The following is a 461,373-nucleotide window of genomic DNA, read 5'->3' on the forward strand; positions in this document are numbered from 1 at the left end:
TTGTACTAACTGATTTAACATAAGGGTTACCAGAAAGTGCTTTAATCTCTTTCTCTGTAAATATCTTTTTACTCATTCTGTTTTTCCCCAATCCCTATTTTTTCTCTTAATTATACAAAAAAGTACCCCATAGGTAGACTTTTTATAAGTGTCTACTCTATAGGGTACATTTTATATATAATAACCCACTCGGTTTTATTATTCCCAAGGATAAGGATATACTTATGTTAATTATAGTTGTAGAAATCAAAAAGGAGTGTTACGGATGAGATCTCCAAAAGTATTACTTATTGGATCAGTCATAACTGACATAGCTATCATTATATATTTACTAACATTAATTGATGAGATGGGTATCGGTCTTGTTATTTTATTGTCTGCTTTATTACTCGGGGCAACTTTTTTCACATATAGAATCATGTCCAAAATATAATGTAACAGAATTATCTACAATGAACACCTAATTTAAATATGGTGTTCATTGTGTTCAATACCATTCTCCTTTAGCTATATTCACTACCTTTCCACCAACATGAATGGCGTATTCTTCATTAACCATCTCAGCTTTTATATGTATGAGAGATTCCCTTTGAATTTCATAGCCTTGCTCTACCTTTATATCTATCTTCTTATTCTTTAAATAATCGTGTTTTAATAGATAGCCCGCTAAACATCCATTTGCACTTCCTGTTGCAGGATCTTCAGGTATCCCGAATATATCGACAAAAACACGAGCATTTAGATGATGTTCTTCATTATATGTATCACGACTAAATACAAGAATTGCTTTAGCTCTTGTATTTTGCGTTAGTGAAACTAATTTCTCTTGATTAACCTTTGCTTTTTTTACAGCTTCTAGGTTTTTTAAAGGTACGATAATAAATGGCAATCCTGTTGATACATCTTGAATCGGATAGTTAGAATCAAAGTCACCTTCCTCTAATTGTAGAACTTGACTAACTTCCCCCCATGAAAACTCTTCCGCAAAATCTGGTTGATTTTGCTTCATCCAAATAATAGAATCATCAAATGTAACTGGAATATCTCCTACCTTTAACTTTAATGTTACACGATCCTGCGATTTCTTCATTAATTCTTTTCTTATAATGTAAGAAGTACCCAAAGTTGGATGACCAGCAAATGGCACCTCTTCATTAGGAGTAAAGATTCTTACATGATAACCTCCATCTTTATCTACCCCACTAATAAAGGTTGTTTCAGAAAAATTTGTTTCCTTTGCAATTTGCTGCATTTCTTCGCTTGTCAAATCACCAATTTCATTGAAGACAGCTAATTGATTTCCTTTATATTTTTCTTCAGCAAATACGTCTACGATATAGTAAATCATAAGTAATCCTCCTTAAATATAAATAATTTCATACTAGAAAAATAATCTATTACTATAATCAAAAATTCAAAATACAACCAACTATATATTTGTATCTATTTTAATTTAATCATGTGGTACAGAATGAAAGGTGTCTGTGTTAAATCATATTCTATATCTCCATTTCTTTTTCCTCTTTTAATTCGTTTACAGAAATACAATAGTTCAAATCAAAATTTATACTATCTCTTTCTAAAAATGGATTCCACTTAAAACCTCTCTAACTTCACCAAAGAGTTGATATAACAAATAATAAAACAAAATAGGATGAAAAGATGAGTAAATCTTTCCAAAATGTACAAAATAACCATACTAAACTTTAAAAATGGATTTGATTTCAATTGAAAAAAACACCGAGACCACTTATTCCGCTAAGCAAGTGGAAGTCAAATGAAAAAGATAATAAAAATCATGCAAATCAAAAAAGCGAAAAATCTCAACTCCTTTCAGAATCGATGGAAAAAATCAAAAAAGATATTGGACATAGTCCAGATATTATTATAAGAGAATTCAAAATTGGTACAGTTGAAATCGTTCATGCAGCTGTAATATATGTTGATGGCTTAGCGGACAAAGACCTAATTCATCACACAATATTACAAAATCTCATGATCGATCTTCGTGAAACAAGATTACAGGAAGAAATAACATCTCAGATAATTATTCAACAAATTAAAGAGTTTTCATTATCAGCTGGAGAATTAGAAATTATTAAGGATTATCAAACAGATTACGAAAAAGTGTATGAAACGATTTTATCTGGTGATTCGGTTATCTTAATTGATGGTTCATCAGAAGCATACAAAATCGGCACGAAAGGCTGGGAAGGAAGAGGTGTTGAGGAACCTACCTCAGAACAGCTTGTTCGGGGACCTAAAGATGGATTCACAGAAAATATCCGAACTAATACATCATTAATTAGGCGACGAATTAATGATATTAATCTTGTATTTGAACCAATCAAAGTAGGAAAAAGATCTAAAACAGAAATTGCGATTACATATATAAAAGAGGTAGCCAATGACAAGATCGTAGAAGAAGTTCGTGAGAGATTAGAAAGAATTGATATTGATGCCATATTGGAAAGTGGCTATGTGGAAAGTTTAATCCAAGATGAAACTTATACTCCTTTTCCAACTGTATACAATACCGAAAGACCTGATTCTGTTGTTGGGGGACTTTTAGAAGGAAGAGTCGCAATATTAGTTGATGGTACGCCTTTTGTTTTAGTTGTACCAGCTTTATTTATCCACTTTATGCAATCTAGTGAAGACTACTACCAACGAGCCGATATCTCTACATTGATTAGACTCCTAAGAGTTGGAGCATTCTTACTCTCTCTATTAACGCCAGCTGCTTATATTGCAGTGACAACGTATCACCAGGAAATGCTACCAACCACATTATTGGTGAGTCTTACTGCTCAAAGAGAAGGAGTACCCTTCCCTGCATTTATAGAAGCTGTTTTTATGGAATTAACATTCGAAATCTTACGTGAAGCAGGAATTCGAATGCCAAGAGCTGTTGGAGCAGCTATTTCCATTGTTGGAGCACTAGTTTTAGGACAAGCAGCTGTTGAAGCTGGATTAGTGTCTGCTACAATGGTCATTGTTGTTTCTTTAACAGCGATAGCTAGCTTTGTTACCCCTAAATTCAATATGGCCATATCCGTTAGAATGCTTCGTTTTGGTTTCATGATTTTAGCTGCGACCTTTGGTTTATTCGGAATTATTCTCGGCTTAATCATCTTAATTGCTCATTTATGTAGCTTACGATCATTCGGAGTTCCCTACCTCCTGCCATTTGCACCATTTGTTCTGAAAGATCAAAAGGACGGAATTATTCGTTTATCACTTTGGGGAATGAAGACCAGACCTAAATTAATTAGTGGAAAAGATAAAGTTAGAGAAAACACTCCTAAACCATCACCTTAAACCAACAAAATGGAGGGAAAACACTTGTTCAAAAAATATATGTTTATTGCTCTAATTTTCTCTCTATTATCTGGTTGTTGGAGTGCTAAAGAATTAACTGAATTAGCAATTGTATCTGCAATGGGAATTGAAAAATCTGGTGATGAGTATGAAGTGACAGTTCAAATCATAAACCCAGGAGATATTGCAGGGAAAACACAAACAACTAGGGTTGCTGTTTCTACATATTCTATTAAAGGCAGATCTATTTTTGAAGCAATTAGAAAACTATCAAAGCATGCACCTAGAAAATTATATTTTGCTCACTTACGTCTTGTTGTAATTGGTGAGGAATTAGCCAAAGAAGGAATAAGCAAAGCATTAGAATTTATGTCAAGAGATCATGAATTTCGTACTGACTTTTATCTTGTAGTTTCTACAAAAAACTCACCATCGGAAATACTAAATGTTTTGACACCCATTGAAAAAAATCCATCAAACAAAGTTTTTAATACAATTGAAGTTTCTTATAAAAACTGGGCTCCTACAGCAAGAGTAAATTTAGATGAACTCATTAATAAGCTAACCTCTACCGGAAATAACCCAGTTTTAACAGGAATCATTATTGAAGGTAACGAAAATATCTCTGGTTCACTTGAAAATGTTGAAAGTATTCCCTCTCCTGCTAATCTGATTCTTGAGAATATTGCGATCTTTCAAGATGAAAAATTAGTTGGCTGGCTAGATCAAGAAGAAAGCAAAGGCTATAACTATATTACAGATAATGTCATCAATACAGTAGCAGTTCTTGATTGGCAAGATGGAAATATCACTCTTGAATTTACAAATTCCTCCACAAAAGTAACAGCTATCACCAGTGGAAACAATAGACCAAAAATAAAGGTAGATGTATTTCCTGAAGGTCAGATCGGAGAGGTTCAAGCAGATATCGATTTAACTAATGAAAAAGATATGAAAGAACTCGAAAAAATAACGAACGAAAGAGGAAATAAAGTTTTAACTGATGTTATTAAAAAGGCACAGAAATTGGAAACTGACATATTCGGCTTTGGTGAAGCCATCCACCGAGAAGATCCCAAAACATGGAGTAAAATAGAGGATAAATGGAATGAAGAGGTTTTTCCAGAATTAGAAGTAGAAATAAATTTTCAAACTACAATACGTAGATTAGGAACAACAAACGAATCCTTTCTTAATGAGATGGAGGGTAAGTAGTGGCAATTAAAATAATTTTTTATCTATTTATTGTCTCAGGATTAAGCTATTGGGAAGCCGGAAAAATGAGGAAAAATAAACAAATGAAAGAAATGTATACCTATTTGGTCATCATTGGAATAACTAGTATCATCTATATCACTCACATATTAAAATTTCCTATCCCTAACCCTTTAGAAGGAATTAAGTTTATATATGAGCCGGTTGGTCAATTTGTCGATCAAATTCTTGGAGGTGGTGCAACTTGAAAAAAGAAGTTGTTCTTTCTTCCTCTCAATTTAGTATCTTAATTATTTTATTCGTAATGGGTAGCTCTGTTTTATTTTTGCCGGCTATGCTTACAGGTATCGCTAAACAAGATGCTAGTTTTTCTGTGATAATTGGATCCATTTCTGGCGTATTAGTAGCATACTTCTATGCTCATTTTGGCAGATACTTTCACAATAAAAGTTATATTGAAGCTATAAAAGATACATTCGGTTCTAAAATCGCAGTATTTTTTGTTCTCTTTACCTTTTCCTACTTAATATTTCTTTGTTCCATTCTTATATGGGATATTGGTGATTTTATCATAACTCAGATTCTACCTGGAACACCCATTCAATCAATTTATATTTTATTTCTAATTGTTGTGGTCTATGTAACTAGATTAGGAATTGAAACTCTAGCAAGAACAGCTGAAATTTTTCTGCCATGGGTTTTTTTATTATTCTTAATCTTAATTATCCTTCTTTTCCCTGAGCTTGAATGGACCAATGCGTTACCGATCTTTGAGAATGGCATAAAACCATCTTTATATGGTGCTTACTACATGATTGGTTTTCCTTTTCTTGAATTATTTACTTTGTTAATGTTTACTCCTTATATAAAAAGTAAAGATAAACTATCTAAAGCTTTCTTAATAGGCGTAACAATTGGATCAGTTGCTTTAATCATTTTAACCGTTTATTGTGTGCTTATTTTAGGTCCGGGAATTACAACTAGACAAGAATACCCTATTTATGTTCTTGGGAAAAAAATCAGTTTGGGCAATTTTCTTGAACGATTAGAAATAATTGTAGCGATTATGTGGTTTATTAGCATTTTTTTTAAACTCACGCTTACTTTCTATGCGCTATGTCTCGGTATATCACAATTTTTAAACTTAAAAAGTTATAAGGTAGTGACAATTCCATCTGCCATTTTCTTCTTTGTCATAACCCTTATTTTGATACCAGATTCTGTTTATATTAAAGAGTATTCCAAATATACGAACACACCATATATCATAACAGTCGGGTTAATAATACCAGCCTTGGTTTACATAACTGCTCTTCTTAAGAAGAAGTTCAAGAGTCCATAATATATAATAACGGTGCTTTTCTATCGACGTTATAAAAAAAATTAAAGAGGCAGGGACATAATTAAGTATCATACAAAAAGAAAATAGACCTAAATTCAGTTAAGCTAAAAAGAAACGAGTTTGTTCCATTGCGCTGCAGACACTGTGCCTCCCTTCAGCTACGCCTGCTTAGTTCTCAGCCTTTCCTCTATTTCCGTAGTTGACCTAGTATCTTCCGTTCCATTCCACTATTACTTAAAAAATTGTATACAATATCTAATATCTATTGCAGGCAGTAAAAGACCCGAACTCTTAGGCGAAAGATTGATTGAAATATCACCTAATAGATCGGGTTTTTCATTAGTTTAAATATTTATGTCCCAGCATCTTCTTTTCGTACTTTTACGTTGTCATCTCAGATTGAACATAATAGTAAAGCAAGTTAGCTGTATGTTCAAGTGAAGTGTAGTGTGTCCGTTCAAATGCATGTGAAGCATCAATACCAGGTCCTATTAAGCCGTGAACTAAATCGTGTCCAGAGCGAATAGCAGCAGAGGCATCTGAGCCATAGTATGGATATATATCTACTTTGTACGCGATGTTATTTTGCTTAGCAAGTTCAATTAGTTTTTTTCGCAAACCATAATGATAAGGACCACTTGAATCCTTAGCACAAATTGACACCGTAAACTCATCTGTTCTTTGACCATCACCAATAGCACCCATATCAACAGCTAAATATTCAACTGTTTCAGGAGGAATATTTGAGTTGCCTCCATACCCAATTTCCTCGTTATTTGAGATTAGAAAATGCGTTGTGTATGGGAGGCTTATCTGTTCTATTGTTATTTTTTTAATTAAATTTAATAATAATGCCACACTAGCTTTATCATCCAAATGACGTGACTTGATAAAACCACTTTTTGTTATCTCAGCTCTAGGGTTAAAGGATATAAAATCACCAACCTCAATTCCAAGCTTTCTTACATCATCTGCATTATGTACCTTTTCATCAATTCTTACTTCAATATTTTTTTGATTTCTTTCTAATTTTCCCGCATCTTTATAAACATGGACAGATGTTTGATGCATAAGAATTGTTCCAGAATAAACTTCTCCATTAATGGTCTCAATTTGGCAATACTCTCCCTCAATTGAGTTATAAGTAAATCCACCTATTAAATCAATCATTAGTCTTCCAGTTGATTTGATTTCCTTCACAATCGCCCCTAAGGTATCAACATGTGCAGTTAACATTCTATGTTGATTTTTGTTTTCTCCAGGAATGGTTACGAGTAAGCCACCTTTATGGTTTCTCTTCATATCAACATGAAAATCTTTTAAATATTTTTCTACAAATGAGATAATTTCAGTCGTATGACCTGAAGGACTAGGGATTTCCACTAATTCTTTTATAAGCTGCATTGTTTCTGATGTCATTGATTTCATAAGATCTCCTTAACAATTTTTTGATTTGTAGTTCTCTCATATTGTAGCTTACATAAAAGAGATTTAAAAACATTAATCCAATGTATAGAGTTACTAAATACTATAAATGAATAGGATAAACTCAAATTAATAGTTACATGTTTTCCTCTTATGTATTATGTTCTTAATTAAGGTTCTTTAAATTCTTTCCAATTGATCTAGTTATGTGATAAATGTATTGCATTCTCTAAAGTAATATCATCAAGTTTTATAATTTGTCATAATAAATAATTCCTAAGGAGACAGTAAGATGAATAAAAAGGGTGTTTCTAGAAGATATGATTTAGACTGGTTAAAAGTCATCGCTACTCTGTTTGTTTTTTTGTACCATTGTTCCATGTATTTCAATCCCTTTACTTGGCATGTCAAAAATAATCAACTTGATAACGGCATTATTTTAACTATTTCTTTATTAATAGGAATTTGGATTATGCCGCTTTTCTTTGTATTATCAGGAATTAGTACATCGTATTCCTTGAGTAAAAGAAATGCTAAATCATATTTACTTGAACGATTTATTCGATTAGGTATCCCCTTACTTTTTGGGATATTTATTCTTTCACCACCACAAGTATATATTGAGCGGCTAGATCACAGTCAATTTTCAGACTCATTTTTAGCATTTATTCCACATTATTTTAACGGATTTTATTTAGAAATTGGAGGTAGTGGGAATTTCGCTTTCGTTGGATTACATCTATGGTATCTTTTGGCACTATTAATCTTCTCTATTATAACAATGCCATTATTACTTAAATTTCAACCTATAAAGCAAGTATCATTTTACCAGTTTATATTTATTCCTATAGCATTTACCCTTGTTTCTATATTTAGTATGACTGTAAATCTTGGGGGCTGGGATTTATTAGTTTACCTGATTTTATTTTTAGTAGGATACTTCTTTTTTTCTAGCAATTCTATTTTACGCTTAATTCAGCAAAAATTAAGCTATCTGTTAATTATAACGATCATTTCATTATCAACTTATATCATATGGTTTCATTTAGGCGTTCCAGAGAAATCGAATAATAGTTATTTTATTTTTGTGTTTTTATCCGTGATTAGCAGTTGGAACCTTATTCTTAGTTTTTATTATCTGACTTTTAAGTATTTATCTTTCACCAATACTACCCTTAAATATTGTAGTGAAGCAGCTATGCCTTTTTATGTTCTTCATCAACCTATCATTGTGTTGATTGGGTTTATGATTAAAGATCTTCAATGGCCAATTTTAATAAAGTTTCCTGTTCTTATATTTGTTTCATTTATTTTAATTGGAACTATTTATCATTTTGTTATACGTCATTTTAACGTGTTAAGAATACTATTTGGAATGAAAGGGAAAGGAAATCCGAATAAAACAGTAAAAAGAAACAGTATATTAGCATAAATAGGTTAAGGTTAGGTTTGCAGAATTAATATACTGCTATACATAAACACTTGTTAATTGAAGTGAGTTAAATAGCCTCGTAAAAAAAGCGTTTAAAAGCATTACAGACGCTTTTTTCACGAGGAGGCTTCCATGTTCTATAAAAATTGCTTTCAACAGAATTAAACTAAACCAGTCACTTAAATGCTCCTTTAACAGTTAATGCAATCTATTAGGAACAATCTTTCAGAAAAGAGCCTTACTTTATATGCAGAAACACTGTTTCTTCCTTTTATATGATACCAACATCTCTCTTAAAAACTCATTATCCCCCAAAGAAAAGATCTAAAATATTCGAAGTAGTTGAAGCTTTTTTATTATAAAACTCGGAATAACCACAAGAATTACAATAGACAACGATAAATTGGTTGTTTTGAACATCAAACATCTTTGATAACCCTGTACCTGTCATTGCCACTTCCTTTTTCCCGGCATCATGACTACCACATTTTATACATCCGTTAGCTTTCATTACCTTCACTCCCTCAAACTTTACTTATCTATTTTACGGATGACTACTTCCAAACGTTTCATTATTCTCCATCAATGTATGTATTACATTACGTCTAAAAGGTATCAAGAGGACAAGTACCACTATATACATTGTTTAATAGCAAAAATAGTAAAAAAACAAAAGGCCGCAAGCGACCTTTTGTTTAATTTGAGTCTTTATCCTAAATAAGCAGCTCCAACGATAATTAAAAGAATGAACAATACAACGATTAACGCGAAGCCTCTACCTGCACCTGCTACTGGTGCAGCATATCCAGCACCGTAACCTGCGCCACAGCCGTAACCACCATAACCGTATCCACCAAATCCGTAACCCATTATAACTCCTCCTTTATTTTTAATAAAAAAAATCCTTTACTTTTTTAGTAACCAACGAAAGCCGAACCTACAATAATTAGTAGGATGAATAAAACAACGATTAACGCAAATCCACCGCCATATCCTGGAGTTGCAACGCTCATCAACAACACCTCCCTTTCGTTGTAATACTACAATATGAAACTGGGGACTTGTCTGTAAGGGCATTCGCACAGTTATCAAAAAAAACTTTTAAATTCGTCGTGACAGGCACGCCCCGAGTTTTGTCGATACTTGGACACACCTGTTTGCAAAATTGTAAGATTTGGTTTTGTTATTATGGGAGAATAAAATGTTACAATGACAATAATGAATGGAAAGACTACAAAGGATCAGGTGATATAATGAAGAAGTTTGTATTTTTTTTAATGTGTCTTTTATGCATGATACCAACAATATCTTTTGCACATACAACGATTACGAATTCTACACCTAGTGAAGGTGCAGTGGTTACAAGTGATTTGTCTGAGTTATCAGTTGAATTTGCTGAAGAAATCGAAAACCAAAGTACATTGTTATTAACTAATGAAAATGGAGAAGATATACCTCTTGATTCCATTACCGTAAATGATAATATCGTTACTGGAAATTTGAGCACACCTTTAGAGAATGGAAATTACACAATAACATGGAAAATAGCTGCAAAGGATGGTCATGCGATTAGCGGGGAAATACCATTTACTGTTGAAGCTATTACAAAAGAAGACTCAGTTGAGGAAATTCCAAAACAAACTGAAAATGTCCAAACTGAGCAAGAAAACAAAGATGACAGCTCCACTAATACGGAAAGCTCTAGTACGGAAGAATTAAGTGAAGACTCAGAGTTAACTGAAGCAAATGAAAGTGAAAATGTTCAAGAAAATAAGGCTTCATTACTACCAACAATTTCAGTTATTGTTTTAGTTGTATTATTAGGTGCTGGAATATTAATGTTAATGCGTAAAAAGAGGTAAGTATGCAGCAAATCATTCCATTAACACAATATGTAACATATATGCTTTTTTCTTATTTAGTTGGATATATTGTTTTACAATATGTACCTGAATCAATGAAACCGAGCATTAAAATCTCAAAACCAAGTCTTTTACTAGCAGTTTTAGGAATTATCATATTAACTTTTTTACCAGTCGTTGAAGTTATTTTATTTTTTTCAACTGAAGGACTTTTTAGCTTAACAGCGTATTCAATCTTAACCGAGTTTCAAGTTGGCATCGCTTGGTTATACGGAAGCTTTTTTGCTGTATTATTATGGATGACCATATATGTTTCAGGATCAAAATATTTACAATCTATATTTTTGCTCTTGATGATTTTATCTATTGGTTATTCAAGTCACGCATCAACACTAAACTTATGGTCTGGTTTATTTTCACACTCCATTCATTTTCTTGTTGTTACGATGTGGGTGGGCGTTCTAATACATGTTAGCTGGATTGCAAAGGGTAATGAAAATTGGTCTAATTTCTTAAAATGGTTTACTCCATTTACAATTGGATTATTTTTAATTACAACAATCTCCGGAATATTTTTAATGCTTTTTGTTGTTCAGCCAGGAGATTATTTTAATTCCTGGGTTCTGCCTTATGGACAAATGATTTTATTAAAACATATAAGTATCATTCCAATCTTAGCTTTTGCATTAATCAATGGATTTCTTGCTAAAAAAGCAGGACAGGATCCCCATTTTAACCCTATTAAATGGGTGCAAGCAGAAACCTTAATACTAATGCTCGTCTTTTTTATTACAGGTGTTCTAGGAACTTTACCACCTCCTCATCAAGTGAACGCGACTGTAATCCAGGAAGGACCAGCTTTTTGGTTGGAAAGTATTCTCAATTATGAAATTGTTGCTCCATTAACTGTTCAGTTTTCACCAGTTTTTGAAGGAATTTCATTACTTTTCATCGCCTTTATTTTTTTAGGTATGATTATTCTAAGCTTTTATAAAAGACTTTCACCATTCATAGCATTAGGATTTGCTTTAACATTTATTGTAGCAACATATTTAGGACTTATGTTTTCAATTTTAATTAAGTAAGACACAAGGAAATTTTGTAGTAGATTTACTATCTAGTTTTTTCCGAGAAAAAAGGATGAATCAATTTAACAGGAGTACTTCCCTTAAAATTGATTCATCCTTTTTATTATAGTCTGGATGTTGCTAATAAAACTTTAAGAATACAGTTCAGTTTTATAGCCCTCATATATCTTTTCTTCAAGTATCAAGTCACTTTATGCTATAAACAATTTTTACACCACTTAGCCTGTATAACCTTTCAAAAAAACAGTTATTAACCTACTATTTTCTTTTGCTCTGACCTAGCAACAGTTATGCCAGTTGATTCTTCAAAATTATAAAGGCTAGTTGGTAAATCTGTAAATCGTTCTAGTTCATTATAAGCAGGTATTCCATGATATGACATATCAAGACCTTCTTCTTCCTCCTCTTCTGTTGCTCTTAAACCAACAGTGATATCAGCTATTTTTGCAATAGCTATACCTCCGGCTAATCCCCAAACTGCAACTACTAATGCTCCAAGCACCTGTATTCCAAGCAGAGAAATAGATCCAGTTGTAAATAAACCCTCTGTTGAATCAAATAATCCTACTGCAATCGTTCCAAAAATCCCATTAAATCCATGAACAGCAACTGCTCCTACAGGATCATCAATTTTCATATTATCTATTAACAAAGTTGCATAGATAACAATAATTCCACTTATAGCGCCAATTATAATGGCACTCCCTTGATCAACAAATGCACAGCCAGCTGTTATAGCTACTAAACCTGAAAGTACTCCATTAATCGTCATACTTGGATCTGCTTTACCAAACTTATTCATTGTTAAAAGTAACGTCACAGTTCCTCCACTTGCACCAGCAAGCATTGTATTGATTGCTATTGAAGCTAAAGATGCATCAGAAGCATCTAATGTACTACCACTATTAAAAGCGAACCAACCAAACCACAAAATAAAAGCTCCACTCGATGCTAATGGTATATTACTAGGTGCAAAAACATTCACACTGCCATCATTGTTAAATCTACCTTTTCTAGCACCTAGTAATTTTGCTATGGCTAATGCGGCAAATCCTCCAACAGCATGAATAGCTGCTGATCCTGCAAAATCCTTCATTCCTAATTGCGCCAACCATCCGTCACTATTCCAAATCCAATGACCTGATATTGGATAAATAAGTAATGTGATAAGTGCGGCTGCAATAATATAAGCTTTAAAATTCATTCGTTCTGCGACTGCTCCAGAAACAATTGATACACAAGCAATAGCAAAACCCATTTGAAATAACACAAATGCTTCACTTGGCAACTCAAGTCCAAGATTAATATTTTCAGGGCTTCCAAAGAGGCTTGTACCGATTAAACCGAATGCATCTTCTCCAAACATAATCCCAAAGCCTATTAACCAAAATGCTAATGCTCCGATAGTTAAATCCACAAAAATCTTCATCGTAACATTTACAGCATTTTTCGTTCGAACTAGACCTGCCTCTAATAAACTGAAGCCACCCTCCATGAATAATACCATCGCAGCTGCTATGACAATCCACACAGTATTTAAATGAATAAGTTCCATCTTTAGAAGCCTCCCTTCATTGTTAGATCGTCAATCGTTATATCCGGCTCACCAGTTCGAATATTATATGCTTCAAGAATTGGGTAAACATAGATCTTTCCGTCTCCATCTTCGCCTGTTTGTGCTGAATCAATAATTGTCTTAATTGTTAAATCAATCATGTGATCTGATAATACAATTTCTAGTTTTATTTTTGGATGTAGCGTTACATTGTAGTTTTTCCCTCTATATACACCTTTTGTATCCTTTTGCTTTCCTCTTCCAACTACTTGAGAAACAGTAAAGCCTGTAATCCCTATACTCTTTAACCCCTTTATCGTTTCGGTAATTTTTTGAGGTCTTATAATCGCTTCTATTTTCTTCAATTTTACCACCTTTTGTTTGTTAGGTTTTCTAACATTATTATGTTAAGTATTATAACACCACCAACAAAAGAGTCAATACTTTAACAGGTAAAAGTTTTCAGAAAAAATAGAATAAATATTTAGGAGCCTTATCAATACAATAATTTTATAAGAAAAGATCAATAAAACAAAAAAGTGTTCACAGGAATATCGCTTCCTTGTGAACACCTACTGCTAAAATATTATTATCTTATTTGACCATTACCACTCATTAAAAACTTAACTGTTGTTAATGCAGGTAATCCCATTGGACCACGAGCATGTAATTTTTGTGTAGATATACCAATTTCTGCACCAAATCCTAATGCACCACCATCAGTAAAGCGTGTAGAAGCATTATGATATAAAGCTGACGCATCTACTAAACTCATAAATAATTTTGCAGTTGCTTTGTTCTCCGTTACAATTGCTTCAGAATGCTTCGTACCATATGATTCAATATGGTCAATAGCTTCTTCAACATTATTTACTGTTTTAACAGCAAGATCTAAGCTTAGATATTCATTTGCCCAGTCTTCTTCATTTGCTAAAACAGAGTTTGGAATATACTTCAAAGCAGTTTCGTCACCATGAACAGAAATCCCATGCTCTTTAAGTGTTTGAATTAATTTTGCACTGTTTTTCTCCAGCCATTCTTTATGAATGATCGCTGTTTCAAGTGCGTTACACACTGCTGGACGGTCCGTTTTTGCATTGACAAGAATGTTTAATGCTTTTTCAACATCTGCTTCAACATCAATATATAAATGACAATTCCCAACACCTGTTTCAAGCACAGGTACTGTTGCATTGTTTACAACTGCACTAATAAGTGATCCTCCACCCCTTGGAATTAACACATCAATATGCTCTTTCATTGTAAAAAGCTGTTGTGTAGCTTCACGGTCAGTGCTTGCAATAAATTGCACCGCATCTTTTGGGATTTTAGTATTACCTAGTGCTTCATGCATAACTTGCACGATCGCTTTGTTTGATGATAAAGCAGATGATCCGCCTTTTAATACGATGGCATTTCCTGATTTAAGCGCAAGTCCTGTAGCATCTACAGTAACATTAGGACGTGCTTCATAAATCATACCAATAACTCCTAGAGGTACTGTTACCTTTTCAACAAGCAAGCCATTTTCAAGCGTCCAATTCGAGATTGTTTTACCTGTAGGATCCTCTAAAGTAGCAACTTGACGAAGACCATCAGCAAAGTCTGTTATTCGTTCTTTAGATAATGAAAGTCGATCCATATAAGCCTCTTCATATCCCTTTTCTCGACCAGCCTGAAGATCCTTTTCATTTTCATCTAAAATATATTGAAATTTTTGCTCTAATTGATCTGCTAAAACATGTAGTGCTTCATTTTTCTCTTCTGTTGATAATAAACTAACCTTTTTCGCTGCTTTTTTAGCTGCTATTGCTTGTGCTTCAACGTTTGTTTGTTCTTTTGTTACAGACATGCAATTCCTCCTTTTTATACTCCAACAGGTAATGATAATTCAAGCTCACAAACAAGATCATCAAAGTGTACAACTTCTTGTTTCTTAGCGTCTTCACCAGTTGTATTCCTAATTTCTTCTAATTCTTCATTCGAATAATTGACAACTCCAAGACCAATTCTTTCACCTTCATGATCAAGAATACGGATTACTGAACCTTTTTCGAATTGTCCATTTACTTGTTCTATATCTGAAGAGTAAATACTGTGCTTATGATCTGCAATTGACATCTTCACATGTTGATTAATCACAAGTTCACCTTCTGGACCCGAATGGAAGGCAATCCATTGCTTCTTCTGATTTAAGTTAACTGTTTCATTAGTTACTTCAAAATAAGTTCCTCTCGCGTCACCATTAACAGCATCACCTAAAATATTTGATACAGTAGCTTTACCTAAGAATGTCGATATACCTGAAGCCATTGCAATCTTTACAGCATCAATTTTCGATTTCATTCCCCCTGTACCAACATTACTTCCGGATTCTCCAGCTCCCTCTTCTATCTCAGGTGTAATTTCATATACCTTTTCAAGCAGCTTTGCTTCATCATTTTTACGAGGATCTGAATCATATAAACCATCTATATCTGATAAAATGATCAATTGATCAGCTTCTACTAATCCTGCAACTTTTGCTGATAAAGTATCATTATCACCAAACTTCAAGCGATCTACTGTTACTGTGTCATTTTCATTTACAATTGGTATAATTCCACGCTCTAATAAAACATTTAATGTGTTTCTTACATTGTTATAGCGATATTCGTCAGAAAAGTCACTACGAGTAATTAAGATTTGTGACGCCACATAGCCATGCGATAAAAAGATTTCTGAATATGCTTCAATTAATAACCCTTGACCAATCGAAGCTGCAGCTTGCTTTTCTGGTAATGACGTTGGTCGATCAATACAACCTAGCTTTCGATATCCTGCGGCAACTGCTCCAGAAGATACGAATACAATTTCATGACCTTCATCTTTTAACAATGCTATTTCATCTGCTAATTTCTCTAGTTTACGTCGACTTATTTCACCGTGTCGACTTGTTAATGAACTGCTTCCTACTTTTATTACAACCCGTTTTTTCTCATTGTCTAGGGCCGTCATTCTATCACTCCTGAGTTGTTTTTGTCTCTTTATCATTAAAAATTCCGTTTAAACTTATAAACTATTTATTTGCAGTAACCAATAAGCTTTCCTGTATTTGCTCACTAATTTCCTTTGAGCGTATTGCTGCATGTTCAACAGCTTTAGAGATTGCTAGACCTCCACCATTATCATCAAGTGCTTTTAATCCTGCAGCTGTTGTACCATTAGGAGACGTTACCTTCTCCCTAAGAACAGTTGGAGTTACATCTTGCTCTTGAATCATTTTAGCAGCACCTACTATCGTTTGAGCGATGATTTGTCTTGTTGTTTCAACATCAAAACCTGCTTCTGAACCTTGCTTCTCCATATGCTCCATTAAATAGTAAAAGTATGCTGGACCACTTCCTGCAAGACCTGTGAAGATATCCATATCCTTTTCTTTAATCGTATAGACTTCACCTATGCACCCTAGTAATTCTTGAGTTAAAATAATATTCTCATTTGATGTTGCATGACCTGGGGAAATTGCTGTAGCTGATTCTCCGATTGTACTTGACGTATTCGGCATGACTCTCACTACCTGTTGGCCATTATGAAGGTTTTGTTCAAGATATGTTGTTGTGATACCTGCTAGAACAGATAGTACGAGTTGATTTGCTCTGATTTGACCAATTAAGTTATTTAAAGCTTTTTCCACATCTTTTGGTTTCATAGCTAAGATAAAAACATCTATTTGATCAAACTGTAACTGATCTAGTTTGATTCCTTTTATTCCATGTTTAGCTTCTAAAGCAGCTAGTCGTTCACCATTTGAACGATTTGTTGCTATAATTTGATGTGCTGGTATCTTCTTAGAATTTACTAAACCAGATATCATTGCTTCAGCCATCGAACCTGCACCTATAAACGCAACTGTCTTTTCGTGTAGCATCTCATCTCTCCAATATCGTTCGTATTTTTGTTCGTATTTTTGCTCACGACTTAATACTAACACGCTCAATTTTATTATCAAGGTATAAGCGATATGTTGTGAGTATTTCTTCCAATTAGTGAGTGTAAGCGTTACCATCTATACATATTTACTTCAAAAAGCGTCTCAGACCTGATAAACGCTTCTCAACCCTTATTTTAAGGAATTACTTAATTCAAATATTGAAAATGTTTATGATATTCAACTAAATTTAGCAAACATGATTTCAATCAAATGTTTTTTAGGACAAGTTATCTCCTTTTTATCTTTTGATTTATCGAAAACAAGATCAAGCTTAAACCACTGTACTCAAATTTATTTTTAAGCATCCTCTACCTTCAAATAAGTGCAACCAACACATTTACCAGTAAAATTAACAATTTCATAACTATTATTGATTTCAGAAGCTCATTTCCCTAATGTTTGATCATCCCAATTTACATAAGGAACGCAATTTCTTATTTCACTTTTTCCTCTCGTTAAAATAACAGTCATATAACATCTTTCTTTTAGATAAGTAGAAAGTTTATCACCTGAAAACCGGGAATCACCTGCAAGTATAATTTTTTTATCTTAATCTCTCCTTACACTACTAAAAGATAAAAGCTTCAAAAAGGTTCAATGAAAATCAGGCATCGAATAAACAACATTAAATTCTAACCTATCAAATAAAGAAACATGTTTCTTCCTATCTATCATGTTAGTTCTATCAAATATGTATAATGTACATCCCTAGTTAATTTGATTTATTTTCCTGTTTCTTGTATTATTAGCTTTTAATATTGCTTCAATTGTTATACAATTCCAATTATGTACGCTTACATATATTGAGTCTTTTTAGATCTTGAAAGGGGAAAGAAAATGAAAAAATTATTACTAACACTATTTATATCTCTATTAGCTCTATCTCTTGCTGCATGTAACAATGATGAAGAGAAAAAGGCAGATGAGGCTAAAACGACGGAAAAAGCAGAGGAAACAGAAGAAGCTGCTGTTGACCAGGAGGAAATGCAAAAAAAGCTGGATGAACAAAAGGTTGAGGCTGATAGTGTTGTGGCAATTGTAAATGGACAAGAAATCAAAGGAACAGAATTTAATGATGCCCTTTCACTATTTCAATCAAACGCAATGAGTCAAGGACAAGATGTAACAAATGATGAGTTAGCAAAACAATTGAAAGATAGCTCGCTTGATTTTATTGTTGGACAAACCTTAATCATGCAAGAAGTTGATAAAAAAGGTTATACAGCTTCGCAGGAAGAAATTGATAAAGCGCTAGAAGCTGAAAAAGCACGTTTTAAAACAGAAGAAGAATTTGAAACAGCTTTAAAAGAAAGTGAGTTAACAGTAGAGGATCTTAAATCTCAAATCTCTGATAATGTTAAAATCACTCAATACCTAGATAAAGACGTTAAAGTTGAAAAAGTAACAGATGATGAAGTAAAGAAGTATTATGATTCCCTTGTCTCAGCTAATGGCGAATCAGAAGAAACACCAAAATTCGAAGACGTTAAAGAAACATTAAAAGCGAATCTAGAACAACAGAAATCACAGCAAGAAATTAGTGCTAAAATTGAAGAGCTACGTAAGGGCGCTGACATAGAGTTAAAAATATAATGCTACTATCTTAAAGGCTGTGTGTTTTTCACACAGCCTTTTACATGTTGATTTATAAAGTGGATTCACTGTAAAATCAAACTTTCGATACAGGAATAACGTGCTTATCCTTATAATCAACGACAACTACCTATCCCGATAGATTTAAAAAGTATAAAATACCATACATAAAAAGTAACCTAGTTGTTCATACTATCACTAAGGACTTGTAGCTCAACGTTTAGAGCAGTCAGTAGTAAAAGCACCTTTATTGCTGTACTTCTTGTGGGTTTAAATCCCACCAAGTCCTTACATTCTCATAAAAGTTTCTTTAAACAAAAGAACGTGCTCCGATGTAAGAAGCACGAATTTTACCGATTACTATTCAACTATATTAACAAAAATTTCATTAACAACTGGTTCTTTTTCAATTAATTCTGCTTCCTTCATCCAGCTTATTGTTTCTTCCCATTGTTTCTTATCTTGGCTACCAAAACCTGATTCAGACTTCATTAAAGGTAATAAAATCTCCAAGCTTTGAACCTCAACTTCCTCAACTAGGGGAAAATTTGCTTCATCTTGATTGCTTAATAAAATCTCTAATGCTTCCTCTGGATTTTCAGCAGTAAATTTATATCCTTTAGTTGCTGCTTTCCAGAATGCTTTAATTTCCTCTTGCTCTTCTTCCCATGTTTGATCACTTGTTACAGCAACAAGTTCATAGTAGCTTGGAATACCAAATTCTGTTGGGTTAATATTTCGAGTTTCGTGACCCTCGTGCTTTAATACTGGTACTTCATGATTAATATACGCTCCAATTACAGCATCTACATTTTTACTCACAATTGATGAACCCAGTTCAAAACCAACATCAATCATTTCAACATTTTCAGGATTACCACCATCATTTTTAACCATTGATTGAATAAGTGATTCATTTAACGGAATACCAGGGAAGCCTACTTTTTTACCTTCTAAGTCTTTTGGAGACTGTATTTCACTATCTTCCATAAATATAACTCTATTTAGAGGAGAACGAACGATGGCTCCTACTGATTTTATTTTAACATCTTGGTTTGCACGTGCTATTATAACATCTGGTTGATAAGAGATACCAAGTGTTACCTTTCCGGCTGCTGCTAAATTAATTGGATCTGTTGGATTTGCTGGAAATTGAATATCAACATTCAGTCCTTCTTCTTCAAAATATCCTTTTTCTTTAGCGATGTATAAATAACTATGAACAGCATTTGGATACCAATCCAGCATTATACTAACATCTTTTAACTGTTTCTTTTCTTCTCCACCTGTACTACTTTTTCCAGCACATGCAGTTAACAACCCTACTACTATACATAACATCATTATCAATACTTTTTTCATTCTGTTTTCCTCCATTTTAATATTCTTTTTTCCACTGCACCAACAATCACAAAAAGTAAAATTCCAATTGCTGATAAAATAACGATTGGTGCGAAAACGCCTGCACCATCAAATTGAGTCATCATCCGTCTACTAAAATAACCTAATCCTGCTTGTGCACCAATCCACTCACCTATTGCCGCTCCAATTACACTGAGTGTGACAGCTACCTTCAGTCCAGAAAAAAAGTTTGGAGCACTACCTGGAACTTGTAGCTTAAAGAAAATATCTTTCTTTCTTGCACCCATTGTTAATAATAAATCTTTATATTCCTTATTCGTCGCACGTAATCCATCAAAGGTATTAACGGTAATTGGAAAAAACGTGATCAAAACGGTTACGATAACCTTGCTCCAAATTGAATATCCAAACCAAAGCACAAAAATTGGTGCTAATGCAATTATTGGAATTGTTTGAGATGAGATGAGTAGCGGATAAAATGTCTTTTCCACTGTTTTATTCACACTCATCCAAACTGCAAGTCCTAATCCAATAACAATTGATATAAAAAGTCCGATTAGTATTACCAAAGCTGTTGCTGGTAAGTGATTAAGAAACAAAGGCTCTCTTAACTCCCAAAGCTTTAGTAAAATTTCAATAGGTGTCGGTAAAATAAAGCCTAAATTAACAATACGAGCTCCAATTTCCCAAATACATAGAAGAATTACAACGAGTAAACACGAAGCTCCGTATTTTTGTATATATGTCATAAATTCACCTTCGCTCGTAACTCATCTAGCAACATTTCTTTTAACTCAATCATTTTGGGTTGATTTAAATCCTTTAAAGTTCTTGGTCTTCCTAGTGGAACGTTAACCTCCTTTAACTCTGTTACAGGCTTTTCCGTAAAAATAAAGATTCGATCTGATAAAAATAATGCTTCATTTACGTCATGAGTTATAAATAAGATCGTATTTTTACGTTTCTGCCATTGAGTCACAAGCCATTCTTGTAAAGATAATCTCGTAATCGCATCAAGAGCACTAAAAGGCTCATCTAAAAGGAGGATTTGTGCACCACTTAAAATAGACCTTAAAAAAGATACACGCTGCCTCATTCCCCCTGATAATTCACTTGGAAATTTATCTTCTACCCCAGCTAAACCAAACTCTTCAAGTAAATTAACCACTTGAGTATATGCTGTTCTTTTTTTGATGCCTTTAATTTCTAGCGGAAGTAATGCATTTTCAACAATCGTTCTCCAAGGCAACAACAAATCCTGTTGTGGCATATAACCTACTTGACCAAGTCGATTAGAAACAGATTTATTTTGTAATAAAATGGAACCTGAGGTTTGTTGTTCTAATCCTGTTACAAGCTTAAATAACGTACTTTTCCCTGAGCCACTAGGACCGATAACACTAACAAATTCACCTTTATTAATTTGTAAATCTAAGTTCTTTATTATTGGAATCGGCTCATTTTCATACTGAAAAGTAACATTTTTAAACTGTAAAGCTTGATCATTCATCTGTAGGCCACATCTTTTCGTCAAATGCCATATCCCAAAACATATACTCAAAGCGAGTTGTATTTAAAAATATTTCCTCTAGTTTTGCTAACTCTACTTCTGGTTTACCTTCTGTTAGTTCATCCATTAAATCAATACACCATGTTGCAAGCTGACCAAATTCTTCTGAAGCGTACATACTAATCCACTCTCCATAAAATTCGTGCTCACTTGCTCCTGTACGACTATTTAAATCCTTACCTATTTCCCAATAGCTCCACATACAAGGTAAAAGTGCTGCAACAAGTTCTGCAAGTGTCCCATTTTGACTAACATGTAGCATGTAGTGAGTATAAGCCAAGGTTGTTGGTGATGGTTTTGCTGCTTCAAGCTCCTCAAGCGTAACGGAAAATTTCTTCGCATATTGACGATGAAGCTCCATCTCTTCATTTAATGTTGAATCCAATAATGCGGCAAACTTCCCCATTGTTTTAAGGTCTGTTGCCTTAACAGCTCCTAATGCAAAAACCTTTGCATATTCTATTAAATACAAATAATCCTGAATCATATAAAAGCGAAATTTATTTTTATCTAATGTCCCATCACCCATTCCTTGTACAAATGGATGTGCATGATTTTTTTGCCAAATGGGGAGTACATTTTCATAGAGTCTTTCACTGAACTTCATTTCGATTTACCTCCTCATTATCATTGAAATAAGCATGTTGCTAACTATCAATCTATGCTTCTCGTTTTGTATGACACCAATCATAAATAAACATTAATATAACCTTGGTATATTCTATAAGCTGATCAATTGATAGCTGTTCATTTACTGCATGAGCATGCTCTAGCTTACCAGGACCGTAGATAGCCGTCGGAATACCTACCTCACCTAACCAACCGCCATCAGTAACAGTTGGTGATACATCCACGATAGCTTCTTTATGCAAAACAGTATAATGTGCTTTAGCTAAATTCTTAACAGCAGAATGTTCTGAGTCTACCTCAAGTGAGGGGAAAATTTCACCTCTATCTACAATCATCGACTTACCACCCCAAATAAAAGTTGGTGGGTTTTCTTTTAACCACGGATCAGCTTTAGCTACAGATAAAATATGATCTTCAATTTCTTTTATAATTTGTTCATGTGACTCATTTGGATAATAGTGGACAGTTACCCATAGACGACATTCGTCTGCAACAAATGCTGCATGTCTTCCACCCTCAATAACAGCTGGATTTATTGTATTTGTTCCAGGTAAGAAACCTTTATAACTCTTTGTAATTGCCCAGTGACGTTCAAGCTCTTGCAGACCGTGGATAATTTTCACCATCTTTTCAATAGCACTTGCAGCAAATAAATCTCCACCAGCATGAATCATTTGTCTTCTTGTTGCATCATGATATGTCTGATTACTCTTTACAGTAATCCAACCCGTTATAACGCCACCTTGCCCTTGAATATGTAAATCACTTGTATCCACCACAACTGCAAAATCTGCTTTATAGCCTCTCTTACAGCATTCTAGTGTTCCTGCTTCTCCTACTTCTTCTCCAATGACAGATTGTAAAATTAAATCACCAGGTAATTCAATACCTGCTTCATGAAGTAGCTGGATGGCAAAAAGTGCACCTGCCAAGCCACCTTTCATATCTGCAGCACCACGGCCGATAATCATTCCATTTTTGACGATTGGAATAAAAGGATCTACTTCCCACTGTTCACTCTCATTTACTTCTGCAACATCAATATGACCATTAACGATCAGGCTTTTATAGGTTTCTGCCTGTGTTCCCTTTAACACTCCAACTACATTAGGATCATTGTGATAAACATCCCACATATCAATCGAAAAACCTTTTTCTTCTAGAAAATCGGCTATGAATTTCTGTGCATCAGCTGTATTTCTAGCAGGAGGTGCTGGTGTTTTATATTCGATTAATGTTTTTAGTAACTCAATTAATTCATTCTTCCGTTCATCGATTTGATCAATAATATGTTGTATTTTATGCTGCAAAAAAATTACCTCCTCATATTTTTTAAGGCTGCTTTCACAAACCTTGTTGCTTTTAAATACTTGAGAAATTAGCACAGTAGTAAGTCTAGTGGCATCTATTCTTCATAAAATGGTAGCTTTAAATGCGAAAATACACTGTTACTACTGTATATTTTGGTTACATAGCAACAAGCCTTGAGAAAAGCTGTTTTTATAACTTTGTTGCCTCGTATGAAAAAAACATCAAAAAAACCACTTCAAGAAAGAAGTGGTTTGAATGTACATGTTGATAACAATTCGCTTAAAAATAAATAATAGCGGAGTATTCGTTATTTCACGTATATAGTCAAACACCTCTTCCCTACGCTAGTATTATCTAGATCAGGTAATAAGGGTCAAGGCATAATGCCTCTCTCAGCTAAAAGAAAGCTCCCCTAGTGGTGAAAAGATTTATATTTAGTTTGTGATTGATAGATTACATTATTTTTAACATATAATTCTATTTTTAGCAAACAAAATTAATAACTGCTCACATACACTCCCCTAAAGAGGTGTTGATAAATGATTTACTTTATGGATTTGTTCTTTGTCAAAACGCATAAATAACATCCCAAAAATAGAGGCTAGAACTTGTTGAAACAACATACCAATAACAACAGGTACTGCAACTGCTGGAGGGAAATATTGAACAGCAATCACTGCTCCTGCACTAATATTTCTCATACCGCCAGTGAACATCATCGCAATTTTTGTTTCTCGATCTTTCTTTATCAGACAGCCAAACATCCACGCTAAAAAATATCCTATAGAAGCTAAAACAAAAACAGTCAAACTAATCAATAATAGTTCTAGATTTACCTTTTTAATAAAAGGCGCCACAACTGCACCGTTAATCATAACAACTGATGATAAAGCCAATTTGGAAAATGGAGCTAATTTCTTAGAAGTTTGAACACTTTTTCCTTTTGTTAAATAATGAATAAGCATCCCTAAGAATGAAGGAATAACAACCATTAATAATAGACCATACATGATACTATATGCATCAATTTCCACATTTCTTCCCACAAGAAAAGATAACATGGATGGCACCAGAAAAGGTGATAATATTGTATCTATTAATATAATAGAAAGTGCTAAAGCAATACTTCCTTTATATATGTTTACCCAGATAAAACTAGTTATTCCTGTAGGAATGACAGTAGCTAACACTAGCCCAGTTATTGTTAAATCATCTTCAAAAAATAAATGACCAACAGACCAAGCAATGAGAGGCATGATTAGATGTAATAAAATTAAAATCAAAATAAAAGACAATGGTTTTTGTACTGCTCCCTTTAATGCATGAAAACTGGAGCTTAAACTACCTGAAAACGTCATAAAAGCAAATATAAAAGGAATTAAAAATGCGAAAGGTAAAAGATGCTCTGCTAGTACAATCCCTATGATCACACTAATTGGTGTTAAAACTGGCATTAATTTTTCTAAAAGTCCATTAAAAGCTTCAAGCATGAAACATTCTCCTAATCTTGTATTCTAGATATATATACTACATAGTTCTATCTTTCATACATTGCAGTAGGAAAAGAAGGATATTTTAAAGCAAATAGCTAAGAGAATGCAGCATTGATATGAAATTATCGTTTAAAGCAGAGCCATAAAGATAAAATTGCTATGAACTTTCCTACTTTTGATCAAGCACATTTTGAATGCTTTTCACAATGTTTTCTATATAATTTTTTTCATGTGGTACGAAGTTTTGTTTAGTAATCATTTTGTTAACAAACATCTTTTCTCGATCTTCATTCTCTATAAAACCATCACTTTTCATTTCTAGTAGTTGATCATTCCATAGACTATAAAAGTCATGTAACTTTGCTCTATATATTCCAGAAACCTCTTCCTGTTGTAAGAAAAATGAATCGAATGAATGCGGTATTTCATATAAAAAAACATGACATAGCTCATTATCTAACAGTACTTCATCATTTAATTGTTCTTTGATGATTCCCAAAGATATTAGATCATTTAAAGAAAGATCAATTCCTATCTCCTCCTTCAATTCTCTTACACCATCTTCAACAGTTTCATTTGCTAGTAAATGACCAGCAGCTGTTATATCAAGCAGGTTAGGATAATCCTTTTTTTGCTCACATCTTAATTGGAAATACAAATAAACCTCTCCTTTATGGAGACTGATTAACCAACAATGAAATGTTTCATGCCATAGTCCCTTTTCATGAACTTCTTTTCTAGTGGCAATACCTTTTGGATTACCTTCTTGATCAAAAATTTTCAGTACTTCTTCACTCATTTTAAATAAACTCCTCATCATTCAATATCGAAGGCACTTAACCTATGAATTAAAACCTAATTATGCAGCAGAAAAAGCTAGTAATCCAAGAAAAAATGTAAACTATAAACAGTTCTGTAAAAAATACAAGGTATACGAATTAGCTTTACCGAAAGACCAATGATGGTACATCAAAGATATTCCAACGAACTAAAATATAAAAAATTGACAGAGCCCACGAGATAACTGGTCTAAAATGGTGAATCGCCAAAATTGAAAACATAACGAGAACGACCACCATTCGTTCCATCCATTATAGTGCTTAATACAACCTAAGGCATGTGTAATAAATTCATTAGTTGCCTATATCATAACCCACATAGCTATATAAATGAACCGTTTAGAAAGCCTACCTGTCGGAAAATCCCCCAAGTAGATCAGAATTGTGCAGGGGTATTTAATACACATAATTAATAATGAAATATGAACACCTGTTAAGCCCAATTGTTTATCCTTAGGAACAGGCTCAAACTTCCATAAAGGGAAATAATCATAGAAGATTAAATGATAGAATAAATCACTTAAATAAAAAACAAAATTGTAGGATAGTATACCCTCCAATTTTTCCAATCTCCCCATTTCCAAGCAGCGAATATATAGAGAAATCCATAAATAAAATTCATTTTGTCACCCTTATTTTCAATTATACATTTAATAACTGCCAGCATTTTACACTATTATAATGTCCAAAATTTCATAAAATAGTTTAAGGCAGATGTTCATCTAAGTTGGAATTGATCACGAAAAAAGTGGAGATGACAATATTCATGAAAATTACTGTACTGACTTTAGTAACACTAGTCACATTTATGTATAATACTGCACTTTCTTATGCTACTTCACAGCAATACTTTGATTTTGAACTTTCGTTACAGAAGTGGTCAGAAGTTAATGAGATGATTCCGCGCCTCTCTACTTTTACTGTCATTGATATTGAAACAGCTAAATCCTTTAATGTTGAAAGAAGAGCCGGTAGTGGTCATGCAGATGTGCAGCCATTGACTAAAAGTGACACAAAAGTCATGAAAGAAATTTACGATGGAAGCTGGAGCTGGCACCGTCGAGCCATTTTAATAGTTGTAAACAATATGTTAATTCCCGCTTCTATGCATGGAATGCCACATGGTGCAGGAGCGATAAAGAATGGCTTTCCAGGTCACTTTTGTATTCATTTTAATGAAAGTACTACACATCGCTCAGGGAAATATGATATATCACACCATATTATGATTTTAAAAGCAGCTGGAAAATATGAAGAATACATTAAAGAACTAACTGCAGAACAAGCGTTAAATGTACTTTTAGTTACAATCAAAAACAATGATAAAGATTTAGCAAAGGAAATAGCATTAAGTAATAAAGATCTTGAACGTGATCTTGAAGTTATCAGTGAGATAGAAGCGTTGCGTTGGTCAATAGATCACCCTATCTATTCTGATGATTTACTTTCCACTATCCCAGTTGAACTTAAAGTATATTTGAAGAACATTGGATCTATAAAAGTAAAAACAAATTTCACAATGATAAGATCCTCACCAATATCCTCTTGGAAAGTGAATATAGATCCTTTGATACAACTGATAAATGAAAATAAATAATTGTCCTACAACAAAGAGGAGAAAATGATGCAAATATTACTTTCGATAATTCTCACATTTCAATTTATACAACCTGTAGATTTATCCGGAAATATTTCGATTTCCTATAAAGAAAATGAAATTAAATCTGTAAGCCGGAGTGATTTAGTTCTCCATCCTATCTTGAATCTTATTGACGAACAAAAGCTAGATGATTTAACTGAATACATCGACACAGCAGTCTATAAAGCGCCTGTTGATGCTTTCATAAATGATCAAAATCAGTTAATTAGTGAAGAAAAAGGATTTAAACTGGATGAAGTCAAATTCACTAAACAATTTTATAAATATTTTTATAGTAAAGGTTACACAACTCTTGATGTTCCAGTTCAAACCATATATCCCCGTGTTGATAGCGAATTACTTTCAAGTATTAAGGTGAAACAAATTAGCCATTATATAACCTTTTTCAATAATAGAAACAAACAGCGCTCTCAAAATATACATTTAGCATCTGAAGCAATTAATAACCATGTTGTTTTTCCTGGAGAGGTTTTCTCTTTTAATTCTGTTGTAGGTAATCGAACGACTGAAAAAGGGTACTTACCTGCTCCTATTATAGTAAGAGGTGAGTTATCAGAGGGAGTTGGAGGAGGAATTTGCCAGGTTTCCTCCACACTTTTTAATGCGGTTGATCGTGCAGGTGTTAAAATAATTGAACGTTATTCACATAGCAGAAAGGTACCTTATGTACCACCAAATCGTGATGCAACTGTAAGCTGGTACGGCCCAGACTTCACATTTAAGAATCAACATAACCAGCCGTTACTTATCAGGTCTAAAGTCTCTGGAGGACAGCTGATAATCAATATTTTCTCCTCAGAAGCAATTGAAATAAATAAAAAAACTATCCCTGACGCACCCAAAAAGCTCCCACTTGAAGTTACTGATTTTTAGATCTTTTTGGTAGGGTTCTGACCTCATTTTTCATTTAAACATGTTTAATCCCTCTTTATTTGTGATACATCATTGGTAAAGGAGGAATTTAAAATGAAACAACTGCTTATAACCATTTTCTCAGTAGGAATACTGGTTGGGTGTAATCAGGTTGAAGAAGCTACAGATGAGATTGAAAATGAGGCAGAAAACGTTGAACAAGAAGTTGAGCAATCTCTAAATAATAGTGAAGAGGAAATTACCAATCTTGTGAATGATTTAAACAACGAAATAGAAGAAGAAATTAATGAGGTTGATCCATCTATTGTTACTGAAGGTGATACTGCTGTCATTAATACACCTTTATTATTCCCATTTAATGAAGAAGATTATGATGAATTATATGGGTTAATTGAACAATCAAACTATGAAAGAATTAATGAGATGACTGAAAATGGTGATGTGATCATTGTGGACGAAAATACAGAGGTTGAAGTTGTTGATATGGGAATTAGACAAGCTAAAGTAGAAATCCTCTCATCAGGAGAGCAAGGGTATATACCAGCCAAATATTTAGCAGTAAATGAAACCTCATAAGGATATGTATCTAAAAGAACCTATTCAATGAAAAATCCGGCTCTCGTTTGAGAGCCGGATTAATAATTGTTATAAGAGCCGCGATTGCCGCATCATAAATTATAGAGTTTTAAACCACCACTCCTACAAGTGGGTGTTCGCAGAAGCTTTCATACCTTCCTCTACATATTGAAGGCTTGGTATTCCGACCTCAATGTAAAACTCCCTATTTCAGCTTAAAGGTTAAAACTTTATAAAAAATGCGTACAGCGCAGCTTGTATAGTTATAATACTAAAATATATAGGTGAATGCAATAGGAGATTTTTCCAAAACCAATTAGTTTGTTATAACATTCACGAATCTTTGTAATAACTCCGCAGCCGTTAATAATTTATCTCCGCCGCCTTGAACAAACGATGGTTTTCCACCACCTTTACCATTAATAGCAGGTAGCACTTCATTTAATAATAACTGTAAATTCAAATTAACATCTTCACTTCTAGCAATCACAAGCTGTAATTTATCTTGATTATCACTTATCAAAATAACAATATGATCATTTTCCTTTGCTACAATTTCTCTAGCTATATTTTGTAGCTCTTTTATCGATCTATGATTATAGATAGTAGAAATGAGTTTTACCCCATTAATATGTTGTCCTTCTAAACTCAAACTTTTTGCTTCATACTGTATAAGCTGACTTGTTAGCTCCTCAATTTTACTATGAAGTTCTTTATTGTTTTCAAGTAGACGATCTGCTGCTTCAATCATTTTTTCTTGAGGTGCATTTAATTTACTTGTTAATACCATAATCACTTTATTTTTATCATGCAACAAACCAAGAACACGATTTCCGCATACAAATTGAATACGGATGTGACTTTTATGTTTTTCCCAGCTTATTATTTTCAAAGAACTAACTTCACCTGTTGATTTTGGATGAGTACCACCACAGCCGTTGTAATCAAAATCCGGAATGATCACAAGTCGAATATGCTCTCTTACTGAAAGTTTTTTTCTAAGGGTATATTCAGATAATTCTTCCTCTGTTATCCATTTCGTCATTATAGGTTTGTTTCCGCGTATGACAGCATTACATTCTGCTTCTATTTGATTAAGCTCAATTTCTTTGATATCAGATATCTCCAAATCAATCGTACAAATATCTTTTCCTAAATGAAAGCTTATCGTTTTATAACCAAAGGTATTCTCAAAAGCCGCTGATAAAATATGCTGACCAGCATGCTGTTGCATATGATCAAAACGCCGTTCCCAGTTTATGCAGCAAAAAGCTTTATTCTCATGAAGTGGTAAAGACTCAACATAGTGACGAAGCTCGCCTTCTACCTCTACTACATCCAAAACATTGATATCATTAATTTTACCTGTATCATGAGGCTGACCACCACCGGTTGGATAAAAAGCCGTTTCATTTAATAACACATAAGGCCTGTGAGACTCATCATAATCTTTTTTAATAATTGTCGTCTCAAAGGAGGTTAAATACACATCTTTATAAAATAATTTAACTGTCATAATTCCACTCACTTTTGTTGATTTTTTATCCAACTATAGCATATTGTGGAGGTTTTCGTCATTATTCTCCTATATTGTTTTCAAACCATTCCTGTAACTCTTGAACTGATGTAAATGTATAGATTTCTTCTCCATTTTGTCCATTATCACTCCCGGCATTTCCTCTAAGTGTAACTTGACCCTCTTCTTCAGATACTAGAATCGCATAAGGATGTTCAACATTAATATACCTTGCATCATAGTCTGTATCAGTCCATCTTTTACTTTTCAAAAAATCATGACAATGCTCCATCTTAATGCTCCTTTTCCACATGTGCTTTTTTCTGCAAAATAATTGTTTTATCTTAAAAACCAAATTTAAATTGATGAAAATACATACTGGATCTATAACTAAGTTTAAGAATCATTTCCATAAACCAAAATAATAAAAAATAGTACACACTTATTGTTTACATGAAATTAGTAAAACAAACAAAAGATAAAAGAAATAGGTTCAAGAACAAAGATTCAACTATGAAAAATTAAGGAGACATCTATGAGTAAAAACAAGAAAATTCTTTACCCAGAGGCAAAAAAAAGTGTTGATCAATTAAAAGCACAATTGGCAAATGCACCAACTCCTGAAAAAGCAAAATATGAAGTAGCCAAAGAATTAGGAATACCTTTAAATGAAAAAAACAATGGCAGTTTATTATCAAAAGATGCGGGTAAAATTGGCGGCAAGCTCGGAGGAAATATGGTAAGAGAAATGATTAAAATGGCAGAGCAACAATTGGAGAATAGAAAATAAAAAAATTTAATCCACACTCTACAAAGTCTTCAAAATTAATATAATTTATAGGATAACTTTGCAAATTTTGGTTAATTATAAACAAATCAAAGGTGACATTAAAAGGCCGTTTTCAACATGATACATACATATATATTTATTAGGCTATGTTAAAAGTTAATGTTGATTTTTAGCATATTGTTGATTGAGTGAATATATGAGACTCCTGCTTAGAGAAGCGTGTCAAAGGGAGACCCCACAGGCGCGCAGCTTACGAGGAGGCTCCCGGACCGTCCGCGGAAAGCGAATGCCTGTAACGGAAATCAACAACAAAGTTTAACAGTGCCATTTATTAAAAAAAGTTAGGAGGCAAAAAAAACAGTGACATCTATTTTTGAATCTGTGAAGGACTTCTTACAAATTAGCTTAGATGATGAACCTAAAAACCCTCTTCATGTAGGAGAAGTAATGAGTTGCTGGATGTACTTAGCTTTAATGGACGAAGCTACAATTTACATCCAAATGGGGTTAAACTCAACTAATGATGATGAAGTAAAAGGACTATTAACTCAAAGCTTAAAGCAGTGTGATGTACAAGGAGAGCGATTTAAGCAATTTATGAAAACAGAAGGAATACATTTGCCACCTACAAGTGAGCAAAGACCAAACTCTGATCCGAATAGCGTTCCATTAGGGGTAAAACTAACTGATGAAGAAATCGTTAATGGGTTGAGTATTAAAACAGCTGCTGCAGTTTCTCATTGCGCGGTATCTTCTTCACAATGTATTCGCAACGATGTTGGTGCATTATTTACTCAATGTATGCTCGAAAAAATGAAATTCGGTACTTCATTAAAGGACGCTATGAGAAAAAGAGGGTGGATTAAAGTACCACCTTACTACTATCCTCCTGGAATGCCAAAACAGCAATAAAAATAGGAAGAGAAGGCATTATAACCCTTTCTCTTCCTATTTATTATTCCAACTTCATTTTAACTTCTCCTTCAATCCAGCTAGGATAAAACGACAATTCTAATTCAATAGGATTGGAATAATTATTGTTAGCCATTGTCACGCCAATTTTTTGAGTATACCCATCAACATCAATATCATGAGAGAATCCACTATCACTTTCTACCTCTTTACCTTTAGCATCTTTAATAGAGGAAAAAATAAAATAATTAAATTCCTTATCCGTTTCTAAATTAAACGTAATATCCTGTCCTTCAACTTGTAAATTTGATAGATTATTTCCTTTTGGCTGTTGAATTATCATTTGTTTTTCAGTATCAATAATGACTGCTGCCTCTGCTTTATCTACTGCTTGAATTTTGCTAAACACCAAATACAATTCCTCAGGAGTTTTAAAATAATTACTTTGCAGATACACAATTTGCTCATGAGCACTAATCTTAGATGATGTAATGCCATTTGCAATTTTTGACCATGCTTCACCATGCTGATCAACAAGTCTAATATCTTGAAACTCTAAAATCTGCTTTGAATTATTAGGATCCATCTCCAAGTGAACAGCTATACGAAGTGGATCTACTTTTACTTTTTTCACCTTTATTTTTTGATCTTCTATATTTACTGTTTTATTTAGATCAAACTCTTTGGATTTATTTTCTTGTTGCTTAACAGTAATTGGTAGTGTAAAACTCGTGATTTCGCTATCATTTTTCACCTTAATTGTCAGTTGTAGCTCTTGATCCTTTAAAGGCTTTGAGAAATAATATTCTAAAACATCTGTATATGTTTTTGCTTTGTCATCTGCTGGATTTCCAAAAGAAAGGGAGTCATAATTTATTTTAGTACCCTCCTTTGTTTGTAGTTCAACATTTTCAATTTGAAAATGTTGCAGCTCTTCATTTGCTTTAATTGAATAAAAAATGACCATCCCTGTATCATCTTTTATAAGAGCATCAATTGTAACGTTCATACCATTTTTTTCTTGAGATACCCCTATTTCTTGTGCATATTCATTATCTATTGCTGCAAGCAAACCTTTATTATTACTGATAAGTTCAACAATTTTCTCCATTCCAGGAACTGTTGAAAGGTATTCTGCAAAAGTGGGAGATACTCGAATTGTTGTTACAAAACCTATTAGGAGAACAGCAGCAGCAATACTTGGCCATATCCAGGTTTTCCTTTTCTTTTTAGTTGGTATTTTGCCATTTTTATATCCTGCATCTATCGCTTTATTTATCTTCTCTAATGGAATGTTAATAGAATCATATTGCTCTTTCCATTCTGTTAATTTCGCTTCTTCCTTATCAAACATTTTTCTTCTCTCCTTTCTCTTCCAGGATATATCTAAGTGATCCTAGAGCTTTATATAATCTCGTTTTCACCGTTCCTTCTGGACAATTCCACATCGCAGCGATTTCTTTTATTTTGATATCTTGAAAATATTTCAAATGTAACAGTTGTCTTTGATCATCATCTAGCATTGACATAGCGTCTTCAATTTCAATGTAGTTGTAGTCCTCATTTTTTCCAAGCTTTAAAAGGATTTGTTCATCAAAAATAAGTCGATTATTCTTTTTAAGTAAGTCATTACAATAATTAATCATGATACGAATTAACCATGTTTTAATATAAGTAGGTTCTCGTAAGTCATGTATGCTACGATATGCACGATATGTTACCTCTTGAATAGCCTCAATTGCTTCTTCTTGATTTCTTAAGTAAGATAATGCCGTTTTATATAAATCTACCTTATAAGCATGAATAATTGCTAAAAAAGCTTCATCATCTCCATTTATTGCCATCTTAACCTTATTAACCTCCACTGCTGCTCCTCCCTCCTGGTGCTTCTTCTATATATTAGACAGTTTAGAGTGAAAAAAGTTTTATGAAAATTTTTTTGTATGTTAAAGAACATATAAAAAAGAGCAACAATGAAGTAGCTCTTTTTTAACCTAATTGATTTTTATAGAATGAATCGCTCTTGGTTGTTGGGATTTATACCATTGTAAGCATAGAGTAAAGATAAGTAAACCATCAATAATATCGCCACCATAGTACATCAAAAGTCCCCCTACTTCAGCATGATTAGATGAAACTCCATATGGAGGATAAGCATAAATATATTTTGATAAAATCCCATGACATGCTAAAGCAAGAACTAAAGTAACGGAACGATAACCGATACTCCTTTTATGTGGCGTTGGATCAATATAAATGATTGAAGCAGTAAACATGTATCCTGCTAGGAACACATGAAAATGGACAAAGATATGTAAAAATATATTACCATGCAAACTCGAATATAACTCAGTTGTATAGAGAAGCCATAAGCCCCCTACATTTAAAATTGATGCAATAATAGGATCTGAAAAAAATCTAATCCACTGACTTTTCAATATTGATGATAATATTCTTGCATATTGAACCTTGAGTGTTCGTAATACAAGTGTCATCGGCGCAGCCATTACTAAAAGAAATGGTGCAAGCATACCTAATAGCAAATGCCCAGTCATATGTGCTATAAAATCATGATGTGCACGATCTGCAATTGGACCTATAATTGATGAAGCAACAAATAAGACACCTAGTATCCAAAAAACAGTTCGATAAGTTGGCCATTTTTTATATTTACGATTTGAGCTTATTGTTGCAAATACATACAATAATATGGATAGAACAGTCATTATTATCAAAATCGCCTCTATAACGTTTTCACTGTACATCCAAGACTTCTCCTTTAAACCTATGGGATTCCTTTTTTGTACTATAAATGAAAAAGATGCCGATTAAGATCAAAATGACCGCTGTGATGTTCCATATCAAATCGTATATGAATATATTTTCAACATAACGAATTTGATGAATTCTCATCATTTTGTGTTGAATGATACCATCATATAATTGAAAACCTCCACTACCTAAAAACACTCCACCCCACCACCTCTTTAGCCAGAAAGAGTGTTTATGTCGGAGATCAGCTAAGATGAATAAACTAGATATTGTCGCAAACCAGCTAAATGCATGAAATAGCCCATCTGAAACAAGTCCAATTGTTGTTGTCGATTTATCATAAAAATGATGCCAATGAAGAAGTTGATGAAAAACTGTTTCATCGATAAATGCAGCCAAACCCAGACCAAAAAACAAGCCTGATAATAAATTTCTACTTAGGTAGGTATGACGTTTTGAATGAGAAAACTGACTAATTTCTTTTTCCATGCGTTATTTAGTAACCTCCATAATTATCTTTTGAACTTAGCACCTATTTTGCCCAAATATAACAAGTGTTAACAAATATTTACTTTCCCAAAATAGAGACTAGACATAGTAAAAGAAATTATTTTTAAATTATAACTATTCAGTACTGTGTTCTAATGCTAGATAAACAAGTCGTTCCATTGCGCTGCAAACACTCGCTTTCTACTAGTTCTCAATTAATAGTTTTCAATTCAAAGAAAATATTGAAGACAGCACAAAAAGACCGAATTATTAGGGAAAAGATCAATTGTACGATCACCTAATAATTCGGGCTCATCATTAGCTAATATGCTATTATCCCAGCCTTTTTAAAGCTTGTATATCGTATTTTAGCTACAAATTTAAATTTCTACTGAAATATGTTTAAAAACACTCATATCGAACAACCCTTTATCTGTAAGCTTAACTTCTGGTATGACAGGTAAAGTTAAAAAGGATAACGTTAAAAACGGATTAAATCCAGGATCAAAGCCATTTTCTTTAAGTGCATGTTTGAAAGTAATAAGTTCTTCATTAACTTTAGTATAATCTCGGTCAGAAAACAGGCCTGCTATAGAAAGAGTGAGGGCAGCCTTTATTTCTCCTTCTACTACATAAACTAATCCTCCTTGCATATCTCTTAATGCATGAACAGCCATTATCATATCCTCATCATTTGTTCCTGCCACAACTAGATTATGAGAGTCATGAGCAATTGTTGTTGCAATCGCTCCATTTTTCAATTGCAAACCTTTGACAATTCCTAAACCAATATTACCTGTATAATGATGTCGTTCAAACACGGCCATTTTAAGTAAATCTTTTTCAATTAAAGCGGAAAATTCAGCTGTGGTCTCTTCTAAAGTAACCTCTAACTTTTTAGTTACTAAACTATTTGGAATTACCCCAATGACATTCACCTTGTTTGACTTTAGAGGGATAAATAAATCTTCTTTCTTCACTTCACCTATACGAACAGTTTCGTTCAATCCAATTGACGAGCTGCCATAACCTAGAGTCTCTCCTACATATTCTCCAGTTTGACCAACAAGATTACCGGCTTTATAGACAGAAGTAATCATTAGTTCTTCTAAGCTTTCTGCAAAAAAGAAATCTGCTTCAAAACCAGGCGCAATAGCACCTTTTGTTTTCATCCCATAACAGATTGCTGGATTAAGTGAGGCCATTGTTATAGCAGAGATAGGATCCATTCCTTCTTTAATAGCGAGTCGAACATTATGATCAATACTACCTTCTTTTATTAAATCATCTAAATGCTTATCATCTGTACAAAACATACAACGAGACATATTATGTGGCTTCACTACAGGGAGTAATGCTTTTAAATCCTTTGCAACAGATCCTTCTCTAATAAGAAGATACATACCACGCTGAAGTCGTTCTTTTGCTTCTTTTACAGTTGTTGCTTCATGATCTGTTTGAATACCTGCTGCTCTGTAAATATTTAAACCATCCTTATCAAGCCCAGCTCCATGTCCATCAATTTGTGAAGTTAATTTTAGCTTCTCTATCATATGATGATCGCAGTTTTTCACCGCCGGAAAATCCATCACTTCTGCTAAACCTAGTACACGAGTATCTTTTAAGAAAGGACGGAGATCATCAGCAGTAAGCGTTGCTCCGTTGTTTTCAAATGAAGTGGCCGGAACACTAGAAGGAAGCATAAAAAACACATCAAGAGGAATTCCTTCAGAATTATCGATCATATACTGAATCCCCTTCGCCCCAGATACATTTGCTATTTCATGAGGATCAGTAACAATGGATGTGACACCATGAGGAATTACTACCTGAGCAAATTGTGTAGGTGATACAAGAGAGGATTCAATATGAACATGGGCATCAATAAATCCTGGACAAATATATTGACCTTTAGCATCAATGATCACTTTTCCCTCATACTTGCCAACACCTACGATCATTCCTTGGTGAACCGCCACATCTTGCTCTATAATCTCACCATTAAATACATCAACAATTTTCCCATTTTTAATAACAATATCGGCAAGAATGTGCTTTCCTGCAGCTGCTATATAATTCTCAATTTTTTCAATATTATTCAATATAACCTCTCCTTTTGATACTATATTGTGCCAAGTGACTATAAAATTACCACTCTACTAATAGGCAAATCAATTTGATTGCGAAAAAAATCCGTCCTATATATATGATTGACCGTAAAGTATATTGTTCAACATTTTATCCACTACTGATATGTATGTCAATCATATTGTTAGCTTATCAGACTCACAAAATTCGTTATTTATAATATCGGTTTTATAGTAATCAGATCAGCTGGAAAAATCAGTTTGTTCCATTTCGCTGCAGACACTCGCGTTCCACGAGGAGGAAGCTGAGCCTCCTCTATTCCCGTAGGTGCCCTATTGTTTTGCCCTCCATTCCACTGGTTCTTAAAAATAGTATATTAAATCAAAAATCTATTGAAGACATCACATAAAAACCCGAACTATTAGGCTAAATTAATTGAAATATCGCCTAAAAGTTCGGGTTTATTAGCTATATACTTAGGTTCCAGCATTATCACTTTACTTAAATCAACTTCTTACCTGATTTAATTCAAATACCTTTCTAACTTCTTTACAATCTTGTGATAAAACATCCATCACGTTAGGTCCAAACCATTCTAACGAAGCATGAACATCATTAAACATTGGCATCACTTCTGTTAAAAATTCTTGATAGTTTACAACTCCATCAAACAAGGATACCATTCCTTTTCTAGAGCCTGATGCTGCATACACATTATCTGGTGCAAAAACATTAAGATACTTTTCTGACGAAATATTTTTCAAATGAAAGTGTGAAACAAATGGTTGAAGTTCTTTTATCGCTTTTATTGGTTGTATTCCAGATTCCCATATATGCAACACATCAAAATTTATTTGAAGTGCAGGATGGTTTGTGTGTTCAAGTAATTCTAATGTAGAAGAAAGCTGATCTGTTAGTGTATTCGGATGTGTTTCAACGACTAAATACTGTCCTTGTGAATACAGATAATCACAGATCATACGAAGTTTATTTACTATGTCTTTCTTTTCACAATCACTAGTATGTTTACTTCCTTGTTTTCCGGCAAATGTCCTTATTTTATTTGTTCCCCAGTGTTTAGCAAGTGCAGAAACTTTCATTGTTTCAGCCATTAAATCAGGAACCGATGCCTCTAGCGGTAAATAGTCACTTAGCATACTTATCTCTAAGTCAAAGGCACTCAGCCATTCTTTATTATAGTGGGGTTGTGCTGCGAGATTTTTTGCATGAATTCCCCAAAGCTCAATTCCTTGAAAATGGTGAGTTTGTGCCCAATATGCGATTTGATCAATTGAATGGAGGTAATGTCTAAAAGAAATCGTACAAATGGAGAGATTCATTACATAAACACCTTCTCTTCCTTTATGTATTGGTTACGAACCCATTTATCAAAATAGTGCTGCAACCCTTTCTTTATTTTAAACTCTAATATGTTTTGTTGAGCTAACTTTGACTCTATCTCTTGTAATAGGGATAGATCTTTAGTAATTGCAAGCTTCATTGCACGGTATTGTATTGTTGTAAAACCCTTTACTAATCGTTCTATTTCATCACACCAATATTCAAATTCCCTATCATTTTCTCCCAGACACTCAAAAAAATAAGCAAATGCATGTTCATAGGCATATTTCCTAATTGCTAGTACAGGTAATTGTTTCAAAGCTATAGATAGCTCTGAAATATCATCTCTCTTTTCCCCAGCTGTATAGAGTTTAATTATTTCTGAAACAGCATTTATTATAGGATTACAGGTATGCTTTATACAGGTGTTAAAATATGCCTCAATTGTCTCAGAATTCGGTGGAATCAAGGATTCAGAATTGAACATGTACCCACCTTTTACTGAAGGATCTTGTATTGCATGTAGAATTCTATCCTTTGGCAAACTACCCTCCCAGCGAAAATCAGGATCATACATAAACCATTCATCATCATTTGCTGTCTTTTCAATCATAACGTAATGAGGAAATGGCTTTTGATTAAACTTATTTTCCCTTTCAGGAAGCATAGACAAATCAAGCATAACCATAACATGATCATTTTGTGATTTCTTTTCTATTAATTCAAGCAGTATATCTATGTTTTCTTGTTTTGATTTATTTTCGTCATACCATTTATTAAGCTTAATACCATATAGCATTTCATACCATAGTTGAAAAAAATCATGATCAATATCGTTTGAATGATAAGTTAATATCCCTTCTTGAATATCAAAGTCAGCATCCCATACCCCAAAGTAATAAGGTCTATGATCAACACCTTGTTTTTTCTTAATCACTTCACAAACACAACTAACAAAACAATGCACTTTAATCATTTAATCCCTCCACCAAAGCCTGCTTCTTTTGGCGCTCTATAAAATCTGTTAATTTTCCTATCGTACTAAAATCTGTTGGAATTAGCGCTTCATCAGGTACATCAATTCCAAGATTCAGCTCTAAATATAATATAAGTTCTAGAATCATAACTGAGTCCATATAAAGGTCTTCATTTAATCTTGCATCTTCATGAAATGAACTAATTGTAGACAGCTCTATTTGGTTTTTTAGAATGTTATAAATGATATTCATTATTTCAGCTCTATTCATATTAGTAACTCCGCTAACTTCTTTCTACTAACTTTTCCGTTTGCCAGCTTTTCAATAGTTGAAACATGGTTAAATTCCATCGGTATTTGGTGTGGAGCAAGGTATTTTCTACACCATTCCCTTAGCTCTACTTCTTCAATTTCTTCTTTAGAAACAAATTGAACACATACACGTTCTCCAGTTAATTTATTGTATTTCTTATATACGACTGCTTCCTTTATTCTAGGTTCGTTCATTAAAACATTCTCTACTTCTTGAGGGTAAACGTTTAATCCAGCCACATTAATGGTATCATCCATTCTCGATAGAAAGGAAAGAACTCCATTTTGGATAAATCCAAGATCCTTTGTATAAATTGACTTTGTTTTGGTGTGAATAATAATTTCACTCGGCATATTTTCATCACCGGCTTCTATCTTCAAATGTTGAAGTGGGTATCCCATTACTTGAGAGTGAACTAAATTTTGATGAATTGTCACACAGCCTGTTTCAGAGCATCCGTACTGCTGAAGCACCTTTTGTGAGACACCTCTTAATACAGAAAGCCACGAAGAAGGCATAACAGTTCCTGAAGTCATAACATAATTAAAAAGCTGTTCATTTTTCATTAATCTACTTAAGGTATGAAGTAATGCCGGAGCTGCATAAAATATATGTTTCGGAAATTCCCCAAGTTTTCTTATGATGTATTTTGGATTCAAATTTGTTAGAATAACTGGTTCTGCTCCCCTTTTTAAACATGCTAAAAACCCACTTATTAATCCATAGGAATGTGTGATTGGGCAAGCAATGATTGACTTTGATGAAGCATCAACAGGTAAAGACGCAGTATAGCTTTCTACCTCTTCTTCAACAGATAACCAAGTTCGTTCAATACACTTAGGTGCTCCTGTGGTTCCAGAGCTCATTTGAATAAGGAAACCCTCTTGCACACTTTTATCGTTTGAAAGTTCAATCATGGTGTCTATTGTTCCAAAGAACAATAAATGACTAGAAGCTTGATTAGCCATTCTTATAGCTCCATCCCTTGGAGTTTGTGAATGGATCGGAAAAACAGAGCCTCCCTTTTGACGAACAAATAAGCATAAAGAAATCATTTGGAAAGCATTTGAGAAACAAATAGCAATTCTAAGATTTTCACACTCATTAATTGGTTTTATTTTTTCATATATTTTAAATTGCTGCTCTAAATCCTGAGTTGAATAGTATTGATCATCCACATAAAACATAACTATTTCTCCTTTGTGTGTCTGGATTCTGCAAATATATTTCGAACAGAATGACGAAAAGCTTCACTTTCATTTTTCTTAAATAGCTTTTTAGTTAATAGGGATTCAACATTTATTTGAGCACTTGCATGCTTTACTTGTTTATGACGATTTCTTAATTCAGGAAATCTATTTAAGTGTGCTGTAATCATTGATTCTACATGCTGCCAAAATTCATCTTCTTTATATCCATAAAGCTTTTCTAGTAAATAAGATAAGTCACTTAAATGAAAAACGAATAATGTATCCATGATTAACTCTCTTAAATCCTCTACAGAAGACATCCAATAAAATAGATTGACAGGAGCATCTTTAAATTTTCTATGTATCATTTCAAAGTCAGGACAATGATTTTCCTTAGCAAGATAATCTTTTGTAAACTCCACACTTTCATGAAAATCTCTTAAAACGATTCTTGAAGGCCATCCATTTTTATGAAGTAAAATTAAATTTTGGGCATGAGCTTCTACAGCAATACCATGTGCTATTAAGAGATGCCAAATCGGAACTACACTCACCTCAAATAATCGTTTTAGCCAAGTCTCTACTCCATATTTTTCAAGCCAAGGATCAATAAATGGATCTCCATCTCTTTCTATCATCATTAAAGCAGTAAAAGGAACTGCTTTTTCATCTTCCTCTATATAAGTGTTTATACTTTCTCTCCAAATGGCACCAAGCTGACCAGCCAAATTAAACATGTTATCCTCTGGCTCATAAGTAATTCCTGCATATTCTTTAAGAACAACTAAGGAAGCCTCATATTTTAAATAGGAATCTGATTCAATCATGCTTTCCAGCCAAGCAGAAATAATTGGAGCTGCACAAATAGAATGTGAATCTAGTGTTCTCAAAGATGATGTGTTAACCATATTCATAGATAACTTAATATACGCCTTTTCTGGATGTGTTATATTCCATAAAGTACGAACAGATTGTGTTGCTCTATAGAGATCTCCTTCAACATCTAATAAAATAATTTCTCTTGATTGAATTCTTTCTTGTAACAAATGTTGTATTGACTTAAATTGCCAAGGATGAATTGGAAGAAAAACATATTCTTGAAAGGTTCCTCCCTGTAACTTTAGCTCCCCTACCAATCTTTCGAAAAGAAATTGTCCAAGCTCTCTTCTCCAAAAATCCTCTTCTTTTTCTAAAAGAGAAATATGCATATGTTCTCTTCTGATGGCTGTCCATTTTAATGGAAATGATTGTTTTGCCTCAGGTCCATACCTTTGGTGATCTCCTATAGAAAACCCTGTTCGAGATTTATAGCAAGGATGATATGGATGTCCTTCAATAATTTCAGACTCTAATTCTTCATAACATGATTCTCTTCTTGAAGAAGTGTGCAAAAGATTGGCCTCATTCCATTCACAAAATTTAACCGTTTGCAATAGTTCACTTAAGATCGTCTGCTTAGATTTCAAATCAATCACCAAATCGTCTAATAGCTTTTGAATAGGAGCTTCTATTATATGTTGATCATTAAGCTTCAAATAAATGCTGTCCTCTAAGCGAATGCGATCGAATGCAGTTTTTCTACCTTTACAAATAAATGTATATTTTCTTCCGTATAGATAGAATAAAGAGTCAACTCCATCTAAATTCTCAACTATTTTATAGTGAATCAGCTCCTCAAAGATTAATGCTTCAGCCAATTGTTTTCTTACTCGCGTAAAAGATTTGTTAGTAGGTAAGGGATATTGCTTGATCATATTCTTCCTCCTTTTTATAAAGTAAAAAGGGGTTTGACACCTTCGTATAAATCGCTTGTTCAAGGTCTGCTGATAATTCATCAACATCATGAAATCTAGTTAATAAATTTGCCTTGTACGCAAGCTTTTCTTTACTCAGGATGTTATTGATAAATTCTTTTCCTATTCCTCTTAATTCAGTTTCTAGCTTTCTCAATTTGTTAACAACAAGTCTTATTAGCTTCTCTTCCTCTATTAGCTGATCCGATCCAAATCGATAGATAACCGAAAACAGTTGATTCATAAATAAATAATATGTGAATCGGTCTTCGATAATTGAGTTATCATAAAACAGCTCTGGAGTAGATGAGAGAGAAGGTTCTATGAAACGAAGTTCTTTTTCATATGATTTAGATAAATAATACCCTTGGTTATCTCGGTAATAGTACCCTTCTGGATAACTCTTTGATATATCTAAAATACTATTTTGCTGATGTGCTTCAAGTGCTATTCCATATTCATCATAAAGTCTAATTAAAGGATCAATAGCACAGTTCCAATACTTTTCAAACCAATCTAGTGACACAAGTTCGATTGACCTCGATTCTGAGAGAGCTATTTTGAAAATTAAGTTAGCTAGGCGTGAATTCTGATTTGGCAAAGGATCTTGTACAATGGATGCAATTGAACTAATTCCTTGGTTTTTACCACTAGTGAATAAGTTCGACCGAATAATTACCTCAAAGCCTGATTCCTTATGATCGGGAAAATCTACTGTAATATAAGCAGGGTCTTCTATAATCTTAAATAATGGATACTCACCTAGAAATGGTATATTCCTAAATAATTTAGCCATGATTACCCCTGCTTTTAGCTCACTTATCTTATTCATTCGCAAAGAATTCGTCACTTTGACAGGTATTGAAAATTTGTACATAATATTCATTTCCTCGTTATAAACAGTTCGTAGAGAAGAAGTTGCTGTATAATGAGGGCCCCTCGCACCTAGATATGTGATCGATTTATCATCAATTGCCCTTTTAACATGATCTTGTTGTAATAACCATTGTGACTGAAGAGGATGCATGGGTATGATGCAACTACCTTTTTCAATTCGTAGTTGTGGGTCAACCTCTTGCAAAGACTGAATAATCAATTCACTTGCACTAAGATTAAGAATAGATGACTCACTTACAAAATTATTGGCTACTTGAAAATAGTGAAGTTGAAACATTCCATTTAGCTCTGGTGCATAGCTATGATGCTGCCAACTAGCCATACCTTGTCTGCTCTTTGGTGTGGGATGAAGCCAATGACCAAATAACAGTGATTGCTCTGTTCCAATAAAAGAACAATTCTCTTCATTTAGACTTTCTTTCTTCATTTCATGTTCAATATAAGTTGTCATCATATGATAACTTTCAATTAGACGTACTATCAGTTCGTCATAATGTGAAACAACAATATCAGGACAATCTTTATCCATCACTATTAAATGTAATTCTTGTATGAAAGAAATCATAACGGTTACTCGATCTTCCTTATTCCATTGGTTGCTAATTGGACAATATTTAAGTGGCAGCTTTAATACTTGCCTTCCTATGATTGATTTGTATTCAACCTCAATCACATAGCTGATATTTTGCAGAGGTAACTCAATTACGATTAAATATTCTCCTTCAAGAGTCACTGAAGTGCGATGATCCTTCAGCCACTCCTCTCTTTCAATCCAAGTCACAGAACAATCTATTTCTCGAATATAACTATTAACAAAAGCCTGAAACGTTGCATTTTTTGCTATAAGTTTGGCTGACTGATTCATTTCCCCACCCTTTCACCATGTCTTTAGACCTACTAATTGATAACCGTTCTCAATAGGTGTGAAAAAAATAGTCCTTCTTATTCAGAAAGACTACTAAAAAAGCTTAGTTTTTTAGCTTTTTTAGATTCACCATTGAATTCCCATTACCTCTAAGATCTCTTTTCGGAACAAAAGATCTACTAAACAAAAACATTAAGAAGTAATTGCTATATGAGCATTTCTGTCTCAGAAATTATTCTCCTAATAATAACTTCTCTATTTCTTTTAACCCTTTTTGACGTTCGATTGGATCCCAGAAGCCCCAAGTTGTGGAAAGAGTATGTACTTTTCCATTTTTAACTGCGTTTAAGTTATTCCATACCTCACCTTGCGTTACAGAGTCATAATATTCACCGCTGTTAAAGTAAGATACATCTAAAATATGATCTGGGTTATACTTCACTAGGCCTTCAATTGAAATATTTTCTCCAAAATCTTCTGGTAAATTTTCAGCAGGTGTTAATTTTAAATCATCAAATAATAAAGAGTTTGTAGCATGATTTGTTTTACCATATACACGAATATCCTTCTTATTAATTGCTACTGCCATAAATGTTTCTTCGCCTACTTTTTCACGGATACGATTTCCGATATCTTCAGCTTGTTTTTTCATATCTTCTATTACTTTTTGTCCTTCTTCTAACTTTCCAGCTGCTTCAGCTACTTTTAAATGATCTTCTTTCCAATCGCCACCAACCTCCACAACAACTGTTGGAATTGTCTCAGATAATTGATCATATAAAGGTTTGTAACGATCACTGATAATAAGTAAATCAGGATTTAGCTTTACTATTTCCTCTGAATTAATTTCATCTGCATAAGGTAAAGCTGTTACTCCTGCTAGCTCTTCTGTTAAATGTGGTGGGAATTCATTATCATATGCCATGACAGCATGTGGCTTTACTCCAACTGATACAAGTGAGCCTTCCCAAGAAACATGTGATAAAAGAACAATTTTCTCAGGATTTATAGGTACTTCTGCTTTTCCATATAAATGCTCTACAGTTCTAGTCTCTTTTACTTCTTCTTTAACTTCTTTTTCATTCTCTTGCTCTGTTTCTTTATTTGCATCTGCTTCACCAGCAGTTTTTTCTCCACCTGAACAAGCAGTTAATACCAACAACATCAGTATTAATACCATACTCCAAGATGTTATTAATTTCTTCATTTCTTTCTCCCCCTAAACAATAATGAATTTCATTATCAATGATAACAATTATCATTTGTAGATAACATGGATTTTTTTCACTTTTTACATGGACAAACTGAACAGCTATTTAAGCTTTAATAGGCATTAAGACATTAATTTTGAATTTTGTAGTGATGAAGCAAAATTAATTAACATATTTTTTCTACCTATAGGTCCCCACGGATCCCATTCAAAACTATTAGGATAGTAAACTTGCCTATTTTCTACCGCTCTAATCATTTTCCATTCTTTTATTTTTACTACTCTCGAAACATCTTTTTCATGACTCCAGAGAATAAGTAGCTTGTCAGCATTTAAGTCAACAAGCTCTTTCACAGTAACAATCTGATAGCCTACTGTTGGTATATCAGGATGTGCTTCAAACCCTAACTTTTGATAAATCAAATCTAAACACGCATGGTCTCTCCAACCATAAAGTCGTATTTCATTTCCTCTAATCCAAATAACTGCCCATTTCCCCTTTCTAGTGAAGGGACAAATCTCGTCTCTAACCTTTAATTCAAGAGTAGCTATTTCCTTTTCAATGCGATCAACTTTATTTTCTTGTCCAAGTAGGCTAGCAATTTCACGAAGATACTCATTCCATTGTGTTTTTAGGGAAATATTCCGAACCCTCTGTTGATGTGAAAGTATAACCGACTGAATTTCTCCATTATGTAGAGGTGTTTTTATAATATGGTCTGGCTGTGTGTTTAAAATCTCTTCTGGTTGAAACATATTTTCTGCATTTAGCAATACTGTCCCTTCAAGCTGTTTTTCTAAATAACTTGGTAAACCGTTGCTAGAAGGATAGATTGTAGGGTAAGAAGGTGCAGCTACAGGCTGGATTCCCAATGAAAGTAAATGATCCTGTAAAAAAATCTGACTCACTACAGCTATGCGCTCTTTTGATCTTTTCATAAATACAGACGGGGGAACGCCTACTTTTTGTTTAAACAAGCGACTAAAATAAAATTCATCCTGAATTCCTACTTTCATTGAAACATCTTTTGTTGTTATACCTTTTGTTTGAAGCATAAGTAGCTTTGCAGACTTAATTCTTTCCTCAATCAAATACTCCTTTGGAGACATTCCAACTCTTTTTTTGAATGCTCTTGTAAAAGAAGCAGGATTCATTTTGGCTTTATCGGCTAATTTTGTAATTGAATAAGGATTTGATAAGTGATTTCTTATGATTTTTTTCGTTTCCTCAATTCCATCAACCTCTGTGTGATCTGTTAAAAAAGATAAAATGCTCCAAATCACACTTTGTAATTTACAAATTTCTGTGAAAGAGATATCCTTTTTTTGTATTCTAAGTGCTTCGTCCCATAAAGGAACAAGTTTTGAAGATTGTTGATCAGCAAGGGGAATTGATTGTAAAAAAGCAAGATCATTCCAATCTTTTTCCCATGATATTGTATAAACAGTTAGCAGGTTAGCTGAAGTTGACATAATCATGCACTCTTTAGTAATGATGTAACTCTTTCCTTCGACGATTGAAAGCTGTTGTCCATCTTTAACTATATATCCACCTCCAGTTGCAACATAAATTAGATATGTATAACAATTTGATTTGTTTATATTTTCTGACTGACCTTCTCGTATTCTTGTTGAAGAAACTTTAAAGAAATTGGTTTGTTTTATATGTATCAATGTTAACAACTCCTAGTTAATGATTTGTTCATGAATTGATGTCGCTTAAGTAGATAGTAAAACTAGTTGATAACAATTCATTCTATAACTTTATGAAAGAGACTCTTAGAAAAGTAATTGACAAATATTATGAAATAATAGTAGATTAATAAACAATAATAACATAATTGATAATGAAGATCATTTTCATTTGTGTAATTTTAAAAAGGGAATGATTAAAATGATAAAGTCATCCATATCCTCTCTGCCACGTGAGCTACATACACCATTACAAACATCAAAACACAAGGCTTTAAAATGGGGTGTTTTAGGAATTATATTAGTTCTTCTTAGTTTTGTAATATCAATTGGAACAGGTGCAGTATGGATTAAGCCATCAGTAATCATTGATTCATTCATTTCTTTTCAAAAAGAAAATATTGAACACCAACTTATTAAAGAAGTACGAATTCCTCGGGCTTTAACCGGTGCTTTAATTGGTGCTGCCTCTGCTGTTGCTGGAACAATTATGCAAGGTATTACTAGAAACCCTTTAGCAGATCCATCAATCATTGGTATCACTCACGGCTCAGGCCTTGCTATTGCCATTTCTTTAGCTTTTATCGGTGCTGGATCTTATTGGAATCTACTTATTTGGTCTTTTGCCGGATCAGCAATTGGGGCGATCTTAGTATTATCTTTTTCTATGATCTCAAAAGAACGAATTTCTCCTGTTACATTAACATTGGCAGGTGCAGCCTTAAGTACATTGTTTAGTGCATTGTCAACTGGTATTGCCCTTTACTTCCAAGTAGCCCAGGATCTTAGTTTTTGGTTTGCAGGTGGTCTTTCAGGAACAAAATGGTTACACGTATATCTACTATTACCAACATTACTCATCGGTCTTTTTCTTGCCATGTGGATTAGTCGTTCTTTAACAATATTAGCCATGGGTGAGGAAGTTGCAGCTGGACTTGGACAGTCATTTCGCCAAGTGCGTTGGATCGGCATTATAACCGTTGTTTTATTATCAGGTGCTGCTGTATCTATAGCAGGAGCTATCGGCTTTATCGGTCTGATTATTCCTCACATTGTGCGATTACTTGTAGGTCCTGATTATCGCTGGCTATTACCATTAAGTGCAGTTGCAGGTGCTTTGCTTCTTACGATTGCCGATATTGGAGCACGTATGATCAACCCACCCTTCGAAACACCTGTTAGTGCAGTAACAGCACTTATAGGCGTACCATTTTTCCTTTATCTTTCTCGACAGAAAAGAGGGTATATGTAATGGATTGGAAAGAAGCTTTAGTTCGATCAAAAATTTGGTTAATATTATTTTCATTTCTCATTCTCGTTACCTTTGTTCTTAGTCTTTCAACAGGTGCTTTACCAATTACAATAAAAGAGATGCTTGTCACCTTTTCAGGAGCAGGAACGGCTCAACAAGAGCTTGTTTTATATCAGCTTAGATTACCGAGAATGATCATTGCGATGTTAATCGGGGCAGGACTCGCTCTTTCAGGAGCCATTTTGCAAGGATTATCTCGTAATTCATTAGCGGATCCTGGAATATTAGGTATAAATGCTGGGGCAGGACTTGCTGCTGTATTTTGTATTTATTTGTTTAGCAAAGCCAATAGCACCTTATTTTCTTCGCCATTTTTACTACCTGTTTTTGCTTTTATTGGTGCTTTAATCATTGCACTTTTGATTTATAGCTTTTCATGGAAGGGCGGAATTGAACCAGGAAGACTCCTGCTTATGGGTCTTGGTTTTAATGCTTTATGTGGTGCATTATTAATTATTTTACAATTAAAAATGGATCCTAAAGATTTTCAACAAGCTACTATATGGTTAACAGGTAGTATTTGGGGCACACAGTGGCCTTATGTATGGGCTTTGTTACCCTGGATTGTATTGCTTATACCAATTTCTTTTCTAAAAGCCAGATCGATGAACCTTCTACAATTTAGTGAAACAGTTCCACATGTACTTGGTTTAAAAGTAGAGTCAGAACGTAGAATTCTTTTAGTTCTTTCTGCGGCACTTGCTGGATCATGTGTTGCCGTTGGAGGAGGAATTGCTTTCATAGGACTACTTGCTCCACATCTTGCCAGACGACTTTGTGGGGCTAATTTCTTTAGCTTATTACCATTATCAGCCCTCATCGGTTCTTTTTTATTACTAGTTGCAGATATGATCGGAAAGAATCTACTAGCACCAGCTGATATTCCTGTAGGAATTGTTATTTCTGTTATCGGTGCTCCCTATTTAATTTACATGCTACTTACAAGAAAAGGTGTAGGTATGAATAATTAATATATGTCAAGGCGATTTAAGCCGTATAGGAATAGAAGGTGCTTTTTACCTTCTATTCCTATTTTCAACTTATGACCAAGAAAAAAAGGGTGTTGTTTTTCCACACTCGAGCCGATAGCTCCTGGAGCTAGACACTAAAGCTATGTACAATTTTTACACTTTAAATACTTAGAACATCTTCTATATATCAAAAAGTAGGTGTTCCAAGAATACTCAAGCTTCCTTTGGATGTGTAAATTCTTTCTGACCTAAAACATGATAAGTATCTTGTCGGCTATTGATAATAAAAGAAGGAGAAGGCTTTCCTCGATTAGCTTTATGACCTGCAAGATGAACTTCACTTGTTTCCCATGCTTTCCATGAGCTTTCAGAATCCCAACGAATCATAATTAATACTTCTTCATCTCCTTTTCTTTGTTTTTTCTTTAAAACACTTAAATCTATAAAACCAGGTTGTTGTTCAATGATCCCTTCTCCAGCAAATCGCTCGACCATCTTTTCAGCATTTCCCTCGGTTACAGTGACTGTCTTTAATTGAATAAACAAACAACATTCACTCCTTCCATAAATTAGTATCATTTATCATTATAATCGATAATGATTATCACTATCAATATAAAATATTAAGAATAAAACTTATTACCTATATTATTTTCTTCTTTTAACACACTGTTAGCGTTAATTATCACGATTTTGCTTAATATGGCTGCTCATGGTTAACAGCTGTATTGAGAGCAAATAAAGCTAAGTTAAAGCTTACTTAAGTTCCTCTTGTCATTTTTAGGCACTATACAATTATGAAACAAAAAAACCTTCATTTCTCAGAAGGTTTTTTGTTCAATAATTAATTTTCAAACATCACTCTATCCTTTCCATTACGTTTTGCCTTATATAGAAGAGCATCCGCATGCTGGAAAAAATGGAGCTTACTAAGTCCCTTGTTAAAGTTCTTTAAACCAATACTAACTGTTACTTTCACAGCTTTCATTTCTTCATGGTTTATTTGAGAAATATGTAATCGAATATCTTCTATAAGTTGATAAGTTTCTTCAAGACTTTTGTTAGTTAGTAAAAGAGCAAACTCCTCACCACCATAACGAGCAACAATATCATTTTCAGTTACTTTATCAACAATTGCGTTTGCCAGACGCTTTAATACTAAATCACCAACACTGTGTCCGTAGGTATCATTAATTGTTTTAAAGTTATCAATATCTAGGATTGCTAGCTGTAGAGGCATTTCATATTTTAAGCTTTGTTCAACAAATTGATCTAAATATTCTTGAAAGGTCTTATGATTATATAAATTTGTAAGTGCATCTATTTTCGTCAATCTTTCCATCATCGTACTTTTAACAAGTAATTCCTTTTCCTTCTCAGAAGCTTTCTTGACAATTTGTAGTACTTCATTTCCTCTTTCAAGTATGGCTAAATAAATAAAATAACCTGCGAATAAAGAAAGTAAATAAGAGAAAAATTCGTATTGAGATACAGATTCTCTTATAGCTGGAAATATATAAATAACCGATAAAGCAACCATATTAACAACCAAACTAAAAAGCAGCTTACTTTTGTCAAAATAAATTAAAGCCACTGACATTGGCAATAACAACATAACCTGTAATCCAGGAACATCAGGATGCGTCAAAATAATAACAAGAGCTACCAAAGTACCAGAAATGGTCAAAAACTTAGAGCTATATATCTTCTTTATTTTTATTATATAAACACAAATCAGCATAATTAGTAGCTGTACACTTGTTGGTAGAATTATTTTATATACAAGAAATTCACTTACCCAATCTGGGTAGTTGAGATAGGTAATAAATAACCCTACACATTGTCCTAATACAGAAATGATCACCATTAACCAATAAAATCCGAGGATTTTCTCAAACCATTGTTTATAATCCATTCTTGATAGATTATGATATTTCTCCATTGAAAATCCCTTCCTTCAACATAGCTATCTACTAACTGTTTTATTGTCCATTATACACCTAAAATAGGTCTATACACCCAATAATATGAAAATATCAATTCTGACTTTTTCGACAAAAAAATTACTTTTCCTTTCTTCAAGTAGATATTAAGAGTCAAATTACCCATGAAATTCTCGTCAACTATATTATTCAAATAGTGAAACATTTAATTCTTTATTACAGCAATGAACAAGCATAGCATGTAGCTGTCCTCTATGATGATAAAGATGTGCTAAAATCTCTAAAAGCCATTCATACCTTGTATAAGAAACACCCCAATATGATGTTACTTTCTCTGAAAGATCTACCCCTGACAAACTTAAATAATGCTTTTTTAATTGAAGAAAGTTACGATTTATAGCTATTTTCATTTCACCTATTGAAATATATGAAGCACTAGTATAATAGTGTTTCATTTCTCTTTCTGACACAGAGTTCCCAATCATTAAATCCGCCTCACAAATATTTGTTAGATGTTCTAATAGCTCACCTATTGATGCTTTGTTTGAAGTTGGTCTAATAGTAAGGTCAGAATTGTCTAACTCATCCATAATTTGTATCAATGTTTCTATTGCAACTTCAATCTGATGTAAAACACTTTGAACGTAATTATTCATTTCAGCCAACTCCGTTTAAGTTTAGGATAAAATCTATTAAGTTGTTCACAGAAAGTAAGACTACTTGTTTTTATAGAATACTCAAATTAAAAACAATTAATTAGATAAATATATTAAGATTTTACAGAAATTTGTCGATATATAGGAATATAACACCAAATCTTTTGTATTGAGGAGATTCAAAAATGATCGTTAAAATTTTTAGAAATATCAAAATAGGCTGGAAGTATAGTGTAGCATTAATTTTTTCAATAGCTCTATTTGGAATATCGGCATTGATTATTTTCGGACAAATGCAAAATGTAAGCGATGAGCTTAATGCATTGGAAAGACGAAGTGAAAGAGCAGTTAAAACAGAGGAAATGTCCGCTCTCTTTTCTAGTAAAGATATTAGAATTGCAGATTATATCAATAACCGAAATGATAACTATATTAAAGAATTCGAAGATAGAAGAACCGAGTTCAATACCTTACAAGAAGAACTTCAAAAATCTATTGATACAAAAAAAGAAGAAGAATTATTTAATTTAATCGCAAAAAATGACCAAAAAGTAAACGACATTTTCTTGAATGAAATCGTACCTGCAGTTAGTAGCGGAAATACAGCTGCTGTGTTATCAAACAGAGAACATACACAAATTTTAAGAAGTGCTTCAGTTAGATTATTAGATGATTTAAGAGAGCTTATTAATGAACAACGTGATGCTGCAATGGCTAATACTAAAAATAGTATACAACAATCAATCTATACGTTAATCATTTGTATTTCTATTTCTATCATTGTGGGAATTGTTATCGTACTTATTGTTAATCGTATTGTACAAAAAGGATTAAATTCAGTAATTGATATGGCTAAAGAGATTTCTGAAGGCAATTTATCAATTGAAGAAAATACGTATTCTGGAAAAGATGAAATTGCTCAACTTAGTACAGCGATGAATGAAATGCTTGTTAACTTGAGGGGTATGGTAAATCAAATATCTAATGTGTCAGAAGTAGTATCTAGTCAAAGTGAGGAATTAACTCAGTCTGCAAATGAGGTAAAAGATGGAAGTAATCAAGTGGCGGCAACTATGCAAGAACTTTCCGCTGGTTCGGAGTCACAAGCAAACGCTTCAACAGATCTAGCTGAAACGATGATCTCATTTATTGGCAAAATACAAGAATCTAATTCTTACGGTGAAAACATTGTCACATCTTCTCATGCTGTTTTAGGATTAACTGAAGAAGGAAGTACTTTAATGAGTTCTTCTATAAATCAAATGCAAAATATCAATCATATAGTCAAGAGTTCTGTAGAGAAGGTGAAACAGCTTGATACGAAATCAAAAGAAATCTCTAATTTAGTAGGTGTTATTCAATCTATTGCTGAGCAAACAAATTTACTTGCACTTAATGCAGCAATCGAAGCCGCTCGAGCAGGTGAACATGGAAAAGGCTTTGCTGTTGTTGCTGATGAAGTAAGGAAATTAGCTGTAGAAGTATCAGATTCAGTAGCGAATATTACCGGAATTGTTGAGAGTATTCAAGTTGAATCCAATAACGTTGTATCAACTTTAGAATCTGGATACGAAGAGGTGGAAAAAGGAACGTCTTCTATCCAAACAACAGGTAAAACCTTCGAGGATATTAAAGCTGCTATATCAGCTGTTGTCAATCAAGTCCAAGATGTATCAAATCGATTAAAAGAAATTGATCAAGATTGTGGAAATATGAGCCATTCTATTGATAATATCGCATCTATTTCTGAAGAATCAGCAGCAGGAATTGAACAAACATCTGCTTCTATTCAACAAACAAGCAGCTCAATGGAAGAAATATCCTTTAGCGCAGAGCATCTGTCAAAATTAGCAGAAGACCTTAACGGATTAGTGAGAAAGTTTAGATCGTAATATTAAATAAATGTAGATGACTCAAAGCAAACATTTTATCGCTATTGAGTCATCTTTTATTATGTAGAGAAAGACCTTACAAGAATAATTCCCTTAACACAGTTTAAAAAGCATAATGATATAATCCATAATATAATGGACCTATAAGTATCACTAACATTAGAAATGATAAAACGATCCTGACAGCCTTTGGTATATCCTCAAAATCTTCATCTTCATAATGATCTTGTATAAACAGTCCAAAAAAGATGTCCCAAGCAATCCCTCCAAAGAAGACTATTTTCCATACAAGGGGTGTTAATATTTGTATATTCGTAACAAACCCAAATAACCCAATCCATGTGATAATTGAAATAACAAAATCAACCTTCGTTAATGTTGTTTTATACATACCTTTAATAAGAAAAAAGATTGCAGTTGTCCCTAAAAGCCCTAAATATATAATCCATAAAATATTCCCATTCATTTTTTCTTCCTCTTTCTATCTAATATTTACTAAACTTACTAAAACTAGAAATTAATTCTTAAAAAAAAGAAGATTTCTCAAAAAAGACATAAGTAAAAAAGACTATTTAATTTATTTATCTCATATAACTAGTATAATAGATATAGTACTATATAAGACAACATACATGGGGGAAAAATAATGACTACAACAATGACTATACACGATAAAGGAAAAGCTCAGGATGATCGACATCTACTTGACTCAATTATTATGGTTATTCCAATTATTCATTCAATGCTTCCACACATCGCTATCGGTGTGACAAATACTGAAGAATGGATTGCATATTATCCTGGTAAAAAGATCGATATTGGAGCAAGACCCGGTCATAAAATTAATCCTAGAGAACCTCTAGCAGATTGTATTAAAAACAGGAAAATCATTCGAACAGAAGTAGATCCTGAATTTTTCGGATTTCCATTTACAGGTTTAGCAACACCAATCATCGAAGGAAATAAAGTTGTTGGAGCTATTGCTATTCAAATCCAAGAACAAAATGAGAAAGAATTACGTCGAATTTCAGATCAAATAGTTATCTCTATTACTCAAGCAAATAACCGTGTAACAACAATTGCAGAGGGAGCTGACGATCTCTCTCAAACGAGCAACACCCTTCTCTCTCAATCTAAAAAAGCAAAGGAAGAAGTTAAGAACACAGATGATGTTTTAACTTTCATTAAAAGAATTGCTGATCAAACAAACCTATTAGGATTAAACGCATCAATTGAGGCTGCACGTGCAGGTGATATGGGTAGAGGTTTTGGAGTTGTAGCAAATGAAATTAGAAAGCTTTCAAATGAGACAGTTTCCTCAACAGAAAAAATCCGTACAACACTAACAAACATACAAACGTCAATGGATGAAATATCAGCCTCCATTGAAAAAGTTGTAGCTGTAGGCAAAAACCAAGCCGCATCAACAGAAGATATTTCAACCTTCATCGATGAAATCGAAAAAATGAGTAAAGACTTAAATAAATATGCATCAGAGTTAGGCTAATCATTTTCATACACTAAAGGAGCAGAGATATCTATGCTCCTTCTTTTATATAATAAAAAGGCTTTCCCATTTATCAACAAAATTAGAATTTATTAATTTTGTAAACCATTACGGTTTTGGAAGGAGAAAATACAACCTCCCCTTCTATAGAAAGCTCTGTTGCTAACTCTTGAGTTAATTTTTCACCATTCGCATTATGAATGGCTTCCATTTCTGTAGCATTTGGCATCAAAGTATCTGTTGACCAATCAATCCATTTTCCATATTGGCTAATCCAATCCATTAGTTTTTCCTCCAGGTTTTTTGATATCTTAAAATCCTCTATATCTAAATTGTAACCACACTGATTACACCAAATTGGATCTGCCCCAATATCTGCTTCGACCTTAAATTCATGTACTTTATTTACTCCACATCCACATTCCATATTAATACCCACCTTTTAAAGTTTATGTATATCAGTATACAGTTTCACACCAATTACCTCAGTCAATAATTGATCATTCTGTTCATTACTTATTAACGTTTTTTCTGTGTATTGTTTTCTTCAAGTTACGATGGAGATCATAGTCTACGAAAAACTCTATTAAAAAACCACTCACAAATTGAGTGGTTTTCATACTTATTATAATCTAAATTTACTAACAACTGATTTTAATTCTTCTGCCATTTGCGTTCGGCCTATAAACTACAAATGGTAGTTAATTACTCCCTGCTATTTTTTTATCCAAAAAGTCATTATAACTTTCAACATAATAAGGTGTTTTATCTTTCTCAAGAATAATAAAACCAGTACTATCATTAAATCTCATTTTCTCATGAGCTTTTCTGAAAGAATCATCAACCTTATAATAAATTGTGAGACCGCTAACTGACTGATCTTCCTTAAATTCATCAATACTCTTCTTAAAATAAGTTGTAGTATTTTTTTCATCTTCATATCCTACAACGTAATATTCATTTTCACTTTCTGGTATAAAATCAATGAATTCCTTCGGTATTGTATTTGCGCTTGTACAGCCAGTTAAAATAAGTAAAAAAATTAGGAATATTAATTTGCATCTCATATTTAATTCCACCTTATTTCTTCTGTAATAAATCTAATAGCTTATATTGAAACTCTTGAAACCAAATCGTGAAATAGGTCATCTGATCAAAATATAGTAAAATACCAAGAATAATCATGACAAATCCACCAATTTTCATAAACATTCGTGAGTACTTCAAGATGAATTTCGTTTTGCTAATAAAAAAAGCCATAATAATGAAAGGTAAACAAAAACCAAGCGAATAGCCAGTAATATTGATCATCGCTTGTGAAGGATTCAAAGCACTCGTATACATAATAACACCAAATATTGGACCGATACATGGAGTCCAACCAGCTGCAAAACCTAGACCAATAAAGAAGGAATTTATATAACCAATCTTCCTTTTTTTCTGTGATCGAGTATCCTTCAGCATAAATTTCGGCTGAAAAACTTCCAGCATAAACAAACCCATTAAAACAATAAATATACCACCTAACATTCTAATTAAATCTTGGTACTCTTTGAAAATAGCACCAACACTACTCATCGAAAATCCTAATATATAATAAATAACAGAAAATCCGATCGAAAAGAATACAGAATGTGTAAGAATCGTTTTTCTATGTAAATTGGACTTCTCACCCTTTAACTCACTTACTGACATACCAGTAATATATGAAATAAACGATGGATAAAGCGGTAAACAACAGGGTGAAATAAACGCCAACAACCCTCCACTAAAAGCTAATAAAAAAGTCATATTTTCCATATAATCCCTCCTAACACCCATTATAAAGAAAAACTAAGCAAAAAAAGGCTAAAAAGATGAACGTTTTATAACGAATGGATTTGGGGTGTTGTTAATAGCTGTTACAAACATTCTATTTCTAGACAAAGGCCTTAAATTGTAAATGTACACCTAGATTGTCTTCTCCTCCATTACAAGTATCATGGTGTAAAAAATAATTTTTAAATAGAAAATGGTTGAAGGTTATAATTTTTATAATGAAATGACAAATATTGAAGTTAACAGAAGAAAAAGAAGAAATAAATATTATGTTTTGACGTGGATTAAATGACAGATATGCATTAGGAAACCTAACAGGTGCTGCTAATGAAAAATATTGATTTTTCTTCATTTTATAATTCCCAGTTGAATAAGAAATGATTATTAATGCGACACCACAAACTGCATAAACGATTGCGAAACTAATTAAAATTCTTCTATTGACAGTGTGATGATCAAAAAATTAAAGACCTACTCTAAAGATATTGTTTTAGTGGAGACTATTTAGGTTGATTGGAGCGGAAGGTGCGAGACTCCTGCGGGTGCAGCGGGACAGGTGAGATCCCACAGGCGCTGTGCGCCGAGGAAGCTCACCGCCCGCCCCGCGGAAAGCGAGCATCCTGTAGCAGAAATCAACTATCACAATACTTATATTTACCCCTACGTCCTATCTACTATACTCTTTATATGCTTTTCTATCTTTATAAAAATCTAAACAGCCCAAAAACTCATTAGCTAATATCTCCATTTTCTCCAAATCATTTCTAGTCACAACAGAATCGGCTGGATCCCACCTCACCGTTCTAACAAAATAATAATTTTTTATCGGTGCAAAAATAACTTTTGAAAAAGGATAGTCATCAAACATAAATTCAATAGTACCTCGTCTTTTATAGGAATGATTGATAATTTTCATGAATAACTTTCCACACCTTTTATCTTGTTGGTTTAGTTAACCCTGCTTATTTAAAAAAGAGATAGCTGCATATCTCCATCTTCATGATCGTTACTATCTTCTACATTTTCCTTACCTATGGGTTCAGGTTCCTGAAGCACCTTTGACACAACCTCATATCTACAATCATTTTGATCTTTCTCCAATGATTTCAATACTTCACTCTTCATTAATTTCTCTAGGTAAAGAACAACCTCAACATATAGCTTAGGTCTGCCTGTAGAATATTGTTTATCAGAAAAACCATAGTTTTCGATTAGCTCATTACATAATGTCATAGCGGAAATTTGGTCATGCTTTTCTATATAGCTTGCAATATCTAAATATAACTTTTGCTTATTCATATGGCCCACCTTTTATCGTTCTTCCTTTATTATACCGTACTCTTTATCCAACAAAAATAAGCAGGTTTATACATTTTCACTTACTGTATTATCTTCAACCTTCTGAGGTGTTGAGTTTAATAAATAAATGCCAGCTATAACAAGAGATAGCCCTAACATCTTGTATAAATTAAAGCTTTCTTGAAAAAGTATAACACCTATTAATGCTGTAAGAGCAGTGCCTAAGCCTGACCATGTTGCATAAGCTGATGACAAAGGTATTGTTTTAAGAGCATAACTTAAAGCGAAGAATGCTAGTGAAAATCCAACAATTACACCAATTGAAGGTATGAAATTTGTAAAACCATTTGATAGTTTTAACATTGTTGATCCAAAAACCTCTGATAGCACAGCGATCATTAAAAATAGTATCCCCTTCATATTTTCTCCTTCCTTTCTTAATTACTCATATTCATTAGTACTAAACCAACAACTAGTAAACCTATACCTACAAACCCTTTTTTACTGATTTTTTCCTTAAAAAGAAAAACACCTATACAAACTGTGAAAATAGTTCCAATACCACTCCATGTAGCATAAACGATACCTAAGGGTAGTGTTTTCAATGTAATGGAGAGTAAATAAAATGCCAATCCATAACCGATAACAACACATAGTACAGGAATTAATTTTTTAAATCCATCAGAAAGTTTTAACATAGTTGAACCAAATACCTCAAGTAGGATTGAACAAAATAATAATAGATAGGCCATTAACTATACCTCTTCAAGCTTTCCCAGTAAATATTTGATAAGATGAACAGCTTCTTCTTTTTCAATAACATCTAGTTGAAACATGCTTGAAAACCATAGTCCATCACAAACAAATCGTATAGTTAATACTTCTTCTCGTTTTACCTTTTCTCTCTTGAAATCAAGTTCCCATTGTTCATATTGCTTTTTCCAAAGTGTTAAGGCTTCTATATTATTTGCCAATGAAGCTAATAAACTTGAGTTTAGTAATATATGATTTGAATCTCTAAGTTCATTTAGTGTTGCCAATGCATAAGCTCTTAAAAATCTCCCGTTTTCTTCTTTTATATTTACCATTTCTAAATCAATCTTCTTTTTGAACTCCTCTAAAGCATAAACATTGAGTGCTGTTAATAACTCTTCTTTGTTAGGAAAATGATAAAGTAATCCGCCCTTACTAATTCCTGCTTCTTTTGCGACCATTTCTAATGTTAATTTATTTAACCCAAGATTAACAATAACTCTAGAAGCCGCTTCTAAAATCTCTGATTGTCTACTCATGACCAGCACCTCACTTCAACTGTACCGTCTGGACGGTTTTGTAACTAGTTTACAGTCTTACATTGCCTATGGTCAATCGTTTATCTAAGCTGCTGGCATCCTCTTTTATTCATATTCATTATTAATAAATAAGGCAAAATAACATGTCAAAATAGTTTTTTTAGTATCTTCTATTGAAATGTTCTACATAATGACATTATAATAATGAATTCGTCAAAAAATTATATCTATTTTTCTTAATCAAGATCTAGAGTAATATATTTAAATATATCGGAAATATTTTTTTATTGCTGCAAATATATTTTGCAGGTTTCTTACATCAAATTAAGGTATATAACCAACTTGTCACTTGGCACAAAACTTGCTTATTAATTTTTATATATTATGACTATTCAAAAAAGGGAAGGGGCTTAAATATGATTAAACACACTACTACAACAAGGGGTGGTATTCAATGGATAAACGCTTAAAAAAGGAAGAAGTATATACAACCGGAGACTATTTAAAATTTATCCTACCATCGTTAATAGGAATTTTCCTTTTTGTTATCCCTTTGTCAATCAATGGGGAGTTTACAATATCAGTTGCATTAATGGCTGGATTTGTCCAAACTGCTTTTGGAGAAGCGCTTCCTTATATCGCAACTATTCTTATTACCATTGCTGCTCTTTTATCTCTTTTTACAAAGATAATTCAGCCCAGCTTAATCATTAATAGATCGTTTTTAAATAAATTATTCAATGTTTCTTGGATTTGGCAAATAACAAGATTATTAGGAATGATTTTCTCCATCATCGCCTTGTTTAAAATAGGTCCTAACTCTGTATGGAGTGAAGCAACAGGTGGGCTATTATTGTTCGATTTGATACCAGTTCTATTTTCAGTATTTCTGTTTGCAGGATTATTTCTGCCCCTGCTTTTAAACTTTGGCTTACTAGAATTATGTGGGGCATTATTTACGAAAATCATGCGCCCTTTATTCACCTTACCAGGACGATCTTCGATAGATTGTTTAGCATCTTGGTTAGGAGATGGAACGATCGGGGTTCTTTTAACAAATAAGCAATATGAAGATGGTTATTATACCAAACGTGAAGCAGCAGTTATCGGTACAACTTTTTCAGTTGTATCGATAACCTTCACAATTGTCATTATGTCATATCTTGACCTTGAAAAATATTTTTTTTCATTCTATTTAACAATTGTTATAGCAGGGCTTGCATGTGCTTTTATTAGCCCAAGAATTCCACCTTTATCTCGTAAATCTAACACACTTTATAATGAAACTGAAAAAATCGATGAAACAATTCCTTCTGATATTTCTTCAATTAAGTGGGGTTTGCAACATGCTATCAAGCAAGCTAGAGGAAATAAATTCACCACTAATCTTAAAGGAGGAATTGAGAACGTACTAGACATGTGGCTTGGTGTTCTTCCTATTGTTATGGCAATTGGGACACTGGCTTTGATCATAGCAGAATATACACCTTTATTTAAAATACTAGGATATCCGTTTATTCCAGTATTAGAGCTCATGCAAATCCCTGAAGCTTCAGAGGCTTCACAAACAATGCTAATTGGTTTTGCTGATATGTTTTTACCGGCTATTATCGGAAGCGGAATTGAAAGTGAGATGACACGATTTGTAATCGGCTGTTTATCTATCACACAATTGATCTACATGTCAGAGGTTGGTGGGCTTCTTCTTGGTTCAAAATTACCTGTTTCATTTTTAGATTTAGTTCTTATTTTCTTACAACGAACGATTATTTCTTTACCGATTATTGTTGTAATTGCTCATATCATTTTTTAGATTTACAGCATAAAAAAAGAGGATGGGACATAAGTATTTAAGCTAAATAAAAACCCGAATTATTAGGTGATATGTCAATTAAACATTTGCCTAATAGTTCGGGTTTTTATTTGCAGTCTTCAATGTTTTTTGATTTTGCATACTATTTTTAAGAACTGGTGTAATGGAGCGGAAGACATTTGACTCCTGCGGGTACAGAGGAAAGGCTGAGACCCCACAGGCGCGCAGCTTACGAGGAGGCTTAGCTTCCTCCCCGGCGAATCTTATGTCTGCAGCGCAATGAAACGAACTTGTTTCTTTCAACTTAACTGAATTTAGGTTTATTCGTCTTTTTGAATGATTTCTTTAATTATGTCTTAGTATGTTTTATATTTAGATTTTACTTTTATTCATTAAGCTAATACGTTTTTAATTCGTTCGATCGCCCAATCTAATTCTTCTTCTGTTATAACAAGTGGTGGTGCAAAGCGAATAACAGTGTCATGTGTTTCTTTACATAATAATCCCTGTTCCTTAAGTTTTTCACAATAACTTCTTGCTGGTTCTGTTAATTCTACTCCGATAAACAATCCTCTTCCACGAATTTCTTTAATTAGTGGATTGTCTATTTCTTTTAAGCGTTTAACAAAATAGTTTCCTAATTTTAAAGATTGTTCTACTAGGTTCTCTTCTTCTATTACATCTAAGGCAGCAATTGAAACAGCACATGCTAATGGATTACCACCAAATGTTGATCCGTGTGAGCCTGGATTAAACACTCCTAAAACATCACGATTTGCTACAACACAAGAAATCGGAAAAACTCCTCCACCTAATGCTTTTCCTAAGATATACATATCAGGTACAACATCTTCCCAATCACAAGCAAACATTTTACCTGAGCGTCCAAGACCGGCTTGAATTTCATCTGCAACAAATAGTACATTATTTTCTTTACATACACGTGATGCTTCTTTTAGAAAACCGTCTTCTGGTATATTGATACCAGCTTCACCTTGAATAGGTTCAAAAATAAATCCTGCAGTTTCAGGTGTAATCGCTGATTTTAAAGCCTCAACATCTCCATATGGAATTAATTTAATTCCTGGTAACATCGGTCCAAATCCTCTGCGATATTCTTCTTCAGAAGATAATGATACAGCTGACATTGTACGGCCATGAAAGTTACCTTCACATGCAATAATCTCAGCTTTGTTATCAGTTATTCCCTTCACTTCATAACCCCAACGTCTAATCGCTTTAATTGCAGTCTCCACTGCTTCTGCACCTGTATTCATTGGTAGGGCCATTTCTTTTTTAGTTATTCGCGAAATCCTTTCATACCAAGGCCCTAACTGATCATTATGAAAAGCACGAGATGTTAGTGTTACCCGATCTGCTTGATTTTTCAATGCGTCAATAATTTTAGGATGTCTATGACCTTGATTCACTGCAGAATATGCACTTAACATATCTAAATATTTATTACCCTCTGGATCTTCTACCCATATTCCATCAGCTTTTGATATAACGATTGGTAAAGGATTATAATTATTGGCTCCAAATTGTTCGGTTTGCTTAATAACATGTTCTGATACAGTTTTCATTCTAATATTCCTCCTATTTTAATTGGGATTTTTTTGAATAGCTATATAGTAATAAGCAAATTTCATGCCATCATTTTAATGCTTTTGCAGTGAAACTTAAGTAATAAAACCATTAATAAAGAATGTCAGTTAGTAGTTCTATCAGCTTTCGTGCAAAATAATTATCGGTAATTTGAACTCTCTTTTTAAAAGTGCATATTTTCATTGCATTCATATCAACTATCATCTACCCTTGAAGTAGAAATTTTTACTATGGAGGTTAAAGACATTGGAATTAGAGAATATGCTTAAATTGGATGATCTTCAAGCTATATTACATACATTAGTAAATAATATTGATACTGGAATACACATCATTAATCAAGATGGATTAACGATTTTATATAATAAAAAAATGGCTGAAATTGAAGGCATGAATCATAGTGATGTACTCGGAAAAAACATTCCTGAATTATTCAACTTTCAAAAGGAATCTGAAAGTACATTAATGTCTGCATTGCAAACTGGAGCTGTTACTAAATCTTCAAAACAAACCTATTTTAACCAAAAAGGACAAGAAATCACCACCATTAATGATACATTTCCCATATATAATTCTAATAAACAAATAATTGGAGCAATCGAAGTGGCAAAGGATATTACAAACCTAGAACAAATCATACGTGACAATATATTAAATAAAGGTGATACAAAGTTCACGTTCGATTCTATAATAGGTAAATCTGCTAATTTTCAAGAAGTAATTGAAACTAGTAAGCGTGCAACTAGAACAGCTTCGTCTATATTAATAGTCGGTGAAACAGGCACAGGAAAAGAATTATTTGCACAAAGCATTCATAATGGTAGCAAACGCTCTTCAGGCCCATTTATCAGTCAAAACTGTGCTGCCTTGCCAGATAGTCTAATAGAAGGCATATTGTTCGGAACTAAAAAAGGAGCTTTTACAGGATCAATAGAAAGACCTGGATTATTTGAACAAGCCGAAGGCGGCACCATTTTACTAGATGAAATTAATTCATTACATCCTAGCTTACAAGCAAAGCTATTACGAGCTCTACAAGAAAAAACAATTCGACGAGTAGGTGATACAAAGGATAAAAAAGTTGATGTGCGAATCATTGCTACAATAAACCAAGACCCTATTGATGCGATTGCGAATGATCAATTGCGAAAAGACCTTTACTATCGTCTAAGTGTTGTTTCACTATTTATTCCACCACTTCGTGAAAGAAAGTGTGATATACCTGAACTTTCTAAGTTCTTCATTCAAAAATTTAATATCCTGTTTGATTTGAATATCAGAGGAATAAGTAATCATGTTTTTTCACTATTTGATGCTTATGATTGGCCTGGTAACGTACGTGAACTTGAACATATTATTGAAGGAGCAATGAATTTAATTGAACCTGAAGAGGAAATAATCGACTTTCCTCATTTACCTTTACCCTTCAGACAAAAAACAAATTCACTTGAGCCATCTATATCAGAAGCAATGATTTCTGACATGTTTAAAGGTATTGATGATGATAACCTTTCTCTTGAAGACTATATGGTGAATACAGAGAAAAAATATTTGGTAAAAATACTCGAAGACCATGATTACAATATCTCAAAAGCAGCAAAAACATTGGATATAAGTAGACAAAGCCTGCAATATCGATTACGAAAATTCAACTTAAAATAAAATCATAATGTTTTAACAAATGAAAGATCGTCTTTCCCCACCTTTACAACCGGTGGGGTCTGACCCCATTATAGTAATTTTTCGCCGAATAAAGATCCCATTAATGCTACAGCAACTGTAGCTGTGCTGTTACCGTGATCTAAAATTGGATTTACTTCAACGAATTCAGCTGATGTAATTATTTTTGATTCCTCTAAAATTTCCATTGCTAAATGACTTTCACGATAACTAATTCCACCTAATACAGGTGTGCCAACTCCTGGTGCATCACTTGGATCTAATCCATCTAAATCTAGTGATAAATGAACACCATCTGTTTTGTTCTTTAAGTAATCAATTGCTTCTTCCATCACCTTTGTCATTCCTAGGCGATCGATTTCATGCATGGTATAAACCTTTATACCTTTTTCACGAATAAGTACTCTTTCTCCTTCATCAAGGGAACGTGCTCCGATAATCACAATATTTTCAGGCTTTACTTTAGGCATATAACCTGCAATATTAGTTAAAGTTGGATGACCAATACCTAAACTAACAGCTAAAGGCATTCCATGAATATTTCCAGATGGAGATGTATCAGCGGTATTTAGATCTCCATGTGCGTCATACCAAATAACACCTAAATTCTTGTAATGCTTTGAAACTCCTGCTAATGTTCCAATGGCAATACTATGGTCACCGCCAAATACAAGTGGAAAAGACCCTTCCTCAATTACTTCATCAACAGCTGAAGCTAGCTTTTCACTCGCCTTTGATACAGCGCTTAAAAATTTAAGATTTCCGTCAGAAGCCAAAACATGTTCATCCTTACCAGGTCTACCAATCTCGATATCTCCTCTATCATGAATCTCGTACTCTAGCTCTTCTAATCGTTCGACAACTCCAGCATAACGAATTGCGCTCGGACCCATATCCACACCACGTCTAGATTGCCCTAAATCCATTGGTACACCGATAATTGATATATGTTTTTTCACGTTAATCTCCCCCTTACCAGCAATTGTATCGTAGGCTTCATCAATGACTCAACTCAACAACTCCATGTATTTTTATGCGCGTATATACAAAAAATACTATTTTAAAAAACTTATTTTAAGTTAATTTTATTGTTTTAACAGCTCATAATAAAAATTAAATATATTTTAATAAAATAAATGAAAAACAAAAATGGACCAATTTCTAGCTTAATAGTCGGAAAACTTTTTTTACTAACTAGTTTTGTTTGTGATAATCATCACGTTTAAATTTCTCTTTTTAAAGTAAGATAATAAAAAAGAGATGCACAGCTTGGAGTGTGAATGGAATTGGAACAAGAAGCCTTATTGCTTGTAGAGGAACTATCAAATAAGAAGAAAAAAATTTATGATCAAAGTCCATTAAGATACATACTACGATCAATACTCGCTAGTATGTTTATTGGCTTTGGTGTTATCGTTGCATTTAAAGCTGGAAATTTTTTTTACATCGAACATTCACCATTAGCTTATCCGATTGCCGCTCTAACTTTTGGTGCTGCGATCATCTTAATTGCATATGGAGGAGGAGATTTATTTACTGGTAACACTTTTTATTATTCATATACCGCTCTCCGAAAAAAACTAACATGGAAAATGGCATTCAAGCTATGGATCACTAGCTATGTTGGAAATATAATTGGTGCTTGTTTTTTTGCTTTTTTCATCTATGCAACTGGTTTATTTTCCGGTGAATCAACTACTGGGTTTTTATTAAGTGTTGCTGATAAAAAGGTTCACCTTCCAACATCCGAACTATTTTTTAGAGGCATACTATGTAACTGGCTCGTTTGTCTTGCTTTCTTTATACCAATGAGATTAAAAGGAGATGGAGCTAAGCTTTTTACAATGATGCTATTTGTCTTTTGTTTTTTCATTTCAGGCTATGAACACAGTATTGCCAATATGTGTACTTTTGCTATTGCATTTGTTTCAAATCCACCTGATAGCTTTACAATGCAAGGTGTTATCCATAACCTTGTACCAGTTACACTTGGGAACTTTATAGGTGGTGCAGTGTTAATGGGCTGGATGTATCATTTTGTTAATAAACCTTTTATAGAGACAAAAAAAGCTGATTGATTTTATCAGCTTTTTTATGTTATAAGGTTTTTCTTAGTCACTCATACTTGAAAGGTACATTGTTATGGGCTCAAATATAGCCACGCTCGTTTTTTTTATTTACTAATCGTACTATTTGTTTTTTTAGGAAAGATCGTATAACTGAAACTTATAATAAAATCTATCACTAATACAAGTAACCAAATATAGATAACATTATATATTTCCTGTGTTCTTTCCTTATCATCTACAATTAAAACGATTGAAAATAGTAATACATTTCCTATGCCCCATCCTAATAGATGACGAATCCACCCTTTTCTTTCTATACGTGCTCGTTCAATTCCATATCTCGGTTTTCCTTGTGGTTTTGGTCCATTTGCAAATTTGTAAGCAAAACGTTGATCAGCCCACCGTATCATTTGATGACCAAATGCTACAGTCATTCCTATATAATAAGCAGCAATACCATGAAAGAAAGTGGCTTGTTGACCATTTTTCAAGTCAATAATCGAAGCAACAATTAAAATAAGGTCAATAACTGGTGTACATAACAGGAAAGCAGCTCCTAATTTATTCTTCTTAAAAACATACCTTGTTATTAAACCAGCAAGTACAAAAATCCAAAAACCTATTTCACAAAATATAATTAACCAACCAATGTTAGTCATTCTAAAACCCCTTTTTAATACAACTATATTAAAAACAATATAGCACGATTGTATTAAAATCACTAAAACTAATTGAATCTTCTTACCATTGAAAAAGGAGACTAACAACTTGATTAGTCTCCTTACTACTAGCTTTTAAAAATAGCGAATGGTTTTCCGACTGGTAAAATTACTTTTCCAAACTGATTATTTAAAACAACTGCCGCAGATCCATAGAAGGATAATAATGCGATTAGAAGCTCTGCAATCGCTGCTATCATATGAGTAGTTTCAGGCATGATCCCAAGTGTACTTAAAGATAAGCCGATAAATAAGAAATCAATAAATACAAAAATAAAGAATAACACCTTGTGTGTTGCCATTGCTCCAACAGTCATAAAAACACTGAAAATCAAATAGCCGATAAATGCTACACCAAGCTGCTTTGAATCAGCATTAGCAGCTAACTCTTCACCAAATGCACCTAATTGAATTAACCAAGTCATACCAACACCAAACCAAAACAAACCAAATGCACCAAAAGCTGTTGTACCAAATGTATTGTTATGCTTAGAATCAAGGACACTTGCAAATAGTTGAGCTAGTCCACCCAAGAAAAATGCCCATGGTAATATTAATGATGTTCCATCTGTTAACCCTAATTTCTGTGAAGATGCAACAAGAGTGACCATCGCTAGTCCAAATAAACCTAGTGCCGAGGGATCAGCTGTTACAATTTTCACCTGCTGTGTATTTTGCTTACTCATAATTTCCTCCTAATAAAAACATACTTACATAAGATACATAAGTTAGAATCGACTGTCAATCACTTTTATAGAAGTCTAATTATTGCAAAAAAGCCTTTAAATTAGGGATTATTGCTACTGTTGGTATGTAATCGCAATCATTTATTATTCCTTAAAAAAGAAGTTTTCTTGTAGAAAAGAAATATGAGCCACAATAATACTGATTAGATAAATTCCATGATATTATTCTTCTGTTTTGCTATTATATTCCTACTCCATACTCATTGTTTTTCCGTTATTTGCTTTATGTGCAAATATATTTGCTGTTTGGCTCTATTTATTTGCTGATTCACTTCATTTATTTGCTGTTTCATTGATTTTATTTGCTCTTTTCCACAGAATATTAGTTTTTCGACACATTTCGCAACCCGCTCCACAATAAAAGACGGAGCACAAAGCCCCATCCCATCTCTCTTATCTTTGAAATTGTACACGATGCAAATTCGCAAAAATTCCACCCTGTTGGATTAATTGATCATGATTTCCTTGTTCAGCAATACCCTCTTCTGTGACAACAATAATTTTATCAGCATTACGAATTGTTGCTAATCGATGAGCAATAACAAGTGTTGTTCGATCTTTAGCAAGCTCTGTTAATGCTCTTTGGATAATCATTTCTGTTTCAGTATCCAAAGCAGATGTTGCTTCATCTAAAATTAAAATCGGTGGATTTTTTAAGAACATTCTAGCAATAGCTATTCTTTGCTTTTGGCCACCAGATAGCTTCAAGCCTCTTTCACCTATCTGAGTATCATAACCAAATGGAAGTGATTCGATAAAGCTTTCCAAATGAGCTCTTTTTGCTGCTTCCTCAATCTCCTCTTGTGATGCATCAAGTTTTCCATATGCAATATTTTCTCTAAGTGTACCTGTAAATAAGAATACATCTTGTTGCACTATACCTATATGTGATCGAAGCGATTGCTTGGCCATATCTCGTATATCGATACCGTCAATTTTTATTGAGCCGTCATCAACATCATAAAAGCGTGGAATAAGCGAACAAATTGTTGTTTTTCCAGCACCTGATGGACCTACAAAGGCAATTGTTTCACCAGAAGTAATATCTAAATTAATCCCTTTAAGAACCTGTTTATGCTCATCATAACCAAAAGATACATTTGAGAAAGTAATATCACCTTTAAGTGACTGAACCTCAACAGCATCCTTTACATCGACAACATCTGGATCCATATCTAACAATTCTGTAAAACGCTTGAATCCAGCCATACCTTTTGGATACAGCTCCATTAAAGCACTAATTTTATCAATTGGCTTAAATAATACATTAATATATAAAACAAAGCCCACTAGCTCTCCATAAGACAGCTGCCCTGTGTAGCTTAACCAAGCACCAAAAACTAGAACCGCTAATGTGACAAACCTTGTCATCATATAAATGCCTGATAAGCTAAATGACATTACCTTATATCCACCAAGCTTAGCTTTTCTAAATTTTAAATTATTTACAGAAAATCGATTGTTTTCAAACTCTTCATTTGTAAATGATTGTACAACGCGAACTCCTGAAACACTGTCCTCTACTCTCGCATTAACATCTGCTATTTCAGTAAACATCTTCTTCCAAGCCTTATTCATTTTCAAGTTACTAACAATCATAAGCAATGCTAAAAATGGTAAAACAATCAACGCAACTAATGCAAGCTTTGCATTAACTGTGAACATAATCCAAAATGCACCAATAAAGGTCATAATCGAAATAAACAAATCTTCTGGTCCATGATGAGCGAGTTCACCAATATCCATCAAGTCATTTGTTATTCTGCTCATAATATTACCAGTTTTTGTGTTATCAAAAAACTTAAAAGATTGCTTTTGAACATGTTGAAATAGCTGCTTCCTCATATCTGTTTCTATATTAATCCCTAACTTATGTCCCCAATAATTGACAACAAATTGTAAAAAAGTACTTATAAAATAAAGTACAAGAAGGCCAATACTTACAGATACAATCGCTGACCAATTCTCACTAGGAAGTAAAGAATCTATAAACCACTGAACAGCAAGTGGAAAAGCTAGCTCTAAAATAGCAACAATAATGGCACTGCTAAAATCGAAAACAAATAGCTTTTTATGTGGTATGTAATACGAAAAAAAACGTTTTAACATCTCTCTTCTCCTTTTATCGATATCTCTGTTGTTACGTTTTACTTTTAGTCATTCTACCATGCAAGATACTGATAGAATTTAGTCACGGCACGATTACGTATAGTTACTAATAGCAGCAAAATTAACAAAAAAAACCTTAATTATCATAAATACTATTATATTCGTAAATGATAGTAAATTGATAGCTTAAATTATTGGTGACTACTGTTAACAAACGCTATAATGGAAAATAGAACATGCTGAAAGGAGTTTTTTATATGCCAAAATTAATCGGGTACATTGGTACATATACAAAAGGTGACAGTAAAGGTGTTTACAGCTTTACCTTAGACACCGAAACAAAAAGGCTTGGAGATGTTAAAGCAGTAGCTGAGTTAGATAATCCTACATACGTAAATCTTAGCGAAGATAATAAATCTCTTTATGCTGTTGTAAAGGATGGCGATAAGGGTGGTGTTGCTGCTTATAAGATTAACCATCAAACAGGAGATTTAACTGAAATAAATCGAGAGCTTCTTGATGGTTCATCACCATGTCATGTTAGTGTCGATTCTACTAATAGCCAAGTTGTAACAGCTAACTATCATTTAGGAACAATTGTGTCACATAAAATAAACGAAGATCATCGTATTTCACCAGCATTATCAGTTATGCAGCATGAAGGTAAAGGTCCCCACGAGAGACAGGAAAAACCACATGCTCACTATTCTGGCTTTACACCTGATGAAAAATATGTTGTTGCAGTTGATTTAGGAATTGATAAAATTGTGACGTACAAAATTTCTGATGGAGAGCTCGAGGAAGCGCACAGCTTATTGGTTAAGGCTGGTAGTGGTCCTAGACATATTACGTTCCATCCAAATGGAAAATTTGCTTATGTCATGACAGAATTAAGTAATGAAGTCATAACGTTAAGTTATAATTCAGAAACTGGAATTTTCACTGAACTTCAATACATACCTGCAATTCCGGCAGACTTTACAGAAAATAGTCAAGGAAGTGCTATTCATATTTCCTCTGATGGACGTTTTGTATATGCAGGAAATCGCGGACATGATAGTATCGCAATATATAGTGTAAATGAAGAAAACGGTGAATTATCATTTGTTGAACATACATCAACAGAAGGAAACTGGCCACGTGATTTCGTTTTAGATCCAACAGAACAATTCTTAATTGCTTCAAATCAAGAAAGCAGTAATCTTGTCTTATTCTCAAGAGATACTAATACAGGAAAACTGACTTTATTACAATCTGATGTAACAGTCCCTGACCCAGTTTGTGTGAAGTTTTTGAATGTTTAAAGATATGATAAAAAGGCTAAAGACATAATTATTTTAGTTAATGATAAACCCGAATTATTAGGTGATACTTCAATTAATCTTTCGCCTAATAATTCGGGTATTTATTTGCTGCCTTCAATAGTTTTTATTTTGCATAATATATAAGAAATAGTGAAAAGCGAGTGTCTGTAAGCACAATAGAACGAGCTTGTTTTTCAAGATAAACTGATTAATAGAAAACAGTATAATATAGTGAATATTTTAGATCTAACTTATTTTAACTGGCAAACCTTCTTTAGCTGATCTTAATGCTGCAACAGTTATTTCTTGAGTTTTATAAGCATCTTCATAAGTTGATAATATTTTCGATGTATCTCCTGTTCGAACTGCATGTAGAAAGGCTTCGTTTTCTTTAACATAAGGATCAGTAGTGTCTTCCTTTACTATTATTTCCCCTTTTTTTGAAGTCTTTAATGTATCAAACCCTAATTGGAGGATTCCTTTATCAGTGTAATAATCTAATCCATTCTTTGAATCACCTTCTGGTAATATACATGTATTTGAAAGGTTGGCAATAACCCCATTTGTAAATTTCAATGTAACAGTTCCAATATCTGATACTGTTACATCTTCATAACGACTTGGTAAAGATCTACTTCCATAAGCGGCGTAGACTTCCCTCACTTCTCCTACAGTATAGCGAAGCAGATCAACTAAATGAGTTGTTTGTTCAATAAATTGACCACCTGAAGTTTCTTGATTTCTCCACCAGTAAACACCTGGCATCGAACCCATCCAACTCCCAGTTATCATTCCGATTGTACTTAGGTTAAGTTCATTTTTTAATGTATCAATAGATTCACGATATCTAAAATGATAGCCAACAGAGGTTATTACTGGTTGATCTTTTAGCTTTCTTAAGATCTCATCAGGAATATCAAGATCAACACTTAATGGTTTTTCCACTAAAAATGGAATTCCCCTATTTATTAGCTCTAACTCTATTTCACCATGCGCAAAGGGTGGAATACATATGTAGACAGCATCGAGATTTTCACGATCTAGCATCTCTTTTACATCACCATATCCAGTAGCATTAGGATAATTACTAGCATATTTCTCTGCTTTTTCTTTACTTGAACCACAAATCCCCATAATATGAACGTCTTCCATCTTATTAAGAATATTTGCATGAACGCCACTAAACCAACCGGTACCAATTATTCCTATTTTCAGCATCTACTCATCTCCTTTTTGTCCTTTACAACTTTATTATTTCACCTACTTAATGTAACCACTTACAATCATACTCTTTATTACACTTAAAATAAAAGCTATTAATTTATCAAGTGACAAGTTGCTTACACAAAAAATCTAATGGACGAATCTATCTTCCAAAACAGAACCTATTTTATCTTAGCCAACACCATATTTATTTTCGCTCTACTCCTCGATAAACCTCTATCATTTCTTAACAATTTCTAGAATTTCATCAGGTTCTTTTACCATATAATCAGGCTCAGCAGATTTAATTACTTCTAACCCATCATATCCCCATTCTACCCAAACAATTTTCACATTACTTTTCTTACATGCAATGATATCTCTGATTTCATCACCAATATAGATCATTTCTGATGCTTGCAATTTTTTAATTTTTAAAAACTGATCTATCGTTTTATCTTTACCAAAAATTCTTTTAGCACTTATAACATCTGTTATTAAATGATCCGCATGATTTCTTTTTAAAGCATTCTTAATATTTTCCTCTGAATTCGAAGAAATGATCGCGATTTTATAGCCTTTTTTTTTCAACTTTTCTAATAAACTCTTAACACCAGGGAACAATGTAATATCCACTATGGAATCTTTATATAGTTTAATAAGCTCAGGCATGACAAAAGGAATTTTGTACAAAGGAAAATTCAATAAAGCACTGCGTTCTTTCATATTCAGCTTTTTTATTGTTTCTATTTGTTCTAATTTAATTTTCTTATAACGATATTTGTCAGCCAGCTTATTCCATGCATACATGAATGCTTCACTAGTATCTGCTAGTGTTCCATCAAAATCAAATACTACATATCTTATTGTCACATTAATCTCCCCTAAAAAATTAATTTTCTCGAAATCTTGTTGAAAATGTAGTTTATAATACTATGTCTTACTCTATTCTAATCTTACAATAAATAACATTCTAGGTTTTTATACATATTATATTAACCTCTTCCATTATGTATAAAAATGATTAACATTAGTGGTATTAGCTCCAAATCAAAAGAAACACATCTCTCCATGAAATGTGTTTGATCTTAACTATGCTGTATGCTTAGCTCTAAGCGTCCAAATTTGATACACCATGTGTAGTGTAGCAAAAATAGTTAAATAGGTTAATAATGTCCAGCCTATTGTGATGTATGATTGTGTTGCCAATTGAACACCTAGACTTGTTAAATAATCTCGGTAATAAACACAAAAGCCTATACCAATCATGATGATAATTATAGCCATTAAAATCCCCTGGACAATTCGACTACTTGTTTTGCCACTTTCAGCGTTATATTGGTTTGCCCATCCATCTTTTTGGGTAGCTGAAAAACGATCTAACCAAACATGAATAAAGGTTATTAAATTCACCCATAAATAAATTTCCGGGCTAATAAGTAAGGCTGCCAAAATAACGTCAATTGGTCTGTTCATAGGGGTTTTCACTGCAAGAATTGTATTTAAAATAGATGCGATAATTATAGGGGTAATCCAAATCCATGACCATTGGAATTGATCTGTGACTATTGAAACGACCAATAAAGCTAAAAATAAAGCACGTATGATCAAATTGATAAAAGCTTTTATTTGTGAACGCCAAATTTTCCCAGTATGTTTTGTTTTAACATCTATATCACTGTTTGTTAGTAACCCTACTGTTCCTGATTGCCATTTATTTCGTTGTTGTCTAAATGTATGATAATTTCTCATTGCATCAACAAAGCAACGGGCTTTTGGGCTAATGAGGGTCTTCCATTTTGATTTTTGTAATTGCCATGTTAGAAGCATATCCTCTACATCACTTTCATCTTGCCATGGTCCATCTAATTTATTTTCATCAACAATGTTTTGAAGTGCCTCAGGACGAAATAGCGTTGCTTGACCACCTAGTACATAGGTACTTCCCCCATGATATTGAAGATCAAGTAACCAGCTAGCTATATCTTGTTTTTGTTGATGTGTCCACCATCTTGTAATAGGTCCGCCATATTCACCACTAGCAAGCTTTTCTTCATAATGAACATCATCCTTCGAAAGTGAGCTTTTCTTTTTAGGCATCCTCATTGTATATTTTGCCATTACACCCCCGATATTTCTTGCGCTCATTAAGCCTTCCCACATATATATAAGTGCATGTGGAGCAAGGCGACTATCAGCATCCATACCAAGAATTCCTTTTATTGATTGCTTATAAATTTTTTGATATGGAGTTAACTCCTTAAAATAGATATCGAGGTGATCTCCATATATATTTTTCCAAGCGTGGTTTAAAGCACCAACCTTTCTTTGTTTATTATTTTTTGTTTTTAATACATATAAATTCAACCTAAATTCATCACCAGCATCCAATGCTCTTTCTTCTGTTCGATCAGTACAATTATCAGCAATAACAAATACATCTAGCTCAACTCCAGACGGTAATTCTTGATCTCCTAATCCTGCTAGACAATCTCTAATCGATTTCTCTTCATTATGAGCAGGGATAAACACCACAATTCTTGGTCTCATATAAGTATTTTTTACGCCTGGAGAATTTGTAATGCTCGCAGTTAACATCTTATTCTGGTGATGCCAGTCAGGTTGTCGATTATTATCTTCAAGACTCATTAAATATCTCCTTTCAAAAACATGAAAGCTACTTTCAACAAAGCTCACAAAAAAACCTTAATAAGAAACAAGAGATAATAGCATACTTTTATTTATGAGTCTTTTTACACATTTATGTTCTATATATTGTTTTTTTACCCTTCAAAAGAATGATAATAAAATCACTTTTACGGTTTCTTCTAGTATATTAGTCTATAAAATAAGGATAACTCTTAGTGAAATCTTGCTCCACTGAGTTATCCTTATTGTTCAAAAGCATTATTCTTTTAGTGTTTTCTGCCCTACATTAAATTCAATTAAATTAAAATCAGGATCATTACAAAAAATCTGAGCAAAACCACTTTTACTATTTGGCTTTTCACTAACCTCAAGGTTTTTTTCTTTTAAATATGCTAAAGTTTGGTCATAATCTTTTACACGAATTGCAAAATGTCCATCTCTTGAATTCAATTCATTACTTTTTCGTAATGTTTTAGAATCTTTGTGTTGGATCAAGTGAAGCTGTTGATTTCCGACTTGGTACCACGCTCCTGGAAAGTCAAAGTTAGGACGCTGTAGTTCTTGAAAACCTAGAATATGACCATAAAAATGTTTTGATTTCTCTAAATCTGTTATCGATAAGCTTACATGATGGATATTTTCTATATGTAGCATAAATACATCTCCCTCAGCTATGAATGTTTTATTCGATAGATAATCGAAGCAATGATATTTGCAAGTAAAAATAGTGGGTTACCTTGAGCATTTTGATGAAGTAGTGATTTCCCTGGATTCATTTTTTCATACATTTCTCCTTGGTTTTCCCCATTTGCTTTTGACTTTGCTTCCTCTTCTTTTAAAGTAACTAGAAAACGGTATTGCATAGGCAATATGGTTAATGAAATAAGTAAATAAATAGAAATAACAATTAATATAGAACTTACAATCATTTCCGATCTACCTCTATTTTATTTATTTGGCTAAATTTATGTTTAACTTCCTCAGTTTAATAAAATTTACCTAACTAGATTTTCATAAGTTATGGAATATAGATGGAGTAGTTAGCTTCTTCTTGCTTATCATTATTTAGCTTTGGTTTTACCCAAAGCTGACGAAAATCAGGCATTCCATATCCTGAAACTGTAATTCCATTTAAAGCTTTGTGATAATTTTGTTCTTCTAATGTATGATAAGTTTGAACAACAACAGCTTCATCTTTTAGCCACTTTTCAATAAAATAAAACTGATCAATCCTATTTTGTAGTTTTTTCTCAAGAGTGATCATCTTTAATTTTTTATCAATTTCAGTTTGGTATTCAGTATTAAGTGTTCTACGAAGTATACTATGTTCACTTGAATATAGCATATACAAACTTAATTCTTCATTTTCTTCAAATGTTTCTCCGGTATAGATCAAATCATAGCAATCAAACCGATCGTTTTGATAGATGTCTGTAGAATGTATTGTTGATATTTCTATATTCAATCCTATCTGATCACATCGTTTCTTGAGCCAAACCATGTCCTCTATAGCTTCTTTAAAATCAAATGTAGCAAGCTTTAATACTTCACCTTTGTACATACTCGATTGAATAAGTAGCTGTTTCGCTCTAGTTAATGAATTTTCTATACAATGTTCTTGACTGCTTCTTTTGTAGATAAAGCTATAAGCAGGCATTCTTCTTGGGAAACCTAAATCTTCAACAAGCTCTATTGAATTTATAAGCTGCTGAAATGCTAAGCGAACACACTGATCTTGATGTGGACCTTGCTTCTTCATATTAAACATAAAGAAAAAACTACCAAGCTCTTGAAATGTTTTTAAGTTATGTTCGGTAATAGTAATAGGTTCATTTTGTTTTTTTATTTCGTTGTTTATAGACATGGGCAGATTCCAAATTTCAATTGTGTCTAAAAATGCTCTTCCTTGAAAATAGTATGGAAATACTTCAAGAACTAGAAGGTGATCATCATGTTTATCTACCTTATAAGGTCCAGTACCAATAGGTTTTACTGGATTTATTTCACAATCATGAGGAAGTATTGATGAAAAAAAGCTACTCATAATATCTAAAAACATGTAATTTACATCATCTAGAATAAATTTAACTGTAATTTCATCGATAATCTCTATCTTTTTGATACCATTAAATAAAGAATGATAAGGAATTTCTTTGTTATTTAAGATTCGTTGAATTGTGTATTGTACATCTTTAGCCTCTACTAATCGTCCATGATGAAATAATATACCTTTTCGTAAGTAAAATGTCCATTCTTTTCCACCTTCTGTTTCCTCCCAAGAGAGTGCGATTCCTGGAGAATAAGATTTACTGTTTTTATCATAGCGAATAAGTGAATCAAAAATATGATAAGCAATATGTGCTTCATGAACAATTCCAATACGTGCTGGATCAAGTGTGTGTATTTTCGTTTCCTGAGGTATTTTTAGAGTATCTTTTCTACCATTTGAAAGTGATACAGATTGGAGACCAAATTCACTTTGAATTCCACTAAGCAGGGTATCTTTTATAAATTGAGAAAATCCGGCTTCTATTATATATGTATATGCCTCTTCAAAGCTTCTTTCTTTTAGCAGGCGTTTTACATTTAACGAAGCTGCAGCAAGTAAAGGTAGGTGGAAAATTAGTGATGACTTCCTCCCTCTTCCTTTTTGTGGGATCCAGCTCAAAAAGCCTTTCTCACTCATCTTATTAATTAAATGGTTAGTGTTTCTCATTGTGCATGAAAGAAAATCAGAAATAGTAGCTGTAGTAGTTTTGATTATTTCTTCCTCTTCAGTTCCCTTAAATGCCAACCGCAAATTAATGTAATGCTCAATAACGTTCATTCTGCCTCCTAAAATACGAAATTTCCATAATCTGATTTACGGTTTTTCTTCTCGTTTTATTTATTATAATAAAAGTATCAGAAAGAAGGTAGGAAACAAATGAGATTTCGTGATTTACATCCAACAATAAAAATTAGAATTATGACAGATTTTTTTACTGATATCACTCAAATGTCGATTATTCCATTTATGGCAATCTATTTTAGTAGTCATGTGGGAGCAGGAATGGCAGGAGTATTGTTAATGATGAATATAGTCATTTCAATCATTATAGGGCTGTATTCCGGCTATTTATCAGATCGCATAGGACGTAAGAAAATGCTAGTCATTGCACAAATAATACAAGTGATTGCTTTAACTGTAATGACGATCGTAAACTCACCATTGATTACGTCAGTATGGATTACGTATTTGATGTTTATTTTTAGTAATGTGAGCTCTAGTTTAATAGGACCTGCAGCGAGTGCAATGATTATTGATGTTAGTTCTGAAAAAGAACGTCCTTATATTTATGGACTGGGTTATTGGACTGGAAACATTGCAATAGCACTTGGAGCAACACTAGGCGGATTATTTTTTGAGGAGCATAAGTTTCTATTATTTTTGATGTTTTTACTTGTAAGTATTGCAACATTGATTATCATCGTATTTTTTATAAAAGAATCATTAACAGAGGTTGATATTGATCATCATGAACAGCCAATAAAACTCGGAATTTTTAAAAACTATCTAAATGTATTAAGAGACCGAAGCTTTATGTTATTTGTATTTGCAACAGTATGCATTATGTCACTTGAATTCCAGCTTGATAAATATGTAGCCGTAAGATTAAAAGAACAATTTCATACCGACTTTTTCTCGTTTGAAATAACCGGTGTCAAAATGTTTAGTATTATTATGTTAATAAATACTGTAACAATTGTTCTTGCAACACTTCAACTTTCCAAGTGGCTGGGAAAATTTAATGCAAAAGCTGTTCTAACATTGGGGCTTGCTATTTACTCTGTTAGTTTTACAACATTCGCATATAGTAACTCATTTTTATTATTAATAGTAGCTGCTCTATTATTCACATTAGGTGAGTTAATGTATTCTCCTATTAGACAAACAATCTTAGCCGGAATAGTGAACGAGAAATCACGCGCTTCATATATGGCTATTGATAACTTATCTTATAACGTGGCCATGTTAATAGGAAGTTTTGGTTTAACATTAGGGGCATGGCTTCCTTCGAGTGTGATGAGTATCATTTATTTTGGATTAGGGATAAGCGGACTTATTTGTTACCGAAAAGCAATAGATCTAAAGCAGAAATCAACTAATTCACCAAAACATGAACTTTTACAAGTAAATTGATTTTGACCAAGTATTAGTTAGAATATCACAAGAAACACCATCATATAAACGTAAGGCCCCGATATTATTCAGGGGCCTTTGATAAGAACAATTTTTATATCATGCTTCTTATATACTCAAATTCTCTTTTTCTATATATCCAATAATACGTTTTATGTTCTCATAGTTTTTTCCATAATCTACTAATGTCGTTGGAACAACTGGTCTACTCTGAATGAATACTCGCGTATGATTAGCATCTATATCTTCTACAACAATTTCTATAATATCTCCCCAAGTTTTCCAATTGATTCCAGTCCTTATTATTAGCAACCCTTTTTGTTGGTTTTCATGCCTTACCTTAGCACCCTTTAAAACTGATCCTGCATCTCTACATAACTTAAAAACCTCATCTTCAGGAAGCGGCACTTCAATCGTACCTTTTTTATGTACCCCATTACTTTTTCCTTCTCCAATTGACTTTTTAGACTGAAAATCTAAGATTGTCATAAATAATGACATAAATAAACCAAACACAAGCCCTATTACAATATATAAAGCGATACTTGGCTCAGCATTATTAAATATCAATGCTTGTATATACATGAAGAAGCCAAAAGGAATGGAAGTAAATATGAATATTTTGGTGAATGTTTTTATGATTGTGTTCATGGTTGATAAAAATCTCCTTATGATTAAATATAATTCCAGTAACATTTTACCATATTTCCTCTTACTAAAAATTGGTTTTTTATAAGTATTATTTCTATCGACAACTAACTGTTTGAATTGCAACTAATCCTTAAAACATCTTGACATCTGAAGACTTTTTACTCAATTTTTTTATAATTGATTCTATTATTCAGATTTTATGAAATGTGTATGAATTTCCCTTTGTTGATTAAAACTAACTGAAGGAGGTTTTTCATATGAAGCAATCGACGATTCTATTAATTAAATTTATAACTTGTGTTATTGCTTTTGGACTTGGACTTGATTTATTTTTTGAAGCAACAATTATCGATATTTTATCTTTTAGTTTGTTTGTTACTGTTACATCGTATATTGTTGGAGAGTTAATTGTTTTACCCCAGTTAGGAAGAAAAGCTGCAACTGCTGTTGACTTTCTATTATCATACTTAAGTGTGTGGATTTTCGGCAGCATTTTATTTGAAAGCTATTTACAGATTGCATGGGGTAGTATTATTTCAGCACTAATAATAACTGGTGTTGAAGTTTTTATTCATTTGTTAGTTGGAGAACGTGGACCAGCTGCTCAATATTTTGAAAAACGTGGAGCTAATGTTAAGCCAAACCTGGCATATGAATTTGCTGAAGAGGAAAATCTCTCTGACCTTACAAAAAAAACTCAGAAAAAATTAGAAGAGGAATGAAGGTTAATCAAGGCTCCATAACTATTTATTTAACGAATAAGTGTTGATATACATTGTGGTTGATGATTTTCAGTTACAGGCGTTCTTTTCATGAATATATGAAGTTCACTTTTTTATAGGAGAGCCCATCCCCCAGGAATCTCTGCCTTTCACTGCAATCAACAAAGTGCTCAAAAATCAACATTAACTAAAATTTTAATAATGCTATTGACTTGTGATGGTGTGAATTAACATTCATTAAAAAGATCAGTCAATACTCAAAAGGAATCCACCTAGATAATGGATTCCTTTTTGACTTTTATTTCACTTCTACAACAAATGGAAATGCTGTCACTTTTCCATTAACCTTAAATTCTGCCCATATTTTATAGATACCAGCATCAGAAAATTCAGTTTCAAACACTGGTTCATTTTCATTTTGCGGATGCACATGTAAATACTCCTGCGCTTTTTCATCTAATATCACTACATGTCCCATTGCCCCTAAATAAGGCTCTAGTTCAACGCCATGAACATCAAACGATAATGTCACCGGCTCACCTACTACTAAATCCGTAGCTGAAAGTTTTACACTATTTTCATCCACTGTTTTTTCTAGGTTTTTATCAACTTCTAATGAAGGGTGATTATGTTCAATTGTTGAAGGGTTTCCCACTTTAAATGGTATTGGATCCACTTTATAAGCTAAATCACCTAATTTTATATCTACAAATGCTTTATAATGACCCTCATTTAATTGACTTTTCACTTTAAACTGCCCAGCTGCTATTTCTTCTGGGTGTAAATGGTAATATTGATCAAGGTGTTCATCAACAACTATAAGATGCATTAACTTCTCATGGTTAATTTCTAAATTTTTAAGAGGATTACCTAAAAAGTCTTTTAGTGTAATCATAATATGTCCATTTTCTTCTTGTACTTGGATTTTTATTTGATTTTCAGTATTTTCTTCATTTTTATGTTCATGATGATCATCTGATGTCTCATTTGAAGTATTATCATGTGTTCCATGATCTTCTGCTGCACTATGATCTGATACCTTTTGCTCAACTTTACCCTTCATAGAAATCGAATCATATACAATATAGGCAAATATGACAATGATTACATAGGTAACAGCTGAGAATATCCATTTTTTCATATCGTTTTAATCCTTTCTATAATTTTACTCTCTGTAATCTCAATGCATTTAAGACAACAGATACGGAACTAAATGCCATGGCTGCTCCAGCTAACCACGGTGCAAGAAAGCCTAATGCAGCTACTGGGATTCCAAGTGTGTTATATGCAAAGGCCCAAAATAAATTTTGTTTAATATTTCGGATTGTTTTTTTACTCATATAAATCGCATCTACAATACTGTTTAAATCACCGCGCATTAACGTAATGTCTGCTGCTTCCATTGCTACGTCTGTACCAGTTCCAATTGCCATACCAATATCAGCTGTTGCAAGCGCTGGTGCATCATTGATTCCATCCCCAACCATTGCAACAATTTTTCCTTGTTTTTGCAATTTCTTCACTTCTTCGGCTTTTCCTTCTGGTAAAACCTCTGCTATAACTCTGGTAATACCCGCTTCTTTAGCAATTGCTTGTGCCGTTAATTTATTGTCGCCAGTAATCATCACTACTTCAAGACCCATATCCTTTAAACGTTTAACAGCTGTCCTTGAAGTTACTTTCATTGTATCTGCGACTGCAACTACTCCCGCATATTTATGATCGATAGCAATAAGCATAGCTGTTTTACCATTTGTCTCAAGCTGCTCCATTGTTTCTTCAGCTTCCTCGACTATGACACCATATTTTTTCATAAGCTTCCTTGTACCAGCTAAAACAACTTGATTTCCCACCTTAGCTCTAATACCATAGCCAGGTATTGCCTCGAACTCCTCTACATTAACAAGTTCTATTCCTTTTTCTTTTATACCATCAACTATTGCTTGTGCTAGTGGATGCTCTGATTGCATTTCCGCTGTACCTACTAATGTTAAAAACTCTTCTTCATTAAACTCTTTTTCAATTAATAAATCTGTTAAAACTGGCTCACCATTTGTAACAGTACCTGTTTTATCTAACAATATTGTTGTTAAACGGTGTGTTCCCTCGAGATGCTCTCCTCCTTTGAAAAGAATCCCAAACTCAGCTGCTCTGCCAGAACCAGCCATAATAGATGTTGGTGTCGCAAGACCCAATGCACATGGACATGCTATAACTAACACGGCGATTAATTTTTCTAACGCTTCAGCAAAGTCACCTGGATCGACGATGAAGAACCAGACTAAAAATGTGATAAAAGCAATTCCTACAACAATCGGTACGAAAATACCAGAAATTTGATCAGCCAAACGCTGAATTGGTGCCTTTGATCCTTGTGCTTCTTCTACTACTTTAATGATTTGTGATAAAGCTGTGTCACGCCCTACTTTTGTTGCTTCAACTTTTAAGAATCCATTTTTATTAATTGTTGCTCCTATGATAGAATCTCCCACCGTTTTATCAACAGGTACACTCTCACCAGTTATCATTGATTCATCTAAAGCTGAACGACCATCAATAATAACTCCATCTACCGGGACTTTTTCACCTGGTTTTACATATACAATATCTCCAACCAATACATCCTCAAGAGCTACTTCAATCTCAGCACCATTTCTCTCAACAACTGCTGTTTTTGCTTGAAGTCCCATTAGTTTTTTTATAGCTTCTGAGGAACGCCCTTTTGCTCTAACTTCAAATAACTTTCCTAAAATAATTAGTGTAATTAAAACTGCACTTGTTTCATAATAAAGCTCCACCATATGTGAATTGCTACCAATAGAAATAATTGATAAATATAAGCTATAGAAATACGCAGCAGAGGTCCCTAAAGCAACGAGAACGTCCATATTTGCACTTTTATTTCTTAACGCTTTATAAGCTCCTACATAAAATTGTTTTCCTACAATAAATTGGACAGGCGTAGCTAACGCTAATTGGACCCAAGGATTCATAAACATTTCAGGCAGATAAATAAATGATGTGAAGCTAAAATGGCTCACCATTGCCCATAATAAGGGCAGAGATAAAATAAGTGAAAAGAAAAATTTCCCTTTTTGTGTTTCTAATTCCTTTGCTTTATAATCTGTGATATCTTCTATTTGCTCATTTTTTTTGTTTGCTTGATAACCTAACTTTTCGACTTTTTGAATGATTTGTGATACATCTGTTTGTTTAGGATCGTACGCTATGGTAGCACTTTCTACCGCTAAATTTACCGAAGCTTTTAAAACACCATCAAGCTTGTTTAATCCCTTTTCAATTCTTGTTGAGCAAGCCGCACAGGTCATACCTGTAATATTCAACTCAATCTTTTCCTCTATTACCTCAAATCCTAAATGTCTTATCTTTTTTTTCATCAGATCTATATTTGCTATATTTGGATCATATTTAATTGAGGTTTTTTCAAGAGCAAAGTTTACTGTTGCTTCTTCCACTCCCTCTATCTTATTAAGTCCCTTTTCAATCCTTACAGCACATGACGCACAAGTCATTCCTGCAATTGGCAGTGTAGCTTCCTTTATTGTTTGTGCCATTGTAAAACCCTCCTTATACCTAATAGAGGTATATAAAAATACTTCATATTAATTTTGAGACACGTACGTAATATACCCTACTTTACATCATAGCCTTGTTCTTCAATTACATCCTTTATTTCAGCTGATGAAACAGTATTGTAATCATATTCTACATTAACTTTACCTTCACTTAAAATTACCTCTACATGAATTACTCCAGTTAATTTTTCAACACTGTTCTTAATTGACTTAACACAGTGACCACATGACATTCCATTAACATCAAATATCTTCTTCATTTTTTATTTTCTCCTTTGAAGTGCATTTTTTTGATAAGTTCATTACCTTATAAGTACCATATTTCAATCGATGAGGTTGAAATTGGTGTGTAATTTTTTACATTTATCATGTTTCCTTGAATTAAGTATACTATACCCCCCCAACCTATGTAAAGTGTTATAAAGAAATATTATCCAATTTTTTCTGTAGATAGAAAAGCAGCTAGCAAATTATGCCTTCATAAAAACCTCTGAAAAAACTAAGCAAAATGTAACAGGGATTTATTATGCTAATCATGATAAAAGATATTTAATCATTAGATTAAAAAAGATATCTCAGGGGATCACTCACCTTCAAGATATCTCTTTCCTTTTTCTATTCACTTTGTTTTCATAAATCCAAAACAAATGGTATTATAGGATTGATTAAAAATTGTAATCTTTCATTAAGGCTCTTTACTGAAAGATTGTTGCTATGTAACCAAAATATCCGTAAAAACAGTGCGTTTTTGCATATAAGGATAACATTTTATGAAGAAAAGATGCCACTAGACTTATTACTGTGCTGATTTCTTAGGGCATATATAAAAGCAACGAAGTTTGGGAGAACAGCCTTCATTAATAATGCTTACTGTTTCTACCTGTCCCATTATTAATATTATTTAAGGAGTGTTATTATTGAAGTTTATCGTCAAATATGAGAAATTAGTCTATTTTGGGATTGTTTTATTAATGATTTTTACTAGTCTAACCTTAAAAAATCCTGAACTTAAAACTACTTTAAGTGCTATTTTCTTTTCTCTAGTTTTTATTATCAGGATAGCAGTTTATAAATACTCGAAAAAAGAAAAACGTGAATCAAATTGAGTTCTAGCTAAAACAAATGTTTCAAGTAATGTGTTTCGTAGCGTAGCACTCATTGACTTTCCTAATTACAATTGATCAGTCGTTAGCCTACTTCTGTATCTTCTATAAAACGATCCTTAACATATTGAAAAGCGTATAAAAGAAGTGATTTGATCAAGAACAATAATGATAAATTAAGTCTTTTTAACCGTACCAAAGACCCTAGCCCTAATTTTTGAAAAACATTCATTAAATAATAGGTGAAAAATGAATCAATTAATAAATTAAAAACAATAAATTCTTTGAATTTTCCATACGTTAATTTTAATATCCACAATGACCCAACAAAGAATGGACCAATAATTAACGGAGTCTCTCTACTTAATTTTGGATGAAGTTCCTCGTAAAACCACCACCATTTTCGTTTCTTGGCAATATAACATTCAATTTTCACAACTAAAGAAATGAATAAACTTGCTGGCAGAAATCTTTTGAATGCTTTTTTTCCAAAGAAAGCTAACGAAAACCATGGAACTATCATCATTAATGTTAGTATTATTTTAGGATACTTATACATCACAAAATTCCTCCCATTCAGGATTACTATCTCCATAAGAGAGAAATATTATGAAATTTATTATATTTTTCTAAAATAGACCTTAAGTAAGTAAGTTCGTTATTATTTTTGATTCACTAAACGTTTCTTTCTGTCTTTCAATGATCTTTGATCTAATTCAGGGAATGAATGAATATCTGCTTTTTCAAGAATATATTCACTAAATTGAACTGTTTTTTCGATAATCTCTTTTGTATTAGACGTTGATATTTCCAATAAAGCATCAAAGATTGCTTCTAAAATCGAGATATCCTTTTGTCCATAATGACAAATTTGGTAAAAGCAGGATCTGAGCACTTCTTCAAAAGGTCTTTGTGGTATTGAGAGTACAGCTGTATTATCTTTATAATAAACTAGGGAATTACCATCAAGGCTACTTACCTTTTTTAAACATAAACCTAAATGTCGTATACAATCAATCGCAGTATTAGGATCATTAATTCCCGGAGAAATCGCCCTTAAAGCAACCTCCGTTAATTTTTGCAAGCCAAAATCTATATCTTGCATTGTAGTTCGTTCATTTCCAAGTGTGATTCCTTCTAACTCTTTATTTTCAGCTACTCCGTTGTGATGAATTGTCATAACTAATTTATCAGGCGGTAGGAAACTTCCTATTGAATGATGAATTTCTATGAAATAATCATCTTCACATGCTTGTTTATATAGGTTTTCTTCATCAATTAATTGAATATAACCAAAATCGTTATTTGTTATCTCGATTTTCTTTGAGAATTTATACTCACTAGGAGTGCTTGTTACTAATATGACATGATCATTTTTCTCTACTTTACTAATTTTATTATGTATTGATTTAAGTACATCATTTGAAAGTTGCTCAATCAATTTACTTACTCTAACGGAAGAAGCTACATGATGAATAAAATAAGCAAATACCCCAACACATATTGAAGCAATAATAACACTAATTGTTACTGCTAAAACATAACTTTCTGACTGTTGTTTCATAAATAGCAGAGAAAAAATAGAATAAACAAATCCTCCAATAAATATTCCCAGTACTCTCATTGTTACCATATCACGTATGAAATTTTGAAGAGTTCTTGGTGAAAATTGAGAAGAATATGTTGTCAAAACAACCATTATTGTTGAAAATGTAATTGTTGTCATTGTTAAAAGAGATCCTGCAATTGTTGATAATATTGTCTGAGCAAGGTCTCGATCAATTGTAAGGAAATCTTTTATAATTTTAGTATTATTCAGATTTATGAACTGATCTAAAAAAGCTACCAATACTGCTAAGAAAAATGAACCTATAGAAAAAATAGTTGGCAAAAGCCACACTCTACTTTTTATAAATAAGAAAAGTTTATTAAACACGAGTTTCCTCCAAAACATATTTAGTGTTTGAATAATACCCTGTTATAGACTTATTTAAACACTAGCTATGTTTTCAGCGCTTTGTTGATTGTAATGAATATAAGAATGCTATGGGATAAGGTTTCAACTGGAAACCCACAGTCGAGCAGCTACCGATGGTGCTCCTGGACTTAGGAAGATGCAAATGCCTGAAACGGAAATCAACAACAAGGTATAACAGCGCCTAAATAATAGTAAAAAGCAGACGAAAATCCTGAGAATCGTCTGCTAATTGATCATTAACATTAATTTACTTTTTTACTTATTTTCTTTTAGTTGGAGATTATATTTATACGTTTCTTGATCGGAAGATATTTTGTATCCTAATTGTGGACTGTAATCTAAAAATATATTCTCATCAAGATATTTTTGGCTTTCCTTTGATATAACAACTGGTATATCTTCAACCATAAAAATATCGTCATCATCTTGTTTTATATCAACTAGAAGACTATGTTCAGCATATATTGTGCAGCTACCTACAAAAGTTGCTTCTATCCTAATCCCTTCATTTTCCTGAAATTCCCTACCTTTTAATTTATTTACTGCTTCTGGTTTTATGACTATATTCATCTGTAACACACTCCCTTAATTTTTATATACCTTAAATAGGTAAAATTAAATCATATTTTTAGGATTCTATTTGTGTACAGTTAGATACAACACTTATCACAGTTAAATATAACGGTCTCTCTTATTATTTATTTTTTTTCAATATATTGATCAATTATTTCCTCGATCTGATCATGTTCAGGAAATTCACCATTAAAAACAAACTTTATTTCTTCAATAAATTTACCCTTTTCATAAACATGGATCGCACCATTTTGATGAATAACACTAAATTCCGGTTCAAAACGATAGCCATTTCTTTCAACTGCTCCCACCTTACATCAACTCCTTTAAATACAGAACTTGATATTATTATGTCCTATGTACAATATTAATCATTCTATTTCTCTATTGTGAATAATGCTATGTAATTAATAATTAGGTAGAGAGCTTGAAAATTAGTACTAAAAAAGTGTACTCAATTAATGGAGTACACTTTTTTAGTACGCGCCTTAGAGGATTCGAACCTCTGACCGACGGCTTAGAAGGCCGTTGCTCTATCCTGCTGAGCTAAAGGCGCAAAATTTAATTTTAGTTTTTTTAGCATTATTGAATAGATGGCTCCGCAGGTAGGACTCGAACCTACGACCGATCGGTTAACAGCCGATAGCTCTACCACTGAGCTACTGCGGAAAAATATGTAAGGTGGTCCTAAATGGACTCGAATCATCGACCTCACGCTTATCAGGCGTGCGCTCTAACCATCTGAGCTATAGGTCCATTTGTAGTTTTTGGAGCGGGTGAAGGGAATCGAACCCTCATCATCAGCTTGGAAGGCTGAGGTTTTACCACTAAACTACACCCGCATTTTTATTGGAGGCACCACCCGGATTTGAACCGGGGATAAAGGTTTTGCAGACCTCTGCCTTACCACTTGGCTATGATGCCTTATGTTTTGGCTGGGCTAGCTGGATTTGAACCAACGCATGTCGCAGTCAAAGTGCGATGCCTTACCGCTTGGCTATAGCCCATTGAATATTCGACAGAATCCTCATCGCAAGAGGATATTCTGGGGTATTTCTGAAGGAAATATCACTGAAAATCGTCAACAACTAAGTGCTTTTTGCATTTTAAATTACTAAGTAACCCTGTCTGATTATATAATTGGGGCGACTGATGGGAATCGAACCCACGAATGTCGGAACCACAATCCGATGCGTTAACCACTTCGCCACAATCGCCATTTTGAAAGTCGGTATATTTTTTGGCAGGGGCAGTAGGAATCGAACCCACACCAAAGGTTTTGGAGACCTCTATTCTACCGTTAAACTATGCCCCTAAATCAAATGATGAATGTTATTTCTAATGGTGAAGACCAGCATGTTGTTTGTTATTTTCGCTTCGCAGTTAAACCATATTGTTTGTTATTTTCGCTTCGCGAAAAAACATTGGTGGAGGGGGGCAGATTCGAACTGCCGAACCCTAAGGAGCGGATTTACAGTCCGCCGCGTTTAGCCACTTCGCTACCCCTCCATATTTTGTTTTGTCCATTAATGGCGGTCCGGACGGAATAACTAGAAAGTTGGTTGCGGGGACAGGATTTGAACCTGCGACCTTCGGGTTATGAGCCCGACGAGCTACCGAACTGCTCCACCCCGCGATAATAAAAAAACTCTCTCTGTTAAGAGGTCCTGTAATATACAGTATATAAACCATTATATACTTCGTGAACACTTTTATGATCGTTTTTTATGGAGGAGGAAGGGGGATTCGAACCCCCGCGGGTTTTGACACCCCTGTCGGTTTTCAAGACCGATCCCTTCAGCCGGACTTGGGTATTCCTCCGTAAATTAATGGACCCTGTAGGACTCGAACCTACGACCGGACGGTTATGAGCCGTCTGCTCTAACCAACTGAGCTAAGGGTCCAATAGTCATTTAACTTGGATAGCGGTGGAGGGAGTCGAACCCACGACCTCACGGGTATGAACCGTACGCTCTAGCCAGCTGAGCTAAGGCCCCATATGGTTAATTATTTTCTATCGTTATTTTCACCGCGCCAGGTTAAGTTCGTTATTTTCGCTGCGCGAGTTAAGGTTCGTTATTTTCGCTGCGCGAAAAAACGTTGGTGGAGGATGACGGGATCGAACCGCCGACCCTCTGCTTGTAAGGCAGATGCTCTCCCAGCTGAGCTAATCCTCCATTAAATCAATATTATATAAGATCGTATAAATATGTTCATGAAATAGTCTGTCAACGTCCTACTCTCATAGAGGAACCCTCCAACTACTATCGACACTGTAGCGCTTTACTTCCGTGTTCGGCATGAAAACGAGTGTAGCCTCTTCGCCATCATTACTAGACATGTATATTTAGTGACAAATAATATTATAATTTGTTCTTAGAATAAATCAAGTATTTCTCCGAAAAAAATCTCTTTGAAAGCGTATAGTTTTTTCACTGATAAACTATATCTTATCACCTCTTCATTCTTAATAAAAGTCCTTTTAAAATGGTTGTTAAACTATGATGTAGATTTATTAAGGCTCTTTTAAATCTTGTTGTTTTTAGAATCATAATGGAAACAGCTCTATATAAAGTCTAGTGGCATCTTTTCTCCTACAAATGCGATAACACACTGGTTACAATAGGTAATGAATTCTATTAGCAACAATCTTGCAGAAATGAACCCTTTTTTAAAAGCCATTCGATTTCCTTCTAAAAGCTTATTAAGCATCTTTATATGATTTTCTTGATTCATTTAATTTACCCTTTTAAAGACAGCTCTTTAAAACTTTTTGCTCCATTTAATTTATACAATAATTAAAATACCTTCAGTAGGGAAAAATACAATTAACTTAGGAGGTTGATAACATGATAAACGATCAAGAAAGAGATTTTATAGTAGTAGAAGATGAACAAGGCCATGAAAAACAATATATTGTCGAGGCTTTATTTGATATAGAAGATGAAACCTTTGCTCTTCTTCAAGAAAGTGAAGATCATACAAATACAATTATCATGCAAGTTGAAGATGAACAAGACGGACAATATCTTGTAAATATAGATGACCACAAAAAGAAAAATATGATTCTAGATGCATATGAAATCGCCGTTCATGCTAATCCAGCTGATTGAGTAAGGTGTAGGAGGATTCATGAAAAACAATGTAAATAAAGTGATTGACGTGATGGATGAAAACCTAAAAAAACAAATAGAGAATGAAATAAAAGGAATGACTTTTACTAAAAATTTCAGATCGCCCACTGCTGAAGAGTGGTATGTGTTTTTACCAAGCTATAAAGATCCTTTAACAGGTGGTGCGCCTGGGAAAGCTATTATTCATTACAACCTTTTTGATACAAAACATATTTTTATTAACACAACAATTATATTTGATGATCCAGAACTACATAAAAGTAAACTACATCATCTTGTTTACTCGATTTCTGATGAAATCGTAAATAGACTTGTTGGATATGCTGATACGCTTTTATCGGTTCATTCTGGTGAAAACTCATACAGTGCTCAATATAAACAATAAATAAGTTAGGAGATAATCATGAAACAACTAATTCAATCTATAAAAGATTATGCTATACCGTTAAGAACAGCTAATGATTATGATTTTCTATTAAATACAGTTAACGAACAAAGTCTAGTATTACTAGGGGAATCATCACATGGAACATCAGAATACTACAAAGAAAGAGCCGAGATTTCAAAAAAACTAATTACTGAAAAAGGCTTCACGTTTTTAGCAGTAGAAGGTGACTGGCCAGCATGTCAAAAAGTAAACAGATATATAAAAGGCTTTGACGAAAAGTTCAAAGATGCTCGTGAAGTATTAAAATCATTTAATCGCTGGCCTACTTGGATGTGGGCAAATGAAGAAATGATCGAACTCATTGAGTGGTTGAAAGAGCATAATATGAAGCAGCTAAAAGAAAAACAAGTTGGATTTTACGGTATAGATATATACTCACTCTGGGAGTCAATGGATGAAATTATTTCTTACTTAGAAAAAACAAATTCTTCCCTTGTCGAAGAAGCAAAACAAACCTTTTCATGCTTCGATCCATTTAACCGCAAACCTGAGAAATATGGTATTTCAGCAGCTTTTTATTCTGAAGGATGCCATGAAGAGGTAACAAAACTTTTAACAGAAATTTCTTTAAATAAGCATACTTTTAAAGATAATGAAGAAAGCAGTTTAAACATAGAAATTAATGCACTTATTACAGCAAACGCTGAAAATTACTATCGAACAATGGTGCTAGACGATAACCAATCCTGGAATATTCGTGATCAACATATGGTAGAAGTAATTCACAAAATTGAACAATTTCATGGTGAAAAAGCAAAAGGAATTGTTTGGGAACATAATACTCATGTTGGAGATGCACGTGCAACAGATATGGCAAATCAAGGTGTTGTGAATGTTGGCCAGCTACTTCGTGAACAAAAAGGCAATAATAAGGTGCTAATTGTTGGTTTCGGTACTCATCGAGGGACAGTAATAGCAGCTGATCAATGGGGAGTTAATCTTGAAAACATGATTACTCCTCCCGCTCAGGAAGGCAGCTGGGAAGATGCTATGCATAAAGCAGGTCCATCCAATAAACTACTGTTGTTTACTCAAGAAAATCGGTATCTTTTCAGCCAGCCAATTGGGCACAGGGCAATTGGGGTTGTCTATAATCCTCAATATGAACAGTACGGCAACTATGTACCATCTGTTATGTCAGACCGTTATGACGCATTTGTTTACATCAATAATTCAAAAGCTCTTCAACCATTAGATGTTAAGGAGGTATTTTTATAAAATAAAATATACCATTCTACTCCCAAAATTTTTAAAAGTAAAGTCTAGAAATAAAATCTCACCTTGTTATAATGCTTAATAGGATATATAACACTTAAAGCTAAAAGGTGGGCACTTATGGGAAACACATGTAGGTATGTTGTAAATGCTATTGGAAAATGTGGAGAAACATACTATACTCAAATTGATTCTAAAAGAGAATTACAAAATTGGATAGAAGATCATAAAGAAAAACTAATACTGGATGAATTGAAAGTTGTGGATCGTAAAGTACCACCGTTTGTAAATTGGCTGCTACGTGTTAGAGGATAATAAAGATTTTGTGATAGATATAAGTATTTAAATTAAAAGATAAACCCGAATTTTTAGGTGATAGTTCAATTAATCTTTCACCTATTTGTTCGGGTCTTTATTTGCTGTCTTTAATAGAATTTTAGGTTTTGTTGCTATTAAATGGATGATTTCTTAAATTTTGTACAAGCCTCCTTTTTTCGATTAGACTAACAATAGACTGCGACAAGGCAAACAATTTAAACTTATACATCAACTCTTCTAAAATAGACAAATGAGCTAATAAATCCTACGAGCGAAGTAAGCGTAATTATGATATATGAAACAGCCGGATCATATGTTGGTAGCAGAGTATGATTAGAAATATCTCCTGCAGCTGCCCACGGAAATAACCCTCTATGCTCTGAACTTCCGCCCATTACATTTAACATTGTGATCACAATTGTAAAAATAATTGTTGGTACATAACTTTTTGATACTAAAGTGACAAATATAATCGGTGATGAGAGGACAAACAACAAGCCAGCACCAATACTAAATTGTTTAATTGACTGCAAGAGTAATTCAGAGTTTAAACCTTTAAATTGGAAAATCAACCCTAGAACTACCGCTAAGCTCCATGCTACAAATGTTAACAAACAAATCCATAAAAACAACAAAGTAATTTTACTTAACAAAAAGCTAGAACGAGATACTGGAATTGTTAAAAGATTTTTCAGCGTATCCTCTGTATACTCTCTGGTTATAAGATAAGCTGTTACAACACCATATAATGGTACGCCTAGTACCAATACAGTATACAAGTTGGTTTGATAAAACAACTCATCAAATGCTACATATACATTTGCTTTTGTATGCATGTGTATATAGGAGGCAACAACAACCATAAATGGCGCTACTGCAGCACCAATAATACTTATTAAAAACATCCTTGATCTTTTTAGCTTTAATACTTCTGTTACTAATAAATTAACCAATTGTGCCACCTCCAACTAACTTTGTGAAATATTCTTCTAGTCGATCTTCACTCATTGTTAATCTTGTAACTTCTATCTGATGCTCGATTAGCATTTTATTTAAATTGCCTTGCATCCCTATATGTGAATAAATGCGGATAATTCCATCATCATGTACTTCATAATCTGTTATATCAAAATGTTTTTCAAGAAGCATCGTTGCTTTATTTTCATCGTTTACTTGAAATTCAAGGTATTTACGATTTCTTTTTCTAAGCTGATCAAAAGAAATCTCTTCAAGGAGCTTACCTTCATGAATAATTCCCAACTGATCAACTAACTGTTCAACTTCTGATAAAATATGACTAGAAATAAAGATGGTCATATTCCTCTCCATTGCTAATGTTTTAATAAGCTTACGCATTTCCTTAATACCAATTGGATCTAAGCCATTTGTTGGTTCATCTAAGATTAAAAGTTCAGGATAATGCAAGAGTGCCCTTGCAATGCCTAATCTTTGTTTCATTCCTAAAGAATAATTGCCAACTAGCTTTTTCGGTTCCTTGTGTAAGCTGACAATTTCTAGGGCATCTTCTATCGCATTCTTTTTATGAACACCCATAATTTTTGCATTAATTAGTAAGTTCTCTTTTGCTGTCAGATTTTCATAAAAACCTGGCACTTCAACAATTGATCCAATTCTGCGTAATATTTGTTTCTTATTATTTTCTAATTTTTCTCCAAAAAGCTCAATCTCCCCTAATGAAGGCTTTATTAATCCAAGAAGCATACGAATGGTTGTTGTTTTTCCAGCTCCATTACGCCCAAGAAATCCATAAATATCTCCCTTTTTAACTGTTAAATTGAGGGAATCAACAGATTTTTGTTTACCATATTCCTTAGTTAAATCTATTGTTTTTATAATTGTTTCCATACCAATCACCTGCTTTCTATTAGCTTATGATCTTAGTATAAGCAGGAGTTTTTAACTGCCCTTTAACTAATTCTTAACTATTTCTTAATTGGATAACTTTCACTCTTAGGTAGTGCTATAGTAAAGCTCGTTAAAAAGAATGGCGTGCTTTTCACCCATATCCTCCCGTTATTTTTTTCAGTTAAGCTCTTTGCAATCGCAAGTCCTAAACCACTTCCACCAGATGAAAGATTCCTTGAAGAATCAACACGGTACATCTTTTCAAATACATATTCCAAGTCTTCTTTTGATAAGCCTGGACCTTTATCCCATACTGTCAACTGATATTCACAATCAACATCAAGAAGTGTCACCCCTAACACTTTTCCTTGCAGTCCATATTGAATAGCGTTTTTAATGAGATTTTCTAAAATTCTTACAACACTAAATTGATCTGCTGTAATAGTACAAGCAGAATCAGGAATTTCTACCTCTATCTTTATTCCTGAACTTTTTAGTTGCGGAAGAAACTCAATCAATATTTCTCTAGTTATTTCTGCAAAATCTACTTGTTTGAAATTCATTGGTAATTCATCAGCATCTAACTTTGCTAAATTAAATAACTCCTCGATTAAAATTTTTAATTGAATTGACTTTTTTGAAACGATTTCTATATATTCTTCCTTTTCTGTTTGTGTTGCCGCAATATCATCCTTAATTGCGTCAATATAACCGATAATAGATGTAAGAGGAGTACGAATATCATGAGATATACTTGATAAAAGACTCTTCCTTGCCGCTTCAGATTTGATTTTATCAGACTGTAGATTCTCCAATTGTTCTATAAGCTCATTTAATGAAAAAATTATATCGTTAACAAGATGATCATCGTTCGCTAATAGTCTGGAATGGAAATGACCTTTTCTAGCTCGCGTTAATTCAACATTCAGTTCACTTAATCTTTTTCGAAATTTCAAATGGATATTCAGTAGCGTGAATGAAATAACACTTACGACTAAAAATAGTAAAATGGTGTATGCTTTAACATCTTTAAACATAATAAAAAGGACCGTCATTACGATCCACTGAAAGCTTAACAATATTGTTACTTTATCGAACTTCATCTTTTTCACCTACAAACTTATAACCTATACCCCAGACTGTTTGAATATATTTAGGATTTGATGGATCATCCTCAATTTTTTTACGGAGTTTACGAATATGGACCATTACCGTATTATCATCTTCTATATAATTGTTATCCCATACCTGACGGAACAGTTGTGATTTTGTAAAAACCTGTTCTGGATGTGTCATAAATAGCTTTAGTAAATCCAGTTCTTTTGCAGTTAAGGATATTTCCTGATTATTAACACAAACTGTATACTTCTTCAAATCAATCGACAATCCTTTAAAATGTACGATGCTAGAAGCTTCCTGTTTAGTCAATTCACTACCTAGAACTAGAAATCTCCTCATTAATGCTTTTATTCTTGCGACAACCTCATTTATACTAAATGGCTTTGTTATATAATCATCGGCTCCAATAGTTAGCCCAATAATTTTATCAATTTCATCATCTTTAGCCGTTAACATTAGTATAGGTACATTCGAGCTACTTCTAATTTTTTGACATACTTGGATACCATCAATTTTAGGCATCATCACATCTAAAATTAGTAAATTGTATGTAGCTTGATTAAATAAAGTTAGTGCTTCTTCCCCGTTACAAGCAACATCAACATCGTAAAATTCCCTCTCAAGATAAGCCTTCAGTAAATCTCTAATTTCTTTTTCATCATCAGCAATAAGCACACGTATATAAGACATCTCTCCACCTGTTTCTACTAACTTATATTATCTATTACCTTCTTATTTTACCGTAATTTGTAAATGAATTAAGAGCTTAAATATTCGACAAATTTCGATACTCGTATTAATCTCATCGTCTAAATTAATATTTTAAAGCATATGATAGCTTGCAGTATTGATGAATATTGACTGAATTATTCTGCAGCTCAAGTCAAATCCGCTGAATTTACAATAATTAGTACTTCCACTCTATAATTATCCCTTTTATAATGACTGAATGGAGGTGAAGCGGATGGCAGGTATAAAATATTTTGTGTTTTTCGATTTTGAAATGATATGTTCTGATTAAGGAATGCCATATGAAAAAATGGAAGCCATTCGTTTAGGTGCAGTAAAATATGATCTTGAAACAAAGAAAATGGATTTCTTCGATCAATTTATTAAACCAAAAAATTCAGATCCTCTTTCCGAATTTTGCAAAACGTTAACAGGTATCCATGATGAACAATTAGCTAATGCACATGATTTCAAGAGTGTGTTTGATCACTTTATACATTGGATTGGTGGGGTAAAAAAAGCTCGCTACTTTTCTTGGTCTACAAGTGACTTATCAAGATTAAAATTCGATTCTATACTTCATGCAATTCCTCCACGTACTGTAAGAAAAATAGAAAATAACTATATAGACTTCCAAGCTACGTTTAAAAAGAGAGTAGCAAAAAGGAATGTAAGTGTTGAAGATGCATTATCACTTTATTATTTACCATTTATCGGAGAAGCTCACAACCCGATGTACGATGCGTATAACACGTTACGTATTTATTTAGCATTCTTAAATCAGTCAATTGAATCTGACATAATTATGCTAAAACAGTTTATCTTTAATGATGAAAATGATCTTAGTTTATATAACTTAAAAGACCTTAATTTCTTTCTAGCACAGGAATTGGTGAAAGATTCTTCTATTTTAAGTGAGCAATTAAGAGATTTATATCGACTGAAAGATGTAAAAAAATTAGTAAAGCCTTTAAAAAGAATGGCTGAAAAATATCAAAATATCGTTGTGAATCGAAGCGGACTGTTTACTGAAGAAAACATAGTTAGCGCGGAGATTATTATTACTTTATATGGCGAAATTCTTTCTCAATATGAAGAACATTTACTGTATCAATCTAAAATTGTGATGTTCCATGATCATCTCCTAAAACCACTTAAACAAATGATAGGAGAACCAACACTATAATAAAAAAAGAAGGCTGAGTACATAAGCAGCCTTCAGTTAATTTTTTCTGATAATGCATCATAAAATCCTTGTGGGTCATCAGGACGAAGATGAACTTTTGTTACCTTTTTCTTAAAACCATACATGAATTTTGCTTCAATCGGTGTATATAGCTCAATTTCAAATGCAGGTTTTTCTTTCGTTAAATCAGGAAGAACAGCATCAAAAACTTCTTTAGTTTCTATTGTAGATAAAACTTCAGGTCCTTCGTAAGGAGTAATCGATTTAATACATTCAAGTGGAATTGAGAGTCCTTTCCCTAAACCTACTTGCAAATAAAGGTGTTTTTTTGATAGTACAATGGGATTCAAACGGACTGCTTGGATTTCCCCTAAAATAAAAATTAGAGTATAAATATTAAGAGCGAGTGAAATATAAGCAATTATTTCATTCCAATTGTGCAATAAAAAGTGTAAACCAATAGTTTCAATAACAAGGGCATGTATGAGCATTATATATAAAGCGATCACACTTGTTTTTTGATGAAAAGTAAATATTTGCTGATGTTCTTTTGGTGTAACTCGTTTAGCTTTCCAAGAAAATAAACTATAATAAAACATCGAAATTTCTGACGCTATAATATCTACTAAACGTGATGATGATTTTAAATGTCTTGATAAGGATTGTGATATCTGGTTTTGAAAGAATGGTAGATCAAGTTTTTTCATATATCTTATGATTGAGGGTAAATTCTTCAACAATTTGACAACAATATAAAATTCGACTAATAGAAATGCTCCTTCACCAGCGATTACTATATATTTTACAAATGAGTATGAAGACAAAAAGCCATTAGGAATAATTAGTAACGCTACACCATAGCCGGCAAACGCCAATGGAAGCATATATTTTAATGAACACTTCTTTTTCATTAAGAAGAAATAAATAAGAAGTGGGATCACAACCATAAGATCTATTAATGAACCTAATGCCACTTCTTTTGGTAGCGGTTGCATAAAATCCAAACGATAAATAAGAAAATTAGAAATAACAATTAGTGCTAGTAGAAAACCAACTAATAACAAGTTCTTTCTTCGTAAAGCAAACATGTAGAACTCCTCCTTGCTTAATCATCTATATATCTAAAGTATACCTTAGGTTCGTTGCTAAAAATTGAAGGAGTATGGGAAATTTTTTACAAAATTATGTCTATTTATAGTAGGCTATATTTTTGTGAACTTTTTGCTTTGATTTTTTAAAATTTAAAAATTGTATAGAGTTAAGTCTATTAACATTTTTTATAGACAAAACTGTTTATAAAAAATGTTATTCTTGTTAAACAATACATTTACCCATGGTTAGTTACAATCTCGAACCTCTGTAAATGCTTCATTAAGGATAGATACAACCCTCTGTATTTCATCAAAATTAATGATTAGTGGTGGTGCTAACACAATAGTGTCCTGTCCATCAAACGTAACTGATCTACATATAAGACCTTTTTGTTGTGCTTTTTCTACAATTAATGATGATAAGGAGCTATTACTTCTAGACTTACATTCGATCGCCACCATTAACCCTAACCCTCTTACCTCTGAAATATTGTTATGGTTAGCTTTTAACTTTATTAATCCGTTTAAAAGATGAGCACCCATTCCTTTAGCGTTATCTATAAGTTGTTCTTCCTCAATTAATTCAATGTTTTTCAAAGCAACTGCACAAGCCATGGGGTGACCACTGTAGGTGTATCCATGTAATAAAGTTCCTGATGACTTCTCCTTAAACGCTTGAAACATATCTTTAGAAATCATAACACCACCGAGCTGAGCATAGCCGCTAGTTATTCCTTTCGCAAAGCACATCATATCAGGGACAACTCCATAATGGTTAATTGCAAACCATTTCCCTGTTCTTCCGAATCCTGTAATCACTTCATCTGTAATAAATAAAACACCGTACTGTGCACAAATTTTCTTTATTTCTCTAAAGTAAATTTCCTCAGCAATGTGGACTCCTCCAGCTCCTTGAACAGGTTCTGCAATAAATGCTGCAATTGTTTCAGGTCCTTCTTTTTCTATTAATTCTTTTAATGCTTCTGATTTTGAAGAATCCACATGGCAGAAATCAGTTGCTAAAGAATTCGTGAAATCACGAAAAGGTTTTAAACCAGTCGCACTTGTAGCACCTAAAGTAACCCCGTGATAGGACCTTGTTCTTGAAATAATTTTCTTTCTTTCTGGCTCCCCTTTAAGGATCCAATAATGTCGAGCTAGCTTATAGGCAGTATCATTCGCCTCAGAGCCTCCTGATGTAAAGAAGGTAGCAGTTAAATCTCCAGGTGATATTTCTGCAAGTTTAGCTGCCAGTCGTATGGCTGGTTCATGGCTGAAGGTAGCAAAACAGGAGCTATAAGCAAGTTTCATCATTTGTTGCTTTGCAACCTCTCCAAGCTCTAACCTTCCATGTCCAACATTCACATTCCATAATGATGACATTCCATCTATCAATCTATTACCTTTAAGATCTTCAAGATAAATACCATTTCCTTTTTTAAAGATAAAGGTAGGCCCAAATGTTTGCTGCTGCTCAATCGATGATGTTGGATGTAAAAAATGCTTCTTATCTAACTCCTCAAGCTCTCGAATTTCATCCATTGTTTCATCACTCTTTCTTTATTGTATTAAGTCATAGATCCCTTCGACATTTATCTACAAAAAGCAGGGCGTGACAGGCACCACACCATTCCACAACAGTTAAAGCTATAATTTCCGCTGCTTCAAATAGTTTATCTAATTCGATGTATTCATCTGGATGATGAGCTTTTTCTGTTTTTCCCGGACCAAAGACGATGGTTGGTGTTGCTGCGACATTTGTTAGTAAGCCACCGTCTGTACCCCAGGGAGAGGCCTCAATTATGGCTTGTTCTCCTGTAACATCAATAAAGCTACTTGATAAACATTTCATTAATTTATGATCTAAATCGATTGTTCCAGGAACCCATCTTGCCCCAAACCATTCTATTTCTACCGGGTTATTGTCGAACCAGGAATTTTTCATGGGTAGAGTTTTTAACCAGTTAGTCATTTCGTTCTTAGCTTCCTCAATTGTTTCATCAGGAGAGATTCCCATTCTACCTTCTAATTTCACTAAATCAGCTACTGATGATGGCCAATCTCCACCTTCAATTTTTCCGATATTAATAGGAATTGGGATCGGAATATTTTTATAAAGATTATCTTTAATTCTATTATTTCTATGTTTCTCTAACTCTCCAATGTGTTTAACTACATCAAAGGCATTTTCAATCGCACTTACCCCCTCATAACGTGTACCACCATGGGCTGAACGACCATGAACTGATATTCTAAACCATATTGAGCCTTGTTGCTTCGGGAATATTTTCATATTTGTAGGCTCAGGAATAATAGCTGCATCAGCTACATATCCTCTCTCTATTGCAGCTAATGTACCAAGCCCACCACTCTCTTCTTCTATAACACTTTGAAAAATAACATCTCCCTTTAATTGAATACCTAGTTCACGAATAACAGTAATCGCTAATAATAATGCTACGTTTCCTCCTTTCATATCAGTTGATCCTCGACCATAAAGCTTCCCCTCAACGACTTTTCCACTGAATGGATCATCTGCCCATTGACTAACATCTCCTGCTGGCACAACATCTATATGACCATTTAAAATGATAGACCTTCCCCCACCAGATCCTTTTAAGATGCCAACAACATTTGGACTTTCTTTAAATTCATTTCTATCACAAGCAAAAAAGGGATGTGTTTGCAATTGCATTCCGTCTGGTTCCCATATATCTATTTCCAAGCCTATTTTTTTAATTGTCTCAATCACGATCTCTTGAGCGACTTTTTCATTTTTTTGAGTACTACTAGCCTGCACTAACTTTCTTAATAGATTAATACCATCTTCACGATTACTTGATAGCCACTTGTGTATTTCTTCTTTTACCAATTTTCTTTGTTGATCCAATTGACTACACTCCTTTTTTGTAAGCTAGTGTATCGTTCTAATATTCTCTGAGATGAGTAAAGGAGCATTTGTATTTATCATAACTTCCTCTAATGTATTTGGACTCATTACCTCTTTTAAAAGCAATCCATGCTTTGTAACTTCTATAACAGCCTTATCTGTCATAATCATATTTACACATTTCTTTGCTGTTAAAGGTAATGTACATGTTTCTACAATTTTTGATTCGCCATTTTTATTACAATGATTCATAACAACGATTACTTTTTTTGCTTTTTGTGCTAATTCCATTGCCCCGCCAATCCCCGGAACTCTTTTACCTGGAACGATCCAATTTGCTAAATCACCCTTCTCACTAACCTCTAGTCCACCAAGAATTGTGAGATCTAAATACCCTGAACGAATCATGCCAAATGCAGTGGAGCTATCAAAGTAGGAAACTCCAGGAATTGTCGTTACAGGAAATCCTCCTGCATTACATAACATCGGGTCCTCCTTACCTTGTTTTGGAGATTTACCAATTCCTAAGATCCCATTTTCCGCATGAAACATTACATGTAAAGAATTTGGTAGATGATCTGGAACGAGTGATGGTATTCCTATCCCTAAATTCACAATCATCCCATCCTGAATTTCCTCAGCTGCACGCTTTGCTATTCGATTTCTTATATCAATTTTTGAATCCATATCTTTTTCTCGACCTCCTTGCCATCAGCTATTATTCGACAAAACCCGGGAAGTGACAGGCACCACAATTACTCCCATGCCCACTTCCAATCAATTCCTTTGCTTTGAATAACAAGGTCTACATAAACACCAGGTGTGATGATTGCTTCTGGGTCGAGTTCACCTACTTCTACAATTTCTTCAACTTCTGCAATTGTATAGCTTCCTGCCATTGCAACAAGAGGATTTGTGTTTCTAGCACTAGTTTCATAGATAAGGTTTCCAAAGGTATCAGCTTTTTTCGCGTATACTATCGAAACATCTGCAGTTAAAGCTGTTTCGACTAAATATTCTTGCTCATTTATTATTGTTTTTTGTTTTCCCTGTTCCACCATGCTACCTACACCTATATCTGTTAAGATCCCTGCTATTCCAACACCACCTGCTCGAATTCTTTCAGCTAATGTTCCTTGTGGACTAAATTCCACCATTAGCTTATCTTCGAGCATTAATTTTCCAGCAATAGGATTTGAGCCAATATGTGAAACAATTAATTTCTTAGCACGCCCCTGACTAACAAGTTTGCCTATACCAATGTTAGGAAATCCTGCATCATTTCCGATTAATGTTAAATTCTTTACACCCTTTTCTAACAGCCCATTGATGATTGTTGGCGGATTACCAATTCCTCCAAATCCACCAAACATGACTGAACAATGATCATTTATTGAGGCTAGTGCTCCATCTAAATCACCTACCTTACTTTTCCCTTTCATCTGAATAGACTCTCTCACATTAATCCCTCCTTATTAGGACAGTTCACTTTCTACCTCTAAAACAGCTTCTATAAAAAGCTTAACAAGCTGATCTATTTCATGTTTTACAATAATAAATGGAGGAGAGATAATAACCGCATCTCCATAAGCTCCCTCTTTTCCTGCTGAAGAAGGATAAATGAGAAGTCCCTTTTCTTTGGCTTTTTGTACAACATAATTAGTTATTGAAATATCTTTACTAAAAGGCATCCTAGTATCTTTATTTGAAACAAATTCAACACCAATTAGAAGTCCTTTTCCTCTAACCTCTCCAATTATGTCTATTGATTTTGAAGCATTTCTTAGTTCATCAAGCAAATATTCTCCATTTATTTTCACTAAATCCAGTAAAGAATGTTCTTCTATATACGTAAGAACCGCTAAAGCTGAAGCAGCTGATTGAGGATTTGCACTATACGTATGACCACTCATTATAGAATTAGATCCTTCTAATATAGGAGTCATTACTTTTTCACTTACTAATGTTGCAGCTATAGGTGCATAGCCGGCACTCATCCCTTTACCAAGCGCAATAATATCTGCTTTAACATTCCAATGATCCAACCCGAGCATTTTTCCTGTTCGACCCATTCCTGTCATCACTTCATCAGAAATAAACAGAATTTGATTACGATCACAAATTTCTTTTATCTGCTCATAATAGCCTTGTGGAGGAATAATAACTCCTCCTGCTGCACCTACAATTGGTTCTGCAATAAAGGCTGCAATGTTTTCAGCACCTTCTCTTAAAATTGCGGTTTCTAATTCTTTTGCACATGCCAATTGACATGTGGGATGAATTAATTGTAAAGAGCATTGATAACAATATGGAGCAGTTACTGTCGGGTAATCCTCTAACAATGCTACAAAACGTTCACGTCTACTCACATGTCCTGACATCGATAAAGCACCTATCGTTATGCCATGATAGCTAACCCAGCGAGAAAGGATCTTTTGCTTTTTGTTTTTCCCCTGCTCCTGCCAATATTGAAGAGCTACCTTAAGTGCTGTTTCTGTAGCTTCAGATCCACTATTTACAAAAAAAGACCAATAATCCTCTTTAGCACAAACAAGCTGATTAAGTTTTGAAGCTAGCTTTTCTGCAGGATCTGAAGTGAATTGAGATCGATAAACAAAAGAAACATGCTTAGCTTGAGAATGCATCGCGTCAATTATTTCTGGAATTGCATGACCAATACTAGCGGTGACCGCACCAGAAGATCCGTCTATATACTGTTTGCCTGTATCATCATATAGATAAATTCCTTTACCATGTGTAACTAAAGGATAGCTTTCGGTCAAGTTAGGCTTAATCAAATATGATTTCATATACCAAACCACCTCATGTACTTACTTAAAATTTGAAATAATTACGTTTTAATAATTTTGGTTGAAGCATAAGTTTTTCATATGAAATGACTTTATCTATCTTAGAGGTATCAATTAATAATAGATGATCTTCAAGCTCTTCAATTCTTTCTTCAGTTTGATACTCCATCCCACATAAGCTGCAACTTATTGCCGGAGTATTTGTTATTTCAATTGCTCGAGTACCATCAGGAAGCTCCCAATAAACTGTATTTTCCGATTCCTTCACATCTGATTTGCCACACCACTCACATTTCATCCTTAATCGCCCCCTTTTTCTTAGCTAAGACTTTCAATCATCATCTTTGTTTTGCTTTTTTAATTGAGCTTGATATTTCTTTTCTTTTAACTCATCACGTTTTTCTCGCTTATCCTTTAAGGAGGAATACGTTGAACTTTCCTGAAAGCTTTGTCTGCGATCATAGCGTTCAAGTGAATTCGGTACAAGATTCAGTTTTTGGTCATTTAGTAAAGAACTTATTCCAGTTTGTGACAAACTCATATCTTGATTTTGATAAATTTGTTGGAAATATTCATCACCACGACCTGCCACATAATTTTCCGGTTCAGGATAAGTAGTGATAACACCTTCAAAATTGCGGAGAACTGTTTTAGTTGGGCTTTGCGAAATTAGATAATTTGGCTGTAGAGTGATTTTCCCTCCACCACCAGGAGCATCAACAACAAATGTAGGTACTGCATAGCCACTTGTATGACCTCTTAACCCTTCAATAATTTCTAAACCTTTTGAAATTGGGGCTCTAAAATGCCCAATTCCTTCAGATAAATCACATTGATAAATATAATAAGGGCGCACCCGAATTTTCACTAAATCATGCATGAGCTTTTTCATAATTGCTACACTATCATTGATTCCAGCTAAGATGACTGCTTGATTACCAACAGGCACACCAGCATCTACAAGCATTTCACACGCACGCTTTGATTCCTCGGTTATTTCAATTGATGTATTAAAATGCGTATTAAGCCATACTGGATGATACTTTTTTAATATATTGCATAGGTTTTCTGTAATTCTCTGTGGAAAAACAACTGGAGCTCTTGTTCCAATTCGAATAATTTCAACATGAGGGATTTCACGTAAATTCTTTAAAATATACTCAAGGATATTGTCATTAATTAATAATCCATCACCACCTGATAAAAGCACATCACGTACTTCTGGTGTGTTTCTTATATATTCAATTGCTCCGTCCAATTGTTTTTTGGGCACACCCATACCAATTTGCCCTGAAAATCGTCGGCGAGTACAGTAACGACAATACATTGAGCATTGATTTGTAACTAGAAATAACACGCGATCAGGATAACGATGGGTTAACCCAGCTACTGGCGAATCTTCATCCTCCTCTAAAGGATCTTCTAAATCATATTTTGTTTTATGAATTTCCTCACCAATTGGCACAGATTGCATTCGAATGGGACATCTTGTATCATCGGGATTCATTAACGCTGCGTAGTATGGAGTAATATTTAGTGGTATAGTTTTCGTAGAAATTCGTACCCCTTCTTCTTCTTCAGGAGTTAAATTGATGACCTTTTTTAAATCATCAAGAGTACGAATTGTATTAGTTAATTGCCAGATCCAATCATTCCATTTGTCATCTGGTACATCCTTCCATAATTCAATTTCCTTCCAATGACGATTTGGTTTATATAAATCCTGCCACATATTACATTCCTCCCTAAATTATGTTGGTCAGCTTATATTAAGCAAGTTTCATGCCAACACAAACAGTGGAGGTGAATTTCAGTCAAACTAAAACTACTTTTAAATATGCAACAACACTAAAGAAAGATATCAATGATGTTGTATTGCAGATAACTATCATAAATATGTCATAAATAAACTTAACAAATGAAGGACTACTATTTATATGAACTCTGATCATCATGAAAAAACAAAATATCGCCGAATATTAGGCACTACTTTGTTATTACTATGTTTAACAAAAAACCTCAAAACTGATTTTTAATTGAATTTTTTCCTTCTTTCAGCTCTATTTAACAATTTGCTCAACATTCGGCATTCATCAAAACTCGGCAGATCTTGAATAACCTGAAACTATTTTAAAGAAAGATCTTTTACCCATACATTCATATTTTCTAATTGATTAAAAATATAGCAGTTGTTTGTGAGTCTTCCGTTGTATTTGTAATTTAATTGATAAAAAACAGCATTCATTCCATAAGATTGTGCTCTTGCAATAGAATAAACATGATAAATTCCTTCATTTTTTAAATCACCTTCTAAAAATATTAGCAGCTTCTTCATAAGTCCGTACTTCCTATGTTCTGCTAATGTGGCACAATCTGTTAATTCTGCATTATGAAATATGACGTTTTTTTCAGCTGATGCTGCACTTACAATCTCATTCTTTGCCTCAACAACATAAAATATAGTTCCGTTACAAATCATCTTTTTAATATATTGGGGATCATTCATAGGCGTTGGATATATAGCAAATACATGTTTATATAATTTTGCAAGATTTTCTGCATCTTCAGAAATAGCTTTTCTAAAATGATATTGACACGGTGGATCTGTTACTTTATCAGTTGATTTCTGATTTGTTATGATTCTATTAATAATCTGGTCTTCTTCGATCCACGTACTACTTTCTCTTCTATTTACCTTTTTATAATAAGTTAAAATATAATTGTCTGTACCATTAAAGTAGCCATCTATTATTGCCTCTAATTCAAAGCCTAATGGTAGCAATTTCCTCCAGTGATCCTGTCGACAATAAAAAATAATTTTTGAGAATTTATCTGGTTCAGCTAACTCATTTATTTTCTGTACAATACTTGTCATATTTCCCCGGTAATTATCGACTCGAATTCGTTCATTAAAATAATCAAGGTACACTTCTAGATAATAATCTTCACCCTTGATAATTTTCGTTTCAGCTGTATGGTTCATCATCATACCCCTTCCTCAAATATCTTTTCTTAAAGATGCTTCCTAATTTGGTTTAATATCCATTGGCTCTGTTAAACATTCTTGTTGATTTCCCGTTACAGGCATTTCATTGGACAGGCTCCTCACGCAGAAATTTCATGCCTTTCACTCAATCAACCTTTATATTTTTAGTACTATATCTTCAAGCAAAGGCAATTTATACGTCATACTTTTTGATTTTATATTGCAAAGTTTGTCTAGGGAGCTCTAACATCTTTGAAGCTTTTTGAACATTACCTTTGGTTTCCAATAAAGCTTGTTGAATTAATTTTTTCTCTGTTTCTTCAATTAATAATTTAAATGGTTTTCCACTCCCCTTTCCCATTTTTTTCATTACAATAAGATTATCTGGAAGATGCTGAAGTTTTATTTCATCATCATCTTCTTCAATTATATTCATGGCAAATTCTATACAATGTTCAAGCTCACGAATATTACCAGGCCATTGGTAAATTTTTAACTGCTCTATTGCTTTGGGCTCAATTTTTAGAACTAGCTTATTAAATTGATAATTATATTTTTTTATAAAATGATGAATCAAAAGTATAATATCTTCTTCCCTTTCTCTAAGAGGTGGCAGTTCAACAAAAAATACATTTAAACGATAATATAAATCTGAACGAAGGATTTTTTTCTTCATACACAATAAGGGGTGCTCATTCATAGCAACAATTACTCTAACATCAACCATATACGACTCAATACCACCTACTCTTCGAATAACTCCATCTTCGAGTACTCTTAATAATTTTGTTTGGAATTCTAAAGGCATTGTATGAATTTCATCGAGAAAGAGCGTTCCACCGTGAGCAAGCTCAAACAAACCAGCTCGATCAATTGCACCAGTAAAGCTACCTTTTTTTGTTCCAAATAAAATACTTTCAAGCAGAGATTCTGGTAAAGAAGAACAGTTTTGAGCAATAAAAGGTCCTTTATTACGTGGGGAAGCATTGTGAATAGATTGAACAAGTAGTTCCTTTCCTGTTCCTGTTTCACCGTAAACCATAACTGGTGAAGAGCTTTTAGCTGCCTTTCTACCAAGTTCAATCACTTTATCCATACTTTTACTACCTGAAATAATGTCATTCCAGTTATATTTTGCCCCCATAATTGAAGTAGGTTTACTTTTTTGATTATTTACTTTCGCCTGAAGCTCTAATAATTTCTGTGCTAATTCTTTAATCTTTGTTAAATCCTTTGCAATCTCTACAGCACCTACAACTTGTTCATTCACAACGATCGGTAACGTTGTATTTACTGTATCAATTAATTGCCCATTAGAGTTTTTGTACGTTTGTGCTTGCTGATAGATCGGCTTACCTGTCTCAATTACTTTCAAAAGTGTACTTGTTTGCTTATTTAAAGATGGAAATACATCGAGTACATGCTTTCCTAAGACTTCTTCGATCTCTATTCCATCATGCTGTGCTGCGACACTATTATAAAAAATCGTTATGCCCTCTGAATTTACCGCATGAATAGCTTCGTCAATACTACCTAAAATAGCTTCTAACATCTGTTTTGTTTCAAATGATTTTAATATCAACTATATAACACCTCTTTAGTTTCCTCTATAAAACATTTTATAAATATTTACATATATAGATTTTTATGGTTGAATATAAGAGAACTAGTGTTCCTTTTATTAATAGGGGGTGTTTGTATATGCGGCCAGAACTAAGTACAAAAATGACTATACTAGAATTCACAAACTACTATTGGTTAAAAAAAGAACTGCAGGAGTTTTGTAGAACCCATGAATTAAGCACAAGTGGCTCAAAGCTTGACTTGACAAAACGAATAGAATTATTTTTAACAACAGGAAAAAAACAAGCTCCAACAAGGAAAAAAAATAAACTATTAAAAAAAGCTGACTTTGAAAAATTAAGTCTTGATACAGTCATTTCAGTTGATATAAAATTCAGTCAAGATCTTCGAGTTTTTTTCAAAACAGTACTACCTAACTTCCACTTTTCTACATATATACAGGAATACATGAAAAGTAATACTGGCAAAACATACCGAGATGTTGTTCATGCATGGAAACAAGAAGAAAAACGTAAAAAAGAGCCTGGTTACAAGCGGGAGATTGGACCACAATTTGAATATAATCAGTTCACCCGAGACTTTTTTAATGATCCTATTAACAAAGGGAAGTCAAGAAATGATGCTATAAAGGCATGGAAAACAATTAAATCGCTTCCCGGAGATAATGTTTATGCGAAAAATAAATGTAAACTAAAAGAAGGTCCTTCATCATTATATTCAGAAAGCTAAAGCAACAGAATTTAACATTCGGAAAAAATAATAAGAAAGAAATCTATAATAAATGGAAGGAGAAACACGATGTTCGGAATTACTAATTTTGAGGTTTTTCTACTTGCAGCTATTTTACTAAACTTAACTCCAGGTACAGATACAATGTATATTGTAAGTAGAAGTGTTTCCCAAGGAAGAACCGCAGGTATTATTTCAGCAATAGGTATAATAGCTGGATTAGTCATACATACTTTACTTGCTGCATTTGGACTTTCGTTAATTTTGGCTCAATCAGCTTTTCTCTTTAACACAATCAAAATCATTGGAGCTATTTATTTAGCATATTTAGGTATAAAGATGATTATTGAAAAAAAATCCGAGAATAAAAACACTTCTTTACCCAAGCAAAATAATCAGAAAATATTTCTCCAAGGAATGCTTACAAATGTTCTAAATCCTAAAGTAGCACTTTTTTTTCTAGCATTTTTGCCGCAATTTATAAAAACTAGCTCAGACGTGACAAGCCCAATACCATTTATTATTTTAGGACTAACATTCACATTTACTGGAGGACTATGGAGTATAATTACTGCTTATTTTACCTCAATGGCCACAATAAAATTAAGAAAAAACCTAAAAGCTGAATTAATATTGAATCGCCTAACTGGCATAGTATTTATTGCAATGGGACTTAAGCTGTTAAATGCGAAAGCTAACTAATATTTGTTATTTCTTAAAGCTCTTTTCTGAAAGATAGTAACTTTAGACGTAATTACTTTTAGCAATCAGTGTGTTATCTCATAAAAGGTGCGATTTGTAGAAGAAAAGATAGCATTAGACTTTGTACAGAGTTAATTCCACCAGTATTCTAAAAAAACAAAGTTTACGAAAACAGCCTTTTAGGACTTAACAAAGATAGTTTTCAACATATAGATGCCACCTTTAAATAGCCTAATCTATAGGATGAAATAAAAAATCCATGTTAAATATTACACCTCATTTATGAACTATCTATTTAAGGGCATGATATAAATACTTAAATAAATTGAGAGGTGTATTTTTTATGACAAAAAAAAACAAAGAGCAGGATCAAGTAAGTACTGACGATGCAATTATACTTATGTTTCTAGATTTAGTTGAGCAAGATGGAATCGAGTTAGATTTGACCCTCTGTATAAATGGAGTGGTTATATCAGGTACTTTAATAAGTGCAACGAACTATTATGAAGGAGTTACTGAATCCTCCAAAAACCTTAAAGATAGTACAATGTCTAAAATTATCGCAAAAAAATTCAGTGATTTAAAAGGGGATTATGCTAAACAGAAAGAAGAGGAAGAAGAATCAGAGAGTACTCCATTAACTTTTATTCACTTGAAAAATGCTGTCTATTTAAATAATGAAAATTCTCCTAGTCATTACGGAACATGGTGGCGCGGAAGGATTTCTTCAATTGACGGATTCTCAGTTAATGATCTTAAGTAAAAGAATCAAACACAAAAAGAGGCTGGGACATAAGTATTTAAACTAATGATAAACCCGAAATATTAGGAGATATTTCAATTAATTATTCGCCTAATATTTCGGGTTTTTAATTGCTGTCTTCAATAGACTTTTTGATTTTGCATACTATTTTTAAGAACTAGTGGAATGGAGCGGAAGAGATTTGACTCCTGCGGGTGCAGAGGAAAGGCTGAGACCCCACAGGCGCTTGCGCCGAGGAGGCTTAGCTTCCTCCCCGGCGAATCTTATGTCTGCAGCGCAATGGAACGAACTTGTTTCTTTCAACTTAATTGAATTTAGATTTATTCGTCTTTATGTATGACATCTTTAATTATGTCCCAGCCTCCTTTTTAGATTGCTTTAATTTATTTGAACTTTTATCTTTTCCTTCGCTGATTTTAAACAAGCATCTAAAACCTTCATATTTAAAATAGCGTCTTCTACTTCAAATGCTAATGGTGTTCTTTGACGAACACTGTTAGCAAAATCATTAAGTTGTAATGTATATTGATTTACTGGTGGAAAATGCTCTAGTCTTTCTTCCCCTTTTTTTGTTACTGAGAAACTTGATTTTTCTTCAGATGAACAAACAAAAGAGGACGGGATGTAAATCGTTCCATCAGTCCCAACAATTTGCAGTGTATTTTGAAACTCTGCCCACATTCCACACATGAAGGTTACTCCAATAGAATCTGGAAATTCAAGTAAGCCTGATGCCATCATATCAACATTACCATGCTCTTCTGAGAAAAACCCGTGTACAGTAGCCGCTTCTGGTTCTTTTTCCAAAATTAGTCTAGCTGAATTTATTACATAACAACCTATATCATATAAAGATCCTCCACCCCAATCAGAGCGATATCTTATATTTCCTTTATCGTTGGCATTATTAAATGTAAAGGTTCCATGTATACCTCTAATTGTACCAAGTTCACCTGAATTAACTATCTCCTTTATTCGATCAAATCGTGGGTGATGACGATACATAAATGCCTCACCTAATAATAAATCTCTTTCATGAAAGAAAGATGCTAATTCCTCTGCTTCTCCTGCATTCAAGGCAATAGGCTTTTCACAAAGCACATGCTTGCCTGCTACAGCTGCTTTCATTGACCATTCCTTATGTAAATGATTTGGAAGAGGTATATACACTGCTTCAATTTCTGGATCCTGTAATAGCTCTTCATAGCTTCCATATGCACATGGGATATTGTTATCACGTGCTGTTTCTTGAGCCTTTTCAATCCTCCTACTTGATATCGCTTTCAGTTCATTAAATTTTGATTGACGTATTGCAGGTATGAATGCATTCACCGCAATGTCAGCACAGCCAAGTATTCCCCAAGTAAGCTTATTCAATATTTTTCCTCCTCTAATTAATTGGTATATTTACTTTGTTTGATCCTGTTTTTTTCTCTTTTAAGTAAAACAAGATAAAACCTATAAAACCTATAAATGAAGATATAGCTAATAAAAGATAAAGTAGTTTGCCACCATAATTTTCAAATACAACACCACCTATTGATGAACCAACAATCCCTGTAATTCCAAAAGTGATACCTACAAACACCATATGACCTGTTGCTTGTAATTCTTCTGGAATTGCTTTATATAAATATTCAAGTGCTCCTAAAAACACAATCGCAAAACAGATGCCATGCAATACCTGAATCATTAATAGCGTTGTTGGATCTTGTGCAAAAGCTGTCAAAACCCATCTTATACAATAAAGAAATGATGCGATAATAATATAAAATATCGGACTTGAAGCTCTAAACCATTTTGCACTTAGGAAAAACAATAATGCTTCACTAGATACCCCAATAAACCAGATCCATCCAACTAGCATTTCGTTTCCGCCTATTTCAAATAAATACAAGCTGATAAACGAATCACTTGTTCTGTGTGTTAGTAACACAAGCGCCGTAAGGAAAAAGAAAACAAGCAAAGTTGGGTCCTTAAACAAGACTCCAATATCCTTATAATTCACTTTTTTAGTACCAGCCTTTGTATCAGATAAAAGCAAGGCTAAGAAACATGTAATAACCGTAAAAACAGTGACTGGTATGACTAAGAAACCAATTCCAAACTCTGTAAGTAGAAATCCACTTACTAAAGACACAATCGCAAAACCTATTGAACCCCACATCCTAATGGATCCAAATGTAACAGAATGAATTTGTGCCTGTCTTTTTGCGAGATTATCAGCCAAAGGATGTAATGGTGAGAAAAAGAAGAAGAAAAAGATTCCTGCGGTTATAATCCACAAAAATGAATCGATTTGAAAAATCCAAATAACACTTAGTAAAAAGCCGACTAAACAAGCAAATAAAACCCTTTTGACAGTTTTATATTTATCACTTGCATATCCCCATAAAGGCTGTGCAATTAACCCTACAAATGGACCTATTGCTAAAAACCAACCTATTTGTGAGCTTAAAAATCCTTTATGTTGAAAATATATTGGTAGAAAACTTACAACCATTGATCCAATTGCACTTACAAAAAACATGAACATTCTTAAAGATAGTAATTGATTTTGTATGATCATAAATTATTCCTTTATTATGTATTTGCAAGATGTAATAAACAATTCAACACTCTTACAGTTTAAGTATGCTTTATATAACCTCCATTTTGTTATTTTTGTTATTAGGTTGTTATTATATTATAAAACATAAAATCTATGATTGTAAGTTATAAATATAACTTTTGTTAAAATGTAAAGGGGATATCCTCATTTATATAGAATACTTACTTAAAGAATATATGTTAGATGTATAAACTTGTATGTTACTTTTTGGAGTGTGATAGTATGATCTTGGAAGCTGTAATGCTTCATGTTAAAAAGGGATTAGAAGCTGAATATGAAGAGGCCTTTCGACAGGCTTCTGGAATAATTCGTACAATGAAGGGCTATTGTAGCCACGAGCTCCAGCGCTGTTTGGAAGTTGAGGGGAAATATCTTCTTTTAGTTACTTGGGAAACACTCGAAGACCACACAGACGGTTTTAGAAGATCTCCTGAATATTTACAGTGGAAAGAGCTTTTACATCGTTTTTATGAACCATTTCCTACTGTTGAACATTTCGAAAAGGTTGAACTTAACTAAGTGATGTTTTACAAAATGGTTTTAGCATGTTGTTTACCTTCTTAAATATCACAGTAGAGACCACTTTAATTATCGAACTAAAGTGGTCTTTTCCATGAGCAACTATTTTTTATTATGGAACACGATTGTTTGCTTTCCCTTTATATCATTACCTATATCCTTGTTAAAGTCTTCCATAAAATTTTCATTTTCAACCTGATCCTGATAATTTTCTTCATCACCAGTATAATCTGCTGGTGTATCACTTGTTCCATATCTAGCTACTTCAGCAAAGCTGTCTTCATGATCTTTAATTTCATCACTTCTCTTTTCATTATTAAAAGTAGGGGTTAATACTTCCTCTTCAATAGGACGAGATTGATGAGCTCCAGATTGTTTGGTGTGATCAATACAGTATAATGTGGTTGGTACAGCTTCTAGACGCTCAAACGGGATAGAATTTCCGCATTCTTTACAGTTCCCGTAAGTTTCCTCTTTCATCGCCTGTATTGCTTTTTCAATTTTTTTCAACTCTTCTTTTACATGATCATTAATTGCGAGATCTGATTCTTTTTCATATAGCTCTGATCCCATGTCTGCAGGATGATTATCATAGCTAGATAACTCCCCAGTAGATTGTTTTTCCTTTGTATGACGAATTGTGGATTTTAGTTTATGTTTTTCTTCTTCTAATTTATTCCTCAATATAGTTAATTGTTGTGAAGAAATCATTTAATAACACTCCTATAGCTTGATTAATGTGTTATTGTACAATTCCCTTTTTAGAAGAATTCAAACAATGGCAATCTTCTTGATAAAAATTAATACAAAACAAAAAAGCCTTATGCTAGGCTTTTTCATCATCTGTTTTTATTGAAGAGCTACTTTCTTTCAAATAACGAAGATAGTTTGTTTTATCCTCAAGCTCTCTTTCAAGATAGCCTATGTAAGAAAAAAGCAGATTAATGTCTTTAGTGAAATCATTTTTCTCTGACATATATTTTTGCTTTATTTTTTTGACTTCTTTTTTTACAATCCATTGCTCAGTTTGGTTCTCTTGTTCAACGATATCAAAGCATTTCACTTTATCTGTAGGAATGAGTTCAATTCCCATAAATCGTTTTATCGGATTTTCAGCATTTATGGAAATCATATAGACAAATTTTTCATTCTCAAGCTCTTCCAGTGCGTCTGGATGGATGTTCATCTTTTTAGGAATAACATCTTGTTCTACAATAAACGCTTTTAATTGATCGACAACTTTCATACCTTTTCCTCCTCATTACATGTATTTCAAAAGGAATACATAGTACAACCTATTCTTATAGGTGTAGAAAAAGTACAATCAAGTTATAAAAAAGAAAATAACAAAAGTACAAGCTTCCTTGAATCGATCTAAATCTGGATGAATTTCAACTGTGATAAAAGAATCACGTTCAGCGAAGAGAGCTGTGGTTGACTAATTATGGGGAGATGACCTGAAGTTATAAAACAAAACCAAAGGGCCTGTCCCTCAGTTACAAAATAGCGGTTCTCACTATGTATGTTTTGTAACTGGGTCAGACCCTTTTGACTCATACGATATATGGTTTTTGTCTGGTTTTATATTTTTTGAACGTTAGCAGCTTGTGGTCCTCTATTTCCTTCTTCGATATCGAAAGAAACTTCTTGACCTTCTTCTAAGCTTTTGTAACCTTCACCTTGAATTGAAGAAAAATGAACAAATACGTCATCTCCACCTTCAACTTCAATAAATCCAAAACCTTTTTCTGAGTTAAACCATTTTACTTTACCTTGTGCCATTAATCTTTTCCTCCTAAATCAATCAAACAATTTTATTACATTTTCGCTTATTATTATTACCGCTATAAAAAAATTTAAACCTCTTTTTAAAAAGTTTTTTTAAAAACCTACAAAAAAGATTCTATATATCTAATTGTGATAAAATAATTATAAATCACAAACTCATTTATGATTATCTTAAAAATGTTATACAGGAGCTGACAAATGAAAAATTATCAACTGTTATTCTTAGACATTGATGGAACAATTTTAAAGCCGGATGACACAATTGAAGAATCAACAAAGGAAGCAATTGGAGTAGCCAAAAGTAAGGGTATTACTGTATTTTTAGCTACCGGTCGTCCATTACATGAAATTTCTACTATTGCAAATGAATTAAACATAACTTCGCTTATTGGTTATAATGGCGCATATGCGATTCATAATGGTAAGGATATTTTTAAAACGCCAATGAATAAATCTACCGTAGAGGATTTTGTTAAAATAGCTAATGATAACGATCATGAGTTTGTTTTATATACACATGACAAAAACGTATTTTCTAATATAGAAGCCTCTCTTGTAAAAGAATTTATTCAAGCTTTTCATTTACATAAAAACAATGGCTTTTCAGAAGAATTTCTATCACAAATTCTTGGTATAACATTAATTAATCTAAAAGAAAATGAACATAAGCTATATGAAACAAAAGAACCTTCCATCCATTTATCACAAGTGAATGTTGATGGTTTACGTCATTGCTATGATGTTATACGTGATAATGTAAATAAAGGCATAGCTGTTCAGCATATCCTTGATCTTCTTAACATTAATAAAGAAAATGCGGTAGCTTTTGGTGATGGTATGAATGATAAAGAAATGTTATCCATTGTTGGAGAAGGCTTTGCAATGGGAAATGCACATCCTGATTTAATACAATACGCAAAACATCAAACAACTTCTGTTTCTGACTCTGGTATCTATAATGGACTGAAAAAAATTGGGGTTATCTCTTAAGGAGGTGTTCACATTTGTATGAACTGAAAACAAAACAGAATGATCATAATGTGATGGATTTCATTGAACAAGTAGAGAACCCGAAAAAACGTGAAGATGCTTATAAATTGCTAGATATTTTCTCAGAAACAACAGGCTTTGAAGCAAAAATGTGGGGATCAAGTATTATTGGATTCGGAAGATATCATTACAAATATCAAACAGGACATGAAGGTGATGCACCATTAGTTGGCTTTTCCCCACGTAAAGCTAACTTCAGTTTGTATTTTGCAACAGGTGATACTAAAAGAGATCAATTACTCGAAAGATTTGGCAAACACAAATCAGGTAAGGCTTGTGTGTATATTAATAAAGTCGCTGATATTGATATAGAGGTCTTAAAAGAATTAATCACTCAATCTGTTCATTTTTTACAAAAAACATATCCAGAGTAACAAAATTCTCTTGAGCATTATCTAGAAAAAGAGGCTGGGACATATCTTAAGGAATTAACAAGAATTCTGAACTAAGTAATATATACGTTGATTTTTGTTGGATAAAAAGTAACAACTAGACCCTACAGTGCTTAGCAATGGGAGGCTTGCCAGCTTCCCACAGAAAGCAGAATTTACTTCAAGGTCGCACTGCACCTACAACCATTGTTCGGTTTCTTTTTTGTTAAGGGCTGTTTTCGCAAACTTTGATGCTTTTAAATACTCGAAGCAATCAGCACTGTATTACGTCTAGGGGCATCTTTTCTTCATAAAAGAGTTTACTTATAGTGGAAACACTGTTTTCACTCCAAATTTTGGTTAAAAAGTCGATTCGCATTCTAACTATTGGTTATATATAAAACGTAAGTATAGTATATTCAATAATGAGAAACCGATTTCTTATTTTGAAGATAAATCTGTTGATTATTGCTATATTAGTAGGTATAATCGTTAAAGCAAATAGATTATACCTACTTTTCATTTCTTTTTTCATTCATTTACGAAATCGGTTTCCTTAAAGAACAACGACTTTACCATTCCTCAATTTATATTTTTGAAAGGCTTGTGACAAACATCTATGAAAACAACACCATTAAAATTATTTTTATTTTTCATCCAAGCAATTGGTTTTATATGTACTTCTTATTTACCAATCTACTTATTACATAAAGGCTACTCTGCTACTGAGGTTGGAATGCTACTAGCAATTGGACCTTTTGCTTCTTTACTTTCTGAACCTATCGGCGGGTACGTTAGCGACAAAATTAGAAGTATAAAAAAAGTCTTGTTATTTTGTATAGCTGGTATGCTTTTTTCAGGATTTGTATTTTTTCAGCTTGATAGCTTTACAGCAATGGCTATTTTAATATATTGCTTATTCTTTTTCTTAGCTCCAACTGGCGGATTGAGTGATAGTCTTTCTCAAAAAACAGCTGATAAAATGAATATAAGTTTTGGAAGTATTCGCATGTGGGGCTCACTCGGTTACGGAATTTCAAGTATTACGATAGGTTATTTATTAAGTTATCTTGGTGTAGACAATATTGTTATACCATTTATGTTCTTCTGTGTTAGCGTTTTTATCATCGGGATTTTCCTAACTGACATAAAAGTAACAGGTGGTTCTGATAGTAAAGTCAATTTTAAGGATGCTTTCCTTCTCTTAAAAAGCATACGATTTACAGTCTTTTTAATTATCGTTTTATTTATTACTTTAGGTCATAGAGCAAACGATCTTTATCTTAGTGTGTTTATACAAAAAGTTGGTGGGACGGAAACGACAATTGGCTGGGCTTTCTTTTGGGGTGTTGCAACCGAAGTGCTCGTGTTTTTCACAAGTGGTTATTGGTACAGAAAATATAAAGATCTAACTTTTATCATCTTTGCTGCGCTATTATATGGTATCCGTTTTATTGGTATGTCATTTGCTTCAAGCTCAGTTGAATTAATTTTTTATCAATTGCTTCACGGTGTTACATTTGGTGTATTTTTTACAGTTGCCCTTTCCTATGTAACAAAAATTGTTCCTGCACGACTACAATCAACAGGACATGTTTTATTGATTTCCGTATTCTTTGGCTACTCTGGTATGATAAGTGCCTTGATAGGTGGTAAATTTATTGATACCTACAGCGTATTCTCATTGTATTTATTAATTGGCTGTGCTGCAATATTCGGTGCAGTACTTCTAATGATTTATAGTAAATTCGTTAGTGTAGAAAAGCAAACGAATCGTATTACATCATCTTTATAAAGTAAAGAACAGGCCTCGTATACATTGGCCTGTTTTTTATTTTAGTAACGACAATAAGGCTATAATTTTTTATTTAACATCAAATCAAGATATAACTGACACTTTTGATTGAAATCTGAAAAATCGATTGAGGTTAGCTCTGTTATTTGTTTCAATCGATAATTAAGTGTGTTAAGGTGAATAAACATTTGCTCAGCAGTAGGTTTAAGCTTACAATTATTAACTAAATAGTATTCAAGTGTTTTCACTAATTCAGTTTGACTTTCACGATCTTTTGCTTGAAGAATTTGTAGGTTTTTATTTTGATAGTTGTTTTTGTTATTCTTATTCTTTATCACATCAAGATATCGGAATATACCCATTTTATCATATTCATATGGAACGTTTTCCTGTGTACCAATTTCTTCTGCAATATTCACTACTTCTAACGCTTCCTCATAGCTATTTTGTAAAGATAAAATAGTTTGATATTCATTACCAACACCTATATATATGTTTGAATAACGATTTTCATCAAAGTTTGTTAGTAGATTTTCAATAATTTGCAAAGATGTAGCTACTGGTGAATATTTAAGTGAATAGCAGCCAACAATAATCACAATATTTGTCTGATTAACTAAAACATGACTTGTATTATCCTTCAAATTTAAATAAGAGCGAATCGTTTCCTTTAATTCTTCTACAAGCTCTTCCTCAGCTTCAATTGCATTAACAACCATTATATTAAAAATTGAAGGTAAAATAATGTCTAACTGAGAAGCCTCCCATCTAAGCTCTTTTTCATTTTTAAAACTGAAATTTATAGCCTTTCTAAAAAAATTCTCAATTTCTTCTGCTTTCTGTTGTTTGATTTTGTTTTTTCTATAAATGATTTTCCCAACATGAAAGGATACTTTATGTAAGAATTCCAATTCTTCTTCCGTTAGTTCCTCTTCAATCTCCTGAACCCAAATATAGCCCATAATAGTATCCTTATACGTTGCACTAGTCACAACTCGCTTATTTAGCCCTATATCATTCATTTCACTTATTCGAAAGGGCTTTTCTGTTGTTTTCAGCTGATCAATTATACCCGTCTCAACAAACTTTTCAAATATATGTAAAGGGCATTTTTTAGAGAAAATAGTTTTCTGATTTGCAATATCAAAATGTTCAACATAGTAAGAGTTATACGCCAATAGAAAAAAATGGTCACTTTCTAAGATAACTGGTTTTTTTAAACCATTACTAACATAATCGATGACTTCATTAATATCTGATAAAGATAAAATCTGTTCTAATAGCTCGTCCATATATCTAGCTCCTACATCGGTTATATTTACCATTTATCATACTGTGCAAAAGCAAAAATGTATAGCATCTTTGTGAGAAAATATTACAACGTTTTTATCTTTTCCTTTTATGAAGGATTCAATGACAATTAAAAAAGATGCCTCTAAACTGTATACAATGCAGTCTCTTAAAGTTACTTAAAGCAACAACGTTATAGGAATCAGCCTTTATAAAAAAGCAATGTTACCGATATCATCAATTCTTCTAGATTAATATCCTTCAAAAATACTTCATGAAAAAAGGAAGACATCAAAGTGTCTCCCTTTTTACAGTAATGCTCTACTTTTCATTTTCATTTACATCTCCATCTATATACTCATTATCAATTTTCGCTGCTTCATTAACAGTAATATGGTTTGAAGTTTTATTTGTTCGATCAGCATATGATTTTAACAAGGCACCCATATCAATTCCTGTCATTTCCTTTAAAGGCTCTTGAATATCAACCATTGTCTTGGTAATACTTTTACCAAAGTTCGGTAAACCTTGACCATTTCCAGAATCAATAATTTTGACAGAATCAATATTGTTAAGTGGTTGAGCAATTTTCTCTGCAAAAACAGGTAGCATTTCAATTAGCTTTTCAGTAATAATAACATCACCGTGTTTTTCCATAGCTTCAGCTAAAAGCTTACGAGCTTCAGCTTCTGCCTTACCGCGTTCACGAATAACGTCTGCTTCTGCAGATCCTTCTTCTCTGCGAATTTTTGCTTTTGCTTCTCCATCAATTTCTGCTTTCCGAGCCTCTGCTTCTGCTTTTCTTGTTGTTTCATAATATTCAGCATCTGCTTTTGTTTTACGAACCTTTGTTTCTTCTTCCTCTAATTTAACAGCACGCTCTCTCTCAAGGAATTTTAATGTTAATTCTTCTTCCTTTACCTCTTTAGATAATTTAGCTTTTTCTAATTCATAAGATTGTTCTGATTTTGCTCTAGCACGCTCTGTTTCTTCCTTAAATGCTGCATCTTTAATATCCTTCTCTTTTTTAGATTCTGCCACGGCAATTTGTCGCTTATATTCTTCTTCTTTTGCTTCTTGATCAGTTTGTGCTCTATGAATTCGTGTTTCACGCTCACTATTTGCTTCAGCAATTTCAGCTAATTTGCGTACCTCTGCAATCCTTGGACGCCCTAGATTTTCTAAGTATCCATTCTCTTCATCTGCATCACGTAAATCAGTTAAACCTAATGAGGTAATTTTAAAGCCCATTAAATCTAATTGCTTTTGTGCAACCTCTGATACATCATGATTGAATTTTTCTCGATCACTATTAATATCTTCAACTGTCATTTTAGAAAGAATAGCACGGAGGTTGCTTCCAAGAACCTCAATAATTTCTGATTCGATTTCATCCTGTTCTTTGCCTAAAAATTGCTCGGCATAATTAGCTATTCCATTTAAAGTATCAGCAACCTTTACCATCGCAACTGCATCAGCAACAATTGGAACACCACCATTTGTATATACCCTAGGTGTTGATAGTTTTAATTGAAAAGACGTTAAATTAACAGGTGTTGAAGTTTGAAAGCGTCTTAAGCGATAGCCGCCACCTCTTATAATCTTCATAGAACGACCTTCAAGATCAGTGAAGATATTAGTTTCTTTTTCAGGATCACCTAGCTTTGGACCTGTAATTATTAAAGCCTGATTAGATCGTGCTGTTCGATAACGAATTTTCACCCAGAAAAAGTAACCAATCCCAGCAATTGCACCGATTATTAAAATTGGAATTACAATCATAAAAAAGCCTATTGTAGTAAACATGTAATCTTCCTCCTTAATATGTATTTATTAAAATATTTAGCTTCAAAAGGAATCATAATAGCTATTAATTATCCACAATATGTAATACGAAGAGATAGCTGGAAAGTTTCAAAATATTAAAAACTTATAAGAAAATGTCAGGTACTCGCCAGCCTCTGACAAATAAGCTAACTAAATCTAATATCTTACCTTTGAACTCCTACGAAATATAAAAAAGGTGCTTCCTCTCTCATTAGAAGAAGCACCTTTTTTATATTTTATTTTTTACGATATTGGAAATAAAAGATTGACTATAACAATCTATTTCAAAACAGTCAATTGATCATCCTGTTTATACCTAGACTTGAAGCCTATTGATAAATCTAATAAGCCATTTCCTTGATAACGTCTACTAACATCTAACTCAACTGTTCTTTTAATAATTTGTGCATAGCTTTCGGATTCTGTAAGAAAGCGTTCAAATTCTTGTTCACATTGTTGGATGATTAGAGCTGCTGCTGCAGAAATATGTGGTGTTGCCATTGAGGTTCCTGATAATACGGCAAATTCATTGTTCAGATATGTTGAGAGGATTTCTTCACCTGGTGCAACAAGATCAACTTCAGTATTCGTATTACTAAATACAGATATCTGCTTCTGTAAATTTACTGAGCCAACTTGTACAACTTCTGGATATGCTCCTGGATATGCAAATTCGTTCGTTTCGTGATTTCCGTCTCCTTCATTACCAGCTGCGCAAATAACAAGAATATTACTATTTATTGCTTTTTGTATTATTTTGTGAAGCTCTATACTATCTTCACTGCTTCCTAGTGACATGGAAATAATTCTGACTTTTTCACCCTTTGGACCACGCCAATTCATAGCATATCTTATACCTTCTATCACCCATTTTGTTTCTCCATACCCCTTTTCATTTAAAACCTTAATAACCAAAAGTTTAGCATTTGGTGCTACCCCAACTACACCACTTTCATTTCTAGCTGCACAAATTGTTCCACATACATGTGTTCCATGACCATTGTAATCCTCAAAATTAGTTGAATCACCTTGATCATCTGTTGTAAAATTTTTTCCATCAATAATTTGTTCTCTTAATTCAGAATGATTTGATTCACATCCAGTATCTAAAACAGCAATCACGACACCCTCACCTTTGTATCCGTGATCCCAAGAAAAAGGTGCATTAATTAACTGAATTCCGGGCGGTATTTCTTTCGTGCTTTTTATAATAGATTGGACTGTGTACGGAATTAAATGAACATAGCTCATAAATAAGCCTCCCTTTAATTATGATGAAGACAATATTCCATAAATTCCATTCGCACCTAAACACCTAATCATTAATTTGCTATAATATAAATGAAAAATTGTTATTCCTAACGCCTTCCTTATAGGAGGCGCTTTTTCTTTTTTTTACGCTTTAAATCATTTAAATTTTTCATCCCTAGTGTGATGGAAGAGAACAATGTGGCAGCAGCAACTAACACTTTGAGAAGCAGCTCTAACCACTCCAACACAATTAACACCCCCTTTTTTAGACAAAAATAACCCTACACAGTGACAAATATGACTGGTAGAGTGAGCTAAGGTTATGATCATGACTAGACTCCTAGGTACTATTAGAGGTTGTTCAAAAAGTTGAAAAACTTATGCTAACGCTTTCCGATTTTGGAACAATCTAATAAGGATAATTATGGAATATTTGTCACTATGATTGTACCACTTTTCATGGTGATTAACATCATTTTACTGAATTTTCGTACAATTATACTGGGTAAAACCATCTCATATCTACCTAAATTCCTACTCTCATTTAAGATTATTCATGAAAGAAGGATAATTGGTATATAAAGAGGGCTATGCCATATTGCCTTGTTACCTAAGTATTTCTTATCGATTACCCTAGAGCAAGATCATTTCCCTTCAATTTTTCTGGGTATTGCTTTTGTAAAGAAACATTACTCTTTCTCGACTAGTAAATAGGAAAAAGCCTGCAATCTCTTCTAGAAGCAGGCTTTTTTCATAATGCAACTACCTGTTACATTGATTTTGTAAATTCATCAAATTTCGCTACCTCATGTATAGAGGGCTTTGATGTAAATATACTTACAAGATAGATAGCTAACAAACTAGCCGCAAATCCTGGAACGATTTCATACATGATTTCAGATAAACCTAAGTTTGACCAAATGATAACAGTTAAAGCTCCCATAACCATTCCAGCCAGTGCTCCCCATTTTGTCATTCTTACCCAATAAAGACTTAAGATTATCACAGGTCCAAAGGCTGCACCAAAGCCCGCCCATGCATAACTAACAAGACCTAATATTGTATTATTTTGTTCCCATGCAAGCCATAGTGCTAAAATGGAAACAGCTAATACTGAAAGTCGTCCAACAAATACGAGTTCTTTATCTGTTGCTGATCTACGGAAAAATGTTTTATATAAATCCTCTGTTAGTGAGCTTGATGTGACAAGAAGCTGTGAAGAAATTGTACTCATAACTGCTGCCAATATTGCTGAAATTAAAAATCCAGTGATGATAGGATGAAACAAGATATTTCCTAGCTCAATAAAGATTGTTTCCGGATCACTGATTTCTAGACCCTGTTTTGAGTAGTAGGCAATTCCAAGAAAACCAGTTAACATGGCACCTATGCTTGAAAAAATCATCCAGCTCATACCAATTCGTCTAGCTTTTTTAATTTCCTTTACTGATGAAATAGCCATAAAACGAACAATGATATGTGGTTGACCGAAATATCCAAGACCCCAGGCAAATAAAGAAATAATTCCAAGTAAACTTGTTCCCTTAAAAATATCTAATAAAGCAAAATCGATCGAACGAATTTCCGATATAGCATCTGAAGGATTACCAATATGAAAGATTGTCACGATTGGCACTAAAACTAACGCAATAATCATTATGATTCCTTGCACAAAGTCAGTCCAGCTAACTGCAAGAAAGCCACCAAATAATGTGTAAGCTACAACAACACCTGTTATGATCCATAATCCTGTATGGTATTCTAAGTTTAAAATACTGTTAAATAATACCCCACCTGAAACCATCCCAGAGGAAACATAGAAGGTAAAGAAAATTAAGATAATTACACCTGAAAATAACCGGAGAATTTTCGTAGAATCATTAAATCTATTTTCCAGGAAAGCAGGAATTGTGATAGAATCATTCGCAAACTCTGTATATGTACGTAATCTTGGTGCAACATAAAGCCAATTTGCCCATGCACCTAATGTAAGACCTATCACGATCCATGCAGAACTCAATCCTGTTGCAAACATTGCACCAGGTAAACCCATTAATAGCCAACCACTCATATCAGAAGCACCAGCACTTAACGCTGTAACAGCTGGTCCAAGTGATCGCCCACCTAGCATATAATCTGTTAGATTTGAAGTTCGTTTATAAGCATAATAACCGATAAAGAGCATCCCAACCATGTAAACAATAACCGAAATAATTAACTGTAAGTTAACCATCCTATCCCCCGCCATCCAACTACTAGTATATTTATATAAAAACTACCATTGTAGGAATCATTTCCACAATGGTTAGTTATTAATTTTAAGTTATTAATTTCTTCAAAAATACATTAATCTATCATTCATCAGCTATGAATAGTTGCGTATTTTCTCTCTTTCTATTAATATCACTGTATAAATATACTATATAATGAATATAATAGAAAGCAGTTTTTTACTGCTTTCTATTATATTTCAATACTTTTTACAGCATTTCACTTATTGTTTTAGCTTGCATGTGTAGAGCTAAATAATCTGGACCGCCAGCTTTTGAGTCTGTACCTGACATTTTGAATCCACCAAATGGGTGATAGCCAACGATTGCTCCTGTACAATTTCGATTGAAATATAAATTTCCTACATGGAATTCTTGTTTTGCACGTTCAATATGCTTTCTATTTCTAGTAATAACAGCACCTGTTAAACCATATTCTGTGTTGTTTGCAATTTTAAGAGCTTCATCAAAATCAGCTGCTTTTGAAAAGCCAACAACAGGACCAAAGATTTCTTCCTGCATTAAACGAGATTTTGGATCAAGATCAGCGAAGATTGTTGGTTGAATAAAGTAACCTTTTGAATCATCACCTTTACCACCAGTCATTAAGCGTCCTTCTTCATTACCTACACGAACATAATCCATAATTTTATCAAATGAAGCTTGATCAATAACTGGCCCCATATAAGTGTCAGCATTTTCAGGATTACCTACTATTTTTTCTTCAGTAATTTCTACTACTCTTTGAAGAACTTGATCATATACATCTTCATGAACAACAGCACGTGAGCCTGCAGAGCATTTCTGACCTGAAAAACCGAATGCAGAAGTAAAGATAGATTGAGCCGCAAGCTCTATATCACAGTCTTTATCAACAACAACAGTATCTTTACCACCCATTTCTACAATGACACGTTTTAAATGCATTTGTCCTTCTTGAACCTTAGCAGCACGTTCAAAAATACGGGTACCTACTTCACGTGAACCTGTGAATGTAATAAGACTTGTTTTTGGATGATCAACTAAATAGTCACCAACTTCAGCTCCACTACCAGGAACAAAGTTTACTACACCTTTTGGTAAGCCAGCTTCCTCAAGTACTTCAACAAATAGTGCTGCAATAACTGGTGTTGTACTAGCAGGTTTTAAAACAACTGTATTACCTGTGACAATTGGAGCAGCAACAGTTCCAGCCATAATTGCAAACAAGAAGTTCCATGGTGAGATAACAACTGTTACACCTGTTGGCGTATATACATATTGGTTGATTTCACCTTCACGGCTATTGATCGGCTTACCTTTTGCTAATTCAATCATTTGTCTTCCATAATACTCTAAAAAATCGATTGCTTCAGCCGTATCAGCATCTGCCTCTTTCCAAGGCTTTCCACCTTCTTTTACTAATAGTGCCGAAAAGTCGTGCTTTTTCCGACGAATAATTGCTGCTGCTCTAAATAAAATATTTGCTCTTTCCTCTGGATTCCAATATCTCCAATCTTCAAACGCTTCAGATGCTGCTTGAATCGCTTGTTCAGCATGTTCTTTATTTGCTTTTGAAACTTTTCCAACAACCTCTTCTTTATTTGCAGGGTTGTAAGAAACAATCGCATCATCTGTTGTAACTCTTTCACCATTAATGACTAGTGGATATTCTTTTCCCATCATTTCATTCACATTAGCTAATGCTTGTTGAAATAAATTACGGTTTTCCTCATTGTTAAAATCTGTGAATGGTTCATGTTTGTAAGCTGTTGTCATGCAAATCGACTCTCCTTTGTTGTTATTATTAGTTTCTATTTTTTCTAATAGATTTATAAAGTTATTTTTTCGTCATTCCCTTAAGTACGAAAGCAAGATTCGCTGGGCGTTCAGCTAAGCGTCTCATAAAATATCCATACCAGTCTTGACCATATGGAATATAAACTCGCATGTTATATCCATCTTTCACCAATTCCTTTTGAGTTGTTGTTCTCATGCCATATAGCATTTGAAACTCAAACTGGTTTTTAGGAATATTATGTTTATCTACTAAGCTTTTTGTATATTCAATAATTTCATCATCATGTGTCGCAATTGCAGTGAAATTTCCATTTAACAAATGCATGTTAATTATTTTCTTGAAATTATCATCAACATCTGACTTTTCAGGAAATGCTACATCTGCTGATTCCTTATATGCACCTTTTACCAATCTCAGTGAAGGATGATATTCATTTAAATCATCAATATCTTTTGCTGTGCGATAAAGATACGCTTGTAAAACTGTACTAATATAATTGTAGCTTTGCTTAAAATCTTTAAATATATCAAGTGTTTTCTGACAACGTTGTTCATCTTCCATATCAATTGTGACCATTATTTGATGCTTTTCAGCAGTATCTAGAATTTTAGTCATATTCTCATAAACTAATTGATCATTAATATCTAAGCCTAAAGAAGTTAGCTTTAGAGAAACTTGAGAATTAATTTTTTGAGCAGCTATTGTTTCTATAGTTTGAATACATTCCTCTGTTCGTTCTTTTGCAACAGATTCACTTGTAACAAACTCTCCTAAATGATCTACTGTAACTGAAAGTCCTTCTTCATTTAACTCTTTGATGAATTTTACAGAGCTAGGAAAATCAATTCCACCCACAATTTTACCGGAGGCTATACCACCACCCCAACTTTGAGCGGCACGGTTCAACGTTTTATTTTTTGATAGAAAAAGGAAAAAATCTCTTGAATTGACCTGCACTATAAACACCTCCATAAAAGAAACAGAATATGAATTTCATATTGTTTTCTTAAATATATTTTACATTTGTGCATCAACTGTAACAATGTATCAAAAATACAAAGATTTTGACTTTCCCTTGTGTGTAGAACACAATAACTTGTAAAGAAGCGCTTCTTCTGTTTATTTCAAGTACTTGAACTACTCAATGAGTATGTTATATAAATACCATTCCACACTTATTAATCTGTTAAACCTCGACATTTTTCTTCATTCAACATTAGCTACTGTATATCAGCATTGTGGAGGGAGTTTTAAACATCTTTTGAAAGATTCATAATTGTTCAGTTAACTAGTATAATAGAAATAACTTCAAAGATAGGCTAAAATATTGTTGACCTCTTCTTTAAGTAAGATCATTCATTAACTCATTAAAATTAAATTTGAAAATTCTTGTATAAAAGGAGTAACTTATGAAAATACTTATGATGTTAGTTGTTGTAATTGGTGTTCTAGCTTTGTTAGGAACCGTTTTATTGGGTGGCAAAGGTGATAATAACTATGATGAGAAAACAAAAGGAAACATCTCAAGACTTTCACTTATCTATATCATTCTTGCTATTTCAATTATCATTGCTTTTGCCATATATTTATTTTAGTGAAGAATCCTTCACTAAAACCCATTTATGAAAACGCATTCACAAATTGTTCATATTTTTTTGAAAGCACTTACACAAATCATCTTCAATTTATTTTATAATGTAACTATCTTAAAAAAATTAAACATTACTATGACAAAAAAATAAAAGAACATCTTAGGAGGAGCAACAAATGAAGCACTTTGTTTTTTTAATTGATAATGGAAATGAAACGACAGAACAGAAAATCAGTGCATCTGGTATGACAGAAGCTGTAAAAAGAATAAAAGAACTAAAGAAGAAATCATTAAGAGATAAACAAACTACATTTAAAATCACATTTAAAGGTGTGATTTATGAAAACGCTTACTAATAAAAAGATATATAATAAGCAAAAGCAACCATCTATCTGTATTGAATGGTTGCTTTTTACTTATTTTCATTGAGTTGTTACTATAAATAATATAAAAATTTGACTAGCAAGAGAGGAGAATATATTTTGTCGCCAAATGAGATTAATCAAAAAATTGATGAATTAAAAATGGAGTATATTAAAGTCCAAGGAAATATTGAGAAACTAGAGTCTACTGGCCACTCAACAGAACAACTTGAGTTGAAATTAAATGAAATTGAAGAAGAAATTAAAAAATATAGAATGACTTTAAATAGCAAATAAATTAAAAAAGAGGCTGGAACATAAGTAAAGGAGTCTTACAAATAGACGATAAATATAAATTCAGTTAAGCAGAAAGAAACAAGTTCGTTCCATTGCGCTACAGACACTCGCGTTCGCTGGGGAAGAAGCTGAGCCTCCTCAGCCACGCCTGCTTAGGTCTCAGCCTTTCCTCTATTCCCGTATGTGCCCTAGTGTCTTTCGCTCCATTCTACTAGTTCTTAAAAATAGTATGCAAAATAATAAATCTATTGAAGAGGGCAAATTAAAACCCGGACTATTAGGCGAATGTTTAATTGAAATATCACCTAATAATTCGGGTTTTTCATTAACTTAAATACTTATGTCCCAGCCTCTTTAGTTTTAATAGCTAGTTAGATTTTACATCTTAAAATGTCTTTGCTAAATCCTTTGCACGAGCAATTCCATTAGCTTTAATTTCTTCTGCCTTATCTGGCATTGCAGCATGTCCTTCAATGAATAATCCTTCAAATGATGGCACACCAAAGAAATTCATAATAACATTTAAATAGCGATGACCCATCTCTAACTCAGCTGCTGGTCCTTCAGAATAAATTCCACCACGCGCTTGAATATGAAGTGCTTTTTTATCTGTTAATAATCCTACTGGTCCTTGCTCAGTATATTTGAATGTTTTACCTGAAACAGCCACTGAGTCGATATATGCTTTCATTACTGGAGGAAATGAGAAGTTCCACAAAGGTGTTACAAATACATATTTATCTCCAGAAATAAATTGCTCACATAATTCGCTTAGTCGGCTCACCTTTGCTTTTTCTTCATCTGATAATTCATCAAAAGCATTTCCAGTTTGTAGCTTACCCCACCCACTAAATACATCAACATCAATATGTGGAATATCCTCTTTATACAAATCAATGTGAACAATTTCATCACTAGAATTTGCTTCTTTATATGAATCAATAAAAGCTTTTCCTGCTGCCATACTAAATGATTGTGCTTCATCATGCGGATGTGCTGTAATGTATAATATTTTTGCCATTAGTCATTCTCCTTTTATTTTGTCGACTTATTTTTAATCAAAAATAAATAAAAAATACATATTTATATTATTTTTATTTAAAGTATTTTTAACTCGAGATAATTTTATTAAAGATGTTTCTGAATGTCAAATGTTTTATTATCTTAAAAATAATTTCTAACATATGAGATTTATCTTTTACTTTGAAAGAATGTATACAACACAAAATGTAAATAAAGAAGGGATTTGTCTAAAAAGACATATCCCTTAATGAATTTCATTCAGCAACATTAGCATTGTAAGGATTTACAGCAATATTCTTTCGCATTTCATCTGTTAGTTCAAATGCTTCTTGGGTTTCATTGCTAGCATTGTAATCAGCATCATTAGCTTGTACACTACCATCATTGATGTAATGGGTTTTGCTCCAATTCTTCACCTCCTAAAATTCCCTTTTATGATACTATTTTACTATTTATACACATTGAAAGCGGTATTATTTTTGTAAAGCCCAAAAATAATATTACTATGTAGCATGTTTATTTTGGTTTAAATTCTATATTATATGCTCATTATCGTATTTAAATTTATAAGTTATCTCCCAATGGTCTACATAGATGATTTTGATTATACGACTGTATATAAACACATTTTTAAAAATTATTTATCATTGAAATGACGTAAGATTTACTTACACATTTCTGTTCATATACATACTGATTTTTTATAATAGAGAGACATGACAAAATCAAGTATAGGATTATAGTTTTTCATACTTTTTTAAATGACCAATTTGTTTTCAAGAAACAAAAAAAGACTATCGATAGTAATCGATAGTCCCTAAAAAATATAAAATCAACCAGTATTTCTTAAACCTGCAGCAATACCGCTAATAGTTAATAATACTTCTGTTAGTAACTCATCATTAGGTTCTTCTTGTTCACGAAGCTCTTTAATCAGTTCAACTTGTAAGAAGTTTAACGGATCCACATAAGGATTACGTCTGTGAACAGATTCTTTAATATTTGGTGTATGATCTAATAGTTCCTCATCACCGGAAATTTGGAGTAGAATTGTTTTCGTTTTATTATATTCTTCAACAATATTCCCAAAAATACGGTCTGCAATTGCTTTATCTTTAACAAGTGAAGTGTACTCAGTTGCTGTTGTAATGTCTGCTTTCATTAACGCCATTTGTAAGTTATCAATTGTCGAACGGAAAAATGTCCATTCACTATACATGCGTTGTAATAATTTTAAGTTTTCTTCACCTTTTGATGCAAAGCTTTCTAAACCTGAACCTGCTGCATACCAAGCTGGTAAAAGCTGACGACTTTGAGTCCATGCAAATACCCATGGAATTGCTCGCAGATCTTCAAAACGATTTCGGTTTTTACGTTTCATTGGACGTGAACCAATATTTAGTTCAGCTAATTCATTTAATGGAGTCGCTTCTGTAAAGTATGTTAAAAAGTCAGGATCATTAAATACTAATGATTGATACTTTTTAAGAGAAACATTTGAAATCTCTTCCATCGCATTTTCCCAAGCTTGTTCACGTAAATGTTTTTGCTCAGATCCCTCTGATAAATTAACAGATGCTTCTAGCAATGTAGATGTTGCTTGTTCTAAACTACGATATGCAATATCCTCACTTAAATAACGTGAAGATAACACTTCACCCTGCTCTGTGATTTTCACTCCATCACCTAATGTTTCAGCTGGCTGTGAAAGAATGCTGCGATTTAACGGACCGCCTCCACGTCCTAATGACCCACCACGTCCGTGGAAGAACTTTAAGCCGATATTATGACGTTTTGCCATATCATGAATTTCTAATTGCGCTTTATATAGCTTCCAGTTAGCAGTAATTGTTCCACCATCTTTACTACCATCTGAATAACCAAGCATAATTTCTTGTGAATCACCATGAATTGTCAAATGATTTCGGTAAACATCCATTGTAAATAATGTTTCCATAATTTTTGGACCTGCAATTAAATCATCAACAGTTTCAAGAAGAGGAGCTACATTTAAATCACTCTCTACACTACCATCAACATGTAATCTGTAAATTCCAGCTTCTTTAGCAAGTACCAATACCTCAAGTAAATCACTTGCAGATTGTGTCATACTAACAAGATATACAAGAATTGAGTTCTTCCCAAAAGTATCATGCGCTTTTTTAATCATCGTAAATACTTTAATCATTTCTTGCGTTTCTTTCGAATAATCTTCATTTAATAGAAGAACTGGACGTGGATCTTTTAAAACATTTTCTAAGGTTTTTAGTTTTTCTTCCTCTGAAAGTGTTGAATAATCATCTGCAACTTTAACTTTTCTTAAAATTTCCGTTATAGCAGCTTCATGCTCACCACTATGGTTACGAATATCTAATGTAGCTAAATGGAATCCAAATAATTGAACTTGACGTATTAATTTTTTCAGCATTTTCAACTCACGTTGTGCTGGTTGGTGCTTATTCACACTTCTTTGAATTAGATATAGATCTTCTAATAGCTCATCTGAAGATTTATAACCTAATTCAGTTTTACCTACTTCTTCTAGGCGCACTAAAACGACAGCAAGTTTACGACGGTAAACTTCCGTTTCTACTGGCCATTGTTTTCCACTTTGTAAATAAACTTGCTCTTCTTCTTCCACATTAGCAAATAACTCTTCACTAACTTCAACACGAGTAATCGAGTGACTAAAGCGCTTCATTAATTCAGTTAAAGATTCTTTATACTTCTTAACTGCTAATTCTCTGTGACTTTCTAACGTTTCCCATGAAACTTCTGGAGTTACATTAGGATTACCATCTCGGTCTCCGCCAATCCATGATCCAAATCTAAGGAAGTTAGGAACATTCCATTTATGATCAGGAAATTGTTCTCCTAAACCTTCTTCTAAATCTTGGTGGATATCTGGTAACACATCAAAAAACGTTTGGTCAAAATAATATAAACCATTGCGTACTTCATCCATTACAGTTGGCTTACGATGACGTAATTCATCTGTTTGCCAAAGAATTGTTACTTCATTAAGTAAGCTATCTTCTAACTTTTTGCGTTCTTTCTTTGTTAAAATTGGGTTATCTAGACTTTTTAAGATCATGCCAATACGCTTTTGAATATCTATAACAGAGCGTTTAGTTGCTTCTGTTGGATGTGCAGTTATAATAAGTTCTAATGATAACGTATTCAGTACATTTTGAATTGTAGCCTCATCAATTTCATTTTCCTTTAATGATAAAAGTGCACTCTCAATTGAGGCAGATTGTACAACATGATCATCTTGAAGCTGATATTCACGACGTCTGCGAATTCGATGATTAGATTCTGCAGCATTAATTAAATGGAAATAGATTGAAAATGCTCGAATAACTTGTTTTCTCATTGGTGGATCTAAATTTACTATTTCATTTTTCATTTCATCATATATTTTTTTATCAAAGTTATTTCGAAGATCTTTCGCCATCATTCTTAGTTTTTCTACTTTTTCAAGTAGCTCGGTACCACCATGATGTACAATGATCTCACCTAATATATGTCCTAGTGCTTTTACATCCTTACGTAGCGGTAAACTACTATCATTTATTTCGACTCTTGATGTCATCGTGTCACCTTCCTCTAAATATTTGTTAGTCTATGAAATTTTAAGATAATTCTATCATATCATCTTTTGAAAAAAATTTCATCCTTAAATCTATAAATCTATACTAAAATAAGATCATTTAAAGAATTCCCATCTAATAAATGCATTAATTAGTTGAAACTATACTCAATTACTATTTCACACCTCGGATAAAAACCATATTATTACAATTATTAATAGTTATGCGTTTTTTCTTGTTGATGTTGTACTAAGAATTCTTCATATATATCTTTAAAGCAATTAGGTCGATATAAGTTTGCGGCATGACCAGCATATTTTATTTCTCTATAAATCACATGGGGAATGTCCTTGTTTAATTCTTTTAAGGATGATTTATATAAATAGTCATGTTCCCCCATAACCCATAAAATAGGCACTTCCAATTTTTGAAGATCACTACGCAAATCATACAATAATCTATGTTCAATCGCTCGTTGCAAAATGGTCTCTTCTAACTCAAGTCCAAACTTATAATAAATTTTCTGTGAAAGGGTTGAATAATGATCAAATACATTCCCTTTTGGGTAGATCGCATTTGTATATTTCTTTAACCATGTTGAATAATCCTCATCACGATTATGCCAATAGTGCATGAACACCTCTAATAATCGTGAAGGGAAATTGTAGTGTCCACCAATAAAGCATAAACTACTCACTTTATATTTCCATTTTGTTGTAAAAATTGTACCAGGATAACAGCCATAGCTAAGTGCACAAAGATGAGCTACATCAATTCCTTTATTTTCATAAAACTCTTCTAATTGTTGTACTAATTTATCCAATGAAAAATCAACCCGTTTTCCTCTATCATCGCCATGTCCTAGTAAATTATAAGAATATGTATTATATTTACCTTTAAAATAATTCATTTGTTTATTAAATGCACGCTGATTGCCAGTTAATCCATGAATAAATATAATATTTTCTTTCATTACTCCTCCATAGAAAGATGTGTGATAAATTAATATTCAATACAATTTTAGAGAAAAAATGTAAAGGGATTATATATAACTCGTTAAGTTTATGTAATTAAAATCATAAAAGGGGTCAGACCCCTGTCTGACCCCTAACATAAAAATTTATTCTTCTATTTTATTCAGCAAAATTGTTACTTTATATAAGTCCCCATCCACATCAATATTAAGTTGACCTTCATGGAGATCTATGATTGACTTAGCTATCGCTAGACCTAATCCTGATCCTTCCGTTTGCCGTGATTTATCTCCTCTTTTGAACCTTTCAAATAATTCTTCAACATCATCGTTCAGTTCATATTTCGATATATTCTTAAATGTAATACATACTTGATTATTTTCTTCCTTCACTTGGATATAAGCTCTTGTATGCTCTAGTGAATATTTAAGAATATTGCCAATTAAATTATCAAAAACTCGCCATAGTTTCTGACCATCTACATATGAAAAAACAGAGCCTTCTGGTTTCATCACTCTAAATTGTATTGTTGACTCCTGAATACTTTCGTTATACTCAGCAAGAGCTTGCTGTAGTAGCTGAACAACATCTACTTTTGCTTTTGACAGTTCAATATTTCCACTAGCCATTTTTGACGCTTCAAATAAATCATCAATCAGACTTTTTAATCTTTTTGATTTACGATCAATAATTTCAATATATGTTTTCCGTTCATCTTCTTCTAAATTAGGATTCTTTAAAAGCTCAGAATATGTGATGATTGATGTTAATGGAGTCCGTAAATCATGACTAACATTTGTAATCAATTCTGTTTTTAAACGCTCACTTTTTACTTGTTCTTTTTGAGACCTTTTCACACCATGTTTCATGCTATTTATATCTTCAGCAAGCTTTGCCAACACAGATTTTCCAGTTATTTTTAAATCCGGCTCAAAGTGACCTTTTGCTAAAGCATTTGTATTACTTGTTATCTCATTAAAATATGCAGTTCTTTTCACAATTAGTAAGAAAATAGGTAAACCTAAAACGATAAATACAGGTATATAAACAAGTAAAAGCTCTGGTTCATAAAGTACGAGACCAAATCCTGCTCCAAACACAAAAACAATTGTTAATAAGATAGACACTTGCCAACCTACACCTTTTTTCACAAAGGCCAATTGAACCATATTAATGAATTTACTTGTAAGTGTATTTTCTAGGTTTTCTTTTTGAGAAAAAACATTCATAACTCTAGGATATAAATAGATTCCTTGAACAAGAGATAAACCAACAAATAATGATAACCATCCTAGTTCAAAGATAAACCACATAAAGTCAGAATATATAGAATGTAATGAGTTAAAAAATAATAAGCAAACAAGTGTTGTAAATCCAAAAAAGAGACATGCAACATCTATGGGTAGTTTCTCGGCAATTACCTTTAAACGACTTGATTGGATTCGATTCATGATACTTAGTTTCTTTCCAATAAAAACACTTATAAACAAAGCTATAATTGCAGCGATTACTTTTCCCCAAAACAGCTTCTGCTGGTTTTTGAATTCATCATAATTAGCTAAAATAAAGTTAGTGCTTTCTGATTTTTTCACAGCTATTGTACCTTCATAAAGATCATCTAAGTTCAAATTAACTTCATTGGGTATTCCCTCATCTAGATAAAGTACATAGTTATTATTCAATGACAAATATGTGTTAGATTTTGAAGGGTATTTATTGATAAAGTGTGTTGTTTCTTCATTAATATATTTGTCAATTTCTTTACTATCTGAAATAGGTAAATTTGTATAAACTTCTCCAGTTGCTGTGTTTCTTAAATAATAGAAAAATGCTTCCTTGTATGACTGATATTCACTTTTATAGGTTTCAAGTTCTTCAAAATACACATCAATTTCTTGCTCTCTTTCAATGATGATTTTTTCTTTAATATGCTCATCACTTTCAAAGTTTTTTGTAATGTCCTCTATCTTCTTATCTCTTTCAGTTCGATATAATTCAGCCACTTGTTCAGACTGAGCTTCTTCAATTCTTGATTCATATTGATCTTCAATGCTCATTATTTGATCTTGTAAATCCCCATACCGATATCGGTGCTCTTCAATTTCTTCATTCGTTACTGTAATTGATTTTTTTATTTCTTCTTTAGGCACATTTGATATTTCAAATGTATTTACATATGTAAGCAGCTCATCTATTGTATGTTCAAATTGTGAGGTTTTAAAATAACTTTGTTTCTCAAAATCATAATTATTATTAAGAACCGAAAGAACACCACTTATTCCATATGTAAATAAAACTAGCCATAAAATTAGTAGAGATCTATTTTTCCATCTTGTATCCAATTCCCCATACCACCTTCAAATATCTTGGATTTTTAGGGTCAATTTCTATTTTTTCGCGAATTTTACGTATATGCACGGCAACTGTATTTTCAGCATTATAGCAAGGTTCCTTCCATACTCTTTCATAAATTTCAGAGATAGAAAAAACATGCCCTGCATTAACCATAAGCAGTTCAACAATTTTATATTCAATCGGAGTTAACTTTACCGGTTCACCACCAACAGCAACCTCTTTAGCAGCCTGATCGATTGTTAGTCCATTAAGATCAATCGATTTATTTCTTCCTTCAAAAGGTCCTAATGTTACATATCTTCTTAACTGTGATTTAACTCTTGCAATTAGTTCTAAAGGATTAAATGGCTTTGTAATATAATCATCTGCACCAACCTGTAGTCCTAAAATCTTGTCTGTATCTTCACTTTTTGCACTAAGCATAATGATTGGGATGTTTTTTTGTTCTCTAATTTTAAATGTAGTTGATATACCATCCATTCGGGGCATCATGATATCTAACAAAATCAAATGAACTTCTTGTTCATTTAAACGTTCAATTGCCTCAATACCATCTTGTGCGGTAATAACTGTCATACCTTCATTTCTTAAATATATCTCAATCGCTTCGCGAATTTCTTTATCATCGTCTACTACTAAAACGGTATAATTATTCATCTTTTCATCCTCCTTTCCAAAGTATACCATGAGTTATATTTGTTGAGATTGTTCTTAGTATAAACAAGAGTTCTTAACAGAAGGGTAGGGAAATATTGAAGAAATTCTTAAGAATAGACATTCTCTTATTTGAGTGTTTTTTAACGTATATTTTTATTAAAAAAAGAGAAAAAGTGAGCCAAGAGGACTCACTTTTTTATTTGGTGCCTATAATACAGGGATTTCATTTACCTTCACTACCTTTTTTGTCTGATTAGCTTCAAGTGCTGCTAAAATTACTTCAAGTGATTTTTTACCTTCTTCCCCAGTGACCAGTGGTGTTTTTTTATTTATGATAGATTCAATAAAGTGATCAATAACATGTGTATTCGTTTGACCGCCTTCATCATTTGTTTGGATTTTGTCTAATTGATACTTCACAACCTCCCCAGTCTTATATTGGACAATTAGTGAATGATCTGGGTCATCTTCTAATCTTAAAACAGCATTTTCAGCGTATATAATAGTAGAGTTGTCTCCACCGGATACATATGACCAACTAGCTGCTAATGTTCCAATTACACCAGACTCCATTTTCAAAATCACCACTGCGTTATCGTCTACCTTTGTATCTTCCTTTGAGGATGTCTCAACAAATGCACTAACCTCCGCTACATCTCCCAATAAATAACGAATTAAATCTGATTTATGGACACCTAAATCACCTAATGCACCAATGAATGCCTGTTCTTTTTCAAAGAACCAGCTATTTCTCCCATCAATGCTCCACCTCTCTGGTCCAGGATGACCAAATGTTGTTCGAAAACTATAAATCTTTCCTATCTCACCGCTTTCTATTATTTGTTTTGCTTTCTGGTGAGATGATACAAAGCGTTGATTATGCGCTATCATTAATATTTTGTCATTTTGTTTAGCTGCTTCTATCATTTTTTCTGCTTCTTCTCTTGAAGTTGCCATAGGTTTCTCACAAAGAACATGTTTCCCGGCATTTAAAGCAGCAATTGAAACTGGAGCATGAAGATTATTAGGTAAACAAACACTTATCACATCTACTTCTGCAAGTTTAATAACTTCTTCGTATTGTTCAAATCCATTTGCACCATATTTTTCAGCCATTTCAATTGCACGTGACTTCACAACATCACACACTGCTACTATATCTACATTCTCATTTTTTGCATACTCAATTAAATGACGTCTTCTTGCGATACTTCCACAGCCAATAACTCCAACCTTGATTTTTGTCATCATTACCTACCTCCATTTTTTGTTTTATCCTTTTACGGCCCCACCTGCTAAACCTTTTACAACTTTCTCTTGAGAGAAAAGATAAACAACAAGAATAGGCAAGCTTGCTAATGTTAAGGCGGCCATAAGTCCTGGTATATTTACTGAGAATTCTCCTTTAAAGTCTTGTAATCCTAAAGGTAATGTCATGTTTTCTGGGCTTGAAATTAAAACAAGTGCAAAAATAAATTCGTTCCAAAGATGGATAAAGTTATAGATCAACACCGTCATTAAAGCTGGTGTTAACATAGGGAGAATCACTCTCCAGAAAATCCCGAAGTGGTTACAACCATCCATTTTTGCTGCCTCTTCTAATGATTTAGGAATTTCCTGCATAAATTGAGTTAAAATAAAAATTGAGATAGGGAGACTAAATGCAATATAAGGTCCCAATAATGCCCATATCGTATCAAATACTCCCATGCTTTGTGTAAGTTTAAAGATCGGAATAAGCGTGGCATGAATAGGTAGCATCATTCCTGATATAAATAGTAGGAATAGAACTTTGTTTAATTTGAATTTCATCCTACTTAAAGGGTAGCTTGCCAATGCAGCTACAAACATGACAATAATCACAGCTATAATTGATACAAAAATACTATTTATGAAGTATCGGGTTAATCCCATTTCAAAAACTGATGTGAAGTTTTCTAAACTAAACGATGAAAATAACGCAAATGGTTCCTCAAAAAAATGACTACGTGATTTGAGAGAAGTTGAAATCATGTAAATGAAAGGAAAACCCGTGAAAATTAACAACATAAAAGCAATCATATAAAGGGGTAGTTTCTTTAACCTCATTATCATATTCCGTAGGCTCCTTTCTTTTTGCGAAAATGATCCATAACCTGAATAATAATAGTAACGAATAGAGCTAAAAAGAACATAATAAAAGCAATTGCACTTGCATAGCCCATGTTAAAGTTAATAAATGCTTGCTTAAACATATATGTTCCCAGTAATTCCGTTCCGTGATTAGGACCTCCACCTGTCATAATATAGAAAATATCAAATGCTTTTAATGATCCTACAATAGCTAAAATAGAGGAGCTTACGATCGTTGGCATTAGAAGTGGTAATGTAATGTTAAAAAACTTTTGAAAAGAACTAGCACCATCAATTTCAGCTGCTTCATATAATTCGCCAGGTATTCCAACAATCGCAGCTTTAAAAAGAATCATATAAAATGGGGAGAATTGCCAAACAATAACTAATAACACAGCAAATAATGCGGTATTCGTTTCACTTAGCCATGAAACGTTTTCAAATCCAAATACATTTATTATGCTATTAATTACCCCATTTAACGGATCAAACATTAGTACCCATAACAATCCGATGGCTACAGTTGACATGAGAAATGGAAAGAAATAAACACTACTAAAGAATTTTATACCTTTAATAGGTGCAAATAACATTAATGCCATGATTAAACCAAGAGGAATTTGAGCAAAAACTGAAGTTAATACTACCCATGTATTATTTGTAAGAGATTTCCAAAAAACAGCATCTTTGAATAGATCAAGATAATTCTGCAAACCTACAAATACTCCTACACCCATTCCATCCCATTCATAAAAGCTATACATAAGAGTGGACATAATAGGAAATAAAACATAAACAGCATATATAATAATCGCTGGTGCAACAAATGCGCTAATCGTTAATGCACTTCTGATTTTTTTATACTTTGTAACTGTATTAAGCTCAACTACTTCATGTCTATCAGCTATTTTTACAGGTGTATTCATTAGCAGTCACTCCTTTTCTAAAACAGGAGGGGACAACCCCCTCCTATTTTTTATTACTTTAAAACTTCTTTAGCCTTTTCTTCCATTTTTTTTGCTGCTTCTTCAGGTGTCATGTCTAGCCCAAAAATCGCTTGAGTTGTATCTTTGTGTAATTCTGCTAATTCAGGAGGAAGTGTTTGGTCATAAGGCATTTGTAAATGAGTTGCTTGTTGTACCACATCATAAAATCTTTTTGTGAATTCATCTGCTGGAACAACGTCTTTAATTGCTGTTAGAGAGCCTGTTCTATCTGTATAATTTTGAGCTGTTTCTGCACTAGTTAATTCTTTAACAAGTTCAGAAGCTAAATCGTGATTTTCACTGTTTTGTGCTACTGACCATACAGGTCCAGTTGCTGCTCCCACATGTGTTTGATCTCCTTTACCATTAGGAAGTGTTGGGAATAAGAAGAAATCTAATTTCTCTTTAAATTCCGGAGCTTCTTGTTTTACATTATTTAAAAATGAGATAGTCATATCCATCATTGCAGCCTGACCAGTATACATTAACTGACGACCTTGACCTTCATCATATGGAACACCGTTAAATCCAGGATTGAAGGCATCTCTTTCTACTAACTCTTGAATATATTTTCCAGCCTCAACATAAGCAGGATCATCAAAACCTTTTCCTTCTCTATTGAAAGCACTCTCAAACAGTTCAGGACCGGCAATTCTGCTTGCAAAATTCATTAGATAATAAGCACCTGGCCATTTTGTTTGGTTTGTTAAAGCAATAGGGATAATTTCGTTTTTGTTTAACGTATCAATAACATTAAGCCACTCATCATATGTTTTCGGTGCTTTTAATCCGTATTTATCAAATATCTCCTTGTTATAAAAAACAACATCAATCGAAAGGCTTAAAGGCATACCATATACCTTACCATCAAAAGTGGCATTGTTTAGCGCAAGTTCATTAAAGTGAGATTTATCCGTTTCTTCTGTGATATCGTACACTTTTCCTTGATCAACAAAGTTCTTTAACCAGCCGCCTCCCCAACTATGAAATACGTCTGGGGCATCATTACCAGACATAGCAACTGATAACTTTTGTTTGTAAGCATCATTAGGAATTTGTAGGATCTTTACTTCAACATCTGGATGCTTTTCTTTGAATCTCTCAACTGCTTCTTCATAAACTAACTCTTTTTCCCCTGTGTCAATATGCCAGAATTCTAATGTCTTTTTCTCATCATTTGTTTTACTTGAATCTGCATCTGATGTAGTCTCCGCTGTTGACCCACCCCCGTTAAGTCCACAAGCAGTTAGTAGTAATACAGCCATAATTGTTAAAATGGAAAGTAATTTCTTCAATTCTTCCATCCCCTTTGTTTTCGTTATTAGACTTTAAAAAGTGATTAATTTCTTACTTTTCAGATAATTCATGCTAATTTCTATGCTATCTAGAGGTAAGATTCTTGATCTGTCCTGCTCAACAATAAACCACTCTACTTTCGATTGTTCCCCTTGCTTAAGTACACCATCTAGATTTACACCACCAGTTCCTAACTCAGCAAAAAATTCTTCTCCATCTGTTGTCATATCCTTTATGTGAACAAGCGGTGTTCTTCCTTCATATCGTTTTAACCACAGAACTGGATCTTCTCCGGCTTTAGTTAACCAATAAACATCAAACTCTGCCTTAACCCATTCAGAATTTGTTTCCTCTAATATGAGTTCTAGAGGCATTTTCCCATTATCTAACTTCACTAATTCAAAGTCATGATTATGATAAGAAAGAGTTATTCCTGCTTCATGACACTTTCGTCCAATTTCATTTAAGATTGGAATGAGCTCAAAGTAAGCCTCTTTTGATCTTCTTTCAGTTGGCAGTACAGGACATACAACATGTTGACTACCAATTATTTGCTGATATTCAATGACTTGGTCTAATTCGCTTTCAAGCAATGATAGTTGCACATGGCTAGAACTTGCTTTCAGTCCTAGTCGGTCAAGTTCCTTTCTCATTTGATATGCTCTTATTCCCCCATATCCAGCAAACTCGACCCCTTGATAACCAAGCTTTGCTACCTTTTCCAATGTACCTATAAAATCTTTTACAGTCTCTTCACGTAAAGTGTATAACTGTAAACTGAATTGAATATTTGCCAAAATGAATCCCCCTTTCCAACAGTTAATTGTAACCGGTTACATTTATATTTATTATTACTAATGACTTTCAGCTACTCACCCCCTTAAAATTGTAACCGATTACATTTTATGTGCTAATTTCCTCATTCATTACCTTTTCTTTTATTTTTCCACCACATGAATCTCTAACAATTAAATCACAGTCTAATATATATTGTGACTTAAGCATTGGCTTTCCTTGAATTTGCTGTAATAGTAATTTCATAGACTTTTGACCCATTTCAAAAAGTGGTTGCGCTACTGTCGTTATGGCTGGATCAAATTTAGATGAAAATGTTATATTATCGAATCCTACAACGGCTATATCTCGAGGAACATCAAACCGAAGCTCTTTTGCAGCTTTTACTGCCCCCATAGCCATTTCATCATTTGCTGCAAATATAGCAGTTGGTGCTTTCTCAATTGCCAATAATTTCATCATTTGGTTATAGCCAGATTCAAAAGTGAAATCCCCCTCTTGAACTAGCATATTCCGAACTTCAATATTATTTTGCATCAACGCTTGTCGATAACCATTATAACGACCTTTAGAAATCGCAAATTGCAAGGGTCCAGTTATATGGGCAATTTCTCTGTGACCAAGTCTAATAAGATGTTCAACAGCTTCTCGACTACTACTAACATTATCGATTGATACAGATGGAACCTTTAATCCCTCAATATAAGCTGTAGCTAGAACTAGAGGATATTCTTCACTTAAAGACTTAATATAGTTGGGATCCATCCTTTCAGATAACAGAATCATACCGTCTGTTTGCCTTTTTTTTAGCAAATCAACTAAGTTATATTCGTTTTCAACTTTTCTATTTGTATTCCCTAGTAACACCCGATATCCATGATTTGCTGCTTCATATTCTATCCCTTCTATGATTCCAGAGAATACGGTATTTGTAATACTTGGTACAACTACGAGAATTATATTAGTTTCATTTCTACGAAACTGTCGAGCTAGCATGTTAGGCTTATAATTTAACTCATCAATTACACTTAATACTTTATTTCTCGTTGCCTCCTTTACAGTTTCTGGATTATGTAGAACCCTAGAAACTGTTGCAACTGAAACATTTGATAATTTTGCTACATCACGCATTTTCACCATATACCATTCTCCTTGCGGATAACTTATCCTTCTATGTTTGTTTCAGCTTTAAATTTTGTAAACGATTACATTTTTGATTATAAATCCTACCAAACTATGTTTCAACATCATTTTCCAAAACAGGTAATAAAGCCCATAAAGGAACCTCCACACAAAGTATGAAGGTTCCTCAAGTTTTTCATATAGAAAGTATCAGGGGGGATACTGTCTTTAGGAATATACCCTAATAAAAATATCTTAAACATAAAAATTTTTTTATATTTAATTTTTATTTTTCATTGACATTCCATCTAGAAACAGAGAAAATGAACGCGTGTACATAATTGTTATAGGGGGTGAATAAATTAGCTAGTAGAAAAGATGTTGCCAGATTAGCAGGAGTCTCCGAAGCTACTGTTTCTAGGGTATTCAACAATATCTCGCCTTTGCGAGAGCAGACAAAACAAAAAGTATTACAAGCAGCGAAAGAGCTAAATTATCATCCTAATGTCATTGCACAAAACTTTGCTAAAGGAAAAAGCAATAACATAGGTGTGATCGTTCCTTATCTCCCAAAAGTAAACTTACTGTCTACTCATTATTTTTCAGAGCTAGTTAGTGGGATTGGCGCACGACTTGGTGAATTAGGTTATGGTTTATTGTTAATATTTCATCAAACACCTGATGAACGAAAAGATTATGTTCAGCTTTTTCATTCACAAAGAGTAGACGGCTGTATCATCTTAGGTGCCAGACATAACCAAAATGAACTAAAGGCACTTGAAAAACTTCATCAATTGAAATTGCCCTACTGTCTTATTAATCAAACCTTTTCTAAGCAGCCCTTTCATTTTATTGATGCAGATCATTTGGATGGTAGCTATCAAGCAACAATGTCTTTATTAGAAAAAGGATTTCAACAGATCCTCTTCTTAAATGGTCCACTTGAATTTTCTAATAGTCTAGACAGACTTCAAGGATATAAAAAGGCCCTAAGTCAAAAGGGAATACTCTTTAACGAGAAGTTAATTTTCGAAGGGAATTATAGTCGAAAAAGTGGATATAAAGCTGCGGATCAAATCTCTTCTTTATTAGCTAAATCGAAAGCTATTATTTCAGCGAATGACCGAATGGCTATTGGCCTTATGCAAAGGCTTAATGAATTAGGTTTTTATGCTGGTAAGGATTATGCGATTATCGGCTATGATAACTCTGAAATCGCAAAAATGACCACTCCATCATTAAGTTCTGTAAATGTTCCACTTTATGAAATGGGACAATTAGCAGCTGAGAAGGTTCTTCAATCCATCACACATGATATAAATGAGCAAATTATGATTAAACTACCCGTTTCATTAATTGAAAGAGAATCTTCATTACATGTGCATTAATATTGTGCTAATAATCGGCATTAATACTTATTTTAGATTTTTTTGTTTATAAAATACTTTCTATCAAACTTTGAAAAGAGGAAATATTATGGACAAAATAAATATTGGAATGATTGGTTACAAGTTTATGGGGAAAGCTCACAGTCATGCTTATCGTGATTTACCTCTTTTTTTCCCAAACACAGTTCGACCTGAAATGAAGGTAATTTGTGGTCGGAATGCCAAAGGAGTTGCAGAAGCAGCGAAACAATTTGGCTGGGAGGAATATACAACAGATTGGAAAGTCCTTATCAAGCGAGAAGATATTGATTTAATTGACATTAATGCACCAAGTGATGTACATAAAGAAATTACAATTGCCGCAGCTAAAGCAGGTAAGCATGTTTTCTGCGAAAAACCGTTAGCGCTTACATTAAAGGATTCACGTGAAATGCTAGAGGTTGTTGAAGCAGCAGGTGTGAAACATATGGTTGGCTTTAATTATCGCTTTGCTCCTGCTGTTATGTTAGCAAAAAAATTAATTGAACAAGGAAAATTAGGAGATATTTATCATTATCGTGCATGGTTTTTACAGGATTGGCTAGTGGACCCTAACTTCCCTCTTGCTTGGAGACTTCAAAAGGAAATTGCAGGCTCTGGTTCTCATGGTGATTTAGGAGCACATTTAATTGATTTAGCACACTATTTGATCGGTGATATGACAGAAGTTATTGGGATGAGTGAAACATTCATTAAAGAACGACCTATCGCAACGAATACAACTGGGTTATCAGCAAACAGTAGCAATGCTCAAGCTGAAAAAGGTAAGGTTACTGTTGATGATGCCACTCTATTTATGACTCGATTTGCTAACGGTGCGTTAGGAAGCTTTGAAGCTACCCGTTATGGAACTGGACATCGTTGTACGAATTCATTCGAAATTAACGGAAGCAAAGGCAGTGTCATTTTTGACTTTGAACGTATGAATGAGTTACAAGTGTACTTCACAGATGACCATGAAGATGTGCAAGGTTTCCGCCGTGTGTTAGCAACTGATCCAGCACATGCTTTTGCTGAAAATTGGTGGCCACCAGGACATACAATCGGTTATGAGCACACCTTTATTCATGAAGTGGTTGAACTAATGGAAGCATTTAAAGAAAATCGACAACCTGTACCGAATTTCCATGATGGTGTTAAATGTCAACAAGTGTTAGAAGCAGTTGATCAATCGATCGAAAAACGTCAATGGGTTTCTATTTCAGAAGTTTAATAGAATAAAGGAGTGGTTGAAATGAAAAAAAGCGCACTAATTGTATGGGGTGGCTGGGATGGTCATGAACCAGAACAAATTTCACAAATCTTTAAAAACATGTTAGAAGAAGAAAATTTCAATGTGGAGGTTTCTTCTTCATTAGATGTGTATGCTGATGCTGAAAAACTGCAATCGTTAGACTTAATTGTTCCACATTGGACTATGGGAGAGATACCCAAGAAATATGTTCTCAATATTTCTGAGGCCGTCATAAACGGTGTAGGATTGGCAGGCTGTCATGGTGGAATGTGTGATTCTTTTCGAAACAATGTTGACTGGCAATTTATGACGGGTGGAAACTGGGTGGCACACCCAGGAAATGATGGTGTGGAATATATGGTCAACATGAAGAATACGACAAATCCTCTATTAGAAGGTCTCTCTGATTTTAAGGTTGTAAGTGAGCAATACTATCTTCATGTGGACCCAGCTGTTGAAGTATTAGCGACGACTCGTTTTCCTGTTGTGGATGGACCACATGCAACAAATAAACCTGTCGATATGCCAGTAGTTTGGACAAAACATTGGGGACATGGCCATGTCTTTTATAACTCATTAGGTCATAAAGCAAATATTGTTGCCATGCCAGAAGTTTCACTTATAATGCGTAGAGGATTTTTATGGGCTGCTGAAGGCAAAAAACGCACTACAGGGTTAGCCACTTCAACAAATGGGCGTTTCTATACTGGAATGGGAGATAGCCAATAATCTCTTACGTTATTAATTTAATAATCTTTATAAAAATAATGGAGGGTTCAATATGAATAAACTCAAAATAGGTATTATCGGCTGTGGAAACATAAGCTCTATCTACATGGAAAATTGTCAAAAATTTGATCATCTTGATCTGGTAGCTTGTGCTGATTTAGATGAACAGCGTGCGCAATCACAAGCAGCTAGATTCGGTGTTCCTAATGCATACTCTGTTGAAGAATTACTCGCTGATCCTGAAATTCAATTAATTATTAACTTAACCATTCCAAAAGCTCATGCCACAGTTTGTATTCAAGCTCTTGAAGCTGGTAAACATATTTATACAGAAAAGCCCCTTGCAGTGACTAGAGAAGAAGGAAGACACATTTTAGAAACAGCTAAAAAGTTCAATCTCATGGTAGGCAGTGCACCAGATACTTTTTTAGGTGCTGGAATACAAACGGCTATTCATTTAATTGAGAAAGGAGAAATCGGCACTCCAATAGGAGCTTCTGCTTTCATGATCGGTCGTGGCACTGAGCATTGGCATCCAGACCCTTCCTTTTTCTATGAAATAGGTGGTGGCCCAATGTTTGATATGGGACCGTATTATTTAACAGCTCTAGTAGCACTATTAGGACCAATTGAAAAAATATCTGGATCAACTCGTATTAGTTATCAAAATCGAACAGTGACGAGCGAACCAAAAGCTGGAACAATAATCAACGTTCAAACTCCTACTCATATCTCTGGAGTAATTGATTTTGCATCAGGTGCAATCGGAACGATCACAACTAGTTTTGATGCTATGGGTGGATCTTCTCTTCCTCCTATCGAAATTTATGGCAGTGAAGGAACTCTACTCGTTCCAGATCCAAACACATTTGGTGGACCAGTTCGTATTAGGAAAAAAGATGAAAAAGAGTTTATAGAAATTCCATTATCAAAAGGCTATGCTCAAAACAGCAGAGGACTTGGTGTAGCAGATATGGCCAAATCCATTTTAAATGGAGAAAAATACCGCGCAAATGGTGAATTAGCTTACCATGTATTAGAAGCCATGCATGCATTCCATGACTCATCTTACAATGGTACACACTATCGAATGGAAAGTACATGTGAAAAACCAGAACCTCTAGTTTAAGTTTCATCATATGAATTATAGGTTGGGACATAATTAAAAAAGTCATACAAAAAGACGAATAAATCTAAATTCAGTTAATCTGAAAGAAACAAGTTCGTTCCATTGCGCTGCAGACACTCGCTTTCCACGGGGAGGAAGCTGAGTCTCCTCGACATGCCTGCGGGGTCTCAGCCTTTCCTCTATTCTAAGTAGGTGCCCTAGGTCTTCCGCTCCATTCCACTAGTTCTTAGAATTAGTATGCAAAATCTATTGGTGACAGCAAATAAAAATCTCAACTATTAGGCGAATGATGATAAATCACCTAATAATTCGGGTTTATCATTAGCTTAAATACTTATATCCAACCTCTTCTATATTGATAAAAATCCCAATGAGAATACTTAAATCGTGAAAAAAACTTCACTTCAAATAAGCGAAGTACAATGTGCTAATCTGTCTTATACCTAGGGAAAAAGGCTCTTAATTTTCCTAGGAAGGCGAGGCTTTAACGGAAATCAACAGCAAAGTTAACAAAGTCTAACAAAAAAAGAGAAACCTACATGGCTTCTCCCACTCAAAACTCATTTACTTCTTCTGATCTAGCTTCTCTAGATAATCAACGGCTTCACTCAATGTAGCTACAGGTACAACCCGAATATCATATCCATTTTCTTTTACCTCAGCCACGACATCCTTTTGATTTCGATCATAGTTTGTTAGATCTTTAGGTGTAAAGAAAATCTCAACATTTTCTTTGAATGCAGCTGTGATTTTATGTGTAATTCCACCAATTTGACCTACCTTTCCAGTATGATCAATGGTACCTGTTCCGGCAATTTTGTAGCCCTTTGTTAAGTCCTCTGCAGTTAATTGATTGAGGATTTCTAGTGAAAACATAAGACCGGCAGAAGGTCCACCTATATCTTCACTATTAATTTTTACATCCTTTGATACTGTAGCAGTAAATTCCTCGTCTGGTACTATTCCTATTCCAACTTTATCTGAAGATGAATCTAAGGAAATCATTTCAACAGATTCCACAAGCTCTTTTTTACCTCTTAAGATTGAAAGTTCTGCAAAATCACCAGCTTCTTTGTTTTCTTCGATATAGGAGATGAAACTTGGTACATCACTCAGTTTTTTTCCATCTATAGCTGTAATAATATCTCCTACTTCAAGAATCTCTTTTGCTGGAGAATTTGATAAGATTGAACTAACAAAAATTCCATTGTAATTGATATCAACTTCTTCTCCTGCTTCTGTAAATCCTGCAACTAGAGCATTTTGTTTTGAATCCTGCATCATGAAATCTAATAAGTTTGTATATTCTTTATCTGTTAAGTTACCTTTTACATCTTCTTCTTTCTTAATATCAGTGTGTGGTGCAATTAACCCGTATGCTAATATATAAGGATTAAATGCCTTTACAGATAAAATTGTAGTTAAATTAAAACTTCCTTGTTCATCTTTATTCGCCCCCTCTATTGTAATCTTAGGTTCTAGATCCTCTATCGTCCCAGGCTGATAAAGATAATATGGTGTTGGAATAAAAGCAATAATGACTAGAATTAAAAGAAGTATTAACAATCTATTTATATAACGTTTATTCACTTTTTTCATATGTACTTTCTCCTGTCAGTCTCATATTTTTTATTCCATTATACTCCTTTAAACTAAAAAATGGTTTAATTCATAAATGATAAATATTTTTTACACAAAGGGCGAATGCCTATAACGTAATTTAACAAGTAATATAGCACTAAAAAAGAGGCTGTTTCATACGTGATCTATATCTATCACATAAGACACAAGCCTCATTTAATATTAAAAACTACGACTATATCCTCTTTTCGCCTGTAGCATAAATTCCTGCTGCAACAAGTTTACCTCAAATAATTTTAATGGATCATAAAAAACTTCTGGACTTTCTTTCATTCTATCTAACTCATTTTGACCATTTTCAATATTGTCTTTTGTCTCATCAATAATATTTTCTACTTCCTGTATAGAGCTAGTAAAGAATGTCATTATGTCTTGCTCTAAACCTTTTTCAAATAATTCAAGAGGTAAGAACAATTTATTACTAATTGTTTTTGCTACTTCCTCATATGATTCATTTTCAACATATTTTTTATATTGATTATATAGCACCGTATTATTTTGATTCATTGCTCCAAAAATCTTTCCGACTCCTTTTAGAAGGATTTGAGCTGGTTTATTTTTAAGCATAATGTTCTCATTTTCATAGAAGATTCTTGCCATCATTCGGTCAATATCTCGACGCCAATCATATAAAATTGAAAAATCACATTTTAATAAAAGCTTTTCTTCTTGGTAAATATCATTAAAAGTTTCACTCATTTCAACTAAATAAGTCTGACTTTCATGTAGTTCATCATGTGATGCCAATACCCAGGTTTCGAGTTGATGACTAATTGTCGGTAGTAGCTTCTCCTCTACATAATCCTTAACTTTTTTATTCATGTGATCATTAAGCTCAACATGAATTTGTTTAAAATCGCTATCTTCTTTGATAAATTCTGCGCTCTCCTTAAGCAAACTCGGTATAGCTTCTTGTAATTCAACTTTAACATTAGTAATTAATGAACTATAAGCAGTAATTAGAGATTTTACTTTTTCATGCTGCATATCTGTTAATTTATTATTAAATCCCTTTAAACGACCTAATATATCTTCATTCCATTGTATAGAATGGGCAAACCCCTTTTCCATATCAACTCGTTTTTGCAGTAAATGTGCTAGAACTTTTCTAATCACTGTTAAGATTTTTGCCGTTCGCTTTTCTTCTACTTGCTGTATATCTACAGGAAAATGTGTATCTAGAAACCTGTTTAACTTACTTATTTGCTGACTAAACGGATATAAGGATGAATAAGGTAAGATTTCTGCATTTGGATAGATGGAATGTACTTTAGATTTGATTTCACTGATAATTTGTTCTGTATCTGCATCACTGGCAACTAAATCAACCTTATTTAAGATAAAATTCACCTTGATGTCAGGTGCAAAATTTTTCATCTGGAATAACATATCATATTCTCTATCTGGTAATGGAGTAGTTCCATCAATAACAAAGAGAACTCCATCAGATAGCAACACAGATTCAAAAAGTTCATCTCTTACCTGTGCACTGCTATTAATTGGTGGTGTATCTATTAATGCACATTGTTGTTCGTGTAATGTAATACAAGGTCTTTTCACTTGATACAGAGCAGCTGGATTTTTTTCCATCTGATAAAGTAATTCTGTATTATTATGTAACTCTTGATCTCCATGTTCAGTTATTTGAATGATGTTTAATTCTTCATGATCACGAAATACGACAAAAGATGGTGTAGATCCAGTATATAGCTTATCACCTAATAAAGAGTGAATAAATGTTGTCTTACCACTACCGTGATTACCTAAAAGAAGAAGATGCTGCTTTACACTTCTATCGATGAATTCTTCAGTCCACCATCTGAGTTTATAATCAATATCAAGCGTATGACTTCTTGCCCAACTATTTATAGTGTTAAAGAGCTGTAGTGCTTCACTTAAGCTTTTTCTATTATTATCTGCATCAAAGATAATTGTTTCTGCCTTAGATATTGCATCTTGAATCATTGTTGAAGGAAAAATCTCATTCCAAGCTAATGCGATAGCTGATGGAAAAAGAGCATTTGTTTTTGTTGAGAGCTTTAACCAGCTAGCAACTAACTGTGGGATAACAGATTTGATGTTCTCTAATAAATATGTACCTTCTGTTAGTTCAATAAATGTTTCCTCAAATAATGGAATCAGTTGATCCCAATAATAGTCCTCCTCCGTTTCTATTGATAATAGCAACTCATTTAACACGTTAAGCCAGCTTATATAATTTTCTTTTTCTCTATAGCTCTGCCATAAGGCTTTTATCATATCCACAAAAATGCTCTTGCTTTTAGCAAACATAATTAACAACGTATCATTAAAATATTCCGGAGAGAAATCCTTTGATTGACCTGCTTTGACATAAGCTATTAAGATAGAAAACCATTCACTACTTCCTGTACGTAGCGATTCCGAAACAGCCAGCATGACTAATTGCTGATCATCTTGATTTTCCTCATAAAACTCTCTAGCAAGCTTGGTGACTTCTGGATAATCTGGATTTAGACTTACAGCATGCTGGATAATTTCATAGGCATTTTCTATTTTCTTCCTTTCTTTATAAAGCGAAAATAACTTCAAAGCAACCTCACTGTTTAAAGTCGTATCATCTGTCACAATTGAGTTGTACATATCTTCAGCAGCAGAAAGTAATCCTAATTTATAGTAGGCATCACCAATATTCATTTTAGCCCATTGCTCTAACTCATTTTTTATATTTTCCCATTTAAATATTGCAGTTTCATAATCTAGATATTGAAAATAAATTTCACCTTGAGCAAAACGAATATATGACAGGTCATAGCTTTCTTCACTATTTTGTTCTTGAAAATATGCTTCCCCAAGTATCTCTACCGGAATTCTTCTATCATCATTTGATAAAAATGATTCATAAGAAGTTTTATGAATTAATTGTTTTTCATTTATCATGTTAACCTCCTGCAAACACATTATTTTAATGTAGAATTTTTTGTTTGCATATTTATTCTTTATGATTTTACTCTATTGAATTCCAAAAAGAATTAATAATTGAATAATCTTTCTATGGTTTATTTTAACAAATAGTAATCTTCAAAGGATGGTTTCACTATAATTTCTTTTGTAAAATGCTAATTTTTAATATTTTGCTTAGTTTAAGTATTATGTAGCTTCTAGGTGCATGTGAAAATAAAAAAAATAAAACCAATACCTTCATAAATAATACGCTAGAAGGATTAGTTTTATTAGGGGTTTATTTTTGTCCAATGTTTAAATTTCCTCAATCCTAAAAAAATTAGGCGCTTTTCTTAAACTTAATCAGCTTCATAATAGTAAATCCAATTATTAGTCCTGGTATAAGTGCAAGAATTGGTACCCAGATGGGACCTAATAGAAAGTCATTTACCTTAACTATAGGTGAATACATTAAACCGACAGTGACTGTATAAGCACTGCAAACAAATGGCAGATAAGAAAAAGGAGCCACATCACCATTTGCATCTTTAAACGCATCCCACATCGCAAACATATATACACATGGATAAAACATTAACCATTGAAAATTGACCACTTGAAATGCCTGATCAATCTGACCTAAAAAGCTTGCCATTATTGCTTTATTAAAATTACTGTTAATATTAATTAAAAATTCCAGAAAAATGAAAACTGTACCCTTTAAAATTTTCCCATTTAAAAACTGTGCAAATCCCGGTAATGCAATGCTCCATAAAATCGCTTCTGTCTTGGATGTTTTTGTCATAAAAATGCTTCCTATCATCTTTTTTAGAAGGGCTTTAAATGTAAATGGTGTGGACTATCTTCATATATCTTTGCCTTTTTAACATTTACAATGACTTCCAAATTTATACTAGCTTATGTGAAATACCAAAATTCACCTTTGTCAATTTTGAATGCTATGAAACCTTTTTTGTTTACCTTCGTAGTGATAGTAAGGAGTGTGATGTTTATGCAAAATAAAAAGGTGCGAATCGCGTGGATCATTCCCAATGTATTTTGTTACTTAATGTCAATAGTAGTGCTACTTTTTATTATCTCTAATACAGAAGGATTAATAGAGATAAATCGCTTATCTATATGGGTGTTAATGATGCTTATTCTTTTCTTTGTTTCTGTTTTGGGGAGTTTTCGGATGATGAGCTGGATTAAACAAGGAAAAATTTAATGTAGTCAATGTATAACAGGAAAAATAAAATTAAAGTTAGTTAGGAGATTGAGTATGCAGATTCTTGTTGTATTTCTAGTAATTATTTTGTCTGTCATTATTGATATTTATTGGCTAGATACAGAAGGGAAAAGATGGGGCTGGATAAGATCATGGTCAGCTCAGGGGAAAATAATATTTTGCATAGGCTTTGTGATTGTATCTGGTTTCATTTATTTAGGATTAAGTGGTAAATATCTATAAGTTTTAGTTGCTATGAAGACTGATGAGCTTGTATTTAATTATACTCTCTTCACACAAACTTGCGAGTCAAAGAGTTCCTTTGACTCGCAAGACTATTGCCAAAAAGTCCGCTTTCTTCGCTAACCACCTTGCTGCGTCGCTCATAACCAAACAGGGAAACTCCGCTCCTTTCAGGGCTTTTCACCTCAAAAGTTATGCGTTTTTAATCAGTTTGATAAGCTTGAAAATATTAATTTAAATGGAATATAGAACAATTAATATGTTAAAGATGCAGCAATAATTAAACCAATCGATACTGATAAAAACAATAAAAATAATCCAACTGCTTGATTGTCTTCATCAATAGCTTTAGTTATATCGAACTTTGGTGTTAGTAGCTCAGCAAGATAAAATATGATAATTTGCATGAAAATCGCGATGCTTCCCCAAATAATCATATCTAAAATATTTACCGAGTTTGCTATTGAAGAATATAACACAATTGCCAATCCTAAAATCCGCCCCCCGAATGCGTACACTGCTGCTTTATTACCATTTTTAATAAGTTCAAATTCTTTATTTTTAGTTGTAACCTCAAAAAGAATGATTCCAATTAACAATAATAAAGTTGCTAATCCTATATAAGATAAGGTAGATAAAAATAATTCCGTAAATGTCATACTCTTGAGTCCCTTCTTTCCTTTTTTATACCTACTGGTAAAAAGTACGCATTATTGTCTGTGATTTGACTTCCTGCACGTAAGCCAATTCCACAAGCTTTCCCATTAATTAAAAAGCTTCCTATTAATATTTTTGCTTCCTTTACTCCAGTCACCGTTCTAATTTCTAGTGAAGGTAATTCAACATATTTCTGATAAACAGGTAGTGATTGCTCATATGTATGATGCTGATCTTCTACAAGTTTTTTTGTTCCTTGAAAGATGGATACAGTGTCTCCTTCTCTTCCATAGCTTGGTTTTTTCACATACTTCCAACCTTTTGTCAAAAATAAATCTTCTTCTAAATAGGTTGGAAGAAAATAATCATGTATCCATTGTTTTTCTTCCGTAGAGAAATACGGTGAATCTATCTCTTTCATCCCCCAGATGACTGATTGAACAGCTTTAGATTGTAAAAGGAATGCAGAAATTGGATTTAACATAATTAACTTATTCGTAAAAACAAGTTCAATCAGCTGAACACCAATGTGATCTCCTGTTTCAGCGGAAACATCTTCTAGTAAATGCTCTAAAGGATATGTTTGTCGATAAAGAACATCAATTCTATTTCCTTCATCATCATACAACCCTTCACTTTTCTTTATTGTCAACTTGTGTAGAGGTACATATTTTGCTGAAACATTTGATGTGTCCATTAAAAATTGAGTTGTAAGTTTATCTTCTTCATTCTGGTCATGTGAAGTAAACACGATATTCGGGTGATTAGAGAATTGTGTTCGATGAAGAGCTTCACCTAAAGCTTTTCTCATTTCCATACCTAATATAGCTGCTAAGCCCTCATTTGGATCAACTACATCAAACTCCTGACAAAGATAGTTATTCACATGAAAAACTTCCTTTTCAAAAGTAGGGGTATCACTATTTAGTTCTAATACCTTTAATCCTTCTTTTGTTTTAACAAGATCAACACGAGCTATTATTGTTTCAACAGGTAATGCTTTATGCCGTATAAAAGGAAGGACACTTTGTGGAATATCTAGCTGTAAAAGTGTTTCATCTGGTGAATTACGTAATAAATTCGCCGTTTTAAAGAATACTTTTCCAACTCGTTCAGTTACTAATTGTATATCTTTGATATCTTGTTCTGATAAAAATGCCATATCATATAACCCATATTCACTATCATTCAAATCATGCCAGAAAGAGTTGATTTCATTATAGGTTTTGGCACGTTTTTTTGTGTGTTCATGTTCATTAAATTCTTGTTCCATTATCCACCGAAACCTCCGCTAGAGCCTGATCCAAATCCAGAGCTGGACTTTGATACTGATCCTCCACCTTTAAATGAACTACTCGACTTATAGCTTTTATAAGCAGAGCTAGATCTTAAGCTGTTTTTCGATGCAAACCAGCTACCAGCATAAAAATAATGACCTCGATGTGAGGAAGCATCATCATCACACTCCCAAACTCCTTCATCAGCTTCCCATTCCCAATCACCACAATCTGTTCCTTCTGGAACTGGTGGAAGCTCTTCATCATTTCCACAGCCTGCAGCAGCAATCATTGTCGCAGAAATTACTCCAGTTAATAGCTGTTTTGTTTTCTTCTGTTTCATTCAACAACCCTCCCTTCATCTTTCTTTATTATATATTCATGCTTGAGAATAGGTCATTATAAACATTATCTACCACTAAATACATCATCCAGCTTAGAAAAATTATGCTTCATTAACCCATCTTATATAGTATAGTAAAAATAACCAACTCTTTGGAGGTAAATATGAAAAAAAGTTATAAATTGGAATATCGAACGAATGATGAGCGCAATAATTATCCTGCCTTATACCATTATGATTTTGCAGATCCATTTGAAATTTATTGCCGTAGATACTGTGATTTTTTTATTAAAGAAAAACAAGTTTATAAACAAACCTCATCAAGTCTTGAAGAAGAGTACTATGTCATATACGTAGAAAAAGAGACAGAAGAATATATTTTTGAAGATGCTGAAAACTACTCGCATGTTACCCTTGAGGTTCGTGATTACAAAGAATACAATGTTTCACCTTTAATTTTCACATATGATTTATATTCACACGAAGAAGTTCTATCACTAATAGGTAATGATTATTTATGGATCGAAAACGAAGAATACGAAAAAATCTCCGCCGAAATTGACGAAGATCGCTCAACTTATGTTCTTTATATGACGAAAACGTAAATGGGGGTCTGACCCCTTTTACAAACTTTTAACAATAACTTTATTTTCAATTAGTGCTTTATGAATGTCTTTGGCAAATCGAGCGGCGTTTTCTCCATCACCATGAATACAAATTGTGTCTGCCACAATGGGTATTTCAGTTCCATTTGTTGTAATAACTTTTTGCTGTTTGACCAGCTTGAGAACTTGAAGTATTGCATCTTTTTCATTTTTGATTAATGCACCACCTAAGGATCGAGATGTTAAGGTACCATCTTCTTGATAAGTACGATCTGCAAATACTTCATTTGCCGTTCGCAATCCAATCCTCTTTCCCGCTTCAATTAACTCACTTCCTGAAAGCCCATATAAAATCATCTCTGAATTTACTTTATAAACAGCTTCTGCTATCACTTCTGCCATTCCTTTATTTATAGCCGCCATGTTATATAAAGCTCCATGGGGTTTTACATGATTAAGCACTCCACCTTCTGACGTAACGAAACCGTTTAGAGCACCTATTTGATAGACCATTAAATCATATATCTCTTGAAGTGAAAGTGACATATTTCTCCTACCAAATCCAACCAAATCATCAAAACCAGGGTGTGCACCAATACTTACAGAATGATTCATAGCTAATTTAACCGTTTTTCTCATAGTTGTAGGATCACCTGCATGAAATCCACATGCTATATTTGCTGAAGTGATCGCTGTAATGATTTTATCATCTGCCCCAATCTGATATGTACCAAAGCTCTCTCCCATATCGCAATTCAAATCAACCTGCATCATGCTCCATCCATCCTCCTAATGGCTAAAAGCAAGCCGATTTTCAATTCTTTAACTAGCTTTTCTCGATCAATTAATAATTTCTGTGCTTTTTCAAGCGATATTTCTTCAAAGGATAGCTTCTCACCAGGTATAACCTGAGAAAGAATTGGTAAATCAATGGTTGCTACATAGCCAATTTTAGGATATCCACCAACTGTTTGGCGATCTGCCATTAATATGATTGGCTGCCCATCAGGTGGAACTTGAATTGTTCCCATAGTTACTGCCTCTGATAAAAGATCTATATTTTGTTTTAACTCTAGCTTAAATGACTTCAAGCGATACCCCATTCGATCTGAATTTGTCCGCACTTGAAAAGACTCTTTTTTAAAGCATTCCAAAGATTCTTCAGTAAAATCAAAGTATTGTGGACCTTTTATAAAACGAATTGGTGATTTTTGACTATACATTTCTATGAGCCTAGTACTAACTGTCCAAGGTACATAACTAAAAGCTTCTGCAGCAGTAATATGTGATTTGAAATATTTTAAAAGTATTTGTGAAAACTCACTGATTGCTTCTTTTTTATGTAACACATCATCTTTTTTTAATAGTCGCCCATTATAGCCACCAATTTCCCCCCTACTATATGTACTACTACTGTTCATAACAACAGGAACATCCAATCCTCCAGCAATAGCTAAATAACTACGACACCCTTTGATTGGTCGACCAAACGTTAAAGTACTACCTTCTTTTATATAAATTGGTTTCCATAGAGGAATGGTTACATCATTGATTTTTGCAGATAAATCAGCTCCACATAGTGAAATAATAGCTTCATTACGAAAAGTCAACGTTGGACCAATTAAAGTAACTTCTAAAAGAGGCTCATGATCATCATTCCCCACTAAAGCATTGGCCATAATTGCTGCATGTTCATCCATTACACCACTAACAACAACTCCATATTCCTGAAAACCATATCTACCTGTATCTTGAACTGTCGTAGATAACCCAGGTTCGATAACATCAATTGTCATCAACTCACCTCCCAGTTCTCATATTGCTCTTGGGTAATAGGGGTGAATTTCACAACATCACCCGCTTTTAAAAGACTTGGTTGATCTTTTTCTACATCAAAAAGCTTGATTGGGGTTCGACCAATTAACTGCCATCCTCCAGGGCTTTCTATTGGATATATTCCTGTTTGTGCCCCACCGATTCCAATGCTTCCAATAGGAATCAAGTTTCTTGGTGTCGACTTTCTCGGTGTGGCAATTTTTTCTGACATCCCACCTAAATAAGGAAAGCCTGGGGCAAAACCAATCATATAAACAAGATAATCCTGATTAGCATGTATTTCTATTACCTGTTGTTCTGTAAGTTGATGAATTTTTGCTACCTCCGCTAAGTCAGGTCCATATTTGCCACCATAACATACTGGAATCAAGATTGTTTTTGTTTGAGCTGTGTTTTCAGTTAGATTAATAGATGAGATAATTGTTGACAAAATCCTTACAACTTCACTATAAGGAGACTCGTTAATCGAATTTAATACAATATCTGTCGGTTCATAGAAAACGGTAACAGTGGTATAGCTTGGTGTTACCTCAATCATTCCAGTAAAAGGATTTGATTTTAAATGGTCACAAAGAAGTTTTACCTTTTTATGTGTAGTAAAGTTGATCTCTTTACCCAATTTTATCGTTACTGCTCGATCTCCCTGTGGGAAAAACGTAAATGCATCCATAATTCCCCTCCTCTTATTTTCAAACAATGATTTAAGCTCGTTGGTTCATTTGACAATACCAACGATTGTAAAAACAGCTCAAGTATACTATTGTTTGCATGCTTCCTTAACACTTGAAGTATACAAAATGAATTAATTACCTTTATTTTAACATTTTCTAATGTGTTTTCTCTAATCCAGGACAATTGCTAATAGGAGTTTCTACTATTCTTTCCCGTTGTCAGCCGAGCAACCTTTAGAGAAAATCACCCTTCACCACAAATGTTATAAAAATAGATACAAAAAAAGAAGAAGGTCACTTTTTATCAAAGGACTAATTTCTTCTCATCATAGGCTTTATTCAGCTTTCACAAATAACTTTACAAACGAGTTTGACCTGTTCCATAAACAAAGAATTTACTAGAAGTAAGGGCAGGTAATCCCATTGGACCTCTAGCATGAAGTTTTTGCGTGCTAATACCGATCTCTGCACCATAACCAAACTCTGATCCATCAGTAAAGCGTGTTGAAGCATTATGATAGACAGCTGCAGCATCTACTTTGTTAAGAAATTTCTTTGCATTAAGTTCGTCTTCTGTCACGATCGCCTCAGAATGATTTGTTCCATATTTATTAATATGATAAATCGCTTCATCTACACCAGTTATTACCTTGATACTAACTGTTAGTGCTAAATACTCTGTATACCAATCTTCTTCAGTTGCCAATTTCGCTGCACCAAATACGCTACTCACAACATCGTCACCATATATTTCTACTTCTTGACTGTTTAACGCATCTAATAAATCTTTTCCATATTGTGCAAACCATTTCTCTTCAACTAAAATGGTTTCAACGGAATTACACACAGATGGGCGCTGAACCTTTCCATTTAACACAATATTTTCGGCCATTTTATAGTCAGCCGATTGATCAATAAATACATGACAATTTCCCGCTCCTGTTTCAAGCACAGGGACTGTTGATTCTCTTACAACAGTATCAATCAAATTCTTGCCTCCACGAGGAATTAGTACGTCAAGATATTCTTTTAAATGAAAAAGCTCTTTTGCTGTTTCTCGACTTGTATCTTCTATAAGTTGAACTGCATCCTCTGGTAAATTGCTTCTTTGTAACGATTTATGAATGGATTTCACAAGAGCTTTATTAGAAAAACTCGCTGAAGAACTACCTCTTAAAATAACAGCATTCCCTGTTTTTAGTGCTAGTGTTGCAGCATCAACTGTTACATTAGGTCTTGCTTCATAAATCATCCCTATTACACCAAGTGGAACTCGCTTTTTCTTAACAAGCAAGCCATTTTCTTTTTCAATTGTTTCTAGTACTTCGCCAACAGGATCTTCTAATTTGATAAGCATCCTTATAGCGTCTGCTATATCGTGGATTCTTTTTTCATTTAACATGATTCTATCAAGCACACTATCTGTTAAACCATTGCGTTTTCCTGCTTCTAAATCTTTTTCATTTTCACATATAATAAATTCTTTATCATCGATCAATTGATTTGCTATTAACGCTAATGCATTGTTCTTATCTTCTGTTGAAATATCAACCATAACAAAACTAGCTTCCTTGGCAGCTTTTCCTTTTGCTAACACTTCACTCATCTTTAGAGCCCTCCTTCTGCTTTTACCCATTTATTTCGATGAATAACAACAATAGATGAAACAACTTCTTTTAATTCATCACTTCTTTTCCCCATCAGTTCATGTAATTCTTCTGATGAAAACAAAACCTCACCTTTCCCAAGTAAACCATTAGGACCTCTCACCTCGACAACATCACATTGTGAAAAGCTCCCATTAAAATCAATTACTCCTGCAGGCAAAAGACTTTTCCCTTTATATAAAAGCGCATCTTCGGCACCTTGATCAACATGAATAGTACCTGATACCTCGGAATGAAAGGCAATCCATTGGCGACTATTATTTATTGATGATAATCCTTCTTTGCCAATATAAGTTCCATTCCCATCACCTTGAAGAATCTCTATTAATTTTTGTTTTCCTTTACCTAGACCAATAAAGACTTGTACACCTAGATTTAAAGCAGTTTTAGCAGCCATGAGCTTTGATTTCATTCCTCCAGTTCCTACTTTAGATCCAGATCCCTGAGCAGCTTGTAACATGTCATCAGTAACTTCAGATAAAAAATCAATTTTTCGAGCTAAAGGGTTTGAACGTGGATTAGAATCATACAAGCCATTTATATCCGTTAAGATTATTAATTGATCAGCATGAATAAGTCCACTAACAAGAGCTGATAACATATCATTGTCACCAAATGTTAACTCTTCAACTGAAACAGTATCATTTTCATTTATAATTGGTAAAATTCCTCTTTCTAAAAGCTCTGTTATCGTAGCATAAGCATTTTTATATCTTTCCTGCTTTGAAAAGTCATTGCGAGTTAATAAAATTTGTGCTGGCTTTATATCAAATTGATTTAATTTTTCAAGATAGGATTGAACTAATAAGCCCTGACCAACAGCTGCGGCAGCTTGCTTCCCTTTTAAAGTAATTGGTCTTGTTGGATATCCTAGATGTGTAAAACCAGCTGCAACAGCACCTGATGAAACGAGTAAAACCTCATGTCCAAATTCACGAAGTCCAGCAACAGCTTGAACATGATCAGATAATTTTTCTTGATCGATTTGTCCTTTTGCATTCGTGAGCGAACTACTACCTATTTTTACAACAATTCGCTTTTTATCCATTTTTGTTCCTCCGCTACTGTTTTCCTTTTTAATTGCTTAATTTGTTCCCAAAAAGCCCATATCAAAATTCCACATACAAAAAGCCCCAATCATCCTAAAAATAAGGACGAAAGGAGCTCTGCTTCCGTGGTACCACCTTGATTGGACTCTATTATTTACACTTTTCGCAAATAACAAATCCCACTTAATCCTACTAACGCTAGGAACACGCTTATGTTTTCACAAGACTCAAAAGGTAGGTTCTGTGGCTTATACATTATGAAGTCTCTCAGCTAATAAACTTCACTCTCTGAAATGAAAAGGTCCACATACTAGTCCTTTTTTATAACGTTCTATATAAAATTTGCGTTGAATTTTTAATTTATACACAACAACTACAGCTAAGTTTTACATTATTATGGCGATTATTTTTGTCACTGTCAAGTAGACAAAATTAAATTTTTGAAAATTTAAACATTAACTATCACTTGCTTCATTTATAGCGTCATTTTTATCCCATTTTCCAAATTTATAATAACCAAATGCAATAACACTGCTCAAAATAAAACTAATGCCCATTCCCAAGGCAATACCATTTTCACCAAACCATTGTGAACAGAGATATGATAAAGGATAACGTAATAACCAAAATGAAAGAATATTTAATAAAAGCACTTGGAACATGGCACCAGCAGCTCGTACAATTCCGTTTAGAATAAAGTTAATACCTAAAAACGGGTAAAAAAAAGCTATTAATTGCAAATAAGATGTTCCAAAAAGAAGTGGTTCTTTATCATCCATAAATAGTTTAATAGCTGAATCAGCAAAGAAAAAGACAAATGTACTAATAACAAATATAATAATAAAATTAAACAGTACACCATATTTAGCAATTTGATGAACACGGTCCCATTTGTTTGCTCCGATATTTTGACCTGCCATACTATTAACCGCAGTACCTAAAGCCATTGCTGGTAGCATAATAAGACTATCTAGCCTTTGAGCTGCCCCAAATCCTGCAACAACATCGTCTCCAAATGAGTTAACAACACTCATAATAGCCATAACACCAGCTGAAATGACCATCATTTGAAGTCCTGAAGGTATTCCTAATGTCATGATTGTCTTCACTTCAATCAATTTGGGAGGCCTAGGAAAAATAAATGGCACCAAATTGCGTTTTAACGTATCAAAGATACCATATAGAAATGCAATTCCTTGAGAAAGAATTGTTGCATATGCTGCCCCTTCTATTCCAAGTTTAAAGACATATAGAAATAACGGATCAAAACCTGCATTCAAAATGACAGCAATTACTACATATTTAACAGGCGATTTGCTATCACCTAACGACCTTAACACTGTACTGATAAAGTTATAACCAAATAAAAAGAGTATCCCGATAAAGTTGATTTGGAGATATGCTGTTGCATCAGCTATCATTGATTGTGGAGTGCTGAGTAAGATTAATATCTTTTCAGATAAGAAGAAGCCTATTATACCCAATAAACATGATAGTAATGATAAAAGAACAACAAATGCATTAATATAACTTTCTAAGCCTTGACCATTTCCTTTTCCTTTTTGCTGTGACAAAATGGTTAACGCTGCATTATTAACACCAATAATAAATGATAAAATTGTAAAGATAACTGTTCCAGAAACAGCAATAGCACCAAGTGCATTAGCACCTAGTAAATGCCCAACCCATAAGCTATCAATAAATTGAAATGATATTTGAAGCAGATTTGTCAGCATGATTGGCAATGAAAAAATCCAAATTTGCTTTATAATATTTCCACTTGTAAAATCATGTTGAATCATGCTTGACATCCTCTCATTTTTATCTCTTCATGTTATCACAGCTTATTTATTCATTGCACAATAGTTGCTCTTAATAGAACTAATTGATTGAATATAAAAATGAAGAAGTTCTGCATCAGGAAAATTTATCATCACAGGATCTCTATCAATTTCGATAATAACTAATTGCTCAATACTTCTAAAAAGTTAAATTGTCATTACTTCTCACCTTTGTTGTCCTTCATTTTATGAATACCAGCTATATAACTCTCTATTAAAAGATAAAGGCTTTTATCAAGATCGAGCGGCAACCCAAATGCCCCTTTTTGCTCTAGAGAAGAAAATCCATGTAATATACTTCTTAAACCTCGAACAGCGTGGATCACTTCTTGTTCCTCTAAATCATAAGCACTTAAAATCTGAACAGTAAGATCAACAATTTTCTTTCCTGCTAACTCGATTTCTGTTTCTTCAGGCTTTGGTGCTGATAATGTTAACTCGTATAAACCTGGATGAGATCGTGCAAATGAAAAATATGCCATAGAAACAGCATGAACAGCTTCGTCCTTCGAGAGACCAATAGCAGCATTAGCTAACAGATTATACAATTCCTCTAATCCAAGAAGAGCTAATTTTTTTTTCAATCCTGTTAAACCATCGATATGATTATATAGTGATGGAGGCTTGATTGTTAATTTTTTTGCTAGTGTAGCAAGTGTTACAGAATCGATTCCTTGTTCATCTGCGAGTTCTGTTGCTGCCTTTAAAATAGTTTGTAAGTCAAGACCCATTCTAGGAGACATCTTATCTCTACCTTTCTTTTCGTTATTTTTTATTTCATTTCCTATCTACTAAGGTTTTTCTCTGCTTTTTCAATTGCTATTTGCAATTGAATATCTGGATCACTCAGCAAATCTCCGTGTCCTACCGCCAATAAACTAGGCGAGTATTGCTTTATTTTTTTTACACTTCCAAGAGATTTTTCTTTATTCCATGTAGCCATTGCTGGAAATGGAAACATAGGGCGGATTTGTCCACTTACAGCTATTCCTCCTCTAGTCTGTAACGCATCACCTACTATAATAGCTTTGCTTCTAGTATCAAAGAAGCTTATTGAACCAGGGGTATGTCCAGGCGTTAACACAACTCGTAATGAGCCAACACTATCATCCTCTTTCAACAGCTTATCAGGTATTAAGCTGATATCTTTAGGGATTCCTCCTTTTATGGGTGTTTGTGGTTCATCTTGATCTAATGATGTATCTCCTTTTAATAACCGACTATCACGTGCTGATATTGACAGTGGAACACTAGGAAATTTTTCTTTCAATCGGTTTAAAGATCCTACATGATCACCATGTGCATGTGTAAGTAAAATATTTGTTAGTGGTTTTCCTAATTTTTCAATTACATCTACAATTCCCTTATAGCTACTTGGTATTCCAGTATCAATTAATGTAAGTCCATGATTATCTTCAACAATATAACAGTTCACAGGAAAAAAGCCTGGTAAAAAAGTTAATTGAATTAAATCTCCAATTCTCGTTACCTTCATTCATTTCATCTCCCTAAATGTTATCAACAAAAAACTAACACCATTAGTTTCAGTATAAACTAATGGTGTTAGTTTTACAATTAATATTTTATTGATGTTTATAGTTACAGACTATTGCTTTTTAATAAGGCTGTTAAATTGTTACTGAATTCGTTACAGCTATACGCTATTACGCAGGTGTATCATTATTCACCTTTGATAGACAAAGAGGTAACAATCAAATTATTTAACATAGACTTAAAAATGATGAAACCCCTACTACTTTGAAGAAAGCTAAGAACATAAAAAACACCAAGATATACTTCCATCTTGGTGTCTAATTACTTTAAATTCGATATACTCTTGTTTCAAATGGTTTTAATGTTAATATACTTATTGAATCATGGTTTCCTACTTCATAGTTAGCTAGAAGAAGTTGATTTGATTCAAAAGCAATACTAAGATCTTCCTCCCATGTAACTGTATCAGCTGTCAGATTTGAAAAAACAACAATTTTTTCATCATCTAATGAACGTGTGTACGCATAAATAGCGGGATGTTCATCAAGAATTAGTTCATAAGCTCCGTATGTGAAAATATCATTGCTTTTTTTAAGCTTAATCATTTTTTTATAAAAATGTAAAACAGAAGATTCGTCTTGTTGCTGTTTCTCGACATTAATATCTCGGTAATTCTCATTCACACCTATCCACGGTGTTCCAGTTGTAAATCCAGCATTAGGTTCATTTGACCATTGCATAGGAGTTCTTGAATTATCTCGACTTGTCGCCCAGATCACTTCCATGATCTCATCATGTGAAACCCCTTCTTCGCGTTTAAAACGATACATGTTCTTTGTAGCTACATCATTATATTCTTCAATCGAATCAAATTTAACATTTGTCATACCAATTTCTTGACCCTGATAAATAAAAGGTGTTCCTTGCATTAAGAAGTACATTGTAGCTAAAGAAGTAGCACTTTCAAACCAGTATTCTTGATCATCACCCCAAGTGGAAACAACACGTGCTTTATCATGATTTTCTATAAATAAAGCATTCCATCCTTTATTTTCAAGAGCTTTCTGCCAATTTGTTAATACTCTTTTTAAACCTAGTATATCCAAGCCATTTTGAGATTCTGCATCCCATAATGCTAAATGTTCAAATTGAAAGACCATATTAAATTTCCCTTTTTCTTCACTAACCCACAGCTCTAAATCTTCAGTATTATCAACCTTTACTCCATTCGCCTCGCCAACAGTCATAATATCGTATTTAGAGAAGGTTTCTTCCTTTAATTCATCAAGATATGTGTGGATCCCCTCCACATTCATATGCTTATCAAAAGAAGAAACATATCTTTGGCCTTCTGGATTTGGCATATCAAGTAAGCCTTCTTCTTTATTAATATGACTTATTGCATCAACACGGAATCCATCAATTCCTTTATCAAGCCACCAATTGATCATATCGTACAACGCAGTACGCACCTCTTTATTTCTCCAATTAAGGTCAGGCTGCTTTGTTGAAAAGATATGAAGATAATATTGGTTTGTTTTTTCATCTAACTGCCATGCAGATCCACTAAAAATACTTTCCCAGTTATTTGGCTCATTACCATCTTTACCATCTCGCCAAATATACCAATCACGCTTAGGATTATTTTCTGAAGACCGTGATTCTATAAACCAAGGATGCTCATCACTTGTGTGATTGATTACTAGATCAATAATCAATTTCATTCCACGTTTATGAACTTCTTCTAAAAGAAGATCAAAATCTCCCATTGTACCGAAATCATCCATAATATCTTGATAATCACTAATATCATATCCATTATCATCATTAGGAGATTTGTACATAGGACAAATCCATATTACGTCAATTCCAAGATCTTTTAAATAATCTAGCTTTGAAATCATCCCTTGAAGATCTCCAATGCCATCTCCATTAGAATCCATAAAGCTTCTCGGATATACCTGATAGGCTACTGCCTCTTTCCACCATAATTTATTCATTAATCTGCCTCACAATCAACATTGACTTATTTTCAAACACTTTATTAATTATTAAATAATCAAATAAAACTCTACTATTATGACCAATAATAATAATAAGCAAAAGTTTAAGGTCTAAAAAAAGGAAGAGGATAATTGATAAAATGTACGTATCATCACATTTTCATCACTCATCCTCAAGAAAGTTTAAGATATAGTTATTTCTTTTGTTCACATGACTTCCGCTCAATGAACTTTGTAGGAATCGTAATCCTTTTAGGTAATGTATCTGGTACACTTATTTTTTCAAGTAAACATTTAGTTGCCTCAAAACCAAGCTGATAAATACAAATATCGACAGATGTTAATGGGGGCTTTGAATGTTCAGATAGCATTAAATTATTAAAGCTTACAATTGAAATATCGTCTGGAACACGAATATTCATATCCTCAAGATGACTTATCATTTCATATGCAATTAAATCATCTTGTGTTACAAGTGCTGTAGGGGGATCACTTAAATTCATTAGTGATGCAATTGCTTCCCTACCATTCTCCTTAATAAAGTCTTCATGAACTAAATAGTCCTCATTAAATGGAATACCAGCATCTTGTAATGCGAGCTTATAACCGTTTAATCGATCTATTGTTACAACAAAGTTAGTACTGCCTCCGACAAAAGCAATATTTTTATGTCCAAGTTCAATAAGGTAATTTGTAACTTGTTTTGTTATATGAATATTATCGTTATCAACATATGATACACGTTCTTCATTTTCATCTGGCCTTCCTACAACAACAAAAGGAAAATCAGATTGTTGTAAAAACCGCATTGTTTTATCATTAATACGAGAATAAAGGAGAATAACTCCATCAACCCTTCTACCTAATACCATTGATGTTACTTCATGATAGATTTCATCTTCTGTTGACCCAGTAGAAAGGTAAATTCCATATTTATTATCGTGTGAACTAGTACTTATTCCTCTAAGTACTTCAGGGAAAAAGGGATTTTGAAATGCATAATAAGCTGAATTAGGCATAATTACACCTATTGCTTGTGTGCTTTTTGCCGCTAAGCTTCTTGCCTGTAAATTAGGATGATAACCTAATTCCTCCATCACTTCTCGAACTCTTTTTTTTGTTTGCTCACTTATGCGAGAACTATTAGCAATAACCCTCGAAACTGTTGAAGGTGCAACGTTTGCCAGTTTTGCTACATCTTTAATTGTAACCATTGGTGCCTCCTTACCAAATGCAGGGTGATAACAAATGTGATATCTATTTGATTCCCTATTTGTTACACCCTTTCCTGCTTGAAAAGAAAAATAAACTGTCGAGAAGGATATGGGAACGATTTCTCATTCCTTATAGTTGATATTATTTAACTGCACCTTCAGATATACCTTTTATAATTTCACGTTGAGCGAAGAAATATACAATAATTACCGGTATAATTGCAATTGTTAAACCTGCAAGTGCTAAATGCCACTGCTTTGTATACTCACCAAAGAAGAAGAACATTTTAAGTGGAATTGTTTGCAATCCTTCTTGGTTAATGACTAATGATGGTAATAAATAATCATTCCAAATATAAATAATGTTTAAAATCGCAACTGTTACAGTAATTGGTTTTAAGATTGGGAAGATGATGTGCCAAAATACTTGGAATTTGCTACATCCATCAATTGTTGCTGCTTCATCTAATGATTTAGAAATACCATTTAAAGTACCGTGGTATAAGAAGATTGATAAACTGCTTCCGAATCCTAAATACATAAAGATTAGACCTACACGATTTAACATTTCTACCTGTCCAAATACTGTTATAAGTGGAATCATAACTGATTGGAAAGGAATTAACATGGCTGCAACAAATACCATAAATAAAAATGTACTGATTTTACTTTTATTACGAGATAAAGCGTAAGCTGCCATAGATGAAAAAATGATAATAATCAATACACTCGTAACTGTAATAATCACTGAATTAAAGAATGTTTGGATAAAATCAAGTTCTTCAAAGGCCTGAATATAGTTATCAAATGTAAATTCTTCAGGTAAACGAATAACATCTGAAAATATTTCTCTTTTTGTTTTAAGAGAGTTAACGATCATTAAATAGAAAGGTGAAAGCCATAAAAGCCCTAATAAGATTCCTAATATCTCAAGTGAAAATGGATATTTGCTTCTCATTACATTTCAACCTCCCTTTTCTTATTAATATAAACTTGAGTTAAAGCTATTACTGCAACTATGATAAAGAAAACAACAGCTTTTGCTTGTGCATATGCCATATCTCTCTCTCCAAATGCAGTTTTAAAGATTTCCATTGCCACCATTTGTGTGGAATTATATGGTCCACCTGCTGTTAGTGAAAGGTTTTGATCATATAACTTAAATGAGTTTGATAAAGTTAAGAACATACTAACCGTAAATGCCGGTGCAACTAGAGGGAATATAATATATCTTAAGCGTTGGAAAGGACCAGCTCCATCAATTTCAGAAGCTTCTAACAACTCACTAGGAAGTCCTTCTAAATACGCGATATAAATGATCATAATATAACCTGACATCTGCCAGCTCATCAAGATAACTAGCCCCCAAAAGCCTGTTTCAGTTGTAGATAACCAACCCTTCAGACTCTCGATCCCAAACATATCTCCAAAACCAGAAAATACTTTGATGAAAATAAACTGCCAGATAAATCCTAAAATCAGTCCACCAATTAAGTTTGGCATAAAGAAAACCGTTCTTAAAAATTTACTAGATTTAATTTTAGTTGTAACAATTAATGCTAAACCGAGCCCAATTATATTCGTTAGAAAAACCGACACAACTGAGAATTTAGTTGTAAACCAAAGAGAGTTTAAAAACTCTTCGTCTTTAAAGGCATCGATATAATTCTCGAAACCTAGGAATGAACCAGTTTTTATTCCATTCCAATCAGTAAATGAATAGTATACCCCTATTAATAAAGGTAAAATAATAACCAATGTTAATGCTAATAGGACCGGCGCTAAAAACAACCAATATGATAGATCCTTTGTACGCATCATGTTTTATCCCTCCAACATATGATAGCTTTTTAATGTTTTACCTTTGTTTAACTAACAAAGATTTATATAACGTCCTTTTCATGGTGTGCTATAAGACGCTTCATAATAGAAGGTGACACTACCTTCTATTATGAAGTGCCTTATACAATAATGGTAAATTAGTAGATTAAATGTATGAGCAAACGAAGTAGCAAATATCGCTACCTCGTTTGCTCACTTTCTTACTATCTATTAACTATTCTGCTCTCGCTTCTTCCCAAGCAGCTTTTGAATCGTTAATTACTTCTTCCCATGTAGCTGCATCGCTCAGATATTTTTGGATGTTAACACCAAGTTCATTTTGAGCCCAGTTTAGTGGGTATCCACTGAATGTCCAACCAATTGTTTTTCCTGCTTCTGCATACTCATAAATTGATTTTGAAAGTGGATCTGTAATTTTTGAAGCATCATAACCTTCATAAGCTGGGATGAATTTAAAGTCACTAACAACAGCTTCTTTACCTTCATCAGAAGTATATAACCAGTCTAGGAATTTCTTAGACTCTTCTACTACTTTTTCATCTTTGTTCTTATTTACTGCCCAGTACATTGGAACACCTACAGGAATTGAATCCTCTTTATATCCTGGAACTGGTATTGGTAAAATACCAACTTTGTTATTAGCTAACTCTTCGTCAATACCTGCGATAGATCCGTATACCCAGTTACCTTGTTGAATAATAGCAACCTTACCTGTAGAGAATAATTCTTCTACTTGTTGTGAATAATCAAGACTTACAACAGGTTGAACTGAGAATTTGTTTTGTAAATCGATAAAGTTTTTCATTGCATCTGCATATTCAAAAGCAATTGTGTCAGCTTCATAAGCCTTAGTTACATTACCGTCAAATTCTGGAGCGATAAATGCATTTGCTAAATGTTGACCTGTTACCCAAGTCTCTTTAGCTGGGAAAGCAAATACTGCATCTAAGCCTAAGTCACCTTTTTTTCCATCTAATGTTGCAACAGCTTCTTCTAATGAAGCCATATCTTTAATTGTTGTAGGATCAATTCCCGCTTTTTCGAAAATTTCAGTGTTGTAAATTAAACCATAACCTTCTTGGTTAAATGGTAATCCATATGCTTTATCTTCTTTAGTAACTCCGTCAAGAGTTCCTTCAAGCGCAACTCCTGCTGCTTGAGTATCTGTTAAATCAGCTAAGCTATCTTCCCAGTCAATAACATCAGTAGGACCACCGATGTTGAAAATTGCTGGCTCATCACCTGAAGCAAATTTAGATCTTAATGCTGCACCATAATCTTCTCCGCCACCAACAGTTTGAATGTTGATTTTAACGCCTGGATTTGCTTCTTGATATTGTTTGGCAACAGCTTCAAATTGATCTTTAAATTCTACTTTAAATTGGAAAATATCTAATGTAACTTCTTCTCCTCCTGCATCATTACCACCAGATTCTGTACCTTCTGTTTCATCAGAACCGCCAGAACAACCAGCAAGTACAACGCTTACAAGAAACATAATAGAGAAAAGCCCCAAGAATAATTTTTTGCTACTCATTGTTTTTACCCCCATTTTTTATTTATGCGCTTTCAGTTAGAAAAACGTTTGCACAATTAGTTTTAAAAAAACATAGTTACTTTTAAAACAGATTAACATAAATACACTTAAGTCTTTGTTATTCTATTTTAATTATATGTAATCTATGTGCACTTAATTGCGAAATCGTTTGCACTAACCTTGCAATAAAAATATAACACACATATTTATTCCGCACAATATTTTTTTGAAAATTTTTTAATAGATTACTATTACCTAAAAAAACCACTTCAATCAGCAGATCAAAGTGGACTTCATTTCTATCTTTTATTTTTACTCATTTTCATTATTAGCCCAACTAACAATACCACGATAATCGCTCCAATTAATGCTGGGATTATCGCTATATTGGCTAGTTTTGGACCAAAATCACCAAATATCTCTCCTCCAAGCCATGCTCCAATGATTCCTAATATAATATTTCCAATTACTCCACCTGGAATATCTCTTCCTACTATTAAACCAGCTAACCATCCAAGCAGTCCTCCAACTATTAGATAAAGAAGAAAGCCCATCACTAACACTCCCTTTGTTCTTTAGTTTATCTTTACACTCTTTATTCCCAGTTTACGATCAAAGAAAACCACTATATAATACGACGTAGGATAACTATATTAAAACTTCAATGAAAAGACCTATACTATTCTTTAGGATAATCTCTTTTCAATATATGAAAGGACGTTATATACAATGGGTACAATGGACAAGCTATACAATGTAGCTGAGTGGATTATGAGACTTTGTATTGTAAATTTATTATGGTTTTTATTCACACTATGTGGATTGGTTGTTTTTGGACTTTTTCCAGCTACAGCTGCTATGTTCACTATCACGAGAAAATGGACGTTAGGAGATTATGATGTTCCTCTATTTAAAACATTTTGGTCGACCTTTAAAAAAGAATTTCTTCAAGCTAATGTATTAGGGATTATTTTTTATCTTATTGCAGGTTTACTTTATATTAATTACTTGTACACAAAATCACTCACTGATGGAGCTTCAATTCTTATGATTGGTGGATTTTTCTCACTTTGCTTATTTTTTGTGATACTGATGATTCACATTTTCCCACTTTTTGTACATTATAGATTAACAACTTTTCAATATATAAAACGTGCTTTCCTTATTGGTATGATTAAACCTCTAAACACTTTGTTAATGATTGTAGGTTCATATGCGATCTTTTACATGCTTTCTTCAATACCAGGTCTGAATTTTTTCTTTCTTTTTAGCTCAATAAGCTTTTACTTATCTTGGATGTCACTACGAACTTACAAGAAGTTTGAGCAACAAGAAGCTGAAAGCACCTTATAAATTTTTTGAATTTAGGTTGTTGCTAACATGATAAAAATAGGCTACCTGTTCTTCACAGAATTGGTAGCCTATTTTTATGAACATATGGTAAAAGTTCAAAGTCATGTATCATCTCATCATCGTTTTTCCCTCCTAAAGTATCATTTGAAAGTAACTACCTTATAATGCATAATTCATACCTTTGTCTATATATTGTGAATAATATTTGATGATTAAGTGCTAATAGTTTACAAGATTATTCTTTGCGTTATGATAGAAGAAATAAGATATTTAAAATTGATTTATTCATAATGAGGTATGCTACATGAAAATTATATGTTTTGGTGACAGTCTCACAAGAGGCGTCTCTATCGTAAAAGGAAGATTAAGAATTTTAAAGGAAAGTTACCCAACTTCTTTACAAGAATTATTCTCGAGCAATAAAAATGATGTTACAGTTGTAAATAAGGGTGTATTTAATGATAACTCTGACTTATTATTGGAAAGACTTGAAAAGGATGTTATTCATGAAAAACCAGATTATGTGATTGTAGGTGTTGGAGGAAACGACTGTAATTTTAAATGGGAAGAAGTTGCTAATAATCCATTAAAAGAACACAAAGCAATTGTGCCGCTAGATCGTTACTTACACAATATTAAAACAATGATTAACCAAATATCTCAAAGTGGTATTACACCCGTAATTTCTACACTTCCACCTTTAGATCCAGTTCGATATTATAAGAATATTTCAGAAAAATATAGTCCTTCAATTAGTCATTGGATTAGTCAAGTTGGAGGAATAGACTATTGGCATGGAGTTTATAATCATCATTTAAATCAATTAGCTGAAGAGTTAAATATAATGAAAATCGATGTGAGAACAGGAATTAAAAAAGCAGGAAACTTAGTTGACTTAATAAGTGATGATGGTATTCATCTTACAGCTGAAGGATATAAAGCTTTGAGTGCAGAAATACATCGCAACCTACTAAGCACCATAGCTTTACAGAATAAAAAGCTTTGTTAAAGGAATACTTTTGATTTCTTTAACAGAACCATAAAAAAAACTCTTTTATGGCACACTTATCCAAGCAGTAGTCACATGTCTATTAACACAATACAATAAGGTACTAAACATTAAGCTTTAACATAACTGCTGAAGTAATAAACTATTTTAAAGAGGCTGGGACATAAGTATTTAAGCAATGATAAACCCGAAATATTAGGTGATATTTCGGGTTATCATTGCTGTCTTCAATAGTTTTTTTGATTTTGCATACTATTATAAGAACTAGTGGAATGGAGCGGAAGACATTTGACTCCTGCGGGTGCAGAGGAAAGGCTGAGACCCCACAGGCGCGCAGCTTACGAGGAGGCTTAGCTTCCTCCCCGGCGAATCTTATGTCTGCAGCGTAATGGAGCGAATTTGTCTCTTTCAACTTAACTGAATTTAGATTTATTCGTCTTTTTCGTTGATTTCTCTCATTATGTCAGCCTCTTTTTCTCATATCACATAGTGCCATAAGACACATTACTCATTTTCGTTTTAAGTAATTAAAACTTCTTTCAATACTTTCAAACACTGGACGACGACAAACATCTTGCTCTACAATCCACCATTCAACGTTAAGTTCATTCCCTAGTTCAAGAATTGCATCAATTTCCACTCCACCTGTTCCAAGCTCAGCAAAAAATTTCTCATCATCAGTTGTCATATCTTTTAAATGAACGAGAGGTGTACGTCCTTTATATCTATTTAACCACTCTATAGGATCTTCTTCAACTTTTGTGAGCCAATAAACATCTAGCTCTGTATGAAGGTTTTCTGCATTCGTATCATTAAAAATCGACTCTAAAGCTGTTCTTCCATCCTGTAATTTCTGAAGTTCAAAATCATGGTTATGATAGCAAAGAGTTATTCCTTCTGCTTTTAGCTTTTCACCAGTTTCATCTAAAAAGGAAATAAGTGATTGATAATCTTCTTCACTTCTCTGATCCTCTGCTAAATAAGGACAAACAACATACTTGCTGCCGATGATTTTTTGGTCATTAATCACTTGAGTTAAATTATTTTTAAGTTCTTCTAGTGAGATATGGCTTGATGCTGCTTTTAAGTTGTTACGATCTAACAACTTCTTAACCTCTTGAGCACTTAGACCCTCAAAACCTGCAAATTCTACACCATCAAATCCAATTTCAGCTACACGCTGTAGTGTACCAGCAAAATCTTTTTTTGTTTCCTCACGTAATGTATATAATTGAATAGCAATTGGAATATTTGTCATAACTTTTAACCTCTTTCATTTATTATTTTCTGCGTTCCATATAACAAAAAAATACGAATAGTTTCGTTCAATCATTTATATCTTATTTACCTTTAGCTTAAACGATAAATTACTATTTGCAAATGAATGATATAATTAAAACATATACTATCTTCCTATTTTTATTTAAGACTTACCATAAACTTTGTTGCTTAAATAACCGAAGCAATCAGAACTGTATTGAGTCTAGTACATCTTTTCTTCATAAAATGGTACCATATATTGAAAAAATTGATTTACAATCCATATTTTGATACATAGCAATAGTCGTTTTAAAAAGAGACTTTTTCAAAGGAGTTTAGAGAAATATGATTGATATCGTGTTTTGCAGTTTTTCCTATCATACTAGAAAGTTTCATTCTATTGATCATGCTGGATTTGATGATTATTTATTTCGTTTACAAACAGAAGGATCTTGTCAAATAACTGTAAATAATAAAAAATATACGATTGAAAAAGGAGATCTTCTTCTTCTAAACCCAAAAGAACAATATGAATTAAACATAGAGGAGGGACAAAACAGTGGAGACTACTATATTTTTTGTCGTGGAAGCTGGATCGATAATTGGTGGCATCGTTCAAAGAAACCAACAATATCGCGCATTAAGTTAGACGATAAAATTTTGAATTTATGGAGATATCTCATCATTGAAGAACAACGACCGTCTACTGAGCAGGATAAAAGTCTTAATGACCATTTAATGAAAGCTCTGTGTTTATTATTGGAAAGATACGTAAATGAAACAACTATTGTTTTCAACCGCCCACCTGCTGTTACACGAATGATGCGTTATATTGAAGAAAGAGCATTATCACCATTAAAAATAGAAGAAGTCGCCAAACATGTTGAGCTTAGTGTTTCGAGAGCATCCTTTTTATTCAAGAATAGTGTTGGGAAAACAATGATTAAATATACACAAGAAATTCGCTTATCTTCAGCTCTTGACCAAATGAAATATACATCAAAATCACTTGAACAAATTGCCTTGAACTGTGGCTTTGGCAGTTATCCTTATTTTCATAAGGTATTTAAGAAAACATATGGTGTATCACCTGGTATATATAGACGTGAAGAATAGATTTATGAAGAAATAAAGCTAATTAAAAATGGAGACTTGTATTAAATTGAATACTTTAGTCTCCACTTTTGCAAGCCCCAATTATTTAGTTGTTTTTTCAGAATCACTTTTATCCATTGAAAGAAGATACGCTAAAACACCAGATAAAAGTGATCCACCAAATGAAATTAATATGCGGTAATGTAGTGGAACTGCAGAGTGATCTTTTGCTAATATCCATAAGGAAAGAATCCCAACAAAAATCATTGTTACTATAATAGTAGTAAATCTCTTATTCATTTTAAACTCCTTATCTCTTCAATCTTCTATCTCTATAATATCATACAACATATACATATTATCATAGTGAATAAGAGCTTAATAAAAATAGAAGAGGCTGGAACATAAGTAAAGAAGTTATAAAAAAAGACGAATAAATCTAAATTCAGTTAAGCTGAAAGAAACAAGTTCGTTCCATTGCGCTGCAGACACTCGCTTTCCACTAGTTCTTAAAATAATATACAAAATCAAAAATTCTATTGAAGACTGCAAATAAAAACCCGAACTTAGGCGAATGATTAATTGAAATATCACCTAATAATTCGAGTTTTCATTAACTTAAATACTTATGTTATGTCACAGCCTCTTCGCGTTAATCTAATTGCATAATTTCTTAATTCTAAATGAATTTACCACCTAGCTGTATGCGGACTCGGACATCGCTTAGTTGTAAATTTTGCACGATATTCTACAAGACAGCCACTATGTGAACATGTTGATCCATAAACAAGTGATGGACATGTTTTACATGCACTCATTCGTTCCTCAAAAACCTCATTTGAGACAATAATATTTTCAGAAACTTTGTGATTGGAAAGAATTCGATCAACTTCTTGTTTTTTAAGGATGACATTTCTCGTACAGCTTTTACAAACATTTGTTGCCATGTGATCATCCCTACCTTTTTCTTTTTAAATCGTAAGTAACACAACTGACATTGGTGGTAATGTAACTACTAGTTGTTCATTTTCAATCTTAAATTCTGTAAATTCAGTTGTTGTTACTAAGTCAGGTTGTTCAAATGTATTGTGAGCATCAATTGTATCAGCTGTAAGGATGGTACCAGTAATACCTGAAATCTCTTCCTTCAATCCACGAAGCTGAAGTGTGAGTGTTGATGATTCTTTATTGTCGATATTATATAAACTAATATTAACTTTTCCTGCTTTATCTTTAGATGCTGAAACAGAAACTTGCTCAACTTCTTGATCATTGTATTTGTATGTTCCTACAGTTGCATCAACAGAAAGTAATGTTGCATCTTGGTGTACCTTATACATATCAAATACATGATATGTTGGAGTTAAAATCATTTTCTCTCCTTCAGTTAACACCATTGCTTGAAGAACATTCACCGTTTGAGCGATATTTGTCATTTGTACACGATCACAATGCTTATGGAAAATATGGAAATGAACAGCTGCAACTAATGCATCGCGTATTGTATTTTGCTGATAAAGGAACCCTGGATTTGTCCCAGGCTCAACATCAAACCATGTTCCCCACTCATCAATAATCATGCCTACACGTTTTTCTGGATCATATTTGTCCATAATTGTACCGTGCTTTGTAATCAACTCATCCATATGTAAAGCTTTCTGCATTGTAATGAACCATTCATCTTCAGGGAAATTGGTTGCAGATCCTTTACCTAACCAGAAATCACCAGGAATTGTATAATAGTGTAGACTTAAGCCATCCATTAAATTTCCTGCTTCGCGCATTAATACTTCTGTCCAATTATAGTCATCTACATTTGCTCCACCAGCAATTTTGTATAGTTTGTTGTCACCATAATTTCTTACATATGTTTGATAACGACGATATAAATCTGCATAATATTCAGGGCGCATGTTTCCACCACAACCCCAGTTTTCGTTACCAACACCAAAATATTTTAAGTCCCATGGTTGTTGTCTTCCATTTTCTTGGCGCCAGTTTGCCATTGGTGATTCACCATCAAATGTCATATATTCAACCCACTCAGACATTTCTTGTACAGTTCCGCTACCTACGTTTCCACAAATATAAGGCTCAGTATTTAACAAATCACATAGTAACATAAACTCATGTGTTCCAAAATGGTTGTTTTCCACTACCCCACCCCAATGAGTGTTAACCATACGCTTACGTTCACTTCTTGGACCGATTCCATCCTTCCAGTGATATTCATCAGCAAAACAACCACCAGGCCAACGAAGCACAGGTATTTTAATTTGCTTTAAAGCTGCTAATACATCGTTTCTAATTCCCTGAGTGTTAGGAATCGGTGAATCTTCTCCAACCCAAATTCCTTCGTAAATACAACGCCCTAAATGTTCAGCAAAATGTCCATATATATTACGATTAATTGTTCCTTTGTTTACATCTGTATTAATTACAACTGTGTTTGACATCTATTAACCCTACTTTCATTTTTAATTTGGTTATTAAGTAAAGGCTGTTGCTTCTTTTAAACTAAAATCAGCAATATTGTAAAAAGGAGCCTATAGTTAAAAAACGAGGTAACTCATCAAATTGAAGTATGATCGTTATCCTCGTTTTCACAGTAATTATTATTTAAACACTACGTCATTCCAACGTAATTCGTTTTTGAAAGCATGTTTATTTGTATCATTATTAATTAGAACACATTCAATTCCTACTAGTTCTGACCAGTCTCTTAGCTGATCAACTGTTACTTTATATGAGTACACTGTATGATGAGCTCCACCAGCAACAATCCAGTTTTCTGCACCTTCACTTAATGATGGTTGTGGAGTCCATAGAACTCTTGCAACAGGTAGATTTGGCAGATCTATCTCAGGTTGAATTGCATCAACTTCATTTACAACAAGACGGAAACGATGTCCAAGATCAATAATTGAAGCATTTAATGCTGATCCACCTTTTCCATCAAAAATCATACGTGCTGGATCTTCTTTTCCACCTATACCTAATGGGTAAACAGCAATTTTTGGTTTTGTTGCTGCTATTGTTGGACAAATTTCTAGCATATGAGATCCTAATACTAGTTCATTACCAGGCTCAAAGTGGTACGTATAATCTTCCATGAATGAAGTATCTTCATTATTTGCAATGATCTTTAGAATACGAAGCAGTGCTGCTGTTTTCCAATCACCTTCACCAGCAAATCCGTATCCTTGTGCCATTAAACGTTGAACAGCAAGACCTGGTAACTGCTTCATACCATGTAAATCTTCAAAAGTTGTTGTGAATGCTGTGTATCCGCCTTCTTCTAAAAATGCTTTCATACCTAATTCAATTCTTGCTTGATAGCGAATTGATTCACGTACTGGACCATCTTCTTGACCTTCAGCTACAATATCATATTCACGAGCATACTCTTCCATTAATGAATCTACTTCTTGTTCTGAAATATCATTCATGCGTTGAACTAAATCACCAACACCATAACCATTTACAGTCCAACCTAATTTAATTTGTGCTTCAACTTTATCACCTTCAGTTACAGCTACTCTTCGCATGTTATCACCAAAACGTGCAACCTTTAAGTGCTGTCCTTCAGAGAATGCTGCAGCTGTTCTCATCCAGCTACCAATCGTATTTCTAACTTCACTATTCTCCCAATGTCCAACAACAACTTTTCTTTTCACATTAAGTCTGCTAGCCATAAAACCAAACTCACGATCACCATGAGCAGATTGGTTTGTGTTCATAAAATCCATATCAATGCTATCCCAAGGAATATCACGATTAAATTGTGTATGAAGGTGCAGCATTGGTTTTTGTAATGATGATAATCCAGCAATCCACATTTTTGCAGGTGAAAATGTATGCATCCAAGTAATGATACCTGCACAATTTTCGTCAGCATTTGCTTCTAAACATAATCTACGAATAGAATCTGCTTCCTTAAGCACTGATTTAAATACAAGCTTATAAGTAAGAGTCGGATCTTGGTCAAGACCTTCTGTAATCACTTTTGAATTTGCTTCAACTTCTCTTACTGTTTCTTCTCCGTATAGATCTTGACTTCCTGTTACGAACCAGAATTCATATGGTTTTGCTGTTAACATTTAAATTTCCCCCTAGTCAGATAATTACTGTTTCACTTCTTTAGATTTTTGGCCATAATAAGCATTTGCTCCATGCTTACGTAAATAATGTTTATCTAATAAAAATTGATCAATTGAATTTACTTCTGGATTTAACTGATACGTATGCAAAGCCATTTTAGCTACTTCTTCTAACACTACTGCATTATGCACTGCTTGATTTGCGTCCTTTCCCCAACAGAAGGGTGCATGACCTGACACTAAAACTCCCGGGACAGCTACAGGATCTATTTCACCTTTTTCAAACGTTTCAATAATGACATTACCTGTTTCTAATTCATATCCACTAGTAATTTCATCCTCAGTAAGTGTTCTTGTACAAGGAATTTCTCCATAATAATAATCTGCATGTGTTGTGCCTAATGCAGGAATAGATCGTCCTGCTTGTGCCCAGCTTGTCGCCCATGGTGAATGTGTATGAACAACACCACCTATAGTAGGAAAAGCTTTATAAAGCGCTAAATGTGTTGCAGTATCTGAGGAAGGACGTAAGTCTCCTTCAACAATTTCGCCTTCAAGATTTATTACAACTAAATCCTCGAGCTTTAATTCCTCATAAGGAACTCCACTAGGTTTAATAACGACTAGTCCTTGTTCACGATCAATGCCACTTACGTTTCCCCATGTAAACGTCACCATATTGTATTTTGGCAATAGAAGATTTGCATCAAGAACTTGTTTCTTTAATGATTCAAGCATAGTCATCTCTCCTCTTTTTAACATCACTTGGCTTTATTTAGTGACTTTTGTTCTTGTTTTAAGTTGTTGGCTTGTTTAATTTCCTTTAGGTTTTTCATAACATTATTTTCACCATTACCAAAATAGTCATATAGCCTTGAATACTCAATGTATAACTGCTCATATACTTTTGAGTTATCTTGAATAGGTTGGTATTTATAATCTTTTAATCTAGCCATTTTCTGTGCTGCAGCTTTAATGTCATCATAACCACCGCGCTCCTTACCAGCCGCAACAGCTCCAAACATTGCTGAACCTAGAGCTGGTGTTTGTGAAGTAACTGATATGCGGATATCCATGTTTATAACATCAGAGTAAATCTGCATCATAAGTTCATTTTTCTCTGCAATACCACCACAAGCATACACTTCATTTATTGGCACACCACTATTTCTAAATGCTTCAATAATTTTACGTGTACCATATGCAGTTGCTTCAATTAATGCACGATAAATTTCCTCAGGCTTAGTTAATAACGTAGCACCTAGTAGAACACCTGTTAGATCTGCATCATTAAGTGTTGAGCGATTGCCGTTCCACCAATCCAGTGCTAGTAAACCGCTTTCACCAACATTAAGTTTTGCTGCTTTATCTGTTAATAATTGATGTATTTCTATGCCTTTTACTTTCGCTTCTGCATGGTAGGCTTCTGGAACACAGTTTTCAGTAAACCATTCAAAATGATCACCAACACATGATTGACCAGCTTCATAACCCATTAATCCTGGAATTACACCATCTTCAACAACTCCACAAATACCTGGTACAATTTTCTCTTCATCACCTAGTAAAATATGACAGGTAGATGTTCCCATAATCATTAATAGTTTACCTGGTTCAGTTATCCCTACTGCTGGTAACGCAACATGAGCATCTACATTTGCAATAGCTACTGCTGTTCCTGGATTTAAGCCAACTAATTCTGCAGCACGTTTTGTTAATTCACCAGCTTTTGAGCCAATTGGAAATATATCATGTGAAAGTTTCTCTTCAACAATATTTTCCAGACGAGGATCTAATGCTTTAAAAAATTCCTTTGAAGGATATCCTTCTTTTTTATGCCACATTGCTTTATAACCAGCTGTACAACTATTTCGTTTTAGTTCACCTGTTAGCTGGTAGATAACCCAATCAGTTGCTTCAACGAATTGATCTGCTGCTTCATATAGTTCAGGTGCTTCATTTAAAACTTGCCATAGCTTAGGAAATAGAGATTCTGAGGAAATTTTCCCTCCATATCTTTTTAGGAACTTTTCTCCTCTTGCTCCTGCTATTTCATTTAATTTATTAGCTTCTTTTTGTGCAGCATGATGTTTCCAAAGCTTTACATAACTATGTGGTTGATCTTTATATTCTTCTAATTGACATAACGGTGTCCCATATTTATTTATTGGCAAAACCGTACAAGCTGTGAAATCTATTCCAATACCAATTACATCATTTGCTGAAACATTAGCTTGTTTTAAAACATTAGGAATGGTAGTTTCTAATACTTCTATATAATCTGTTGGATGTTGTAAAGCCCAATCACTATTTAATTTTATACACCCATAAGGTAAAAACTCATCCATTACTCCATGTGTATAAGGTTTAACAGCAGTTGCAATTATTCTCCCTGTATCTATTTCAACAAGTACTGCTCTACCAGATTGTGTACCATAGTCAACACCAACTGAATACTTAGTTATCTTCATCCCCCCAAATCCTCAACACTCAGTAATACCTTTTTAAGTTCCATATCTAAGAAATTAATGAGCTTAACAATTATACGTACAAGTAAATCATTCTAGCTCCCTACTTTCACCAAAAAAACAGAAATACTAGAAACATAAAGTACATCACAACTTATACGTATGACCTTAAATAAATTTTAGCACTTGTTAGATATTTTTCAATACAATTTTTAAATATTTTCTTAATTTCTTCAAAAAATCTACTAAAACCTTATAAAAATAGCATTAACTTATCCTTACAAGTTGTAAAACACTCACTCTTTCATTTTTTTTCCTATAAGAACATTTCCTTCTTTGTCTTTTCCTGTAAAAACCAATGTAGAATTCCATCTACTCCAGTCCCAGGCAGGTAGTGCATACAAAGTAAATATTTTCTCCTCAAAACCCAGCTCAAATTGATTATCATCTTTATATATCCAATGTCCGTTATGAATATGTTCTATTTTTCCTTCTGATAAAAGATGCATTGGTTTAGAAACAAGTTGATTATTATCGTTCCGGTCCATTTCTATTACTTCCCATAAGCCTGTTAACTGACTAGGGTTGATCGTTTGTTCTTTTTCACCTGCATAACGCTCAGGTGATACAAGTGGCCATCCATCATTTGTCCATACAATTTTTCGGATATGTAATGCATGATGTTTTTTTGTTTTCTCACCTCTAGCATGATGACAAACAAAATAATCGTTTCCATCTTTTAATACCGAATTATGTCCAGGACCTATCCAGCCCTCAGCATCACCAAATTTATAGCCTCCAAGTATTTTCAATCCTGTATCATTTGGAGAAATCTCGATATTCGTCATATCATTTCCATTGAAGTCTACATAAGGTCCTTCAATTTTATCTGCTCGAGCAACCCGAATATTGTAATCTCTAAACAAAGAGTCATAAGAAACAAACAGATAGTACTTTTTAAATTCTGGATGATACACAATATATGGACCTTCTACTGCCGCTTCAACACTATGTGGTCTTTTTGAGATTAAGATTCCATCATTTTGTTCTATTAATTTCCCAGTGGAAGGGTCAACTTTTGCAACAAATATACCGCCAAAAAATGATCCGTATACCATCCAAGGATTTCCTTCTTCATCAAAAGTGATATTAGGATCAATGGCATTTGGGATACTTTCACCATGCTTAGTTTTAATAACCTCACCCTGATCTACCCAGGGCCCTTCAATATTATTACTTGTTGCAACGCCAATAAATGATTGATTTTTCCCAAATTGAGAAGCTGCATAATACAAGTAATAAGTATCACCATATTTTGTTACATCAGGAGCCCATAATCCTTTTGCACCTGTCCACTCATGTGCTTCTGTTGGAATTTCTTCAAATGCATGTCCAACCCACTCCCAATGAATTAAGTCTTTAGATTTTCTTACTTGAATTCCACCTGTTGGTTCGCCACCAACCTTGGCATCAGTAGAAAAAACATAGTAAGTGTCACCATCTTTATATAGAGCAGGATCATGAACATTGTGAATTGTCCATAATGATTCGTCATTTGCTATTGCTTGATCATACAAATCATATTTAATTGGTGCTTTTGGAAACATCATCTTTTGAATTCCCTCACTTTCCAATCTCATTTGATATTTTCTTACCCCATACAGCTGTACCTTCTTCATTTAAACCAGTAAATACTAGAGTCGGTTTCCAATTTTCCCAATCCCATTGGGGAAGAACAGTAACCGTATCGACCCAATAGTTATCAGGTGCCTCGTTATCATGCCAGTATAATTTAATTGTATTTGAGCTAGATCGTTCCCAGTAATCTTTACCGTCTTTTTCATTTATCTTGCCATTTTCAAATAATGTGAGATTAGTAGAAGTAGCCATCGCATCATCAATACGACTTAATGTAAGGTACTCCCATTCTCCAATAATATTCTTGTCAGTTACTTCTTCAGTTGACTTCTCAGGATTACCTGCATACCTTTCTGGTGAAACAACAGGCCATCCATCCTCTGTCCAGATTATTTCTCTTACATGAAGATGTGACCAATATAAATCCTCACCAGCTCTTGCATTATGAGTTATATAATATTTGTCACCATCCTGAATCAAGCCATTATGACCTGTACCTAACCAACCAGTATCATTATTAAAGGCATAGGCTCCAACAATTTTTGTTCCTGTGTCAAACGATCCTTCTGTAAGATCAATCATATTTTTGTCATTATAATCTAAATAAGGTCCTTCAATATTAGCTGATCTGGCAACCCGAACATTATAGCTATCTTCAAGAAAGCCATATGAAAGTGTTAAATAATACATTTCCGTATCAGGGTTATACATGATTGCTGGTCCTTCGATCTCATAATCATTGTTTTTACGTTGAGCGATTAAAGTTCCTTCTTCTTCAGGTGTTTTTAATTTTCCAGTGTTTCTATCTAGCTCGACGATAAAAATACCACCAAAATACGAACCATAAGTCATCCATGGAGTTCCTTTTTGATCCATGATAATTCCTGGATCAATAGCATTTACAGTCTTATTATCTCCTACCTGTGTTTTCACTACTGCACCTTGGTCCTCCCAAGGTCCTTCTATGGAATCACTTGTCGCTAAACCAATATAGGAATTTCTCGTGCCAAAACTAGATACAGAGTAATAAAGGTAAAATGTTCCATCCATTTCAATAACATCTGGTGCCCAAAAAGTATTACCACCCTTAGTCCACTCAGCAGCCTCCATTGATACAGAATTAAACACTCTGCCCACAAATGACCAATTTACCATATCTTTTGATTTTCTTATTTGAATACCTGGACTCGGAGTACCTGCCACCATATAATCAGTTGAAAAAGTGTAATACCAATCATCAACCTTTATAATTTCAGCATCATGAGTATTATTAGTTGTCCATTCTGAATCTGAGTTTATAATATCGGGATTAATTTTTTCATTAAGTGTTTTTGGTGGAGGAGACGGATATTGATTTTCATTTAGCGCAACTCCATTTTGATTACTGTTCGTAAGAAAAAGAGTTAATCCGCCAAAAATTAAAATAGAGATCGTAACAATAATTGAAATAACTACTTTTCTTCTCAGCATATTGAACACCTTCCTTTGCTATTCTGTTAGCTTCCTAGTAGTTAGAATGCGTGACAATAGAGAGAGTTTTCTTATCAATCTATTGAAAGAAATTATGTTTAAATTATGAAATGACACTGTCGTAAAAAACATGATCATTCCTGATAATTGTCTTCTGCCTTTCGAGGAAACGCAATTAAGCAAATGTTTTGTAGCTTAATAGAGATTTAATCGAATAAAAAAGGCTGACTATATATATCAGCCTTTTTTATAACTCATTATTTGCTGTCTGGAACAGGAATTCCAAAGTTCGGTGTACCATCTTCATTCCACTCTAAAACTTGTACACGAGTATGTCTGTTAGGGTCGTATAGTGGGTCACCTTCAATTTCTTTATAGTTTCTAGCATGGTAAACAAGGATATCCTGTGAGCCATCTTCAGAAACTGTAAAACTATTGTGACCAGGACCATATTGACCAGTTTCTTCATTTGTTACAAAAACAGGTTCAGGCGTTTTATGCCATGATGCTGGATCTAATAGATCACTATTTTCATCAGCAGTTAAATAACCCATGCAATAATTGAAATCTGTTGCACTTGCTGAAAACGAAATGAAGATTTTACCGTTTCGTTTTAAAACAGCAGCTCCTTCGTTAACTAAAAATCCAATCTTCTCCCAGTCATATTCAGGTGTTGTAATACATACTTGTTCACCTTTTAATGTCCATGGATTCTCCATTTCTGAAATATATAAGTTAGAATTCCCAAAGATTTCAGGGTCTTTTTGAGCCCATACTAAATACCGAACTCCATTATGCTCAAAAGAAGTCGCATCTAGTGCGAAAGATTCCCACTTTGTGATAATTTGGCCTTTTTCAACAAACTCACCTTCTAATGGATTATCTGATGAGTTTTCAAGAACAAACATACGATGATCAAACAAGCCATCTTTTGTTTCAGATGTTCTTGCAGCAGCAAAATAGATGTACCATTTTCCATCAATAAAATGAATTTCTGGCGCCCAAATATTTGCACTCATTTTTCCACTTTCATGCTTTACCCAAACAGTTTTCGTCTCAGCATTTGTTAATCCTTGAATTGTTTCAGAACGACGAAGTTCAATTCTGTCATATGCAGGTACAGAACCTGTGAAATAATAAAAGCCATCAGTATGCTTATAGATCCAAGGATCTGCTCGTTGTTCGATTAGTGGATTATTAACTTTAAATTCTGCCATGTTAGACAACTCCTATATTTTAATTTATGGGTTCATACCATTTTTTATATTATCTAATTTTTATAATTTAGTTTCACATTGTAGACGGATCATATTCCATGACATTTTAGGCAGCTTTAGTTCTAGCTGTTCGCCCGCTTCATTTGAGATGTCATTCTTTCTTGGTTTTACATTTTCAGGTGAGTCAAAATTATTAGTTGCATAAAGATCAGGTCCATCCATAACAAGGTGATCAATGATTTTAACTGAACCAAATGAACGGAATTGAGCATCTAGTAAAAGATCGTCATCTTCTGAACAATTTAAAGCAAAGATACTTAATGTATTGTCTTCGGGATTATATGTTGTCGATGATTGAACTAATGGAATTTCTCCATGTTTATTCGTTTCCATTGTTGGCGCATCAACTAAAGTGTTAAGTACCACACCTCTTCCATAATTTGATACTTGGAAGAAAGGATAGAAAATTGTCTGCTTGAAGGCTGGGCCGCCTTTTTGAGTGAAAATAGGTGCAATAACATTTACTAATTGTGCTAGTGACGCCATTTTTACGCGATCAACGTGTTGCAATAATGTACACATCAACCCACCAAAAACAAGTGCATCTAATAATGAGTAATTATCTTCAAGAATTGGTGGAGCAATCTCCCAATCTTTTAATTCAACCTTTTTCTGATACCAAACATTCCATTCATCAAATGAAATGTACATCTTCTTTTTACTTCTATTTTTTGCCTGTACATAATCTGCTGTACTTGCAATTGTTTTAATAAAATTATCCATGTCAGCAAATGATCCCAAGAAATCATTAACATTCCCAAGGTTTTCATAATATCTATGACATGAAATATAATCAACATGTTCATACAAGTGTTCTAATACAACTCGATCCCATTCTGGAAATGTAGGCATTTCTGCAGATGAACTACCACAAGCAACTAATTTAATCGTTGGATCTACCCATTTCATAATTTTTGCTGCTTCTCTTGCTTTTTTTCCATAATCCTCTGCACTTAATTGTCCAATTTGCCATGGACCATCCATTTCATTACCAAGACACCACACCTTTACATTATGTGGGTCTTTGTGACCGTTTTCGATACGTAAATCACTCCAATATGTATTAGCTGGATGATTACAATATTCAACTAGATTCCCAGCTTCCTTAGGAGTTCCAGTACCTAGATTAACAGCTAACATCGGTTCGATATTGGACTTATTTGCCCACTTCATAAACTCATCTATTCCTACTTCATTTGGTTCTGTTGTTCTCCATGCAAGATCAAGTCTTGTTGGTCTTTTTTCGACCGGTCCAATTCCATCAGTCCAATCATACCCAGATAGGAAATTACCTCCTGGATATCGAACTATTGGAACATTTAATTCTTTCACCAATTCCATTACATCTTTACGAAATCCATCTTCATCAGCTAGTGGATGTTCAGGCTCATAAATACCTGTATAAACGGCACGCCCCAAATGCTCTATAAAGGACCCGAATAAGTTTGGATCTACCTCTCCAACTTTGTAGTTTTTATCAGCAAAATAAGTAACACGCTTCATTTATTTTCCCTCCCTTGCTTTTATAAAGGAAAAGTGGCCATTACATGGTAACTAGCCAGCCTAATCTAATCTAAATCAAGTTAAAGTAGATTAGGCTAGCTAGTTTATCCCATTTAGCCACTATAGTAGAATATTGGACATATATAACTTGCTAGAATACTAGCGATATATATGTCCATAATTTAAGCTGCCTTATCCTTTAACACCAGAAATTGCAACAGATTCGATAATCTGTTTTTGGAAGAAAATAAAGACAATTAACATAGGTAATAACGACACAACTGATGCTGCCATAATTAACGGATAATCACTTTGTATTGCATAAGTAGAGTTAAAGTTTGCAATAACAAGTTGTAATGTTTGTTTCTCAGGTGAGTTTAAATAAAGAATAGGACCTAGATAATCATTCCAAATCGTCATAAACCATAATATTAGCTGTGCAGCAACTGCTGGACGAACTAAAGGGAAAATGATTTTATAGAAGATTTTAAAATAAGAGCATCCATCAATCTTTGCTGCTTCAATAATTGAGTTTGGAACACTTGTTAAATATTGTCTTAAGAAAAACACCATGATGATATTCCCGAATAATCCTGGAACGATAAGCGGTAAAAGAGTATCTACCCAGCCAATTTGTGAAAAGATAATAAATTGTGGGATCATAACAACCGGATATGGAATCATCATCGCTGTTAATAATAGTAGAAATATTGCATTTTTATAAGGAAAATTCATTTTACCAAATGCAAATGCTGCTAAACTAGAAGTGAACGTACCAACAACAGTAACGGACACAGCTACAATTAAACTATTTATTATACCTTGTAATAAAGGTCCTTTTTCCCAAATCTCTACATATTTTACAAAATCAAAGGATTCTGGGATCCATACAGGTGGTAGTGCATACACTTCTTCAATTTCTTTAAATGAAGTTGCCACCATCCACAAAAGAGGCGCGACCATGAAAATTGCTCCAACTGATAACAAGCAGAAAACAATGATATTAGTTATTCTTGTTGTTTTCTTTTCAGATTGATATTTCACTTTAGGCTCCGGTTTTTTATCTAATACAGTATCCATCATTTCCACTCCCTTTTACTCTGACTGACATGATTAATCAAGCTCATAAGATGATTTCTCATTAACCTTAAATTGTATATAGGTAACAAGGAAAATACCAATACCTAAAACAACTGCCATTGCAGAGCCATAACCCATTTCAAAGTTACCAAATGCTTTCTGCCAAATATAGAATACAACTGTTGCTGATGAATACTCAGGACCACCAGTTGGTGTCATTACGTTAATTTCAGTAAAAATTTGTGCTCCACCAATGATTGATGTAACAACAATAAAGAAAGTAACTGGCTTAACCATCGGTAATGTTATGTTTTTAAACATTTGGAACCCATTAGCTCCATCTAATTTTGCTGCTTCATAATACGTTTTTGGTACACTCTGTAATGCAGCTAAATATAACAACATGCTATAACCTAAGCCCTTCCAGACTGTCATAAGAATTAAAGCTGGCTTAACAGTGTGCTTATTCATTAACCAACTTGGTCCTTCTATTCCAAAGATAGCTAAAAATTGGTTAACTAAACCATAATCACCATTGTAAGCCCACTGCCAAAGGATCGAGATAGCAGCAATTGAAGAAATTACTGGTACATAGTATAAAACTCGGAAAACTTGAGTTCCAAAGATCGCTCTGTTTAAACCTAAAGCTAATAATAGAGCTAATATTAATCCTAATGGAATACCAAGCATCATGAAGACCGTATTGTAAAGGGCTTTATGGAAAGATTCATCGGTTAGTAGAAAAACATAATTTTGTAAACCAATAAAGTCCATTTGCCCTAAACCATTCCAACTTGTAAATGAACCATAAACTGAATAAATAGTTGGCGCTAAAATAAATACTAAGTAGCCTAATATTGGTAATGCTACGAACATATATGCATTTCTTCGCTCACTTTTATAAAGTTTTGACGTTTTGTTTTTCATATTTTTCTCCCCATTTCTTTTAAAAGGGCTTTAACCTTAATCTACTATCAGAGAGTTAGTAAAAAGTGCAAGCGCCTTGATTTGCCTAGGAAAAATAAGGCAATTTGGAACAGAAGGCTTTCTTTGCCTTCAATTCCAAATTGCCTTATAACCCAGGAAATGTTTTCCTTCGAAGGCACGGAGCTGTAGACACAGAATTTAAGTACATATTTTTATTCTTCCAATACTTTAAGATAAATGGTGCTAGAATATTGCCCCAGCACCATATTATCTATGTTTGTTATATTAGTTTTTAGCCTTTTCTTCTTGTTCAATTGCTTTATCAAGAAGTTTTTGCATTTTTGGTTGTGCTTCTTTTACATATTCTTCAGCCGTTTTCTTACCATCAATTACTGGTTGAATATTTTTGAAGAATTCATCATACCATTCACCTGTATAAGTGAAGTTTGTTGGTAAATCACGACCGTGTGTTTCAATAATTTGTAAGAATTCTTCTTTATTTGCAGGCTTAATTGAATCATCTGCAGCCCACTCAGCAGCAACATCTGTATTATTTGGTAATTGAACTTGTTGATCTACTAATGCCTGTTGTCCTTCTTCATCAGCAGATAAGTATAATGCTAGTTCAGCAGCTAATTCAGCATGCTTTGTTTTTTCAGATACACCAATTCCTAAAGAACCGATCCAAGCTTTTGTTTCTCCTGTAGAACCAACAGGCCAAGGTAATAAATCATATTCGAATTTCAAATCTTTGTATGCTCCCATATCCCAAGGACCTACTGGGAAGAAACCGATTTGGCCTTGCATCCATCTTTGGTACGTATCAAGTGTTTGACCTTCTGCAACAGATGGTGTTACTTTATGAACATTTTGTAAATCTGCAAAATATTGTAATGCTTCAGCAAATTTAGGATCATCAACTGTAACCTTTGTATTTGTTTCATCTAACCAATCTGCTCCATTACTCCATACAAATGGTTGTAATGACCAGTTAACATTAAGTCCAGTACCCCATTGATCTAGTTTGCCATCACCATCTTTATCCTTTGTTAACTGTTTGTTAACTTCTAAGAATTCTTCTAGTGTATAAGGCTTGTCTGGATCCGGAAGAGGCACACCAGCTTCTTCAAACATTGTTTTGTTATAACCGAAAGCGAAAGGTCCTAAATCTTTAGGTAAACCGTAGATTGCGCCTTGACCAGCAACTTCACCATCATAACGATATTTATTTATACCAGTTTCCCAAATCTTAGTTAAATCTACACCTTCAGCATTTTCAACTAATTCTGTAATATCCTTTAAAACTCCAGCGTTTACATAAGCTTTTAAATTACCAGGATTATAGAAGAAAACATCAGGAACGCTGTTACCAGCAATTGCAGCTTGTAGTTTCGTATCATATTGATCTCCAGCTGTTACTACTGTTTTTACTTTAACATCCGGATTATCTTCTTCGAATTTTTTAACTACATTTTTAAAAGCTGTTTGTTCTTGAGGCTGACCGCTAAACATGAAAGTTAAATTTACTTTACCACCACTATCACCGCCAGAACCTTCACTGCTACAAGCGCCTAAAACTCCTCCTACAACGACTACCAACATCGAGATTAACAAAAACCTACTTAGTTTATTTTTAGACTTCTTAAACAACTTAATCCCCCCTAAAGCTATTTTAATATAAAAGGAGACTTACAGAACAAAGGTGGCTTAATCTTTTTTATTTGTTTGAATATTTTATCTTTGTTATGTAAGCGCTTCTTTAATTATATATTATTACACCTGTTCGTACATGTCAACGTGTTTTTATAAAAAAATTGTATTATTTTGTTTTTTATTACTTCATAGGTACGTACGTGTGTTTATTCATCCTAAAAATCCCATGATATCAGCCTTTCTATAATCTTTGTAAACTTATTTTACATAATATTGAACATATGGAGAAACTTATATGTTTATTTTCTAGTAATTTCCATTAGTTATTCTACTAATTTACAGTAAATTCCCAAGTCGAATTACTTTGTTTTATTTTTTTACTCTACTTTATTTTTTGCTCTTCTTAATTCTAAATCTATTTGTACGAACAAGATAGTTAAATTAAAGATTATATTTTATATAAAATCTTATGTTTAAAATATAATAAGCAAAGACAATAGTACCTGATTAATTCCATAGTAAAGAGACGCTGATTATACATACTTACATTACAGGAGATTAGAGTTAGATTCTTAAACGATTAAAGATTTAAATCTTCTGATTTCTAATTTTATAAAAAAAGTCAGAGTTTCTATTATAGAACTCTGACCCATCTGTTTATTTTTCTTGCATTTCTTGCACCTTACTAAATTTTTGATTAAATATGTAATAAGATAGAAATGCGATAGTCGATCCTGTGAAAAAGGGTAATAAAAAAGTATAGCTTGTCAGACTAAGGTATAAAATAATCAAGTTGATGATCGCTATCACCAAGCTGTTAAATGGTTTTATTAATGTAAAGCTTAGTGCATTCCTTAGCGCTGACTTGAAGCTAATTGAAAAATGAACATTGATCGCAAAGAGATTTGTTGTATATATAAATAGGAAAATTAACATAAATATAAGAATAATACTTACAATTAAGTTTAGTTGGAAAAAGTAGTATATATCTAACACACATATAATCCAAATCGGGACAAGTAAAGCCCCACTAGCTAAACTCCTTTTGTAATTCTCACGATAATAGCCCCAGTATGAGCGGATTACAGATAAATCACGCTCTCCTAATATCCATTTTCTAACAACAGCATACATAGCTGTCGTTGCTGGGAAAAAGAAGAACGGCGCCAAGAGTGCAATAATAAACCAAGTTGTCACAATAACTGCCACTTGATTGGTTAGAGCTAAAGAAATGACAAGAATACTTATTGGTAAATTAAATATTACCCAAAGTAAATTTAAAACAGCAAATCGTGCAAACCATTCTAATACACGATTTATGCCTTCAAATACGCTAAAATTCTGCTGCATATAAACAAACTCCTTAATTTACTCTTTACTAACATATTACAAAAGTCTATATCATGAAATTCTTATAATCTTCAATTACTTTATTAGGTGAATGACATGTTTCAGAATCTCTATTTCTATAGTTGAACCAAATGGTTTTCCAGCCAGCCTCAATAGGAGCAGCGATGTCATTTTCCCAATTATCACCAATATAGCAGCATTGGTGTGAGTCCACTGCTAATTGTTCTTGAACAAACTGAAAAATCCTCTTGTCAGGTTTGGCAATCCCGATTTCATCAGAAATAAAGATTTTATTTCTAGGTATTAACAGATGCAATTCCAATGCACTAATCTTATTTAGTTGATGTTCGACTGGCCCATTTGTAATAATACCAACCAATTTATTATTCTTTTGCAAATTTATGATTAATGATTTCACACCTGAAAAGGGTTTAATAGAATTCTGTTGTTCTTCATATGCTGTTTGTATTAAACTTGCCTTCTCTTTGGATAAGTCTAAATTAAAATCATTACATGAACGTATAAGTCTTTCTGTTCTTAACTCATCTAAATCTATCTTACCATTTGTATAGCTTTTCCAGAGCAAATCACTATAAAAACGTACCTTCTTAAATACTGGTTCAATTAATGATGATTCTATGGTGATATTTTCTGACTGTAGAGCTAAACTGAAAGGTTCGAGTTGATCATATAATGTTTCATCAAGATCAAAACATACAACCTTTACATCTTCTAATTCTTTACACATATTGATGTTCACCTATATGCTCGTTCCAAAATTTCAACAATGTATAGCGATTTCTTAATTCATGAGCTTTATTTAAACTGTCTTGAACAAGTGCTGGCTCTATTCCTATATCACAAGGAGTAACAGGCCCTTCTAACATCGATAACATATTTGCAATTTCTTTCGGTTTAGGTAATAGTTCTACTATTGTGATGATTTCATGCTGTTTATCAAGAATCACCTTTGCTTCAGCTGTAGAGAAATTCTTTAATTGGTCTTGGTTACCTATTAGATCTAGCACATTGTTTTTATAAAGATCTAGAATAATTTGAGTAGAAACCCCTACTTTAGCTCCATGGAGGACCTGTGGTTTTTTCTCTTTTATAAAGTCCATTTCCCAAAAATGCGATAAATGATGTTCACCACCAGATGCAGGTGAAGAATAACCAACTAGAAGCATTGCTAACCCTGATTGTATAAGAGATTCGATTAATATTTTTATACCTTCTTTTTCACCGTTTACAATTTCTTTTAAAGCATTTACAGATTTATTTAGTGCTTCTTTTGTAAGCTGTGCGGATAAAGTACAATATGGTTCTTTTCCAATAAGATGAGAGAACTTCCAATCTGCTAAAGATGTGTATTTTCCAATCATATCGCCAAAGCCTGCAGCAATCATCTGTTTTGGTGCCTTTTGCAAAATATTAATATCTGCAAAAACTGCGATGGGTGACTGCATTTGATATGTTGTTTTTATACCTTTAATGACAACTGGAGCTCCCATGGAATTAAATCCATCAACTGAAGGGGCTGTTGGAATTGAAATAAACGGTTTAGCCATCTTAAAGCTAGCAAATCTAGCAATATCATGAATCGTACCTGCACCTACAGCAATAATACTATCAGCATCTTGTGGTATACCTAACATCGCTTCAATCAATGCCACTTCATCAGCTATAACATCACCTTGTTTGTTTGCACGAATAAGTGTAGTACAATAATCTATTTTTCTATCACTTAGTAACTCAGAGACTCTTTGACCAGCAACTTCAAATGTATTTTGATCAGCAATTAAGACTACTTTTTTAAATTTACTTTTTTCTATGTACTTTACCGCTTTAACTAATGCATCTTCACTTATGACAATTTCATCTATTAAAATATCATTATGATGATTTCCACATGTGCATGTGTTTGCTAAATTAGTAAGTTCATTTAAAGAAATCAATTATCTTCCTCCTCATTCATGCATTTTAAGCAAATAAATACGAAACAACACTTTAATATCACACTTATAATGATAAATAAAATACACTGAATGCACTTCATTTTAGATAAATGCACTCAGCAACCTTAAATTAATTGTCTTTTTTCCATACACATTTTATATGAAAGATAATAGACCTTAAATGATAATCTTACTATCATCTACTTTATCCAATGAACTAGTTGAGTTTCTTATCTTTAGTTCAGGTTCATAAACTTTTTGTCTACTTGTATTATCCTTGTTTTCTCTTCCTTCTACTTCAGCAACAATCCACTTTGCTGCCTCAATTCCCATATCCATTTTCGGATGATTAACAGAAGTAAGCTTTGTTTCTGTTGCGTTAGCCAGATAAGAATTATCATATCCTATTATGGAAAGATCGTTAGGAACTTTTATATCGTATTCTCTTAAGACATTTAAAACTTGAATTGCAATTTCATCATTATAACAAACAATAGCTGTTGGTCTATTTGTAGAATCTTTTAGTACTTCCTTTAATTTAGTGAGATAATCTCTCTCTTTTGTAGTAAAAGTAATAAACATTTCTGGGAAAAATGGGATATTATTTTCTCTGAAGGCACGTATAAAGCCTTCCATCCGGTTTAGTCCCTGTAAATCATCACTTTTAAATAACCCTATAATTTTCTTATGTCCTAATTTGATCAAATGATCTGTTGCAATAAATCCTCCTTTTTCATCATCTATGATAATGTATGGTGGATTTAATTGAGGGTAAAATTGATTTATCATTAAAAAGGGCGTATTATTTTGCTCCATCTCTAAATAATAATGAAGGTTTGGATTATAGCTGCTACTTCTTGTCGGCTCTACGATTAGACCATCTATATTTGAATTAATCATTGTTTCTAAACACTGCTTTTCCTTTTCTGGATCATTATCCGTACAAGCAAATGTTAAAGAATAGCCGTGAGAAGTTAGGTATGATTCGATTCCTTTAATAATTGATGGAAAAATATAATCAGAAATATACGTTGTAATCACACCAATATTTTTGCCTGTTGAATTAACACTTTGAGCTTGAGCTTGAATTGAGCGATTTGAACAAAACGTTCCGGCACCTTGCTCTCGATATAACCAGCCTTCATGAACAAGATCTCCAACAGCTTGTCGGACTGTATGTCTACTTACCTCAAACATTTTAACAAGTTCATTTTCCGAATAAATTTTATCTCCTGGTAATACCTTACCATCTATGATCCACTCTTTAATTTTTTCTTTAACCATACTAACTTTAGTTTGTTGTGCCATTTGTTCCACCACTTTCAACTTGTATGTTTCTAATAACTACTTATTCGTACAACTGATTTTATTATACACTAAAAAGTTTAAAAAAGAATAAATATGTATTTTTTACTTAAGCTATTTCTTTCATAATTTCAATATTTAGGTTTCCATCACAGTTTAAATCTATTCGTTTTAAGGAGAACCTACATGGAAGAGCTTTTGAAATTAATATATCGATAACTCCGGATAGGTCTATTCGGGTGTAAATCGACATTTTTTTCAAAAAAATCTAAAAAAAGTGTAATTTTTACTAGTAATGCCTTTTTTTAAGATGTAATATGAAGGAGAATATTTTATTACTACCAAGTGATTTGGTAGGGTGGTTTTGGCTTAATCGGGGGAGGTCACCGTGTTTAACCAAAATGAGCAAAAAGAAAAAGCTCCAAAGAAACAAAAACAGATTAAATTAAAGAAAAAAGATTTAAACAAGCCTGGAGCCGATAAGAAACAAATAGGTATTTTCTCCTATATAAACACCATTCGCGGAAAATTAATTATATCTTTTGGTTTATTATCAATTGTCCTACTTATATCCGCTACAACTTCTTACACAAACATCAACAAGCTAGATAAAGAAATTGATTATTTAATTCAACATGACTTGGAAATAAACACAAGTACACAGGATTTATCAAGAATATTACTTAGTATGGAGACAAGCCAAAGAGGATTTGTTATTACAGGGCTTACAGATTTTATTTATCCATTTGAGAATGGTAAAAATGACATTCCTACAGAACTTGAACATTTAAGAAACCTTTTCAAAGGTAATGATAGTCAACTAGCAAAGCTATCAAGCATTGAGGAAGCCTTTAACAGCTGGGTTGCTTATTCTGATAGCCTTGTAAATACTCGTAAAACTGTAGGCTTAGATGAAGCTGCGACTATTGTGGAAGCTGGAGAAGGCACAGAGTATATGAATTCAATACAAACTGATGTTGAATTGATTGTTGCTGATCAACAAAAAAATCAACAAAGTAGAATAAATGACTTAAATGGACAAGTATCACTTTTTAAAGTCATAACAATTAGTTTAACCCTATTCTCTATTTTATTATCTATATTCTTTGCACTTAGCTTAACTAGAGGGTTAAAACTAAACTTAAATAAAATTAGCACCTCTATTCTTGAGATTGCGAATGCTGGTGGTAACTTAACAAAACGAATTCAGGTGAATTCAAAAGATGAACTCGCCGATTTAGCAAATGACACAAATCAATTAATTGATGGAATCAGCACTTTAGTACAGCAAGTTTCAAAAATGGCCCAAAATGTAACCGCAACCACAAAAAATTTACTGACTTCAACAGAGGAAACCACAACAGTGATCAATTCTATTGCGAATGCTTCTAGTGAGATTGCCTCTGGAAGTGAAAAAACCGAAACAAAAATGAAGATATCATTTGATATCATGCAAAGTCTTGAAAAAGCTGCAATTTCTTTAAGTGAACAAGCAGAAACAGTGAAGACTAACTCTATTAAAATGCAACAGGTAGCTCAAAATGGTGGGGATTCTGTTAAAGCCTCTTCTGAAAAAATGCTATCAATTGAAGAAACCATGTCGAACACAAATAAAACTGTTGAAGCACTAGGTAAGAAATCTACCGAAATCACTTCAATCATTAGCACAATAACTGACATTGCTGAACAAACAAATTTATTAGCACTTAATGCTGCTATTGAAGCTGCACGTGCAGGTGAGCAAGGTAAGGGATTTGCTGTTGTTGCAGCAGAAGTCAGAAGATTAGCAGAGCAATCTCAGGATGCCGCACGTGGTGTAAAACAAATTATTAGCTCTATTCAAGATGAGGTAAAGGTCATCATCAATCAAAATGATGAAGGAGTAAAAGAAGTTATCTCTGGAGTAGAGCTAACAAAGCAAACGAATAGCTCTTTCGAAGATATTGTGAAACAAACACAAATGACAACAACTGTCGTCAATACAATGGTTGATTATATCCAGCAAACGATGAATCTTAGTAAAGAAGTGTCAGATGCTTTTAATCAAGTGATCGAAATTTCATCTACTAATGCATCACATACGGAAACAACAGCTGCCGCATCTCAACAAGGCTCTGCAGCAATGCAGGAGATTGCTGCATCAACTTCAATGCTTTCTAAACAAGCTGATGATTTAATGAAGGTTATCGGGAATTTTAAGATCTAATAGTTTTAGTTTAAAATAACAAACTAAAGGTTGGAACATAATTAAAACGAGGCTGGGACATAAGTATTTAAGCTAAAAATAAACCCGAGATATTAGGTGATATTTCAATAAATTATTCGCCTAATATCTCAGGTTTTTATTTGCTGTCTTCAATAGGTTTTTTTGATTTTGCATACTTTTTTTAAGAACTAGTGGAATGGAGCGGAAGACATTTGACTCCTGCGGGTGCAGAGGAAAGGCTGAGACCCCACAGGCGCGCAGCTTACGAGGAGGCTTAGCTTCCTCCCCGGCGAATCTTATGTCTGCAGCGCAATGGAACGAACTTATTTCTTTCAACTTAACTGAATTTAGAGATTTATTCGCCTTTTGTATGACATCTTTAATTATGTCCCAGCCTCATTGATTGACTATTTATTATCATTTATAAAACATCATTCAGAATTCTAACTCCATACACACCACCAGCTATTTTACCTTCAGTTGATACAAATTTAACTTCTATTTTTTCTCTGTTTTCCGTTAGATTGCCTGGAATAGAGTAAACAACACTAAATAATTTGTCAGACATATCTCCATTTAATACTTGGTTTGCGATTACAGTATCGTTAATAGCAATTTGGAAATCTCGTTCATAAGCTATACCATCTAAATGTAAAATTTGATCACCACTAAAGTAGGTTACGTGTAAATACATATCTTTTTTCGGATCTACCTTCATTTCATAGCTGAAAAATCCATCATTTCGACTATCACGCCAGCCTTCATGAACTACATTCAAATATCCTGAATTTGAGTTCTCTGTTTTTAAATTATGTTCAACTTCAGGTTGTTGTTCATATGGCTGCACATGATCAACTGTAATAGATGCTAATTTTTCTGATTCGCTTTGTTCTTTCGATAAGAATTTCTCATATTCTTCTTTATCCATTACATTCCAATACAATGTGTAGCGTTGATGATGCAGTGCATAAAATGGTATAAGAGTTACCTTCACATTTCCTGGTTGACCTATTGATTCTGTTTCAAATGTTAAGGCACTTCTTTCCACTGGCTTAATCCAATTAGTTAGATCTGACTCTGCTGTTACAAGTGTTGGTACACTGATTAAAGGATAGTTGTTTAATTTTAGATGATCATCCAATATATCGGTTTCCGGAAAATTTTCTGTACCTAAAGCTCCAGCAAGGACGATTGGTCCGTACATAAATGAAACATGTGAAGAATCATCTTTAGCTTGATAAGTATGTAGCTCCATTGGTAGCTTAATATCAATTACATCCCCGTTTTGCCATTGTTTGCTTATTGTCAAATAACCATTTTCACTACTTGCAGCGGTTTGTTTATTATTAACTTCTACCACTACTTCTTTTGACACCCAATATGGTACACGAATATGAATGTTTAAAAACGCACCTTCGTTAGCTTCTATTGTTAATTTAGTTGAACCAACTTCAGGGAATAACGTTTCTTGTTTAATTTTCATATCCTTTTTATGCAAATTAATTTCAGATGCAATAAATAAATTCACGAACAGATTGTCTTCTTCTTGATGATAGATACTCCGTGTATAACGTGCAGGATTTTCCATACCGGTTCCTGTGCAGCACCAAAAAGAATCATCTGCAGAGCAATATACTTTAAAATGTCCAGGCTGTGTTGATACAAAATATGTTTTCATTCCTGTATCTGGATCCTGTGAAGCAAGTATATGATTATATAAAGCTCTTTCATAATAATCCATATATTCAGCTTTATGTGTCCATCTAAACAAATGCTCAGTAAGCTTCATCATATTATAGGTATTACATGTTTCAGTTGTGGTAATTCCTAACTCCTCTGATTTTTCAATTCCAAAATGTTCATTTTTAGAATTCCCACCTATTACATATGAACGGTTTTTGGTAACGATATCCCAAAAAAATACCGCTGCATCTCGATAATATTTCTCACCAGTAATTTCAAAAAGCTTTGCAGCACCTACTAATTTAGGAATTTGAGTGTTAGCATGCTTACCTTCTAGCTCATCAATTCCTTGTGATAATGGATCTAACACAGCTTTATGACAAAATCTAATTGCAAGATCAAGATAATCTCGGTTACCTGTAATTAAGTAAAGATCAGCCATAGCTTCATTCATTCCACCATGCTCACAGAATAGCATTCTTTGAAATTCTTCGTCTGTCAATCGATTTGTACCTTCCTTTGCCCAATCAGCAAGCTTTATCACAACTTCAAGGGCTTTTTCATTATGACAAATCTTATAAGCATCAATTAATCCAGCATAAATTTTATGAATGCTATACCATGGTACCCATGAGTCTCCCAAACTAAAATGAGAAACTTCAAAGTCTCCACCTGAAAACACTTTATCATAACAATCTCTTGGAAATCCGCTTACATATCCATATGGATCAAATGATTGAACATGTGCTAATTCATCAATTGCATAATCTAGTTTTTCCTTTAATTTCTCATCCTTCGTTACTGAATACATAGTGGCTGCAGCAGAAAGCCAGTGTCCTATAGAATGTCCACTAATACCTCGTGTTTCCCATCCACCATACCGTGGTTTTTTGGGTGTTTGTGAAGCTGCATCATAACAGCTAGCTACAAGACGATCCACATCTAAATACAGTAAATATTCTTTCCCTATTTGCTCTGAATCTTTAAAAATACCATCTAATAGCATTACATTCTTCATTATTAGTCACCTGCTTTTCATATTGTATACTACTATTATGAATGCAAAATTTAGTAACTGGAATTCACTAAACAATAGATTACATATCTTTTTTTTAGATATTTATGTTATTCTAAAATTGATAGAAAACATACGGTAAAGGTGATAACTATGAATAGCATAAAGTTAAACTCATATTCTCTTCCATTAATAAGAGACATAGGTTATATTCATGATAGCATAGGTATATTTCGTCATCCTGATCGAAAAATGAAAAAAATTAATGTTTTTATATATGTCGTTGAAGGCTCTATACATGTTATTGAAGAGGGATCAGAATATCGTATAAATAAAGGATCATATCTATTTCTCAGAAAAAATAAATCTCATTGGGGTGGAGACTTATATAAGCCTGGTACTAAATGGTTCTATATTCATTTTTATGACTCACCACCAAGTGAATCGTTGATAGAAGAAGTAGAATACAAGTATTATCCTCAGTCCTCTTTAATAAATGAAGATACCTATCATACTTCATTAAGTCTTCCAAAGCACGGAACAGTCACAAACGATAATTATACTGAATCAAAACTAAAAAACCTTGTTGCTTTATACGACAACCCTCATCCATTGCGCCCTTTACAGCTGTCAGTACAAACTTATCAATTCTTTATTGATTTATTTTCAAATCATATAGAAGATCAGCAAGAATCAAAAAACAATTATATAGTCAATCAGATGATCAAAATATTGAGAACCTCGGAAAATAAATTAACTGGAGAAGCAGTTGCAACCTCCCTTGGTATGAATTACGCCTATCTATCAACAATATTTAAAAAACAAACCGGTAGAAGTGTAAACGTATACCAAAATGAATTGCTTATTGAAAAGGCAATTGAAATGTTTAAAAAGAATGAAGGAAATGTTTCCGAAGTGAGTGATGCTTTAGGATTTTCTAACCCTTTTTATTTCAGCAGAGTATTTAAAAGAATTACTGGTGTTGCTCCGACAACCTATATTAATGAGAATTATCGATATCAATAATAAGAAAAGCTCAAGCGCCTTGTTCAACCCCGACTAGCATAAGATGATTAGGAAAAAAGAGATTATTTTCCCCTCGAGATGCTAGGAGAAAACAAAGCCCGAAGCTTTCTTATTACATAAGAAAGCAGTGTCAAATAAATAACACTGCTGTTGACCTGTAGCTAAAAACTATTTTACAACTAAAATAGATTACTATAAATCTATTTTCAATAGCATTGATGAGTGTGGAGATAATTCATAGCTAATCTCACTGTTTACGGAATCGAATTGTTGCTGTTTCCATAAATTCCTGATTGGAACATTTACTGAATTATTTAATCCTAATTTTTCAAGCTGTACAGATACTACCTGCTTTTCGTCTGCTATATTAAATAATGCCACATAAATTTCACTTTCACTATCACCTTTAGCTGTCCAAACCACTTTATCATTTTCCCGGTAAACTTGTCGGGCACTATGACTATTTTTGTGCATATCAAGGACTTCTTGATTAGTAAGTAAAGATAATGTCCACTCATCATTATCTCTTAATTCCCCACCAAACATTAATGGTGAACGAAAGATTGACCACAACGTCATCATTGTTACTTGCTCATCTTTAGTGAATCTTGTGTAACGATCACTTGCTCCTCCATCAACTGAACGAATTCCAATATGTCCTAAAGGCAGCATGTCAGCATCTGGCCAATAACCTGGTCCTATATTTTTACTCCATTTATAACAACGATCAAACATGTTATAAAGCAATTCCCACAGATCCCAGAAGTCATCAGTCATGCGCCACATATTAGCATTTTCTTCTAGTAAGCTCGCTTGTTCTAAAGGAGCAGGCCCTGGTGAAAGACTTAAGACCATTGGACGACCACATTGATCTAATGCCTTTCTAATCATTTGAATTTCATCTATATGTGGACCATAAAGCTTTGAATCTGCAATATCATCGACTTTAACGAAATCAACTTCCCATTCTGCATAAAGCTTAAATAGAGAATTATAGTAGTCTTGGGCACCATCCTTTGAAACATCCACACCATACATATCTGTATTCCATGGACAAATTGAATTAGGTTTAGCTATGTCTCTTGCAGTAATATTTGTGCCAAGGATAGGTGTATTTTGGTGGACAGCTTGACGTGGAATTCCTCTCATAATGTGAATACCAAATTTTAATCCAAGATTATGTATATAATCAGCTAATGGCTTGAAACCTTTTCCACCCTTTGCTGATGGAAAACGATTTTCGGCTGGTATTAATCGAGAGTATTCATCCATTTCTAGAGGAACAAATGGACGATATGCAGAAGAAACAGCCCCAGACTCTGACCACTGTATATCAACAACAACATACTCCCAACCATATTGCTTTAAATGAGTTGCCATATAATCTGCATTTCCTTTTACTTCATCTTCTCTGACAGTAGCACCATAGCAATCCCAACTATTCCACCCCATCGGAGGTGTTAATGCATATTGATGATGGTTCATTTTTTTACTCTACCTCCCAAGAAAAGTAATCGTTTACAAAATTGTTTAACTTATTGAAAATAGTTCAAGACAACAAGTTGAACGAATGTATTTTTTCCTATATTATTATTTGTACGTACATTAAGATTAAGATTTTAATAGATATTTGTCAAGGTATAAGTAAGGCTAAAAACCCTTATCAAAATTGAATTTTATAAAGAAATTAGATTTGCATTTACTATAATTCTCACACCCCTTCACGCTCGACTGTAAGATAAATTATGTAGAAATACCGAGGAGGACCAAAATTGTACGAACAACAAGCATTCAAAGAATATACTTTCATACCGGATAAGACATTTCCCCTGAACATATTCAAGGTTTCTCCCCCTAACGGAACAGGGATTCCTTTGCATTGCCAGGAACATTTGGAATTTATTTTAATCCGAAAAGGGATGTTTAAAGTTCAAATACAGGATCAGCTAACAGAATTGAACGAAGGAGATCTGTTATTCATAAATGCAAATGAAATTCATGGTGCCTATTCCTTATCAGAAGGATCTGAATTGATATCAATTGTCTTCAATGATGCTTTAATCCGTAATCTATCACTTGATAGTACAGAAAAGAAATATGTTCTCCCGATTATTAATCATGAATTAACTCTTCCAAGTATCATAAGAGCTAAAAATCCAGTAGCCGAACCGCTAACTAAGCGACTAGAGGATCTGTATATTGAATTTAGAGAAAAGAAAAAGGGGTTTGAACTTTTCATTAAAGCGAATCTTATCCATTCAATTGCATTAATTTATAGATTATCTGAGGAAAAACTTGATATTAGTCAAAATAAACGGGAAGACACATCGATTCAAAATATACTAATACACCTTAGTGAAAATTTTCAAAATCCAATTTCTATCACTAAAGCAGCAACTATTTGTAATCTAAGTCCTAATTATTTTTGTTATGTGTTTAAAAAAACAACGGGCAAAACGTTTGTAGAATATGTAAATATGTTACGTGTTCATGAAGCAGATCGATTATTAAGGGAGGGCTATCACTCTATTAGTGAAGTAGCTTATAAGGTTGGTTATTCGAATCTTACATATTTCGGAAGAGTCTTTAAACAGTATAAAACCTGCAGACCAAGTGATGTTGTTAAGGAAGTAAAAGAAGCAATGGAAAGCGTTAATACTTAAATAGCAACGACATTTAAATATAACTAAAAAAGCTTTCTCAACAGTTTTCAAAAGAAACTGTTCAAGAAAGCTTTTTTGTTATTTTCCTAAAGCTTGTATTCGGACATTTAGTTGATTGTTTAATAGATTATTAAATAAAATAGATTCGTTTCTTTTCGCTCCAATCCACTATAGAAAGGATCAACTTCTTAGAGCTAAATAAAATCTTATTTAGCCATGCTATTCTTTCTTCTTTGCAAGAAAAAGAATCCTCCACCTATGGCTAAGATCATAATTCCCATTGCTAAAAAGTTGAATGTTGAAGTAGCAGTGTTAGGTAGCTCATAGCTTTCTGTTGAAGCGCTTGCTAACTCTGATACTTCTTCATCATTTTCAATTTCTACAACTGAATAGATACTCAAGTGATCTGTTTGTACAGTCACTTTACCATTTTTGTATACTGCACCTTCAACAATTTCCCATTTCTTTGAGTCTTCATTGAAATATACCACTCTTAGGTTATCAGTGTTTTTTACTTTTTTCATATCTACTTCAAAAGATAACTCAAGTGGCATTTGGAATGAATGTAGAGTCACATCTCCTACTTTAATCGTAAAGTCATAGATTCCACTAACAAATCTTGAATCATTTGTATTCTTTAGACGTTTAATTTCAACATCTGCTCCTGATTCAATCATCTCTAGAGGAATGCTGATACTAGATCCTAAATCTTTAGGAGATAAAAGGACCTTTTCAATACCTTTTTCTTTTAGCAACTCAATGTTTTCTTTTGTTAAAGAAAGCATAGCATTTGTTGACTTACTATTCTTGAATTCAATGATAAGTTGACCATTGTTTTCCTTGATTTTCTCTAGATCTCTATTGTCAATTACTGCTTTTCCATTTTTTACTTTAGGTGATACAGTTGCTGGTTTTTGATTTTTCTTTGGTTTCTCTGTTTCAGGGGTTGGTGTTGTTGGTGTTTCTCCTCCATCACCTTCACCTGGTTGTTCTGGTGTTGTTGGCGTTTCTCCTTCATCACCTTCGCCTGGTTGTTCTGGTGTTGTTGGCGTTTCTCCTTCATCACCTTCGCCTGGAGGTGTTGGTTGTGTCTTACCTGGTACTTCTCCAGTTTGATAATAAGCCAAAATTTCTTCTTCCGTTAGTGACATATTATCATAAATTAATAACTCATCCATTAGACCTTTGAATGGTGTATCCCAGAAGTTAACTCCTAAGCCAAATACTCCGTCAGTTGTTGTAAATACATCTCCGAAATTTTCTCCTGAATACGTATTTACTCCGTTAATATAAATGTTTAGTGTCCCATTGTTAACTGTAAAAGCAACATGTGCCCATTCATTTGTGTTTAAAGCTAAATTAGTGTTTGCATCAACCCAGTTACCATCACTTGTTGACCAAATCATTGTGTTATGTTGTACCCAATCACCGCCTTGCGGAACAAAGCTTAACCAGTTATCCTCATTTCTAGCTCCAAAGAAAGCTGTTGTAAAGTTTGTTTTTTCTTCTGGATTTAACCAAAATGAAACAGTATATTCATTACTTGAAATAATACCATTTGGTAAACGAATACCTGATGATCCGTCAAATATAGCAGCTTGTCCTACTTTACCAGCTCCATACGTATTTGTTCCATCAGTACTTTCTATAGTAGCACCAGTCACTGTTCCTTCTTCAACATTTCCTGTGCTGTCTTCGATATTATCCTCGAAAGCATAGTGAGCTACTAATTTACCTTCTTTTTGATGTAAAACAACTACTGTGAATTCTTTTGTTGTAGTAAATCCACCTTTTGTAATTGTTGCTGTTAATGTAACCGTAGCATCAGCATCATTTGGACGTATAACTGCTCCATCCTCTGAAACGATCTCTGGATGAGTTGATTGCCATTTAATTTCAGTATTACGATAACCTTCTGTTGGAAGAGTTAAGTTACTAATTACCTTACTTGTATCACCAAGGTCTAAGTTATTCTTCACTTGTTCTACAAGCTCTTCATCTGTTTGAGTGATTGCTTTACTACCCCATATTGCTATACCTTCAGAAGATAAAGTAGTAAAAGTCATTAAATAACTCTGCGTAGTTGGATCCCATTGACGAACAAATACCCCATCATAAGTTTGCCCATCTACTTGTAACTGAACTTTATTATCACCAATTAACTCCCATGTACCTGTCACTTCACCAGTGACTGTTCCATCATTATTTAAGCCTACAAGAACAGACTTTTTAATTTCAGCAGTAATATCTTTGCCATGATTAATAAGTTTATATTCTCCAACAACATCTGCTTCTGTAACAGTTTCTAATGATTCTCCTGCATACTGATAAGGAGATACAACAGGCCAGCCATTTGAATTCGTATACATTTTATGTACGCGAATTTCATGCTGTTCTCCTCTTTCAGGAAAACGAGTATGGAAAATTAAAAATTGTTCACCAGTTGCTTCATCATAGTAAACAGAGTTATGACCAGGTGAAACATATCCAGTACCAATCCCAGTTCCTGGCTCTCCAACTTTTCGATCAAATAAGAAGTTACCCATTAATTTCACACCGAAAGGTTCTATTGATGCATCATCAAATATCGGAAGATCAGGATTAGCCTTCACATCAATCATGTCATTTCCTTCTGCATCAAGATAAGGGCCATCTGGATTTTCTGAACGCACAACACGCATATTATACCCACCAATTGCATCAAGTCCACCAAATGATAGGTACATATAGTAATAACCAGTCTCTGGAACATATTGAATATAAGAAGCTTCTATTCTACTATGGTTTCCTCCAAGTAGTTTTTTACCATATCCTTGACCAGGTAATTGCTTACCCGTTGTAGGGTTCATCTCTAATATAAAAATTCCACCAGAATACGAACCATATGTCATCCAAAGCTTTCCTTCAGCATCAAAAAATGTATCAGGATCTACTGCATTTGGATGGATTCTTGCATCATAAATTTCCCCATCTTCACTAATTTCATCCCACATACCAGATTTTAGAATAATTCCTTGGTCTTCATAAGGTCCTTCTACTTGATCTGCAACAGCAACTCCAAGTGCAGAACGTGGAGAGTCACCTTTACATGCATTGTAGTACATATAAAACTTTCCATCTTCAAGTTGAATAACATCTGCTGCCCATAACGTATCAGTTTGAGCCCATTCAAATGTTTCTTTTAAATTCTCTCTTACATCATCAAATAACGGATTATTTGCATCAACTTCAGATGCAAACTTATCCCATTTCATTAAATCTGGAGATTTTGCAGCTGCCAAGTGTGATCCGAATACATAAAACATGTCATCAACCTTGATAACAGAAGGATCATGTACAGAAGCATTTTGAAAAACAGGTACCTCTGCTGCTTGAACCTTAGGTACATGTTTAAATGCTGAACTTGGAATAGCAATGACGAATACAAATAATAAAATCAAAAACTTTTGCAACAACTGTTTCTTCATTTTCTCCTTCACCTCTTCTTTTATGACGAAGCTACTTTCAGGCTTCATCAAAATAGTTTCTAAGGAATAAAACCCTTACAAAACTGAATTTTCAATTTGTAAGCGCTTTTCCCTTTACGGAATTTATCGTATTATACACATACGTACATGTCAATATATTTTTAACTTATGTAAGTATAACTTTCCATAAAATTATTGTTAATTGTACGAACATATTTTATAATTATTTTAATCACACCTAGTGTTTCATACATAACGTAAAAATGATAACGCTTACAGAAGTGGATATCAATCTAGTAAAATCACGAAAGGAGGTTTCCTAGTAGGTATAAAAAAACAAAATTACGGAGGGATACTTTTGTTTAAACAAAAAGGCTGGAAAGTAAAAGGAAAGTTTATTCTTTTAACTGTTTTAATGGTTTTTACACTTACTCAAACTGTTTCTGCTTCATTTTGGAATGTATCAGGAGATGTGATGCTGCACGATCCTTCAATCATTAAAGAAGGCAACACCTGGTGGGCTTTTGGCACAGGTGAAGTTGATAAAAATGGATTGCGTGTTTTAAGATCTGATAATGGAACTAATTGGTCTGCAACACCTGTTATTTTTCCACAGCCTTTATCATGGTGGAGTAACTATGTTCCTGGCCATACAAGTGCTCAATGGGCGCCAGATGTTAATTACTATAATGGTAGATACTGGGTTTACTATTCTGTATCTAAATTCGGGACAAATACATCTATGATCGGTTTAACCTCTACAGAAAGTATCAATTCTGGTAACTGGAGAGATGATGGATTGGTGATAAGATCCACTTCTACAAATGATTATAATGCAATTGATGGTGATCTGGTTATTGATAAAAATGGAGAGCCTTGGCTTTCTTTTGGTTCTTTCTGGAGTGGAATTAAATTAACTAAATTAGATAAAAACACGATGAAACCAACTGGTCAGCTTTATTCAATTGCCGCTAGACCAAATCATCCAGAGCATGCTATTGAGGCACCTAATATTACCTATAAGGATGGGTATTACTATCTATTTGTTTCTTTTGATAAATGCTGCCAAGGTCTAGATAGCACTTATAAAATTGCTTATGGACGATCAGAGAATATCACAGGTCCATATGTGGACAAAAATGGTGTAAACATGATGAATGGCGGTGGTACAATTCTTGATGCTGGTAATGATCAATGGATCGGACCAGGTCATCAGGATGTTTATAACAACAATATCATTGTTCGTCACGCATACGATGCGCAAAATAACGGATTGCCTAGATTGCTGATAAATGACCTTTATTGGGATATAAACGGTTGGCCTACTTATGATAGTAATGCAGCAGGTATTCTCACAGGATCAAAGTATAAATTAATCAACCGCGGAACTGGTAAAGTAGCTGAAGTTAACGCAAAAAGCATAGCTGATGGTGCCGATGTGATTCAATGGACTGATAGTGGTGGCACACATCAGCAATGGACAATTACCAATCTCGAAAACGGCTACTATAAATTAAACAATGTTAACAGCAGTAAAGCTATGGAGATCTATGGTTGGGACACAAATAATAATGGTGATGCTGTCCAATACTCAGATCTTGGTGGAAACAACCAACAATGGAGCTTTGTGCCACTTGGTAATGGGTACTATAAAATCATTAACCGTCATTCTGGTAAAGCACTAGATGCTTTTGGATCTTCAAATGGCTCTGATATTATTCAATATGATTACCACGGTGGAAATAATCAGCAATGGCAATTAGTAAAGGTGAATTAAGTTTAGTCTTGATAAACTTAATAACTTAGAAAAATCTTAATTTAAAAAGAGGCTCTGACATAATTAAAGAAATCATATAAAAAGACGAATAAATCTCAATCAGTTAAGTTGAAAGAAACAAGTTCGTTTCATTGCGCTGCAGACACTCGCTTTCCACGGGGAGGAAGCTAAGCCTCCTCGGCGCAAGCGCCTGTGGGGTCTTAGCCTTTCCTCTATTCCCGTAGGAGTCAAGTGTCTTCCGCTCCATTCCACTAGTTCTTAAAAATAGTATACAAAATCAAAAAATCTATTGAAAACAGCAAATAAAAACCCGAACTATTAGGCGAATTATTAATTAAAATATCACCTTATAATTCGGGTTTATCATTAGCTTAAATACTTATGTCCCAGCCTCTCTCTTCTATACCTCATATTTTATCTTTGAGAAAGAACATCCTTCTCATATTTCTTCACATCTTCCAGCCAAGCTTCCTTCACAGGCACGCCCATTTGTTCACAATAATAATCCCAAATTGCACCAAATGGATATGTTTTGAATTCTTCTATTAAAGCTAATCTTTCTGTAAAGTTTCCTTCTTCTTGTAATTTTTTTAAATGCTCGTTTGGTACAAGCATGGCATTTAGTAAAGATTTAATCATGTTACGAGTTCCAATTGTCCAAGCCGCTACACGATTTATACTTGCATCAAAGAAATCTAGTCCGATCATTACTTTATCTAGTGCATCATTACGTACGATTTCAAGAGATATTTCTTTTAGCTCATCATCAAGTGTCACAACATGGTCGCTATCCCAACGAACTGGTCTTGATACATGTAATGCTAATTTATCACTATATAACAGCATGGAAGAAATCTTATTTGAAACCATTTCTGTTGGATGATAGTGTCCTGTATCTAGTAAACAAAGCTTATTATTTTTCAAAGCATAACCTAAATAAAATTCATGTGAACCGACAACATATGATTCAGATCCGATGCCAAATAATTTACTTTCCACGGCATCGATATTGTATTGCTCATCTATTTTCTCATTAAAAATTTTATCTAATGACTCTTTTAAACGAACTCTTGGTGTTAATCGATCACTTGGTACATCTTTATAACCATCAGGAATCCAGATATTTGTTAAAGTTGGAGTTCCTAGCTCTTTACCGAAGTATTCGGCAATTTTACGACTAGCAATACAGTGATTAATCCAAAACTCACGAATTTCTGGTTTTGGATGTGATAATGTTAAACCATCCGAAGCTTTTTCATGAGAAAATAATGTCGGATTAAAATCAAGTCCTAATCCATGTTCTTTTGCCCAATTCACCCAGTTCTCAAAGTGTTTAGGCTCCAATTGATCACGCTCTACCACTTCACCGTTTGTTTCAGCATAAATAGCATGCAGATTGACACGGTGTTTCCCTGGGATTAATGATAACGCCTTTTCTAAATCACTTCTTAATTCGTCTGGTGTTCTTGCTTTACCAGGATAATTTCCTGTAACATCAATCCCTCCAGATAATTCACCTTTATTAACTTCAAAGCCACTAACATCATCACCTTGCCAGCAGTGGATTGATATTGGAACTTGCTTTAGCTGCTTCAGTACTTCTTCTACATTGATTCCCCATTTTTCATATTGCTTTTTCGCTAATTCATAGCTTTCTTTTACTGACATATTTATCATCCTTTCACGTATTGGTGTATATATGATTTCACTTCAAATGAATGCTTTATTAATTCTCTAGCTTGTTGAATATCTTCTACTTCTCTTAGAGCCATAAGCTGTGCCATAATATTTCCAATCGCTGTTGCTTCAATTGGCCCTGCACAAACTTCTTTATGCGTGACATTCGCAATCATTTGGTTGAGCATTTCATTTTGACAACCTCCACCAATAACATTTATTCTAGGAAAACTTTTTTCAAAGATTTCCTCAATTTCATTGATTGCACGTTTATAGCTATTTGCTAAACTATCATAAACGCATTTTGCTATTTGTCCTGGTGTTTGAGGAATTTGCTGATTTGTTTCCTCACAATATAGTTGAATTTCTTTTACCATATTTTCAGGTTTTAAGAAACGATCTTCATCTACATTAACTATTGAATGAAAGTTATCTTCTTTTTCAGCGAGTGTAACAAGCTCAGCAAATGAATATTTGTTACGATAATTTCTCTTTACTTCTTGTATCATCCAAAGTCCCATGATATTTTTCAAAAAACGAAAACGATAATCCAAACCACCTTCATTTGTGAAATTATACTCAAGGGCTTTTGGAACACAAATTGGGAAATGGTTTTCTACACCTATTAATGACCATGTTCCAGAGCTAAGATAAATGGTTTCTTCTAGTTCAGGAACAGAAATCACAGCTGAACCTGTGTCATGTGTAGCAGGTAAAACCACCTTCATATCAAAGCCAAATTCTGAAACAAGCTCCTCTGATAAAGTACCCACAATTGATTTTGGTGGCTGTATTTCGTGAAACATTTCCTTATTTATCCCTAACTTTTCCAACAGTTCAATGTCCCATTGTTTTGTAAATGCATTAACAAGCTGTGTAGATGTTGCGTTTGTATACTCATTTGCTTTTTTGCCTGTTAATAAAAAATTCAAATATTCTGGAATCATTAAAAATGTTTTTGCTTGATCAAGAACAGCTGGCGATTTCTTTTTTAATGCAAATAATTGATAAATTGTATTAAACTTTTGAAATTGAATACCTGTCTCAAAATACAGCTTTTCCTTTGATATAATCTCAAATACTTCTTCCATAATTCCATCTGTTCTTGGATCTCGATATGCTACTGCATCAGTTAATAAATTGTCATTTTCATCAAGTAATACAAAATCTACTGCCCACGTATCAATACCAATACTTTCTGGTTTTAAATCAAGCTCATTACACTTATTTATTCCTACTTTAATTTCTTGAAATAAAGCTTCAATATCCCAACAAAAGTGTTCATTTCGTTTTACTATATTATTATCAAAACGATGAATTTCGTTTAATTGTAGCTTCCCACTTTCTACATGGCCAAGAATTAATCTTCCACTTGAAGCCCCAATATCTACGGCTAAGCTATATTTAGTCATGATTACCACCCTTTTCTGGAGGCTCTTTCTGTTAAAAATAGTGTTTTTATTGCTATTCTAAGAGAAGAAGAAGCCACTAGACTTTATTCAGTTTTGTTTTCTTCAAGTATCTAAAAGTGACGAAGTTTATGAAAATAACCCTTGCCGAAAACGCTTACTTAATTACATTTTAAGATATTAAGATTCCATTTACTATAACTTAATTAAACTCTTTTATTGTCCTTATTTGCCATTATAGTACTTAAGAATGTTCTGTTAAAAAACTCTGGATAATTTCGTTAAAAATATTAGTTTTCCAATGGTAGCTCTTAATTTTTCATTATAAGCTTGCTCATTAGTAAGCTCCCATCGTAAGGAAATCATATCTTTCACAACAATCAACAAACTCCATTTATGCACTTAATAACCTAAAATAAAATAGCCATATCCTCTACTTGTCTAAGTAGTGATATGACTATTTCTTCAATATTTCATCTCTATAATTTTTAGGAGTATAACCGTATTTGCTCTTAAATACACGGTAAAAGTAACTTATATTTTCATATCCAACCTCTTCTACAATTGCAGTAATCGGTAAAGATGTATTAACCAATAATTCTCTTGCTACACTTAGCCTTTTCTCCTGAACAAGTTCCTTAAATGTAAATTTTGTTGCTTTTTTAATTTCTTTGCTTAATGTGTAATGTGGAAGATTTAATTTAACAGCCAATTCATACAATGTTGCATTCTTAAATTTTTCGTCAATGTACTTTAGTGACTCAACAATTGTTTGCTGCTTATGGTTCTCTTCTTTATATTTAACTTTATCAGAGTTCTTAATAAGCTCAACCATTAGTAAACCCATATATAACTTTATAGTTGACTCTGACATCATTGAAGGATTCATAATTTCAATAATCATTTTTTCGATAAGCTCTTGAACACTTTTAATTTCTGATACAGCGAAATAAAGATATTCTCCATTTGGTGCTTCATTAAAAATACTACTTATTAAAAAATTTGAAATCATATTCTCCGTTGTTAAATATGAAAAGATAAACGAAAAAAACTCTGGTTTAATGATGAAGTTAATAATAATATCCTCTTCTGCACATGCTTCAAGTTCATGTTCAATATGTTGATTAAGGAAAAGAATATCTCCCTTTTTCAAGTCAAGCTTCTCATTTCCCACTGTTTGTTTAAGTGTTCCATTATAAACATAGTTAACTTCAATATAATTGTGCTTATGTTTAGGAAATGGAACAAATCTCGTATGCTTTCGCACCATGATCATTCTATTATTTAAGAATTTTTCACCTTCAACAATAAAACTTTCCTGACTCGTATAAATCTCTTTTTGCACTTCTCTTTTTTGTTCAAGAACTAATTTTTCTTCTTCATTTAAAACTAATAATTCTTGGAAAAGATTATGTTTCATTAATATCCCTCTTTTATTTCAAACATAATATTTTATTTCCCTTTATTGTAAAATTCAGCCCAAATTTTACTTATAAGAAAAACGGCATAGACTAAGCTATACCGTTATCTCGTATGTTTTTATATCTTAACTATTTGAAGCTGCACACCTTTTTCTTCCAGTGCTCGAGAATACGAATCAGCAATGCTATCATCGGTAATAACACGTCCAATATTTTGTATCTCTTTAATTTGGGCGAAAGTTCGTACTCCGAACTTAGTAGAATCAGCCAATAATATCGTTTGATCTGCGATAAACATCATTTGCTTTTTCAACAATGCTTGCCATTCATTTGAATCACTTAAACCCGCATCAATATGAACGCCCTTGCACGATATAAAAGCCTTATTCACATGATACATATTAAGTGATCTCTCCGCTAGTGGTCCAACATATGAAAGTGATTTAGGCTGTAGCATTCCACCAGTAGAAATAACTCGAACTTGCTCTTTTTTACTTAGCTCTACTGCTACTTTTATTGAATTTGTTAAAACGGTTAGTGGTAAGTCTGGCATTTCCTTTGCCATATACCAAGCAGTTGTACTAGCATCAAGAACAATTTGATCTCCTGGTTCAATAAGTTTAACTGCCTCAATAGCAATAGCTCTCTTTTGTGCTGCATTTGTAATTTCTCTTTCTGTATAAGAAACTTCTGTTTGTTCATCTTGTATACTAACAGCGCCACCATGACTACGGCGTAATAGATTTTCTTTTTCTAGTTTTTCTAAATCTCGTCTTATTGTTTCTTCCGTTACCTTAAAAATCTTACTTAGTTCTGTTACTCTAACACTTAATTTTTCATTAACAACATCGACAATTTTCCGGTGTCTTTCTGCTACAAGCATTTGTGTGTGCCTCCTAGTTCTCACAATGAGAAAATAAATTATGAGATTGAGCTTACTTGCCAAAAGAGTCAGCTCTTATGCTTGTAGGCTCTAGATATTATTATGACATAGTATAAACTGAAACGCATTGTTTTTAGTGCTTATCCACTCTCATACTTATAGGTACAAAACAAGGTGTAATAGAATTCTCATCTTTTACACCTTATTTGTATCCTTATTATTATCTAGTAAATGCAGCTGGAACTCCACCATCAACGGTTATCATACATCCAGTTGTTCTATCTGATTTTGACGAAGCAAAGAAAAGAATAGATTGGGCAATATCTTTAGGATAAATATTCACTAATAATGTCGTACGTTTACGGTAGTGTTCTTCTAATTGATCTGGATGAATACCATATGCTGCTGCACGTTCTTCTCTCCAGCTTGATCCCCAAATAGCTGATCCTTGAAGAACTGCATCTGGAAGAACAGAGTTTACACGAATACCAAATTCTCCACCTTCTGCTGCAATACATCTAGCAAGATGAGTTTCCATCGCTTTTACAGAGCTATATGCTGCTGCGTTCTTTCCTGCGTATACAGAGTTTTTTGAACCGATGAACACCATATTTCCACCAGTGCCCTGTGTTTTCATTTGCTTGAACGCTTCACGAGCAACTAAGAAATAACCCGTTCCAAGAACATTCATGTTTAAATTCCACTCTTTTAATGATGTTTCATCAAAAGGACTTGAAGTTGCAAGACCTGCATTATTTACAATTGTGTCGACTCCACCATAAGTTAAAGCTGTTTGTTTGAATGCTTCTTGAACAGCTTCTTCACTTGTTACGTCCATTTTTACAGCGAATGCACGTTTTTCACCATATTTTTCATTAATTTCTGCTGCTACCTTTTCTGCACCTTCCAAGTTAAGGTCAGCAATCACAACATGTGCACCTTCTGCAACAAATTGACGACAAGTTTCACTTCCGATTCCACCAGCACCACCTGTAACAAATGCTACTTGTCTTGAAAATTCAGCTTCTGCTGGAGCTAATGATAATTTATAAAGCTCTAATGGCCAATATTCAACATTGAATGACTCATTTTCATTTAAAGAAACAAAGCTTCCTAGTGTAGTAGATCCTTTCATAACAGCAATTGCACGGTGGTAAAGAGCACCACTTACATTAGCCATAGGAATATTTTTGCCGCTATTAACCATACCAATACCAGGAATTAAAATAACTCGTGGTGCTGTTTCAGAAATTTTGTCACCTTCGTTTTTATTTCTTTCAAAGTATGCTTTGTATTCTTCTTTAAAAGCTTCAATTCCAGCTTTTACTTTTTCTACTAAACTAGCAACATCTTCTGATTGTGGATTCCAATCAATGAATAAAGGTGTCATTTTTGTATGAACTAGATGATCAGGACAAGCTGCTCCAACCTGTGATAATTTTGCTGCATCATTGCTATTTACAAATTGCAGTACATCTTGTGCATCATCATATGTTAATAGCATTTTCTTTTCTTCGCTAACAGCACCGCGGATAACTGGCATCACTTGCGCTAAAACATTTTTACGATCTTCTTCTGCAAGTGCTTCATATTTTTGTCCACCAAATACATTTTCTTCAACATGTTTTGATTGGATATATTGCTCAGCTTCATTGATAACAGAAATTGTTTTTTCATAGCTTTCTTCAGCCGTTTCACCCCAAACAACAAGACCGTGCTTTTCCATCAATACTAATTCAGCGTTCGGGTTATTTTTCACACCTTCTGCAATCATTTTTGATAAAGTGAATCCTGGACGAACATATGGTACCCATACAAATCGGTCACCATAAATTTCTTCAGCAATTTGTCTACCATTGTCTGCACAACAAACGCTAATAATCGCATCTGGATGTGTGTGATCAACATGTTTAAATGGTAAAAATGCATGTAAAAGAGTTTCAATTGAAGCACGTGGATGCTTACTGTCGATCATACAATGTGCAAGATATGCAACCATCTCTTCATCAGGCATTTCATTACGTTCAATTAAAGGACGAATATCTTCCATCTTTAATCCTGTAAAGTTATGAGCCTTCATTGTTGCTAAATCAGATCCACTTCCTTTTACATACATAACCTCTACATCACGGCCACGGAAATCTTTTTCGATTGTTTTCATTGATGTGTTACCGCCACCCCAGTTACATACAGAACGATCTGTTCCAATTAAGTTAGAGCGGTAAACTAATTCTTCAACACCTTGAGATAATGAAGCTGCTTTTTCTTTGTTCCATAAACTTTGTACCATTTTGTTTCCTCCTCTATTGTTTGCATCTGTTTTTGTTTGATTGTCTGTTTTTAATTATAAACTATGTTTGTTTATTTTTGAATATATTTTTGTTTGTTTTTGAAATTATTTATCATTCACAAGAATATAGGTTGCTTTTATAGGTCCGTGAACACCTACAATTAAGTTTAATTCAATGTCAGCACTATTACTTGGACCTGTAATAAAATCAATACAGGAAGAAATGTTTCTACCCTCTTGAACTTGTTTATTTATATAAGCAGTTGCTTGAGTCATTCTTGGTACTAATGTACTTTTGGGGATAATGGCAATATAGGTTTTCGGTAATAAACTAACAGATCTACCTTTGTTTTCACTACTAAATAAAACAACTGTTCCAGATTCAGCTAAAGTCATATCACTAAATGTAATTCCGACATCTGCTTTTTCTGCAGCTTGAATATTTTTCTCTTTTAGAGATGGGTCCCAAATATGAACATCGATATTCTCTTCTGGTAATTCCTTCAATAACTCATCTTCTAACCCGAACTGTTTATACCGCACATCTTTCCAAGTTACGACACTTTCAACTTCATACTGTTTGAAAACATTTCGGATTTGTTTCGTAAGATTCTCTGAATTTGTCTCGATAAATTGAGTATGAATTACTTCACAATGTTTTTTTAGGACTTCCACCAACTCATCTTTTGTTGCGTCTTTTAAAACGTCATATTGTGGAGTTGTTGTCCACTCTGGTTTTGTTACATTCTTTCTTCTTTGTCTTCCTAGTTTTTCAGCAAGATTATTAAGAAATGAATCTTGATTGTGAATTTGTCCTTCTGCCATTATTCATTCGCCTCCTTTGTTCCTCTTTTTATACCAGTCTCTAAATCTCTCTTTATTAGGAGCAGGAAAATCACGCACGTCAGTCCAAGGCTTCATTGGTCCTGGCCCTTTTTGAATACTATTATCTTGCGTAAAGGGTGCCATTACAGATGAAGCTGATTTAGTACCAGCTTTATAAAGACTTGGCGAACTTGCTGCTAATTGATAGCCTTTCATTGCAAGCTTTTCAGCAAAAGGTGACTTTTTCTCATCTTCTACAATTTTTCTACGATGCTTTATTAATAGTTCATGTAGAGGTATTTTTACAGGACATGCATCTGTACATGCAGCGCATAAAGATGATGCATATGGAAGCTCTTTATAATCTTCGTATCCACCAAGTAATGGTGTTAAAACTGCACCAATTGGTCCGGCATAAATTGATCCATAAGAATGGCCACCAATATGGCGATAAACTGGACACACATTCACACACGCAGCACAACGAATGCAGTTGAGTGCACTTTGGAATTCTGTGCCTAATATATTTGAACGCCCATTATCAACAATCACAAGGTGAAATTCTTCTGGTCCATCAACATCTCCCTCACCTTTTGGTCCTGTTAATCCAGTAATATAGCTAGTTAGTTTTTGACCTACTGAGCTTCGACATAATAGACTTACTAAAACATCTAGCTCTTCCCAAGTTGGCACAATTCTTTCCATTCCCATTACTGTAATTTGCGTTTTAGGTAAAGCGGTTACAAGTCCAGCATTTCCTTCATTTGTGACAAGACTAATAGAGCCTGATTCCGCCACAGCAAAATTGCAGCCTGTAATACCAAGATCAGCACTTAAAAATTCTTGACGAAGCTGTTCTCTTGCAAAAAGTGCGAGCTCCTCAGGTATTTCTGATTTATCATAGCCGCGTTTTTCTTTAAACGTATCACGAATTTGTTCTTTATTTTTATGAAGAGCAGGTACAACGATGTGTGAAGGTGGATCATGATCATCAAGCTGTAGTATATATTCCCCTAAATCCGTTTCAATCACTTCACAGCCAGCTTTTTCTAATGCACTATTTAAATGAATTTCTTCTGTAACCATTGATTTTGATTTAACAACTTTCTTTGCATTTTTCTTTCTTGCTACTTTTGAAATATACTCATTAGCCTCTTCCTTTGTAGAAGCAAAAAAAACATGTCCACCACGTTTTTTAACATTTTCACTCAATTGCTCTAAATAGTAGTCAAGGTTTTCAAGAGTATGTGTCCGAATTTCTTCACCAAGCTTACGCCATTCTTCCCAGTTTCCAATCTCTTCTGTCGCTAACAGACGCTTACCCTGCATTCTCTCTTGAGCTGACACAACAGCGTTTCTCATGAACGTATTATTTACTCCTTTATCAACACGCTCAAAAAATTTCTCATCACCAATCTTCATCGCCATTTTACTTCACCTCACTATTTAATACTTCTGCAATATGCATAACCTTAATTGATTTACCTTTTCGATTAATTCTTCCGCCTATATTCATTAAACAGCCACAATCAGCACCAATTAATACTTCCGCCCCGGTTTCTTCAATATGCTTAACTTTTTCATCAACCATCTGCTCTGAAATTGGAACCATTTTCACTGAAAAAGTTCCACCAAAGCCACAGCAATCATGACTATTCGGAAGTGGTTTTACATCTAATCCTTCCACTTGATCTAATAACGTACCAGGAGCATCTTTTACACCTAGTAAACGTGTCATATGACAGGATTTATGATAAGTCGCACATGCTGGTAGACTAGCATTCACGTTTTCTACTTTTAATACATCGACAATAAACTGTGTTAATTCATATGACTTATTTGCTAGCTTTTTAGCTCTTTCCTTCCAAGCAGGATCTTGCTCAAATAAGTGACCATATTCCTTAAGCATCGCCACACATGAACCCGATGGACCAACAACATAATCCGATTTCTCAAACGTACGAATCATATGTTTTGCCACTTCTTTTGTTTCTTTATGATAACCACTATTATAAGCAGGCTGACCACAGCATGTTTGTTGTTCAGGAAAATCCACTTCACAACCAAGCTTTTCTAAAAGTTCAACTGTATGTTGACCAACATTTGAATAAAATACATCTGCTAGGCATGTAATAAATAAAGATACTTTCATTTCCATTACCTCCCGTTACTAATAAAAGACTGATCTTGTTTTTATTATACTATCTTTCTATTATAATAACACCCGTTTTTGTTTGTTTATATTTATTTATTATTGTATTATCGTTTGTTTTTCTTTTTTTGTTTGTATTTTTTGAAAAGTTACGCTCTGTTAAACTTGTGATAATTATGTATATGCACAGTAATTAGTTATTCTGATTTTTTTTGCATAAGATGTTTTTGTCGAAAAATGTCTAATCGAAGATAAATTTGCAGAATCGAAGATATTTCGAAAAATCGAAGATAAATCCCAAAAATCGAAGATAAAATTTATTTATGCTTCTCAACAAGCTTTAAAAAGCCCTAATCCTCTTCAGATTAGGGCTTTTTTCGATCTATTTATTAACTATTCATTTTTAAATATTTACGTTGTCTCCATACAAATACAGATCCAATAACAATTAAAAGCAATCCAATGATCAGATTATTGTATGTTTTTGTTGCTGTATTTGGTAACTCATAGCTTTCTGTTGAAGCACTTGCAAGCTCTGTTACATCTTCTTCATTTTCAATTTCTACTACAGAATAGATACTAAGGTGATCTGTTTGGACAGTTACTTGACCATCATTGTATACTACACCTTTAACAATTTCCCATTTCTTTGTATTTTCATTAAAGTAAACAACTCGAAGGTTATCTGTATTTTTCACTTTACTATTATCCACTTTGAATGTTAGCTCAAGTGGTACACGAAATGAATGAAGTGTCGCTTCTCCAACTTTAATTGTAAAATCATAAATTCCACTAACAAATCTTGAGTCTGTCGTATTTTTCAGACGTTTAATTTCAACATTTGCGCCTTCCTCAATCATCTCAAGTGGAATGCTAATGCTTGTTCCAACACCTTTTGGAGATAACATGATCTTTTCTATCCCCTTTTCTTTTAACAAAGCAATATTTTCTTTTGTTAAAGTAACAGGTGCTTTTGTACTCTCGAAATTAACAATCAATAGACCATTGTTTTCCTTAATCTTTTCTATTTCTTTGTTATCAATTATTACTTTACCATCTATTAATTTTAGCTTAATAGTCGCAGGTTTTTTATCTTTTTTTACTTTTTCGGGTTTTGGTAATGTTGGTTTTTCTTTTTCCCTACCATTATTACCTGGTTCCGGTGTTGTTGGTTCCCCTTCACCTGTCCCTGGTTCTTCCAACTCTGGAATTGGATCAACTTCTGGCTCGTCAACTACATAATCACCTGTTCGTTGTAAGTAAAAGTTATCTAAAGTACCCCATGCGCCTGGATTTGCCTTAATTTTTGCTCCAATAGTCAACGTACCATCTAATACAAGTATTTCTTTGATTTCAGGGTTACTCCAATTCACCCAACCATTCACAGAAGTATTCTGTTTATATTCTTGATCTTCTGTTGTTGCATAAAGATACATTTCAGATTCGTCTGCATCTCCACCTTGCAAAAACATTGATAAACTATAATAACCTGGCTCTAAACCTGTGATTGTTTGTGTAACATCAAAGTCAATTTGTTCACCTGAATAATAATGTAATGAATATTCACCAGATTTTGCATCTGATGCTTTTTGTTGGAAAGTAGCGTATCCAGATGTTTCACTATCATAAGTAATTTTCCACATACTTCTATCATCATTTTCAAAACTAGCATTAAATACATAATTTTTTGCATTGATTTGTAGATGTGCCTTAACAGCACCGTCACCTTCAACCGTACCGTCAATTTCATATGACCCTTCTCCAGCTTTAATAGCTGCTGCTAATGCCGATTGATCCCAAGCAACATTTACAGATCCCTCACTACCATCATTGTAAATAACAGTAACTATCGTAGGTAATGAAATATCTTCACCTACATTTGCACTTACAGATATATCTTTTATTTCATCAATTTCTAAAGGTGCAACTGCTCCTGTATCAACATATTTGAATACATTTAAGGAAGAAAGAGGTTGTCCCTTAAAATCAAATAATGCTTGATTATCTACAGCACTTCCGCCAAACCATTGTCCTGCATCATGTGGATCATATTCTGTAGCATAACTAGTAGCCCAACCTGAGCCGTATTCTTCCCAAATTGATTTGTTTTGTTCTAAATCTGACCCTACTGGAAGCCATGCCGGTTCCCAATAAAACACACCAATACCCGCATCTCCTACATTTGCAACTGCTTCAATAACATCTCTTACAGAATTAGCTTGACCTTGAACAGTAATTGGATAATTTAATGTTTGACCCGAATTCTTTGGTGCTGTATTACCATGACCATCACCATCTTCAGCAGTATAAGCATAAGATGTTTCAGCAACCATCACTTTTTTACCGTACGTATCAGCTACATTTTTCAAAACTGTTGTTAAATTATCCAACGTTCCATGCCAAAATGGATAATAGGAGCTAGCAAAAACATCATAATCAACTTGATGATCATCTAGAGTTTTAGCAATGGAACTATATCTTCCAGCTGTTTCTGGGTTGGTAAAATGTAATGCTACTAAGATGTTTGGATCAATTTCTCTAATTGCTTTACTACCTTCATTAAATAATGCACTCATTTTTGACCAATCAGATTCTCCAGCAATCGCACCATTTGTTTCATTACCAACTTGAACCATACCAACATCAATACCTTCATCTAATAAGGTTTGAAGGCTTTCTTTTGTATAGTTGTAAACTGCTGTTTTTTTATCTTCAAAGCTTAAATCCTGCCAAGCCTTTGGTGCTTGTTGTTTTGCAGGATCCGCCCAGAAATCTGAGTAATGGAAATCTACTAACAACTTCATGCCATTTGCTGTTGATCTTTTTCCAATCTCAATTGCCTTTTCTAAATCATTATTTCCGCCACCATATCCATTACCTTCTGAATCATATGGATCATTCCAAATACGTACACGACTATAATTAACTCCTGCTTCCTTCATCGTTGTAAAAATATCTTGTACTTCCCCAGCTTCGTTATAAAAATCTACACCACTGTTTTCTAAAGAAATAATACTTGAAACATCTACACCTTTAATAAATTCGTTATCTATTCCTGCTACTTTCTCTACGAAAATATCAGCTTCAACTTGCTGTGAACTATTATCCTTTGAAACTAGATTAAAGCTATCTATAAAACCATAAGAATTAGGGGCACCTGTAATTGTAGCTCCTACTTCAAGATCAGTCGCTTCTTCTGTTAAATCAAATGAAAAGGTAACCGTGTCCCAATTATTGTAGCCCTCAGTCATAACTGGATCCAACTTATTTTCTCCAGCAAACAGAGTGACATGTCCTGCTTCAGCAGCTTCTCCCCCCATCGAATTAACCGATAATTGATAACTTCCAGCAGGAAGGCTCTCTACTGTTTGTTTTATTGTGAATAACTGATTTTCAGTTGAAGTATCTTTCACCCAATATTTGAAAGCATGTTCTCCTTCCTGAGGAGTTATCCACTCGTCACTTGCATAATTAAAATACTGTAAATCAACACCATCCCAGTTCTCAGTTTCAACAGCCCATGAACCATCTTCCCAAAAATCTGTTTCAAATCCACTATTCACAAAAAGATTATCTACTGAATCTGCAGCATAACTTACATTAGTTTGTTCAAGAAATGAGCTCAATAGCAAAATTAATGCTAAAAACATTGATACGATTATTCTACTATTCTTTCTTTTACACATATTTTTACCACCCTTCGATTTTTTCATTTTTAAAATAGGCTATGTTAAAGCTTAATGTTGATTTTTAGCACTTTGTTGATTGGAAGTGAATATATGAGACTCCTGCTTAGAGAAGCGTGTCAAAGGGAGACCCCTCAGGTGCTTGCGCAGAGGAGGCTCCCGGACCGCCCGCGAAAAGCGAATGCCTGTAACGGAAATCAACAACAAAGTTTAACAGAGCCAAAAAGTAAATATTTTAAGCTATTTGATTTCTTGTCGCATCACTTCAATTAAAGTAAGCGGTTACTTTTATGTACAAAGGAATTTGTTTCAAAACAAGTAAAGAGACATCCAATCTACATTAGAATGGACGCTCTTACTATAAGAATTTACTAGCTGTTTGTTTTCTCAATTATTTTTACTTCATACCTATCTAGCATTATGTCTCCACTAATTACATCTCCAGAAACCATATCTTTTCCTTGGAAATCAAAGCTAATAGGTTGTTTTTCTTCTGTAAAGTTCATGATGAAAATATAATCACTATTTTCTGCCTGTCTGACTTGAACAGAAACACCTTGTTCATGTTTAATATCACAAACAGCTCCAAGACTTAATTCGTCTATTAATTCACTATAAAAGTCTCTGTGAAATTGTTCATCTAACCGTGCACCAATATAATATGATTTTCCTTTTCCATATTGATGACTAGTTACTGCAGGTGTATTTTCATAAAAATCCTCTTGATAGACTCCTTCTACATTAGCAGAATTAAGAGCAATTACTGTTGCATAATCTTTCATTTCATATGACTTGTTTTTGTAAGTCACATAATTTCTATCCTTTGGATACAAAGTATCTGTTTCAAGAGGCTTCATACCAAAAATCTCTTGAAGGTCTTTATGCCAGCCACCCATATAAGTTAAATCATGTTCATTCACAAGACCACTGATATAAGTCATAACTAATTTACCGCCATTTGCAACAAATGCTTTTAATCTTGAAATTGTTTCCTCACTAACTAAATAAAGCATTGGCACAATAAGTAATTTATAATCAGAAAAATCCTGCTCTTTTGTAATAACATCTACTGGGATATCTTGTTCCCAGAAAGTGCGGTAATGCTGTTGTAACGTTTGTGGATAAAGCTTCGTTTTAAGTCCAAAGCCTTGAGCATCATTTATTGCCCAGTTATTTTCCCAATCATAGAAAACCGCTACCTCAGATGGACGATTTGTTCCAACTACATCTGATAGCTTTTCTAATGTTTGACCAACCTGTGCAACCTCTTTAAATACTCGATTTTCTGAACTATTATCATGATCAACAACAGCTCCATGGAACTTTTCAGACGATCCACGTGATTTTCTCCATTGAAAATACAAAACACTATCAGAGCCATGTGAAACCATTTGCATAGAAGAAAGCAAATGCATACCTGGTCTTTTTGCCTTATTTACTTCATGCCAGTTTACTCCACTCGGTGTTGATTCCATTAATAAGAACGGCTGCTGTTTAAGGCTTCTATATAAATCGTTAATAAAGCCAACTTTCATTGCTAACTCAGCAGTGCTTTCCCAATCATTGTGCCAAGCAGGATATGCATCCCAGCTAACAACATCAAGATGCTTTGCAAACTTGCTGTAATCTAAGGCTTGAAATGGAATTAAGTCAAATGTGTCTGCCATAAAATTTGTCGTAATTGGGATGTTAGGTGTTAATTCTCTTAATGGCACAATTTCATTTTCATAAAAGTTTATTGTTTGATCTGTAACAAATCGACGCCAATCCAAGTTTAATCCATGAACGGCACTCTCACCTATCGGAGAAGGAGATTCAATTTGTGACCAATCATTATAAGTATGACTCCAGAAAGGACCCCACCATGCATCATTTAAAGACTCCAAACTATTATTATATTTTTCTTTTAACCAATCTCTGAATGCATGCTGACATGAATCACAATGACATTCCCCACCATATTCATTGGAAATATGCCACATTAATAAACTTGAATGTTGACCATATCTCTCTGCTAATAGTCTGTTCATTTCCTGCGTTTTTTCACGATAAACTTTTGAAGTAAAGCAATGGTTATGACGACCACCATGTAACTGCTTTAATCTGTTTCCGTTTACCCTTAATACTTCAGGATATTTTTGAGACATCCACGCAGGGCGAGCACCACTCGGTGTAGCTAAAATAACTCGACCACCAATACTAGTGATATTTTCAAAAATTTCATCTAACCACTCGAAGTTATATACACCTTCTTCAGGTTCAAGTGCACTCCAAGCAAAGATTCCTACTGAAAATGTATTTGTGTGTGCAAGCTTCATAAGCTTTATGTCATCCTCTAAAATGTCAGGACGATCTAACCATTGATCAGGATTGTAGTCTCCTCCATGAAGCATGAAATTTGCTTTTGATGTATATGTTTTATTACTCTTAGACATAATTCTCTCCTTTTAATACAATATTTCTTTAACCCTTTGTGCCACCTGCTGTTAACCCTGAAACAAAGTTCTTTTGCAAAAGGATAAAAATAAGAGCAATTGGAATACTTATTAAGATCGCCCCTGCAGCAAAGGTTGTATAACTTGCACCCATTACATCGTTTACTAAGTTAAATAGCCCAATTGGCAATGTATAGTACTCAGCTGATCTTAAAATCGTTGATGATAAGATGAAATCGCCAAGAGGTCCTGTGAATCCTAGCATGGCAACTACAGCAACCATTGGTCTTGAAAGTGGCATTATAATTTGTAAAAAGATTCGTGTATTGCTCGCTCCATCAATCCTTGCGCTTTCATCAAGATCAATTGGAATCGAATCCATATAGCCCTTCATAAGGTACGTATTCATTGGAATAAGACCACCTATATAAAGCAGAATTAATAACCAATGATTATTCATCATTCCTAGAATTTGCGCTAAAACAAATAGAGCAATTAAAGCTGAAAACTGAGGAATCATTTGTAATAATAGAAATAACGTTAAAGCATTTTTTCTCCCTTTAAAACGGAATCGAGAAAAGGCATAGGCTGTAAAACAAACACTAGCAACAGTCCCTATCATGGTAAACACACTAATTTTTAATGAGTTTAAATACCATTGACCGTATTGTAAGCTTTCTTTACCAGCAAACAATTCTCTATAATGATCCAAAGTTGGATTTTTCGGTATGATCGATGTACTAATTAAACTATTACCTGGGTTAAAGCTTGCGCCTACAGTCCAAATTAACGGATAAATGATGATAACAGACGTAAAAATTAAGATTGCATAAGAAATTAGGAGACTTATAAATTTTCTCGTCTTTGTATTTGACAGCATTTTTTAAACCTCCTCTTTAAACGATTTCGTCCGTCTGAATTGCCATAATGCGATCACAATAACAAATACAGAAAGTAAAATAGTTAATGCTGCTGCAAGAGAATACTGACTCGATTGCATCGTTAATTTATAAATCCAAGATACTAAAATATCAGTTCCACCAGCATTTGACCCAGGTACAGCTGGACCACCACCATTAAATAGATAGATAATATTAAAATTATTAAAGTTAAACGTATATTGTGTTATAAGTATTGGAGCCATTGCTATTAAAATCATTGGCATAGTAATATTTTTAAATTTAGCAAACATCGACGCACCATCAATTGTAGCTGCCTCATAAAGATCTTCAGGAATTGATTGAAGGACACCAGTTGTAACTAAGAAAATATATGGAAAGCCTAACCACCCCTGCATGAGGATAAGTGCTAATTTTGACCAATTTTGATCTGTTAACCAAGGAATCGGATCAATGCCAAATGCTGCTAAAATATCATTGTTAATTGCACCAAAACTGTCGTTGAATAAACCTGCGAAAATTAATATCGTTACAAAACCAGGTACTGCCCAAGGTAAAACTAAAATTGTTCGAAATAATCTCTTAAAGCGAATTGCTTTTTGATTTACCAAAACAGCGAGGAAAATACCAATACTAATTTGAAGTGTTGATGCTACTAGAGTCCAAATAACAGTCCAAGATAAAACATCAAAGAACGTAGAACGCCAAATATCAACGGTGAAAATCTCTGCAAATGTTTGTAATCCAACCCAATCAGCTAGATTAGCAGGAGGAGAATGATATAAATCATAATTTGTAAATGCTAAAGCAAAGCTAAATAGAATAGGAAAAATAACGGCAAAGATTAGGATGAATAGAGATGGACCACTAATCACATATGGGTAACCATGAGCCATTAAATTCTGGTATTGTTCCTTCAGTGAACTTAATTCTTTATTCTCATCTCGTAACTTCCCATTATTGTATGCGTCTCTTAAATTCAAATAATAAATCCCTAGACCAAAACAGGTAACAATAACAGCAATAATACCTTCTGCTAGAAGAAAAACAGAGTTATCACGTGGTACTTCTGTTCCTAAGGTAAATAGACCCCAAAAGCCCATATTTAATAAATCTTTAAATACAGCAATGAAAGATACGCCTAAAATTAAATAGATAAGCCCCTTAATCCACTGCTTGTTATAAAATTGTCCAAGACCTGGAATCACAGATAATAATAAGGCATTTCTACGATGTTGCATTTTCTTCACCTCTCTATATAGACAGGAAATCAAATCATTCCGTCTGTTCTTTAAAACTTATAATAAATGGTGTCAAACGAAGAGTAACGTTTGACACCATTATTCAAACCTTAATTATTTACCTGAATGTTTTGCTTCAATTTGCCCTTTAATTGTTTCAACAGCTTGATCTAACGCTGCTTGTGGCTCAGCTTTACCTGTAGCAATTGTTTGTAGAGCTGAATCAGTTGGTGTCCACACTTCATTCATTTCTGGAATGTTTGGTGTTAATTCAGCAAATTGTGATTGCTCTGCCACTGCTTGCGCTGATACATCTTCTGCAACAACTGGGTCATTTGCTAGAGATGCTACAGCTGGAACTTCTTTTGTAATTTCAAATCTTTTTCTAGAATTTTCTTCATTTGCAAGAAATACAACTAACTCTTGTGCAAGCTCAGCATTTTTTGAATAGCCACTTACGTTATAGCTTTTCACTCCAACGAATGAGCTCATATTGTCACCATTTGATAATTCTGGTAATTTTACAACTCCATAGTTAATACCTGCTTTTGCATATGGCTCAGTATTCCAAGGACCAGAAATAACAGCTGCCGCTTTTCCTTCTGTAAATAATGTATCTAAGACATTAATTCCTTGTTCCCCAATGATACCTGCTGGAAATAAGCCTTCTTTATAAAATTTTTGAATATATTGTGCTCCCTCAACAGCGCCTTCATTGTTTAAGCCAATATCAGTAGGATCATAATTTCCTTTATCGTCTTTCCCAAAGATATATCCTCCATAACCACTCATAATACTTTGTGCATAATAAATTTGATCAAACAATGCTAAGAAACCAAACTTCTCACCGTCAGTCATTTCTTTAGACAAGTCATACCATCCATCTAATGTTGTTGGTAATTGATCTTCAGAAACTAAATCTTTGTTATAGAAGAGTACTGTTGTTTCAACAGCTTTTGGTAAACCATAAACTTTACCTTCTACTGTTTGTGACTGCATTGCAACATCTGTATAAATTGATTGAACATCTTCTCCAACAGTTAATTCCTTTACTAAACCTTCAGTTACAGCTGTTCCAATTTGATCACCAGGCATAGTTAATACATCTGGACCAGTTCCAGCTGGACCATCTAAACGTAAATCTTCAATTTGTTGAGCATATGTTTTTTCAACCACTTTAACTTTTACATCATGTTCTTCTTCAAAGGCAGCAACAGCATCTGCAATTCCAGCAGCTTTATCTTGATCTTCCCAAACTAATAATTCTGTCGTTCCATTAGAAGCATCTTTTTCTGGGCTTGTCTCTCCACTACCACTTTCCTGTGGTCCGCAGCCCACTAAAGCTAAACTTAAAGCTATACCACTCATAAGCCCTAAAAACTTTTTATTTTTCTTCACTATATTGTCCCCCTTTAGTAAGATCAGCAATTTCTTTCAATGGAAACGCTTTACTAAAACTAATATATCATGAGGTAAAAAATAAGTAAACAAATATTTTACTATAATCGGTAAAATTATTTACGAAATTAATAGATCGATATTTTGTAGTGTTTCTCCTATGCTTCCGATACTTCCATAGAAGGCTCGAACAAAGGATTGGCACAAGGTGAAACAAGAGTTGATAAGATCTTTACTTCATTAATATGTACTAAAACTAAACGTTTCTAAAAAACAAAAAAGTGTTGAATCTTAGCTCAAATAGCTAAGATTCAACACTTTTTTAATGAAATATAAATACCCATTATTTAATTTGTACTTTTTCTCACAACTAAATTGGATCCTATATACAATGTTTTAACAAGCTTACGCTTTTCAAGTACTTGTTCGAGCAATAATTCAATCGCATTTTTACACAATTCCTGAATATCAATATGATACGTTGTTAATGGAGGAGAAACATATTTTGCCACACTTATATTATTGATACTAACAATACTCACTCGATTCGGTATCGCTATCCCCATTTCATTTAATGCCTGCAGACAACCTACTGCAATAGCATCTGATGCAATGAAAAATGCTGTAGGTAATTGATCTCCCAGATTATCTACTGCATTTTTCATTAAATAATAACCATTATCTACAGAAAATCCTCTATGACAAAATATATATTCTTCCTTAAGTAAACCTTTTTCTACCATATATTGTCGAAATATTCGTTCTCGAAAATCCATCTCATCTTGATCATTGTTCGGATTATGATAAGTCCCACCTATAAACCCTATTTCTGTATGTCCTTTTTCTATAAAAAGATCAACCGTTTTAGTTACGACCTGAGCTAAATCTGGTTTAACTGAATCAAAATGGCTTGGATCAGGTGTTGAATCTATAAAAACTCCATTAGAAGTTAAGCTTCTAAGATGAGCTAACTCTTTATCAGAAAACGTACCTACTGCAATAAAACCTTCAATATTATCAGGTATGATGCTAATACCATCAGTTATTTTATAGGTTGTTAATTCTACATTGAATTTTTTGGCCAGCTTTTCAATTTCAAGTCTCATTGTTTTAAAATATACATCCTCTAGTTCCTCTTTATCAGTTAGCCAGTAGAGAAAAGCTATATTTTTCACTAATAATCTTACTTTATTTTTCTTATAATTTAACTTTTCTGCAACATCATAAATTTTTTCTCTCGTTTCATCCGGAACAGAAAGGCTTTGGTCATTGTTTAGAACACGAGATACTGTTGAAATAGAATACCCCGCTTCTTTCGCAATATCTTTAATTGTAGCCATTCTCTTCACCTCCAAATCATCTTCCCTTTACCTAACAAAACCCCAAGTCTTCGTTAGTAAAATATTTTACTTTATTTTACTACATTTTACGAATATGTAAAGTATTAAAATTCTAAACCCTTTTACTCAATTAATAATATGTAAACATAACTTCCAATTTTTATGTTACGATAAAATTAACATGTTTAAGTAATTCAAAGCTTATAAGAATTTCAATAAATAATGGTGATGGTGGTTTTTCATGAATAATATTAAAAGGATTTATTTCATTGGTTATTTTATCTTATATCCAATCATTTTTTTGATAAGTTTTTTTATATGGATGTATTTTATCAAGGATTATAAGTTATTTACCGTTATACAAGACTGTTTAGCTATTTTAGGAATTTACTATATAATCACGAGCTTTCTTTTTTTACGATACTTACCAAAACAAAATAAAGAGAACAAATAATAGCGAAACGTCTTAAATAAGTTTTATTCCCAGTAGTACAATAAATCAGCACAAATACTGGCTCAAATTATTCTCTAACAATGTTCCTTAGCTCTTATTATTTTCGATAAATGTATTAACCCTTCTTCTATTTCTTGTAATGAAGCATATGAGTACGACAGTCTAAGATGTTTCCGGTCATTTTTATCATACACACTACCAGGATTTAAAAGAATACCTTCCTTCAGAGATACCTCAAATAAACTTCTAATAGAAATATCTATTTTAAATTGAAGCCATATAAAGAAACCACCTTTTGGTATTTCCCAAATTGCAATATCTGAATAATAACTATTTAGCACATCTAACATAAAATCGCGCTTTTTCTTTAATTCCTTTCTTACATGTGCTAAATACTCATCATACATACCACTGACCATCCATTTTTGAACCATATGTTGCGAGATCGAGCTTGAGCCATAATCTGTTTGCATTTTTATATCTGCTAACCTATCAATGACAGGTTCTGGTCCAACAAGCCATCCAATTCTAAGTCCAGGACTCAATGATTTAGAAACACTTCCAATATAAAGCACATTCCCATTATGATCATTGGCTTTAATCGGCTTTGGTGGAGGGTAATCAAACCATAACTCTCCATATACATCATCTTCAATAATAGGAAGTGATTCCTGCTGACACATGTCTAATACTTGTTTTCTTCTATTTTCAGACATAAGTATACTTGTTGGATTATGATAGGACGGTATTGTGTAAAGTAATGCACCATGATGTTGCTTTTTTAGCACACCAATTTCTTCATGATTAATTCCTTCATGATCAATTGAAACCCCAAATAAATTCATACCTGCAGATTGAAACACATGAACAGAATTTAAGTATGATGGTGTTTCATGGAAAATAACCGAGCCTCGTTTTAATAATCCTATTGATATGAGCTGTAAGGCTTGTAAAGCTCCAGAAACGATTAAAATTGAAGCAGGTGAAACATCTATACCTTTTCTTTTTAAGTTTTCACAAATCGTTTTCCTTAAAGTTAGACTACCTTTTGGTTCTTCATATCCTAAAAAAAGAGTTTCAGTTTCATTTATTTGCATTAGCCGCTTCATATCTTCAACAGGTAACAATTCAGGAGCCAGCTCACCTGTACCAAGCCGGATCATTTTTGAATCTGCTTCAGCTTCATTAATTTTTTGAATCATCGTTATATTTGGTTCATGAATACCAGATTTTACATAACTAACCCAATCGGGTGGGGGTGAAGACGCAATTAAGCTCCACGTGTTATTAACAACGTTAGTGCCACTTCCAACCTTTGATTGAAGAAATCCATCTGCTACTAATTCCTCAAGTGCACTGACAATTGTACTTCGATTTACATCAAATTGTTTCGCCATCTTTCTTTGCGATGGTAACTTCATACCAATTGTCCACTCTCCATTTAGTATTTTCTTTTTCATATATGTAACAATTTGAAAAGTTAATGATTGTCGGGAATTTCTTTTGGGTTTCCATTCTATTTCAGACATGCTTTCCCTCGGTTCCTTTTATATTTAAAAATATTGATTTTTACGTATTCACTCCAGCACTATACCTTAGTAGTTTTAATGTCCTAGAGTTTCTTTAATCAATAGTGTAATTGAATATAGATAGTATTTCAATCGATTGGTTGGGTTAATTCCCATCCAATTGGTTGGAGACATCATGAACCTTTTTCGTTATTCTATTATGAGAGAAAGGGAGGGATGATTTTGGAACCATTACTTCACGGAGTGTTTTTAGCTTTTGGTCTTATTTTACCTTTAGGGGTTCAAAATATTTTTGTATTCACACAAGGAGCAACTCATAAAAAATTCACAAACGCCTTACCCGCGATTGTTACTGCTGCAATTTGTGATACGTTCTTAATTTCACTAGCTGTTACTGGTATTTCACTTATTGTTTTTAACTTTATTTGGTTAAAAACTATTATCTTTATAATTGGCTTTGTATTCTTAATTTATATGGGGTGGATTATGTGGCGGGATTCTTCTCAAGTAATAAAACAGGAAGATCTAAATCAGTTTTCACCAAAAAAACAGATAACTTTTGCAACTTCTGTGTCACTTTTAAATCCCCATGCGATTATGGATACAATTGGAGTGATTGGCACTAGTTCATTAACTTATAGCGGACCAGATAAATGGCTTTTTGCATTGGCGTGTATTGCCATTTCTTGGCTTTGGTTCTTAGCCCTAGCTATTACAGGTAGAAAAATCGGACAGCTAGATACAAATGGGAAGTACTTAAGGTACATAAATCAATTTTCAGCCATTATTATTTGGATTATGGCGATTTATATTATTAGTCAGTTATTTTAGTAGTGATATACAAAAGAGCATACACTTAAAACTAAATACATACAAAGAGGCTTGCACATAATTAAAGAAGTCATACAAAAAAGACGAATAAATCTAAAATCAATTAAGCTGAAAGAAACAGGTTCGTACCATTGCGCTGCAGACACTCGCTTTCCACTAGCTCCTAAAAATAGTATGCAAAGTCAAAAAATCTATTGAAGAAGACATATAAAAACCCGAACTATTAGGCGAATGATTAATTGAAATATCTCCTAATAATTCGGGTTTATCATTAGCTTATATACTTTTGTCCCACCCTCTTTTTGTATATAAGTATTCAATTGTTAAAAATACTAAACTGATATTATGATAATTTAGCCAGTATTTCTCGTATAAAAGCAGGTTCATCGGCTGGAGTACGAGATGTTACTATATTTTCACCAACAACCACCTCTTCATCTTTATAAATGGCACCTGCTAGTTTGATATCATCACGAATACCGATATAGCTTGTTGCTTCTTTTCCTTTTAATACATCCGCACTAATCATAACTTGAGGGCCGTGACATATACCTGAGATTACCTTATGTTGTTCATTTAGTTCTTTAACAAAACGAACAACATCCTCATTTACACGTAAAGCCTCGGGAGCCCCACCACCAGGAATAACCACTCCGGCAAAATCACTTCCGTTTGCATCTGCTGCCCCTAATTCTGCTGTATAAGAAACTGTCCCTTGCTTACCTGGACATTCCACACCCTTTTCCAAGCCAATAATCACTGCCTCATGACCTGCCTCTTTAATTGCTTCATAGGGATTGATCATCTCTGAATCTTCAAAACCACCTGCTAATAAAAATGCTACTTTAGCCATTTAACTTCCTCCTAATTCATAGAATAATGATTTAATAGTTACGATTTTAAGATAAGTTTTTAGTACAAAACAATAATTTTTTCGATCATGAAAACTTAAAAAATAAATTTGTACGCACATCTAGATTAATAGGGAAACTCTTTATTTGTCAAGGTTTACATAATGAATTGCAGTGATACTATATATTGAAATTTAAACTTAGTTTCAATAGTTATACGGATAATTATTTACTGATTGATTTTATAGTTAACAGAATTCTTAAATAGAAAAGCTACCCTAAAATAGAAAGTCTTATAATCTATTCTAAGGTAGCTATTAAATTGGTTATCTCCCTTAACGTTCCTTTATATTCATTATTATACTCTCAGCCTTAGCTGTTAATATTGATTTTGCATTTTCGCTAACTTCTTTTTTCTTCTGTTTTTGATCTAATTGTTTAATGAATTTTTCTAAAAAGAAAATCCCCTTTTTATCAGAGCCTTTATCCATATGATGTTGAGCTTGTTTTAACGTATTTTCAAGTTTACGTATAATTGAGCCTTTCAGCTCTCCATTTTCTTCATATATGTCGACTAGATTTGCTAAAGAAGTTAACTCACCAGGCATTATCATATCTGGTTGTGAAACACTTTTCCAATTTGTATCAGAAGCAAAGTAATAGCTTGGATATGCTGGTTGATTATAACCGACGTTTTGCCAAGCAATACCTGTTCTATATTGTGCATCATGCATTAAAGTATATAATTTACGGTCTGTCACTTCTGTGCTTAAATAAATTCTAATTGATTGACTATCATCAGTTCGAACAAGCAATTCCTCACGCCAATCTCCAAAAATATCAGCAACTAATGAAGGATTTCCTTTTGTACCATTATTCGTTTTCGTATTTGAAGCAGTTAGAACTGTTCCTTTTTTCCAATCATCAATTGTTGGTGTTTTATCTCCTGATCCATTCACAATCTGTGTTGTCATATCACCCGACCATTTTATATTCATATTCGTTCCCGGTGAGCGTGTATCAAGCTTCGTTCCATTAGCTGTCCACAATCCAACAGCCCATGTTTCTAGCCCACTTTGATCAGGATCAATATCACCTACCATTCCTCTACCAGTATCCCTACCAGTATAGCCACCATAAATGACTTCTCCTGTTGCAGCATCTCTAAGTGCATAGCCATATGGAGCCCAGCGTCCACCTTCATGAACCATAAATATTTCTAAGCCTTCTCTATTAGGGTCGATATCTGCAACATGTAATGCATCACCATGACCTAACCCAGCCGTTACACCTGGTGTTGCACTTTCAGGTGGCATCACATCACTTGAGCTATATAGCAAAGAACCATCATGGTCAATTGTGGAAGATCCATAAATCACTTCCTGCTTACCATCTCCATCAACATCAGCTGTACTTAAGGAGTGTGCGCCTTGAGTTGTAAGTGAACCAAATTCTTCACTTGTGCCAAGTCTTCCATGTGGTCCATCATTAAAAGGATTTGTCATTGGTGTCCAGCCACTATCAACGTCCCACTCTTCTTTAAGTTGTTTACCATCCCAACTATATGAAACTAGTGTTGCTCTTGTATAATAGCCTCGTGAAAAAATAGCAGATGGTTTCTTACCATCTAAATAAGCTACACCAGCTAAAAAGCGATCGACTCGATTACCAGGCTCAATTCGTGACATCGCGTAATCTCCCCACATTAATCCGTCATCATGACGTTCATGTTTATAACGAATAGTTTCCATTTCAGAGCCAGTTTCTCCATTAAAAACAGTTAAATACTCAGGACCTTTCACAATAAATCCTTCAAAATCTCTTAAATTATTACGGCTACTTCTGCTTGGAGCATATTCATCAATAAAATAATCTGCTAAACTTTCAGCATCTTCAGTTGATAACGGGTATTCATATTTCTTTTCAATTCCGAAGGCTTCTTCAAGTGATTCTGGCCAATTACCATTTACAACTTCCTCATGATTATGCCAATTCTTAAACATATCAACAACATGGTTATAATAATCTTCACTACTCATTCGATAATCATCTTGATGACTATATCCTTCTTTTTTATCTTCTTTGAGCATTGTAATAAATTCTTCAGATTTAACGTTTCCTTTTGCATCAAACTTTATTACTTTTGTACCTGGTGCTGTTTTAAACATTAATTCAGACTTTCCATCTCCATCAAAATCATATACTAAAAATTGTGTATAATGAGCACCTGAACGGATATTAACTCCAAGGTCAATCCTATACAGCAATGTCCCATCAAATGTATAGCAATCAATATACGTATTTCCTGTATAACCTTTTTGTGATACATCCTTTGAATTTGTTGGATCCCATTTCACAAAAAACTCATACTTGCCATCTCCATCAACATCCCCAACACTCATATCATTAGCTGTATAAGAATAAGCTTCACCACTTGGTGTAACACCATCAGAAGGCTTTTTCAACTTTAAATCAACATATGTATCTTCCAATGGTGTTGTTTCTGAGCTCTGATCAATTTCCTTACCATTTTCAACAGCAGCTACATAATATTTAGATGTACCTGTACCATTACTATCTAAAAAGTTCGTACTATCCTCAACTGTTCCAATCTTTTTACCATCACGATAAACATTGAAGTTAACACCAGTTAAACCAGTTTCTGAATAACCTGACACTTCATCAGCCAAAAGTCTCCAACTTAAAAATGTCCCTTCTGAAGTACTTGCAGCTACAAGACCTCTATCTAAATATTCGAGCTGAACAGAACTACCTTGGATGGCATGCTTATTTGTTTGAGATGATCCTGCTAAAGCACTACCTTGCAAACCTGTAAAAAGAAGTGGAGCTGCTAAAGATAAAGTAACTAGTTTTTTAGTAATAGATTGTTTCCTCAAAATTGATTCATCACCCTTCATTAATAGTAGATAAAGTGTCAAAATGCAGTGAGGCCAATATTACTTGAAATTCTATTTGATCTTAACTAGATTGGTTAGTATATTCATTGCTAGCTATTTAATAAAGTAACTTTCTTAAATAAATTCAAGTACACCAATTGAAACAAGCTCTCCCGTGGTTATACGTAGGCTCCCTTCTTTACTAGTTTTACTTTTGTAAGCCCTTTCATTAATTAGTGTGATCAAGAACTCATTTCAATTATAAGTAATTCATTATCTTAGATACATATAAAAAACCGTTACTTTATATTAAAAATCAGTGTTGTTTTAATAGACTTTTAGTTGCTGGAAAGTTATTGGAAAAAGAAGGTTTTTCTTTGGATTGTGATTAAGTATAACGACTTTTGACTTGGCTTTCCTCTCGTTTTTGTCCTTCATCGGCTCTATGACGGACTTTTGCTCGGGGCTTCCTCTCGTTCTTGTCCTTCATTAGCTCTATGACGACCTTAACTCATGAATAAAGCGATGCAAAAAAAGTCTTTAACACAAAATAAAACAAGGCTCCTTAACAGAGCCTTGTTCCTACCCCTAAACAAAACTATATATCCCAGCCAGCCAAATAACTTTTCGTATTTTCCAGCATCTCATTAAACATTTCCTCTGCGTCTTCCCTACTTATCGTTGCCAATAGTGGCTCATTAACAAATGTATTAAACGCTAGTTGTTTATCTTTAGTTAATGATGCTTTTAAAATTGATTCTTGATTTATAACATGTCTACTAACCATATTATGAATGTCTAATGGTAGTTTCCCTGCAAATACTGGTTGAACAGAGTCGTATTTGAATAAAGCATTTGTTTCAACAATTGTTCCAAGCGGCAAGCCTTCAATTTGACCTTTATTTGGATAATTCACATTTGTTACTAAGTCCTCTAAACCTAGAAGGGCGAGAATAATGTTTACTCCTTCTTCACTTGAATGGACAAGAGTAAGCTCTCTTCTACCTTCTATTAATGCTTCATTATGATTCACTTTTTCTTTTAAATCTTTTTTTCTGAAATCCACATGTGTTAGATGAAATTTCCAATCAGCTACTGTTTCTGGATTTTTCAAATATGTTGGTGGCATGAATTCAGCTAAATGGCGATCACCAGCAGCAGCTATTAAGCTATATTTTTTATATAAGTCGAACTTGACTTTATTGCACGATGAGAAAACACTATTTTTCCATTCTCCTTCTTCTTTTTCAAAGCCAGTTTCGTCATATTTTTCTACAAATTGTTTATAGTAAGGCATTAAATCATTGTTTTGGTAGCTAGCTTTATTTATCCATGTGAAATGGTTAATACCTAAAACATTCACTTTAATGTCAGAGCGATGCTGCACTTCTTTATCTAGAAATTCTTTTACAACTTCAGCTAGCAAATTCTGTGTTTCAAATACCTCATGACAGCAGCCAAAGGCTTTGATTTCTGGGAATACCTCATAAAGTGTTCGAGTGCAAAGTGACATTGGGTTTGTATAATTAATAACCCATGCCTTTGGTGCATGTCTTTTAATTGCTTGGGCTATTTCCACAAACATTGGAATTGTTCTAAGCGCTCTGACAAGACCGCCGGGACCAACTGTATCACCTACAGATTGATACACTCCATATTTTTCAGGTGTATGAACATCAGAGGCCATTTCCTCAAACGTACCTGGTAAAATAGAAATGATGACAAAATCGCTGTTTGATAATGCTTCTTCCATCGTTGTGACAGCTTCATATTTCCAATTACTTTTTGCTTCTTCATGATTTGATATTCTATTTCCTATTTGTGCATTGCGCTTGGCAGCTTCATAATTAATATCATATAAAGCAACAGTTCCTGAAATTCTACTTTCTAATGCGAGATCATTCATTAAACTTTTTGCCCATCCCTTTGATCCCCCACCAATATAGGCAATTTTAAGTGATTGTAAATTAGTCATGCAGATCCCCCATGTTCTTCATTAATTTTTTTGAAAAGAAACCACCTTATGTTCATAAGCATTAGCTTCATATATTCCTTTTGGAATGAATTCACCAGTAATTCCATCAACAGCATCATGAGGAATTGTAACCGAGCCTCCGTTTCCATCCATATTAACGATTATCCACACAACCTCATTGGATCCTTGCCTTGGAACAACGATTGTACCTTCTGTAACATCTGTTTTTATTAATACATTCGCTTCTTCAGCATAATGATTTAGACAATTTATTAGGAGCTTTTCACCAGATTCTGCGGTTGGTAGTGACCCAAGCATGACAACTTTTCCTTTACCTACAGAGTGTTCTGTCATGAATGTCTTACCTTTAGATATCCCTTCACTGATAATACCGACTGCTTTAGCTTCTTTGGGCTCGAAAATAGCACTCCATAAACTCAGTGGTGCAGCTTTCCCCATGAATTCTCCAGTAGATTCAGTTCCATCCATTGGGTATGTAAATAATGTTTCAACACCAGCTAGTTGGTCCAACTCGCCTAAAGCTGCGTCTGTATGGATTGTATGATGTTCCGTTCTTCCACCTGTTATAGGACCAACAATCCATATTCCACCGCCCTTAACAAAATCCTCTGCTCTTTTTCGATAGTCTTGTGTTACGTTATGAATAAATGGAGTAAATAATAATTTATATCCCTGTAAGTCTGCTCCTTCTGGAAGAAGATCACGATGGTAACCAGCTTTCACTACTTTTTCGTAAAATTCTACGACTAGTGAACGATAATCTAAGTTTCGATGTGGTTCTGTTTTCATGAATGCTTTAGCAATGTCTGAATAGGTTATTGCTACTTCAGCCTGTAATGGTTTTGTCGATAGAATGATAGACTCTATATCTATTCTTGCAGCTTCGACTTCCTTTACATTTTCAAAACCAACTGTTGGTTTACCCCATGCACTAATTACCGATCCGTGTGGCTGTTCACAGCCTGTTCGCTGCTGTCTCCAAAGCCAATAACAAAATGCTTCTCCCCCTAATGCATAGGCAGCAACAGCCTCAGCTTTTAGATAACCATTTGGATGTGGTGCAGCATGACTTTCAAGTGAAGCACTATATGATGGGCTCGTCTCCATGATCCAAAAATCTCTGTTCTTTTTAAAATTTCTCCATAAATCACAATTGAATAAATAAGCTGCAAAATTGCTTTGTTCTGCGTATGTATCAAATGAAGCAAAATCTAAATTTTTATATAATCTCTCATTATCAACATGAAAAAAGGTTGTGCTATTGTGAGTAATAGGTGCAGTAGAATATTTTCGAATAATTTCAGCCTGCTCATCAGCAAATTCAGCTATTTTTTCATATGAGAAAAGCTGATACATTGTTTTTAAGGATGAATTATGAAGAAATGGAGTTGAAATAGGCTGGGGAATTTGATCAAAGCTATGGTAATATTGACTCCAAATATGAGTACCCCAGGCTTCATTCAATCTGTCAATTGATTCATATCGGTTTTCTAACCATTCATGCCATAAAGTCTTACAGGTTTCACACATGCATTCACTAACATGACATTTAAATTCATTATCTAGCTGCCACCCAATTACACTTGGATGATCTCCTACTGCTTTAGCAATTTCTTCGGTAATAATTGCTGCCTTTTCTCGAAAATATTGATTATTCGTACATATATGTTGTCTTGAGCCATGAATCATTGTCTTTCCATCTTCATTAACATACATCCGCTCTGGATGGTTATGTGTTAACCAAATTGGAGGTGTGGGAGTTGGTGTACACATGACCGTTTCAATTGACTGTTCACTCAATTTCTTGATCATATCTATAAAAAAGGTAACATCAATTTCCCCTTCTTCTTTTTCAATGATTGACCAGGCAAACTCACCCATCCTTACTACATTGATGCCAGCTTCAATCATGTATTTTATATCTTCTTCAATTGCTTCCTCATTCCATAATTCAGGATAGTACGCAGCTCCATGATATAACTTTTTACTCATATGAAGGTATCTCCTATTATTAGTTTTTAGTGAGTGTCACTAAGCATTGCAACGGAATATTGCTATCAACAGAGTGACCTTACTAGATTAAGTCGATAAATACGTAACAAGCGGTAAGTCTAATTCTTTCATTCCTTCCACCACTAATTTTCCTATTTCCCTTGCACCTGTTTCTGAAAAATGCGTGTTATCTTCAATTCCATCAGGATAATTCGGATGAGTATTAGGCTCTAGAATTGTAAACAATTTCTTTGAGCCTTCTATGCCAAGCTCTTCATAAAGAGCTCTTGTTTTTGTCCATAAATCAATGATTGGAACTTCTAGCTTCTCTGCCAATTGAATCATTGCATAAGGATATTCGCCTAATGTATTTTCAAGACTACCGGATTGATCAAATTTCCTTCTATGAACAGATGTTAATAAAACAGGATTTGCTCCTTTGTCACGAGCTCCTTTAATATACTCGCTTAAAGAAGATTGATAAGTCGTATAAGGATCTGTACCATAGGATTTTTGATCGTTATGTCCAAACTGGATAAACAAATAATCATTTGAATTAATACGGTCTAAAATAGATTGGAGTCTTCCTTCTTCTATAAAACTATTTGAGCTTCTACCACCCATTGCTTCATTATGAATCCTCACATGGTTATCAAAGAAATGATGGAAAAATTGTCCCCATCCTGCCATAGGAGATTCATGAGATGGGCAATTAGCTGCAGTGGAATCTCCTGCTATATAAATCGTATGTTGATTCTGAATCAAAACTTCTCCTCCTACCAATCAATATTTTTTATCATGGCATTTAGTAGAATATTAGTTATATACTTTTTTATTACTTTTTATTAATTCAGCTAGAAATACAAGTGTTAAACCCTGTCCCCACCCCTGTATACGTTTGTATGGTACGTTTTTATATCCGTCAGCATCATTCATTACGGCTGTTCCTGCTGAAACCTTTGATACTTTTCCATCCTCTTCAATTTCTCTTAAAATACCATCAATTGATTTTTGGATATATTTATTATACAGAGAACCTCTTGTAAGCAATGCAGCTGCAATCGCTGATGTTCCTGAAATTTCACCATAAGAAGACGGATCATCTACAATTGTATGCCATAAACCATCTTCACCTTGCAGCCTAACTAAGGCACTTAATTGATCTCGTAATGAGCAATCAATAATCATATAAGAAGGGTCCTGTACTTCAACCAAACTTAATGCTTTTGCCATTGTTAATGCAGCCCATCCATTTCCTCTTGCCCAATAAATTGATGACATATGGTTTTTCGCAATATTATCCCACCCATGATAATAAAGATTTGTCACTGGATCCTGCAGAAAATCCTCATGACCATGATATTGTTTAAGTCCATCTCTGAAATAATCCTCACGATCTAGTAATCTCCCAACTCTTAAAAGAAACAAGCCGGCCATCATCATCGTATCTACCCATGCCTGTTCAGGAAAAACATCTTTTACTGAATTCACTGTATGTTGAAAAATTCCATCAGCAAAACGTGGTGCATCATTTTTAAGATATTCTGCCATCTCTTTAATAACATTCAAGTACTTTTCATCCTCTGTCACAGAGTAAAGTGTGATTAATGTATGCCCTATTGAAACACCATTAATAGACAACTTTGGTAGACCATCCTCAAGCCATTCATCTACCCATGTTTTTAATAAATCAATATATTCTTGTTTTTCTGTTGCTTCATAAGCTGCTGCTATTCCATAAAAAGCAACACCACCAGGCCAATCCCAATTAAAATCCATTTCGAATGTTCTTTTCACCACTTTATCTAGTACTTCCTGAATTTCTAATTCATCAAATTGAAGTTTTGGCATGTCATTTCCCTCCATTTTTGTTTTAACCATTTTTTAATATCTCATCTGCTTTTTCCCTAAATTTTCTTGCACCTTCTTCAGGAGTTATTTTCTTAAATAATATTTGATCGGAAATATCCTTTAATATTTTCATAACCTGAGAACTTCCAACTGGATCAGGGGGATAAAATTCTTCTGTTATCCCTTTTGCTCTTTCAACATAATTAAGTATTTTTACCTCTCCGTCAGTAAGTAAGGGTTTGATAGCTTCTGACACCTCTGATGAAACAGGTACTCCACGCTCACCCTTCATTAATTGGTTAGCTTCTACATTGTTAACGAAAAAGTCAATAAACTTTGCGGCTTCTTCCTTTTGTTTTGAGCTTTTAGGTATGGAAAAAAGCATACTCGGCTTTAAAAATAAAGCTTTGTTTTCATGATTCTCTGGAGGTAGATTCAACGTTAATGACGCTTCTGTTAATTGATCAAATCCTAAATATTGATTTGAATAGTTCCACGTAATTGCAGAACTTCCTTTTACAATAAAGTCACTTTCCATCCCTCTCACTGCAGTAACCTCATCTGGTGTTGGAAATGCACCTTCTTCAATTAAACGTAATTGCATATTAAAGTAATCAATGAATAATCCATCATCTTTATAAGCAATACCTGTTCCTGCATCATTATAAAATTGCTCACCTTTCGTTCGTAAATAATAGGGGAAGAAAATATCTGGAGGATGCATTCCGTTTGATCCATAAACACCAGCTGTTTTCTTAATATCAACAGTAAGCTGCTCCATTTCTTCCCATGTCCAAGTATCGTCATTGATTTCTACACCTGTCATATCCAACAAAATATCGTTTGAGATCACAGAGAGCACATTTATTCCTATTGTAAATCCGTAAATTTGTTCTCCAACCTTACCACTGTTTACAACATTTTCATCAATTGTTGAGATATCGATCGTACCTTTTTGTATATATGGTGAGAGATCTTCAAGTAAACCCTTTTTGCCATATTGAGAGATATACGCCATATCCATTTGGATAACATCAGGTAACTGATTTCCGGCTGCCATTGGAGGCAGGTTCTTCCAATAATCGTCCCAATTAGCAAACTCTGGCTCGATGTTTACGTTCGGATTTTGCTTCTCATATAATTCAATAATCTTTGTTGTGTATTCATGTCTTGCTTGACTTCCCCACCATGCCACTTTAATCGTAATAACTTCATCCATTTCACTTCTTCTAGGTTCACTTTCCTGACTGCAAGAAGTGGTAAACAATAGCAATAAAATGAGTGCTAAAGGTAAAAACTTATTCACAAAGACCACCCTTTTGTAAGTGTTTACATATTTAAGTTTAATAGGTTTTAGCTTGTAGTTTAATAAATATAATAGACAAAACTGTATAAAAAACAGGGATAATAGCTTAAACCTAAATTAATTGTAAGTATTTACATTCAGTTGGTCTACTTAAAATCACTCATTTAACAGATCTTTTTCATTTAAATTTTCAGTTATGTCCATTTCTCTTTTTTTACTTATTGCATTAAAAGCATTAATTGCTGGTTTTGTCATAACTAATGCAAATATATTACCACTGCATACTATTAGTAAAGGTGGTCCAAAAGATAATAAAATAGCTAATCCTACACTACTTACAAAGATCATGATTGTTGAAAAAGGTCTCATAATCATAATAAAAAAAGAATTCTTAAACACCTGTGAGATCTTCAACTCATAATGAACATACATTGGAAAAATATAAAATAGAACACAAATAAAGAGTATTGAAATGATTAAAAAAGGAACGGATAATAGATTTTGAATTTGTGGTGAAGCTTGCTGCAGGAAGTAATAGTCAATAACTAATACCGTTCCTGCCATTACGATAACCGCTCCTAGAATGTTACTTTTAATAAACTCTTTTTTGTATGATCTCCAAAAAACCTCCGTTATAGAAATGTCCATTTCTCCCATTGCCCACCTTCTGACCACAGCAAACATTGCTACTGTTGCAGGGAAGAATCCTAAAATAATGAAACCAAGTAATGAAAAGAAGATCCATAGAATATTTAAAAGTACTAATCTTGTAATCCATTCAAGAACGTTATTTACACCACCCATAACTCCATGTGTTTCCATCATATATGCCCCATTCCTTTTTCAATAATTTCTATCTTTTTCTTTATTTTTTCTAGATAAAAGATATAGAGGGTTAGCCTAGCTTAGCTAAGCTTAACCCTTTAATCCACTTGTACTAATTCCTTCAACTACATGCCTTTGGAATAAGAAGAAGATAACGAAAACAGGTACTAACGTAACAATTGACATCGCAAACATTGCACCCCAATTTGATACAGTTTCATTACTTAGAAACATATTTAGTGCCATTGAAACAGTGTATTTATCAGGACTATTTAAATATAGTACTGGTCCTAATAAGTTATCCCATGTCCAATAAAATGAGAATATTGCAGCAGTAGCCAATGCTGGTCTAATTAAAGGAAGAATTATTTTATAAAAAATCTTAAATGTATTACATCCATCAATAGTAGCTGCTTCATCTAGCTCTCTTGGAATTGTTCGAATAAATTGAACAAGTAGGAATATAAAAAACGGATGTCCGAAATATGCAGGTACTGCGATTGGTTTTATTGAATCTAGCCACCCTAGCTTTGCGAAAATGATATACTGTGGAATCATTACGACTTCATATGGTAGCATTAACGTCACCATCATGATTGCGAACCAAAAGCTTTTTCCGAAAAATTCCAGCCTTGCAAACCCAAATGCAATAACAGCTGAAGATATGACTTGACCTACCATTGTGAAAAACACTAGGACAACTGTATTTTTAATAAATACCCCGAAGGAGTTCCCTCCGATTCCTTCCCAGCCTTGTGCAAAGTTAACAAAAGTCCATGGATCAGGAATAAGTGATTGTGCAGTAACAAATATTGTTTCACTAGGCTTAAATGAACTCATTAATAGCCAAATTACTGGATAAAGCATGAGTATTGCAAAACCACCAACAAGAATGTGATAAACCCACCATTTAGGTTTTTTCATTTTTCGAACTTTCAATCCTGCTGTACTAGGATCCTGTTTTAATTTCGTTTCTGTTTGCATTGTTATTTCCCCCCTTCAGATTCATAATGAACCCAATACTTCGATGAGAAGAATATGATTGCAGTGAGGATACCGACAATGATTAACATCACCCATGCCATTGCTGATGCATATCCCATATTAAAGAATTCAAAACCTTGAATGAACAAATATAGTGAATAAAGAAGTGTACCATCTAAAGGTCCACCTGTACCCTTTGAAATGATAAATGCAGGCACAAATGTCATAAATGCTGCAATTGTTTGCATGATTGTGTTAAATAAAATAACAGGACTTAACATTGGTAGCGTGATTTTCGTGAACTTCTGCCAAAAAGTAGCACCATCAACACTAGCTGCTTCATAATAAGTAACTGGTATGCTTTTTAATCCAGCTAAGAAAATTAACATGGAGGAACCAAATTGCCAAACAGATAGAAGGATTAACATCCAAAGTGCTGCTGTAGGATCTCCAAACCAGCGAACATCTGGTAAACCGAATACTCCTAATAATAGATTGATAATTCCTTCATCACCAAAAATATTTCTCCACATAATTGCAACTGCTACACTTCCACCAATTAAAGATGGTAGATAGAATAATGATCGATAAAGACCTACTGCTCTAGATGCTGTGTTTAAAATCATCGCTATAATAAGAGCAAAGCCTAATCTTAATGGAACACCAGCAAACACGTAAATGAGTGTAACTTTAAGAGATTGCCAGTATCTTGGATCTTCGGTGAACATTTTTTTATAGTTTTCTAAGCCTATCCACTGAGGAGCTCCAAATAGGTTATATTTAGTAAAAGAAAAATATAAGGAGGCTAGTATTGGGATAAAAGTAAAGGCCAGAAATCCTATTATAAAGGGGCTAATAAATAAGTAGCCTCTTACATTTTGCCTGATAGCTCGTGTACTCATACAATCATTCCTTTCAACGGAACTTTATTTAAGATAAGGCTGTTTTCGTAAAATTTGTTGCTCTAACAATATTGAAGGAAACAGCACTTTATTAAGTCTAGTGGCATTTTTTCTTTCTGCTAGAAAAGGACCATTTATTCGATAAAAAGACTGTTTTCAACAGATAATTAAGGAAATTAGCAACAATCTTTCTTTCAGAAAAGAGCCTAAGATAAAGTCTGATAGCTGATCGAATATGATCAGCTATCAGTCTCTACTCTTTATTTATTTTGAGACAAGATACTTTCTGCTTGTTGTCTAAATTGTTTTGCAGCATCTTCGACTTTAAGTTGACCGTAATTCATTTGTTCAGATAAACTATCAAGCATTTCGATGATTTCACCAGCACCAATCGGATCTGGACCATCAAATGCTGAACTGTTTTCCTCAGCCCACTCAACACTATCAAACACTTGAACTTGTTCAGGAGTAAGAACTGGCTTTAAAGCATCCTTCACAGCTGATGAACCTGGGATACCACGATCACCTAAGATTAATTTATTTGCTTCTTCATTATTAACAAAGAAGTTGATAAACTTAGCTGCTTCTTCTTTATGCTCTGAATTATTCGCTACTGACCAGAACATACTAGGTTTTAAATATAAGCCATCACTTGTGTTAGGTCCTGGCATGTTTTGAATTTTTAATGGTCTGTTAGCTACTTGCTGTAACCCAACAAATTGGTTAGACCATTGCCAAATACCAACTGCTTTTTCTTTCACAACAGGGTCATCTTCAATACCTTTAACTTGAGCTAAATAATCTGGAGTTGGAGCAGCACCATCTTTAACTAATCCAGATGTCATTTCGAAGAAATCAACAAACAATTGATCATCCTCATAGCCTAAAGTTGTACCATCTTTGCTATATAATGTTTTTCCTTGTGTTCTTAAGTAATAGTTGAAAAATACATCTGCTTTCATACCAGTATCAGCAAAAATTCCTGCATCTTTAGCTTTTTTTGCCATTTCTTTATAATCATCCCAAGTCCAATCCTCTTTAAGAGAATCAATACCAGCTTTCTTTAACAATGCTTCATCATAATGAAAACCAACAACATTTACCCCTAAGTTAAAGCCATATAGCTTATCATCTATTTTTCCACCATTAACGTAGTTATCAGTGAAATTTGTTACATCAATTTGATCTCCAATATATGGTGTCATATCAGCTAACTGACCATTTTCTGCATATTGTGAGAAGTAAGAAAGATCCATTTGGATAATATCAGGCAATTTTTGAGCAGATGCCTGTGGTGCAAGTTTCTTCCAATAATCGTCCCAGCTTGCATATTCAGCTTGGATTTTCACACCTGGATTTTCTTTTTCATACATTTCGATAACTTTCAGTGTGTAATCATGTCTTGGTTCAGATCCCCACCATGCAATACGAACGGTTACTTCCTCTTCCTTTTTGTCTCCTGAATCTCCCGAATCTGAAGTAGATTCACCAGATGTACTGTTACCACTACATGCTGCTAGAGAAAATACCATGAAAACCGATAAAAACAACATCAACCATTTTTTCATTTTTTTATCCCCCTTGTTAAGAACTTTTTTGTTACCGCTTACAAACCTTATTTTATAGGGTTTATTAAACTATTAAAATGTAAAAAACAGTTAACAGTGTTCAAAAAACAGTGTATTGTGATTTATATGTCAGATAAAAGAGAAAGTCCATCCAACAAAAATGAGGCAGGGACATAAATTTTTAAGCTAATGAAAAACCCGAATTATTAAGTGATATGTCAATTAAACATTCGACCTAATAGTTCGGGTTTTTATTTGCACTCTTCAATGTTTTTAGATTTTGCATACTATTTTTAAGAACAAGTGTAATGGAGCGGAAGACATTTGACTCCTGCGGGTGCAGAGGAAAGGCTGAGACCCCACAGGCGCGCAGCTTACGAGGAGGCTTAGCTTCCTCCCCGCGGAAAGCAAATGTCTGCAGCGCAATGGAACGAACTTGTTTCTTTCAACTGAACTGAATTTAGGGATTATTCGTCTTTTTGAATGATTTCTTTAATTATGTCCCAGCCTCTATCTTTTTGCTGTAAATGGGTACCTGTAGAACCTTATTAATTAATTAATTCACTTTTTTATATTCTGATGGAGAATAACCAGTTATTTTCTTAAATACCTGACTGAAATATTGAGGGTTATCTCCAAATCCAATCGTCTCGGCTATAGTAAATACCTTAACATCATCCATTGATTGAATTTGTTCGATTGCTTTATTAATTCTAACTTCTGTCACATAGTTTGAAAATTTCTTACCTGTTTCTTGTTTAAATAATTTCCCTAAATAATCTGCGTTCATAAAAACTTTATTAGCTACCCATTTTAATGAAAGATCTGCATTACCAAGATTGTCTTTTACAAGATCAATCATTTTTTTGATAATTGCAGAATGATTTGACTTGTGTCTGTCATAATGAATTTGTGTGATTTCAGTTGCTGTTATGACAAAGAACTCCTTCATTTGTTGAATAGTGTCCATCTCAACTAAAGAAGACATCTTTCCCATATATTCCTGAAGATTACTTGTATCTGCGTTTTGAAGCATCATAAGGAATATTTGCATAACATAAGAACGAACTAAACTAATAGACAACCTACTTTTTGTTAAATCATTAAAGAAACGTGTAATCTCGCTTTCTACCTTTTCTAAATTTCCTGATTTGATAAATAAGCACAGACTTTGACCATCATACTCGTACCCAGCTATTTTATTTTCTTGATGTATATCGCTTTTTGTAATTATGCTTCCCTCACCTAAATAAAACCTATGATTCAAGCATTCAAGTGCTTCAAGATAAAGTCTTCTTACTTGAGTAATACAATCAACATCACTTATTGCAACAGTCATATCCATTTCATAAATATCGTAAAAATGATCTCTCAATTGTTCAATCTTAGATTGCAAGTTCGTAAACTCATGATCACTTACAAGAAATAAAACATATTCTCCTATACTTGTTGATAAAACTGATTGCGAGAATAAATCTTCTCCAAGATTTTCGATAACAAACATGTGTTCATAATGATAATCACCTTCTATTCGAAAAATCAGCAATCGAATGTATTCATCTTGAAAATTAACTTTTAGCAAACCTTCATAAAATTGAATACCTCTGTTACTATCAGGTTTACTTGAAATAAACTCTTTTAATAGCTGCTTCTTAACATAAGGCTGTACTTGATCTAAACGACTTTTAGTTTCTATTAAAAATTGAGATTTTTTTGCTTCACGATCCAGCTCCCCAATTACTTTATTTAACGCATCAGCAATACTTGATTCGTTACATGGCTTTAATAAATACTGTTTAACACCAAATTCCATAGCTTGCTTTGCATAATTAAAATCATTGAAGCCTGATAAAATAATAAATTTTATGGCTGGAAGCTCACTTGAGATTAATTCAACTAATTGTAAGCCGTTCATCCCTGGCATTTTAATATCACATATGACAATATCAGGCTGCTGTTTTTGAATAAAATCATAAGCTTCAAGGCCATTTCTTGCGGTACCAATTAATGCTGTACCTAAATCTTTCCAATTGATAATTCTTGAAATCCCTTCTAAAATAATCCTTTCATCATCAACAAGTAAAACTTTATACATAATCCCACCTCATCTGATATGGAATAACTATGAGTACCTGTGTTCCTTTACCAAGTTCACTATCAATTTGTAGTCCATATTCCTGACCGAAAACAAATTTAATTCTCGCATCGATATTTTGTAATCCAATGCCATTACCTCTAGTCTTCATATCACCATTTTTAACTTGTGCAAGCTGCTGTTTATCCATCCCTGGTCCATTATCTTCAACTAGTAAGTGAAGATAATCTTCTTCTTTAGAAGCAGTAACCCTGATCTCGCAGGGCTCTACCATCATCTCTAATGCATAATGAATGGCATTTTCAACAAGAGGTTGTAGCACTAGCTTTGGGATCATACAATCCTTTACTTTTTCATCAATACATAATGAAAATTCCAGCCGCTCTTCAAATCGAAATTTCTGTATGGTCACATAGTGTTCAACCATTTCCATTTCTTCTCTTACAGTGATAACATCATCTTTTATACTTATTGCATTTCTTAATAAATAGCCGAGTGATTCTACCATTTTTGATATCTGTTGTTGCTGATTTACCTTTGCTAACCAATTAATAGATTCGAGTGTGTTATAAAGAAAGTGTGGGTTTATTTGAGATTGTAATGCTTTAAATTCTGTATCTTTAATTAAAAGCTGTTTTTCATAATTCTCTTTAATCAAGTCATTTATCTGCTCAATCATGATGAAAAAATTCCGATGGAGAATGCCAACTTCATCGTGATATTGTGAAGGTGTAAAGCTTTCTGCTACTTTAAAGTCTCCCTTTTGAACAAACTTCATAGCTGAAACTAAATTTCCTATTGGGTTTGTAATTCTTTCTGAAAATCGGATAATTAATAAAATGGCTGAAATAGAAATGGTTAAAAACAAAAAGATTACCAAAAACTTGATCATTGTTACTTTCGCAAACATTGTTCCAAAAGGTAACACATTCCAGTATGTCCAGTTAGCATAGGGAGACTTAGAATAAGTAACAAAAAAGCTTCTTCCATATATGCTTTGAATTTGATAACCCTGCTTGCTATTTGTAGTTAATTGAAGTTTATCAAAATTTGCTAGCGTGGTATCTTCAGCAAAAAATATATACTCACCCTTAGAAATAGCAATAAATCCCTCACCTTCCCACTCTCTCGGAAGCTCTTTCACAATATCTTTCAATTTCACTTCTACAATCAATGTTCCTAAATTTTCTAAGCTTAGATTTTCATATGATTTAACCTGTCTTGCTGAAAAAATGGTATCTTCGTCATCTTCCAAGGATATCCAACTATTGCTTCCATTTTCATCTTCTGCTTTTTTCATAACATATTCTTTTTGATCATATAAAATCATTGAGGAAACTCCTCCAGCTCGAAATTCCTTTCCACTATGATCAAAAAGATGAATTGATTGGATATACCTTTCTGCACCTATATAACTAGTTAGTTTTTCCCAAACCTCTTGTTCAATTTGATATTTTTCATATTTTGATAAATTCTTTTTAGACCTTGTTAATGCGTGTTGAATAACATCATCAGTCAAGATTTTGTAAGTTACTTCCTCGATATTCTTAAGTTCATCCTCAATTCGGTTAGAAGACATAATTAAAACTTGTGAAGACTGGCGATATATTTGTTCATCATAGCTATTAAAAGCATATTGAAAACCCATGATTATAAAGGACAAACAAACGATTAATAAAATCGAGATAAATAAAATTAACTTGTATTTAATTTTTAAATTTTTATATTTATTTGAAATCAAAACTTTTAAGTTCTTCATCGTTTAGAACTCCAATGTAGTAATTTACTGAATCATGGTTAGGTAGATTTCAGTAATTCAGTAACCGCTTTCAAATTAAAAATCACAACTTCTCTCCCTTCTTGAGTAAAGAGAGCAGCCTCATTCTTGATCACAGTAAACAAATTCTGTAAACCTATTTAAGTGGGTATGCCATAGTCGACATTAATGCTAATTGAGGCTGTGTAGAATCTAACCGGCTATATTGAACAATAATTGGAGAATCACTTTCTACTTCAATAGAATACGGAACACCTAATGGTATAAAATCACCATTTAATTCTAAGGATGAAGTTCGTAAATGATTACTTCTTTTTCCTAGTACTTTTACTGGTATTTTTTCAATTGGTTCTCTGTCTTCAAAATAGATTGAGATTAAGAGCTTTGCTTCACTTTCATTTAGATTTACAATACAAATTGACTCATGACTAAGCTGTTCACCAGAACTTAGTGGTGGGATAAATCCGTCTGGGATAATCCAATGTAATTCACCTTTTTTCGTATTCATTATAATACCCTCCTAAACTACTTTTATATGTTAACGCATTTTGACATAATATTTCGATATTTTAAGATGCATCTGTTTCTATTCCTCGTCTACCTAATGCCATTTGGCGCCATTTCCCTTGTCGCCATCGCCAAAGCATGAGTAAACCTCTTAACCATTCATCAACAATAAAGGCTATCCAAATGCCTATTAATCCTAACTCTAAATGAATTCCCAATATATATGCTAAAGGAACGCTTACTCCCCACATGGAAAGGATCCCAATGAATACAGGAAATTGACATCACCTGCAGCACGTAACGAACTAATGACCACAGCATTAAATGCACGTCCAGGCTCAACAAATGCAGTTAATAGTAGAAGAATACTTCCTGTTACAATAATATCATGATTATTTGTAAAAAGACGGAAAATTTGGTAACTAAAAAGATAAAGTATTATTCCAATAATCGCTGATACAATAATTGCAATGATAAGACTATTTATACAGCGCTTATAAGCTTCATCAAATTTCTTGGCACCAACTTGATGTCCGATCATAATTTGCGTCCCTTGACCAATGGCTAAAGAAAAAAGCAGAACAAACATACCTATATTCTGTGCATAAACCTTTGTTGTTATTGCCTCTGTCCCGAGTAAAACGATAAAAGAGGTAATCACTAGCTGTGACCCATTAAAGGATAAATGCTCGCCAGCTGATGGAACTCCTATTTTTAGTATATTCCTTAGCTCAACATGTGGAATTTTTTTAAAAACATATGAAAATGGTAAACTCGGTTTCACTTTCTTAAATAAAATGAAAAACATCACGACTATTCCTATTAATCTACAGCAAATTGTTGAAATTGCCACACCCGTAATACCCAATACTGGAAAGCCAAATAACCCAAATATAAACATTGCATTTCCAACTATATTAATCAAATTCATAGCAACAGTAACGTACATAGCATCTCTGGTGAAACGATAACTTCGTAAAATAGCTCCCATCGTCATTAAACCAGATTGAAAACAAATACATCCTCCAACAATTTGCAGATAAAGTGTAGCATCAGCAATAAGTGTGTGTGAAACCCCCATCATGATAATAATCTTTGATGCGAAAAAAATAAGTGTAAGACCAATAATTAAACCGAAGAGAATGTTAGTTACAATTGATACTACCGCTATTCGACTAGCTTCCTTTAAAGAACCTGCTCCTAGATTTTGTGCAACCAGTACACTCGTTCCTGTTGCAACAAACCCAAACATCACGACGATGGCAGATAGAATTTGGTTCGATATTCCAACCGCTGCCACTGCATCATCTGAATATTGACTAAGCATAATTGTATCAGCGTTTCCCATCAGTAAATGTAATGATGTTTCAATAAATATTGGCCAGGTTATCGCAAATAATGAAAGCTTCTGAACAGATTTCTCTTTCGATTTCATGTTGTTATCACATCCGTGACAAGTTTAAAATATAAGCTACAATCTAATAATAGAACGCTTTCATTTAAGTCCTTACTGCAAATTTAATTACTATTATAATCAAGTAACTACAAATAAGACATATAAAATTCAGACTTCATGTATTAGAAAACAGTGCAATACTATTAATTAAGATAAGGAAGTTTATGAACCTTAAAAACTACTAATACCTCAGTAACATTTCTGAAATCCTAGCAATTCATGTTTACTTGCACACTGGCATTTCGATCACAAATAAGCTTTCCATCAAGTATATCTAGCTTTGCAATCTGAAGTGAAGTTCGCTTACTTTCGTAGGATTCCACTGATATTCCTTCTTTTCGACCCGGATGTGTAAAATAAAAAATAAATGCTTCTTGTTCATGAATATGAACATCAGCATGATAGCCAAAAGAACCATCATCATAGCGAGTTCCTGGAATATGTAGAATGGTATTGTTATAGTTCCAGCTTTTACAATCTTTTGATACATAAACAGCTTGACCAGCCCATTTATCAACAACCATCCAATAGTAATCCTTAAAATAGAATACATTAGGGCCTTCATGAGGAAATTCTGTAATCACTGGTCCAACAACTTCCCACTGATATAAATCAGTACTATCTGCTGCATATGTATAAGAGTTATGCTCCTCATCTTTGTACCACATTCTATTGCCACCATTAGGTAAGGTATGAACACAAGCATCAATAACATAATCAGAACTTAATTTGAGGATTGATTCAAATGTCCAGTCCCAAAGATTAGTACTTGTATAATGAATAATTTGTCTCTTATGTCCTTCCCATCGATTAGGTACTCCTTGTATATAACTTACATACATATGATAAACACCTTCATGATAAATAATCTCTGGTGCCCAATATGTATTTCTCCCTCTTTCAAAATCAAGACCTTGAAGGGTTCCTCTGTATTTCCACGTTTGCCCTCCATCAGATGATGAGGCAATACCAATGTCTGTTCCGTGAACCCAAGAAACACCGTCACAATGAACATTTGCACGTCGACTTGTGTAAAGTATCCACCATTGCTTTTCTTCGTGATTCCATATAATAGTTGGATCAGCAGCACCATCAAAAATAGGGTCACGAAATAATGGTGAATTCGTTGTGTTAGCTCTGGTCAATATTCTCCCTCCTACATAGTTATTTTCGAATTTTCAAACAAAGATATTTTATCTATTAAAAATTGTTACTTTTTATAGGAGATGGTTGATTGAGCTCCAGGTTGCTCGCTTTCCGCAGGGCGGTCGGCGAGCCTCCTCGTCGCTAAGCTCCTGTGGGGTCTCACCTGTACCGCACTTCCTGCAGGAGTCTCACACCTTCCGCTCAATCAACCATTGTTAAAGTACTTAGTCTTCAAGGAAACAACAATTTATAAAGCTTGTGTTATCTTTTTTCTTAGACTAGTACCTTTTATCCGATAAAACACTGTTTTCTCAAGAATTATTATTGGTTTAAAAACAATATAGTGTAATGTAGCGGAAGACACTTGACTCCTGCGGGTGTAGAGGAAAGGTCAAGACCCCGCAGGCAAAGCCGAGGAGGCTTGACTTCCTCCCCGGCGAATCTTGTGTCTGGAGCGAAATGAAACGAACTCATTAGTTTGCTAAAAATTAATATCAACACATTTTTCCAAGTATAATCAATTATTATTAAAGCCTTCCTTCTAAAAAAGACTTGCATAAAAAGAGTGCCATCACTCCTTACTACGAAGTCTAGTAAAGTGAATGGCACTCTTTAATTGATGAGATTATTTCAGATCCTCCATCTTAACAGCATCCATGTCTGTGAATGTATAATTTTCTCCTGCCATTGCCCAGATAAACGTGTAGTTGCTTGTTCCTACTCCTGAATGAATAGACCATGGTGGTGAAAGAACAGCTTGCTCATTTTGGACAACTAAATGACGAGTTTCCCCTGGCTCACCCATGTAGTGGAATACTCTTGATTTTTCATCCATATCAAAATAAAGATAAACTTCCATACGACGATCATGAAGATGTGCTGGCATTGTGTTCCACATATTGTTAGGTTCTAGTAAAGTCATTCCCATCATTAATTGACAGCTTTGAATTCCATCTGCATGAATATATTTATAAATTGTACGTTTATTTGATTCACTGTCAGATCCTAAATGTGTTGGTTCAGCATCTTCAATTGGAGCTTTTTTCGTTGGATATTGCTTATGTGCTGTTGTAGAGACAATATAAAATTTAGCAGGATCCGAAGCATTACTGCTTTCAAATAAAACTTCTTTATTTCCTAAGCCCACATATAAGCAATCTCTTTTATTTAATGTATAACTCTGACCGTCAACTAAAACTGTACCTTCTGCACCAATATTGATGATACCAACCTCGCGTCTTTCTAAGAAATAATCAGTTTTTAATGTTTCTTGATCTTCTAGTTTTAGAGATTGAGATGTTGGAATGGCTCCTCCAGTTACAACACGATCATAGTGTGAGTAGGTCATATTGATTTCACCTTGAACAAAAAGTGATTCAATTAAAAAGTCGCTTCTTAATCTTTCCGTTGTATATGTTTTAAAATCTGTTGGATTTGTTGCATGTCTGATTTCCATTATTTTTTTCCCCTTTCAAATTTGAGAATTAAGTTATTTCTTTAGACTTTGGCTACTTTCATATACATTGTTGCTATATAACTAGTGGAGTGGAGGCTGATTTTCGCTACAATCAACCTAACAAAGTTCCAAATCTTTCAGAAAAAGAGCCTTTATTTAAGAGCTCATCCAACCGCCATCAACACATAAAATATGACCATTAACATAACGCGAAGCATCTGATGCTAAAAAGACAACTGCACCTTTTAAATCATCAGGTGTGCCCCAACGACCTTGGGGAATTCTTGACGTAATATATTCATTACGCTCCTGATTAGCACGAAGCTGTGCTGTATTATCTGTTTCCATGTAACCAGGTGCGATAGCGTTTACATTTATTCCTCTACTTGACCATTCATTTGCTAGAGATTTTGTTAATCCAGCAACAGCATGTTTACTAGCTGTGTATGCAGGTACTCTTAGGCCACCTTGATAGGAAAGCATAGAAGCTATATTTACTATTTTCCCTGATCCATTTTCAAGCATATGTTTACCTACTTCTCGACATAGCTGAAAAACAGAATGCTGATTTACTTTGATCACTTCATACCAATCATCATCTGAAAATTCTTCAGCATTTGATCGACGAATAATACCCGCATTATTAACTAAGATATCAATATTTTTTGTTATTGCTAAAGCGTCATTGACTAGTTGTTCGGCTGCATGATCTTGTGATAAATCAATGGTAAGTTCATGGAATGTTCCACCAAGTGCTTCGATTTTACTTCGTGTTTCTGACATATTACTCATCCCAGCACCAATTACTGTTGCACCAGCCTCCGCAAGACCAACTGCCATGCCTTGACCTAGTCCTCTGCTAGCTCCAGTTAATAAAGCCACTTTACCTTTTAAAGAAAAAAGTGATTCCATTTCAATACCTCCCCTTGTGTAAATTTGTATTAAATTGTTCGTTTATGTTCACTATAGTTTGATTATAACATAAATAAAAGAGATGACAACGATTAATTGACCGTTTATCATCTCTTTTTGTTGTTTTTATATTTCTGCAAAATGTAAGTTTATTTCTCTATCTCTTAAGTTTTCTTTTATTGTTTCGTCCAGATTTGTATCTGTCACGATTTCATTTACATCTTGAATGGAAGCAAATTGAATTAATGCTACTTTTTCAAACTTCGTGGAATCAGCTAACAAGGTAATATGATCAGCACATGCGATAATTTGTTTTTTCCAATCAGCATGAATACTATTAAATACTGTTAAACCGTGTTCAATCGAAACACCTGTTGTTCCGAAAAATAGCCGATTCACCCTCATTTTACTTAGCATCTCTGTTGCTTGTGCCCCCATCAAAGATGATGATGAATCAATTCTTGTACCACCTAGTACCATCAAACGAACATTATGCTTTGACAGAAGCACATTCGCAATTTTCAAATCGTTCGTAATAACTGTTATAGGAAAAGCCCCTAATAGCTTTGCAATAGCAATTGTGGTGCTTCCTCCATCCATTAAGATTGTATCATTTGGTTGAATGAGCTTTACTGCCTCTCTTGCAATTGCCTCCTTTACATCACTATGACCTAATTGACGTTCAGCAATTGGGAGCATTCTTCCCTCATCTTCTACTAATACTGCCCCACCATGTATCCTTTTCAATAGTCCACGCTTCTCTAAGATTTCTAAATCGCCACGAATTGTTTTCTCTGTAACATCTAAGAGCTTACTCAATTCAGAAACTTTAATGATTTTATTTTTATCTAATTGCTCTAGTATTCTTTCATGCCGTTCAACAGCAAGCATTATTAGTCCCCCGATACTTCAAAACCATTCTATTTTAATGATACTATTATAGGCTACTATCATACAAAATCAAACGTATAAAACTATATTACTTTTTCCTTGCATCCTGAACAGCTTTTATAAATGCAGATGCTGTTTCTGTTATTTCACTTAAATACTGTTCAGAAAGCTCTTTTTTTGTATTCACTAAAGAACTTCCTACTCCTACTCCAGAAGCTCCTGCCTTAATGTATTCTCCAACATTAGCAACAGATATTCCCCCAGTTGTGATCAGTGGAATTTGTGGTAGCGGTCCATGAATATCCTTAATATAAGATGGTCCAAATACATTAGCTGGAAATACTTTGACAAGATCAGCACCATTTTCATAGGCTGAGAGAATTTCAGTTGGTGTTAAAGCACCTGGAATACTAACGACACCATATCTTTTAGCCATTTCAATTGTTTTACTATTGATCGTTGGTGAAAAAATAAACTTCGCTCCTGACATAATAGCAGTTCTAGCTGTTTCAGGATCTAAAACAGTTCCGGCTCCAACCAATACATCGTTCAGCTCTAAAGATGCTTTTTCGATGGCTGCACATGCTCCTGGTGTTTCAACTGTGATTTCTAAAACCTTTACTCCACCTTTACTTAGTGCTTCACCAATAACCGCAATATTATCTACTGTAGCCCCACGAATAACAGCAGCAACTCCAGTTTGCTTTATAATCTCAATATGTCCCATTTCTGCTTCCCCCTTAACGTATAACATCTTCACGATTATTTGATAAAAGCTGCTCTACTTCATCTCGTTCAGGTAAGCCGTCAACATCGCCATTTACCATTGTCACAAGTGCTCCAACTGCATTTGCACGTTCTACTGCTTTCCCAAGATCAAGTCCTTCTAGTAACCCAGACAAAAAGCCTGCAGCAAAACCATCTCCTGCACCTATCGGATCCACCACTTGCTTAACTGGAAATCCAGGAATTAAACCGCTTTCTTTTTCAGTGAAATAAAAAGCACCTTCTGCCCCAATCTTCAACACAACGATTGATGCACCATGGTTTAAAAATAATTGCCCTAATTTATGTGGATCACTTTCACCAAAAAGAAATTCTCCCTCAGCAACACCGGGTAAAATAATATCTGCTTCTGCAGCAATTTCTAGTAATGTTTTTCTCGCTTCTACTTCACCCCAAAGCTTTGTTCGTAAATTAGGATCAAAGACAATTGTCTTTCCTTCATTTTTAGCCAGCTTAATTGCTTCAAAGATTGTTTCTTTACAGCTATCACTAAGTGCCGGAGTAATTCCTGTAATATGAAGATATTTTGCTTTTGCTAAATACTCTTTATCTAGGTTTTCTGGTGATAGTTTACTTGCGGCAGAGCCTTTTCGATAATAATAAACTCTCGTATTATGCTGCCTTCTCGGTTCTTTAAAGTAAATTCCTGTTGGTGCATCTTGATCAAAGGTTACTTGACTTACATCAACATTTTCAGCCTTTAAAAAACCAAGAATTGCTTTCCCGAATTCATCATCTCCAAGCTTACTTATCCAACCTGACTTATGACCTAATCTTGCTAAACCAACAGCAACATTTGATTCCGCTCCACCAATCCTGTTTGTAAACTGTGTAGCATTTCTCATAAAACCCTCACTCGTTGGAGTAAATACCACCATTGATTCCCCTATTGTAATAACATCCATCTCACAATATCCCCCTTTTGTGTGCAATTAAGTTCGTTAACTACTTTTATTGTTCGTTTATGTTTATTAAGTATATAATGTTCTGACGATTTTCTCTATACTTTTATTGATATATTGAAAATTATGATGAGAATTTAATCTAGATGTTCAAACCTTATAAGCTCTCATCACTTTCTCCCTTTATAAAATTAAATAGTTCAAAAAATGTACAGGTAGCTTGCACACAAGTTATCAAAAAAATAAAGACTTATAATTTCATTTCATTTTATATAGCATTAGTGTTGGTAATAAACAAAGTAGGGGTGTAGCATGGGTAAAAATATAAAAATTGATTCTCCAAAAATCGCAGGAGAATTAGAAAAAGGAAATTTCCAGGATATTTATTATGAAGAAGATCCACAATTAATGAATTGTATGGTTAGTAGTGCACAAGTTGATAATGAGGAAATTAATCGAGTAATCTTTTCAAAGGTTATTTTTAGAAATGTAACGTTTTTGAACTCTTCCTTTTTTAACATCGATATGACTGATGTTATATTTGAAAATTGTAATCTATCTAATGCACGGTTTTGTGATGGTATTATTCATAGAGTCACATTTAAGGATTGCAAGCTTGTTGGTTTGGATTTTTCAAATGCTAATTTGGGCAATGTTACTATTGATAATTGCGATCTTAACCTTAGTAGTTTTGCAGAAGCTCGTCTTAAACAAGTCGGATTTATTGAATCTTTATTAAGTCATACCAACTTTTATGATTGTAAACTGAACAAGGTGAGTCTAAAAAGCTGTGATCTTAATGAAGCTGATTTTACTGAAACTTCTCTAAAAGGAATTGATATTAGTACATGTTCATTTGAGCAACTAACTGTGTCATTTGAGAATTTAAATGGTTGTGAGGTTTCACCAAATCAAGCCATAGGATTTTCGAGATTGCTTGGGTTGAAGATTGTAGAATAATTAAAGTAGAGGTTATGTTTAATACATAAAAAGGAACCATCACTCATTAATGAGCAATGGTTCCTTTTTCAAGTTTTCAGATTTAGATTTTCTTAGAAAACACAAATTATATTTGATAATCCAAAACATGTGGATTTGCAACATCTGGTTTCTCTATATTAATACCTTTCGATTTTAACAGCTGCTCTAATGTTAAATGATTACTTTGTTCTGTATATTTCCCATTCCATTTAGCTTTATCAACTGTATCTCGAATGGAGCCCTTCATGCTCGCAAATAAAACAGTTATCTTCTTGTTATCACAAAACTCAATTAGATCCTCTAATGTATCAATTGATATTGTATCAACATCATTAACACCTGACATATCAATAATGAGCCATTTTACCTTTTTATACTTTTTAAGATAATACCTTATCTTTTCCTCAATATAGGAAATGTTCGCAAAATGGAGACTAGAATCAACTCTCAATATTAAGACTTCATCAGAAGTTATTGCTTCAGGATATCGTTCTACATTGCGAAATGTTTTTTCATTTTTCACGTAGCCCATTTGGACAATTGATGGGTGTGAACTTTTATTTACTAACAAAAACAAAGTAAATATTGCACCAATAATAATTCCCCACTGAATTCCTATAAATAAAGTAACAAGAAAAGTTGTAATCCAAATCCATCCTTCAAATCGTTTGACTTGAAAAAGATGCTTTAGCTCTTTTATATCGACTAATTTATAAACGGCAACTAAAATAATCGCAGCTAAAACAGCGTTTGGTAGATAATAAAAAGATGATGTGAAAAACAACAACGTTAAGATGACAAGGAATCCAGTTATAACTGAAGTGATTTGAGTGGCGCCACCTGATTGGTGATTAACAGCTGTTCTAGAAAAACTACCGTTTACCGGAAAAGATTGAAACCAAGATCCAATAATATTTGATAATCCCAATGCCACTAATTCCTGGTTTGGATTAATCTTATATTTTTCTTTTTTAGCTACTACTTTTCCTATTGCAAGCGACTCCATAAAGCCTAAAAGAGCAATTGTGATTGCCATAGGAAGTAAAAGTTGAATCAACTCTGTTGATATAGAAGGAAATAAAAATTGCGGGAAACCTCCTGGTACACTTCCTACAATCTTCACACCATTTTGATCTAAATTAAGTGATGAAACAAAAGCAATTGATATAATAACAATTAAAAGGGCACTAGGTAATTTTGGAGCAGCCTTTTTCATAACAACTAAGGAAATGATGCTTATTACGCCTATTACAAATGTAATAATATTAATCTCTTTTATTTCTTGAATGATTTCTATTAAAATAAGATGAATCTGTAGGTGGTTTCCAATTTCAATCCCAAATACGTGTTTAATTTGACTAAGACCAATTGTAATGGCAGCTGCTGATGTATAACCATTCATAACCGAGTGGGGAATGAATTTGACGATAAATCCTAATTTACTAAGACCTAACAGAAGCTGAATCATACCAACCATTAAAGCTAATAAAAGTACAAGCGATATATATGATTCTGCTCCTGGAGCTTCAATTGTGGATACTCCTGAAAAAACAAGTAATGATGTAATGGCCGTTGGTCCAATAGATAAATGTTTTGATGAAGCAAAAATTGCGTAAATAAATAAAGGCACTGTAGCAGCATATAACCCCATAACTGCTGGAAGTCCAGCAACCATTGCATAAGCCATTCCTTGAGGTATTAGCATAATAAATAAAGTGATTCCTGCTAATAAATCCCTTTTAAAAAGCACTTTATTATAAGTTAATAAAAAATCTAATCGTTTCCACTTAGGCAATAAAGTCTCTCTCCTTCCTCTGAAGGCTATTTCATTATTTAAATGTTTTCGTTCAATTTCACTTCACTACATTATTTATATTTAAACTCTTTATAAAGAAAATATTATACAACTTAAGTATAGATAAAGAAACAAATAAAATCCAACCCCTAAAAAAGCGAGATTGGATTCAATAACATTATATTTTATTTCCAAAAGAATTTCAGTTTAAGAACGTCCTTCATAAATTCATCAATTGATGCAAAGCTTCTCTGGTTATACCATCTTTGAACTGTTTCCATTAACCAAAAAGGGATTGCCTTTCCATCAATTTTGTCGTAATACGCATCATATCCTTTTCGCAAATGCTCCCAGCGATGGTCATCTCCACTTTTACAATATTCGGATACATCAATTACTTTTGCTCTTCCATTCTGTAGTAATATATTTTTCAAATGAATATCTCGTGGATTTAATTTTTGTTTTACTACATAATTCCTTGCATCTTCTACATCCTTGATCACTTGATAAGGAATATGAACTCCCTGTAGTAAGCAATCATAAAGAGTGATTCCTGATTCAAAGCTCAGAACTAAATATCGATCATAAGCTGCAAAACACGTTGGAAAGTATGGTGATTTCTTTAATTTATCATAGACTTTTGCTTCTAATTGAATTTTATCTTGTTTATCGTCTGCGAATAATTTAAACGCATAATTTGGTAAATTTATATATTGAAAAACAGCTGCATCTGTTCCAATACCAATGCATCTCAAATCATTTGTACTACCAGTAATTGTTACAGGCTTATTGCTCGGGTTGGACTTTATTTTTATTTCAGATAAAAGTTTATCAACGATTAACCATTGCTCTTCCATAATTTCCACCTATCCTCTTGGAGTACTATCGTTTAGAAAAATCTTACTTAAGTTTGTATATTATTTATATATGCTTCATCTAAGAAACTAGGTCCATCCAATGAAGCTGCTTGTTTTCCATTAATCTACAGCACCCAATCAGCTGTGCATTTGTTATTAGCCTACCCCTAAATACTGTAGGAACGCATCACATTTCCTATCCTATTTATAATAAAAAATGACCTTTACATTCAAGTAAAGGTCTAAAAAAACCTTTACCAATCCATAGAATTGGCAAAGGTCTCGCTAGCAATAAAATTGCCAACAAAGCCGGGGTGTTTTAACCCGTAATGACGACTTTGTTTAACAGCTACTCCCCTTTGGAGTAATCACGTTCATTCAGTTAAATTAATCTTAGCAAAGATCTAGTAAATGGTCAATTTATATCAACTACATAACTGATTCATTTATAAGCCAAAAACGGACAAAAGCTTTTGCCAAAAAGAAGTAGCCTCCGCTTGGCTTACTGTTGCACTAGAATTTCCTTCGTTACCCAAGGCATGAGCATTATCTTTATTACTTATTGAGGGTGTTTGATTAGTTGTTTCATTTGATTTATCCTTATCTTAACGTTAGAACTTGGATCTTGCTTGACTTCTTCCTTCTTTTGTCTTAATACAGTCACATTATATGTTTGTGTATTTCCATTCTCTGCTGCTACAGTAATTGAACTATCAGATGGTGAATTTTTTATAAAATAAGACTGCCCCATTACTAGGACAGCCTTATTTTATGGTAAGTACTTAATTTTTTCTTCGATTGATGTTCTATCTTTTGGAGTACTAATTTCTTCTGGGTAGCCTACTCCAAAAACTCCAATTACATCATATCCATCAGGAACACCGAGAATGTCACGGTTTTTCTGAGCATTTCCTACAGAAGACCAGAATGTACCGACTCCTTCTTCCCAAGCTATCAGATTAAAATTTTGTACAAAGCAAGCAGTAGCTAGGGCGTTCTCTGCCTTTTCAACTTCTGTACTACCATGCTTTGATAAAACTGCCATTACAACAGGAGCATTGAAAAAATTGGCTTTATGATTTAAAGCTGCTCTTGTCTCAGGCCCCACCAAATACACTTCCCAAGGCTCAGTCATTTTGTGATTTGGCGCCATAGTGCTTGCTTGTAGCCATTTACTAATTTGCTCCATAGAGATTGGATCAGCTTTGAAGCTTTTAATCGTTCGTCGTGAATAAATGATATCAGTGATAGTCAAGTCATGTTCCTCCTTAAAAATATAAAATCCTCATAATTGTAAATTGAACCCTATAAGTATTAAGGAGTTCAGTTTCACAATAAGAGAATGGTTTGTAACTAGGTTAAGATATTAGTTGTTAATTTGATTATAACAGGAAAATAAGTATAACCATATATTCTAGTTTAGCAATTTTCCTTTGACTAAGTTGCTCCCTGATTTTATTATTAGGTAGGGTTGTTTTGGAATTCTATTTATTTCAATAGGTTTTCCACATGACTTACTACTACATAAATCGAAACCTGAATTCTACAGAAGTTAATTTACTGGGCTTCTTTACTGAAAAATCTAACTGATACAACTCTTCTCTCTTCCCAAAATGATTTATAAATTCATTTTTTCGAATAATTAATTCTAATTGCTCACGATCAAAATGCACTTTTATTTTCTCAGCCCCTTCCAAAATCACTCCTGTAGAATCTTCAATGACCTTCATGACAGGTGTAATAAATCGTTCCACGATTGAAGTTGGGTTTTCTGTAAAATGAAATGTATCAAATAGAACCAGTTCTGGTGTATGACTTTTTTGCCATTGAAATTTCCTTACTAAATGTTGTAAACTTTTCATGTTATATGCTTTTTTAAGATCCATTTCAATCAAATCTTCTGCTTGACTGGAATAATCTATAATCGTTGCTTTGTGAGCGTACCCTTCAGCTTGAAATTGATTGTTGATGACTGGTACCGAATGTCCTTGAGATCCATTACATAAAAATGTATAACGTTTTTTGTTAAAATAATCCTCACAATACATTCCACTTCCTAAATCCATTAAAAAAGATTCTCCTTTTGCTTGTAAAATAAAATGACCAATATCATTATGATTATGTGGCTCATCATTATGTCCACCTTTACAAGCAAATACATACCCATCATGTCTTGAAATGAACCATTGTGAATCTTTAAGATAATACGTTTCGTTACGCCAAGGATTACCACTAATCTTATCATCTAACCAAAGTAAATTTCTAAAAGCTGGTGCCCATCTACTACAATGATCTTCACAATAAGATGAACGTAGCTCTACTTCAGGAGCTTCCATATCTGGAAAAATAGTTTTTAAATAATGACTAAGACCTAAGAATATAGCTCCTCTTTCTGTTGAGTCAGAAAAGTTTACAACCTGATTTTTATAGATAAAACATTTTTGCTGAAAAAGAGCTATTTGATGAACTTTTTGAATATGAAACAAGTTCATTTCACCAGATGTTTTTTTCTTGAGTAAATCTGCAAAATAGACAAAAAAACCAAAACCGTACTGCCAGTACCCATATCCCTCCATACAAGCACCATCATTGTTAAATCCTTTTAAGTAATATGAAATAGCTTTTAACACTTTCTCTAGAATTGAAGCTAATTGTTTATCATCCTTTATTAAATGTAATGCCGCTGATCCGATTGCGCCTGCACAGACCGCTGACCAATTATGAGTTGAGGTCTCCCAATCAAATGATTGTTTTTGGAAGGGAACAAGTACGCGACGAAATACCTCATTCACAACTCTTTTTTGAATGAGTGGATCAATGATATGCTCCGTTAATTTCAGTATTTCACTAAGTGTAAATGCGGTTTCAGCAGCAAACAAATCAATAGTGTAAAAAGGATCCTCCAAGTGCTGAAACTGTTCATTCAATTTTGTATCCATCTCAGGACTATTTTTTAAGTGGGCTGGTAAACACCATGTGTACTCATTGCAAATAGACCAAATGGCTTCATGAAGTTCCTTCAAATAAATAGGTTCATCCGGTTCTATCAACGTCATTAAAGCAAATGTATTTAAACGTCTTCTTTTTGCAAAGTAGCTTCTCTCATACGCAAGTCTTGATCCAGTTTCTCTAAAGATAGTAAACTCATAAAATGTGAGCTCTTGAAGGGGTGTTTCGAGTAGCTTTGTTGCATCATCTTTTATTTCAAGTAATAGAGATTGATAAACTATTTTCTCCTTTATTTCTTTAAACCAATTATCTTGTTCTTGCTTTGATGAAAATAAAAGAGAGAACTTGTTCTTTTTAATCAAATCATGTATTTGCTCATATTTTAAAAGCAAATAAATTTCACCTCACAATATAGAGAAGCATAATTATACTCCTCTATTTAAATTGGAATAAACACTGCTTCTTCATCGAAAAATTGAACAATGATTTTCCCCTTTTCTATTTCTACACTAGGAACTTCTCCCCAACTATCTTCATCAGTATTAGTTGCTCCATACACAGCATTAACTAGGAAATGGGTTCCTGGCATAATTCTCTTCTGAATCGTCGGAATAACAGTACGAGAATGCAGAATGTTTGTATTTGAATTCGGATAAACTAAGTCAGCTCTACCTCCACCATCAATACTTTTCATTCCGCTTGCTCCCGATGACATTTGAGCAAAACATTCAAGATTCATTTGATCCGTTTTTAATGCAGCTTCTCTCTTTTCACTTTCAATACCTAATGCAAAGCCACCATCAGCTGTATCTAGTGTTCTGCTTGTTTTTATACAATGTATTCGAATATGCCAAGGTGTGCCTGGCACAATCCATGTTTGCACCTCTACGTCATTCCAAGGCTTCCATTTCGTATAGATATAATTCTTTTCAACTTTAGTATCTTCACATTCTCTTTTCACTCGATAAATATTATCTCCTTCACTCAAAGCTAACATTGAATCAAATGCTCCTTGTGAAAGCCCCCATTCTGCTCGTGGTACACTAAAACCAAAAGTAGTAGAATAAACAAACTTTTCATATTTTGCTGAGGTGTGAGTATGTTCGTTTGTTGATAGATGTCCTGAATTGAAAGCAAGAACATGATCTTTGTTTTTATTTCTACAAATGATCATATGTGGTTCGTTCTGAATACTTTTTTCCATTAATAGAGGGAGGGGCTCCTCTTCTGCTTGCCAGAAGGGATGATCAGCATCAAGCGCTAAAGGTAAAAAAGATTTTAGAGCCCAATATGGTGAACCTGGTGAATTATAATTCTCAGCTACAATCAAATTAGGATAAGAATATCCTATTGTTAAAATGCCATTATCGTTAAAGATAGGTTGCTTAAACCACCATCTCAAGTTTCTAAGAATAATACCTTTCATTACTCCTAATGAAAAAGGCTCAATACCTGCATAAACTGCTGCTCCCCAAAATGAAGACATGGCAAATCGATACGTTAAGCTTCGACCATAAGGAACAGATGAGCCATCTGTTGAAAACCAATAAATAAACTCTTTTGCAAACACCTCTGCGCGCTCTTTATATTTTTTTGAACGGATAGGATCTTCTTTTTCCATAAACTTAGAATAGATAAGGCCATAAAAATGAAGAGCAAAAGGTACATAATAATCTGAATGACCCTCATTACCATCCGAATACCAGCCATTAGATACATAAAATTGATCAATTCTTTCTAGATTTTCTTCAACTTTACACCGATCATATTGTTGTCCGACATTTTTCAAACCTAAGTTAACAAGAACAGCAAAGAATAACCAATTACAATCATGTGCTTTACATTGATTAATTTGAGATAGCCATTTTGTTACATTTTCTTTTTCTTGTAGATTAAGAGGATCCCATATCTTGTTTGGAATTAGTAATAAAGATAAACCAAAAGCGGCCATTTCAACTATTTTTTGATCAAAGTGAGTTATTTCGCCCCAATATTCCTCATGATCAGGGTTTGTTCCATTCTTTATACCTTGCAGGTGCATTTTCCACATATCAAATTCTTTCTCTTCACAAGCAAGTAAGGGTGCTAACCCCCATAATAATCTTGAAAAGGCCTCAAATTCAGATGTGGAATCAGAGTATGCTGCACTTGTATTTCCCAGTTTTAACCTGGTAAACCCTTTACTATAATAAGATTTTAATGGATTAAAAATTTGTTTTAGTGCCTCGGATACATCTTCCCTAGATTTAAGAGGGTTTGTTTGAATCGACTCAATTTTAGTCAGCATGAAATCGTGGTCCCCTTTCAATTTAAATGCCAAAATAAACCTACAATCAGCTATCTTTAATCTAGTAGAACCAATTTCTACAAAAATCCTTATATTAAAAAGGACGTAATCAATTCCTCTTTAAACGCTTACAAAATAAAAGGTGAATTAATTCCTTACCGCTTTTCTCCTCTATATTCAATAGGAGTGACACCAACGTAGTTTTTAAACACTTTAATAAAGTAGCTCTGATTGTCATACCCTAATCTTTCACATATTTTCCCAACAGAATCTACAGTTTGTTCGAGTAATTCTTTTGCTCTGTTCATTTTGGCTCTTGTCACATATTCAACAAAAGTACCACCAACTTCTTTTTTGAAAAGTCTGCTAAAATAACTAGGATTCAAATAAAGAATGTTCGCAACTTCATCAAGTGTTATTTTCTTTTCTAAATTCACTTCAACATATTTACAAGCCTCGAGGACTTCTTTTCGTCTGGATTTTGAACTAGTACTGTTAACTGCAGACAGAAGCATTTCAAAATAATGAATTAACCAGGTTCTTAGCTCTATTAAAGAATCAATTCCAATCACTTCTTCATGAAGAACTTCATTTGATGTATTAGTACCAAAAAACTGTAAAGCCTTCATCTTAACCTTAAGATCAAGTAAAAGTTTAAGAATCCAGTCTTTCACAATTTCTGCTGAATATTCTTTTTCCTTAAAGATATCCATCCATTTACATATAAGTGGTCTAATCTCTGAAACATCTTTATTTAAAATAAGTTGTCTGATTTCATTTGAAGCCTTGTCATACCATTCAAATAAGCTTTCATTTGTTTTTGTTTCTAGTTCTTTTTTTTCTATTCTACATGTTTCCATATAAAATCGTTGATTCGAACTATCGAGCAAATGATGCAGTGATGTTTTAAAAGAATGATAGGAATCAAATGGTTTATCTACTATAAAAGAGAGGGAAATATTTAAAGAACTAAAAACGTTTCTCTGAATTTTCTCAAGACATTTTGTTGTTACTCCGTAACTATCTGACTTTAACGTTGAACTATATGGAAAGAACAAAAAAGATTCCTTCTCACTAAACGTAAAAGAAATGGCTATGTGATCATCATCATTTAATACTTCATTAATGACATTTTGGATCGAGAATAATAATGTATCTTCAGAATGATAAGATATCTTGGCAGAGCGATAATCTTGTATGAAGCATAGTACAGGAATAAACATTCTATTCGTTAAATCCAACCCATAGGATCGTGCTTCATCGTAAATACCTTTATTTTCAAAGCTACTTTGATCAATTGTTTTACGTAGAAAATCTCTTTTCATTGATTCTCTGTTTCGTTCAACAATACTCTTTAACTTGAATTCTTTTATTTTTTTCTGATCTTCTCTTTCTTTATTTTGCTTTAATTTTTTTAGTACTTCAGTTAAATCTTTCGGATTAAGTGTATCTTTTAAAAGATAATCTTGTACATTGAGCTTTAAAGCCTGATGTGCATAATCAAACTCATTGTGGCACGTTAACATGCAAACCTGTATATTAGGATTTATTTCTTTTAATCTCTTGGTTAATTCTAAACCATTCATTTTAGGCATACCGATATCAGTTATTAATATGTCTGGCATTTCATTTAAGGCATGGGTTAGAGCATTAGCTCCATTTTCATGAGTACTTTGAAGATTTAATCCTAATTGGTTCCAGTTGATTGTCTCAATTAATAGCTCTAGAACTGGATAATCATCATCTACTAGCATTACGTTATACATTCATCATTCAACCTCCCCTTAAAACAGACAGTACCACTTTTGTACCTTTTCCGACTTCACTATATACTTCCATATTGAATGCATCACCAAAAGTCATACACATTCTTTCATATACATTTGTTATACCAATACTTGAGAACCCCATCTTATTTTGCACATTACTAAAGCCTGCATCTCTAGTTAGTCTTTTTCGTAGATTTAATAGTGACTGTTCACTCATTCCCTCACCATTATCTTCAATAATAATGAAGAAATCATTCCTTTTTAAAAAGGCTTCTACAGTAATTTTTCCAGCACTTTGATTTAATCCATGGATAATAGAGTTTTCAATAATTGGTTGTAAAATAAAACGTGGTATCATTTCTAAATATGCAGTATCTGATACATTAACCTCAAATTGAACTGCTTCTCTTTGACGCATATTCATTAAACGTACATAATCTGTTACGATACCTACTTCATCTCTAAATGTGATCATGCCTTTGTCTTGATCAATGGTCATTCGTAACAATTTAGATAATGAGCTAATCATTTCAGCACTATCATAATCACCCTTTTTCATCACTTTCATTCGAATGGAATTTAATACATTAAATAAGAAATGTGGATTAATTTGAGCCTGAAGCATTGATAGCTCGGCTTTTCGTTTTCTTATTTGAGTTTCTGTAATTTCACTGATCATTTCATTTACTCGATCAAGCATTAAATTAAAAGAATTAGAGAGTTTACCTATTTCATCCTTATTTTGAACGTTAGAACGAACCTTTAAGTTACCACTTTGTACAGTTTCTGCCACATTACTTAAATGCACTAATGGCTTTGTGATTGTCTGTAATATATAGGCTAATAATAGGAAAAAGATAATAAATGAAATCAATTGAACAAGAAATACCTTTTGGAAAATTGAATTAATTTTAAAGATAGCTTGTTTGTATGGATTAACTGATACGAGCTTCCATCCCATATTCATTATTTGATGATCTGCATAAAGGAAATTCTCCTTCTGCGCAGTTATGATATTTGTAAAATTCGGATCTTGAATTTCCTTTATATAAGGAAATTTGTCCCCGATTTTTTCATTGTCTCGATGAGATAAAATTTTAAATGAAGAATCTACAAGCATCATTTCTTCTTTACCAGGCAAACTTTCAAATGCTTGCTTCACTTTATTCTCCATTATAGTTACAATGACATATCCATAGATTTTCAGATTAGAATCTCTTAAAGTTCTAGCAACTGAAATCTGATAAGGATTACTTTTTTGTTCCGATTTGAAAACTGTTGGCTGACTTCCGATCCAAACGGCTTCATATCCAAAAACTCCATCTAGTTCTTTAAACCAAGGTTCACTAAATAGGTTTTCTGGATTATAATCACTTACAGGATAATTGGTGTAGTGCTTTCCGTTTTTTAGAAGTATCGTTACATATGATTTTTCTCCAAGTAGTGTTACATTTTCAATCGTTTTAGACACTTTACTATACTCTACAAAGCTTTCATATGCTTCTTCTTGTTCTATAGTATGATCATTTATTTTGGCATTTTTCTTTAAAATAGTGTTAATTTCAGAATCAAGTTGAACAAAATTTGCAGCATATAACATATCCTCAAAGATTTTATTCAGGTATTCTCCTGCTAATTTCAATTCTCGATTAGCATTTGACAATGCCTGTTCCTTCATAGCATCCTTTGTTAAATAGTTATTAATAAAGAGCGTAATAATAGCAGGTATAACAATACAAATGATGGAAGTTAAAATAACTTTGTAGCGAAAAGAATGGGGTGGTAACTTCTTTTGTATCTGACTCCACATAACTTACCTCCTCATGTAAAGGATAAGATTTCGGGATTAACTATTTTCCCTCTACTTATTATCTTATCAAAAGTTACTGAAGAGAAGATTTTTTCTTGTGCCTTGTTTGGATACTATAAAGGAAACATGGCATTAAGTACTCTGTTCGTTTAAATTCATGCAATAATTTCAAAACAACTGATTATTTCCCTTTAATTTAGCTAGACCTTCAACAAAATAGTAATCTCCATAAATAAGCGGTACATCAATATTCTTCCCTTCAGGATAGTGACTAGTTCCACTGAGAATCAAGCCTTCTTCATTATGGTTATCCCAAGCACCATAGTTCTCGTAAAGGGATTTAAGTATTCTAGCACCAGCATTCCTATAAATTGCAGATTCTGTTGAATTTACTTGATCAGCCAATAACAGTAAACCTGATGCTGCAATTGCACCAGCTGAAGAATCACGATATTTGGTAATGTGATCAGGAAGCCTAAAATCCCAATATGGAACATAATCTTCTGGTAAATTGGCAATAAAGAAGTGTGAAACATTTTTTGCTGCTTGTAGATATTTATCATCCTTTGTATATTTAAAAAGTAATGAGAGACCATAAATTGCCCATCCTGCTCCTCTAGACCATGCTGAATCAGGACCAAAGCCTTGACCACCAATAGCTTCAACTCTTTCCCCAGTTTCAGGATCAAATCGAACAATATGATGTACAGAACCATCTTTTCGTATAAAATGATCTAAAACAGTTTCTCCATGCTTTTTAGCAACAATACTATATCTAGGATCTCCCGTTACATCTGTTGCCCAAAATAATAATGGTAGATTCATCAAGCAATCAATAATTGCCCAGCCTGAATTATTTTCACCTTCATACCATGGATTCCAAGCACGAATATAGTTTCCTGAAGCATTAAACCTACCCATTAATAAATTTGCTACTAATAGCCCTCGTCTTTTAGAGTCTTCTTCATTTAAAAGTTTATATCTTGCAACACTTGTTAACGTCCACATAAAGCCCATATCATGATCTAACTTATAATAATCTGTGATAACAGTATCCAATTTCTTTTCACATTGTTCCGCTAATTCTTTAAAGGAATCATTTTTTGTATCCTGATAAAGCAGCCAAAGTAATCCAGGCCAAAATCCTGCTGTCCACCATGAAGGAGCTTCCAATTGGTACGTCCCTTCAACACTTGCATGTGGAAAATTCGACCCTATTTTCTCACTCGTTCTTTCAACCTTAGTATTTACTTTCAGCCATGCTTCCTCAACCCATCCTAAACTGCTATTCATCATATCACCTTTCCTATTTTTCAGTTTTCATCAGACATAAAATAACGAAAAGAAAAAGGCGTCAGCTTTTGCTGCATCCATTTCCTTGCCTCCCAATTAAATAGGTTGGGAGGAAGGGAAATGGCATTTACGCCTAATACATATGCATTTATCAACAATTATTTATTATTATCAATAATTTCTTGTGCTCTCTCTTGTGTTGCCTTTAATGTTTGCTCAATTTCTTGTTCACCTAAAATTAATTTTTCATACTCTTCATTTACAACCTTGTATAGCTCTGCTTGATAAGGAACAGGCGGGATAATTTTAGACGATTTTGCTCCCTTTAATACGTTCACTAATGATTCTCGATCTACTTTTTCAGGTGTTACAGTATCTGCTAAGATTCCATCGATAATAGATCCTAGTTCTTCTTCACTAACACCATTCCAAGAAGGAATATTTTTCCCTTGAACAATTTGACCTTCAGAGGTGTACCAACGAATAAATGTATAAGCTTCCTTCTTATGCTTTGAGTTTGCAGCCACAGACATAAAATCTGTAGTTACAGGAGTATAGCCACCAGCATCTCCAGCTTCGTTCTTAGGGTATGGAGCTACAGCTACATTAAAGTCTAGTGGAAATTGTTCTGTTCCACCTAATTCTGTATTCATCCAGCTACCTATTAACACCATGCTTGCGTCCTGACCAAAAAACTGATTACGATAATGAAGCTTCTGTGAAATAATGTCTGTATATGGTGTTGCAGATTTATCTACCTTTTCCATTTGAACACGCATTTCTAATGTCTTCTTAAACAGGGGACTATCAAAATTAGATGTACCATCTGCTTTAATAAATTCGGTATTATCTTCTTCACTAGCAAGAGCCAATTTCATGAACTCCAACCAGCCTCCACCTTGTGGACCGTGGAAATATGTTCCATAATGATCATCAGTTGTAAGCTTTTTCGCATAATCCATATATTCATCCCAGGTCCAATCCGTTGGCACTTCTAGTCCTGCTTCGTCTAAATGAGTCTTATTTACTAATACATACCATGGATTGAATTTTCCCGGAAGAGCATAATAGTTATCATTAAGCTTTGTATCCACTTTATATTCTTCATTTAATGTATATCCTTCTTCTTCAATAAATTCATCTATTGGCGCTACCATGCCTAATGCAACACGCTGTGCGTAACTAGCAGGATCACTAAACATTAAAACATCTAGTTGTTCTCCAGAAGCTGCTGCCAAATCTAACTTTTGTGTTGCTTCTTGTGTATCTCCTTTTTCACTAAGAATGACAAGATCAACATCTATTTTTGGATACTCTTCCTCAAAAGCTGCAATTGTTTTTTCCCAATTATAGCTTGCTTCATTTCCGTGTGTATGGAACTTAATTGTAACTGCTTCATCAGATGCCTTATTATCCTTACTATCTTCTGTTCCAGAGGTATTTTCTCCTCCACCTGTACAACCTGCTAGCACCCCAACTAACATCGTAGAAGCAGCTATTGTAGACCAAAACTTCTTCTTCATCATATTTCTCCCCCTTATTAAGTTCTTCTATAATGAAAGCCCTTACACGAAAAAGTATAGCAAAGGCTTTAACCATTAATATAATAATTATTTTACTCATATCGGAAAATATTTGACTTTTCAAAATTACTTCCTGCTACATATTGTTTTTTATTACCCCTTTACTCCACCCAATGCTATTCCTTCAATTACTTGCTTTTGCCCGATCATAAATACAATCAGTAATGGTAGAATAGCAGAAACTGCTGCAGCCATAATTAATGAATAAAACTCTCCATTAATTGTTGTAAACTTTTGCATTGCCAGTTGAATTGTATAAAGAGCATCTGATCGTAAGAAAATTAAAGGGTTTTGATAATCATTCCAAGTCCAAATGAACCTTAAGATTGCATATGTTGCAACTGCAGGGCGCACGATAGGTAAAGCAATTGACCAAAAAATCCTCCAATGACCTGCACCATCAATTTTTGCAGCATCAATGTACTCGTTATGAATTCCCATAAAAAATTGTCGGAGCATAAAAGTTCCTAATACACTAAAGCTACCTAATAATATTAGCCCTAAGTGACTATCAAACAACCCAATATTTCGATAAAGAATAAATTGTGGAACTAAGCTAGCCTGTGGAGGAACCATATAAGTTGCTAAAACTATGATAAATAACCATTTACCTGTAGGAAATTTCACTTTAGAAAAACCATAAGCTGCTAAAGCTGAAACTGTACAAGAAACGACTGTCGTGAGTACTGCAACTTTAATTGAATTCCAGTAATAGAGATAAAAAGGAAACTCTCCAAACCAAACTTGATGATAATTATTAAAACCATTCCATCTCTCAGGTATCCATTGTATAGGGAACTTAAATACATCAGCTTCTATTTTAAAAGAAGTTGAAAGCATCCATACGAATGGTAATAAAAACAAAATACTAACTAAAAATACTACTATTGTAAATATGAGCTTTTGAATATTTAGTTTCTTACTCATAAGGTTCCCTCCTTTAATAATTAACCCATTTCTTTTGTCCAATCCATTGTAATATTGTGATTAAGAAGACAATAAAGAATAAGATAACTGCCATTGCAGATGAATATCCAATATCTAAATTAACGAAAGCTGTGTCATATAGGTGCCATACAAGCATGCTTGTTGAATGCAAAGGGCCACCTTTTGTTAAAACTGCGATTAAATCGAACACCTTAAATGTTGAAATAATACCTGTGATTAGTAAGAAAAATGACGTAGGAGAAACCATTGGGAAAGTAATATGACGAAACTTCACCCAAGAATTTGCTCCATCCATATCTGCTGCTTCATATAATTCTTTAGGAATCGATTGTAGACCAGCAATATAGATAATTAAATTAAAGCCAACCGAAATCCATATTTGAATTAACATAACAGATATTAATGCAAAATTCGGATCAGCAATCCATAATGGTGGGTTCTCAATACCTAATGACATTAATGTTTGATTAATTGGTCCTGAAGATGGATGAAACAATACTTGCCAAACAACCGCGATCGCAACAACACTTGATATATATGGCATAAAAAACGCAACTTTAAAGTAGCTTTTCATGTAAACGCTTTTATCTATAACCACAGCTAAAAACAAAGAAAATGCCATACAGATTGGTACTGTAAATAAGAAGATCCCATTATTTAATAATGATTTTACAAACACTTTATCTTCAATTAGATCTTTAAAATTACTAAACCCTACCCATTTTAATTGATCAATTCCTTGAATAAACTTCCAATCTGAAAAACTTAAAATAAATGTAGCAAAAATCGGCAGTAGAACTAATACAGAAACTCCAATAAGCATCGGAGATACAAATAGAAAACCCGCTAAATTTTCACTTCTTTCTGACTTTACTTTATTTCTATTGATTTTCACTTTTGAGGATGTAGTTATTTCTGGCTTCGAACTCATCTGATTTCACCTCTCTTTTAATATATCTTCATTATAAAAAAAGTAGAGTTTCAATACTTAACAGTATTTTGATAGATATTGCAATAATTTTTACCTCTTTATAAAAAGTATTAAAAATTTACAAATAACCTCAGCCCATTCTTAAATCAATTCTGGATAAATAACAAAGGCTGTTTTCGTAAACTTTTTTGCTTTTAATAACTACAAGTAAACAACACTGTATAAAGCATGGTGGCATCTTTTCTTCATAAATTAGTACCTATTTTGCTATAACAACAATGTTTTTACTACATAGATAGGACAATTAGCAACAATCATTCTGAAAAGAGCCATAACAAAAAAGAACACCGATATACTTGCTTTGTGAAAAATGGCAGATATATCGCTGTTTAAGAATTAATGAAACTATGAATTTATGCTAAGATTCATACTCGAAAAAATTGAGTATGATAAGTACATTAAAACAAAAGATATGCCACTACCAAAAAACAATAATGCTACTCCTGGAAAAATCAAACTTATTAACACACCTGTTCCAACTGCAAGAATCATTGTGAATGTACGAAATGGAAAAGAGGTACCTAAGAGAATAGCTGATTTATAATATTGAAGGATGGAGCCTTCGAGATGTACATACACCGGGAAAATATAAATAAGGACAATAACTAATATAAAAGTCATAATAACAAAGCAAGTTAAAAAAATGTAGTGAAGTATTCCTTGCATAGAATTAATTAAAACCAAATCAATATACATGAAACCTATGATACCTACCAATGTTCCAAACAGTAAATTTGCCTTTTTAAACTCAGTTTTATAAACATCCCAAAAGGTAGAAAAAATTGAGATGTTATGCTCTCCCATTATCCATTTGCGTACAATAGAAAATAAAGCTACAGTTGATGGAGCAATTCCAAACATGATAAAACCTACTAATGTAAAAAACATCCACAAGAGATTGATATAGGCAAATTTACTAATCCAATCACATATTCGTAAAACCCCTGAAGTCCAACCTGCTGATTCCAAAATGTTTCCCTCCTTCTAGCGGTTATTAACTTAATCATAATTTTTATGTTTTTACATAAATATCACTTTTTTTACTACTTTCAGAAAAATTTTTACTTCATTCATTTATTTGGCTTTAAACAAAATAAATAAAATAAAAGAGAGCATAGTACATAGAACTCATAAGTTAGATAGTGTTAGAGACTTTACCATTAAGTCGACCATTTCGTTGGAAACCAATCCTTCTTTATTATGTGTAGGTGTTAAACAAACAACTCTTCCCAAACCATAAGCATGAGTCCAGCCTGCAACAGTATTGCCTTTATCTGAAACTGCTCTAAGAAAAACATCTGTGTTGCTTTCATCACACGTAACAAAATAATGTTCATCAACAATCCTAAATTGGTTTCGTATGGTTGTTATTTTTCCTGTTGGTTGATAACTAACAAGCTCGTGTTCACTTGGATGAAAATCAAATTTCCCACGAACCATTTCATAATATTTTTCACATTTTTCATATGAAGATAATCCCGAATGCCAGGCAAGCCAACTGTCACCTCCGTGAACATAATGGCAAATTTCGTCCTCAAGTTCTTCACACATCCAAAATTTAGCCTTTTCTTCAGTTGGGTTTAGTCTATTTGCTTTTGATAGAACGACTACATTAGGTTGTTTCTGTAACTTTTCAGATAATTGATCTGTTTTTATATATTCTATTTCAACCTGTTCTCCTTCTTCTGTTAACTTTAATAAAGCCCCATTAAGAGCACTTGAAATGTTAACTTCCTGATGATAATAATCACCTACTAGTGCAATAATTTTTTTCATCATAACCCTCCAGAATCATTTTGAATATTTAAATCACCTACTATCTTTTATTCAAAGTAGAGAAAATGTCTAAACAAAAAAAGACTAACTCAAAAGGTAATAAACCTTTTCCCTACACACTCTTTATAGGTATATACACTATAATCTGTTTCGTAGGGAAAAACCTAAAGAGCCAGCCTCTTTAACATTTTTAAAAATTAACCTAGGGTAAAAGAATAGTAAGATTCTCCAAGTTAAAACAACTTACTCATTTTTTTCAATTAAACCTTCGACAGCATTCTGCAGGGAAACTCTTGCAGCAACTACTTTATCTGTTGTAGTTTGTGGATTCTTTAGTACCGATTTTGCTTTCATTAGTGCTTTATGGAAGTCTTTCCAACTGTCTTTTGTATAGCTTTTATGATTTTTCTTAACATGATCATCGTATAGCTTTTGTAATGTCTCTTTATTTACTTCTACTTTGTTTTTTCCATTAATAACATCAATACCATCTAAAACAAATGTTCCACCTTTAATTACCACTTTAGCTGTATGCTTCTTATCTTTAAATCCTCGTATATGATAAGATGTTTGCCTATCACCTTTAGCGTATATCCTAAAGTTCTCATCAACTAATTGATCATCAACATACACATCAATTAAGGCATCAGGAGTGGCACCAAATAAGTTGAATCCTGATCCTTCAAATTCAAAAACCATCATACTACTACTAGGATTATCTGTATTAGGTTTGCTATAGATATTTACTCCACGATAATCCATGAATGTTTCTAGCTTTTCATTATCTTTTAGTGAAACTTTAAGAGTGTGTGGTTTTTCTTCAAGACCTCGTACAGAGTATCTTACACCCGTACTTGAATCTACCCCAAAATTCCCCACATCAACTCCATCAAGCTCAAAATTATAGAGTGTTTTTTCTTCATTCCCAGCTAGATAATCTATACCTGAACCAGTAAAGTTTATTAAAAGATATGGATCATCATTAAAATTAGCCCATGCATTTGTATTATTGGAACCCCAAGAAGCATTTTTTCTAAATGCGTAAACTGTGTTTTCTTCGTTTCCAACAAGCGACTCATCAGAAATTTTAACAATATCATTAGCACCTAATTTTTTAACAGCTAAAATAGGATCAGTGGTTTCAATTTCTGCTTTACTAAAGCTGATATACTTTTCTTTTGCAACCACTTTAAGTGTATGTTCTTTGTCTTCAAGATTTTTTGAAGACCATACAATCTGGTTTATTTGACTATTATTAAGATAATTCGCTTCACCGACTAATTTTCCATCTAAATATACATCGCCTGTACCATTTGAAGGATTTGTGACACCGAACAACCTAATTTCGGTTCCCTTAAATTTGATCTCAAAAGAACCTCCTACAGAGCTCCAAGCATTTGAACTATTGGAAGACCAGTTGCCCGAATAAAATACTTTATTTAATGTCCCTTGCGTTGTTGCAGAATCACCATGAGCTACCGTTACTCCGTTCCAAACAGGTATATCTGTTGCTGCTGTCATTTGAGTGCGGTTAAAGTGTGCATAACCCACTTGTGTATAATTCCATTTACCAATGTAGCTAATTGGATTAAATAAGTTAGTATTGTTTTGAGCTTCTTCTTCAGTTTTGTATAGATTTCCTTGTGCACTATCTATCTTCTCTGACTCATAGGTATATCCCTTAATTGGATCTACACGTAAATTATCAATAAGCGTTTCATAGTATCCAGATCCGAGGACAACTCTTCCAGACATTACTGTTGAATCTTCATCTGTATACTGATCAATCTCTTTTCCATCAAGGTAAAGTGTGAACACATTTTCCTTTGCTTCAAGAGCTAAATTATGCCAAAGCTTGTTATCGAATTGACCAATATCTCCGCTCTTTACAACTTTACCCAATTTAAGAATTTCGTACTTGCCATCTGAATACACTCGGGCATTATATGGTGCATGTGAATCTAAACCACCGGCTTTCATTTGTCGTACTCCAATTAAAGCATAATTGCTTCTTCCCTCTACTTCTGGAGTATGAGTGTCTAATAAAAAGTCATAAGAAACCTTATAATTCACCCATCGATGATCACCAAGTGTTGTATTTGGATTACTAGTTGATTCTGAGCCATCTTTCCCACCCCATACAGACCATTCTGATGCGATAATATCAGGATTTATTTTCTGCTGTAGCATATTTCCATGCTTTTTGGCATCAGGAATCGTTAACTCAATACGTTCTACACTTCCACTAGAAGCAGGCTTAGTCGCTTTTTTCACAACTTCAAAAGCACCTATTTGGTCAGTTGTATAACGTGGAGTTCCTCCTCTTCTTTCAACATAATCTCTCCCTTTTTCATCATCTCGATATTGTTTATATTCAAAATCATCTTTATAAGGTAAAGGTAGAATTTTGTCTTCAGATAAATCCACTGGCTGTGATTCATATTCAAAGCCTTCTACTTCTGACTCTTTATCTAATGTAGAAATCGTTACAATTGAGTAAGGTTTCACTTCAATTTCATATTCTCCATTTTGCGGTGATATAACGTTAATGTTTTTAAACCAATTTGCATCATAAGCTTGTCCTTCATCTGCACCACGTGTTTCCCATACATAGATTGGTGCATTTTCTTTGCCATTTAAGTTTTTTGTATTTATTTTATATTTTCTAGTATTCTTTGTATTATTTGCAAAAACAGTTGTATAGTCATCTGTTTCTGGATCTTTTAATGTCAGGTAGTTATGAGTACTTGTATCCACATCAACACCACCATCAAAGAAATTCCCATCACTGTATGTTGCATCTTTTACATACATCCAGCGCTCATTTTCGGGTGTGGTGTGATCATCATATCCAACAAAATTCATCACATGACGCACACCTTGCACTCCACCATCTACTTCATAAAAACCAGACCACGGATCAAAGGCACTAATTAAATGCTTCGGATTGTAGGCTGATCCTTCATAAAAGGCTGCAACTGATGGCTGGAAATCAAATGAAACAGCATTAAGTGGATTACTTGCTGCACCTGTCCATGAATAAACAGAAATGATACGTGAGGTAACATCAATAATTCCTGCTTTACCTCCAAGTCCTTGATAATTTGGCTCCATATTTTCGCGATAACGTGCATTGATCATCGGTGCAATACCTTCTGATACCCAAACTTCTTTAGGCTTTTTACCTACTTCTATTAATTTGTTTTGTAATTCGGTAAGCTCATTTGAACCAGTGAGCCCATAATGAGAGCTAATAACATCAATTTCATCCATTAAATCTGGATGATCAAGCAAAGTCCTACTTATTGTTTTTGTATCTCGATACCCATCAGAAGCAACTAGTTTAATATCTTTATAGTCTGTTTCATAATTTGGTTCTTTTTTAATAGAAGTAGTAAAATATTTAAGCCAATCAAGTTCATTTTTACCATTGTTTTGTGCTCTTTCATTCTGAGAAATCCCAATGTAATCTAGTTTAAATCCATATTCATCTTTTACCGCGTCCATTGTCTTTTTGTACCATTGATATCTATTTTCATAATCATTGGTAGCAGCACCCGTCCATGTAAACCTAGGTTCACCCCAACGCAAAATCTCAGTCGTGATATCAGGGTTAATTGATTTTGCATCAGCTGCAAACTGGAACCCAGCTCCTCTTAATACATTTGCTGGCTCATCAACATAACGCATTGTTGCCGGCTCAGTTCCAGAAGAGGAATTCACATCAGCTCCTAATTCTACTTTCACATGTGTTAAACCAGCTCCTGTATCTTTATTAAATAATAGATTCATAATCTCCCAATATTTTTTGGGATGTTCTTCCTTATAATCTAACATCAAGCGAGACGTATTATTTGCTGTAACTGTTCCAAAACCTTTAAATCTGTTATATTCATCTACATTTTCCCCATCAATTGTAATGTTTTTTGTGATTACTTCAGCTTTAGATTCTTTTGGACTTACTGTAATAACTGACCCAACTAATAAAGTAGTAATTGCCACTGAACCGATTAGTTTCTTCATTTTCTTTTTACTGAGCATTATTTTACCATCCCCTCACTTTGATTATTCAATTAACTAAATCAAATACTAAAAATGGAAAAACTAGTGTTTCATTATTGCTTTTTCTAATGATTACCTCACCTCCTTTACAGAATTAAGATATATTAACTACCTCAGGTTTATCGTTTTAGAAAGCTATTGACTATTCGTTTGATTTTTTAAATTTTGTAGAAACTAGAAGTAATATTTGTCTATTAATATTTCACGAAGAAAATACAAGGTGAATTTCGGAAGTGATGTCATTATAATAAAAATGGTAGCGTTTACATTATTTCATATAATTTCTTTCTCTCTATACTATTTTATTGACTAAATATGCTAATTTTTTTACATCTTCAGTTGTTAATTCTTCTAAGGCATATAAAAAGCTTTAATCCCAATCGAGGAACTAAAGCTTCTCATATTATGAAGATTCAAGAGGCATTTGAAAACTAATAGTATAGTTTTCTTGCAAATACTTTAAAACCTTCAACTCATTAATTAAAGTACCTTCTCCAACCATCTAAGAGCAAGATGCGGCCAAATTGCAATACCTTCATCAGGCTGACGTTGCGAAAAATTCTTTACCCCTTGAATAATAGAATCTTTTAAACTCATTTCTTTTGAAATTTCTTCTATGTTTTTTAAGGAAGGAGGTAGTTCAATGTTATTTTTAACACAGAACTCTATTGTTTCTATATATTGCTGCAGGGTGTAGTATCCATTATAATTCCCAGATGCCCAATCTTTGTTTGCTAAAGACAAACCATGCTCGCCATTACCAAACACATGAAGCTCAAATGATACGCCCTGTGCTTTACATGCATCAGCAAATAAATAGCTATTTTCTACAGGTACATGTTGGTCTGTAGCTGTATGCCAAAGAAATGTTGGAGGTGTATGTTCTGACACATGTTTTTCTAATGACATGTATTCTAATTCTTCCTTTGTTGTATCTTCGCCTAATAAAGCTAAAAAAGAATCTTTATGTACAAATGAGGTAGATGAAATAACTGGGTAGGATAAGATCACAGCATCTGGTCGATTACTGATATTTTCATATTCACCGCCGATTTTTAGTTCCTTTGCATCATAATGGGCAGCAAGGCTAGCACTTAAATGGCCACCAGCTGAAAACCCACATACTGTTAATTTATCTGGTATGATTTTAAATATTTCCGCATTTTTGCGAAGAAACATAACTGCTTTGGATAAGTCCATTAAAGGTTGGAGCTTTAATGGACTTTGCTCTAGCAAATTTGTCGTATATGTTACTACAAAAGAATTAAATCCTTCGTTATAAAACTTCTTAGCCACAAGTTCTCCTTCAGCTGGAGACACTCTTTTATAACCTCCACCAGGAACGACTACCATTGCTGGTCTTGTCTTCTCATCTTCATCGTGGATATAAGTGACAATATTCGGTAAAAAACATCCAGTGGCAGGGTATGAATAGTTCGTTTTTGTCCATAGGTGATACGTATTAGTAAGCAAATTAATCCTCCTTTTATCTACGGAAAACTTGTTCACAATGAGAAAAGATTACCTTCAATTTTCCTTACTACTAGACTTAGATAATACTAAACTTTTTACGAAATGCCTTTAGGGATGTTAATTTTAGTAAAATTCATATAAAAATTCAGATAAACTTAAAACTGCTAACGATTGACCATATGGCATTGTTGTCGTTTTAATTTCCTTATAAAAATCTAACGTATCACCCATACCAGTACCTACTGATACTTTTTGTAAAGCGCCATCTTCGTTAATTTCTTCTACAATTCCCTGAATGGCTTTATAAGCAGTTTCTGTATATTCTTGACCAATATAACGTTTATGAATAGATTTCAAGATCCCATAAGCAAACCCTGCAGATGCAGACGCCTCCAAATATGAGGTTTTATCATTGATTAGTGTATGCCATAATCCACTTTCATCTTGAAATTTAGCTAATGTTTCAATTTGTCTTTTTAATGTATCAATAAGGAATTCTCTTAAAAAATCTCCTTCTTTTAGGTCTAATATTTCGATAAATTCCGGTATAGCTATCGTAATCCAGCAATTACCTCTGCCCCATAAAGCTTCTGCATAATTGTGATTTTCTTCAAATGTCCAGCCATGATACCATAATCCTGTTTTACGATCACTTAGATACTTGATATGAATTAAAAATTGTTTTTTTGCTTCTTCAATATATTCTTGTTTATGAAACAGTCTCCCGATTTTAGCTAAAGGAAGGACTGTCATCATCAACGTATCATCCCATAGCTGATTTTTATTTTCTGGTCCGTAAGTCATATGTTGAAGACCATCTTCTTTTGTACGTGGCATATCATGCATAACCCATTCTGCCCAGTTTTCTAAGTAAGGAACAAATGTCTGGTCCTTCGTTTCCTCATATAAAAATGCTAACGTTAATAACGGAGCCATTGTATTTACATTTTTTGGTGGAACACCTTCTTCAAATCTAGCTTTAAACCATTCTGTGATAATGTCTAAAGCTTTTTGACTGTTTGTTAGTTTCCAATATTTAAAGATTCCGTATAATCCAACACCTTGAGGCCAGTTCCAAACATTCCAACTCTTATCATCAACAACTAAACCATCAAAATTCAATAAAAATTCACCCGTGTTATCTTTAATTTGTGATAGGTTATCCATTAACACATCTATATAGTTGGTGACTTCGTTTTTATCTAGAGTAGCTTGTTTTTGAACCATAATATACCTCCTAATAATTTTAATCATAGCTTTTAATCTACAAATCTTAAAATAAAGCGCTCTCAAATTAATCTTATAATTTCTAATCACTTTGGATTACTTTTGCTTTACTGTCATTACTTGTTTATTTTTCACCATTTTTGTTTGTTTGTTTCCACTTTAATTATAGAAAATTAAATCTCTATGGTCAATAGCATTATTCGCTTTGTTTTTACCGTCACATCTTAAGGAAGCGTTTGGTACTATCTCACTAGGAATAAACTTTTGTAACAGTTAAGCGATGGGATACTCCTCATCGCTTACTTTATTACTTAGTGATACCTATTAAACTAACCTAAGTTCATTAGCATTTAATAAAATAAGTACTCATGTCCTTCATCAGCTCTATGACGACCTTTTTCTCCGGCTCTCCCCTCGCTTAAGGCTGACTACAGCGAGAAGAAACAGTTTAGGTAGAAATAGACAATAAAAAAGACTGTAAACAAACTTAATTTTAATCAAGTTTGTCTACAGTCTGAAAGAAAAGATAGCTAGTCGATTCTAGATTCTAACTACCTTTTCCCTGTTACTTATTCTTTTAAATCCTCAATTGAGTCAATATCCATATATGCTGGTACAACTAACCCAAGCTTAGTTCCTGTAAGATTTGCACCTAGATCCTCAAATTCCCCTTCGTATTCAGCATAATAATCTGCGTGTGTTGTTGGTAACCATGCACCAACCATTGCATCACCACTGCCGTCTGCAACACCAGCCCACATTGGACCAGCATCTACTTGAATTAATTCTACTTCATATCCAACACTTTCTAGTACATTTCCAGCAACATGTGTACCTGCAATTACGTCATCCCATGCTACATAAAGAAGCTTAAGCTCTTCACCTTCAACCTCGTTAACACCTTCAGTCCATGTGCTAACTAACTCTTCATTTTCACTTACCCATTGTTCTGCTGCTTCAGCCGGTTCATTACCTTCTTGAATTAAATTCATAACTGTTTCAATATGCTCTGGTTCCCAGTTAAATTGATCAAGAAGCTTATAAGCGTCAGGATGATCTTCCTTTAATCCTTGACGAGCAATCGTGTTAACGTCTTCTGCTCCACCATAGATACCTTTTGGATCTTCAAGGTATTTTAAGTCATAGCTTGCAAACTTCCAGTGTGGACTCCAGCCTGTTACAATGATTGGCTCCTCTTTGTCATATGCCTTTTTCAAAGCTGCGGCCATCGCAGCACTTGAACCTTCTACTACATCCCAGTCATCTAATCCGTATTCTGGTAAGACTTCATCAATTGTTAACTTCATTAATCCTGCACCAGGATCAATTCCTACTATTTCATAATCAAGCTGTTCTCCAACAGATGCAGTTGATCCTTCTGATTCTGAAGACGTTGATCCGCTTGTTTCATTTCCTCCACACGCGGCTAAGCCTACTGTTAGTGTTAATGCTGATGTAATACCTACTAATTTTTTTAACATTATACTGTTCCCCCTTGTTTTTTCTTACCTATATTTTGTGTGATGCGGTCTAGTAAAATAGCAATTACAACTATTGCTAGACCAGCTTCAAACCCAACACCAGTTTTAATTTGTGTTACAGCACGATAAACCTCTGTACCTAGTCCTGGAGCTCCTACCATAGATGCAATAACAACCATTGATAAAGCTAGCATGATACTTTGATTAATTCCTGCCATAATCGTTGGCATAGCTAGTGGCAGTTGCACCTTTAAGAGCTTTTGCTTTGTTGTAGAACCAAATGCTTCCGTTGCCTCAATTAAATCTGCTGGTACCTGCTTAATTCCAAGTACAGTTAAGCGAATTGTCGGTGGCATGGCAAAAATAACAGATGCAATAACTCCAGGTACCACACCAATACTGAAGAAAAAGATCGCTGGTAGTAAATAAACGAATGCTGGCATCGTTTGCATCAAATCAAGTATAGGTGTTACTACTTTTCTTACTCTTTCACTTTGTGATGCCCAAATACCAACTGGAATCCCAATCACAATGGAAATCAACACGGCAGTTAACACCAGTGCCAAAGTTTCTAACATATCTTCCCAATAACCTAAATTATCAATAAGAAATAAACCTATTAATGCAAATAAAGCAATTCTTATATTACAAACCTTCCAAGATAGTAAACTTATAAGAATGATTAATAGAATAGAAGGTATAAAGCCTAAACCAGATACGATTCCTTCAACAAAAAATTCAACACTAGTAGATATACCATCAAACAATCCATCAAAAGTATTCGTCATCCAGTCAACTAAAGCATCTATCCAGTCTGCTAAGGGAAGCTTCGGTAAAAATCCTTCCATCTTACATCACCTCCTTAGTTTCTGGTGCTTCAGATTCAGTTTCATTTATATATTGTTCATTTCCAGTAAGTGCACCAATAACAGCACCTTTAATTAGAATTCCTTTTAATCGGTTATTTTCGTCTGTAACCGCAACAGGAATAGTTGCTGCTGACACTTTTTCAAATAAATCTATCAATAACGTTTCCGTTCCAACGACAGTAGTATCTTTTTCTAGGAAGTACTCTATCGTCTGATTTTCTTCAGCTGCTTGTGAAGCATCTTTTGCCGTAATAACACCAAGAAGCTTCTGATGTTTATCCACAACATATATAGATGAAATTCCTAAGTTTTTCATTAATTTAAGAGCAACACGTGGACCTTTATCAATTTGTACAGTCTCAGCACGCTTCATAACATGTTGTGCAGTTAGTACCTTTGAAAGATCAACGTCTTCTACGAATCTCTCAACATATTCATTAGAAGGACTCATTAATATTTCTTCAGGTGTTCCTATCTGGACAATATTACCATCCTTCATAAGGGCGATTCGGTCACCAATACGAAGAGCTTCATCTAAATCATGGGTAATAAAGACAATGGTCTTCTCCATATTAGATTGTAATTCTAGCAACTCATCCTGCATGTCTTTTCTAATCAATGGATCCAATGCGCTAAAAGCTTCATCCATTAAAAGTACATCAGGATCATTTGCCAGTGCTCTCGCTAATCCAACACGCTGCTGCATTCCACCACTTAATTGACTTGGGTATTGATTTTCATAGCCCTTTAATCCAACTAACTCTAATGCTTCTAATGCTTTTTTACTTCTTTCTTCCTTTACTACACCTTGAATTTCTAATCCATATTCCGTGTTTTCAAGGACTGTTTTATGTGGAAACAGAGCAAATTTTTGAAAGACCATACTTATTTTCTTTCTTCTTACTTCTCTTAGCTCTTCTTTGTTCATTTTCACAACATCTTTACCATCTATTTGAACCTGCCCTAATGTTGGTTCAATAAGACGATTAAGTAATCGAACTAAAGTAGATTTACCACTACCAGATAAACCCATAATTACAAATATTTCTCCAGCCTTTACTTCAAAGGATGCTCGGTTAACTCCAACAGTTGAGCCTGTTTCCTTTAAAATTTGTTCCTTTGTTTTCCCTTCCCTAACTAACTGTAAGGCCTTTTTTGATGATTTCCCAAAGATCTTGGTAACATCATTGACCTTAATCTTTATATGGTTTTCTTCCATTCTTTCACCTCATTATATTAGCCTCTTAGGACTTCTTAATTATAAACCTAAAACTAATTGTAGTTCAAACAGTACATATCGTTACTATCGTTCATATAGTACGTACAGAAATAACTGTACGTACTATATGAACGTTTTACTTAGAAATGCTCCTTATTACTCCTTTTACTTTAATAAAGCAGACCTTTACATTTCTTTCATAAATATGTAGTGTAGAATTTAAATAATAAGTATTATTTTAGGATGTGAAATAATTGAAGAACAATGAAATCTTAGACAGAACCAGGACAATGGTTATAGATTCAATTGCTCAAAATATGAATTTATATGGAATCGCCCCTTCAGCAGGACGGTTATACGGACTTCTTTTCTATTCCGATAAACCGCTTACTCTTGATGAAATGAAAGAAGAACTCGGGATGAGTAAAACAAGTATGAGTAACTCGGTTAGAAGCTTACTTGATTTAAATATGGTTGAAAAGGTTTGGGTAAAGGGTGAAAGGAAGGATTTATATACAATAAAAGAAGATTGGTATCAGTGCTTTTTTGACTTTTTTACAATCAAATGGAGATCAGCGATCACGACCAATAGCTCGACAATGGAAAAATCAATAGCTCAATTAAAGGAACTTATTGCGGATCCAATGACTCCTGAAGAAACCCGTGAGTCTGCCTTACAAGATATTCAAAAGCTAGAAGACAGAATTGATTATTATGATTGGCAAAATCGACTCATTGACAGTTTTGAAACAAAGGACATTCTAAACTTTATACCGATTGAGAAGAAGGAAGAATAGGAAACTTCTATCTAATACAACTTTATAACCCCCATAAAAAGGTAAATAGAAAGTACCCTGTAGAGTTGACTTTATTATTGTCTACTCTACAGGGTATTTTTTTTATATTACCATATCTCTTTATTAATCTTTTATTAATCTTTTGCTATTATTAATGGTATTTTTCGATAACTTATTTTTTGCTTTTATTAATGAAAAAGAAACAGTACTGTACAACGTCTACTACATTTAAAGAATTTGGAAAATTTCCACCTTAGTTTCGCACTTTATCTACTATATTTAATCCCTTCTCTAATAGATTTCAAAGTAACTTCATTGGACCATTCAGGTTTATCAAGATAAGCAAATACAGAATTGGTTACAATTCCATCGAAATTCATTTCTCTTAATTTACGATAAAGTGCATCAAAATTTATTTCCCCTTCACCAGGGTTCAAATGCTAATGAATGGTTACATTCGCATTGGGAGGGTTAACTGGGTTATTAGGTACAACAACATCACTTCTTCTTATCGGAATCTTTTCACAAACACTTGAAGGTACTACTGCTCTTCCATACGTTGTACTTTCATTAACGGTTACGTTTCTAGCTTTCCAACAGGGTTCTATTTCACCAGTAACATGGTTAATGTTATCTGAAATTTTCCCAACACGTTTGAGAGGTCTTGGAATGGGTGTTACAGTATTCTGTCTATGGATCATCAACTTCTTAATTAGTCTTGTTTTCCCAGTACTTCTAGGATCAGTTGGTTTATCTACAATCTTCTTCGTATTCGTCGTCTTTGGTATATTAGCAATGACATTTGTAATGAAATTCTTACCAGAAACAAAAGGTCTTTCTCTTGAACAATTGGAGCAATATTTCCGAAATTACGGGAAGGGTCATACAACAGACAAACATTTGAGTAAGGTTGCTAAATAGATAGATTAAAGCGCTTTAATTTGCAGAAAATGCTTCTGAAATAGTTACATTTCAAAAGCATTTTTAATTTTAAATCATAGTGGTAACAATGTTAATTAAGCAGCATCATCAGTTATCACTCACGATTCTAAATTTTGCAACCTGTTTTTGTAGACTTTCGGCTGATTTGGCTAATCGCTCGGAACTTGCGGCCACTTGTTCCATAGAGCTGCTCGTTTGTTGCACTGAGGCAGCTGTTTCTTCAATTCCTGCTGCAGCGGTTTCTGACACTACTGCAATTTCTTCAATAGACTTATTGATTTCATCACTATTGTTCTCTATTGTGCTTAAATTTCCTGAAATCAGTTCCACACCTTTTGCCATGTCTAATAAGGCTTGATTTATCTTCTCGAATGTCTCTCCAGTTGCTTTAATTTGATTTGTACCATTTTCAACTTCCACATAACCCGATTGTAGTGACTTTGTCACAAGAGTAGAGTCAGCTTGTATGCTCCCTACAATAGAAGTAATATCCGTTACAGAGAAGGATACTTGTGCAGCTAGTTTTCTAACTTCATCAGCAACGACCGCAAAGCCCTTTCCATGATCTCCAGCTCTAGCCGCTTCAATAGCAGCATTTAAGGCCAGTAGGTTCGTTTGGTCTGCAATGGATTGTATAACTCCGACAAGTTGAGAAATTTCTTCTGATTGCTTTTCTAACGTTTTCACCTTTTCTACTGCATCTTCAACGATCGTATGAATTGCGGACATCTGTTGGATAGAAGAAAACATTAAATCGCTTCCTCTTTCTGTTAATTCAATCACATGCTGAGAAGATTGATAGACTTCTTTACCGCTTTTACTCGCTTCGTATACTTTATTGGAAAAAACCTTCATAGAAGCTGCTAATTCATTCGTTGAATTTGCTTGTGTTTCTGAATCTGAAGACAGCTCTTGTATCGTTAAGGCAACCTGACTACTTCCCTCTGTTACTTCACTTGCAGATTGCGTTAATTCTTCACTTTGAGCTGATACTGATTCTGAGACTGTACTGATTTCTCCTAGCAATCCTCTGATGTTTTCACTCATTTGGTTCGTTGCTTCAAATAATCGTCCAATTTCATCAGAGGATTTAGTCATGATCGGTTGCTGACTTAAGTCTCCTTTAGCAAGCAATCCCATTCTTTTTGTAACAATCTGAATAGGTTTTGAAATGAGTGATGACATATATAGAGCAATAACAAATCCAATAACAGCAACTACAACACTTACCGTTAATCCCATGGTAATATTGGATTCGTTATTAACAAGTAGGTTATTTCCAGCTCCTTCTATCATTTTTTCACGATTATTAATTAAATATCTATAACCGTTCATTATTTCATTTGCAGCTAGTCGCACAGAGCCTTCAAGATTCTCCTTTGCTAGCTCCTCATTTCCACTTTTGTATACAGCAAAGACTTCATCTTGCACAAGCTTTTCCCATTCTAGGTTTGAAGCGACTAGCTGTTTAAGATCCTCAGATTCACTTATTTTTAAAGCAGATTCTTCTACTTTTCTGCTTTTTTCTGAATACGTATGAAACTGGTCTATATATTCTTGTTTTCCTGTTAACACATATCCCCTTGCAAGCCCAATCCGTTCTGCCATGTTTTGTCCTAATGTTTCATCAGCTATTAATAAAGGAATTTGGTGGTTTATGATATTCTTCGCATCTGAGTTAATAGATTTAGAAGCAATAAAATTATAAGCTCCAAAAGCAATAGTTAACAAAATGACTATTGAAAAACCAAGTAGTATCTTTGTTCTGATTGACTTTAACTTCATTTTTTTAAAAAGCTTACTTTTCATCCTATATCCTCATTTCTATAGATACAAAAATGCCCCCTTGCCCTCATGGACAAGGGGGCATTCCCCATCGAATTATTAAGCTCTTTGTTTACGTGTCATTACGTCAAAGATTACAGCTAGCGCAAGTACTCCACCACGAATCATATATTGAGGAGCAATTCCTACACCCAATAAGTTCATTCCATTTGTTAAAGTAGCCATAACAATGGCACCAATAACAGCTCCTGTTACTTTACCAACACCACCGGCAGCAGAAACCCCACCAACAAAGGCTGCAGCAATCGCATCAAGCTCGAATAATGTACCAGCAGTTGTTGTAGCAGATTGTAAACGTGCAGTAAATAAAATACCAGATAATGCAGAAAGCATACCCATTGAACCAAATACTAAGAAGGTAATTTTACTTACGTTAATACCAGTAAGGTGTGCCGCTTCTGGGTTACTACCTACTGAATAAATGTGACGACCAATTACTGTCTTCGTTGTAATAAAATGATATACAAGAACAACAAGTAGAATAATCATAACAGTCCAAGAAAAACCATTGTAGCCAGCCAATAACCAAGTAATATAGCCCATAATACCTGATACAAATAGTAGCTGTAGAACAAAAATAGGTTTTGAAACAACATCAAATTCATATTTAATCTTATTTTTACGATTTTTTATTGCACTATAAATATAGAATAAAATACCAGTTAATCCAACAAGTAAAGTAAGTAAATGAAACCCACCAACCTCAGCAATTGAAGGAATATATCCGTTACCAATAGCATTAAACGCATCATTATCAACGATGATTGTACCTGTTTTTTCTGTTGCTAATAAAATAGCACCACGATAGATTAACCAACCAGCCAAGGTAGCTACGAACGCTGGAATTCCAACTTTAGCTACTAGAAAACCTGTAGCAGAGCCAGCACAAATACCAAGAATAAGAATGATTGGAATAACAATGAATACAGGCATATTAAACTGCATTAACAGAATTGCTGCTACTGCTCCAAGAAAGCCTGCCAAAAACCCGATTGATAAATCAATATGGCGAATGACGATAACCAGCATAACGCCGACAGCTAGAACAGCAATATAACCTGCTGAATCTAGTAAATTACTAATATTTCGAGAAGACATGAAAAGTCCATTAGTTAGTATTTGAAAAGTAATCATAATAACAATTAATGCTATATACATACCATAATCACGTATATTATGTTTTAATAGTCCTTTTAACTCGTTAATATATTTCATCTGTATACCTCCTATTGCGTCGCAAGTTCCATGATCTTTTCCTGACTGGCTTGTTCTGATGATAATTCACCTTTGATTTCGCCTTCAGCCATTACATACACACGATCGCTCATTCCAAGAACTTCACCAAGCTCTGATGAAATCATAATAATACTCATACCTTTATTAATCAGTTCGTTCATAACTGTATAAATTTCAAATTTAGCACCAACATCAATCCCACGTGTTGGTTCATCTAAAATTAATAATTTCGGTCCAACAAATAACCATTTCCCTAAAGATACCTTCTGCTGGTTACCACCACTTAAATTACCAACAAGCTGCTGTAGTGATGGTGTCTTTATTCCTAAAGATTCCCTATAGCCTTGTGCAATGACAATTTCCTCGTTTTCATTCACAAATCCATTAGGTGAGATATTTTTCAAGTTACCAATTGAAATGTTGCTTTTAATATCCTGTTGCAAAAACAATCCGTCACCTTTTCTATCTTCTGTCACATAAGCAATTCCTGCTTTGATTGCTACACTCGGATGTTTAAACTTACCAGATTGACCTTCTAATAGTAAATCTCCTTGGATTTTATATTTAGCCGCATTACCAAAGATACTTAAAGCTAGTTCAGTACGTCCTGAACCCATTAACCCAGCAATGCCTACAATTTCGCCCTGCTTCACTTCTAGGTTCACATTACTAACTACATTACGACCAAGGAGGGGATCATAAGCTGTCCAGTTAGATAACTCAAGGACATTGGCACCAAAATCTTTCTTTGGACGTTTCGGATAAATATCTTCAATTTCACGGCCAACCATGTTTTTAATAATAGACTCTTCGGTAATTTCTCCCTTTGAGCCATCTAATGTACAAATTGTTTCACCGTCACGTAATACTGTTGCTTTATCTGCAATAGCAGTTACCTCTTTTAATTTGTGAGAAATCATAATTGATGTGATTCCTTGCTTTTTTAACTCTAGTAGTAGTTGTAGCAGGTTCTCACTATCATCCTCATTTAGTGCTGCAGTTGGTTCATCCAAGATCAATAGTTTAACTTCTTTGCTTAGTGCTTTCGCAATTTCTACTAATTGCTGTTTACCTACACCTAAATCTTTAATGAATGTTTCCGGATTAACTTTTAAGCCTACTTTTGTTAGCATTTTCTTCGCTTCTACAATGGCTTTATTCCAGTCTAAAATACCACCCTTTTGAATCTCATTACCTACGAATATATTTTCATAAACAGTTAAGTCAGGGAACAATGCAAGCTCTTGATAAATAATCGCAATACCGACATCAACACTATCGCTTATTTTGTTAAATTGTTGAACTTCATTATTAAAAACGATATCACCTGAGTAGTTTCCGAACGGATAAACTCCACTAAGCACCTTCATAAGGGTAGATTTTCCAGCACCATTTTCTCCTACTAAAAAGTGGATTTCTCCTCTTTCAACTTTAAAATTGACATTAGAGAGCGCCTTCACACCTGTAAATTCTTTTGATATTCCATTCATTTCTAAAATATAATCGCTCATCTTTTTGCCTCCTTAACAAGACAACTTTAAATTTAGGAATGAGTGTTAGACAGTAAGTCTAACACTCATTCCTTGAACTTCTATTTTTCTATTACTCTAGTCCTGTGAATTCACTTGCATCATAGTAACCAGAGTCGATTAATTCAGCCTTTACATTATCTTTGTTAACTACAATAACGTCTGTTTGTTTTGCATTTACATCAACACTACCGTTGTTATAAGTTCCAGTTGTTTCTGGAGTATTTCCATCAAGGATTGTAACTGCCATACCCATTGCATCTTCAACAAGTGTACGAACATCCTTGAATACTGTCATAGATTGTTTATCATCAATTACGTATTGAATAGAAGCTTTTTCAGCATCTTGACCAGTTATTGTATAGCTAGAAACTGCACTGTCTGAAGCAAATACATCAGCGATTGAACGAGCAGTACCATCATTCGGAGCTAAAATTGCAATGTCACCTTTAAGGTCAGCACCAGCAGCTGTTAAGTTTGTTTGTGCTTTATTTTTAGCTTCGTTTGGATCCCAGTTCGTTGTAACCTGACCTAATACTTTACCTAACTCATCACGAGTAAGAGTTGCTTTATCTTTTAACGCTTCTGCTTCACTAGAGTTAGCGATTACAAAAGTACCATCAGCAATTTTAGGTTGAAGAACTTTCCAAGCACCTTCGAAGAATAAAAATGCGTTGTTATCAGATGAAGCACCAGCATATAAGTAAAGTGGTACACCAGTTCCTTTTACATTATCAACTAAATATTGCCCTTGTGCTTCACCTACAGCAACACTGTCAAATGTCACATAATAATCAACTGCATCTGTATCAGTGATTAAACGATCGTAAGAAATAACTTTAATTCCTTCTTTTTTAGCCGCTTCAACTGCAGAACCAGCTGCTGGACCATCATGTGGAGCAATAATTAATACATCTATTCCTTTACTAATTAACGTTTCAACGTTTTCTTTTTCTTTTGCAGAAGAACCTTGGCTGAATAAAATTTCAGTTGTATATTCAGAGTCTGCTAGAGCTGCTTTAAATCTTTCTTCATCTTGAACCCATCTTGGCTCATCTTTAGTTGGTAATACGATACCTACGCTTACTTCACTGCTTCCGCTTCCCCCAGTGCTGCCACTGCTACAAGCTGTTACAAATGTTAATAAAATACCTACTAATAAGACCGAAAGTAATTTAAATCCTTTTTTCATTCTATTTTTCCCCCTCTAATTTGTTGTAAGTGCTTACAAATAAAATATACCATCTAAATCAGGAAATAAGAGCGCTTACTTATAGTACTATTTTATTATTCATCTGTACTTTTTTAACATTGAACATGGACAAAGTATCAGGACTAAGAAAGCGTTCGCATTTTTCTGATACAGTAATTAACCTCTACTTCTATTTGCTCATAAAATAGGGAAATGCGATTTAGAGATCTACTAGATCATTAAAAAAATGGAGCTCGAATACACTCGATGCTCCATTCTCTATTGATCTACTATTAAAATTTATTAAATGCCATGACGAAAAACTAATCAGATTTATCTTTCTGCAAATAAATCTCATTCCTTGTATGGAAGTCGTCAGCAATAATTGTTTCCTCTATATTTGTTTGGGTAACAGTAGTTGGTGAAAGAAGGATTGATGGTACTTCCATTTGCCCATTATTTATTTTTACTACATCTCTAATCTCTCCAACATCCTCGTCCTTTGCTAGCTTGATTGCAAGTTCGGCAGCTAGATCAGTCAGCTCTTTAATTGGCTTATAAATTGTCATTGTTTGTGTTCCTTTAATAATACGTTGAATAGCTGCTAAATCAGCATCTTGACCAGCAACTGGGATTTCTCCTGCAAGTCCTCTGCTCTCAAGTACCTCGATCACTGCGCCAGCCGTTGCATCATTAGCAGCAATAACCGCGTCAATGTTATTATTATTTGCTTTTAATGCAAGCTCAATATTTTCTTTTGCATTTGCAGGCTCCCAATCTTTTGTCCACTGATCAAATACAACAGTAATATCTCCTTTATCAATATGTGGCTGTAAAACTTCAAATACACCTTTTTTAGCCATATGTGCATTATTATCCGTTTCAGCTCCCCCAATATAAACATACCTTCCTTTTGGAACAATTTCTAAAATAGCTTGTGCTTGAAGTGCACCAACCTGTTCATTATCATAAGATAGATACATATCTACCTCTGCATTTTTCACAAGACGATCATATGATAACACTTTAATTCCTGCTGAATGTGCTTTCTCTACAATAGCTGCCGTTGATTCTGCGTTATGTGGAACAATGACTAATAAATCGATTCCCTTGCTAATCATCGTTTCTGCTTGCCATATTTGCAAAGCATCATCGCCATGTGAAGCCATGATCTCAACCTCTGCACCCAATTCTTCAACAGACATTCTAAAAAAGTCTCTGTCCTTTAACCAACGTTCTTCAGTTAATGTATCCATCGCAAAGCCAATTTTAATCGTTTCCTCTACCTGCTGTTGCTCGTTCGGCTTAAAGCTTTCCGTATTTGATTGTACTTCAGTGTCATTGTTTCTATTATCGTGCTTTTCACACCCAAGAAGAAATAAGAATAATATGAGTACCAACAATCCTGGATTTCTTAGAGAAAATAACTGTTTAATTTTAATCGCTCCTATACAATGGTTTTATTCAGCTTTAGAAAGCAACTTTTTACGGTACTCTTTTGGAGAAGAATGACAGATCTTTTTAAATACCTTGCTAAAATAATTTGGATCATGGTAACCCACCTCGAATGTTATTTCTTTTAAGCTTTTTGATGGATCTCTCATCAATTTCTTTGCTTTTTCAATACGACACTCAGTTAAAAAGTGAATATAATTGATCCCTAGTTGTTCTTTGAAAATTTTACTAATGTAAATAGGACTTAATCCAACCTCTCTACCTATAGCTTCTAATGAGATGTCTTTATGTGCATGATCAATAATATATTGTTTAATATGTTGTATGATATCAGCTTCCATTGCTGCATGATTTTCTTCGTGTGATTTTCTCAATCTTTGTAACAAGTGGCTAGTTTCTGCTCGAAGCTGTCTATAATCAGTTGATTTAAAGGAATATAGCTGTACATCAGATTCGATTCCCATCTCACTTAATACACGAGAAGCAATCCAAAACAGTTCCATTACTTTTTGTTGAGTTTGCTTTAACATTGTACCTTCTTGCTCTAAACGATCAATAATCTCAGAAACTTTGCAGGAAATCTCGTCCCATTCTCCATTACGAATGTGTTCAAAATATTGCTGTTCATTTTGCTTTGTTGTTTGCTCATCAAAGCCAGATACGAGTGCGGGCAATTCATCGTAAAATTGATAATTCCTTGGAATTGATGTATCTCTCGTTGCAATTAACGACTCTTGATAAGATTGTCTGATTTGATCTAATGAGTTATAAACAGTTCCGATTCCAACAAAGAGTTTTGTAGCTTCAGTAGATTTACTTATTTTCAAAATCTCTTTAGATAGCATTGTCGCTTGAGTACGGTATGATTGATCTTTTTTGCGGAATACAATAATAGGAAGCTGACGTCCATATAGAGCACCAACCCAAGCACTTCCTGTATGACTGACTTTTTCTCTAACCACGGAATAGCAGTCTTCAAAGCCATCTGGCACGATAACACTTAATACAAACTTTTCTGCTGTTGTTTGTATGTCTAGCATCTCTACTAATTCTTCTAAATGAATCTCATGCACATGATCAAATAACAGCTGTGTTACAACATCAGTTTGAAACAATGACATCGCTTTTTGCAGCGTATATTGCTGCTTTTTATTTACTTCAAGTCTTTTTTGTTCAGCCCTAATCTGCTCAAGCACTTTCTCAACTGTATCAACAATTTCCTTCACTCGACTAGGCTTGACCAAATAATCAACAACACCAAGTTTCATCGCTTCTTTTGCATAATCAAAAGTGGCATAAGCAGTCACTAAAATAAATTTCAAGTCGGGATTGGAGGATTTGATTGTTTCAATTGCCTCAATACCAGTCATACCAGGCATTTGAATATCCATAAATACTAAATCAGGTTGAAATTCTGATACTAATTCAATCGCTAATCTTCCATTTTTAGCTTGTCGAATTGTAATATCGTTAAAATTCTTCTTCAGAATGGTTTCTAATCCATCACGTTCAACTTGTTCATCGTCTACGAGTAATATTTTAATCATTTCTCATCTCTCCTTTCTTTCAATAGCTTAATAGTTACTTTTGTCCTAAAACCGAGACTGCTTTCAATCTCCATTACATCTTCCATACCATTGAAAAGACGAAGACGCTTCATTACATTACTTAAGCCAATTCCAGTGGAATGTCCATTTGCTGTATACACCTTTTCTTCTAGAATTTCTTGAATTTTCTCTTCTGTCATTCCAGGGCCATTATCTTCCACTTCAATTGTAACGAGATCATCATCATCCTTAATCCGAAACCAAATCGTACCTCCTTCTTCATTTGGCTCAACCGCATAAATAACAGCATTCTCAACAAGTGGCTGCAAGGTAAGACCTGGTATCTTACTATCAAGACAGGATTCATCGATCTCCATATGAAAATTTAGTCTGTCTGTATATCTTGTTTTTTGAATATCAATGTATTGCTGCATCACATAAACTTCATCATAAAGAGTCATAGGCTTATCCAAATGCTTTAAATTATAACGTAATAAACCTGCGACACTAACTAATAAGTCACTTGTTTCTTCAGATCCTTCCATATAAGCTTTTTTAGAAAGTGTATTTAATGTGTTAAACAAAAAATGAGGATTAATTTGACTTTGAAGATTGCGCAGCTGACTTTCTTTTAGTAGAAGCCTATTCTGCTGTAGCTCATTTTCTAACTGTGCATTATGATGAATATCTGAGATTAAATTGTTAATATTCACACGCATGCGATCAAACGTCTTTGCTAAAAAGGCAATTTCATCACTTGAATTCACTTCCACTTTTAAATCAAATCTTCCTTTTGACAGCTCATTTGCTGCAAGTGTCAGCTTTTCCACTGGTTTCGTGATTCGTTGGGAAAACCAATACGTAAAAAGCAACAGACCTAACGTAATTAGCAATAGTAACCAGGTTCCTAATTGCTTAAGCTCTTCTGACTGATTAATAATACCTCGATAAAACAAATCATATGTTTGTAGCTCAAGATCAATTAACGTTAGTGCCATTTCGGAAATATAATTGGAAATATGCGTTGCTTCATTAAATGCTGTCATCGAGTACTCGGTTTCTGCCTCTGACTGAAAAGATAGAGCTAAATCAACCTTCTCACCCAAACTATCAATTAAATTAATATAATTTGTTAAAGCCAATTCATTCTCAACATTTTTAAATGTAGCAACTTCATTTTTCATACTTTGAATATCTTTTTTATTTTGTGTAACCGCTTCTAAATTGTCATTAGAAGGAAGTAGTAAAAAGTTATTCAATGCAGTTACAGTATCTTCACTTTTTCTCGATATTTCATTCAACACTAGGTATCGTTCAAGGATGTCGTTATATTGATCGAGCATTTTTTGGTTATAGGATATGAGCGAAACCCATGTTGTCGCCATAATCAAAAGAACGATTAACACAAGTCCCCATATTTTCTTCTGTATACTGTTCATTTCAAATCCATCTGTTTCACCATTCGAATATCAGTAAGATAACCGTCTAAATTTAGTGGCAAAACCTCTTTGTTTAACCACTTCATCATAAACTCCACACTAAGACTCCCCATTTTTGAAGGAGACTGCTCTATCATGCCATCTATTTTCCCTTGCTCCAATAGAGATAGAGATGTAGGGTCATCGTCAAAAGAATAAATATAAAACGTTTCCGCGTTGGAGCGTCTATCAATTTCCTCTACCAGCTTATCAGCAAATTTAGCGTTTAACGTGATAAAAGCATCCACATCTGGTGATCTATTTAACAAATCCTTAGTAGTCGCAATTACTTGCTCTCTTGTATCTTCTGTTACTGCTTCAAGTAGTTCAATATCACGGTAACTGTGGAGAAATTCTTTAATACCCTCTAGTCTTTGAGTTTGATAATATTCCTGTCTTTCATCTAGCATCAGGGCCACTTTTCCTGATTCACCCATATCCTTTACCAGTTGTTCTGCAATCATTTCACCTGCTAAAAATTGATCAGAACCTACATATGTCCTACGCAGACTTTCAGCCATCGGTACATCATTAGCTATCGTAATAACCGGTACACCATATGAAGACGCTTTCACTTTTGTTAATTCCTTAAATTCCTCTGTATCTAATCCCTGGACAATAATTCCATCTACTTGCGAATAGATTGCAATTTCAATCTGTTTTAGGAAATCTTCCTGGTTATTTCCATAACTTCCCCAAATCTCAAGCCTTGCTCCATTCTTCTCGGCCTGTTGCTTCGCTCCAGCACTTACTTGATCCCAAAAAGGTGTATCTAACTCCTGAGTAATCAAAACAATTCGCTTGTCAGTAAGCTCCTCAGTTAATTCCTCTGGTAACTGCCAATTCGTATCAAATATTTCCACTGCCGAATCTACCGTATAATAAAAAAGGATGAGACAAGTGATCACGCTTACAATTTTAATGATCTTTCTCATGACTGTAACTCCTCTAGGTTAATAAACTGATTTTCATTATACCAGACAATTAAATTAGTGCTATATATTTATCTAACAAATTTAGATGACTACTGTTGTATTGTTGAGGTAAAAAAACTAGTGATTTTAATCTGGTAATCACTGTTTTTTTGCTTAAAATCTTCTAATTAGAGCTTTTAACGGAGGTGGGATTTTTTGTCGAAAGTTGTCTAATCGCTGATAAATTCGGATAATCGCTGATAAATCTGGAAAATCGCCGATAAATTCAGATAATCGCTGATAAATAGAAAAAACCGCTGATAAATTTTATCAGCAGTAAATTACTAACGTTTACAAAGGGAGAAGTTCATTTATTTTATTATTATTACTTATCTTATTGAGTTTGATGGCTTTTTGTAAGCTTTTTTTAAAGAAGATTGTATCTATTTTAGCTAATTACAGGTTAAAAACACGTAATTATTGTGTAAAAAGCAAACACTTCTAAGAAGTTAGATTCTACTAGACTTATGTAATGCTATTTTCTTCACGTTAAAAGCAAGTAGCTTTAATGTAAAACATAAGGGAGTCAGCCGCTCGATAAAAATCAAGCAATTGACTCCCTTTTCAGTACGATACTGACATAAACATATAAACTTATTAAGTTAACTTACTATTGGATTATGTGATTGTTCTTTTTTCTTCTTTTCTTTTTGTCTTTTTTCAGTTTCGTAATGGGCTGCTTTATAAAAGGAAACACCCATCAGGATCATGACAACGGAAAACGGCAGGGCGGCAATAATCAGCATATTTTGTAATCCCTGTGTTCCCCCAAAATATACGATGATAGCAGCCATTGCAGACATAGTGAGACCCCATGTCATTTTAACCGTGTTTGGAGGGTTTATCGATCCACCTGTACTCAGCATACCTAGAACAAACGTTGCAGAATCTGCTGACGTGATAAAAAAGATAGCAATCACAACGATTGTTAACAATGCCATAAAATCTCCGAGTGGATAATGCTGGAGAACTCCAAAGGTAGTTGTTTCAAGAGTGTATTTGGAGATAGCATCAATTCCGTTTTGCTCGATATTCAAGGCGGAAACGCCAAACACAGCAAAAAAGATAAAGCAAACAATTGACGGAACAATAAGAACTCCTAGTAAAAACTCCTTGATTGTCCTACCCTTGGACACACGCGCTATAAAGATCCCTACGAATGGTGCCCAGGAAACCCACCATGCCCAATAAAAAATCGTCCAATTGTCAATCCATGTTCGACCATCTTCATTTAATGGAGAAAGTCGGAAGCTCATATCAAAGAAATTGGTAATATAACCACCAAGTGTTGTTGTAAACATATTCAAAATATATAATGTAGGTCCAACAATAAATAAAATCAACAATAGTACGAATCCAAGACCCATGTTAATATTACTTAAATACTTTATCCCTTTTCCAATTCCAGACCAAGCTGAGAAAATAAACAGTACGGTTGAAGTGGCAAGAATTAATAACTGCATCCCATAATTGCTTGGCGTATTAAAAAGGTAGTTTAAACCACCATTAATTTGAGCTGAACCGAAGCCAAGAGTGGAGGCTACACCTACAACTGTAGCAAAGACAGCCAAAGTATCAATTAACTTCCCTGGCATTCCCCGCATACTTTTTTCGCCAAATATAGGTATTAGTGTTGCACTTAATAATCCAGGATATCCTTTGCGAAACTTAAAATAAGCTAAAACTAAAGCAACTACGCCATATACTGCCCAGGCATGAATTCCCCAATGAAAAAAAGAGTATTGGAGAGATTGTTTAATTGCCTCATCTGAACCCGGTTCTAATCTTGGTGGATTTTTAAAAGCATGGGCAATAGGTTCTGCTGTTGTCCAAAAAACCAATCCCATCCCCATACCTGCACTAAATAACATGGCAAACCATGTTGGTGTACTAAATTCCGGTTTTTCATCATCTTTACCTAATTTAATTTTTCCTAACCTGGAAAACATTAAATAGATACAGAACGCTAGCAACAACATGATTAGCAGTAAATAGTACCAACCAAATGCTTCTGAAATGTATGACGTTAGATTTGACGTCAAGCTCTGTAACTGCTCTGGAGCAACTGCACCCCAAATAACGAGTACAACACAAATAGCAAGTGCGTACCAAAAAACTGAACTAACTTTGTTCACAAATTTTCACCTCATATGATATTTTCAAATATTAATTAGTTAATAGCTTAAGAAATTTCGCAAATGTATATAAAGCAAGAGCTTTATAATTACTTATTAGATAGTATGATTATTCTATAATAATGTTGAACATAGGTTATATACATACAAACGAAGATATTTGGGGTATATTCATACAAAATCAAATAAACTTTCTAATCATGGTTGAATCGCTTATTTTTGATAAAATATTGATATTTTCATAAGGCCTCAATAACCATACCCCTTCTTACGACTTTACAAACTATATATGTAAAAAATGTGATAGAGATAGCGTTTTTTTACAAGAAAAGAATTTTAAAGGTGAGATTACAGATCCCCAGTTTTTTCCTATCCAATATAAAATACACCTCTCTATAACGATTAGTTGTATTACTTCGTTTCTATTGTTATTCACTATATTTTATGACCAGTACCGTCAATAGTGCTATTGTCTTCTATAGTTAAGATAAAAACTATTTAATAAATGATAAATGCAACTATAAGGCCAAATATTTAGAAGAGCTTCAGTAAAAATACAGTCCCCCACAGCTCTCCCATCACATTTATTTTTGATGAATAAATTAACTGGTAAAAAAGGAACCACTACAAAGGAAATATTCGAATAAGGATCTATATTTTCTTATGATCCATCCAATATATACTGTGTCCAAACTAATAAATATTAATATCAAAAAGATAATACCTTCCACTAAATGTGATTCGAAAGGACAAACATCATTTTTGGGTAGCTCCACAAGTTCTTTAAAAGTAATCTTCTTCATCAATCTCCCCTTTAGCATAAGTGATGAAAAATTAATACACTTTAATTTTAAGATCTTTATCGTAAATGTATAACAGTCTAGAAAAAGGTGGATAATATTCGATAACAATACAATGGGGGATTATTACATGTCAGAGAAAAACAATATGAGGTTAACGTCTTCTGAGATTGCAGTCGTTTGGAGTACCTATCAAAACAACAGTTTTTCTATTTGTATTCTAAAGTATTTTTTAGCAAATGTAGATGATCATGAAATAAAGTCTGTATTACAATTTGCTCTAGAAGTATCAAGTAAAAATTTGGAATATAGTAAAAATATTCTTAATGAGGACAATCAACCACTACCAATTGGATTTACTGATGCAGATGTTAGTCCTAATGCCCCACGCTTATTTTCTGATTCGTTTTATCTATACTACCTTAAAAACATGTCTAAAGTTGGATTATCTGTTTATGGTGTAGCTTTAGCAACCAGTGCACACTCTGATGTTCGTGCTTTTCTAAGTCAAGCAATACAAACTTCAACAGATTTATATAATAAAACAGCAGAAACATTATTATCAAAAGGGTTATTTGTAAGACCACCTTATGTAACAACACCCGATCATGTTGACTTTGTTGATGAAAAGAGTTATCTAGGAGGAATACTAAATCTAACTAACAAAAATAGACCTTTAAATGTGATAGAAATTACTCATATAGAAGCAAATGTTGAAACGAACTCCTTAGGTAAAGCTCTTATGACAGGCTTGGCTCAGGTTGCTAAGTCTAAAAAAGTTCGTACCTATTGTTTGAAAGGAAAGGAAATCGCGACAAAACATGTGCAAGTTTTTTCAACTATGTTGACAGAAAATGACCTTCCCTCACCAATGCCCTGGGATTTAGAAGTAACCGCTTCAACAGTAACACCATTTTCTGATAAATTAATTATGTTTCATACTTCTTTAATCATTGCATCAAGTATATCCAATTATGCAACTGCTTCAGCAGCATCCTTACGAACAGATATTGCAACTTCCTATATTCGTCTAACAACAGAAACTGCTCAATTTGCCAAAAACGGTGTTGATATCATGATTAAAAATGCATGGTTAGAACAACCTCCACAAATCCCAGATCATAAAAGGTTAGCAAAAGGTTAATGTGTATCACTTTATAATCTAGTACGAACGATAACCAGATAGAAAAGATATTAGGTCCATTGGAATAGAAAGATTTGCTTAACTCTTAAATAGCAAATATAAATAGCGATTTTATTGATAGTAATGTAGAAGGTATTGAAATGTTATATCGAACTTCAATTTAGCGATTTTATATGGATTTCATGAAGATATTTTAACCGCTATTAAAAAAATCAATTATCAATGCCTTATGTATTGTCCTTACTTTAAAGTATGTTACTTAATCTGCCCTGTTTGCGGAAGAAGAGTAAGTGGTAAGGATTTAGTCTTTCATCCTCCAAGATGTGTTAATTACGCTTATCTTTTAGTTCCAAAACTAATAAAAAAACGTCTCAAATCCATTACTATCAGGGTTTCGAGACGTTTTAACTATTTTTATTTAGTTGTGTTAATAAATATTTTATACAAATTTATTCAGATTTCTGTTTTGAATGCTGCTTCACTATTTTGTCCAAAAAATAACTCTTAAAACTAAATTTTTATTGCATAATTTTTAAAATTAATGCATTTATACTTGTTTATGGGAAAAGGTCTACATATGTCCAACGTTTTCCTTGATATCTATTAATACTTCTTCTTCCAAATTACCATCTTTAATTATAATTTTCCCTGTCGAGGAAAAATCACTAGGCATTAAACCATTAAGAGGGATGTTAAATGATGCAATTCCTAACGTCTTATATGTTTCTCCTACTAATCTACTACATGTATAGTCAATATTTTTGGATGCTATAGATAAATATCTTCCTTCGATTACCTCCTCTATCATTTTCCATTCAGTAGGGTTAGGAATTCCATGTACTTCCTTTATATAATCAAATAGCTTTTGTTGATCTATTTTATGATTTAGGTTTAATGAACGAAGTGCATATTGAGGAGCTTCATAAGGAGTGACATCTTGCCCATATGATTTAAGTCGATCTAAAAGTTTCACGACTTTTGGTCCTGTCTTATTATCATGAAACCATTCATCTTGTAAATTAGTTAATGCTGTTGACTCAAAAAAATAAACTTCTCCCTCTGGTTCTGGACGTATCACCATTCCAACGTGTGACCACATACTTTTTTCAAGTCTTTCTACTAATTTACTTATAGAGTATTTACCACTAAAAAGGATTAAATCCCCCGTTTTGAACGTTGGCAATAGATTGTTAAATGACTGTGAATTCATATGATCCTCCAAATATTATTCGTTTTAATCCGAATTGCTCATGATATAATTATACAATAATTCTTGCAATAAGGAGTCAAACCTCATGAAAATGGCTTTTAAGAAGATACTATTAATTATTTTTATTCTCTTTTTCACATTTATTCTTACAGACAGGAACGTTATTTTTGCATCTCCAAAAAATATTATTATTAATAACGAATTTGAAAAGGTGAATATAAAAGATTCCTGGGAGGTATACGTTGATCAAAATAATATCTCAGAAAACGAGATTCTTAAAAAGCAAGACAAATTTCTTCCTATAAGTAAGGTGGATATAGACGGAGACATTGCAAATTCTACCTACTGGATAAAAATAAATATCTTAAATACTAGTGATTCTCCAAAAGATATATTACTAGAATTAAAAAAGCCACATTTAAGTTTAGTTTCATTATATTCGGTTAGTCTTCAAAAGCTTGAACTAAAGGAAACAATCGGCTACAGTATACCTTTTAATGAGAGAAGTATAAGACATCGTAATCTAATTTTCCCTCTTGAACTACAACCTTCAGAGAAAGCAAGTACATATTATCTAAAGATTAAAACCGATAGCTTTTTTCAAGCGCCCATCACAATTTGGGACCCTGTTGTATTTTCAATAGAAAATTCTAATGCACAAATGATGTACGGGCTATTTTATGGCACAATGATTGGATTAATTTTATATAATAGTTTCTTATTCTTTTCACTTAGAGAAAAAACCTATTTTTATTACATTCTATTTATTACTGGATTTACAACGATGCAATCGATATGGGATGGATATGCATTTCAATGGCTATGGGGAGATTATCCTTGGTGGGCATTAAGATCAAATTCATTCTTTATTCTTTGGACAGCATTATTTGCATTACAGTTCGCTAAACACTTTTTACAATTAAAAAGTAAAGCACCTATTTTATATAAAATGGTCAATATTTTTAATACAGTGTGTGCAATAGCTTTGATACTTCCTTTTACACTTAGTATAAGTATCTCAACAATGACGAGTACCCTTATTGCAACGATCTTTGTTCTGTTTATAATATTGATTGCAATAAAAGTTAGGTTAAAAACAAGGGAAGCAAAATTTTTTATTGCTGCATGGGTCTTTCTTTTAATAGGAGTCTTATTAAATATTTTGGCTGCATATAAGCTTGTTCCACTTACTCCTATAACCTTATTTGCTCCAAAGATCGGATCTCTTGTGGAAGTATTGGTTTTATCATTGGGATTAGCTGATAGGATTAAAAGGATTACTTTAGAAAAAGAGTTGGAATCAAAGAAATATTACATGCAAACACTTATACAAAGCTCTTTTAAACAAATGTCAGGTATGAAGGAAATAACAGAGTTAGCGGATAGTGGTCTTAATACAATAATGATTCTGACAAAGTTTGAAAATGGGTATTACCTTTCTAAAAATAAATCAGGTTGGTCTTTATTAACTCAAAAAGGTGAAAATTTAGTTAATCATACATTTAATATAGATCAACAATATTTTAAAAAACTGACTTATGCAAATGATGTAGATCTAAGTATATTAGGTATTCACAAGCAATTCGGATCATACCTTTCAATACCAATAGTTTGTAAGGGACATGAAGCCCTTCTTATTGCTTATAGTCAGGAGAACCTTAAAATAGATACATACGAAATAGAGAATGTTATTCCCTATTTCAAGGAGCAATATATGGTTTTAATAGACAATATAATCAACTATCAATCGTTACAAAAATCAGCAATGTATGATCACCTAACGAATGTATTAAATCGAAAATACTTTTTAGATAAAGCAAACAATTTAATGAAAGAATCTATTGAATTAAATCAAAATGTAACAATCATTTTAATAGATATTGATCATTTCAAACAGGTTAACGATACTTATGGTCATAACACAGGTGACAAAGCTATTATCTTCGTTGCGGGTCAAATAAAAGAGATAATTAAAGATATAGGTGTTGTTGGACGGTATGGTGGTGAAGAATTTATAGCGCTACTGAACAATGTTGGTGAGAAAAAGGCGTTGGAGATATCTGAGTTGTTAATTAAGACTCTCCATATACACCCTTTTTCAGTAGAAGATGGAGAAAGCCTATTTTTAACTGTTAGTATTGGAGTTTGTAGTAATACTAACAATAAAAACTTATCAATAAATAACATGATTCAGCTAGCAGATGAGTCCTTATATAAAGCTAAAAATATGGGAAGAGATCAGGTGGTTATCTATAATGATTATATAGAGATAAAATAATGAATAGGAGCTTGGTTTAAAATAACAAATTCCTATTTTATATACTCTCACTTAATACTAATTAAAAGAATAATTTCGTATTATTTTAAATGTGTTAAGAACACTTATCTTTTAGTTACTGATCTTATAAAAAGACGTCTCAACTCCAGTACTACAAGGATTCGAGACGTTTTACCTATTTTTATTTAGTTGTGTTAATAAATATTTTACACGAAGTTGAGACTTTAAAAATATAGGTATTTTCCTCCCTATCTGTTCATTATTATATACAACTGGACAAGTATTTAAGTTAGTTTAGTTAGTTAAATTGTAAAATTAGATCTAATTGAACTTCCTTTTCTCTATTCATATGGTTACGAATTAAACGGATTTGACCACGATGATTTAGTTCATCTTCAAATACATGAAACCAACGGAAATAGTTGTTAGCTTTATGGTTTGGTCCGAAAGACGAAACTTCATCTAACCATTTATCCTCCATTTCCTCAAACCATTCAAGTGTGCGTTCCCGGACTAATTTTAACTTCTCTTTATAGAATTCAATTCCTTTATCAGTGATTTCTTTATGTGCATTTTCACCAAGTTTCAATCCTATATCAAGCTTTTGTCGTTCTTCTTTAGTAGGTTCCTTGTCCTCAAATGTCATAAGGGGTATAACCTGATTTTTCATTAACAATAAATCTATTATCTTTTAATGTTCTCATTTTTATCACCTTTCTTATTTCATAAGAGAATACTGTTCTTAGTTTATCTAATGACAATATTTCTATAAAATTTAATACGCGCACTCTTATATAAACGCGCTTCTATTGTTGGAAATCATTAATTCAAACTATCCTTGTACTGCGTAACAATTAGATCTATCCTACAGTACCCTCTTTAACTATTTTCCTATTAAAAATAAAGCCCCTACAGCTAAGTAAAGTTAATCTACCTACTTTATTTTGTGACATTTACGATTATTTTTATGAATGAAAAAAGTCTCGATGATTAAATGATCATCGGGACTCCATATTACTATTCTATAATATTTATTGCAGGAGATTCCTTTTTCAGCGAAAAGTCATAGTTGGTTTCATTTTCAAACATTGGATCCAAATAACTGGATTGTGAATCAGTGGTTGAGGCAAGCTTGAAATCTTGAAAAGAAGTGAATTCTTCTTCATTCCATATCCAAAGACCTATTTTTCCCTTTTCTTTATGAAAAACATTTCTTCGTAGTTCATTATCTTGATTCATTGTAAAAAAGTTGGCGATAAAAATACGAGATGACCCAGCGGTTAAGATATTTCTTTCTATAATATTATTTTTGATATCATGCTGTAATAGCAGCTGTCCCCCTGCTAGCCCTTTCGTATCGTTTCGATAGATAATGTTTTTGGTAATGGAAGAGTTTATCGTTCCTCCCCGATTATCATCATATCCACCAATCGAAATTCCTGTATAATGGTTGTTATACACGATGTTGTCTGTTATTTCAATGTTATCAGCATATTGTTTTGCGTGCTCAGAGGTTGCCTCAATTCCGATATCACAATTATAAATAGTATTCTTTTCAATCGTTATACTTTTCCCACCATCGACATAAATCCCACCGGCATTATATTCTTCTCCATATGCTGGATTACCGTACGAGGATATTTCATACACTTCATTGTTTTTAACGATACCATTACGAACGTAGTCAGCTTTTGGATCATTTGATATTCCTTCATGACCAATTAGATCGATCCCAATATTATCATTTCTGCGAACTACGTTATTTTCAACACTAAAACCATCGATATTCCCATTAAGAACGAGTGATTCACTCCACCCGAGTTTTAAATCCTCTATTGTATTATTTATAATATAAATATCATTCATAGGGTCAGTTCCGTATATTGCAATTCCATGGGCATTCCCATCTTCTGCATGAGTTTCTATCTTTCGTACAACATTATGTTCTAACGTAATATGGCTGCTTGAGCCTGTTACATACATCCCTATTACAGTTTCATTCGTTAAGTTAGTAGTTAAATCTTGAATAATGAGCCCACTAATCGTGATATAATTTTTATTGTCTATGTTAACAAGGGACGTATCTCCTTCTACATTCTTTACGGCCTCACCAGTAATAACAACCTTGTCTTGATTGTACGCTCTAAACGTAATTGGTTTTATTTTTGTTCCACTATACTTAACAATTAGCCTTTCTTTATAGATGCCTTCTTTTATGTAGACAATCGTCCCCGCTCTTGCTTCTGAAGCAGCTTTCTTTAGAGTACGAAATGGTTTTGATTTAGTCCCATCATTTTTATCACTTCCATTTGTAGCAACGTATATAGCCTTATCATGTGTTGACTCTGTTGTATTAAAAGCATAAACAATTAAAATAGCTACTGCTGCTGCAACGAGGTAAAGGATTGTCTTTTTCATTTCATCATTCCTTTATAATAGTTCGTAATTTTCACTTCATACTAAAGCATAAAAATAACCGTTTAGACAATATTACTAAAGGGCTATCTAATTTCTCTCTCGCCACCACCATAACGGAGCTCTAATGGATATATTTAAGGTATTGTTTCACAAATTGACTTGGAAATAAAATAAGTCTTTTTGCTGCGTAGTATACGTCAATACCACACAAAAAACGCCTTCTAATTATTAAACAAAGGCGCTTCGATTCTTAGAGATGGTTATTGTAGGGGGTAGGTTTCTTATTATTTAAAATCAATATCCATTATCGTTTCTTCATTAAATCAACTAGTCTTCTTAAAGCCACAGTGAACAATAAAAAAGATAAACCTAATATTGTTATTACAGCTAAGACCACTATAAAGGTTTCCATCTATATCTACCTCTTTTAAGTACTACATAAACATGTCTAATAAATACAATTTCCCCCACTACAATTCCTTCCTAATTTTAGCATAGTCATTTATATTATTGATAAGAAATCTTGTCCAATACTTAAATAAGCTCATTTACTTGTTCCAGAAAAGCACTTTGATTATTGAAGAGCTAAATCAATTTTTAGAGATTATTAATTTTTCTTTCTTCCAATTAGAACACCAATTAATAGACATCCAATACCTATTATATTCCTAGTAATATTACTTTTACTCAAGATAAGCGCTTTGATTGCTGAAGAGTGCAATTGAACTGACGCACCCCGTTACTTTAATAAGCCGTATTGGCATAAGAACTTCTTTCTAAAGCATTATTTTTTTAGAGCAGTATTTACTGCTTCACTTGCATGAATAACTGTTGTATCAAATAATGGAACTTCTGAATCTTCTGGTTTAACTAAAAATCCTATTTCTGTACATCCCAAAATGATTCCTTCAGCTCCTTCAGCCACTAAATGTTGAATAACAGACTTATAAAAATCCTTCGATGATTGCTTAATTTGTCCTAAACACAACTCTTCATAAATAACTTTATTGACATTGTTTCGTTCTTCTTTATCTGGAACTAACACGTTAATTCCATTTGATTTGATACGAGATTTATAAAAATCTTGCTCCATTGTATATTTAGTTCCAAGTAAGCCAACTGTTTTTATATTGGAACTTTGGATTTGATTCGCTGTTGCATCAGCAATATGTAATACAGGAATGTTTATCCTCGCCTCTATATTATCAATTACTTTATGCATTGTATTTGTACAAATTACTATGAATTCTGCACCTGCTTTTTCTAAAGATGATGCAACTTCTCCTAATGCTTTACCCGCACTTTCCCAATCACCTTCAGCTTGATAGCGTTCAATCTCGTCAAAGTCAACACTATACAGCAGACATTTCGCTGAATGTAATCCACCTAATTTTTCTTTTACCATTTCGTTGATTAGTCGATAATACTCTACTGAAGACTCCCAACTCATTCCACCTATAAGCCCAATAGTTTTCATCACTTCTCCCCCTATTTGAATTAACTATTATCAAATTTCACTCATCTTATATTCAATACTTCCAACCATCAACCAATAATTTAACATTTTAAAAATTTATTTATTATTTTGTACTGAACCAATTAGATAAGCGTAATTGCTTGTTCCAGTTCCGCACCCGTTAACAACTCCGTTCGTTTAAGTGACAAACTTCACAATATTACATATCTTCTAACTAAATCATAACAGAAGATAACGAATTGGTGTTTACACTCCCCTAAATTATAGCAATAGTTGTTGCATAATATCTTGTCTACTATGCAATGAAAATGAGTTTCTCTCGTATTAATAACACTTTTCTTTTATTCCTAATAAAAAAACGTCTAATCCTTTAATTTTCAAGGAATTAGACGTTTTTGAATCTAGTTTTGTTTGTGTTGATAAATATTTTATACAGCTAAGATTCGAGTGTTGTTATAGGGAATTCCCCACTCTTTTTTATCACTTTCACTATTATATCCAAATGTTAAAGTACTAGGCAGATATATGGTTTAGAGAATCTTCAACTATTGTTCAAAGGTTAAGTGGCTAAAACTCATTTTCATTTTATAGAATTTCTATCTAGTTTTTAATAGGATGGCCAGCCTTGAGAATCCCAGTTTAAATCATTGATTAATAAAGTAGGCATCCCATTGTTTTCAGCATCATACGCATGTCGAACGATAACATTATTATTATAGACATCTTGGTGACCAGGTCCTTTCCAACGATTATTACCAGCATCTAAAATCGTTCCGCCACCGTTCATCATGCTTACTCCATTTTTATCCAAATATGGTCCCGTTATATTCTTTGATCTTCCATAAGCGATCTTGTACGTACTATTCACACCTTGGCAACAGCTATCAAATGATACAAATAAATAATAGTAACCATCTTTATAGGTAATACTAGGAGCCTCTATGGGATTGTTTGGTGAGTTGGGTCTTGTTGCAATAGAATAGACACTTCCAGTTGGCTTCATTGTGTTTTTATCTAATCTAGTTAGTTTAATTCCACTCCAAAATGAACCATATGACAACCACGGATTACCATCCTTATCAATGACAAGGTCTCCATCAATTGCATTAAAATTACTTGAGCTTGTTGAACGTACAACTAAACCATCATCTCTCCACTGACCAGAAGTTATACTAGGTGTAGATAAAAGTCCGATAAGTGAATTATTTGAACCAAAACTAGAAACTGAATAATAAAGCCAATATCGACCATTGTAATATTGGATATCAGGAGCCCACTGATTTGTTTCATGGTTCGGTACATATGTTTTCCACCAAGATGGTGCAGTAGGAAAAATGACAGGTGTTGTGTACCAGTTTGTTCCATTATCAGATCTTAAAACTCTAATTCCATTTTTCCCAGTTTCACCAGTCCCAAAAACATACCAGGAGTTTCCTTCTTTAATAATTGAAGGGTCATGTATCATTTTTTCACCTGTTACATTCCAGAATGCAGCACTTGCAGTTACTTGAATGTTTAATAGACACACGATAACAAATAACATAAAAAGCTTCTTCATATTCTTCATCAAACTAATCTCCTTCTAACATATTTTTATTAAAATTTAGACGTTATAAATCTATTGATCACCTCCTTAATGCACACTTAATTTTTCATAAAAAAAGATATACGATATTAGGATGGTTTTCTTTCTCCTAAATCGTATATCTTATGTATTAAACATGATGTATAAAAAAAGTTACCATTTAACTGACTAAAGATGAATTTGGACATTACTTTTAACGAAAAATAATTAATTTTTAAAGAATGGTTACATTTCTTGTAAGCGCTTTAACTAATATTTATTATATTCTCCATGTTCGTACATGTCAACAAAATATATTTTATATGTATGTACAAGTTTACTGGTTAAATTTTAATAGAAAGTTCAGCTATCAAACCTAATATAGAAATAAAACTAGGATACTTCTTTTTTTGTATGTATAGGATTCCAAGAAAAACTTGAAGGTGAAATAAATAACTCTATATTTAGATTAGTAACGATAGTCATACAAATCCCACTTGGCTAATCAATATCAAATGTTCCCATCTTATCTACTAATAAAAATCAAGTTCTCCAATAATAAGTTACCCCCTCCTATTAACCCAATTCTTTATCTATGACTTTGCCTGACTCACTATAATCTACCTATAAAAATTGTAGATACTTTCTTTTTATATGTATTTTCTCCTGTTTATTGATTGTAAAGCACTTTTTAACAAAACTAATTAATATTCTTTACAATACGATGTTAATTTTAAAATGTGTTAAATGGGCTCTAAAAAATGAAAATGTTAATTAACAATTCTTTTTTCATTAAAAAAGAGCCTACCAATAAAAAGTGGGAGGACCTTCATGAAAAAATTGAGAAAATTTAGTGTTGTTGTCACATTTGTTTTAGTCTTACTCGTATCTTTGTTTTCATTTGACTCATCAAAAGCAGCAAGTTTATTGACTATTTCACAGGCGACTCAAACTCAGAATAACTCCATACAAAGTGTTGAAGGTTATATTGTCGGAGAACCGATTTCTACGTCCAATGTATTAAAAAGTAATTTCACAAATGATTATGCTTTAGCACTTGCAGTTAGTAACAATGAATCGAACTTATCAAAAATGTTATATGTTCAAATACCTTTACAATACCGTTCATATTTTGGTCTGAAAAGTAACCCTAGCATAATGGGTAAGAAAATAAAGGTAACAGGTACTTTGACCGCTTATCATTCACATCCAGGATTAAAAAACCCATCTGAAATGGCTCTCATGACTAGTGAAGGCTCGGGTAGTACTACATTAGATAGCTATTATAATAATGCGTTAGGTAAGTCAGGTTCAAGCTTAAAAGCTGCATTACATAATATCATTGATGATCACATTGAAATTTCATATTCAAATGTATGGGAGGCGTTAAGAAATACAGATGAAGATCCTAATAATCCAAATAATGTTATTCTACTTTATACAGGCCGTTCCCAAAGTAAAACATCAAATGGAACATCAATCGATTCTTGGAATCGCGAACATGTGTGGGCAAAATCGCATGGTGATTTCGGAACGACAATGGGAGCTGGGACTGACCTGCACCATTTACGACCGACCGATGTAACTGTTAATAGCTCTCGTGGTAACAAAGATTTTGATAATGGTGGTATAGCCCACAATGAAGCTCCTGACACCTATGCTGATAGTAATTCTTGGGAACCCCGTGATGAAGTAAAAGGTGACGTTGCAAGAATGATATTTTATATGGCTGTGCGTTATGAAGGTGATAATGGGGAGTTAGATTTAGAGGTAACAGAAACTGTAAGTAATGGATCCTCTCCATTACATGGTAAGCTATCAACCTTAATACAGTGGCATAAGCAAGATCCTGTTAATGACCTTGAACGTAAACGTAATGACGTTATCTTTTACAAATACCAAAATAATAGAAACCCATTTATTGATCACCCAGAATGGATCGAAGCAATTTGGTAATTATTTTAAAAATTCTATTTAATAAGTATACTAGTTTGACGTTACCAAAGTTTTTTGTATAGATTACTTATGAAAACAACTAATTTAAATAAGCAAATGAGCACTTCTATATCTATATGAGTAACCTCTTACAAAAAATATAATTCATTGTAGAGTTATGTTGGAACCAAGTACTTTTAATAACATTTATCGTTTCATAAAAAACGTCTAAAACCCTAACTAGGTTGGTGGTTACCCCAAAAAGTTAGAGTTTTATTATGCAGCTGATTGGCTGGATTGAGTTCGGTATTCAATTGGACTCAATCCATCTAATTTTTCTTTTGATCGTTCATTGTTATACCAGTGGATATAATCTTCTATTCGACTTTTTAATTCTTCATAGCTTACTAGTTTTTCCCCATAATACATTTCTTGCTTTAAAATGCCAAAGAAATTCTCCATCGAAGCGTTGTCTGCACAGGTAGCTTTACGTGACATGCTTTGGAATATTTTGTTTTTCTTTAACGCCCTGACCCATTGGTTGTGTTGATAATGCCACCCTTGATCGGAATGGATAGTGGCGCGATAGGTCGCATGTTTCTTTAATATTTCTATTATTTCCGTTAAAGGTTTCATGACAAGATCTAACGTTGGACGTTTCCTAATTTCAAACGCAACAATTTCTCCGTTATAAAGATCAAGAATCGGATTTAAATATAACTTTTCCTCGCCTACACATTTGAATTCTGTAATGTCAGTTACTAATTTTTGAAGAGGTATAGGTGTGGAAAAACGGCGTGATAAACGGTTTTTCGCTACCTTCCCAACCTTCCCCTTATAGGAATTGTATTTACGTGATTTCCGCATAAATTTTACACATTTTAATCCTATTTCTCGCATAAGTCGATACACTTTTTTATGGTTAACACGGTGTCCTAATTTCTTTAATTCTTTCGTGATCCGTTTATAACCGTAACGTTCATGAAACTTCTTAAACAGGTCGATAATGAGCTCTTTCAACTCTTTGTTCGTATCTGTATTCCCAAAGTTTTTTACATGATAGTGATAGGTTGCCTCAGGAATACCGATCAAATGGAAAATATCCTTTAATCGGTATCCTTCTTCTTTGAGTTCGAATGCCAATTTTGCTTGTGCTTTTCGAGGAGGACATTCGGATTTTCCTGAAAAGCTCTCAGCTTTTTTAGGTATGCATTTTCTAGCCTTAGTAGTTCATTCTCCCGTTCCAACTCTTCTTCACGTGTTAGCTTTTTTTCTTCCTTTTTCTGTTGTTTAGTGGGTTTCTTAGACATAGAAGGCCGCCCCTTTGATTTAAGTTTCAGGCCTTCAATCCCATGTTCTCGAAATGTCTTCTTCCAGCGTTTAATTAAGGAAGGGTTGTTCAATTTAAATTGAACAGCCGTTTCTAAATAAGAAGCACCTGTATTTAACATAAATTGTATCGTATCTAACTTAAATTGAACAGAATACTCATTCTTGGTCTTTCTTCGTCTTAATCCTCCTATCCCCTGAGATTTATAGTTTTTCACCCATTCAACTATTGGTGTCTGGCTACCCATATTATATTTTTTTGCTAATGACCCATATCCAATGTTGCCATCTAAATACTCAGTAACAAGCTTTATTTTGAACTCTTCACTATATTTAGCCATAAAAACACCCCCGAAAGTTAGATTTTTTTACTCTAACTTTCGGGGGTCGGTACCGTTTCAGACGTTTTTTTATGACTCTGATTTAGTTATGTTACTAGTTAATTTACACGAAGTTAAGACTTAAGTAAAAATAGGAAGTTTCCTCCCTCATCATTTAAAGCTATTAACTATTATATCTATATGGATAGTTGTTTAACATATTTTATTAGAAGTAGTCCAATACTATATCTTTAACCACACGGTCTTCTATTATAAAGGACGTTTTTCAATACCCACTATGTTATCCATATAAAAAAAACAGACAATTAAATTAATACTAGTTAACTTTGTAAGGATTTACAATATATGTTGAATCAGATCCAATATTGTATGAATCATTAAAGTATTTTGCTGGATCATTAAAATAAAGCTTCTGCCAAGGTGGATTCCCCCCTGAACGCTCATCTCTTCCGTTAAAAAGGTTATAAGCTTCATAAGTACTTGTAGCATTCGGTGAAGAATCAATATCCCATCTTCGTTCCCATAATTCATTAATATCTAGAAGTTTATATTTGTAGGATTTTTCAAATATACCACTACTATCAATAGGAGTTTCAGCTACATCTCCAACATTATAGATTACGGAATCTCCACCTACCCACTTATTATGCTTTTTTGGATTATAAGCACTAATTGAGTGGCCACGAGCACCTATATCATAAGAACTATTAATTACATCTCCATTTGAAGAGATGAAGATTTTAGGATGTTTTCCATTTGTTTGATCAAATAACGTTTGGCTTGGCGTGTACTGATTCATATCCCCATGACTATTTGCGATCATCATCACAAATTCACCATATCCCCCATTTTTTTTAATTACTAGATAGACATCCTCTAGATCATTTTCATGTCTGTCAGATGGAATCAAAGCATCATCAATTGCATGATAATATTGATATCCTAGAAAATAGTGAGTGGATGTTTCAACGAATGAAGTATATGCGTATGCAGGTAATGCTCCATACTTATCCTGCTCATCACGAATTCGATCCCAGCTATTACCTAAGTCCCAATCATTATCAAAATTTGCTTTTGTAATATGATCACCTGCAACATGATATTTGTAACCTAATACACGATCCTGTCTGACATCCTGAAAAACCTGAGGTGCCCAATAATTAAGAAGGTCCCATTTAGATATACTTACAGCTTCTACTCGGTGTGCTACTATAAAAGTATTAACAAGAATAATAGTTAATAATAAGACAGCTAGTAAATTCTTTTTTATCATTTTCTCCACATCCTTATAATTTCTTAATGATCTTACTTATTACTTTGACTGCAGTTATTATTAATATATTCAAATTTCGTATTAATCCTACGATTCAAAATCGCAAAGAGTTTTGAATATTCTTTTCCAATTCCACCTCACTTTCTATTTATAAGAGTAATTAGTTTGTATTGAGGTCTTATTACTTAGAAGTTAACAATTTGTTAAATAACACATAAATTGTTAATAATATGTAAATAGATTTTAGAGACTAAAAAACTAAATTATTGTCAGATCCTCTATTAAAAACCAAGAATAAATCGAAAATAATATTAAATAATATATATGTTGAGAGAATAGATAGATAAGTGTACTAATATATGAATACTCAACATCCGCTATTCGTTATGATCATATGTATTAGAGATAACATATACACACTGTTGTGTATTGAAGACACTATTTCGACTTTTCATTTTTTCTTTTTTTAGAGTCATGACTTATTGGTCCTATACTTTAGTATTTTAACTAGTTCTAATCCTAGATTCTTCTTTGCTGTTCATACAATCTGTTCTGTTTGACGAAGAATCTGAAAGGATCTAATTTAGAATTTATTTCCACAAGACGTGTTAATAACACTTATCGTTATTTCCTGTAATAAAACAAAACGCCTCATTCCATTGTTTCCAATGGTTTAAGACGTTTTTATCTAATCAGATTTAGTTGTGTTAATTATTATTTTACACGAAGTTAAGAATTTAAGAATAATAGGCATTAGTTTCCTCCCCCTCTTCCAAACAGTTATTATATCCAACGGAAAAGCATCTAACTTAGTTTAGTTAGAAATAATGTGAATTAGATCTTCGGCACTCGCGTTTCGACTTTTGAATAATCTTATTCGTACAGAATACTATCGTTGTACTGCGTAAAAAAATAAAATTAACTGCCTTGTAAATTAATTAAATAAAGGTGAGTCTTTAGTTCAATAGCAATTTTCAAAAGGTTATCGAATAAGCTGAATAAATATATGAACCAAGAGTAACACTACACATAAAAACTAATGTGGGGTATTACTAACATGAAACAAATTATTCTTTGGTCACTTTTGATATTGCCCTGGGCATCCTTGTTTTTCTTGAAAGCGGATACTGTACGCAGGTATATGCCTGTCGCTCTTTTTATGACTGTTATTCATACATTGGCATATCAAGCAGCTTACCATTATGGATGGTGGGAAGAGTCAGGTTCCAGCCTGTTCGGGTGGGATAAAGTCGTGCCGATTCCTTGGGTGTATGGAGCTTATTTAGTTATCGTTATCTGGGTATTCCACTTTACTTTCAGAAGATTTTGGATATATTTGACTGTTAATATACTTTTGGACGGGTTATTTATGTACATCTTATACCCAATAGGGCAAAGGATGGGTCTTGTTTCGAGTGAATCGACTTTGCCTACAATAGCTATTGTTGCTATGATGGTCGCTTTTGCATTAATTATCTATATGTATCAATTATGGCAGGATGAAATATTCGAACTATCTAAAGAGAAAATATAAGTGACCAAGAAGTGGATTTAATGTCCCCTTCATTGTGAAGGAAAGCAAGGTAACCGAAAACATGGATTTTCGGATCGAATTCTTACCTTAGTTGCTTTACAATAGCGATAACATTGCTCTACTGCAGCACGAAACAGTAGTTCCCCTAATATTTCAATGATGCTTTGCACCTTGGCACGCCTTTTTTTTCGAAATAATTCAGTGTATTATGTATTATTACAAAGATTCTTTCTCTTAATAAAACGATACTCCATGCCTAAAGTCTCTATTTATATTACTGTTCCCTTTTGGATATCCATATGTTTGTTTTAACTACTAACATTCATTAATTTTCTGTATCTTTTTTCTACACTTATTGGAGTTCTCTCTAGAATTTGACCTATTTCTCTAAATTTCAATCCCTGTTTACGTAGGTCAAATAATTTCTTCTCTTCAGCAGTAGACCAATGTCTATAATCTCTAGTGTTACTCAATTGCTAATTACCTCCTAAGTTCATGTAACTGGTCTATAATATATACAGTTTTTCAAGCGTAAATAAAACTAAACTACTTTAATACAAAACACTATGATAATGTATGATGAATGGGTCAGTTAAAATGAAAAAATCCACCAAAAAGATGGTGGATTAAAATTAATATTGGCTTCTATATATAACCAATCAACTGTTCATCACAAAACTTTTTTGGCAACCCGACTATCATAGTTCATTGAACCTTAGACCCGTAGCTTTGCGTCCTTACCTTTCGATAAGTTTGCCTTTATCTATTTTTTTAATTAATTTATATCATAAACCCATCGCTCTTAACTTTCAACAAATTTCGCAACCTTTCTACATCACACAACTCATAGTAGTAACTTGTCTATCATAATAATGTTCATATAAATGTTTCTTCTCACATAACTGGTTCTATTTTTCTGCCAATTAATTTTATGGTAGTTCATACTTGTATCAATATTTATTGCTACTTCCACTATCTGCTCCTGCCTTTAACTTAATAAATCTCATAAAAAAAGAGCGCTTTTTCTTCTTGAAGAAATATGCTCCTATTGTTAAAGACCATTATATACCTAAAGCTATCCAGTTCTTGAAGAATATCTTTTATTTTAAATCTCTTCTACGTGTAGAATATCATCTCCCCCATTTGCATCATCTAAATCTTACATTCTCACTTCAACAGTAGAATTGATTTGGTAGAATTGGCGTTCCATTCCCAAAGACGTATTAATAACACATTCATTAGTTAACAATATCATAAAAAAACGTCTAAAGACCTCATATCATGGGGTGGTGGTTTAGACGTTTTTATTCAGTCTGGTTTAGTTATGTTAAACGATACATCTTTAATATTTATATTTTTTAATTAAATTCTGCAATTCTTCAGCCATTGTAGAAAGAGATTTTGCAGAGGTTGAGATTTCTTCCATTGAAGCCAATTGCTCTTCAGTCGATGCAGCTACTTCCTCTGCTGTTGCTGCATTCCCTTTTGCTGCATCTGCAATTTCATTTGTCGTTTCTCCAACCTCTTGAATACCTGCTGACATTTGTTGTGCTGTGGCAGATATAGATTCCATTTGTGGTGAAATTTCTCTCATACTAATAAGAATTTCTCGAAACTTTTGAATAGCTTCCTCTGATATCGAAAGTCCACCTTTCACATCATTTGTGACTGTTGTCATGATATTTACTGTATTCTCAGTGTCATTTTGAATAGCATTAATTAACAATGTTATTTGTTTAGCTGATTCATGTGATTGTTCTGCTAATTTTCTTACTTCATCAGCAACAACTGCAAATCCTTTTCCTGCTTCTCCAGCTCTCGCTGCTTCAATTGCTGCATTTAATGCCAAGAGATTTGTTTGATCTGATATTCCTGTAATTACCTCAACAATTGATCCTATTTCTTTTGAGCGATCTGATAGAGAGGTAATCATTTTATTTGAGGTATTAACAGATTCATAGATTGAATTCATTTGCTCTACCGTTTTATTAACAGAATCTCCACCCTCTTCAGCTTTAGCAGTAGTGGATTTTGTTAAATCAGTAATAGCTAATGAATTATCAGCAATGATTGAAGACCCTTGTGCTATTTCATTTAAAGCAAGTACATTTTTATCAATATTATTTGTTTGTTTTTCAGCACTGCCAGCCACTTCAACAATTGCAGTTGAAACTTGCTCTGTTGCTTGACTGGTTTGTTCTGAACTTGCAGTTAACTCTTCAGCTGATGCAGCAAGCTGTGTCGAATTATCTTCAAGTGTTCTTAACAGATCACGTAAACTACCTTGCATCTCAGAAAATGAAACAGCTAATAGACCAATCTCATCTTTTGACTGAATATTGATTATTTCTGTTAAATCACCTTCACTTATCTTCTTCGCTTTGTTTTGTAAATCTTTCAATCTTCGTGTAATTGAAAGTACGATAAAAGTGACAACTACTGATCCAAGAACAATAGAAATCCCTATAACAAGCACCGTTGTATTTAATATGGGGTGAGATGCGTCACTTATTTCTTTAGTGAAGTATGTTCCAGCAATCTTCCATCCAGTTAAATCATTTGTTAAAAAATACATTTCTTTATCATCTTGATTTAGTTTATAGCTAAAATGACCAGACTCGTTTTTGTATAGATTATCATAAAACCCATTTTCTGCAGGATCACCTGTTTTAGCGATAGGACTTATGATAAAGTTCTGTTTTGTATCAAGTAAAATAGCGTATCCTTTTTTACCAATAAGTACTTCTTCAACTGTTTCCTTTAAATTGTTCATTTTGAGATCGATTCCAATCACACCAGAACCATCTTCTAATGATTTTGTAATTGTCACAACCATATCACCTGAACTAGCATCTTCATAAGGACTAGTAATGGCTACTTCTCCCTTTTTTTGATCTGCTTCTTGATACCATGGTCGATCCCTTGGATCATAATCATCAGGTAATTCTAACTTTGGAGAAGTAATCATTCTACCATCTGTAGTACCAACATAAATTGCTTGTACCTCAGGATGTAAACCAATATATTGATCGAGCTTTTGACCTATTTCAGAATTTTCACTTCCATCACCAAAAAGATCAGAAGTGAGCTTCCCAGAGAAAAAGTCAGCATCATGTACTTTTGGAGCAATTGTACTGTTAATATTAGAATTTAATAGAGAAATGCTGTCCTTTGAATTCTCCAATATATTACTTTTTAATTCTACTTTTGCACTATTATAAGCTAAAACTCCAACAATAGAAGTGGGAATAATCAATATAACTGCAAAAGCAATAAATAATTTTGCGCGTAAACTTATGTTCATCTCTGATGTCTCCTTTGGATACAGTAATCTCATCATGTATATTAGTGTATATATCGACACTACTAAAATAAAGTTTAGTTGGGGGTCTATTCCATAATTCTCAATCCAATAGACACAAAGGTTTTAAGGACTAAATAGAAGTATTATCAAAGACGTGTTAAGGTTAAGAACACTTAATTCGACAAGACTTTATGTCGACTCACGTAGAAAATATGACATTTATTTTTATGTATGATAATATCATTTTGTAATACATAATTTGGAGGGTATTTTTATGAATAAAACTGAACTAATTAATGAAGTAGTTGGCAGATCAGAGTTGTCTAAAAAAGATGTAACAAAAGCAATAGATTCTGTGTTAGATGTACTTCTTAATACTCTTAAAGAGGGAGATAAAGTTCAATTAATAGGCTTCGGTAATTTTGAAGTTAAAGAACGTGCTGCTCGTAAAGGACGTAACCCTCAGACTGGTGAAGAAATAGAAATTGCAGCGTCTAAAGTACCTTCTTTCAGTCCAGGTAAGTCATTAAAAGATGCTGTTAATAATAGATAATTTATATGGTAAAGGAGAATCCATAAAGATAAATGGATTCTCCTTTTTATGATAGGACGAAATTTTCGAAACTAGCACTTCTCATTAATCCTTTTTTGATAAACACTGGTATTTAACTTTGAATTTAACTAAAGACTCAAGATATATAAATTCATGATTTTGGATTGAACTAGCTGTTTCGATATATGATAAAATGCCTTTCTTTCACCAGGAGGTACATCCAAGACGTGTTAATAACACTTTTCGTTAGTTCCTGTAATAAAACAAAACGCCTCAATCCATTGTTACCAATGGTTTAAGACGTTTTTATCTAATCAGATTTAGTTGTGTTAATTATTATTAACGCAAAGTTGATCTTCGAAAATATAAGGGAGTTTCCTCCCTTTCTTTTAAAACTGGTCGCTATCATAAGTGAAAATACTGAAATCTTTAAAACCCCTTATATATCAATAATTGTTGAAATACACAGTATCATTAAACGTCATTCCAAAATGACTATATTCTATATGAACATTATTTATTTCTTCATTATGAATTACACTAACCCCATAAATTTCATCGTCTTTTGATGCAGCTCCATTATCTAATTCTTCATAATTGGAAGAAGGTAAAGTTCCTGTTTTAATGGCTATCTCATCTATATCGGTAAAGCCGAATTTTTTCCCTTTTTCACTTTTATAATCATCCGTTATGATAAAACCTTGTAACGCATTACTAACTTGTAACCTTGTTTCTAAAGGCTTTTCATTATTATTTACCGAAACATCTAGGATTTGTACTTCACGAAAGCCATTATTACCAATACCAATTACAACTGATTTATTATCCTCGCTTGAAGCAATAGTGCCAATCTCCAATGGTGGATTAAACTTCAATAAAAGATAAATACCACCAACAACTATTAAGAGAATAAGTATTCCTGTACCTCTCCATCCTAATCCACCGAATAAATCAGCGAGATTACTTCCGTGTATACTGCTAGAAGGATTTTTTAATTCTTCTTGCCTCATTTTCTCTCTTCTTATTTCAGGAGTTTCCTTATCGTTGTCCATTTCAATCCCCCCCTATAATTTAAACCTTATTAAACTCTACTGCCACGTTAGTGAAAAAGCGAGTGTTCTTATTGAACATTCGCCACCCGTTACTTTAAGTATATTTCTTCACAAATTATCTCTTTAAAAAGTACTATTTATTTATAATTATTGATAATTTATAGTTCACATGCTTATTCAAACTTACTAAGAACTCATCTAATTCTTTAGTGGAGGGGAATTTACATTCTAAAAGGTAGCAACTATCCCCACTAATTTTATAGTTATTTATTACATATTCTATTTGTGCATTTAAGAATGTCAGATAAGGTTCGTGATACGAGCTATTTGTAATAATACTTATCATTGCGTGAATTGAATAGCCCAACTTTCCTTGATTAATTTTAATGGTATATCCTTCAATGATTCCGCTATCCTCTAACTTTGCCACTCTAGCTGAAGTAGCTGGTCCAGTCAAGTGGACTTTCTCACCTAACTCTTTCATTGTTATACGACTGTTCTTGGATAGTTCATCTAGGATAAGCAGATCCGTGTTATCTAACATCTATCTAATTCCTTTCATAAATAAAGTCAAACAACCAAAACACTTTATTTAATCCATGTATCGGTCATTAACCATAGTATAGAATATAAATTGTTCGAAGGAAATTATTTTACAAAAGGAGATAATAAACATGAATATACATCAAATTCGTAATGCAACAATCGTTGTGGAATACGCAGGGAAAAAGTTTTTAATCGATCCAATGTTAACGGAAAAAGGTACCTACCCACCTTTCCCAAATTCGCCAAGGCAAGATCAAAACAATCCTTTAGTAAGCTTACCAACATCCATTGACAATATTATAAAAGATATAGATGCAGTTATTGTTACTCATTTGCACTATGATCATTGGGATGATGCTGCTAAAGAAGCTTTACCAAAACAGACCAAAATATTTGCCCAAAATGAAGAAGATGCGACAGAGATTCGAAACGCTGGTTTCCAAAATGTAGAGGTTTTACAAGACGATACAAAGTTTGAAGGTATCCAATTAGTGAAAACAAAAGGCGAGCATGGAAGAGGCGAAATCTTAAAACTTGCTGGTCTTGTATGTGGCGTTATATTTAAACACCAAACGGAGAAAACATTATATGTTGCAGGAGATACTGTATGGTATGAAGAAGTCCAAAAAGTAATTGAGACGAACAAACCAGAAGTAATTGTTGTAAATGCTGGGGATAATCAATTCTTCCAGGGTGGTTCTCTAGTCATGGGGAAACATGATGTCTATGAAGTGAACAAAGCTGCTCCAGAAGCAAAAATCATTTGTGTTCACATGGAAGCTGTTAACCACTGGGGACTATCTAAAGAGGAACTGAAGAGCTTTACTAAAGAAAAAGAAATCGCCTCTAATGTATTAGTACCAAATGACGGTGAATCATATACATTTTAAATAATATTGGAAGATTATGAAGGAGTGATAGTTGTGTCGGTTGAGGCAAACAAGGAATTGGTCCGTCGCTTTTATGAAACCATCGAACAAGAAAATTATGAGGCACTTAAAGATTATTGCCATGAGAACTTTGTATTCTATCCACAACTGGATACACCTTTTCCTGGTTTAGAAGGACTTGTAGAATCAGAGAAAAAAAACTTTGATGCATTCCCTGGCTTTAAAATGCCTATTCAATCCATAATAGCTGAAGGTGATCAAGTAGCAGCATATCTCATCTTTGAAGGAACTCATACAGGTATCCCGTTGTTGGGTGTTCCTGCTACTGGAAAAACCGTTAGATTCTCTCTTATGATGAAGTTACGAATTGAAGATGGTAAAATCATTGAGAAAAGATCACATGTTGATGTAAATGATGTTCTTCGACAGCTTAAAGATTAATTTTTTTATTAAATCAAATGTATCAGTATCAAATTGACCCTTTTTGGGTCTTTTTTAATTTTTTTCTCATCTAAGTTCCCCTAATGTTAAATCACCATATTCAGAATCCTTATTAATACAGATAGGTAAGGGTTTGAAGTTATCGCTCCCTTTTCCCCCTGTTCACACCTGTACGTGCGACTTTCACCGCATACGGCGTTCCAACTAAACCAATTTATTCTTTCTATGTATCAATGCAAACGAGTACTATTTTTCCAGTATTAGATAATTTCATTTTGACATTTTAATCGTAGTTTATTTACTTTTTCTTTCTGCTTACTATTAAGCTTTAAAGATTGTAAAAGATTTTCTATTTTTACTTTGTCTTTTAAATGTATCAACTGATGAATTGCTTTATGAACAATAATCAAATTTGAATAATTATCATCTTTCGACAGGTAATAGGGGTTTATATGATGGCAATGCCATTCATGAATCCCTAACTCCTCACCTAATATTGCACACTTTCCATATTGGGCAATAAACTTACTAATCCTGTTGTCATTATACTCAATTGATCTGTTTGGAATGTAGTTTCTCATGATGTAAGAAAGCATTGTTTTATCAATAGCTTTTAGACTATTGTGTATTTTAGCTCTACCTTCGGTAGTAAAGTTACAAATTGTGTGTGAGAAACACAGTGTAGTTGTCCACCGTTGGGCATGTATAGGGACAAATACCATTTGTTTTACCTTAAACAGTCTTGCCTTATAGCCCTTGTATCTTTTCTGTAAGGTTTTAGTCATATCATGAAAACTTCCCTCGGTTCTAAGGTTCTTTAATTGATTATATAACGATTTTCGCAGGTGAGCGTTTAACTCATTCAGATTGATAGTGATGTTAGTGGCGAAAGAGTAATAGTTTTGGATTCCCATGACGACAGTATTGAAATTCCAAACAGTTTGAATGCAAGGTTTTCTTTTAACTACTTTTATAGCTTTCTTAATCTTTTGGAAGGCATTTTCTTTAGCCTTCCTCGACATATCCGACCTTGCTACATAACCAAATCTTGTTTTTCCTTTCCTAACAGCCTTTATTGAGAATCCAAGAAACTCGGAAGAGTTTTTCTTTAAATTTATTACCCTCGATTTCTCTTCGCTTGTTTCCAAATGAAGTCTTTTTCTCAAGAAAACTCTCAATGCATAATTCATTTTTATTGCCTGTGACCTAGTTCTGCACATTACCTTAAAATCGTCCGCATAACGGACGATGAAGCACTCTTTTAAAGCCGTTTTCTTTAAATGCTGATATTTACTTCCATTTGTGGAATAAGTATATCTGCTTTCAAATGTTTCCCATTGGTTACTTATCCACCAATCCAATTCATTCAATATAATATTTGAAAGCAAAGGTGATAGGATTCCTCCTTGCGGAGTACCTCTTGTAGGAATACCTTCTCCTTCAATCTCTGCTTTTAATAGCTTAGATATAATAGAAAGAAGTGATTTATCCCTTATTCCTAATGACCACATTTGTTTAAGAAGTTTGCCATGATTCACATTATCAAAGAAACCTTTAATATCCACATCAACACAATGATGGAGCCCAGTTTGATTGATAAGGAATTCAAGTCTAGCTTTAGCGTGATGAGTGCTGCGGTTCGGTCTAAATCCGTAACTATGTTTATGGAATTTTGCTTCACAAATTGGCTCTAAGATTTGAAGTATGCATTGTTGAAAGACTCTATCCCAAATCGTCGGAATTCCCAAAGGTCTGGTTTTCCCTTTTCCTTTTGGGATGAAGACACGCCTTACTGATTGTGGTTCATACCTATTGAACATGGATTGAACCTTTGCGATTACATCTTCAACTGTTAAGTGTAAGATATCGTTAATAGTTAATTTATCTGTTCCCGCAGTTTTGCTACCTGTGTTTCTTTTGATGTTCCGGTATGCAAGTCGTATATTATCTTCAGAACACATTAATTCTGTTAAGTCATAGAAGTGATGACCACTGACACTTTGAGCATATAGTGAATCCAAACAATCTTGCATACTATAATACTCACTGTGTCTCAGTTTCTTCCGTTTCAATAAGTTGGTGACCCCTTTCGGAGTTAAACCTCTATTAGTCTCACGAGAACCTTATTAATCGATAAAGAACTGCCTTACTTGGTTGAATAAATCTTTATTAGCCTAGTGGCTATCCCTCCATGTGGATTAAACATTTCATTGGTACTGTGCCACCACTTTCACTGATATAAAGGTAAGTTATACAACAACTAATCTCATTGTTGTTTTCCCTCCCGACGATTCATTGGAAGTAAGTCCTCCACGTTATCAGTTTACAACGTTGAATTATATCTATTATAGAATGAACTTAGGTGCTTCCTTTTAGCCTGTTAACATCCATACGCCTAAAACGTATCATGGATTTTCATATTAGTTATTTTTACTCATCCACATCTAACATCACAATTTGGTGATATACACATTTCTATGTATTGCAGGTATAGACCAGTACATTCAGAAGTTTGTCAGCTTAACCTTTTATTGTAGGTTTCTTCGCATACTCACCATATTCAATCAACTCAAGCATCATGATTTACACCACCCCATCGGGTAGGCTTTCGACAGCTATATTACGCTATTACGGTAAATTCTTACGCCTTTTCACCGAGCTCTTAACACTATCATTCTTACTAAATCAAGTGCTAATCGGCTAAGAGAGAACCCTTCCGAGCGTTACCTCATCATTTGATTCTTCGATATAACCCTTCAGTTCCGAAAGGAACTGCCTAACCTTTACCAGAGAAATGTAACCATCCTCCATTTAAGCTAGGAACATTTCGCACAACTATCCTGCACCGTTAGTTTAGGTGAAAACCTTCACAATATCACTTATATTCTAATTATATCTTATCAGAAGATATTAAATTATTGTTCTTTTTTCCACATTTTAGTAAATTATACTGTGTAGTATATGTCTACTAGGCATTAAATGGGTTATGCTAAATCCTGATTTTGTTGCCGAAAAATAGTTATAGATTCTGGTGTTTCTCCCCCAAGACGTGTTAATAACACTTTTCGTTAGTACCTGTAATAAAACAAAACGTCTTAAACCATTGCTACCAATGGTTTAAGACGTTTGTATAATCAGATTTAGTTGTGTTAATTATTATTTTAACGCAAAGTTGATCTTCAAGAATGTTAGGGAGTTTCCTCCCTTTCTTTTTAAACTGGTCGCTATCATATCCAACCTTTCTAAAAAAACGCATCCTTTAATTGAATATATCTTTTAGATAGGTTACTAAGTTATGACCAGCGAAATACATAGTGTTAGCCAATTGAACATTCATTTCTATTAAAAAGGTCAATCCGTACGTAAACACTATTACTGCAATTATAAATGTTATAAAAATCAAAAACGGGCGACTCACATAAACACCACCATTATCTAATTCTCAAGTATTTTACAATTTGAAAGTAATAATTAAACTGCCTCAATACTTCAATAAAAAAAGAGCAATGCCTTCTTCTTTAAGGATTGCACCCGTTAGTTGAACAACAGAAAAGTTTTTAAGTCTTGTAGATAATAACTAATTTATAAATTATAAACCCTACCAAAAGCCCAGGTACTAAAGAGAGCATAGGTAAAAAAACAGGACCAATTATCACACCAAATATTTTTAATGAGGTTGAATATATTAAGCCTATTGTAATAAAGAACGCTCCAAATACAAAAGGTATGTAGGAAAAGGAATTCACTTCTCCATCTGCATTACGGTATGCATCCCAAATGGCAAACATATATAAACAAGGGTAAAACATAAGCCATTGAAGGTTTGTAACGTCAATGGCTTTTTGTATTTCTCCTTGAAATGAATAAAGAATCGCTAAATTGAACTTGCTTAAAACATTAACAAGAATCTCCAAAAAAATGAATACGCTTCCTTTAAATAAACTACCATTTAGAAACTGACCGAACCCTGGTAAAGCTATACTCCATAATAAAGTCTCATGTTTTTTAGGCTTTCTAAAATCCTTCACCCAGTATCACTCAATTCAACATTTGATTGCGTTCTTCCATTTGAGGTGGTTCTTCCATCCAACCATTTTTAATCATTAATTTTGCACCTTTATGAGCATATTCAAATATATCTTTCATAAAAATAGTCATTTTAGCTGGTAAATCATTTCGTAAACTAAAGGCGGTACCTAGTGAGCCACTTCCCATAGAAAAACTGCAAAAAAGACTTGTACAATACATCATCAATTTATCAGAAAATGGTGCTATTGTTGAACGGGTTGCATTACCACCTGATGTTTGAGGAGTTTGTATACCGCCTTGAAGTAAGGTTTCACTTAATTCCTTTACAATACTTTTAGCAAGTTCAGCTCCATCATTAAAGTAATTTTTAACCTCTGCTTCATTTGCACATTGAGCAAAACCTGTAATCATTTGAAGGCCCGAGACATTTGATTCAACTGAATGATGAAGTTGAGCCACTTCCACTGTATTTAATGAACGTTTTTCGCTAAACGGATTAATGGAGAGTCCACCCAAGTAGCTGTTATCTTTAACAAATTCAACTGACTTTGGCATTGAAACATGAGGAGATTTAACAAGCAACCCCTTTTCAAGCAAATATTGTGTGCAAAGGTTGTAATACTTTTGAGTAATGGAAGTTAGATCTTTAAAAATCAGTACAATATCTTCTCGATAACTCATAGTTATATTTAATGAGTGAAGCCCCATACTAATTTCTTTCAGTAGGCGAACAAACATGATGTCAAAACCATTATCATATAACTTTGGCACCTCTTTGTTAACATCTTGAGCAGTAAATCCAACTGGTATAAAAGCACCTTCATTTTGTAAAGTTTCTGTGATTTTACCAACATAGTTGTCAATCTCCACGTATAAATTAGTCATAATCTCCTTGGCTTTTTCATCATCAGCTTTCACTATTAAGTATTCTAATATTCGTAAAATCATTGTCTTTTCTTGATATGTAAGCCATAATACACCTAATTCAGATGAAGTAATTGCTGATCTTTCTGGCATATAAATCTCCTCCTAAAATTAACTCATTTTAGCTTTGGCGTAATATGGTAAATTTATTCGATATTTGTAATTTTTCACTCATTCTTATTGGTATGCACACAACACGATACGGTGTGATTATGGTTGCAGTGGATAATCGATAACTACCTCCCCTTCTAAGAAGGTATTAAAATATTATTATGCTGCGCAGTAATAGTCTACTATGCAATAAATAGGAAACCCTACATTCTGGTATTGTTGCCGAAAAGGATAGAATCTGGTGTTTCTCTCCCAAGACGTGTTAATAACACTTAACTTTTAGTTCATCTAATAAAAAAACGTTTCAACTCCAGTACTATCAAGGAATTAAGACGTATTAACTACTCAAATTTAGTTGTGTTAATAGATATTTTACACGAAGTTGAGACTTTAAGAATAAGAGTGAGTTTCCTCCCTCTATTCCTAACCGTTATTATATCCAACGGAAAAGCAACTAACATAGTATAGTTAAAAATAATATGATTAACTCTTCAACACTTGCATTTGATTTTTTAATAAATAAAAATCCCCTATAGTTTTCACTTAACCAAAAATAGTTTTTAATAGTAAAAGGGTGCATATATACGTGTTCTTACTACACTCCTTGCAAAACTACTTGTCTAGGAGTGGAAGTATGTTCGGATTAGGCTAAAAATGCAGTAGGTTTGGAAAATGGATTGATAAGAAGGGTTTGACTCAAAATGATATTGCGAATAAAGCTAATGTAGGAAGCATAACTGTATCAAATATGTGTAGTGATCCAGAGTATAGTTCGAGGATTGAAACATGGACTAAAATTAGTAGAGCTTTGAAAAGTTTTGGTTATGAAGTGGATAGAAGAGATTTCTTTGATATGTGAATAAATAAATCCTTTAAATCCACACTAATCAAACATCATGAATTCCCCCATTTAAAAGCCCCTCCAATTATGAAAGGGCTATTTCTAATTTCTTGAATTAAGTATACTTTGAAGAAAACTTACTGACTCTTTTTTACAAAATACTTATTGGCTACTAAAGCAACTTGTTCTCTTTCAGCTAACAGTTGAGGATTAAAACTGTTAGAGGACTCACCAATCATTAATCCTAGGTCATCAGCATCAGCCGCTGAGTTTGTCCACTCTAAAATTTCATCATGATCAGCAGATGTTAACTTGTCTCCATAACCAGTCACGTCAGCTCCTAATGCTTGTACTAAAATAGTTGCCATGTCTTTACGAGTTAGATTTGCGTCAATTCCAAAATTACCTTCCCCAGTTCCACTTATCAAGCCAGCTTTTACAGCAGCCTCTACATACGAATAAGAAAAGTGGTCAACTGGTACATCTGAAAACGTAGTAGTAACTGACGAATTTGAAGAGTCTAATTCAAGTGATTTTGCTAGGACAATAGCAAAGTCTTGTCTCGTTATCTTACTTGTTGGATTATAATCTCCATTTGCATCCCTTGTAATAATGCCTTTTTCAACTAATTCCAATATTGCATCTTTAGCATAAGATTCTTCAATATCTGTAGATGCGGAAACAGAGTTAAAAGAAAACAGCAAGATAAATCCTGTTAAAAACAATGACTTCATGAAATAACTTCTCATACAATCCCCCTACTTTTTTACTATTTCAATAATAAGAAAATTGTATCACTACATTTTTCCTTTGTATACACCTTTTGGCATGTAGCACAACTACAATTTGTGTCGTAATCTTTTACTACTACTCAATATTAGAGTTACTCCACAAACCGGCCAGAATGCGGAAGAGAGATATATGTTAACCTTAGGTTTTACCTTTACCCTCTAGACGTGTTAATAACACTTATCTTTTAGTTCCCGAGCTAATAAAAAACGTCTCACCCCCAGTAATATCAAGGATTCGAGACGTTTTAACTACTTTTATTTAGTTGTGTTAATAGATATTGTGTGCAATTGTCTGTCTTATATTTCTTCCCTTACCCCATGTATTCACCTTAAGAAACCTACCAATATTCTTAGTAGGTTGGGTTTACCACGTTCGAAAAATGCTGATGTTTTTGTATTCAAATTATAATCTATGAAACTTCCTCAATATTCGGAATTGCAGCAATTGCTCCTACTTTCATACAAACCATTGCACCCACTTTATTACTAAAAGTAATGACTTGTTTAAGATGTTCAAAGTCTTCTAAAATATTTTTAGGATCTCTTGATTTAGCCAACTGATAAAGTGTTGCTCCTACAAATGCATCACCAGCACCAGTGGAATCAATTGAGTTTACTTTGATACTCGGAACAACTTCAGTATTTTTTCCATTAGAGATAAATGTTCCCTCTTTTCCAAGTGTTACGGCAATTACTTTTGTTCCCAAGTTATGAAGATATAAAATTCCTTGTTTTACATCATTCATTCCTGTTATAATCCTCAACTCATCTTCACTTACCTTTACAAAATCTGCTAAGGCTATTCCCTCTTTAGCTAAATCAATAAATGTTTGTATTCTATCTGGCCACAGGTCTTTTCTAAAGTTAGGATCAAAAGAAATAAATTTATCTCCTTCTTTTGCTGTTCTCATTGCATTTAAATAAGTAGATTGAAAGGGATCCTCTAAGAGAGCAGTAGCTGATCCGAAATGTAAAATGTTACTTTCCTCCAGTTTCTTTTTACCCAGTTCATCTTCAGATAAAAATGCATCAGCTCCACGATTAAACACAAAATCCCTTTCTCCGTCTGCTTTTAGTGATACAAAGGCTAGTGTTGTTGGATGTTCCTTATCTAATACGATCATAGAAGTATCAACATTTAGATCATCTAATGTTTTCTTTAAAAAGTGCCCAAACGGATCATTGCCTACTTTCCCACAGAATTTTGCATTACCACCAAGTTTCACAATCGTGGCACACACATTTGCAGGCGCTCCCCCTGCATGTTTTTCAAAATTCTGGCCATCAACTAAATCTATGTTTACATCTGTACAAAAAAAATCAATTAATAGCTCACCAATGCAAATGACTGTTGAACTCATTCAAATTCCACCTTCCTTTTGCGATTCTTTGCAAAATAAAGCTCTAACCACTTACCTGATTAGAGCTTTCTAAATATTTTTTAAATTACTTCCAAATTGATTCTAGTTCAGTTATTTTTAATGTTGAGACATTTGTACTTCCCCCATTTGAGACCAATGTGAGACCTTTGCCAATCTCACTCGGGAAAATTAAGCTAGTCATGGCAATCTTACCATCATTTGCAAATAATTCGATTGATGAGGTATCAATAAACAGTTGAAGCTTTACTTTATTATTTTTCATTTTTAAGGGTGCTTCTTGTACTGCTGGGAATGATGCTGAGAAACTATTTTCCCCTGAATTCCTTCGATCTACTAGTAGTGAACTATTCCTAACGTCATAACTAATAATGGTTTTTTCATTCTCTGAATGCTCAATGAGTAAATCAAATTTCTTTGAATTTATTTGTTCCAATTCAATTTCAATCTCTATTAACTTATTGTTCAAGTCAAAACAAAAAGAATTGTTAGAGTCAATGGTGAACTCTTTATGAATATTCGTCTTTTTTCTTATTGTATTAATTTCTGATACAGGTTTTTGAGCTAAGCGAACTCCTTCTTCGGTAGAAATCAATGACAACTCTCTTGGAACTGTCATTGCGCTTCTCCACTCATTCGTTGGTACTTGATTCGCATAACGCCAGTTGCTCATCCACCCAATATAAATTCTTCTTTCGTCTGGTGAATCAGACCAGGTAACACCAGCATAATTATCTCTTCCATAATCTAACCAAAGGATTGTATCATCGTCATTGTCATTTACAAAGGTTGTACCATCAAATTGACCAATGAAATATTGTGTTCTAGAACCTTCTATAAATTCCGGGTTATCTCCAATACTTACCAACATAGCCCATTTATGATTGCTATTTTCATTATCAATAGGTAATTGAAATAGGTCGGGGCACTCCCAAACTCCCTCATGTGAACCAGCTTTATTTCCGAATTCACTTGCAAACTCCCAATTTTTTAAGTTTAAAGATGTGTAAATCGTGATAGATTGTTCAGTAGCTAATACCATAACCCATTTATTGGTATCATGATGCCAAAATACCTTAGGATCACGATAATCCGTTATATTCACATCTGAAAGTACTGGATTCCCTTCATATTTCACCCAAGTTCTTCCATTATCCTTACTATAAGCTAAACTTTGTCTTTGACGAGGTCGATCAGAATCCGGATAGTTATCAGCACTCGTATAAATAGCTACCAGTCCAGGTTGATCATCGAAAAATCCAGAAGTATTATTCCAATCAACTATTGCACTACCAGAAAAAATCGCTCCATGTTCGTCTGGAAATAATGCTATCGGAAGGTGGTCCCAATGAATTAAATCTTTACTAACTGCATGGCCCCAATGCATAGGGCCCCAAGTTGTGCCAAATGGATGGTGTTGATAAAACAAGTGATACTCATCATTGAAAAATACCATACCGTTAGGGTCATTCATCCATTTCTCTTCTGGTGTGAAATGGAATTGAGGACGATACTGCTCTTGATATTTTTGTACAACTTTATTAGATTGCATTGTCATAGTTTTCACCTTTTCTTAAATTAATTTTCTACTATTATCCGAATAGATGTACCATGCCACAGCATCGTCCATCCACCTAGTCATTAATCTAATCTATTATTGCTGATTTCGATCATATCCTGCTTGTTTAATTTCTAACCATTCTTGTAACCCAAGTCGGTCTAACTCTGCTAAATGACCATCCCACTCTTCTTCAACTTTTCCATTTGTGATCCATTCTGCTTTTTTCCTTTCAATATAAGGAAATAAATCCGCTTCTATTGTTGAAAGTTTATCTAATTCTTCGATTGAGAAAAACACTTTTGGATAAATGTTTTCTGCTTTCATATCTGGTACCATAACATCTTTCATTAATCCTAATCTCCATGCTGCATCGTCTGGTTTAGTCGTAACATTTCCATAATATTCATCCAGAATCGCTAATGGCCCACCGATAGATGTTTTCTCTCTTAATTCAACAGGAGCTGCACCCTTTAATGGAAGGTGCTTTAGCATATTAGCGCTTTCATCCAATTCAAAAATGTTTTGCTGTGTTTCATCTCCATACGTACCCCAGTTGTTTTGAACAGATTGAAGTGGATCATAGAGTTCGTCGATCCATTTTGCTGTTAATTCTAAGTTTTTGTTTGCACTTGTAATAACCATTCTACCTCTATCGAAGCCCATTCCATTTGTTCTTGCTACATTTTCATGTCCATCTGAACCTTCTAGTGCAGGCATTAAATCATATTTATCATTCATCCCAGTGATATTTGCTTTATCCCATGTGAAATATAATCCATAGCGCTCTTCTTTTCCTTTTGCAAGATACGTATTCCAATCCTGCTCAAATGCCTCAATGTCAATTAAACCTTCATCATATAGTTCATTGAAAAATTCGATCGCTTCCTTATATCCCTCGTCTGCAGCTGTTAGTTTTACTTCGCCCTCATTCGTTACAACAGTATGATCCCAGTTTTCCCCTAGACCAAATGAACCAAATAAGAATGATAGATCCTCGCCACCATGATTAATGATGAAAGACAATGGAATTTCATCTGCTTCCCCGTTACCATTTGGATCTTGAGTTTTAAAAGCAATTAATACTTCTTTTAATTCCTCAGTAGTCGTTGGCATTTTCAAACTTAAATTATTCAACCATTCAACGTTAATCCAAGGAAAATCGTCCACTGAATGAATACTTTCTTTCCCTGATCCTAGTTCCTCAATCCAAGGAAACGAATAAATATGCCCATCAGGTGCAGTCATCATTGCTTTATACTCAGGTGCAGCATCAAGCACTTTTTGTAAGTTTGGCATATGTTGTTCGATTAATTCTTCAACTGGAACAATTGCTCCATCTTTTGCTAGTTTTAATAATTCATAGTCACTATAACCTGCATTCAATATTGCATCCGGCAGCGCTCCGCTAGCAATGGCTAAATTTCTTTTTTCAACAAATGTATCCGATGTATAGTTCGTCCAATCAATATGAACCCCTGTTTCATCTTCTAATCTTTGATAAATGAGTTTTTCATTTGGATCATTTGGTGCTAATGGGGAACTTTGTGTCAACATTTTTAATGTAACCTTCTCTTCTAATGGAAATGAAATCTCTTTAATTTCAAAAGCCTCAGATGAAGCACTTTCATTACTTTTATTACTACATCCCGTAGCAACTAACGCTCCGGAGAGTACCAATGCAGAAATAGTTTTATACATTTTTTTCATAGTAAACCCCCACTTTTTTTTATTATTTTAAAGATCCAACCATAACACCTTTTTCAAAATATTTCTGGAAGAATGGATACATAACAATTAATGGTAAGCTGGCAATGACAATCGATGAATACTTAATCATTTCTGAAATCTTTTGCAACTCAGCTCTTGCAAGTTGATCACTAATCATTCCAGGCTGTACCTCGTTTTGAATTAATATAGAACGTAATACCAATTGCAATGGATAGAGATCTCGATCTTCAAGATAAATCATCGCATCAAAATAAGCATTCCATTGACCGATAAAAGCATATAAAGCTAGAACAAAAATAATTGGTTTAGACAAAGGGAAGACTATTTTTAGGAATATCTTGAATTCTGATGCACCATCTATTCTTGCTGCTTCCTTTAACTCTTTTGGAATCGATTTAAAATAGGTTCGAGCTAAAATAATAAACCATACATTAATAGCATTTGGAACAATTATCGACCAAATTGTATTAAGCATCCCTAAATCTCGGACAACTAAATAGGTTGGGATTAATCCCCCATTAAAAAACATTGTAATGAGAAAGAATACCATAATTATTTTTCTACCAACTAAACCATCTGTGGATAACGTATATCCCGCAAGGATACAAACTATTACTGTTACAATTGTAAATCCAGTTGAATAGAGAATTGAATTTATGAACCCTTTCACAATGGTACCATCAGTAAAAATTCTCTTGTAGCCTTCAAAGGTCCAATCAGATGTATTTATCTTAAATCCTTTGCTAAGTAGCGCATTAGGTTCTAGAAAAGAAGCGAGCAATACATATAAGAGTGGCAAAACAACAATCATGACAATGACACTTAACAGAACTTTATTAATAAGAAGTATTAATTTATCAGTTTTTGAATTATTCATTCATTTTCCTCCTTTCTATAAAAGACCTTCACCTTCATTTAGCTTTTTCACCACTTGATTGACAAAGACGAGTAAAATCACATTAATAACTGCGTTAAATAATCCAACTGCAGTTGCAAATGAATAGTCGCCTGCTTGTAAACCTCGTTTATATACATAGGTTGGAATAATTTCCGAGGATGGCAGGTTCATTGATGTTTGTAATAGGTAAGCCTTCTCAAAACCGATAGCCATAATGCCTCCAGCAGCTAGAATAAATAGCACTGCCATAACCGGTTTCAATGTGGGAAGGTCAATATGCCAAATTCGTTGTAAGAGTGATGCCCCATCAACTGTTGCTGCATCATGAAGTTGCGGATCCACATTCGCAAGTGCTGCAACGTAAATAATCGATGCCCATCCAGCTCCTTGCCATACTCCAGACCAGATGTAGATCGTTCTAAATGCTTCTGGATCAGACATAAATGATATAGGCTTATCCATGAAAATAGATAATATAGTATTAATTGGACCAGTCGGTGATAAAAATAAGAAAACCATTCCTGAAACAACTACTACTGAAATAAAATGTGGTGCATAAAGAAATAATTGAACATTCTTTTTTATTTTTGTTCTTCGCACCTGATTTAACATGAGAGCTAATATGACGGGAATCGGAAATCCAATGAGAAGTTCAAAAGAACTTAATTTAAGCGTATTCATAAAAATTTCCATGAAATTAGGTGATGTTAAAAAGTTCGTGAAATGCTTAAAACCAACCCATTCACTGCCCGTGATTCCCTTAATTGGACTAAAATCTTTAAATGCAATGGTTGCCCCATACATTGGTACATACTTAAAAATGATTGTAAGGATAACAGCAGGAGCAAGGAGTAAATAAAGAATGTAGTTCTGTTTAATATACTCAAATTGACTCTTTATTTTAGATGCAACTTTGATTTGTTTTGCTGGTCCTTTGTTAGCCTTTACTAATTCTTGCAATATATTAACCTCCTTATTTGAAAGTAACCACTATTGATAACGATTTCATTTTTACGTGTGAATAATTTGCAATGTATGCTCGTTCATTAGTTTTCCCCTCTCGTTGTTTAGTTCTCTCTCTGTGATTTCTACTATAACAAAATCGAAACTTATAATATTTCAAATTTTTTGGTTGTGAATATTAAATTTCTTTGGTTCTTATTTTATTCCAGAAAAAATCCCCTAGCTTAAAAACTAGAGGATTAGAAGTCTTTTGGATTTTTAATATCATTTAAACTATTATTAATTTTCTCCACAGCTTCTTTTGCGGAAGCCTCTACATTTTCCCCGCCTATACCAACATCCTCAAATAATGTCTTAATCGCTTCACTTACAGCAGGATAGACAGGTGTAACTGGGCGGTTCTTAGAGTATTTTTGAGTTTGTTGTATAAATATGTTTTTCGGGTATTCATTAAGTTCAGGAAATGCATTAACTACTGAGTATCTCGCAGATAAATCACCTGTCATTTCAACATATTTTTTTGAGCCTTCAAAACTTGTAGCATATTTAATAAATTCCCACGCTTCTTCAGGATATTTAGATTTTGCTGAGATCCCAAGAGCCCAACCACCTTTTGGTGTAACTTGATTATTCATCTTTGGTAACGGCGCAACTCCAAAATCTTCCCCTAATTTAAAGTCAGGATAATTCTTTTCAAGGTCTGCAAATACCCATGAGCCCATAACTGTCATTGCAAGCTTTCCCGTCTCAAACGGATTAGGTGGTAATTCAACCGCAGCAACTTTATGTTTGTGATAGAGATCTTGATAAAATTGTAATGCCTTTAAAGCTTCATCCGAATTTAAGTAGCCCTCTGCTGATGTAGCATTAGGGTTAAGAACTTCAGCACCAAACTGCCATAGAAGTGGAAGTTTAAAGTAAGCAGGAGCTTCCCCCGCACCAAATCCCTGTGCTGGATCAATTCCATACACACCATTCACAGAATTCGTTATTTTTTTTGTAGCCTCTAATACCTCATCCCAAGTCATCGGTTTATTAGGATCTTTAGATGGGAATGGCACCCCCGCCTCCTTAAATAGGTGCATATTATAAAATAAGGCTACACCAGATTCTACCATTGGTGAAAGGTAAATTTCATCTTCATACGTTAATCCCTTCAATGTAGTAGGAGGTATATCTTCAATATCACCTTCGGCTTTCATATATTGATCAATAGATAAAAGAGATCCTGAATTTGCATAAAGAGCTAAGTATGGGGTATCAATTGCCATAATATCAGGTGGATTTCCTGCAGCGATTTCTGTTCGCAACCTTAATTCATAGTCTGCATATGGAATAGATACCATCTTAATTTTGATGGAAGGGTGTGACGCCTCAAAAGTTGAAATTAAAGCTTCATAAGCTTTATTCTCTGATGTAGTCCCATTATTTCGCCAAAATGTGAGGTAAATCTTATCTTTTTCATCAATTTGATTCTTCCATTGTCCTTTTTGGTCATTTGAGTAGTTATAAAAAAAAGACAAAGTATAACAAGCTAGTATCATGAAAATAATTATAATAGTAATAACTGCTACTTTCTTTATCATACGGTTCCCTTCTTTGTTACGAATTTATCTATTCAAATGTTGCGATTTACGGAATTCAACTGGAGTTTGACCAAAGTGTTTTTTAAATACAGTACTAAAATAACCTGAATTTGAAAAACCCACTAAGTGAGCTACGTCAATTATTTTTAGTTGTTTATCTTTTAAAAATGCTTTAGCATGATCCATTCGTAAGGTGATTAAATAATCACTAAAGTTTTGACCAATGTTGTGTTTAAAAATTTCAGACAAATAAGTACTATTAATATGGAACTTATCTGCCAAAGTAGTAAGTGAAATTTCATTTGCATAATGCTGATCTAAATAGCGACGAACATTTTCTACGATTGCTACCCCATTTGAGGAGCAACGGTCTTCATGTACCTTTTCAATGATAGAGTGCGCCAAATGAATGAGTTGTTCTATGACCCTGTTTTGAGAGTTAAGCTCCCATATCCTCTGTTGGCAATTCCATATCGTATTATTTATTTCAATCGTATCAATATCATACTTTTTTGCTAAAAAACCTAACATAAATAGCACTCTATTGGCAACAAACGAAAAGGACATAATCGATTGGTTATTCATTTCTCCCAAAATTGAATATATAGTTTTCTTAAAGTCCTCATGATTTTCAGTTTCAATCGTGTTAATTAATTTCTTTTCAACATCAGCTGTAAACTCAAATACCTCCTTATTCGTAGTCTCCTCGATCACCTGCGATTGTGAGCCTAATTGGCTTTGACTCCAAGAAAGCAATGCTGATATATATCCATTCTTACATTCTGTCAGACCAGTAACAACCTTTCCAATACCTATCACTGTTTCTATGTTCATGAATTCCTTTACATGTCGTTGAATTTTTCTAATCAATGGAGATTTAGAATTTAACTGGCTGGAATCTACTCGATTGATAAAGTGAATCATATTTGCATAACTTGCATCATAGAAAGAATAAGTTCCATCGTGTTCTTTAGCTATTTCCCTGCATAGCATTCTAAAAGGAAGCCACAGTTCCTTTATATTAAATGCCTGTTCTGTACCTCTTACCTCCACCGTTACAAACTGAAAATGTACGTCTTCATTCGCAAAATCATTTAACTGCAATTGCTTAAGCCTCTCACTTGTAACTGTAAGTTCTGACCATTCTTCCTTAACCAAATGGAGCAAATATTGTTCCCGCATTTCTTCCACTTGGTTGTGAACCATCCTTTTAATTTGATCTGATTCGAGTTGTCTTTTCTTTTCTTTCTCTATTTCCGATCTAATTCGTCTCAAAGCTTCTACTAATTCATCGGGAGCGACTGGTTTTAAAAGGTAATCTTTCACACCTTCTATCATCGATGATCTTACATACTCAAAATCGGAATAACCTGATAAGACGATTACTTTAACATTCAGATGTTCACGATGACATTGTTTCACAAATTGAATACCATCCATGATTGGCATCCTTACATCTGTTATGACAACATCTACCTTCATCTTTTTTAACAAGTCCAGTGATTCTTGTCCATTCGAAGCTTCTTCAACGATTTGAAAACCTTCCTCTTCCCACTCTACTTTCATTCGTAACCCTTTTCGAATTTGTATTTCATCATCTGCAATGATTACCTTTAACATGTATATCCCCCCAATAACTTGATTGCTTGTTGAAATATCCATTTTAAACTTAAGTGGTTTATGATAAGTGATAAAATATGCTTTCCCGAAAAAAGCCTGATAGTTTCTCTAACCATATGAAGAAGAGAAATCCACCTTACTAATGGGAGTTTCTTTTTATACAAGGCTCTTTTCTGAAAGATTCTTGCTAATTGACCTAATTATGCAGTGGAAACATTGTTGTTATGGCAAAATAGGTACTATCCTATGAAGAAAAGATGCCACTATGCTTTATATAGTGCTGTTTACTTGGAGTTGTTAAAGCAACAAGTTTACGAAAACAGCCTTATACAAAGAGTAATTTTGGTACCCTTATCCTTTTCAGATTGAATGTTATATGAGAAGTTTTCACCATAGTATAACTTCAAACGGCCTAATACATTTTCAAGACCAATACTGCTACCTTTGCTTTTTAACACATTGCTTGATTCATTATTTAATTCTGTATCCAGTAAGTTTGTAACGACCTCTTCAGTCATCCCTATTCCATAATCTTCAACGATAATAAATATTTCATCTCCACAGTTCTCTGTTTTTATTTTTAGCTGGGCAAACTGTTTATTTATAAAACTATATTTTACTGCGTTTTCAACAAGAGGCTGTATAATAAATTTAATAATTGGCACAAATTTTGTTTCTGGATCTTCTTCAATTTCTACAGTAATCGCATCTTCATACCGAAGCTTTAATATATCAGTAAAATCTCGTATATAAGCAATTTCCTCACCTAATTTTACGATATCACTTTGAGTATTTAAGGAATACCTCATCATTCGGCCTAAATGAATGCTTACATTCATAACCTCTTTGTTTTTACCCTGGGCCGCTAATCCACCAATAATTTCAAGAGTATTGTTTAAAAAATGAGGATTAATTTGTAATAATAAAGCTTTGTATTCCGCATCCTTTCTGCGAATGTTTGCTTCATATTCAGTTCTAATTAAAAAATTTAATTTGTCAATTGTATGATCAAATACTTTTATAGCATATCCTACTTCGTCGTTATATGATTTAATTCTCAGCATAAAATCTTTAGCTCTAGAAAAGTCTCCTCGTTCAACAAATTTCATTGCTTTCGTAAGCTTTCCTAATGGTCTTACAATTGTCGAGGAAAGAAAATAAGAAGCAATAATTGTTAAGAAAAAAATGAGAACACTTGTTAACAACAAATTTTTCTGCAAGGTATTAATCTTTGAAAACAACTCAGACTTTGTAATCTCACTGACTAAAACCCAATCACCGATTTTTAACTTTTGGTAAAACACAAGGTATTCATCACCATTATAATTAGTTTCTATTAATCCTTTATTTTGTTTATCATTCCATATTTCTTCTAGGCTTTTATTTAATACATATTCCGGAGTCTGTACTTCCCCAGATAACACGTTATCTCCCGAACTATCCACTAAATAAACACGACCATTTTCTCCAAGCTTAATTTTACTTAGTGCTGTTTCAAGCAGTGAAGATGGAAAATTAACTTTAATCACTCCAGATAAATCAAGCGTATACAAATCAAACAGCGGAAGAAGATAACTATTCACATTTGCTGCAATCGCTTCATCATGGGTTTTAACCCACCGCTGATCATTTTCAGTAAAATTTTTGAACCACTCTGTTTCCTGTATTGTTGGAAGATCCTCCCATGTTCCAGTACCATCAATAAGAAAAACAGATATAGACATGGATTTAGAATTGTTAATCATCATGGAAGAGAGCTGCATTTTAAGCTGATTTTTTAATAAATCCTGAGCACTTTTTATTTCTGTATTATCCTTTTCTGATTTCAACCATTGTTGAGTTGCTTGATTAACCAAAACCTGTTTTCCAAGATCCTCTGCTTGTGAAGTGATTGAATCAATATAAAGTGAATACTGGTCCATCATTTCGACAGTTGAATTCTTCGTTTGTTCTTCAAAAATTGAAGTAAACCAATTTGGAATGATAATGGATAAAACCAGAAAGGGGATCGTTAGTAGTAGAGTGAAAATAATAAATAAACGATTTCGCAATGAAAAAAACATATTACCTCCTAGATGGTTAAAGACCCTTTCGAATTACAAATCATACAAGTGAAAAACTCTATTTTCAATATAGTTATATAAAATACAATTTCATTTTGCGGATTCTCTTTTTTCACAAATTTTCATAGCCATAAAAATCTTTCCCTGATAAATGTTTTAATTTTCTATATGAGATACTCGATGACTTTGATTTGGCTAATCCTAAAAAGAGCGACTGTATATAGTCGCTCTCTAAATTTGAAAGTACACTTCTCTTAAATACTACTTCTTCTAAATCTGTATTTTTCTAATCTTTATATATAGAACTGTTAAGTTTCTTACATTTTAACTAGGATATTTTTCTGAAAATGTTTGTTATAAAACAATGATATGCTAATTTTTACTTCATTACAAAATGTTCATGATAGGTTTTATACTAACCGTCAGAATTTGAAGTTGGTTGTGTTTGTATTATTTTTCACTAAATGTACCAAAATAAACACTCAGTTTATTCTAAAATTTTCGGACTTTACCTTTTAAAATTTTTGGTTTTTTCTTATACTTATTTAGTTCAATATGACATTACTGTTTATCTAGAGAATTTCTGTTATCAAATAAATCAACTAGAATACTATAAGAAAAAATGTATTTAGACATTCGTGTTTCATTCCTTAGAATTTTGTGTTTTCAATCTTCGAGAGTAGTCAATCGAACCGTCAAGACGTGTTAATAACAATTATCAACCATTCCTGATAGCATATAAAAACGTCTAAATCCCTAAATATCAAGAGTTTTAGACGTTTTTATTTGATGTTACAACTTCTTCACACTATTTATATAATCATTCCTTCTCACTATTCTTGCCCTTCTCATTCTCTTTTTCAATGCTTGGACTTTCTGGATTTCTTTCAATTCTTTGATTTTTATTCTCCTCAGTTTCTCCACTCTCTTTTACATTAGGAGGCTGTTTTATTTTTTGTTTTTCTTCAACTCTTTCCTCTGCTTTGGGTGGTTTCGGTTCTTCTTTCTGAGGGTTATCTATTTTCGGTGGTTCCTTTTTAACTCCTTTATTTTCTTGCTCATTTACTGACTTTTGTTTGTCTCCACTATTGTCTATTTTCTTTGGTGCTTTTTCTTTAGATTCAGCTTCTTTTGGATTTTGACTTCTACTTTTTTCACTAGTATTTTGATCAACATTTTCTTTGATATGATCGTTAGGGACTTGTTCTTTTGTAGGTTGTTTTTCAGTAACCTTTGATTTTGCTTCCACTTGATCAGTATCATTTGGTATCAATTGAGCTTCCTTATCCTCTTCCTCTATTTCCTTATTAGGTTGAGACGCCATAGATTTTAATTCTACCATTGTTTTTCCTTTAATATCATTAAGATCTTCTACGAGTTCCTTTTCTATAAGAACTTGATATTGTTGATAATAATTTACTGATAGATTTAGTTTTTTAGCTTCTTTATATTCAACCAGAGCTGCTTCTTTAACCTCGACTTCAACGTGTTCTCCTTGAACATAAGACGTTAAAGCATCATTAATTTCTTTAACATGCAATGTTATATCATCTTCTTCAAGTGAAATTAAGCTTGTTGTAATTATAGGATTTTTCGCTAGATATCCTTTTTTCTTAGCATCCTTTACGATTGAATCAATCATATGCAACACATTACGATCATAATCTTCTATAGAAGAAACAATTTTTTCTCCATCTTCATTTAAAGCTCTTAAATCAATCACTTCCCCTTTGTCACTAACTTCCAGCTCGAGACTTGGGTTAATATCTATTACTAATAAATATGAAGGCTTAACTGATTGGAAAATCGAATATGAGATAAATGATAAAAATAAGAGGGCAGCTACAGAAATATAGGGTACCCAACTCAAGGAAGAAGCTTTTTCAACATAGCTGATAGATTGTCCTAAAAGTGGAACCTGTTTAATAGCATTTTTCGGGACATTTTTATATCTACCATTATCTTGAAGTATGACGAGGTGAAGATCTGTTATCTTCACGACAATTCCTTTATATGTTGAATATTTCATAAGTCTTCCTCCTTTCCTTGAAAATCGATTATATATGCAGATAACTGCACCCACTGTGGATTAAATTTAAGCAGAATAAGTGAGATAAAATATTTTCGATGCTTTTCCAATGTCTTTTTAGAAAAGCCTGTCTTTTTGCTAAACAAGGACACCGGTAATCTCTTTTTTAAGAAAAAGTGATGTTTACACTCAGCATCTAAAATAAACACATCTGAGAGTTGATATAATTTTTTCCTAGTATCCTTATGCTTTGGCGAATGCTTTTCAAGCTCCTCAAAAGAAACCTTGAATTCACTTAAGGCATGATCAAACTCAATAATTTCATCAACTAGCTCATTTGATGTCAGCGAACGACGATAGCTATCTACAGATTTTTCTATCTCAAACATATTGTTACTTTGTTCAGAATCTACAAAAGTAATGGACAGGTGTTGTTCACTTTTTTCTCTTTTATAAAAATCGATTAAGTCACGTTGTATTAAAAGATAGGCATAATTAAGAAATGTCCTACCACTGTATTGCTCAAACGTATCAATAGCCCTATTAAAGGCAATCAAACCTATACTAGACTCCTCATCACTCCAGCTTATATACCGCTTACAAATGTGAGACGCAGTATTGAGAATATATGGGCGATAATGTTGAATTAGTTGCTCTCTAGACAACTGATCACCATTTTTGCAATTTGTAATAACCAAGATAAGCTCATCGATGTTCATCCTATCACCCGCTTACATAGCTTTTTTCAATACTGTACATGATATGATAGTTGAGGTAAAGGCGAAATGAAAGAAACAACTACCAAAAAGAGTGGTAGTTGTTTCCAAGATAATTAAGGTCTTTCTGTTTCTTTTCCTTGTTCAGCTTTCTTACCTGCTTCTTTTGCTTTTTCAGCACGTTTTTCTGCTGCTTCTTTTTCTCTTTCAGCTCGTTTTTCTGCTGCTTCTCTTTCTTTTTCAGCTCGTTTTTCTGCTGCTTCTCTTTCTTTCTCAGCTCGTTTTTCTGCTGCTTCTCTTTCTTTCTCAGCACGTTTTTCTGCTGCTTCTCTTTCTTTTTCAGCTTGTTTTTCTGCTACTTCTCTTTCTTTTTCAGCTTTTTCTTCTGCTGCTTCTCTTTCTTTTTCAGCTTGTTCTTCTGCTGCTTCTTCAGCGTCTTCTACTTCTTCAGCTTGCTTGTCCGAATCCACTTCGTCTTTATCTTCTACTTCTGCTACTTCAGTTTCCTTTTCATCATCTTCTTCATTTTGTTTTGCTTTTTCTTTTGCTGCAGTTGCTTTTTCAAAAGCTTTCTTCTGGTTATCTAAAGCTTTAGCAATTCCAGCTTTTGCTGATTCAGGTAGGTCTTCTCTCTCTAATAGAGCAAGTAAATTATCGCTTCTTTTTTCAGCATTTTCTTCAACAATTGTAATTACTTCTGAAACATCTTCACCATTTTCTTCTGCTTCTTCAATTGTTTCTTCAATAATATCAACATGTTCTTCATAGTCTTCGATTAATTCTTCTGCTGTTTCCTCGTCACCGTTATCTAGTTGTTCCTCCGCCTCTAATAAACGATCCTCAGCATAGTCATCTTGAAGTAATACTTTTTCTTCGATATCCTCTGTTAACTCAAATTCTGCTTCTTCTATTAAACTAACTGTTTCGTATAATTCAGAATCTGCACTAACAATCTCTTGCTTCTCTTCTGCAAACGCCGAAGTTGCCATTAATAATGTCCCTAATGTAAAACCTGATATAACAAATTTTTTCATCATTCTTTCTTCCTCTCCTAGTTAAATTGAATATGTTCTTTGAACTCTACAATTTTTGGTCGATTCATTTCATCATCGTCTACTTTACCTACAAACGTTACAATATTCATTTTCTCACCAACTTGAAAAATGAATATATCTGTTTGAATACTTTCTTTACGATTTGATTGAAAAGATAACGTTTTATCTGTTTCTTCAATTATGGTGATATCCCCAGCACCCACTATTAAATCTCTTTTGATTGACTTTATATCCTGTTTGTTAGGTAAAATAGTTATGATTGCTTGTAAATTTTCATTTTGAAAAACAACATTTGAATCTTGTTCTTTACTTAATTTCCAGTGTTTTATATCACCAACACGAATACCTTTTTCTTCATTTTCATATAATAACGATTTAACCTGTGTCTGCTCCTCTTTTGAAGGTGAAGTAGCAGATGTCGACTCTACCGTTTCTTCCTTCCCACATCCTACTGTAAAAAGGGTTAACGATAAGATGATAAATAGCTTCTTCATTAAATTCACCTCTTGTTTTATGAGCTTTTCTTCTAGGTACCGCATGGCAGCTGGCAAACATAGATCAATTCGATCTTTAGTCCCTATAGCTTTGCGTCACCACCTTTCAGTAGTTTTGCCTTTACTATTTATTTAGTTTTCTATATATCTATACTGAAACTTGTCGAATTTTCGGAGGGTTTTTTAATAAATTTATTATTTTTATAAAAAAGTTTTTTATCAATATAAATAAGGTTTCGGATCTACTTAACATTACAATATGATATAGGAAGAAGTTCTTTATTATTTGTAAAGTCAACTAAGCGAAACACGGGAAAAATATTGAAATGCAAAAAAACACCAGAAACAGTATTAATACTATATCTAGCTTTCTCACATGATCCGAGAGGAGTTTGAATCTCCTGCCACTACCCTCTCAAAATTGGGTTGGGAAGAAATGAGGATTAAATTAACAAAGTTGAGTTAAATAAGTATTAAGAAATTAACGTTCTTGTCTTGTGTTGTAAATAAGAAACAATGAATTAAATTAAGTTTGTACAATTTTTGTGTATTTTGAAAGCTTGCTTGTAGCACAAAAAGGAGGACGCTAATTCTCGTCCTCCTCCCATGCTAATTATTCGTGACTTTCTCTCTTGCAGCTTTCCAATCTGCATTTAAATCATTCATAATATCATCAAAGCTTTCTTTTGTATTACCAATTCCAGATTCAATAATACGTTGTTTAAATTCAGGTTGGAATAGACCAATTTCTCCTTCTTGATCAATAGCATCTATCCAGCCATCTTCCCCCTCTTTAGCTGGTGAATTTGATAATAATTCCACACCAAGTTCTTGGAATGAGCTTAATGTCGTTGGAAAATCATCACCAATTACCGGAGAAATCCCTCCATTTTCAATAGCATAGTTTGATTCATTAAGAAACCAATCTACCCAAGCTTTAGCTGCTTCTATGTTTTCGCTATTTTTGTTAATTCCAATTTTATAATCTCCACTTGTTTCAGAATAAAGCTTTCCATCATGGTTATATGGGAATGGCATGTAACCAATATCATCTTGATTTTCAGCTAGAGCTTGAACTTGTGTAATTGCCCATGAACCTAGAATCATCGAAGCAATTTCACCTTTTGCCATCATTTCTTTTGAGCTTTCCCAATCAGTTGTTAATGGATCTGGTTCAATTAGTCCTTCCTTTGCAATATCATGCATTAGCTTATAAAGAATATAATGTGGTTTACCTTCTGCAAATGGATCATCCATGTTAGGCATTTGCACATTAACATAATCTTCCACGCCAGCAATCGATAAACGATTAGGTTCCCATTGTGTTAATGGCCAACCCGCAGCATAGTTCGTGTAATAAGGTATGGCATCTGTGTTTTCTTTAACTTTCTTTAAAGCCTCGATGAAAGCTTCTGGTGTTGTAGGTATTTCAGTCACTCCTGCTTCTTCAAATACCTTTTTGTTGTACACTACACCCTGTGCATTAACAGTTACAGGTATACCGTAACTAGTTCCGTCAAAAGCATCTTCATCAACGTGTAGATACTTCCCACTTAACTCTTCAACTGATCCAAGAGGCTCGAAGAAATTACTTAATTCGTTAACAGGCACATCATTTGGTATAAGCAAAGCATCACCGTATTCCGTTGAATTCATACGGATTTTCACTTGACCCTCATAATCAGTAATTGCTTCAAAGTTCACTTTCACATCCGGATATTTCTCGTTAAATTTTGCGGCATAGTCTTTAAATACTGTATCAACAATATCTGTTCTGTTTGTTAATACTAAGATTTCACCTGATGGACCTGATTTCTCTGTCTTTTCTCCACCACTGTTTTCATTTGTAGAGCTGCTTTCTTTTTGTGAGCAGCCCACTAACATTCCAACTGCTAAAATACTAAACACAAGAAATTTAAGTAACACTTTCATTTCTTCTCCCCCTTTAATTAAGTAATCGTTTAAGTTACAAAATAATTTTATAATGAAAACGCTTACCTGTCAATCAAATAAAAAATTGTCGTCACGTATGCCACAAAATCAATATTAAAAAGGCTTGAATCCCTATTTAGGATTCAAGCCTTTTAGTCATTTTAAAAATGAATTATATCGCATCATCTATATTTATATCACCATTGATTTTATGAACAGAATCTCTAAAAACGATCTTACCTTTTACCGAAACCTGTTCCCATTTATTTTGTTTACTTTTTAATTTAGAAATGATTAACTTAACAGCTGTTTTTGACATTTCTTCAATATCAACTTCAACTGTTGTTAATTTTGGTTCTGATATCTGTGAGTAAATATCATTATCAAAACCTACTACTGAACAATCTTCAGGTACTTTGTAACCTAAAGAATTAAGTTTTTCTATTAAGTTATAAGCTACTCGATCACAGTTACACACAAAGGCAGTAGGAAGCTTTTCTGGTAGCTCAATATCTATAAATTTTCCACGTTTATCTCGATCATTTATTATATAATCTTGATTTAACACAATATGATGCTCTAGTAATGATTTGTAATAGCCTAAAAAGCGATCTTGAATACTACTAGTTGAGTAGATATTTCCAACAAATCCAATATCTCTGTGACCATTTTTAATCAAATGATTGGTTATTTCATATACGCCATTAAAGTTATCTGTTATCACTGTGTCTGCTTCAGCATCTTCGTTATAAAAATCAATATAAACGACTGGAATATCTACTTTATTAAGTAATGTTATATAATCATTGCTAATTTGACCTAATATAAGAAGACCATCAACCTTCTTATCATAGTAGATTCTAGGCAGGGCAAGCTGATCTTCATCATCAGCACTTAATATATGAAGTATTCCGCTATATTGTTGTTGATCAAGAACTTTTGCAATATGCTGGTAAAATCGCAAATAAAATGACTGAATTTCACCCGTAAATCGCTCAGGAATAATTACACCTATATTATAAGCTTGCCCATCCTTCATAGACTTAGCTAATGTATTAAAGCGATAACCCATTTCATCAGCAACTTCTTTAATCTTTTGCTTTAGCTCATCACTTACTCCATCTTTATCGTTCAACGCTTTTGATATTGTTACACTACTTACTCCTAGTCGTGCTGCTATATCTCGCATTGTTACATTATTACTCACTAAAGCCACCTCCAATACACTTTTTATTACTTTATTTTAAATAAATTCGTCTCTGGTATGTCTATTTGTCGTTTTTTTAGATTGGAAAACTGCTCCCTACAATATTCACAACAATACCATTTGACCAGAGCAAATATAATAGACATCCTGTGTAATATTATTTTCAACAGTATATACCATATATTATAATCTAAACCGTTTACAAGTGCTCTACTATGTTTAGAAAACTATTTAATAGTATACCATGATCATTTTTTCCTGTAACCTTTTTTAAGTAATTCCATAAATTTGTTAAGTAACTAAGAGATGAGTGAATTTCCAATTAATTAAGAATTTAATAATTCAATTTCATATCGTTATATTATCCTACTTCACACTCTTTTTTCCATTACATTAATACTAGAAGAATTTAGTTTTTTAATACTTTCTAATTATTTTTCGAACTTTTCTGTCATTTTAGTTGTCAAACATGCCTCTTTAAATTACAATCCAAAGTATCAATTAAGTTAACGTTTAAGTAAAATTTTGTGTGTACAAATAAAAGTTAAAAGTAAGCAACTGCTTAACTTGTTTTTGTCTCTCTAAAACTTTATGAAAAGAGGCTTAACCATTAAGTTTTGAGAGTTCAAAATATATTATTCCCATGAGGTGATTAAATGTTAATTTTACGTAAAAGTACAACATTATTTTTAGCTGTTCTTCTATTAATCTCTACATCATTGCTTTTCTCACCCGCTCCAGTAAAAGCTGCCAACGGATTTTATGTAAGCGGAAACATTTTGTATGATGCAACTGGTACGCCCTTTGTTATGCGTGGTATAAATCATGCACATTCTTGGTTTAAAAGTGATTCTACAACTGCTATTATAGCAATCGCAGCAACAGGAGCTAACACAGTAAGAATTGTTCTCTCAGATGGTAGTCAGTACACAAAAGATGATATAACCACGGTAAGAAATCTCATTTCCTTAGCCGAACAAAATAATCTTATTGCTGTATTAGAGGTTCATGATACTACTGGTAAAGATGATACAGCCTCTTTAAATAGTGCAGTAGATTATTGGATTAGTATAAAAGATGCTCTTATCGGTAAAGAAGATAAGGTCATCATCAACATTGCTAATGAGTGGTATGGGACATGGAATGGATCAAATTGGGCTGATGCATATAAGCAGGCAATTCCTAAATTACGAAATGCAGGCTTAACACACACATTAATCGTTGATTCAGCTGGATGGGGACAATATCCTGCATCGATTCATGATTATGGAAAATCTGTATTTAATGCAGATCCGCTTAAAAACACGATGTTCTCTATTCACATGTACGAATATGCTGGTGGAGATGCTGCAACAGTCAAATCAAATATTGATGGTGTTATAAACCAAGGTCTTGCCTTAATCATTGGTGAATTTGGTTATAAACATACTGATGGTGATGTTGATGAAGCAACAATCATGAGCTACTCACAACAAAAAGGTGTAGGTTGGTTAGCATGGTCTTGGAAAGGAAATGGTTCTGAGTGGAGCTATCTTGATCTGACTAGTGACTGGGCTGGAAACAGTTTAACATCTTGGGGTGATACAATTGTAAATGGTTCTAACGGCATAAAAGCAACTTCTGTACCTAGTCCCGTGTTTGGGGGTAGCTCAGGTGGTGGAACTGGCGGATCCGATAGTACAGCTACAACACTATATGATTTTGAAGATAACACTCAAAATTGGTTAGGTATAAATGTATCAGGTGGTCCGTGGTCTGTAACAGACTGGGCTACTAGTGGAAGTAAATCTCTTAAAGCAGATGCACAATTAGGAAATGGCTCTCAACACTATTTATTTTTATCAAGCAACCAAAACTTAACCGGTAAATCAACTCTGAAGGCTACTGTTAAACATGCAAACTGGGGATCTATTGGTAATGGAATCACGGCAAAATTATACATTAAAGCTGGATCAAGTTGGACTTGGTATGATGGTGGTCCTGTTCAAATTAATTCAAGTGGTACAATCCTATCCCTTAATTTATCTGCTATCCCTGATTTAAGTAATGTACAAGAGATCGGTGTTCAGTTCACAGGTGCATCAAATAGTAGCGGTCAAACTGCATTATTCCTAGATAATGTAACAGTACATTAAAACCTAAGAAGCTCTAGTCGTTGAAATGACTTAGTTAAATTAAAAACATCTAAAACAACTATACTTCAAGTAAAAATTAACAACTTATAATGAATTTATAATTGACTTAACTGGAAATTCAGCTCCGAATTTTGAGACTTATATAGATAATAATTAGCTAAATTCCTTAGGCTGCCCTTCCTAAAAATTCTTCAATGCTAGGCAGCCTATTTTTAAGGCTACTATTGTGTAAAGAAAATATTCCACTAGACTTAATACAATGCTGAATGCTTCGGGTATTTATAAGCAACAAAGTCTGTGAAAACAGCCAACATTAAACACATAAAGCACTCCTTACTATCTACCTTTTAAAATATATACAGTTATGCTTGCATCTGTTTAAGTTGATAAAACTCCCCTTCGTTTGCCATTAGTTCTTCATATGTCCCAACTTCTTCACATCGACCATCTTTCATCACCACAATTCTGTCTGCATCTCTAATTGTTGATAACCGATGGGCAACGATGAACGTTGTACGACCATGAATTAATTCTTTTAAAGCTTGCTGTACCTGCAATTCAGATTTATTATCCAGCGCAGAAGTTGCCTCGTCTAAAAGTATTATCTTTGGGTCTCGAATAAGTGCACGAGCAATTGCAATTCGTTGTCTTTGCCCTCCTGATAACCTTCCTCCATGCTCTCCTACTAAAGTTTCAAGACCGTTTGGCATATCTGCTATAACATCATTTAAATTAGCCATTTCTATTACTTTATTTAATTTATTTTCAGATATATTTGTTAATCCATAGGTAATGTTTTCTCTTATTGAGCCGGAAAAAAGTATTGTGTTTTGGGGAACTACAGCAAGATTTTTCCGATATTCTTTCATATTTATTTCATCGAAAGGAATACCATCTAAAGAGATATTTCCACTAGTTGGTTTATAAAACCCAACAATCATGTTAAGGACAGTCGATTTACCGGCTCCAGATTCCCCTACAAATGCAATGCATTCACCAGACTTTACTTCTAATTGAAAATCATTTAATACATGTTTATTCGTATCTCGATAATGAAAATGAACTTGTTCAAATGTTAATGTTCCTTTAATCTCATTTAGATTTCTTTTCCCTTGGTATTCCTCTTGTTCTTCTGAAAATAAGATTTCAGACACAGAAACAATTGATTCATATCCTTTTGCTAACTGTGGGTATACTGTTATGATTTGGTTAACCGACATTAAAATAGATGTAAAATACGCTTGATACATCACAATATCACCTACTTGTATTTCTCCACGGTAAGCAAGGATTGCTGTAAAAACTAAACAAAACATTTGGAAAAGCTGAAACACAACCCAGCCCATTGATCCAAAAAGAGCCTCTGCCAGATCAAGTTTATACCCTTTCCCCTTTAACTTATACAAAGTTGAATCAGTCTTTTTAATTTCTAGGTCTTCTAAGCCGTGAGCTCTTGTAACTGGTATCATTGTGACAGTCTCTGCAACCTGCCCTGACATGTGTTCTATTTCGGTTCTAAATTCACGATTTCTTCTTTGGAGTCTTTTTCTAAAAACAGACACAAACACCAAAGCTACTGGAATCACCAAGATAAAAAAGATAGCTATATAAAAATTTTTGTATGCTGTGACAGCAATGGCAACAACAACATTTGTAATGGCTGCAGCAAAGGTAAACATAATCTGTTTTGAAAGTATTTCTATATTTTCTACGTCTCTTAATATCTTTGCTTGAAGTTTTCCAGAACGCAATTCACCATGATAGGAAATAGATAAATGCTGTAACTTCCTTATTAAAGTACTTCTTAATCCTGCTTCAACATGTCTGGATGCTTTACTAAGATAACTCATGTGTAGCATTTGGGATGGGATATTCTGAATAATAACAATACATATAACGAGTAGATTTATCCAAAGTCCTGATAGATTATGTTTTGATGGTTCACTAGCAATATTGATCATATTCGCAGTTGTAACCGGAATAACCCAAACAGGTGAATGTTTTATAAGAAAAAAGAAAAAGGATAAAAATATATTTCTTGATTGACCTTTGTAAAGTAAGAAGAGCGTATGAAGGGCCTTTTCCTTTTTATTATTTCCTTTAAATAATAAAGGTTGAAAATCTAATTCTTCTTTAAGGCCACTCTTTTCCATCCTTATTCACTTCCTTATTCATAGATGTAGTTTTACCTATTCTTCACCACTTTTGATTAAGTGAAGAATTTGACTTCTTATGCTTTTTTAAAATAAACAGTGGCCAATACATAATTTTCTTGGCACACAGTTTTCAATTTATCTATTAAACTCACTCGTAAAATCAGAACAAAGTTTACTCAAATACGAACCAATTATTAGAAATCGTTTTCTTATACCAATGAAAACTATCCTTTTTAATACGCTCCTGTGTTAAATAGTCAACAAATACCATTCCAAACCGTTTACTATATCCCTCAGCCCATTCAAAATTATCTAATAATGACCACGCCATATAGCCTTTGATATTAACACCTGAATCAATACTTCTACTTAAAGCGGTTAAATGTTGTTTTAGATATTTGGTACGTTTTTCATCTTTTACACGCCCATTAACTGGTTCATCATTGTAACAAGAACCATTTTCTGTGATGTAAATTGGAACATTTCCATATCTTTCAGTAATGTGTGTTAATACTTTGTAAAATCCATCAGGATATACTGGCCAATCTATATCTGTTCGCTCATAACCGATCTCAACATATTCCCAATCAAAGAGACCTTCATTTTCCTTATATCGTGCGATATGTCCTGTATAATAGTTTATTCCTAGGAAATCGATCGGCTGTTGAATTATTTCAAGATCACCAACATCAATTTTCATTTCAACACCTTTTTTCTTAAACCAATCCACCATAAATTGAGGGTATTCTCCTTTAAATACAGGATCCATAAACCACTCAATAAAATAAGCATTTTCTCTACGACATGCTTCAATATCTTCTTTAGAATTACTATATGGCTCTAACCATGTTGTATTAGGAGCAAAGCCAATTTCTCCCTCTATCTTTAATTCTCTAAATTTCTTGACCGCTTTTCCATGGGCAACTAATAAATGATGGGAGATTTGTGTAGCAAGCTGTAAATCTGTATTTCCTGGAGCATGCGCACCAATATAATTTGATAAAAAAGAAATACACCAAGGCTCGTTTAAAGTAATCCAATATTTAATCTTTCCTTCAAATTCATTAAACATTGTCTCTGCATATGAAGCAAACGCATCAATTGTCTCTCGATTCCCCCAACCACCCTGATCTTGTAAAGCTTGAGGGAGATCCCAGTGGTAAAGTGTACATATTGGCTCAATCCCATTCTCAAGTAATTTATCAACAAAACGATGATAAAATTCCAATCCTTTTTGGTTAACTTCACCTGTTCCGCTTGGATAAATACGTGGCCATGCTACAGAAAAACGGTAAACATCAATTCCTAAATCCTTCATTATTTCAATATCTAAGCTGTTGCTGTTCCCCATTTCATATCTTTTGGAAAATTAACAATTGCCATTTTGATACCTCCTATATCTTCTCATTTATCAAATTTTTACATGATTAATCCAAGTGACAGCCATTAACATATTTCCAGCTGAATTCATATGAACACCATCTGTCGTTAATTTATAGTTATTTTTTGCTTTTAAACATGTTAGAAACGATTGGTGAGTTGGAACTAAAGTTGCTTCAAATTGATCTGCTAGTTTATGAATAATATCTATATATGCCTTTAGCTTTTGATTACCTTCTGCTTCAAGCTTCTCTTCAATAATCGTTGGTTCCATTAGTACAATTTTAGCTTTTGTTTTTTCTTTTAGACTTTTTAATAGTTTAAAGTAAATTTTTTCGAATTCTTCAGGGTAAACCTGATCTTGATCCTCACTATCTAACTGTCTCCAAACATCATTTATACCAATTGAAATGGAGACTATATCTGGATTGATATGGATGACATCATGCTCCCATCTTGCTTCCAAATCTACAATTCGATCACCACCGACACCTTGATTGATAACCTTGAAATTTTGAATTGGATGTGAGGTTTTATAATAGTCATGAATGAGTCGAACATACCCTGATCCAATTCCTTCCGCATCTTCATGTCTACCCCATTCAGTAATACTGTCACCAATAAATAAAACGTTCATAGCGACTACCTCCATCTTCGCTTTTTAGTCGAAGCTCTTTTTTGAATTCATTTAAGATCATCTAACAAGCATCGCTGCTCCAATTACACCTGCTTGACCCCCAAGAGCAGTTGGAACTATTTTTATTGAAGACGCCAGTTGAGGATAAACAAACTCCTTCACCTTATCCTTAAGTGGAGTGAGAATAAATTGTTTTGATTCCATAACCCCTCCACCGACTACAAATAGATCTGGATTCACAACATGTGTAATATTCGCTATACCAATTGCTAAGAATTTAACGGTTTCATCTATTATCAATTGAGCCTCTTTATTTCCTTGTTTCGCTAGATGAAATACCTGTTTTGCTCCACCTTCTATACCAAACTCCTCATAAGCTCTTCTTCCTATAGAAGTTCCACTTGCAAGACCTTCTAATGCACCTCGATTTAGATTGTTATGTTTATAGCCGTCTGGCTCAATAATCATATTTCCAATTTCACCAGCATATCCATTTGCTCCATTAAATAATTGTTTATTTATAATTAGGGCACCCCCAATTCCTGTGCTTACCGTCATGTAATAAACACTTTCATGACCAGCACCACTCCCAGCATTGGCTTCAGCTAATCCTGCAACATTAGCATCATTGTTTAAAAATACTTCTACCTCAAAGTGTTCTTCGAATATCTTTACAAGCGGTATTTCATCCCATCCTGGAAGATTTGGAGGACTTAAGATTACTCCATTTTTAATATCTAACGGTCCTGGTGCACCAATTCCAATTCCTTTTACTTTGTTTCCTTTTACTAGACTTTCGATCATTTGCTTCATTTTATTAATTGTATGTATATGACCTTTTTCAGCTTCTGTAGGCTCTTGAATAATTTCTAATATTGTTCCTTTTTCATCAACAAGACCTACTCTTACATTCGTTCCACCCAAATCAATTCCTAATCGTAAACTCATTTTATTTACCCTCCTATTTTAAATTGTTACATTATAAGACATTAATAGATTTATAAATTATTAAATTCATCCCTAACTGTCCAATCATTAAATAATCAACCATGTTGAGTGAAGATATAAGGAGAGTTTGAATGCTATAGGAATCGCTAGGCCAATCATACTTTTGTAAAAATATTGTTGTTCTTTTAAGCGACTAAATATGATGCTAATCTCCTTTAAGAATCTAAATTTATGCACTTCCTTGTACGAAATAAACCTATGACAGTTGTCTTGTCAGTCAGATTATAAAAATAGAAATCTTTTAAATGCTTTATCCGATAAATGTGGTAAATGTTCATGTGCGTATTCATGGTATAAAATAATTTCCTTCTTAGTTTGAATTTTATTGTATGCTGCAAACTGAGATGAAGGTGGACAAACAGCATCAATCATTCCTGTTACCCAAAGGGTTCTCGCATTAATTTTTTCAGAGAAATTCTGAATATCGATATAACCTAGTTTGTTAAAGATCTCATCTTCTCGTTCATGAGTGGGATCAAAGTTACGGAAATATTCTGCGATTTCAGCGTATGCTGAGTTATTCATATCCATGTCCCAAACTCGCTTATAATCTGATAAGAATGGATATACGGCTACGAGTTCCTTTATTCTAGGCTCAAGAGCAGCACAAGCTGTTGCAAGTGCACCACCTTGCGATATTCCAAATACCCCTACCCTATCTGAGTCTACACTATCCATAGACATAAGAATTCTTGCAGTTTGGACTGTATCTAAAAACACTTGACGATAGTAAAGGTTATCTGGATTAGGATCATCTATTCCTCTAATGATATGACCTCTTAGCGTTGAACCTTTTACAGTTAAGGTATCTTCAGACTTTCCTCCTTGCCCCCGACAATCAAGAGCTATAACGGTAATTCCATTGGATGCATAAGCAATTTTATCTAGCCAGTCTCCACTATCAACAGAATATCCATGAAACATGACGACACCAGGGCCATTTTTCGGTGCATTTTTAGGCCGAACAAGTTTACAGTGAATCTTCGCACCACCAACTCCTGTAAAATACAAATGAAAACATTCAACTCTGTCTGTTTGTATATCTGCAAACACCAATTCATAATCTAGAGATAAGTTACCAACATCACTTAAACCTCTGTTCCAATATTCATTAAAATCTTCAGGCTTGGGACTACTTCCCATATATGTTTTCAATTCTGACAACGGCATATCAATATTCATTGTTTCTATCTCCTATGTTTAAACTATATAAATCATGAAAAAAGAGACTATTAGTTCATCAATATTTCATCTATCAAATCTAGTATCTTCTTGATAAAAAGTTATGTTATCTAATGTTCTAACATTTTCTACAATTTGTTCAATACAACTTGCTCCTATTAGAGCAGAAACAACATCATCACCTCTAAGAGAGAGGCCAAGCGATTGCCAATTGAGCAACAGTTTGATCTCGCTCATCAATCAGAAACTGATTTTAGTTTTTCTCTCCTATATACATTGCTTCATTTCATTTATCTCTTTTTGATAAATTGAACGATTGATTCATTGCATTAAAACTGAGAAACCAGAAGAAAAGAAAATTCCTTCCGAACATTACCTTATCCCACCTAATATCCTCTCTCAAGGTTAAAAGAGGATATTAGACAAGTCTACTGCTACAAGCTTTTTGACTAAGCTTGAATTGTTGTTTCAATTAAGCTTAGAAGCTACTAGGGTGACATCATTTAAGCTAGTCATACTTATGCAATATCAAATACACTTCGGATTTTTAACTGATTTTTAAATAATTCTAGATTAAGACTCTCACTCAAACTTTTTTTCTTGACTGTTATTGTCCTTGTTTCACCTGCTGATAAATCAAAATAATTGTCATTATACTTACAATCTGCACTTTTCAAGTCCAACTCAATATATTTAGCAAAGGCTTTAGATGAAATATTTATATCAAACGTATCTGCTGTTTCATTTACATCAAGAGTTAGCTCAGGATTTAGGAAGCTAAAATGCTTTGGTTTAACAAACAACAAAGTTGTTACCGTTATTTGTTCACCATTTATAAACAACGTACACTCTAGATACGTATTTCTTTTATCTTCTTCTGTTAAAAATCCTCCTAAAGATAGTCTTTCACATCTCTTTGCCGTAAGATTATTAACCTCAGTTTGAACAACTCCTTGAGTCAGGATTTCAGAGTTGTTTTTACGTAATTTCCATTCAATTCGTGCATCAACCACTGATAAGGAATCATTTGTTAAATGGATTTCAATGTCTGATCCTTCTTCTCTAAGCGACATTAATATAGGTGAGTAAAATTTCTTCGCAAAGTAATGAAGAGCCTTCCATCTTCCAAAATAATCAAGACTTGACCATGAGGCTACTGGCCAGCAATCATTTAACTGCCAATAGAGAGATCCCATACATCGTCCTCGATTTCGTCTCCAATGCTCTACTCCATACTTTATAGCTTCAGCTTGAAGTAGTTGTGAAGCATATAATAAAGAATCAAAATCCTTTGGATAAAGGAAATTCTCAGAAAGATAAAATAGAATTTTTCCATTTGCGGCCCCATTTTTTTGGTGCTTTTCCATAACATATGAAAAAATATTACGATCCTCTGGTTCTGTAAAGGAATTAATTGTCTTCATAGACGGAAATGACTGAAAACCAAATTCAGAACAAAAACGGAAATGAAATTTTTCATATTCTGAAAAAGGCTTCAAGCCATGCCATACTTCCCAATAGTGCATATCTCCTTCATTAGGATTCCTCGGTTCATTAAAACCCCCACCTGATGATGGAGAAGAAGACCAATAAAATGTCTGTGGATCTAGTTCTTTTGCAAGCTCTGGAATAATAAATTCAAATAGCTTAATATAATCAGCCTTATACTTATAACCATCACCCGGTATTCCCCAATATACCCAAGCCTCTTCAACTTCATTGTTACCACACCAAAGTCCTAAGCTAGCATGGTGCCTTATTCGTTTCATATTATCAATTACTTCTTGTTCAACATTCTTCCTAAAGTCATCATTTAAATCATATACACTACAAGCGAACATAAAATCTTGCCAAACAATGATTCCTTTTTGATCACACAACTCAAAGAAGTAGTCTTCTGGATAAATACCTCCACCCCAAACACGAATCATGTTAAAATTTGCTTCAACACAATCACTAATAAGCTGCTCTGTTCGTTTCTTTGAATTACGAGCAAGTATACTATCTTCTGGTATGTAGTTTGCACCCATAGCAAAAATTGATCGACCATTCACTTCAAACTCAAAAGATTTTCCCCATTGATCTGGTTCATGTTTAACCTTTATTGTACGAAGCCCTATATTTAAAGCTTTCTCATCCAAGATTCCTGTTTCATTTGATGTAATAATTTCTACTTTATATAAAGGTTGGTCACCATAATTGTTCGGCCACCATAATTGTGGATTTTTGACACTAATAGTTACATTTTCTTCTGCTTGCGCGTCTACAATTTGGAAGAATTCTTCTTCACCTGATGGATCTATAAGTTTCACTTTAAGTGTAACTGGTTCTTTTGAGTGCGTTTCTACTTTAACCCTTACATTAACTTCTACTTTTGTTTCTCCATGTTCTTGAGTTATATACACATCCTCGATACGACCAGAATTCCAAGCAAAGAGCGTTACATCTCGCCATATCCCTAAATCAGGTATTTGTGGTCCCCAGTCCCACCCAAACATACTATGACCTTTTCGAATATGAGGGTATCCTTCAATTGCATCTACAACTCCCCATAGTTTTTCTTCATTTTGCTTTTTTGAAATATATTCAATAGGAGAGAAAAGAGTGACTTCTAACTTATTTGTACCTGAATTCAAATATGGTTTTACATTATACTCATATACTCTGTGCATATTCTTTGTCTTCGCAATGCTCTTTCCATTGAGTTTAATTTCTGTAAGTGTATCCAAACCATCAAAACGCAAAATAAGTTTTTGATAATTTAATAGCTCTTCTTGAATGATAAATTCACGAGTATAAATATAATCCTTAGATGCAATCTCATAGGCAAAACGTTCATTATCCCTGTAAAAAGGATCTCCTATTTCTCCTTGTCTTAATAGATCATTCATAACTGAGCCAGGGACCGATCCATCGAGGCATTTTGAGTGATCGGATGAACTCTTCATTAACCAAGTGCCATTTAAATCAATCTTTATCATTATCTTTTCCTCCATTTTGTTAGTTTTGTTCTCATACTTTTATCTAATATCAATTTCTAATAAAAACACAAAACGTCAGCTTTACCCCACAAAAAAGGTAGTACTCTTTTTTCTATAAAGACCACTACCTTTTTTTGAACTCTACCTATCATTTAGAAGCATAAAAGTTTTTGATAACTTTCTCCGCAGGCTTTCCAAATACAGCATAATCATCATTTAACTCTGCTTCTTTTTCATCATGAAGTAGCGCTTTCCAATCCCAAAGCCCAAAACCTAATACCCAGTCTCTTGTGCTAGTTTTCTCAAACATGACCCGAAAGTAATCTTCCTGAGCGTTCATGTCTATTTCACCTTCTAGATTCCAATCATTCGGAACATACGGAGAGTTTGAACGACTCGGACAGCCAGCCTCAGCAAAGAAGAATGGTTTATTATATGGCTTTATAATTTCTTGAATTCTATCTAACTGATTATCCCAATCATCTATTGGGTAATAACCACTTGAGGAGATGATATCTACCGCATCCCACCATTTCACATTGCCCTCTTGATACTTATCCGTATTATAAGTAATTGGACCGCTATATACAGATCTCACACCTTGAATCAATTTACGCCATTCTTTGTCTTTTCTTTCGGTTTGTACCATTTCACACCCAATAATAAACATGTCACATTTCGTCTTTTGGGCAATTTTCGCGTAATGCATTTGGTACTCAGTATAACTTTTAAACCAATCACTCCATTTAGGTTCACAAGGCACATCTAGATCGAAGAAATTAATATGAGCTCTCCATGTACCATCTTTACAATTTACAGTCGGCTTTAGAATGACTTTTAAACCAAGTGACTGTGCATATTCAATCATTTCTACTAATTCTTCGTCCGCAACCATATGATCGCCAGTATAATCAACTTCAGTTGTATGTGCACCATCTTGAAGTGCAGCCATAGTGATAATAGCGTAATCTGAATTAGTTCTCTCCTTTAATAGCCTCATCGATTCTTTTGCTTCAGGTTTAGTAAAATCACCTTTCATGCTCATCCATCCATAAGTAAAACCTTTTATAAAATCCAAAAAACTCTCCTCCTTACATGATTGTTCCCGCTGTCTCAAAGTAGATTAAGAGGAATTTCTTAATAGAATACCAGTGTCTTCACTAAATATTCTTATCTGTTATTACACTTTACACATAGCAGCTCCTAGAACTTACTTTTCTACTTAACAGATCCAGCCATCCCGTTGTAAATGTGTTTTTGCAATGTTATGAAAGCAATGAGTGTAGGGATGATCGCAATGATAATTCCTGCACAAATAACTTCCCATTGGGATCCGTAAGGACCTTTGAATTTAAACAATGCGGTTGATATAACGTGAAGATCTGTTTTCGGCATATACAGAAAGGCTGTATAGAAATCGTTATAAACATTAACTCCCTTAACGATAATAACTGTTACAATCGCAGGTTTTAATAAAGGCAAAATAATTTTGCGGAAAATCGTCACATATGAAGCTCCATCTAACATTGCTGATTCATCTAACGAAACTGAAATCGAATCCATAAACTGCAAAAAGATATATACAGCAATAATATCTGTACTCATATAAAGAATAATCGCTGCCCATCTTGTATTAAATAGACCAAGCTCATTAATAATTTGGAACGTCGCAACTTGTGTTGTTACAGCAGGAATTAAGGTAGCCAATAAGAATGCTCCCATCAACAACTTACTTCCCTTAAAGTTAAAACGATGTAAAACAAACGCAATCATTGATCCTGTTAATGTTGCTCCAATTATGGATAGAATAAGGATGAACGCTGTATTTACAAATCCAGTTAACATATTTCCTTCAACAAAAGCTCTTGTATAGTTTTCAAAGTTCAACCAGTTTTGAGGAGGTGTAAGCGGACCTGTACTTGTATACTCTTCTCCTGTTTTGAACGATGCAAAAAATACAACTGCAATTGGAAGCAAGGCAATAATAGCACCTATAATTAACGAAGCATATTTCGCTACATTTCCTAATGCATATTTAAGTTGATACATTTTAGCCACGCTCCTTAAATATCACTTTTTGGAGAACAGTTACAATAATAACGATGAATAATAAAACAACAGCCATCGCTGAACCTAAGCCGACTTTACCGTACTTAAACGCAATGTCGACAGTTTGAATAACAAACGTTTTACTCCCATTTGATCCACCAGTCATAATATATGGAATTTCAAACGCTGAAAGAGCTCCACTTATCGCTAAGATTAAATTCAACTCGATGATCCTTCTAATACTAGGAAGAATAATATATCTAAACTGATGCCATCTATTAGCACCATCAATTTCCGCAGCTTCATAAACTTCTTTCGGGATAGACGAAATCGCTCCCAAGAAAATAATAAAGTTAAAACCCATGTATCTCCATACTGAAGTACCAGCAAGAGAAATATTTATGATATCTGGATTACCTAACCATTGTGTAATAAGACCAGTTAATCCGATTGCATTTAATACTGTATCTAACGTGCCCTCTGGTCGAAAGAAGAACAAAAACATAAATCCAATTGCAACACCATTTAGAAGGTATGGAAAGAATAATACCCCTTTGAAAAAATTCTTCATTCTTACATTAAAGCTGAGAATCGTTGCAAAATATAAAGCAACACCCATTTGAACAAACGTAGCCACAAAATAATACAAACTTACTTTAAACACAACAAAATACTCAGGATCTGTAAAGATCGTAACGTAGTTTTCTAAACCAACTAACTCTTTATCACTAAAACCATTCCAATCAGTAAAACTATAGTAGAACATATTAGCTACCGGTAAATAAGCAAAAGTGATAAGTAACGCTACGGGTACAAGTGAAAAAAGGATAATAATAACCCGTCTTTGAGCATCGTATGAAAGATTTGAGAATTTAAACAAGTGCTACACCTCCCGGTAGGAATTTAGAAACACCAAGAGATCAAAGAAACCTCTAGTTTTTCTTTTAAGATTTAAATCTATTAAACCTAAAAAATATCAACCCAATAAAATGATTAAAGGACAAGAAAAGCGCATTTTTTGCACTTTTCTTGTTTTCAACAAATTCTTAAATTACTCACCAACAACTTTATCGTACGCTTCGTTCCAATCAGCATTAAGTTCAGTCATAATATCTTCAAATGATTCATCGCGGTTGCCAATTGCAGCTTCAACAATACGCTTAGGTTTGTCTTCTAACCATAAACCTACTTCTGCTTCTTTATCAATTTTATCAAGTAAACCTTCTTCACCAGCTTTAGCAGGAGTTAATAATTCGAATGTAACACCTTGTTCTTCATAATTCTTTAAATCTTCTGGTAGCGGAACATCTTTTGCAGCACTAATTCCACCAGCTTGTTCTACTGAGTAGCCAGACTCATGAATGAACCAGTCAACCCATGCTAAAGCTGCATCTTTACTTTCACTATGTTTGTTTACACCCATTTGGAAATCAGCACCTAATGGAAAAATTACTTCATCTGCATTAGTAGGAAATGGCATATAACCAATATCATCTGGATTTTCTGCTACAGATTTAATTTGATCAATTGCCCAAGAACCTAATACCATCGTTGCAATTTCACCTTTACCCATCATTGCTTTAGAAGATTCCCAATCAGTTGTTAATGGATCTTTTTCAATTAAGCCTTTGTTTGCTACATCATACATAAGCTTCCATAATTCATATTGTGGCTTACCTTCTGTTAACTGATCCTTTTCACTCACCATTGTTTGATTGTAGTAAGCAGGATCACCAGCTACAGTTGTAAAGGCACCTTCCCATTGAGTTAAAGGCCAACCAGCTGCATAATTTGTATATAATGGAACAGCGTCAGTATTTTCTTTAATTTTTTCAAGAGCAGCAATAAACTCATCCATTGTTCTTGGAGTTTCAGTCACACCAGCTTCTTCATATACTTTTTTGTTATAAACTACGCCAGTGTAGGTAATTGCAATTGGTATACCGTATACTGTTCCATCAACCGCTCTTTCTTCCACACCCATGTATTTTTCTTCCATCTCTTCAAGTGTTCCAAGTGGTTCAAAGAAGTTTGGTAAATCAGCAATTGGCACTTGTGTCGGAAGTAATAATACATCTCCATATTGCTCTGTATTCATACGTGGAGTAATTTGACCACCGTAATCTGTTAACGCTTCAAAGTTCACTTCAACATTAGGATATTTCTTTTGAAATTCTTTTTCATACTCAGGAAATACTGTGTCAACTATATCTGTCCTTTGGGAAATGAAGGTAATTTCCCCTTTAATTTCCTCTGGATCTTTATCTTTCCAGCTTACATTAGCATCTTCGCCACCCTCAACCTTTTCAGATCCTTCAGATGAACAACCAGTGAGAGCCGCAAGAACAACTAGTACCATAACCATAAGTAAACTCATTAGCTTGCTATTCTTCATTTTCTTTCCCCCTATTTTTAAGTTACCGTGAAGCTTACAAGTTAATTCTATATTGATAACGCTTTCCTGTCAACATTTTTTAAGTAATTTACCTTAATAAAAAACCTAAATAATTTTAATTATTAAGTAATAATTAAGTTATAGTTAAAGTAAATTGAGTTAACAATTGTTTGCTAATCACCTAAAACAAAAAAGATCACCAGCAAGTAGAGACTGGTGATCTTAGAGCTTCAATGTTGTATCAATTTATAGAGTGATAGAAGAATACCTAAACCCATTAGAAATGGACCAAACGCAACAAAAAAGGCAAAATTAAGTCCAATACTTAAATAAAGAAAAACAATAATTACAATAATCGCTATTGTATTTACTGGGTATTTAAAAACAGATAAAAACCCATGAATCATTCCATTCTTTGTATCCATCCCCTTAAACGTAATATACACTGTAAAATAGATCAATATCAATAAAGTCATAAGTAATAAATATATAACTAGTATAATAGGTAAAAGAAAAACTTCCCCTACAACTTTATTTAAAAAATAGAGACACGTGTAACAGAGTATTAAGCTGATCATAAAACTAAATGAAACAAATTTATAGTTTTTATACCGGGCAAAGTATATGTTATAAAGTTCTTTCACCGTTATATTTTGTTCATCATCTGCACCTGAATTGATGTCTCTCAAAACTAAATATAATGCACAGATTGCCGGTATTAAACTATAAACGAAAAGTCCTTTTACTAGATTTAACCAGAAATAGAAACTTGTTAGAAAATATTTATACATGAACTGAAAAAACATCATGATTTTGCTGTTCATTTCACACCTCTATTCCTTACAAATAATATTTGATAATTTCAAAATCATTCAACCACGCAAGAAATGATTTATATTTTGGTTAAAAGAAAAACAAGGTATAAAATTACACCTTGTTCTAAATTTTAGTAACAGAATTTCTATATATAATTTTCCCCTTCACTAAAACCCGTCCAAATGTTTTAGATTGATCTTTTATTTTTTCAAGTACAAAATTAACGGCATTAATTGCCATCTGTTCGATATCTACTTCTACTGTAGTTAACGCAGGATCCGTAATTGTTGCATAAATATCATTATCAAAGCCTACTACAGAACAATCTTGAGGTACTTGATAACCTTCCACTTTTAGCTTTTGTACTAGGTTGTGAGCTACTTGATCACAATTACATACAAATGCTGTTGGAAGAGTTTCTGGTAACACAATATCTATATAAGAACCATTTTCATCACGATCATTAATAATATAATCTTGTTTTAACAAGCGACCATGTTCAAGTAAAGATTTATAATACCCTAAATAACGATCCTGTATACTACTCGTAGAATATAAATTTCCCACATACGCAATTTCTTTATGCCCATTACGAAAAAGGTAGTTTGTTAATTCATATGCTGCATAAAAATTATCTGTCGTAACAGAATCGATTTCTGCATGCTCATCATAAAAATCTAAGAACACTTTCGGTATTTCTATTCTTTGTATTTCCTCTATATATCCTTTACTAACCTGCCCGAGGATAATGAAGCCATCAACCTTGTTTTCATTATAAATCCTTGGAAGTCTTAGGTGTTTTTCATCAACATGACTTAAAATATGAAGTATCCCATAATAACCTTGATCCTCTAATATTCTAGTGATGCTCTTATAGACATTTAAATAAAAGGAAGATTGTTCTGTTCCAGCAAAACGCTCTGGTATGATAACGCCAATGTTATAGGATAACCCTTCTTTCATAGACTTTGCCATTACATTATATCGATATCCCATTTCTTCTGCGAGAGCTTTTATTTTTAATTTTAGCTCTTCTCCGACACCCTCTTTATCATTAAGCGCCTTTGAAACAGTTACACTACTTACACCTAATTTATTTGCTATATCTCTCATCGTTATATTACTTTTCATGTTTCCCTCCCATCCAATCGCTTTTAAATTTCAGCTATTTACATACTACATGATTAAACAAAAACTTTGCACCTAATTTCTTATCGGATCATCCAAAAGTTTTATTGGATAATATTATTGCTGACTAACTCTAATCAACTTCATGTTTTCTTCAATTAAGTTTTTACGTTGTGCAGCAGACTCTAACGAGCGGAATGGATCTTCTGGGGTATTGAATGTATAATCCATTAGCTTTTCTATTGTTGTTGTTGCAACATGAATCCTAGTATCACTTGATGCATAGTAAATAAACACTTCATTTTTCTCATTCACTACCGCACCATTACAGAAAATCACATTTGAGACGTCACCGGTACGTTCTTCATCATAAGGAGCAATAAAATGACCTCCTGGAGTTGCGATAACCTTTGAAGGATCCTCCAAACTTGTTGCAATTGTATAAAGAACATACCGAAGACCAGCTGCAGTATTCCTAACACCATGCGCGATATGAATCCAACCTTTATCTGTTTTAATTGGTGCTGGCCCTTGACCATTTTTAACTTCATAAATAGTATGATATTTCTTTTCATGCATAACTGTCTCTTCGCCGATAATTGGATTTAATATATCATCGCAAAGAGCAAAGGCGATACCACCACCAGATCCTGTTGAAATAAATCCATCCTGTGGTCGAGTATAAAATGCATATTGACCTTCGACAAACTCTGGATGTAATACAACATTTCTTTGCTGTGGTGAAGGTGTTTTTATATTTGGAAGACGCTGCCATTCTTTTAAATCCTTTGTCCGCACCAAACCTGCCTGAGCAATTGCACTAGATGTATCAAATTCTGCAGATTTTGGATCCTTACTTTCCGAACAATAAATTCCATATATCCAACCATCTTCATGTTGAACAAGGCGCATATCATATATATTTGTTTCTTTTTCATCAATATCTTTCCATGTAAGCGGTGTATCAATAAATCGAAAATTATCAATACCGTTATCACTTTCTACTAATGCAAAAATTGATTTTCGATCCAGACCTTCCATTCGCACGACTAAATAATACTTACTGTTTAGATAAATAGCTCCTGGATTAAATGTAGCATTTACCCCCAGTCTTTCCATAAAGTGTGGATTTGTTTCTTTATTTAAGTCAAAACGCCAATGTAACGGTACGTGGTGCCTTGTTATGACAGGATTTTGATATCGATCATAAATCCCATTATAAAAATCTAACTTTTTATCATTTTTTCTTCCTAGTAAATTGATTTGCTTATTTAATAGCTCGAAATATTTTTCATGAATCATTTTTCTTCCATCCTTTCCATCATTTCTAAGCAAAATCTTGAATTATGATATGGTGTTTTCCACGGCTCCCCAATAGCTCTTTCTGTTGGACGGCCGTCTGCTTCTATTGACCAGTACCATTCTCCACCTTCACGTCGATCAACTATATTTTTATTAATATAATTCCATAAACCCTCTACTATTCTTAAAAACTTCTCATCATTTGTTCGTTCATAAGCATTATAAAAACCTACGATTGCTTCAGCTTGTACCCACCAAACACGTGTATAATCAATTTCTTCGTTATGTTGTTCATTTACAAGGGAACCATCTTCCAAAATTGCATTAGCAATATTATAGGCAATATTAATAACCATGTTATTATAGCGCTCATCATCTAAATTTAATGCTTTCAAAGAATCATCTATTAACCAGCTCGCCTCGATATCATGTCCGAACGATTTTAAGTTCAGTAAAGAATTCCAATCTTTATCAAAGAAAACATCTAAATAGTAAGTTTCCTTGTTATAAATTTTTTCAAAGAACAACTCAATCAAATTCGTTAACCTTTCTCTAACTTTATCAGAGTTAGATGCCCTCAACAGATTTGTATATGCCTCAAGTACATGAAGATGTGTATTAGTGGTTATATCCGCAGTAACTCCATTTTCACTCAACTTGTCGTTTGGAACCTCGTTCCATTGTCGATCAAATTCTTCTTTATAAGAATTATTCTTCTCATCAAACCCTTGATTTTCTATTAGGTTGAAAATTTCATAGGCATATTCTAATGCCTCATGATGTTGTGTAGCTCGATAATATTCACTCAATGCATAAATCCCAAACGATTGTGTATAGACATGCTTTTGATCTTCAACAGGCTGACCTTTGAAATCAACTTGCCAAAATAACCCTCTATACTCATGATCATAAACTTTTTCAATTAAAAATTGATAAGCATGGTGTGCATATTCTAGATACTCCGGTTTCTTTGTTATTCGATATGCTGCAGAAAAAGACCACAAAAATCTAGATGCTGCAATCCCACCTTTTTCTGCTTCCTTATCTATTGTTAGGTCAAAGTTAACTTTGCCGAAGAATCCACCATGTTCTTTATCTTTTAATTTCATCCAAAAAGGTAAAATATGAGTATATAAGTGCTCCTCAATTTGTTTTCTAATACTAGACATTGACATAACCCCCAAGATTGTAGTTTACCGATAACTTAATTAAAATGGTACTTGCTAACTTTATTTTTGTCAATTATTTTAAAGTAAATTAGTTAAAGTTAACTAAGAAGATAGCCTTTAACTTATTTATATACAAAAAAAACATTCAAAGGAATATCTTCCAATGAATGTTTTAATGAAGCTTTAAAATCTGCCCACAACTCTATTTTTCCTATGGATGAGAAACAATTAACTCTATATTCCCTTTAAGTTTGAAATTACCTAAACCGTATGGAAGAATAAAATGTTGACCTTTTTCAATGTGATATACATTTTCGTCTATACAAAGCTCACCTGAACCCTTTATTACACTGCATATAAAAAATGACTTGCTATGTGTAAATGAAGAAGCTGTATGAATCTCCCATTTATAAACAGAAAAATATTCCTCATTAACGAATGTTGTAATTCTACCACCTTCAATTTCCTTTGGTACTGAGTTATTATTTTGTATTTCATGAGGGACTCTTATCACATCCAATGATTTATTGATATGTAGCTCTCGTTTCAGTCCATTTTGATCTACTCGATCATAGTCATAAACACGGTATGTTGTATCTGAACTTTGTTGCGTTTCCAGTATTAATACCCCTGAACATAATGCATGAATCGTTCCACTAGGTACGTAAAAGAAATCTCCTGGTTTTACTTTTACTCTTTTTAGTAATTGGATCCATTCTCCAAGTTCAATCATTTCTTTTAATTCTTCATGTGATTGTGCAGTATGACCAAATATAATTTCTGCACTCTCTTCACAGTCTATTACATACCAGCACTCAGTTTTTCCTAGTTCACCACTTTCATGTTTCTTTGCATATTCATCATTAGGGTGAACTTGAATAGAAAGATCTTTATTTGCATCTAGAATCTTTGTTAATAATGGAAAAACATCTCCTTCAATATTTCCGAACAACTCACGGTTATTCTCCCAAAGCTGACCTAAAGACAAATTCTTATATGGTCCGTTACTTCCAATACATTGTCCATTTGGATGTGCAGACACCGCCCAGCATTCACCTGTAAAATCTGATTCTATATCATATCCAAATTCCGTACGTAATTTCGTTCCTCCCCAAATCCTTTCTTTGAAAACCGGAGCTAAAAATATTGGTTCCTTCACATTATTCACGTCTCCTTCCGAAAATTAACTAATTAATTAAGAGAAATTACCTAACAAAATTGAAAAATATCAAGTTATTAAATAACTATAAGCCCTAACATTTATATATGTCTAATGTTTTTTTACCAAAAAGTACTTTTGAACTTTCCAGTTAAGTTAGAAGCATTCTTTAATAAATCTTTTTTAAATTAAGATATAATAAGAAATATCCCTAAATTAATTTATTAATATTTGTGCGCATTATGCTATAATAAGATTATAAAAAATAGTTATCGATAACTTAATTACCAGTAAGTGATAACTAGGCTTGTTTGAGGAGTAATTGCCCTAATTCTTGTATATATATATGCTTTCGACCCTATCAAATAAAGCAAATAAAAATGAGGTGATTTCTAGTGCCAATTAATGTAAACGCAAACACAGAAACAAAAGAATTTCATTTATTTAATCAAAATGTTAGTTATATTTTTAGAGTTTTAGAGAAAAGTCATTATTTGGAGAATTTGTATTACGGAAGTCGAGTAAAACATCGAGAAAGTTTTCACCATTTAATTGAGCGGGAAGTAAGGCCATCTAGTAATCTATTTGAAGGTGATCATACGTCCTCATTAGAACATATTAGACAAGAATACCCAAGCTATGGTACAACAGATTTTCGTTATCCTGCGTATATGGTTACTGATCAGGTAAACGCTCATATAACTGATTTTCAATTTGAGGATTACAAGTTAATCAAAGGAAAACCAACATTAGAAAAATTACCGGCGACCTATGTTGAAGATCCTAACGAAGCAGATACTCTTGAAATTACTTTATATGATGCAGTGACACAAACAAAACTCATCCTTAGTTACACCATCTACGCAAATCGTAATGTAATCACCAGAAATACAAAGTTCGTTAATGAAGGTACAACCGCTGTTTATATAAACAATGCAATGAGTGCAAGTGTTGACTTTCCAGATGATCAATACGAGATGATTCACCTTTATGGTGCTTGGGCTAGAGAAACACATATGGAAACAAGAACATTATCAAAAGGCATTCAATCTATATCCAGTGCTAGAGGGGCAAGTAGTCATGTCCACAATCCATTTCTCGCTCTAAAAAGGTTTGATACAACTGAACATTCTGGTGAAGTTTTTGGCTTTAGTTTGGTTTATAGCGGTAATTTCCTTGGACAGGTTGAGGTAGATTCTTATAATGTTACTCGAGTGACGATGGGCATTAACCCTTTTCAATTTAAATGGAAATTAAATCCAAATGAGTACTTCCAAACACCAGAGTGTGTTATGGTTTATTCAAATAAAGGATTAAATGAAATGAGCCAAACATTTCATCAACTTTATCACAGTCGATTAGTACGTGGTTATTGGAGAGATAAAGTACGTCCTATCTTAATCAATAATTGGGAAGCAACCTATTTTGATTTTGACGAAGAAAAGATTCTTAACATTGTTAAGTCTTCAAAAGAATTAGGAATTGAATTATTCGTGCTTGATGATGGATGGTTTGGAAAACGAGATGATGATTCGAGTTCATTAGGTGATTGGTTTGAATACGAAGAAAAACTTCCAAATGGAATTGATGGTTTATCGGAAAAAGTAGAAGCATTAGGCATGAAGTTTGGACTTTGGTTTGAACCTGAAATGGTTAGTAAAGGAACGAAATTATTTGAAGAACATCCTGACTGGATCATTTCAACCCCTAACCGTCGTGCATCACATGGCAGAAACCAATTTGTTCTTGATTTTTCACGTAAAGAAGTTGTCGATCATATCTTCATACTGATGGACAACATCATTAAAAAATCGAAAATTTCTTATATTAAATGGGATATGAACCGCTACATTACGGAAGCATATTCTAAAGTATTGGAAAGCGACCAACAAGGAGAAGTGTTTCACCGTTATATCTTAGGTGTTTATGAACTGTATGAAAGATTAATACATAAATATCCACATATTCTATTTGAATCATGTGCTGGTGGTGGCGCCCGTTTTGATCCGGGGATGCTTTATTATGCTCCGCAAACATGGACTAGTGATGATACAGATGCCGTTGAGCGACTTAAAATTCAGTATGGAACATCAATGGTGTATCCACTAAGTTCTATTGGAAGTCATGTTTCAGCTGTACCTAATCACCAAGTTGGACGTATCACACCATTATACACAAGAGCAAATGTAGCTTTCTTTGGTACCTTTGGATACGAATTAGATGTAACTAAATTAACTGACGGTGAAAAAGACCAAGTAAAGCAACAGGTGGCCTTCTTTAAAGAAAATAGAGAGCTGATTAGCAACGGAACGTTCTACAGACTCTCCAATCCATTTACTTCAAACGAGACGTCATGGATGGTTGTGTCAACAGATAAAAAAGAGGCAATTGTCGGCTATTATAAAGTTCTTGCGAAACCTAATGATTCATATAGCCGTATAAAAGTAAAAGGTTTGGATCCAGAGAGGTTATATACAATAAATAATAGTACCATCACACATTACGGTGATGAATTAATGAATATTGGTATAATCTTAGCTGAAAACTATACAGACCGAGCTTCAGAATATTGGTCTAGAGAACATCCACATGATTATTATTCAAAAATATTTGTGATTAAGGAATGCACAGGTAGTTAATTCATGTTATGTTCTCAAAAATTACACACTTAGTATAACAGTTTATTTTTAAGTTGAAGTTTAATAGAATAAGACTGTCACAACCCTTATTAATAAGAGTGTGACAGTCTTATTTTTTATCATATTGAAGGCAAACGTACAATATGATTATTTTAATTTGGTAACTACACTCGTAAAAAAAGCAAAGTCAAACCTACTCAAATAAGACAATACGGTTTACCTATAGTTCATCAAACTGATTGAGTCTTTTTTTAGTTATTATTATTAGCTTACCTTATTTCTTCTCCTATTTATTAAGATTACAGAATAGCCTCCAGCTATAGCAAATATGCCCAGTAGCAACCAGTTAAATTGATTAGTTGCGGTTTCAGGTAATTTGTTTTCGCTTTTTTCTACTGTACTATCTTTTGAAACTGGAACGATAGGCTTCGGTTCATTTGGGTCAGAAACGGGATCAGGATTATTAGGTTCCTGTTCAGGATTTCCAGTATCAGGATCTTGAGTTCCCGGTTTCTCTCCCTCTGGATTCTGAGGATCTACTGGCCCTGGATTGCCACAGCTTTGATCTATTTCACTGTTAACTACTACTACCTCTGATAAAGTTAACACTTCTGTTGCTGCTACTGTAACTCCAGAGTTTGTTATTAAAAATGCATCTGCTGTTTCAACTGCTCCGTTTGTCAACGATACATTATCAATATACACAGATGCGTTCCCCTCACCACTCGTAGGAATAATTTCAACACCAATCGCTTTGACATCATGTAGGTTTTCAATATCTGCTAATGGAAGTATAATTGTAGTAAATCCATTGCTATCAATAGAAACTACACCACTATCTGCCCACCCCCATGAAGGCTGTACAAATAATTTAGCATCTGCAGTTCCACTTGATAATTTCACATTTACACTTAAGTATTCTTCTCCTGTTAAGTCTCTTGTTACTTCATCTCTTAAACCTAACTTACCACCAGTTAGATTAACTGTTGTCGTTAAAGATTTCATCCCCTCTGCTGCCTCGACATCTGTAATTTCAACAACAGGTGGAGGAGTTAAGTTTTCGTTATAACCAAATTTCCAACCTTGCACACCATCTTCGAAATGATAAAGAGTTGGATTTGTTTCAGGATCAGGCTCAACATCACCAATTAACTCAATGTTATCAACAAACGCTCTAGCTTTACCTGATCCAGAAGTTGGTTCAATTTTTATACCAATCGCATTTACACTATTACGATTCTCTACACTTGCTAAATCAATTGTTAGTGTTTTAAATTCTGTGTTGTCAACTTCAACAACACCGCTATCTATCCAAGCCCAGTCAGCACCTGTTTTTATATAAAGACGAGCATTAGCAGTCCCTTCTGATAACTTTACTTTGGCTGTTAATGCGTCTACTGCAGATAAGTCAATTGTTTGTACTTTCGAAAACTCAAAGCCTAGAGTACCTTCTAAATCAAATTCTGAAGATAATGATTTAACACCTTTTTCAGCAGCTTCTTCTGTCACTTCTGCATTTGTTGCATTCGCATTATTCTGCTCAATTACCCAGCCTTGCTTATCATCTTCAAAATCATACAGCGTTCCTGGTTGTTCTGGCATACTTCCTGGACCTGATCCACCATTTGGAACACCACCAGTTCCATCGTTACCAACTCTAATATCATCAAAATAAAGTAAACCATTTAACTCACTGGCTATATCATCTTGTGCATTAATGTAAATTGAAAACTTAGAAACATCTTTAAGATACTCTTTTGTAATAACTTTACCTGCATTAGCTGTATCCCATGGAGCAGGTGTAAATTCACTAAATGGAACTTTAACTACTCCCGCTTCTGTTGATTCTAATGATGGATATGCCTCAAATGAAATACCATCAATCTGAATTTGAATGACAAGCTTTTGCGCCTTTCCATCAGGCTTTAACCAGAATTGAAGGTGGTTAGAATCAGACCAATCAAGATTATTTAATGTTTTTGTAATTCCTGTGTAACCTCCAGGAGTTAGCGTATAATCATATTTTAAGCCATAAGTGCCATCATTTTTGTTTACCCCATCAAGACTAATAGACACATTTCCATTTGCAGCAACGAAATCTGTCGCTAACGCCGCGTCACTACCTAGATATGACTCAAAATCATCAACTAATGAAGGATCATTTGGAGCTTCAGCAAACACACTAAGGAGCTGAATATTATCCACATAAATATTTCCATCTAAATTAAGTTCTTTACTGATAAGGGATAAGGCAAGACCTGTTGCTTCCTCTGATATTGCCGGATTATTTAAATCAATCGATGCAGAGAATTTAACATATTCAACTCCATCAATTGTAACTCTTTCAAGATCGCTAAATTGTTTAGTTGTTGTTGATTCTCCATACTTTGTATCCCAGTCTGGTGGAAGCATAGCAACACTAAGTAAACTCGCATTTGTTGTTCCAGCTGAAGCAGGAACCAGTGCATCGAATTTAACGCGTTTCACCGATGATAAATTAACATCATCTAAATCAGTTAATTCTAGTTTTAACTCCTGCCAAGATTGACTTTGCTCTAAACCATCGGCTTGTATTTTCAGCTTTCCATCTCCAGCTAACTTTTCATGCTCAAAACTTGAATTGATAGTTTCTGGGTAAGCACCATTACTTTTCACACCTTCAGTATCATCATCAAACGTGTATGTTTTAATATCAATTTCAGATACCTTCACAATAACAGTACTTGTTTCTTCAAGAATTGTACATCTGTCAGAAAGGAGTGCTTTAACAGTAATATTGGCAGTTCCTCCATTTAATGAGGCCGGAGGTAGCCAGTCTGCTGTATAATACATACCTTCCTCATCTAGCGTCATTAAAACTTCATTATCAGAACCTTCTACTGTATAAATTACTTGCTCTGGTGTATCATTTATCACTTTCACTCGAATTTGTGCTGGTGAAGCTTTTACTTCACTATTTAATGTTGGTGTAACAATATGCATAAACGGCTTTTCTTCTGTAGTCGTAAGATCTTTAATACCATAAGCATCACCAACTTCATTTAAAAAGCCAGAGTAAGGATCTTTATAAAATTCTGTAAAGTCTGGTAATAATTCGTGATCCTCCCCACCCTCTGGAGCATTTTTATATCCTTTATAAGGCACGAATAGGTTACCACCTAGAGCAAAGTTAGCCCATGTTTGCATATATGAGACTTTCTTCGCATCAGGATCAGACTTAATAGCATTTAAAATTTTAGTAAACCATTCAAGATCTCCATTTCCAGTTGTTTTCATCCCTTGAGGACTGTAACCGTATTCAGTAAATGCTGAAATCTTATTCTTTTCCTCGGCTAATTGTGAAACCATCGCTAGATCATTAACAAGCTTGCTTATAAAACTTTCTGAACCAGGGTTACTTTGGTTATCATATTGGTCTAATCCAATGATATCAACATATTGATCTCCTGGGTATGTAGTAAGATAATCATCTGGATTTCCATCAAACGGTCCATTCGGTGAAAAAGCATATAAGAAATTACTTACATTCTTCTTATCTCTTAAATATTCCACTGTGTATCGATAGAGCTCTTTGTATTGGCTAGTAGTTGTCGTTTGCGCACCCCACCAGAACCAACCACCATTCTGCTCATGAAAAGGTCGAAAAATAACTGGTATTAACTCACCTTTATCATCCTTTAAACCTTGAGCAAATAATGCTAAATTATCTAACCATGCATTAAATGTGGCATTCGCAGGACCTCCAGGAAGAATATCTGCAACAGCATCTTTACTACTTGTATCATTATAGCGGCCACCTGTTGCAAAATTTGGTGGATGCATACTTAATGCAACAATACCGCCTAAATCATGTGCAACCTTCATTGAAGCAATTAAGTTTTGTCTATTTTGCTCATCAGTATTTTCAGTTGAACCTGGCTTTTCATCTCCATCTAAACTTAACGTATCCCAACCAAAGATCGCCGGATAATCTCCAACTGAATTTTTTACCTCTGATTGAGTAGACCCAGCACGTGTGCCACTACCAGTAATGGTTAATCCCTCGTCTGTTGCATGCTGATGCCCAAACAATACTTGTTCTCCACCAATATCTTGTAAGTATGCAAACAATGACTTAGTTTTGTCTGACGCATTTGAATCAACTAAATCAAGTACCCGCTTACCTGACTCAGAAGCGGCAAATACAGATGGAAAACTTGAAAAAACTAGAGTCAGAGCCAACAATGCTGATAGTACTTTTTTTGACTTCTTCATTTTTTTCCTCCCCTTTAATTAAATAATACATACATAAAGCTAGCAAACTTCCATTTATTGAAATTAAAAGCTAATATCGAATGAAAGCGCTCTCTTTATAGAGTATTATACTAGCATTAACTTAATATTTAAAGTATTATTTTTATATTTTAAACTTAACGATTACTTTATATTTATTTTTTCCACAAGATCTTATGGATATATACAACAAAAGATAATGTAGATCTTTTCTAGTTGGGGTATTTATTAAAAAGCATGAATTTTTGGATTGATGAATTGCAATCTCAAATTAATCGATTAAGTAACAAAATAGAAACTATAACTAATGTACTATCATTGTTTGCTACTATTAGCTAATAATCTTTACGGCAAGAAAATTATTCACCTCTTAAATATTGCCATAAAATTATTACGAGTCTTTACAAACTTATAACACTACTACTTTTTAGTGAATCACCACTATAATATTGAGAGTCACCTACTTGTAATATTTATAACTTCGTTAAGTTCAATCTATTATTCTACTTTTATAACGTGGCTCTATTCTAAGATGTAAAATTTGTACAACAGAAAAACCTCCAATTTCTTATCTAAAAGAAATTGGAGGTTTACACTGAGTTGATCCGATAGGAGCTGGAATCCCCTCTCCTGTATATAACTTGAACTAGTATTTCAATTTTTTTAATTCTTTATAAACATCGAATCAGTTTATCGGAAGAGAGCATTAATGATTTATAAGCACCAAACAGTGCTCAATTAAAGTGTAACAGTAAAGCTTTCAACATCTTTTTCTGGTAAAAGTTTAATTCCTAGTTCGGTTGATTCGATATTTGCATTAGTAGATTTGTTGATTTCTAAAATACCACGTAATAATAGAGACCATGACTTCCCAACTGTTTTAATAATCTTAACTGTAAGTACACTATTAGTCATTGTTACTGAAACTGCAAGTTCAACTTCTGATTTGGAATTACGAACGGTAGCTATTGCTGTTTTACCTTCTTCAAGTTGGAAGAGATGTAAAACTACATCGTTTGCAAAGTCATAATCAGCTTCGTATTCATTTGAACCTACAGCAATGATAGAATTAGGGCGAGCATATAGTGGAAGACTTAAATATCCATGATTTTCATTTCTCCATACTCCTCCATCAATCACTTCATTCGTAAATAAATGTGTCCATTTTCCTTTTGGAAGATAAAATGATACATCTCCTTCCTCGTTCAATATCGGTGCTACAAGTAATGAATCACCAAACATATATTGTCTTTCCAATGTTTCGACAGCTGGATCGTCTTGAAACTCAAGAAGCATTGCTCTCATCATTGGAAGCCCTAGTTTGGCTGAATCATTCGCTGAATTAAAGATATATGGCATTAATTTTGATTTTAACTTTGTAAAAAATCTCGTTACTTCAACAGCTTCTTCATCATATGCCCAAGGAACACGGTATGATTTACTTCCATGTAACCGGCTATGACTTGAGAGAAGTCCAAATGCTACCCAACGTTTAAACAAATCCGCAGGAGCTGTACTTTCAAATCCACCGATATCATGACTCCAGAATCCAAATCCAGTTAAACCAAGTGATAATCCTCCTCTGATACTTTCTGCCATTGATTCGTAAGTAGCATCACAATCACCACCCCAGTGTACTGGAAATTGTTGACCGCCGGCGGTTGCTGAACGCGCAAATAAAGTAACCTCACCTTCGCCAAGCTTATCTTTTAATACTTCAAATACAACCTTGTTATATAAGAATGTATAGTAATTATGCATTTTGTCAGGATCAGAGCCGTCAAAGTAAACTACATCTGTTGGAATTCTTTCCCCGAAATCGGTTTTAAAAGAATCAACCCCCATATCTACTAATCTTCTAAGATGATTAGCATACCATTCACATGCTGCAGGATTTGTAAAATCAACAATCCCCATTCCAGGCTGCCATTTATCCCATTGCCAAACATCTCCATTAGGTCGTTTAATTAAGTAGCCATTTTGAACTGCCTCGTCAAAAAGCTTTGACTCTTGCGCAATATAAGGATTTATCCAAACACAAATTTTCAATCCTTTTTCTTTCATGCGTTTTAACATCCCATCAGGATCTGGGAACATGTTTCTATCCCATTCAAAATCGGTCCAATTTAATGCTTCCATCCAGAAACAATCATAATGAAAAACAGATAATGGAATATCTCTTTCACGCATTCCCTCTACGAAACTATTCACCGTTTCTTCATCATAGTTTGTTGTAAAAGAAGTTGATAACCATAAACCAAACGACCATGCAGGGGGCATAGCAGGTTTACCTGTTAAAGTCGTGTAGTTTGAGATAACCTCTTTTAATGTATCTCCACCAAAAATCATGTAATCCAACGATTCACCTTTCACACTGAATTGAACCTTAGATACTTTTTCAGAAGCAACTTCAAGAGATACATTTTCTGGTTGATTGATAAAGACCCCATACCCTTTATTTGATACATAGAAAGGAATGTTTTTATAAGATTGCTGTGATGCCGTACCTCCATCTTGATTCCATATCTCGATTTCTTGTCCGTTCTTTACAAATGAAGTAAACCTTTCACCAAGACCATAGATATTTTCACCAACTCCTAAATTTAGTTCTTCACGAACATAGGTAGTCTTAGTTGTTGTTTCAGTAATATGAGACATTGACTTATGACCACTGCCAGTTATTTTTTTACCATCATAAAGGTATTGGACTCCCCATGGTCCCTTTTTATTAATAACTGCACTTGTTTTTCCACTGATAAATGTGATTTTGTCTTCTGTTTCTTCTATAGAAACAGGTGCTTGCTCGTGATCATAAAGCTGAAATTCTGGACCACGCTTTTTTGTTCCCTTATGATGAATGATTTTTACTCGAATTATATCTTCCATTGGAGATGAAAACTCCACTGTTAATAACGGTGTATCGAGTTGATATCCTCGGTTTGAAATATCCTTCGGTGCCACTAGTACTTTTAGTGCGTTTTCTGTAGAAGTAGCATTAAAGAATTGTACTCCAGAAATTAATTCTAATCCTTCTCTTATAAGCCAATATCCATCTGTAAATTTCATGATTACACTCCTTCATTTCATTAAGTCTATCAACCAAAAGAATGTTTCTTAGATTGACGAACTTTCATTTTTTAAGGCTCTGTTAAACTTTGTTGTTGATTTCCGTTACAGGCATTCGCTTTCCGCGGGCGGTCCGGGAGCCTCCTCGTAAGCTGCGCGCCTGTGGGGTCGTGGGGTCTCCCTTTGACACGCTTCTCTAAGCAGGCGTCTCATATATTCAACTCCAATCAACAAAGTGCTAAAAATCAACATTAAACTTTAACATATCCTTTTCAAATAATATTTGAAGCACTTTGACATGTTTAATATCTTTAAAAAAGACCCAAAAGTGAATTCGGGTCTCTTTTATAATTGTCTTAAAAACGACTTCAAGGTTAATATTAGTTATTCCAAAGTTCTACTCTTTCTTTAATTAAATCAGTTCTCATTGCTTCAGCTTCTTTTGCACCAGCTTCATCAATTTCTTTCAAGAAATTATCATAAAGCTTATCAAAGTCAGATGGTTTTGCTAGAATTGCTTCAGGTATACGTTTCTTCACGATATCTAGTACCTTTTGTTCAATAAGCACTAATTCTGAATCACCTGGAACTTGAATATTAAAGGATACACCCCAAGGTTTTACAGGGAACTCATCTTCCTGTGGATATAATTCCTTCCACATTTCAACACCATAGTTTGATAAAACCTCTTTTTCTATATCTGTATAAGCATCTTTTATTTGTTGTGGAGAAGCAATTGTATATGTTTGACCATTAGAATCAACGACACCATCTCCATATGCAGGCGCAAAACCTTTTAATACACCTATACCAGTTTCTTTTACATAGTTAGCATTGTTGTTTCTTTTATTCATTTCTTCATCAGAGATAACACGTTTACCATCTTCAATTGTGTAGTGTTCTCCTTCAATTCCCCAGTTTTGAAGAATTTGACCTTCGTCAGAAGCTAGATAATCTAAGAATTTAATTGCTGCTACCGGATCTTCACAATCAGTGGTAATACCAATACCCCAGCCAGCTAAATAACCAGTACTTTGAAAGTTCGCATGCTTCATACCTTTTTCCAATGTTGCAGGATATAATCCATACATTCTCTCTTGCTGACCTTGTTCACGTAATGCACGTTGTGCTTCATCGAATTCCCAATCATCATCAATAATCCCTAAAACGCGTCCTGAAGATAATTTAGCTAAATATTGATCGTATTTTTGAACAAAGCTTTCTGGATCAAGTAATCCTTCGTCATTCATATGGTTTAACCAACGGAAGTACTCTTTCTCTTCTGGACGCTTGTAATGGAATATTGCTTCATACGTTTCTGGGTCAATATAGTATTCTCCATCATCAGATACACCAGTTGACCAGAAAGCTGGATTTGTCGTCGAAATCATAATGCGCCAGTCATCTGCTAATAGTGATAAACCGATTGTAGATTGCCCATTTACTTCTGGAACCTTTTCTTTATATTCTTTAATAGCGCTTTCAAAATCCTTTAACGTATTAATTTCAGGATATCCAAGTTCTTTTACAACTGCATGCTGTAATCCCACACCATGGCTAGGCTTAAAATACTCTGTATCTACAGGAGATGTAGGTAAAATGAAAATTGACTCTTCCTCACTGCTCCACTTTAGACGATTCATGTAATCACCATATACTTTTTTCAAGTTAGGAGCATGTTCTTCAATTAGATCGGTGAGATCAATAAGTGCACCTGCTTCAACTAATTTCCCTGCCTCAGCTTTTGGAGCAACAAGATCAGGATATTCTCCACTTGCAATCATTAAAGCAATTTTTTGAGTTCCACCATTTACATCAAACTCAGGATTCAACGTAACACCTGTTTTTTCTTTCACAACCTTACTTACAGGACTTTCCATATTATCCCATTGTGTATGTGGATCTGCACTAAATAGAGTAAGCTCTGTAAGTCCATCTTTATTCTTTTCAGCTTCATTTCCTGTCTTATTGCTACAACCTGATATGATTAGAACAAAACTTAATGCCATAAACAAAATAATTTTGCTAACATTCTTTTTCATGTTTTAATCCCCCTTGTTTAAAATTCTTTACATAGAACAGAAATCAAATCTACTAATCTCCCACCTAGTTAGTTGGATCACCTCCTACAATTTTAATAAATGTGACCACAACTAATTAACTTTTAACAGCTCCAAGTGTCATTCCTTGAACAAAATATTTTTGAACAAATGGATAGACGACTAAAATTGGAACAATCGTTACAACTGATATAGCCATTTTAATTGATTCGGGAGAAACAAAGGTTTTTAATTGGTCTGCTGTCATTCCCTTCATTGCATTTGGATCTGTACTACCCACTGATGTATTTTGCAGAATTTTCATTAACTCATATTGTAGTGTTGTTAAATTTTCGTTCATGCTGTTATATAAATAGGTATCAAACCAAGAATTCCAGTGCATAACAGCAACAAAAAGTGCAATCGTCGCGAGAACTGGTTTACATAGAGGCATGATAATTTTCCAAAAAATCATAAAGTCATTTGCTCCATCAATTTTCGCTGACTCTTGGAGTGCATATGGAATTCCATCAATAAACGAACGTACAATAATAATATTAAACGCATTTACAAGGCCTGGAAGAATGTAAACCATATAGCTATTTATTAATCCCAAATCTCTTATTAACATGTATCCAGGAATTAATCCACCTGAGAAATACATAGTTAGTACAATGATCGTTGAGAATAATTTCCGACCTTGAAAATCAGCTCTACTAAGCGTGTATGCTACCATTGCTGACGAGATAACACCTAGGATTGTTCCAATAATGGTTCGGGTAGTCGAGTTTATAAAACCTGTGATCAGGTTATCATATTTGAATATTTCTATATAATTGTCTAACGTAAATGATCTTGGCCAAATATGAATACCACCTCTTACTGTATCAATAGATTCATTGAATGAAATGGCTAATACGTTTAAAAAGGGATACAGAGTAACGATCGAGATAAGGATTAAATAAATATAGATAAACCAATCAAATAGGCGATCTGTTCCATTTGTTTTACTAAGTGACTTGTTTCTTCGCATTTTTATCAGTCCTCCTTACATTACACTGGAGTTGGAATATTTCTTGAAAATTCCATTTGCCACAAAAAGTAGAATAATACTTACTACTGAATTAAATATGCCAATCGCTGTACCGTATGAGAAACGACCTAACCCAATTCCGTAATTCAATGCATATAAATCTAGTACTTCTGCATAATCAACAACTAAGTTATTTCCGAGTAGCAATTGCTTCTCAAAACCAATGCTTGTTAAGTGTCCAATATTTAAGATTAATAGAACGAGAATGGTTGGTCGTATTCCTGGTAATGTGATATGCCATATCTGCCTTATCCGGCCAGCACCGTCTACCTTAGCGGCTTCATAGAGCTGTGAATCAATGCCTGACATAGCTGCAAGGAAAATGATTGCATTCCATCCCATCTCTTTCCAAATATCAGATGCTACAACAATTCCCCAGAAATATGATCCTTCTGCCATGAATTGGAAGGGTTTGTCTACTACACCCATTCCTACTAACAAATCATTGATTACTCCACCGTCTGTTGAGAGCATTTTTGTCACGATACCGGCAACGACAACCCAAGATACAAAATGGGGTAGATATGTTATTGTCTGAACTGTTCGTTTAAACAAATTTACTCGCACTTCATTTAAGAGGACAGCAAAAATAATTGGCATCACAAAACCGATGGTTAGTCCAAGAAGACTCATCGCTAATGTATTTCTTAGTGCCCGATAAAACCGATCATCTGAAAATAATTCAATAAAATGCTCAAATCCAACCCATTCTTGCTGAAAAAGGGATAGACCCGGCTTATAATTTTGAAATGCCATTGTCCATCCCCATAATGGGAGATAATTAAAAACAATGACTAAGATGACAAAAGGAACAGCCATCATATATAAGTATTTTTGTTGAACTAAGGTTTTCCAAAAGCTTCTTTTCTGAGTTTGAATAATTACAGCTTCTTTTTTACTGCTAGTAACTGTTTTAATGATGATCCCCCCTTCTTACTTATAAGCTAATGATAGCGCATACATAAGATATAAAATACCTAATAAATTAACACAAAAATCATATAAATTTTTCATATATTAGATCTTTCATCAAGGCTGTTTTCTAAAAGGATTGTTGCTAATTAACCTAATTTCCTTTTAGTAACAATGTTTCAACATATATAAGGTACTATTCAAAGAAGAAAAGACCACTAGACTTTATACAGTTCCTTTGACTAAAAGCAACAAAGTTTACGAAAACAACGCTAATCATCATGCATAAAAAACGTACAACGAAAAAATCGTGTACGTTAAGGTGTTTTTCTTCTGAACTTACTTGGAGACATACCAACATATTTTTTAAATTTATTATGAAAATAATCGACATTAGAATAGCCAACCTTTTCTGCTACCTGATAAACCTTCATACCATCAGTTAATAATTTTTTTGCATTTTCCATACGGACCTTATCTAGATAAGTATTAAAATATTCGCCAGTATGATTTTTGAAAATTTTCCCTAAATATGCACTATTATAATCAAATATCTTTGCTAGAGTCTCTAACTTTAATGTTTCATGATAGTTGCGATGGATAAAATCCACAAGCTTTACTAATTGACCTTCTTGGTCACCAATATTTTGACTTGATATTACTTTTAAAAGTAAGTCATAAATATAATCTAATAGTACACCTATAGAAGTCTTGTCATTTATTTTATGAAGATCTGCTGTTATATCTGAGACCGTCTCACTTAGCTCTTGTTTATTCACTAAGCATTTATTAAGTACCATTGATAGTAAGCGAATAAAACTTGTTTTTATTTGCTCCTCCGAATAGTTTCTATCAATCATTGTTTGAGCAGCTTCCATTAAAACACTCTTAAGTGCCTGATCATTAAATGCCTCAAGAGCAAAATATATCCTTTCAGTAAAAGAATGGATTGAAAACTCATGTGATTGTGTTTCATAGTTTGGTAGATTGTTAGGGATAAGAAATCGCTCTGAATCTGATCTAAGAAATTTAGAATCTTTATAATAAAATTGATCATCAAGTATCTTTTTGGTTTTCCTAAATTCATTACCTAACTCACTAATTACTGTAAAAACTTTACTTACAGACATCACGATATTAATATTCTTCACATGATTTTTTACTAAATCATACAACTCGTTATAATGAACAAGGTTAGGTCTTATGTCTTTTAATACAATACAAAGATATTGGTCTCTACTGAACAAATATCCCCAAGTTTCTTCAATTTCTTGTGATAAGAGTAATCTAATCTCTTCAAGATCTAAATTTGTATGATCTAAAAATTTCATCAGCACTAACTGATAATTATTTGCTTGTAAATCTAGTTTAATTATATCTTCATTTAAATTATGAACTGTGTCATTTTCACAAGTTTCAATCATTTCCTTAAAGAAGGCATGTCTATCTTCTTGCAAGCTTTTATCTTTTTGTTCGTTAAAAGTTTGTTTTTGATCTAGATTTTTCTTGATTCCTTTTACATATCGAATCAATTCATCTTCTTCAACTGGTTTTAATAAATAACCAGTCACATTTTGCCTGATTGCCTTTTGTGCATAGGAAAAATCGGCATAACCACTTAACACAAGGAATTGTACATGATCATCATCTTGTCTAATGGTTTCAATAAGTGTTATACCATCCATTCTCGGCATTCGAATATCCGCAAGTATTAAATGAATTTCATTTTTCTTATATTTTTCCCAACCCTCTTGACCATCTTTTGCTGTATCTACTATCTGGTAACCCAAATCTTCCCAAGGAATTAATGTTCTTAAACCTTCTCGAATCATCGGTTCATCATCAATAATTAATACGTTATACATGTTCACTCCCCCTTACTGGTATGACAAATGCAACCTCTGTCCCAATATTAGGTTGGCTTTTTATTGTTAAGCCACTTTGTTTCCCAAACGTAAGTATAAGTCTTTGATGAACATTGACTAACCCAATTCTATTTGCTCTATTATCTTCTATATTTTCTAATGCATTATTTATGGATCGTAACTTTTCCTCAGCAATGCCATTTCCATTATCAGACACGCACACATGTAATTCATCATCAATAACCTTTGTTATAATTTCTACTCGTCCCTCAAGTGATTTATCTTCGAGACCATGAAGAACACTATTTTCTACAAGAGGTTGAATGATAAGAGGATGAATATAAATCCCCTCAGACAAAGGATCAATAGTTAATGAGTAAGATAAACGATTACCATAACGGAATTTTTGAATTTCTAAATAACACGTAACCAATTCAATTTCACTTTGTAGCGTGACCATTTCACCTGTAACCGAAATGCTTTTTCTCATCAATTTCCCTAGCAACTTAACAACACCTGCGATTTCTTTTTCACCCTTCATATGAGCTTTCATTCTGATAGATTCTAACGCATTAAAAAGAAAATGCGGGTTAATTTGACTCGCCATCATTTTCAACTTAATTTCCTGTTGACGCTTTTCAAGGATATTATTTCTTCTGTGAGCCTTATCTACTTCGTCTATTAACTCTTTAATATTTTTAACCATGTAATTTAATTGATAAGATAATAGTCCGATCTCATCCTCCCCATCAACTTGTATGTATACGTTTAAATTTCCTTCAGACACAATATCAATCTGTTCCCCTAATTTAAGAATTCTTTTTGATAGAAGTTTTGAGAAAAAAGAGATTAATAGGATCGCAATAATTAAACTAATGACAATGACAATCAATCCTAGACCGAGAAATTTATTCGCATCCTCCATAATAACTTTCTGAGGTATAACAGAGACAAATCTAAGTTTATTTGAACTAATTTCAGGCAATAAAATGTCAACTAGAACCTCAGATTCCTCTCCATCAACCATCCCAGTAATAGAACCTGACCATTCATTAGGAGGGAGATCAATATTTACAACTTCATTTAACTTTTTGCCAATAAATTCTTTACGGTTTGAAACAGCAATATAGTTATTATCATCGATAATCATAACCGGTGTTCGTTCTTGACTGAGCATATCGTATAGGTGATTATTGTTCACATTAATTACTAAAAGAGCATTGAGTTTATAATCGGTATAATTTATATTTCTAACTAGACTTAAGTATTTTTCATTATATTTAGTTTCATCTTGTATATAATACCAGCCTATCAATCCATTAGTATTTTTGGCTGAGTGATACCAAAATTTATCTTCTATAAATATCTCCGGAATAAATCTCCAATTATTTAACATTGTTTCATTCTTTGTGTAAACACGTATATTTGAAATTTCACTAAATGTATCAAGATACTCTTCAAATTTATGATAGCTATTATATGTAGAAACAACTTCTTGAATCGTTTTATATTCCGTATTTAGGATTTCTTTAAGTTCATGATCTAATGTTAAATTATTTGATACATATATCGCCTTCTCTAACGTCTCGGCAGTACGCTTTTTTACTCTTTCTAAATCAGAAGATACTTGCTCTTTTGCATCGGTGAGGGCATTTGATCTTAATTCATGGGTTAAAAAGCTTCCAACTATTAACAGTGGAATAATAACGGCTATTACAAAGGAAAATACTAGCTTTGAATGAAGCTTCATATTATTAAAATAATTTTTTATACGATTCATAAAATACCACCGCCAAGATCCACAATGTAAACGCTTTAATTTTTGTTTGTCATTTAATATTTAGGAATAACGATAACAAGATTGGGAGATAAAGAGGCTGTAAAAAGTTAGCCTCTTTATAGTCAGTTCCTCTGCTCGATAATTGCTACATCATAAGAAGCTAATTCAATTGTTTGAATAACCTCTTCTCCGGTTAACAAATTTAAACCAGTTACAGAAGGAAGTTCAATATGAACAGCATCACTATTATGATTTAAAACAAATACGTAGGTTTTATCGCCTTTTATACGTTTTGTTATTTCAACACCAGGCTCATTCCCTGAGAAATCATTTCTTATTTCTTTTTCGTTAATCATTTCGTTTATTAGTCCTTGTAAAAAAGCATCATCAGGACTTGATGCAACATACCATGCTTGCCCTTTACCAAAATTATTCTTCGTTACAACTGGTCGGCCCTGATAAAAATCCTCTCCATAGGTGGCAATGACCTCTGCACCCTCTGAGTGAATAAGATCGAATAATAAAGAGCAAGTATACAATTCCTTTAAAAGTCCATATTCTTTTTTCATGACAATTGTATTTGTATGCTCTGGAGCAAGTGCATCGATTTCCTCTGACCATATTCCAAGTACATGACGCAATTCACCAGGATAACCGCCCAAAGTGACCAGATCATTTTCATCCACAATTCCGCTAAGGAAAGTGGTTAAAAATGTACCACCTTTTTCTACAAAATCTTCAATCTTCTTTGAATATCCTGGCTTAACCATGTATAAAACAGGGGCGATTACAACTTCATACTGACTTAGATCCTCTTCAACACCGATCATATCTACCTGAATATTTTGATCAAACAAGGCCTTATAGTATTTATGAACTTCATCTACATATTTCAAAGATATGGATGGACCTGACGAGTATTCAACCGCCCACCAGTTATCCCAATCAAACACAATCGCTACTTTTGATTGCACTCTTGAATTTAATAGAGTATCAGATAATTGGTCAAGTTCTTCTCCAAGCTCCGCTACTTCTTTGAAAACTCTTGTATGTTCATGGCCAACATGATCAATAACCGCACCATGGAATTTTTCACACGCTCCCCTTGAACGTCTCATTTGAAAAAACAATACTGTATCAGCGCCATGGGCAACTGCTTGATAGCTCCACAAACGCATGACACCAGGACGTTTTAAGGCATTATATGGCTGCCAATTTTGCTGACTTGGTGTTTGCTCCATTAACATAAACGGTTCTCCATTTTTCAAACCTCGCATCAAGTCATGCATCATCGCTGTATAGCTAGTAGGTGTTTCAATAGAAGGATAATTATCCCATGCGATGACATCCATATATGGGGCCCACTTTTGATAGTCTAGTGGTTTATAAGCACCCATTATATTTGTTGTTACAATTGTATCTGGTATAGATTTCTTAATGATATCATACTCCATTTTATGGCATTGTAACATACTATCAGAATTAAACCGTGCATAATCTAATGAAATTCCTTGGAACATTGTGTGTCTTTCACCAAAATGCTCACTAAGAAGGTTTGGTGTGACAATCTCGTCCCAATCATAAAACGTATGTCCCCAAAACGTTGTATTCCAAGCTTTATTCACATGATCTAATGTACGGTATTTTTCTTTAAGCCAAACACGGAAGGCTTTCTCACAATTTTCACAATAGCAAGCGCCACCCCATTCATTTGAAATATTCCAAAGAAGTACAGCAGGGTGCTTTTGATAGCGTTCAACAAGTTTCTTCACAAATAATGAAGCATATTTTTGATAGGTAAGACTATTTGGACATGAATTATGTCTTCCTCCAAATTTCCGTTTCTTTCCGTCAAATTCAGTACGAAGAATATCAGGATACTTCTTTGCAAGCCATGCTGGATGAGCAGCTGTACCTGTTCCAATTCCAACTTTGATTCCATTTTCATATAACGTATCAATTACTAAATCTAGCCATTGAAAATCATAAGAAACTTCATCCTTCTGAGACTTTGCCCATGCAAAAATATTCACTCGGACAAAATCAATTTTTGCGCTTTTAAACATTCTCATATCTTCATTCATCGTTTCACGGTCATATTGTTCTGGATTATAATCTCCACCATAAATCATTTTCGGTATTTTTGTACTAATCATTCTATTTCCTCCTATTCACTTTTATTTTATTCATCAACTAATGAAACTTTTATTTTTGAATTACTTTCTACTTTTACTTGATTTGTCGTAACAAAGGTTACTTCTTGCGTTTCAATCTTTAATAATTTATTTTTATAGGAAACCCTTACATTGTTTTGTTTAGTAGACATTATTTCAGCTATTTTTAGTTTCCCATCAGCCCATTCAATATTTACTTCAAACCCTCCTCTTGCTTTTAATCCGCTTACCCTGCCATTTTTCCAAGCAGCAGGTAATGCAGGTAGTAATTCAATTTCACCTAAATGGCTTTGAACCAACATTTCAGCCATTCCAGATGTCCCACCAAAATTACCATCAATTTGGAAAGGTGGATGATCACCAAATAAATTAGGATGAGTTGATCGTGCTAATAGAGTTTGCAAATAGAAATGTGCATTATGTTCATCCTGAAGGCGAGCAAATAAATTGATGAGCCATGCACAGCTCCAACCTGTGTGTCCTCCACCATGTTCTAAGCGATATGTTAAGGAATTTCTTGCAGCTTCAACTAAGTTTGGAGTTTGATTGCTATTAATTTGATTGCCTGGGTAAAGTCCATATAAATGTGATACATGTCGATGACCAGGTTCATGCTCCGCGAAATTCTCTATCCATTCTTGCAATCGTCCATCTTTGTTTATTTTGAATGGTACTAAACGTTCTATAGCACCTGACAGTTCTTCAAGGAAGTCATCTTCAATAGTTAATTGTTTGCAACTCTGTATGCAATTTTGAAATAACTCTTTAATTAACGTCATATCCATTGTGGAAGCATAAGATACAGCTGTTGGTTGATCATCATCGGTGAGAAATTTATTTTCCGGTGATGTGGAAGGGTTTGTTACTAGATATCCATCAGGTCCTTCTATTAACCAATCCAAGCAAAATTGAGCAGCATCTTTCATTAATGGATAAGCTTTTTCTTCTAAGAATGCATGATCGAGTGTAAACAGATAATGCTCCCATAAATGACTTGCCAGCCATACTCCTGCCATTGGCCAAAAAGCCCAAGAAGCCTGACCTGAAGATGGTGTAGACATCCTCCATAAATCAACATTATGGTGAATGGCAAAGCCTCTCGCACCATATAATTCTTTTGCAGTACTTTTACCTGTAATGCTCAAATCTTCTATTAAATCAAAAAGAGGATCGTGGCATTCTGTTAAGTTACAAACTTCTGCTATCCAATAATTCATTTCCGTATTTATATTCGTTGTATAATCACTATTCCATGGAGGCTGAATAAACGGATTCCAAATTCCTTGAAGATTTGCTGCCTGAGTGCCAGGTCTTGATGAGGAAATTAATAAATAACGACCATATTGAAAATACAATGCTTCAAGTGAAAAATCATCTTGTCTGTTTTTATAGTTTTCTAGCCTTTCATTTGTAGGAAGTTCTTCATAGTCTGGCTCAGTATCTAATGAGAGAGAAACTCGATTAAACAAACTCTGGTAATCATTAATATGGAAATTTTTTAATTTTTCATATCCCTTATTTTTTGCGTTGAAAAGGATATTCTGGCATAGAGTTTCAATAGATGATAAATCCGATTGTGGCACCTCATTAAAGTTTGTAAAATTCGTTTTCGCTGTTAGTAGTAACATCACTTCATTTTCACCGGATATCTCAAGAGCCCCATCTGAAATAGACCATTCACCATTTTGCGACTGCCCTTGTATATGAACTTGAAATTTTAAGCCACGATGATCATCATATAAGATTTCACCAGGATTTTTTACGGAAATAGGACTTTTCCCACTCAAAATGAGAGACTTATCTTTCCCTTCTTTAATCACATGAGGATGTAATGAATTCAGGTGAATTTTTAAACGAATAGGAAAGGATTCTTGACCCAAGGCCTTTAACCTTACTACTAGAACCTGGTCTGGGTGACTAACAAAGGTTTCTCTTCTATAGGCAACACCACTTATCTTATATTCCGTTCGTGCAACAGCTGTTTGTAAATCTAGTTCACGCCGGAAATTTTTCACATCTCCTTCGTTTATATGTTCAATAATTACATCACCTAGAGGCTGATAAGCTTCACAATCTTCTCCAACCATCTTCTTTTCTATTAGCTGTTCAGCTTCAACATTTTTCCCTTTAAAGATAAGCTCTCTTGCTTTTTCTAAAGTATGTTTAGCCTCTTTATTGATTTTTTGACCTGGTTCCCCTGACCACAATGTATCTTCATTCAATTGAATTTTTTCATACTTTGCATCTCCAAAAATCATTGCTCCTAATCGACCATTTCCTAAAGGCAGTGCTTCCTCCCACTTTGCTGCAGGAACTTTATACCATAATTTCAAATCCTTTTTATTAGGATTCCCCATCATTTCACCCCATTTTTCCAAAGGCTCTTTTCTGAAAGATTATTGCTAATTGATCTCAATCTACTAGCAATAGTGTTTTTTTTCTCATAAAAGGAACGATTCTAGAAGAAAAGATGCCACTAGACTTATATAGTGTTGTTTACTTCAGTGCTAAAAAACAACGTAGTTTACGATAATAGCTCTTCGAAAAAAAGGTCAGTTAGCACCAACTGCCAGCCTGACCTTTTCAAGTTATACAAAACACCCTTACTATGACTACGCAATGAAACGGAAATAACTTATTAATACTTCACCCTTACAAACAAAATAAACCTTAGTATGTTCAATAGATTCTTTGAGTTGAACAGCTCCCGTTACGGTATGCCAATTTTGTCTGTCTCCTGTATTACTAACAACAATTTCACCGATTTTTCCCCCTTGAGGATGTTCAAGATGGATATCAATCTTAGTTTGTTCTGAGTTATTTGATACACGAGCTTCAATAGATTGTATGCCTTTACTAAAATCTACATCGCTGTACATCATCCAAGATCCGTCTTTTGTTTGAACTGAATGCCCACCTTCTTTGCACTCGTTGATCACTATATCCTGATAATCATCATAGTTTTCTGCTTGTGTATTGATATACAAATTACGTGGAGGAATAACCTCACCATTAACCTTAAGTGTTTCTTGTAACTGGATATCCGCTGATGATTGACCAATCATCAACACATATTCTCCAGTTTCAACACAATACTTATCTCTAGTAACATCCCAAACTGCTAATTCACTTGCTTTTACTTCCAGTTCTACTTCTTTTGTTTCTCCTGCTTCAATAAAGATTCGTTTAAAGCCAATTAGTTGTTTATGTGGTCTTTTGAATCGAGATTGTAATGAACGGAAGTATAGCTGGACAACCTCATCACCTGCATATGTGCTATTGTTTTTCAGCTTTACTGTTACAGTTATCTCATCATGCTCATTAATTTCATTTTCACTAACTCTAAAATCGCTATATTCAAAATTGGCATAAGATTTCCCGTGACCAAATGGGTATAATTCTTCACCTTCAAAATACATATACGTTCGTTTGCCTTTAATAATATCGTAGTCAAATATATTAGGTAATTGATCTACAGAGCGGTACCATGTCATATTTAAACGACCGGCAGGATTATAGTCTCCAAATAAAACATCACTTATCGCATTTCCTAACTCTTGACCTGCATGTGAGGTATAGATAATGCCAGGAATATTCTCATCTACCCAATTAATTGCAAATGGATAGCTTCCAATAACGACTACAATTGTATTTGGATTCACTTTATATACTTCTTTAATAAGTTGTTCCTGTGCTTCAGCTAAAGAAATATCTGGGCGATCCATTTCTTCCTTGCCATTAACAACAGGATTATTTCCGACAAATACAATGGCTACATCAGATTCCTTTGCCGCTTTAATGGCTTCTTCCATTCCATTTTCAATTATTTCTTTTTCAAGTAAAACAGAATTAGTAACATCTGTGTCTTCAGATATCTTTAGATTTCCATCTTCGTCTTCAACAACTGCTTGATTATTCCAAGTTGATAGTTTAAATTTGTTTTGGCCTTCTGGTTGTAAGTGGAGAACTTCTTTTACAAACCACCCATATATTTCATCAGCAGAAGCCGCTATGGTTTTATCATCTGCACTTGTTACGTACTTACCATTATCTAGTGAACGGACTGTATGACTTCCCCATCCCCAATCTGAAAGCTCAAACCTTGCTGCATGTTCTTTCTTCAGCTTATTTGCTAGTAGAGGATTATTTTCATCCATTCCTAAACCAATAAATTTACTAGCTTTCCTTAAAATAACCTTATCATTTCCACTATGGAATGTTACCTGTTTACCTTCTAGCTTATTTTTTATACCATCATAAGGTGTAATAGAATATGGGAAATCTCCTGAATACCAATCTCGATAGACAATATTTCCTAACGGTCCTATGACTGATACCTTGTTTAACTTTTCCTTATTTAAAGGCAATATATTGTTTTCATTTTTTAATAGTACAATAGATTCCTTAGCTGCTTGAGATGAAACCTCAGCGTGTTTTGGATCACAAATAATTGATTCAGGTATAGCTGAGTATGGGTTATTTTCAATTGGATCAAATTCTCCTAAACGAAAACGAACCCTGAATGTATTTCGTAATGCTTGATCTAAATCATTTTCATTTATTAAATTCTTTTCTAACGCTTCAAAAATTGCTTTGGTTGTTTCATCAAAATCATCTGTCATGCTGTCAATTCCATTTTTAATTGCATCAGCCACCGATTGAGAATGGTGTTCATAATACTCATGATCACGTACAACTCCTAATAAATCTGCTGCATCACTTACAACAAATCCATTCATTCCCCATTGCTCTTTAACGATTTCCTTTACATAAGGGTGAAGAATAGCTGGCGTACCATTGATAGAATTATATGCTGTCATCATAGAGTTGGCACCACCTTCTTTAAAAGGCAGTTCAAAAGCTTTCAAATAATATTCATACATATTTCTCGGATCAATACTAGCTGAACAGCTTCCACGATCAATTTCATTATTGTTTGCTAAGAAGTGCTTTAATGTTGCGACAGCTTTGAAGAAAAACGGATGGTCACCCTGAATACCTTTAACAAGAGATGATGTTAGCTTCCCTGTTAAATAGGGATCCTCGCCATAAGCTTCTTCCGTTCTTCCCCACCGCGGATCTCTTTCCATATCAACTGTAGGTGCCCATAAAGTTAATCCATTTATCTCTGGATTTTTCTTATAAAAAGCTCTAGCCTCAGTACTTATGACATCTCCAATTTCTTTCATTAATTCCTGATTCCATGTGCAAGCTAATCCGATTGTCTGCGGAAAAGTTGTTGCTTTACCTAACCAAGCCATGCCATGAGCAGCTTCAGTACCTTGTTTATGAGCATTTATTTCCAAGCGTTCAATAGCCGGCTGATATTGACACATTAAATGAACCTTTTCTTCTAATGTGAATCTTGAGGTAAGATCATTAACTCTTGTTTCTAATGGTAGATTGGGATTTTGAAAAGGAAATTTGCAACTCTTTTTTTCGGCTATTTTTTCCATATAATTCTCATCCTCACTATGTATTTATTATTTAATACCTATTTATGAAGCAATTACACAACTCTAATGTAAACGCTCTCTTAACTTTATCATTCTTTCCTTCCCCTTAAACACCCTAATTATTATAGAAATAATCCATTCTAATTTAGAGATAATCAATGACTTTAAATCAGCTTTGACACCTGTAATGTTTCTACTTTATTATGATATAATAGCTCCATTTAATTGGAATTATTATGAAAATAGTTTTTCTATGGCGACCGACACTTTAATCTCTTTATAAAGAGCTGTTTTCGTAAACTTTATTTCTTATAGTCATATGAAGAAAACTGTACTGTATAACGTCTTGTGGATCTTTTCTTCTTAGAATATGACCTTATATATGATAAAAACATTGCTACTAACCAAAAAATTAGGTTAATTAGCAACATTCCTTCAGAAAAGAGTCTTATAAAAAAGCAGAAATAATAGAGGAGTTGAAGTAATTGAATAATTTTCTCGGAAGATTACAACCCGTTTTTGAATGGATTATTAATTTAGCCACACTAAATCTAACATGGCTAGTTTTTATTTTACCTATTGCGTATTTGAGTTTACTTCTAGTTCTTGTTGAAGATTTTAGTCAGATGATGCTGTTACTAATCTCAATTATTGTCTTATCTCCGGCTTTGTTATTTCCAGCTACGACAGCTTTATTTGGAGTTGTTAGGAAATGGTTCATGAAAGAAGATATAAAAATCATTCGTTCCTTTTGGAAGTTTTACAAAGAAAATTATAAACGGAGTTTTTCAGGCGGACTCTTTATCTCTTTTCTATGGCTAATAGGGAGTGTTGACTATCTTTACTTTAAGAATACTTCACCTTTTATAAATTTTTTATTTTTATTCATATTAGCTCTCTTGCTTCTTTATACACTATACTTTTTTTCTGATACTGTTCATACAGAATCTAAACTATCTCAGAGTTTAAAGAACGTACTAATTATCAGCATCACAAACCCAGTATTTTCCTTCGGAATCATCATTCTATGTATTTTTATTATTTATATAAGTTTCACATACTTTCCATTTTTACTCCTACTCTTTACTGGTGTCTTTGTCGCAATCCTTAGTTACTATGGCTATCATAAAATATTTACGACAATAGCGCGTATGAACAACAAATAGACTATCTTTGTTCTTACATTAAGACATTCATGAAAGTTTTTATTTTCATGAATGTCTATTTTTGTGCGCCAACCCGCATTTTCCCGATCATCAAATGCATTTTATCGACCATACTCCTCTTCTTTTCGACCATTCTTCCACTTTTGCGCGTCAACCAGTTTTTTCCCGACTATCAAATGCATTTTATCGACCATACTCCTCTTCTTTTCTACCATTCTTTCATTTTTCCTCATTCTTTTTCTCTCGCTCATGTCCTTCATCGGCTATATGTATCTTTTCAAAAACCTTCATATCTAGGCAAAATTTTTTATTATTAATAATCAAATAATTCTATGAAAATACATCTAATTTTCCATGTATTAACACTTAAATTATTTTGATAACATAAAATTGTAAACGTTTACAATCAATCTATTAAAAAATGAAAAGAGGTGAATAGCTTCTCTTTACCACCTTAATTAATCTACTAAAATTGGAGGCGAGTTAAATGAGATACTTAAAGCTATTATTAACCGTTTTTTTGTTAATTGGATTAACCATCCCTACGATTGGTTTTGCTAAAGAAACAGAAAAGGCAATATCACCAACAGAAACCCCAACCTATGACATTGTTCAATACGCAAATGATATGCAGCCTGGTTGGAACTTAGGAAATACGTTTGATGGCTTTGATACGAATAAGGTTGTGCTTGATGAAACTGCATGGGGAAACCCCGAGGTGACAAAAGACCTTATAACAAAGATTAAGAATCAAGGCTTTAATAGTATCCGAATCCCAATAACATTTGATACTAGATTAGGAGACGCCCCAGACTATACGATTAATCCTGAGTTTCTAAGTAGAGTCGACAAAGTGGTTAAATGGGCACTAGAAGCAGACTTAAAAGTCATGATTAACATTCACCATGATTCATGGAGCTGGGTTGCCAATGGCATGCCTTCAGATCATGAAACTACCTTATTGAAATTCAATTCAATTTGGACACAATTATCTACACACTTTAAAGATTATCCATCAAATTTAATGTTTGAAAGTTTAAATGAACCACAATTTTGGGGAGACGGTGGAGACGTTCAAGGTCAACAATTTTTAAATGAACTCAATGATTCATTTTACGAAATTGTGAGAAATTCGGGAGGAACAAACGAAACTCGTGCACTTGTTATACCTACTTATTATACTAATTTCGAAAACCAGGTACATGTAGATAACCTATATAACTGGATTATTGAAAAAGAAGATCCATATATCATCTCAACTGTTCATTATTATGGGTATTGGCCTTTTAGTGTGAACATTGCTGGAACTTCTACTTTTGATGAACAATCAATAAATCATATTAATGAAAATTTCAATCGGATTTATGACAAGTTTACTTCAAATGGAATTCCTGTAGTTGTTGGAGAGTTTGGCTTGTTAGGATTTGATCAAAATACTGGTACAATTCAACAAGGTGAGAAATTAAAATTTTTCGAGTATATGATTTCTTATGCTGAACAAAAAGGAATCATCCATATACTTTGGGATAATGGACAGCATTTTAACAGATCCACTCTAGAATGGAATGATCCACAATTATATGACATGATGAAAGCAAGCTGGGAAGGTCGTTCTTCAACAGCTGACACTGACTTTGTTTTCATTAAACGAGGTCAAGAAATAACAGACGTTACAAGAACATTCAACTTAAATGGAAACCAATTCGTTTCTCTAAAGAATGGTGCTAAAACTTTAGTTGCCGGAGAAGACTATGTCTTAGAAGGTGACAAGCTCACCCTAAAAGCAAGCTTGCTTTCCCAATTTTCTTCAGATGAATTTGGAGAAACATCCGTATTAACTGCAACATTCAATAAAGGAGCAAATTGGTATTTCACCATTTATAATCATGATACTCCTATTGTGACAGACTCATCAGGCTCGATAAGCGATTTTTCCATACCAATGCAATTTAATGGAAATTTACTAAAAACAATGGAAGCTATATATGTAGATGATAAAAGTGTAGCTGGACCACAGAGCTGGACATCTTATAAAGAATTTGGATATGCGTTTGCTCCAAGTTATGAGGATAATGTAATAATTTTTCCTTATGGAAATGATCGATTCTTCAAAGAAATTGATGAAAAACGTTCCGTAAAACTTACATTCCATTTTTGGAGTGGCGAAAAAGTAGAATACTTAATTGAAAAAGATGGAGACACGGTCGTTGGATCTACTGTAAAACCACCTGGGGAAGATGATAACAGTGATACACCAGTTGATGATGATAACACAAATGACCCAGGGGATGACAATAATCATGATACACCTGATGACGATAATACCAGTGTTCCAGATGAGAATAATACAAATATCCCTAAGAAAAATAATGACCAAAAACTGGGCGATGATAATGCCGGTAATTCTGAGAAAGATGGTAACATCCCCCCTAGTGTAAATGACGATACAGCCAATCAGGATAAAAATAAAGATAATACTAGTGAAGAAGATCTAAAAGGGAAAACCCTCCCGAAAACGGCAACTTCTGATTATAATTCACTAATTATTGGTATTATATTTTTAATTTCGGGCTCCATAATTGCTTATTTTGCAAATAGGAAAAAAGTTCATTATATATCTGATTAGGAGGCGTCAAAAGTTGCCGTCCTTTTCATATCCAGGAAACGTAGCTTGCAATTTACTGTGTTTGAGTTTTATTAATTTTATTTATAGAAGTAATTTCAATTTACTAAAATAGGAAAAACTTCAATCCATTGTGTACTAAGGAATTGAAGCTTCTCTTTCAGTTGATCAGATAGGGAAATCGAACCCCTGAACTCTGACCCTTACCCTATCAAAATTGATGAGAATAAGATGGAATAAACTAATGAAATAAAGTGAAGTAAGTATGGAAACACTCTCTCCTTACAGATTTCATGATGTAATAGGCTGCTTTAAATGTGGGGAGAGAGTGCGTCTTAATGCCTTACAAAAGATACATTCAATACAAATATTATCTAACATTAAACCTATTCATATCATTTTTAAGCTCAATAGCCACTTTACTTAGTAGTTCTGCAGAAGATGCAAGTTCTTCATTAGATGCCGATTGTTCTTCTACGGATGCTGCGACATTTTGTACACTAGATGAAACTTGTTCTGTCCCACTAGTAATAACGCCAATAATTTCTCTAGTTGTTTTGGCTTTATCATTCACTGCTAGTGACCTACTATTGACTTCTTTGGACTGATCACTAATCTGATGAACATAATCTACAATAATGGTAAAGGCTTCACCACTTTTATCCATCATTTGAGTGCCTTCTGCAACTACTGTTGTTCCAGTTTTAATTGAGCTAACAGCATTAACCGTTTCCTTCTGAATTTCCGTTATTAGCTTACTAATGCTACCAGCCGCTTGTCCTGACTCTTCAGCCAACTTTCGAACCTCCTCAGCTACGACAGAAAAACCTTTGCCTGCTTCACCAGCACGTGCAGCTTCAATAGACGCATTTAGAGCAAGAAGATTGGTTTGTTCAGCAATCGATGTAATAAGAGATACAATATGACTAATTTCTTTGGATTTATCTCCGAGCGAATTAATAATTTCCGATGATTCATTAACAGCTGTCTGTATGATAGCCATTTTAGAGATCGTTTTCTCAATTAACTCAATTCCGGAATTTGCTTGATCATTTGTTTCATTTGCCAGTTGATTAACGGATTGAATGGAACCTGAAACATTGTCCATTTCACTCACAACTAATTGTGCCAATTGTTCTAAGTCTGTTAGTTTATTCACTTGTTCTTCTGAGCTTGAGGCAATCTCTTGGACGGCAATGGAAATTTGATCAACTGCTTCACTTGATTGTTCCGTACTACTTTTTAACTCCTCAGAGTGTGACGAAACATGTGTAGCTGTATCATTTGCTTTTTTAATGACTGAATGTAAGTTGCTTGTCATTGTGTTAAAATCGTTGATTAAATTTCCTATTTCGTCTTTTGAATGGTTATCAACTCGTACAGTTAAATCCCCTTTTGATGCTTTTTGGAATGCTACTGATAATTTACTAATTCTTTTAACCACTAAAATCCTTATAACTAAAACAATAACGAGGGTAGTAAAAGCAAAAGAAACAAGATTACTTACAATAAGCCCAGCAATACCGTTTATAAAACTGGGTAAAAAAACTTTAATGAATACCTCGGAGATTAGTGAAGTGATCATTAAACTAAAGACTACTCCAAAAACAACTTTTACAATTAAACTACTTCGAAAATTGAAATTCTTCGTTATTTTCTCATTATCCATCTGTTAACCCCATTTTTGTATTTATTTTTTTGTCTATTTATCGGCTACTTATTCATAAAAAATTCAGCAAAATGACAATAGTTTCATGGTATAAGCTTTCTAAAAAAACTCTTACACCAAAAACATTTATGCTTTTGGTGAAGAGTTTTACCGTTTCCTTGTTATCTTATCGATTAATCCATCGTAAAAGTTGCTCAACATTCTTTTTACTAACTTTCCCACCCGAAAAGCGGTCAATTTGTCTAAATGGCATGTTGATAACAAAGTATACATTATTGGCCGTTAACGGTTTTCCAATTCTTTTATAGTAATGATGGAAAAACATAATAGATTTATATAGCAGTTTGCCAAGCCAGTTTTTATACTGTGCTTGATTAATCGTATCATTCATTCCTAAATCTTTATGATGATCCCAACTTTTAGGTGGAAGCTTTCTACCTAATATTTTTTCAAATTCTGAATCAGGAATATGCTTCGCATTTGCCTGAGCGTAGTGTGGATATTCATCCTTTAAGAAAACAGTTGGAGAAACACCCTCCATTTCAATCGTTTCCTCCAAATGAATTTCTTGAATTGAGCTACCTACTTGAATCTTATACAATCCTGATTCGATTTCCCAATCCTTTATTTCAGGATTATAGTATGAGAAATCTCGTTTTGTTAACGTTAGTGTCACTCGCTTCGTTTCACCAGGTTCCAAGTAGACCTTATCAAAGCCTTTTAATTCTTTTTGCGAACGGAAAATCTTTGAATCTACCTTTTCAATATACAATTGAGCAATTTCTGCTCCAGCAACTTCACCAGTATTTGTCAAATCAAAACTAACATTTAAGCCGTCTTCAAGAATATTACTATATTCAAAAGTAGTATAAGATAGCCCATATCCAAATGGGTAAAGTACTGGTACATTTGCAGTCTCAAAGTATCTATAACCGATGAATAGCCCCTCTTTATGCTCACTTGTTGCTTGCTGACCAGGGTAGTATGCTGAGGAAGCTACATCATTATACTGAATTGGGAATGTTTCACTTAATTTACCGCTTGGATTGTGTTTGCCAAGTAATATATCAACTATAGCTTCACCCCCACCTTGTCCAGAAAGATATGTGTGTACAATCCCTTGAACATCATCTGCAAATGGTAATTCAATTGCTCCACCACCAGATAAAACAACGATAACTTTCTCACTTACCTTAGTTAAAGCTTCAACAAGTTCTAACTGATTTTGATCTAGCTTTAAATCTTCTCTATCTATACCTTCTGCTTCTCTGCTTTCATCAAGACCAATAAATAAAAGCACTGCTTCAGCAGATTCTGCGAGGCTTGTTGCTTCTTTCAACAATTTACTACTCTTTCCACCCAGTCGCTTAAAGCCTTGTGCATAGCCTGCAATATTTAGAGAGGAATTTTGTAAACTATCAAGTGGATTACTTAACTTATAGGGATTAATTAATGAACTCCCTGCTCCTTGATATCTTGGATTTTTTGCAAAATCACCAATAACCGCTACTTTTGTTTCCTCTTTAAGTGGAAGAATACTATTTTCATTTTTAAGGAGTACAATAGACTGACGAGCAGCTTCAACAGCCTTTTTGTAGTGCTCTTCATAATCTACTTTTACAGCTTCTTTATCATCTAAACGTACTTTAAATACTAGAGATAGTAATTGATCTACCGCTTCATCTAAGATTGATTCATCTAATGTTCCTGCTTTTATTGCATCGACAATCTCTTTATCTGTAATTCCGTTAGTAGATGGCATTTCTAACTGATTATGAGCTTTTAACCCAGCAATACGGTCATTATTTCCACCCCAGTCAGTTACAATAACACCGTCAAATCCCCATTCAGAATACAAAATGTCATTCGCTAAATGTTGATTTTCATTTGCAAACTCACCATTTACCTTATTATAAGAAGACATCATCGTAAGAGGATTACTCTCTTTTACAACTTTTTCAAATCCTGTTAAATAAATTTCTCTAAGTGAACGTTCATCAACAATTTCATCAATTGTCATTCGCATATGCTCCTGACTATTTACAGCATAATGCTTAGGACAAGCTGAAATGCCATTGTACTGAATTCCTTTTACCATTTCACTAGCTAGTTCACCAGTTAGAAATGGGTCTTCTGAAAAATATTCGAAATTACGTCCACATAACGGATTTCTTTTAATATTTAGCCCCGGTCCAAGTAATACACTGACTCCCTCACTACGAGCTTCCTTCCCAATATCTTGTCCCACATCATATATCAGTGACTTATCCCAGCTATTTGCTAACGTTGCCGCTGTTGGATAACAAGTTGCTGGTAAGCTTTTATTTAATCCAAGGTGATCTGCTTTCCCGCCTTGTTTGCGCAGTCCATGTGGTCCATCAGTTAACATAATGGACGGAATTCCAAGTCGTTCAATTGCTTTCGTATTCCAAAAGTTTTGCCCAGACATAAGGGAAGCTTTTTCTTCCAAAGTCATTTGTTTAATTAAATTTTCATGTTTCATTCTACACACCGCCTAAGAAGTTGTTAATTGGTAAGAAGGCGGACATAGTCCGCCTTCTTACTCTAGCAAGTAATATTTTTAGTTAAAAATGTACGTCTTCAGTGTTGCATATAGTGAATTATGCATACTATTTCGTAGTCCTGCTGTCATCGCTTCTGGATGCTCATCATATGCTTCTTCTAAAAGTTTTTTATTCTTTGTAACCGATAAAATATCTAACATTAAATCATTACCAGATGTAATGGCTTTTTGTGGCTCCATGAAACCGAACACCGCATCGGAAGATACGACACCTTCAAAGCCCCACTCATCTCTTAGCATTCCATTTAATAATTCTGAATTTGCCCATTTACCATCAATGTAAGTGAAACTAGACATTGCACCGGTTACACCAGCCTCTTTTACTGTCATTTCGAAAGGACGTAGGTGTAATTCACGCATAGCTTGTTCATTTGACCATACTAGAATCCCAGAGCGTGCATTTGTTTCTTGCTCATTCATGATAAAGTGTTTCATAAACACTGTAACACCTTGGTCACCTGCACCTTTCGACATACTACCACCAATCATACCGTTTAATACAGGATCTTCTGACATATACTCAAAGTTTCTTCCGCCTAGTGGTGAACGGTGAATATTAAGAGCTGGAGCGTACCATCCGTGAACTCCATATGCTTTAGCTTCTTTTCCAATTGATTCACCCATTTTGTAGGCTAAATCTTTATTCCACGTTGATGCAATAACAATTTCAGTTGGGTATGCTCCAGCTTCGAACTTCTTAAAGAAGAAATTAAGCCCAGCAGGTCCATCTAATAAAACTGTATTCGGAATTCCATGTTCTTCAATTTCTATAGTGTGATAAGCAGCTTCTGACACATAATCGATCATTTGATCCACAGTTAATTGGTCTAAGAATTTATCCCACTTAGCATCGTCATAGTCTAATCCTTTTAAATCTTCTAATTGTAGTCCATTGTCAGCACCTGTTATAGGCATGTCCACATCGTTATTAAATTCGTGTCCTTGAACTCTTTCAATAACGAGATCTGATGCAACTTTTGAATCATCTTGATCTGATGGATATGTTCCTTTCCAATCATTACGAGAAAGAACTGTTAATTCGTTTTCTGATTGAGTAAAACGATTTTTATACTCTGTTCCTGTATCAGCGTCTGTGTTATACACAATTTCTTCAAGTAATTCATAGCTCAATGAACTTTCAATGTCATGAACATTTTTAGCAAGTTTAATTTCGTATGTTCCTTTTTCTAGAACATAGTTCTCATTTGCCATATCATATGAAGCCATATCCCTTGTATCATACGTAATTGTTAAAGTTTCAGACTCTCCTGGATTTAGAGACTTTGTTTTTGCAAAGGTTGCTAAGTTAATAGCAGACTTTTCAATTCCACCTGGTGTATACGGAGCAGAGTAGTAAACTTGAACAACATCTTTCCCTGAGACTTTACCAGTATTTTTTACTTCTACTTTTAACTCGATCGATTCATTATTTAATTGTTGACTAACGACATTCCAATCAAATGTTGTATAACTTAAACCAGAACCAAAAGGATATTGAACTGCTTGTTTGTATCCCTCTTCATTTCCTTTATAGTAGGTTTCATAAAATCTGTATCCTACATAAATTCCTTCTTCATAATTAAGGTAAGCTTTATCTAAATTCTCATATTTATAATCTCCGAAATTCTCACTCGCTGGTGAAGATTCAAGATCATAAACATACGTATCAGTAATACGTCCGGAAGGATTTATTTCTCCTGATAGAACTTTAGCAAGTGAATTTGTTCCAAATGGTCCAGGAGTCCCAACCCAAAGTATGGATTGAATACTTGGAAACTCCTCAACAAATCCTAATTCAAAAGTATTACCAGCATTTACGATGATTGTCACATTGGTAAAGTTACTAGCTACTTTTTCAATTAATGCACGCATATCATCTGTTAGCTGTAATTGATCCGCACTTACATCTGACGCCTCTACCGCATTACTTTGAACAATAATCATTGCATTATCAGAGAATTCTTTCGCCTTAGCTAGTGCAGCAGCTGTAACTTCTGGCTCACCAGATTCCTCGTCACCACCACCAAGCAATCCTTTAACTACTTGAACCGCACCAGTTTCACCCTTACCTGTTGCTTCTTCTAATTCTGGCAATCCCGCATAGTAATCATATAGTTCCTTATTGTACTCAATTCCTGCATTGTTAAGCGCATCAAATAAATTGACAGCACGAGATAAGTCTGATGCACCAGAACCACCACCTGCATATTTAAAGCCAAATGCCGTAGAACCAAATACATTGATTTTTTTATCTACTAGAGGTAGTGAATTGTTTTCATTTTTTAATAAAACTAATCCTTCATCCGAAATTTCTTCGGCAATAACATCGGCAGCTTCTCTTGCTTTAACTGCTTCTTCACTTGTTGTATCAATTGTAATGTGTTTACCAGACATGTTCCCAAGTATACTTGAAACAGTCGGCCCTACCGTTACTACAGCAAATAATACCACCGCACCAACAACCGACCAGCCGGCGATTCGTATTGGTCTATTTTTTATTTTTTTGTACTTTTTTGCTTCTTTTTTCGCTGCTCTTCTTTCTTTACGGCTTAAAGATCTCAATTCTACTTTTCTTTGTTGTTTCTGTTCTTTCCACAATTGTTTATCGCTTACAATTGCTGCCTTTCTATCAGCCTCTGGCATAGCAGCAATTTCCTGCTTTCTTTCTTTACGCTTTGCTTTATCTTCTTTCACTCGTTGCACTATTTCTTGTTTCTTAGCTTTTCTCTTTTTAAAGTATTCAGACATGATGATCCCCTCCAACATTCACTTCTATTTTTAAATACAATATTATCCTGCAACTACTCTGTCTTTCCTCTTTTGAAAGATTCTTTCTATCTATCTTTGATTTCTTTACACATTATTTAATCCAACCTGCAGGAATAGTACCAAATGAACATTATTTATATGATTGCGCTTTCTTCCTGCGAAACTGTTAAATCTACTATAAATTTATTTTTCATTTACTACATTCCAATAACATAGAAATACTATTCCGATTTTTGACTACATAAAAAAACCAAGCCATTCACCTTGTCAAAAAAGGGAATACCTTGGTTTTGTTTCATTTGATATGAATTTTGTTAATATTAGCTTTGAAATTAGTACCTTTTTTTTAGTTCAATTAGCTGTATTTCGTGTGGATGAAGAACTGTTTGCAAATTGAATTCATTATGAATGTTGATCTTCTGAATTTGAATGCCTGGTTCAGCCCTCCCTTTAAGAAATCTCATCGTGTCTTGGTCAATGCTACCTGGCGCTCCAATGTCTACCCAAGCGTCAAAAGAAGAGCCTTGTTTTCTATTCACATATTGTTTTTTTAACGTATATTCTCCCTGGATACCATTTAAATTTAAATTGTAGGATTTTTTCGAGTCATTCTCAAATACCGTGTAGCGATTAATTAAAGACAGCTGTGAAAAATCAAATGAACTATAAAGTTTATTTGGATGAGAATAATTAAAAATTAAAATCTGGTAGTCTTCTCCTCTTTTCGTAACAATTGTATCTTCTTTTTTAAAAACAAGTTCATCTCCAAGCTTACTTAAAAAATAATAAGCATGGTAACTAGCTTTTTTTATTCCATTGTATGTCATCAAGCCAAAGCCCCCGTGAAACAAAGGCTGTTCAAAATTAAATTCTTCAAAAATATCCGTAAATGTCCAAAATCCCATTCCTTTTACTTTCCAAAAGTTTTCAATGACATTCTTGACAATAAAAGAAGCCATATAGCATGTATCATGTATTAAATCTCTACTATTAACACTAGCGTTCCATTCAGTTATCCATAGCTCCTTATTCAGCTGAGGATAACCTTTAATTATGCTTTTGATATTGTCAATTCTACGTGTAAAATTATGTTCATCACCAAACTTAATATTCTCTGTCTCTTCAAGCTTTTTAATAATATCACCTGTGAGATACACATCACCAAAATCATTAATAGGATCGTTTTTTTCCGGTGATTCCTTTGAAAGATTGTAAACATGGAAAGAGAAGAAATCCAGTTCGACCTTCTCCTTTTCCAAGTACTTACTAAAATCCTCTAACCAAGTCATATCAGATAAAAAATCAATATTACCAAAGCCACCTATTCTTAGCTCAGGATCGATTTTTTTTATACATCTATAGCTTTTTGCAAACAATGTTATGAATTCTTCTCTTGTTCCAGACCAGAAATACTTAACTTCTGGTTCATTCCAAAATTCAAAATACCAAGTTCTTACTTCCTTTAGTCCATAACGATTAATTAAATGCCTGATGAATGCTTCTAACATTTCTAACCAGCGATTGACATTTTTAGGTGGAGAAACATAAGCATTCCACCTGAAAATTGTATCTGAAGTACTAGCTAAATCCTTTGGCATAAACCCTATCTCTATAAATGGTTTTATCTTATTCATCAGTAGAGAATCTAGTAAAGAGTCTATATGGTTAAAATTTAAAAAATATGTGCCATCAACTTGCTCATTGTATACAAGTAGTTCGTCTGAAAAAATCCCATGAAATCTAATATATTCAAAATCAATTTCTTTTTGTACAACCTGAAGCTGCTCATAAAATTCTTTTCTCAACGCATGTGGAGCATAACCAAAGGTTGTTAATTTTTTAAAGGAATGACTTATAGTCTCTGTGTTTCGAGAGAGATTAATATCATATTTCTTATCTACAGTAATTTCATCTTGATTTTTCTGTTTACGTTCTAAATGTTTAAATAAATTCTTTAGTGATTCTCGACTATTAATACTTAAATAATCCTTCGGAATATTTTGCTCAACTTCTATCAAGTATTGTTCACGAAACTGAGAAGGAGTTATTCCCATCACTTCTTTAAAAACCCGATAATAGGCTTTACTATCTGGAAACCCATATTTAAAAGCGATATCGGTAACCGTTTCGTCTGTTGTTTGTAATGACATTAAAGATTTGTTCAAGCGCATGCTGTCTAATTTCTTTTTTAAAGACATACCTACTTTTGCTTTAAAATATCGAGATAAGTATTGTGGATTTAACGAAAATTCTTTTGCTATCCCCTGTAAACCAAAGTCTGTTTCTGTACAATGGTTATTCATGTACTTCAATATTTCTAATAGTCTTTGATCATTATCTATATCTTGACGTTCTTTTTCTAGTAGTGGAACTTCAAAATGCTCCATTAGAATAACAACTAGATCAAGTAAGAGTTTTTCTACCTTTAAATAATACAATTTTTTCCTATTCAGAATCAAATCCATCATATTTGCAAGAATATACTTCATTTCATTCACAATACTTAAATTTACCGTCCCAACTTCACTTGAGTTTAGATAGAACCTTTTGTTCTCAGTATGAATACGGTGCTTTTTTAAGTATTCACTTTCTATTTGAAGAGCCAACACCTGAGTTTTTCCAAAAGCTGTTCTTGCGTTAATAAAATGAAGTTCATTACTATTTACAAGGAATAGTTCACCCTCTTCTAACTGATAGCTGTCTCGACCAACTCTTATTTCCAATGCACCTTTTAATACAAATAGAATCTCAATATCCTCATGCCAATGATATGGAAACCGTTCTAAAGTATGCGTGAAAATATTAATTGGTAAATCCACTTGATAGTCTATTTGTTCATAATCATAACGCATGACTCTTCCTCCACACATACATAGTAAGTTACACTTTATCAAAAAATGAAGTGAGAGGAAAGGGGACCTTTCTTTAGTTAGTAGTTAACCTAAGAGGATATTCAATACATAGCAGAGACACTACATTTCTACTATCTAAGACAAGACCAATTATGTGATTAGGTTCAGTAGCTATATAAATCAAGAGATTATAAGAGTGGTGAGAAGTAATTGAATCATTTTACTACAAAACAGGCTGCCCCATAAACTTCTTCAGGGCAGCCTTCGTTATGATTTCATATTCACCATTTATTATAATTATAGTATTAGAAACATTTGTAGTTATTTAAGCTGTATTTTATTTAGTAATTGTTTTGATATTTACTTGATACTCACTTAAAGTAGATCTTAAGAAAATGACTAGGATGACCGCTCCAATCCACAATAGTGAGAAATTTGAGTTATATCTCATCTAAAAAAATCGCTTTATGTTTTCTTTATTAACCTTTTTCGAATAAATAAAAATCCTGCAACTATTACGATCACTACGAGGGTGACATAAATTACATTTGAATAAATATCCATTATACTAACGATATCTTCCCAAGAAGCTCCAACTGTTGCTCCTAAATATACAAGTACAACGTTCCAAATTAATGTACCTAATGTAGTAAGAATAAAAAAGATTCCTAATTTCATATTGGACATCCCTGCTGGTATTGAAATTAAACTCCGGATTAAAGGGATAAACCGACAAAAGAATACTGTAAATGGACCGTATTTATCAAACCAAGCATCTGCTCTATGTATATCTTTCTTTGTCAATCGAAGAACTTTTCCCCATTTATCAATAATTTTCTCTAATCTGCTTACATCAAGTTGCAGGCCTATAAAATAGAGGATACCAGCCCCTAATACAGAGCCTATAGTAGAAGAAATAACAACTCCTAATATAGACAAGTTTGTTTTAGTTGTCATAAATCCTGAAAAAGTTAAGATTACTTCTGATGGAATGGGCGGAAAGATGTTCTCTATCGCTATTAATAGCATTACACCAACATAACCATACTCTTCAATAAATGTTGTTAAAAAATTTTCCATACTTACTCCCTTGAAATTTATTTAAACTAATCTTTGCATTTAAATTATTAGAGCAAAATTAACCAGAAGAATATAGCTTTTAGTTAATCCTTTTATTACATCATTTGTTTATCGAGGCGTGAGATATAGGAAAGATATCCATCCCTATGTCTATAGTTACCACTCTGTTAGACATCATCATCTCTAAAATCCTTAGTAGATGGTCTTATCTAACAAAAAAACATTCTTTTCTTTCCTTCCCACCGTTTAAATGATTAGATTTCAATATTCTATAGTTTATGTATGTTTAAGATTTGATAGCAAACTCATTCATTAGGACGGAAATGGATAGTTTGTGTATTATCTTCTATTTTATCTAGTTTTTCCTACTGTTGAAAAGTAATTATTTAAAAGTTTTTCCAACTTATGATTTCCCTCCAATTTTAGATTCTATCATTTTCGTAATAAACACCAAATTGCTTTCGGCACTCATCCATTATTTCCATTATTTCTAAACTATCTTTATGCTGCACTTCTTCACTTTCTAATTTTCCTAGCCTAATATCCTGAGCTACCTTATTAAATTGATAGGTATAACTACTACGACCTGTTTTATAAACAAACTTTTTTCCATTCGATGTTATAACTGCTTTGTTACCAGAGAAGAAATTAGGTACCTTGATTTTCCCTTTAGTTCCTATTATGTTTGCCTGTATCATACTATATTTAAAGATGGAAGTAGAAATATTACTTACTGAATCATTTTTATTTAATAGTTTAATTTTATCATCACCATCCACACCAAATCTGTTTAATGTCGTTTTGGCATCAATAGCTGCTGGTTTTCCTAATAACATATGACTATAGGTTATAGGGTAAACTCCTAAATCAAGTAAAGCTCCCCCTCCTAACTCAGGTCTATTAACCCTATCTCTTCTTGGAGACCAAACACAGAAGCTAGCATCCAACTCTAAAATATCACCTATATTCCCAGCTTTAACATTTTCGTTTATAAATTTAGCTAATGGATTGAATTTCATCCACATAGCTTCCCCTATATACAAGCTGTGTTTAGATCCGTATTCGAATAGTATCTTTAATTCTTTTGAGTTTACTGTAATTGGTTTTTCAATTAAAACAGGCTTTTGGCATTTTAATGCTAGCAAGGCATTATTAAAATGCGCTGTGTGTGGTGTCGCTATGTAAACCCCTTCTACCTCTGGTGCTTGTATAGCATCCTCCATCTTTTCAAATGCTAAACAATTATATTTTCTTGCGAATTTATCTGCATTTTCTTTACGATTAGACCAGACTGATATGATCTTATGGTCACCAGTAGAAAGTATTTGCTTAGCGGTTTTTTGCGCTATACTTCCACTTCCAATATATGCCCAGCCAAATGGTTTATCCAAGTTAAAGCGCCTCCTTTTTAATAGCAACTTAAATTAACTCCCGTTGTTACAACTAAGTATAGACTACCTCCTTGAATTCATGAAGTAGTCTATACTTTAGTAAGATATTATTCACATTGTTGCCGAAAAAAGATAAAGAATCTGGTGTCTCTCCCAAGACGTGTTAATAACAATTATCACTATAAAAAAAAGCTCCAATTCCACATACCTACCAGGAATTAAAGCTTCACGCTATGATGATCCGAGAGGGATTCGAACCCCCGACCCCTACCCTGTCAAGGTAGAAAAAAGAATACCTTCCTGTGTTAATTGGTTGTCGTTACTCCCTATAAATCCCTTTCTTAAAGGATTTATAGGGTATTATATTTTAATTAACCTTAATGAGTAAATTTAAGTGTTAATTAGTTTGTTACCAAAATTGTTACCAATTTAAAAGGTTTTATATAAGCAGATAGAGCAAAAACAGAAAGGATAAACTTTAAATTAAGAATAGTACAAGCTAATTTTTAATATATTAAAAACCTATCTTGTGCTATTTTTTAAAATTGCTTTCTTTACCTTTGCAGTCGCGTTTTATTCAAAAGTTTTTTAAAATTATCACAACATATATCAATATCTTAGTTCAACAAATGCACTCTGGGTAGGGTATATACTATACCCTACCCACCTAATTGTTAAATTAGCAATAATCTCTATATTATTCTTCTAATGTTTATTTATTATAAAAATTTATCCGAAATTTTTATCCTCCATAGTTTCATAAATAACATCTAATATCTCCATAACGGAATTACACAGAGTTTCTGCTACACTTTTAGAATAAAAATAACCAATGTCATGCGAAAAGTCATTGGCTAACCTTATAACATTATTTGTAAAATATTCTTTCAAAACTTTATCATTGTTGTTTTTCAAGTGAGTATGTATCTTCCCTAGCATATTTTTCCCATAATCATCGGCTGGAAGCAAATAAGCTTCATATATACAGTAGTACTTTAGAATCGATTCTAAAATACTTCTAGCTGTATTACCTACACTATGTATTTCATCAAAGTCATCATTGTCAGCTCTTTTCAGTTTTTCAATCGCTTTATTCAACCTTACTTTTGAGTAGTCTAACGTCTCAATCATTAACACTAATTTAGAAAATCCAACTCCAATACTATTTTCTTTGGGTTGAATCAAAAAGCTAAAAAAAGGCAAGTTATGTAGAATACAATTATATATTTGGTTATTCTTCACATAAGTAATAGCTGTGTATAGTTCTTCTAAATTATCTTCAACAATAATTTCTTTTTTTTCAATGAGTTTACTAATACCCAAGAAATTTTTTACTTCTTTTAACTTCGAAACGTTTGGCATAAAAATAATATAAATATGTCCATCAACCAATACAAACCTTATTTTTCTTATTCTACATAGTGTATACATATATGTATAGTTGCCAAAAATCTGTCTAGTAAAATCATCAGTAGGGAATTTTTCAAAGTCTTTCCAATATATAAATAAATAATTATCGGTTAATTCTATACGTGAAATATGGTCATAGTTCTTGTATGAAAAATGGTCAACAATAACTAGACCTTCCGTTTTCTCATTTAGCTCCTTTAGAAACTCAAATATAACTTCCTTTTCAATAATCTCTTCTGGTTGACCATATTTAATCCATATATCTATAAAGAGTTGCTCACTCATTTTATACTCCATGTTTAACCCCCTACTAGTGTACAATTACTATTCCAATAACTTGTACAAATTCTCCTTTAACCACTATCAATTCAATAATCATATTTTATATTAATTAAATGCAAATTACCCTTATGTATGTAATTTCAGTTTTTATCATGCAGAAAATATTTTATTACCATATGTAAAAAGACACTAACTAAAAATATTATTAATAAACTATACATAAATATTTTAGAAGCCATTAATTCAAAAATATATCCTAGAAGAAAGAATACGTATATTGATATAAAAAGAAGGTTATCCAAATTCGATAATATCCCCTTAAGGGTATATGATTCCTTAAGACTTCTAATGAAGAGAAAAAGCCTTTTAAAAAAATTATATAAAAGTATTATTAGAATTAAGAAAACAATAACCAATTTTCTATCTCCGTTGAAGAAAGTTGTTGCTAAGATGTCGAAAAATGAACTCACTAGATTTGTAATAAATTTTTCAATTTTTATTTGGTGAATACTAAATAGTTTATTTATCAAAGCAAAAATATAATACACCAATATTGGAAATACAAATAAAAAGAAGATTATTCTCAATTTCTGTCCTTTTTTCCATACCTCTTTTATTTCCAAATAAACCCCTTTGGTTTCACCGAACTTACTGTTAATAGTTTCAAAAAATCTTTTATAATTGTAATTTGGTTCTAACTCATCCCAAAATGCAAAAATTTTATTTTTATTTTTTTCATAATATTTTTCAAAAAAATCCCTTGCTTTATCCATAATTAGAGAGAAATTAAAAATAAGACCCATTAACAATAACATTAAATTTATCATTGATTTTTCGTTCAATGATTGAAAAGTCTTAGGTATACTTAGAAAAGTTAATATTGATAGTAAAACAAATAATAATAACCATAATATAAATTGTCTTTCAGACCTTTTCTCCTTATCTGGTGTTGCTTCACAATATAGTAAAACAGTAAAAATAAAAAGTATAAAAGAAAATAATAAAATTAAGAAGGTATTATCAGGAAAAAGAAAATTTGCTATTGTAAAAAAAACACTTAATAATAAAAAATAAGTACCCAAAATAAACCAGAGAGAGGTTATTACAATCCCTTTAAAATTTATGTCTTTTAATATAATAAAACTATTTAATACGTATCTTGGTAAACAGAAATTTTTAATATTAAAGTTCAATAATACTATACTAGCTAATGATATTGTAATAAATCCAGCAATGCTGATTGTCAAATATATTAAACTTACATCATAATGACTTCTAAACATTAATATAAAAAATGACCCAAAAAAGCTAACTGGAATTACAACAACAAAAACATATATTAAGTGTAGAAAAAAGTATAAATATCTCTTCTGTTCATAACTTTTTAAAATTGAATCAAAAAAAACTGAAATAATAACTATGTAATTTTTCATCATACTAAAAGGTGTCATTTAATCCCCCTACTATTAATCCCTGGATATATTTCTATTTTATTACTATGATTAAATTTGACTAATATCCTAATACAATAAGTTAAATTACTTTTTCTTAAAAGGCAGTTAATATGAAACATGTTCATTTACTAGATAAAAGTTCTCTTTTATTTACAATCCTATTATTAACATTATCAATATAGTTCTTAGAAGGTACAGAGTAAATCATCTCTGTACCTTTAATTATTTACTCTATAAATGTAAACTACCGATAATATAGTATGAAGTAACTAAAGGGAGAAATTGACCTAAGAAAATGAAGTACATCACGTATATTACAATTATTGAAATTGTAGCTTTCTGTGCTGTCAAATTTTTAGACTACCTAGAAAGCCAAAGAAAGAAATGACAGAATAGAAAGGTTAGATAGTGAAATTTGTCAGTTAGAAAGAGAGATTGAACTTCTTGAAGATTACCTTGATGTAATAGAGTAGTAATATTCTCTGAAATAACACACAGGGATTGTTCCCTGCGTGTTTACTATATTACAAAAGTAGCCAAAATCTATTCATTCTCTATTATGAAATTGTATTTTTTATTTATTCTAGACGCAATTTCCCCTAAGAAACTGTTGACTGTCATACTCTCTACTTTGTTTGTATACCATGCAAGTTTAGCCCCCTTATTAACTCCTTTATACTCAACTTCCAATGGCATATAATTATTCATAGAATATGTATAGTCAAATTTTATATATAATTTATTTCCATTTGGACACTCAAGAAGTACCTTATATAATGGGTTCTTATACTCTGGTTCAAACTTCACCTTTTTTATTTTTGTTAACACTTTAATCCTCCTTTTACACTTTTTAACACTATTCTTGTTCTTTTACTTATTTAGATTAATAACATGTTTACTTAAATACTCTTCTATTTGCATATATCTTAATATTGGTGATTGCAATGCTTTCGTTTCTTTTCTCGAATACTCCCTTAGTGCCTTTAAACAATCTTGATAACTTTCATTTATAACAAGTTCAAGGTTTATCCCATATTTTTCATAAATCATTTCCTTTACTACACTAAGTTGATATATTTGGCTATTTTCACGTGTTGTTTTATTATCCTTTACAATTGGCGACCACAACATATAATGTTTTTGATAGTCTGGTAGATACTTATCTGCATATTCAATATCCTTACTAAATTTATCAAACAGCTTTTGTATATTATTGTTTTTATTATCTTTACCTACATATAGTAATCCTGTAGTTAAGTGAGTTGTAGATTCACAGACATATGCTTCATTTGTTTTTAGATTAATACCCACAACATCAATTTCACCTTGAACATCTTTTGTATAGAGATTTCTTTGAACAAAATCACATTCTTTTATATATTCTAAATAAGACGCAACAATTTCTTCACCTATATTCATCATTACCTCCATACAATATTCAATCAATTACAATAATACCAAAATATTCATTCGGATAGTTGATATAATTAGGTGTAGTTCTTGATGTGCTATAGGGTATTATCCTTTTTGAATTTTTGTCAAAAATGTAATGTCCCCCCCTCTTCATTTACGGAAAAACAAAAAGGCAACACTTATCGTGCTACCTTTCTCTTATGCCTAATTAACGTGCTTTTTGATATTCCTGTTAAATCCTCTACCTGTTTATATGAATTGGTCTCTAACAGCTTTAAAGCGTGTTCTAACTGTTTTTTTGAATATTTTTTTGGTCTACCTTCTCGAAAATCTTCACGTTGCTTTGCTATCATTTTCCCTTCTTGCGTACGTTCAACAATCATATCCCTCTCAAACTCAGCAAATGCACTCATAACGCTAAATACAAGCCTTCCTGTTGGCGTATTCTCCACTAATCCCATGTTTAGTATATGAACCTTAACACCTCTTTCAAACAGCTCTTTGACTGTACTAATAGCGTCTACAGTCGAACGAGCAAAACGATCTAACTTTGTGACAACCAAAGTGTCACCTTCTTTTAACTTTGAAAGAAGTTCATTAAATTTTGGTCTATCGGCTTTAGTTCCTGTAAATTTTTCAGAATATATTTCGTTACAACATTCTTTTTCTAGTGCTTGTAATTGCGTCTCTAAATCTTGATTAACTGTTGATACCCTTGCATAACCAAATTTCATATGTGTAATCCTCTTTTTCCATGTGTGTTTATGACACTAAGTTACGACACCTTCTAATACCTTGATTCTACTAGTCCAGGAAAATGGTGTCAATACTTTTAAGTTATGACACTACTTAAGATGAAAAACAACATTAAAAAACAAACTTTCTTTTAAATTGAATAATTTGAAAAGATTCTACTCATCTTCTCGATTAAATGCAACTTGTTCTCTCGCACTGACTAATTCTTCTGATGTAACTAATAATTGCAAAACATCACTATATAGAGTTTTCAAGTGATGGTCTGAGATATCTAAAATTGGTTCAAACATGAAAGAATTTAAATGAATATTCTCAGGTGTCATAATATTTACTTTCTCTAAAATTTCTATGCTATTTTTTTTATCTAAAAAGAGTTCTTTAAACTTACCGAAAAGAATACCTGTTTGGTTCTTACTAATTGTTGAAAGGAACTCTGGGTCATTAATCTCATTAATCATATACTTTTCAGCGTTTAACCTTATTGCTATAGATAAAACTACTTTATTTTCAAGGTTAGCTACTGAATCGGACTCTGAATTTATTATATGGTCAGCTACATCAAAAATAATATCATAGAGTTTTTTGTCACCATTTTCCAATTCTAATTCATTTAAATCTTTAAAAATACATTTGTAAATTTCTTGCAATTCTCTTTTTGTTAAAGTTGTAGTAGCTTCTTTCATATGTAATATTGAAGTTAACTTGTTAAAATTTTCATTGTCTCCTATATATTCTGCAATATTTCTAGCAAATGTTACCGATGCAATCAACTTTGTATTATCAGTTAAGTTACTTTTCCAATTCTTAAGTGGGTTACTTATATATCTATACTTAAGGTTTTCTAACTTTATATAATCCCTCTCTTTCATTGCCATGTATGACCCCATATATTTACTATTGCCACTTATCCTTTCTTGAACTGTTCTAAAGAAGTCAAAATTATGAGTCAATATAATTGAACAGAAACTGTTATGGTCAGCTACATCCTTTAAGTATTCAATAATTGCGTACTTATTCTTATAGTCAAATGAATCAGCAATATCATCTATAATAAAAAGAGTGTTTATTCCTTGCTTTTTCCTAGATTCTATTTCAAAGATTATATTTAATAAATATAATGTTCTTCTCTCTCCCTGACTTAAAACCCTTACTAGTAATTCTTCATCTACATCTTCAGAACGTTCGTTAAAATAGTAATTTATACTTGGTGCTTCATCTTTTAAGATTGAATCTTCCTTATTTTTCATCCCTAATCTGTAAGGAACATAAAATCTCCTATTAAATATTTCTATTACATTTTCCCAATCTGTTTGCTCACTTTTTGCTTTTTCAATAATTTCTTTTATTTTATTTTGTCCTTTTTTAAATTCATCTACTAAATTTATAAACTCTTCCTTATTTTCTTTCATATATGAAATCCATAACTGTTGTTTAAATTTATTTAAGTCAGCCAATTCTTTCAATATCTCTTGATTTTCAAACAAATATTCTCTAAATTCCCTTAACTGTGCATTAGAAATCTTTTTATCAATATTTTCAAAAATAGTTTGTAAGGACTTGTCATTTAAAATCGAATCTTTTGCATCCTTAATTATTCTTAGGAACTCTTTTTGGTCGGATATTTCTTGTTTCTTTCCATTTACATTTAGATTTATAGAATGTTCAGCTTTAAAAAATCCGTTATCTTTAAGGTTCTTATGCACAGTTGTTGCATGATAGTGATTAAAATCCTTTTTTAAAATTGGTGAATTACTTATTAACTCATCATATTTTTCAATATATTCTTTAATTTGGTTTTTAAAATCACCAGTTTCAAGAAAGTCTATAACTTTCTCATTAAAAACTTTACTATATACTATATAACTATATACCGAACTGTTCCCGTCATTTACCTTATCTTCAATTTTACTTAGTAATACTAGTAGGTTATTATTATCTTCATCAAAAGAGTCACACAATGCATCTTCGATGCCTTTTTTTAATCCTGAGTATGGTTTAAGAACCTCTACTAGTTTTTCTTTCTGAATATCTATGTTTTCATGAATTTTATCATACTGCTTCCTTAATTCTTCATTAACAAGTAATGTAGATATTTTATTTGATTTAAAAGATTTTTCATAAGGTCTAATTACAAATATTGATTCAGGAGAAGCATCTTCTTCACCATTAACTATAATGCTACTAATAGATTCTTTCATTGGAAATAATAAATCTTTAGAACTATTCCCATTACAATAATCGTCAAAAACATTTGCAAATGATGTTTTCATTATGCCATTGGGAGCATAGATAATTTGAGTAGATTTTCCATTGGTAAAATCAAACTCATTTTCTAAAGAATTTATACCATAACAGTTTTGAATTTTCACTTTTACTCTGTCCATAACTTCCTCCTTTTATTGTTATTAAAGAATACAGCTCTACCTAATTCGACAAATCCAACAAATATCCTGTTATAATTTGTGAAATCATCCAATTTTTTGAATCAATAGTAATTACAACTACTTGAAAAATCACTTTAATATTTCTTTATCGGTTCTAATCGGTTTTCCGATAAATTAAAAAAAAGCCCTTTGTTATAAGGCTTTTTTTTCTCAATCGGTATCGGTATTATTAACAGAGGTCTGTGTTCTTAACTAAATACCCTACTCAAAATTCCTTTTGAATTTATCACAGGCAAGTTGCTAAGCAACTCGCCATTGTCAGTTCACGCTAACGCGTGACTGAACTTTTACATACTTTGTCTTTCGCATTTCTATTTTCTACCGATATAAATGTTAAATAATCAATAAATATAAGGTTTATAGCACTAAGTCGTATATGTTCTCATATAAAAGAAAAGAAATACTACTAGATAGATGAAAAAGAAAAATAAGCATTTTAAAGCGTCAGCTTTAAAAGAAATGCAAAACTTGTTTTGCTATCAACATCATTAGTAGTCTGGATAAAGTCTTTTAATACTCTTTTGTTTAATTTCAATCAACCCTTCTTTTATAAGTGATTTTACTTCATCGCTCTTAAGATATTTAGAAAAGTTGGATTTATCAATATCAACTTTTGAGCTAATTTCTTTCTTGGGATACTCCCCTTGTGAAAGTGACAATAAATAACGAACTAATTCCTCTGTTTTTGATGTTTTTGCAGGTCTAGATATACTCTCTGATTCAACCTCTAATTCTACAGGGGAATTTACCTTAACACCTTTTAATTCATTTATTACACGTTCAATTACATCACCATCTGAATTTATAACAAATACTGCTGCTTCGTGTGAATTGTCTCTGTTAATCCTTTTAATTGCTTGATATATTTCGCCTGCTAAATATCCCTGCCTTATCTCTTCAAATTCACTTTTAACAAAAGCCATTTTACCTTTTTTTGCATAGTAATCCATTCTAAACCGATTATGAAATTCTTGCCCCGTTGCCATAGACCACATTATAGTATAATGTTCCATCGGTAAATGTGGGGTAGCTAAAATCCAGACCTTATTAAATTCTCTCCATTCGTTTTTACCAACAATATTACCAAAATATGAAACTTCCACTTTCCCCAGAATATCATACTCTGATAATTCCCTCTCGAGTTTATCCTTTAGTTTAAGGTTAGTAACAATTAATGTTTTATCTTCGTCCTTTTGTGAACTAGAAATTAACTCTGCAATCTTTTTATTATATTTTCCATTTGTCTTTTTTATATTATAAGTAGAAGTATTAAAAATAATTTGTGTAAAATTTGTTGTTGAGTGGTCAATAATTTTTGTTTGTCTATTAACCTCTATTTTAGGGTCATACTCATAACGCTTATCAAGCATACCATTTGCGTCAAGAATTATATTGTTAGCTAGTCCCCATCGAGTTAATCCTCTGTCATATGTTGATATACGATTGTTGTTAAAAATACAAGTATTTGCATAAAACAATTCCAGACCTCTTACAAAATCTTTGACATCTTCTCTCTTCTGAGTTTCAAGTATTCCTTCCTTTTCCAAAAATTTTATTTTAAATTCTGCTAACTCACCTTTGTCTAATTTCGGTTTAAATACCATAATCTCATGTGACCGTTTTTTTGCCTTTAATAGTGATTTATTAATTGTTAAATAATGAAATAAACCTTCACATGCTTTTACAAAAAGTGGATGCAATGAAAAAGGTAATAAATTCAAAATTTCTAGATACTTTTTTTCCGTGAAACTATAAATAGGCATATGGAGGGCTTCATCTATTACCATTGTATGTCTGTCTTTAGTGAAAAACTGTCTATCATGAATGTCTTCACCAGCTAACCTTACATACCTACTATGGCTAATTATAAGAACAGTATATTTTAACAGTACTTTAGGGTTTTGTTTCAATATCTTCCAATTTTCAGATGTGATTGCTAAAGCAATACTGTCACCCAAAATTGAGTTACTATTAATGTGATTAGCTGTAGCAATTGCTTCATTATTAAATCTTTTTACAATAAGGAATTTTCTATTACCTAAATTGTTAAGATACTCACTTATAATCATGTCTGTTTTTCTACTTTTACCTATACCAGCTTCAAAAGGAATAACCTTGTATTTACCAGAGCCTGTCTCTCCTTCTATAAGTACCTTACTTAAATATTTGACTTTATCAGTGTATTTTTTTCCGTGAGTTTTATAAAATGTGTCTTCCTTTATCAATTCTTCTATATTTTCAAGTTGCATATAGTCACCCATTATTGAGATTAAAATTTATAAATAGTCTGCCTAAGACTGTAATAACCGTTCATTTAGTTTATTTTTTTATGAACTTCTATAATACTTATTACTCATAAGTTAAGTTCTTCAAAATATTAACTCCATTTTATTTTATTTCGTTACTATTAAGCCAATTTACAAAAGGTTCTTTTGGTATAAGAATAGTTCTACCAATTTTCTTTATCGGAAATAGGTTTGAGTTAGCTAATTCATAAGCCTTATTTCGTCCAACCCCCAATATTTCACACGTGTCTGTAACTTTAAGAACGTCTGGATATTCATTTAATGATTTATTCATATGTTTACCATCCTCACTTACTGTTTCGGTTTAGTCGTAGTTTTATCCAATAAAATGTACCTTTATTCAAAAATAATAAAATTATTATTATTGTCGCTTGTCACGAGAAATATACATTCAAACAAATACTTTTTTTATAAAAAAGTATAAATAGACTTATGCTTGTAGATAACTTATTCATAAAAAATAAATCATTTCCCTGTGTTATAATGTCTCTATTCGACAATCAGTTAAATCATAGGGAGGGAATTTAAAAGGAGATTATTTTAAATGCCAGTTTATAAAGATAAAAACAATAAGTATTATTATGTAACTGATATCTATATTAATGGAAAACGTAAGCAGAAAAAGAAAAGAGGTTTTAATACACAGAAAGAAGCAAAACAAGCATTAACTGAAGTGCAAGACAAGATTAATAAAGGAACTTACGTAGAACCCTCTAACATGTTCTTAAAGGATTTTTTAGAAGAGTGGTTTAGAAGTAAAAGGAACGAGATTGGAATACAAACGCAGGGAATCTATCAAATCTACCTAAATAACTATATCATTCCAAACATTGGAGATTTAAAACTCTCATCATTAGAAACTATTAAATTGCAAACTTTTATAAATGATTTATCGGAAAATGGCTATTCAGCAGGAACAATAAAGAAGGTTTATAATATTCTAAGTAATTCTCTTAGTCACGCTCATGATTTAGAGCTAATACCTAAAAACTATGCACAAAAAGTGAAAATACCTAGAGTAAACAATAAAAAAGAAATAACAATATGGAATAGTAAACAAATAAGCACTTTCCTAAATATAGCAAAGAGTGAAAATATGTTCTTGATATTTCATCTCGCTCTAACTACAGGTATGAGACAAGGCGAAATATTGGGTCTTAGATGGAAAGATGTTAACTTTGAAAAAGGGTTTCTTAAAGTGTCTCAAACACTTAGTCATGATGGTAAAACCTTTATCGAGGGTGCGAAGAGTAAAACAAGTATTAGAACAATACCTTTATCACGTAACACTCTTGAATTATTAAAACAACATAAGTCATTCTTAGAAAATATAAAAAATGAATATAACGGTGTTTTTAATCCAAATAATTTAGTCAATTTTTCACAAGTCGGTACAGCTATTAATCCTGCAAATGTTAGAAGAACATTTAATAGAATAATTAAAAATGCTAATCTTCCCAAAATTCGATTCCATGATTTAAGACATACTCATGCTACGTTATTACTTTCTGAAGGTATTAACCCAAAGGTTATTTCAGAAAGACTTGGTCATTCGAATATTAAAATAACTCTTGATATATATTCTCATGTTCTACCGACAATGCAGGAGGAAGCAGTCAATATCATAGATAAAATTATAAAATAGTTGTTTTGGTTAAAGTTGTTACCATATCTGTTACCATTTAATTAATTTTGTGTTAAATAGTAGTCTGAAAATAATAAAAAGCCCTTAATATTAAGGACTTTTCCCTGATGATCCGAGAGGGATTCGAACCCCCGACCCCTACCCTGTCAAGGTAGTGTTCTCCCACTGAACTATCGGATCGCTATATAAACTTGTAAACTCTTAAAGATACATATTCTATTATATTCAGAAGAAGAATTGAAGTCAATAAATCTTGCTGAAGTATCCTTTGAAACACTATCCATTCCCCACCTCACTTTTCGACTTATTTCCCGGAAAATAACTTGAATCATGTCAAATAAGGCTGTATTAGCCCTTATCTGACATGATCCTCGATAGAATTAAGCCTTAAGCGACATTCCTTTATCTCTTCTATTAAAGAATACTTGGCTGGCAAATACTCCTAAGAAGATGATTAATCCAACTGTGTCTGATATTCCTTCTGGATAGATTAGTAGTAACCCACCGATTAGGGAAATAGCTCGTTCAAGTATGTTTAATTTTCTCATCCAGAAACCGATAATACTTGCACCGATTGCAATCATTCCTGATAGTGCAGTAGCAATGACCCATAATAATTCAGTCCATGTTGTATCAATCATTAATAGCTGTGGTGAAAGAACAAAGATATATGGAATAATAAAAGCTGCAATGGCCAGCTTTGCCGAATTGATTCCGGTTCGCAATGGTTCTCCACCAGCGACACCTGCTGCTGCGAATGCTGCAAGGGCTACAGGTGGTGTAATATCTGCGATGATGCCAAAATAGAAAACAAATAAATGTGCTGATAAGTCTGGAACACCTAATAAAATTATAGCAGGTGCAGCAATGGTTGATGTGATCACATAGTTTGCTGTTGTCGGTGAGCCCATCCCTAGTACGATTGCTGCGACCATTGTTAGCATCAGTGTTGGAATTAAATAACCACCAGCTAAATCAATTAACCCATTTGCCAATTTTAATCCTAACCCTGTTTTTGTAACAATACCAACGATAATACCTGCTGCAGCGGTTGCTGCTGCCACACCTAGAGCTGATCGCGCTCCATCAACTAAAGCAAGAACAAATTTCTTTGGTCCCATTCTTGTGTCTTTGTTAATAAAACCGACAATGATCGCTAGTAAAATTGCATATAAAGCAGCATGTGTTACGATCACGCCTGACATAAGTAAAACGATTACGGCTAGAATAGGTGATAGTAAATAGAGCTTTTTGAGTACTTCTTTTTTGTTAGGCATTTCTTCTTTTGTTAATCCCCTTAAACCAATTCGCTTCGCTTCAAAATGTGTCATAATCCATATCCCTGTGAAATAGAGTAATGCTGGTATTGCTGCTGCTTTAGCAATATCCCAATAGGTGATGCCGTTACCGATGAATTCTACCATTAAAAATGCTGCTGCCCCCATGATGGGTGGCATTAACTGTCCACCAGTAGATGCTGCTGCTTCTACTGCTCCTGCAAATTCCCGTTTATAGCCTAGTTTTTTCATCATTGGAATAGTGAATGATCCTGAAGTCACAACATTAGCAACAGAGCTGCCACTAATAGTCCCTTGTAGGGCACTTGAAAAAATTGCTACTTTTGCAGGTCCACCTGTGCTTCGTCCAGCTATAGAAACCGCTAAATCATTAAAATATTGACCAACACCTGTTTTAACTAAGAAGGCACCAAATAATAGAAATAAGAAAATAAATGTGGACGAGACGGCGAGCGGTGTTCCAAGTATTCCTTCAGTTGTAAAAAACATTGTTTGTACTAATCTTTCTAAAGATAAGCCACGGTGTGAAAGAAATCCTGGCATATAAGGTCCAAAATAACCGTATAAAAGAAACACAATAGCGATAATCGTAATTGGTAAGCCTACAGCACGTCTTGTTGCTTCTAATACAAGTAAAATAGCAATGAGACCAACAATGAAGTCCAAAGTTGTTAATCGACCAACACTCATCACTAGTTTTTCAAAAAAGATCGGCCAATATAACCCAACACCAACACTTAGTAAAGCAAGTAAGCCGTCATACCAAGTAACTTGGAGTTTATGGGTTTTCTTACTTTTACGATTTGCCGGGAATAAAAGAAAAATTAATGTGAGGGCAAACCCTAAGTGAATTGTTCGTTGAATTTGTGCAGTAAAGATGCCAAAAATCGCTGTATAAAGCTGAAACAATGAAAAAGCTAATAAGCCGATAAAAACAATTTTGCCAACAATACCAGTAAGTTTACGAGTACCTGCTTCTGGATCATATTTTTCAAGAAGTCTCTGCTGTTCTTCTGCTGATAATGTATTAGATTGATTACTTTCCACTTATTTTCACTCCTTTCAGTTGCTGCCAAATCGACAGCTTTTGAATCGACAATCTTACCCACTCACCAGGTTTTATAAAATCTGTTAATCTATATGAATTTGTATCTTGAAGTATCCTATGATTTGCCCTCACTTGTCCTACTCGCAGATCAAAGAAAGGAAATACTCTCTTCATATTTGATATAAAATAAGTACCATCCTTTACTTTGAAGACTTCATCTCCTTTAGCATTTGCAGGCATACCTACTGCAAAATCTTCGTAGGAGAGCTCATTCAGAATGATGTTATTTTCTTTCACGCTGTATGTTTCAATCACATCTGATAGATGAATAGAATGTGTGTATTGAATCTTAAATGTTTTAGATTTTGTTATAGGAAGATAAGCTAACATTTCATCATTATCTTGATAGCTAATTGAAAGAACTTGTTGATAGGGAATAAACAGAATGGAGAATAAAAGCAGGATTCCGCCTACTCCAAGGAGATATGTGTGTTTTTTCATAGCCAATCACCTAACAATACAAACATAGGGGTCAGACCCCTATGTTTGCTTTTTATTGTAGACCTTTTTCTTCATAGTATTTCGCTGCACCAGGATGAATTTCTAAGTCTCCAATTCCCTCTAATGCTGATTCAGGTGTGATTAGTTCACCTTTAGCGTGTGTAATTTTATCTGTGTTTTCGAACATTGCCTTTGTCATTTCATACACTAAGTCTTCACTTTGATCATCTGTAACAACTAGCATTGCTTTTACAGCAACTGTATTCACATCTGCTTCAATACCATAAGTTCCAGATACAATTGTATCTTTTGCATAATAAGGATATTTTTCAATTAACGCTGAAACCATATCCTCTTCAAGTGAAACAATTACAAGGTCTTCTTGAGCTGATAATGCCTCAACAGCTCCTGTTGGTGTACCAGCAGTAATAAATGCCGCATCTATTGTACCTGCTTGGATACCATCTGTTGATTCGTCAAATGATAAATTTTGAGGTTTAATGTCTTTATCTGTTAATCCATGAACCTCAAGAACCTGCATAGCATTAATGTAAGCACCTGAACCAGGGGCACCAACTGAAACAGCTTTACCTTTTAAATCTTCAACACTTTCAATTCCGCTATCTTTAGTTGTTACCAACTGAATTGTTTCAGGATATAACGAACCAATTGCTTGAATATTATCTATTGGATTTCCATCAAACATCTCTTTTCCATCAATTGCATATGCCGCAATATCTGTTTGTGTAAACGCAAGCTCTGCCTCACCTGCACGAAGTGTTTCCATGTTTTCTGCAGATGCACCAGAAGTTTGAGGAGTAATATTCGCATTTGTATTATCTGTCATAACCTTTCCAATTTGCCCACCAAGTGGATAATATGTACCTCCAGTTCCACCTGTTAATAAACTTAGGTCTTGAGTTTCCTCGGTGTTTTCTGTTTCATTTGTTCCTTCATTTTCCTCACTTGTACTTCCTGTATCAGATCCACCACCACAAGCTGCAATCACCATAACAAATGCAAGCATCATGATAAACAACATACTATTACGCATTTTTTTCATCTCTATTCCCCCTTGTAAAATTGTGTAAAAGCTATAGCTTACTTTTTTATATATGATAGAAACATACTGTACATGCATATAAATATCATTAAAACGCTTACTCACAGAAAAAAGGCCTATCCAAAATTTTTCTGAATAGGCCTTTTAAATATTGACTATGTTAAAGCTTAATGCTTTGCTTTTGCACTCGGTTGATTGAAGTGAAAGGCCATGAGACCCCTGCGGTAGAGCGTGTCAAAGGTAGACCTCACAGACGCGCAGCTTAAGAGGAGGCTTCCAGACCCGCCCGCGGAAAGCGAATGCCTGTAACGGAAATCAACAACAAAGTTTAACAGGGCCTAAATATCAAGAACTAATTAAGCAAAACGATAGTAAATAAGCAATATCGTACTTAACACAAAGATAAAATTCAAGGAAACAAAGATCATTTGATCAAGTCTTGTTTTATGAATTCTAATAGGTGGCTTGTAGAATGAAACACCTTCAATGATAAAAATAAGTAAAACAAAATGTATCATCGCATGTCCTACAACCTCTGTGTATCCGAAAATCGTCGTTGTCAAAATAAATAATACTGTCACAACAACGGATAACACACGATTCAGAATTCCTACTACTAATAAGTAACCAACAACAAATTCAATAAATGCCGATAATAAGACAAAAATATCAGCTGGAAAACCAAATGTCGGAACATGATGATGCTGAATTATTTCTGTTGTCATCACTGGATAAACCCATTTCTCAACAGCAACCCAACATAAACTTAAACCTGTTCCTAGATATAAAAATGGAAAACCAATTGTTTCAAACTTTGTACGCCCTACTAGCAATACCCCTATAACCGCTAAATAAAAGCCATAATCCAGCATATGAAACCAGCCTGCTTGCCCCCACACATTGACGAATAATCCTAACATAAAGAGTGCAGCAATTTTAGTGGAATAATGATGTGGTATTAATAGGAAGATAATGATGAGCCACATCACAATCGTTTGCCACAAATCAGTTATTTCAAATTCTGGAGCAAACATCGTTCCATAAGATACCTGAAGAATAAACGATAAAGCTGTTCCATATTTTAAAAGATGTCTTGAATATTTTCGAAAACCATCCAATGTGATATCCAGTTTAGCCGCTAACGGAATATCCATCAACTTTCCCATCACCTGAGACAGCACAGCTAATATTACCGCACAAAGTAAGGTAATCGTAATGAACAACGGAGATAGTATTTTTTCAATACTAACCTTCTCAGGATCAACAGTAGCAAACCACTTTACATGTGCATGAGTAATAGCTGGAAGAATAAGACCTGTAAAAATGAGTAAAAACAAAATACCCTTTTTCAATTTAAAAACCCCTTGAATACGATTTACATGTAGTGTGTTAGTTTCTTGGTGAAATTATGTATTGTACAAGCTTAGTATATAATTGTAGGTATTGTCTAATAATTTTGAATTCTCGAGTCGAAATCTAAGTGATACACTCGACCTTTGTTTTTACCTGTGAAATTTACCTTTAGAGTAGTGAGAATTTTGTTGGCCATATAAATGGAGGGGATTTTGAGGAACATTCTTATTTGAGCATTTGTAATATCATTACTTATTAACAAGGAATAGTCTTCTATGGCTGCAAGATGAGCATTTTTTGAGATGAAGTGACAGTAATTACAAATCCATTGACCTCTTATAATATCCATTGGTAATTTTGTACATTGGGAGCAAATCACTCCCTTTTGTAGCTCATCACCTGAAATATTATAAAACGTAAGAAAGTCAGTATTTCCCGGTGTATGTTTTTCGCTTATAAGTTTACTTAACTTGTTTAATTGATTTTCTGTGAGAAGGTTTTTCTCCTGAGATTCTTCGAAATATTTTATCTTAAAAGGAAGTTTTGCACTGTGAATCACCTTTTGATGAATTTTTTCATTATTAGGAAAAGTATCAAGTATCGTACGTGGAGAGCTTATAACAATAAAGTCTTTTATTTGGAGGTTTTTGAATTTGTGAAGTTTTAACCATTTGTTTAGCTGATTACATTGCCGTTCCACCTGTATTAACGGATCAGGAAAAGCTTCTTTAGTATTATTTTGTGTTCTTATTAATTGATTAAACTGATTATCAAAAAATAGTGTGCCGGTAATATTTTTCACTTCTACTAGATAGATGAACTTCCTTGATAAAATCAATGTATCGATTTGAAAATAGTGCTTACCATCAAATAGCCTTACATCATGGATGATATGGAATGTTTTTTCGTCCAGAAAACTCAAATGATAATCCAAACTTTGCTCTCCTTTATATCCTGACACTCTTTTCGCTATATTTTCACTTATAATCTCATATTTCGGATGACTTTGTGCGAGACGACCTTGAATGGCTTTCAATTTTTTAATAGCGATGGGGAATTTGCGGGGTTTTATAATCATATCATCATTCCTTTTCTTGTTTTATCACAATTTCGTCATCCCCCTTTCATATTCCTCTTATTCTAAAAATGAGTTATTTGCTGAAATCTGCATTTTATTTGCTGTTTTGCATGAGATATTTGCTTTTTCCAGGAACATATTTGCTGTTTTGCTGATTTTATTTGCCAAAAATTGAATTATATTAGTTTTTCGACACAAATCGACACCTCCCCTCACACTCCCCGCTAGCCCAATCTACTATCACTACCCCATAATAAAAAAAGCTGACTCCTAAGAGTCAGCTTTTTACAGTCACAGCAGGTAATTTCGCAAATGCCGCTTCAAAATCCGCAATTAAGTCTTCAGCTTTTTCCAAGCCTACACTTAATCTTAACAGGCCATCAGAAATGCCACGTTTTTCTCGTTCCTCTGCAGGCATTGCTGCATGAGACATTTTTGCCGGATAAGAAAGTATCGATTCCACAGCACCTAAACTTACTGCAAACACTGGTAATTTCACGTGTTCCACTAACAGCTTAACAGCTTCGAAATCAGCTACTTTAAAGGATAAAACAGCTCCAGGGCCTTTGGCTTGATATCGATGTGTGTCATGACCTGGATGATAGCTTAATCCTGGATAATAAACAGCTTCTACTTTAGGATGATCAGCTAAGTAGGCAGCAATTTTTTCAGCAGATTCTTGTGATTGCTTTAATCGTACGTGAAGAGTTTTCAATCCTCTTAGTACTAACCATGAATCCTGAGCACCAAGTACAGCACCAAAGGCGTTTTGTAGTTTGTATAAACGATTACCTAATTCTTCGTCTTTTACAACAGCAAGACCTGCTAACACATCACTATGTCCTGCTAAAAACTTCGTTGCACTGTGAAGAACAACATCAACACCTAATTCAAGTGGTTGCTGAAGCTCTGGAGTTAAAAATGTATTATCTAAAAATGTAAGACAATTATTAGCTTTGGCCAAATTAACAATCCCTTTAATATCAGTTACCTTTAATAAAGGATTAGATGGTGTTTCCATATAAATTACTTTTGTATTAGGACGAATTTCTGAAGCAACTTGATGCAAATCTGTCATATCTACAAAAGTATGCTCTATACCGAATCTTGTTAAAACATCTGTGATAATACGGAAAGTTCCTCCATACACATCTTCTGTCACAAGCACATGATCACCTTGAGAAAGTAGTAAGAAGGAAGTTGAAATTGCTGCCATTCCTGATGAAAAAGCCAAGCCTCTTGCTCCACCTTCTAGCTCAGCGATTGCCTGCTCTAATGCCTCACGCGTTGGATTTCCAGAGCGTGCGTAATCATATTTACCAAATTCCTCAACATCAAATTGATGAAATGTTGAGGAATGATGGAGAGGAACACTTACCGCACCTGTTCCTTTGTCAACCTTTGATTCATTATGCAACAGCTTTGTTTGAAAAGACCAATCATGATTGCTCAACTGCTTCAGCCCCCTTCATTTGTTTAAATGCTTGTGCTAAATCTGACGTAATATCTTCTGAATGTTCAATTCCTACTGAAAAGCGTAAAAGCTTATTACAGACACCATTTGCGATTCTAATTTCTTCTGGGATATCCATATGAGTTTGTGTGGCAGGATATGTGATAAAGCTTTCAATACCACCAAGACTTTCAGCAAATGTAACCATTTTTAGATTTTTTAAGAAAGGATTGATCCAAGCTTCGTCCTTTAACCTGAAGGAAAGCATTCCACCTTTTCCTGGGTATAACACATCTTGAACATCTTCATGATTACCTAAAAATTCCGCAACCTGCCTAGCATTTTGTTCATGCTGCTTCATACGTAGAGATAATGTTTTCATCCCTCTCATTAACAGCCATGAATCAAATGGAGCCAAAACTGCTCCGATTGCATTTTGATGCATGAAAAACTCTTCACTAAGCTTCTCACCTTTTGTCACAACAAGACCTGCTAAAACATCATTATGTCCGCCCAAGTATTTCGTTGCACTATGGATGACAATGTCAGCTCCATCTAAAATTGATGTTTGTATCACTGGAGTATAAAACGTATTATCAACAATCACTAAGATGTTATGTTTTTTTGCGACTGCAGCAAGTGCTTTTATGTCTGCTTCTTGCATTAATGGATTTGTTGGTGTTTCAATAAATAATGCTTTCGTATTTTCGTTTATTAGCTTTTCTGTTTCAGCCGGTTTTGTAAAATCATCATATTGGAAATTTAGCCCGTACTTTCTCCATTCTCTTTCAAAAAGACGGTAAGTTCCACCATATAAATCCGAGGACACAATCAATTCATCTCCACCTTGGAATAATGCCATGATTGTTTGAATGGCAGCCATTCCAGAGCTAAAAGCAAAACCTCTATCTCCATGCTCTAAATCTGCGATTGCATTTTCAACTAGTAATCTAGTTGGATTACCTGTTCGGATATAATCAAAGCCAGTTGACTCACCGATACCTGCATGGCGATAAGCCGTAGAAAAATAGACAGGCGGATTAACCGTCCCCGTTACATTTTCACTTCTGTTTCCAATTTGCGCTAATTTCGTTTCAATACGTTGATTCATTATCTTCACCATCCTAATTAGAAAAGTATGTAAGTGAGAGGAAGGATTATGTTGGTTAAACACAAAATAAAAAGTCTCCCTCGTTAAGAAGAAGACTGTGATTATAAGTGTGCTCCTTCTTATCTCTCAAGCATAAAAATGCTGATGTTGGCTTGCTGGATTTAGCACCTTGGCACTCGTGGAAGTTTTTGTTTGGTGTTGGAGATTTGTTGATACTATGTTTTGTTTCGGAATCATTTAAATTAGTATTGTGTTAGTTTTTTCAGCAAGCAAGCTATCGCTTGCTAACGGCTTGCTTTGCAAGCCTTCGACTGATAATGAAAAATGCTTCGAACAAACAAAATCGATTTGTTCGCTTCATGTTTCATTATCAGTCGTGCTGTAAAAAACTTACTAATTTTAACTTTTCCGAACTTAGCAATATCAACGGTACCAAATCTTCACTCGTTTTGAACCGGTTGCTGAGGCTTCATAGGGCCAGTCCCTCTGCCTCTCTTGATAAGAAAATATATGAAATTGTTAAAGTACTATTTCACTACTTTACCTTATTGTAGTAAAGATTGCAATGAATTATTTCAATAGTTTGATATCTTTGATTATTTTTTCATATGGTACCTCTGATACAGCATCATATTGTTCAAGTATTTTATTACCTTTCATAAGGTAGATAGATGTACTGTGAACAAATTGATTCGATCCTTCCAATTTTGCTGCAGGAGCAATATAGCTTTTATTTGTGAAGGATTCGATTTCAGGTTGACTATATCCCGTTAAAAAGCTCCAATTACGATAATCTGCACCAAATTGATCTCCAAAAGCTTTTAACACTTCTGGGGAATCATGATCTGGATCAATTGTGAAACTAACAAGTTTTGCATCGAGTTTTTCGTCTTGCAATTGCTTTTGCAATGTGGCAATATGTGCGGTCATTGGTGAACAAACTGTATCACAATTGGTAAAAATAAACGTAGAGAGCCAAACCTGATCTTTATAATCTTCTATAAGTTCAACAGCTTCACCATCCTGATTTACTGCTTTGAGTGGCTCAACTGTTCCATTTAATGAAAAATGCTCTTCTAGATTGATAGACTGTGAACAGCCTATCAATGCTAGAACAGCAATGATCATGATAAGTGATTTTTTTATCATTCTTAAAACCTATTTCGTTAAGAATTGAGTGTCGATAAGATCACTGAATTCTGGTTTTTCTTTAAGGAATTTTAATTCAAAAGATGAATTTGCAAATTCTTGAACAACATCAGCATTCACTTCTGTTGTATAGCTTACACGTTCCCATGCACTTTCAACAATTTTTGGATCTAAATCTTGATCTGTAATATCTTTGATTGAGTTGATTGCAATTTCACGAGCTTCTTCTGGATTTTCATTTATAAATGAAACTGATTTTTCATGAGCTTTCACTATATCTGCAATTAATTCTTTATTTTCATCAATTAATTTACCACTTGTAACTAAAACTGTATTAGGAAGAGTTGTTCCATAAGAAATTTCATCTGTATCGACAATGATCTTTGCACCATCGTTTACAAGCTGTGATGCCCAAGGCTCTGGAACAGCTGCAAGATCAACTTTCCCTGATTCAAACATAGCACCATACTGAGCTGGATTACCTGTTACATGCTTTAACGTCCCACCGATACGTGCTGAAGTAATACCTAATTCTTGAAGAAATGTTTCCATTTGAACATCATGTGTGCAGCCTACTCCAGGCGTAATAAATGTTCTTCCCGTTAAATCATTAACAGACTGAATACCACTTTTTTCAGATGCTACGACAACTGTTCCACCTGAAGATGCTCCAGCAATAATTTTCACATCTGCACCATTTGCAAAATTATTCATTACCGGTCCTGGACCTACAAGACCAGCATGGATATCACCTGTTTTTAATGCTGTCATAAAAGCAGCACCGTCTGGAAATGTTTTATAAGTTACTTTTACGTTTTCTCCTAATACTTCTTCAAAATATCCTTTTTCCTTTGCAATCATTGCAGGAACGTGATCAATATTTGGGAAGTAGCCGATAACTATCTCTTCTTTACCACCAGTTCCATTAGATCCTGCTGATTCCTTTGTACCACATGCTGCTAAAATTCCTACAAATAGTATTGATATTAAGCTTAATAATAAACCTTTTTTCATCTGTAAAACCCTCCGTTGTTAGGTATCTAAACCCCATTTTTTCATTACATTTCTCTCAATTCGTTGGAAAAATAATAAATCCACAATAACTCCAATAACCATAATCATCATCATAATGGCGATAACTAAGCTCATATCTCCAAAGTCTGAGGCAAATTTCAGCTTATATCCAAGTCCTGGTCCGGTACTTAATAGTTCACCAGCCATTAAAGCTCTCCAAGCAAATGCCCAAGCAAGTCTTGTTCCAGTTACTATATAAGGAATTGATGCTGGAAACATTACCTTCCAAAATAAACGTAATCCTTTATAATCCATTGTTTGGGCTGCTTTTATAAAAAGAGGTGGTACATTTTTCATACCTGTTCTTACATTAATCGTCATAACTAATGTAGCACCTAAAACAACAATGAACGTAACCGCTGCCTCATTTAAACCAAACCACATAATCGCAAGTGGCAACCACACAATACTCGGAACAGATTGCAACGCAATGATTAATGATCCTATTGTTTCATCAGCAGTTTTTGATTTTGCTAAAAAGACACCTAAAATAAGTCCTAAAACTAATGCAATTAATAAACCAATTACCAATCGTTTAAAGCTGGCAACTAAATCATAAACAAGTGTTAAATCAAGAAATCCAGTATATAGTGATGAAAAAACATCTGTTGGAGCAGGCAGTAAAGATACTGAAACATCAAGTACTGTTACAGCAACCTGCCAAACAGCTAGCAGAATTCCATAAAAAAGTATTCGTTTAACGACGGGTTGCATACTGTTTCTCCTTTTCTATTACTTTATCGATCTCTGTTTTTAATAAAGCTTTAATTCTTTCTTCATATACTAAAAGTTCTTCACGAGCTTTTTCACGTGGTCTTGGAAAATTCAATTCGATAATATCGACAATTCTTCCAGGCTGAGTTCCCATCACAACAATTCGATCAGATAACTTCAAAGCTTCATGAATACTATGTGTAACAAACAAAATTGTTTTTTTCGTTTCTAAAAAGACATCCTCTAACACTTCATGTAATCTTGAACGTGTTTGTTCATCTAAAGCACCAAATGGTTCGTCCATTAATAATAATGCAGGGTCCATAGCGAGTGCTCTGGCAATTGATACACGCTGCTGCATTCCTCCTGATAATTCATGTGGAGAATGCTTTGTATAAGGACTTAATTGCACAAGAGATAAATATTTACTCGCTCTTTCTTGTGCTTCTTTTTTTGAAAGCTCTTTGCGTAGTGGAAACATGACATTTTCTTCAACACTTAACCAAGGAAACAAAGCTGCTTGTTGAAAAACCATTCCCCGTTCTTTTCCTGGACCTTTTAGTGTTTTGCCTTGTAGTACAAGCTCTCCCGATGTTTGTGGTGTTAAACCTGCAACAATGGAAAGTAATGTAGATTTCCCACAACCTGATGGTCCTAAGATGGACACAAACTCTCCTTCTTTTACCTGTAAATCTATATTGGTTAAAACCGTTTCTTCTTTGTTATCACGGTTTTTAAATTGTTTCGTTACATTGTTAATAGATAAAAACATTGCTCTCACCCGCTTCAGTATAATTCATATCTTTTTTATCGGATTAATATGATTATTATATAAAGTATTAGAAAAAAGTCAATGCTTTTGTTTATTGTTTGAATATTCATTAAGGATTTATTTGATCATAAAAACAACGCTCAGAGAATCTCTGAGCGTCTTTAATGAGAAATTTATATATTGCTTATTATCAGTTAAAATTCATGATTATTTTTCTTTTTCGTCATAATAATTTACTGCAAATGCTGCACCCTCTGAAACCATTTTATTATCTTCAATATCATGGGGGTGTGGATGTCCTGCTTTTTCTAATACCTCTTGGTCTCTGTCTCGGAACATATTTTGAACTTTGTTTCTTACTGCTTTCAATGTGTCTACTAGTTTATCTTTTCTTGATTGATCTTTAAGTACGTATGAAGTAACACCTATCGTTGATAAAGCAACTCCGGATGCAACCACTTTCTTTTTAGTAGTTTGTTTCATTTGTGATTCTCCTCTCACTTTTTAATAGGTTTACTAGACTATTCCCTTTTTCTACTCTATTAAAACGTTTAAGATAATGATTGATTTTTCTGTCTATTAATATAGACAGTTCCTCTTTGTAGGTAGTATCGAGTCCGTTTCATTTCGCTCCAGAAACTTGCTTTCCGCGGGGAGGAAGTCGAGCCTCCTCGGCTACGCCTGTGGGGTCTCGACCTTTCCTCTGCACCCGCAGGAGTCAAGTTTCTTGCGCTCCATTCCACTAAGGTGGAATCAATTAGCATACCTTTTTAAAATTCAAATGTCGAAACCCGTAAACCAAATTTTGTATCAATAATTTTTAAGAAAAGGATATAAATTCAAAAAGTCTTTTTACAGGCTCTTTTCTGAAGGATTGATGATAATTGACTTAAATATCTGTTGTAAACATTTTTTTATCGCATAAAAGGTACTATTATAGCAGTAAAGATGTCCTTTTAATGAAATAACCGCGTATGGTTTTACTGTCAGTTGATAATCGGATAAAATAGAAAGGGATTTCATTTTAGTTATGATATCCACTGCATTGGCGCTTACTTCTAAGGAGGTTTATCATGAGCAAACAAACAGGTATTGTAAAAGAGCATACTTTTTATTCGAATTCATTACAGGAAGAGTTAACATTGCTTGTTTATCTTCCAGAGAATTATTCTCCTCTATATAAATACAGTTTGCTTATCGCACAGGATGGGCAGGATTATTTCCGCCTTGGACGTGTTGGCAGGCAGGTTGAGGCATTAATGAAGAATGAAGAAATTGAAGATGTGATTGTCGTTGGTATACCTTATAATGATGTAAATGATCGTCGTGACAAATACCATCCGGATGGAGCAAAGTTTTCTAAGTACGTTAGATTTTTAGCACATGAACTTGTTCCTTATCTTGATAAAGAATTTCCTACATATCAAATCGGCTATGGTCGTGCTCTCATAGGTGATTCACTTGGAGCAACAGTTTCTCTTCTTACCGGTTTAGCTTATCCAAATACATTTGGAAAACTGATTTTACAATCTCCATATGTTAATGAAGATGTTTTACAAGCTGTGAAAAACTTCTCTTCAGCATCTCGACCGAGCATTTATCATCAAATAGGTAAACAAGAAACTAATGTTAAAACAACTGATGGCGAAGTTTTAGATTTTATTTCACCAAATAGAACATTAAATGATGTACTTTCAACAAAGGGTTTTTCATATATTTATGAGGAATTTGATGGTGATCATACTTGGAAGTATTGGCAGCCTGCTCTAACTCCAATTTTAAAAGAAATGTTTGAATAGACAATTCCCTAAAATTTTATTGATTCATCTGCTTTAAATATGTTTATTTTATAAAATTTGATATACTAACATTATATGAAATGTCTAGGAGGGAATGGCATGAAATACGGAATTGCCCTTTTTCCATCGAAGAAATTACAAGATTTAGTCAACTCTTATCGTAAAAGATATGATCCGCATTATGCATTAGTTTCACCACATGTTACATTAAAGTCAACATTTGATGCAGAAGAAGGAGATCTAGAACAAATTACAAAAGAGCTCCGTCAAACAGCTAAAACATCAAAACCGTTACATCTTGAAATTAAAAAAGTAAGCTCTTTTTCACCTGTTAATAATGTTATTTACTTAAAAGTTGAGCCTACAAATGAAATGCAAGAGCTACATGAACGCCTTCATACTGGTGCATTAAGCAGTGAACCAGAATATGCGTTTGTCCCACATATTACAATAGGACAAAATCTATCAGATGATGAGCATTCTGACGTACTTGGTAGTATTAAGATGCTAGATATTCATCATGAGGAAGTAATTGACCGCTTCCACCTTCTCTATCAACTAGATAACGGTTCTTGGACCGTTCATGAGACATTTTTACTTGGAAAGGAAAGCGAATAATTGGAAATAAAACAAGTTACAACAAACGAACAACTAGAAGATGCATACTTTGTAAGAAAAACAGTTTTTGTAGATGAACAACAAGTTCCTCTAGAAGAAGAAATTGATCAACATGAGGATGAAGCAACACATGTTGTTTTATATGATGATCATCAACCTTCTGGAGCAGGACGCGTTAGAATTGTCGATGGTTACGGTAAAATTGAAAGAATTTGTGTAATGAAATCAGCACGTAAAAAAGGTGTTGGTAAAGTCATCGTCACTAAATTAGAAGAGCTTGCAACAAAGCAAGGTGTTAAAAAGCTTAAGTTAAATGCTCAAACACATGCTATCCTATTTTACAACAAACTGGGTTATGAAGTTGTTTCAGAAGAATTTATGGATGCTGGCATCCCTCATGTTACGATGGTTAAACATTGTAATTAAACAAAAAAGCTAACCTTGCGTTAGCTTTTTTTTGTTGGCAATAAACCATTTGCTGATTTCAGTAAAGACAATGTTTTTACGTAACTTCGGCGCAAGAGTCCGTAATCTCCTCTTACACACCTCTCTAAAAAGATCCTCAAATATTCACTCTAACCAATAAAATGCTAATGATATTTAGCATCAAAATAGTTAATGACTACATACCCAGCTAAAATATCAGTATAAAAAACCGGACATTGGAAAATCATAAATGCATGGTAAACAATACGGAGGGTTTTAGATGGAATATGGTCAAATCACAATCGAATTGATTATCGGTTTTTGTGCACTTTTTGTCATAACAAGAGTATTAGGAAAAACTCAAATTACACAAATCACAACATTTGATTTTATTTCTGCTCTAGTGCTAGGTGAACTTGTTGGAAATGCAATATTTGATGATGAAACTGGCATAGCCAGAATCTTATATGCTGTTTTTATTTGGGGACTGCTCATTTTCACATTAGAAATAATCACACAAAAATGGAGCAAAACGAGAGGGTTTTTAGAAGGAAAGCCGACAATAATTATTCAAAAGGGAAAAATACTTAGAGAAAGCTTGAAGAAAAGTAAATTGGATATTAATCAGCTCCAGCATTTAATAAGATCAAAAAGTGTCTTCTCTATTCGAGAGCTTGAATATGCAGTACTTGAAACAGATGGAACTGTTAGCGTATTAAAGAAAGCAAAGTATGAAACACCTACAAAAGATGACTTAAATATCAATCAAAAAGAAGTATATATCCCTATTACTCTTATTACAGATGGAAATGTATTAAATGAAAATTTAACAGATGCTGGTTTTAATTTTGATTGGTTAGAAAAACAGCTGCAACAGCAAAAAATTAAAGATACAAAGGATGTTTTCTATGCTGAATGGCTTGAGGGAGAAGGGTTATTTATTCAAACCTTTCAATGAGTAGCCAATTAGGAGGGTTTGAAACCCTCACTTTTATTTTGATTTAATCCGCAATTTATTATTACTAATAAACAATTCAACTTTTTCTTCTGAAACAAGGTATGTGACATATGAAGTAATAGCTGTTCTAAATAACATCCACATTGAAATATTCTTCAATTCTACTAACCACTTTTCACATACTAAACTTATTACGTTTTCGTGTGAAATACCTTCTTCTTTTTGTTCATCAATTATAGATTGAATAGAATCTAGGATTTCAAGATGATATGTAATATTTGCTTCTACTGTTTCTTGAAATGCTGTTTCATACTGACCATGTCCTGGTAAAGCCCCAACACACTCTATCGTTTTTATAAGATTCAATGAGTTTAATGTAGCTTTAGCATCGATAATAAAAGGAATTTTATGCTTATGTAGCTGTTCTTCACTAAAGTAGGCATCTGCTGCATATAAAACTTCATCTATTATTACACCAAACTGATTTATACTGTGACCAGGTAATGCAATACATTGAAATTTTTTATCACCGAACGCATGATACCCTTCTGCAACCTCTTCATCAACAACAATTGGTTCTCCCTCTAAAAACTTATTTCTCATTTCTGGTAATGGCATGTTTCCTTGAAACAAATATAAAGGTTCCAATAGTGGATTTCTTAGTATTGCTGCTTCAATGGCTGGTGCAAATGTATAAATATTCTCTGTATTTTGCAAATAAGCTGCTCCACCATAATGATCAGCATGTGCATGTGTGATAAATAAATACGTAACTGGTAACTCATTCTCTTTCAATATTTTTAGTACCTTTTTCATTGTTGCTTTATCAATTCCAGCATCAATTAATAGACCATTTTCTCCACTATTAACATAACCAATGTTTACTGCACCTTGAAAATAATAACAACAATTATTTATTGAATTTATGATCATTTTACAACCTCATTTAGTAGGAAATTACTTCTGAATTATACATATTCGTTAAAAAGATTTCCTTTTCCTGTATAAGGTGCAATGTTTTGTGAGGTTTTCATTTTCTCATGTAAAATTTCTTTAAAATTAGACTTACTTTCTCTTGTCTCTTCTTCTTCATGATCTGTCGTTTTCTGTACAGCAGTTGTTGGTAATATATGAGAATAATGATTTTGTACAGAAACAGTTCGATTCACGTATTGAGTATACGTATCATTCTGGATCGGTAAGATATAACCCATAAAAATCACCTCTTAATTTTATATACCCCTTTTTTTGGAGAGTTAACCATCATAATTTTATCTTTTCGATCATCATTGATTCTGTTAAGATAGAATTTGTCGCTTAATCAATGTGATAAGAATATCGTTACTTTCTTATCTATACATATACGTTAATTATTTCTATTTTATGGGAGGTGAAGCTTTTGAATTCTGCATTTTTTAATGGTCAAATTATTTCTTTGCTACATTTACCTCGTGAAGATTATCAAAGAGTATATGAAGCAAGTTTAAAAGATGATATAGCATGCGCAGTGTGCAAGCAACCAATAAAAATGTATTTAGGGATCAACAAATCACCTCATTTCTATCATTCTAATATGGATCTCAATAAAAAGTGTCAAGAACAACTCATTGAAAAACCTTCTAAAGCTAAAGAAATGACTGAAACAGAAATCAGTAATGATTACTACAATGAAAATGGCTTCCGAATTCCTAAAGCGAGAAGCATTGGCACTGTTGAAAAGACAAAGGAACCAACGTGGCAGAAACCTGTAATGATAAAAGGTCGAGCACCAGTTTCTTTAAAAATAAAAACACCATCACAGCTTCTTGGGATTCCACTTGATCACGAACAAAAAGAAGCTGTTACAACGATAGATGGACCTTTGCTTGTTTTAGCTGGAGCAGGTAGTGGGAAAACACGTGTACTTACAACTAGAGCATTATATATGATGCAGGAAAAAGAAATTGATCCTAAATCAATTATGCTTGTTACTTTTACAGCAAAAGCTGCGCGAGAAATGAAGGATCGTTTAACACAAAACAGCAAAAACTCAAACACTGAACTCAATCAGCTAGTGATTGGTACTTTTCATAGTATTTTTTATAAAATGCTTATTCACCACAATAGTGATAAATGGAATGGGAAAAATTTATTAAAATGGGACTGGCAAAAGGAAAATTATTTAAAACAAGCATGTCGAGAATTAAGCATTGATGAAAAGGATTTTCCTTTTGATCAAGCTATTCAACAAATAGGGTATTGGAAAAATACTATGAAAACCCCTGATGAGATAAAGCCTGCTGATGATTGGGAAGAGACCGCTTTAACGTTATTTAAGGAATATGAGGAGCAAAAGCGGAAACACAGGCAATTTGATTTTGATGATATGCTTGTTCAATGCTATGACATGTTAAAAGAAAATAACACATTATTAGAAGCCTATCAGAAGAGATTTCACTATTTTTTAATCGATGAATTTCAAGATATTAATCCTGTACAATACAATTTAATGAAGCTGTTGTCACGTCATACAAACAATCTTTGTGGAGTCGGAGATGATGATCAAACGATTTATAGCTTCAGAGGAAGTGAGCCCTCTTTTATTCTTAATTTCAAAGAAGAATTTCCTGATGCTAAAATTATCTCACTTTCTTCAAACTATCGATCTGATCACCATATTGTGTCTACAGCTAATGAAGTGATCTCAAAAAACAAAAAAAGATTAAGTAAAAAAATGATTGCTCAGTATCAGTCAGATACATCACCTATTTGTTTTTTTCCTTATGATGAAGAAGAAGAAGCAACTTTAATCATAAATGATATGAAAGAAAAAATTGAACTTGGTGCAAATCCTGATGAATTTGCTGTGCTTTATCGAACACATACAGGTGGACGAGCAGTATTCGAGAGAATTGTTACATCAAGTCTTCCTTTTACAATTGAAAAAGGTCAGAACTCTTTTTATGAACGCAAAATGGTTCGTGGTGTTCTTGCTTATTTACGCTTAAGTGTAAATCCAGATGATACAGATGCCATCACAGAATTTATTAGAGCCCTCTTTTTAAAGCAAAGCACGTTAAATGATGTGAAAGCTTTATCGATCTTACATGATTGCTCTCTTCTTGATGCTTTATTACATGTAAATGGTATTCCTGCATTTCAAATATCTAAAATTAAAAAAATCATTCCTCGAATGAGCTCTTTAAAAACTGAAAAACCTGCTATCGCAATAGCTATTATCGAAAAAGAATTAGGTTTTAATGACTATTTAAAGAAACAAGGTAATGAAGGGAACTCAATGGATAAGGGTTCAGATGATTTAAATGATTTAAAAGTTGTAGCTAAGAAGTTTCTTAGCGTCGAGGAATTCCTCCAACACATAGATCATATGATTTCCACACAACGTGCTTTAAAGGGTGGTTCGTATGAAACAGGAGTCCAATTGATGACGGTTCACCGAGCAAAGGGTCTTGAATACAAATATGTCTATATCGTTGGGGCAGTTGATGGTTCACTTCCACATGATTTTTCATTAGAATCTGCAAGAAAAGGAAACTATGAATTTTTGGAAGAAGAAAGACGTTTACTTTATGTTGCCATGACTAGAGCAAAAGAACATTTATATATTTCTTGTCCTTTAAATAGACGAGGCAGAAAAGCAACAGCTTCTCGTTTTCTAAGGCCATTACTTTAGATCAATATCAAAATGGTGTTAACTCAACTGAGTTAACACCATTTTTCCTACTTTATAGATATGAAACTATGAAAATAAGTTTGATATCTTATTTTTTATTCATCATTTTTGAAATTGTATTAAAATCTAATTTTTCTTTACCATTTACAATTGAATTAACAATTTTGTCTTCCATTTCTTTTGAAACTGGTTTGTTAGCAATTTGAGATACTCGTTGAATAACTCCACGTACTGTTTTTTCATCTTGAAAGTTTGCACCTTGTAAAGAGTTAGCTAAAGATAAAACATCATTCATATTAACACCAGTTTTGCCTTCAAGGTTTTTAAAGAATTTGCTATCCATTTTCCCGCCTCCTTAATTCATGATATATACTATGAACTCCTATAAAAAATGTGATTATAAATTTTTTAAGTTGAAGAGATACTTCATGTAAATCCATCTCCATCAAGGATAATCAACAATAATTCCCCAATATTTTCATAACAGAATGTATAAAAAACGAAAATACGGACAAATTAGGTCCGCATTTTCATTTTGAAATTTAGCTATAGTAAGAAGCACCAACGATGATCAAAAGAATGAACAATACAACGATTAATACGAAGCTGTTACCATAATAACCGCCACCTGCGTATCCTGCTCCTGCGTAACCGTAACCCATGTGCTAAGCACCTCCTATGCATATCATCACTATACATTATGATAAAAAAGGTTTTATGGTTTGGACAGATTACCTATCGAATAAGAAAATAAACAACAAGTGGAAAACTTAATGCCTGTAATTGAAATTAACAATGTTTTTTAATTACTTATCTAGTTGATTTTTTATTAACCATTTCTCCATTTCACTTGCAGTAAATTCCATGTTCTCTTCAAAGGATTTCGCTGTTGAATCGATACTTTCCAGCTCAAAATCTTTAATCTTTAGTTTTTGATCTTCATTTCCTTGTAATCTTTCATGCTGACGATAAATATTTTGGATCCAACCATTAAATAACAGCTCAATTTTCTCCATTTTCCTTCTCCTTCTTAATTTCTAAATGGTCGTGATAATAATCTAAAAATATTCCACCAGAAGAATCAATTTGACCTAAAAAAACATCTTTCACATCTTTTTTTCTTGATTGCAGATTTTCTCTTACCCAGTCAAGACTATAGCCAGCCTCGTAAATGGTATTTTCCAAAAATGTCCCATCCGAAATAATTGTTATTGGTCTTTCATAGAATTTAACTTTTTTATTAAACATATCTTCCCATTTAACCGGTTGTTTTTCTTTTTTTAATAAAACACTTAGTTCACCATTCGTTTCAAATATAGCGAAATCTACATCTGATACTTGAAATATATCCTTTTTTCTCAGTTGCTCAAGAAGTTCATCTGCACTATACTTTTCTTTTTTCATATTTCCTTCCAATATCTTGCCATCTTGAATAAATGTTGTCGCTTTTCCTTCTACAATATCTCGGAAGCCTTTACTTTTTAACGAAAAAATTGAAATAATGAGTGGAAAAAGAGACCATATCAAAATTGAAGAAATTCCATTTACTAAATTTAATTCAATATCCATTGAAAGAGTTCCAGCAATATCCCCAACAGTTATACCAGTAATATATTCAAAAAAAGATAACTTCGATAATTGCTTTTTTCCTAAAAGCTTTGTTATTAAAAATAATCCAAAAATAATTGAGATTGATCTTATAATAACTTCAACCCACTCTGGCATCATCAACTTACTCCTTATATAGCAAATTCAAATATTTTTTAGTATACACATCACTTGTAAAATTATGTTATTTTCTTATTCTAGTGCATTTGCCTTTACCTATTGTCTATTTCTTCCATAGAGTATATTAATCGTTTATAAAGGAGGTTTATCGATGGACTATTTTAAATGGGATGAACACCCATATGCTGGTGAACGGCATGCTCCAAGAAATGGAGAAGCACCACATGCAGGCTCTTGGGTTCCATTTTTTCTAAAAAACAATGAAGATGGTACATTCTCAGATCCAAATAATCGTAAGATACGCTTGAATATCACTCATCCAGATAAAATCAATTGGGAAAAGCAATTAGTAAAGGTTGAAGACGTTCTTGAAAACATCACAAACAAGGAAATAGACATTGCTAAATACTATGGAACAGGTGTCGCAACAAAGCAATGGACACCAGTAATTGATCGACTAATAGATTCATACGGTGTGTCTGCTCCTCATGCAGCTAGAATATTAGCTATTACTGAAGCAGCAATTAACGATGCTTTCATTGTTGCCTGGGATTTAAAGTACAAATGGCTTGTTGCAAGACCAAATCAATATAACCCAAATTTAGAAACAATTCTTTGTACTCCACGTCATCCAACTTATCCTTCAGGTCATGCAACAATTGCTGGCTGTGCAGAGGAAGTCCTAAGTTACTTCTTCCCAGGAGCAAAAGGTAAAATTCATACCGTAGCTAAAACAAATGCAAAATCAAGGTTGTATGGCGGGGTTCATTTTCCTGTAGATAATGATGAAGGGCTTAAACTTGGAAGACAGCTTGGCCGTATCATAGCAAATCATGTTGGCAAGCAAGTTGATAATCGTAACCTTCCAATTGACCGTCATTATTCACGAACTAACCAAGTTGATATCAATCCACCATCAGATTATCAGCAAGTTATTCCTTATGAATTTTCTGAAGAATGTCAATCATTAGTGAAGAATGTGAATAGAACTAAGGAAATCCTGAAAAAACCAAAATTATATATATAGCTTTTTATAACACTAAAAGGACTGATCTGTTATGATCAGTCCTTTCATATAGTCTTTAGTGCTAGAAGCTAAAATAGCATTTATGACATTAAGAACGTTTCTTTTTTTTCCCGCATCCACAGCCACTTTTTTTGACTTTTTTTGGCCTTGATACAGAAACTGATTGGTTCGTGTCAGTCGTTTTAACGGAAGGATTCAAGCGAGCCTTATTCATCAAACATCCCACCTTCCTTTTCTTATATATTGATAAATCTTACCAAACTAGAGGACATTTCATTTAAGATCGTCTGTAAAGTAGGCTTTAGATATTCTGGTAGCTTAAGAGTATTGATAATTTCAGCTTCTATATCCCATTTTATGTAGCAGGGATTAATTGTTTCTAAGGTAATGGCCTAATCTATCAACTTTTTTGTTAGTGATTCAATGAGACCAGCAAATCCTGCTATAGCCAGAATCATGATAAGAATCTCTGTACCCTGTGGCCAAACCATCCATAATCCATATAAAAAAGCTGAACACCATACACCCGTACACCAGTAGCAGCTTAGTAGTTCACCAATCCATGCTTTAAGTCCTGTTCCTTTAATTTCTATATAAGTTTCAACCTCTCCTTCCTCATTCACTTCCTCAATTTCATCATGAAAAGGTTTACGTAAGAACAAGGTTATCTGATCAAACACAATAAGCCGCGTTAAACGAAAAGTAGCAAACCCAAAAAGAATAAATTGAAATCCTGTTACCATAACTTCCCACCCTTCCTTTTAGGAACTCTATATACTTATGAAAAACGAAATCACTTAAGAATATAAGACTAGCTTCTTATTTAACTTTTATGAGTTCGTCCATCAGCATTTATATGAAAAATGGGTGCTAACCTGTATGTTTGCCCCAAACAAAAGCTAGGGAATTTGCATTAACTACAAGTAAAAGGTTAGCACAAAACAAATCAGCATTTTTTCAGATACCTTTTCATGAGGATAAAAATGTTCTGTGCTTGTGCTATCCTTTTTATCTCTAATCAATGAAAGGAGTGAATGTTCATGACTACAAAAAGATGGTCAGCATTAGAAGATTGTAAGAAAGAGGAATCAACACAAGATGCTGTACAAATAAACGAAACCGTTCAAGCTTCAGAGGAGTATATATTCATTAAGGATTCTTGCAATATTGATGTCACTTCAACTGATACGCAAATTGCTGTTTCATTGCAAGCAGCGGTTCAAGTTGCAATTGCTTTAGTTATTAACCTAACAATTGCCGATAGTAATCGTGCTGAGCAAGTTACTCAACAGCTTTTACAAAGTTCAGTTATTAAACAAGTAAATAAACAAAAACTTATTATCGAAAACTCTCGCGATGTTACGATCACAACAACAGATACTGATGTAGCAATTTCTTTACAAGTGTTAATTCAAATCTTATTAGCATTGTTAGTACAAATTGACATTCTTTAAACAATAACAAGCTTATTTGAATAGACTATTTATCGCACTAGAAGGTTTTTGTTTCTGGTTCAAATGAAATGTGAGGTGAAAAAAATGTCTAATGAAAAATTAAATTTACAAGAAATCTCTTCTACAATGATGCAACTTTTCGTTCAAGATGTTTTTAACAAAAATAACATTACTGAAGAAAAGAAGAATAAATTATCTGACGAACAAAAAGCACAGCTACGTAAAGTAGTCGAAGATCTTCAAGCACAAGTTGATGAATTTGTTAAAGGATCTAAACAAAAGCAGGAAAAGGAAGAGCCTGTTGAAGAAACATCGAAAAATACAACATTACGTGACATGATTAAAAAGAAAAAGGAAGACAAATAAACCAAAAATGGTCAAAATCACCAAGACAGGTGACTTATACAAAAATGAATTTTGATCATTTAATAAAAGTAAACCGAAAGGAGGAATTAAACAATGGAAGCAAGACCATATGAATGGGTAGCCTTAGATCGTAATTCTTGTCATCCAACTGATTGTTATTCAAAAGATGAGGTGGCTGCTGTTGGAAATAACGTCAACTTCTTCAACGACGATGCAACAGTAAGTCAATCAGCTGACCAGGTTAATGAAACTGATCAAATCTCTTCTGAAACAATTATTGTTAGAGATTCTTGTGACATCACAGTTAACTCTACTGACACTCAAGTAGCTGTATCACTACAAGTAGCATTACAAGTAGCAATTGCATTAGTTATTAACTTAACAATCGCTGACAGCAACCGCGCTGAGCAAGTTACTCAACAATTATTACAACAAACTGACACAACTCAATTAAACAAACAAAAATTAATCATCGAAAACTCTCGTGATGTAAATGTGACAACAACTGATACAGATGTTGCAATTTCACTGCAAGTTTTACTACAAATCTTAATTGCATTAGTTGTAAATATCGACATCCTTTAATTAACTTAAGAAGCAGGGTATCACCCTGCTTTTTTTGTTTTCAAATACTTTGTATTGTTTTAGTTTTAAATTGTTATTTCTTTCTAAAAGATAAAGGTTTTTAGAACTACCACCCCAAAAAAACAGCCCACTTTTCTATATCTGATAGCAAATCCATCCCCTTATTCACTAGGAAAACCAGCACTCACCTAATTTCTTCCCAATGATTCTATAAGAATCTAGACGATAACCCACACACACTAGTCATTTTCCACATAGTCTGTTAAGGACTAAAGTCAAATATTTATTAAATAAGGAGATGGCTAATAATGGGTTGCAAAGATAGAAAAGACTTCGATAACAATTGTGTATGTGAAGCTGTAGAACAAATTTTAGCGGAACAAGAAGCGGTAGAAGATATCTCTTGTCCGACTAGCTGCTTCAGTAATTTATTGAATCCTGTAGCAGGTACTAAAGATACAATTCCTTTTATCTTGTTTGACAAAAAAGGTGGATTATTCAAAGCATTCGGTAATGTTGGTGGCTTCCTAGATGATATGACTTGCTTCCAATCAATCTTCTTCCGTGTTGAAGCGGTAAAAGATTGCTGTGCAACATTATCAATTCTACGTCCAGTAGACGTTGATGGAAACACAGAAAGCGTATGTAGTCCTTGTGATGAAGGATTCTTCGGTCTTGAAAAAACTGACTTCTGTATTGAAGTAGATCTTGACTGCTTCTGTGCTATTCAATGTTTATCACCAGAGCTAGTTGACCGTGTAGCTGACAATAAACACTGTCGTTAATATAACAATTTAAGACTGCTGATTAGATTCAGCAGTCTTCTCTTTTTATATTATGTGAGCAATCTTTAATTCTAAAAATACTTAAGAAAAATATCAACCTAGA

Annotated in this window: 377 protein-coding genes, 15 tRNA genes, 1 rRNA gene, 4 pseudogenes, 4 riboswitches and 1 other annotated feature; of the genes and pseudogenes, 83 read left to right on the forward strand and 314 right to left on the reverse strand. The window is 33.6% G+C overall.

The features are described 5' to 3' along the window. Positions 1–265 precede the first annotated feature (265 nt). Positions 266–433: a hypothetical protein gene (locus JOC75_RS07880; protein ID WP_204953557.1), complete on the forward strand. Its 168-nt coding sequence runs from the start codon at positions 266–268 to the stop codon at positions 431–433. 54 nt (positions 434–487) lie between these two features. Here the strand turns inward: JOC75_RS07880 and JOC75_RS07885 are convergent, their stop codons facing one another. Continuing rightward, the gene (locus JOC75_RS07885) at positions 488–1,348 is read right to left on the reverse strand and encodes a PhzF family phenazine biosynthesis protein (protein WP_204953558.1); all 861 of its coding nucleotides are present in this window, start codon (positions 1,346–1,348) and stop codon (positions 488–490) included. Between the two features lie 494 nt (positions 1,349–1,842). Between JOC75_RS07885 and JOC75_RS07890 the strand changes: the two genes are divergently transcribed. The 4 genes from JOC75_RS07890 to JOC75_RS07905 are packed head-to-tail and all read left to right on the forward strand — an operon-like array spanning position 1,843 to position 5,878. Then, the gene (locus tag JOC75_RS07890) at positions 1,843–3,321 is read left to right on the forward strand and encodes a spore germination protein (protein WP_204954181.1); all 1,479 of its coding nucleotides are present in this window, start codon (positions 1,843–1,845) and stop codon (positions 3,319–3,321) included. 24 nt (positions 3,322–3,345) lie between these two features. Further along, positions 3,346–4,536, forward strand: a complete 1,191-nt coding sequence (locus tag JOC75_RS07895) for a Ger(x)C family spore germination protein (protein ID WP_204953559.1) — start codon at positions 3,346–3,348, stop codon at positions 4,534–4,536. Next, the gene (locus JOC75_RS07900) at positions 4,536–4,784 is read left to right on the forward strand and encodes a hypothetical protein (protein WP_204953560.1); all 249 of its coding nucleotides are present in this window, start codon (positions 4,536–4,538) and stop codon (positions 4,782–4,784) included. Before JOC75_RS07895 ends, JOC75_RS07900 begins: the two co-directional genes overlap by 1 nt. Continuing rightward, complete coding sequence (locus JOC75_RS07905) at positions 4,781–5,878, forward strand: GerAB/ArcD/ProY family transporter (RefSeq protein WP_204953561.1); 1,098 nt, start codon at positions 4,781–4,783, stop codon at positions 5,876–5,878. The genes JOC75_RS07900 and JOC75_RS07905 overlap by 4 nt, the downstream gene beginning before the upstream one ends. 381 nt (positions 5,879–6,259) lie before the next feature. On the opposite strand, the gene JOC75_RS07910 is transcribed toward JOC75_RS07905, so the two are convergent. Continuing rightward, entirely contained in the window at positions 6,260–7,297 is a 1,038-nt protein-coding gene (locus JOC75_RS07910) for a M42 family metallopeptidase (RefSeq protein WP_204954182.1), read from the reverse strand. Positions 7,298–7,595: 298 nt separating this feature from the next. On the opposite strand from JOC75_RS07910, the gene JOC75_RS07915 reads away from it, so the two are divergent. Further along, on the forward strand, positions 7,596–8,735 hold the full coding sequence (locus JOC75_RS07915; RefSeq protein ID WP_204953562.1) for an acyltransferase family protein: 1,140 nt from the start codon (positions 7,596–7,598) through the stop codon (positions 8,733–8,735). Between the two features lie 304 nt (positions 8,736–9,039). Here JOC75_RS07915 and JOC75_RS07920 read toward each other — a convergent pair whose 3' ends face one another. From JOC75_RS07920 to JOC75_RS07930, 3 genes are all read right to left on the reverse strand, one after another. Next, positions 9,040–9,246 (reverse strand): zinc ribbon domain-containing protein, encoded by a 207-nt coding sequence (locus JOC75_RS07920; RefSeq protein WP_204953563.1) that lies wholly within the window; start codon positions 9,244–9,246, stop codon positions 9,040–9,042. A gap of 197 nt (positions 9,247–9,443) precedes the next feature. Next, positions 9,444–9,605 carry a YjcZ family sporulation protein gene (locus tag JOC75_RS07925; RefSeq protein ID WP_204953564.1) on the reverse strand — a complete coding sequence of 54 codons (162 nt, stop codon included), beginning with the start codon at positions 9,603–9,605 and terminating at the stop codon, positions 9,444–9,446. A 44-nt stretch (positions 9,606–9,649) separates the two neighbouring features. Beyond that, positions 9,650–9,748, reverse strand: coding sequence for a YjcZ family sporulation protein (locus tag JOC75_RS07930; protein ID WP_204953565.1), 99 nt, complete (start codon positions 9,746–9,748; stop codon positions 9,650–9,652). A 279-nt stretch (positions 9,749–10,027) separates the two neighbouring features. Between JOC75_RS07930 and JOC75_RS07935 the strand changes: the two genes are divergently transcribed. Together JOC75_RS07935 and JOC75_RS07940 are read left to right on the forward strand one after the other, a co-directional pair. Further along, entirely contained in the window at positions 10,028–10,597 is a 570-nt protein-coding gene (locus JOC75_RS07935; RefSeq protein ID WP_204953566.1) for a copper resistance CopC family protein, read from the forward strand. Positions 10,598–10,599: 2 nt separating this feature from the next. Then, positions 10,600–11,682: a copper resistance D family protein gene (locus tag JOC75_RS07940; RefSeq protein ID WP_204953567.1), complete on the forward strand. Its 1,083-nt coding sequence runs from the start codon at positions 10,600–10,602 to the stop codon at positions 11,680–11,682. A gap of 253 nt (positions 11,683–11,935) precedes the next feature. On the opposite strand, the gene JOC75_RS07945 is transcribed toward JOC75_RS07940, so the two are convergent. The 5 genes from JOC75_RS07945 to proC form a co-directional block, all read right to left on the reverse strand. After that, a complete protein-coding gene (locus JOC75_RS07945) occupies positions 11,936–13,240 on the reverse strand; it encodes an ammonium transporter (RefSeq protein ID WP_204953568.1) in 1,305 nt (434 codons plus the stop codon). Between the two features lie 2 nt (positions 13,241–13,242). Continuing rightward, positions 13,243–13,605, reverse strand: coding sequence for a P-II family nitrogen regulator (locus tag JOC75_RS07950; protein WP_204953569.1), 363 nt, complete (start codon positions 13,603–13,605; stop codon positions 13,243–13,245). Between the two features lie 224 nt (positions 13,606–13,829). Then, positions 13,830–15,092, reverse strand: a complete 1,263-nt coding sequence (locus JOC75_RS07955) for a glutamate-5-semialdehyde dehydrogenase (RefSeq protein WP_204953570.1) — start codon at positions 15,090–15,092, stop codon at positions 13,830–13,832. Positions 15,093–15,106: 14 nt separating this feature from the next. Then, positions 15,107–16,237, reverse strand: coding sequence for a glutamate 5-kinase (proB, locus tag JOC75_RS07960; RefSeq protein WP_204953571.1), 1,131 nt, complete (start codon positions 16,235–16,237; stop codon positions 15,107–15,109). Positions 16,238–16,298: 61 nt separating this feature from the next. Further along, positions 16,299–17,150, reverse strand: a complete 852-nt coding sequence (proC, locus tag JOC75_RS07965) for a pyrroline-5-carboxylate reductase (RefSeq protein WP_204953572.1) — start codon at positions 17,148–17,150, stop codon at positions 16,299–16,301. A 900-nt stretch (positions 17,151–18,050) separates the two neighbouring features. Here proC and JOC75_RS07970 point away from each other — a divergent pair. Next, entirely contained in the window at positions 18,051–18,806 is a 756-nt protein-coding gene (locus JOC75_RS07970; RefSeq protein ID WP_204953573.1) for a SurA N-terminal domain-containing protein, read from the forward strand. A gap of 202 nt (positions 18,807–19,008) precedes the next feature. Further along, positions 19,009–19,095 (forward strand) — tRNA-OTHER (locus tag JOC75_RS07975). Positions 19,096–19,166: 71 nt separating this feature from the next. On the opposite strand, the gene JOC75_RS07980 is transcribed toward JOC75_RS07975, so the two are convergent. The 7 genes from JOC75_RS07980 to JOC75_RS08010 all read right to left on the reverse strand — a co-directional run bounded on the left by JOC75_RS07980 (position 19,167) and on the right by JOC75_RS08010 (position 25,971). Then, a complete protein-coding gene (locus JOC75_RS07980; RefSeq protein ID WP_204953574.1) occupies positions 19,167–20,168 on the reverse strand; it encodes an ABC transporter substrate-binding protein in 1,002 nt (333 codons plus the stop codon). Then, the gene (locus JOC75_RS07985) at positions 20,165–20,908 is read right to left on the reverse strand and encodes an ABC transporter permease subunit (protein WP_204954183.1); all 744 of its coding nucleotides are present in this window, start codon (positions 20,906–20,908) and stop codon (positions 20,165–20,167) included. Before JOC75_RS07985 ends, JOC75_RS07980 begins: the two co-directional genes overlap by 4 nt. 5 nt (positions 20,909–20,913) lie before the next feature. Further along, positions 20,914–21,678: an ABC transporter ATP-binding protein gene (locus JOC75_RS07990; RefSeq protein WP_204953575.1), complete on the reverse strand. Its 765-nt coding sequence runs from the start codon at positions 21,676–21,678 to the stop codon at positions 20,914–20,916. After that, on the reverse strand, positions 21,671–22,345 hold the full coding sequence (gene tenA, locus JOC75_RS07995) for a thiaminase II (RefSeq protein ID WP_204953576.1): 675 nt from the start codon (positions 22,343–22,345) through the stop codon (positions 21,671–21,673). The genes JOC75_RS07990 and tenA overlap by 8 nt, the downstream gene beginning before the upstream one ends. 52 nt (positions 22,346–22,397) lie before the next feature. After that, positions 22,398–23,678 (reverse strand): acetylornithine deacetylase, encoded by a 1,281-nt coding sequence (locus tag JOC75_RS08000; RefSeq protein ID WP_204953577.1) that lies wholly within the window; start codon positions 23,676–23,678, stop codon positions 22,398–22,400. A gap of 320 nt (positions 23,679–23,998) precedes the next feature. Next, positions 23,999–24,103, reverse strand: a riboswitch (TPP riboswitch). Between the two features lie 97 nt (positions 24,104–24,200). Further along, positions 24,201–25,169, reverse strand: a complete 969-nt coding sequence (locus tag JOC75_RS08005; protein ID WP_204953578.1) for a bile acid:sodium symporter family protein — start codon at positions 25,167–25,169, stop codon at positions 24,201–24,203. A gap of 172 nt (positions 25,170–25,341) precedes the next feature. After that, entirely contained in the window at positions 25,342–25,971 is a 630-nt protein-coding gene (locus JOC75_RS08010; RefSeq protein ID WP_204953579.1) for an NUDIX hydrolase, read from the reverse strand. An 806-nt stretch (positions 25,972–26,777) separates the two neighbouring features. Between JOC75_RS08010 and JOC75_RS08015 the strand changes: the two genes are divergently transcribed. The 3 genes from JOC75_RS08015 (at position 26,778) to JOC75_RS08025 (ending at position 29,120) form a co-directional block, all read left to right on the forward strand. Then, entirely contained in the window at positions 26,778–27,608 is an 831-nt protein-coding gene (locus JOC75_RS08015) for a hypothetical protein (protein WP_204953580.1), read from the forward strand. Between the two features lie 24 nt (positions 27,609–27,632). Continuing rightward, positions 27,633–28,544 carry a VanW family protein gene (locus JOC75_RS08020; protein WP_204953581.1) on the forward strand — a complete coding sequence of 304 codons (912 nt, stop codon included), beginning with the start codon at positions 27,633–27,635 and terminating at the stop codon, positions 28,542–28,544. Between the two features lie 93 nt (positions 28,545–28,637). Beyond that, positions 28,638–29,120: a hypothetical protein gene (locus JOC75_RS08025; RefSeq protein WP_204953582.1), complete on the forward strand. Its 483-nt coding sequence runs from the start codon at positions 28,638–28,640 to the stop codon at positions 29,118–29,120. A 316-nt stretch (positions 29,121–29,436) separates the two neighbouring features. Here JOC75_RS08025 and JOC75_RS08035 read toward each other — a convergent pair whose 3' ends face one another. Further along, the gene (locus tag JOC75_RS08035; RefSeq protein WP_204953583.1) at positions 29,437–30,636 is read right to left on the reverse strand and encodes an alanyl-tRNA editing protein; all 1,200 of its coding nucleotides are present in this window, start codon (positions 30,634–30,636) and stop codon (positions 29,437–29,439) included. A gap of 61 nt (positions 30,637–30,697) precedes the next feature. After that, complete coding sequence (locus JOC75_RS08040; RefSeq protein WP_204953584.1) at positions 30,698–30,928, reverse strand: hypothetical protein; 231 nt, start codon at positions 30,926–30,928, stop codon at positions 30,698–30,700. A 243-nt stretch (positions 30,929–31,171) separates the two neighbouring features. Between JOC75_RS08040 and JOC75_RS08045 the strand changes: the two genes are divergently transcribed. Continuing rightward, positions 31,172–31,426, forward strand: coding sequence for an alpha/beta-type small acid-soluble spore protein (locus tag JOC75_RS08045; protein WP_204953585.1), 255 nt, complete (start codon positions 31,172–31,174; stop codon positions 31,424–31,426). A gap of 360 nt (positions 31,427–31,786) precedes the next feature. Next, entirely contained in the window at positions 31,787–32,338 is a 552-nt protein-coding gene (locus JOC75_RS08050) for a DUF3231 family protein (protein ID WP_204953586.1), read from the forward strand. A gap of 43 nt (positions 32,339–32,381) precedes the next feature. On the opposite strand, the gene JOC75_RS08055 is transcribed toward JOC75_RS08050, so the two are convergent. From JOC75_RS08055 to JOC75_RS08115, 13 genes are all read right to left on the reverse strand, one after another. Next, entirely contained in the window at positions 32,382–33,692 is a 1,311-nt protein-coding gene (locus JOC75_RS08055) for a DUF4179 domain-containing protein (RefSeq protein ID WP_204953587.1), read from the reverse strand. Further along, entirely contained in the window at positions 33,685–34,203 is a 519-nt protein-coding gene (locus JOC75_RS08060; RefSeq protein WP_338036567.1) for a sigma-70 family RNA polymerase sigma factor, read from the reverse strand. The genes JOC75_RS08055 and JOC75_RS08060 overlap by 8 nt, the downstream gene beginning before the upstream one ends. Before the next feature lie 129 nt (positions 34,204–34,332). Next, entirely contained in the window at positions 34,333–35,103 is a 771-nt protein-coding gene (locus JOC75_RS08065) for a cytochrome c oxidase assembly protein (protein ID WP_204953588.1), read from the reverse strand. After that, the gene (locus JOC75_RS08070; protein ID WP_204953589.1) at positions 35,093–35,599 is read right to left on the reverse strand and encodes a DUF2243 domain-containing protein; all 507 of its coding nucleotides are present in this window, start codon (positions 35,597–35,599) and stop codon (positions 35,093–35,095) included. Before JOC75_RS08070 ends, JOC75_RS08065 begins: the two co-directional genes overlap by 11 nt. 380 nt (positions 35,600–35,979) lie before the next feature. After that, the gene (gene ade, locus JOC75_RS08075) at positions 35,980–37,704 is read right to left on the reverse strand and encodes an adenine deaminase (protein ID WP_204954185.1); all 1,725 of its coding nucleotides are present in this window, start codon (positions 37,702–37,704) and stop codon (positions 35,980–35,982) included. Positions 37,705–38,193: 489 nt separating this feature from the next. Continuing rightward, positions 38,194–39,027 carry a sugar phosphate isomerase/epimerase family protein gene (locus JOC75_RS08080; RefSeq protein WP_204953590.1) on the reverse strand — a complete coding sequence of 278 codons (834 nt, stop codon included), beginning with the start codon at positions 39,025–39,027 and terminating at the stop codon, positions 38,194–38,196. Continuing rightward, the gene (locus tag JOC75_RS08085) at positions 39,027–40,004 is read right to left on the reverse strand and encodes a DUF6005 family protein (protein WP_204953591.1); all 978 of its coding nucleotides are present in this window, start codon (positions 40,002–40,004) and stop codon (positions 39,027–39,029) included. The genes JOC75_RS08080 and JOC75_RS08085 overlap by 1 nt, the downstream gene beginning before the upstream one ends. Beyond that, positions 39,997–40,275 carry a petrobactin biosynthesis protein AsbD gene (asbD, locus tag JOC75_RS08090; RefSeq protein WP_204953592.1) on the reverse strand — a complete coding sequence of 93 codons (279 nt, stop codon included), beginning with the start codon at positions 40,273–40,275 and terminating at the stop codon, positions 39,997–39,999. Before asbD ends, JOC75_RS08085 begins: the two co-directional genes overlap by 8 nt. Then, positions 40,272–41,504, reverse strand: coding sequence for an AMP-binding protein (locus JOC75_RS08095; protein ID WP_204953593.1), 1,233 nt, complete (start codon positions 41,502–41,504; stop codon positions 40,272–40,274). Before JOC75_RS08095 ends, asbD begins: the two co-directional genes overlap by 4 nt. A gap of 2 nt (positions 41,505–41,506) precedes the next feature. Beyond that, positions 41,507–43,261 carry an IucA/IucC family protein gene (locus JOC75_RS08100; protein WP_204953594.1) on the reverse strand — a complete coding sequence of 585 codons (1,755 nt, stop codon included), beginning with the start codon at positions 43,259–43,261 and terminating at the stop codon, positions 41,507–41,509. Then, positions 43,233–45,062 (reverse strand): IucA/IucC family protein, encoded by a 1,830-nt coding sequence (locus JOC75_RS08105; RefSeq protein ID WP_204953595.1) that lies wholly within the window; start codon positions 45,060–45,062, stop codon positions 43,233–43,235. The genes JOC75_RS08100 and JOC75_RS08105 overlap by 29 nt, the downstream gene beginning before the upstream one ends. A gap of 232 nt (positions 45,063–45,294) precedes the next feature. Then, on the reverse strand, positions 45,295–46,269 hold the full coding sequence (locus JOC75_RS08110; RefSeq protein ID WP_204953596.1) for an ABC transporter substrate-binding protein: 975 nt from the start codon (positions 46,267–46,269) through the stop codon (positions 45,295–45,297). A gap of 126 nt (positions 46,270–46,395) precedes the next feature. Then, positions 46,396–47,946, reverse strand: a complete 1,551-nt coding sequence (locus JOC75_RS08115) for an AraC family transcriptional regulator (RefSeq protein ID WP_239589369.1) — start codon at positions 47,944–47,946, stop codon at positions 46,396–46,398. A gap of 220 nt (positions 47,947–48,166) precedes the next feature. On the opposite strand from JOC75_RS08115, the gene JOC75_RS08120 reads away from it, so the two are divergent. Together JOC75_RS08120 and JOC75_RS08125 are read left to right on the forward strand one after the other, a co-directional pair. Then, positions 48,167–49,216, forward strand: a complete 1,050-nt coding sequence (locus JOC75_RS08120; protein ID WP_204953597.1) for a FecCD family ABC transporter permease — start codon at positions 48,167–48,169, stop codon at positions 49,214–49,216. After that, on the forward strand, positions 49,216–50,247 hold the full coding sequence (locus tag JOC75_RS08125) for a FecCD family ABC transporter permease (protein ID WP_204953598.1): 1,032 nt from the start codon (positions 49,216–49,218) through the stop codon (positions 50,245–50,247). The genes JOC75_RS08120 and JOC75_RS08125 overlap by 1 nt, the downstream gene beginning before the upstream one ends. A gap of 213 nt (positions 50,248–50,460) precedes the next feature. On the opposite strand, the gene JOC75_RS08130 is transcribed toward JOC75_RS08125, so the two are convergent. The 3 genes from JOC75_RS08130 to JOC75_RS08140 all read right to left on the reverse strand — a co-directional run bounded on the left by JOC75_RS08130 (position 50,461) and on the right by JOC75_RS08140 (position 52,846). Further along, entirely contained in the window at positions 50,461–50,793 is a 333-nt protein-coding gene (locus JOC75_RS08130) for an antibiotic biosynthesis monooxygenase family protein (RefSeq protein ID WP_204953599.1), read from the reverse strand. A gap of 298 nt (positions 50,794–51,091) precedes the next feature. Beyond that, the gene (locus JOC75_RS08135; protein WP_204953600.1) at positions 51,092–52,189 is read right to left on the reverse strand and encodes a GGDEF domain-containing protein; all 1,098 of its coding nucleotides are present in this window, start codon (positions 52,187–52,189) and stop codon (positions 51,092–51,094) included. A gap of 186 nt (positions 52,190–52,375) precedes the next feature. Further along, positions 52,376–52,846 (reverse strand): DinB family protein, encoded by a 471-nt coding sequence (locus JOC75_RS08140; RefSeq protein WP_204953601.1) that lies wholly within the window; start codon positions 52,844–52,846, stop codon positions 52,376–52,378. Positions 52,847–53,031: 185 nt separating this feature from the next. On the opposite strand from JOC75_RS08140, the gene JOC75_RS24540 reads away from it, so the two are divergent. Beyond that, positions 53,032–54,738 (forward strand): methyl-accepting chemotaxis protein, encoded by a 1,707-nt coding sequence (locus JOC75_RS24540; protein WP_204953602.1) that lies wholly within the window; start codon positions 53,032–53,034, stop codon positions 54,736–54,738. A 103-nt stretch (positions 54,739–54,841) separates the two neighbouring features. Here the strand turns inward: JOC75_RS24540 and JOC75_RS08150 are convergent, their stop codons facing one another. Beyond that, positions 54,842–55,204, reverse strand: coding sequence for a hypothetical protein (locus JOC75_RS08150; protein WP_239589370.1), 363 nt, complete (start codon positions 55,202–55,204; stop codon positions 54,842–54,844). Between the two features lie 180 nt (positions 55,205–55,384). On the opposite strand from JOC75_RS08150, the gene JOC75_RS24215 reads away from it, so the two are divergent. Continuing rightward, positions 55,385–56,245: a methyl-accepting chemotaxis protein gene (locus JOC75_RS24215; RefSeq protein ID WP_204953603.1), complete on the forward strand. Its 861-nt coding sequence runs from the start codon at positions 55,385–55,387 to the stop codon at positions 56,243–56,245. Positions 56,246–56,327: 82 nt separating this feature from the next. On the opposite strand, the gene JOC75_RS08160 is transcribed toward JOC75_RS24215, so the two are convergent. From JOC75_RS08160 to JOC75_RS08195, 8 genes are all read right to left on the reverse strand, one after another. Then, a complete protein-coding gene (locus JOC75_RS08160) occupies positions 56,328–56,672 on the reverse strand; it encodes a hypothetical protein (protein WP_239589371.1) in 345 nt (114 codons plus the stop codon). Between the two features lie 274 nt (positions 56,673–56,946). After that, a complete protein-coding gene (locus tag JOC75_RS08165; protein WP_204953604.1) occupies positions 56,947–57,312 on the reverse strand; it encodes a hypothetical protein in 366 nt (121 codons plus the stop codon). Positions 57,313–57,325: 13 nt separating this feature from the next. Next, positions 57,326–58,045, reverse strand: a complete 720-nt coding sequence (locus tag JOC75_RS08170; RefSeq protein WP_204953605.1) for a cytochrome c biogenesis CcdA family protein — start codon at positions 58,043–58,045, stop codon at positions 57,326–57,328. Positions 58,046–58,730: 685 nt separating this feature from the next. Beyond that, on the reverse strand, positions 58,731–58,979 hold the full coding sequence (locus JOC75_RS08175; RefSeq protein ID WP_204953606.1) for a hypothetical protein: 249 nt from the start codon (positions 58,977–58,979) through the stop codon (positions 58,731–58,733). Between the two features lie 50 nt (positions 58,980–59,029). Beyond that, positions 59,030–59,362: a DUF3895 domain-containing protein gene (locus JOC75_RS08180; protein ID WP_204953607.1), complete on the reverse strand. Its 333-nt coding sequence runs from the start codon at positions 59,360–59,362 to the stop codon at positions 59,030–59,032. A 66-nt stretch (positions 59,363–59,428) separates the two neighbouring features. Beyond that, positions 59,429–59,782 (reverse strand): DMT family transporter, encoded by a 354-nt coding sequence (locus JOC75_RS08185; RefSeq protein ID WP_204953608.1) that lies wholly within the window; start codon positions 59,780–59,782, stop codon positions 59,429–59,431. A 17-nt stretch (positions 59,783–59,799) separates the two neighbouring features. Then, positions 59,800–60,114 carry a DMT family transporter gene (locus JOC75_RS08190; RefSeq protein WP_204953609.1) on the reverse strand — a complete coding sequence of 105 codons (315 nt, stop codon included), beginning with the start codon at positions 60,112–60,114 and terminating at the stop codon, positions 59,800–59,802. Positions 60,115–60,117: 3 nt separating this feature from the next. Then, positions 60,118–60,654 (reverse strand): TetR/AcrR family transcriptional regulator, encoded by a 537-nt coding sequence (locus JOC75_RS08195; protein WP_204953610.1) that lies wholly within the window; start codon positions 60,652–60,654, stop codon positions 60,118–60,120. A gap of 454 nt (positions 60,655–61,108) precedes the next feature. Here JOC75_RS08195 and JOC75_RS08200 point away from each other — a divergent pair, with 454 nt between their 5' ends. Continuing rightward, a complete protein-coding gene (locus tag JOC75_RS08200) occupies positions 61,109–62,467 on the forward strand; it encodes a YjiH family protein (RefSeq protein WP_204953611.1) in 1,359 nt (452 codons plus the stop codon). A 392-nt stretch (positions 62,468–62,859) separates the two neighbouring features. On the opposite strand, the gene JOC75_RS08205 is transcribed toward JOC75_RS08200, so the two are convergent. Next, the gene (locus JOC75_RS08205) at positions 62,860–64,053 is read right to left on the reverse strand and encodes an ornithine--oxo-acid transaminase (RefSeq protein ID WP_204953612.1); all 1,194 of its coding nucleotides are present in this window, start codon (positions 64,051–64,053) and stop codon (positions 62,860–62,862) included. 283 nt (positions 64,054–64,336) lie between these two features. On the opposite strand from JOC75_RS08205, the gene JOC75_RS08210 reads away from it, so the two are divergent. Continuing rightward, positions 64,337–65,737 (forward strand): sigma-54 interaction domain-containing protein, encoded by a 1,401-nt coding sequence (locus JOC75_RS08210; protein WP_204954189.1) that lies wholly within the window; start codon positions 64,337–64,339, stop codon positions 65,735–65,737. 68 nt (positions 65,738–65,805) lie between these two features. Here the strand turns inward: JOC75_RS08210 and rocF are convergent, their stop codons facing one another. Next, on the reverse strand, positions 65,806–66,714 hold the full coding sequence (rocF, locus tag JOC75_RS08215; protein ID WP_204953613.1) for an arginase: 909 nt from the start codon (positions 66,712–66,714) through the stop codon (positions 65,806–65,808). Positions 66,715–67,041: 327 nt separating this feature from the next. On the opposite strand from rocF, the gene JOC75_RS08220 reads away from it, so the two are divergent. Further along, positions 67,042–67,833 carry a formate/nitrite transporter family protein gene (locus JOC75_RS08220; protein ID WP_204954190.1) on the forward strand — a complete coding sequence of 264 codons (792 nt, stop codon included), beginning with the start codon at positions 67,042–67,044 and terminating at the stop codon, positions 67,831–67,833. Between the two features lie 95 nt (positions 67,834–67,928). On the opposite strand, the gene JOC75_RS08225 is transcribed toward JOC75_RS08220, so the two are convergent. From JOC75_RS08225 to JOC75_RS08235, 3 genes are all read right to left on the reverse strand, one after another. Further along, positions 67,929–68,483, reverse strand: a complete 555-nt coding sequence (locus JOC75_RS08225; RefSeq protein WP_204953614.1) for a hypothetical protein — start codon at positions 68,481–68,483, stop codon at positions 67,929–67,931. Between the two features lie 128 nt (positions 68,484–68,611). Continuing rightward, entirely contained in the window at positions 68,612–69,229 is a 618-nt protein-coding gene (locus JOC75_RS08230; protein WP_204953615.1) for an acetate uptake transporter, read from the reverse strand. A 453-nt stretch (positions 69,230–69,682) separates the two neighbouring features. Then, entirely contained in the window at positions 69,683–71,398 is a 1,716-nt protein-coding gene (locus JOC75_RS08235; RefSeq protein WP_204953616.1) for an ABC transporter ATP-binding protein, read from the reverse strand. Between the two features lie 257 nt (positions 71,399–71,655). Between JOC75_RS08235 and JOC75_RS08240 the strand changes: the two genes are divergently transcribed. Then, positions 71,656–72,702, forward strand: coding sequence for a lactonase family protein (locus JOC75_RS08240; RefSeq protein ID WP_204953617.1), 1,047 nt, complete (start codon positions 71,656–71,658; stop codon positions 72,700–72,702). Between the two features lie 246 nt (positions 72,703–72,948). Here JOC75_RS08240 and JOC75_RS08245 read toward each other — a convergent pair whose 3' ends face one another. From JOC75_RS08245 to JOC75_RS08270, 6 genes are all read right to left on the reverse strand, one after another. Next, on the reverse strand, positions 72,949–73,920 hold the full coding sequence (locus JOC75_RS08245; protein ID WP_204953618.1) for a Gfo/Idh/MocA family protein: 972 nt from the start codon (positions 73,918–73,920) through the stop codon (positions 72,949–72,951). Between the two features lie 225 nt (positions 73,921–74,145). Continuing rightward, a complete protein-coding gene (locus JOC75_RS08250) occupies positions 74,146–74,778 on the reverse strand; it encodes an HAD-IA family hydrolase (RefSeq protein ID WP_338036568.1) in 633 nt (210 codons plus the stop codon). 219 nt (positions 74,779–74,997) lie between these two features. Next, a complete protein-coding gene (locus JOC75_RS08255; protein WP_338036574.1) occupies positions 74,998–76,503 on the reverse strand; it encodes a glycosyltransferase family 2 protein in 1,506 nt (501 codons plus the stop codon). A gap of 309 nt (positions 76,504–76,812) precedes the next feature. Next, a complete protein-coding gene (locus tag JOC75_RS08260) occupies positions 76,813–77,208 on the reverse strand; it encodes a VOC family protein (protein WP_204953619.1) in 396 nt (131 codons plus the stop codon). Positions 77,209–77,225: 17 nt separating this feature from the next. Further along, positions 77,226–77,483, reverse strand: a complete 258-nt coding sequence (locus JOC75_RS08265; RefSeq protein WP_204953620.1) for a DUF3949 domain-containing protein — start codon at positions 77,481–77,483, stop codon at positions 77,226–77,228. Between the two features lie 89 nt (positions 77,484–77,572). Then, entirely contained in the window at positions 77,573–79,381 is a 1,809-nt protein-coding gene (locus JOC75_RS08270; RefSeq protein WP_204953621.1) for an ABC transporter substrate-binding protein, read from the reverse strand. A 99-nt stretch (positions 79,382–79,480) separates the two neighbouring features. Here JOC75_RS08270 and JOC75_RS08275 point away from each other — a divergent pair, with 99 nt between their 5' ends. Next, a complete protein-coding gene (locus JOC75_RS08275) occupies positions 79,481–80,737 on the forward strand; it encodes an MDR family MFS transporter (RefSeq protein WP_204953622.1) in 1,257 nt (418 codons plus the stop codon). 108 nt (positions 80,738–80,845) lie between these two features. Here JOC75_RS08275 and JOC75_RS08280 read toward each other — a convergent pair whose 3' ends face one another. Next, positions 80,846–81,388, reverse strand: a complete 543-nt coding sequence (locus JOC75_RS08280) for a hypothetical protein (protein ID WP_204953623.1) — start codon at positions 81,386–81,388, stop codon at positions 80,846–80,848. 257 nt (positions 81,389–81,645) lie between these two features. On the opposite strand from JOC75_RS08280, the gene JOC75_RS08285 reads away from it, so the two are divergent. Continuing rightward, positions 81,646–82,110 (forward strand): YndM family protein, encoded by a 465-nt coding sequence (locus JOC75_RS08285; protein ID WP_204953624.1) that lies wholly within the window; start codon positions 81,646–81,648, stop codon positions 82,108–82,110. Positions 82,111–82,408: 298 nt separating this feature from the next. On the opposite strand, the gene JOC75_RS08290 is transcribed toward JOC75_RS08285, so the two are convergent. The 3 genes from JOC75_RS08290 to copZ form a co-directional block, all read right to left on the reverse strand. After that, on the reverse strand, positions 82,409–83,251 hold the full coding sequence (locus JOC75_RS08290; protein WP_204953625.1) for a hypothetical protein: 843 nt from the start codon (positions 83,249–83,251) through the stop codon (positions 82,409–82,411). Positions 83,252–83,267: 16 nt separating this feature from the next. Further along, positions 83,268–85,685, reverse strand: a complete 2,418-nt coding sequence (locus JOC75_RS08295) for a heavy metal translocating P-type ATPase (RefSeq protein ID WP_204953626.1) — start codon at positions 85,683–85,685, stop codon at positions 83,268–83,270. 77 nt (positions 85,686–85,762) lie between these two features. Beyond that, positions 85,763–85,966 carry a copper chaperone CopZ gene (gene copZ, locus JOC75_RS08300; protein ID WP_204953627.1) on the reverse strand — a complete coding sequence of 68 codons (204 nt, stop codon included), beginning with the start codon at positions 85,964–85,966 and terminating at the stop codon, positions 85,763–85,765. 657 nt (positions 85,967–86,623) lie between these two features. On the opposite strand from copZ, the gene JOC75_RS08305 reads away from it, so the two are divergent. Then, positions 86,624–86,812: a hypothetical protein gene (locus JOC75_RS08305; RefSeq protein WP_204953628.1), complete on the forward strand. Its 189-nt coding sequence runs from the start codon at positions 86,624–86,626 to the stop codon at positions 86,810–86,812. Positions 86,813–86,894: 82 nt separating this feature from the next. Here JOC75_RS08305 and JOC75_RS08310 read toward each other — a convergent pair whose 3' ends face one another. From JOC75_RS08310 to JOC75_RS08400, 19 genes are all read right to left on the reverse strand, one after another. Continuing rightward, the gene (locus JOC75_RS08310) at positions 86,895–87,368 is read right to left on the reverse strand and encodes a hypothetical protein (protein ID WP_204953629.1); all 474 of its coding nucleotides are present in this window, start codon (positions 87,366–87,368) and stop codon (positions 86,895–86,897) included. A gap of 102 nt (positions 87,369–87,470) precedes the next feature. Further along, positions 87,471–88,745: a DUF2254 family protein gene (locus JOC75_RS08315; RefSeq protein WP_204953630.1), complete on the reverse strand. Its 1,275-nt coding sequence runs from the start codon at positions 88,743–88,745 to the stop codon at positions 87,471–87,473. A gap of 297 nt (positions 88,746–89,042) precedes the next feature. Next, a complete protein-coding gene (locus JOC75_RS08320) occupies positions 89,043–89,357 on the reverse strand; it encodes an iron-sulfur cluster biosynthesis family protein (protein WP_204953631.1) in 315 nt (104 codons plus the stop codon). A gap of 128 nt (positions 89,358–89,485) precedes the next feature. Then, positions 89,486–89,671, reverse strand: a complete 186-nt coding sequence (locus tag JOC75_RS08325) for a DUF5370 family protein (protein ID WP_204953632.1) — start codon at positions 89,669–89,671, stop codon at positions 89,486–89,488. Between the two features lie 171 nt (positions 89,672–89,842). Further along, positions 89,843–89,916 (reverse strand) — tRNA-Arg (locus JOC75_RS08330). A 38-nt stretch (positions 89,917–89,954) separates the two neighbouring features. Then, positions 89,955–90,029 (reverse strand) — tRNA-Asn (locus JOC75_RS08335). Between the two features lie 13 nt (positions 90,030–90,042). Then, a tRNA-Ile gene (locus JOC75_RS08340) sits at positions 90,043–90,116 on the reverse strand. A 12-nt stretch (positions 90,117–90,128) separates the two neighbouring features. After that, positions 90,129–90,202: transfer RNA gene (locus JOC75_RS08345), tRNA-Gly, on the reverse strand. An 8-nt stretch (positions 90,203–90,210) separates the two neighbouring features. Beyond that, positions 90,211–90,284: transfer RNA gene (locus JOC75_RS08350), tRNA-Cys, on the reverse strand. An 8-nt stretch (positions 90,285–90,292) separates the two neighbouring features. Then, positions 90,293–90,367: transfer RNA gene (locus JOC75_RS08355), tRNA-Gln, on the reverse strand. Positions 90,368–90,501: 134 nt separating this feature from the next. After that, positions 90,502–90,577: transfer RNA gene (locus JOC75_RS08360), tRNA-His, on the reverse strand. 24 nt (positions 90,578–90,601) lie between these two features. Then, a tRNA-Trp gene (locus tag JOC75_RS08365) sits at positions 90,602–90,675 on the reverse strand. Between the two features lie 110 nt (positions 90,676–90,785). Next, positions 90,786–90,869: transfer RNA gene (locus tag JOC75_RS08370), tRNA-Tyr, on the reverse strand. A gap of 50 nt (positions 90,870–90,919) precedes the next feature. Beyond that, a tRNA-Met gene (locus tag JOC75_RS08375) sits at positions 90,920–90,996 on the reverse strand. Positions 90,997–91,088: 92 nt separating this feature from the next. Next, positions 91,089–91,181, reverse strand: a tRNA-Ser gene (locus tag JOC75_RS08380). 9 nt (positions 91,182–91,190) lie between these two features. Then, a tRNA-Ile gene (locus tag JOC75_RS08385) sits at positions 91,191–91,264 on the reverse strand. A 197-nt stretch (positions 91,265–91,461) separates the two neighbouring features. Next, positions 91,462–91,537, reverse strand: a tRNA-Val gene (locus JOC75_RS08390). A gap of 46 nt (positions 91,538–91,583) precedes the next feature. Beyond that, positions 91,584–91,698: ribosomal RNA gene (gene rrf / locus JOC75_RS08395) — 5S ribosomal RNA — on the reverse strand. Positions 91,699–91,925: 227 nt separating this feature from the next. Then, a complete protein-coding gene (locus JOC75_RS08400; RefSeq protein WP_204953633.1) occupies positions 91,926–92,096 on the reverse strand; it encodes a hypothetical protein in 171 nt (56 codons plus the stop codon). 113 nt (positions 92,097–92,209) lie between these two features. Between JOC75_RS08400 and JOC75_RS08405 the strand changes: the two genes are divergently transcribed. From JOC75_RS08405 to JOC75_RS08420, 4 genes are all read left to right on the forward strand, one after another. Then, positions 92,210–92,473 carry a DUF1292 domain-containing protein gene (locus JOC75_RS08405; RefSeq protein ID WP_239589373.1) on the forward strand — a complete coding sequence of 88 codons (264 nt, stop codon included), beginning with the start codon at positions 92,210–92,212 and terminating at the stop codon, positions 92,471–92,473. 19 nt (positions 92,474–92,492) lie between these two features. Beyond that, positions 92,493–92,879 (forward strand): hypothetical protein, encoded by a 387-nt coding sequence (locus JOC75_RS08410; RefSeq protein WP_239589374.1) that lies wholly within the window; start codon positions 92,493–92,495, stop codon positions 92,877–92,879. 18 nt (positions 92,880–92,897) lie between these two features. Next, entirely contained in the window at positions 92,898–94,160 is a 1,263-nt protein-coding gene (locus tag JOC75_RS08415) for an erythromycin esterase family protein (RefSeq protein ID WP_204953634.1), read from the forward strand. Between the two features lie 117 nt (positions 94,161–94,277). Next, entirely contained in the window at positions 94,278–94,472 is a 195-nt protein-coding gene (locus JOC75_RS08420) for a hypothetical protein (RefSeq protein WP_204953635.1), read from the forward strand. 224 nt (positions 94,473–94,696) lie between these two features. On the opposite strand, the gene JOC75_RS08425 is transcribed toward JOC75_RS08420, so the two are convergent. From JOC75_RS08425 to JOC75_RS08440, 4 genes are all read right to left on the reverse strand, one after another. Continuing rightward, positions 94,697–95,428, reverse strand: a complete 732-nt coding sequence (locus JOC75_RS08425; protein ID WP_204953636.1) for an ABC transporter permease — start codon at positions 95,426–95,428, stop codon at positions 94,697–94,699. Continuing rightward, positions 95,421–96,341, reverse strand: a complete 921-nt coding sequence (locus JOC75_RS08430) for an ABC transporter ATP-binding protein (RefSeq protein WP_204953637.1) — start codon at positions 96,339–96,341, stop codon at positions 95,421–95,423. Before JOC75_RS08430 ends, JOC75_RS08425 begins: the two co-directional genes overlap by 8 nt. 77 nt (positions 96,342–96,418) lie before the next feature. Continuing rightward, complete coding sequence (locus JOC75_RS08435; RefSeq protein ID WP_204953638.1) at positions 96,419–97,444, reverse strand: sensor histidine kinase; 1,026 nt, start codon at positions 97,442–97,444, stop codon at positions 96,419–96,421. After that, positions 97,431–98,150 (reverse strand): response regulator transcription factor, encoded by a 720-nt coding sequence (locus JOC75_RS08440; protein WP_204953639.1) that lies wholly within the window; start codon positions 98,148–98,150, stop codon positions 97,431–97,433. Before JOC75_RS08440 ends, JOC75_RS08435 begins: the two co-directional genes overlap by 14 nt. 334 nt (positions 98,151–98,484) lie before the next feature. Between JOC75_RS08440 and JOC75_RS08445 the strand changes: the two genes are divergently transcribed. After that, positions 98,485–99,375, forward strand: a complete 891-nt coding sequence (locus tag JOC75_RS08445; RefSeq protein WP_239589375.1) for a 3'-5' exonuclease — start codon at positions 98,485–98,487, stop codon at positions 99,373–99,375. A gap of 32 nt (positions 99,376–99,407) precedes the next feature. Here the strand turns inward: JOC75_RS08445 and JOC75_RS08450 are convergent, their stop codons facing one another. From JOC75_RS08450 to JOC75_RS08495, 10 genes are all read right to left on the reverse strand, one after another. After that, entirely contained in the window at positions 99,408–100,463 is a 1,056-nt protein-coding gene (locus JOC75_RS08450) for a hypothetical protein (protein WP_204953640.1), read from the reverse strand. Positions 100,464–100,712: 249 nt separating this feature from the next. Further along, positions 100,713–102,008 carry an aminotransferase family protein gene (locus tag JOC75_RS08455; RefSeq protein WP_204953641.1) on the reverse strand — a complete coding sequence of 432 codons (1,296 nt, stop codon included), beginning with the start codon at positions 102,006–102,008 and terminating at the stop codon, positions 100,713–100,715. Between the two features lie 31 nt (positions 102,009–102,039). Next, the gene (locus JOC75_RS08460) at positions 102,040–103,356 is read right to left on the reverse strand and encodes a peptidase (protein ID WP_204953642.1); all 1,317 of its coding nucleotides are present in this window, start codon (positions 103,354–103,356) and stop codon (positions 102,040–102,042) included. A gap of 24 nt (positions 103,357–103,380) precedes the next feature. Beyond that, positions 103,381–104,043, reverse strand: a complete 663-nt coding sequence (locus tag JOC75_RS08465; RefSeq protein ID WP_204953643.1) for a 3-oxoacid CoA-transferase subunit B — start codon at positions 104,041–104,043, stop codon at positions 103,381–103,383. Positions 104,044–104,111: 68 nt separating this feature from the next. Then, positions 104,112–104,798, reverse strand: coding sequence for a CoA transferase subunit A (locus tag JOC75_RS08470; protein WP_204954194.1), 687 nt, complete (start codon positions 104,796–104,798; stop codon positions 104,112–104,114). Between the two features lie 33 nt (positions 104,799–104,831). Beyond that, on the reverse strand, positions 104,832–106,166 hold the full coding sequence (locus JOC75_RS08475; protein ID WP_204953644.1) for an aspartate aminotransferase family protein: 1,335 nt from the start codon (positions 106,164–106,166) through the stop codon (positions 104,832–104,834). Between the two features lie 25 nt (positions 106,167–106,191). Beyond that, positions 106,192–106,464 carry a YokU family protein gene (locus JOC75_RS08480; protein ID WP_204953645.1) on the reverse strand — a complete coding sequence of 91 codons (273 nt, stop codon included), beginning with the start codon at positions 106,462–106,464 and terminating at the stop codon, positions 106,192–106,194. Positions 106,465–106,497: 33 nt separating this feature from the next. Then, positions 106,498–107,898 (reverse strand): lysine 2,3-aminomutase, encoded by a 1,401-nt coding sequence (gene kamA / locus JOC75_RS08485; protein WP_204953646.1) that lies wholly within the window; start codon positions 107,896–107,898, stop codon positions 106,498–106,500. Positions 107,899–108,291: 393 nt separating this feature from the next. Beyond that, entirely contained in the window at positions 108,292–109,152 is an 861-nt protein-coding gene (gene ablB / locus JOC75_RS08490) for a putative beta-lysine N-acetyltransferase (RefSeq protein WP_338036570.1), read from the reverse strand. A 193-nt stretch (positions 109,153–109,345) separates the two neighbouring features. Then, positions 109,346–110,704, reverse strand: coding sequence for a sigma-54 interaction domain-containing protein (locus tag JOC75_RS08495; protein ID WP_204954196.1), 1,359 nt, complete (start codon positions 110,702–110,704; stop codon positions 109,346–109,348). A gap of 149 nt (positions 110,705–110,853) precedes the next feature. Here JOC75_RS08495 and JOC75_RS08500 point away from each other — a divergent pair, with 149 nt between their 5' ends. The 3 genes from JOC75_RS08500 to gvpU all read left to right on the forward strand — a co-directional run bounded on the left by JOC75_RS08500 (position 110,854) and on the right by gvpU (position 112,930). Continuing rightward, the gene (locus JOC75_RS08500) at positions 110,854–111,465 is read left to right on the forward strand and encodes a DUF6434 domain-containing protein (RefSeq protein WP_204953647.1); all 612 of its coding nucleotides are present in this window, start codon (positions 110,854–110,856) and stop codon (positions 111,463–111,465) included. Positions 111,466–111,534: 69 nt separating this feature from the next. Continuing rightward, positions 111,535–112,167: a LysE family translocator gene (locus JOC75_RS08505; RefSeq protein WP_204953648.1), complete on the forward strand. Its 633-nt coding sequence runs from the start codon at positions 111,535–111,537 to the stop codon at positions 112,165–112,167. 343 nt (positions 112,168–112,510) lie between these two features. After that, positions 112,511–112,930, forward strand: a complete 420-nt coding sequence (gvpU, locus tag JOC75_RS08510; RefSeq protein WP_204953649.1) for a gas vesicle accessory protein GvpU — start codon at positions 112,511–112,513, stop codon at positions 112,928–112,930. A 378-nt stretch (positions 112,931–113,308) separates the two neighbouring features. Here gvpU and JOC75_RS08515 read toward each other — a convergent pair whose 3' ends face one another. Together JOC75_RS08515 and JOC75_RS08520 are read right to left on the reverse strand one after the other, a co-directional pair. Then, a complete protein-coding gene (locus JOC75_RS08515) occupies positions 113,309–114,310 on the reverse strand; it encodes a Gfo/Idh/MocA family oxidoreductase (protein ID WP_204954197.1) in 1,002 nt (333 codons plus the stop codon). Between the two features lie 10 nt (positions 114,311–114,320). Continuing rightward, complete coding sequence (locus JOC75_RS08520; RefSeq protein WP_204953650.1) at positions 114,321–115,499, reverse strand: MFS transporter; 1,179 nt, start codon at positions 115,497–115,499, stop codon at positions 114,321–114,323. Between the two features lie 264 nt (positions 115,500–115,763). Here JOC75_RS08520 and JOC75_RS08525 point away from each other — a divergent pair, with 264 nt between their 5' ends. After that, complete coding sequence (locus JOC75_RS08525) at positions 115,764–116,060, forward strand: antibiotic biosynthesis monooxygenase family protein (protein WP_204953651.1); 297 nt, start codon at positions 115,764–115,766, stop codon at positions 116,058–116,060. Positions 116,061–116,162: 102 nt separating this feature from the next. On the opposite strand, the gene JOC75_RS08530 is transcribed toward JOC75_RS08525, so the two are convergent. From JOC75_RS08530 to cspD, 3 genes are all read right to left on the reverse strand, one after another. Then, the gene (locus JOC75_RS08530; protein WP_204953652.1) at positions 116,163–116,771 is read right to left on the reverse strand and encodes a TraR/DksA C4-type zinc finger protein; all 609 of its coding nucleotides are present in this window, start codon (positions 116,769–116,771) and stop codon (positions 116,163–116,165) included. Between the two features lie 115 nt (positions 116,772–116,886). Continuing rightward, positions 116,887–117,306, reverse strand: coding sequence for a hypothetical protein (locus tag JOC75_RS08535; RefSeq protein WP_204953653.1), 420 nt, complete (start codon positions 117,304–117,306; stop codon positions 116,887–116,889). A gap of 335 nt (positions 117,307–117,641) precedes the next feature. Further along, on the reverse strand, positions 117,642–117,842 hold the full coding sequence (gene cspD / locus JOC75_RS08540; protein ID WP_146948576.1) for a cold-shock protein CspD: 201 nt from the start codon (positions 117,840–117,842) through the stop codon (positions 117,642–117,644). A gap of 204 nt (positions 117,843–118,046) precedes the next feature. On the opposite strand from cspD, the gene JOC75_RS08545 reads away from it, so the two are divergent. From JOC75_RS08545 to JOC75_RS08555, 3 genes are all read left to right on the forward strand, one after another. Further along, on the forward strand, positions 118,047–118,838 hold the full coding sequence (locus tag JOC75_RS08545; protein ID WP_204953654.1) for an HAD family hydrolase: 792 nt from the start codon (positions 118,047–118,049) through the stop codon (positions 118,836–118,838). Between the two features lie 14 nt (positions 118,839–118,852). Next, positions 118,853–119,272, forward strand: a complete 420-nt coding sequence (locus JOC75_RS08550; protein ID WP_204953655.1) for a DUF1801 domain-containing protein — start codon at positions 118,853–118,855, stop codon at positions 119,270–119,272. A gap of 616 nt (positions 119,273–119,888) precedes the next feature. Continuing rightward, the gene (locus JOC75_RS08555) at positions 119,889–121,064 is read left to right on the forward strand and encodes an MFS transporter (protein WP_204953656.1); all 1,176 of its coding nucleotides are present in this window, start codon (positions 119,889–119,891) and stop codon (positions 121,062–121,064) included. A 59-nt stretch (positions 121,065–121,123) separates the two neighbouring features. Here the strand turns inward: JOC75_RS08555 and JOC75_RS08560 are convergent, their stop codons facing one another. From JOC75_RS08560 to JOC75_RS08585, 7 genes are all read right to left on the reverse strand, one after another. Next, a complete protein-coding gene (locus tag JOC75_RS08560) occupies positions 121,124–122,356 on the reverse strand; it encodes a PucR family transcriptional regulator (protein ID WP_204953657.1) in 1,233 nt (410 codons plus the stop codon). 319 nt (positions 122,357–122,675) lie between these two features. Then, the gene (locus JOC75_RS08565) at positions 122,676–124,160 is read right to left on the reverse strand and encodes a flotillin family protein (RefSeq protein ID WP_239589377.1); all 1,485 of its coding nucleotides are present in this window, start codon (positions 124,158–124,160) and stop codon (positions 122,676–122,678) included. A gap of 300 nt (positions 124,161–124,460) precedes the next feature. Further along, positions 124,461–125,432, reverse strand: a complete 972-nt coding sequence (locus tag JOC75_RS08570; protein ID WP_204953658.1) for a S8 family peptidase — start codon at positions 125,430–125,432, stop codon at positions 124,461–124,463. 119 nt (positions 125,433–125,551) lie between these two features. Continuing rightward, the gene (locus JOC75_RS24220) at positions 125,552–125,680 is read right to left on the reverse strand and encodes a hypothetical protein (RefSeq protein WP_275580284.1); all 129 of its coding nucleotides are present in this window, start codon (positions 125,678–125,680) and stop codon (positions 125,552–125,554) included. Between the two features lie 521 nt (positions 125,681–126,201). After that, complete coding sequence (putP, locus tag JOC75_RS08575; protein WP_204953659.1) at positions 126,202–127,665, reverse strand: sodium/proline symporter PutP; 1,464 nt, start codon at positions 127,663–127,665, stop codon at positions 126,202–126,204. 247 nt (positions 127,666–127,912) lie between these two features. After that, complete coding sequence (gene pruA, locus JOC75_RS08580) at positions 127,913–129,460, reverse strand: L-glutamate gamma-semialdehyde dehydrogenase (protein ID WP_204953660.1); 1,548 nt, start codon at positions 129,458–129,460, stop codon at positions 127,913–127,915. A gap of 61 nt (positions 129,461–129,521) precedes the next feature. After that, on the reverse strand, positions 129,522–130,439 hold the full coding sequence (locus JOC75_RS08585; RefSeq protein ID WP_204953661.1) for a proline dehydrogenase family protein: 918 nt from the start codon (positions 130,437–130,439) through the stop codon (positions 129,522–129,524). A gap of 452 nt (positions 130,440–130,891) precedes the next feature. Here JOC75_RS08585 and JOC75_RS08590 point away from each other — a divergent pair, with 452 nt between their 5' ends. The 3 genes from JOC75_RS08590 to JOC75_RS08600 all read left to right on the forward strand — a co-directional run bounded on the left by JOC75_RS08590 (position 130,892) and on the right by JOC75_RS08600 (position 131,732). Beyond that, a complete protein-coding gene (locus JOC75_RS08590) occupies positions 130,892–131,077 on the forward strand; it encodes a hypothetical protein (protein ID WP_204954241.1) in 186 nt (61 codons plus the stop codon). A gap of 172 nt (positions 131,078–131,249) precedes the next feature. Beyond that, complete coding sequence (locus tag JOC75_RS08595; RefSeq protein WP_204953662.1) at positions 131,250–131,429, forward strand: hypothetical protein; 180 nt, start codon at positions 131,250–131,252, stop codon at positions 131,427–131,429. 126 nt (positions 131,430–131,555) lie between these two features. After that, positions 131,556–131,732: an SE1832 family protein gene (locus tag JOC75_RS08600; protein ID WP_204954242.1), complete on the forward strand. Its 177-nt coding sequence runs from the start codon at positions 131,556–131,558 to the stop codon at positions 131,730–131,732. Positions 131,733–132,117: 385 nt separating this feature from the next. Here JOC75_RS08600 and JOC75_RS08605 read toward each other — a convergent pair whose 3' ends face one another. The 12 genes from JOC75_RS08605 to JOC75_RS08660 form a co-directional block, all read right to left on the reverse strand. Beyond that, complete coding sequence (locus JOC75_RS08605) at positions 132,118–132,753, reverse strand: FMN-dependent NADH-azoreductase (RefSeq protein ID WP_204953663.1); 636 nt, start codon at positions 132,751–132,753, stop codon at positions 132,118–132,120. A 256-nt stretch (positions 132,754–133,009) separates the two neighbouring features. Further along, a complete protein-coding gene (locus JOC75_RS08610) occupies positions 133,010–133,171 on the reverse strand; it encodes a hypothetical protein (protein WP_204953664.1) in 162 nt (53 codons plus the stop codon). A gap of 416 nt (positions 133,172–133,587) precedes the next feature. Next, on the reverse strand, positions 133,588–136,350 hold the full coding sequence (gene ppc, locus JOC75_RS08615; RefSeq protein WP_204953665.1) for a phosphoenolpyruvate carboxylase: 2,763 nt from the start codon (positions 136,348–136,350) through the stop codon (positions 133,588–133,590). Between the two features lie 212 nt (positions 136,351–136,562). Next, the gene (locus tag JOC75_RS08620; RefSeq protein ID WP_204953666.1) at positions 136,563–137,321 is read right to left on the reverse strand and encodes an alpha/beta fold hydrolase; all 759 of its coding nucleotides are present in this window, start codon (positions 137,319–137,321) and stop codon (positions 136,563–136,565) included. 147 nt (positions 137,322–137,468) lie between these two features. Further along, a complete protein-coding gene (locus tag JOC75_RS08625; protein ID WP_204953667.1) occupies positions 137,469–139,664 on the reverse strand; it encodes a HAMP domain-containing sensor histidine kinase in 2,196 nt (731 codons plus the stop codon). Continuing rightward, on the reverse strand, positions 139,642–140,334 hold the full coding sequence (locus tag JOC75_RS08630) for a response regulator transcription factor (RefSeq protein ID WP_204953668.1): 693 nt from the start codon (positions 140,332–140,334) through the stop codon (positions 139,642–139,644). Before JOC75_RS08630 ends, JOC75_RS08625 begins: the two co-directional genes overlap by 23 nt. A 207-nt stretch (positions 140,335–140,541) precedes the next feature. Then, the gene (locus JOC75_RS08635) at positions 140,542–141,582 is read right to left on the reverse strand and encodes a Gfo/Idh/MocA family protein (RefSeq protein WP_204953669.1); all 1,041 of its coding nucleotides are present in this window, start codon (positions 141,580–141,582) and stop codon (positions 140,542–140,544) included. 24 nt (positions 141,583–141,606) lie between these two features. Further along, entirely contained in the window at positions 141,607–142,428 is an 822-nt protein-coding gene (locus tag JOC75_RS08640; protein WP_204953670.1) for a carbohydrate ABC transporter permease, read from the reverse strand. Further along, on the reverse strand, positions 142,425–143,372 hold the full coding sequence (locus JOC75_RS08645) for a carbohydrate ABC transporter permease (protein WP_204953671.1): 948 nt from the start codon (positions 143,370–143,372) through the stop codon (positions 142,425–142,427). Before JOC75_RS08645 ends, JOC75_RS08640 begins: the two co-directional genes overlap by 4 nt. A 53-nt stretch (positions 143,373–143,425) precedes the next feature. Next, positions 143,426–144,727 carry an ABC transporter substrate-binding protein gene (locus tag JOC75_RS08650; protein ID WP_146948628.1) on the reverse strand — a complete coding sequence of 434 codons (1,302 nt, stop codon included), beginning with the start codon at positions 144,725–144,727 and terminating at the stop codon, positions 143,426–143,428. Between the two features lie 33 nt (positions 144,728–144,760). Next, on the reverse strand, positions 144,761–145,525 hold the full coding sequence (locus tag JOC75_RS08655) for a sugar phosphate isomerase/epimerase family protein (protein ID WP_204953672.1): 765 nt from the start codon (positions 145,523–145,525) through the stop codon (positions 144,761–144,763). Positions 145,526–145,631: 106 nt separating this feature from the next. Further along, a complete protein-coding gene (locus JOC75_RS08660) occupies positions 145,632–146,663 on the reverse strand; it encodes a LacI family DNA-binding transcriptional regulator (RefSeq protein ID WP_204953673.1) in 1,032 nt (343 codons plus the stop codon). Between the two features lie 335 nt (positions 146,664–146,998). On the opposite strand from JOC75_RS08660, the gene JOC75_RS08665 reads away from it, so the two are divergent. The 4 genes from JOC75_RS08665 to JOC75_RS08680 all read left to right on the forward strand — a co-directional run bounded on the left by JOC75_RS08665 (position 146,999) and on the right by JOC75_RS08680 (position 151,164). Then, a complete protein-coding gene (locus tag JOC75_RS08665) occupies positions 146,999–148,033 on the forward strand; it encodes a substrate-binding domain-containing protein (protein WP_204953674.1) in 1,035 nt (344 codons plus the stop codon). 88 nt (positions 148,034–148,121) lie between these two features. Further along, on the forward strand, positions 148,122–149,285 hold the full coding sequence (locus JOC75_RS08670; RefSeq protein WP_204953675.1) for a Gfo/Idh/MocA family protein: 1,164 nt from the start codon (positions 148,122–148,124) through the stop codon (positions 149,283–149,285). Between the two features lie 21 nt (positions 149,286–149,306). Continuing rightward, complete coding sequence (locus tag JOC75_RS08675; RefSeq protein ID WP_204953676.1) at positions 149,307–150,035, forward strand: ThuA domain-containing protein; 729 nt, start codon at positions 149,307–149,309, stop codon at positions 150,033–150,035. A 52-nt stretch (positions 150,036–150,087) separates the two neighbouring features. Further along, positions 150,088–151,164, forward strand: a complete 1,077-nt coding sequence (locus JOC75_RS08680; RefSeq protein WP_204953677.1) for a Gfo/Idh/MocA family protein — start codon at positions 150,088–150,090, stop codon at positions 151,162–151,164. Between the two features lie 564 nt (positions 151,165–151,728). Here JOC75_RS08680 and JOC75_RS08685 read toward each other — a convergent pair. The 3 genes from JOC75_RS08685 to JOC75_RS08695 form a co-directional block, all read right to left on the reverse strand. Further along, positions 151,729–152,763, reverse strand: a complete 1,035-nt coding sequence (locus JOC75_RS08685) for a SepM family pheromone-processing serine protease (RefSeq protein WP_204953678.1) — start codon at positions 152,761–152,763, stop codon at positions 151,729–151,731. Positions 152,764–152,967: 204 nt separating this feature from the next. Then, on the reverse strand, positions 152,968–155,724 hold the full coding sequence (locus JOC75_RS08690; protein ID WP_204953679.1) for a GTPase domain-containing protein: 2,757 nt from the start codon (positions 155,722–155,724) through the stop codon (positions 152,968–152,970). 343 nt (positions 155,725–156,067) lie between these two features. After that, positions 156,068–156,532: a hypothetical protein gene (locus tag JOC75_RS08695; RefSeq protein ID WP_204953680.1), complete on the reverse strand. Its 465-nt coding sequence runs from the start codon at positions 156,530–156,532 to the stop codon at positions 156,068–156,070. A gap of 207 nt (positions 156,533–156,739) precedes the next feature. Between JOC75_RS08695 and JOC75_RS08700 the strand changes: the two genes are divergently transcribed. Both JOC75_RS08700 and JOC75_RS08705 read left to right on the forward strand, forming a co-directional pair. Further along, a complete protein-coding gene (locus JOC75_RS08700) occupies positions 156,740–156,955 on the forward strand; it encodes a hypothetical protein (protein ID WP_204953681.1) in 216 nt (71 codons plus the stop codon). A gap of 54 nt (positions 156,956–157,009) precedes the next feature. After that, on the forward strand, positions 157,010–157,198 hold the full coding sequence (locus JOC75_RS08705; RefSeq protein WP_204953682.1) for a hypothetical protein: 189 nt from the start codon (positions 157,010–157,012) through the stop codon (positions 157,196–157,198). Between the two features lie 254 nt (positions 157,199–157,452). On the opposite strand, the gene JOC75_RS08710 is transcribed toward JOC75_RS08705, so the two are convergent. Genes JOC75_RS08710 through JOC75_RS08720 form a run of 3 tightly spaced genes read right to left on the reverse strand, consistent with a single transcriptional unit; the run spans position 157,453 to position 159,475 of the window. Beyond that, positions 157,453–157,857, reverse strand: coding sequence for a DUF350 domain-containing protein (locus JOC75_RS08710; protein ID WP_204953683.1), 405 nt, complete (start codon positions 157,855–157,857; stop codon positions 157,453–157,455). Next, positions 157,854–159,128, reverse strand: a complete 1,275-nt coding sequence (locus tag JOC75_RS08715) for a glutathionylspermidine synthase family protein (protein WP_204953684.1) — start codon at positions 159,126–159,128, stop codon at positions 157,854–157,856. Before JOC75_RS08715 ends, JOC75_RS08710 begins: the two co-directional genes overlap by 4 nt. After that, complete coding sequence (locus JOC75_RS08720; protein ID WP_204953685.1) at positions 159,128–159,475, reverse strand: aminotransferase yhxA; 348 nt, start codon at positions 159,473–159,475, stop codon at positions 159,128–159,130. The genes JOC75_RS08715 and JOC75_RS08720 overlap by 1 nt, the downstream gene beginning before the upstream one ends. 164 nt (positions 159,476–159,639) lie before the next feature. Between JOC75_RS08720 and JOC75_RS08725 the strand changes: the two genes are divergently transcribed. Further along, positions 159,640–160,080, forward strand: coding sequence for a hypothetical protein (locus JOC75_RS08725; protein WP_204953686.1), 441 nt, complete (start codon positions 159,640–159,642; stop codon positions 160,078–160,080). Between the two features lie 18 nt (positions 160,081–160,098). Here JOC75_RS08725 and JOC75_RS08730 read toward each other — a convergent pair whose 3' ends face one another. From JOC75_RS08730 to JOC75_RS08795, 14 genes are all read right to left on the reverse strand, one after another. Further along, the gene (locus JOC75_RS08730) at positions 160,099–160,854 is read right to left on the reverse strand and encodes a 5-oxoprolinase subunit PxpA (RefSeq protein ID WP_204953687.1); all 756 of its coding nucleotides are present in this window, start codon (positions 160,852–160,854) and stop codon (positions 160,099–160,101) included. Further along, the gene (locus JOC75_RS08735; protein ID WP_204953688.1) at positions 160,851–161,876 is read right to left on the reverse strand and encodes a 5-oxoprolinase subunit C family protein; all 1,026 of its coding nucleotides are present in this window, start codon (positions 161,874–161,876) and stop codon (positions 160,851–160,853) included. Before JOC75_RS08735 ends, JOC75_RS08730 begins: the two co-directional genes overlap by 4 nt. After that, a complete protein-coding gene (gene pxpB / locus JOC75_RS08740; protein ID WP_204953689.1) occupies positions 161,876–162,586 on the reverse strand; it encodes a 5-oxoprolinase subunit PxpB in 711 nt (236 codons plus the stop codon). Before pxpB ends, JOC75_RS08735 begins: the two co-directional genes overlap by 1 nt. Positions 162,587–162,945: 359 nt before the next feature. Next, positions 162,946–164,193 carry a glutamate-5-semialdehyde dehydrogenase gene (locus tag JOC75_RS08745; protein WP_204953690.1) on the reverse strand — a complete coding sequence of 416 codons (1,248 nt, stop codon included), beginning with the start codon at positions 164,191–164,193 and terminating at the stop codon, positions 162,946–162,948. A 2-nt stretch (positions 164,194–164,195) separates the two neighbouring features. Further along, the gene (gene proB, locus JOC75_RS08750; RefSeq protein WP_204953691.1) at positions 164,196–165,302 is read right to left on the reverse strand and encodes a glutamate 5-kinase; all 1,107 of its coding nucleotides are present in this window, start codon (positions 165,300–165,302) and stop codon (positions 164,196–164,198) included. Positions 165,303–165,401: 99 nt separating this feature from the next. Beyond that, positions 165,402–165,637 (reverse strand) — a binding site (T-box leader). A 121-nt stretch (positions 165,638–165,758) separates the two neighbouring features. Next, positions 165,759–167,105, reverse strand: coding sequence for an MATE family efflux transporter (locus JOC75_RS08755; protein WP_204953692.1), 1,347 nt, complete (start codon positions 167,103–167,105; stop codon positions 165,759–165,761). 197 nt (positions 167,106–167,302) lie between these two features. Next, positions 167,303–167,887, reverse strand: a complete 585-nt coding sequence (locus JOC75_RS08760; RefSeq protein ID WP_204953693.1) for a TetR/AcrR family transcriptional regulator — start codon at positions 167,885–167,887, stop codon at positions 167,303–167,305. A 41-nt stretch (positions 167,888–167,928) separates the two neighbouring features. Next, a complete protein-coding gene (locus JOC75_RS08765; protein ID WP_204953694.1) occupies positions 167,929–168,639 on the reverse strand; it encodes an MBL fold metallo-hydrolase in 711 nt (236 codons plus the stop codon). A 325-nt stretch (positions 168,640–168,964) separates the two neighbouring features. Beyond that, positions 168,965–170,638, reverse strand: coding sequence for a glycoside hydrolase family 13 protein (locus JOC75_RS08770; protein ID WP_204953695.1), 1,674 nt, complete (start codon positions 170,636–170,638; stop codon positions 168,965–168,967). A gap of 197 nt (positions 170,639–170,835) precedes the next feature. After that, a complete protein-coding gene (locus tag JOC75_RS08775) occupies positions 170,836–171,855 on the reverse strand; it encodes a LacI family DNA-binding transcriptional regulator (protein ID WP_204953696.1) in 1,020 nt (339 codons plus the stop codon). Positions 171,856–171,997: 142 nt separating this feature from the next. Further along, on the reverse strand, positions 171,998–172,813 hold the full coding sequence (locus JOC75_RS08780) for a carbohydrate ABC transporter permease (protein ID WP_204953697.1): 816 nt from the start codon (positions 172,811–172,813) through the stop codon (positions 171,998–172,000). Beyond that, the gene (locus tag JOC75_RS08785; RefSeq protein WP_204954198.1) at positions 172,813–173,673 is read right to left on the reverse strand and encodes a carbohydrate ABC transporter permease; all 861 of its coding nucleotides are present in this window, start codon (positions 173,671–173,673) and stop codon (positions 172,813–172,815) included. The genes JOC75_RS08780 and JOC75_RS08785 overlap by 1 nt, the downstream gene beginning before the upstream one ends. Before the next feature lie 238 nt (positions 173,674–173,911). Then, positions 173,912–175,234 carry an ABC transporter substrate-binding protein gene (locus JOC75_RS08790; RefSeq protein WP_204953698.1) on the reverse strand — a complete coding sequence of 441 codons (1,323 nt, stop codon included), beginning with the start codon at positions 175,232–175,234 and terminating at the stop codon, positions 173,912–173,914. Between the two features lie 299 nt (positions 175,235–175,533). Further along, entirely contained in the window at positions 175,534–175,788 is a 255-nt protein-coding gene (locus JOC75_RS08795) for a GlsB/YeaQ/YmgE family stress response membrane protein (RefSeq protein ID WP_204953699.1), read from the reverse strand. Between the two features lie 175 nt (positions 175,789–175,963). On the opposite strand from JOC75_RS08795, the gene JOC75_RS08800 reads away from it, so the two are divergent. Beyond that, a complete protein-coding gene (locus tag JOC75_RS08800) occupies positions 175,964–176,587 on the forward strand; it encodes a YesL family protein (RefSeq protein ID WP_204953700.1) in 624 nt (207 codons plus the stop codon). Between the two features lie 304 nt (positions 176,588–176,891). Further along, the gene (locus JOC75_RS08805; RefSeq protein WP_204953701.1) at positions 176,892–177,596 is read left to right on the forward strand and encodes an SGNH/GDSL hydrolase family protein; all 705 of its coding nucleotides are present in this window, start codon (positions 176,892–176,894) and stop codon (positions 177,594–177,596) included. Positions 177,597–178,104: 508 nt separating this feature from the next. Here JOC75_RS08805 and JOC75_RS08810 read toward each other — a convergent pair. Further along, a complete protein-coding gene (locus tag JOC75_RS08810; RefSeq protein ID WP_204953702.1) occupies positions 178,105–178,854 on the reverse strand; it encodes a sugar phosphate isomerase/epimerase family protein in 750 nt (249 codons plus the stop codon). Positions 178,855–179,201: 347 nt separating this feature from the next. Here JOC75_RS08810 and JOC75_RS08815 point away from each other — a divergent pair, with 347 nt between their 5' ends. Further along, complete coding sequence (locus tag JOC75_RS08815; RefSeq protein ID WP_204953703.1) at positions 179,202–179,972, forward strand: AraC family transcriptional regulator; 771 nt, start codon at positions 179,202–179,204, stop codon at positions 179,970–179,972. A gap of 81 nt (positions 179,973–180,053) precedes the next feature. On the opposite strand, the gene JOC75_RS08820 is transcribed toward JOC75_RS08815, so the two are convergent. From JOC75_RS08820 to JOC75_RS08900, 17 genes are all read right to left on the reverse strand, one after another. Continuing rightward, the gene (locus tag JOC75_RS08820; RefSeq protein WP_204953704.1) at positions 180,054–180,251 is read right to left on the reverse strand and encodes a TMEM199/VMA12 family protein; all 198 of its coding nucleotides are present in this window, start codon (positions 180,249–180,251) and stop codon (positions 180,054–180,056) included. A gap of 389 nt (positions 180,252–180,640) precedes the next feature. Beyond that, the gene (locus JOC75_RS08825; RefSeq protein ID WP_204953705.1) at positions 180,641–180,898 is read right to left on the reverse strand and encodes a DUF6171 family protein; all 258 of its coding nucleotides are present in this window, start codon (positions 180,896–180,898) and stop codon (positions 180,641–180,643) included. 24 nt (positions 180,899–180,922) lie between these two features. Next, positions 180,923–182,407, reverse strand: coding sequence for an alpha-N-arabinofuranosidase (locus JOC75_RS08830; protein WP_204953706.1), 1,485 nt, complete (start codon positions 182,405–182,407; stop codon positions 180,923–180,925). Positions 182,408–182,566: 159 nt separating this feature from the next. Beyond that, positions 182,567–184,051: an L-arabinose isomerase gene (gene araA / locus JOC75_RS08835; RefSeq protein WP_204953707.1), complete on the reverse strand. Its 1,485-nt coding sequence runs from the start codon at positions 184,049–184,051 to the stop codon at positions 182,567–182,569. 24 nt (positions 184,052–184,075) lie between these two features. Further along, positions 184,076–184,789 carry an L-ribulose-5-phosphate 4-epimerase gene (gene araD / locus JOC75_RS08840; protein WP_146948699.1) on the reverse strand — a complete coding sequence of 238 codons (714 nt, stop codon included), beginning with the start codon at positions 184,787–184,789 and terminating at the stop codon, positions 184,076–184,078. Positions 184,790–184,812: 23 nt separating this feature from the next. Next, entirely contained in the window at positions 184,813–186,522 is a 1,710-nt protein-coding gene (gene araB, locus JOC75_RS08845; protein ID WP_204953708.1) for a ribulokinase, read from the reverse strand. Between the two features lie 293 nt (positions 186,523–186,815). Further along, entirely contained in the window at positions 186,816–188,159 is a 1,344-nt protein-coding gene (locus JOC75_RS08850) for an arabinan endo-1,5-alpha-L-arabinosidase (RefSeq protein WP_204953709.1), read from the reverse strand. Continuing rightward, positions 188,143–189,627 carry an arabinan endo-1,5-alpha-L-arabinosidase gene (locus JOC75_RS08855; protein WP_204953710.1) on the reverse strand — a complete coding sequence of 495 codons (1,485 nt, stop codon included), beginning with the start codon at positions 189,625–189,627 and terminating at the stop codon, positions 188,143–188,145. The genes JOC75_RS08850 and JOC75_RS08855 overlap by 17 nt, the downstream gene beginning before the upstream one ends. Before the next feature lie 257 nt (positions 189,628–189,884). After that, complete coding sequence (locus JOC75_RS08860; protein WP_204953711.1) at positions 189,885–190,844, reverse strand: glycoside hydrolase family 43 protein; 960 nt, start codon at positions 190,842–190,844, stop codon at positions 189,885–189,887. A gap of 60 nt (positions 190,845–190,904) precedes the next feature. Continuing rightward, the gene (arfA, locus tag JOC75_RS08865) at positions 190,905–192,407 is read right to left on the reverse strand and encodes an arabinosylfuranosidase ArfA (protein ID WP_204953712.1); all 1,503 of its coding nucleotides are present in this window, start codon (positions 192,405–192,407) and stop codon (positions 190,905–190,907) included. Positions 192,408–192,599: 192 nt separating this feature from the next. Next, a complete protein-coding gene (locus tag JOC75_RS08870) occupies positions 192,600–193,487 on the reverse strand; it encodes a carbohydrate ABC transporter permease (protein ID WP_204953713.1) in 888 nt (295 codons plus the stop codon). Positions 193,488–193,520: 33 nt separating this feature from the next. Beyond that, a complete protein-coding gene (locus JOC75_RS08875; protein ID WP_204953714.1) occupies positions 193,521–194,414 on the reverse strand; it encodes a carbohydrate ABC transporter permease in 894 nt (297 codons plus the stop codon). 285 nt (positions 194,415–194,699) lie between these two features. Next, positions 194,700–196,016, reverse strand: a complete 1,317-nt coding sequence (locus JOC75_RS08880) for an ABC transporter substrate-binding protein (protein ID WP_204954199.1) — start codon at positions 196,014–196,016, stop codon at positions 194,700–194,702. A 708-nt stretch (positions 196,017–196,724) separates the two neighbouring features. Then, the gene (locus JOC75_RS08885) at positions 196,725–197,417 is read right to left on the reverse strand and encodes a YesL family protein (RefSeq protein WP_204953715.1); all 693 of its coding nucleotides are present in this window, start codon (positions 197,415–197,417) and stop codon (positions 196,725–196,727) included. 46 nt (positions 197,418–197,463) lie between these two features. Next, positions 197,464–198,165: an HAD family hydrolase gene (locus JOC75_RS08890; RefSeq protein WP_204953716.1), complete on the reverse strand. Its 702-nt coding sequence runs from the start codon at positions 198,163–198,165 to the stop codon at positions 197,464–197,466. Continuing rightward, positions 198,158–199,372 carry a sn-glycerol-1-phosphate dehydrogenase gene (locus JOC75_RS08895; RefSeq protein WP_204953717.1) on the reverse strand — a complete coding sequence of 405 codons (1,215 nt, stop codon included), beginning with the start codon at positions 199,370–199,372 and terminating at the stop codon, positions 198,158–198,160. Before JOC75_RS08895 ends, JOC75_RS08890 begins: the two co-directional genes overlap by 8 nt. A gap of 177 nt (positions 199,373–199,549) precedes the next feature. After that, complete coding sequence (locus JOC75_RS08900; protein WP_204953718.1) at positions 199,550–200,680, reverse strand: GntR family transcriptional regulator; 1,131 nt, start codon at positions 200,678–200,680, stop codon at positions 199,550–199,552. Between the two features lie 385 nt (positions 200,681–201,065). Between JOC75_RS08900 and JOC75_RS24345 the strand changes: the two genes are divergently transcribed. Next, positions 201,066–202,883 carry a methyl-accepting chemotaxis protein gene (locus JOC75_RS24345; protein ID WP_204953719.1) on the forward strand — a complete coding sequence of 606 codons (1,818 nt, stop codon included), beginning with the start codon at positions 201,066–201,068 and terminating at the stop codon, positions 202,881–202,883. 421 nt (positions 202,884–203,304) lie between these two features. Here the strand turns inward: JOC75_RS24345 and JOC75_RS08910 are convergent, their stop codons facing one another. Beyond that, entirely contained in the window at positions 203,305–205,584 is a 2,280-nt protein-coding gene (locus JOC75_RS08910) for a glycoside hydrolase family 127 protein (RefSeq protein WP_204953720.1), read from the reverse strand. 150 nt (positions 205,585–205,734) lie between these two features. Between JOC75_RS08910 and JOC75_RS08915 the strand changes: the two genes are divergently transcribed. Further along, positions 205,735–206,607 (forward strand): AraC family transcriptional regulator, encoded by an 873-nt coding sequence (locus JOC75_RS08915; protein WP_204953721.1) that lies wholly within the window; start codon positions 205,735–205,737, stop codon positions 206,605–206,607. A gap of 192 nt (positions 206,608–206,799) precedes the next feature. Here the strand turns inward: JOC75_RS08915 and JOC75_RS08920 are convergent, their stop codons facing one another. After that, the gene (locus JOC75_RS08920) at positions 206,800–208,092 is read right to left on the reverse strand and encodes a glycoside hydrolase family 27 protein (RefSeq protein ID WP_204953722.1); all 1,293 of its coding nucleotides are present in this window, start codon (positions 208,090–208,092) and stop codon (positions 206,800–206,802) included. A 287-nt stretch (positions 208,093–208,379) separates the two neighbouring features. Between JOC75_RS08920 and JOC75_RS08925 the strand changes: the two genes are divergently transcribed. Continuing rightward, the gene (locus tag JOC75_RS08925; RefSeq protein ID WP_204953723.1) at positions 208,380–209,270 is read left to right on the forward strand and encodes a helix-turn-helix domain-containing protein; all 891 of its coding nucleotides are present in this window, start codon (positions 208,380–208,382) and stop codon (positions 209,268–209,270) included. Between the two features lie 206 nt (positions 209,271–209,476). Here JOC75_RS08925 and JOC75_RS24225 read toward each other — a convergent pair whose 3' ends face one another. After that, complete coding sequence (locus tag JOC75_RS24225; RefSeq protein ID WP_204953724.1) at positions 209,477–212,737, reverse strand: arabinan endo-1,5-alpha-L-arabinosidase AbnB; 3,261 nt, start codon at positions 212,735–212,737, stop codon at positions 209,477–209,479. Between the two features lie 415 nt (positions 212,738–213,152). Here JOC75_RS24225 and JOC75_RS08935 point away from each other — a divergent pair. Together JOC75_RS08935 and JOC75_RS23935 are read left to right on the forward strand one after the other, a co-directional pair. Beyond that, positions 213,153–214,067 (forward strand): annotated as a pseudogene (locus JOC75_RS08935) (glycoside hydrolase family 43 protein); the annotation flags it as partial. An 18-nt stretch (positions 214,068–214,085) separates the two neighbouring features. Beyond that, a complete protein-coding gene (locus JOC75_RS23935) occupies positions 214,086–214,514 on the forward strand; it encodes an RICIN domain-containing protein (protein ID WP_338036576.1) in 429 nt (142 codons plus the stop codon). A gap of 414 nt (positions 214,515–214,928) precedes the next feature. Here JOC75_RS23935 and rhaA read toward each other — a convergent pair whose 3' ends face one another. The 15 genes from rhaA to JOC75_RS09010 form a co-directional block, all read right to left on the reverse strand. Then, positions 214,929–216,182, reverse strand: coding sequence for an L-rhamnose isomerase (gene rhaA, locus JOC75_RS08940; protein WP_204953725.1), 1,254 nt, complete (start codon positions 216,180–216,182; stop codon positions 214,929–214,931). A 5-nt stretch (positions 216,183–216,187) separates the two neighbouring features. Then, complete coding sequence (rhaB, locus tag JOC75_RS08945) at positions 216,188–217,603, reverse strand: rhamnulokinase (protein WP_204953726.1); 1,416 nt, start codon at positions 217,601–217,603, stop codon at positions 216,188–216,190. 454 nt (positions 217,604–218,057) lie between these two features. Next, a complete protein-coding gene (locus JOC75_RS08950) occupies positions 218,058–219,020 on the reverse strand; it encodes an AraC family transcriptional regulator (RefSeq protein WP_204953727.1) in 963 nt (320 codons plus the stop codon). 119 nt (positions 219,021–219,139) lie between these two features. Then, complete coding sequence (locus JOC75_RS08955) at positions 219,140–219,904, reverse strand: DeoR/GlpR family DNA-binding transcription regulator (protein WP_204953728.1); 765 nt, start codon at positions 219,902–219,904, stop codon at positions 219,140–219,142. A 220-nt stretch (positions 219,905–220,124) separates the two neighbouring features. Further along, complete coding sequence (locus JOC75_RS08960; RefSeq protein WP_204953729.1) at positions 220,125–222,194, reverse strand: bifunctional aldolase/short-chain dehydrogenase; 2,070 nt, start codon at positions 222,192–222,194, stop codon at positions 220,125–220,127. 105 nt (positions 222,195–222,299) lie between these two features. Beyond that, complete coding sequence (locus JOC75_RS08965; protein ID WP_204953730.1) at positions 222,300–223,019, reverse strand: LutC/YkgG family protein; 720 nt, start codon at positions 223,017–223,019, stop codon at positions 222,300–222,302. A gap of 3 nt (positions 223,020–223,022) precedes the next feature. Then, entirely contained in the window at positions 223,023–224,447 is a 1,425-nt protein-coding gene (locus JOC75_RS08970; RefSeq protein ID WP_204953731.1) for a LutB/LldF family L-lactate oxidation iron-sulfur protein, read from the reverse strand. Between the two features lies 1 nt (position 224,448). Continuing rightward, positions 224,449–225,171, reverse strand: a complete 723-nt coding sequence (locus JOC75_RS08975; RefSeq protein WP_204953732.1) for a (Fe-S)-binding protein — start codon at positions 225,169–225,171, stop codon at positions 224,449–224,451. 389 nt (positions 225,172–225,560) lie between these two features. Further along, positions 225,561–228,857 (reverse strand): glycosyl hydrolase 53 family protein, encoded by a 3,297-nt coding sequence (locus JOC75_RS08980; protein ID WP_239589380.1) that lies wholly within the window; start codon positions 228,855–228,857, stop codon positions 225,561–225,563. A gap of 371 nt (positions 228,858–229,228) precedes the next feature. Next, on the reverse strand, positions 229,229–231,295 hold the full coding sequence (locus JOC75_RS08985) for a beta-galactosidase (RefSeq protein ID WP_204954202.1): 2,067 nt from the start codon (positions 231,293–231,295) through the stop codon (positions 229,229–229,231). Between the two features lie 25 nt (positions 231,296–231,320). Further along, positions 231,321–232,172, reverse strand: a complete 852-nt coding sequence (locus tag JOC75_RS08990; protein WP_204953733.1) for a galactooligosaccharide ABC transporter permease GanQ — start codon at positions 232,170–232,172, stop codon at positions 231,321–231,323. A gap of 3 nt (positions 232,173–232,175) precedes the next feature. Continuing rightward, positions 232,176–233,432 (reverse strand): galactooligosaccharide ABC transporter permease GanP, encoded by a 1,257-nt coding sequence (locus tag JOC75_RS08995; protein ID WP_204953734.1) that lies wholly within the window; start codon positions 233,430–233,432, stop codon positions 232,176–232,178. 114 nt (positions 233,433–233,546) lie between these two features. Further along, complete coding sequence (locus tag JOC75_RS09000) at positions 233,547–234,830, reverse strand: galactooligosaccharide ABC transporter substrate-binding protein GanS (RefSeq protein WP_420828017.1); 1,284 nt, start codon at positions 234,828–234,830, stop codon at positions 233,547–233,549. Between the two features lie 347 nt (positions 234,831–235,177). Beyond that, complete coding sequence (locus JOC75_RS09005) at positions 235,178–236,170, reverse strand: LacI family DNA-binding transcriptional regulator (protein WP_204953735.1); 993 nt, start codon at positions 236,168–236,170, stop codon at positions 235,178–235,180. 528 nt (positions 236,171–236,698) lie between these two features. Then, positions 236,699–238,153, reverse strand: a complete 1,455-nt coding sequence (locus JOC75_RS09010) for an aminotransferase-like domain-containing protein (protein ID WP_204953736.1) — start codon at positions 238,151–238,153, stop codon at positions 236,699–236,701. Between the two features lie 222 nt (positions 238,154–238,375). On the opposite strand from JOC75_RS09010, the gene JOC75_RS09015 reads away from it, so the two are divergent. Then, complete coding sequence (locus JOC75_RS09015; RefSeq protein WP_204953737.1) at positions 238,376–238,984, forward strand: LysE/ArgO family amino acid transporter; 609 nt, start codon at positions 238,376–238,378, stop codon at positions 238,982–238,984. 343 nt (positions 238,985–239,327) lie between these two features. Here JOC75_RS09015 and JOC75_RS09020 read toward each other — a convergent pair whose 3' ends face one another. From JOC75_RS09020 to JOC75_RS09120, 21 genes and pseudogenes are all read right to left on the reverse strand, one after another. Then, positions 239,328–239,837 (reverse strand): type 1 glutamine amidotransferase domain-containing protein, encoded by a 510-nt coding sequence (locus JOC75_RS09020; protein WP_204953738.1) that lies wholly within the window; start codon positions 239,835–239,837, stop codon positions 239,328–239,330. A gap of 333 nt (positions 239,838–240,170) precedes the next feature. Next, positions 240,171–242,732, reverse strand: a complete 2,562-nt coding sequence (locus JOC75_RS09025; RefSeq protein WP_239589381.1) for a rhamnogalacturonan lyase — start codon at positions 242,730–242,732, stop codon at positions 240,171–240,173. 598 nt (positions 242,733–243,330) lie between these two features. Continuing rightward, complete coding sequence (locus JOC75_RS09030) at positions 243,331–244,707, reverse strand: family 4 glycosyl hydrolase (RefSeq protein ID WP_204953739.1); 1,377 nt, start codon at positions 244,705–244,707, stop codon at positions 243,331–243,333. Positions 244,708–244,728: 21 nt separating this feature from the next. Then, the gene (locus JOC75_RS09035; RefSeq protein ID WP_204953740.1) at positions 244,729–246,720 is read right to left on the reverse strand and encodes a beta-galactosidase; all 1,992 of its coding nucleotides are present in this window, start codon (positions 246,718–246,720) and stop codon (positions 244,729–244,731) included. Positions 246,721–246,807: 87 nt separating this feature from the next. Continuing rightward, positions 246,808–247,482 carry an SGNH/GDSL hydrolase family protein gene (locus tag JOC75_RS09040; RefSeq protein ID WP_204954205.1) on the reverse strand — a complete coding sequence of 225 codons (675 nt, stop codon included), beginning with the start codon at positions 247,480–247,482 and terminating at the stop codon, positions 246,808–246,810. A gap of 54 nt (positions 247,483–247,536) precedes the next feature. Further along, complete coding sequence (locus JOC75_RS09045) at positions 247,537–248,571, reverse strand: glycoside hydrolase family 88/105 protein (protein ID WP_204953741.1); 1,035 nt, start codon at positions 248,569–248,571, stop codon at positions 247,537–247,539. A gap of 22 nt (positions 248,572–248,593) precedes the next feature. Continuing rightward, entirely contained in the window at positions 248,594–249,877 is a 1,284-nt protein-coding gene (locus JOC75_RS09050; protein ID WP_420828018.1) for an ABC transporter substrate-binding protein, read from the reverse strand. 156 nt (positions 249,878–250,033) lie between these two features. Then, positions 250,034–250,699: a YesL family protein gene (locus JOC75_RS09055; RefSeq protein ID WP_204953742.1), complete on the reverse strand. Its 666-nt coding sequence runs from the start codon at positions 250,697–250,699 to the stop codon at positions 250,034–250,036. A gap of 93 nt (positions 250,700–250,792) precedes the next feature. After that, positions 250,793–251,626, reverse strand: coding sequence for a carbohydrate ABC transporter permease (locus JOC75_RS09060; RefSeq protein WP_204954207.1), 834 nt, complete (start codon positions 251,624–251,626; stop codon positions 250,793–250,795). Between the two features lie 62 nt (positions 251,627–251,688). Continuing rightward, on the reverse strand, positions 251,689–252,588 hold the full coding sequence (locus JOC75_RS09065; RefSeq protein WP_204953743.1) for a carbohydrate ABC transporter permease: 900 nt from the start codon (positions 252,586–252,588) through the stop codon (positions 251,689–251,691). A 260-nt stretch (positions 252,589–252,848) separates the two neighbouring features. Then, complete coding sequence (locus tag JOC75_RS09070) at positions 252,849–254,156, reverse strand: ABC transporter substrate-binding protein (protein ID WP_204953744.1); 1,308 nt, start codon at positions 254,154–254,156, stop codon at positions 252,849–252,851. A 556-nt stretch (positions 254,157–254,712) separates the two neighbouring features. Further along, on the reverse strand, positions 254,713–256,251 hold the full coding sequence (locus tag JOC75_RS24230; protein WP_204953745.1) for a response regulator transcription factor: 1,539 nt from the start codon (positions 256,249–256,251) through the stop codon (positions 254,713–254,715). Beyond that, positions 256,244–258,010 carry a sensor histidine kinase gene (locus JOC75_RS09080; protein ID WP_204953746.1) on the reverse strand — a complete coding sequence of 589 codons (1,767 nt, stop codon included), beginning with the start codon at positions 258,008–258,010 and terminating at the stop codon, positions 256,244–256,246. Before JOC75_RS09080 ends, JOC75_RS24230 begins: the two co-directional genes overlap by 8 nt. 154 nt (positions 258,011–258,164) lie before the next feature. Beyond that, positions 258,165–258,536, reverse strand: a complete 372-nt coding sequence (locus tag JOC75_RS09085) for a sensory rhodopsin transducer (RefSeq protein WP_204953747.1) — start codon at positions 258,534–258,536, stop codon at positions 258,165–258,167. Positions 258,537–258,597: 61 nt separating this feature from the next. Continuing rightward, positions 258,598–259,970: pseudogene (locus tag JOC75_RS09090) on the reverse strand (MATE family efflux transporter). A 230-nt stretch (positions 259,971–260,200) separates the two neighbouring features. After that, complete coding sequence (locus JOC75_RS09095) at positions 260,201–261,136, reverse strand: glycoside hydrolase family protein (RefSeq protein WP_204953748.1); 936 nt, start codon at positions 261,134–261,136, stop codon at positions 260,201–260,203. A 626-nt stretch (positions 261,137–261,762) separates the two neighbouring features. Continuing rightward, complete coding sequence (kduI, locus tag JOC75_RS09100; protein WP_204953749.1) at positions 261,763–262,593, reverse strand: 5-dehydro-4-deoxy-D-glucuronate isomerase; 831 nt, start codon at positions 262,591–262,593, stop codon at positions 261,763–261,765. A 156-nt stretch (positions 262,594–262,749) separates the two neighbouring features. Beyond that, positions 262,750–263,505, reverse strand: coding sequence for a 2-dehydro-3-deoxy-D-gluconate 5-dehydrogenase KduD (gene kduD / locus JOC75_RS09105; protein WP_204953750.1), 756 nt, complete (start codon positions 263,503–263,505; stop codon positions 262,750–262,752). 126 nt (positions 263,506–263,631) lie between these two features. Continuing rightward, positions 263,632–264,396 carry a DeoR/GlpR family DNA-binding transcription regulator gene (locus JOC75_RS09110; protein WP_204953751.1) on the reverse strand — a complete coding sequence of 255 codons (765 nt, stop codon included), beginning with the start codon at positions 264,394–264,396 and terminating at the stop codon, positions 263,632–263,634. An 88-nt stretch (positions 264,397–264,484) separates the two neighbouring features. Then, positions 264,485–265,123, reverse strand: a complete 639-nt coding sequence (locus JOC75_RS09115) for a bifunctional 4-hydroxy-2-oxoglutarate aldolase/2-dehydro-3-deoxy-phosphogluconate aldolase (protein ID WP_204953752.1) — start codon at positions 265,121–265,123, stop codon at positions 264,485–264,487. 13 nt (positions 265,124–265,136) lie between these two features. Further along, positions 265,137–266,087: a sugar kinase gene (locus JOC75_RS09120; RefSeq protein ID WP_204953753.1), complete on the reverse strand. Its 951-nt coding sequence runs from the start codon at positions 266,085–266,087 to the stop codon at positions 265,137–265,139. A gap of 309 nt (positions 266,088–266,396) precedes the next feature. Here JOC75_RS09120 and JOC75_RS09125 point away from each other — a divergent pair, with 309 nt between their 5' ends. After that, positions 266,397–267,044 (forward strand): pentapeptide repeat-containing protein, encoded by a 648-nt coding sequence (locus JOC75_RS09125; RefSeq protein WP_204953754.1) that lies wholly within the window; start codon positions 266,397–266,399, stop codon positions 267,042–267,044. Positions 267,045–267,150: 106 nt separating this feature from the next. Here JOC75_RS09125 and JOC75_RS09130 read toward each other — a convergent pair whose 3' ends face one another. The 20 genes from JOC75_RS09130 to proV all read right to left on the reverse strand — a co-directional run bounded on the left by JOC75_RS09130 (position 267,151) and on the right by proV (position 295,454). Then, positions 267,151–268,860 (reverse strand): SulP family inorganic anion transporter, encoded by a 1,710-nt coding sequence (locus tag JOC75_RS09130; RefSeq protein WP_204953755.1) that lies wholly within the window; start codon positions 268,858–268,860, stop codon positions 267,151–267,153. Positions 268,861–269,045: 185 nt separating this feature from the next. Further along, positions 269,046–269,717, reverse strand: a complete 672-nt coding sequence (locus JOC75_RS09135) for a serine/threonine protein kinase (RefSeq protein WP_204953756.1) — start codon at positions 269,715–269,717, stop codon at positions 269,046–269,048. A 559-nt stretch (positions 269,718–270,276) separates the two neighbouring features. Beyond that, positions 270,277–270,468 (reverse strand): hypothetical protein, encoded by a 192-nt coding sequence (locus JOC75_RS09140; protein ID WP_204953757.1) that lies wholly within the window; start codon positions 270,466–270,468, stop codon positions 270,277–270,279. An 18-nt stretch (positions 270,469–270,486) separates the two neighbouring features. Further along, complete coding sequence (locus tag JOC75_RS09145; protein WP_204953758.1) at positions 270,487–270,972, reverse strand: nitroreductase family protein; 486 nt, start codon at positions 270,970–270,972, stop codon at positions 270,487–270,489. A gap of 265 nt (positions 270,973–271,237) precedes the next feature. Beyond that, complete coding sequence (locus JOC75_RS09150; RefSeq protein WP_204953759.1) at positions 271,238–273,058, reverse strand: heparinase II/III family protein; 1,821 nt, start codon at positions 273,056–273,058, stop codon at positions 271,238–271,240. 47 nt (positions 273,059–273,105) lie between these two features. Further along, positions 273,106–274,953, reverse strand: coding sequence for a DUF2264 domain-containing protein (locus tag JOC75_RS09155; RefSeq protein WP_204953760.1), 1,848 nt, complete (start codon positions 274,951–274,953; stop codon positions 273,106–273,108). Between the two features lie 155 nt (positions 274,954–275,108). Beyond that, on the reverse strand, positions 275,109–276,719 hold the full coding sequence (locus JOC75_RS09160) for a response regulator transcription factor (RefSeq protein WP_204953761.1): 1,611 nt from the start codon (positions 276,717–276,719) through the stop codon (positions 275,109–275,111). A 7-nt stretch (positions 276,720–276,726) separates the two neighbouring features. Further along, positions 276,727–278,532, reverse strand: coding sequence for a sensor histidine kinase (locus JOC75_RS09165; RefSeq protein WP_204953762.1), 1,806 nt, complete (start codon positions 278,530–278,532; stop codon positions 276,727–276,729). Positions 278,533–278,700: 168 nt separating this feature from the next. Next, positions 278,701–279,825, reverse strand: a complete 1,125-nt coding sequence (locus tag JOC75_RS09170; protein ID WP_204953763.1) for a glycoside hydrolase family 88 protein — start codon at positions 279,823–279,825, stop codon at positions 278,701–278,703. 158 nt (positions 279,826–279,983) lie between these two features. Further along, a complete protein-coding gene (locus tag JOC75_RS09175; protein WP_420828019.1) occupies positions 279,984–281,351 on the reverse strand; it encodes an ABC transporter substrate-binding protein in 1,368 nt (455 codons plus the stop codon). A 150-nt stretch (positions 281,352–281,501) separates the two neighbouring features. Next, positions 281,502–282,335: a carbohydrate ABC transporter permease gene (locus JOC75_RS09180; RefSeq protein WP_204953765.1), complete on the reverse strand. Its 834-nt coding sequence runs from the start codon at positions 282,333–282,335 to the stop codon at positions 281,502–281,504. A gap of 13 nt (positions 282,336–282,348) precedes the next feature. After that, a complete protein-coding gene (locus tag JOC75_RS09185; protein WP_204953766.1) occupies positions 282,349–283,287 on the reverse strand; it encodes a carbohydrate ABC transporter permease in 939 nt (312 codons plus the stop codon). 405 nt (positions 283,288–283,692) lie between these two features. After that, positions 283,693–284,316, reverse strand: coding sequence for a YesL family protein (locus JOC75_RS09190; protein ID WP_204953767.1), 624 nt, complete (start codon positions 284,314–284,316; stop codon positions 283,693–283,695). Between the two features lie 159 nt (positions 284,317–284,475). Further along, the gene (locus tag JOC75_RS09195) at positions 284,476–285,123 is read right to left on the reverse strand and encodes a ThuA domain-containing protein (protein ID WP_204953768.1); all 648 of its coding nucleotides are present in this window, start codon (positions 285,121–285,123) and stop codon (positions 284,476–284,478) included. Between the two features lie 243 nt (positions 285,124–285,366). Continuing rightward, complete coding sequence (locus tag JOC75_RS09200) at positions 285,367–289,164, reverse strand: S-layer protein (RefSeq protein ID WP_239589383.1); 3,798 nt, start codon at positions 289,162–289,164, stop codon at positions 285,367–285,369. A gap of 501 nt (positions 289,165–289,665) precedes the next feature. Continuing rightward, on the reverse strand, positions 289,666–290,658 hold the full coding sequence (locus JOC75_RS09205; RefSeq protein ID WP_204953769.1) for an alpha/beta hydrolase: 993 nt from the start codon (positions 290,656–290,658) through the stop codon (positions 289,666–289,668). A gap of 123 nt (positions 290,659–290,781) precedes the next feature. After that, a complete protein-coding gene (gene bglB, locus JOC75_RS09210) occupies positions 290,782–291,885 on the reverse strand; it encodes a beta-galactosidase BglB (RefSeq protein WP_239589384.1) in 1,104 nt (367 codons plus the stop codon). Positions 291,886–292,454: 569 nt separating this feature from the next. Beyond that, positions 292,455–293,366 carry a glycine betaine ABC transporter substrate-binding protein gene (locus JOC75_RS09215; RefSeq protein WP_204953770.1) on the reverse strand — a complete coding sequence of 304 codons (912 nt, stop codon included), beginning with the start codon at positions 293,364–293,366 and terminating at the stop codon, positions 292,455–292,457. Further along, on the reverse strand, positions 293,366–294,214 hold the full coding sequence (locus JOC75_RS09220; protein WP_204953771.1) for an ABC transporter permease: 849 nt from the start codon (positions 294,212–294,214) through the stop codon (positions 293,366–293,368). The genes JOC75_RS09215 and JOC75_RS09220 overlap by 1 nt, the downstream gene beginning before the upstream one ends. A gap of 1 nt (position 294,215) precedes the next feature. After that, positions 294,216–295,454: a glycine betaine/L-proline ABC transporter ATP-binding protein ProV gene (proV, locus tag JOC75_RS09225; protein WP_204953772.1), complete on the reverse strand. Its 1,239-nt coding sequence runs from the start codon at positions 295,452–295,454 to the stop codon at positions 294,216–294,218. Between the two features lie 254 nt (positions 295,455–295,708). Here proV and JOC75_RS09230 point away from each other — a divergent pair, with 254 nt between their 5' ends. Next, a complete protein-coding gene (locus JOC75_RS09230; RefSeq protein WP_239589385.1) occupies positions 295,709–296,251 on the forward strand; it encodes a GbsR/MarR family transcriptional regulator in 543 nt (180 codons plus the stop codon). Between the two features lie 266 nt (positions 296,252–296,517). On the opposite strand, the pseudogene JOC75_RS23950 reads toward JOC75_RS09230, so the two are convergent. Next, positions 296,518–296,727, reverse strand: a pseudogene (locus JOC75_RS23950) (sugar phosphate isomerase/epimerase); the annotation flags it as partial. On the opposite strand from JOC75_RS23950, the pseudogene JOC75_RS09235 reads away from it, so the two are divergent. Next, positions 296,723–297,172 (forward strand): annotated as a pseudogene (locus tag JOC75_RS09235) (MFS transporter); the annotation flags it as partial. The pseudogenes JOC75_RS23950 and JOC75_RS09235 sit on opposite strands and share 5 nt — an antisense overlap. 108 nt (positions 297,173–297,280) lie before the next feature. Here the strand turns inward: JOC75_RS09235 and JOC75_RS09240 are convergent. The 9 genes from JOC75_RS09240 to JOC75_RS09280 form a co-directional block, all read right to left on the reverse strand. Further along, a complete protein-coding gene (locus JOC75_RS09240; protein WP_204953774.1) occupies positions 297,281–299,002 on the reverse strand; it encodes a methyl-accepting chemotaxis protein in 1,722 nt (573 codons plus the stop codon). Positions 299,003–299,077: 75 nt separating this feature from the next. Continuing rightward, a complete protein-coding gene (locus JOC75_RS09245) occupies positions 299,078–300,253 on the reverse strand; it encodes a sugar ABC transporter permease (RefSeq protein ID WP_204953775.1) in 1,176 nt (391 codons plus the stop codon). A gap of 11 nt (positions 300,254–300,264) precedes the next feature. Beyond that, positions 300,265–301,785 (reverse strand): sugar ABC transporter ATP-binding protein, encoded by a 1,521-nt coding sequence (locus tag JOC75_RS09250; protein WP_204953776.1) that lies wholly within the window; start codon positions 301,783–301,785, stop codon positions 300,265–300,267. Between the two features lie 91 nt (positions 301,786–301,876). Further along, positions 301,877–302,995, reverse strand: coding sequence for a sugar ABC transporter substrate-binding protein (locus JOC75_RS09255; RefSeq protein ID WP_204953777.1), 1,119 nt, complete (start codon positions 302,993–302,995; stop codon positions 301,877–301,879). Between the two features lie 323 nt (positions 302,996–303,318). Continuing rightward, the gene (locus JOC75_RS09260; RefSeq protein ID WP_239589386.1) at positions 303,319–304,398 is read right to left on the reverse strand and encodes a sugar ABC transporter substrate-binding protein; all 1,080 of its coding nucleotides are present in this window, start codon (positions 304,396–304,398) and stop codon (positions 303,319–303,321) included. 57 nt (positions 304,399–304,455) lie between these two features. Next, positions 304,456–305,997 (reverse strand): response regulator, encoded by a 1,542-nt coding sequence (locus JOC75_RS09265; RefSeq protein WP_204953778.1) that lies wholly within the window; start codon positions 305,995–305,997, stop codon positions 304,456–304,458. Beyond that, positions 305,994–307,436, reverse strand: a complete 1,443-nt coding sequence (locus tag JOC75_RS09270) for a sensor histidine kinase (RefSeq protein ID WP_204953779.1) — start codon at positions 307,434–307,436, stop codon at positions 305,994–305,996. The genes JOC75_RS09265 and JOC75_RS09270 overlap by 4 nt, the downstream gene beginning before the upstream one ends. Continuing rightward, a complete protein-coding gene (locus JOC75_RS09275; RefSeq protein WP_204953780.1) occupies positions 307,433–308,410 on the reverse strand; it encodes a sugar ABC transporter substrate-binding protein in 978 nt (325 codons plus the stop codon). Before JOC75_RS09275 ends, JOC75_RS09270 begins: the two co-directional genes overlap by 4 nt. 641 nt (positions 308,411–309,051) lie before the next feature. Further along, complete coding sequence (locus JOC75_RS09280) at positions 309,052–310,584, reverse strand: BCCT family transporter (protein ID WP_204953781.1); 1,533 nt, start codon at positions 310,582–310,584, stop codon at positions 309,052–309,054. A 930-nt stretch (positions 310,585–311,514) separates the two neighbouring features. Here JOC75_RS09280 and JOC75_RS09285 point away from each other — a divergent pair. After that, positions 311,515–312,528, forward strand: a complete 1,014-nt coding sequence (locus JOC75_RS09285; RefSeq protein ID WP_204953782.1) for a DUF3231 family protein — start codon at positions 311,515–311,517, stop codon at positions 312,526–312,528. Positions 312,529–313,099: 571 nt separating this feature from the next. Here the strand turns inward: JOC75_RS09285 and JOC75_RS09290 are convergent. Then, positions 313,100–313,738 carry a C40 family peptidase gene (locus tag JOC75_RS09290; RefSeq protein ID WP_204953783.1) on the reverse strand — a complete coding sequence of 213 codons (639 nt, stop codon included), beginning with the start codon at positions 313,736–313,738 and terminating at the stop codon, positions 313,100–313,102. A gap of 85 nt (positions 313,739–313,823) precedes the next feature. On the opposite strand from JOC75_RS09290, the gene JOC75_RS09295 reads away from it, so the two are divergent. Beyond that, entirely contained in the window at positions 313,824–316,016 is a 2,193-nt protein-coding gene (locus JOC75_RS09295; protein WP_204953784.1) for a diguanylate cyclase, read from the forward strand. A gap of 298 nt (positions 316,017–316,314) precedes the next feature. Here the strand turns inward: JOC75_RS09295 and JOC75_RS09300 are convergent, their stop codons facing one another. From JOC75_RS09300 to JOC75_RS09315, 4 genes are all read right to left on the reverse strand, one after another. Next, a complete protein-coding gene (locus JOC75_RS09300) occupies positions 316,315–316,686 on the reverse strand; it encodes a hypothetical protein (RefSeq protein WP_204953785.1) in 372 nt (123 codons plus the stop codon). Positions 316,687–317,033: 347 nt separating this feature from the next. Beyond that, on the reverse strand, positions 317,034–318,434 hold the full coding sequence (locus JOC75_RS09305) for a right-handed parallel beta-helix repeat-containing protein (RefSeq protein ID WP_204953786.1): 1,401 nt from the start codon (positions 318,432–318,434) through the stop codon (positions 317,034–317,036). Positions 318,435–319,218: 784 nt separating this feature from the next. Next, the gene (locus JOC75_RS09310) at positions 319,219–319,911 is read right to left on the reverse strand and encodes an aspartate/glutamate racemase family protein (protein WP_204953787.1); all 693 of its coding nucleotides are present in this window, start codon (positions 319,909–319,911) and stop codon (positions 319,219–319,221) included. A 607-nt stretch (positions 319,912–320,518) separates the two neighbouring features. After that, positions 320,519–321,469 (reverse strand): arabinan endo-1,5-alpha-L-arabinosidase AbnA, encoded by a 951-nt coding sequence (locus tag JOC75_RS09315; RefSeq protein ID WP_239589420.1) that lies wholly within the window; start codon positions 321,467–321,469, stop codon positions 320,519–320,521. Between the two features lie 837 nt (positions 321,470–322,306). Here JOC75_RS09315 and JOC75_RS09320 point away from each other — a divergent pair. Continuing rightward, positions 322,307–323,431, forward strand: coding sequence for an endonuclease (locus JOC75_RS09320; protein WP_204953789.1), 1,125 nt, complete (start codon positions 322,307–322,309; stop codon positions 323,429–323,431). A gap of 255 nt (positions 323,432–323,686) precedes the next feature. On the opposite strand, the gene JOC75_RS09325 is transcribed toward JOC75_RS09320, so the two are convergent. From JOC75_RS09325 to JOC75_RS09335, 3 genes are all read right to left on the reverse strand, one after another. Further along, positions 323,687–324,619, reverse strand: a complete 933-nt coding sequence (locus tag JOC75_RS09325) for an IS3 family transposase (protein ID WP_204954212.1) — start codon at positions 324,617–324,619, stop codon at positions 323,687–323,689. Next, positions 324,517–325,080 (reverse strand): helix-turn-helix domain-containing protein, encoded by a 564-nt coding sequence (locus tag JOC75_RS09330; RefSeq protein WP_204953790.1) that lies wholly within the window; start codon positions 325,078–325,080, stop codon positions 324,517–324,519. The genes JOC75_RS09325 and JOC75_RS09330 overlap by 103 nt, the downstream gene beginning before the upstream one ends. 316 nt (positions 325,081–325,396) lie before the next feature. Further along, on the reverse strand, positions 325,397–326,353 hold the full coding sequence (locus JOC75_RS09335) for a hypothetical protein (RefSeq protein WP_204953791.1): 957 nt from the start codon (positions 326,351–326,353) through the stop codon (positions 325,397–325,399). A 1,057-nt stretch (positions 326,354–327,410) separates the two neighbouring features. Here JOC75_RS09335 and JOC75_RS09340 point away from each other — a divergent pair. Further along, positions 327,411–327,887: a hypothetical protein gene (locus JOC75_RS09340; RefSeq protein ID WP_204953792.1), complete on the forward strand. Its 477-nt coding sequence runs from the start codon at positions 327,411–327,413 to the stop codon at positions 327,885–327,887. A 308-nt stretch (positions 327,888–328,195) separates the two neighbouring features. On the opposite strand, the gene JOC75_RS09345 is transcribed toward JOC75_RS09340, so the two are convergent. Both JOC75_RS09345 and JOC75_RS09350 read right to left on the reverse strand, forming a co-directional pair. Continuing rightward, positions 328,196–328,360, reverse strand: a complete 165-nt coding sequence (locus JOC75_RS09345) for a hypothetical protein (RefSeq protein ID WP_204953793.1) — start codon at positions 328,358–328,360, stop codon at positions 328,196–328,198. Positions 328,361–328,569: 209 nt separating this feature from the next. After that, positions 328,570–328,655, reverse strand: a riboswitch (cyclic di-GMP riboswitch). A 574-nt stretch (positions 328,656–329,229) separates the two neighbouring features. Further along, positions 329,230–331,191 (reverse strand): methyl-accepting chemotaxis protein, encoded by a 1,962-nt coding sequence (locus JOC75_RS09350; protein WP_204953794.1) that lies wholly within the window; start codon positions 331,189–331,191, stop codon positions 329,230–329,232. A 274-nt stretch (positions 331,192–331,465) separates the two neighbouring features. On the opposite strand from JOC75_RS09350, the gene JOC75_RS09355 reads away from it, so the two are divergent. Then, positions 331,466–331,744, forward strand: coding sequence for an HU family DNA-binding protein (locus JOC75_RS09355; RefSeq protein WP_204953795.1), 279 nt, complete (start codon positions 331,466–331,468; stop codon positions 331,742–331,744). Between the two features lie 446 nt (positions 331,745–332,190). On the opposite strand, the gene JOC75_RS24350 is transcribed toward JOC75_RS09355, so the two are convergent. Together JOC75_RS24350 and JOC75_RS09365 are read right to left on the reverse strand one after the other, a co-directional pair. Next, positions 332,191–332,796 carry a DUF6366 family protein gene (locus JOC75_RS24350; RefSeq protein ID WP_338036571.1) on the reverse strand — a complete coding sequence of 202 codons (606 nt, stop codon included), beginning with the start codon at positions 332,794–332,796 and terminating at the stop codon, positions 332,191–332,193. Between the two features lie 133 nt (positions 332,797–332,929). Then, entirely contained in the window at positions 332,930–333,340 is a 411-nt protein-coding gene (locus tag JOC75_RS09365) for an Lrp/AsnC family transcriptional regulator (RefSeq protein WP_204953796.1), read from the reverse strand. A 130-nt stretch (positions 333,341–333,470) separates the two neighbouring features. On the opposite strand from JOC75_RS09365, the gene JOC75_RS09370 reads away from it, so the two are divergent. Continuing rightward, positions 333,471–334,232, forward strand: a complete 762-nt coding sequence (locus JOC75_RS09370; RefSeq protein ID WP_204953797.1) for an MBL fold metallo-hydrolase — start codon at positions 333,471–333,473, stop codon at positions 334,230–334,232. A gap of 33 nt (positions 334,233–334,265) precedes the next feature. Continuing rightward, positions 334,266–334,673 (forward strand): ester cyclase, encoded by a 408-nt coding sequence (locus JOC75_RS09375; protein ID WP_095395715.1) that lies wholly within the window; start codon positions 334,266–334,268, stop codon positions 334,671–334,673. A gap of 260 nt (positions 334,674–334,933) precedes the next feature. Here the strand turns inward: JOC75_RS09375 and ltrA are convergent, their stop codons facing one another. The 3 genes from ltrA to JOC75_RS09390 form a co-directional block, all read right to left on the reverse strand. Beyond that, positions 334,934–336,745, reverse strand: a complete 1,812-nt coding sequence (ltrA, locus tag JOC75_RS09380; protein WP_476703447.1) for a group II intron reverse transcriptase/maturase — start codon at positions 336,743–336,745, stop codon at positions 334,934–334,936. Between the two features lie 1,485 nt (positions 336,746–338,230). Continuing rightward, on the reverse strand, positions 338,231–338,701 hold the full coding sequence (locus JOC75_RS09385) for a hypothetical protein (RefSeq protein WP_204953798.1): 471 nt from the start codon (positions 338,699–338,701) through the stop codon (positions 338,231–338,233). A gap of 10 nt (positions 338,702–338,711) precedes the next feature. Beyond that, complete coding sequence (locus tag JOC75_RS09390) at positions 338,712–339,719, reverse strand: DUF3231 family protein (RefSeq protein WP_204953799.1); 1,008 nt, start codon at positions 339,717–339,719, stop codon at positions 338,712–338,714. Between the two features lie 709 nt (positions 339,720–340,428). On the opposite strand from JOC75_RS09390, the gene JOC75_RS23960 reads away from it, so the two are divergent. Then, entirely contained in the window at positions 340,429–340,596 is a 168-nt protein-coding gene (locus JOC75_RS23960) for a LacI family DNA-binding transcriptional regulator (RefSeq protein WP_275580286.1), read from the forward strand. Positions 340,597–340,715: 119 nt separating this feature from the next. On the opposite strand, the gene JOC75_RS09400 is transcribed toward JOC75_RS23960, so the two are convergent. The 15 genes from JOC75_RS09400 to JOC75_RS09470 form a co-directional block, all read right to left on the reverse strand. After that, entirely contained in the window at positions 340,716–341,327 is a 612-nt protein-coding gene (locus JOC75_RS09400) for an S-layer homology domain-containing protein (RefSeq protein ID WP_204953800.1), read from the reverse strand. A gap of 452 nt (positions 341,328–341,779) precedes the next feature. After that, positions 341,780–342,730, reverse strand: a complete 951-nt coding sequence (locus JOC75_RS09405; RefSeq protein WP_204953801.1) for a carbohydrate kinase family protein — start codon at positions 342,728–342,730, stop codon at positions 341,780–341,782. Between the two features lie 85 nt (positions 342,731–342,815). Beyond that, the gene (locus JOC75_RS09410; RefSeq protein ID WP_239589387.1) at positions 342,816–344,306 is read right to left on the reverse strand and encodes a glycoside hydrolase family 32 protein; all 1,491 of its coding nucleotides are present in this window, start codon (positions 344,304–344,306) and stop codon (positions 342,816–342,818) included. A gap of 96 nt (positions 344,307–344,402) precedes the next feature. Continuing rightward, complete coding sequence (locus JOC75_RS09415; RefSeq protein ID WP_204953802.1) at positions 344,403–346,016, reverse strand: ABC transporter substrate-binding protein; 1,614 nt, start codon at positions 346,014–346,016, stop codon at positions 344,403–344,405. 22 nt (positions 346,017–346,038) lie between these two features. Beyond that, positions 346,039–346,914, reverse strand: coding sequence for a carbohydrate ABC transporter permease (locus JOC75_RS09420; RefSeq protein WP_204953803.1), 876 nt, complete (start codon positions 346,912–346,914; stop codon positions 346,039–346,041). Positions 346,915–346,929: 15 nt separating this feature from the next. Beyond that, positions 346,930–347,895: an ABC transporter permease gene (locus JOC75_RS09425; protein WP_204953804.1), complete on the reverse strand. Its 966-nt coding sequence runs from the start codon at positions 347,893–347,895 to the stop codon at positions 346,930–346,932. A 242-nt stretch (positions 347,896–348,137) separates the two neighbouring features. Then, a complete protein-coding gene (locus JOC75_RS09430) occupies positions 348,138–349,484 on the reverse strand; it encodes an ABC transporter substrate-binding protein (protein WP_204953805.1) in 1,347 nt (448 codons plus the stop codon). Between the two features lie 24 nt (positions 349,485–349,508). After that, the gene (locus JOC75_RS09435; RefSeq protein WP_204953806.1) at positions 349,509–351,104 is read right to left on the reverse strand and encodes a response regulator transcription factor; all 1,596 of its coding nucleotides are present in this window, start codon (positions 351,102–351,104) and stop codon (positions 349,509–349,511) included. Between the two features lie 311 nt (positions 351,105–351,415). After that, a complete protein-coding gene (locus JOC75_RS09440) occupies positions 351,416–353,167 on the reverse strand; it encodes a sensor histidine kinase (protein ID WP_204953807.1) in 1,752 nt (583 codons plus the stop codon). An 820-nt stretch (positions 353,168–353,987) separates the two neighbouring features. After that, positions 353,988–355,196, reverse strand: coding sequence for an anti-sigma-I factor RsgI family protein (locus JOC75_RS09445; RefSeq protein ID WP_204953808.1), 1,209 nt, complete (start codon positions 355,194–355,196; stop codon positions 353,988–353,990). Further along, positions 355,193–355,915, reverse strand: a complete 723-nt coding sequence (sigI, locus tag JOC75_RS09450) for an RNA polymerase sigma-I factor (RefSeq protein ID WP_204953809.1) — start codon at positions 355,913–355,915, stop codon at positions 355,193–355,195. Before sigI ends, JOC75_RS09445 begins: the two co-directional genes overlap by 4 nt. A gap of 113 nt (positions 355,916–356,028) precedes the next feature. Further along, positions 356,029–356,949, reverse strand: a complete 921-nt coding sequence (locus JOC75_RS09455) for a DUF5667 domain-containing protein (protein WP_204953810.1) — start codon at positions 356,947–356,949, stop codon at positions 356,029–356,031. A gap of 14 nt (positions 356,950–356,963) precedes the next feature. Next, the gene (locus JOC75_RS09460) at positions 356,964–357,461 is read right to left on the reverse strand and encodes a hypothetical protein (protein WP_204953811.1); all 498 of its coding nucleotides are present in this window, start codon (positions 357,459–357,461) and stop codon (positions 356,964–356,966) included. A gap of 42 nt (positions 357,462–357,503) precedes the next feature. After that, positions 357,504–357,591: riboswitch (cyclic di-GMP riboswitch) on the reverse strand. Positions 357,592–358,070: 479 nt separating this feature from the next. Next, positions 358,071–359,393: an ABC transporter substrate-binding protein gene (locus JOC75_RS09465; protein WP_204953812.1), complete on the reverse strand. Its 1,323-nt coding sequence runs from the start codon at positions 359,391–359,393 to the stop codon at positions 358,071–358,073. Between the two features lie 172 nt (positions 359,394–359,565). Continuing rightward, positions 359,566–360,600, reverse strand: a complete 1,035-nt coding sequence (locus JOC75_RS09470; RefSeq protein WP_204953813.1) for a substrate-binding domain-containing protein — start codon at positions 360,598–360,600, stop codon at positions 359,566–359,568. Between the two features lie 656 nt (positions 360,601–361,256). On the opposite strand from JOC75_RS09470, the gene JOC75_RS09475 reads away from it, so the two are divergent. Next, entirely contained in the window at positions 361,257–362,735 is a 1,479-nt protein-coding gene (locus tag JOC75_RS09475; protein ID WP_204953814.1) for a glycoside hydrolase family 5 protein, read from the forward strand. Positions 362,736–363,097: 362 nt separating this feature from the next. Here the strand turns inward: JOC75_RS09475 and JOC75_RS09480 are convergent, their stop codons facing one another. The 15 genes from JOC75_RS09480 to manA all read right to left on the reverse strand — a co-directional run bounded on the left by JOC75_RS09480 (position 363,098) and on the right by manA (position 382,097). Next, positions 363,098–364,888, reverse strand: coding sequence for an ABC transporter ATP-binding protein (locus tag JOC75_RS09480; protein WP_204953815.1), 1,791 nt, complete (start codon positions 364,886–364,888; stop codon positions 363,098–363,100). A 175-nt stretch (positions 364,889–365,063) separates the two neighbouring features. After that, positions 365,064–366,242, reverse strand: a complete 1,179-nt coding sequence (locus JOC75_RS09485) for a GH1 family beta-glucosidase (RefSeq protein ID WP_204953816.1) — start codon at positions 366,240–366,242, stop codon at positions 365,064–365,066. A 60-nt stretch (positions 366,243–366,302) separates the two neighbouring features. Beyond that, positions 366,303–366,908 (reverse strand): SGNH/GDSL hydrolase family protein, encoded by a 606-nt coding sequence (locus tag JOC75_RS09490; protein WP_239589388.1) that lies wholly within the window; start codon positions 366,906–366,908, stop codon positions 366,303–366,305. Between the two features lie 57 nt (positions 366,909–366,965). Further along, complete coding sequence (locus JOC75_RS09495; RefSeq protein WP_204953818.1) at positions 366,966–367,856, reverse strand: ROK family protein; 891 nt, start codon at positions 367,854–367,856, stop codon at positions 366,966–366,968. Between the two features lie 282 nt (positions 367,857–368,138). Next, positions 368,139–369,098 (reverse strand): acetylxylan esterase, encoded by a 960-nt coding sequence (locus JOC75_RS09500; RefSeq protein WP_204953819.1) that lies wholly within the window; start codon positions 369,096–369,098, stop codon positions 368,139–368,141. Positions 369,099–369,616: 518 nt separating this feature from the next. Then, on the reverse strand, positions 369,617–372,079 hold the full coding sequence (locus JOC75_RS09505) for a beta-mannosidase (protein ID WP_204953820.1): 2,463 nt from the start codon (positions 372,077–372,079) through the stop codon (positions 369,617–369,619). Between the two features lie 148 nt (positions 372,080–372,227). After that, positions 372,228–373,157 carry a glycoside hydrolase family 113 gene (locus JOC75_RS09510; protein ID WP_204953821.1) on the reverse strand — a complete coding sequence of 310 codons (930 nt, stop codon included), beginning with the start codon at positions 373,155–373,157 and terminating at the stop codon, positions 372,228–372,230. Between the two features lie 140 nt (positions 373,158–373,297). Next, positions 373,298–374,128 carry a carbohydrate ABC transporter permease gene (locus tag JOC75_RS09515; protein ID WP_204953822.1) on the reverse strand — a complete coding sequence of 277 codons (831 nt, stop codon included), beginning with the start codon at positions 374,126–374,128 and terminating at the stop codon, positions 373,298–373,300. Between the two features lies 1 nt (position 374,129). Next, on the reverse strand, positions 374,130–375,008 hold the full coding sequence (locus JOC75_RS09520; RefSeq protein WP_204953823.1) for a carbohydrate ABC transporter permease: 879 nt from the start codon (positions 375,006–375,008) through the stop codon (positions 374,130–374,132). 171 nt (positions 375,009–375,179) lie between these two features. Next, positions 375,180–376,523, reverse strand: a complete 1,344-nt coding sequence (locus JOC75_RS09525; RefSeq protein WP_204953824.1) for an ABC transporter substrate-binding protein — start codon at positions 376,521–376,523, stop codon at positions 375,180–375,182. Positions 376,524–376,753: 230 nt separating this feature from the next. Continuing rightward, the gene (locus tag JOC75_RS09530) at positions 376,754–377,347 is read right to left on the reverse strand and encodes a YesL family protein (RefSeq protein WP_204953825.1); all 594 of its coding nucleotides are present in this window, start codon (positions 377,345–377,347) and stop codon (positions 376,754–376,756) included. 115 nt (positions 377,348–377,462) lie between these two features. Next, entirely contained in the window at positions 377,463–378,470 is a 1,008-nt protein-coding gene (locus JOC75_RS09535) for a substrate-binding domain-containing protein (RefSeq protein WP_204953826.1), read from the reverse strand. A gap of 114 nt (positions 378,471–378,584) precedes the next feature. Then, a complete protein-coding gene (locus tag JOC75_RS09540) occupies positions 378,585–379,769 on the reverse strand; it encodes a glycoside hydrolase family 130 protein (RefSeq protein WP_204953827.1) in 1,185 nt (394 codons plus the stop codon). Continuing rightward, positions 379,766–380,938 (reverse strand): AGE family epimerase/isomerase, encoded by a 1,173-nt coding sequence (locus JOC75_RS09545; protein WP_204953828.1) that lies wholly within the window; start codon positions 380,936–380,938, stop codon positions 379,766–379,768. The genes JOC75_RS09540 and JOC75_RS09545 overlap by 4 nt, the downstream gene beginning before the upstream one ends. A 211-nt stretch (positions 380,939–381,149) precedes the next feature. After that, complete coding sequence (manA, locus tag JOC75_RS09550; protein WP_204954216.1) at positions 381,150–382,097, reverse strand: mannose-6-phosphate isomerase, class I; 948 nt, start codon at positions 382,095–382,097, stop codon at positions 381,150–381,152. 401 nt (positions 382,098–382,498) lie between these two features. Between manA and JOC75_RS09555 the strand changes: the two genes are divergently transcribed. After that, positions 382,499–384,736, forward strand: a complete 2,238-nt coding sequence (locus tag JOC75_RS09555) for an alpha-galactosidase (protein WP_420828022.1) — start codon at positions 382,499–382,501, stop codon at positions 384,734–384,736. A 264-nt stretch (positions 384,737–385,000) separates the two neighbouring features. Here the strand turns inward: JOC75_RS09555 and JOC75_RS09560 are convergent, their stop codons facing one another. The 10 genes from JOC75_RS09560 to JOC75_RS09605 form a co-directional block, all read right to left on the reverse strand. Next, positions 385,001–388,990 carry a glycosyl hydrolase gene (locus JOC75_RS09560; RefSeq protein WP_204953830.1) on the reverse strand — a complete coding sequence of 1,330 codons (3,990 nt, stop codon included), beginning with the start codon at positions 388,988–388,990 and terminating at the stop codon, positions 385,001–385,003. Between the two features lie 756 nt (positions 388,991–389,746). Then, positions 389,747–392,074, reverse strand: coding sequence for an alpha-xylosidase (yicI, locus tag JOC75_RS09565; protein ID WP_204953831.1), 2,328 nt, complete (start codon positions 392,072–392,074; stop codon positions 389,747–389,749). Between the two features lie 380 nt (positions 392,075–392,454). Next, complete coding sequence (locus JOC75_RS09570; RefSeq protein ID WP_204953832.1) at positions 392,455–394,116, reverse strand: ABC transporter substrate-binding protein; 1,662 nt, start codon at positions 394,114–394,116, stop codon at positions 392,455–392,457. A gap of 115 nt (positions 394,117–394,231) precedes the next feature. Beyond that, positions 394,232–395,146: a carbohydrate ABC transporter permease gene (locus JOC75_RS09575; RefSeq protein ID WP_204953833.1), complete on the reverse strand. Its 915-nt coding sequence runs from the start codon at positions 395,144–395,146 to the stop codon at positions 394,232–394,234. 15 nt (positions 395,147–395,161) lie between these two features. Then, entirely contained in the window at positions 395,162–396,124 is a 963-nt protein-coding gene (locus JOC75_RS09580) for an ABC transporter permease (RefSeq protein ID WP_338036577.1), read from the reverse strand. A gap of 311 nt (positions 396,125–396,435) precedes the next feature. Further along, a complete protein-coding gene (locus tag JOC75_RS09585) occupies positions 396,436–397,983 on the reverse strand; it encodes a response regulator transcription factor (protein ID WP_204953835.1) in 1,548 nt (515 codons plus the stop codon). Next, complete coding sequence (locus tag JOC75_RS09590; RefSeq protein WP_204953836.1) at positions 397,976–399,763, reverse strand: sensor histidine kinase; 1,788 nt, start codon at positions 399,761–399,763, stop codon at positions 397,976–397,978. The genes JOC75_RS09585 and JOC75_RS09590 overlap by 8 nt, the downstream gene beginning before the upstream one ends. Positions 399,764–399,885: 122 nt before the next feature. Next, positions 399,886–401,919 carry a beta-galactosidase gene (locus tag JOC75_RS09595; RefSeq protein ID WP_204953837.1) on the reverse strand — a complete coding sequence of 678 codons (2,034 nt, stop codon included), beginning with the start codon at positions 401,917–401,919 and terminating at the stop codon, positions 399,886–399,888. A gap of 26 nt (positions 401,920–401,945) precedes the next feature. Then, the gene (locus JOC75_RS09600) at positions 401,946–404,294 is read right to left on the reverse strand and encodes a glycoside hydrolase family 95 protein (RefSeq protein WP_204953838.1); all 2,349 of its coding nucleotides are present in this window, start codon (positions 404,292–404,294) and stop codon (positions 401,946–401,948) included. A 255-nt stretch (positions 404,295–404,549) separates the two neighbouring features. Then, positions 404,550–407,393: a glycoside hydrolase family 3 protein gene (locus JOC75_RS09605; protein ID WP_204953839.1), complete on the reverse strand. Its 2,844-nt coding sequence runs from the start codon at positions 407,391–407,393 to the stop codon at positions 404,550–404,552. A gap of 485 nt (positions 407,394–407,878) precedes the next feature. Here JOC75_RS09605 and JOC75_RS09610 point away from each other — a divergent pair, with 485 nt between their 5' ends. Next, entirely contained in the window at positions 407,879–408,559 is a 681-nt protein-coding gene (locus JOC75_RS09610) for a YesL family protein (RefSeq protein WP_204953840.1), read from the forward strand. A 101-nt stretch (positions 408,560–408,660) separates the two neighbouring features. On the opposite strand, the gene JOC75_RS24235 is transcribed toward JOC75_RS09610, so the two are convergent. Next, positions 408,661–408,792, reverse strand: coding sequence for a hypothetical protein (locus tag JOC75_RS24235; protein WP_275580288.1), 132 nt, complete (start codon positions 408,790–408,792; stop codon positions 408,661–408,663). Positions 408,793–409,046: 254 nt separating this feature from the next. Here JOC75_RS24235 and JOC75_RS09615 point away from each other — a divergent pair, with 254 nt between their 5' ends. Then, positions 409,047–411,185, forward strand: a complete 2,139-nt coding sequence (locus JOC75_RS09615) for a cellulase family glycosylhydrolase (protein ID WP_204953841.1) — start codon at positions 409,047–409,049, stop codon at positions 411,183–411,185. Positions 411,186–411,552: 367 nt separating this feature from the next. Here JOC75_RS09615 and JOC75_RS09620 read toward each other — a convergent pair whose 3' ends face one another. The 14 genes from JOC75_RS09620 to JOC75_RS09685 all read right to left on the reverse strand — a co-directional run bounded on the left by JOC75_RS09620 (position 411,553) and on the right by JOC75_RS09685 (position 433,866). Next, on the reverse strand, positions 411,553–412,851 hold the full coding sequence (locus JOC75_RS09620) for a methyl-accepting chemotaxis protein (RefSeq protein ID WP_204953842.1): 1,299 nt from the start codon (positions 412,849–412,851) through the stop codon (positions 411,553–411,555). Positions 412,852–413,017: 166 nt separating this feature from the next. Further along, on the reverse strand, positions 413,018–415,354 hold the full coding sequence (locus JOC75_RS09625) for a glycoside hydrolase family 3 C-terminal domain-containing protein (protein ID WP_204953843.1): 2,337 nt from the start codon (positions 415,352–415,354) through the stop codon (positions 413,018–413,020). A 78-nt stretch (positions 415,355–415,432) separates the two neighbouring features. Beyond that, positions 415,433–418,183: a glycoside hydrolase family 3 protein gene (locus tag JOC75_RS09630; protein WP_204953844.1), complete on the reverse strand. Its 2,751-nt coding sequence runs from the start codon at positions 418,181–418,183 to the stop codon at positions 415,433–415,435. A gap of 353 nt (positions 418,184–418,536) precedes the next feature. Beyond that, entirely contained in the window at positions 418,537–421,056 is a 2,520-nt protein-coding gene (locus tag JOC75_RS09635; protein ID WP_204953845.1) for a GH39 family glycosyl hydrolase, read from the reverse strand. Positions 421,057–421,521: 465 nt separating this feature from the next. Next, on the reverse strand, positions 421,522–422,136 hold the full coding sequence (locus JOC75_RS09640; RefSeq protein WP_204953846.1) for a DedA family protein: 615 nt from the start codon (positions 422,134–422,136) through the stop codon (positions 421,522–421,524). A 422-nt stretch (positions 422,137–422,558) separates the two neighbouring features. After that, on the reverse strand, positions 422,559–423,527 hold the full coding sequence (locus tag JOC75_RS09645) for a Gfo/Idh/MocA family protein (RefSeq protein WP_204953847.1): 969 nt from the start codon (positions 423,525–423,527) through the stop codon (positions 422,559–422,561). A 729-nt stretch (positions 423,528–424,256) separates the two neighbouring features. Then, positions 424,257–425,234, reverse strand: coding sequence for a hypothetical protein (locus JOC75_RS09650; RefSeq protein WP_204953848.1), 978 nt, complete (start codon positions 425,232–425,234; stop codon positions 424,257–424,259). A 125-nt stretch (positions 425,235–425,359) separates the two neighbouring features. After that, positions 425,360–426,670: a hypothetical protein gene (locus tag JOC75_RS09655; RefSeq protein WP_204953849.1), complete on the reverse strand. Its 1,311-nt coding sequence runs from the start codon at positions 426,668–426,670 to the stop codon at positions 425,360–425,362. A 546-nt stretch (positions 426,671–427,216) separates the two neighbouring features. Continuing rightward, positions 427,217–427,501 carry a hypothetical protein gene (locus JOC75_RS09660; protein ID WP_204953850.1) on the reverse strand — a complete coding sequence of 95 codons (285 nt, stop codon included), beginning with the start codon at positions 427,499–427,501 and terminating at the stop codon, positions 427,217–427,219. A 42-nt stretch (positions 427,502–427,543) separates the two neighbouring features. Then, on the reverse strand, positions 427,544–428,092 hold the full coding sequence (locus JOC75_RS09665) for a hypothetical protein (protein WP_204953851.1): 549 nt from the start codon (positions 428,090–428,092) through the stop codon (positions 427,544–427,546). A gap of 173 nt (positions 428,093–428,265) precedes the next feature. Beyond that, positions 428,266–428,820 carry a recombinase family protein gene (locus JOC75_RS09670; RefSeq protein ID WP_204953852.1) on the reverse strand — a complete coding sequence of 185 codons (555 nt, stop codon included), beginning with the start codon at positions 428,818–428,820 and terminating at the stop codon, positions 428,266–428,268. A 177-nt stretch (positions 428,821–428,997) separates the two neighbouring features. Beyond that, positions 428,998–431,226: an ATP-binding protein gene (locus tag JOC75_RS09675; RefSeq protein ID WP_204953853.1), complete on the reverse strand. Its 2,229-nt coding sequence runs from the start codon at positions 431,224–431,226 to the stop codon at positions 428,998–429,000. A gap of 548 nt (positions 431,227–431,774) precedes the next feature. Next, positions 431,775–433,535 (reverse strand): hypothetical protein, encoded by a 1,761-nt coding sequence (locus tag JOC75_RS09680; RefSeq protein ID WP_204953854.1) that lies wholly within the window; start codon positions 433,533–433,535, stop codon positions 431,775–431,777. A 139-nt stretch (positions 433,536–433,674) separates the two neighbouring features. Continuing rightward, on the reverse strand, positions 433,675–433,866 hold the full coding sequence (locus JOC75_RS09685; protein WP_204953855.1) for a helix-turn-helix domain-containing protein: 192 nt from the start codon (positions 433,864–433,866) through the stop codon (positions 433,675–433,677). Between the two features lie 270 nt (positions 433,867–434,136). On the opposite strand from JOC75_RS09685, the gene JOC75_RS09690 reads away from it, so the two are divergent. Further along, a complete protein-coding gene (locus tag JOC75_RS09690; RefSeq protein WP_204953856.1) occupies positions 434,137–435,237 on the forward strand; it encodes a tyrosine-type recombinase/integrase in 1,101 nt (366 codons plus the stop codon). Positions 435,238–435,345: 108 nt separating this feature from the next. On the opposite strand, the gene JOC75_RS09695 is transcribed toward JOC75_RS09690, so the two are convergent. From JOC75_RS09695 to JOC75_RS09755, 13 genes are all read right to left on the reverse strand, one after another. Beyond that, positions 435,346–435,417: transfer RNA gene (locus tag JOC75_RS09695), tRNA-Val, on the reverse strand. A 200-nt stretch (positions 435,418–435,617) separates the two neighbouring features. Then, positions 435,618–437,582, reverse strand: a complete 1,965-nt coding sequence (locus JOC75_RS09700) for a TRAP transporter fused permease subunit (RefSeq protein ID WP_204953857.1) — start codon at positions 437,580–437,582, stop codon at positions 435,618–435,620. After that, positions 437,572–438,084, reverse strand: a complete 513-nt coding sequence (locus JOC75_RS09705; protein ID WP_204953858.1) for a DUF1850 domain-containing protein — start codon at positions 438,082–438,084, stop codon at positions 437,572–437,574. The genes JOC75_RS09700 and JOC75_RS09705 overlap by 11 nt, the downstream gene beginning before the upstream one ends. A gap of 52 nt (positions 438,085–438,136) precedes the next feature. Beyond that, positions 438,137–439,147, reverse strand: coding sequence for a TAXI family TRAP transporter solute-binding subunit (locus tag JOC75_RS09710; protein ID WP_204953859.1), 1,011 nt, complete (start codon positions 439,145–439,147; stop codon positions 438,137–438,139). Between the two features lie 356 nt (positions 439,148–439,503). Continuing rightward, a complete protein-coding gene (locus JOC75_RS09715; RefSeq protein WP_204953860.1) occupies positions 439,504–440,499 on the reverse strand; it encodes a hypothetical protein in 996 nt (331 codons plus the stop codon). Positions 440,500–440,594: 95 nt separating this feature from the next. Continuing rightward, positions 440,595–441,578, reverse strand: coding sequence for a nuclease-related domain-containing protein (locus JOC75_RS09720; protein ID WP_204953861.1), 984 nt, complete (start codon positions 441,576–441,578; stop codon positions 440,595–440,597). A gap of 277 nt (positions 441,579–441,855) precedes the next feature. After that, positions 441,856–443,031 (reverse strand): cystathionine beta-lyase, encoded by a 1,176-nt coding sequence (gene metC / locus JOC75_RS09725; RefSeq protein ID WP_204953862.1) that lies wholly within the window; start codon positions 443,029–443,031, stop codon positions 441,856–441,858. Beyond that, complete coding sequence (locus JOC75_RS09730; RefSeq protein WP_204953863.1) at positions 443,018–444,142, reverse strand: methionine biosynthesis PLP-dependent protein; 1,125 nt, start codon at positions 444,140–444,142, stop codon at positions 443,018–443,020. Before JOC75_RS09730 ends, metC begins: the two co-directional genes overlap by 14 nt. Before the next feature lie 391 nt (positions 444,143–444,533). Next, positions 444,534–444,647, reverse strand: a riboswitch (SAM riboswitch). 65 nt (positions 444,648–444,712) lie between these two features. Further along, a complete protein-coding gene (locus tag JOC75_RS09735; protein WP_239589389.1) occupies positions 444,713–445,291 on the reverse strand; it encodes an SCO family protein in 579 nt (192 codons plus the stop codon). Positions 445,292–445,300: 9 nt separating this feature from the next. Continuing rightward, positions 445,301–446,305 carry an aliphatic sulfonate ABC transporter substrate-binding protein gene (locus tag JOC75_RS09740; RefSeq protein ID WP_204953864.1) on the reverse strand — a complete coding sequence of 335 codons (1,005 nt, stop codon included), beginning with the start codon at positions 446,303–446,305 and terminating at the stop codon, positions 445,301–445,303. Positions 446,306–446,323: 18 nt separating this feature from the next. Continuing rightward, the gene (locus JOC75_RS09745) at positions 446,324–447,079 is read right to left on the reverse strand and encodes an ABC transporter permease (RefSeq protein ID WP_204953865.1); all 756 of its coding nucleotides are present in this window, start codon (positions 447,077–447,079) and stop codon (positions 446,324–446,326) included. Further along, the gene (locus JOC75_RS09750) at positions 447,063–447,851 is read right to left on the reverse strand and encodes an ABC transporter ATP-binding protein (RefSeq protein WP_204953866.1); all 789 of its coding nucleotides are present in this window, start codon (positions 447,849–447,851) and stop codon (positions 447,063–447,065) included. The genes JOC75_RS09745 and JOC75_RS09750 overlap by 17 nt, the downstream gene beginning before the upstream one ends. A 207-nt stretch (positions 447,852–448,058) precedes the next feature. Next, entirely contained in the window at positions 448,059–448,334 is a 276-nt protein-coding gene (locus tag JOC75_RS09755; protein WP_204953867.1) for a hypothetical protein, read from the reverse strand. A gap of 590 nt (positions 448,335–448,924) precedes the next feature. On the opposite strand from JOC75_RS09755, the gene JOC75_RS09760 reads away from it, so the two are divergent. The 4 genes from JOC75_RS09760 (at position 448,925) to JOC75_RS09775 (ending at position 451,652) form a co-directional block, all read left to right on the forward strand. Further along, a complete protein-coding gene (locus JOC75_RS09760) occupies positions 448,925–449,650 on the forward strand; it encodes an alpha/beta hydrolase (RefSeq protein ID WP_204953868.1) in 726 nt (241 codons plus the stop codon). Positions 449,651–449,749: 99 nt separating this feature from the next. Beyond that, entirely contained in the window at positions 449,750–450,268 is a 519-nt protein-coding gene (locus JOC75_RS09765; RefSeq protein WP_204953869.1) for a YjcG family protein, read from the forward strand. Next, positions 450,269–450,694: a GNAT family N-acetyltransferase gene (locus tag JOC75_RS09770; RefSeq protein ID WP_204953870.1), complete on the forward strand. Its 426-nt coding sequence runs from the start codon at positions 450,269–450,271 to the stop codon at positions 450,692–450,694. Positions 450,695–450,974: 280 nt separating this feature from the next. Further along, a complete protein-coding gene (locus JOC75_RS09775) occupies positions 450,975–451,652 on the forward strand; it encodes a DUF421 domain-containing protein (protein ID WP_204953871.1) in 678 nt (225 codons plus the stop codon). A 33-nt stretch (positions 451,653–451,685) separates the two neighbouring features. On the opposite strand, the gene JOC75_RS09780 is transcribed toward JOC75_RS09775, so the two are convergent. Beyond that, positions 451,686–452,585 (reverse strand): MBL fold metallo-hydrolase, encoded by a 900-nt coding sequence (locus JOC75_RS09780; protein ID WP_204953872.1) that lies wholly within the window; start codon positions 452,583–452,585, stop codon positions 451,686–451,688. Between the two features lie 35 nt (positions 452,586–452,620). Continuing rightward, positions 452,621–452,866, reverse strand: coding sequence for a hypothetical protein (locus tag JOC75_RS09785; RefSeq protein WP_204953873.1), 246 nt, complete (start codon positions 452,864–452,866; stop codon positions 452,621–452,623). Positions 452,867–453,051: 185 nt separating this feature from the next. On the opposite strand from JOC75_RS09785, the gene JOC75_RS09790 reads away from it, so the two are divergent. Beyond that, positions 453,052–455,325 (forward strand): ATP-dependent helicase, encoded by a 2,274-nt coding sequence (locus JOC75_RS09790; RefSeq protein WP_239589390.1) that lies wholly within the window; start codon positions 453,052–453,054, stop codon positions 455,323–455,325. 88 nt (positions 455,326–455,413) lie between these two features. Here JOC75_RS09790 and spoVIF read toward each other — a convergent pair whose 3' ends face one another. The 4 genes from spoVIF to JOC75_RS09810 all read right to left on the reverse strand — a co-directional run bounded on the left by spoVIF (position 455,414) and on the right by JOC75_RS09810 (position 457,050). Next, positions 455,414–455,668: a sporulation-specific transcription regulator SpoVIF gene (gene spoVIF, locus JOC75_RS09795; RefSeq protein WP_146948914.1), complete on the reverse strand. Its 255-nt coding sequence runs from the start codon at positions 455,666–455,668 to the stop codon at positions 455,414–455,416. 199 nt (positions 455,669–455,867) lie between these two features. Beyond that, on the reverse strand, positions 455,868–455,987 hold the full coding sequence (locus JOC75_RS09800; protein ID WP_204953874.1) for a YjcZ family sporulation protein: 120 nt from the start codon (positions 455,985–455,987) through the stop codon (positions 455,868–455,870). A 144-nt stretch (positions 455,988–456,131) separates the two neighbouring features. Further along, positions 456,132–456,341, reverse strand: coding sequence for a hypothetical protein (locus JOC75_RS09805; RefSeq protein WP_204953875.1), 210 nt, complete (start codon positions 456,339–456,341; stop codon positions 456,132–456,134). After that, positions 456,328–457,050: a DUF421 domain-containing protein gene (locus tag JOC75_RS09810; protein WP_204953876.1), complete on the reverse strand. Its 723-nt coding sequence runs from the start codon at positions 457,048–457,050 to the stop codon at positions 456,328–456,330. The genes JOC75_RS09805 and JOC75_RS09810 overlap by 14 nt, the downstream gene beginning before the upstream one ends. A 154-nt stretch (positions 457,051–457,204) precedes the next feature. On the opposite strand from JOC75_RS09810, the gene JOC75_RS09815 reads away from it, so the two are divergent. Further along, positions 457,205–458,080 carry a vanadium-dependent haloperoxidase gene (locus JOC75_RS09815; protein WP_204953877.1) on the forward strand — a complete coding sequence of 292 codons (876 nt, stop codon included), beginning with the start codon at positions 457,205–457,207 and terminating at the stop codon, positions 458,078–458,080. Positions 458,081–458,168: 88 nt separating this feature from the next. Here the strand turns inward: JOC75_RS09815 and JOC75_RS24240 are convergent, their stop codons facing one another. Beyond that, positions 458,169–458,294: a hypothetical protein gene (locus JOC75_RS24240; protein WP_275580289.1), complete on the reverse strand. Its 126-nt coding sequence runs from the start codon at positions 458,292–458,294 to the stop codon at positions 458,169–458,171. A gap of 178 nt (positions 458,295–458,472) precedes the next feature. After that, positions 458,473–458,823 (reverse strand): DUF1360 domain-containing protein, encoded by a 351-nt coding sequence (locus JOC75_RS09820; protein ID WP_204953878.1) that lies wholly within the window; start codon positions 458,821–458,823, stop codon positions 458,473–458,475. Between the two features lie 297 nt (positions 458,824–459,120). On the opposite strand from JOC75_RS09820, the gene JOC75_RS09825 reads away from it, so the two are divergent. The 4 genes from JOC75_RS09825 to JOC75_RS09840 all read left to right on the forward strand — a co-directional run bounded on the left by JOC75_RS09825 (position 459,121) and on the right by JOC75_RS09840 (position 461,270). After that, entirely contained in the window at positions 459,121–459,534 is a 414-nt protein-coding gene (locus tag JOC75_RS09825) for a spore coat protein (RefSeq protein ID WP_239589391.1), read from the forward strand. A gap of 84 nt (positions 459,535–459,618) precedes the next feature. Beyond that, entirely contained in the window at positions 459,619–459,900 is a 282-nt protein-coding gene (locus tag JOC75_RS09830) for a hypothetical protein (RefSeq protein WP_204953880.1), read from the forward strand. A gap of 93 nt (positions 459,901–459,993) precedes the next feature. After that, complete coding sequence (locus JOC75_RS09835; RefSeq protein ID WP_204953881.1) at positions 459,994–460,485, forward strand: spore coat protein; 492 nt, start codon at positions 459,994–459,996, stop codon at positions 460,483–460,485. Positions 460,486–460,793: 308 nt separating this feature from the next. Further along, entirely contained in the window at positions 460,794–461,270 is a 477-nt protein-coding gene (locus JOC75_RS09840) for a CotY/CotZ family spore coat protein (protein WP_204953882.1), read from the forward strand. Positions 461,271–461,373: the final 103 nt, after the last annotated feature.

Source organism: Metabacillus crassostreae, assembly GCF_016908395.1.
Taxonomy (GTDB): domain Bacteria; phylum Bacillota; class Bacilli; order Bacillales; family Bacillaceae; genus Metabacillus; species Metabacillus crassostreae.

Excerpts from the sequence above, each read along its gene's own strand:
- JOC75_RS09245 (WP_204953775.1), bottom strand. The coding sequence starts at position 300,253 with ATGAAATATATTAACGAGTTAAAAGGACTATTAAAACATAATATACGT.
- JOC75_RS08685 (WP_204953678.1), bottom strand. The coding sequence starts at position 152,763 with ATGAAAAAAGTGAATAAACGTTATATAAATAGATTGTTAATACTTCTT.
- JOC75_RS09295 (WP_204953784.1), top strand. The coding sequence starts at position 313,824 with ATGAAAATGGCTTTTAAGAAGATACTATTAATTATTTTTATTCTCTTT.
- JOC75_RS09570 (WP_204953832.1), bottom strand. The coding sequence starts at position 394,116 with ATGAAAAAGAATGTTAGCAAAATTATTTTGTTTATGGCATTAAGTTTT.
- JOC75_RS08125 (WP_204953598.1), top strand. The coding sequence starts at position 49,216 with ATGGATTGGAAAGAAGCTTTAGTTCGATCAAAAATTTGGTTAATATTA.
- JOC75_RS09485 (WP_204953816.1), bottom strand. The coding sequence starts at position 366,242 with ATGGGGAACAGCAACAGCTTAGATATTGAAATAATGAAGGATTTAGGA.
- JOC75_RS08680 (WP_204953677.1), top strand. The coding sequence starts at position 150,088 with ATGAATAAACTCAAAATAGGTATTATCGGCTGTGGAAACATAAGCTCT.
- JOC75_RS08870 (WP_204953713.1), bottom strand. The coding sequence starts at position 193,487 with ATGGATACTGTATTAGATAAAAAACCGGAGCCTAAAGTGAAATATCAA.
- JOC75_RS09655 (WP_204953849.1), bottom strand. The coding sequence starts at position 426,670 with ATGACACCTTTTAGTATGATGAAAAATTACATAGTTATTATTTCAGTT.
- JOC75_RS08570 (WP_204953658.1), bottom strand. The coding sequence starts at position 125,432 with ATGAGCTATGTTCATTTAATTCCGTACACAGTCCAATCTATTATAAAA.
- JOC75_RS24230 (WP_204953745.1), bottom strand. The coding sequence starts at position 256,251 with ATGTATAAAGTTTTACTTGTTGATGATGAAAGGATTATTTTAGAAGGG.
- JOC75_RS09170 (WP_204953763.1), bottom strand. The coding sequence starts at position 279,825 with ATGAATAGCAGTTTAGGATGGGTTGAGGAAGCATGGCTGAAAGTAAAT.
- JOC75_RS08190 (WP_204953609.1), bottom strand. The coding sequence starts at position 60,114 with ATGGCCTATCTATTATTATTTTGTTCAATCCTACTTGAGGTATTTGGT.
- JOC75_RS09750 (WP_204953866.1), bottom strand. The coding sequence starts at position 447,851 with ATGTTTTTATCTATTAACAATGTAACGAAACAATTTAAAAACCGTGAT.
- araD (WP_146948699.1), bottom strand. The coding sequence starts at position 184,789 with ATGCTTGAATCATTAAAGAAACAAGTTCTTGATGCAAATCTTCTATTG.
- JOC75_RS08805 (WP_204953701.1), top strand. The coding sequence starts at position 176,892 with ATGAAAATTATATGTTTTGGTGACAGTCTCACAAGAGGCGTCTCTATC.
- JOC75_RS08055 (WP_204953587.1), bottom strand. The coding sequence starts at position 33,692 with ATGTTTGATAAGGAAGAAGCGAAATTAACAGAATGGAAAGAGCAATAT.
- JOC75_RS08825 (WP_204953705.1), bottom strand. The coding sequence starts at position 180,898 with ATGGCAACAAATGTTTGTAAAAGCTGTACGAGAAATGTCATCCTTAAA.
- JOC75_RS08150 (WP_239589370.1), bottom strand. The coding sequence starts at position 55,204 with ATGAATGGGAATATTTTATGGATTATATATTTAGGGCTTTTAGGGACA.
- JOC75_RS08255 (WP_338036574.1), bottom strand. The coding sequence starts at position 76,503 with ATGTTAACTGCGAGCATTACAAATTCTCCAGGCGTAAAAAATACTTAT.
- JOC75_RS08180 (WP_204953607.1), bottom strand. The coding sequence starts at position 59,362 with ATGAATAAGCAAAAGTTATATTTAGATATTGCAAGCTATATAGAAAAG.
- JOC75_RS09430 (WP_204953805.1), bottom strand. The coding sequence starts at position 349,484 with ATGATAAAGAAAGTAGCAGTTATTACTATTATAATTATTTTCATGATA.
- JOC75_RS09265 (WP_204953778.1), bottom strand. The coding sequence starts at position 305,997 with ATGATTAAAATATTACTCGTAGACGATGAACAAGTTGAACGTGATGGA.
- JOC75_RS08885 (WP_204953715.1), bottom strand. The coding sequence starts at position 197,417 with ATGCAGCAGAATTTTAGCGTATTTGAAGGCATAAATCGTGTATTAGAA.
- JOC75_RS07885 (WP_204953558.1), bottom strand. The coding sequence starts at position 1,348 with ATGATTTACTATATCGTAGACGTATTTGCTGAAGAAAAATATAAAGGA.
- JOC75_RS24215 (WP_204953603.1), top strand. The coding sequence starts at position 55,385 with ATGACTACAACAATGACTATACACGATAAAGGAAAAGCTCAGGATGAT.
- JOC75_RS09640 (WP_204953846.1), bottom strand. The coding sequence starts at position 422,136 with ATGGAAAATTTTTTAACAACATTTATTGAAGAGTATGGTTATGTTGGT.
- JOC75_RS08495 (WP_204954196.1), bottom strand. The coding sequence starts at position 110,704 with ATGTTAGAAGCTATTTTAGGTAGTATTGACGAAGCTATTCATGCGGTA.
- JOC75_RS08410 (WP_239589374.1), top strand. The coding sequence starts at position 92,493 with ATGAAAAACAATGTAAATAAAGTGATTGACGTGATGGATGAAAACCTA.
- JOC75_RS09525 (WP_204953824.1), bottom strand. The coding sequence starts at position 376,523 with ATGAAGAATAGCAAGCTAATGAGTTTACTTATGGTTATGGTACTAGTT.
- JOC75_RS08505 (WP_204953648.1), top strand. The coding sequence starts at position 111,535 with ATGTTCGGAATTACTAATTTTGAGGTTTTTCTACTTGCAGCTATTTTA.
- JOC75_RS08520 (WP_204953650.1), bottom strand. The coding sequence starts at position 115,499 with ATGATCATACAAAATCAATTACTATCTTTAAGAATGTTCATGTTTTTT.
- asbD (WP_204953592.1), bottom strand. The coding sequence starts at position 40,275 with ATGAATAGAGCTGAAATAATGAATATCATTTATAACATTCTAAAAAAC.
- JOC75_RS08720 (WP_204953685.1), bottom strand. The coding sequence starts at position 159,475 with ATGAAACAGAAGAAAACAAAACAGCTATTAACTGGAGTAATTTCTGCG.
- JOC75_RS08765 (WP_204953694.1), bottom strand. The coding sequence starts at position 168,639 with ATGAAGGTAACGAGAATTGGAGATTTAATTCAATTAACTTTTTTACCA.
- JOC75_RS08170 (WP_204953605.1), bottom strand. The coding sequence starts at position 58,045 with ATGGAAAATATGACTTTTTTATTAGCTTTTAGTGGAGGGTTGTTGGCG.
- JOC75_RS08860 (WP_204953711.1), bottom strand. The coding sequence starts at position 190,844 with ATGGCAGAATTTAAAGTTAATAATCCACTAATCGAACAACGAGCAGAT.
- JOC75_RS09665 (WP_204953851.1), bottom strand. The coding sequence starts at position 428,092 with ATGAATATAGGTGAAGAAATTGTTGCGTCTTATTTAGAATATATAAAA.
- JOC75_RS09530 (WP_204953825.1), bottom strand. The coding sequence starts at position 377,347 with ATGAACAGCAAAATCATGATGTTTTTTCAGTTCATGTATAAATATTTT.
- JOC75_RS08120 (WP_204953597.1), top strand. The coding sequence starts at position 48,167 with ATGATAAAGTCATCCATATCCTCTCTGCCACGTGAGCTACATACACCA.
- JOC75_RS09165 (WP_204953762.1), bottom strand. The coding sequence starts at position 278,532 with ATGTGGAGTCAGATACAAAAGAAGTTACCACCCCATTCTTTTCGCTAC.
- JOC75_RS08035 (WP_204953583.1), bottom strand. The coding sequence starts at position 30,636 with ATGACAGTTAAATTATTTTATAAAGATGTGTATTTAACCTCCTTTGAG.
- JOC75_RS09020 (WP_204953738.1), bottom strand. The coding sequence starts at position 239,837 with ATGGCTAAAGTAGCATTTTTATTAGCAGGTGGTTTTGAAGATTCAGAG.
- JOC75_RS08645 (WP_204953671.1), bottom strand. The coding sequence starts at position 143,372 with ATGAATACACCTGTAAAAATAGCTGATAGACATGAAGTAGTTGAGCTT.
- JOC75_RS08290 (WP_204953625.1), bottom strand. The coding sequence starts at position 83,251 with ATGAAAAAATGGATATTCTCAGCTGTTACCTATGTAATCATTGTCATA.
- kamA (WP_204953646.1), bottom strand. The coding sequence starts at position 107,898 with ATGTGGCAGGATTTATATAAACCAAATCGTCATTGGAAGGAAATTGAA.
- JOC75_RS08465 (WP_204953643.1), bottom strand. The coding sequence starts at position 104,043 with ATGGATTCAAAAATTGATATAAGAAATCGAATAGCAAAGCGTGCAGCT.
- JOC75_RS09370 (WP_204953797.1), top strand. The coding sequence starts at position 333,471 with ATGAATATACATCAAATTCGTAATGCAACAATCGTTGTGGAATACGCA.
- JOC75_RS09005 (WP_204953735.1), bottom strand. The coding sequence starts at position 236,170 with ATGGCTACAATTAAAGATATTGCGAAAGAAGCGGGGTATTCTATTTCA.
- JOC75_RS09805 (WP_204953875.1), bottom strand. The coding sequence starts at position 456,341 with ATGGAGAAAATTGAGCTGTTATTTAATGGTTGGATCCAAAATATTTAT.
- JOC75_RS09815 (WP_204953877.1), top strand. The coding sequence starts at position 457,205 with ATGGACTATTTTAAATGGGATGAACACCCATATGCTGGTGAACGGCAT.
- JOC75_RS08705 (WP_204953682.1), top strand. The coding sequence starts at position 157,010 with ATGCAGATTCTTGTTGTATTTCTAGTAATTATTTTGTCTGTCATTATT.
- JOC75_RS09460 (WP_204953811.1), bottom strand. The coding sequence starts at position 357,461 with ATGAAGAAGCTATTTATCATCTTATCGTTAACCCTTTTTACAGTAGGA.
- JOC75_RS09125 (WP_204953754.1), top strand. The coding sequence starts at position 266,397 with ATGGGTAAAAATATAAAAATTGATTCTCCAAAAATCGCAGGAGAATTA.
- JOC75_RS08175 (WP_204953606.1), bottom strand. The coding sequence starts at position 58,979 with ATGAAAATTATCAATCATTCCTATAAAAGACGAGGTACTATTGAATTT.
- JOC75_RS09435 (WP_204953806.1), bottom strand. The coding sequence starts at position 351,104 with ATGTTAAAGGTAATCATTGCAGATGATGAAATACAAATTCGAAAAGGG.
- JOC75_RS08165 (WP_204953604.1), bottom strand. The coding sequence starts at position 57,312 with ATGAGATGCAAATTAATATTCCTAATTTTTTTACTTATTTTAACTGGC.
- JOC75_RS09330 (WP_204953790.1), bottom strand. The coding sequence starts at position 325,080 with ATGGCTAAATATAGTGAAGAGTTCAAAATAAAGCTTGTTACTGAGTAT.
- JOC75_RS09035 (WP_204953740.1), bottom strand. The coding sequence starts at position 246,720 with ATGAGTAAAAAGTTATATCATGGAGCTGCGTACTATCCTGAATTATGG.
- JOC75_RS09070 (WP_204953744.1), bottom strand. The coding sequence starts at position 254,156 with ATGAAAAAATGGTTGATGTTGTTTTTATCGGTTTTCATGGTATTTTCT.
- JOC75_RS08285 (WP_204953624.1), top strand. The coding sequence starts at position 81,646 with ATGAAGCAATCGACGATTCTATTAATTAAATTTATAACTTGTGTTATT.
- JOC75_RS09200 (WP_239589383.1), bottom strand. The coding sequence starts at position 289,164 with ATGCTCAGTAAAAAGAAAATGAAGAAACTAATCGGTTCAGTGGCAATT.
- JOC75_RS07980 (WP_204953574.1), bottom strand. The coding sequence starts at position 20,168 with ATGAAAAAAGTATTGATAATGATGTTATGTATAGTAGTAGGGTTGTTA.
- JOC75_RS08185 (WP_204953608.1), bottom strand. The coding sequence starts at position 59,782 with ATGAAGGGGATACTATTTTTAATGATCGCTGTGCTATCAGAGGTTTTT.
- JOC75_RS09505 (WP_204953820.1), bottom strand. The coding sequence starts at position 372,079 with ATGATAAAGATTGATTTAAATGGCACTTGGTTAATGAAGAGTTCATCC.
- JOC75_RS09445 (WP_204953808.1), bottom strand. The coding sequence starts at position 355,196 with ATGAAATATTCAACATATAAAGGAATTGTCGTGAAGATAACAGATCTT.
- JOC75_RS08900 (WP_204953718.1), bottom strand. The coding sequence starts at position 200,680 with ATGGCACAACAAACTAAAGTTAGTATGGTTAAAGAAAAAATTAAAGAG.
- JOC75_RS08995 (WP_204953734.1), bottom strand. The coding sequence starts at position 233,432 with ATGCAACATCGTAGAAATGCCTTATTATTATCTGTGATTCCAGGTCTT.
- JOC75_RS09355 (WP_204953795.1), top strand. The coding sequence starts at position 331,466 with ATGAATAAAACTGAACTAATTAATGAAGTAGTTGGCAGATCAGAGTTG.
- JOC75_RS08855 (WP_204953710.1), bottom strand. The coding sequence starts at position 189,627 with ATGCTGAGAAGAAAAGTAGTTATTTCAATTATTGTTACGATCTCTATT.
- JOC75_RS09440 (WP_204953807.1), bottom strand. The coding sequence starts at position 353,167 with ATGTTTTTTTCATTGCGAAATCGTTTATTTATTATTTTCACTCTACTA.
- JOC75_RS09255 (WP_204953777.1), bottom strand. The coding sequence starts at position 302,995 with ATGAAAAAAGGATTTAAATTACTTTCGGTCTTATTAGTAGGTATTTTA.
- JOC75_RS08920 (WP_204953722.1), bottom strand. The coding sequence starts at position 208,092 with ATGAACCATCATCAATATGCATTAACACCTCCGATGGGGTGGAATAGT.
- JOC75_RS08085 (WP_204953591.1), bottom strand. The coding sequence starts at position 40,004 with ATGATTAAAGTGCATTGTTTTGTTAGTTGTGTTTGTGAAGTGATTAAG.
- JOC75_RS09350 (WP_204953794.1), bottom strand. The coding sequence starts at position 331,191 with ATGAACATAAGTTTACGCGCAAAATTATTTATTGCTTTTGCAGTTATA.
- ppc (WP_204953665.1), bottom strand. The coding sequence starts at position 136,350 with ATGACATCAAGAGTCGAAATAAATGATAGTAGTTTACCGCTACGTAAG.
- JOC75_RS09705 (WP_204953858.1), bottom strand. The coding sequence starts at position 438,084 with ATGAAAAAACACACATATCTCCTTGGAGTAGGCGGAATCCTGCTTTTA.
- JOC75_RS09685 (WP_204953855.1), bottom strand. The coding sequence starts at position 433,866 with ATGAATAAATCATTAAATGAATATCCAGACGTTCTTAAAGTTACAGAC.
- JOC75_RS09720 (WP_204953861.1), bottom strand. The coding sequence starts at position 441,578 with ATGATTATAAAACCCCGCAAATTCCCCATCGCTATTAAAAAATTGAAA.
- JOC75_RS07970 (WP_204953573.1), top strand. The coding sequence starts at position 18,051 with ATGAAAAAATTATTACTAACACTATTTATATCTCTATTAGCTCTATCT.
- JOC75_RS09310 (WP_204953787.1), bottom strand. The coding sequence starts at position 319,911 with ATGAAAACTATTGGGCTTATAGGTGGAATGAGTTGGGAGTCTTCAGTA.
- JOC75_RS09175 (WP_420828019.1), bottom strand. The coding sequence starts at position 281,351 with ATGATGAAGAAGAAGTTTTGGTCTACAATAGCTGCTTCTACGATGTTA.
- JOC75_RS09840 (WP_204953882.1), top strand. The coding sequence starts at position 460,794 with ATGGGTTGCAAAGATAGAAAAGACTTCGATAACAATTGTGTATGTGAA.
- JOC75_RS09800 (WP_204953874.1), bottom strand. The coding sequence starts at position 455,987 with ATGGGTTACGGTTACGCAGGAGCAGGATACGCAGGTGGCGGTTATTAT.
- JOC75_RS09285 (WP_204953782.1), top strand. The coding sequence starts at position 311,515 with ATGTCAGAGAAAAACAATATGAGGTTAACGTCTTCTGAGATTGCAGTC.
- JOC75_RS09545 (WP_204953828.1), bottom strand. The coding sequence starts at position 380,938 with ATGTCTAGTATTAGAAAACAAATTGAGGAGCACTTATATACTCATATT.
- JOC75_RS08245 (WP_204953618.1), bottom strand. The coding sequence starts at position 73,920 with ATGCTGAAAATAGGAATAATTGGTACCGGTTGGTTTAGTGGCGTTCAT.
- JOC75_RS09455 (WP_204953810.1), bottom strand. The coding sequence starts at position 356,949 with ATGATGAAAAAATTTGTTATATCAGGTTTTACATTAGGGACATTATTA.
- JOC75_RS09495 (WP_204953818.1), bottom strand. The coding sequence starts at position 367,856 with ATGAGTTTACGATTAGGAATTGATTTGGGTGGAACGAATGTAAGAGTA.
- JOC75_RS09630 (WP_204953844.1), bottom strand. The coding sequence starts at position 418,183 with ATGTCTGAATACTTTAAAAAGAGAAAAGCTAAGAAACAAGAAATAGTG.
- JOC75_RS08830 (WP_204953706.1), bottom strand. The coding sequence starts at position 182,407 with ATGTCAAACACAGTTGTAATTAATACAGATGTAAACAAAGGAACAATT.
- JOC75_RS09830 (WP_204953880.1), top strand. The coding sequence starts at position 459,619 with ATGTCTAATGAAAAATTAAATTTACAAGAAATCTCTTCTACAATGATG.
- JOC75_RS07940 (WP_204953567.1), top strand. The coding sequence starts at position 10,600 with ATGCAGCAAATCATTCCATTAACACAATATGTAACATATATGCTTTTT.
- JOC75_RS09085 (WP_204953747.1), bottom strand. The coding sequence starts at position 258,536 with ATGAATACGAAAAAAGGTGAATTACATTGGATTATCCCAGACGGATTT.
- JOC75_RS08800 (WP_204953700.1), top strand. The coding sequence starts at position 175,964 with ATGGGTACAATGGACAAGCTATACAATGTAGCTGAGTGGATTATGAGA.
- JOC75_RS09575 (WP_204953833.1), bottom strand. The coding sequence starts at position 395,146 with ATGCGAAGAAACAAGTCACTTAGTAAAACAAATGGAACAGATCGCCTA.
- JOC75_RS08240 (WP_204953617.1), top strand. The coding sequence starts at position 71,656 with ATGCCAAAATTAATCGGGTACATTGGTACATATACAAAAGGTGACAGT.
- JOC75_RS08960 (WP_204953729.1), bottom strand. The coding sequence starts at position 222,194 with ATGGTACAAAGTTTATGGAACAAAGAAAAAGCAGCTTCATTATCTCAA.
- JOC75_RS08555 (WP_204953656.1), top strand. The coding sequence starts at position 119,889 with ATGAAAACAACACCATTAAAATTATTTTTATTTTTCATCCAAGCAATT.
- JOC75_RS09240 (WP_204953774.1), bottom strand. The coding sequence starts at position 299,002 with ATGAAAAGTAAGCTTTTTAAAAAAATGAAGTTAAAGTCAATCAGAACA.
- JOC75_RS09400 (WP_204953800.1), bottom strand. The coding sequence starts at position 341,327 with ATGAGAAGTTATTTCATGAAGTCATTGTTTTTAACAGGATTTATCTTG.
- JOC75_RS09755 (WP_204953867.1), bottom strand. The coding sequence starts at position 448,334 with ATGAAACAAACTACTAAAAAGAAAGTGGTTGCATCCGGAGTTGCTTTA.
- yicI (WP_204953831.1), bottom strand. The coding sequence starts at position 392,074 with ATGAAATTTACAGATGGATATTGGCTTATAAGAGAAGGATTAGAATTA.
- JOC75_RS09600 (WP_204953838.1), bottom strand. The coding sequence starts at position 404,294 with ATGGGGAATCCTAATAAAAAGGATTTGAAATTATGGTATAAAGTTCCT.
- JOC75_RS08660 (WP_204953673.1), bottom strand. The coding sequence starts at position 146,663 with ATGGTGAAAATGCGTGATGTAGCAAAATTATCAAATGTTTCAGTTGCA.
- JOC75_RS09690 (WP_204953856.1), top strand. The coding sequence starts at position 434,137 with ATGCCAGTTTATAAAGATAAAAACAATAAGTATTATTATGTAACTGAT.
- JOC75_RS09475 (WP_204953814.1), top strand. The coding sequence starts at position 361,257 with ATGTTAATTTTACGTAAAAGTACAACATTATTTTTAGCTGTTCTTCTA.
- JOC75_RS09220 (WP_204953771.1), bottom strand. The coding sequence starts at position 294,214 with ATGGAAGGATTTTTACCGAAGCTTCCCTTAGCAGACTGGATAGATGCT.
- JOC75_RS08560 (WP_204953657.1), bottom strand. The coding sequence starts at position 122,356 with ATGGACGAGCTATTAGAACAGATTTTATCTTTATCAGATATTAATGAA.
- JOC75_RS09320 (WP_204953789.1), top strand. The coding sequence starts at position 322,307 with ATGAAAAAATTGAGAAAATTTAGTGTTGTTGTCACATTTGTTTTAGTC.
- JOC75_RS08015 (WP_204953580.1), top strand. The coding sequence starts at position 26,778 with ATGAAAATTACTGTACTGACTTTAGTAACACTAGTCACATTTATGTAT.
- JOC75_RS08450 (WP_204953640.1), bottom strand. The coding sequence starts at position 100,463 with ATGTTTGCTTTACGAAGAAAGAACTTGTTATTAGTTGGTTTTCTACTA.
- JOC75_RS09785 (WP_204953873.1), bottom strand. The coding sequence starts at position 452,866 with ATGGGTTATATCTTACCGATCCAGAATGATACGTATACTCAATACGTG.
- JOC75_RS07990 (WP_204953575.1), bottom strand. The coding sequence starts at position 21,678 with ATGAATGATCAAGCTTTACAGTTTAAAAATGTTACTTTTCAGTATGAA.
- JOC75_RS09120 (WP_204953753.1), bottom strand. The coding sequence starts at position 266,087 with ATGGATGTTATTACAATAGGGGAATCAATGGTGGTATTTACTCCAACG.
- JOC75_RS08475 (WP_204953644.1), bottom strand. The coding sequence starts at position 106,166 with ATGAAATCATATTTGATTAAGCCTAACTTGACCGAAAGCTATCCTTTA.
- JOC75_RS08415 (WP_204953634.1), top strand. The coding sequence starts at position 92,898 with ATGAAACAACTAATTCAATCTATAAAAGATTATGCTATACCGTTAAGA.
- JOC75_RS08070 (WP_204953589.1), bottom strand. The coding sequence starts at position 35,599 with ATGGAAAAAGAAATTAGTCAGTTTTCTCATTCAAAACGTCATACCTAC.
- JOC75_RS09030 (WP_204953739.1), bottom strand. The coding sequence starts at position 244,707 with ATGACTAATTTACAATCACTTAAAATTGCCTATATTGGTGGGGGATCA.
- JOC75_RS09420 (WP_204953803.1), bottom strand. The coding sequence starts at position 346,914 with ATGAATAATTCAAAAACTGATAAATTAATACTTCTTATTAATAAAGTT.
- JOC75_RS09835 (WP_204953881.1), top strand. The coding sequence starts at position 459,994 with ATGGAAGCAAGACCATATGAATGGGTAGCCTTAGATCGTAATTCTTGT.
- JOC75_RS08810 (WP_204953702.1), bottom strand. The coding sequence starts at position 178,854 with ATGACAAATATTCCAATTGCTATTCAATTATATACATTACGTGAGGAA.
- JOC75_RS08755 (WP_204953692.1), bottom strand. The coding sequence starts at position 167,105 with ATGATTCAACATGATTTTACAAGTGGAAATATTATAAAGCAAATTTGG.
- JOC75_RS09010 (WP_204953736.1), bottom strand. The coding sequence starts at position 238,153 with ATGTCTGAAATAGAATGGAAACCCAAAAGAAATTCCCGACAATCATTA.
- JOC75_RS08955 (WP_204953728.1), bottom strand. The coding sequence starts at position 219,904 with ATGCTTGTAGCAGAAAGACACCGGAAAATTGTCGATGTTGTTAATGAA.
- JOC75_RS24240 (WP_275580289.1), bottom strand. The coding sequence starts at position 458,294 with ATGAATAAGGCTCGCTTGAATCCTTCCGTTAAAACGACTGACACGAAC.
- JOC75_RS08785 (WP_204954198.1), bottom strand. The coding sequence starts at position 173,673 with ATGCGTACAAAGGATCTATCATATTGGTTGTTTTTAGCGCCGGTCCTA.
- JOC75_RS09300 (WP_204953785.1), bottom strand. The coding sequence starts at position 316,686 with ATGAAAAATCAGGTTATACCCCTTATGACATTTGAGGACAAGGAACCT.
- JOC75_RS08950 (WP_204953727.1), bottom strand. The coding sequence starts at position 219,020 with ATGAAACATAATCTTTTCCAAGAATTATTAGTTTTAAATGAAGAAGAA.
- JOC75_RS08430 (WP_204953637.1), bottom strand. The coding sequence starts at position 96,341 with ATGGAAACAATTATAAAAACAATAGATTTAACTAAGGAATATGGTAAA.
- JOC75_RS09820 (WP_204953878.1), bottom strand. The coding sequence starts at position 458,823 with ATGGTAACAGGATTTCAATTTATTCTTTTTGGGTTTGCTACTTTTCGT.
- JOC75_RS08045 (WP_204953585.1), top strand. The coding sequence starts at position 31,172 with ATGAGTAAAAACAAGAAAATTCTTTACCCAGAGGCAAAAAAAAGTGTT.
- JOC75_RS09735 (WP_239589389.1), bottom strand. The coding sequence starts at position 445,291 with ATGATAAAAAAATCACTTATCATGATCATTGCTGTTCTAGCATTGATA.
- bglB (WP_239589384.1), bottom strand. The coding sequence starts at position 291,885 with ATGGTTCAAAAACAAGCTACTCTAGATAAAAACGAAGTCACCAACTAT.
- JOC75_RS09365 (WP_204953796.1), bottom strand. The coding sequence starts at position 333,340 with ATGTTAGATAACACGGATCTGCTTATCCTAGATGAACTATCCAAGAAC.
- JOC75_RS09675 (WP_204953853.1), bottom strand. The coding sequence starts at position 431,226 with ATGGACAGAGTAAAAGTGAAAATTCAAAACTGTTATGGTATAAATTCT.
- JOC75_RS09765 (WP_204953869.1), top strand. The coding sequence starts at position 449,750 with ATGAAATACGGAATTGCCCTTTTTCCATCGAAGAAATTACAAGATTTA.
- JOC75_RS09390 (WP_204953799.1), bottom strand. The coding sequence starts at position 339,719 with ATGCCAGAAAGATCAGCAATTACTTCATCTGAATTAGGTGTATTATGG.
- JOC75_RS09410 (WP_239589387.1), bottom strand. The coding sequence starts at position 344,306 with ATGACAATGCAATCTAATAAAGTTGTACAAAAATATCAAGAGCAGTAT.
- JOC75_RS08420 (WP_204953635.1), top strand. The coding sequence starts at position 94,278 with ATGGGAAACACATGTAGGTATGTTGTAAATGCTATTGGAAAATGTGGA.
- cspD (WP_146948576.1), bottom strand. The coding sequence starts at position 117,842 with ATGGCACAAGGTAAAGTAAAATGGTTTAACTCAGAAAAAGGTTTTGGA.
- sigI (WP_204953809.1), bottom strand. The coding sequence starts at position 355,915 with ATGAACATCGATGAGCTTATCTTGGTTATTACAAATTGCAAAAATGGT.
- JOC75_RS09055 (WP_204953742.1), bottom strand. The coding sequence starts at position 250,699 with ATGGAAACACATGGAGTTATGGGTGGTGTAAATAACGTTCTTGAATGG.
- proC (WP_204953572.1), bottom strand. The coding sequence starts at position 17,150 with ATGCTACACGAAAAGACAGTTGCGTTTATAGGTGCAGGTTCGATGGCT.
- JOC75_RS09335 (WP_204953791.1), bottom strand. The coding sequence starts at position 326,353 with ATGATAAAAAAGAATTTACTAGCTGTCTTATTATTAACTATTATTCTT.
- JOC75_RS09745 (WP_204953865.1), bottom strand. The coding sequence starts at position 447,079 with ATGCAACCCGTCGTTAAACGAATACTTTTTTATGGAATTCTGCTAGCT.
- JOC75_RS08795 (WP_204953699.1), bottom strand. The coding sequence starts at position 175,788 with ATGGGCTTTCTTCTTTATCTAATAGTTGGAGGACTGCTTGGATGGTTA.
- JOC75_RS08675 (WP_204953676.1), top strand. The coding sequence starts at position 149,307 with ATGAAAAAAAGCGCACTAATTGTATGGGGTGGCTGGGATGGTCATGAA.
- JOC75_RS08700 (WP_204953681.1), top strand. The coding sequence starts at position 156,740 with ATGCAAAATAAAAAGGTGCGAATCGCGTGGATCATTCCCAATGTATTT.
- JOC75_RS08400 (WP_204953633.1), bottom strand. The coding sequence starts at position 92,096 with ATGAATCAAGAAAATCATATAAAGATGCTTAATAAGCTTTTAGAAGGA.
- JOC75_RS08295 (WP_204953626.1), bottom strand. The coding sequence starts at position 85,685 with ATGGCACAAACAATAAAGGAAGCTACACTGCCAATTGCAGGAATGACT.
- JOC75_RS09315 (WP_239589420.1), bottom strand. The coding sequence starts at position 321,469 with ATGAAGAAGCTTTTTATGTTATTTGTTATCGTGTGTCTATTAAACATT.
- JOC75_RS08730 (WP_204953687.1), bottom strand. The coding sequence starts at position 160,854 with ATGATGCAGGTTGATTTGAATTGCGATATGGGAGAGAGCTTTGGTACA.
- JOC75_RS07935 (WP_204953566.1), top strand. The coding sequence starts at position 10,028 with ATGATACCAACAATATCTTTTGCACATACAACGATTACGAATTCTACA.
- JOC75_RS08530 (WP_204953652.1), bottom strand. The coding sequence starts at position 116,771 with ATGATTTCTTCACAACAATTAACTATATTGAGGAATAAATTAGAAGAA.
- JOC75_RS09710 (WP_204953859.1), bottom strand. The coding sequence starts at position 439,147 with ATGAAAAAAATGCGTAATAGTATGTTGTTTATCATGATGCTTGCATTT.
- JOC75_RS09535 (WP_204953826.1), bottom strand. The coding sequence starts at position 378,470 with ATGAAAAGTAATATAACGATGAGAGATATAGCAAATAAATTAGGTGTA.
- JOC75_RS08565 (WP_239589377.1), bottom strand. The coding sequence starts at position 124,160 with ATGTTTACTACAATAGGCTTTTTTATGATTGTAATTCCAATTTTAATA.
- JOC75_RS08195 (WP_204953610.1), bottom strand. The coding sequence starts at position 60,654 with ATGAGTAGACAATCAGAGATTTTAGAAGCGGCTTCTAGAGTTATTGTT.
- putP (WP_204953659.1), bottom strand. The coding sequence starts at position 127,665 with ATGGTTAACTTACAGTTAATTATTTCGGTTATTGTTTACATGGTTGGG.
- JOC75_RS09620 (WP_204953842.1), bottom strand. The coding sequence starts at position 412,851 with ATGGATAATGAGAAAATAACGAAGAATTTCAATTTTCGAAGTAGTTTA.
- JOC75_RS08095 (WP_204953593.1), bottom strand. The coding sequence starts at position 41,504 with ATGTTTTATGTGGATGATCAATACTATTCAACTCAGGATTTAGAGCAG.
- JOC75_RS08820 (WP_204953704.1), bottom strand. The coding sequence starts at position 180,251 with ATGAATAAGAGATTTACTACTATTATAGTAACAATGATTTTTGTTGGG.
- JOC75_RS08455 (WP_204953641.1), bottom strand. The coding sequence starts at position 102,008 with ATGGATGAAATTCGAGAGCTTGAGGAGTTAGATAAGAAGCATTTTTTA.
- JOC75_RS08235 (WP_204953616.1), bottom strand. The coding sequence starts at position 71,398 with ATGTTAAAACGTTTTTTTTCGTATTACATACCACATAAAAAGCTATTT.
- JOC75_RS08210 (WP_204954189.1), top strand. The coding sequence starts at position 64,337 with ATGCTTAAATTGGATGATCTTCAAGCTATATTACATACATTAGTAAAT.
- JOC75_RS08225 (WP_204953614.1), bottom strand. The coding sequence starts at position 68,483 with ATGACTAACATTGGTTGGTTAATTATATTTTGTGAAATAGGTTTTTGG.
- JOC75_RS09080 (WP_204953746.1), bottom strand. The coding sequence starts at position 258,010 with ATGAAGAACTTAAAAGTTTTGATTTCAAATAAATATAAAAATTTAAAA.
- JOC75_RS08025 (WP_204953582.1), top strand. The coding sequence starts at position 28,638 with ATGAAACAACTGCTTATAACCATTTTCTCAGTAGGAATACTGGTTGGG.
- JOC75_RS08010 (WP_204953579.1), bottom strand. The coding sequence starts at position 25,971 with ATGAGTGAAGAAGTACTGAAAATTTTTGATCAAGAAGGTAATCCAAAA.
- JOC75_RS08815 (WP_204953703.1), top strand. The coding sequence starts at position 179,202 with ATGATTGATATCGTGTTTTGCAGTTTTTCCTATCATACTAGAAAGTTT.
- JOC75_RS08780 (WP_204953697.1), bottom strand. The coding sequence starts at position 172,813 with ATGAGAAGCAAATATCCATTTTCACTTGAGATATTAGGAATCTTATTA.
- JOC75_RS09595 (WP_204953837.1), bottom strand. The coding sequence starts at position 401,919 with ATGATTAGTACAAAAATACCGAAAATGATTTATGGTGGAGATTATAAT.
- JOC75_RS08605 (WP_204953663.1), bottom strand. The coding sequence starts at position 132,753 with ATGGCAAAAATATTATACATTACAGCACATCCGCATGATGAAGCACAA.
- JOC75_RS08270 (WP_204953621.1), bottom strand. The coding sequence starts at position 79,381 with ATGAACGTTATTGAGCATTACATTAATTTGCGGTTGGCATTTAAGGGA.
- JOC75_RS09155 (WP_204953760.1), bottom strand. The coding sequence starts at position 274,953 with ATGCTGACTAAAATTGAGTCGATTCAAACAAACCCTCTTAAATCTAGG.
- JOC75_RS09585 (WP_204953835.1), bottom strand. The coding sequence starts at position 397,983 with ATGTATAACGTATTAATTATTGATGATGAACCGATGATTCGAGAAGGT.
- JOC75_RS09780 (WP_204953872.1), bottom strand. The coding sequence starts at position 452,585 with ATGATCATAAATTCAATAAATAATTGTTGTTATTATTTTCAAGGTGCA.
- JOC75_RS08640 (WP_204953670.1), bottom strand. The coding sequence starts at position 142,428 with ATGATAATGAGGTTAAAGAAACTACCCCTTTATATGATTGCTTTTATG.
- arfA (WP_204953712.1), bottom strand. The coding sequence starts at position 192,407 with ATGAAGCGTGTTACTTATTTTGCTGATAAAAACTACAAAGTTGGAGAG.
- JOC75_RS09195 (WP_204953768.1), bottom strand. The coding sequence starts at position 285,123 with ATGAAAAAAATTATTGCACTAGTAGGTGATTATTATCATCAGGAAGTT.
- JOC75_RS09305 (WP_204953786.1), bottom strand. The coding sequence starts at position 318,434 with ATGAAAAAGACAATCCTTTACCTCGTTGCAGCAGCAGTAGCTATTTTA.
- JOC75_RS09180 (WP_204953765.1), bottom strand. The coding sequence starts at position 282,335 with ATGAGTAAGAAACTAAATATTCAAAAGCTCATATTTACAATAGTAGTA.
- JOC75_RS08080 (WP_204953590.1), bottom strand. The coding sequence starts at position 39,027 with ATGAATCTCTCCATTTGTACGATTTCTTTTAGACATTACCTCCATTCA.
- JOC75_RS08470 (WP_204954194.1), bottom strand. The coding sequence starts at position 104,798 with ATGAAAGGGAAAAGTAAGGTAGGTGATTTAGATGGAGCACTAGCCTCA.
- JOC75_RS08100 (WP_204953594.1), bottom strand. The coding sequence starts at position 43,261 with ATGATCAAGCAATATCCCTTACCTACTAACAAATCTTTTACGCGAGTA.
- JOC75_RS09635 (WP_204953845.1), bottom strand. The coding sequence starts at position 421,056 with ATGCGTTATGATTATGAACAAATAGACTATCAAGTGGATTTACCAATT.
- JOC75_RS08725 (WP_204953686.1), top strand. The coding sequence starts at position 159,640 with ATGAAAAAAAGTTATAAATTGGAATATCGAACGAATGATGAGCGCAAT.
- JOC75_RS08990 (WP_204953733.1), bottom strand. The coding sequence starts at position 232,172 with ATGCTGTCAAATACAAAGACGAGAAAATTTATAAGTCTCCTAATTTCT.
- JOC75_RS08205 (WP_204953612.1), bottom strand. The coding sequence starts at position 64,053 with ATGAAAACTGTATCAGAACATGTTATTAAGCAAACCGAACAATTTGGA.
- JOC75_RS08790 (WP_204953698.1), bottom strand. The coding sequence starts at position 175,234 with ATGAGTAGCAAAAAATTATTCTTGGGGCTTTTCTCTATTATGTTTCTT.
- JOC75_RS09650 (WP_204953848.1), bottom strand. The coding sequence starts at position 425,234 with ATGGAGTATAAAATGAGTGAGCAACTCTTTATAGATATATGGATTAAA.
- JOC75_RS09540 (WP_204953827.1), bottom strand. The coding sequence starts at position 379,769 with ATGATTCATGAAAAATATTTCGAGCTATTAAATAAGCAAATCAATTTA.
- JOC75_RS09480 (WP_204953815.1), bottom strand. The coding sequence starts at position 364,888 with ATGGAAAAGAGTGGCCTTAAAGAAGAATTAGATTTTCAACCTTTATTA.
- JOC75_RS07955 (WP_204953570.1), bottom strand. The coding sequence starts at position 15,092 with ATGTCTGTAACAAAAGAACAAACAAACGTTGAAGCACAAGCAATAGCA.
- JOC75_RS08620 (WP_204953666.1), bottom strand. The coding sequence starts at position 137,321 with ATGAAAGAAAATATTATATTTATTCATGGATTAACTGGCAATCAGCGT.
- JOC75_RS07945 (WP_204953568.1), bottom strand. The coding sequence starts at position 13,240 with ATGGAACTTATTCATTTAAATACTGTGTGGATTGTCATAGCAGCTGCG.
- copZ (WP_204953627.1), bottom strand. The coding sequence starts at position 85,966 with ATGAAGAAGATATTTGATGTTAATGGAATGTCATGTGGTCACTGTGTT.
- JOC75_RS08020 (WP_204953581.1), top strand. The coding sequence starts at position 27,633 with ATGATGCAAATATTACTTTCGATAATTCTCACATTTCAATTTATACAA.
- JOC75_RS09185 (WP_204953766.1), bottom strand. The coding sequence starts at position 283,287 with ATGAGTTCGAAGCCAGAAATAACTACATCCTCAAAAGTGAAAATCAAT.
- JOC75_RS08735 (WP_204953688.1), bottom strand. The coding sequence starts at position 161,876 with ATGACAATTGATGTTATCGAACCTGGGTTATCTACGACAGTTCAAGAT.
- JOC75_RS09135 (WP_204953756.1), bottom strand. The coding sequence starts at position 269,717 with ATGGAAGAGCAATGGTTAATCGTTGATAAACTTTTATCTGAAATAAAA.
- JOC75_RS08910 (WP_204953720.1), bottom strand. The coding sequence starts at position 205,584 with ATGAAGAATGTAATGCTATTAGATGGTATTTTTAAAGATTCAGAGCAA.
- tenA (WP_204953576.1), bottom strand. The coding sequence starts at position 22,345 with ATGAAGTTCAGTGAAAGACTCTATGAAAATGTACTCCCCATTTGGCAA.
- JOC75_RS07930 (WP_204953565.1), bottom strand. The coding sequence starts at position 9,748 with ATGAGCGTTGCAACTCCAGGATATGGCGGTGGATTTGCGTTAATCGTT.
- JOC75_RS09465 (WP_204953812.1), bottom strand. The coding sequence starts at position 359,393 with ATGAAAGTGTTACTTAAATTTCTTGTGTTTAGTATTTTAGCAGTTGGA.
- JOC75_RS08110 (WP_204953596.1), bottom strand. The coding sequence starts at position 46,269 with ATGAAGAAATTAATAACATCTTGGAGTATGGTATTAATACTGATGTTG.
- JOC75_RS09670 (WP_204953852.1), bottom strand. The coding sequence starts at position 428,820 with ATGAAATTTGGTTATGCAAGGGTATCAACAGTTAATCAAGATTTAGAG.
- JOC75_RS08040 (WP_204953584.1), bottom strand. The coding sequence starts at position 30,928 with ATGGAGCATTGTCATGATTTTTTGAAAAGTAAAAGATGGACTGATACA.
- JOC75_RS09515 (WP_204953822.1), bottom strand. The coding sequence starts at position 374,128 with ATGTATCAACTTAAATATGCATTAGGAAATGTAGCGAAATATGCTTCG.
- JOC75_RS09065 (WP_204953743.1), bottom strand. The coding sequence starts at position 252,588 with ATGAGTACACGAGCTATCAGGCAAAATGTAAGAGGCTACTTATTTATT.
- JOC75_RS09500 (WP_204953819.1), bottom strand. The coding sequence starts at position 369,098 with ATGAATATTGATATGCCGTTGTCAGAATTGAAAACATATATGGGAAGT.
- JOC75_RS09115 (WP_204953752.1), bottom strand. The coding sequence starts at position 265,123 with ATGGGACATATTGAGATTATAAAGCAAACTGGAGTTGCTGCTGTTATT.
- JOC75_RS08230 (WP_204953615.1), bottom strand. The coding sequence starts at position 69,229 with ATGAGTAAGCAAAATACACAGCAGGTGAAAATTGTAACAGCTGATCCC.
- JOC75_RS09275 (WP_204953780.1), bottom strand. The coding sequence starts at position 308,410 with ATGAGAAAGATCATTAAAATTGTAAGCGTGATCACTTGTCTCATCCTT.
- rhaB (WP_204953726.1), bottom strand. The coding sequence starts at position 217,603 with ATGACTAAATATAGCTTAGCCGTAGATATTGGGGCTTCAAGTGGAAGA.
- JOC75_RS08690 (WP_204953679.1), bottom strand. The coding sequence starts at position 155,724 with ATGATAAATGAAAAACAATTAATTCATAAAACTTCTTATGAATCATTT.
- JOC75_RS08545 (WP_204953654.1), top strand. The coding sequence starts at position 118,047 with ATGAAAAATTATCAACTGTTATTCTTAGACATTGATGGAACAATTTTA.
- JOC75_RS09740 (WP_204953864.1), bottom strand. The coding sequence starts at position 446,305 with ATGAAAAAAGGTTTATTATTAAGCTTAATATCAATACTATTTGTAGGA.
- JOC75_RS08440 (WP_204953639.1), bottom strand. The coding sequence starts at position 98,150 with ATGTCTTATATACGTGTGCTTATTGCTGATGATGAAAAAGAAATTAGA.
- JOC75_RS09270 (WP_204953779.1), bottom strand. The coding sequence starts at position 307,436 with ATGAACAGTATACAGAAGAAAATATGGGGACTTGTGTTAATCGTTCTT.
- JOC75_RS08265 (WP_204953620.1), bottom strand. The coding sequence starts at position 77,483 with ATGATTGTAAGTTCTATATTAATTGTTATTTCTATTTATTTACTTATT.
- JOC75_RS08005 (WP_204953578.1), bottom strand. The coding sequence starts at position 25,169 with ATGCTTGAAGCTTTTAATGGACTTTTAGAAAAATTAATGCCAGTTTTA.
- kduI (WP_204953749.1), bottom strand. The coding sequence starts at position 262,593 with ATGGAAATCAGACATGCAACAAATCCAACAGATTTTAAAACATATACA.
- JOC75_RS08140 (WP_204953601.1), bottom strand. The coding sequence starts at position 52,846 with ATGAATAATTACGTTCAAAGTGTTTTACATCAGATTGAAGTTGCAATA.
- JOC75_RS09490 (WP_239589388.1), bottom strand. The coding sequence starts at position 366,908 with ATGAACGTTTTATTTATTGGTGACAGTATTACTGAATGGGGTAGACAT.
- araA (WP_204953707.1), bottom strand. The coding sequence starts at position 184,051 with ATGTTAACAGCAAAACCATATGAATTCTGGTTCGTAACAGGAAGTCAA.
- JOC75_RS09605 (WP_204953839.1), bottom strand. The coding sequence starts at position 407,393 with ATGGAAAAAATAGCCGAAAAAAAGAGTTGCAAATTTCCTTTTCAAAAT.
- JOC75_RS08745 (WP_204953690.1), bottom strand. The coding sequence starts at position 164,193 with ATGAGTGAAGTGTTAGCAAAAGGAAAAGCTGCCAAGGAAGCTAGTTTT.
- JOC75_RS09615 (WP_204953841.1), top strand. The coding sequence starts at position 409,047 with ATGAGATACTTAAAGCTATTATTAACCGTTTTTTTGTTAATTGGATTA.
- JOC75_RS08850 (WP_204953709.1), bottom strand. The coding sequence starts at position 188,159 with ATGAGATTGGAAAGTGAGGGAATTCAAAAGATGATGTTTCCAAAAGCA.
- JOC75_RS24225 (WP_204953724.1), bottom strand. The coding sequence starts at position 212,737 with ATGAAGAAACAGTTGTTGCAAAAGTTTTTGATTTTATTATTTGTATTC.
- JOC75_RS09560 (WP_204953830.1), bottom strand. The coding sequence starts at position 388,990 with ATGAAGAAGTCAAAAAAAGTACTATCAGCATTGTTGGCTCTGACTCTA.
- rhaA (WP_204953725.1), bottom strand. The coding sequence starts at position 216,182 with ATGTCAGTAAAAGAAAGCTATGAATTAGCGAAAAAGCAATATGAAAAA.
- JOC75_RS08135 (WP_204953600.1), bottom strand. The coding sequence starts at position 52,189 with ATGGAGAAATATCATAATCTATCAAGAATGGATTATAAACAATGGTTT.
- JOC75_RS08525 (WP_204953651.1), top strand. The coding sequence starts at position 115,764 with ATGATCTTGGAAGCTGTAATGCTTCATGTTAAAAAGGGATTAGAAGCT.
- JOC75_RS08445 (WP_239589375.1), top strand. The coding sequence starts at position 98,485 with ATGCCATATGAAAAAATGGAAGCCATTCGTTTAGGTGCAGTAAAATAT.
- JOC75_RS24235 (WP_275580288.1), bottom strand. The coding sequence starts at position 408,792 with ATGAGGAAAAATGAAAGAATGGTAGAAAAGAAGAGGAGTATGGTCGAT.
- JOC75_RS09160 (WP_204953761.1), bottom strand. The coding sequence starts at position 276,719 with ATGTATAACGTAATGCTAGTAGATGATGATTATCCAGTTCTAGAGCTA.
- JOC75_RS07925 (WP_204953564.1), bottom strand. The coding sequence starts at position 9,605 with ATGGGTTACGGATTTGGTGGATACGGTTATGGTGGTTACGGCTGTGGC.
- JOC75_RS09060 (WP_204954207.1), bottom strand. The coding sequence starts at position 251,626 with ATGAAAAAACCTAAATGGTGGGTTTATCACATTCTTGTTGGTGGTTTT.
- gvpU (WP_204953649.1), top strand. The coding sequence starts at position 112,511 with ATGACAAAAAAAAACAAAGAGCAGGATCAAGTAAGTACTGACGATGCA.
- JOC75_RS09730 (WP_204953863.1), bottom strand. The coding sequence starts at position 444,142 with ATGAATCAACGTATTGAAACGAAATTAGCGCAAATTGGAAACAGAAGT.
- JOC75_RS08260 (WP_204953619.1), bottom strand. The coding sequence starts at position 77,208 with ATGCTACATATAGAAAATATCCATCATGTAAGCTTATCGATAACAGAT.
- pruA (WP_204953660.1), bottom strand. The coding sequence starts at position 129,460 with ATGACAACAGCTTACAAACATGAACCATTCACAGATTTTAACAATGAG.
- JOC75_RS08880 (WP_204954199.1), bottom strand. The coding sequence starts at position 196,016 with ATGTTGGTAGTCGTTGTAGGAGGAGTTTTAGGCGCTTGTAGCAGTGAA.
- JOC75_RS08480 (WP_204953645.1), bottom strand. The coding sequence starts at position 106,464 with ATGAAATGTGAGTGGTGTGGCAAATCAGATGTGAAGGAATCGGAAAAT.
- JOC75_RS09340 (WP_204953792.1), top strand. The coding sequence starts at position 327,411 with ATGAAACAAATTATTCTTTGGTCACTTTTGATATTGCCCTGGGCATCC.
- JOC75_RS08980 (WP_239589380.1), bottom strand. The coding sequence starts at position 228,857 with ATGTGTAAAAGAAAGAATAGTAGAATAATCGTATCAATGTTTTTAGCA.
- JOC75_RS08200 (WP_204953611.1), top strand. The coding sequence starts at position 61,109 with ATGGATAAACGCTTAAAAAAGGAAGAAGTATATACAACCGGAGACTAT.
- JOC75_RS24540 (WP_204953602.1), top strand. The coding sequence starts at position 53,032 with ATGATCGTTAAAATTTTTAGAAATATCAAAATAGGCTGGAAGTATAGT.
- JOC75_RS24350 (WP_338036571.1), bottom strand. The coding sequence starts at position 332,796 with ATGGACAACGATAAGGAAACTCCTGAAATAAGAAGAGAGAAAATGAGG.
- JOC75_RS08320 (WP_204953631.1), bottom strand. The coding sequence starts at position 89,357 with ATGAATATAGTCATAAAACCAGAAGCAGTAAATAAATTAAAAGGTAGG.
- JOC75_RS08890 (WP_204953716.1), bottom strand. The coding sequence starts at position 198,165 with ATGTGTAAAGAATTAGAAGATGTAAAGGTTGTATGTTTTGATCTTGAT.
- JOC75_RS08775 (WP_204953696.1), bottom strand. The coding sequence starts at position 171,855 with ATGGTTACAATTAAAGATGTAGCAAAACTGGCAAACGTTGCACCTTCA.
- JOC75_RS09415 (WP_204953802.1), bottom strand. The coding sequence starts at position 346,016 with ATGAAAAAAATGTATAAAACTATTTCTGCATTGGTACTCTCCGGAGCG.
- JOC75_RS08065 (WP_204953588.1), bottom strand. The coding sequence starts at position 35,103 with ATGTACAGTGAAAACGTTATAGAGGCGATTTTGATAATAATGACTGTT.
- JOC75_RS07880 (WP_204953557.1), top strand. The coding sequence starts at position 266 with ATGAGATCTCCAAAAGTATTACTTATTGGATCAGTCATAACTGACATA.
- JOC75_RS09140 (WP_204953757.1), bottom strand. The coding sequence starts at position 270,468 with ATGGGGCAGTCTTATTTTATAAAAAATTCACCATCTGATAGTTCAATT.
- JOC75_RS08695 (WP_204953680.1), bottom strand. The coding sequence starts at position 156,532 with ATGACAAAAACATCCAAGACAGAAGCGATTTTATGGAGCATTGCATTA.
- JOC75_RS08965 (WP_204953730.1), bottom strand. The coding sequence starts at position 223,019 with ATGGCAGAAGGACAAATTCACAATCAAGATTCATTTCTTAATAATCTT.
- JOC75_RS09110 (WP_204953751.1), bottom strand. The coding sequence starts at position 264,396 with ATGCTTGCTGTTGAACGGCATGAAAGAATACTAGAGCAATTAGATAAA.
- JOC75_RS09250 (WP_204953776.1), bottom strand. The coding sequence starts at position 301,785 with ATGAGCGATTATATTTTAGAAATGAATGGAATATCAAAAGAATTTACA.
- JOC75_RS08715 (WP_204953684.1), bottom strand. The coding sequence starts at position 159,128 with ATGGAACAAGAATTTAATGAACATGAACACACAAAAAAACGTGCCAAA.
- JOC75_RS08670 (WP_204953675.1), top strand. The coding sequence starts at position 148,122 with ATGGACAAAATAAATATTGGAATGATTGGTTACAAGTTTATGGGGAAA.
- kduD (WP_204953750.1), bottom strand. The coding sequence starts at position 263,505 with ATGGAATCACTTTTTTCTTTAAAAGGTAAAGTGGCTTTATTAACTGGA.
- JOC75_RS09405 (WP_204953801.1), bottom strand. The coding sequence starts at position 342,730 with ATGAGTTCAACAGTCATTTGCATTGGTGAGCTATTAATTGATTTTTTT.
- JOC75_RS08975 (WP_204953732.1), bottom strand. The coding sequence starts at position 225,171 with ATGAAAGTATCTTTATTTATTACATGCCTAGCAGATGTATTTTATTCA.
- JOC75_RS09810 (WP_204953876.1), bottom strand. The coding sequence starts at position 457,050 with ATGCCAGAGTGGGTTGAAGTTATTATAAGATCAATCTCAATTATTTTT.
- JOC75_RS08875 (WP_204953714.1), bottom strand. The coding sequence starts at position 194,414 with ATGAAAAACAAAACGTCAAAACTTTATAAAAGTGAGCGAAGAAATGCA.
- JOC75_RS08590 (WP_204954241.1), top strand. The coding sequence starts at position 130,892 with ATGAAAATACTTATGATGTTAGTTGTTGTAATTGGTGTTCTAGCTTTG.
- JOC75_RS08405 (WP_239589373.1), top strand. The coding sequence starts at position 92,210 with ATGATAAACGATCAAGAAAGAGATTTTATAGTAGTAGAAGATGAACAA.
- JOC75_RS08500 (WP_204953647.1), top strand. The coding sequence starts at position 110,854 with ATGCGGCCAGAACTAAGTACAAAAATGACTATACTAGAATTCACAAAC.
- JOC75_RS09680 (WP_204953854.1), bottom strand. The coding sequence starts at position 433,535 with ATGCAACTTGAAAATATAGAAGAATTGATAAAGGAAGACACATTTTAT.
- JOC75_RS09590 (WP_204953836.1), bottom strand. The coding sequence starts at position 399,763 with ATGAATCGTATAAAAAATTATTTTAATAATATGAAGCTTCATTCAAAG.
- proB (WP_204953691.1), bottom strand. The coding sequence starts at position 165,302 with ATGGATAAAAAGCGAATTGTTGTAAAAATAGGTAGTAGTTCGCTCACG.
- JOC75_RS08635 (WP_204953669.1), bottom strand. The coding sequence starts at position 141,582 with ATGACAAAAATCAAGGTTGGAGTTATTGGCTGTGGAAGTATCGCAAGA.
- araB (WP_204953708.1), bottom strand. The coding sequence starts at position 186,522 with ATGAAGATAACTAAGTATTCAGTTGGTGTTGACTATGGTACACAATCT.
- JOC75_RS07910 (WP_204954182.1), bottom strand. The coding sequence starts at position 7,297 with ATGACATCAGAAACAATGCAGCTTATAAAAGAATTAGTGGAAATCCCT.
- JOC75_RS08160 (WP_239589371.1), bottom strand. The coding sequence starts at position 56,672 with ATGGAATGTGGATGTGGAGTAAATAAAGTACATGAATTTAAGGTCGAA.
- JOC75_RS08535 (WP_204953653.1), bottom strand. The coding sequence starts at position 117,306 with ATGAAAGTTGTCGATCAATTAAAAGCGTTTATTGTAGAACAAGATGTT.
- JOC75_RS08310 (WP_204953629.1), bottom strand. The coding sequence starts at position 87,368 with ATGTATAAGTATCCTAAAATAATACTAACATTAATGATGATAGTTCCA.
- JOC75_RS08770 (WP_204953695.1), bottom strand. The coding sequence starts at position 170,638 with ATGAATAAATTATGGTGGAAAGAGGCAGTAGCCTATCAGGTATATCCG.
- pxpB (WP_204953689.1), bottom strand. The coding sequence starts at position 162,586 with ATGGATGCATTTACGTTTTTCCCACAGGGAGATCGAGCAGTAACGATA.
- spoVIF (WP_146948914.1), bottom strand. The coding sequence starts at position 455,668 with ATGGATAGCAAATTCTTTAAAAACCTTGAAGGCAAAACTGGTGTTAAT.
- JOC75_RS07920 (WP_204953563.1), bottom strand. The coding sequence starts at position 9,246 with ATGAAAGCTAACGGATGTATAAAATGTGGTAGTCATGATGCCGGGAAA.
- JOC75_RS08710 (WP_204953683.1), bottom strand. The coding sequence starts at position 157,857 with ATGACATTTACGGAATTATTTTTATCTACCTTATCTTATATAGGATTA.
- JOC75_RS08915 (WP_204953721.1), top strand. The coding sequence starts at position 205,735 with ATGAATAGCATAAAGTTAAACTCATATTCTCTTCCATTAATAAGAGAC.
- JOC75_RS08275 (WP_204953622.1), top strand. The coding sequence starts at position 79,481 with ATGAGATTTCGTGATTTACATCCAACAATAAAAATTAGAATTATGACA.
- JOC75_RS09290 (WP_204953783.1), bottom strand. The coding sequence starts at position 313,738 with ATGAATTCACAGTCATTTAACAATCTATTGCCAACGTTCAAAACGGGG.
- proV (WP_204953772.1), bottom strand. The coding sequence starts at position 295,454 with ATGGAAGAAAACCATATAAAGATTAAGGTCAATGATGTTACCAAGATC.
- JOC75_RS07890 (WP_204954181.1), top strand. The coding sequence starts at position 1,843 with ATGGAAAAAATCAAAAAAGATATTGGACATAGTCCAGATATTATTATA.
- ablB (WP_338036570.1), bottom strand. The coding sequence starts at position 109,152 with ATGATGAACCATACAGCTGAAACGAAAATTATCAAGGGTGAAGATTAT.
- JOC75_RS08105 (WP_204953595.1), bottom strand. The coding sequence starts at position 45,062 with ATGAATCAGTCAGCCAAACTTATAGCAAAAAATGCAACGTTTCAGGCT.
- proB (WP_204953571.1), bottom strand. The coding sequence starts at position 16,237 with ATGACGGCCCTAGACAATGAGAAAAAACGGGTTGTAATAAAAGTAGGA.
- JOC75_RS09625 (WP_204953843.1), bottom strand. The coding sequence starts at position 415,354 with ATGAAACATGAAAATTTAATTAAACAAATGACTTTGGAAGAAAAAGCT.
- JOC75_RS08760 (WP_204953693.1), bottom strand. The coding sequence starts at position 167,887 with ATGTCTCCTAGAATGGGTCTTGACTTACAAACTATTTTAAAGGCAGCA.
- JOC75_RS09045 (WP_204953741.1), bottom strand. The coding sequence starts at position 248,571 with ATGCCAAAACTTCAATTTGATGAATTAGAAATTCAGGAAGTACTAGAT.
- JOC75_RS09215 (WP_204953770.1), bottom strand. The coding sequence starts at position 293,366 with ATGTTAAAAAAATTAGTAGGTATTACATCAGCATTAACACTAACAGTA.
- JOC75_RS08280 (WP_204953623.1), bottom strand. The coding sequence starts at position 81,388 with ATGAACACAATCATAAAAACATTCACCAAAATATTCATATTTACTTCC.
- JOC75_RS09825 (WP_239589391.1), top strand. The coding sequence starts at position 459,121 with ATGACTACAAAAAGATGGTCAGCATTAGAAGATTGTAAGAAAGAGGAA.
- JOC75_RS08970 (WP_204953731.1), bottom strand. The coding sequence starts at position 224,447 with ATGGCGATGAAGATTGGTGATGAGAAATTTTTTGAGCGTGTTGATAAA.
- JOC75_RS07915 (WP_204953562.1), top strand. The coding sequence starts at position 7,596 with ATGAATAAAAAGGGTGTTTCTAGAAGATATGATTTAGACTGGTTAAAA.
- JOC75_RS08595 (WP_204953662.1), top strand. The coding sequence starts at position 131,250 with ATGAAGCACTTTGTTTTTTTAATTGATAATGGAAATGAAACGACAGAA.
- JOC75_RS08435 (WP_204953638.1), bottom strand. The coding sequence starts at position 97,444 with ATGAAGTTCGATAAAGTAACAATATTGTTAAGCTTTCAGTGGATCGTA.
- JOC75_RS09760 (WP_204953868.1), top strand. The coding sequence starts at position 448,925 with ATGAGCAAACAAACAGGTATTGTAAAAGAGCATACTTTTTATTCGAAT.
- JOC75_RS08630 (WP_204953668.1), bottom strand. The coding sequence starts at position 140,334 with ATGAATAATTATACCGTTTTAGTAGTAGACGATGATAAAGAAATTCGC.
- JOC75_RS09775 (WP_204953871.1), top strand. The coding sequence starts at position 450,975 with ATGGAATATGGTCAAATCACAATCGAATTGATTATCGGTTTTTGTGCA.